This window comes from Actibacterium ureilyticum, assembly GCF_002285435.1.
GTDB classification, from domain to species: Bacteria; Pseudomonadota; Alphaproteobacteria; order Rhodobacterales; family Rhodobacteraceae; genus Actibacterium_C; species Actibacterium_C ureilyticum.
This window is the reverse complement of record NZ_NSBT01000026.1, coordinates 111,199-556,299: the sequence shown is the minus strand read 5'-3', so window position 1 is coordinate 556,299 and position 445,101 is coordinate 111,199. Positions and strand designations below refer to the sequence as shown.

Here is a 445,101-nt window from a genome sequence, read left to right as displayed (position 1 = left end):
CCCCCCGCATCTGGCCGCAGCGGCGCAACTGGCTTAGGTCTGGGCGCGCGAAACGTCGCAGGATCGCGTTATGATGTCGAAATCCGTCACCGCGCACGGACCGACGGCGCGTAGAAAGCAGAAACGGAAACCAAAGGAATCAGCCCATGCCCGATGTCACGATCGTCTATTGGCGCGACATCCCCGCGCAGGTCATTGTCGGCAAGGGGCGCCGTGGCACCAAGCGGGTGCTGCCCGAACGGTTCGAACAGGCCATCGACCGCTGCGCGATGAAGGTCGGCGCACGCGACACCGATGCCTATCTGGCCGAATGGCGCAAGGCCGCCCCGGTCAGTATCGAGGGCGAGGACGCGGCGGTGGCCGATGCCGAAGCCGCCCGGCTGGACCGCGAGTTCGACGATGAGCGGCTGAAAGCGCTGATTGCCAATTCCGGATGGACGTGACTTTTCGCAACCTATTGGAGACCACGATGGCTCTGCTGCAGTTCAAGAAACGCGATGATGGCCCCGCGCCGCGCAGTGGCGCGGTCGAGGCATTTCTGGATGGCTATTCGATCGAAGTGATGCCCCGCACCGCGCAAAAGGTCGAGGATTTCCGCGAACTTCTGCCCGCAGGAACCCGCGTCTATATCGCCCATATCGAGGGCACGGATATCGCCGACATGGTCGCCACGGCCAAGCGGTTGGCGGGCGAAGGCTATGCGGTGATGCCGCATTTTCCGGCACGGATCATCAAGGACGCGGCGACGCTGGAAAACTGGATCGCCATGTATCAGGGCGAAGCGGGCGTGACCCAGGCGCTGCTGCTGGCCGGTGGCGTCGCCCAGCCGCACGGGGATTTCCACAGCTCGATCCAGCTTCTGGAAACCGGGCTTTTCGACAAGGCGGGCTTCACCCGGCTGCATGTGGCGGGCCACCCCGAGGGCAACAAGGATATCGACCCCAAGGGCGGCGACCGGAACGTCATGGACGCGCTGCGCTGGAAGCAGAAATTCAGCGATACCACCGATGCACAGATGGCGCTGGCCACCCAGTTCGCGTTCGAGGCCAAGCCGGTCATCGCCTGGGCCGACCGCCTGCGGGCCGAGGGCATCGACCTGCCGATCCATATCGGCGTGGCCGGTCCCGCCAAGCTGCAGACGCTGGTCAAATTCGCCATCGCCTGCGGTGTCGGCCCCAGCCTGAAGGTGCTGCAGAAACGTGCGCGCGACGTGACCAAGCTGGTCCTGCCGTTCGAGCCGACGGAATTCGTCGCCGATCTGGCCGCGCACAAGGCCGCCAACCCCGATTTCAACATCGAACGGGTGCATTTCTTCCCCCTGGGCGGCATCAAGACCAACGCCGCCTGGGCCATCGAACATGGCGGGGCCTCGGCCGTGCCCGCGGCACAGGCGGGCTGATCCATCATGCCCGCGCTGCTCTTTGATCTCGATGGCACGCTTCTGAATAGTGACCCTATTCACGAAGCCGTCTTTCGCGATCTGTGGACCGCGCGCGGGCTGCGCATGGATGACGGGTTTTACATGAACCACGTCCACGGGCGGCTGAATGTCGATATCTTCCGGCAGTTCCTGCCCAATGAGCCCGACCCCCAGGCCCTGTCCGAGGCGAAAGAGGCCGAGTTCCGCCGCCGCCTGCCCCGCCCCTATCCGGCGATGCCCGGCGCGCCCGCGTTTCTGAAGCGCGCGGTCGAAAGCCAATGGCCCGTGGCGGTGGTCACGAACGCCATGCGCCCCAATGCCGAGGCGATGCTGACCGCGACCGGCCTGCGCGCCCATGTGGAGACATTGGTCATCGGCGAGGAATGCGCGCGCGGCAAGCCCGACCCCGAACCCTATCTGACCGCCATGCGCCTGTTGGGCGTGGCCGCGACCGACTGCATCGCGTTCGAGGACAGCCCCTCGGGCATCCGCGCGGCCCGTGCGGCGGGCGCGCTGACGGTCGGCATCCGATCGTCGCTGGACGATGGCGCCCTGCTGGACGCAGGCGCGCATGTGTCGATCCGCGATTTCACAGACCCCGCCTTGCCGGACATCCTGGCAAGCCATGAAGGAGCCCCCCAATGACCCGCACCGTCGTCGAATCCAAGACCCAGACCGTCACCATCGGCTTTGACGAGCCGTTCTGCGTGATCGGCGAGCGGATCAACCCCACGGGCCGCAAGAAACTGGCCGCCGAGCTGGAAGCGGGCGATTTTTCCACCGTCGAGAAAGACGCGCTGGAACAGGTCGCCTGTGGCGCGCAGGTGCTGGATGTGAATGCCGGCGTAGTTTACAACTCGAACCCCAACCCGAACGAGACCGAACCGCCGCTGATGCGCCAGATGATCGACCTGGTGCAGGGTCTGACCGATGTGCCGCTCTGCATCGACAGCTCGGTCCCCGGCGCTTTGGAAGCGGGGCTCGAGGCCGCGCAGGGCCGTCCGCTGCTGAACTCCGTCACGGGCGAGGAAGACCGGCTGGAACTGGTGTTGCCGCTGGTCAAGAAATACAACGTCCCCGTGGTGGCGATCAGCAATGACGACACCGGGATCTCCGAAGACCCCGATGTGCGCTTTGCCGTCGCGAAAAAGATCGTCGAACGTGCCGCCGATTTCGGCATTCCCGCCCATGACATCGTGGTCGACCCGCTGGTGATGCCCGTGGGCGCGATGGCGACGGCGGGCATTCAGGTCTTTGCGCTGGTGCGCCGCCTGCGTGACGAGCTGGGCGTGAACACCACCTGCGGTGCGTCGAATATCAGCTTCGGCCTGCCCAACCGGCACGGGATCAACAATGCGTTTCTGGCCATGGCCTCGGCGGCGGGCATGACCTCGGCCATCATGAACCCGGTGGCGATGCCCAAGACCCAGAAGATGGTCGGCGAACGGCTGGACGCGCTGAAGGCCCTGGGCGTCACCGCGCCCGAGGATGTGGACCTGGCCGCGCTGGCGCCGCTGCTGGGCATGGCCCCGGCCGAAGATCTGGTGCGCGAACGCCTGGCGCGGCTGGCCGATATAGGCATCGCCGTGCCCGAGGGTATCGAGATCGCCAAGATCGCCCCGCTGCTGGGCCTGTCGCCCAAGGTCGGCGTCGCCTCGGACGAGGTGCTGTCGATCCGCGCGGCCGATTTCCTGATGGATCACGACCCGTCGGGCGGCAACTGGATCCGCCTGAACAAGGCACCCGCCGCTGGGGGCGCGGGCGGTGGTCGGGGCGGTCGCCGCCGCCGCCGGTCGGCCTGAACACCACAGAATCGCCACAGGCCGTTCATAAACTGCTATGGAAATCCGGTTTAGATTGCCGCGCCTGTAACGGCGCCCTAGGTAGCGGGGCGTGAATTGAGGGAGATCTGGAATGCTTGGCTTGCGTAAAATCCTGGTGATCGGTGTCACCTTGGGAACGGTTCTGGCGGGATGCACCGAATTCGGCGGCACCTGGCGGACGCACTATTCCGACGTGATCGACCCCGCCGTGTCCCGCACCTGGCGGGTGGTGGATGTCGATGTGCGCGTGCCCGAGACCCTGACCGTGTCCGAGGCCAACACCTATGCCCCGCGCGCCGATATCGTCTGGCGCGGCGAGCCGCGCGGCAACCGCTATGAACAGGTCGACCGGATCATGACCGAAGCCGCGACCGCCGGTGTCCGGGATCTGCGCGGATCGCGCCCGGTGCGGCTGGTGATCGTGATGTCGACCTTCCACGCGCTGACCGAGCGCGCACGCTACGGGCTGGACCATACCGGTGTGCACAATATCCGCTTTGCCGCCCAGATCTTCGACGCCCGCACCGGCGCGCCGCTGACCCCGACCGATGCTATCGACGCCGATCTGATCGGCTATGTCGGCGATGACGCGATCGAGGCCGAGGCGCGCGGCGAAACCCAGCGCGTGCGGATCGTGAAGCATGTGACCGAAACCATCGCGGGATGGGTCGGCAGCGGCCCCGATGTGCGCGGCAGCTTCAATCGCGGCGGCATCTGACCCGCGCCCCTGACCACCGGCCCCGGCGCCCCCGCGCCGGGCCACCCGCGCCCCACCCCGGACCGGCGGCGGCGCGTCCGCGACGGGCCGCAGCGCCCACCCACAGCACCGCAGATCCCGCCTGACAAGGACCAGACCCGCCATGCCAGCCACCGACGCATTGGTCATTTTCACCCCTTCGGGCAAGCGCGGGCGCTTTGCCATCGGCACGCCGGTCCTGACCGCCGCGCGGCAGTTGGGCGTGGATCTGGATTCCGTCTGCGGCGGGCGCGGGATCTGCTCCAAATGCCAGATCACGCCCGCCTATGGCGATTTCCCGAAACACGGAATCACGGTCGCCGATGACGCCCTGTCGGAATGGAACAAGGTCGAGGCGCGCTATGACGAGAAACGCGGGTTGAAACCCGGCCGCCGCCTGGGGTGCCAGGCCACGGTGCAGGGCGATGTGGTCATTGACGTGCCGCCCGAAAGCCAGGTCCACAAACAGGTGGTGCGCAAGGCCGCCGCCGCCCGCGCCATCACCATGGACCCCGCCACGCGGCTCTATCTGGTCGAGGTGGCGGAACCGGATATGCACGACCCCTCGGGCGATCTGGAGCGTCTGCGCGCCGCGCTGGCCGACCAATGGGATGTGACCGGCATCACCGCCCCGCTCTCGGTTCTGTCGCAGCTGCAACCGGCCCTGCGCAAGGGCAAATGGCAGGTGACCGTCGCCGTCCATCACGACCACACCGGCGCCGCGCCGCGCCTGATCGACATCTGGCCGGGCTTTTACGAGGACGGGCTTTACGGGCTGGCAATCGATCTGGGCTCGACCACCATCGCCGCGCATCTGACCGATCTGGTGACCGGACAGGTGCTGGAAAGCTCGGGCATCATGAACCCGCAGATCCGGTTTGGCGAGGATCTGATGAGCCGCGTTTCCTATGCCATGATGAACCCCGGCGGCGATGCCGAGATGACCGCCGCCGTGCGCGCGGCGCTGAACGACCTGACATCGGCGCTTGCCGAAACCGCCGGGATCGACCCGCGCGCGATTGTCGAACAGGTTTTCGTCTGCAACCCGGTGATGCACCACCTGCTGCTGGGCATCGACCCGGTCGAGCTGGGCCAGGCGCCGTTCGCGCTGGCGACCTCGGGTTCGCTGTCGCTGGCGGCGGCCGATCTGGGGCAGACCACGCTGAACGCCAATGCGCGGGCCTATATCCTGCCCTGCATCGCGGGGCATGTGGGGGCCGATGCGGCGGCGGTCGCATTGTCCGAAGAACCCAACAAATCCGACGACTTGGCGCTGATTGTTGATGTTGGCACCAATGCCGAGATCCTGCTGGGCGACCGGGAAAAGGTGCTGGCCTGTTCCTCGCCCACCGGCCCGGCGTTCGAGGGCGCGCAAATCAGTTCCGGCCAGCGCGCCGCCCCCGGCGCCATCGAACGGGTGGAGATCGACCCGGTCACGAAAGAGCCGCGCTTCCGCGTGATCGGCTGCGATCTGTGGTCCGACGATCCGGGCTTTGCCACCGCCACAGCGGTCACCGGCGTCACGGGCATCTGCGGCTCGGGGATCATCGAAGCCGTAGCCGAAATGCGCATGGCGGGGCTGGTCGACCCCTCGGGCCTGATCGGCAGCGCGGCCCAGACCGGCACACAGCGGTCCGAGCCCGAGGGGCGCACGCATGCCTATCTGATCCATGACGGCAGCGCCGATGGCGGCCCGCGCATCACCGTGACCCAGGGCGACATCCGCGCGATTCAGCTGGCGAAATCCGCGCTTTATGCCGGGGCGCGCCTGCTGATGGATGTGCGCGGCGTGGACAAGGTCGACCGCGTGGTGCTGGCCGGGGCCTTTGGCGCCCATATCAGCCCCAAACACGCGATGGTGCTGGGCATGATCCCCGATGTGCCGCTGGACAAGGTCATCAGCGCGGGCAATGCCGCCGGAACCGGCGCGCGCATCGCGCTCTGCAACCGCGCCGCCCGGGCCGAGATCGAGGCGACCGTCGCACAGATCCACAAGATCGAAACCGCCATCGAGCCGAAGTTTCAGGAGCATTTCGTCGCCGCCAATGCCCTGCCCCATGCGACCGACCCGTTCCCGGAACTGGCGCAGGTCGTGACCCTGCCACAGGTCAGTTTCAACACCGGCGGCGAGGATGGCGGCCGGCGCCGCAGACGGAGGGGCTGAGGCGTGCTTGCCACAGTGTCCCGAATGACCCTGCCGCGGTCAAACGTCAGTTACAGACCACATGGACCGCATATTTCGGGAAGGCACCGTTTGAATTGCGCCTTGTCCAGACGTCACCGCTTGTTGCACAGCCGCTATTGGCCTGAACCGATGCAAGAGCCTGCGCCGACAAATTGGGCTGACCGCGCAGGCTGAACGGAATGCCTCGTTGCTCCAGAACCGCGAATGTATACCCGCGACTGTTGACGATCCGCATGTACATGACGCGATCTGCCACCTGAACAGGTGTGTGACGTCTGGAAGAACCGATGCCGAAAGCCGACTCGGCCGCTCTTCTGATCGCGGCCCGATCCGTAGCCTTGGCAACCTGGATTGTTCTGGAGACGGGCTGGGCCAGGACCTCGCCGCTATAAGGGCCGAAACCAACGCCTTTTTTTGATCCGCTTGACGCGGAAACACAGGCTGACAAGAGAACAGGCAACAGAAAGAACAGGCGCTTCATCCAAGATATCCAATTTCCAAATGCGAACACTCGGATGCTATTTGCTGAATAGGTCAACAATGCGTCAAAAATGGCGGTAATGTTTGGATCATTGGCCAAGCTGACGACAGCAGACCTGAGCACCCCGTGATGATGATTTGAGGTATCAACACGGCTTGACCCCATGTCGGAGCGGACGTAAACACACACTCCAGCGCGGGTATGGTGAAAAGGTATCACGCGAGCTTCCCAAGCTTAAGTTACGGGTTCGATTCCCGTTACCCGCTCCATCAGCTATCCAGACGTGAACGAAAATGCCACGCGCGCTGCGCGTGACGCGTTTTTGTTGGCCGCGCCAGGGCGCGGCGGTGCCTCCGGCGGGAGTATTTGCGCCAAGAAGAAGGGTCAGTTGGCGCCGAAATCCTTCAGCTCGGCGCCGTAATGGGACTGGATGAAATCGACCAGCGCGGTGGTCGAGCCGTCCTGCGGTGCGGTGCTGTCGCCAGCGATGACCGGTTCCAGCGCCTTGGCCAGTTCCTTGCCCAGTTCCACGCCCCATTGGTCGAAGGAATTGATGCCCAGGATCACGCCTTCGACGAAGACCCGGTGTTCGTAAAGCGCGACGATGCGGCCGAAGATCTCGGGCGTGAGCTGTGGGTAGATCAGCGTGGTCGAGGGGCGGTTGCCGGGGAAGACGCGGTGGCGGGCCTGGCGTTCCAGCTCGTCGCCGGTCAGGCCTTGGGCCGCCATCAGGGCGCGGGCCTCGTCCAGGCTGCGGCCCTGCATCAGTGCCTGGGACTGCGCAAGGCAGTTCGACACCAGCAGCCGGTGGTGGCGCGAGCGGCCCAGTTCGTTTCCCTCGGCCGCGACCAGGAATTCGCAGGGCACGACCTGCGTGCCCTGGTGGATCAGCTGGTAAAACGCGTGCTGGCCATTGGTGCCCGGCTCGCCCCAGACAACGGGGCCAGAGGGGACATCCAGCGTGCGGCCATCCATCGCCACGCGCTTGCCATTCGATTCCATTTCCAGCTGTTGCAGATAGGCCGGAAGCCGCGCCAGCTGCTGATCATAGGGCAGCACGGCGCGGGTGGGATAACCGCAGAACTGCCGGTGCCACATGCCCACCAGCGCCAGCAGCACGGGCAGGTTTTCGGCGAAGGGCGCGGTGCAGAAATGGCGATCCATCGCCTCGGCCCCCGCCAGCATGGCGCGGAAATTCTGCGGCCCCACGGCCAGCATGATCGGCAGCCCGATGGGCCCCCACATGGAATAGCGCCCGCCGACCCAATCCTCGAACCCGAAGACGCGGCCTGGCGCGATGCCGAAAGCGGCGGTCTTGTCGGCCGCCGTGGAGAGCGCCGCGAAATGCGCGCCCGGATCCTCCACCACATCGGCCAGCATCGCGCGGGCGGTGGCGGCGTTTGTCATGGTCTCGATCGTGGTGAAGGTTTTCGAAGCGACGATCACCAGCGTCCGGCTCAGGTCCAGACCGCGCATGACCTGTGCGATATGCGCGCCATCCACGTTCGACACGAAATGCACGCGCGGCCCGTCGGTATAGGAGGCCAGCGCCTGGCACGCCATCACCGGGCCCAGATCCGAGCCGCCGATGCCGATATTGACCACATCCGTGATGGTGCCGCCGGTGACGGTGAACGTGCCCGAGCGGACATCGTTCGAAAACGCCTCCATCCGGTTCAGCGTGTCCCAGACGCCGGGCATCACGTCCTGGCCATCGACCACCACCGCCCCTTCGGAGCGGCGCAGGGCGGTGTGCAGTACCGCGCGCCCCTCGGTATCGTTGATCTTTTCACCCGCGAACATCGCATCGCGCTTTTCTGCCACCCCGCGCTCGCTGGCCAGCGCGATCAGCAGCTCCAGCGCGTCCTGATCCAGGTTGGTTTTCGAGAAATCGAACAACATGTCGTCCAGACGGGCGGAAAACGCCGCCGGGTGGTCGGGGTCGTCGAACAGGTCACGGATATTGCGGGGTTCGGCGGCCTGCGCCGCGGTCAAAAGCTTGGTCCAAATCGTCATTTCATTCTGCCCAATGTACGGTCGCGGCATTCAATACGGTCATAATGGGCGCCTGTGAAGGATCGGCGACAGCGCGTGCGCGGTCCAGCGCCGCGCGCTTGTCGGCCCCGGTGATCACGATATGGGTCGAAACGGCGCCGCCCAGCACCGGCGCGGTCAGGGTGACGCGCGGTTCGGGCGCGCCGGGGGCGCGCATCGCCATCAGGATCGGCGCATCGGACGCCAGCGCCTCGGCCAGACGATCCGCGCCGGGAAAGAGCGAGGCGGTGTGCATATCCGCCCCCATCCCCAGAAGCAGCACGTCGATGGGCAAGGCCGGCGCGATGGCATCGGCCAGCGCGGGAAGCGCGTCTTCGGGCGTGGGCGCATCAGCATAAAGCGGGATCAGATGCGCCGCCGCCGCGCGGTCGGTCAGCAGGCGTTCGCGCAAGAGCCGGGTGTTCGACCGGTCCGAGCTTTCGGGCACCCAGCGTTCATCGGTCAGCATCACATCGACCCGGTCCCAATGCAGGTCGACGGCGCAAAGCGCGTCGAAGATCGGCCCTGGTGTGGTGCCGCCGGGCACCGCCAGCGTCGCCCGGTCCTGATGGCGCAGAACCGCCGTCAGCTCGCCCGCGATGATGCCGGCCAGGTCGATCATCATCGCCTCGCGGTCGGGATATTCGGTCAGGTTCATGCCTTGACCTCGCGCCAGCGGCGGCCGTCGCGATGCATCAGCATCAGCGCATCCTCGGGGCCGGAGCTGCCGGGATCATAGCCGCGCGGGATGTCGCCGCGTTCCTCCCAGCCGTGGATGACCGGGTCGGTCCAGGCCCAGGCGGCCTCGACCTCGTCCCCGCGCATGAAAAGGGTCTGGTTGCCCCGGATCACGTCCATGATCAGCCGTTCGTAAGCGTCGGGGATATCTTCGGCATCCGGTCCCAGCGCCTCTTTGAAGGACATGTCCAGCGGCACCTCGACCAGGCGCATGCCGCCCGGGCCAGGTTCCTTGATCGTGACGCGCAGGTTGATGCCTTCGTTCGGTTGCAGGCGGATGACCAGCACATTGCCGCGCCGTCCTTCCTGCGGGCCGAAGATGGAATGCGGCGGGTCCTTGAACACCACCGCGATCTCGGATGTGCGCGCCCGCAGGCGTTTGCCCGTGCGCAGATAAAACGGCGTGCCCTTCCAGCGCCAGTTCGACAGATGCACCTTGAGCGCGATGAAGCTTTCGGTGCGGCTGCTGCGGTCTTCGACATCGGCCAGGTAGTCGGCGTGATCCTCGTCCGCACCATATTGGCCGCGCACGATCTCGGCCGGTTCCACCGGGTCCAGCGCGCGGATCACCTTCAGCTTTTCGTCGCGCACCGCGTCGGGGTCGAAATGGCTGGGCGGTTCCATCGCGATCAGGCACAGAAGCTGCATCAGGTGGTTTTGCACCATGTCCCGCATGGCACCCGATTTGTCGTAATAGGCCCCGCGCCCGCCCACGCCCACGGTCTCGGCCACGGTGATCTGGATGTGGTCGATATACTGGGCGTTCCACAGCGGTTCGAACAGGATATTGCCGAAGCGCACCGCCATCAGGTTCTGGACCGTTTCCTTGCCCAGGTAATGGTCGATGCGATAGATCTGCCCCTCGTCGAAATGGCGGGCCAGGGTCTCGTTCAACTCGCGGGCCGAGGCCAGGTCATGGCCAAAGGGTTTTTCCACCACGATCCGCGCATCGGCATCGGCCATGCCGTAATGGTGCAGCCGGTCGGCCAGATCGCCGAAAAGCCCCGGCCCGACCGAGAAATAGAACGCATGCACGACCTTTTTGCGCAGCTTCTTGGCCAGTTCCGGCCAGCCCTGATCGCCGCGCGCATCGACGGTCACATAGCTGAGCCGGTCCAGAAACGCGTCGATCTGATCGGGGATCTGGATTTCGGGCGATCCGAATTCATCGATCGCGGCGCGCACGAAATCGCGAAACTCCTGATCGTCATGTTCGGACCGGGCGGCGGCGATGATGCGGGCCTCGTCCGGCATCTGTCCTGACAGGAACCGCCGATAAAGCCCGGGCAGGATCTTGCGGCGGGCCAGATCGCCCGTGCCGCCGAAAATCACCAGATCGAACGGATCAACCGGTATGACGCGTGAAACCATGAGCCTCTCCGGAGGGTTCTGTTAGCGCTAACGGGCGCTTCTTACCCGGCTTTTCCCGGCCAGTCTAGCACGGGCAGGCCCGGCAACAACAAAAAGCTCAGCCCGCGGCCATCACGCATAACAGCTCGAACAGGATCGACACCCCCAGAAACGCGGTGTTGCCCGACGCGTCGAAGGGCGGCGAGACCTCGACCAGATCGGCGCCGATGATGTTCAGCCCGGCCAGTTCGCGCACGACCTGCAACGCCTGGAACGCGTTCGGGCCGCCGACCTCGGGCGTGCCGGTGCCCGGCGCAAAGGCCGGGTCGACGAAATCGATGTCATAGGAGACATAGGTCGCCCCCTGCCCCGCGATCTCGCGCGCCTCGGCCATCACATGGGCGATGCCACGGTCGAAGAATTCCTCGATCGGGATCACGCGGATGCCCACGTCGCGGGCGAAATCGCGGTCCTCGAAATCATAGACCGTGCCGCGAATGCCGATCTGCACCACGCGGGCGGGGTCCAGCAGCCCCTCTTCGACCGCGCGGCGGAAGGGCGTGCCGTGAGTGTACATCTGGCCGTTGAAATAGGAATGGAACAGGTCGGTATGGCTGTCGAAATGCACCATGCCCACCGGCCCGTCCGCCGCCAGCGCCCGCAGCACCGGCAGGCTGGTCAGGTGGTCGCCGCCCGCTGTCAGGGGGCGGATGCCCGATTGTTTCACTTTCGCATAGAATTCCGTGATCCGCGCCAGACTGTCCTGAATGTCGGCCGGGTTTGGCCCCACATCGCCCAGATCGGCACAGTTCAGCGCCTCGAACGGGCGCACGCCGGTCGCGCCGTTGCCCGCGCGGATCATCGTCGACATGTCCCGCAGCTGTCGCGGCCCATGGCGCGGGCCGGGCCGGTTGGTGGTGCCGCTGTCCCAGGGCACACCGATCAGGCCGATATCCACATCGCCGATACGCGGATGATCCAGCGGCACATGCGGCAACCGCATGAAGGTCGGCACACCGGCAAAACGCGGCAACTCGAACCCGGAAACGGGGGTGAAGAACGGGTCGCTCATGCGCGTGTCGCCTCAGGCATCCAGCTCGGCGTCCCAGTACAGGAAATCGACCCAGCTGTCGTGCAGATAGTTGGGCGGGAATTTCCGCCCCATATTGCGCAGCTGCTCGGCGCCGGGCTGGCGCGGCGGCTTGCGCAGGGCCATGCCCACCTGCCGCAGGCTTTTCGACCCTTTCTTCAGGTTGCAGCGCGAACAGGCCGCGACCACGTTTTCCCAGCTGGTCACGCCGCCCCGCGCGCGCGGCACCACATGGTCAAAGGTCAGATCGCCCTTGGCCCCGCAATACTGACAGGAAAATTCATCCCGCAAGAACAAATTAAAGCGCGTGAAGGCCACGCGCTTTTGAGGTTTGACATATTCTTTCAGGACAACGACCGAGGGGATGCGGATTTCGGTCGTCGGACTTCGGACCACCTGATCGTATTCGGCGACGATATCCACCCTGTCCAGCCAGGCCGCCTTGACCGCCTCCTGCCAGGGCCAGAGCGACAGGGGGTAATAGGATAAGGGGCGGTAATCCGCATTCAGCACCAGCGCCGGGTGATGTTTCAACCCGCCCGGTTCCCGCACGAAACTTGTCCTGAAATCGCCGTCCATCTTGAGTGACTCCGCCTTCGCCCTGACTGCCCGTTTTATGACACCAGGGCGGGACGACCCGCCCCAGCATACCGATAACTATATATGGCGTCGGTCGTCTGACAACCCCACACATCCGGTATATTTGCCGCAAGGCCTAGCGCGATTCCGTAAAGCCTGTGTGACGGTTATCCACAGGCCTGTTTTTTGATCACAATGTGAACATCTTGCAGACCCGGTCCACCGGCGTGCCATCCCGCAGCGGGACGCCTGGGGTCACGTCATGATCCCGAAACCCCATCGCGCTGTAATAGCCCAGCCCAGGCGCGTTATCGGCACGGATCCTGGCCTGAATCCAGGCCACGCCAGCGGCGCGCGCCGCCGCCTCGGTCGCCTGGAAAAGCGCGCGCCCCGCACCCCGCGCGGGCGGATCGCGCCGGGTAAAGCTCGAGATCACGGCACCTTCGGCGGCCATGCCCGGATGACGGCCCAGCCACTGGAACCCCGCGACCTGGCCCGCGTCATCCACCACCACGTGACAGGCAACCATCGTGTCGCCCAGATGTTCCGCCGCAAAGCCCGCATCGTCAAAGGGCAGTTCATAGGCCGTGGTGCCCCCCGCCGCGATGATGTCGTTCATGATCGCGCGCGCGGCAGGCACGTCTTCGCCTGTCATCGGGCGCACGACCCAGCCCATGTCAGAACCCCAGCTTGTCGCGCAGAAATGCCAACGCCACGCCCAGCCCGTCGGGGGCGATGCCATGCGCGGTGCCCTCCATGATATGGGCGAAAACCTCCTTGAAGCCCGCCTCCTGCAACGCCTCGGCCGCTTGCGGCAGCGATTGCACCGGCACCACATCGTCCTGATCGCCATGCACCAGCAGCACCGGCATCCGCGACACGGTCTCGTCGGCCAACAACTCGGGCGACAGCAACCGGCCGGAAAAACAGACCATCCCCGCCAGCGGATCCTCGCGCCGGGGCGCCACGTGCAGGCTCATCATCGTGCCTTGCGAAAAGCCGAACAACGCGACCTGTTCGGGCAGCACATCCTCGTCCACCATCAGCGCATCGAGGTAAGCGTTCAGATCCTCGGCCGCGCGGATCAGGCCTGCCTCGGCCTCTTCCTCGGACGAGCCGTCGATCCAGGGGATCGGGAACCACTGATAGCCGAACGGCATGCCCGGCACCGTTTCCGGCGCGTCGGGCGCCACGAACAACGTGTCGGGCAGATGTTCGGCCAGCGGGTCGGCCAGCCCCATCAGATCCGCCGCATTGGCGCCATAACCATGCAGAAACACCACCACCGACCGGGTCTGGCCCGATACCGGGGCGCGCCGCTCAGATTTCAGAACTCTCGTCATCGGATCCCTTCCCGTTCCTTGGCCACCCGGTAATAGGCCCAGAGCGCGCGCGCCGCAACGCCCCACCAGGGCGACCAGCCCTCGGCCATCGCACGCAGCGCCTTTTCGCTGGGCCGGTCGGGCAGATCGAACAGAATACGCGCGGCCTCCTGCAAGGCCAGATCGCCGGGCGCAAAGACGTCCGCACGGCCCAGGCTGAACATGGCATAGATCTCGGCGGTCCACTGCCCGATCCCCGGCACCTCGACCAATTGCGCGATGACCTCGTCCGTGGGCGCCCCGCGCAGCGCGGCATAGTCGATCCCCGCCCCCGCCAGCGCCTTGGCATAGCGGATCTTCTGCCGGCTCAGCCCACAGGCGCGCAGGTCCTCCTCGCGCGCCCACATCACCTTGCGCGGCCCGGTCAGGCGCGCGGCCTTCAACCGGCCCCAGATCGCATCCGCCGCCGCCACCGAAACCTGCTGGCTGACAATCGCATCCAGCAACGCCGCAAACCCGTCCTTGCGCCGTCTCAGCGGCAACGGCCCGGTCAGATCCAGCGCATGGGCGAAGCGCGGCTCGGCCCGCGCCAGGAACGCCGCGCCCTCGGCCACGCAAGCGGGTGTCTCGATGATCCGGCCCACCATGGCGCCTGCCTTTCTTCTTGGTCCAAATACTCTCGCCGAAGGCGATCCCGTCCCCGCCACCAAAGCGCGCCCTGCATCCCCTGTCACCCCGGAAAACGAGCAAAGGATTGGTACAATTTCGCGCTTTCCCCCGGCTGGCATCGGCGCTATCGCTGGCCCATGACATATATTCAGGAAACCGCAACCGACAGCCGCGCGCGCCGCAATGTGACCGTGCTGGTGCTGGCACAGGCGGTCCTGGGTGCGCAGATGCCGATGATCTTCACCATCGGCGGACTGGCCGGGCAATCGCTGGCCGCCAATGCCTGCTGGGCCACGCTGCCGATTTCGATGATCGTGCTGGCCTCGATGCTGTCGGCCACGCCGATGGCCGCGCTGATGCAGCGGTTCGGCCGCCGCGCGGGGTTCTTCGTCGGGGCGACGGGCGGTGTGCTGGGCGCCGTGATCGGGGCCTATGGGCTCTATCTGGCGAATTTCCACGTATTTCTGGCGGGTTCGTTCCTGACCGGCATCTACATGTCGGCGCATGGCTTCTATCGCTTCGCCGCCGCCGATACCGCGTCCGAGGCGTTCCGCCCCAAGGCGATCTCCTATGTGCTGGCGGGCGGGCTGGCCGCCGCGATCATCGGCCCGCAGCTGGTCAAGGCCACAAGCCAGGCCATGGTGGTGCCGTTCCTGGGCACCTATCTTGCGGTCATCGCGCTGAACCTGCTGGGCATGGTGCTGTTCCTGTTCCTGGACATCCCCACGCCCCCCGCGCCCAGTGCGGACGCCCCCCGGGGCCGCACCCGGCTGGAGCTTTTGCGCACCCCGCGCATTGCGGTCGCGATCATCTGCGCGCTGGTCAGCTATGCGCTGATGAACCTTGTGATGACCTCGACCCCGCTGGCGGTGGTGGGCTGCGGCTTCGACACGGGCGACGCGGCCGATGTGGTCACCGCCCATGTGCTGGCCATGTATGCGCCCAGCTTCTTCACCGGCCACCTGATCGCGCGGTTCGGGACCGAACGCATCATGGGCATCGGGCTGGCGATTCTGGCTGGTGCGGGGCTGGTCGGCCTGTCGGGGGTCGCTCTGGAACATTTCTTCGTGGCCCTTGTCCTGCTGGGCATCGGCTGGAATTTCGGCTTCATCGGCGCGACCACGATGCTGGCCAGCTCTCACGCGCCCGAGGAACGCGGCCGCATCCAGGGCCTCAACGACCTGATCGTGTTCGGCGGGGTGACGCTGGCCTCGCTGTCGTCGGGTGGGTTGATGAATTGCTCGGGCGGCACCGCGCAAGAGGGTTGGGCCGCCGTCAACCTGGCGATGATCCCGCTTCTGGTGCTGGCGGGCGGCGCGCTGATCTGGCTGGTCATGCGCCCGGACGAGGCCTGAGGCCTACCAGCGCCCCAGCAGTGAACGCAGCAACAACGTGCCCCGCCGCCGGTATTCCGGCGCGTGCAGGTCGCCGCCCGCCACGCGGGTCGGGTGCGCGGCGGCTGCTTTCAGGATCCAGTCCGCCTGCCAGCCGGGCAACAAGGCCGGCGCCGCGCTGCGTGGCAGGTCCCGCTTAGCCGCGCGGGCCTTTTGCAGCCGTGTGAGCGCGCGTTCCGCCAGCGCCGCCACAGCCTCGGGACGGCCATCGACCAGTGGGCGGCGACCGCGCGCTTCAAGCTCGGGGATCGCCCGCAGCCAGCCCGCAACGCCTGCGGCATAGGCGGCGTCGCGCACCACATCCTCACCCCGGTCCGCCCCCAAGGCCCGTGCCGCGACCCAGGTCAGATGCCCCGCCGTCGCGTCGATATAGGCGTCGAATGCGCCCTCATCCGCGAACGGGTCGCGATAGACATCCCAGCGCCGCGCCAGCACCAGATCGTCCAGCAGCGCGGTGGCGTCGGCATCCAGCACCCCGGCCAGTGGCGTCGTCACCTCGTGCTTGCGCACCGGGCCGCCCTGCGCGATCTCGTCCAGCGCGTCGCGCCACCATTGCAGGCGCATCTCGGCGATCATCGGCTCGGACGCGACCCAAGGCGCGCGCGCGACTTCCAGGTTGAAAGCGTAAAGCGGAAACAGCACCGCGCGCGCCGCGACCGGCGCGGCCATGGTGGCCAGGAAACGGTCGGGATCGCCCCGGTGGACAAGCTCGGCGCAGGCCTGAACGCTCATGCCAACCGCGCCACGACAAGGTGATAGCCGGTCTGATCGCGCACCTGCCGCCAGGTGTCGATCTCGGCCATGTTCTCGTCCAGAACCGCGCTCATTGCCGCATCGGCATCGGGGCGCAGGGCCGCGATGCGCGCCTCCAGCGGTTGGAAATACGCCTCCCAGCCCGCATCTGCCACGGGGCGGTCGGCCAGAAGCTGAAACCCGGCGGCCTGTGTTTCGGCGCGGATCTGGTCGGGGGGCCGCACGCCATCGAACCCCTGCCAGAAATCCTGTGCCGCTTGCGACGGCGCATCGACGAACCAGCAGGGATAGGAAAACGCCACCACCCCGCGCGGTTTCAATGCGGGGCGAAACAGGGTCAACCCCGCCTGCACGCCGAAGAAATAGAGCGCCCCGGCGCACCAGATCGCATCGAACGGCGCCTGCGGCAGGTCCGCCAGCGCGGCCATGTCGCCCGCAAGGCCGGTGACGCGCGGATCATCGGCAAAGCGTGTGTTCAGCGTGTCGATAAAAGGCGCGTGCGTGTCGACCGCCACGACCTGCGCCCCATGGGCCAACAAGGCGGCCACATCCCCGCCCGGCCCCGACCCGGCATCGCAGATCACCGCACTCGCCGTCAGGCCCGCCTGCCCCAGCGCCCAATCCACGTCATCCGGCGCGCCCGGCCCCTCGCGCGGCAGATCGGCGTGCAGCTTGAAAAACGCGTCCCAATCCACCGCTCAGCCCTTTCCGTCGCGCACCAGTTTCCAGGTGATCGCGTCCAGAAGCGCCTCGAACGAGGCGTCGATTATGTTGGCGCTGACCCCCACGGTGGACCAGCGGTGGCCGTCGCCATCCTCGCTGTCGATGATGACGCGGGTCACGGCCTCGGTCCCGCCATTGGTGATGCGGACCTTGAAATCGACCAGTTTCATGTCGTCGATCACGTCCTGATAAGGGCCCAGATCCTTGGCCAGCGCCTTGGACAGCGCGTTTACCGGGCCGCGGTCGCTGCCGGTTTCATCCAGGCTTTCGCTGACGCTCAGCTTCTTTTCACCGTCGATCTTCACCACCACGACCGCCTCGGACAGGCTGACCATCTGGTTGTACTTGTTCTTGCGCCGCTCGACCGTCACCTTATAGCGCTTGACCTCGAAGAAACGCGGCAACTGGCCCAGCGCGTCGCGCGCCAGCAGCTCGAAGCTGGCCTGCGCGCTGTCATAGGAATAGCCCGCCGCCTCGCGCGTCTTGATCCGATCCAGGATCAGGCCCAGCGCCGGGTCGTCCTTGGCCACGCTCAACCCGGCCTCGGCCAGGCGTTTGCGCAGGTTCGACTGCCCCGCCTGGTTCGACATCGGGATGATGCGCGCATTGCCCACGACGGCCGGGTCGACATGTTCGTATGTGCTGGGATCCTTCAGGATCGCGCTGGCATGCAGCCCCGCCTTGTGCGCAAAGGCCGAGGCGCCGACATAGGGCGCGCTTTTGGTGGGCACTCGGTTCAGGATGTCGTCCAATATGCGCGAGGCCCGCGTCAGCCCCGCCAGCGCGTCCCGCGTGACGCCGGTCTCATAGCGGCTGGCATAGGGTTCCTTCAGCAGCAGCGTGGGGATCAGCGTGACCAGATTGGCGTTGCCGCAGCGTTCGCCCAGCCCGTTCAGGGTGCCCTGAATCTGCCGCGCGCCCGCATCGACCGCGGCCAGGGAACTGGCCACCGCATTGCCGGTGTCGTTGTGGGTGTGGATGCCCAGATGGTCGCCCGGAATCCCTGCGTCGATCACCGCCTTGGTGATCGCGTGCACCTCGGCCGGCAGGGTGCCGCCATTGGTGTCGCACAGCACGACCCAGCGCGCGCCGGCGTCATATGCCGCGCGGCAGCAGGCCAGCGCATAATCGGGATTGGCCTTGTAGCCGTCGAAGAAATGCTCGGCATCGAAGAGCGCCTCGCGCCCCAGCGCCACCAGATGCCCGACCGAGGCGCGGATGTTCTCCAGATTCTCGTCCAGCGTGATGCCCAGCGCCGTGGTCACGTGGAAATCATGGGTCTTGCCCACCAGACAGACGGCGGGGGTGTTGGCATTGACGACGGCGGCCAGCACCTCGTCGTTATCCGCACTGCGCCCGGCGCGCTTGGTCATGCCAAAGGCGGTAAAGGTCGCGCGGGTTTCGGGGGGCTGCTCGAAAAACTCGCTGTCGGTGGGGTTCGCGCCGGGCCAGCCGCCCTCGATATAGTCAATGCCCAGCCGGTCCAGCGTTTGGGCGATCTGGTGCTTTTCGGGGGTCGAGAATTGCACCCCTTGGGTCTGCTGCCCGTCGCGCAGGGTGGTGTCGAACAGATAGAGGCGTTCCCTGGTCATGCCGCGCGCCCCCTGTCCGCTTGCCCCCGCCCGGATCGCTTGCGAGCCGGGCAGCGCCCGTCCCGCCCCCCACGGGGCGGGCGCTTCTCGCCCACCCCGCCGGGCCGGGCGCCGCCCTGTGTTTCGAGATGTTCAACCAGAGGCGTCATTTCAGGGCCTCCAGTTTGGCGGGATCGAAATCGTCGGAATATTCCCATGCGATGTTCTGATCTGCGGTATCGAGCACTTTTACCCCGACCCCTTCCAATTCGTCGCGAATTGCATCGGCCAAAGCGAAATCCTTGCTTATTCGTGCTTCCCGTCTTTTCAGCAACCGATCTATAATTAGTTTCTTGCTCTGCTCATCAATTTCCGGGCCTTGATCGATCTCCCAACCGCCCAGTTCGCCCGTCAACAGCCCCAGCAACGCGGCAGACGCTTTTAACGTTATCCTATCACCCACGGCCGCCAGCCGGTGAAGCTCCGCGACCGCGCCCGGCGTGTTGAGATCGTCGGCCAGCGCGGACAGAACACCGGCAGAGACGTCACCGCCATACAGACCATCGGTCATGCTGCGCCACTTGCGCAGCGTCGCCTCAGCTTCCTGCCGCTTCTTCTCTGTCCAATCCATCGGCTTGCGGTAATGGGTCGACAGGAAGACGAACCGGATCACCTCGCCCGGAACCCCCTGCTCCAACAGGTCATGCACGGTGAAGAAATTGCCCAGGGATTTGGACATCTTCTTGCCCTCGACCTGCAGCATCTCGTTGTGCAGCCAGACATTGGCAAAGCCGCCCTCGGGGTGGGCGCAGCAGGATTGGGCGATCTCGTTCTCGTGGTGCGGGAACATCAGGTCGTTGCCACCGCCGTGGATGTCGAAACTGGCGCCCAGCAGTTCGTAGGACATGGCCGAGCATTCGATATGCCAGCCGGGCCGCCCCCGGCCCCAGGGACTGTCCCAGCCCGGCAGGTCGTCGGTCGACGGTTTCCACAGCACGAAATCCATCGGGTTGCGCTTATAGGGCGCGACCTCGACCCGGGCACCGGCGATCATGTCGTCGACCGTCCGGCCCGACAAAGCGCCGTAATCCTTGTAGCTGTCGACCGCGAACAGCACATGCCCCTCGGCCTCGTACGCGTGGCCATCGGCGATCAGCTTTTCGATCATCGCCACCATCTGGGGAATGTATTGCGTGGCGCGGGGCATCTCGTCAGGCTCCAGCGCGCCAAGTGCGGCCATGTCATCCAGAAACCATTGCGTGGTCTCGGCCGTGATCTCGGCAATCGGGCGACCGCTCTCAGTCGCACGCGCGTTGATCTTGTCGTCCACGTCGGTGAAATTGCGCACATAGGTCACGTGCTCGGGCCCATAGACATGGCGCAGCAGACGATAGAGCACGTCGAACACCACCACGGGCCGCGCATTGCCCAGATGCGCCCGGTCGTAAACCGTGGGCCCGCAGACATACATGCGCACATTGTCCGGGTCGATGGGCGCAAAGACCTCTTTCTTGCGGGTCCTGGTGTTGTGCAACCTGATCTCGGTCATGGGTCTATCCTTCGCGCGCGTCCTCGCGGGCGGGCTTTAGCAACTTAACCAAGGTTTGGAAACAGATGACCGGCCCGCCTGACGATGTCAGCAGGTAATGCAGCAGATGATGTTGGTGCCACGGGTCATGTGCCGGGCTATAGCACGCGGCGCGCGCCCCGCCAAGCCCGGTCATCACGTGGCGGAATGGCCGCGATCACATCGCTTGAATTGACGCCCCCGCAGACCCGTGGGAAGGGTACACCAAAGGACCAGAGGGATATCATGCAGCTTTCGGAACGTATCACGCACCTGACCCCGGACGGCACGGGCGGCTGGGGGCTTTATTTTCGCGCCCGCGCCATGGCCGATGCGGGCGAGCGGATCGTCGAACTGACCGTGGGCGAGCCCGACGCGCGCACCCATGACGATATCCTGGCCGAGATGCACCGCGCCGCGATGGCCGGGCACACCGGCTATGCCGCCATTCCCGGCACGCCCGAACTGCGCCAACAGATCGCGGCCCGCGTCAGCGCCCGCACCGGGCTGGCCACCGCGCCGGAAAACGTGCTGGTGACCGCCGGTGGACAGGGCGCGCTTTTCGCCGCGCATATGGCGGTTTGCGATCCGGGCGACACCGCGCTTTACATCGATCCCTATTACGCGACCTATCCCGGCACGATCCGGGGCGTGGGCGCGGTGGCCCATCCCGTGACGGCGCGGGCCGAAGCGGGCTTTCTGCCCCGCCCCGCCGATCTTGACGCCGCCGCGCGCGAAACCGGCGCGGTGTCGCTTCTGATCAACAGCCCCAACAACCCCACCGGCGTGCTTTACGACGCGGCCACGCTGCAGGGCATCGCCGATGTGGCGCAGGCGCGCGATCTTTGGCTGATCTCGGACGAGGTCTATGACACCCAGGTCTGGGACGGCACCCATATCAGCCCGCGCACCCTGCCCGGCATGGCCGAGCGCACGCTGGTCATCGGCTCGCTGTCGAAAAGCCACGCGATGACGGGCTCGCGTCTGGGCTGGGTCGTGGGGCCGGCGGATGTGGTCGCTCGGATGTCGAACCTGTCGACCCATACCACCTATGGCGTACCGGGCTTCATCCAGGACGCGGGGCTTTACGCGCTGCGGTCCGATCTGGAGGCCCGCGTCGCCGCCCCCTTCCGGCGCCGCCGGGATCTGGTGCTGGGCCTGCTGGCCGATCACACCGTCCCCCGCGCGGTCCTGCCGCAGGGGGCGATGTATGTCGTGCTGGATATCCGCGCCACGGGCCTGTCGGGCAATGCCTTTGCCGAGGCGCTGCTGGCCGAGGAAAAGATCGCCGTCATGCCGGGCGAAAGTTTTGGCCGCGCGGCGGCGGGCCATATCCGCGTGGCCCTGACAGTGGAGGACGCGGTGCTGGCCGATGCGGTGGCCCGCATCATCCGCTTTGCCCAGGCCCGCCGGAAATAGACGCCCGAAATCCGGCGGCATCGCGGTCGCGATTGGGCTAGGCTGGCGTCATGTTCGACAGCCTGCCCGATTCCGACACGCTCTATCAGGCGCTTCTGGCCCGCGATGCGGGGTTTGACGGGCGTGCCTATGTGGGCGTGACCACGACCGGCATCTTTTGCCGCCTGACCTGCCCCGCGCGCAAACCCCGGCCCGAGAATTGCCGGTTCTTCGACTCTGTCGCGGCCTGTCTCGGCGCGGGTTTTCGCCCCTGCAAACGCTGCACGCCGCTGACCCCGCAGGCTGAGGCCGATCCGTTAGTTGCGCGGCTGCTGGACGCTTTGGACGACGCCCCCGCCCGCCGCTGGCGCGAGGCGGATATCAGCGCGATGGGGATCGACCCGTCCACCGCGCGCCGCGCGTTCCGGCGGCAATTCGGCATGACATTTCTGGAAATGGCCCGCCAGCGGCGGCTGGCGCAGGGGTTTACCACGCTGGCCCAGGGCGGCCGGGTGATCGACGCGCAGATGATGGCCGAATTCGACTCGCCCAGTGCGTTTCGCGCGGCCTTTGCCCGGCTGATGGGTCAGGCCCCGGGGGCATTCCGCGCGGGGGCGCTGATGCGCGCCGACTGGATCGCGACGCCCTTGGGGCCGATGGTGGCGGTCAGCGATGCCCACGCGCTCCACCTGTTGGAATTTGCCGACCGCAAGGCGCTGCCCGCCGAGCTGAAGAGCCTCGCCACGCAGAACCCCGGCGGGATCGGCATCGGGGCCAGCGGGCCGACCGAACAGGTGCGCGCCGAGCTGGACCGTTTCTTTGCCGGGACCAGCGCGCGGTTCGACGTGCCCGTGGCGCTGTCTGGCAGCGCCTTTACCCGACAGGTCTGGACCGAACTGCGCCAGATCCCCGCCGGGCAAACCCGCAGCTACAGCGATCTGGCCCGCGCCATCGGCCGCCCCAGCGCCACCCGCGCCGTCGCGCGCGCAAATGGCGCCAACGTGCTGGCGCTGGTGGTGCCGTGCCACCGTGTGCTGGGGGCGGATGGATCGCTGACCGGCTATGGCGGCGGGCTGTGGCGCAAGCAGCGCCTGATCGAGCTGGAACGACACTACGCAACAGAGGAGGCCCCGACATGAACTGCGATATCGGCGCAGATTTCCGCGCCCTGCACCGCCCCGGCGACCCGTTCATCCTGGCCAATGCCTGGGATGCGGGATCGGCCAAGATGCTGGCCGCGATGGGCGCGCAGGCCATCGGCACCTCGTCCGCCGCGCATGCCTTTACCCTGGGCCGCCCCGATATGGGCCATGTCACCCGGGACGAGGCGCTGGCCCATGCCCAGACCCTTGTCAGCGCGGTGAATGTCCCGGTGTCCGGCGATTTCGAGAATGGCTTTGGCGAGGCGCCCGAGACCGTGGCCGACACCGTCCGCCTGTCATTCGAGGCCGGTCTGGCGGGCATTTCGATCGAGGATACGGCCCTGCCCAATGACGCGCCCTATGACCGGACCCTGGCGACCGCGCGTATCCGGGCGGCGGCGGCAGCGGCCCGCGCCCTGCCCGGCGATTTCGTGCTGGTGGCGCGCGCCGACGGGATCATGAATGGCCACTATGACATCGACGAGGCGCTGGCCCGGTTGCAGGCGTTCGATCAGGCCGGGGCCGATTGCCTTTATGCGCCGCTGCCGGTCAGTTTCGACGACCTGCGCCGGATCTGCGCCGCGACCGACAAGCCGGTGAACGCGTTGGCGGCGGGCCGCTATACCGGGTTCACAAGGGCGAATTTCGCGACGGCGGGGGTGGCGCGCATCTCGCTCGGCTCCGCGCTGGCGCGGGTCACGCACAAGGCGATCCATGACGCCGCGCAGGCGATGTTCGGCGCGGGCGATTTCACCCCGCTGGGCGCGGGCATGCCCGGCGCGGCGGTTGACGCGTTGCTGGGCTGATGGCGCGGCAGAACCGCGTCACGCCCGAGGGCGCGTTCATCGCCTCACCCGCGCGCGGCACGCTGATGGGCAATCGCGGCATCCTGCACGATGCGCAGGGGCGGCTGGGCACTGCGCGCTGGCGGCACAAGGCCTGGATCTGCTGCGTGCTGCGCTTTCGCGGGCGGCATCGTCAGATCATGCAACCCAACCGCTATACCGAGCTGTTTTTCCTGGACGAGGCCGTGGCGCTGGCCGCCGGGCACCGGCCCTGTGCCGAATGCCGACGGGCGGATTTCAACGCCTATCGCGCCACATGGCCCGGCACGCCGCGTGCCCCCGAGATGGATGCCGAACTGCACCGCCACCGGATCGGCCCGGGATCGCGGCTTGTGCGGCCGCACCGGGGCGATTTCGCGGACCTGCCCGATGGGGCGTTTGTCAGGATGGGGGATGCGTGCCTGTTGGTGCGGGGCGATGCGCTGTGGCCTTACGCGCCCACAGGCTATGGGCCCGCCCGGCCCAGACCGAAAACGGGCGGCGTGGCCGTTCTGACCCCGCCGCCCAATCTTTGCGCGTTGCGGGCGGGGTATGCCCCCGCCCTGCATTGGTCAGCGGATCAGAACCGCCAGGACACGCGCGCCTGAAGCGTCGTGGCTTCGATGTCGACATCGGTGTCATCGAAATCGTCGAACTCGTGGTACAGCAGCTCGCCGCCGACGGTCACGTTGTCGGTCACGAAGCGTTCGGCACCCACACCGACGAAATAGCCCTGGTCGTCGAAGCTGTCGCCGCCCAGATCGGCATCGGCCCAGGCCAGACCGGTGGTACCATAGACCAGCGTGTCGCCCAGATCGTAACCGCCCCGGACCTTCAGGCGCAGCACGTCGTTCAGATCGCCCGCATCGTCGCTCAGGTCGATATCGGCGGAATCATAGTCGAGCGCGCCACCCAGAACCCAGTTGCCAAAGTCGAAATCGTAACCGGCGTGCAGACCGCCGATGGCGCCGTCGCCATCGACATCGGCCGCGCCGCTGGTATTCAGATCGCCATAGCCCAGCTGGCCACCGACATAGCCGCCGGTCCAGTCACGGCCGGCAAAGGCCGGGGCCGGTGCGGGGGCGACGGTGGGTTCGACAGGCGCCGGATCGATGCTGCCGGCAAAGGCCGCAGGCGCGGTGAAGGCTGCAAGAACCATCAGGGAAGTGAGCGTTTTCATTGAGATCTCCTTTTCCGGCATTGCGCCGGCTTGCTCGAATTGGGCCGGATTTCTGTCGGCCGCTGCACCACAGCTAGGAGTTGCTGCGGCGCATACAAGGGGCGCAGCACAAACCGGCAAGAACGCGCTAAAGGGCTGTTTTTAAACCGGCATTTTCCCGCCTACGGGGTACAAATCACCGTGTTGTGATGGAACCGGCGCGACGGATTCAGCGTTCCGCCTTTTCGGCAAGCACCAGCCATTCCTCTTCGGCCGCCGCCAGCGCCTGTTGCCGCTGCGCCAACCCTTCCGACGCCTTGCGGAATTTCACCGGCTCGGCCGTGAAAAGGTCGGGCGCGGACAGGAACTCTTCCAGCTTGGCGATTTCGGCCTCCAGCCGCGCGATCTCGTCGGGCAGCGCGTCGAGCCGGTGCTTTTCGGTAAAGCTGAGGCCCGATGCCGCTTCTTTCGCCTTGGGCGCGGGCTTGTCGCGGGGGGTGTCGGGCTTGTCCTTGACCGGCGGCGCGGTCATGTCCTGCCGCTGCGCCTGATAGTCGCTCCAGCCGCCGGCATAGACGATGGCGCGGCCGTCGCCCTCCATCGCGATCGTCGTGCTGACGACACGGTCTAGGAAATCGCGGTCGTGGCTGACCAGCAGCACGGTGCCGTCATAATCGCCCAGCAGGTCCTGCAACAGATCCAGCGTTTCCACATCCAGATCGTTCGTCGGTTCGTCCAGCACCAACAGGTTGCTTTCCCGCGCCATGATGCGCGCCAGCAGCAGCCGCGCCTTTTCCCCACCCGACAGCGACCGAACAGGCGCGCGCGCCTGTGCCTCGTCGAACAGGAAATCCTTCAGATACCCCACCACATGGCGCGGCGCGCCGCGTACCATCACCTGATCCGACCTGCCCGACACCGCCATGTCGGGATCGCCGGTCAGGCTTTCCCACAGGCTTTGATCGGGGTTCAGCGCGCTGCGGTTCTGATCGAACACCGCCATTTGCAGGTTGGTGCCCAGCACCACCTCGCCCGTGTCCGGGGCCAGCTCGCCGGTCAGCATCTTCAGCAGCGTGGTCTTGCCCACACCATTGGGGCCGACGAAACCCACCCGGTCGCCGCGCAGGATGCGCAGGTCAAAGGGCTTCAGGATCAACTTGTCGCCGTAAGCTTTTGATATCCCGCGCGCTTCGATCACCCGCTTGCCTGATTTCTGACCCGATTCCAGCGCCATATCGGCGGCGCCCTGGCGGCGGATCATGCCCGCGCGTTCGGCCCGCAGATCCTGCAACGCGCGCACCCGGCCCTGATTGCGCTTGCGCCGGGCGCTGATGCCTTCGACGGCCCATCGCGCCTCGGCCTTGATCTTGCGGTCCATCTTGTGGCGGGCGATGTCCTCGTCCGCCCAGACCTTGTCGCGCCATTCCTCGAAATGGGCAAAGCCGCGATCCTGCCGCCGCACCTGCCCGCGGTCGACCCACAGGGTGGCGCGGGTCAGCGCGCGCAGAAAGGCGCGGTCGTGGCTGATCAGCACAAAGCCCGAGCGGGTTTCGGAAAGCTGCTGTTCCAGCCAGGCGATGGCCTCGATATCCAGATGGTTCGTGGGCTCGTCCAGCAGCATCAGCTCGGGCGCCTCGGCCATCAGCTTGGCCAGCGCCGCGCGCCGCCGTTCCCCGCCCGAGGCCGCGCCGACGGGCGTGTCGGGGTTGAATTTCAGCCCCTCGGCCGCCATCGCCACGCGATATTCCTCGCCCACGGCCAGGCCGCTGGCGGCAAACTCGCCCAGCGTGGCAAAGCCGCTCAGATCCGGGTGCTGATCCATATAGCCGACCTGCACACCCGGCGACAGCACACGCGCGCCGCGATCGGGCTCGACGAGCCCCGCCATCACCTTCATCAGCGTGGATTTGCCCGAGCCGTTGCGCCCCACCAGCGCCACCCGGTCGCCGGGCTGCACCACCAGGTCGAGCGCATCGAAAACGGGATCGCCCCCGAAGGTCAGGGAAATGTCGGACAGTTGCAGAAGCGGTGTACGGGCCATGCGCGCGGGCTAGCCGTTGGCGCGGGCAAGGTCAATGGGGCGCGGGATAGCCTGCGCCCCAGGTCGCCGCCGCATCGCGCCGCAGCGCGCGGGCCTGCGCCCGATCCAGCCGTTCCAGCGCCCGACCCGCGTCGCCGCCACAGTCGCGCAACGCCCGCGCCCACAGCCGCTCGACGCGCGCCACGCTCCATGGCAGGGCGGCCTGTTGCAGCCAGCGGCGCAGGTCGGGCGGCAGCCGGTCATAGCGCGCGATGGGCGCCGCCCGCCGCCGCCGCAGGCCCGCGCGCAGGTTGCGCCGGCTCATGCCGCGGCCCCGTTGCGCCAGCTTGGAAACGGGTCGGCCAGATCGGTCCAGGCCTCGGGCGTGAAACCGGCGGCGGGCAACAGGCAGGCATCGAGCGCCCGGGTGATCGCCGCACGGTCCATCCCCGCCCCAATGAAGACCAGCTCCTGCCGGCGGTCGCCCCAGGGTTCGGCCCAGTGCTGTTTCATATGCGCGACAATCTCGGGATCGGCGGGCCAGCGTTCGCGCGGCACCGCCGCCCACCAGCCGCCCAGCGGCGCCACCGATGACAGCGCCCCCGCCAGGCTGAATTCGGCCACCCAGTTGGGCCGCGTCGCAATCCAGAAATGCCCCTTGGCCCGGATCACCCCCGGCAGCGGCCCGTTCAGCACCCCGTGCAGCGCGCCGGGGTCGAACGGCCGCCGCGCGCGATAGACGAAGGACGAGATGCCGTATTCCTCGGTCTCGGGGACATGGTCGGTGAACCCGTAAAGCTCCTGCGCCCAGAACGGGTGTTCATGCGCCTTGTCGAAATCGAACAGCCCGGTGTCGAAAATCAGATCATTGCCGACGCGGGAAAAGTCGGTCTCGACCAGCCGGGCCGAGGGGTTCAGCGACTTGATGATCTTGCGCGCCGCATCCAGCCGGTCGGGCCCCGCCGCGCCGATCTTGTTCAGGACGATCACATCGGCGAATTCGATCTGGTCGGTCAGCAGATGGACCAGATTGCGCTCGTCCCCCTCGCCCAATGTCTCGCCCCGGTCCGCCAGCGCGTCATGCGAGGCGAAATCATGCAGCAGGTTGACCGCATCGACCACCGTCACCATCGTGTCGAGGCGGGCCAGATCGGACAGGCTGTCGCCGTTTTCATCGCGAAAGACGAAGGTGGCGGCCACCGGCATCGGCTCGGCAATCCCGGTCGATTCGATCAGCAGGTAATCGAAGCGCCCCGCCTCGGCCAGGCGGCGGACCTCTTGCAGCAGATCGTCGCGCAGGGTGCAGCAGATGCAGCCATTGGTCATCTCGACCAGCTTCTCTTCGCCCCGGCGCAGATCGACGCCGGCCTCGATCAGGTCGGAATCGATGTTCACCTCGGACATGTCGTTGACGATCACCGCGACCCGCAGACCGTCGCGATTGTTCAGCACATGGTTCATCAGCGTCGTCTTGCCCGCGCCGAGAAAGCCGGAAAGAACGGTGACGGGCAGCCTTGTGTCGTTGGGCATGGGAACCTCTTTTACAGATATGTTATATCATAACATACTGATTGCCACCGGAACGACAAGCGGAAAACACCGGCCCATGGGTTCGGGGTCGGGCGGTTAACCGGCGGTGGCGCGCAACAGGCGTTTGCGGGCGGGCGGAATCGCGTTGATTTCCAGCCCCGTGAACACATGCAGCGTGTTCAGATCACGGTCCACCACCGCATGGTCGCTGACCCAGCCGCCCATCAGCAGATAGGTCCGGAGCAAGGGCGGCATCCCCAGCTGCGCGCGCTTGGCATCGGGTTTCCGGCGGCGCAGCTTCTGGGCGAAGCGGAACACATTGGGCGCCTTGACCCGCGGCAGGAAGCGTTTGGGCGCAAGATGGCGTTCCTTCAGCAGCGCGAAGGCGTCCATATAGGTCTCGGCCTCGGTCCCCTGGAATGACGAACAGCCGAACAGCATTTCGACCCCCTCGTCATCGACATATTGCGTCATCGCCCCCCAGGCCACGCGCAGGATATCGGGATCGCGGTAATCGGGATGGATACAGAACCGGCCCATTTCGACCATCGGCCCGGTGAAATCCTGCAAACCCGACAGCTCGTAATACTGCGCGGAATAGCTCTGGCCGATCTCGGCCCCGGTGCGGAGCGGCAGAAGCCGGAAACAACAGACCAGATTGCCGGTCTTTGTCTCCACGACCAGGATGTGACGGCACAGACCATCAAACCCATCCGCGTCGATCAGCTGGTCCGAGCCGCGAAAACACAGGCCCCGCAGCCGCTGGGCGGCCTCAATCTCGGCCGTGGTTTCGGCGATGCGGGCATCGTAACGCCCCTTGCGCAGTGACAGCATGACCTTTGTCCCCTGTGGCTTGGCATTGGTGCGTGTCGGCCTACATATGGTTCCGCGTCCCATAGCACGCAAGATATGACATCCGTTTGACAAGATCGGGGGGAAAATGACCGACAAGATCGTCAAGACCGACGCCGAGTGGCGCGAAACGCTCAGCGACCTGGCCTATAAGGTCACGCGCAAGCACGGCACCGAACGCGCCTTCACCCATGACGATTTTCCCAAGGCCCCCGGCACCTTCGCCTGTGTCTGCTGCGGCGCGCCGCTGTTCGACCAGGCCACCAAGTTCGACAGCGGCACCGGCTGGCCCAGCTTCTATCAGCCCATCGCGGCGGAAAATGTCGGGGAAACGACGGATCGCAGCTTCTTCATGCGGCGTACCGAAGTGCATTGCAGCCGCTGCGACGCGCATCTGGGGCATGTGTTCCCCGACGGCCCCGCGCCCACCGGGCTGCGGTATTGCATCAACGGCGTTGCGCTGGAATTCGAGCCCGAAGATGCGCCCTAGTTGTTGCCCAGAACCTGGCCCGCGTCGAAATTGCCGACATTGCCCAGAAGCTGACCCAGGAAGGTGATGCCCTTGATGTTGTCGTCGGTCACCCGGCGGTTCAGCGCGATGACATTGCCGTCCTGCAGGCCGAACCGCTCGACATTCTCGACCACCCCGTCAGGGCTGAAGGAAATCGCCACCAGCTCGCGCGATATTTCCTCAGGCGCGAAGTAAAGCCTGGTCTCCCAGCTGCTGGCGACATAGTACCAGGCGTTGTCGCGCATCACACCGGCTGTCGACGGCGGCCCGATCACGTCGGAAACGGTGTCGCGCGTGTCGACGCCGACGACCACCTCTTCCAGCTCGGCATCGGTGGGCACATAGCCATGATTGCGCTTGATCGTCGAACATCCGCTCAGCGCCACCGACATCGCCGCCGCCGCCATCAGACCAACGCTATTTCCCAATCTACGCATTCGCGCCCCTTGTCACCCGGCCACCGGCCACGTATCGGCTTACAGAAGGATAAGCGGCTGTTCAAGAATGGAACCGATCCGATGACCCAGATCACCACCGAGACCCCCACCACCCGCCTGCGGGCCCTGCCCGCCGACCGCAGCCACGCGTTCACCATCGAACCCGATGCCGAAACCCGTGCAAAACTTGCCCAAACACTGGGCATCAGCGGGCTGCGCAAGCTGCGCTTCACCGGCCAGTTACAGCCCGAGAATCGCGCCGACTGGCGGTTGCGCGCCAATCTGGGCGCGACCGTCATTCAGCCCTGCGTCGTGACGCTGGAGCCGGTCACGACCCGGATCGACACCGAAATCGCCCGGCTCTACACCGCCCGCCCCGAGGTGATTCCCGACACGACCGAGGTCGAGATGCCCGAAGATGACAGCGTCGAGCCGATGCCCGAGGTTCTGGACCTGTTCGACGTGCTGACCGAGGCGCTGGCGCTGGCGCTTCCGGACTATCCGCGGGCCGATGGCGCGGCGCTGGAACAGGCGCAATTCGCCGAACCGGGCGTCGCGCCCATGACCGACGAAGACGCCAAACCCTTCGCCGCGCTGGCGGCGTTGAAAGCGGCGCAAAAGAAAGAATAGCCGCAGGGCAGAAAAAGGCTTGCACAGGAGCAGAATCTTAGTATGTTCCCGGCCTCGTTTAGACTATGGGTAGGACGGCACGCAGCTTGCTGCTTGGGTCGCTTATTCCCCAGCAAATCCGGGCCTTTGCCCCAAAGATACCGAGGTTGAGACATGGCTGTCCCTCAGAATAAGATTACGCGTTCGCGCCGTGGAAACCGCCGTTCGCACGATTTCCTGAAGCCCGGCAATCCGGCCGAGTGCCCGAACTGTGGCGAGCTGAAGCGCCCGCACCACGTCTGTGCGGCCTGCGGCCACTATGACGACCGCGAGGTCGTCGCCCAGGCTGACGAGATCGATCTGGACGAAGAAGACGCTGCTTAAGTGGTTGTCCGGGCGTGCATCAGCAGATGACCGCACAGGGCAACCCTGAACAGCCAGCCGCCCCGCGCACGGTGATCTCCGTGGACGCGATGGGTGGCGATCGCGGACCGGCGACCATTGTCGCCGGTATTGCGCGTTCTGCGGCCAAGAATCCCGATATCCGCTTCATCCTGCACGGCCCCGAGGCCGAGCTGTCCAAGCTGGTGAACCGCCGGCGCGGGCTGGCCGAAAGGTGCGAGATCCGCGATGCCAGCGATGTCGTCACGATGGATGCCAAGCCCAGCCACGTGATGCGGCACGGCAAGGACACGTCGATGTGGTCGGCGGTGGATTCGGTACGCGCGGGCGAGGCGACGGTCGCGGTGTCCTGTGGCAATACCGGCGCGCTGATGGCGCTGAGCATGGTGCGGCTGCGCAAGCTGCCGGGCGTGAACCGCCCCGCCATCGCGTGCCTGTGGCCCTCGCGCAATCCGCAGGGGTTCAACGTGATGCTGGACGTGGGCGCCGATATCCGCGCCGACGAACACGACCTGCTGCAATATGCGCAGATGGGGGCGTCCTATGCCCGCAACGGTCTGAACCTGCCCTGCCCCCGCATCGGGCTGCTGAATGTCGGCACCGAGGAACACAAGGGCCGGGCCGAGCTGAAGGCGGCGCATGACCTGATCGCCGCCGCCGCAGCGGAAAACGAATTCGAATTCGTGGGCTTCGTCGAAGGCGGCGACATCCCATCGGACAAGGTCGACGTGATCGTGACCGACGGGTTCACCGGCAATATCGCCCTGAAAACCGCCGAAGGCACCGCATCGCTGATCAGCGAGCTGCTGCGCGCGGCGTTCAAATTCTCGCCCCTGTCGCGGATAGCGGCGGTGTTGGCCTTTACCTCGCTCCAGCGGCTGAAAAAGCGCATCGACCCGCGCCGGGTGAATGGCGGGGTGTTCCTGGGGCTGAACGGCACGGTGGTGAAATCGCACGGCTCAGCCGATGCGACGGGCGTGTCGGCGGCGGTCAAGCTGGCCTTTCAGCTGGCGCAATCGGGCTTCAGCGAAAGACTGGCGGCGCGGGTTGCATCGGCCAGCCCGTCACGTCAAGATGAGCCCAGTAACTAGGCCAGCAGGACCGGTAGAGCAGAATGACAATAAGGGCCGTGGTCAGGGGGGTTGGGCATTACCTGCCCGAGCGTATCGTTCCCAATGCGGAATTCGAGAAAACCCTGGAAACCACCGACGAATGGATCCGCAGCCGTTCGGGCATCGAACGCCGCCACTTCGCGGCCGAGGGTGAAACGACATCCATGCTGGCCGAACGCGCCGCGCGCGCCGCACTTGACGATGCGGGGATGCAGCCGGACGATATCGACGCCATCGTGCTGGCGACCTCGACCGCCGATCTGACCTTTCCCTCCGCCGCCACCATGGTGCAAAGCGCGCTGGGGATGACCAGCGGCTTTGCCTTCGACGTTCAGGCGGTCTGTGCCGGGTTCGTCTATGCGCTGTCGAACGCCAATGCGATGATCCTGTCGGGACAGGCCAAGCGCGTGCTGGTCATCGGCGCCGAAACCTTCAGCCGGCTGATGGACTGGACCGACCGGAGCACCTGCGTTCTGTTCGGCGATGGCGCGGGCGCGCTGATCCTCGAGGGGCAAGAGGCCGACGGCACGCCGCAGGATCGCGGCATCCTGGCCACCGATCTGCATTCCGACGGCACCTATAAATCGCTGCTTTACGTCGATGGCGGCGTCACGACCGGCACCACCGGCCATCTGCGGATGGAGGGGCGCGAGGTCTTTCGCCACGCGGTCGAGAAGCTGGCCGAAACCGCCCATGCCGCGCTGGACAAGGCCGGGCTGGGCAGCGCCGATGTCGACTGGATCGTGCCGCACCAGGCGAATCTGCGGATCATCAAGGCCACCGCGCAGCGCATGCAGGTGCCGATGGACCGGGTGATCGTCACCGTGCAGGATCATGGCAACACCTCGGCCGCGTCGATTCCGCTGGCTCTGTCGGTGGGCAAGGCCAATGGCGACATCAAACCCGACGATCTGGTCGTGACCGAAGCGATCGGCGGCGGCCTGGCCTGGGGCGCGGTCGTGATCCGCTGGTAGGATCGTGGCAAAGCGGTGGTCATTCATTGCTCAAAATACGGCGCTCAAGCCCTTGATATTGACTCGGATTTTCCATTCCCGTTAACCTGAGCAGGAACACAACCCCGGGGGGAGATTATGAGTTCGAAAACACTGACACGGATGGACCTGAGCGAGGCGGTGTTCCGCGAGGTCGGCCTGTCCCGCAACGAATCCGCGCAGCTGGTCGAAAGCGTGCTGGCGCATATGTCGGATGCTCTGGTCTCGGGGGAAACCGTCAAGATCTCGTCCTTTGGCACGTTCAGTGTCCGGGACAAAGCCGCGCGGGTGGGGCGCAATCCGAAAACCGGTCAGGAAGTGCCCATTCTGCCAAGGCGCGTGCTGACCTTCCGCCCGTCACATCTGATGAAAGATCGTGTGGCTGCGGGGAACAAAGGATAACCCAGCATGAAGAAGTCACCTGACGCCTTCCGCACCATCAGCGAGGTGTCCGAGTGGCTGGAGACCCCGGCCCATGTCCTGCGCTTCTGGGAAAGCCGTTTTTCCCAGGTGAAACCCGTCAAACGTGCGGGCGGCAGACGCTATTACCGCCCCAGTGACATGCTGTTGCTGGGCGGCATCAAGCGGTTGCTGCACGAGGATGGGATGACCATTCGTGGCGCACAGAAAGTGCTGCGCGAACAAGGGGTTAAGCATGTCTCGACCCTGTCGCAGCCGCTGGACGCGGATGCCGATATGGACCTGACGGCCAGCCCCGCGCCCCAGGATTTCGACCCCGATCCGACCCCGGCGGTCGACGAGGCGCCGATGGCCATCGACGTGCCCCACCCGCCGCTGGACGCGGATCCGGATGCGGGCGACAATGTCGTCCCGCTCGACCCTGCCGCGGGGCAGGCCGACCTGCCGTTCGGCCAGACAGACGCGGATGATGACGGCCCGGCCCATGCGCCGCCCGTCAACCTGGACAAGGCACCGCAGCCCGACCCCGCGCCCGAACCGCCGGCCGAACCGACCGCAGCCGATCTGCCCGACCCCACCCCGCCCGCAGAGCAACCAACGCTGGACCTGCACGGGGCCGATGACACCGACCCGGCGCAGCCCGACACGCCCCCTGCCCCGGCCCAGCCCGACGACACCGCCGAGCTGCGCCCGCTGGGCGCGCATTTGCCGAAACACGACCCGCGGGACGACGATGATTCGCTGCATGGCCAGATGCCGCCGCCGCTGACGATCCAGCTGCGCGACCGCGTTGTGCGGCTGAAACTCAGCCAGGAACACCGCGACGAGCTGAACGCCGCCATGTCGCGCCTGAACACGTTGCACGACCGCATGACCGACGGTGGCTGATCGCCGCAAACTTCTGCCAATTGGCGCTTGCCCCCGCCCGCAGACATGGTATGAAGCGCCTCACGTCGGGCTATGGCGCAGCCTGGTAGCGCGTCCGTCTGGGGGACGGAAGGTCGCAGGTTCGAGTCCTGCTAGCCCGACCAGTATCAAAACCGCCCGCCCGGGTTCTGGGCGGGTGTTTTTGTATCCGCCGGGTGGAACAAGCCCGCGCAACAGGGGAGAAGGCGCATGAAGACCGGTGTGCTGGCCGATCACCAGATCCGCGCGATGATCACCGAAGGCGGCATTGCGGCCTCGTCCCCGATCCTGAACGAACAGATCCAGCCTGCCTCGCTCGATTTGCGGCTGAGCGACACCGCCTATCGCGTGCGCGCGTCCTTCCTGCCCGGCAAGGGCGCGACGGTGGCCGACCGGCTGGACGGGCTGACCATGCACCAGATCGCCCTGACCGGTGGCGCGGTGCTGGAAAAGGGCTGCGTCTATCTGGTGCCGCTGATGGAATGTTTGCGCCTGCCCGCGGGCATGACGGCGGCGGCCAGCGCCAAAAGCTCGATCGGGCGGGTCGACCTGATGACGCGGGTCATCACCGATCAGGGCATCGAATTCGACCGCGTCCCCGAAGGGTATGACGGCCCGCTTTACGCCGAGCTCTGCCCGCAGAGCTTTTCGGTCGTCGTCCAGCCGGGGCAACTGCTGACGCAGGTGATCTTCCGCCAGGGCAAGACGCTTCTGTCAGACGACGCGCTGCGCGCCGTCCACGCCCGCACGCCCATCGTGTCGGGCGATCCGGTGATTTCCGACGGGCTGGCCTTTTCCGTCGACCTGAAGCCCGCCCGGGGCGATCTGGTCGGCTATCGCGCCAAGCGGCATACCGGGGTCGTGGACCTGTCGAAGCTGAACCACTATGCCCCCGCCGATTACTGGGAGGAGGTCCGCACCAGCGACGGCCGCATCATCCTGGACCCCGGCGCGTTCTATATCCTTGTCAGCCGCGAGGCCATCGCCATCCCCCCCGACTGCGCCGCCGAAATGGCGCCCTATCTGGCGATGGTGGGCGAATTCCGGGTGCATTACGCGGGCTTCTTCGACCCCGGCTTCGGCTTCGACGCCGCCGGAGGCGCCGGCTCGCGCGGGGTGCTGGAAGTCCGCTGCCACGAGGCGCCCTTCGTGCTGGAACACGGTCAGGTGGTGGGCCGGCTGGTATACGAGGCCATGTCCGACACCCCCGACCAGCTCTACGGCACCGACATCGCCTCGAACTACCAGGGCCAGGGGCTGAAGCTGAGCAAGCATTTCCGGGTGGGGTGATTGGGGGGATGGCCCTTAGCGGTCATTCAATGTGATTGCCTGCGGGCGCTCCAGCTAGGTCTAACCGGACATTCGCGCCCCTCGCTATCTATGCCGCAATCAGATGACAATTATAGTCCTTGCGCGCAATGATTGCCTTCGCTTCCGCTGCTCGGGACATGTTAGGGACCACAATTTCTGCACCACCGCGTCGCGAAATACTGATCCAACCTTGTTTCACCATCGTGTCGAGGATTGTCGAAATACTAACGCGACGCTCTTCCGGGCGCCCACGATACATCGCTCCAAGCTGCCTACCCTTGGTCGACTGAATAAAAGCTTTATCAATGATAGAAATAAGATCCAAATAAGCCTCGGGGGCGCCTGCATTTCTCAGCGTGTCGTAGCTCACGTCGTAGAAATCGGTCGCATCTACATCATTGTGAGATGTAATGTGATTCGAAATCTCCGCCATTTCGCTCGGTGCCTTCAACAAAGTTATCTGACATCCTTGGAAGTTAGGCATTTCACTTGGTTGAACAATGTCAATGCTCACGCCCTCAAATCCACAGCTATCGAAGGTAAACGAAGAAAAGTCCGCTCCACCCTCTATGGGCAAATTTGTCATGTAGGAGTTGGTTATAAAAATCTCACCCGTGATTTTTGCAGAGTTAGAGAACGCGACGCTAGCCAAGTCAGAACATACATTCCGCGCTCCGTCCGAATGTTGCGACGAAAAGACCCGCAAAGCTTCACTTAGCTTTCGATTTCCATCATCTCCAAGGCGGTTGAATACAACTCTACGACCAAGTTCTCCAAGTGAGTGGGATATCCCTTCATGTACGGAAACTGGGTAATCGTATGGCATGGTGATAGCGGTTTCTACATCGCCTGCACTTAAGCAGTCAGCGAGATCCGGATCTACGAAAAACCTCGACCCCCTTTCAAGCTCCGAAGTTTCAACACCAGACAGGCTACCAGAAAGCCCAGGTAACCTCAAAATTGCTGTTATGCTTCTTTCTTCCGGCTCAACGCCCGTGATCTCAACGAACGCCCTTCGGCAATCTGAAAAAGACATAGGCCCTCTACGATCAGATCTGCGGCGGGCGTACGTCGCGAGGCGACCGTATATTTGGCGGAGTTCGGTCGGTTCTAACGCGACATAAACCTGATCAACCTCCCGCTCGCATATCTTATCAACAAGAAAATCCCACCCGGCCGCAGGGTCGAAGGTACGGCTCGCACCTTCTTCCATAGTTTCGTCTATTAGATTGTTCTGCTTAACGTAGGAGATCAAAAGTGGCTTTTTCGGAACCCAGTCTGGCACCCCACCTTCCCATCCGTGGTCAGCGATAAAGCGAGCAAGATCATCGCTGTCCAAGTCGTGAATTTCGTACAGCTTCCAGCTATTTCTCACGCCTACAGCGGTGTGGAGCTCTCGATCTGTGTCGAAGTAATTATTTCTGCCTGCGAGAAGAATGCTTCCTTCGACTGGTGTTTCGTCCACAATGCGGCGCACAAGATTAATAGCCGATTTGCGCAGGTCTTGGGCCCGTTTTCGCGAGTTTGTCGCGATGCGGGGTGCCAACTCGTCAAAGCCGTCGAGAAGAAGATAAACCAAGCCAGAGCGCCATGCGCGGATCAAATTCTCGGGCTTCTTCATACCTATGCTTGAAGCGTGCCGGCGCAAACATTCGTCAGGGTCATATTGTTCAACGTGATCCCTGAGGTTGATATAAACTGGAAACTGCGAGTCGCCTCCCTGCCGGTATTGACGAGATAGTTTTTGAAAAATATCGCGTAGAGCCATGCTCTTTCCAGCACCATATTCGCCGACCAGAATCCCCCTAAACGGCGATTTTGACATTTGCTTCACTATCGAGCCGGTGTGAAAATAAGTACCCGTTACAGTGTTCAAGATTTTCGTAGGAGTGTAGCTTAGTTTTGCATCGAACCGACCGTCTTCGGGCCCGCGAATGCTTCCAAATGGTTTCTTCTCACGCTCAATCAAATATTCTTTTGCATCTATCATGTTCGCATAGAATGCATCGTAAGTCCTATGATTTACGATGGATTGGAACTCCGAAAGAACTGCCCCCTGGTCCCCTGTCGGATCAAATCTGGTAATGTACCATCCCGTAACACCCTTGTCTGGATGCTTACCGCGTAGACGCTTCACCAATCCATCTAACTTCTTGCAGCTATCATGCGTATGCTTGGAGTTCTTGGATGTAGTAATCTCAAGGCAATAAATATGATGGTCATTTTCGAGGATACCATCACGTTCCTTGCCATCGACAACAATGGCTCCGCTATAGCCGCTGGCCCCCCAACACTCCACGGCGACTTTTCTGACGAACGCTTCAAATTCATAATTGTCTGAAAAATTGAATTTCATGTTGCCCCGATACTGGTCCGCTTCAATGTTTTACGATCTTTTATCACTGCCGTAGACGTGGAAGTCGCCTGTGCTCTTGGACATAATCAATGCTAAGAGCACTGGTCAAGGTTTTGGAGTTTTTGAACGATAGCAGGTCGTTGGTCCTTCGACCTAGAAAGGTGGCCGGGAATGGGCCGGAAGCTAACCTCTACTATTTGTAGGTATGGTCGCCTCAACTACTTCCGTTTTTCGAGCTATCCGACTTCGCCTGGGCTGCGCTTTGGGCGGCAGATACCCGGCACATCTCGGGCATTGATTTGATCTGCAGCGAATGTCGGCAATCCGCCGTTCTTAGAGTCTCCCTACTTCAACCTTCGTCCCTGCTTCTGCGCCTGACGCGCCCGGCGGGCCATGCGGCGGGCTTGGCGGGCTTGTTGTTTTTCGGCTTGGGTCAGGGTGTCTTCGGCGGGGCTGATGCGGGTTGTGCCGGCCGACATGCCCTTGCGCAGCAGCCGTTTCAGGAACCGGTTGGCCACCATGCGGATCAGGCGCTCGGGCGTCATCAGCTTTCGTCCTCGAACAGCTCGTCCTGTTCGTCCTGTGCCTCTTCGTCCTCCAGCCCCGTGCCGGGGGGTGGGCGGTTTTCCAGCAGGCCGGCGGCGCGCAGTTCCTTCAGCCCCGGCAGGTCGCGGGCGCTTTCCAGGCCGAAATGGTCCAGGAAGCTTTGGGTGACGACATAGGTCACCGGGCGGCCCGGGGTCATGCGGCGGCGGCCGAAGCGGATCCATTCCAGCTCCAGCAACTGGTCGACGGTGCCGCGGCTGACCGATACGCCGCGGATTTCCTCGATCTCGGCGCGGGTGGCGGGTTGGTGATAGGCGATGATCGCCAGGGTTTCGATGGCCGCGCGGCTGAGTTTTCGGGTCTCAACCGTTTCCTTCTGCATCAGGAAGCCCAGGTCGCCCGCGGTGCGCATCGCCCAGGCCTCGCCCACCTTCAGCACCTGCACGCCGCGCCCGTCATAGCGTTTGCGCAACATGACCAGCGCCTCGGCCGCGTCGCAGCCATGGGGCATCCGGCCGTTCAACTCGGCCACCGTGACCGGCTCGGCGCTGGCGAACAGGATCGCCTCGACCATGCGTTCCTGTTCGGCCATGGGCGGGGCTTCGAACAGGCTTTTCTCTTCTGTGTCGTCGGTCATGCGCCCTCTTTCCGGCGGATCTCGATCGGGGCGAAGGTCTCGCCCTGGCGCAGTTCCAGCGCGCCGCGTTTGACCAGTTCCAGCGTGGCGGCAAAGGTCGCGGCGGTGGCCGAGCGGCGCTTGACCGGGTCGGTTTCCCACCCCTCGGGCAGATAGCTAGAGAGCGTCGTCCACTCGCCCGCAAAGCCAATGAGCCCGCGCATCCGGTCCAGCGCCTGTTCCATCGTATAGACCTTTTCGCGGTCCATCACGAAGGGGCGGAAATCGTCCTTGGTGCGGATGCGGGCGTAGCCCTGCATCAGGTCCAGCAGCGTCGCGGTATAGGTCACGCGGCGCACGCGGGTCACGTCCTCGGGGATGCCCCGGGCGAAGAAATCGCGCCCCAGCTGGTCGCGCGCCATCAACTGCGCCGCGCATTTGCGCATCGCCTCAAGCCGTTCCAGCTGGAAGGCCAGGTGGGCGGCCAGTTCCTCGCCCGACGGGCCCTCGTCGCTGGGATCGGGGGGCAGCAGCAGGCGGGATTTCAGGAACGCAAGCCAGGCCGCCATCACCAGGTAATCGGCCGCCAGTTCCAGCCGCAGCGCCTTGGCCTCTTCGACAAAGGCCAGGTATTGCTCTGCCAGTTGCAGGACCGAGATCTTGCGCAGGTCGACCTTTTGCGTCCGCGCCATGGTCAGCAACAGGTCGAGCGGCCCCTCATAGCCATCGACATCGACGATCAGCGCCTCGGCCGCCAGCCGGGCGTCGACGGTGTCTTCCTCGAACTGCGCCACGTCGTCAGCCATGCACGGCCCCTTTCAACAGGGCCTCAAGCTCGTCTTCCAGCGCGGCGATGTCAACGGGTTGCGGCGCGCGGCGGCTGTTCAGCGCCGATTGCGCGCGCTCCAGCGCGGCACCCTGAAGCGTGCCGCTGACGGCCATGACATCGCGCATCTCGGCCATGTCGCCATTGCAGTGCAGGACCAGGTCGCAGCCCGCGGCCAGCGCGTCGCGCGACCGGTCGGCAATGCTGCCCGACAGCGCCTGCATCGAGATATCGTCGCTCATCAGCGCGCCGGGATAGCCGATCTGATCACGGATCGCGGCAATGGCGGCGGGCGAGGTCGTGGCGGGGCGATCCGGGTCCAGTGCGGGATAGACGATGTGGGCGGTCATGGCGAAGGGCACGTCCGACAGCGCCTTGAACGGGGCGAAATCGGTGGCCTGAAGCTGGTCCAGCGGCAGATCGACCCGGGGCAGTTCCAGGTGGCTGTCCACCTGCCCCGCGCCGTGGCCGGGAATGTGTTTGATGATCGACAGGACACCGCCATCGGCCTGTCCCTGCACCACCGCGCGGGCCATCTTGGCCACGGTCTGCGGATCGTCGCCATAGCAGCGGTTCAGCAGAAACGGATGGGTTTCGGCCCGCGCCACGTCGCAGGTGGGGGCGCAGTTCACGTCGATGCCCAGATCGTGCAGTTCCGCCGCGATCAGGCGCGACCGCAGGTACATCGACCGCGCCGCGCCCGCAGGGCCGGCAATGCGGATCTGGTCCAGCGGCGGCAGGTGGTCGCGCCAATGCGGCGGGCGCAGGCGCTGCACGCGCCCCCCTTCCTGATCGATCAGGATCGGTGCCTCATGGCCTGCGGCGTCGCGGAGATCCGCACACAGGCGGCGGATCTGGTCGGGCGTGTCGATATTGCGGGCGAACAGGATAAAGCCATAGGGGCGGGTTTCGGCGAAAAACCCGCGTTCGGCATCGCTGAGCGCGGGGCCGGAACAGCCCAGGATCCCCGCGCCAAGGCTCATCGTGCGACGACCGGGATGCAGTCGGCGCGTTCGGCGGTCAGCGCGGCACAGAACTGGCGCGCATCGGCGATATCGCTGAACCCGGCGGCGCGCAGGCGATAGAAGATGCGCCCGCCGCTTTCGGCACGCTGCACCACGCGCTGCTTGCCCTGCAGGAAGCTGGCAAATCGCGACGACAGGCGCTGCCATTCGGACCGCGCGACCTCGGCGCTGTCAAAGGCGCCCAGCTGCACCAGATTGCTGCCCGCGGCCACGGCGGTGGCGGCGATTTCCTCGGGCTTGGCCTCGGCCCGGGCATTGACGGCGGCCAGCGCGGCGCGCGCGGCCAGATCGCCCTCGGGGCGGACCGTGGGACGGGGCGAGCGCTTCACGCCGGGCACAGATGCGGGCACCAGCTTCAGCTTGGGCTCTTCCACGGCCTCGGGCTCGGGCGCGGGGCTGAGCGGCGTTGCCCCCTCGGTCAGGGTGTCGGCCAGCGCCTGAGCAGCCTGCACCGGATCGGGGGCGGTGATGTCTTGGCTCAGGCTGGTGGTGGTCAGCGTTTCGGGGTCCACCGCTGTGGCGGGCGGCGCTTCATCCTCGGCCGCCGGCGTCATCTCGGCGACTTCGGCGGCAAGCGGCGTGGCGTCTTCGTCGGCCAGGTCGATGGGCCGGGGCGCCAAGGTCACGGTATCGGCGGGACGGGTGGCGGTGCCACCGGCGGCCACGTCATTGACGGCCAGCCCCTGATGCTCGGCCTGCAGCCCGCCGGGATCGTCGGGCGCGACCCGCATCGGCCCCTCAAGCGCGCGCACCACCGGCACACCGGTCACGTCGCGCACCAGAAGCTCGTAGCCCCAATAGGCCAGCCCGCCCACCAAGGCGAGCGAACACAGCGCGCCGGTCCAGTTGACCACCGACTGCCAAGCGCCTGTCGTTTCAGAATAATCCTCGTCGTAATCGCCGAATTCGATATCCGCCATACCTGCCTCACTGCCCGCATATGGTGGATCGCGCCACCCGTGGGTCTCTTGCCTGCCTCAACCCCCGGATGGCGCCTGTTTTTCAGCGCATTTCTTCGACCGGGGTCACGCCCAGAATACCAAGACCAGCGGAAATAACAACGGCCACGGCACGTGCCAGGGCGATTTTGGACTGGCTGGTGGCGGCGTCGCCCTCTTGCAGGAAACGCAGCTGCGGCAATTCATTGCCCCGGTTCCACAGCCCGTGCAGATCGGACGCCAATTCATACAGATAGAACGCCACCCGGTGCGGCTCGTGCGTGCGGGCCGCGATTTCCACCAGGCGCGGCCATTCGGCCAGCTTTTTCGCCACGGCCAGCTCGGCCTCGTGGTCCAGCTTGGACAGATCGGCGGCGGCCAGCGTGGCGTCGTCGGCAGCGATCCCGGCCTCGGCCGCCTTGCGCAGCACCGAACACACCCGCGCATGGGCGTATTGCACGTAATAGACCGGGTTGTCCTTGGACTGATCCAGCACCTTGTCGAAATCGAAATCCAGCGGCGCGTCGTTCTTGCGCGTCAGCATGTGGAACCGCGTGACATCGGGGCCGACCTGATCGACCACATCGCGCAGGGTGACGAAATTGCCCGCGCGTTTCGACATCTTGAACGGCTCGCCGTTCTTCCACAGCTTCACCAGCTGGGTCAGCTTGATATCCAGCGGCACCTTGCCATCGCTCAGCGCCGAAACAGCCGCCTTCATCCGCTTGACATAGCCGCCGTGATCGGCGCCGAACACGTCGATCAGCTGGTCGAAGCCGCGCGACACCTTGTCATAGTGATAGGCGATATCGGGCGCGAAATAGGTCCAGGCCCCGTCCGATTTCTTGATCGGGCGGTCCACGTCATCGCCGAAATCGGTCGATTTGAACAGAGTCTGCTCGCGCGGCTCCCAATCCTCGGGCGTCTTGCCCTTAGGCGGCTCCAGAGTCCCGCGATAGATCAGCCCCTTGGCGTCCAGATCGGCGATCGCGGCCTCGATCCGGCCGGTGCCGTAAAGCGATTTCTCGCTATAGAACACGTCCATCTCGACCCCCAGCGCGGCCAGGTCGGCCCGGATCAGCTCCATCATCGCGTCGGTGGCGAAATCGCGCACCTCGGTCAGCCAGAACTGCTCGCCCTTGCCGACATAGGCATCGCCCACCTTGTCCTTCAGCGCCGCGCCCACCGCGACCAGATAGTCGCCGGGATAGGTGCCGTCGGGAAACTCCACCGCCTCGCCATGGGCTTCCAGGTAACGCAGGTAAACCGACCGGGCCAGCACATCGACCTGGGCGCCGCCATCGTTGATGTAATATTCGCGCGTGACCTTGTGGCCGCTGTAATCCAGCAGGCTGGCCAGCGCATCGCCAAAGACCGCGCCGCGCGTGTGGCCCACATGCAGCGGGCCGGTGGGGTTGGCCGAGACATATTCGACATTGACCTTTTGCCCCTGCCCCATGGCCGAGCGGCCGAAATCGGTGCCGGTTTCCAGCACTGTCTTGACCAGCCCCTGCCACAGGCCGGGCGCCAGGCGCAGGTTCAGAAAGCCGGGGCCTGCGACCTCGGCCACCGTAATGCGGGGATCGGCGGCCAGCTTGGCGGCCAGCGCCTCGGCGATGTCGCGGGGTTTCATCCCCGCCGGCTTGGCCAGCACCATCGCGGCATTGGTGGCCATGTCGCCATGGGCGGCGTCGCGCGGCGGCTCGACCGTGACATTGGCATAGGCCAGCCCGGCGGGCAGCACGCCATCGGCCACCAGCCCATCCAGGCTGTCGATCACCAGCCCGCGCAGTTCGGTAAAGAGGTTCATGTCGGTCTTCCTGTCTGTTGCGCGCGGTTTACCACGGCAAGGGCCGGGGTCAATGCAGATGGCTCACCCCTGCCCCGTTGCCTGTCCCTTGGCCTCGGGCGGGGCCATGGCGATCAGCCGCGCGCCCGCGGGGGCCGTGAAATCGTCCTGCGCGTTCAACAGGCGCAGCTCGCCGGTGGGCGACAGGCGGGCCAGCGGGATCGCCTCGCCCGCGGTTTCGCTCCAGTTTTCCAGCGTGAACTCCTCGGTCAGGCGGGTGACGCGGAACGCCCAGCCCTGCGCCATCAGCGCCTGCAGCTCGTAAAACCCGTTGCCCGCGCCCAGGGGACGCCCGCCCAGCGTTGCGGGCAGGACATGGCGCGCGCTTTTCTGGGTGTCGCGTTTCAGCTGGAACACGTTGTCGCGGCCAAACTCGGGCGCGATATCGGTGGCCACCAGCGTGTTATAGGCATCGTTGTCGGTCGCCGCGACCACCAGCCCATAGGCCGCGATTTCCAGGCTGTGCTCGGCGGCCTCGGACAGGATATCTCCGTAGAAGGTCGGCACACCGGCCTCGCGCGCGCTGCGCAGGCGCGACCGGTTGGTGTCGGCGATCAGCACCGGCACCTCGGCCTTTTTCAGCGCCTCGGCCAGACCCACCGACCAGCGGCTGCCGCCCACGATCAGCACGCCCGGCACCTCGCCCCCCGTCAGGCCCAGCCAGCGCGCCACCGGGGTCAGGGTGAAACCGTGCAGCACCACGGTCGCGGCCACCAGCACAAAGGCCAGCGGCGCGATCAGCGTGCCATCCTCGATCCCCAGATCGGCCAGCCGCGTGCCGAACAGCCCCGCGACCGCCACCAGCACCACGCCGCGCGGCCCGGTAAAGGCGACCAACAGCCGCTCGGCCATCGGAACCGGCGAAAACAGCAGCGACACCATCACCGTCAGCGGCCGCGCCACCAGGATCACCGCCACGACAAAGGCCGCCGCGCGCCAGTCCAGCCGCGCCAGGGTTTCGAAATCCATCGACGCCGCCAGCAGGATGAACACCCCCGACACCAGCAGCACGGTGGCGTGTTCCTTGAACCGGCGCAGCTCGGTATAGGATGGCAGATCGGCATTGGCGATCCACAGCCCCATCACCGTGACCGCCAGCAGCCCGCTTTCATGCAGCACCGTGTCCGACAGGGCAAAGATCCCCAGCACCGCCACGAACAGCACCGGCACCTTCATGTATTCAGGGACAAGCGCCCGGCGGAACGCGGCCGACAGGCCCCAGCCCGCCAGCACGCCCAGAACCGTCGCCACGCCTACGCCCAGCGCCATTTCCCACAGCGCATGGCCCAGCGTTTCGGCGGTGTGCAGCACCAGCACCAGCCCGAACGCCAGCACCGCCGCCAGCGCGCCGATGGGGTCGTTGACGATCGCCTCCCATTGCAGCAACTGGGCGGGCCTGCGGCGCAGCCGGGCCTGCCGCAGCAGCGGCGCGATCACCGTGGGACCGGTGACGATCATGATGCCGCCGAAAACGGCCGAGGTCGCCCAGCCAAGCCCGGCCACGTAATGCAGCACCAGCGCCGACATCAGCCAGCCCAGCGGCGCGCCGATGATCACCAGCCGCCGCACCCCCACCGCCGCATCGCGCAGCGAATGCAGGTTCAGCGTCAAACCGCCCTCGAACAGGATGATCGCGACCGCGATCGAGATCATCGGCCCCATCAGCGGCCCCACATCCCGTTCGGGATCGAACACGCCCAGCACCGGGCCGACGACCAGACCCGCGGCCAGCATCAGCACGATGGCCGGCATCCGCAGGCGCCAGGCCAGCCATTGCGCCCCCACGCCCAGCGCGCCCACCAGCGCGAAGGCCATTACCGGGCTCAGCGCCCCATCTGCGGCAATTGCCATGTCCTGTCCCCCTTACGCGGCGTTTCCGAACAATTCGGCATGGATCTCGATCGCATAGCGGTCGGTCATGCCCGATACGTAATCCGACACCACCCGCGCCAGCGCGGTGCGGTCGGTGCCGGCCTTTTCGACATCGACCTGCCAGCGCGGCGGCAGCAGGTCGGGATGTTCCAGGTAATGCGGGAACAGCTCTTCGACCACCTTCGTGACCTCGGCCCGCACGACCATGACCGACGGCGCGCGGTACATCTTGTCGAACATGAACTTGCGCAGCACCTTCAGGTCGTTCCAGACACCCTGGCTGAACCGCGCCACGGGGCGGCCGCAGAGCCGCACGTCATCGGCGCTTTGCGGGTCGATCTCGGCCAGGGTCCTGCGGGTCTCGGCGATCACATCCTCGACCATCACACCGAAAAAGCGCCTGAGCGCCTCGTGCCGGCGGCGATAGCGGTCGGTATCGGGATAGGTGCGGTCGACCTCGGCATAGCAATCGCGCAGGATCGGCAGGCTGGCGACCTCTTCCTGATCGAAAAGCTGCGCGCGCAGCCCGTCATGGATGTCGTGGTGGTTATAGGCGATGTCATCGGCCAGCGCGGCCACCTGTGCCTCGGCGCTGGCATGGGTATGCAGTTCCAGATCGTGGATCGCGTTATAATCGGCCAGCGCATAGGGCAGATCGCCCGTCACAGGGCCATTATGCTTGGCGATGCCTTCCAGCGTGTCCCAGGTCAGGTTCAGACCGTCGAACTCGGCATAGTGGCGTTCCAGATGGGTGACGATGCGAATGGCCTGGGCGTTGTGATCGAACCCGCCATAGGGCGCCATCAGCTTGGCCAGCGCATCCTCGCCCGTGTGGCCAAAGGGCGTGTGGCCCAGATCGTGGGCCAGCGCCACGGCCTCGGTCAGCTCGCTGTTCAGCCCCAGAACGCCCGAAAGCGTGCGCGCGACCTGGGCGACCTCGATCGAATGGGTCAGGCGCGTGCGATAGAAATCGCCCTCATGCTCGACAAACACTTGCGTCTTGTGTTTCAGCCGCCGAAAGGCCGAGCAATGGATGATCCGGTCGCGATCCCGTTGAAAACACGAGCGAAAGGTACTTTCCCCCTCGGGATAGAGCCGCCCCCGGCTGTGCGCCGGATCGCAGGCATATCTGGCAAGCATATTGTCCCCTTGGCTTGTCGCCGCTTTCGGGCGATCATATATGCGACATGATACGGTTTTGATACGGGAATTTGCCCCATGGACCTGAACTTGCCCCCCAAGGTGACGGAACGCGCCTTTGCCCGGCTGGCCGAAATCGGCGCCGCCGATCAGGGCAAGGCGTTGCGCGTGGCGGTCGAAGGCGGCGGATGCTCGGGCTTTCAATACGATATCTCGCTGGACGATCCGGCCGGTGACGATCTGGTGCTGGAGGGATCCGGGCAAAAGGTCGTGGTCGATGCGGTCTCGCTGCCGTTCCTGGCCAATGCGGTCATCGACTTCACCGACGAGCTGATCGGCGCGCGGTTCGTGATCGAAAACCCGAACGCCACCAGTTCCTGCGGTTGCGGCACCAGCTTTTCGATCTGACCGCCCCGGTGGCCGGTCACACCGCGATGCGCATCGGCTGCGGGGTTTCGGCGGCCAGAACCGGGCGCGCGGGTGCCTCTGCCTGCGGGCGCAGGCTTTCGCACAGGGCGGCCTCGGCAAAGATCAGTTCATGCCGGTCGAAGCGGATCTGGTAATACGTCACCTCGGCCCGTGGGCTGCGGAAGATGCCGGTGCCGTCGATCAGCTGGCGCGCGGGCACCAGCGCCTCGTTCACGCCCAGCCGCCGCTGCACCCAGTCGCCCCGGATCACGAACCGGTGCCCGGGCGCGACCAACAGGTTCGCGCCATTGCCCACCATCCCCGCCGCGATGAAGACCGGCGCGTTGTCGTCGCGCCCGCCCAGCATATGCGTATGGATGCCCCGCACCGTCTGGATGCCGTGATCGGCGGTCAGCACCGCATCGCCGGGGCGCAGCGCCTCGACCCGGCGCAGGCCGCCGGGCACCAGAACACGCGCGCCCGCCAGCAGACCGGCGGGGCCTGGCGCGGGCGCGACCGGCCGCAAGGACAGCGGGGCGCCACCCGGAACGGGCGTCAGGACGGGGCGGGTCGTGGCGAAGGTCGTGTCGAGCATCCGGTCCCTGCGATGTTGTGTGTGGTCCATTCAGTATCCCCCATCCCCGCGCCCTCGGGCATGGGAAAAATCCGTCGCATCGCTCAGGTTTGCGGCGCGTCGCCCGCCGGGTCGTGGCGAAAGAAGTGGTGCACCGGCCCGTGCCCCTGCCCCACATCCAGCCGATCCGCCGCCGCAATGGCCCCCGCGATATAGGCCTTGGCCGCCCGCACCGCCGGGACCGCCTGGCCGCCCTGCCGCGCAAGCTGCGTGGCCAGCGCCGATGACAGGGTGCAGCCGGTGCCGTGGGTGTTGCGCGTGGCGGTGCGCGCGCCGTCGAACCAGGTGCCGCCATCGGCGGTCAGCAGGTAATCGGGACTGTCCGCGCCGCCCAGATGCCCGCCCTTCAGCAGCACCGCACCCGGCCCCAGCGCCAGCAGCCTTGCGGCCGTGTCGGGCATGTCGGCACGGGCGGTGATCTCGGGCGTGCCCAGCAGCTCGGCCGCCTCGGGCAGGTTGGGGGTGATCACGTCGGCCAGCGGCAGCAACAGATCGCGCAGCGCCACGACCGCATCCGCCGGCAGCAGCCGGTCGCCGCCCTTGGCCACCATCACCGGGTCCAGCACCACATTGCGGGCCGCGCGGGCGCGCAGCACATCGGCCACCGCACGCATGACCGGCGCATTGGCCAGCATCCCGATCTTGACCGCGTCGACGCGGATATCGTCAAAGACCGTGTCGATCTGCCGGGCCACGAAATCGGGCGGGATCGCCTGCACCCCGGTCACCCCTTGGGTGTTCTGCGCCGTCAGCGCGGTCAGCGCCGCCATCGCATAGCCGCCATTCGCCGAGATCGCCTTGATATCGGCTTGAATCCCCGCCCCGCCCGACGGGTCCGAGCCCGCGATGCTCAATACGTTCGGTGTCATGCGTCCTCCCATGCTTGCAACAGACGGCGCGTGGCCGCGCCCGGATCCTCGGCCCCGCAGATGGCCGAAACGACAGCCACGCCCGCCGCCCCGGCACGCCGGATGGCGGCGGCGTTGTCCACGCCCAGCCCGCCAATGGCCACGACCGGGCCGCGCGCGCCTGCGCAAAGCCGCGCCAGTCCGTCCAGCCCCAGCGGCGCGGCGTGATCGGGCTTGGTCGGCGTGGCATATACCGGGCTGGCACCGATATAGTCGACGGTGCCCCAATCCACCGCCGCCAATTGCGCATCGGTTTCCACCGAAAGCCCCACAATTGCCCCCGGCCCCAGCACCGCCCGCGCCCGGGCCGCGCTGTCATCGCCCTGGCCCACATGGACCCCGGCGGCGCCCACGGCCTGGGCCACCGCGATCCGGTCATTGACGATCAACGGCACGCCCAGCGGGTCCAGCCCCGCCTTCAGCGCCCGCGCCTGGGCGATCATCGCGTCATCGCTCGCGTGCTTGTCGCGCAGCTGCACCACCCCGGCCCCGGCCCGCGCCGCGGCCAGCGCGGTCTGCACCACGCCACCCCGCGCCGCGGGGTCGGTCACCAGATAGACGCGCCAGTCGGTCACAGCAGTTCGACCCGGGCATCGGCCCGCAGATCGACCGCATCGATGGCCGCCAGCGCATCCAGGAAACCCACCGCGAAACTGCCCGGTCCGCGCGCGGCTTCGGCCGCACGTTCGCCCGCCAGCCCGTAATAGGCCAGCGCCGCCACCGCCGCGTCAAAGGGATCGTCGCCCGCCGCCACAAAGGCCATCACCAGCGCGCTTAACGAACAGCCCAGCGCCGTGACCCGCGCCATCAGCGCATGCCCGTTCGACACCCGCGCCGCGCGCGTGCCGTCGGTCACGAAATCGACCGCCCCGCTGGCGATGACCACACCGCCCGTGCGCAGGGCCAGCGCCCGCGCCGCCGCCTCGGCCGCGGCGACCGGGTCGCCCGCATCCACGCCGCGCCCCGCGCCGCCATCCCCGGCCAGCGCCAGGATTTCCGAGGCATTGCCCCGGATCACATCCGGCCCCAGCGCCAGCAGCCGCGCCGACACCTCGCGCCGATAGCCGGTCGCCCCGGCCGCCACCGGGTCCAACCCCCAGGGCGTGCCCGCATCGCGCGCGGCCTTTGCAGCGGCCTCCATCGCCAGCACCCAGTCGGGGCTGAGCGTGCCGATATTGACGTTCAGCGCCCCAGCCAGGCCGGCGAATTCCGCCGCCTCCTGCCGGGCATGCACCATCGCGGGCGCGGCCCCGGCGGCCAGCAACACGTTGGCCATCACGTTCATCGACACGTAATTTGTGATGTTCTGCACCAGCGGCGCGGCGGCGCGCATCTGTTCCAGCCCGGTTCCGAAATCAGTCAAGGCGACCTCCGCTCATTCGATGTTCCGAAGGGCGGCGCGCGGGACGATGGGCCCGGTCACACGCGACTCCCTCCGCCGGCATGACCCGGTTCAGGTTCAAAGGGTCCGTCTCAGCCCGCCACCCGGGCGCCCCTGTCACTCGCCCACGGTTCTAAGCGCGACCCCGCGCCGGGGCAAGCCCGCACTGGATTTTCCCGCCCAAGCTGTTTGCCGTCACCTCACGCAATCGTTATGCTGTATGGCTGAAGCCGCACCGGCCAGAGAGTTCAGGATATCAATCGCGTGTCAGATCCCCATTTCGTGTTTTCCAGCTGGCAGGATCTGCCCGATTATTTCTTTACCGGATACGGCTTCAAGGATGCAGATTTCATCGTCGGTCCGGACGGCGCCGCGGCCTATTTCAACGCTACCGGAAGACGGATCGGCAAGGATGAGGATGGATGTTATGCCGAACTGGTCCGAACCGGTGACCGGATCGAGATCAACACCGATTTCCGTGGCAACATGCGCCTGTTCTATTACACGGACGGGCATCACTGGGCGGTGTCGAACTCGTGGCTGAAACTGGCCGAGACCCTGCGCGCAAACGGTGTCGATCTGACCCCGGATCGCGCACAGCTTGCGGCTTGGTTCACCAACCACGCAAATTTCAAACAACTCACCTGCTTCAAGACGGCAATCAAGGAAATCAGGCTGTTGCCCGTACATGGGAAGATTGTCGTTGACAGACACACCTTGTCCATGCGCCCGGTCGGCATAGTAAACTCAAGAAACTACGCCGAAAGCCTTGCCGCTTATCTGAACGAATGGCGAAACCGGGCCAGCACCTTGCTAACGGAACTTCCGGGCAATCTGAGTGTGGATATCTCGGGCGGGCTGGACTCACGGGCCGCGATTGGTTTCATCAAGACAAGTTCGGAGGCAAATGCCGACACCGTTGCCGAGCGTGTCACATTCGGTACATCTGCGTCGATTCACCTTACGAAAGACGCAGAGGTTGCCGGTCTGATCACCGAGTATCTGAAAGTTCCACTAAGATTCTGCGAGCCAAATTCGGCGCCACTCCTGACAACCGAGGAGCAAATCATCCGCCTCTGGAAACTCGGTAGTGTCGGGCAATACGCCCCGATTGCCTTGGCCCTGCCGACACGTGACGTGACTAAGGTTACCTATGGCGGAAATGGCGGAGAAAGTCTCCGTGGCGCTTATGATGCCACAAACATCCCGGACTATGTGCGTTCCCAGCACCGCAGCTACGCCAAGCATATGCCAACCGATCCCAGAACCTGGGAGCGCGATCTGGAAGAAACGCTAAACGACATTTCCGCACACTACGAAGATGAAGCCCGTCTTTTCCTGAACTACTTTCGAGAGTTTCGCTCCCGCTTTCATGCCGGTAGTGCCACGTTGAATAGGATCGACATCCAACCCTTGGTCGCCAAATCGGCGCATATGTGCACGCTTGCCATGGCACCGGACAAAGTCCGCAGCAAGCAGATCCTGTACGACATCATGCACAACCTCGATCATGGCCTGCTTCAGATCCCTTTCGATGAGGACCACAAGACCCCGACAGAACAAAACCTTGCAGATCTGACCACCGTCCCGCTGGACGCTCCTGTAATTGGAAAGATCTATCGCGGCGAGAACACATCGGACTCGATGCATGTCAGCGCGACCTGCACGATGCGATCGGCTTTCGCAGCGCTCGCCAAACAGCTTCAGAATAACGTCGATTGTATACCGGCCGGGCTGTTGTCCCCGGAATATCTTGCCGAGGCGATGGATACTCTCAACAAGGTTCAAGACCCCCAGCTACAGCTGAATAACCGCGCGAAGGTACCGATTCACAATGTCATCTTGCTGCAAGAGATGGCCAAGCTCACGGATCTGACAGATGTGACTTCACCGTTTTCAGGTCTAAGGGCGCATATCGGGCGCATTTTCGCGCGCAAGTAGCGGCTATTGCACCGCCGCAAAGCTTGTGATCTTCGGGGCGCAAGATGCAGGATTACGACACGATCATCCTTGGCGCCGGGGCCGCTGGCCTGATGTGTGCCGCCCATACCGGCGGGCGCACGTTGCTGGTCGACCACGCCGAGACCCCGGGCGAGAAGATCCGGATTTCCGGCGGCGGGCGGTGCAATTTCACCAACCTGCACGCGGGGCCGGGCAATTTCCTGTCGGCCAACCCGCATTTCGCCAAATCGGCGCTGGCGCGCTATACGCAATGGGATTTCATCGACCTTGTCAGCCGCCATGGCATCGCCTGGCACGAGAAGACGCTGGGCCAGCTGTTTTGCGACCACTCGGCCAAGGACATCATCGCGATGCTGCTGGCCGAGCTGCGCGCGGCGGGGGCCGAGCTGCGCTGCGGGACCGAGGTCGGCGCGATCAGCCACGATGGGACCGGATTCCGCGTGACGCTGACCCCCGGCGGGATGGTGCGCGCCCGCAACCTGGTCGTCGCGACGGGCGGCAAATCCATCCCCAAGATGGGCGCGACGGGGCTGGGCTATGACATCGCGCGGCAGTTCGGGCACGCCATCACCGACACGCGGCCCGCGCTGGTGCCGCTGACCTTTGGCGACCGGTTCAAGGCGCTTTCCGGTGTCGCCCTGCCCGCCCGCGTCAACGCAGGCGGCGCCAGTTTCGACGAGGCGGTGCTGTTCACCCATCGCGGGCTGTCGGGTCCGGCGATCCTGCAGATCTCCAGCTTCTGGCGCGAGGGGGACGCGATCACCCTGAACCTGCTGCCCGAGGCTGACGCGTTCGACACGCTGCGCGGGCTCCGGGCCGAGGCCGGGGCGCGCAATATCTCGACCATGCTGGCCACCTGTCTGCCCGGCAAACTGGCGACCTATCTGTGCGAGCTGCATGGCTGGCGCGGCAATATGGCCGATCTGTCCGACGCCGCCTTGCGCCCCATGGCCGACGCGCTGCAGGCCTGGGAATTGCGCCCCACCGGATCGGAAGGGTACCGCACGGCCGAGGTCACGCTGGGCGGGGTCGATACCGATGGGCTGAACGCCCGAACGATGGAAAGCAAACACCAACCGGGGCTTTATTTCGTGGGCGAGGTCGTGGACGTGACCGGCTGGCTGGGCGGCTATAACTTCCAATGGGCGTGGTCGTCGGGCTGGGCCGCGGGCACCGCCATCGCACAGGCTGGCGAAGCGCCCGACCCGCGCTAGAACCAAGGGCTGAGACTGGCCGAGGGGCGCGATGACACGAGTGCTGATATTGGGCAGCGGCCCCGACGTGACCGCCTGCCGTGCCTGGCCGCGCGCGCCGTTCGATGCGATCGTCGCCATCAACAACGCCTGGCAGGTGCGCCCCGATTGGGACCATGCGATCTTCCCCGAGGATTTCCCCGACACCCGCAAGCCGCCCCCCTGCCCGCGTCCTCGGGTTCAGGCGGCAGAGTTCGTCCCAGCCCAGAACGCGTTCGGCGGGGTGATCTATACCGGCGGGACGATGGCCTTTACCGCCGGCTACTGGGCGCTGCACGCGCTGCGCCCGCGCCTGATCGCCTATTTCGGCTGCGACATGACCTATGCGCCCAGCGGACAGACGCATTTCTATGGCACCGGCACGCCCGACCCGCTGCGCGACGATCCGACCCTGCAATCGCTCGAAGGCAAATCGGCCCGGCTGATGATCCACGCCGCGCGGCAGGGCTGTGCGGTCGTGAACCTGTCAGACGGCCCCAGCCGCCTGATCTGCCCGCGCGCACGGCCCGACACCCTGCCCGACCGCCCCGCGCCGCATGACGCCGACCTGGCCGCACTGGCCGACGCGCGCGAGGCGGCGTTGGGCTACATGGTCGCCTCGGGCCGGTATTGGGAGGCCCCCGGCGCCTGCGACCCCGCCGAACTGCGCAAAGTGGATGCGCTGTGGCTGGCGGCTGTTGGACCTTTGAAGAGGGCCGCGTTCACCGCCGAAGATGATCGATAAAGACCCGCAGCCGCATCGGGACATAGGCCCGTGACAGATAGACGACCCAGGCGGCGCTGTCGAACGGGCCCGCGCTGACCTGCCAGTCGGGAAACAGATCGATCAGCGCTCCGGATGCGATATCCTCGACGATGGTCCAATCCGCCATCAGCGCCACCCCCATTCCGGCCAGCGCCGCGCGGCGGATCGCCAGCGCGTTCGAAATCGTCAGCGCCGTGCGCGGCAGCGCCTGCACGGTCTCTGCACCCTGGGCACGGCGAAAATGCCAAGGGCTGCGAAAGACGGGCAGACGAAACAACAGCCCGTCGTGCCGCGCCAGATCCGCGGGGGTTTCCGGGCGCCCCGCCCGCGCAAGATACGCGGGCGCGGCCACCACGCGATAGGGGGTGTCGAACAGCTTTGCCGTCACCATCGCGCCGGTCTGAGGCCGCGGCCCAAGCCGCAGGGCAAGATCGATGCCATCGCCCGCCAGATCGACCACGGCATCCGACAGGATCAGGTCCAGATCGATGCCCGGATAGGCGGCGCGAAAGCTGGCCACGCGCGGTATCAGCCACCGCTCGCCAAAGGCCACCGATGCCGTCACCCGCAGCAGCCCCGAGGGCGCGGACATTGCATCGCGGGCCGCGTCGGCGGCCTCGTCCATTGCCTCCAGCGCGGAGGCCACGCGGTCCAGATACAGACGCCCCGCATCGGTCAGGTCAAGCCGCCGGGTCGTCCGTTCGAAGATCACGATGCCCAGCGCGTCTTCCAATGCCGCGACCTGGCGCGAGATCGACGAGGGGTCCACCCCGACCTGACGGGCGGCGGCGGCAAAGGACCCCGCCCGCGCAACCAGAAGCGCCGTTCTGAGAAGCTGATCGTCCATTGCCACCCCATTCGTGCAAGATGTGCACGACAGATTGGCCTGCAGCCCGCTTTTTCGCAAGTCGCACATGAACGAAAACGGGCCGACCGCAACCAAGGAACGCCCGACATGACACATATTCTTCGCATCGACAGCTCTGCCCGCCCGGTATCCGGCGGCTCCTGCAGCCGCGCATTGGCCGACCGGATCGTCGCGCATTTGCAGGACCGGCAGCCCAACGCGCGCATCATCACCCGCGATCTGGCCGCCGCGCCCCTGCCGCATATCGTCAATGAGACCATCCAGGGGTTCTATACCCCGCCCGAACAGCTGACCCCCGACCTTGACGCGGCGCTGGCACTGTCCGACGCGCTGATCGCCGAGCTCAAATCCGCGGATGCGGTGGTGATCTCTGCGCCGATCTACAACTTTTCTATTCCTTCCGCGCTGAAGGCCTGGGTCGATCATGTCATGCGGATCAACCACACCTTCGCCTTCGAAGACGGTCAGTTCCGTGGGCTGGTCGCAGACCGGCCCGTCTATGTCGCCCATGCCTATGGCGCGGGGGGCTATGCGCCCGGCGGGCCGCTGGAAAGCTATGACTTCATGCGTCCCTATCTGACGTTGCTGCTGAACTTCATGGGGATGACATCGGTCGAGACCTTCGCGGTCGAGGCCACAACCGCCGACCCCGCCACGGCCCAGGCCGGCATGGCCGAGGCACTGGCCACCATCGACGCGCATTTCGCGGGCTGAGGCGCCGCCGGCATCCGTTCACCCCCCCATAAAACCGGGATCACCATGACCAACTTCACCTATCACACCAGGGACACCGCCCCGGCGGAAAGCGCCCCCCTGATCGACGCATCGATAAAGGCTTACGGGTTTCACCCCAAACTGCACCAGATCATGGCCGCCGCCCCCGCGACATACCGGGCCTATCTGGAGACTTTCCGCATCTTCGCCGAAGAGACCACGCTGTCGCCGCTGGAACAGCACGTGGTCATGCAGACGGCGAATTACGAAAACCGCTGCCATTACTGCACCGCCGGGCATTCGATGCTGATGCAGATGATCGGGGCCGATGAGGCCATCATCGACGCGCTGCGCGACGGCACGCCCATCGCGGACCGCTAGCTTCAGGCGCTGCGGGTCTTTGCCCGGCAGTTGATCGAAAATCGCGGGCATGTGGGCGATGCCGCCCTGCAGCGCTTTCTGGATGCCGGATACGACCGGCGCCAGGCGCTTGAGGTGCTGACCGGCCTGGCCACCAAGCTGCTCAGCAACTTCACCAACGCGCTGGCCCATACCGATCTGGATGCGCCCGTCGAACCCTTTGCCTGGATCCATCCCGACGACCGCGCCGTCTGAGGCGCCCCACCCTTTGAAAGGACATCACCATGCTACGCAGCACCATCCTGACGACCGCAATCCTTGCCGGAAACCTTGCCCATGCCGAGCCCGTGGAATGGACGCTCGATCTGGGCCATGCCCATATCGGCTGGGAAATCGACCACATGAACATGGCCAACACCGTGGGTCGGTTCAACGCGTTCGACGGCACCTTCATGATCGACGAGGACGATCCGGCGAACTCCAAGATCACGTTCACAATCAACGCAGCATCGGTCGACAGCAACCATGTAGGCCGCGACAACCACATCCGAAACGCGGATTATCTGAATGTCGACGCCTATCCGGAAATCAGCTTCACCTCGACCGCGGTGCAGATGCTGACCCCGACGACGGGCAAGCTGATTGGCGATCTTGATCTGCACGGCGTCACCGCCCCCGTAACCCTGGATTTCGAGATGGTGAACCGTCGCAACTACCCCGAGTTCATCCCCAATTATGATCAGATCGAAGTTGTGGGCTTTCACGTGACCGGCGAGGTATTGCGCCTGGATCACGGCATGGATTTCATCGCCTTTCTCGGCTCACCCACCGGTTTCGCCGTGACGCTGGATGCCCGGTTCGATCTGGTGCAATGCGATGGGGTGCCCGACACCAACGTGCCCTGCCACTGGGGCCGTGTCGACGGCTTCAAGGGTCCGAACGAATAAACCCGCAGCCCGGATCCGAACACTGACCGCCCCCCTGCCAAGGCCCAGCCGGCGCAGACCGTGATACCAGACGAAAGCATGCTGGGCTTCGCTGTCGATATCGGCAGTACGGCGGGGGCCGACGACTTTTCGGACGAGGCCACGACGACCCGGCATCCGGGTCATAACATCGGTGCGGTGCGGGACGGGGTTCGGCTCCGCGCCCATATCGTCGCCCTTGCCCAGAATTGCCCCCCCACAGGAACAAAGAATATGACCCAAGACATCGACCTGAACGGCAAGACCGCCCTGATCACCGGCGCCAGCCGCGGCATCGGCGCCGCCACGGCGCGGCACCTGGCCAGCCTTGGCGCAAATGTCGTGCTGGCCGCCCGCAGCGGGGATGCCGTGCGGCGCCTTGCCACCGAAATCGGCCCGCGCGCCATCGGGCTGTCCTGCGACGTGTCCGACTGGGCGCAGGCGTCCGCTACCGTCGCCCGGGCACAGGACGCGTTCGGGCGCATCGACATCTTGTTGAACAACGCGGGCCTGATCGACCCGATTGCCCGGATCGCCGAGGCCGACCCGCTGGCCTGGGGCAAGGTGGTCGACGTGAATGTCAAAGGCGCGTTTCACATGCTGCGCGCCGTCGTGCCCGGCATGGTGGCCCATGGCGGGGGGTTGGTCATCAACATCTCGTCGGGCGCCGCGACCTCTGCGCTGGAGGGCTGGTCACACTACTGCGCGACCAAGGCCGCGCTGCTGAGCCTGACACGCACCGCGCACAAGGAACTGAGCCCCAGCGGCGTGAACGTCATCGGTCTGAGCCCCGGCACCGTCGCGACCGACATGCAGCGCGCGATCCGGGCGTCAGGCATCAACCCCGTCAGCCAGCTGGACTGGGACACCCACATCCCCGCCGAATGGGTCGCCAAGGCCATCGCGTGGCTGACCACCGACGCCGCGCGCGCCCATGATGGCGGGGATTTTTCGCTGAAGGACGAAGCCGGACGCAAGGCGGTTGGCTTGCCTGTCGGTTGAAGCCGGCGGGCCGTGCGGCCCCGGTTTGTTCCGCGATCAGGCGGCGGCGGTGTCCTTCTCGGCCGCCTCTTCCGCCACCTCCTCGACACTCTCCTCCAGCTCAGGCACTTCCACCTCCGGCGCGGGCAGCGCCAGTGCTTCGTCCGGCAGTTGCTCGGGCAGGACCAGCTCGAACCCGCCGGTTTCGGGGTCGATCACGAATTTCGGTTTCTCGGGCAAAGCGACAATCGCCTCGTTCAGGTCGCCCACCAGCCGCGCGAACGCCTCGCGCTGGGTTTCGGGCTTTGCCTCGGCCGGTTTGCGGCCACCGAACAGGAATTTCAACATAAGGGTCCTCCACCATCTGCGCCGGTCCTTGTCACTGTGCACATCCGCAGGCGGACCGGTCAGGGAAAATCCATAGCCGATTTCCCCGCAAGTTTGGATGACAAGCCGCAGACCGGTTTGACCTGCCCGTGGGAATGACTAGGAATAGGGCGACAAACCGGAGACCCTGCATGAAAATCGCCACTTTCAACATCAACGGCATCAAGGCGCGGATCCAGGCGCTGTTGGACTGGCTGGACGAGGCGCAGCCCGATGTGGCGCTGTTGCAGGAGATCAAGTCGGTCGACGAAAACTTCCCCTGCGAGCCGTTCGAGGAGCGTGGCTATAACGTCGAAACCCATGGCCAGAAAAGCTTCAACGGGGTGGCGATCCTGTCCAAGCTGCCGTTGGAGGACGTGACGCGCGGCCTGCCCGGCGACGACAGCGACGAACAGGCCCGCTGGATCGAGGCGACGGTGGTGGGCAAGACCGCCGTGCGGCTTTGTGGCCTGTACCTGCCCAACGGGAACCCCTGCCCCGGCCCGAAATACGACTATAAGCTGGCCTGGATGGACCGGCTGCACGCCCGCGCGCAGGATCTGCTGGCGGCCGAGGAACCGGCGATCATGGCGGGCGATTACAACATCATCCCCCAGGATGAGGATGCCGCCCGCCCCGAGGCCTGGCGCGAGGATGCGCTGGCCCGTCCCGAAAGCCGCGCCGCGTTCCGCCGCATCCTGAACCTGGGCTTTACCGAGGCGTTTCGCGCCCGCACGCTGGGCCCCGATCACTACAGCTTCTGGGATTACCAGGCGGGCGCGTGGAACCGCAATGACGGCATCCGGATCGACCACCTGCTGCTGACCCCGCAGGCCGCCGATCTGCTGCGGGATTGCCAGATCGACAAGGACATTCGCGGCCGCGAAAAGCCGTCGGATCACGTGCCGGTCTGGGTCGAGCTGGACGCCTAGCGCAGCCGCGCCTCGTCCAGGGTCCAGATCGGGCCGTTGGTGTCCAGATCATAGGTCACGGGGTCCGAGCGGGAAATCACCCGGCCCGCGCGCACCACGGCGATGCGGTGGGCGCGCAGGCGGATCGCCTCGATCGGGTCAGCGGCCTGTAGCAGCACGAAATTGGCGGCACAGCCCTTGGTCAGGCCATAGCCCTCCAGCCCCATGATCCGCGCCGAATTCACGGTCACCGCATCGAAACACCACGCCATGTCGGACCGGCTGGCCAGCTGCCCCACATGCAGTCCCATGAAGGCCACATCCAGCATGTCGGCGCGGCCCAGCGAATACCACGGGTCCATCACACAGTCCGAGCCGAAGCCCACGGTGATGCCCGCATCGCGCAGCTCGCGCACGCGGGTCTGGCCGCGCCGCTTGGGGTAAGTGTCATGCCGGCCCTGCAACATGATGTTGATCAGCGGGTTGGGGATGGCGTGCACCCCGGCCTCGACCATCAGCGGGATCAGCTTCGAGACATAGTAATTGTCCATCGAATGCATCGAGGTCAGATGCGATCCGGCCACCCGCCCCTGCAGGCCCAGCCGCTGGGTCTCGAACGCCAGGGTTTCGATATGGCGGCTGAGCGGATCGTCGGTTTCGTCGCAATGCATGTCGACCATCAGCCCGCGCTCGGCGGCGATTTCGCATAACAGCCGCACCGACTCTGCGCCATCGGCCATGGTGCGTTCGAAATGCGGGATCCCCCCCACCACATCGACGCCCATATCCAGCGCGCGGATCGTGTTGGCCATCGCCTTGGGGTCGCGCAAGACGCCATCCTGCGGGAACGCCACCAGCTGCAGATCGAGGTAGTCCTTGACCCGCTCGCGCACCTCGAGCAGCGCCTGCACGCCCTTCAATTCATCGTCGCAAGTGTCCACATGGCTGCGGATCGCGCCGATCCCCTTGGCCACCGCCAGATCGCAATAGCGCATGGCGCGGGCGATGATGTCATCGACCGATTGCAGCGGCTTCAGCTCGCCCCAAAGCGCGATGCCTTCCAAGAGCGTGCCCGAGACATTCATCCGTGGCGTGCCCAGCGACAGGGTCGCATCCATGTGGAAATGCGGGTCGACAAACGGGGGCGAGACCAGGTTGCCGCGCGCGTCGATCACCTGACGCGCCTCGGCCCCGATCCCGGCCTCTATCGCCGCGATCCGCCCCTCGGCACAGGCGATGTCCACCCCCGTCTGGCCATTGGGAAGGGTCGCGTTCTTCACGATCAAGTCGAACATGGGGGCTCCTATCTCTGGCCCTTGAACCAGGGGGTCAGCAATGCGCGGGGATAGTCGGCCGATCGTGCTGTCAGCACAAGCGCGATGATCGACAGGATATAGGGCACCATCAGGAAAATCTGCCCCGGCACCAGCGCGCCCATTTCCGCCTGAAGCCGGACCTGCAACGCATCGAAGGCCCCGAAAAGCAACGCGCCCAGCAACGCCTTGCCGGGCCGCCAACTGGCAAAGATCACCAGCGCGATACAGACCCAGCCGCGCCCGTTCACCATGCCGAAGAAGAACGCGTCAAAGGCCGACATGGTCAGGAACGCGCCGCCCAACGCCATCAGCGCCGAACCGGCGACAATCGCGCCCATGCGCAGGCCATAGACCGACAGCCCCTGGGCATCGACGCTGTCGGGATTGTCGCCCACCGCCTGGATCGCCACGCCCAAGGCGGTGCGGTTCATCACGTACCAGACCAGCGCGACCATCAGAAGCGCCAGCCAGGTCAGCGCGGTTTGCTGAAACAGCACCGGGCCCAGGAACGGCAGGTCCGACAGGATCGGCACATCCAGCGGCTGGAACGGTTCGATCCGCGGCGGGGACGACACGTTGGGCAGCGCCGTGCGGTACGAGAAATAACTGACCGAGGTCGCAAACAGCGTGATCCCCAGCCCCGATACATGCTGCGACAGGCCAAGCGGCACGGTCAGGATCGCGTGCAACAGGCCAAAGAACGCCCCGGCCAGTGCCGCCACCAGCACCCCGCCCCACAGGCCCGCGCCCAGCCAGACCGCCATCCAGCCGCTCATCGCGCCGACGACAAAGATCCCCTCGATCCCCAGGTTCAGGACGCCTGCCCGTTCGCAGATCAGCGCGCCCAGCACGCCAAAGATCAGCGGCGTGGCGATGCGCAGGCTGGCGGCCCAGAAGCTTTCGCTGAGCAGGATGTTCAACAGATCCATCATCGCGCGGCCTTTCCCGCGCGCACCCAGACCAGCCGGTAACGGGCGATAAAGCCCCCCACCAGCACGCAAAGCAGCGACATCGACACCACCAGATCGGCCAGGAAGGACGACACGCCCATCGCGCGGCTCATGCTGTCGGCGCCCACGAAGACCGACGCGATGAAGAGCGCCGCGATGACCACGCCTGCGGGCGACAGCCCCGCCAGCATCGCCACGACAATGCCGGTATAGCCGAAACCGGGCGACAGATCGGCGGTCAGATAGCCCTTGAGCCCCGCAACCTCGCTGACACCGGCCAGCCCCGCCAGCCCGCCCGACAGGATCGCCACACCAAAGAGCGACCGGTTCACGCCGATCCCCGCATGGCGCGCGGCGGCGGCGTTTTCGCCCACCGCGCGCAGCCTGAACCCCCAGACCGAGCGCGCCAGCATGAATTGCGCCAGCACGGCCAGCACCAGCGCCACGATCAGCCCCGCATGCACCCGCATCCGGTCCATCAGCGGCGGCAGCATGCCCTGATCCAGCACCGGCGCCGATTGCGGCCAGCCCAGCCCCATCGGGTCCTGCAATGGCCCCTCCAACATCATTTGCAGGAAGATCAGGATGATGAAATTCAGCAGCAGGGTCGTCACGACCTCATCCGCGCCGAACCGCACCTTCAGGAAGGTCGGCACCACCATCCCCGCCGCCCCGGCCGCCGCGCCCAGCACGACGATCAGCGGCAACAGGAACAGCCCCGGAATGTCCAGCGCGCCCGATCCCACGGCCACAGCGGCCATCGCACCCAGATAAAGCTGCCCCTCGGCCCCGATGTTCCACAGCCTGGCGCGAAAGGCCAGCGCGGCGGCCAGCCCGGTGAAGATCAGCGGCGTGGCGCGGGTCAGCATTTCCGACACGGCAAAGACCGAGCCGAAGACGCCGCGCAGCATCTCGCCATAGGCGGCGATGGGGTTGGCCCCTGCCGCCAGCAGCGGGATCGCGGCAAGGGCCAGCGCGATCAGCGCCGACAGGACGGGGATGCCCAGTGTCATCGCGCGGGGCGTGGACGGGCGCGCCTCGATCCGGATCATGCGGGCTCTCCTGCCATCATCAGGCCGATCCTTTCGCGGTCATGGCTGTGGGTGTCGACAAGCTGGCCGTCGCGGATGACCAGAATGCGGTCAGCCAGGCTGAGCACCTCGTCCAGATCCTCGGATATCAGGACGACCCCCGCCCCCCGCGCGCGGGCCTGCAACAGGCGGCGGCCGACCTCGGCCGCGGCGCCCATATCCAGACCGCGCGTCGGCTGGTTGGCCAGGATCAGGCGCGGTGCATGTTCGAACACACGGGCCAGGATCAGCTTCTGGATATTGCCGCCCGACAGCAGCCGCGCCCGCGCATCGACGCCGGGGCCGCGCACGTCATAGGCGCGCGCCAGAGCCTCGGCATGGGCGCGGATCGCGCCGCGCCGCAACAGCCCGCGCGCCTGCACCGACGGATCGTCCAGCCGTTCGATCACCATGTTCTCGGCCACACTCATCGCGCCGACGATGCCTTCGTGATGGCGGTCCTCGGGGATGCGGCCCACGCCCGCGCGCACCATCGTCGCGGGACCCGGCCGCGCTATCTGTTCCTCGCCCACCCGGATCGTGCCGTTCTGCGGCACCGCCAGGCCCGAGATCACCCGCGCCAGCGCCGATTGGCCGTTGCCTGATATCCCCGCAATCCCCAGAATCTCATGCGCGTGCACGGTCATGGTCACATCGGTCAGCGTGTCGCGCGGCGACCGTCCCGGCACCGTGACGCCCTGCAACTGCAGAACCGGCGCACCCGGTGCCATCGCCTCGCGCGCGACCTTCGGCGTGTCGGCGCCCACCATCATCCGGGCAATCGCCCCCTCGTCCGCGTCGGCGGTCGCCATTTCACCCACCTTGCGGCCATGGCGCAGCACGGCGATCCGGTCGGAAAAGGCCAGCACCTCGCGCAGCTTGTGGCTGATGAAAATCACCGACAGCCCGTCACGCGTCATCGCCTTGATGTTGTCAAACAGCGTGTCGGCCTCTTGCGGGGTCAGCACGGCGGTGGGTTCGTCCAGCACCAGGATACGGGCATCGCGGTAAAGCGCCTTCAGGATCTCGACCCGCTGGCATTCGCCCACCGACAGCCGCCCCACGGGCACGTTCAGCGGCGCGCTCAGGCCGCTGCGGGCGATGATGCCCTCGATCTTTTGCCGCGCGGATTTGCGGTCGCGCCGGAGAGCGCGCAAGGGTTCGGAGCCCAGCGTGATATTGTCCAGCGCATTCAGGTTCTCGGCCAGGGTGAAATGCTGGTGCACCATGCCGATGCCCGCCGCCAGCGCGGCCTGAGGATGCCCCAGCGGCAGCGGCGCCAATACCCCGTCCGGCCCCGCGACCTGAACCGTGCCCGCATCGGGCAGGTAATGGCCGAACAGCATGTTCATCAGCGTGGTCTTGCCCGCGCCGTTTTCGCCCAAAAGCGCCAGAACCTCGCCCCGGTGCAGGGCAAGGCTGACATCGTCGTTGGCCAGAACCGTTCCAAAACGCTTGGACAGCCCGTTCAGCCGAAGAACCGTGTGATCTGTCATGGAATGTCAGGGGGTCGGCACACCCGCGCCGGCCCCGATGGGTCAATTGTCGGAAACCGGGCGGTCGTCGTTCACGTTGACGCGGAACAGCCCGTCCATGATCTCGGCCTCTTTCGCCTTCACCGCCTCGACGGTCTCCGGCGCGACCAGGCTTTCATCCATCACCAGCGACCCGCCGCCATAGGCCATGAAGCTGTACTGGCCGTAATCGGCGGCCTCGAACGTGCCCGCCGCGACGTTGGAAATCGCCTTGTCGACCGTCGCCTCCATGTGCCACAGGGCCGAGGCCATGATCGTGCCGGGATAGGCGCCCGCCGTGTCGATCACGTTGCCGATGGCTTTCACGCCCCGTTCAACAGCGGCATCCGACACGCCGAAGCGTTCAGCATACATCACGTCCGCGCCCGCATCCATCATGGCAAAGGCGCTTTCCTTGGCCTTGGGCGGGTCATACCAGCTGTCGATGAAGTTCACGATGAAGGTGACATCGGGGTTCACCTCGCGCGCGCCATCCATGAAGGCGTGCATCAGGCGGTTCACCTCGGGGATGGCATAGCCGCCGACCATGCCGATCACGTTCGATTCCGTCGCCGCCCCGGCCACCATGCCGGTCAGATAGGACGGCTCGTGTATCCAGTTGTCGAAGACCGAGAAATTCGGCGCAACCGGGCCAAAGGACGAGCCCATCAGAAACGCCGTGTCGGGGTAATCCTTGGCGACCTTGCGCGCGGCGCGTTCCAGGCCGAACACCTCGCCCATGATCAACTGAACGCCCTGTTCGGCATATTCGCGCATCACGCGTTCATAATCGGTGTTGGCGACGTTTTCCGAAAAGACATAGTCGATATCGCCCCGCTCGGCGGCGGTGTTCAGCGCCTTGTGGATGCGGCTGATCCATTGCTGCTCGACCGGCAGCGTATAGATCGCGGCGACCTTGACCTTTTCGGCCAGCGCGGCCCCGGCGGACATCAGCGATGCGCCCGCGACAATTGCGGCAAGCACAGCCCGCCTTGTGGTGGTTTTGATCATTTCCCTCTCCTGCTTTTTGGGCATTTGAACATCTTTTTTGCCCAAACAGTCAAATTCCTTGACCCGCCCGCCGCCAATAACGGCATCAGGCGCCCAAAATTTCAGCAGATAGCGCGAAGCCCTTGGCGAATTGTGAACCGCCCGCCCGGGGCACGGGATCAGGGCGCCAGCCCCTTGCGGGCCATCTGGGCGCGGCGGTCGGCAAAGACCTCTTGCCGGTGAACCCAGGTGTAGCTGTCATCCTGCAGCGTGGGGGTCCAGTGCAGCTGCCCGCCCTCGCGCCACGGGTCCAGAACGATGCCGTCGGTGAACGCATCGCCCCGCGCGCTGACGATCACGGTGCTGTGGTCGATGCGGAACGGGTTGTCGGCATTGGCAATCGCCCGGTGCAGGCTCAGGGTCTGGAACCCCTCCTGCGCCAGGCGGGCCTGCATGTCCTCGGCCCAGTGCCAGCACAGCCCGCGCGGGCGCAGGCCCTGATTGACCTTCATGTTGTGGATCAGCGGCGGATCGGTGATTTCATATTCGGCCGCCAGAACCTTGGTATGGGTAAAGGCGATCTCGGCCGCGCGGGTCGCCTCGACCGGGTCCACGCCCGCGCCCATGCCGGTGATCGCCGTGGCCAACGCATCGATATCGGCTCGCGTGACCGGCACGTCGCGCCCCGGCGCCCCGCACCCCGCCACGAACAGCACACCCAGCACCGCCAAGACGGCCGCAAATCTTTTCACCAGCATTCCGAACCTTCGCCGCATTTCCCGTCCCGCAGAAGCTAGCCCTGGCACGGCGCGATGTCGAGGGGGCGCGCGGGCTGGACTTTGCCGCCCCCGCCCGGCAGGGTCCGGGGCATCACAGACCCGGAGCCGCCCCATGACCGACGACGCCCTGATCCACGACCCCAATGGCGGCATGCCCCGGCTGCTGGAAATCATGCGCCGCCTGCGCGATCCAGAAACCGGCTGCCCGTGGGACATCGAACAGGATTTCGCCACCATCGCCCCCTATACGATCGAGGAAGCCTATGAGGTCGCCGACGCCATCGAGCGGCAGGCCTGGGACGAGCTGAAGGGCGAATTGGGCGATCTGCTGTTCCAATCGGTGTTTCACGCCCAGATGGCAGCCGAAAAGGGGCTGTTCACCTTCGATCAAGTGGCCGACACGATGTCGGACAAGATGGTCGCGCGGCACCCGCATGTGTTCGGCGACGAAAGCCGCGACAAATCCCCCGAACAGCAGACCCGCGACTGGGAACAGATCAAGGCCGCCGAACGCGCGGCCAAGGCCCGCCACGGGGTGCTGGACGACGTGGCCATCGGCCTGCCGGCGCTGATGCGCGCGGTCAAGCTGCAGAAACGCGCGGCCCGGGTGGGGTTCGACTGGCCCGATACCGAAAATGTGATCGACAAGATCGTGGAAGAGGCCGACGAGCTGCGCGCCGCCACCGACCCCGCCCACCGGTTCGAGGAATTCGGCGACCTTCTGTTCGTGATGGCGAACCTGGCGCGGCACCTGGATATCGACCCCGAGGAAGCCCTGCGCGCCGCAAATGCCAAGTTCACCCGCCGTTTCGGCGCGATCGAGGACACGCTGCGCGCCCGTGGCAAGACACCCGAACAGTCGGATCTGGCGGAAATGGACGCGATCTGGGACGCGGTGAAGGCGCGGGAAAAACAGTCGGCAAATTAGCTGATAAAATAATTCAGGTATTGACCCGACTAATTCGGTCGGGTTTAAGCGGGCGCGAACAGAAACGGAGGATATTCATGCTGTTTTCCCGCACCCTTCTGGCGGCAACCGCGCTGACCGCAGTGACCGCCACGGCCAAGGCCGACGAGGTCAACCTGTATTCCTATCGCCAGCCCGAACTGATCCAGCCGCTGCTGGACGCCTTTACCGAGGAAACCGGCATCAAGACCAATGTCGCCTTCCTGAACAAGGGCATGGTCGAACGGCTTCTGGCCGAGGGCGACCGCTCGCCCGCCGATGTGATCCTGACCGTCGACATCTCGCGCCTGGCCGGTGCGGTCGAGGCTGGCGTGACCCAGCCGCTGGAAAGCGACGTGCTGACCGCCAATATCCCGGCCGAATTCCGCGACCCCGACAACCAGTGGTTCGGCGTGACCACCCGCGCGCGCATCGTCTATGCCAGCAAGGACCGCGTCAGCCCCGAAGACGTGACCACATACGAGGACCTGGCCGACCCGAAATGGAAGGGCCGGATCTGCACCCGTTCGGGCACCCATGCCTATACGCTGGCGCTGGTGTCGGCGATGATCGAACATCACGGGGCCGAGGCGACCAAGACCTGGCTCGAAGGGGTCAAGGCCAACCTGGCGCGCAAACCCCAGGGCAATGACCGCGCACAGGTCAAGGCGATCTGGGCCGGTGAATGCGATATCAGCCTGGGCAACACCTATTACATGGGCAAGATGCTGGAAGACGAAGAGCAGCAGGAATGGGCGAATTCCGTCAACGTGCTGTTCCCCGTCTTCGAAGGCGCCGGCACCCATGTGAACGTGTCGGGCGTGGCGCTGACCAAATCCGCGCCGAACCGCGACAATGCCGTCAAGCTGATCGAATTCCTGGCCTCGCCCAAGGCACAGGAAATCTATGCCGAGGCGAATTACGAATACCCCGTCGGCCCGGAAACCCAGCCGTCGGAAATCGTCGCGGGCTGGGGCAGCTTTGACGCCGATGGTGTCAACATGATGGATCTGGCCGCCCACCGCGCCGAAGCGCTGAAACTGGTCGAAGAAGTCGACTTCGACGGCTGAAGCCAAAAGTTCGGGGCGCCCTAACCTGCTGAAAAAGGGCGCCCCGCCCCACCCCTTACTGAATGCCCGCTACACGGCGGGCATTTCCGCCTTCTCCTTGGTCGGCGGTTCGGCTTTCTCCATCGCGTTGATACTGACATGCGGCCAGCGGATCAGCCCCGCCGCCCCGTCGAAACGCGGGAAGAAATCCAGCATGATCACCTGCAGATACATCAGCACCAGCTTGGGATCGCCACTGGCGTCGACCTCGTCCAGCTCGCAGATCCAGAAGGTCGACTTCATCGTCGCCGCGTTCGCCTGGCGCACGATGAAAGGGATGTTCACGATGCCCGCGTGATCCAGCGTCGTGTCCATCTCCAGCTTGGTGGTGCGCACGATGTTGCCCGGCATGCCCGCGCTCAGCAGCGCCTGCGGCGCGACCGGGTCGAACAGCCCCAGGAACGGGTTGTCGCGGTAATGCTTGTAGGGCGCCAGATAGGGGTTGTTGTCCACATCCATCGACACCCCGATCGGCAACCCGTTGACCGGCGGGATCGTGGGCGCACCGTCGCTGATGTCGCTGCGCCCCAGCGCCAGCACGGAATCGCCATGCGGGATCGTGCCCAGCCGCGCGATGTCGATGCCATCGGTCAGCGGCTCGGACATGTTCAGAAACAGCCCCGGTTCGTGGTGAATGGCCAGCCCCGCATCGCCCGCCAGCCCGCTTTCCGGCAGCGGCTGACCCGCCGGCACCGGGGTCGCCACGCGATCTTCGGCCGCGGTCTGCTTGATCATCTGCTCGTAATCCAGCGTCACGACGAGCTGATCGGTATTGACCGTATCGCCGCCCGGCTGCCGCGCGATCCCGCGGTTCGGCACGCCCTTGTCCACCAACGAGAATTTCAGCTCCTCGTTATAGCGGTTCACCAGCAGGCGATAGTTGAAGGGCGCGTCGCCGGTGGCAAAGGGCAAGGCGATCATGTTCCAGCCCCGCCCGTCAAAGGCGCCGGTATTCTTCCAGGTTCCGGGCAAAAGCTTCAGCGGACCCAGGTCTTCGTCGCCCGGCTGGGCCAGTTCGACATAGCGTCCGGCATCCCGCCATTGCTGACGGCGTTCTTCGCTTACCATGGTAATCTCCTTGCTTGAAAAATGGCTAGGTCATCGAAAATAGAGGTCGTCAAAAAACGCATGGCGCGGCAAAAAAAGTCGCCGCGATGCAGGGCGCATGATATCACATCCGCGACCGGGAACGGATTCCCCATTGGTGGTAGCGCTGTCTCAGCCCAGCATCCGGACGAAGGGCATCGCCGCGATCCGCGTCAAGTCCTGTTCGTAACGCGTTGTGAATGCGCGGATTTCCGCATCCGAAAATCCCGGGCTGAAATCCGCCTGTTCCAGCGGCAGCCGCCCCGACCGTGCCCGTTTCGCGTTCTGCACCGCGGTCAGCTCGGCAATCGGCCGGCTGGCATTCACCCGGCCCGTGGGCGCGATCCACCCCTGCGCCGGCAGCAAGGGCATCAGCGCGGTCAACAGCTTGGGCGCGGCGGGCAGCGCCTCGTGCCGGGCGATCACGATCTCTGGCGCGCCGGTGCCCGCGTGAATATCGGCCACCACATCGGCCCAGCCCCGCGTCATCGCCACCATGGCCGGGCGCAATTCCGCAAAGGGCGCCATATGCGCAAACTCCAACCGCTTGCGATAGGACGAGATATAGAATTCGTCATAGCGCCGCAGCACATACAGCACCCGCCGCACCGGCTTACCGACCTTGCGGCACAGATACGCCATCCGCTCGCGCGCCGTGGGAAACAGCGTGTCGGTGTGGTGGGATTGCATGTTGCCGGGGAAGTTTTCCTCTGACAGCAATAGGTTACGCGACGCTTCGAACCCATGTCGCCGGTTCTGGCGGTTGAAGCTGTTGTCGAACCTCTCCAGCGCGCCCGCGTCGAACGCCGCCCGTTCGGGCAGCTTCAGCCGCAGCGCGCCGTCCCGCGCCCCATCCCGCCCGGGATAGACCGCCTTGACCCCGTGATCATGCAACCGCCCGGCATTCAGGCCCAAAAAGCTCTGGAAATAGCTTGTCCCTGATCTGTGCACCCCAAGGTGCAGATAAAGCCCCTCGGCCTGGTCTGATCCAATCACCGCGCATGTCCCTGAATCCCGGTTGTCACCCGCCAAGGAAGCATCTACCGTCCGATTTCGCAAGCAGGGGGCAATGCCATGAGCGGGCCGCGCAAGATCATCATCGACACCGATCCCGGCCAGGACGACGCGGTTGCGATCCTGCTGGCGCTGGCCAGCCCGGACGAGGTCGAGGTGCTGGGCATCACCGCCGTCGCGGGCAACGTTCCCCTGCCCCTGACCCAAAAAAATGCACGCATTGTCTGCGAGTTGGCGGGCAAAGCTGATGTATCCGTCCATGCCGGATGCGCCGCCCCGTTGAAGCGCAAGCTGGTCACCGCCGAACATGTGCATGGCAAGACGGGGCTGGACGGCCCCGTGCTGCCCGACCCGGTGATGCCGTTGCAGGACGAACATGGGGTCGATTTCATCATCCGCACCCTGCGCGATCACCCGCCCGGCACCGTGACCCTGTGCCCGCTGGGGCCGCTGACGAATATCGCCACCGCGTTCCAAACCGCGCCCGACATCGTGGGCCGGGTGCAGGAAATCGTGCTGATGGGCGGCGCCTATTTCGAGGTCGGCAATATCACCCCCACCGCCGAATTCAACATTTATGTCGATCCGGAAGCCGCTGATATCGTGTTTAAATCCGGCGTCCCTATGGTGGTCATGCCGTTGGATGTGACGCACAAGGCGCTCGTCACCAAACCGCGCAACGACGCCTTTCGCGCCATCCCCGGCGCCGTGGGCCATGCGGTGGCCGAGATGACGGATTTCTTCGAGCGTTTCGACCGCGAGAAATACGGCAGCGACGGCGCGCCGCTGCACGACCCCTGCGTCACCGCCTGGCTGATCCAGCCGGACCTGTTCGCGGGCCGTCATATCAACGTGGAAATCGAAACCACCGGCGCCCTGACCACCGGCATGACCGTGGCCGACTGGTGGGGCGTCACAGACCGCGCGCCCAACGCCACCTTCATGCGCGAGATCGACGCCGACGGCTTCTTTGCCCTGCTGACCGACCGGCTGGCCCGGCTATGAGCGTACTCGCCCCACATGATCCGGACTGGGCACGCCAAGCGCGGGCCGAGGCCGACCGCTGGCACGCCCAGCTTGGCTCTGCACTGATCGCCGTGCATCACATCGGGTCCACCTCAATCCCCGGGATCGCAGCCAAGCCGATATTGGATCTTCTGCCGCTCTTCCTTGATCTGGACACCATGGAACGGGCCAAACCCGCCATCGTCGCGCTGGGGTATGAATGGCTTGGCGCCTATGGCCTGCCCGGGCGGCGCTATTGCCGCAGGGATGACCCGGAAACCGGGCGCAGGCTGGTGCAGGCCCATGCCTATGTCACCGACGACCCCGAGGCCACGCGGCACCTTGCCTTTCGCGACTATCTGCGCGCCGATCCTGTGCGCGCAGCCGCCTATGAAGCCGAAAAGCGCCGCTGCGCCCAAGCCCACCCCGAAGATATCGGCGCCTATGGCGCCTGCAAGTCGCCATGGATCAAGACGGCAGAGGCACATGCCTTGAAGGAATACACATGAGCATGCTGCATCTGGCCGCGCCCGACGACCTGCCGCGCATTGCGCCGATGGTGGCGGCCTTTCACGCCGAACAGGGCCTGACCACGACCGAGGCCGACCGCATGGCCGCGCTGGAGCTGCTGTTTTCGGGCGAGGTGCAGGCCGCCGCCTGGATGATCGGCCCGCGCCGGGCGCCGGTGGGCTATATCGTGATCGCCTTCGGGTTTTCCATCGAACTGGGCGGGCGCGAGGCCTTTGTCGACGAGTTCTTCCTGCGCGGCGCCGTGCGTGGCCGGGGCATGGGCACGCAGGTTCTGCAAGCCCTGCTGCCGATGCTGCGCGAGATGGGCGTGCGGGCGGTGCATTTGGAAACCAAGGGCAATGGCGAGCGGGTCGCGCTGTACAAACGGGCGGGCTTTGCGCTGCGCGACGGCTATTGCCTGATGACGCGGGTTTTGTGACCGGGCTGGCGATAGCTCCTGTGGCGGTCTATGTTTCAGAGAACGCGCAAAGGGATCCCGCATGACCATCGCCTTCGACAACAGCTATGCCCGCCTGCCGGACCGCTTCTTCAACGCCCAAGGCCCCGCACCCGTGTCCGAACCCGCGCTGATCGCGGTCAATGACGCGCTGGCGGCAGAGCTGGGGCTGGACGCGGGCTGGCTGCGCTCGGACGCGGGGCTGGCGATGCTGGCTGGCAACACGCTGCCCGAGGGGGCCGCGCCGCTGGCCCAAGCCTATGCCGGGCACCAGTTCGGCGGCTGGGTGCCGCAACTGGGCGACGGGCGTGCGCTGTTGATCGGAGAGGTCATTGATACCAATGGCTTGCGGCGCGACATTCAACTAAAGGGGTCCGGTCCCACCCCGTTCAGCCGCCGCGGCGACGGTCGCGCGGGGCTTGGCCCCGTGCTGCGCGAATATATCGTCAGCGAGGCGATGCACGCCCTTGGCATCCCCACCACGCGGGCCTTGGCCGCCGTCACCACCGGCGATGTGGTCCTACGCGAGCGCCCCCAGCCCGGCGCGGTTCTGACCCGCGTCGCGGCCAGTCACATCCGCGTCGGCACGTTTCAGTATTTCGCCGCGCGCGAGGATACCGAGGCGCTGGCGCTTCTGGCCGAACATGCCCGCCAGCGGCACTACCCCGAAGCCGCCGGGGTGCTGGGCTTCCTGAAGGCCGTGATCACCGCCCAGGCGCATCTGGTCGCGCGCTGGCTGGGCGTGGGGTTCATCCACGGCGTGATGAACACCGACAACATGGCGGTATCGGGCGAAACCATCGATTATGGCCCCTGCGCCTTCATGGATCGCTATCACCCGGCCAAGGTCTTCAGCTCCATCGACCAGTTCGGGCGCTATGCCTATAACAAACAGCCCGACATGGCGGCGTGGGATCTGGCACAGCTGGCCTCGGCCCTGTTGCCGCTGATCGATCCGGACGAAAACCGCGCGATCGAGATCGCGACCGAGGCGGTGAACGAATTCGCCCCGCAGTTCCGCGACGCCTGGCTGGAGGTCTTCCGCGCCAAGGTGGGGCTGGCCAGTGCCGAGGACGGCGATGCCGAGCTGATCCACACCCTGTTGGACCGGATGGCGGTCAACCAGGCCGATTTCACCAACACCTTCCGCGCGCTTGGCGGCGACACGGCCCGCGATCAGTTTCTGGACCCCGCCGCCTTCGATCAATGGCAGGCCGACTGGCAGGCGCGGCTGGTGCGCGATCCGCAAACACCTGCGGACCGGGCCGAACAGATGCGCCGCGCCAACCCCGCAATCATCCCGCGCAATCACCGGGTGGAACAGGCGATTTCCGCTGCCCTGTCAGATAATTACGAGCCGTTCCGAAAGCTTCTTGAGGCAACCGCCACCCCCTTTGACGATGGTCCGCTGACCGCCGAATATGCCCGCCCGCCCAGCCAGGACGAGGAAGTGCACCGCACCTTTTGCGGCACCTGAGACACGCGGCGCGGCCACAATCGCCGCGCCCAAATCGCCCCTGCGGCGGCTTTCCCCTTCGCCAGAGCCCGCGCGCCATGCTAGAGGGGGCCGAAACGGGTGAGAGACGCGCATGAACATTCTTCAAATTGCATCGCTGCTGATCGTGATGGCGGCGGTTTTCGGTGTGATCAACTATTTCTTCCTGAAGCTGCCGCAGGCCATCGGCATCCTGATCGTGGCGCTGGCCGCGTCCTTTGTGGCGATGGGGATCGACCTGGCCTATCCCGCGTTGGGGATCGCCGACACGCTGCGCGGCGTGGTGCTGGGCATCGACTTTTCCGACGCGCTGCTGGACGGGATGCTGGGGCTGCTTCTGTTTGCGGGCGCGCTGCATGTGAAGCTGGACGAGCTGCGCGCGCAGGCCTGGGTGGTGCTGCTGATGGCGACCATCGGTGTGGGCCTGTCGGTCGCCGTGGTGGGGTTCGGCTTTTCCTTCATGACCGGCATGCCGCTGCTGATCGCGCTGGTCTTCGGTGCCATCGTGTCACCCACCGACCCGGTTGCGGTGCTGGGCGTTCTGCGCGAGGCAAACCTGCGCAAATCGCTGGAAACCCAGATCGCGGGCGAAAGCCTGTTCAACGACGGCGTGGCCTATGTCGTGTTTCTGGTGCTGGTCGGGCTGGCCTTTACCGGCGGCGACAGCCACGGCACCCATGGCGAGGAAAGCGCGCTGATGGGCGCCGCGACCCTGTTCGTGCAAGAGGCCTTTGGCGGCGCCCTGCTGGGCGGGATCCTGGGCTGGCTGACCTTCCGCGTGATGCGGCGGATCGACGATTACACGCTCGAGGTGCTGATCACCCTGGCGCTGGCCTTTGGCGGCTATGAACTGGCGATCTGGCTGCATGTCAGCGCGCCGATCATGGCGGTGGTCGCGGGGCTGATGATCGGCCATGTGGGCATGAAATACGGGATGAGCGAAGTCACCCGCGACTATGTCGACGCCTTCTGGAAGCTGGTGGACGAGATCCTGAACGCGGTCCTGTTCCTGTTGATCGGGATCGAGGTCTTTGCCGTGGCCTTCGACATGACCTATGCCTCGGCTGGGCTTTACGGGTTGGCGCTGGCGCTGCTGGCGCGCCTGGCGGCGGTGTCGATCCCGATCATGATCCTGCGCCCCTTCCGCGATTTCGGCAGCGACGTGATCCCGATCATGACCTGGGGCGGGCTGAAGGGCGGCATCTCGGTCGCGCTGGCGCTGAGCCTGCCGGATAGCGAATGGAAGCCGATGATCCTGACCGTGACCTATGCGATCGTGGTGTTTTCCATCATCGTGCAGGGGCTGACCATCGCGCCGCTGGCCAAGAAGCTGGGGCGCGAGCCGGAGCTGCCGGGGTGAAGGGGGAATTGCGTAGCGGCTCACCATACTCCAATGTGGAAAAAAACGGGCTTTTCAGTCTATGGTTGATCTGATTGGTTGTGTTTACACAATTCTTCATGAGAGACCCAAATGCGTTTAATTGTCATCACTTTCGCTGTCATCGGTTTAGCCTCCTGCAGCACAGAGCTTTCCCCAGAAGGAAAATCCGTAAGGCAGATATCGCTTCAAACCGCTAATGCTTGCCAATTTCTAGGACCCGTAACTGGATCCGAAAGCATGGGAATTGATGAATCTATGGACACAGCAAGCGCATACAATAAGGTCCGCAATACAACCGCCAGCATGGGCGGAAACGCGTTTGTCGTTTCTTCGTCAAATACCTCGATTGCCTCGACCGTCGTTCAAGCCGATGCATATCGCTGCTAGTGCCATTGCGAATTCTTCGTTCGTTCTGGAACGCTACTTTGGATGACAACGTACAAAATCAATCCAAAGCCACTTCCTATTAACCAAAAACGCCCCCGAACATCTTCGGGGGCGTTTTCGATCATGCGGCCTGTTTCTGGCCCTTGTTCCGCGACGGGCGGCGACGGCGGCGTTGGCGTTGGCCGCCACCGGGTTTGCCGGCGCCCTGCCCGCGCGGGCCTTTGCCCTTGCGCGCGGTGGGATCGGGCAGAACCTCCCACGGGTCGCCACCGGCGACGGGGATGGAAATGCCCATCACCTTCTGGATGTCCTTCAGCGCGCCCATCTCGTCGGGGGCGCAGAACGCGATGGCCGCGCCATCGGCACCGGCGCGTGCCGTCCGGCCGATCCGGTGGACATAGTTGTCGGCCACGTTCGGCAGGTCGAAGTTATAGACATGGCGCACATCGGGGATATCGAGGCCCCGCGCCGCCACATCCGTGGCCACCAGAACGCGGGTTTCGCCATCGCGGAACGCCTGCAGCGCGCGGCTGCGCTGGCCCTGGGACTTGTTGCCGTGGATGGAATCGGCGGCATAGCCCGCGGCGCGCAGCTGTTTCATCAGCCGCTCGGCCCCGTGCTTGGTGCGGCCGAAGACCAGCGCCAGCTCGTCCTTGTGGTTGTCCAGCATGTCGATCAGCAGCCGGGTCTTTTCCGACTTTTCAACGAAATGCACCGATTGGGTGATCTTGTCGGCGGCCTTGCCCGGGGGCGAGACCTGGACCCGCACCGGATCGGTCAGATAGGCACCCGCGATCTCGGCCATCTGCTTGGGCATGGTGGCCGAAAACAGCAGCGTCTGGCGCTCGGCAGGCAGCAGGCCCGCGATCTTGCGCAGCGCGTGGATGAAGCCCAGATCCAGCATCTGGTCGGCCTCGTCCAGCACCAGGAACACGGTGTCGTCCAGGCGCAGCGCCTTGTTGTCCAGATGGTCGATCAGCCGGCCCGGCGTGGCGACGATCAGGTCGGTGCCCTTGGCCAGCCGCTGACGCTGCGCGTTGATCGACGCGCCGCCGACGACCAGACCGATCTTGATCGGCGTGCCCTCGACCAGCGGTTTCAGGTTGGCCACGATCTGTTGCGCCAGCTCGCGCGTAGGCGCCAGCACCAGCGCCTTGGCGGTCTTGGGCGCCGGACGGCCCCGGTTTTGCATCAGCCCCGCGATCAGCGGCAGGCCGAACGCGGCGGTCTTGCCGGTGCCGGTCTGCGCCAGCCCCATCACGTCTCGCCCGTTCAGCACATGCGGGATAGCCTGTGCCTGGATCGGAGTCGGCGTCTTGATCCCCATCTTGTCCAGACGGGAAAGCAGGGCCTCGGGCAGCCCCAGCGTCGAAAATTCAGTCAATTCATATCCTTTCGCGGCCCCGCATCGCGTGGGTCCGCCTTTGGCCGGATCGCACCGGCAAGTGGGTCGCCCTGACCACGGCCACGGGCCGACTGCCCGCCCCGTCCAAGGCCTGTTGCACCCACGCGTGATTTTGGGAACCTGTCCCGCCGACCTTGGTGCCCATCCGTTTCGGGGGCTCTGCTCACGCGGCAGGGTCGGCGCTGGGATGCAGATGGCCCTTTGCCGGGGAAAAGTCAACCCATTGCCGCCAGGCGCGTGTTCACGCGATTGTGGGAATACGCCCTTGTCCGTGGGGGCCGCACCGATTGGGAATTGCGCCGCGATGCCCTATCATCCTGTCCAAGGATCGACCCATCCGCGCCACCGCGCCCTTGTACGGAGGACCCAGATGACCCAGCTGAACCTTCCCCGCCGCACGCTTCTGGCCACGGGCGGCGCCGCCCTTGTGACCGGGGCCGCCGGTCTGCGCGTCCCGGCCCGGGCGCAGGGCATCGCGCCCACGCCCAGCATGCGCGGCGGGGCCAACAATTACCGCCCCGGCGCGCCCATCGTCGACCGGATCGGCGGGGGCGGCTTCTGGATGACCGGCACGGTGCGCCGCGCGGGCGACGGCGCCCCGCTGGCTGGCCAGCGCATCCAGATCTGGGCCCACACCACCGAAGGGCACGAGCGGGACCCGCAAAGCCACGGCGCCACGCTGAGCGCCGCCGACGGGACATTCCGGCTGGAAATGCCGCAGATCGTGCCCGCTTTCGGCCAGCCGCACGGGCATCTGGCCTATGACAGTGACGCATTTCAAACCGTCTTCCTGCGCCCGGTAATGGCCAGTGCCCGTGACAAGACGCTTCAGGCGCATTTTGTCCTGCAACCCGCCTGAACGCACCAAAGCGAAGGCATGGCTGATCTGGACCGGGCTGATCGCGGCGGTCGCGGTGCCCGTGGGGCTGGCTGTGACAAGCCCGCTGCTGGCCTGGCGCGGCCCGATCTATATCGCCGCCGGTCTGGCGGGGATCGCGGCGATGGCGCTGTTCCTGTTCCAGCCGCTGCTGGCGGCGGGGCGCCTGCCGGGGATTTCGGCCTTTGACAGCCGCCGGATGCATCGCCGCATCGGCCTGGTGCTGGTGGCGCTGGTGCTGGCCCATGTGGGCGGGCTGTGGCTGACCAGCCCACCGGATGTGATCGACGCGCTGCTGTTTCGATCCGCCACGCCGTTTTCGGCCTGGGGCGTGATCGCGATGTGGGGGCTTTTCGCCACCGCGCTGGTCGCGCTGTCGCGCCGCCGCCTGCGCTGGCGGACCTGGCGCGCGCTGCATACCGGGCTGGCCGTGCTGATCGTGGGCGCCACCGCCCTGCACGCGATCCAGATCGAAGGCACGATGGAGCCTGTGTCCAAGGCCGCGCTGGTCGCCCTGATCGTGCTTGGCCTGGCCGCCACCCTGCTGACGCGGCGGCGCTGACACGCCCACCCCGCCAAAACGATGGAAAATCCCCGCGCTTTTGTCTAAACCCGCCGCAAACGGCGCAAGGCGGACCCCAAGACCATGACCGACACGATCATTTCCCGATGCGAGGCCAAGGGCCTGCGGATGACCGAACAACGCCGGGTGATCGCGCAGGTGTTGCAGGACGCGACCGACCACCCCGATGTCGAAGAGCTTTACGCCCGCGCCTCGGCCATCGACCCGCGAATTTCGATCGCCACGATCTATCGCACCGTGAAGCTGTTCGAAGAGGCCGGCATCCTGGAGCGGCTGGAATTCGGCGACGGGCGCGCACGGTACGAGGATGCCGAGCGTGACCACCACGACCACCTGATCGACATGCAATCGGGCAAGGTGATCGAATTCGTCGACCCCGAGATCGAGGCGCTGCAGGAAAAGATCGCCGCCAAGCTGGGATACGAGCTGCGCGGCCACAAGCTGGAACTGTACGGCGTACCGCTGCGCGACAAATCCTGACCGCGACCCATTCCGGCACGTGATCGGCGCCGTCAAGAAACGGAATGGGACGCGGTCGCAAACCGGCTTGCACGGGCGCAATCGCCACGCATAGATGGCCCGATCCTCTTACCTTGCGCGGGCGGGCTCATGAACAACCTGAATGGCATCCTTCTGATGACCGGCGGCATGGTCGGCTTCACCTTCGAGGACATGTTCATCAAGATGCTGACCGCCACCCTGCCGGTGGGTCAGGTTCTGGTGCTGATCGCGGCGGGCAGCGCGGCGGTGTTCCTGGCGCTGTCCGTGGCGCTGCGCCACCGGCCCTTTGCCCGCGCGGCCTGGCGGCCCGTGCTGGTGATCCGCGCCGCGTGCGAGGCAATCGCCGCGCTGTGCTTCGTGACCGCGCTGGCCAGTGTCGACCTGTCGGTGGTGGCGGCCGTGTTCCAGGCGCTGCCGCTGGTCATCACCATGGGCGCGGCGCTGTTTCTGGGCGAACAGGTGGGCTGGCGGCGCTGGACCGCGATTTCGCTGGGCTTCGTGGGGGTGTTGCTGATCATCCGGCCCGGCATGGCGGGGTTCGAGCCGCGCGCGCTGCTGGTCCTGATCTCGGTCCTGGCGGTGGCGGCGCGCGACCTGATCACCCGGCGGATCGACGTGACCGTGCCCTCGACCGTGGTGTCGTTCCAGGGCTTCGCCGCCGTGATCCCTGCCGCGCTGGTGCTGCTGGCGCTGTCGCCCGACCGCGCCGCCCTGCCCGACACCGCCGAATGGTGGAAGGCCGCGGGCGGCGTCACCTTCGGCGCGTTGGGCTATTACGCCGTCACCGCGTCGATGCGGCTGGCCGATGTCGGCGCGCTGATGCCGTTCCGCTATACCCGGCTGGTGTTTTCGATGCTGGTGGGCATGGTGGTGTTCCACGAACGCCCCGATGCGATCACGCTGGCGGGTGCGGCGCTGATCATCGCCACGGGCTTCTATACCTTCCTGCGGGAACAGCGGCTGGCGCGCGCGGCCTGAATCTGCCGTCTGCCCAGCCTGTTAACGCTATCCCTGCATTCCCATCGGCCGACAAACTTGTTATGCCAGCGCGCAACAGACCCTTTGCCCTATGGAAAGTGACATGAGCACCATCATCGACATTATCGGCCGCGAGATTCTGGACAGCCGTGGCAACCCGACCGTCGAGGTCGACGTGATCCTGGAAGACGGCACCATGGGCCGCGCCGCGGTGCCCTCGGGCGCCTCGACCGGCGCGCATGAGGCGGTGGAAAAACGCGACGGCGACAAGGGCCGCTATCTGGGCAAGGGCGTGCTGGAGGCCGTGAATGCCGTGAATGGCGAGATCGCCGAAGAGCTGGCCGGCATGGACGTGACCGAACAGATGGCCATCGATCAGGCGATGATCGAACTGGACGGCACCCCGAACAAGGGCCGTCTGGGCGCCAACGCAATCCTGGGCGTCAGCCTGGCCGCCGCCAAGGCCGCCGCCGATTTCACAATGCAGCCGCTTTACCGCTATGTCGGCGGCACCTCGGCCCGGGTCCTGCCGGTGCCGATGATGAACATCATCAATGGCGGCGAACATGCCGACAACCCGATCGACATCCAGGAATTCATGATCATGCCGGTGTCGGCAGCGAACGTGAAAGAGGCGATCCGCATGGGCGCCGAGGTGTTCCACACCCTGAAGAAAGAACTGTCGGCGGCGGGCCACAACACCGGCATCGGCGACGAGGGCGGCTTTGCCCCCAACCTGAGCTCCACCACCGAAGCGCTTGATTTCGTTCTGAAATCCATCGAAAAGGCGGGCTACAAACCGGCCGAGGATATCTATCTGGCGCTCGACTGCGCTTCGACCGAGTACTATGCCGATGGCAAGTACAATATGAAGGGCGAAGGCAAGGTTCTGAGCAGCGACGAGAATGTCGCCTATCTGGCCGATCTCTGCGCGCAATACCCGATCATCAGCATTGAAGACGGCATGGCCGAGGATGACTGGGCCGGGTGGAAGGCGCTGACCGACGCGATCGGCGACAAGGTGCAGCTGGTGGGCGACGATCTGTTCGTGACCAACCCCGCCCGCCTGGCCGACGGCATCGCGCAGGGCGTCGCGAACTCGATGCTGGTCAAGGTGAACCAGATCGGCTCGCTCACCGAAACCCTGCGGGCCGTCGATATGGCCCACCGCGCGCGCTATACCAACGTGATGTCCCACCGCTCGGGCGAGACCGAAGATGCGACCATCGCCGATCTGGCGGTCGCCACCAATTGCGGTCAGATCAAGACCGGCTCGCTGTCGCGCTCCGACCGTCTGGCGAAATACAACCAGCTGATCCGGATCGAGGAAATGCTGGGCGAAACCGCCGAATATGCGGGCCGTTCGATCCTGAAGTGATCGCAGCGACCTGAACCGATCAAGGGGTGCCCGCGCGGCACCCCTTTTTCATTGGCGCTCAGCCGCGCAGCTTCTTCACGATCAGACCGACCACGACCTGAACCACCAGCCCCGACACGCCGCCGCCGACCAGGTTGCCCGCCAACGCCGCGATGTCGAACCCGCCCGCCGCCGCGGCCGCACCGCCGCCGCCCAGCAAACCGCCCAAAAGCTGCCCGCCGCCCAGACCGCCCGCAGCCCCGGCCAGGATGTTGCCAAGCCCGCCCATATTGGCACTTTGCACCGCCTTGCCGCCGCCCAGGCCACCTAGGGCACCGCCGACCAATTGACCCAGTATCTGTTCCATGATTGTCCCTCCAGTTATTTTCTGTACCCACAAGTGTCGCACAGATCGCGATTTGCGCAAGATTATTACGCACTGACCTAGGGGCAGCCCCAGTGCCCCCATTGTCCCGCACCGCAAAGCGCGCCATGATACCGACATGGTCAAGGCCTTGATTTTCGACGTTTTTGGCACCTGCGTGGATTGGCGCACCGCCATCGCGCGCGCGGTTTCAGCGGCCCCGCCCGGGGTCGACCCACTGGCCTTTGCCGATGCCTGGCGCGACGAATACCAGCCCGCGATGGACCGGATCCGCATCGGCAACCGGGGCTATGTGGCGCTGGATGATCTGCATCTGGAAAACCTGCACCGCGTTGCGCAGCGCTTCGGCGTCACGGCCCCCGATGCGCTGAACAAAGCGTGGGAGCATCTGGACCCCTGGCTCGATACCGTCCCCGGCCTGACCGCCCTGCGGCAGCGCCACATCATCGCCCCCTGCTCGAACGGCTCGATCGCCCTGATGACCCGTCTGGCCCGCCACGCCCGCCTGCCCTGGGATTGTATCCTGGGGGCCGAGATCGCCCGCGACTACAAAACCAAACCCGCCGTCTATCTGGCCGCCTGCGCCGCGCTGCGCCTGCCACCTGATCAGGTGATGATGCTGGCCGCCCACAATGACGATCTGAGCGCCGCCCGCGCCGTGGGCCTGAAAACCGCCTTCGTCCCGCGCCCCACCGACTATGGGCCGGATCAGACCACCGACCTGACGCCCATTGCCGACTGGGACCACATCGCCCCCGATTTCATCACGCTCGCCCGGGCGCTCTGACCCCTCTTCATTGCTCTGCAAATACTCAAATCCCGCCAGGACCACACGCATGACCGCCGAACAGATCATCGACCGCCTCAACCTGCGCCCCCACCCCGAGGGCGGCTGGTACACCGAAACCTGGCGCGCCGACGGTCCGGGCCGCCCGGCGGGCACCTGCATCTATTTCCTGCTGAAAGCGGGCCAACACAGCCACTGGCACCGGGTCGACGCCACCGAGATCTGGCACCATTACGCGGGAGATCCGCTGATTATTTCCATTTCGGAAACGGAAAGCGGCCCGGCACGCGATCATGTGCTGGGCACGGACCTGTCCTCGGGCGAGCGCCCGCAAATCATCGTCCCCGCCCATCACTGGCAATCCGCCCGCCCCACCGGCGCCTATACGCTTGTGGGCTGTACCGTCAGCCCGGGTTTCCAGTTCGACGGGTTCGAGCTGGCCCCGCCTGGGTTCGATATTCCCTGAGCGCCCTTTGGGTATATGACGCGACGCACTGGCCGGGGGATCGACCCGATCCGTGGCTCACCGCGCCGGCAAGATGCGGGCTTGCCCCTGCGGGCGGCTGATCTGCCCGCCCCCCACCGGCGTGGCCACACCCGTGGTACCCGGCGCCGATGTGGGCAGCCCCCGCGCCACGCGCACCGCCAGATAGGCGAAGGCCTGCGCCTCCAGCATGTCGCCGTCCAGCCCGGCCTCCTTGATCGGCACGACCGGGCAATCCAGCCCGGCGGCCAGCATCTGCATCAGCACCGGGTTCTTGCGCCCGCCGCCGGTGACCAGCACGCGCGCGGGCGGTTCGGGGCAATGCTCCATCCCGCGCATCACCGCACTTGCGGCCATCGCGCACATGGTGGCGGCGGCATCGGCATCCGACAGCTCGCGCACCAGATCCAGCATCACCTTGAAATCGTCGCGATCCAGCGATTTCGGCGGCAGTTTCAGGAAATACCCCTCGTCCAGGAACAGCTCCAGCGCGCCCTCGGCCACCGTGCCCTGCCGCGCCACCGCCCCGCCCGCGTCAAAGGGTTGGCCCAGCCGGTCCTGCATCAGATCGTTGATCGGCGCATTCGCGGGCCCGGTGTCAAAAGCCAGCAGCGCGCCCGGCGCATCCGGCGCAGCGATGCGCGGATCGACCCAGGTCAGATTGCCCACGCCGCCCAGGTTCAGGAAAACAAGCGGTTCCGTCGCGCCGATGAACCGCGCGCAGGCATGATGGTAAAACGGCGCCAGCGGCGCGCCCTGCCCGCCCAGCCGCACATCGGTGCTGCGAAAATCCCAGACCACGGGGCGGTCCAGAACCTCGGCCAGGATCTGGCCATCGCCGGCCTGGAATGTCAGCCCGTTATCGGGGTCGTGAAACAGGGTCTGGCCATGAAACCCCACCAGTTGGGCGGCGGGAAATTCCGACAAAAGCGCGGCATGCACATCCTCGACCACCCTTGCCGCGGCATCGGCGCGCGCCGCGCCCGGCCGCGCCCCCAGCGCCGCGCGCAGCACCGCCTGCTGGTCCGCGTCATAGGGGCGATAGCCGGTCTCGCCAAACGCCAGGATCCGGTCACCATCGGTCTGCAACAGGGCGGCATCCACCCCGTCAAGCGACGTTCCCGACATCGCCCCCAAAGCCCAGACCGGACCGGATTTCAACATGGCCTTCCCCTTCGCCCGACACACCGATATATCACTGACCGAAACCAACCCGATGGACAAGTGACCGATGACCTATCACCCCAAATCAGAGTTCATGCGCGTGATGATCGAACGCGGCTTCCTGGCCGATTGCACCGATTATCAGGGGCTGGACGAGGCGCTGATCCAGGGCGTGGTGCCGGGCTATATCGGGTTCGACGCCACGGCGAAATCGCTGCATGTGGGCAGCCTGATCCAGATCATGATGCTGCGCTGGCTGCAAAAGACGGGCCACAAGCCCATCACCCTGATGGGCGGCGGCACCACCAAGGTGGGCGATCCCAGCTTTCGCGCCGATGAGCGCCCGCTGCTGACACCCGCGGCGATCGACGCCAATATCGACGGGATCAAGCAGGTCTTCGCGAAATACATCAGCTATGACGACGGCCCCACCGGCGCGCTGATGCTGAACAATGCCGAATGGCTGGACGATCTGAACTATCTCGATTTCCTGCGCGACATCGGGCGGCATTTCAGCGTGAACCGGATGCTGTCGTTTGAATCCGTGAAATCGCGGCTGGACCGGGAACAAAGCCTGTCCTTCCTGGAATTCAACTACATGATCCTGCAGGCCTATGATTTCCTGGAGCTGAACCGCCGCTATGGTTGCCTGGTACAGTTCGGCGGCAGCGACCAATGGGGCAATATCGTCAACGGCATCGACCTGACCCGCCGGGTGCTGGATCACGAAATCTATGGCCTGACCTCGCCCCTTCTGACCACCAGCGACGGCAAGAAGATGGGCAAATCGGCCCAGGGTGCGATCTGGCTGAATGCCGACATGCTGAGCCCCTATGAGTTCTGGCAGTTCTGGCGCAACACCACCGATGCCGATGTGGGCCGGTTCCTGAAGCTCTACACCGAGTTGCCGCTGGACGAATGCGACCGGCTGGGCGCGCTGCAGGGGTCCGAGATCAACGACGCCAAGGTGATCCTGGCCAACGAGGTCACGACGCTTTGCCACGGGGCCGAGGCCGCCGCCGCGGCCGAAGCCACCGCGCGCGAGGTCTTTGAAAAGGGCGGCGTGGGCGACGACCTGCCGACGCTGACCCTCAGCGCGGCGGAGCTGGGCGACGGGATTTCCATCGTGCAGCTCATCACCCGCTCGGGCCTGGCGAAATCCGGCAAGGAGGCCAAGCGCCTGATCGCCGAAAACGGCGCGCGGATGAATGACGAACCGCTGACCGATGCCGGGCTGATGATCGACGCCGCCGCCCTGGCCCAGCCGATCAAGCTGAGCGCGGGCAAGAAGCGCCACGCGCTGGTGACGCTGGACGGTTAAGGTTTTTCTTGGGGCGCTGCCCCAAACCCCGGGATATTTGAACCAAGAAGAAGATGCCGGTTTCTTCTTGGCGAAAATATCCCCGCCGGAGGCCTGAAAGACCGCGGCCCAACGGGCCGCGGCGCGTCCGGTTCAGCCGTCGGCGCGCTACGATCCGCGCCGACGGGCAAGGCCCAGCGCCCCAAGCGCCCCCACCAGCAGGACCAGCCCCGCCGGAAGCGGCACCGGCGCCAGGACACCGTCCGCCGCGATCCGGAACCTGGCATCGGCAAAACCGATCTGTTCGAACCCGCTCAGCAGGACACTGGCGCTGTCGTCATAGAGGCTGAGCAGCACGCCCTGCGATGTCTCGGTCAGGCCCGAGATATCGCTACTGAGGACCGAGGCCAGGCTCACCCGGTCGAACCCCGTGCCGCCATCGATCACCGCCCCGCCGGCCACGGCGCCGACAGCCGTGTCGAAATAGTCCAGCCCGAAGCCGAAGACATCGTTGCCGCTGCCGAAATCGCCCGCGCCGATCAGCGCGCCGCCCTGATAGAGCGTGAGGACATCGCGCCCCCCGGCCAGCGCAAAGGCCATGCCGCCGGTGCCCTCGATCAGGCCGGCATTGTCGATGATCTGGCTTTGGGTATTGGCGGTGTCCGTGGTGCCGTCTTCGACCAGGATACCGGTATTGCCGCGAATGAGTCCCGTGTTCACGATCTCCAGGTCGAACCCGGCAGCGTCGACATCGATGCCTGCACCGGTCGTGGCCAGGGCGGTGATCTGGCCGGTATTCTCGATCCGGCCGGAATCGATATCGATGCCGTCGCCATCGTCGCCGACCGAGGCGATGATCCCGCTGTTCAGGATCACCCCGTGTTCGCCGATCTGCACCGCGTCCTCGGCGGCGGTGATCCGGCCCGCGTTTTCGACCCGCGCGTCATCGCCGGCCTCGACCCCCTCGTCACCCGACAGGATCACGCCGGTTGCGGTGTTGGTCAGGTGCAGGTCGCGACCGCCGATGCCGTCATCGTCGGGACCCGCGCGCAGGGCCTTGTCGGCGGCGTCGATCAGGCCCGCGTTGATCACCCGCAGCCCGTCGGACCCTTCGGTGTCGATCCCCTTGTCCCCGGCGAAGATCGCGCCGCGATTCACCACGGTCAGGGCGGTGCCGCCGACAATCGCCTCGTCCCCGCCATTGATCGTGCCGCGATTGGTGACGCGGTTGCCATCGCCTTCCAGCTTCAGCGCGTCCTTGTCGTCGGACACGGCGGCGCCGGGCCGCACGGTCAGCGTCAGACCGTCGCGGTCATCGGAAAACCCGTCGCGATCCGTGCCCTGACAGATGATCTGCGCGCCAGCGTCGGAACAATCGGCGTGTGACGCCGCCGTTGTCATCAAAAGCGCGACGATTGAAAGTGAAAGACGTTTCTGCATTCCCATGCCCCCGTTTCAAAACCCCGCCCTGATTAGGGGGCACGGGTAACAGCGGTGTAACATCAGCGGGGCAGCATCCAGATTCCGTCCGGGAAGAAGGCGTGAAAGGCAAAGGCGAACATCACGTCATGGGGCATGTCGCGCCCGCGCGCGTCGCGCACGCGGATCGTGCCCACATCGCGCCCCCGGTCGATGCGGGCGGTGTCCAGCGCCGAGGCCTGCCCGGCGGCCCAGGTGAGTGTCAGCCCGGCCTCGTCCACCCGGCCCGCGTCGCGCAGCCGTGCCACCGGCCAGGCACGGTTGCCCACCCGCACCACCCGGGCCAGCGCCGGGATGCCGTGGGGCGGCATCTGGCCGGAAAACAGAAACGGCCGGTGCGCGCTGTCATAGCTGACATACGGATTGCGGCCATAGGCGCGCGGCCAGTCGGGTTCGGCCATGACCAGCCCATCGGGGTTGCGCGCCCGGAACTGGGCCCAGCTTTCCATCCAGCTGGGCATCTGTTTCAGCGCCACCCCCGTCATGTCGCCGACGATACCGGTGCCGATGGCCTGTTGCCACCAGCTGTGGGTTTGCGCGTCATACATCACCATATCCGACTGCCGCAGCTTGCCCGTCACGCCGAAGGTCAGGGTGCGGCCCCGCACCCGCCGGTCGAAGGTGATGCCCGAATTGCACAAGGGGCAGAAGGTCACCGCTACCGGCACGCCGCCCACCACGTCATTCACGATCTCGTGCCAGGTCAGATAGCGGATGGGATAGGCGCGCGGGGCCTGCCCGGACAGTTCCAGCGTGATCACCGGCTCGCGGTCGCCGATCCCGCGCGCCCGGTCCGCGCGGATGAATTGCGGATCGCGCAGCGCCGGGATGCCGTCCTTGCCCGGCCCGCCCGAGGTGATTTCGGCCCAGCTGCCGACGGTGGTTTTGGAAAAATCCGTCTCGGGCCATTCGTGGCGCCAGAAATCGGGGCTGGCACCGGCGATGGTGGCGGCGCAGACAAGCGCCGAAATCAGGGCGATGAAACGCATTGGGGCCCTCCTGTCGCCCCGCAGGATGACAGGAAGGCCCCGCAAAACCCAGCCCCGCTCACGCGGGTTTGAGGCGATGTCACTCGGTCACGGTGACCTTGGTCATGACATCGGGCGCGCCGGTGACCTCGCCATTGCGGCCCTGGCCCTTCTTGATCGCGTCGACGATCTCCATCCCTTCGGTCACGCGGCCGACCACGGTGTATTGACCGTTCAGGAAATGCCCCTGCTGGAACATGATGAAGAACTGGCTGTTGGCGCTGTCGGGATCCTGGGCGCGGGCCATACCGACGACGCCGCGATCAAACGGAACGTCCGAGAATTCGGCCGCCAGGTCGGGGCGGTCCGAACCGCCGGTGCCCGCCAGTCGCATATCGGCGCCCAGCTTGCCGTTTTCCACATCGCCCGTCTGGGCCATGAAGCCACCGATCACGCGGTGAAACACCACGTCGTCATAGGCGCCATCCGCCGCCAGCGCGGTGATCTGTTCCACATGTTTGGGCGCGATATCTTCCAGCAGGTCGATCTTGATCGTGCCGTTGGCCTCGCCCGCGACGGTGATTTCCAGACCGGTCGCAAAGGCGGGCGACGCGCAGAACGCGCAAAGGGCGATCAGCTTACGCATCGGCGGCCACCTTGACGCTGATCATCCGGTCGGGGTTCATCGGCGGCTCGCCCCGCATGATGGCGTCGACGTGTTCCATACCGTCGATCACGCGGCCATAGACGGTGTATTGCCGGTTCAGGAAGTGGTTGTCGTTGAAGTTGATGAAGAACTGGCTGTTGGCCGAATTCGGGTTCTGCGACCGGGCCGCGCCCAGCGTGCCGCGATCATGCGGGATGCCGGAAAATTCCGCCGGCAGATCCTTCAGATCCGATCCGCCCGTGCCCGCCAGACGCAGGTTGAAATCCTTTTCGGCATTGCCGTTCTGCACATCGCCGGTCTGGGCCATAAACCCGTCGATCACCCGGTGAAACACCACGTTGTCATAGGCACCGCTGCGGGCCAGCTCCTTCATCCGGTCGCAATGCATCGGCGCGATGTCGGGCAGCAGCTCGATCGTGACGGTGCCGGCCTTCAGCTCCATCAGAATGGTGTTCTCGGGATCCTTGATATCAGCCATCTGGGGCTCCTTTTCGCAATTTGCAGGGAACCTAGTGCGCCAGACGCGCGATGAAAAGGGACAAACCGGCGCGAGCGGTTGACGCACCGCCCGCGATGGGGTGAATAGGCGGTAAGACGCTTGGCAAAAAGGAATTTCATGATGGCCTGGAAAACCCTCGACGACATGGATCTGGCGGGCAAGACCGTTCTGGTGCGGGTCGATATCAACGTCCCCGTCGAAGAGGGCCGCGTCACCGACGCCACGCGCATTGCCCGGATCGTGCCCACGGTGCGCGACATTCTGGACAAGGGCGGCAAGCCGGTTCTGCTGGCGCATTTCGGCCGGCCCAAGGGTCAGGTCGTGCCCGAGATGAGCCTGAAGGTCACCCTGCCCGCGCTGGAACAGGCCCTGGGCTGCGGCGTGATCTTTGCCGAGGATTGCGTGGGGCTGCCCGCGAAACAGGCCGTGGCCGCGCTGAGCGATGGCGATGTGCTGCTGCTGGAAAACACCCGCTTTCACGCGGGCGAGGAAAAGAACGACCCGATGATGGCCGCATCGCTGGCGGCGTTGGGCGATGTCTATGTCAATGACGCGTTTTCGGCCGCGCACCGGGCGCATGCCTCGACCGAGGGGATCGCGCGGCTGCTGCCCAGCTGCGCGGGCCGGCTGATGCAGGCCGAGCTGGAGGCGCTGGAACAGGCGCTTGGCGCGCCCGAACGCCCCGTCGTGGCCGTGGTGGGCGGCGCCAAGGTGTCGACCAAGCTGGACCTGCTGGGCAATCTGGTGGCCAAGGTCGACCATCTGGTGATCGGCGGCGGCATGGCCAACACATTCCTGGCCGCCCAAGGCGTCGATGTGGGAAAATCGCTGGCCGAACATGACATGGCTGACACCGCGCGCGCGATCCTGGACAAGGCCAAGGCATCGGATTGCGAGGTCATCCTGCCGCGCGACATCGTGGTGGCGCGGGAATTCGCGGCCAACGCCCCGCATGAAAACGTACCGGTCGACGCCTGCCCCGCCGACGCGATGATCCTGGATGCCGGTCCCGCGACGGTCGCCTATATCTGCGAGGTCATCGACCGCGCCAGCACGCTGATCATGAACGGCCCCCTTGGCGTGTTCGAGATGGAGCCGTTCCAGACCGGCACCTTCGCCATGCTGGACCGCATCGCCGCGCGCACGCGGTCGGGCAACCTGGTGTCCGTCGCCGGCGGCGGCGACACCGTGGCCGCGATCAATGCGGCGGGCCATGGCGATGATTTCACCTATATCTCGACCGCCGGCGGCGCGTTCCTGGAGTGGATGGAGGGCAAGACCCTGCCCGGCGTCGCGGCGCTTCAGGACTAGGAAACAATCGCCCCGCCGCGCCGGAATTCGACCATTCGCGCGGCGCGGCGGGCTTTGTCCCCCCGAAACCCGCACAGTTAGCGCCACCAGAATTGCAACCCCGCAGCGCCTGACTTAGAAGCAGATGAAGCGGGGCAAGTGCCCCTTATTGTTATTCATTTCTCGGCGGGAGCGCTTTCCATGTCCAACCAGGCTCAGGCAGATCAGATCACCAGCGGCGGCGGCTTCATCGCGGCGCTCGACCAGAGCGGCGGCTCGACCCCAAAGGCGCTGCGCCTTTACGGGATCGAGGAAGACGCCTATCGCTCGGAAGACGAGATGTTCGACCTGATCCACCAGATGCGGGCGCGGATCATCAAAAGCCCCGCCTTTACCGGCGACAAGATCATCGGCGCGATCCTGTTCGAAATGACCATGGACCGCGAGATCGACGGCATCCCCACCGCCACCTATCTGTGGGAAAAGCGCGGTGTGGTGCCGTTCCTGAAGGTCGACAAGGGTCTGGCCGAGGGCGAAAACGGCGTCAAGCTGATGAAACCCATGCCCGAGTTGGACGCGCTGCTGGAACGCGCGGTCAAGGCGGGGATCTTCGGAACCAAGATGCGGTCGGTGATCGACGCGGCCAACCCCGTGGGGATCAAGGCCATCGTCGACCAGCAGTTCGAGATCGGCAAACAGATCCTGTCGCACGGGCTGATGCCGATCATCGAGCCCGAGGTCACGATCTCGATCGAGGACAAGGCCCAGGCCGAGGATATCCTGCTGGACGAGATCCTGGCCCATCTGGACGCCCTGCCCGAGGACAGCCAGGTCATGCTGAAGCTGAGCCTGCCGACCAAGGTCAACCAATACGCGCCGCTGATCGCGCATCCCCGCGTGATGCGGGTTGTCGCCCTGTCGGGCGGCTATAGCCGCGACGACGCGAATGTGTTGCTGGCGCAGAACAGCGGCATGATCGCCAGCTTCTCGCGCGGGCTGACCGAAGGGCTGAGCGCGCAGCAAAGCGATGCGGAATTCGACGCCAAGCTGGGCGAAGCCATCGAAAGCATCTACGCGGCCTCGGTCGCGGTCTGAACGCGCCTCAAGCGCTGTGGATGAAAAGGGGCCGCTGGCCCCTTTTTGTTGTGCGGTGCGGGGCGCGCCCCGCCCCTGCCCTTGCGTCACCTATCCTTTTGCCCCGGCACGTACCCGTTTGTGAGCGATAGTTGGAGATTTTCACCTTTCTTTCGACTTTCTGGTATGATCATGAACAATCACAACGTTACACGATCCCGTTACAGCAACATCATGAGGCACCCCACCGCCATCGAAGGAGCTGACTGAAATGCCGGTCTATGATCTGAATTTTGTCGACGTCGCGGATGTAAACGCCCTTTATTCCTGGGGCGCCAGCGCGCAGGTGGATCAGACATGGGCCTGGCCGAATATCAGCCAGATCACCTTCACCAACGCCGCAACCATGTCGGTGCTGGACGACGACACGACCTTCGACGACGATGACGGCTTCAGCTGGAGCCCCCATGGCAACGCCGACAGCGACCCGCAGGTGCTGGCCAGCGATCTGGTTACATCGTCGGGCACCTATGCCGCGGGGACGGTGACCGAGCCCGAGTCTACCGCGACGTTCCAGGATTCGCTGGGCAACACCTATGAGCTGGTGGCGATCGGGGTCAACGAGGATGCCAATGCGATCATCGGCTTTGCCTTCGTCGGCGCCCAGCCGCCCTTCGACACGACGCTCAGCGTGGTATCGGCCAGCACCGCCGACCTGCCTATCGTGGCGTTTTCGTCGCTGGAGCCGCCGATCTGCTTTGCCGCCGGTACGCTGATCGACACGCCCCGGGATGCGGTGGCGGTCGAAACCCTGTCGCCCGGCGATCTGGTCGACACGCTGGATCACGGCCCACAGCCGGTGCGGCTGGTCGCCAGCCGCCGGATGGATTTCGTGGCCGACGGCCCCCGCCACCAGCCGATCCTGATCCGGGCCGGTGCGCTTGGCCCCGGCAGCCCCGCGCGCGATCTGTGCGTGTCGCCCCAGCACCGCATCCTGATGGAGGATGCCGATGACGTGCCGGTGCTGCTGGCGGCAAAGGCGCTGACCGGGCGCCCCGGCATCCGCGTGATGCGGGGCCTGCGTCAGGTCGTCTATGTGCATGTGATGTTCAGCCAGCACGAGATCCTGAGCGCGAACGGCGCGCTCAGCGAAAGCTTTTATCCGGGCCCGCAGGCCGTGCGCAGCGTCACCGCCGAAACCCGCGCCGAGCTGTTCGATATCTATCCGATGCTGCGCGCGGAATTCGACCGACCCGCCATCCCCCCGGCCCGCCCCCTGATGCCGGTGCAACGCGCCAAGCGCATCGCCAACAGCCTGCACGCGCCCCGCCGAGCGGGTTGAGCAGGCCCCCCGGCGCCCCTCACCTGGGCGGGCTTAGGCCCCCTGCTCGCAGAATCTCAGGCGGTTTCCGAAAGGGTCGTGCACCTGCATCTGCAGGCCCCATGGCAGCTTTTCCAGATCCGGTCGGTTGAACGCATAGCGTTTTTCAGACAGCTCCCTGTGGAATGCGCGCAGCTTGGTGGTGGGAATGAACGCGTTCGACCCCGGGCTGGCATCGTTGTGATGCTCTGACAGATGCAACTGCACCCCTGCCCGCTCCACCGCCATGTAAAGCGGCAGATCCTCGGCATGGCGATGCTCGAAAACGACGGAAAATCCCAGGAAGTCGCAATAGAATTCGCGCGCCTTTGCCACGTCGAAAATCCGAATGATCGGGTGACAGCCTGTAAAGCAGCCCCCGCCCGGCGCGTTGCCCTTCAGACGGGCCGCCGCCGTGTTCCAATCGGCAAAGCCCAGACTGGCCGCGACAAGTTCCAGCGCCTTTGCATGCGGAATGTTGATGCCGTCGGCGCCAAGGGCCGCGCGCAGGTTTCGGGCCATGGATTTGGCCTGGTCATGACTGATCACATATCTCTCCATGCCAGCGGTTTTTCAGCGGTGCGCGCGTTGCCGACCGATTGCTGGCCAGAAGATCAGATGACTGGATCATGTGCTTTCACCATTCCCGAAGGATGCGCGCGGCAGGCAGCACGGACCGGCCCCCACCATGCAATCCCGACAGAAAATGTCAACATCGGCGGACAGAAAGCCGTGCCCAAGCGCCTATGGTGCATGACATACGACCATCGTGGCGATGATCGGGATGCGCCGGCATGGTATCCTGCACCAACGGGAGGATACATCATGCGCTGTTCACGCCTTGCTTTCCTGGCGATTCTGGCCGCGGGCGCGGCGATTGCCGAGCCCACACAAACGGTCGAGGATGACGATGGCATCCTGAACCCCCAGGATACCGGGGTCGAGATGCTGACCCGCAAGATCGAGATGGGTGTGATCGACTCGGTCACCTGTTCGCTAGGGATCAACGCCACCAAATACCATGACCACAAGCTTGCGCGCGAGCTGACCCGGCGCTGTGCCGAGGCGGGCTATACCAAGGCGATGACCTGGATGAGCCAGCTGGAAAACAACGGGATGGGCGGCGATTACGACCCCGATGCATCGGCGGAATGGGACCGCCGCGCGGCCGAGGCCGGCGATCCGGTGGGGCGCTTCAACTATGGTCTGGACCTGATGCGTGGCCACGGCGTGGCCAGGGACGAGGCGCTGGGGCGGCAAATGGTCGATCAGGCGGCCAAGGACGGTCTGGCCATCGCCAAGCGCCTGCAAGGGGCCGATTACGACCTGGACGAGGTGACGCCCGACGCCGACAACTGGAAATACGGGAACTTCTATTAAGCGTCGCCCTGAGCCTCGGCGCGGCTTTTACCGGCAACGTCCAGTGCCAGCGTGGCGGCCATGAACTGGTCCAGATCGCCGTCCAGAACGCCCTTGGTATCGCTGGTTTCCACGTTGGTGCGCAGGTCCTTGACCATCTGATAGGGCTGCAACACGTATGACCGGATCTGGTTGCCCCAGCCCGCGTCGCCCTTGGCCTCGTGTGCGGCGTTGATATCGGCGGTGCGGCGGTCCAGTTCCAGTTGATAAAGCCGCGATTTCAGCGCCTTCATGGCGATATCGCGGTTCTGGTGCTGTGACTTTTCGGAACTGGTCACCACGATGCCGGTCGGGTGGTGGGTGATCCGCACGGCCGAATCCGTGGTGTTCACGTGCTGACCGCCCGCGCCCGAGGACCGATAGGTGTCGATGCGGATATCGGCGGGATTTACCTCGATCTCGATATTGTCGTCGACCACCGGATAGACCCAGACCGAACAGAACGACGTGTGCCGCTTGGCCGCCGAGTCAAAGGGCGAAATCCGCACCAGCCGGTGCACGCCGCTTTCCGATTTCAACCAGCCATAGGCGTTGTGGCCCGAAATCTTGTAGGCGGCGGATTTGATCCCAGCCTCGTCGCCCGCGCTTTCCGATTGCAGCTCGACCTTGTAGCCGTGCTGCTCGGCCCAGCGGACATACATCCGCGCCAGCATCGATGCCCAGTCGCAGCTTTCGGTGCCGCCGGCGCCCGCGTTGATCTCAAGGAAGGTGTCGTTGGCGTCCGCCTCGCCATCCAGCAGCGCCTCGAGCTCTTTCTGCGCGGCCTTTTCCCGCAGCGTCTTCAACGCGCCCTCGGCCTCGGTCACGACCTCGGCGTCGTCTTCCATCTCGCCCAGTTCGATCAGGTCGACATTGTCCTGAAGGTCCTGCGAGATGGATTGATAGGTGTCGATCGCATCGACCAGCGCCTGACGCTCGCGCATCAGCTTCTGCGCCTTGTCGGGGTCGTTCCACAGGTCCGGATCCTCGGACATGGCGTTGAATTCTTCCAGCCGATGCTCGGCGGTGTCCCAGTCCATGCGCTGCGCCAGCAGGTCCAGCGACTTGCGGATCTCTTCGACAATATTCTGCGTCTCGGCGCGCATGGGGTGACCTTCGGTTCGGTGGCGTTCAGATGGCGGTGATAGCCCGTCCGCAGGGGACGGGCAAGGTCAGTAAAGACCGCCGGAACTGAGCGTGCCGAAGCTGGCCTTGGGCCCCACGGTGGCCTTTTTCCCGGTCGAGGTGGTGACGGTCGTACCCTCGTCGCTTTCGCCACGGCCAAAGAGCGGCAGGTTGGCGCCCATGGCAAAACCGCCGTCGATCAGCGCGCCCAGGCCAAAGATCGGCTCTTCGCCGTCGCGGAAATACTCCGCCACCACGTGATCGCCGGAGGCGTCATTGGGCAGGCGGGCGCCGGAATAGCGGTCGATCTTGATGAAGTGGCCGCCCGGCGGAATGCGGAATTCGCCACCGCCATGGGTCTTGACCGCCGCGTTCATGAACCGGTTGAAGACCGGGCCGCACATCCCCCCGCCCGAGGCACCGCGCCCCAGCGTGCGCGGCTGGTCATAGCCGATATAGCAGCCCGTCACGATATTGCTGGTAAAGCCCACGAACCACACATCCTTGGCGTCGTTGGTGGTGCCGGTCTTGCCCGCGGTGGGCACCGGCAGATTGACGTATTTCGACGCCGTGCCGCGTTCGACCACGCCGCGCATCATCGATGTCAGCTGATAGGCGGTGATGGCGTTGATCACCCGTTCGCGGTCATTGACGATCTTCAGCCCCTGCCCGGCAGGCAGGCTGTCGGCATCGCAATCGACGCATTGGCGCCGGTCATGGCGATAGACGGTGCCGCCCCAGCGGTCCTGCACCCGGTCGACCAGCGTGGGCTCGACCCGCTCGCCGCCATTGGCAAACATCGCATAGGCCGCGACCATCTTGAACAGCGTGGTTTCCTGGCTGCCGAGCGCGTTCGACAGGAACGGGTTCATTCGGTCATAGACGCCGAATTCCTCGGCATAGCCCGCGACCGTGTCCATGCCGATTTCCTGGGCCAGCCGCACGGTCATCAGGTTCCGCGACCGTTCGATGCCCGTCCGCAGCGGCGTCGGGCCATAAAACTGGTTCGACGCGTTCTTGGGCCGCCAGATCCCCTCGCCCGTCTCAACCTCGATCGGGGCGTCGATCACGATGGTGGCCGGCGTAAAGCCCGAATCCAGCGCCGCGGCATAAACGAAGGGCTTGAAGCTCGACCCCGGCTGCCGCGTGGCCTGGGTGGCGCGGTTGAACACCGAATGCTGGTACGAGAACCCGCCCTGCATCGCCAGAACCCGGCCCGAATTCACATCCATCGCCATGAAGCCGCCCTGAACCTGGGGCACCTGCCGCAGGGTCCAGCGGATGAAGCTGCCATCGTCGTCACGGGTCATCTGGCGCACATGCACCACATCGCCGACCTCCAGCAGGTCCTCGGCGCCCTTGGCGCGCGGGCCAAGCTTGCCGTCCTCCAGCCGCTTGCGCGCCCAGGTCACGTCATTGGGCGGGATCCAGTGGCCGTCTTCATCCTCGGCCACGCCCTCGATCCCGATGCGCGCGTGTCCCTTGGACAGTTCCAGCACCACGGCGGGATGCCAGCGGGCGATATCGCGCGCCACGCGGACATTGCCCAGGGCGCTGCGCCAGCTGTCCTCGTCGGCCAGCGCCTCGGCCGGGATGGTCTTGCCGGTGCCGCGCCAGACGCCCTGCCCCCGGTCGAAGCTTTCCAGCCCTTCGCGCAGCGACGCGGCGGCCTCTTCCTGAAGCGCGCGGTCGATGGTCGCGCGAATCGCAAGGCCGCCGTCAAAGAACTCGTCCTCGCCGAAATCGCGGCTCAGCTGGCGGCGGATCTCGTCGGTGAAATAGCTGCGCGGCGGCAGGGTCGATTTATAGCTGGGATAATCGCCGTTCTGCACCGTGCGCAGCGGCGCGTCCTTGGCCGCGTCGTATTCTTCGCGGGTGATGAAGCCGTTTTCCAGCATCTCGCGCAGCACGAAGGCGCGGCGGTCCAGCGCCCGGGCCTGCGCGCGGACCGGGTGGTAGGTCGACGGCGCCTTGGGCAGGACCGCAAGATAGGCGGCCTCTTCGATGTTCAGCTCATAGAGCGTCTTGTTGAAATAGGTCTGCGCCGCCGCAGCCACGCCATAGGAGTTCTGGCCCAGGAAGATCTCGTTCAGGTAAAGCGCCAGGATCTCGTCCTTGCTCAGCGCCTTTTCCACCCGCGCGGCCAGAATCAGTTCCTTGATCTTGCGCTCGCCCGTGCGGTCCGAGCTGAGCAGGAAGTTCTTCATCACCTGCTGGGTGATGGTCGAGGCCCCGCGCAGGTTCTCGCCCCGGCTCTTGATCGCGTCCAGGGCGGCGGCGATCATGCCGCGCGGATCGTAGCCCGCGTGGGAATAGAAATTCTTGTCCTCGGCCGAAATGAAGGCCTGTTTCACAAGATCGGGGATCTCGTCGGGGGGGGTGTAAAGGCGGCGTTCATTGGCGAATTCGTCGATCACCTGCCCCTCGCCGGAATAGATGCGGCTGATCGTCTTGGGCGCATAGCGCGCCAGTTCCTCGTGATCGGGCAGATCCCGGCCATAGATCCAGAACACCGCGCCAATGGCGATGGCGGCCAGAACGGCCCCGATGGTCAGAAAGCTGAACACCGTTCCGAAAAACGACAAAATGAACCTGGTCACGCGACGCCCCCGCATTTGGATGCGCTCTATATAGGGTGCGCGCTGCCCCGGGTCAAAAGCCGTGATCAATCGCATCGGCCAAAATGCGCCGCCTGCACGGGGGGTGCGAAATTAACCGCTTGCGGCGGCCCCGGCACGCGGCTAGCGATGCCGCATGCAGCCAGAAGACATCCTTGCCACATACGACCAGGTCGCGCGCGAATTCGCCCGCAGCCGGGACAAGACCCTGTTCGAACGCGCCTGGCTGGACCGGCTGCTGGCCCATGCGCCGGGGCGGCGGGTGCTGGATCTGGGCTGTGGCCCCGGCCTGCCGATTGCGCGCTATCTGAGCGACCGGCGCGCCAGCGTGACGGGCGTGGATGGCGCGGCCGCGATGATCGAGCTTTTTGCCGAAAACCTGCCACGGGCCGAGGCGATCTTTGCCGATATGCGCGGGCTGTCGCTGAACCGCGAATTCGATGCGGTCATCGCCTGGAACAGCTTTTTCCACCTGTCGCCCGACGATCAGGTGGCGATGTTCCCGGTCTTTGCCGCCCATGCCGCACCGCGTGCGGTGCTGATGTTCACCACCGGCGATGCGGCGGGCACGCCCGTGGGCCAGGTGGCGGGCAAGCCGGTCTATCACGCCAGCCTGGATCCGCGCGAATATCGCGGGCTGCTGGAAAAGCACGGGTTCGAGCTGATCAGCTTCACCCCGCGCGATCCCACCTGCAACGGCCATTCGGTCTGGCTGGCCCGACGCGCGCCTACTGTCTGAGCAGATCGGCCTGCGCCGCGTCGTCGATGGCCCAGCGTTCCAGCGCCACCCGAATGCCGCGCGCCGCCCGCCCCCGCCACGCGGCCGAGGCGATGTTTTCCAGATCGCGCGGGCTGGACAGAAAGCCCAGCTCGATCAGGACGGATGGGAAATCCGGCGCCTTCAGCACCGAAAACCCGGCGCGCTGGCGCGGGCGCTTGTGCATGCGGCCGATCTCGGATTTCAGCCCGGCCGCCAGCGCATCGGCCAGCGCATCCGATCGCGGCGCGGTATCCAGCCGCGCAAGGTCCATCAGCACGCCCGCGATCACATCGTCCTGGCCGCTCAGGTCCACGCCTGCCAGAAGCTCCTGTCGGTCATGGCGTTCCGCCAACCGGGCCGAGGCCGCGTCCGAGGCCTTGTCAGACAGGGTATAGATCGTGGCGCCGCTGGCCTGCCCCTCGGTCAGGCTGTCGGCATGCAGCGACAGCATCAGGTCGGCATCGGCGGCATGCGCGATGGAAATCCGCGCCTCGAGCGGGACGAAGTAATCAGCGTCGCGTGTCAGGACCACCTCCATCCCCGCGCGGCGCAGCTCGTCGCGCAGCTCGCGCGCGAAACGCAGCATCAGATCGGCCTCGCGCAGGCCGCCCTGTTCCGCGCCCGGATCGATGCCGCCATGGCCGGGGTCCAGTACCACGCGCAGCGGGCGGGTGCCGTCCTGGCGCGTGCGCGGCTGGCTCAGCTCTGCCGCATCGGGCAGCGCCCAAAGCGCCTTTTCCGCCGGGCTGATGCGGCGGGCGAATTCCGCCGCGTCGACCGGCGCCAGCACCAGCGTCAGCCGCGCCGTGTTGTCGCCGGGATCGCGCCCCATGGTGCTGCTGGTCACCACCATCGGCTGGGCCAGTTCCAGCACCATCCGCGACCAGCCGGGCCGCACCGCGCCGGTGGCGATGGCCGCGATCCGGTCGGTGTGCAGAAGCGCGGCGGGACGGATGCCGGACCAGTTGGCCTCGTTGAAATCGACCACCAGCCGGGCGGGGTCGTCCACCAGCCGCAGGCGATAGGGCACGGGCTGGCTCAGATCCAGATCGACCTGCACGCCGCCGCGCCGGATCTCGGTCACGCCGGGGCTGTCGGGCGACACGCGGGCCAGCGCAGAAAGCTCCTCGGCCCCGGCCGGACGCAGCGCCAGACAGGCCAGTATCAGGAAGATGCGGATCAGACTGCTCATGTCGCGCCCGTATGTGGTTTTGCCGCGAAGATAGCCCAGCCGCGCGCGGTTGAACAGGCGCGGCTCAGGCCGCGCGGGCGGACATGAACCGCGCCAGCCGCGCCAGCCCCTCGACGATATCCTCGGTCGCGCGGGCATAGGAAAAGCGCAGCGTCCCGGCCCCGCGTTCGGGGTCGAAATCCAGCCCCGGCGTCACCGCCACCCCGGCGTGCTCCAGAATCTCGGCCGCAAAGGCGCGGCTGTCATCGGTCAGGTCCGACACATCGGCATAGACATAAAACGCCCCGTCAGGCGGCGCGATCCGGGTGAAGCCCGCCTTGGGCAACCCCGCCAGCATCAGCGCCCGGTTGCGGCGATAGACATCCATGTTGCCCTGCAATTCCGCGTCGCAATCCAGCGCGGCCAGCGCGGCCACCTGGCTGACATGGGGCGGGCAGATGAACATGTTCTGCGCCAGCCGTTCGATCCGTCGCACATGGTCTTCGGGCACGACCATCCAGCCGATGCGCCAGCCGGTCATGCTGAAATACTTGGAAAACGAGTTGATCACGTAGACATCGTCGCTGATTTCCAGCGCGGTCACGGCTTTGCGCTCGTATTCGATGCCGTGATAGATCTCGTCACTGATGAACGCGGTGCCCTGCGCCGCGCAGGCGTCGATCAGCGCGGCCAGCGCGGGTTTGTCCAGCATGGTGCCCGACGGGTTCGCGGGCGAGGCGACCATCAGCCCGGCCAGATCCCCGGGCAGATCGGCGGGCACCGGCTGCAACCGGTGCGCATCGCTGCATTCGATCATCACCGGGCGCAGATCCTGCGACTTCAGGATCTGGCGATAAGACGGATAGCCCGGCGCGCCGATCCCCACCCGGTCGCCGGTGTCGAAAAGCGCGGCAAAGGCCAGCAGGAACCCCGCCGACGACCCCGCCGTGACCACCACCCGTTCGGGGTTCAGATCGACGCCGTACCAATCGGCATAAAGCCGCGCAATCCGCGCCCGCAGTTCCGGCAGTCCAAGTGCAACGGTATAGCCCAGCGGATCGCCCGCCATGGCGGCCGCCACGGCATCGCGCGCGCCTTGTGGCGCAGGGGTTCCGGGCTGTCCGACCTCCATGTGGATGATGTGGCGGCCAGCGGCCTCGGCGCGGCGCGCGGCCTCCATCACATCCATCACAATGAAGGCATCAACCTCGCTCCGCCTTGAACTCCGCATCCAACTCTCCCAGACTGCGCGCAATGAGGGCTTTGTTTCAGCGTGGCGGCGGGACGTCAATGGCCGGTGGATGCCTGCCCCCCCTGCGTCGTCTGGCGCTGGTGGTGGTGCTGTTGCTGGGCGCGTTTCAGGCCCAGGCACAGACCCTGATCCGCGACGCCGAGATCGAAAGCGCCCTGCGCCGTCTGGCCGCGCCCATCGCCACCGCGGCGGGGCTGAACGCCAACCGTATGCGCGTGCTGGTGCTGAACGACAGCAGCCTGAACGCCTTTGTCGTCGACAACCAGACGATCTTTCTGCATTCCGGATTGGTGCTGAAAATGACCAGCTCGGCCCAATTGCAGGCGGTGATGGCGCACGAGATGGCCCATATCGCCAATGGTCACATCACCCGCCGCCGTGCCAATCTGCGCAACACCGGATCGGCCGCCGCGCTGGGGGTGCTGCTGTCGGCGGCCGTCGCCGCGACCGGCAATTCCAAGGCCGCCGCCGGTCTGGCCATCGGCTCGTCCTCCAGCGCGCAGCGCCTGTTCTTCGCCCATACCCGGGCCGAGGAAAGCTCGGCCGATCAGGCCGGCCTGCGCTATATGGCGCGCGCCAATATCCCGCCCGAGGCGATGGTCGAGGTGCTGGACCTGTTCCGCGGGCAAGAGGCGCTGTCGGCGGGCCGCCAGGACCCCTATGTCCGCACCCACCCGCTGACCAATGACCGGTTGCGCGCGGTCAAGGGTTTTGCCGCCGGTCAGGCCGCCCGGGGCGGCGACCGCGCGTCCGAGGATTACTGGTTCGCCCGCGCGCGCGGCAAGCTCGAGGCGTTCCTGCGCAACCCGGCCCAGACCCTGCGCAAGGTCGGCAAATCCGACACCTCGGACATCGCGCTGATGCGCCGCGCCGTCGCCTATCACCGCCGCCCCGATACCGACGCCGCCCTGCGCGAGATCGACCGTTTGCTGGCCAAACGCCCGCAGGACCCGTTCGTGCACGAGCTGAAGGGCCAGATCCTGCTGGAATCGCGCAATTTCGGCGCCGCCGTCAATGCCTATGGCCGGGCCGTCAACCTGGCCCCGTCCGAGCCGCTGATCGCCGCGGGCTATGGCCGGGCGCTCTTGGCGCTGAAGACCAAGGATGGCGACCGCCGGGCGCTGGCGGCGCTGACCCAGGCGCGGGCGCGTGACCCCTATGACCCCAGCCTGCTGCGCGATCTGGCGGTCGCCTATGCGCGGGCCGGACAGAACGGCATGGCCTCGCTTGTGACATCGGAACGCTATGCCCTGAACGGGCGGCTTGGCGATGCCGCCGTCCATGCCAAACGCGCCGCGGGGCTGCTGCCGCGCGGATCTGCCGGGTGGAACCGCGCCCAGGATGTGTTAGCTGCGGCCAAGGTCGCGCAAAAACGGAGATGAATCGGATGTTTCGCAAAACCCTGACCGGCGCGCTATGCGCCACCGCCCTGGCCCTGCCCGCCGCCGCCTTCGATCCCGGCGCCATGACCGATGCCGAACGCCAGGCCTTCCGCGACGAGGTGCGGGCCTATCTGCTGGAAAACCCCGAGGTCCTGCAAGAGGCCATCGCCGTGCTGCAACAGCGCGAGGCCGATGCCGAAGCGGTCGAGGATCTGTCGCTGGTCAAGGCCAATACCGACGATTTGTTCAGCGACGGCCATTCCTGGGTCGGCGGCAATCCGGATGGCGACGTGACCATCGTGGAGTTCATCGACTATCGCTGCGGCTATTGCCGCAAGGCCCATGACGAGGTCGCCGAGCTGGTCGCAAGCGACGGCAATATCCGCCTGATCGTCAAGGAGTTCCCGATCCTGGGCGAGGATTCCACGATCTCGTCCCGCTTCGCCATCGCCACCAAGCAACTGGCGGGCGACGCGGCCTATAAGACCGTCCATGACGAGCTGATCACCCTGCGCGGGCGCCCCAACCCCAACAATCTGGAGAAGCTGGCCAACAAGCACGGGCTGGACGGCGCCGCCATCATCGCCCAGATGGCCGACCCCGCCGTCGACGCCGTGATCGCCGAAAACCACGCGCTGGGACAACGCATGCGCATCTCCGGCACGCCGACCTTCGTGGTGCAGGACCAGATGCTGCGCGGCTACCTGCCGCTGGCGGGCATGCGCGAAGTGGTCGAAGAGGTTCGGACGAACTGAGCGGAAGATATCGGCCCGGCGCGGCGAAGGGCGCCGCCGGGACCCGAACACCCGCGTCGAGGCGCGATAATAATCGACCTTCAACACGATCGACGGCCCAAAAATCGTCATAAAAACGTGCGTCACTTATCGGGCGATGGGTACAAGTCACGAAAATACTTTCAAGTTCAGAACCGAACTGAAGCTCCGGCACAGGGTCCTGATTGTTCTGACGCTGCCGTTCGTGGCGTTGACGGGGATGGTCCTGGGTTCGTTCTTGGACCTGTTTAGCCCCGATGCCCACGAACTTTTCATGTCTGTTCTTCAGGGGGACATGACCCGAATTGGCGACCTGTTTGGGTATTTCGTCATATTGAGCCTGTGTGTTGGCGTCACAGGCACACTTGTCATCGCCGGGCTGTATACCGCGCTTCTGAAACCGGATCATGTCGTCCACATCGATCCGGAACGCCGGATCTTGACGGTTCGGTATGATCTACCCTGGCGCAACTCGCGCTCTGTGGAATACCGGTTTGACCAGATCGAGGCCGTCGAACTGAAATACGACAGCGAGCAGAATGAAATCCTGCTGCGTCTGCCGGATCGCAGACGCCCCTTGACGTTGATGTCCATCTTCAGACCCTGGGCCGCAGAGACCAAGTTCAGGCACTTGAAAGAGATGGGCCTGCCAGTTCGGTAAGGCGGCCCTACTCCGCCGCTTCCGCCGCGGTTTCCGCATCGATCTGGGCGGCTTTCTTTTCGACCTCCGAGACGATGTGGTCGATCATCTGGTCGTTCGACATCTTGTGGCTGGCCTTGCCCGCCAGATAGACCATGCCGGACCCCGCGCCGCCGCCGGTGAAGCCGACATCGGTCATCAGCGCCTCGCCGGGGCCATTCACGACGCAGCCGATGATGCTGAGGCTCATGGGCGTCTTGATGTGTTCCAGCCGTTTTTCCAGCGCCTCGACCGTCTTGATCACGTCGAACCCCTGCCGCGCGCAGGAGGGGCACGAGATGATATTCACGCCGCGATGGCGCAGGCCCAGGGATTTCAGGATCTCGTAGCCGACCTTGACCTCTTCCACCGGGTCGGCGGACAGGCTGACGCGGATCGTGTCGCCGATGCCCATCCACAGCAGGTTGCCCAGCCCGATCGCGGATTTGATCGTGCCCGATGTCAGGCCCCCGGCCTCGGTAATGCCAAGGTGGATCGGGGCATCCGTCGCCTCGGCCAGGCCCTGATAGGCGGCCGCCGACAGGAACACGTCGGACGCTTTCACGCTGATCTTGTATTCGTGGAAATCGTTGTCTTCCAGGATGCGGATGTGATCCAGACCGCTTTCGATCATCGCCTCGGGGCACGGCTCGCCGTATTTCTCCAGCAGGTGCTTTTCCAGGCTGCCCGCGTTCACGCCGATGCGGATCGAACAGCCATGATCGCGGGCCGCGGCGATGACCTCGCGCACGCGCTCGGGGCTGCCGATATTGCCGGGGTTGATCCGCAGGCAGGCAGCGCCGGCCTCAGCCGCCTCGATCCCGCGGCGGTAATGGAAATGGATGTCGGCGACGATGGGCACCGGGCTTTCGGCGACGATCTCTTTCAGCGCCTTGGCGCTGGCCTCGTCCGGAACCGAGACGCGGACGATATCGGCGCCCGCCTCGGCGCAGGCCTGAACCTGGGCGATGGTGGCGGCGATATCGGTGGTGACCGTGTTGGTCATCGTCTGGACAGAGATCGGCGCATCCCCGCCCACGGGCACATTGCCCACATGGATCATGCGGCTTTTGCGGCGGTCGATATTGCGCCAGGGGCGGACGGGATTGTGCGACATGGGTTCGGCCCGGTTGTCAGAAGGTTCCCCCGCTAGATAATCCAGCCCGGCGCCGCTGACAACGCGCGGGCGCGGATTATTCGGTGGGGGGCTGCGTCCATTGCGCCTGAAGCTCGGCCACGGCGGTGGCCAGATCCTGATCGGCGGTCAGGTCGGCCACGGTGTACCCCTGTTTCAGGCTGTCGGCCGCCAGGGTCACGTTCTTGACCACCTGCGCGCCCGGCGCGGCGGGGCCATAGGTTTCGCCATTCACCGCGAAATAGACCGAGCCGGAATTGCCCGCCCGCAGGATCGGCGGTTCCTCGGTCGCGGGCACGACATAGCTTTCGCCCGCATCCAGGATCTTTTCGAACAGCACCGTGCCATCGGCGCTGCGCACCCGAACCCAGGCCGGGCGCAGGGCGAAAACCACAACCTCGGGCGCGGCATCGGCCAGCACCCTGACCGGGCTTTCGGCTGCCTCGACCTCGACCGGGTCCAACTCGGCGGTCTGCACGGGCCGGGCCGGTTGCGGCGGCGGGGCCAAGATGCCCACGGTTTCGGGACGCAGGACCGAGATCGGGCCATCGCGCGCCTCGAGCACGGGCACATCCAGCGCCTGCGGGCGATAGAGCCGGTCCAGCGCCTCGGGCGTGGCGGCGGCGACCAGGTTGGTGCCCGACGCGTCCTCGGCCACTGGCGCGGTGGCCTGGTTCAGCGGGTCAAGCTCGGCCACCACATCGGGGGCCTGTTCGATGGGCGCCATGCGCACCTTCTGAATTTCCTTCAGCGCCGACCAACCGCCATAGCCCAGCGCGCCCATCAGCGCGACCAGCACCAGCGACGAGCCGATCGCACCGGGCTGGATACGCGCCAGCAGCGCCTCGCCCTGCGGCACGAAGCTGATATTGGGATTGACCAGCGGATCACCGGATTTCCCGGCGGGTTTCTGCGATTTGGCCGCGGCCTTGGGCCCCGAGGCCACCGGCGACATGCCGTGCACGGTGGCAAACTGCCCCTCGCGGCAGAATTGCTGATAGGCCCATTCCGGGTCCAGCCCCAGATACCGGGCATAGGACCGCACATAGCCCGCAACGAAACCGGGTGTCTCGAACGCGGTCGGATCGGCGTTTTCGATGGCGGCGATATAGGTGGCCTTGATCTTCAGCTCGCGCTGCACATCCAGCAGCGACTTGCCCAAGGTGGCACGCTCGCCGCGCATGATATCGCCCAGGCGCAACTCAAACGAGTCGAACCCGCGCGGTTCTTCTGAATTCTCCGCCTCGACAGGCGGCTGTTTGCGCCCGATCATTGCTCTGCCCCAAGCATCACGGTTGTTGTCCCCACCACAAAAGTGAGCGATTCTTTATAACGCAGCACTCACCGAGACTTTATTAACATAGGGCTGTGGAAATTGCACCCGTCCGCGTATCAGGCGGAAAGTTCAGCACGATTCAGCGCACAATGCGACCAAAGCGCGTCCATGGCGTTCACCAGACGGTCCATTTCATCCGGCCCGTGCACCGGCGACGGGGTGAAGCGCAGACGCTCTGTCCCGCGGGGCACGGTGGGGAAATTGATCGGCTGGACATAGATGCCATAGCCATCCAGCAGCATGTCCGACAGCTGCTTGGTATGCACCGGATCGCCCACGATCACCGGGACGATATGGCTGCCGTGGTCGATGATCGGCAGGCCCATCCCCTTGAGCCGCAGCTTCAGGATACGCGCCTGGGTCTGTTGCTGGTCGCGCAGGCCCTGATCGGTCTTCAGGTGCCGGACCGACGCCGCAGCCCCCGCCGCCACCGCTGGCGGCAGCGATGTGGTAAAGATGAAGCCCGGCGCATAAGACCTGATGGCGTCACACATTTTCGCGCTGGCGGCGACATAGCCACCCATCACACCATAGGCCTTGGCCAGGGTGCCGTTGATCATGTCGATGCGGTGCATCAGCCGGTCACGTTCGGCCACACCCGCGCCGCGGGGGCCGTACATGCCCACGGCGTGAACCTCGTCGATATAGGTCAGCGCGCCGAATTCGTCGGCCAGATCGCAGAACGCCTCGATCGGGCCGAAATCGCCATCCATGGAATAGATCGATTCGAACGCGATCAGCTTCGGCGCGGCGGGATCGTCGGCCTGAAGCAGTTCACGCAGGTGATCCAGATCGTTGTGCCGGAAGATCCGCTTGGCCCCGCCATTGCGGCGGATGCCTTCGATCATCGAGGCATGGTTCAGCTCGTCGGAATAGATGATCAGGCCGGGAAACAGCTTGGGCAGGGTGCTGAGCGTTGCGTCATTGGCGATATAGGCGCTGGTGAACAGCAGCGCGGCCTCTTTCCCGTGCAGGTCGGCCAGCTCGGCCTCGAGCCGCTTGTGGTAAACCGTGGTGCCCGAGATGTTGCGCGTGCCGCCCGATCCCGCGCCGGTGGCGTCCAGCGCCTCGTGCATGGCGGCCAGGACGACGGGGTGCTGCCCCATGCCCAGATAATCGTTGCCGCACCACACGGTGATGTCCTGTTCGGTGCCGTCGGGCCGCGTCCAGACCGCATGCGGGAAGGCCCCGTTGCGCCGTTCGATATCGATGAAGGTGCGATAGCGCCCCTCTTCGTGAAGACGGTTCAGTGCTGCATCCAGTCCCGCTGTGTAATCCACCCCGGCTCTCCCATTTGGGTATGCATGGCGGACGGGCCGACATGCGTTTCCTAACTCCATTCTCTCACACCGGCGCGTCTTGGGGCAACCGTGCAAAAGTCCTGTTAATCCCGCGTTTCCGTGTTTTGCACCAAATGCGGCGCCAAGAAAACGGAAAATGCTGCCACATCTTGTCGCGCCACGGTGGGCGGTTTCGATGTGATAACGCATCAGGCGGGCGGTTTATTTGATTTCGCGCAAGTTTGCCGGGCCTAATCGGCCACCACCACCGCGCAATCGCCCGCCCCGGCCTGTGCGGCGCAGCTTGCCACCGCCTGTGCGCCGGCATCCGCCCCGCCCGCGATGGCCCATTTCCCGGTCGTGGGTGAAATCGCCAGCGCGCGGGTCTTGCCCGCCTTGCGGTACGATTTGGCCAGCGCCGTCGTCGCATCGGTGCTCAGCTGCAGCGGGCGCGCCTGCCAGCCCTTGGGCCGGATCTGGGCCACCACGACACAGGGCCGCCCCTTGGCCTTGCGCCGCGCATTGCAGCCCTGCAACGCGAAGGCCGCCGCCGCGTCGACATCGTGGAAATTCGCCGCCGCCACCGATGCCTCGGATGCCAGCCCCTCGTCCGGGGCAATCGCCACCGCGCCGTAATAGGGTTGCGCCTGGGCGATCTGTTCCAGGATCGCGCGGTCGGCATCGGACAGCACGTCGGTGTCGGTGACCGCGACCTCGGCCGTGCCGGGTTTGAACATCTGCTTGGCGGCCGCCTTGCCCGACAGCGGCTGGGCAAGCGCGCCCGTGCCCATCAACAACAGGCTTCCCAGGAAAATCAGCGGTTTCATGACACCTCTCACAACGGATTTGCGCATGTTCTAGCGCCCTGTCCGGATTCCCGCCACCCCCACTGGACAGGGCGGTCTGGGCTGCTACCGTCCCCGCAAGTTCAAAAGGAGCCCCAGATGAGTCTCGACGCCGTACTTGCCCAAATCGATGCCGACCTGCCCGCCGCGACCGAACGGCTGTGCGAGCTGCTGCGCATCCCGTCGATTTCCACCGACCCCGCCTTCGCGGGCGATTGCGAGACGGCGGCGGACTGGCTGGTGGCGGATCTGGCGGATATGGGGTTCGACGCATCCAAGCGCCGCACGCCGGGCCATCCGATGGTGATCGCCCATGCCGACGGCCCGGGCCCGCATGTGATGTTCTATGGCCATTACGACGTGCAGCCGGTCGATCCCCTGGACCTGTGGGATCGCGACCCGTTCGACCCGGCCATCGAGGAAACCCCGAACGGCAAGGTGATCCGCGCGCGCGGTGCCTCGGATGACAAGGGGCAGCTGATGACCTTTGTCGAGGCCTGCCGCGCCTGGAAGGCGGTGCATGGCACCCTGCCCGCCAGAATCTCGTTGTTTTTCGAGGGGGAAGAAGAATCCGGCTCCCCGTCCCTTGTCCCCTTCATGAAGGAAAACGCCGAAGAGCTGACATCCGACATCGCGCTGATCTGCGACACCGGCCTGTTCGAAAGCCGCACGCCCGCCATCGTGACCATGCTGCGCGGCTTGCTGGGCGAGGAGATCACCGTCACCGGCCCCAGCAAGGACCTGCATTCGGGCATGTATGGCGGCCTGGCGATGAACCCCGCCCGGGCGCTGGCGCGCGCGATTGCGGCGCTGCATGACGATCAGGGGCGGATTACCGTGCCGGGCTTTTACGATGACGTGCCGGAACTGGACCCCGCCATCGCCGATCAATGGCAGGCGCTGAATTTCGACGCAGGGCGCTTCCTGGGCGATGTCGGCCTGTCCATCCCCGCGGGCGAGGCCGGCCGCACCCCGCTGGAGATGATCTGGTCGCGCCCCACCTGTGAGGTCAATGGCATGTGGTCGGGCTATACCGGCGACGGGTTCAAGACCGTGCTGCCCAGCCAGGCCCATGCCAAGATCAGCTTCCGCCTGGTCGGCCAACAGGACCCGCACAAGCTGCGCGAAAGCTTCCGCGCCTATTTCACCAGCCTGCTGCCCGAAGATTGCAAGGTCGAATTCAGGCCCCACGGCGCCTCGCCCGCCGGGCAGATGTCGATCACCGACCCCGCGTTCGAAAAGGCGCGCGGCGCGCTCAGCGATGAATGGCCCGATGCGGCGGCCTATGTCGGCTGTGGCGGGTCGATCCCGATTGCGGGTTATTTCAAGAATATCCTGGGCGTCGATGCGATGCTGATCGGCTTCGGCAAGGACGATGACCAGATCCATTCCCCGAACGAGAAATACGACCTGGAAAGCTTTCACAAGGGCATCCGCAGCTGGGCGCGTGTGCTGGACGCATTGAGCCGCTGACGCGCCGATGCTGAACGCGGCGATCCTGCTGGCGGCGCTGGCGGTGGGCGCGGTGCTGATGTGGCCGCGCCTGTCGGGGGCGCCGCTGTGGCGGGCGACGGTCACGCCGCTGGCCTCGATCATCGGCAGCGGGTTCCTGGTGCTGGGGCCGATCCTGGAACAGGCCTATGGGGTCTATGCCCCGCTGGCGATGGCGGGCCTGTGCCTTGTGGCCTATGGGTTCGGCGGCGCGATCCGCTACAACATCGCCGCCATCGACCGGATGGGCGAGGCCGCGCGCCCCGCCCCGGTGCGGCATCTGGAACGCGCGGCGTCCTGGGCGCTGGCGCTGGCCTATGTGATCTCGGTCGCCTATTACCTGAACCTTTTCGGCGCGTTCGGCGTCAGCCTGACCGCGGTCGACGATCAGTTCCACGCCCGGCTGCTGACCAGCGCGGTCTTTGCGCTGCTGCTGGCGGTGGGCTGGACCCACGGGTTCCGCGCGCTGGAACGGCTGGAGGAGGTCTCGGTCGGGCTGAAGCTGTCGATCATCGCGGGCCTGTTGGTCGGGCTGGGCTGGCACATGGCGGCGCGTGTCACCGATGGCGGGCCGGTGATCAACACGCCCCAGACCACCGGCATCGCCGCGCTGACGCTGGGCTTTGGCCTGATCGTCACCGTACAGGGGTTCGAGACCGCGCGTTATCTGGGCGCGAGCTATCCCGCGCCGCTGCGGATCACCGCGATGCGGCTGGCGCAATTTCTGTCCACGGCGATCTACATGACCTATATCCTGCTGATCGCCTATGCGTTCGAGCGTGACAGCTTCGCCCTGACCGAGACCGCGATCATCCAGGTGATGCAGATCGTGGCGCCGGTGCTGCCCGGCCTGTTGGTGGCCGCCGCGCTCAGCGCACAGTTCAGCGCCGCGGTGGCCGATACCGGCGGCGCGGGCGGGCTGATCAGGGAACTGAGCCACAAGCGGATCAGCGAACGCGTGGCCTATGCCGTTCTGATGGGGATCGGCGTTGCGCTGACATGGCAGGCGGATGTGTTCGCGATCATCAACTATGCCTCGCGCGCGTTTGCGTTCTATTACGCGCTGCAATCGGGGATCGCCGCGCTGACCGCGCGGGCCGAGGGGGACACCGCCAAGACGGTGCTGTTCGCCGCGTTGGGCGCGCTGGGTCTGGCGATCACCCTGTTCGGCACCCCGGTCGAATGACGCCGCGCCCCGGCACGGGGCACGGCGCGGGTTTGCGGGATCAGGCCGGTTCGATCTCGGTCGACCACAGGACCGCATCGGCGCTGTCCATCAGGCTGACGGTCATCACGCCGGTATCTGCGGCGATGTCGACCTTGCCAAAGAACTGATAGCCGTCCGACGGCGGCAGGTTCACGCCCATCGCGTCGGTCGGGTGCTTGGCGAACACGACCTCGGGGCCGAAGGTGTTGTCGTAATCGTTCGGGCCGAACGTGCCGGCGTGCAGCGGGCCCGACACGAATTCCCAGAACGGGTCGAAATCCTGGAACTGCGCGCGATCGGGGCTGTAGTGATGGGCGGCGGTATAGTGCACATCCGCCGTCAGCCAGACGGTGTTGGTGACGCCCGCGTGTTTGATAAAGGACAGAAGCTCGGCAATGTCGAACTCGCGCCCCAGCACCGGGCCATCGCCATTGGCCATGTTTTCGAACGCGCTGTCGCCGTCGCGCACAATCATGCCAATGGGCATGTCGGCGGCGATGACCTTCCACGTGGCGGTCGAGGCGGTCAGTTCCCGCTTCAGCCACGCCAGCTGTTCGGCCCCCAGAAACGCCGCGCCCTCGGGCTGGTCATTGGCCGAATTGTCGCCGCGATAGGTCCGCATGTCGATGAAGAACATGTCCAGCAGCGGGCCATAGGCGACCTTGCGATAGACCCGGTTCGGCTCGGTCAGGTTGGCGCGGATCGGGTACATCTCGTGGAAGGCGCGGGCCGAGCGGGCAAAAAGCTTGCGCGCCGATTTCTCGGTATAGCGGTCATCGGCCGACAGCATCTCGTCGGGATACCAGTTGTTGGTGACCTCGTGATCGTCCCACTGGTACAACACCGGCACGGCGGCGTTGAAGGCACGCACGTTCTTGTCCAGCATGTTATAGAGATACTGCGCGCGGTATTCCTGCAGCGTCTCGGCGACCTTGGTCTTTTCCTCGACCATCACGTTTTTCCAGATCGAGCCGTCTTTCAGTTCGACCTCGGGCTGCAGCGGGCCGTCGGCATAGATCGTGTCGCCGGAATGGATCATGAAATCGGGGTTGTGCCCGGCCATCGCGGCATAGGTGGTCATGCCGCCGCGATCCTCGTCGATGCCCCAGCCCTGACCGGCGGTGTCGCCCGACCAGACGAAGCTGATATCGCGCAAGCCGCCCGGCGCGGTGCGGAAATGCCCGGTGACAGGCTCCGACGCGGTGCCGTCGCCCAGATCGTTCATGGTAACGCGGAAAAAGATGTCCTGATCCGACGGCAGGCCGGAAAGCGCCATCTTGCCGGTGTAATCGGTCGCCTGTCCCACGCTCAGCGATTGCACCTTGTGCGGGTTGGCGAAGCTTTCGGTGGTGGCCCATTCGACCATCATGTCAGCCTCGCGGTCGGCACGCGCCCAGATGACGGCGCCGTCATGGGCGACATCGCCCGACTGGACGCCATGGGTCAGCACGGGGCGGCTGGCGGCACGGCTGAGGCCCGGCATGAAAAGCGACGAGGCGATGGCGGCCGAACCGGCCAGTGCCTGACGGCGGGAAATCTTGATTGGCATGGAAATGCTCCGCTGTTGGGTGTTTGCAGGGCGGAGCTAGGCGAGTCGCGCGACAGCTCATTTGCCGCCGCGCGAAGTTTTCGTGATGTTTTCACGACAGGCACCGGGGCCGGGAACAGGGGCGCCTGACCGCCCCTGCCCCGTGCCCTGCGGCGGTCAGAGCGTGAAGCGCCACGGGGCCTGTTGGAACCGGTATGCATCGCCTGCGCGCATCACCTGACCGAAGCCGGGGAAATCCAGATGCGCACCGGTGACCGACAGCCCGTCGGCGGCAGCCATGTCCAGCATCCGCGCGCGGGTCTGCTTGACCATGGCCGGATCGGTGTCGAACGCGATGGTGATCTCGGGATGGGTGAATTGCAGCCCGGTCAGATGGATCACATCGCCCCAGAACAGCAGCGCGTCGTCGCCCGAGGACAGCAGGTATCCGGTATGGCCCGGCGTGTGCCCCGGCAGGGGCATGGTCGACAGACCCGCGCCCAGATCGACCTCGCCATCGAACAGTTTCAGCCGGTTGGCATAGGGCGCGGTGGTGTTGCGCGCGGCCTGAAAGAACGCCGCTGCGCCTTCGCCCGCCGCGGCCATCATCGCGTCGTCATGCCAGAAATCCCATTCGGTCTGCGCCACGACCAGCTCGGCATTGGGGAACATCGCCTGGCCGGACCCGTCCAGCAGCCCGCCCACATGGTCGACATGCAGGTGCGTCAGCACCACCAGGTCGATATCGGCGGGCGCCACGCCAGCGGCTTTCAGGTTGGCCGCCAGGCTGCCCAGCGTCGGCCCGAACAGCGACGCCGCGCCGGTATCCAGCAGCACCAGCCGGTCGCCGGTGTTGATCAGATATCCGTTGACCGGGATCCTCAGCCCCTTGTCCAATGTCTTGTAGCCATTACTGGAAAACGCCGCGTCAACCTCGTCACTGTCGAACCGCGACAGAAGTTGCGTGGCCACATCCACATAGCCGTCAAGCAGCGCGGTCACCTCGGCCTGGCCCACAAGGGTGCGGTGGATGCCGGCGGTCTGAACGCCGGCCAGCGGCGCCTTGGCCCGGGCGGTGCTGGCGCCAAGAAGACCGGCCAGCGGCAGGCTGGCGCCGGCGGTCAGAAAATGTCTGCGGGAAAGTGTCATTTTGATCTCCTGTTGCGGGAGCACGGGGAAAATGTGCGTGTTCCGGATATTGCCGGGAAAAACGGGCTGGAAAAGCCAAGCAATCGTGATACCTGATATAAGAACATCTAATATCCGCAATCGGGGGCCAGCCATGGACCGCATGAACGCGCTTGAAACCTTTGTCGCCGCCGTCGATACCGGCAGCCTGAACAAGGCCGGCCGCGCCGCAGGCGTGACGCAATCGGCGGTCAGCCAGCAGATCAAGGCGCTGGAAAGCCTGTTCGACCAAGAGCTTCTGCGCCGCAGCCCGCAGGGCGTGCGCACCACCGATTCCGGCCAGATCGTGTATCAGCACGCGCAGAAAATCCTGAACAATTACAAAAGTCTACTGGATGAGATCGACGCGCTTAGCGGATCACTGCACGGCACGATGCGGATCAGCGTCAGCAATTTCCTGGGCCGGATGATCGTGGGACCCGCGCTGGTCGATCTGAACCACAGCTATCCCGAGCTGGATCTGGTCATCAAGATCGAGGACCGCCGCGTCGATGTCGTGCGCGAGAATTACGATCTGGCGGTGCGGACCGGCGTTCTGGGCGATACCGACGGGATATCACGAAAAATTGCAACGTTGGACACGATCCTGTTCGCCGCGCCCGGCTATCTGGACCAACAGGGCGCCCCGACCTGCCCCGACGACCTGGCGCGGTTCAAGTTCATCCATATCAACGAACACACCAATGTCGCCCGCATCCCGCTGGAAAAGGACGGCACCACGACCGAGGTCGCGATCCCCGTGGGCCTGATCACCGACAGCCCCGAGCTGTTGAAACAGGCGGTGCTGCGCGGTGCCGGGCTGACCCGCGCGCCCCGGCTGATGGTCGAGGATCAGCTGCAGGACGGCACGCTGGTACAGGTGCTGCCCGAATACCGGGTCACGTCCAAGGATATCCATCTGGTCTATCCCCGCCGCAGCGCGATGAACACGCGGCTGCGGCTGGTGGCGCAGACCCTGTGCAAGGCGCTGGCGGCCTATCCCTTTGTCACGGTCCTGACGGACTTCAGCGATCCCGGCTGATCACGCCTCTTCCGGTTCAAGGCGCAACAGAACCGCACCATCGCTCACCTGGGCATTGGGTTCGGTCAGCACCTCGGCCACGGTGCCGTCGCGCGGCGCGGTCAGGGTGTGTTCCATCTTCATCGCCTCCAGCACCAGCAGCGGATCGCCCTTGGTGACCGCCTGACCGGCGGTGGCGGCGACGACCTTGACCTGCCCCGGCATCGGCGCGATGACCGCATCGCCCCCGGCGTCGCCCTCGGCCCCGCCATCCAGCGGGTCGGGCACGGCAAAGACATGCGCCTGCGGCCCGTCGAACAGCGTGATCCGCGCCCCGTGCCGCACCAGATCGACGCGGGACAGCCCGCCCGGACCGTCGATCCGCAGGCCGGTTTCCCCATCGGGGCTGACGTGCAGCGCGACGGTATCGCCGGTTTCGGCATCGGCCACGACGACCTGTCCCGGCCCGGTCACGGTGACATCGCGGACCAGCATCGCCCCGGCGTGATCCAACGTCACCCGATGGCGCAGCGGCGACCATTGATGCCAGCCATCCACCCGCGCCCAGGGATCGGTTGCGCGCGGCGCGCGGTGCAGGTTCAGCGCCGCACAGGCGGCGATGGCGACCTGCACCGCCGTCGGTTCGGGCGCGTCGGTCAACGTCTCCAGATCGCGCGCGATCAGGCCGGTATCGACCTGCCCCGCATTGAACCTCTGATGCGCGGCCAGCGCCGACAGAAAGGCCACATTGGTGGTCGATCCCGCCACGTGGCATTCGGCCAGCGCCCGGCGCAGACCCGCCAGCGCGGTAGGCCGATCAGCCCCGTGCACGATCAGCTTGGCAATCATCGGGTCGTAATAGGGGGTGATCGTATCGCCCGGCCGCACGCCCGCATCGATCCGCACCGGCCCGTTGGCGAAGGTCACGCCAGCGGGAAAGGCCAGGTGATCCAGCGTGCCGGTCGCGGGCAGAAAGCCCTTGGGCACATCCTCGGCATAGATGCGCGCCTCGAACGCATGGCCGGTGAAGGTCAGGTCATCCTGCGCAAAGGGCAGCGGCGCCCCCGCCGCGACGCGCAGTTGCAGTTCGACCAGATCGAGGCCGGTGATCGCCTCGGTCACCGGGTGTTCGACCTGAAGCCGCGTGTTCATCTCCATGAACCAGAACCCTTCGGCGCGCAGCCCGCGCGCGCCATCGGCGATGAATTCGACCGTCCCGGCGCCCTGATAGCCGATGGCCTTGGCGGCCTCGACCGCCGCGCGGCCCATGGCGGCGCGCACCTCGGGCGGCATGTCGGGCGCGGGCGCTTCCTCGATCACCTTCTGGTGGCGGCGTTGCAGGGAACAGTCCCGCTCGAACAGGTGGACCACATTGCCATGGGCATCGCCAAAGACCTGGATTTCCACGTGGCGCGGCTGGGTGATGTATTTCTCGATCAGACAGGCGGGGTCGCCGAAACTGGCCGCGCCCTCGCGCTGTGCGCCCTCAAGCGCGGCCTTGAAATCGGCGGGGCTTTCGACCAGCCGCATCCCCTTGCCACCGCCGCCCGCGCGGGCCTTGATCAGCACCGGGTATCCGATGGCGTCGGCCTCTCCGGCCAGGAAATCGGCGTTCTGTTCGGCGCCGTGATAGCCCGGCACGACCGGCACGCCGGCCTGTTCCATCAGCGCCTTGGCCGCGTCTTTCAGCCCCATGGCGCGGATCGCGTCGGCAGGCGGCCCGATGAAGACCAGCCCGGCGGCGGTCACCGCATCGACGAAATCAGGGTTTTCCGACAGGAAGCCATAGCCGGGATGGATCGCCTGCGCGCCCGTGTCCAGCGCCGCCTGGATGATCCGGTCGCCCAGAAGGTAGCTTTCACCCACAGGCGCGGCCCCGATATGCACCGCCTGATCGGCCATCGCCACATGGGCCGCCCCCGCATCGGCATCGGAATAGACCGCCACCGTCGCCACGCCCATCCGGCGGGCCGTGGCCATCACCCGGCAGGCGATCTCGCCCCGGTTCGCAATCAGGATCTTGTCAAACATCCGCCTCTTCCCTTGTGATCGACCAGTCGCGCGCTTTCACCTCCAGCGCGTCGTCCCGGAAATAGAAATGAAAGTGCCGCGTCCCCTGCCCGGCCACATGGACCCAAGGTGTCGGATCGCGCGCATCCGCAGTCTCGCCGGTGATCTCGTAAAACTCGCCCCAATCCAGCCCCGCCCCGCTGAACCGGCATTTGCCGCCATACCAGCCATGATCATTGATCGGAGTCTGGCGATAGCGGCTGCAGTCGGCAAATCGCAGCGTGACCCAAGCTGTCCCGGAATAGGCCCGGTACATATAGGCGTTCGGTCGAAACCGGACGTACAGCGCGGCGTCGTCCGCGTGTATCTGCACATCGGGTGCGTTGGGATGCGCGTTCCAGTCGGTGTTCAGGCGGTGGAACGCGGGCGGGTTTTCAATCGCCTCAAACCAGCGCGGGGTGTCTGCGCCCCATGTGACCGTCAGACGATCGCCGGCGTTGGCTTTGCGGATTTCGTCCGCCGGCGTGTCGACCAGCACAGCTATGCTTCCAAGACCATCCAGTTTGCAACCGGTCAGACAGGACCGCGTGCGCTGCCTGTCGGTCGCCGCGACTACGGCCTGAAACGGGCCGAACGTAAGCACATCGCCCACCTTCGGCACCGCAGTCAGGCGATCCAGAGACAAGACCGTACAAGGCCCGCCTTCGTCTTTGGGCGGAATGGTGAATATGTCTGTCAGACGCGCCCTGCCCGCCATCATTCCACCCCCAACCGATCGCACCAATCGACGCGGGTGCCGCCGGTGTAGCGCACGGCCAACCCCTCGCCGATCAGCGTGTCGCCCACATCGCGGCCATCTGCCGTGATGCGCACAAGCAGGCGGCCGTATTTCTCGCGCCCCTGTCCGTCCAGGGTGACGCGGCCCCTGACCAGCGCGCGCAGACGCTCGGTCGCGCGGGCGCCCAGCGCGGCCTCGGCTGCGCAGCCGGGCGATTTGGTTTCGGGCGTGTCGAACCCCGAAAGCCGCGCAGTTTCGGTCCGGCCCGGGCAGGTCAGTTCCACCGTGTCGCCGTCATAGACATACGTGATCCGGCACCCTTCGACCGACAGATCGTGATAGGGCGCGATCCAGTCGGCCAGCTTCACCAGCGCCAGAAGTGTCACCGCGACATAGGCGATCAGGGTGCTGTCCATCGCCGCCCCCTGCCCTTTGCCAGGTCGCACGCGGCTTTTGCCACGCTGCTGCCACGATATTCGCCGAATGGCCCGATCCGTTCCCCAATTCTGTCGCGAATCCGGTGCAACCAGAAGACGAAACCGGAGGTCCAATGTCTGCCTTGCACAATTCCCCATCCGCCCAGGCCATGCAAAACGCTGTTCGCGAGGCCGCGAAGAAAGACCCATTGGCCCCCCTGACGATGACCGCGCGCGAGGTGATCGATTTCACCATGATCCGGCTGAAGGACGACCGGGGCGTGCATCTGGAAACCGCGCTGGCGATGATCGGCGCGCTGGCCGGGCATCTGTGCGCCGAGATCGGCGTTCAGGCCCGCCGCGCCCTTGGCGACCGGTTCGATCCGCGTGATCTGGAAACCTTTTGCGAGGTTCAGGGCAAGTCGCGGGAACGCTATGTGCTGGGCAACCTTGTCGACCGCTGGATGTTTCAGGAAGGGCGCGGGTTCTGGCCCTGTCTTGCGGCCTTTGCCGATCAGCATGGCGGCGCCATGCCCGACCAGGAGGCGCTGCGCAAACATGTGGTCGAGACGTTCTATAAACCCGAATTCGGCATTCCGCGCCTGCCCGACCGGCACCAGCCCGCTGTCCCGCCGGTGACGCTGCTGCAAAAGCTGGGCGGGGAATATGTGCCGCGCCTGACGCTTTACCTGGACACGCTGACCGATGCGGTGACCGCGCTGGCCTTTGCCGCGCAGACGCTGATGACCGACGCGCTGGCGGCCAAGGTGATGCCGCTGGACATCATGCTGCGCATCCTGGCCGAAAGCGCCGTGCCGATGGCGCGGCTGCACCCCGACGATCTGGAGGCTTAGGGCCCCCGCCTGTCTGATCGCGACGGGCATCTTGCGCCCTACATCCGGAACACGCCGAACCGCGTGTCGGCAATCGGCGCGTTCAGCGCCGCCGACAGGCCAAGCCCCAGCACATCGCGGGTCTTGCGCGGGTCGATGATGCCGTCATCCCAAAGCCGGGCGCTGGCATAAAGCGGGTGGGATTGTTCCGCGAACATGTCGATCGTGGGCTGTTTGAACGCGGCCTCGGCCTCGGCCGACCAAGTGTCGCCCACCCGTTCGATGGCGTCGCGTTTGACAGTGGCAAGAACGCCCGCCGCCTGTTCGCCGCCCATCACACTGATGCGGGAATTGGGCCAGGTCCACAGCAGACGCGGGCTATAGGCGCGCCCGCACATGCCATAATTCCCCGCCCCGAAGGACCCGCCCACCAGCACAGTGAATTTCGGCACCGATGTCGTGGCCACAGCCGTCACCAGCTTGGCCCCGTCCTTGGCGATCCCACCGCTTTCATAGGCGCGCCCGACCATGAACCCGGTGATGTTTTGCAGGAAGATCAGCGGGATACCGCGCTGGCTGCACAGTTCGACGAAATGCGCGCCCTTGACCGCGCTTTCGGAAAACAGCACGCCGTTATTGGCGATGATCCCCACCGGCATGCCCCAGATATGGGCGAAACCGCAGACCAGCGTGGTGCCATAACGCGCCTTGAATTCATCGAAACGCGAGCCATCGACCAGCCGCGCGATCACCTCGCGGATGTCATAGGGGGTTTTCAGATCGGCGGGCACGACGCCCAGGATCTCCTCGGGGTCGTAAAGCGGGTCTTCGGGCGGGGCCAGGTCCAGCTGCGCGGGCTTGACGATATTCAGGTTCGCCACAGCCTGCCGGGCCAGGGCCAGCGCGTGGGCGTCATCCTCGGCCAGGTAATCGGCCACGCCCGACAGGCGCGTGTGCACATCGCCGCCGCCCAGATCCTCGGCGCTGACGACCTCGCCCGTGGCGGCCTTGACCAGCGGCGGACCGGCCAGAAAGATCGTGCCCTGTTCCTTGACGATGATGGTCACGTCCGACATCGCGGGCACATAAGCGCCCCCGGCGGTGCAGGAGCCCATCACCACCGCGATCTGCGGGATGCCCTGCGCGCTCATCTGCGCCTGGTTGAAGAAGATACGCCCGAAATGGTCGCGGTCGGGAAAGACCTCGTCCTGATTGGGCAGGTTCGCGCCACCGCTATCGACCAGATACACACATGGCAGGTGGTTTTCGGCGGCGATCTCCTGCGCGCGCAGGTGTTTCTTGACCGTCATCGGGTAATAGGTGCCGCCCTTCACGGTGGCGTCGTTGCAGATGACCATCACCTCGCGCCCCGCAACCCGGCCGATCCCCGCGATCACACCGGCACAGGGGCTGGCCCCGTCATAAAGCCCGTGGGCGGCGAACTGGCCGATTTCCAGAAACGGCGTGCCGGGATCCAGCAGCTGCGCCACCCGGTCGCGCGGCAGCATCTTGCCCCGCGACAGATGCCGGTCCCGCGCCCGCGCGCCGCCCCCCGCGGCGGCCTGTTCGGCGGCCTGGGCCACCTGTTCCAGCGCGGCCAGATGGCCCGCCCGGTTTTCGGCGAACGCGGCGCTCGACGCCACCGCGGCAGATCGCAATACGGTCATGACTGGCTCTCCCCTTGGCGTGGATGCCGGTCCACGCCGCCTGCTGCGACAATTTGCCGGGCGCTTTGCGGCGCTGTCGCCGCCCCGGTTTGATCCCGATCAAGGCCCGCCCGGCGCCACGGTCCGACAGTGCGGCGCATGGAATGACAAAAGGTAGACCCATGAAACTCCGGACAGTATGCACCACCGCTTTCATCCTGGCCTGCACCACGGCCCCGGTCCTTGCCCAATCGGCGGGCGATTGGACGCTGGGCGTCGGGGTGGGCTATGTCGCGCCCAAGGACGGCAATGGCACCGTGGCGGGCGCGGATGCCAATGTCGGCGACAACCTGCAACCCACCTTCACCTTCGAATATTTCGTGCGCGACAATCTGGGGATCGAGCTGTTGGCCGCGACCCCGTTCAAGCACAACATCTCGCTTGATGGTCTGGGCAAGGTGGCCACCACCCAGCACCTGCCGCCGACCCTGTCGCTGCAATACCACTTTGCCAACAACAGCGCCTGGACGCCGTTCCTGGGCGCGGGCGTGAACTATACCAAGTTCTTCAACACCGACAGCAAGGGCGCGATCACGGGATCCGATGTCGATCTGGACGACAGCTGGGGCGTCGCGCTGCATGCGGGTGTGGATTACAAGATTTCCGACAACGGGTCGCTGCGGATGGATCTGCGCTGGATCGATATCGATACCGATGTCGAGCTGAACGGCGTCGATGTCGGGACCGCCAAGATCGACCCGGTGGTGTTTGGCATGTCCTACGTCCACCGGTTCTGATCTTATCACCTCCCCAGGTGCAAGGCCGTCCTTCGGGGCGGCCTTTTGCATCTGCCGGATCATTCGAACATCCCCCGCTTGGCGCGCAGCTCGATCGCGCGCTCGGCGGTCAGCCGCATCAGGCAATCGGTGCCCGCGATATGACGCATCGAGCCCGACCCCCAAAGCGCGTATTCCAAACCGCATTCGGCGTCACGGAAAGCGATCCAGGCCCGCTGCGCCGCCAGCAGATTGTCCGCGCGGGTGGCGTATTCGGGAAAATTGATGGCCTCATCCACATCCGCCGCCTTGGCCCAGGCCATCGTCGCCTGATATTCGGCGTTCAGATGTGCGTCCCAGGCTTCGGCTTCAGCCTGGTTGCAACCCGCCATGCCAATGGTCGTCTGCCCGCCCTCTTCCATCTCCATGCAGGCGGTCGTGGCGACCCCGATGCAATCGGCCGCGGCCACGGTGCCGCTATTGGCGAAACAGGCGTCGACCAGCGGGCCGTAACGGGCCAGGAGCTCTGCGTCGGCATGGGCCGAAGCGGCGGCAAACACCGAAATCAATCCGGCAATCGCACATATGTGGCGCCTTGCGTGCCCGATCATCTGTGATCCCCCCAACACACCGCGCCAAGCCGTGCCGCATCAGGGCTTGCCCCGAATCGCGCATCGGCGCTAACCAGCGCACCCGTAATCGCACGATCAGTGAGGGCAAAATGCTGCTGAGATCGTACATGACCGACCGAAAGCCGCCCGCAACTCGCATCTGAGTTTCGCGGGGCGATGCCCCTCACCCTTTTCACATTCTGAAAACGGACCTGCCTGCGTGGCGGGCAAATGTCATGTATATCCGATTTGTCACCGACATTCGGGACGATTTGGCGCGCACCGAAATGGGGATTTTCCAATCGGGCTGGCCAAACCGCGTCACCGACTGGCGTATCACAGAGTTGCAGCGCGAGTATGATTGGTTCAACCGCCACCTTGCCGTGCCGCGCCGATTTCACATGCGGCCCGGGCGCAAAGGCCATCGCGCGGGCGTGTGCTGGTTCCGCCCCGAGGCAACGGAACACATCACCCGCGCGCGTTACATCGCCTGGCTCCTGTCCGATATGGGCGTTCCGGTGACGGAGCTGCGCAACCGCGATCCGGGCACCCGGCTGTGGCAGGACACCCATCAGATCGTCGCGCTGACCGACCGGCGCGCGCCGAACCGGCTGCACTAAGCTCTGGTCGGGGCGGTGGCTCACCCCATCGCCCCCATCAGCTCGCGCCCGATCAGCATCCGGCGGATTTCGGATGTGCCCGCGCCGATCTCCATCAGCTTGGCGTCGCGGAAGATGCGCGAGACCGGCGTTTCGCTCATGAAACCCGCGCCACCCATCGCCTGCACCGCCTGGTGGGCGACGGTCATCGCCTCCTCGGACGCATAAAGCACACAGGCCGCCGCGTCCTGGCGCGTGACCTGCCCCCGGTCACAGGCCCGCGCGACCTCATAGACATAGGCGCGCGCCGAATTCATCTTGGTGTACATGTCGGCGATCTTGCCCTGCATCAGCTGGAAGTTCCCGATGGGCTGGCCGAACTGCTTGCGCTCGGCCAGGTACGGCATCACCTCGTCCAGACAGGCGGCCATGATACCGGTGCCGATGCCCGACAGAACCACACGCTCGTAATCCAGCCCCGACATCAGAACGCGCACGCCCTTGCCTTCCTCGCCCAGCACGTTTTCGAACGGCACCTCGACATCGTCGAAGATCAGCTCGGCCGTGTTCGACCCGCGCATCCCCAGCTTGTCGAAATGCGGGCTGGTCGAAAATCCCTTCATGTCCTTTTCGACGATAAAGGCGGTGATCCCCTTGGCCCCCGCATCGGGATCGGTCTTGGCATAGACGACCAGCGTGTCGGCATCCGGCCCGTTGGTGATCCAGAATTTGGTGCCGCTCAGGGTGAAATAGCCGTTCCGCTTTTCCGCCCGCAGCTTCATGCCGACCACGTCCGAACCTGCGCCGGCCTCGGACATCGCCAGCGCGCCGATATGCTCGCCCGAGATCAGCCGCGGCAGATATGTCCGCTTCTGTTCCTCAGTGCCGTTCAGCTTGATCTGGTTCACGCACAGGTTCGAATGAGCGCCATAGGACAGGCTGACCGACGCACTGGCGCGCGCGATTTCCTCGACCGCGATGACATGCGCCAGATACGACATACCCGCACCGCCATAGGCCTCGGGCGTGGTGATGCCCAACAGGCCCAGCTCGCCCATCTCGCGCCACAGCTCGTTGGGAAAGGCATTGGTACGGTCGACCTCGGTCGCGATGGGCTTCACCCGCTCCTGCGCCCAGCGATGCACCATGTCGCGCAACGCGTTGATCTCTTCCCCCAGGTCGAATGTCATGGATGCGGTGAACATGGTTTCCTCCCTCACACGCATTGAACCGCGCGCAAAACCAGCGCGGCATAATAATTCTCGATCTTCGTCTTCGACAGGCGCCCGCCCGACCGGTACCAGGTGTTGACCCCGGTCAGCATCGCCAAAAGCGCCATCGCCGTCACATGCGGGTCGTCGACGGTGAACGCCCCCGCGGCGGCGCCCTCCTCCAAAATCGCCTTCAGCGCCCCTTCATAGGCGCGGCGCTGCGCCTCGATCCGGACAAACAGTTCGGGCACCAGCGCGCGCAGCTCCATATAGGACAGGAAAACCTCGTCCGGCCGCTCGATATGGAACCGGATGTGGAACCGCGCGAACGCCTCCAGCCGCGCGGCCGGTTCGGCAGGCAGGGCCGCAGCCTCCCGCTCCCAGGCCTCGGCCAGCCGCTCCATATGCTCGCCCAGAAGCGCAAACAGCAACTGCTGCTTGTTCGGAAAGTGATTATAGATCGCCCCGGGCTGCACCCCCACCGCGCCTGCGATGTCGCGCATCGACACGGCCTCATAGCCACGCGCCGCGAAAAGCCGCAGGGCCTCGGCGCGAATCATATCCTTGGTGCGGGCGGGTCGGTTCATGCCCCGATAATAAATGAACGTTCATTCATATTCAAGCACCCCGCCCCCTTCATTGCTCCGCAAAATACTCCGGGGTTTGGGGCAGCGCCCCAAGAACCCTGCCACTGGACCTCCCCGCGCGAACAGGGCAAAACGCGCCAAACGAATCCCGCGACATCACAGGAGCACCGCCATGTCCAACCCTTCCCTTCTGATCCTCCCCGGCGACGGCATCGGCCCCGAGGTCATGGCCGAGGTCCGCAAGATCATCGACTGGTTCGGCGCCAACAAGGGGCTGACCTTCGACGTGACCGAGGATCTGGTGGGCGGCGCGGCCTATGACAAGCACGGCACGCCGCTGCACGATGACACGATGGCCAAGGCGCAAGAGGTCGACGCGGTCCTGCTGGGCGCGGTGGGCGGCCCGAAGTACGACGGCCTGGATTTCAGCGTGAAGCCCGAACGCGGGCTGCTGCGCCTGCGCAAGGAAATGGACCTTTACGCCAACCTGCGCCCGGCGCAATGCTTCGACGCGCTGGCCGATTTCTCGTCGCTGAAAAAGGACGTGGTCGCGGGGCTCGACATCATGATCGTGCGCGAGCTGACCAGCGGCATCTATTTCGGTGAACCCCGCGGGATCTTCGAGGAAGGCAACGAGCGCGTGGGCATCAACACCCAGCGGTACACGGAATCGGAAATCGAACGCGTCGCGCGCTCGGCCTTTGAACTGGCCAAGCGGCGCGGCAACAAGGTCTGCTCGATGGAAAAGGCCAATGTGATGGAATCCGGCATCCTGTGGCGCGAGGTCGTGCAGAAAGTGCATGACGAGGAATATGCCGATGTCGAACTGTCGCACATGTATGCCGACGCGGGTGCGATGCAGCTCTGCCGCTGGCCCAAGCAGTTCGACGTGATTGTGACCGACAACCTCTTTGGCGATCTGCTGTCGGACGCCGCTGCGATGCTGACCGGCTCCTTGGGCATGCTGCCCTCGGCGTCCTTGGGCGCCCCGATGGCCAATGGCCGGCCCAAGGCGCTTTACGAACCCGTCCACGGCTCGGCCCCCGATATCGCGGGCCAGGGCAAGGCGAACCCCTGCGCCTGTATCCTCAGCTTCGCGATGGCGTTGCGCTACAGCTTCGATCAGGGCGAAAACGCCGACCTGCTGGAAAAGGCGGTCGAAAAGGTGCTGGCCGACGGCGTGCGCACAGCCGACCTGCTCCAGGCCGAGGGCGAGACCCCGGCCTCGACCGCCGATATGGGCGATGCGGTGATCGCGGCACTGGCCGATCTGTCCTGATCCGGGCGGCGCGTGAACTTCCGGTTTGATCGGCGGACATATTCAAATATGTTCAGATCAAACCGGGAGGAACCACCATGCCGCTGATCAAACCCAACCGCCGCGATCTTCTGAAACTGGCCGCCCTGGCCCCCGCGCTGGCGCTGCCTGCTACGGCCCGCGCCGCGCTGACCGGCCCGGGTGATGCCGGCAACCCGCCCTATTTCCGGTTTACGGTCGGCTCGGCCCGGATCACCATCGTGTCCGACGGGCGCCTGCAACTGCCCGCCGCCGGGGTCAGCACCAATGCGGACCCGGACGAGGTGATGGCGTTTCTGAAATCCCATCGGCTGTCGACCGAGGAAAACTATTCCCACACCAACCATGTGGTGATCGAGACCGGCGACAACGTGGTGCTGGTCGATGTGGGCTCGGGCAACCGGTTCCTGGACACGGCCGGGCGGCTGCTGGCCAATCTGGACGCGGCGGGCATCGACCCCGCCAGCATCACCCATGTGGTCATCACCCACGCCCATCCCGATCACATCTGGGGCATCCGCGACGATTTCGACGAGCCGATCTTCCCCGACGCCGAATACGTGATCGGCGCGGGCGAATACGATTGGTGGATGCAGGACGGGCTGGCGGGCTCTGTCCCGGCCGAGATGCAGCAATTCGTCGTGGGCGCGGTGAATTCGCTGACCGCCGACGGGCTGGACTGGACCATGGCGCAGGACGGGCACGAGGTCGTGCCGGGCGTCACCCTGATCCCCACCCCCGGCCACACGCTGAACCACATGTCGATCCGCGTCGAAAGCGACGGCCAGCAGCTGATCGCGCTGGGGGATTGCATGACCCACGCCTATGTCAGCGTCGAGCGCCCCGACTGGCATGGCGGCTTCGACCAGGACGGCGCGATGGCGTCCGAGACCCGCAAGAAGATCCTGGACATGGCCGCCACGGACGAGATCGCGGTCGTGGGCTATCACTTCCCCTTCCCCGGCGTCGGCCACGTGATGCGCGACGGCGACGGCTATCGCTTCGTCCCCGCGATCTGGCGGTGGGAGTGAGCGGCGTCTCGGAAACCGGGAAAGTATAAGCGCCATACGATGAATCAAGCCCCGCCCGGCGGCACCGCCGGGCCGCGCCGACCCGCCCCCCAGGGCGGCGCGATTGCGCCACCCTCGGGTCGGTCGCGGCCCTCAATAATTTGCAGCGAGGCGTGCCGCTAATCCAACCGCCGCACGATCAGGAAACTCAAGCCCGCCATCGCGCCCGCGGTGGCCAGACACAAGGGCAGCCCGCCCAGTTGATAGCTGAGGCCCGACAGCAGCGTGCCCAGAAGCCGCCCGGCGGCGTTCGACATGTAATAGAACCCCACATCCATCGTGACCCGCTCGGCCTGGGTGAAGGCCAGGATCAGATAGGAATGGACCGAGGAATTCACCGCAAAGACAAAGCCGAACACCATCAGCCCCGCCACAAGCGTGACCGTCAGCCAGCCGGCCGGTCCGCCCGCCACCAGCGCGGCCAGCGCCAGCGCAAAGGGGATCAGCGTCAGCAGGCCCACCCATGTGGCGGCCTGCCCCACGATCCGGCTTAACGGTTTGTCCTTTGCCCCCAGCAGCTTCGGCGCCCAGGCCTGCACCGCGCCATAGGCAATGATCCACAGCGCCATGAACGTCCCGATCTGGAAGAACGCCGCGCGGTTGCCCGCGTGACTGCCATCGGACAGGACCGCATAGAAATAGATCGGGATGCCCACCACGAACCACACGTCCCGCGCGCCGAACAGGAACATCCGCGCCGCCGACAGCCGATTGATCCGCGCGTCCTTGGAAAAGACATCCTTGAACTTGGCACTCTTCTTGCCCCGCGGCAGACCCGCGGGCATGAAGAGCGCCACCGCCCCCAGGATCACCGCCAGCACCACCGCCATGGCATAGATCGACGGCGTGAACCCGAACGCGGCCAGCAACGCGGCACCCAGCAGGAAGCCAAACCCCTTGACCGCGTTCTTCGATCCGGTCAGCACGGCGACCCAGCGGAACAAAGCGCCGTCGCCGTCTGGCGCCAGCAGCTTCACCGCCGATTTCGACGACATCTTGGCCAGATCCTTGGCCACGCCCGACGCACCCTGCACCACCATGACAAAGGCGACCGACCCCCAGACCGACCAGCCGGGATCAAGCTGCGCCAGCATCAGCAACGCCGCGATCTGGATGCCCAACCCTGCGTAAAGCGTCGATGTCAGCCCGAACCGCGCCGCGATCCAGCCCGCGCTCAGGTTCGTGACCATGCCCATGAACTCATACAGCAGGAACAGCCAGGCCAGCTGGATCGGCGAAAACCCGATCGTGTGGAAATGCAGCAGCACCAGCATCCGCAGCGCCCCATCGGACAGCATGAACGCCCAATAGGCCGCCGTGACCGCCACATAGGCCGCCATCCCGTCGGGTTTCTGCGCCGCGCGGTCGGTCACAGGCTGTCCGCCACCATCTGCGCCACGTCCCGCAACCGGCAGACATAGCCCCACTCATTGTCATACCAGGCATAGACCTTTACGTGCCGGCCATTCACCACCCGCGTCGACAGCGCATCGACAATGGTCGAGCGGTCGTCATTGGTGAAATCGCAAGAAACCAGCGGGCGCGGCTCGTATCCCAGAATGCCCTTCAGCGGGCCCTTGGATGCGTCTTTGAACAGCGCGTTCACCTCCTCCGCCGTGGTGTCGCGCGCGACATCAAAGACGATATCGGTCAGCGAGGCGTTCAGCAGCGGCACCCGCACCGCATGGCCGTCGATCCGGCCCGCCATGTCGGGAAAGATCTGGATGATCGCCTTGGCCGAGCCGGTCGTGGTGGGGATCAGCGAGTTCAGCGCCGAGCGTGCCCGGCGCGGGTCCTTGTGCGCCCGATCCACGATGGTTTGCGTGTTGGTCACGTCGTGGATGGTGGTGAAGCTGGCCTGTTCGATCCCCAGATGATCGCGCACCACCTGCACCACCGGCGCGATGCAATTGGTGGTGCAACTGGCAGCCGTCACGACCCGGTGCGTGCCCGCGTCGTAAATCCCGTGGTTCACGCCATAGACGATATTGGCTGCGTCCTCTTCCTTGACCGGGGCCGACACCACGACCTTTTGCACGCCCGCGTCGAAATAGGGTGCCAGTTTGGCGTTGGTCTTGAACGCGCCGGTGCAGTCGATCACCAGATCGACGCCCAGTTCGGCCAGCGGCAGATCCTCGATCCGGCGTTCCTGGGTAAAGCGCATGGGCTGGCCATTCACCGTCAGGCTGCCCGCTTCATGTTCGACCTCGGCCCGCCAGCGGCCATGCACGGTGTCGAATTCCAGCAGCATCGCATGCTGTTCGGCATCCCCGCCGATATCGTTGACCAGCACGACCTCGCCCGGCAGGCCCTTGTCATGCATGGCGCGCATCAGCAGCTTGCCCATCCGGCCCAGGCCGTTGAGTGCAATCGTTACCATCTGCTCTGTCCCCTTTTGTCGTTCCGCCCCTGTCCTAGGCGGTTTCCGTGTCATCCATGCGACTGATGTCATCGACCCGCGCCTGCAGCGACAGCCGGTCGAGCTGCGCAATGGGCAGCGCGGCAAAGGCCTCGACCCGGCGGCGCATCGCGCCATAGGTCTGGGCGAAGGCCAGCCCCCTTTCGGCCCGGGTCCCCTGCACCTTGACCGGGTCGGGCAGCCCCCAATGCCCGGTGACGGGCTGGCCCGGCCAGGGCGGGCAATCCTCGTTCGCGGCGGTGTCGCAGACGGTAAAGACGAAATCCATCTGTGGGGCATCCGCGCCCTGAAACTCCGACACGTTCTTGGACCGCAACCCGTCGGTCGCGTGCCCGTTCAGCCGCAACAGCTTCAGCGTATAGGGGTTGGGCGCCGCGCCGGGGCGGGTTCCGGCGGAAAAGACGTTGAACCGCGCCCCGCCCAGATCGCGCAACAGCGCCTCGGCAAAGATCGAACGGGCGGAATTGCCCGAACAGATGAACAGCACGTTATAGGTCGTCTGGGTCATGGCAAATCCTCCGCTTGCCAGGGCGTGCGCGGTTTCAGGCGCGCACAGATCGGGCCGACCACGACAGCAATCGGCCACCAGGAAATCCACCAGCGCGCCCATCCCCGCCAGATCGATCCGATAGAGGATCGAGGTGCCCCGGCGTTCCGCCGTGACCAGTCCCGCACGGGCCAGCGCGCCGACATAGACCGACAGCGTGTTGGGCTTCAGCCCCAGCGCCTGTGCGATCTCGGTCGCGGGCACGCCTTCGGGCGCGCGGCGGGCCAGCAGCCGCAGCACGGCCAGCCGACCGGGATGGCCAAGGGTGTTCAGGGTTTGGGCGGCGCTATCTAATTCCATAATTCACGAATATTGGAATTAAGTGATTCCCACAACCGGGAAACCCACCGATCACGCGGATTCACATCCGGAAACATTTTGTGTCGCATTTGGCGGTCATATCGTAACAAAATTATGATATTCTGATGCTGTGCTTGGCGAGTGAAGGAGACCAGTTATGGATCGTCAAAAAGACCAATCGGCAATTCCGCCGCAACAACAGCAGCAGCAACAGAGCCCGGTGCAGGCGCGGGCAAAAACAGAAACAGATCAAATCGAAGCGGCCAAGGCCCCGTATGTCTTTCAGGACTGGGCCAGCTTCTGACGCGCCTTTCCGCGCTTTGGGTTTCGGGCTAGGATCGGGTCACGCAATCAGGTGATCCCGATGTCCGAACCGGTTTCGACAATACGCAATCTCGGCCCCGCGATGGAGGCCGCGTTTGCCAAGGTGGGTATCAACAGCGCGCAAGAGCTGCGCGCTTTGGGCACCGATGCGGCCTATGCCCGGCTGTTACAGGCCGGACACAGGCCGCATTTCATCGCCTATTATGTGATCGAGATGGGCCTGCAGGGCCGCCCCTGGAACGACTGCAAGGGCGCGGAAAAGGACGTCCTGCGCGCCCGGTTCGATGCGCTGAAAGCCGCGCGCAAGCCCAATCCCAACAGCGAACTGGAACGGATTCTGGACCGGATCGGGGTCCGAAACCGGCAGCGCGCCCTTTAAATTCCGGCCATCGTCCCCATATCAATGTTATGGACAGTAACATTGAAGCACGGATCATAAGACTCGAAAAACTTGCCTATAACATGGAAAATCTGGTGCCCCTGCCCGGCACGGGGCTGCGGATGGGGCTGGATGCGATGGTGGGGTTCGTGCCCGTGGTGGGGGACCTGCTGCCGCTGATCCCGGCGGGCTATATCATCCATCAGGCCCACGATCTGGGCGCGACCCGGCGGATGCTGATCCGCATGGGGCTGAACGTGGGCATCGACGTGGTGATCGGCCTGGTGCCCGGCATCGGTGACATCTTCGACATCGCCTGGAACGCAAACACGCGCAACGTCGCCCTGCTGCGCGGCTATCTTGAAACGCAAACCGCCCACGCCGATTGGGCGCGGGCGGCTGTCATTCTGGATGGAGAGGTCGCTTAGCCGACCAGTTCCAGACCCGAGAAGAAATAGGCGATTTCTTCGGCAGCGGTTTCCGGCGCGTCCGAGCCATGCACCGAGTTTTCCCCAACCGACTGGGCAAATTCCTTGCGGATGGTGCCGTCGGCGGCCTCGGCGGGGTTGGTGGCGCCCATCACTTCGCGGTAAGCGGCGATTGCGTTTTCACCTTCCAGCACCTGCGCCACGATCGGCTCGGAGATCATGAACTCGACCAGCTCGCCAAAGAAGGGGCGATCCTTGTGCACGCCATAAAAGGTTTCGGCCTGCGCCTTGGTCAGGTGGATGCGCTTTTGCGCCACGATCCGCAGGCCGGCGGCCTCGATCTTGGCGTTGATGGCGCCGGTCAGGTTGCGCTTGGTGGCATCGGGTTTGATGATGCTGAAGGTGCGTTGAATGGCCATGTCGGTCCTCGTTTCAGGCATGTTGTTCGATTGCCGCCCCCCTAACATGCACCTTGCCGCTTGAAAAGCGGCGATTGACGCCGCCCGCGCCCTGCGGCACACCCGCCCCATGCTCAGGATCGAAGATATCAGTTACGCCATCGCCGGACGGCCCCTGTTCGAAAACGCCAGCGCGGTGATCCCGGCGGGTCACAAGGTGGGGCTGGTCGGGCGCAACGGGGCGGGCAAGACCACGCTCTTTCGCCTGATCCGCGGGGAACTGGCGCTGGAAGGCGGGGCAATCACCCTGCCCGCCCGTGCCCGCATCGGCGGTGTGGCGCAGGAGGTGCCATCGTCGGATGTCAGCCTGATCGACACCGTGCTGGCCGCCGACACCGAACGCGCCGCCCTGATGGCCGAAGACACCGACGACCCCACCCGCATCGCCGAGATCCAGACGCGGCTGGCCGATATCGACGCCTGGAGCGCCGAGGCGCGCGCGGCCTCGATCCTCAAGGGTCTGGGCTTCGACGATGCCGACCAGGCGCGGCCCTGCTCGGATTTCTCGGGCGGGTGGCGGATGCGCGTGGCGCTGGCCGCGGTGCTGTTTGCCCAGCCCGATATCCTGCTACTGGACGAACCGACGAACTATCTGGACCTTGAGGGCGCGGTGTGGCTGGAAAGCTATCTGGCGCGCTATCCCTATACGGTCATCATCATCAGCCACGACCGCGGTTTGCTGAACCGGGCGGTCGGCGCGATCCTGCATCTGGACGACCGCAAGCTGACCCTGTGGCAGGGCCCCTATGACCAGTTCGCCCGGCAACGCGCCGAACAGCGCGCCGTGCAGGCCGCGCAGGCGAAAAAGCAGGAGGCACGCCGCGCCCATCTGCAAAGCTTCGTCGACCGGTTCAAGGCCAAGGCCAGCAAGGCCAAACAGGCCCAGAGCCGCGTGAAGATGCTGGAAAAGATGACGCCGATCACCGCGCCCGAGGATGCCGCGCGCGTGGTCTTCACCTTTCCCACGCCAGAAGAGCTGTCGCCGCCGATCATCGCGCTGGAAAGCGCCTCGGTGGGCTATGACGGCAAACCGGTGCTGGGCCATCTGAACCTGCGCATCGACCAGGACGACCGGATCGCCCTGCTGGGCAAGAACGGTCAGGGCAAATCGACCCTGTCCAAGCTGCTGTCGGACCGGCTGCCCGCGATGGGCGGGCGGATGACGCGCTCGGGCAAGCTGCGCATCGGCTATTTCGCGCAGCATCAGGTGGACGAGCTGCATGTAGACGAAACCCCGTTGCAGCACCTGCAACGCGAACGCCCCGACACGCATCAGTCGAAGCTGCGGGCGCTGCTCGCGGGGTTCGGGCTGGGCGCGGATCAGGCCGACACCGCCGTGGGCCAGCTGTCGGGTGGGCAAAAGGCGCGGCTGTCGCTGCTGCTGGCCACCCTGCCCGCGCCGCATCTGCTGATCCTCGATGAACCGACCAACCACCTGGACATCGAAAGCCGCGAGGCGCTGGTCGAGGCGCTGACCGCCTATTCCGGGGCGGTGGTGCTGGTCAGCCACGACATGCACCTGCTGTCGATGGTGGCCGACCGACTGTGGCTGGTGAAGGACGGGCGCGTGACGCCGTATGAAGAGGATCTGGAAGCCTATCGCGCGCTGCTGCTGGCGCGCGACAAGCCCGCGAAAGCCACTGCGGCGCCCGCCAAGCCCAAGCGCCCGGGCAAAGAGCAGATCGCCGCCCTGCGGTCCGAGCTGCGCAAATGCGAGGCGCGGGTCGAGAAGCTGAACGAGATGCGCGACAAGCTGGCGGTCAAACTGGCCGACCCCGAGATTTACGAGCCCGAACGCAACGGCGACCTGCAGGTCTGGCAGAAGAAATATGCCGAGGTGATGGACGGGCTGGACCGGGCCGAGGCGCTGTGGATGTCGGCGCTTGAAAAGCTTGAAACGGCCGAGGGTTAGGCGATGGACCTGACATTCTATATCAGCGCCTTTGTCACGCTTTTCGTGGTGATCGACCCGATTGGCCTGGCGCCGCTGTTCGTGGCGATCACCCAAGGCGCCCCCGCCCGCGTCCGACGCGCCATCGCCCTGCGCGCGATCGGTGTGGGCGCGGTCCTGCTGACGCTGTTTGGGTTGCTGGGCGAAGGGGTGCTGGGCTTTGCCGGGATCTCGCTTGCCGCGTTTCGGATCGCGGGCGGCATCCTGCTGTTTCTGACCGCGCTGGAGATGCTGTTCGAACGCCGCACCCAGCGGCGCGAGGATCAGGCCGACAGCCACCCGCCCGACCCGTCGGTCTTTCCGCTGGCCACGCCGCTGATCGCCGGGCCCGGCGCGCTGGCGTCGATGATCCTGCTGACGGGCGAGGTGCGCGGCGACTGGCTGGCCATTCTGGGCGTGCATCTGGTGATGCTGGCGGTTCTGGCGATGGTGCTGATCCTGTTCCTGTCGGCGGGCCTGCTGGAACGCGCACTGGGGCGGACCGGCACCAATGTGATCACCCGGCTTCTGGGGATGCTGCTGGCGGCGCTTTCGGTGCAATTCGTGCTGGACGGGCTGCGCGATTTCGGGCTTGCGCCAATCTGACCCCTCAAAATCCGCTGCCAAAGCCCCTAGGTTTTCCCCAGTGAGATGTGAAAAGGCCGGATGATGGATGGCGATCAGCTTGGGCGATTGATTTACCTGGTGCTTCTGGGCGCGGTGGTCGGCGGCTATTTCATGGTCGAAGGGCGCAAGCGCCTGGGCAAGGTCGCGCAACAGGCCGCGATCTGGGGGCTGATCTTTGTCGGCATGATGGCCGGTTACGGCTTGTGGTCCGACATCCGCAGCACCGGCCCCCGCCAACAGGTCTATGCCACCGAAGGCCGGATCGAGGTGCCGCGCTCTCCGGACGGGCATTACCACCTGACGATGCAGATCAACGGCACCGCGATCCCCTTCGTCGTCGACACCGGCGCCACCAACATGGTGCTGACCCGCGCCGACGCCGCCCGTGTCGGTATCGACACCGACAGCCTGGCCTTCATCGGGCAGGCCAACACCGCCAACGGCACCGTGCGCACCGCCCCCGTGCGGCTGGACAGTGTCGAAATCGGCCCCTTCCGCGACAGCGGCGTCCGCGCCTGGGTCAATGGCGGCGAGATGGACGGATCATTGCTGGGGATGAGCTATCTGCAACGGTTCAGCAGCGTGGAATTCGCGGGCGGGCGTCTGATCCTGACGCGTTAATAGGTGCCTTCGGTCTCGATCCGAAGCCCGTGACCGCAATGCTTGCAATGCACCGCATCAATATCGTGCAGCAGCAGCCCGCATTCCGGGCAGGCATGTTTGACCTTGGTGGGGCGGAACAGCACCTGCGCCAGCCGCAGGAACAGCGTGACGCCAAAGATCATCACCGCCACCGACAGCATCCGGCCCCAGGTGCCCTGCAACGTGATGTCGCCAAAGCCCGTGGTGGTCAGAGTCGTGACCGTGAAATAAAGCGCGTCGGCATAGTTCTGGATCTGCGGGTTCACCTTTTCCTGGGTGGCATAGATCAGCCCCGTCATCACGAACAGGAACACCACCAGGTTGACGGCGGCGATCACGATCTCCTCGTTCTCGCGGAAAAAGCGGAAATCGCGGCGCAGACGGTCCAACAGTTGATAGGTATGCAAAAGCCGGAGCGTGCGCAGGATCCGCAGGAAGCCCAGCCCCTCGCCCGCGATGGGCGCGATGAAGGACACGATCGCCGCCAGATCGGCCAATGTCGCCAGCCGGAACAGGAACCGCACCCGATGGCCTGAAATCACCAGCCGGGCAATGAAATCGGCCAGGATCACCACGCCGAACACCGCGTCAGCGATTTCAATGGCCAGACCGTGCTCCACGAAAGAGGTGACGATCACGAAACCGATCGTCACCAGATCGAAGATCAGGATGCCATAGCGGAACCGGTGCGCGCGGTCGGTCTCGCCCTTGTAAAGCTCTGTCATCAGGGGATATTTTTGCGCCTTGTCCGTCACCCGGATACCCCCGTGTCGCCCCCGCTTTCGGCCTGTTTCTGCCAGCGGCCGCTGTCTTCGGACCAGTATTGCGCGGCCACGCCCGCGCCTGTCAGCGCCTTCCACTGGGTCCGGGCATGGGCCACCGCGGCCTGATCGTTGCCGTCAAACAGGATACAGGCCCGTTCCAGCCCGGCGCAATCCTCGGCCGTCACCTGTGCCCCGTCGACCGCCATCAGGCAGGCCGCGCCATTGGGCAGCTCGGCATCGGTGGTCAGCAGGACCGGCTGGTCGGCGTCGAAACCGCTGCCCGCCAGTCCGTGCGGCAGAAAGCCGTCCTCGGGCTGCGTCCACAGCCGGTCGTCCAGCCAGCGCAGGCGTTCGGGATCTGTCCCGCGCACCGCCACGCGCCAGCCCGCCGCCAGCGATTTTTGCAGCAGCAGCGGCAGCGTCACCTCGAGCGGCGCGCGGGTCAGGTGATAGAAATAGGCCGCGCCCATCAGCCCTCGTACCGGTCGCGGATCAGCCGGTCCAGCGCCATGACGCCCCAGCCGGTCGCACCCTTGGGCGCCAGCGCGGTTTCGGATTTGACCGACGCGACACCGGCGATATCCAGGTGGATCCAGGGGCAGTCTTCCTTGACGAAACGTTGCAGGAACTGCGCGGCGGTGATCGAGCCCGCCCCGCGTCCGCCGGTGTTCTTGATATCGGCGATCTGCGATTTGATCAGCTCGTCATAGGCCGGGGACAGCGGCATTCGCCAGGCGCCCTCGCCCTCGGCCGCGGCGGCCTTCAGGAAGGCATTGCACAGGTCGTCGTCGTTGGAAAAGACCCCCGCCATCTCGTGGCCCAGACCGATGATGATCGCGCCGGTCAGGGTGGCCAGGTCGATCATGCCGGTGGGTTTGAACCGTTCCTGCGCGTACCAAAGCACATCGGCCAGAACCAGGCGGCCTTCGGCATCGGTGTTGATGACCTCGACCGTGTCGCCCTTCATGCTGGTGACCACGTCGCCGGGGCGCTGCGCCTTGCCGTCGGGCATGTTTTCCACCAGGCCCACCAGCCCCACGACATTGGCCTTGGCCTTGCGCAGCGCCAGCGTGCGCATCACGCCCGACACGACGCCCGCGCCGCCCATGTCCATGGTCATGTCTTCCATGCCGCCCGCGGGCTTGATGCTGATCCCGCCGGTGTCGAACACCACGCCCTTGCCCACCAGGGCAAAGGGCGCCTCGTCCCCGCCGCCATTCCATTGCATCACCACGACCTTGGACGGGCTTTCCGAGCCCTGCCCCACGGCCAGCAGCGTGCGCATGCCCAGCTTTTCCAGATCGGCCTCTTCCAGGATCTCGACCTCCAGGCCCAGCTCCTGCATCGCGGCCAGGCGGGCGGCGAAATCGTCGGTGGTCAGGATATTGGCCGGTTCGCTGACCAGATCGCGGGTAAAGAACACGCCCTCGGCCACGGCGGCCATCGGCCCGGCTTCGGCGGCCAGCGCCTCGGGGTTGGTGGCCATCATGGTCACCTCTCCCGGCGCGGTCTTGTCGCCGGTCTTGTAGGTATCGAAAGCATAGGCGCGCATCGCCACGCCAAAGGCGATATCGGCCGCCGCCTTGTGCCCGTCGGCGGCGATCAGCGCACCGCCCTTGCCCAGCACCTTGGCCAGTGCCGCACCGGCCTTGCGCGCATCGGCCTGGCTGGGCCGGCGCGACAGCTTGACCACGTCGACCGCATCGGCGGCCATGCCCGCGGGCCAGGACAGCACGTGGGCCGTGCCCTCTTTCGCCTTTTCGAAGGCTTCGCTTTCGACATAGCGCGCGACCGCCCCCTTGGTCAGGCGATTCACCCGCCGCGCCGACGGCCCCAGCTTGGCGTTTGGACCCACGAACACCGCCACCCGGCCGGTCGCCGTCGCGATCGCATCCAGGTCGGTTTCGGCAAAACGCAGCGCAATCGGGGTGGTCATCGGGTCTCTCCTGTTGGTGGTTGCCATATTCCTAGCGGCTGCCCGCAGGCTTGACCAGATAGCAGTTTTCGACGGCGCACAATTGGTCTAGGGTCGCCGGGATCTTGCGATGCAGCCGGGGGCGTGGGTGCCGAAATTCGACCGATACATGCTGGCACAGCTGATGATGCTGTTCGGTTTCTTCGCGCTTGTGCTGGTGTCGGTCTATTGGGTGAACCGCGCGGTGGTGCTGTTCGACCAGCTGATCGGCGACGGGCAATCGGCCACGGTCTTTCTGGAATTCACCGCGCTGGCGCTGCCCAATGTGATCCGGCTGGTGCTGCCGGTGGCGGGGTTCGCCGCGACCGTCTATGTCGTGAACCGGCTGATTTCGGAAAGCGAGCTGGTGGTGGTGCAATCCATGGGCTATTCGGCCTATAGGCTGGCGCGGCCCGTGCTGATGTTCGGGCTGATCGTGGCGCTTCTGGTGTCGCTTCTGAACCATTTCCTGGTGCCCGCCAGCCGCGCGGAGCTGGCCGACCGCAAGGTCGAGATCGCCGAGGATATCACCGCCCGCCTGTTGACCGAGGGGCAGTTCCTGCATCCCGCCAATGGCATCACCTTCTATATCCGCGAGATTTCCGAGCTGGGCGAGCTTCAGGATGTCTATCTCTCCGATGCCCGCGAGCCGACCCGCCGCACCACCTATACCGCGAAACGCGCGCTGCTGGTCCCGGGCGAGGACGGCCCGAAGCTGGTAATGTTCGACGGCATGGCGCAGACGCTGCACCGGCCCGACAACCGGCTGTTCACCACCAGCTTCGAGGATTCGGTTTATGACATCGCCGGTCTGATCACCGGCGGCGGGCGCAAGGGCGTGAAGATGGAGGAGCTGTCGACGCTGGCCCTGCTGCGCGCCACGCCCGAGGATCTGAGCGCCACCCGCCGCGACAGGGCGGAATTCCTGTACGAGGGGCACGCGCGCATCTCGCAGCCGTTTCTGGCGGTGGCCGGCGCGCTGATCGGCTTTGCCGCGCTGCTGGTGGGCGGGTTCAGCCGGTTCGGCGTGTGGCGGCAGATCCTGCTGGCGATCTTCCTGCTGATCCTGTTGCAGCTGGTCGACAACGCGATGGCCGATATCGCCCGGCGCGATGCCGCGCTGTGGCCGGTCGTCTATGTGCCACCGCTGTTCGGGACGCTGGTGGCGCTGGCGCTGATGTGGATCGCCACCCACCCCTATCGGTTCCGCCGCCGCAAGCTGGCCGGGGGCGCCGCATGACGCTGCATCTTTATATCGCGCGCAAGTTCGCCTTTGCCCTGCTCAGCGTCGGGCTGGCGTTTCTGGCGATCCTGCTGTTGCTGGATGTGGTGGACGAGATCCGCCGCTATGACATTGGCACGATCAGCTTCGGTCAGGCCTTTGGGCTGTCGACGCTGAACGTGCCCGGCTCGGTCTATCGCATCCTGCCGCTGATCGTGATCCTGGCCACGCTGATGCTGTATCTGGGGCTGGCCCGCACCAGCGAGCTGGTGATCACCCGCGCCTCGGGCCGGTCGGCGCTGCGCAGCCTGACCGCGCCGGTGCTGACGGCGCTGGCCGCCGGGCTGCTGGCGGTGGCGGTGGGCAACCCGATCGTCGCGGCGACCGCGAAACGCTATGAAAGCCTGTCGAACCGGTACGAAAGCGGCGTGTCCAGCGTGCTGTCGGTCAGCCGCGAGGGGCTTTGGCTGCGCCAGGGCGGCGCCGATGGCCAGATGGTGATCCGCGCCAGCCGCGCCAATCTGGACGGCACCACGCTCTATGATGTGACCTTTCTGGCCTTTGCCGCCACCATCGGCCCGGCCTATCGGATCGAGGCCGCCAGCGCCGAGCTGCGCGACGGCGAATGGCATATCCGCGAGGCCAAGCGCTGGATCTTCGGCCACGGGATCGAAAACCCCGAACGCGCCGCGACCGAGCACGAGATCATGACCCTGCCCTCGGATCTGACCCGCGACCGCATCCGCGACAGCTTCGGCACGCCATCGGCGATCCCGATCTGGGAACTGCCCGAATTCATCGACAGTCTGGAACGCGCCGGGTTTTCCGCCCGCCAGCACCGGGTCTGGCTGCATATGGAGCTGGCGCTGCCGCTGACCTTTGTCGCGATGGTGATGATCGGCGCGGGCTTTACCATGCGCCACACCCGGTTCGGGCGCACCGGTGTCATGGTGCTCAGCGCGCTGGGGCTGGGGCTTTCGTTGTATTTCCTGCGCAACTTCGCCCAGATCCTGGGCGAAAACGGCCAGATCCCGGTGGAGCTGGCCGCCTGGAGCCCGCCGGTGATCGGCATTCTGGGCGCGCTGGGACTTTTGCTGCATCTGGAGGATGGGTGATGCGCGCGTCTTTGTTTGCCTGTGTTCTGGGGCTGATGTTGTGGCCCGTTCTGGCGCTGGCCCAAACCGTCCAAGACACGCCCGCGACACTGATCGCCGACCGCGTCGCGATCGAGGGCAACGGCCGGCTGGTCGCCCAGGGCAATGTCGAGGTGCTGTATCAGGGCAGCAAGCTGAAGGCCGACACGATCATCTATGACCAGGATCAGAACCGCCTGACCATTGCGGGGCCGATCACCCTGACCGATGGGCCCGACACGCTGATCCTGGCCGACAGCGCCGATCTGGACCCCGAACTGACCGACGGCATCCTGCGCAGCGCGCGGCTGGTGCTGCGCCAGCAGCTGCAACTGGCCGCTGCCGCGCTGCACCGGGTCGACGGGCGCTATTCGGTGCTGGAAAACACCGTCGCCTCCTCCTGCCAGGTCTGCGCCGACCGGCCCGTGCCGCTGTGGCAGATCCGCGCCCGCCGGATCATCCATGACGAAGAGGAACAGCAGCTTTACTTCGACCACGCCCGGTTCGAGGTCATGGGCGTGCCGGTCATGTACCTGCCGCGTCTGCGCCTGCCCGACCCGACGCTGAAACGCGCCACCGGCTTTCTGGTGCCTGAGCTGAAGTTCAGCGACGGGCTGGGAACGGGGCTGAAGGTGCCCTATTTCATCACGCTGGGCGATCACGCCGACCTGACGCTGACGCCCTATCTGTCGACCGACCGGACGCGCACGCTGGAATACCGCTATCGTCAGGCCTTCCGCCATGGCGAGATCACGTTTGACGGCGCCTTTTCCAGCGACGATCTGGTCGAGGGCGAGCTGCGCCGCTATCTGTTCGCGCAAGGTACGTTTGATCTGCCGCGGGATTTCACCCTGTCGTTCCAGATCGAAACCGTATCCGACGATGCCTATCTTTCCGATTACAACTATTCGGGCAAGGACCGGCTGACCAGCTCGCTGGGCGTCGAACGGACAAGGCGGGACGAATATATCGCCGCCGATCTCTACGGCATCCATTCGCTGCGCGATTCCGAGGATAACGAGACCATCCCCAGCACCATCGGCGACGCGACCTATCAGCGGCGGTTCGAACCCGGGCTGCTGGGCGGGATCGCGTCCTATCAGCTGGATTTCCAGGCCCATAACCGGCGCTCGGACACGAATGTCATCGGGCGCGACATGTCGCAGCTGTCGCTGCGCACCGACTGGCGGCGCGACTGGGTGGGGCGCAGCGGGCTGCTGTTTGCGGTGCAGGGCGCGCTGGCGCTGGATCACTATGTGATCGGCGATGACGACACGTTCGACAGCCCCCGCACCCGCGTCACCCCCTTTGCCGCCACCGAACTGCGCTGGCCGCTGCTGCGCGCGGGCCGGGGCGGCGCAGTGCATGTGCTGGAACCGGTCGTGCAACTGGTCTGGAGCCCCGACAGCGACGAGGACGTGCCGAATGACGACAGCCTCAGCCAGGAATTCGACGAGGGGAACCTGTTCTCGCTCAGCCGGTTTCCGGGCCAGGACGTGTATGAACGCGGCCTGCGGGCGAATGTGGGTCTGGGCTGGACCCGCCACGACCCGGCGGGCTGGACCCTGGGCGTCACCGGCGGGCGGATCCTGCGCCAGGAGAACCTGAACCAGTTTCAGTCCGGCGACGGGCTTGAGGGGATCAACTCCGACTGGCTGGCCGCCGTGCATTGGCAGACGGCCAACAACCTGACCCTGACCAACCGCGCGGTGTTCGATGACGGGTTCAACTTTACCAGCAACGAATTGCGCATGGATTGGCAGACCGGCAAGCTGGACCTGACCTCCAGCTATGTCTGGCGCGAGGCCAATCCGCAGGAAAACCGCCCCAATGACGCGTCGGAATGGGTGTTCAACGGCGGCTATCAGCTGCGCGCGAACTGGCGGACATCGGCCAACTGGCGCTATGACTTCGCCCGCGACCGCACCGCGCGGGCCGGGTTCGGGGTGGAATACCAGAATGAATGCGTCGCGGTGAATCTTTCCCTCTCGCGTCGGTTCACGTCCTCGACTAATGTCAGGCCGACCACGGATATCGGTCTGAGCGTTGCGCTTGCCGGCTTCGGCGCCAATCCCGACCAGCAGATCCAACGCCGCCGCTGTATCCGGTGACGGCCCACAAGATGCGCAGAACGGAGCAGAAAATGCCGCGACTGACACGCCTGATCGCCCTTACCCTGACGCTGCTGGCGGGGGTGATGGGACCGGCACAGGCCCAGAACGCCAACCCCTATGCCCCCCGGATGATCGTGAACGACCGCGCGATCACGAATTTCGAAGTCACCCAGCGGATGAACCTGCTGCGGGTGCTGGGCAGCCCCGGCAACCTCGAGGAAACCGCGCTGGACGCGCTGATCGAGGATCGGCTGCGCCTGGATGCGGCGGCCGCGCAGGGCCTGTCGCTGGATGACGAGCAACTGCAGGCGGGGCTGGAGGAATTCGGCGCGCGTGGCAATCTGAGCGCCGACCAGCTGTTGCAGTTCATGGCCGGCAACGGCATCAGCCGCGAGGCGCTGGTCGACCTGATCGAGCCGCAATTGCTGTGGCGCGAGGTCGTCCGCAACCGCTTCGGCCCCCGTTCGCAGATCACCGAATCCGAGATCGACCGCGCCGTGGCGCTGTCGTCGCGCAGCGGCGGGGCGCGGGTGCTGCTGTCGGAAATCCTGCTGCGCGCCGACACCCCGGCATTCCAGCAACAATCCCAGGCGCTGGCCGAACGGCTGGTCCGCGAGATCACCACGCCCGAGGCCTTTGCCGCCGCCGCCCGGCGCTATTCGGTATCGGGCTCTAGCGGGCGCGGCGGGCGCATCGACTGGCTGGAGCTGTCGAACCTGCCGCCGCAACTGGCGTCGATCGTGCTGTCGCTGGGCCCGGGCGAGGTCAGCGATCCGATCCCGATCACCAATGCCATCGCCCTGTTCCAGCTGCGCGCGATCGAAGAGCTGGACGCCGGCACGCCGGAAACGCTGTCGGTGGAATATGCCCAGTTCCTGCTGCCCGAGGATGGCGCGGCAGAGGCTGCCAGGATCGCCACCCGCATCGACACCTGCGATGACCTTTACGGTGTGGCCAAGGACCTCCCCGAGGAGCGGCTGCTGCGCGAGGTCAAGCCGGTGGCCGAGATCCCGCAGGACATCGCGCTGGAACTGGCCAAGCTGGACACTGGCGAGACCACCACGATCCGCAGCGGCGGCACCGTGTCGCTGTTGATGCTGTGCGGGCGCACGACGCAGGCGAGCGAGGATGTGGACCGCGACGCGGTGCGCAACCGGCTGCGCAACCAGCGCCTGGCCTCTTACGCCGATGGCTATCTGGCCGAGCTGCGCGCCGACGCGATCATTCGCACCCCATGACCCTGCCCATCGCCCTGACCTGCGGTGAACCCGCGGGCATCGGCCCCGAGATCACCGTGGCCGCCTGGGCGGCGCTAAAAGGCGATGTGCCGTTCTTCTGGATCGGCGACCCCGCGCATCTGCCCGCGGGCACCCCGGTGGCCGAGATCGCCCATCCGTCCCAGGCGGGCGCCGCGATGGCCACCGCCCTGCCCGTGCTGCGCCATGATTTTTCCGCACCCGCCCGGCCCGGACAGGCCACGTCCGAAAACGCCCAGGGCGTGGTCGACGTGATCGCGCGCGCGGTCGATCTGGTGCAATCGGGCGCGGCAGCGGCGGTCTGCACCAACCCCATCCACAAGAAAGCACTACAGGACGGCGCCGGTTTCGCCTTTCCCGGCCATACCGAATACCTGGCCCATCTGGCGGGGGTGGAGCGGGTGGTGATGATGCTGGCCTGCGACGCGCTGCGGGTGGTGCCGGTGACGATCCACATCCCCCTGTCGCAGGTGCCCGAGGCGCTGAGCGCCGATCTGCTGCGTGACACGCTGCGGATCACCCATGCGGCGCTGATCCGTGATTTCGGCATCCCGGCCCCGCGCATCGCGGTGGCGGGGCTGAACCCGCATGCGGGCGAAGGCGGCGCGATGGGCCGCGAGGAGATCATGCGGATCATCCCGGTTCTGGACGCGCTGCGGGCCGAGGGGCTGGATCTGCGCGGGCCCGCATCCGCCGATACGATGTTTCACGCCGCCGCACGGGCGGGCTATGACGTGGCGGTGGCGATGTATCACGATCAGGCGCTGATACCCATCAAGACGCTGGATTTCGACGGCGGGGTCAATGTGACGCTGGGGTTGCCGTTCGTACGAACCTCGCCCGATCATGGCACCGCGTTCGATATCGCGCGCCAGGGGATCGCGTCGGCGGGCAGCCTGATTGCCGCGCTGCGCATGGCGGGCCGGATGGCCGCTGCACGGGGGGCCGTGGCATGAGCCGGGCAGGTACGGGGGCGCTGCCCCCATCGCCCTTGCGGGCGATTCCCCCGGAGTATTTCGACCAAGAAGAAGGGGCGCGCGATGGCCACGATTGACGGGTTGCCCCCCTTGCGCGCCGTGATCGCCGAACACGGGCTGTCGGCGCGGAAATCGCTGGGTCAGAATTTCCTGCTGGATCTGAACCTGACCGCCAAGATCGCGCGGCAGGCGGGCGATCTGAGCGCGTGCGACGTGCTGGAAATCGGGCCCGGTCCCGGCGGATTGACGCGCGGGTTGCTGGCCCAAGGCGCGCGCCGGGTTCTGGCGGTGGAGAAGGACGCGCGCTGTCTGCCGGCGCTGGCCGAGATCGCCGAAGCCTATCCCGGGCGGCTGGAGGTGGTGAATGCCGATGCGCTGGAGCTGGACGTGCTGGCGCATCTGACCCCGCCGGTGCGGGTGGTGGCGAACCTGCCCTATAATGTGGGAACCGAATTGCTGGTGCGGTGGCTGACGCCGCCCGCCTGGCCGCCCTTTTGGCAGAGCCTGACATTGATGTTCCAGAAAGAGGTCGCCGAGCGGATCGTGGCGCAGCCCGGCGGCAAGGCCTATGGCCGGTTGGCGATCCTGGCGCAATGGCGGGCCGAGGCGCGCATCGTGATGAGCCTTCCGCCGGGGGCGTTTACCCCGCCGCCCAAGGTCAGTTCCGCCGTGGTGCATCTGGTGGCGCGGCCCGAGCCGCTGTATCCCGCCGATCCCGAGACCCTGTCGCGGGTCGTGGCCACGGCGTTCAACCAGCGGCGCAAGATGCTGCGGTCGAGCCTGAAGGGGTTGAGCCCCGATATCGAGGCCCATCTGCAGGCGGCGGGCATTACGCCCACCGAACGCGCCGAACAGGTCCCGCTGGAGGCGTTCTGCGCGCTGGCCCGGTCGCTGGACGGGGCCGCATCCTAGACAGACGGGTCGGGCTTATTCGGCGACCGAGGGTTGTTCGGTGGAATCCGGCCCGTCATTGGCGGGGGTTTCCTGGGACGCTTCGGCCTTGGCGCGCGGTTTGCGCGGGGCGCGGCGTTTCGGCGCCGGGGCGGCCTCGGGCGTGTCCACCAGACCGCTGTCGCCCTTGACATCGGCCAGGTCGATCACATCGCTTTCGGTCGATTTCTCGTCCTGTGCGGCGGTTTCGGCTTTCGGCTCGGACGGTTGCGATTGCTCGCGCTGCGCCTGGCGTTCGCGGTTCTGCTGTTCCTGCTGCTCGCGGCGGGCGTCCTGCTCGCGCTGCGCCTCGCCCAGAAGGCGGGTATAGTGTTCGGCGTGCTGCTGGAAGTTCTCGGCCGCGACGCGGTCATTCGAGAGCTGCGCATCGCGTGCCAGCTGGTTGTATTTGTCGATAATCTGCTGCGGGGTGCCCCGCACCTTGCCCTCGGGGCCCGAGCTGTCGAACACACGATTTACGATGTTGCCCATCGAGCGCGAGCGGTTCGATTTCGAACGCGAACGTGACTTGGATGATCTCATGTTGTTTTCTGGTATCCAGCCTTATCTTGGCTTCTTGTGATCCGTTCCATGCCTCATGCATGGGGTTCTGCCGGATCAGCTCAACTGTTGGCTTATGCTTGCGGGGGGTGCAAAATCTGCTACCCGTCTGCCACATACCCGACTAACCATGCCGGTGCCTGCAAGACAAGCGAAAAATGTCGCAAATGGGCGTTTTCCCGCTGGGAAACGCGATATGTTGCGCATTTTCGCGACGGGTGTCATGCCGGTTTTTGGCCGGTGACGACCCTGTCCCTGTGATCGAGATCGGGGTGGATGGCGACGTTTTCAAGCCCCACGTCCCGAAAAAGCCGGCTGACGGCGGCGCCCTGTGTGGGGCCGATTTCCACGGCCATCCGCCCGCCCGCGCGCAGATGGCCCGGCGCCTGAGCGGCGATTGCGCGATAGGCTTGCAGCCCGTCCCCCTCGTCCGTCAGGGCGATGCGCGGGTCATGGCCAAGCACCTCGGGTGACAGGTCCGGCAGCTCATCCAGCGCGATATAGGGCGGGTTGGAAACAATCAGGTCAAACGATTGGCTTTCGGGCAGCACTGCGCACCAATCCGATTGCTGGAACCGGGCGCGACCGGCCACACCCAGCGCCTGTGCGTTCTGTTCGGCCACCTGCAGCGCGGCGGGCGACAGGTCGAGCCCGACCCCATGCGCATCGGACCGTTCGGCCAGCAGGGTGATCAGGATGCAACCGCTGCCCGTGCCCAGATCCAGCACGTTGCGAAACGGGGCCGACAGCGCCCATGCCACCAGGGTTTCGGTTTCGGGGCGCGGGTCGAGCACATCTGATGTCACGGTGAAATCGCGGCCATAGAAGGCGCGCTTGCCAGTGATCTTCGACACCGGTTCGCGGGCGGCGCGGCGGGCGATCATCGCCTGGAACGTGGCTTGCACGGCTTCCGGCATGGGATCATGGGCCAGAAGCGTGATGCGCCCCGGGTCCACCCCCAGCGCATGGGCCATCAGGCGGCGCGCATCGCGCGGGGCGTCCGTGATCCCCGCCGCAGACAGAACCTGCGCACCGTCGCGCAACGCCTGACCGATGCTCACCCCTCCATCTCCGCCAGAAGCGCGGCCTGATGGTCGGCGATCAGCGCGTCGATGACCTCGTCCAGATCGCCCTGCATCACCTGATCCAGCTTGTAGAGCGTCAGGTTGATGCGGTGATCCGTCATGCGCCCTTGGGGAAAGTTATAGGTGCGGATGCGTTCGGACCGGTCGCCCGAACCCACCTGTGCGGCGCGGTCGGCGGCGCGGGCGTCGTGCAGTTTCTGCCGTTCCATGTCGTAAAGCCGGGTGCGCAGGACCTGCATCGCGATCTCGCGGTTGCGGTGTTGCGACTTCTCAGAGCTGGTCACGACGATGCCCGATGGCAGGTGGGTGATGCGCACCGCGGAATCGGTGGTGTTCACATGCTGGCCGCCCGCACCGCTGGCGCGCATCGTGTCGATGCGGATGTCGCCCGCGGGGATGTCAATATCGACCTCTTCGGCCTCGGGCAGCACGGCGACGGTCGCGGCAGAGGTATGGATGCGCCCGCCGCTTTCGGTTTCGGGCACGCGCTGAACGCGGTGCACGCCGGATTCGTATTTCAGCCGGGCAAAGACCCCCTCGCCCCGGACATTGGCGACCACTTCCTTGATCCCGCCCAGTTCGGTCTGGGTTTCCTCGATGATCTGGAACTGCCAGCCGCGCGCCTCGGCATAGCGCTGGTACATCCGCAGCAGATCACCGGCAAACAGCGCGGCTTCCTCGCCCCCCGTGCCGGGGCGAATCTCGATGATCGCGGGGCGGGCATCGGCGGCGTCCTTGGGCAACAACGCCAGGCGCAGCGCCTCTTCCAGATCGGGGATGCGCGCTTTCAGTTCGGGCAGTTCCTCCTCGGCCAGGGCCTTCATCTCGGGGTCGGCCAGCATCGCCTCGGCCTCGGCGATGTCGTCCAGCAGCTGGCGATAGGCCGCGACCTGTTCGGCCACCGGGCGCAGCTCGGCATATTCGCGGCTGATCGCCACGAAATCGTCGCCGCCGCCTTCGGCCAGCCGCGCCTCCAGAAACTGAAACCGCTGGGTGATCTGTGCAAGTTTGTCGAGAGGAACCATAGCGCTGTTTTGCCGATGCACCGAAAAGGGTCAAGACTCCGACGGTCGCGTTTGTGTTATATTCGCGGGATGAGACATCTGGCCCTCATCGCTGCGCTGCTTGCCGGACCCGCCCATGCCGATGTGACCGGCCCGGGTGGCAAGGTGATCGATTGCTATTGCACCGACAGCAGCGGCGGCCGGGTCGAACTGGGCGAGCAGATCTGCCTGTTCGTCGATGGCCGGGCTTTCATGGCGCGGTGCGAGATGTCGCTGAACGTGCCGATGTGGCGTGATACCGGCGCGGGCTGCGTGTCATCCGCCCTGCCCCAAAGCCGCCGTCCAGCGGTCGATCCGGGCGGCGTTGACGCCAAGATCTGACTTGCCGAAGCGCAGCCGGGCGAACAGCGCCAGTTGCGCCGCGCCGTCATCCCCGCGCGCCTCGACCGTGGTGTAATCGGGAAACCCCCAGAATGCCGAGCGGGTTTCATAGGTAATGCGCCCTTCGGCCACCGATCCGGCAATGACCCGCGTCCGGGGTGTGTCGCGCGCGATCCGGTCCAGCGTGGCCAGCAACGCATCGGGCGTCCTGTCCATGGGCGGGGTCAGGTGCCGGGCGCCGCCATCCAGCCGCTGCGTGCCGGGCGCCGAAAGCCCCGCAATCGGCTGATGCCAGCGCGCGGGGTCGACCGGGGCCAGCCGCACCAGCAATTGCAGCGCCACCAGCAGAACGGTCAGGATGATCGCGAAACCCAGCATGATCCGCCTCATGCGCTGCGCTTGTTCCAGCACCACAGGCAGATCAGCTCCATCGCCACATGGGCGCCCGCGATCGCCGTGGCGCCGGTGGTGTCGAAGGGGGGCGAGACTTCGACCACATCGCCGCCGACCATATTGATCCCCGCCAGCCCGCGCAGGATCGCCCCCGCCTGCCAGCTGGCCAGCCCGCCCCAGACCGGCGTGCCGGTGCCGGGGGCAAATGCCGGGTCCAGCGCGTCGATGTCGAAGGTGACATAGGCCGGCATGTCGCCCACCACCGCCTTGATCTGCGCGGCGGTTTCGGCCGGGCTTTGAGCATGCACCGTGGGCGCGTCGATGATATGAACGCCCAGCGTGTCGGGGTTGTCCGTGCGGATGCCCACCTGGACCGAGCGCGCGGGATCGATCAGCCCGGTTTTCACCGCCTTGTAGAACATCGTGCCGTGGTCGATCCGGCCCATGTCATCATCGGCCCAGGTGTCGGAATGGGCGTCGAAATGAATGAGCGACAGCGGCCCGTGTTTCGCCGCATGGGCGCGCAGGATCGGAAAGCTGACATAGTGATCCCCGCCCAGCGCGATACAGCCCGCGCCCGCGTCCAGAATACCCGCCACATGGTCGGTCAGCGCCTGCGGGAAACCCGCGACATTGGCATAGTCGAACGCCAGATCGCCGTAATCGACGATGGCGAAGTCCTCGAGCGGGCTGAACCCCCAGCCATAGGGCGCATCGGGCGCCTGCAACGCCGAAGCCTCGCGGATCGCGCGCGGGCCCAGCCGTGTGCCGGGGCGGTTGGTCACCGCCTGATCGAAGGGCACGCCGGTGATCGCCAGATCGACGCCGGTCAGGTCCTTGGTATAGGTCCGGCGCAGGAACGAGGTCGCCCCGCCGAAGGTGTTTTCGTAGGACAGGCCGCGCTGCCCCTTGCGGGTGATGGCGGTATCGACCTGGGTTTTGGCATCTTCAAGCGCCATCGGGCTCTCCTGCAATATCGGGCGGCGGGATCAGCCTAGCGGCTGCGGGGCGCCGCGCCATCCCCTAAACCGCGCGGGCGGTCACGTCGTGATCGTAAAGCCAGTCGAACCGCGACAGCAAATGCCCCGGCGCCACCCGGCCCGTCAGCCGCAGCGTGGAATGCGCGGCGAAGCGCAGCGGCGGAAAGCGCAGGTGATAGTTGCGCGCGTTGCGGCTGGCGGCGGCGACGATCCGGGCGCAGCGGTCGCGGCGTGCCGCCTGATAGGCGGCAAAGGCGCGCGGCGCATCGTCATGCCGGGCCAGCGCATCGGCCAGCACCCAGGCATCCTCCAGCGCCATGTTGGCGCCCTGGGCCAGGAACGGCAGCGTGGGATGGGCCGCATCGCCCAGGATGACCGCCCCGCCCTTGTGCCAGCGGTCCGCCACCGGATGCCGGAACAGCCCCCACAGATGCACCCGGTCGACCCGGTCGAGCAGACCGCGCACCGTGGGGCAGAACCCGGCAAAGGCCGCGCGCAGACGGGCGGGATCGTCGACCTGGCTCCAGCTTTCCTCGGTCCAGTCGTCGCGCTCTTCGACCGCGACGATGTTCATCAGATGCCCGTCGCGCAGCGGATAGCGCACCAGATGCCGCCCCGGCCCCATATGCACCGTCACCTCGTCGGCGGGCGCCTCTGGCACGGGCACGGTCATCCGCCAGGCCACATGGCCGGTGAATGCAGGCGCGGGCGCGCCGTCGCCGATGGCCTGACGCACGACCGAATGAATGCCGTCGGCCCCGATCAGCGTTTCGCAGCGGTGATGCGCGCCCTGCAGCGTGGTCAGACAGGCGCCATCGGCGCCGATCTCGACGGTCGAGACCTGCTGCAACAGCCGCATCCGCACGCCCAGCGCGCGCGCGGCCTGTGCCAGCATGTTGATCAGATCGGCCCGGTGCACGAAATGATAGCCCCGCCCGCGGTCCATGTTCAGCCGGGTGACCCCCGCGCCGCGGTAATCGACCAGCTGCACGGCGCGTGCCCGACGGCCGATCCTTTCCAGTTCATCACCCAGGCCCAGCGCATCCAGCACCACCGCGCCATTGGGGCTGATCTGCAGCCCCGCGCCGACCTCGCGGATGCCGGCGGCCTGTTCCAGCACGGTCACCTGCGCGCCCCGGCGCGCCAGGGCAATGGCCACGGCCAACCCGCCGATCCCGGCCCCCAGAACCGTGCACTTACGCCCTATCACACCAAAATCCTCTTCGCTCGGAACACAAACACCGGGGTTTCCGGCCCCGGTGTTCTGTCACGTTCCGATCGACATTTTCCGTCAGTCGTCGCGGTGAACTTTTTCCCGGCGCTCATGGCGTTCCTGCGCCTCGAGGCTCATGGTGGCGATCGGACGCGCGTCCAGACGCTTCAACGAGATGGGCTCGCCCGTCTCTTCGCAATAGCCGTATTCGCCTTCGTCGATCCGGCGCAGCGCCGCGTCGATCTTGGCGACCAGCTTGCGCTGACGGTCCCGCGTGCGCAGCTCCAGCGCCCGGTCGGTTTCCTCGCTGGCGCGGTCGGCGATGTCGGGAATGTTGCGGGTGCTGTCCTGCAATCCCTCGATCGTGTCGCGGCTGTCGCTCAGAAGCTCGCCTTTCCAGGCCAGCAGCTTGCGTCGGAAATATTCCAGCTGGCGTTCGTTCATGAATGGTTCGTCCTCGGCGGGACGATAATCGTTGGGCAAGAAAACTTCGGCCTTCATACCTGCTCCCTTCCGCATGCCGGTTCCAAACGGACTCGATTGTTCAGCAATCCGGTCATGGGGCAGCGTGTAAAGCAACACGCAAACATTGTCACTAGCATATAGCGAGGGTTTCCGGCTTTTTGTAGGCCTGCTAGGTTCGGCCGGACCCGCAGACCTATGCATAGGAAATAGCAATGAAATTTACCGGCACCGATTCTTATGTGGCGACCGAGGACCTGTCCGTCGCGGTGAACGCGGCCGTGACGCTGGAACGTCCGCTTCTGGTCAAGGGCGAGCCGGGCACCGGCAAGACGGAACTGGCCCGCCAGGTGGCGGCGTCGCTGGGCCTGCCGATGATCGAATGGCACATCAAATCCACCACCCGCGCGCAGCAGGGGCTGTACGAATACGATGCGGTCAGCCGGTTGCGCGACAGCCAGCTGGGCGACGAGCGGGTGCATGACGTCAAGAATTACATCCGCAAGGGCAAGCTGTGGCAGGCGTTCGAGGCGCCCCAGAAATGCGTCCTGCTGATCGACGAGATCGACAAGGCGGATATCGAATTTCCCAACGACCTGCTGCAAGAGCTCGACCGGATGGAATTCCACGTCTACGAGACCGGCGAAACCGTCAGCGCCCGCACCCGGCCGGTGGTGATCATCACGTCGAACAACGAAAAGGAACTGCCCGATGCGTTCCTGCGGCGGTGTTTCTTCCACTATATCCGCTTCCCCGACATCGACACGATGCGCCAGATCGTCGAGGTCCATCACCCCGGCATCAAGGAACAGCTTCTGACCACCGCGCTGACGCAATTCTACGAACTGCGCGAGACCCAGGGGCTGAAGAAGAAGCCCTCGACCAGCGAGGTTCTGGACTGGCTGAAGCTGCTGCTGGCCGAGGATCTGTCGCCCGAGGATCTGAAACGCGACGGCGCCAACGCGCTGCCGAAGCTGCACGGCGCGCTGCTGAAGAACGAGCAGGATGTGCATCTGTTCGAACGCCTGGCCTTCATGGCGCGGGGCCAGCGATGAGCGCGGTGCAGATCCGTCCGCTGCGCGACACCGACCGCGCCGCGTGGCAGGAGCTTTGGACCGCCTATCTGGACTTCTACGAGGCCAGCGTCGCACCGGCGGTCTATGACAGCAGCTTCGCCCGGCTTCTGGGCGATGACCCACAGGATTTCCACGGCCTGATCGCCGAAATCGACGGCACCCCCGTGGGGCTGGTGCATTACCTGTTCCACCGCCACGGCTGGAAGGTCGAGAATGTGTGTTACCTGCAAGACCTCTATGCCGTGCCTGAGGTGCGCGGCCAGGGCGTGGGCCGCGCGCTGATCGAGGCGGTGTATCAGGCCGCCGACGCCGCCGGGGCGCCGCAGGTCTATTGGCTGACGCAGGATTTCAACACCAATGCGCGCCAGCTTTACGACCGGATCGGTCAGGTGACACCGTTCATCAAGTATCAAAGGGGCTAGCCCATGCGGATCGCGGTCCTTCTTCTGGCGGGGGTGTTGGCGGGATGCGCGCCGCTGGCCCGCGACACCGCCCCGCCCGTGCCGGCGGGCGACGGCGGCCTGCCGCCGATGAAAACCTTCGCGCCCGCCCGGCCCGCCATGACGCCGGTCAGCAACCTGCGGCTGGCGCAGGATTTTCTGGACCTGAGCTTTCAGATGGAAAGCGGCCGCAACCTGCGGGTGATGACCCGGTTCGAGGGGCCGATCACCCTGCGTGTGACGGGACGGCCCGCCCCCACCCTGTCGACCGACCTGAACGCCCTGCTGCAACGGCTGCGGCAAGAGGCCGGGATCGCCATCACCCGCGTGCCCGCCGACCAGCCCGCCAGCATCACCATCGAATCCCTGCCCCGCGCGCAGTTGCAGCGCCTGGTGCCGCGCGCGGCCTGTTTCGTGGCCCCCCGGGTCGACAGCTGGGACGCCTATCGCCGCGCCCGCCGCAGCGATCTGGTGGACTGGGCCGCGCTGAGCGATCGCACGCAGGTCGCCATCTTCCTGCCCGGCGATGTCAGCCCGCAAGAGGTCCGCGATTGCCTGCACGAGGAACTGGCACAGGCGCTGGGGCCGCTCAACGACCTCTATCGCCTGCCCGAAAGCGTGTTCAACGACGACAATTTCCACAATGTCCTGACGGGCTATGACATGCTGATCCTGCGCACCTATTACGCGCCGGAACTGCATAACGGCATGACCCGCGAACAGGCCGCCGCCCGGGTGCCGGGCATTCTGGCGCGGCTGAACCCGCGCGGTCAGGGGCTGGGCGGGGACGCCCGCGTGCAGCCCACGCCGCGCACCTGGATCGACGCCATCGAACAGGCGCTGGGGCCGCGCATGTCCAACAGCCGCCGCCGCGCCGCCGCCGCCCGTGCGCTGGGGCTGGCCCGGGGGCTGGGCTGGCGCGACAACCGGCTGGGCTTCAGCCTGTTCGCGCAGGGCCGCCTGAACCAGGCCGACGATACCGACCTTGCGCTGGCCTCGTTCGTGGCCGCGCAACAGGTGTTTCTGTCCGATCCCGCCACCCGCCTGCACGCCGCGCATGTGGCGATGCACCTGGCCGCCTATGCGCTGACCACCGGCGAATTCACCACCGCCATCGCGATGATCAACGACAACCTCGCCCCGGTGATGGAGGGCCAGAACGCCGCGCTTCTGGCGACCATGCTGATGATCAAGGCCGAGGCACTGGAGGCCACCGACCGCCCGGCCGAGGCGCGTGCCGTCCGGCTCGACAGTCTGGGATGGGCGCGGTATGGCTTCGGCTCGGAAACCGAAATCCGGAGCCGCCTGCGCGAAGTGGCGGCGCTGAACCCGAAAGGATCCACATGATCGTCATCGCCGCCGCCCTTCTTGGCGTTTTCATGGGCGTCCGCCGCGCCACCAAGCTGCACGGCGCGTTTCTGGACAAGCTGCAATATGGCGCGGCTTTCGGGCTGGCCTTTGCGCTGGTCGGCATGTTCGTGACCATCTTCCTGGAACGGATGCTCTGAGCCGATGTTCATCCCCTTTTTCCAGACATTGCGCGAGGCGGGCATCCCGGTCAGCCTGCGCGAATATCTGGCGTTCCTGGAGGGGATGAAGGCGGGTCTTGTGACCTATGATGTCGAGGGGTTCTATTACCTGGCGCGCACCGCCATGGTGAAGGACGAGCGCCATCTGGACCGGTTCGATCAGGCCTTTGCCAAGACCTTCGAGGGGTTGGAAAACATCAGCTTCGAACAGACGCTGGATGCCGTGAACCTGCCCGAAGACTGGCTGCGCAAGATGGCCGAAAAGCATCTGAGCCCCGAGGAAATGGCCGAGATCGAGGCCCTGGGCGGCTTCGACAAGCTGATGGACACCCTGCGCGAACGGCTCAAGGAACAGCAGGGCCGGCATCAGGGCGGGAACAAGTGGATCGGCACCGCCGGGACCAGCCCCTTCGGCGCCTATGGCTACAACCCCGAGGGCGTGCGCATCGGCCAGGACCGCTCGCGCCACCAGCGCGCGGTCAAGGTCTGGGACAAGCGCGAATTCAAGAACCTGGACGACAGCGTTGAACTGGGCACGCGCAACATCAAGGTCGCGCTGAAACGCCTGCGCCGCTGGGCACGGGATGGCGCGGCCGAGGAGCTGGATCTGGACGAAACCATCCGCGCCACCGCCGATCACGGCTATCTGGACGTGAAAACCCGGCCCGAGCGGCGCAACGCGGTCAAGGTGCTGCTGTTTCTGGATGTGGGCGGGTCGATGGACCCCTATATCCAGCTGGTCGAGGAACTGTTTTCCGCCGCAAGGTCGGAATTCAAACATCTGGAATATTACTACTTCCACAATTGCCTGTACGAGGGCGTCTGGCGCGACAACCGCCGCCGCTGGGACCAACAGACGCCCACCGCCGAGGTGCTGCGCACCTATGGCCCGGATTACAAATGCATCTTCGTGGGCGATGCCAGCATGTCCCCTTACGAGGTCGCCATGCCCGGCGGCGCGAACGAGCACTGGAACGAGGAAGCCGGCCAGGTCTGGCTACAGCGCGCACGGGCGCAATGGCCCGGGCATCTGTGGCTGAACCCGACCCCGGAACGCTATTGGCAATATACCCAGTCGATCACGATGATCCGCCAGATCTTCGAGGACCGCATGGTCCCGATGACGCTGGAGGGGATCGAACGCGGCATGAAGGCCCTGTCCCGCGCCACCTGAATTCCCGAACCCAAACGCAAAACGCCGCGCGGGGATGTCCCGGCGCGGCGTTTCCGTTTGGGGGGTTGCCCCCGGTTCTTACATGCCCAGCGCGGCCTTGACCTGATCCAGCACGCCCTGCACCAGCGCGGGGTTGTCCCCGGCCTGATTGACGGCGGCTTTCAGCGGCTCGGCCACGGTCGGCGACAGGTTGGCGTCGTCGATCATCTTGACGACCGCGTCGGCGTCGAACCCGTCGGCGGTCAGCGCGTCGGGGGTGGCGGCATCGGTGGCCGCGCCCATCGCGTCGCTGGCGGCATCGGTCGCCTCGGTGGTCGCGTCTGTCGCGGCATCTGTTGCGTCAGTCGCGGTGTCCGTGGCCGCATCGGCGGCGTCGCCGGCGGCTTCGGTCGCGGCGTCCGTGGCATCGGTGGCTGCGTCGGTCGCGGCATCGGTGGCTTCAGTCGCCGCATCCATCGCTTCGGTCGCGGTATCGGTGGCCGCGTCGGTGGTGGCCTCCATCGCGTCGGCGCCCGCGTCGGCCGCATCGCTTGCGGTTCCGGTCACGGCGTCTGCCGCATCGCTTGCGGCTTCGGTGGCGGCATCGACGGCATCGGCCGCTGCCTCGGTCGCGGCGTCGACCGCGTCACCGGCGGCCTCCATCGCCTCACCTGCGGCTTCGGTTGCGGCGTCAGCGGCTTCGCTGGCGGTTTCGCCCACGGCCTCCATCGCGTCACCGGCGGCTTCGGTGGCCGCATCGACCGCCTCGCCCGCGGCTTCCATCGCGTCGTCTGCGGCTTCGGTCGCGGCCTCGACCGCGTCACCGGCGGCGGTTGCGGCATCTTCGGTGGTTTCCGTCACGGCCTCGGCGGCGTCCTGCATCGCCTCTTTGCCGTCCTTGTTCCCAAACAGGAAATAGGCCCCGATCCCGATGGCGGCCAGCGCCACGATTGCAATAACGGTGTTCTTCATTTCGAGGTCCTCAATTCGTTCTACGCCCAATATATGCGCGCATGGTTTTACCCGTGAACAGGGGAATGAAAACCGGAATTCCCCCCAAAGGCGAAAGCCCGCCGACAAAACGAATGGATTCGCCGCTTGAAACGCCCCCGGCGCGCGTCTATTTTGCGCGCACTCTAAAGCAACTATCGAAGGAACGGCACCATAGCCCGCAGACCTCATAACGCGCCCCCGACGCGCGACACCGGCCCCCGCGTCAACGATCGCATCCGTGCGCCCGAAATCCGCCTGATCGGCGCCGATGGCGAAAATGTCGGCGTGGTCTCGCCGCGCCGCGCCCTGGAAATGGCCGAAGAAGCCGGTCTGGACCTGGTGGAAATCTCGCCCAACGCGACGCCGCCCGTGTGCAAGATCATGGATTTCGGCAAGTTCAAATACGAACAGCAGAAACGCGAATCCGAGGCCCGCAAGAAGCAGAAGACCATTGAGGTCAAAGAGGTCAAGTTCCGCCCGAACACCGATACGCATGACTATGACGTCAAGATGCGCAACGTGTTCAAATTCCTGGAAAACGGCGACAAGGTGAAGGTCACCCTGCGGTTCCGTGGCCGGGAAATGGCGCACCAGAACCTGGGCCGCGAGCTGCTGGAACGGGTGGCCGAGGACGTGAAAGAGATCGGCAAGGTCGAAAACATGCCGAAGATGGAAGGCCGTCAGATGGTGATGATGATCGGGCCGGTGGCGAAATAACGCCCCTTTTCCGGTGATCCAATGGATCGAAAGGCGCCCCGCAGGGCGCCTTTTTCATGTCATTCCGCCGGTGCGGCGACCTTGCTGCGGCCGGTCAGGCTGGGCGGCAGCAGGAACGCGATCAGCACGAAGGCCGCGCCCATCACGATCCCCGCGACATCGCCGGGTACGCCGGGCAACAGCGCGTCGTATTTCGACCCGGGCACCTGTCCCAGCGTCAGCGCGCTGCCCGAAAGCAGCCCGCTGGCCTTCCACATCGGATAGGTCGCCATATAGGCCGCAGCCCCCAGCAGCCCGCCCGCGATGAAAAACAGCGCGTCCTTGCGCCCCGATGCCGCCGCGCAGACGCCCGTGCCCGGGCAATAGCCCGACGCGGCCCATCCCAGGCCCAGCATCAGCCCGCCGATAAAGACGCCGACATAGGCCGTCTTGACCGACATATGCCCCACATCCACCAGGCCCAGCATCTGGCCCCCGAACATCAGGATCGATGCGGTGCCAATGGCCAGCAGGATGGTCTTCATCAGGTGCAGGTTGGCCAGATTCAGCATCTTGCCGATCAGCGTGGGGTTGGTGGCCCCGATCCGGTCCAGCACCGCGCCGAAAGCGGCGCCAATCACGATTGCCAGAAAGATTTCCATGGCTTAGTCCTCCGCCTTGAACATCAACAGCGCCGTCGGGATCGCCGCGGCAAAGGCCCCGACGGCAAAGACATAGCCCGAGATCGCGGTCTGCATCATCCCCGACATCATGTGCCCCGAGGTGCAGCCGCCAGCCAGCCGCGCGCCATACAGCACGATGAAGCCGCCCAAGAACGCCACCAAGTATCGCTTGCCCGCGCCATCGCCGAAATTGGCCCGCCACAGCGCCGGCGCGCGACGTTCATCGGCCCCCAGCCCGCCACGGGCAAAGACCGACGCCGCCGCCCCGGCCATCATCGCCAGCACGAAGACAAAGGAATAGTTCAGCGGGTTGGCCACGGATTTCGCATATTTGCCGCCCGATTTCGCCAGATAGGCATTGGTCGAGGTATAGCCCTCGTCCGTCTGGGTCACGACCCCGGGGCTTGCCGCATCCCAAAGGATGCCGTCCAGGATCACGAATTGCGTGGATACCCCGATCGGTTTGACCAGAAGCACCGCCAGGAAAAAGACCAGCCCCAGCGCCAGCCCCCCGACCTTCCAGGATAAAGTCATCTGTTCACTCCCGTTACATTCGATTTTCAGAATGTAACGAAGCCCCCGCCAGATAACCTTGATCCATATCAACGTTAAACGCCGCGGGAGGGAGGGCCCGCGGCGCAAGAAACTGCAATGGGACATGCAGTCATTCGCGGGGAACGCACCGCAGACGCAGAAACGGCGCATCCCCCACGACTCCAATCTAGCCATGGGACGCGGCCTCTGCCTTGATCGAAATCAACTGCGCCCCGGAATTTGCCGCTGCCAAAGGCTTGTCGCGCGGGGCAAATCGTGGCTTTTTGACAGGCAACCGAAAGGAATGATGATGTCTGTTGACCTTTGGCTTGCCTATGTCGCCGCATCGGTGGTTCTGCTGATGATCCCGGGGCCCACAATCCTGCTGGTGATTTCCTATGCCCTGACCCAGGGCCGGCGGGTCGCGGTCAGCATGGCGCTGGGGGTCGCGCTGGGGGATTTCCTCGCGATGACGGCCTCGCTTCTGGGGCTGGGGGCGCTGGTCATGGCCTCGGCCACGCTGTTCACGGCGCTGAAATGGGTTGGCGCGGCCTATCTGGTCTATCTGGGGATCAAGCTGCTGCGCAGCCGCCCGACGCTGGATCTGTCCGACATGACGGCCACGCCGCCGAAAACCGCGCGCGCGGTCTTTGGCCATGCCGCGGCGGTGACCGCGCTGAACCCCAAATCCATCGCCTTTTTCATCGCCTTCGTGCCGCAATTCATCCGGCCCGAGGCCCCGATCGCCCCGCAATTCGGTATCCTGATCGCCACTTTCGTCACGCTGGCGGCGCTGAACGCGCTGGCCTATGCGCTGCTGGCCGACCGGCTGCGGATGCGCATCCGCAAGCCCGGCGTGTTGCGCTGGATGAACCGGGCGGGCGGCGGGGCGCTAGTGGGGATGGGCGCGCTGACCGCGGCGATGCAGCGGGCCTGAGAATTGACCCGCGCGCGCGGCTCTGGCACCTATGTCCAACCGCAGGCAGCACAGACAGGGACCTGATCCCGCCCGGGCAGGCACGCTTATGACCCTCGACATCCGGACAATGACTGGGCCACGCCCATGAAGATAACCGCGTTCACCTGCGTCAAGAACGAGGGTCCGTTCCTGTTGGAATGGATCGCCTATAACCGCCTGCTGGGCGTGACGGGGCAGCTGTTCTATTCCAACGACTGCACCGACGGCACCGATACGCTGCTGGATGTGCTGGCGGGCCACGGGATCGTACAGCACCTGCCGAACCCCGCCAAAAGCCGGAAATACCAGGTCGAGGCGCTGCGCGACGCCCGCCGCCAGCCCATCGTGACCGAAGCCGACTGGCTGTGGAACGCCGATGTGGACGAGTTTCTGAACATCCGCGTGGGCGATGGCACCATCCCGGAGCTGATCGAAGCCTGCGGCGGGCCCGACGCGATTTCGATCACGCATCAGCACTTCGCCAGCACACCGGTGACCGATTTCGTGGACGCCCCGGTGATCGGGCAATTCACCCGCTCGCACAATCCCGATATCTGGTGCGATCACCTGGCGATCGAGGTCAAGACGCTGATGCGCGCCGATCTGCCGTCGGATTACTGGGGCGCGCACCGGCCGTTTCTGAAAGGGTTCGACAAGGACCGCCTGCCGCGCTGGACAGACGGATCGGGGCGGCAGGTCAGCCGTACCTTCATCCTGAACGACGCCGACAAGCGGCTGTTCGGTTACACCGCCAGGGGCGCGCGCGATTTCGCGACGCTGAACCATTACGCCCTGCGGTCGCTGGACAGCTATCTGGTCAAGATCGACCGGGGCGATGTGAACCGCGAAAACCGCGCTTTTGACGACACCTATTGGCGCGAGCGGAACGATGCCGCTTTCGAGGACACGTCGATCCAGCGCCACCTGCCGAAGCTGCATGACGGGATTGCCGCGCTCAAGGCGCTGCCCGGCGTGGCACAGGCGCATGACGATTGCGTGGCCAGCCACCGCGCCACCATCGACCGGCTGATGGCACAGGACGATTATGCCGCCACGCGCGCGCAGCTTCTGGCGGCATCCCCCCTGCCCCCGGCCGAGGATGCGCTGATCGCCATGCTACAGGCGGCCCGCGCATGACCGAGATCTGGCTGCATATCGGCCTGCCCTATTGCGGTGCGGAACGCATCCAGCAGGTGTTGGCGGCGCGGCGCGGGGCGCTGAAACGCATGGGCGTGCTGTTCGCCACCACACCCGGGCGGCGCAACCACACGCGGCTGTTTCTGGCCGCAAGCGATCCCGACATGGTGGGGCAATTGCGCGCCCAGCGCGGCTTTGCCGAGCCCGACAAACAGGCCGCCCTGCGGGCGGAGGTGCAACAGGCCCTGACGGACGAGATCGCCGCCGCCCAGCCGCAGACCGTCATCCTGTCGGCGCAACAGCTGGCCATCGATCTGCACCGCGACAGCGAGCTCGCCCGCCTGCACGACATGCTGGCCCCGCTGGCCAGTCGCATCCGCGTTCTGGCGCATCTGGACAACCCCGCCCGGATGCTGGCCGCGCATTACGCCGAACAGATCCGCGACGGGCGCACCGCGCCTTTGGACCGTGATCTCGCGCTGCTGGCGGCGCCCGACTGGTCCACCGCCGCACTGGCCGACTGGACCCCGGGCGATGTCCTGCGCCATCAGTCCCCCGATGTGCAGGCGCCGCCGCCCTGGCTGGACTATGCCGCGCTGCAATCCCGGTGGGAGCGTGCCTTTGGCGCGGGCAATGTGCAGTTGCGCAGCTATAGCGCCGCGCGGTTCGCCGACACCGCCCTGCCGGACGAGATCGCCGAAAGCTTCGCCCTGCCCGGCACGTTGAACCCGGTCGAGCTGGCCCCCGATCCCGCGCCGCTGTCGGACGCCACGCTGGAACGCGGGCGGCTTTTGAATGCGCAGCTGATCCGGCTTCTGGCCACGGGCCGCAGCGTACCGCGCCGGATGTGGCGACGGTTCCTGGACGAGGTCGCGGTGCCCGGCGCGCCGCTGGACCCCGGGGCGCTGGCCGTAGTCTCGGACCGCTTTGCACAAGCGAACGCGGCGCTGGCCGACGCGCATCCGGGGCTGAACGCCGAAACCTTCAACGCCCCCGATCCCAAACCCGCCTGGACCCCACCCGATCCGCAAATGGGATACCGCGCGACGCAATATCTGGCAGCGTTCCTGCCCCGGATCGACCGCGCCACGCGCGAGGAACAGCGCGCCACAAAATCCGCGCGCACGCCCGAGCTGAGCCCCGCCGCGCAGGCCATCCTGCCCGATACCGCCCGGGCCAAGCTGGACGAGCTGCGCCGCAGCCCCTTTGCCCCGCACAACCTGCTGGGCGGCATCGACGAAACCCAGGCCGGCCCCGATTTCACCACCCCCACCCCGCGCAGCCTGCCCGAGGGGCGCAGCGGCAATGTGGTCGTGGCCTGCATGAAGAACGAAGGCCCCTATATCCTGGAATGGGTCGCCTATCACCGGCTGGTGGGGTTCGATACCTTTCTGATCTATACCAATGACTGCACCGACGGGACCGATCAGATCCTGCAACGGCTACAGGCGATGGGCATCCTGCACCACCGGTCCAACAACGGTTGGAAGGGCAAATCCCCGCAGCAATACGCGCTGAACCAGTCCCTGCGCGAGCCGGTGATGCAACAGGCCGACTGGATCGCGCATTTCGACGTGGACGAGTTCGTGAACATCCGCTGCGGCAACGGCACGCTGGACGATTTCTTCGCCCATTGCCCGGATGCGACCCATGTGGCGATGACCTGGCGGCTTTTCGGCACCAATGGCGTCACCGAATTCCGCGACGCACCGGTGATCGGCCAATTCGACCATTGCGCGCCGAAATACTGCCCCAAGCCGCACACCGCCTGGGGGTTCAAGACCCTGAGCCGCAATATCGGCGCCTATGAAAAGCTCAGCTGTCACCGCCCGAACAAGCTGCAGGCGGACATGCGCGACCGGGTGCGCTGGGTCAACGGCTCGGCCCGGGCGATGGGCGATACGGTGGTCGAAAACGGCTGGCGGTCGTCGAAACGCACCATCGGCTATGACCTGCTGCAACTGAACCATTACGCGCTGCGCTCGGCCGACAGTTTCCTGGTCAAGCGCCAGCGTGGCCGGGCGCTGCATGTGGATCGCACGATCGGGATGAACTACTGGATCCGGATGGACTGGAACGACCACCGCGATGTCACGATCCAGCGCAACCTGCCCCGGCTGCGGGCCGAGATCGCCCGGCTGAAGCAGGATGCGGAGCTGGCCGCGCTGCATCAGGCGGCGGTCGACTGGCACCGCGCCAAGGCGGCCGAGCTGCGCGCCGACCCTGAATTCGCGGACCTGCTGAGGTCGATCCGCGGCGCCGACCTGACCGCGACCGAACGCGCGGCCTTCGCCCTGTCGCTGGATATGGAGAGCTGAGCATGGACGCCCCCGCCGCCGACACCCGCGCCTATGGCCTGACCCTGCCCGCCGATCCGCGCGTGCTGACCAAGCGGCGGCTGCGGCAGCTGCGCGACGGGCGGTTTGCGGCGGCGATGGTCCGCACCGCCCTGCGCCAGACCGATCCACAGGACCGGGTGCTGACGCTGTGGTCCGGCCCGGGCCTGATCCCGGCGCTGCTGAGCCTGCGGCTGGGCATCCGGCACATTCAGGCCGTCGACCCCGCCCAGCCGCTTTGCGAATATGCCGAGCGGCTTTACCGCGCCAACGGGATCGAAACCGTGCAGGCGCTGCACGGCCTGCCGGGCCTGCGCAAGGGCCAGGCCGCGTTCCACCTGCGCGGTGACCTGCTGCTGTCCAGCACCGATGACCAGCCCGGCGGCGTGGTCGAAACGGTGCAGGTGCCGGCGCTGAACACCGGGCATCTGATCCGCGATTTCGCCCCCGATGTGCTGGTTGGCGACATGTCGCACGCCCCCGCCAACCTGCTGGCCCAGGCCGATCTGTCGGGGCTGCGGATGGCGGTGCTGACCCTGCCGCCGCAATCGGCGGGGCCGGCGGTGATTGCGGGGCTCTTCCGGGCCTTGGGCGATGGCGGGCTGACCTATGCGCCCAAGCAATCGGCGGGCCGCGTCGTGACTTTTCGGCGGGACTGGTAGCCGATGCGCGCGCTGGCCGTCCTGACCGTCAAGAACGAGGGCGCGTTCCTGCTGGATTGGCTGGCCCATCACCAGGCGGTCGGCTTCACCGATTTTCTGGTGCTGTCGAACGATTGCGACGACGGGACCGACACGCTGCTGGACCGGTTGCAGACGCTGGGCCACCTGACCCACCTGCCCAACCCCGCGCCGCATCAGGGGGGCGTGCAATTCGCCGCACTGAAACGGGCCGACGCGCATCCGCTGGTGAAACAGGCCGACTGGATCATGACGCTGGATATCGACGAGTTCGTGAATATCCATGTGGGCGATCATACCCTGCCTGACCTGATCGGCGCCCTGCCCCGCGCCGATGCGATCCCGCTGACCTGGCGCTGGTTCGGCAATGCGGGCGTGGTCGCGTATCAGGACCTGCCGATCCCCGATCAGTTCACCCGCGCCGCGCCTGCGGTGCTGCACTGGCCCTGGCGCGCGGCGATGTTCAAGACGCTTTACCGCAACAATGGGATCTATCGGAAACTGGGCGTCCATCGCCCCCGCAGCCCCGATCCGGATAGGGTCGATGGCGCGGTCTGGATCGACGGCGCGGGGCGTAACCTGCCGTCCGTCTTTCGCCGCCAGCAGCTTTTTTCCCCTTTTGGCCGTGACAACTACCGGCTGGCGCAGCTCAACCATTATCCGCTGGGCGCGATGGAAAGCTATGTCGTGAAATGCGACCGGGGCCGCGCGGTGCACGAGGCCGATTCGCTGGGCATGGACTATTGGGTGGAACGAAACCTGAATACCGACACCGATCGCAGCATCGATTCGCTGCGGGTGCAGCGACAATCCCGCCGTCAGGCGTTGAGTGATGACGAAATCGTGAACACCCTGCACAAGGCCGCCGTGCAATGGCGGCATGACCGGTTCCGGACCTTGATGAAATCAGAGCCCAATCGCGCGCTCTTCGGCCGATTGTTGATGACACCGCCAACAAAGCCGCTAGATGCCGCGACGGCGGCGCGGATTTTGCGCCTGCGGTAAGCGGGGCGCGCTCGAAATTGGTGAATATTATATTTATGATACCGTAATCCTGTCCGGTTTGGCGCATATTTGGCGCTTAGGGTCAGGGCAAAGGGAAGTTGTAAGTTTCAGTATCGGTCCTGGACCGATGTGAGTGGGATAGAAAGACGCAGATGCAAGTCGGCAACGACGGCACCGCAGCGGGCGAATGGTATTCCAGCCTGGCGCGGTCGGTAGATGGTACAGGTGGTATCGAAAGTCTGGGAAACGGGTACAGCGCGCTGACATCGCGTCAATCGCACACCCTGCTGGTGACATTCGAATCCGTTGACAAGATCCTGGCGCACCGCCCGGAACAGACGCCGCTGGCGGCTGCGCTGGCCGATGAATCGGGAATGTCCTTTCTGACCCTGCTCAGCGAACGGCGCGCCTGGTATCGCGACCCGGTCGTCTATGCCTATTTCGACCGGCTGATCGACGAAGGGTATTTCGACACGTTCGACCGCGTGGTGTTCTATGGCGCGGGGATGTGCGGCTATGCCGCCGCCGCCTATTCGGTGGCCGCGCCCGGCGCGACGGTCATCGCGGTGAACCCCGTGGCCACGCTGGACCCGTCGGTCACTGGCTGGGACCGCCGCTATTTCCGCTATCGGCGGCTGAACTTCACCACCCGCTATGGCTATGGCCCCGAGATGATCGAGGCCGCCGCGCAGGCCTTTGTCCTGTTCGACCCCTATCGCCGGCCCGATGCGATGCATGCCGCGCTTTATACCAACCGCCATGTGCACATGCTGCGCTGTCGGCACCTGGGCAAGACGCTGGAAACCGACCTGGCCGCGATGGGCATCCTGGACGAGGTTCTGGATGCCGCGTGCGAGGGGCAGCTGACGCCCCAGATCTTCCACCGGCTCTATCGCGCGCGCCGCGGCCATGCGCCCTATTACGACCGGCTGCGCGCACAGCTCGAGGCCGAGGACCGCCCCTATCTGACCGCGCTGCTCAGCCGTGTGGCGGCGGCGAAATTCGGCCAGCCCGCGGACCGCGAACGGTTCGACGAACTGGAAGAGCTGCTGCTGCGGCAGGGGCGCAGCCTGCCCGGCACGCCTGCCGGGGCCAAGGCCCGCGATGCCCGTGGTCAGGGCCGGTCCTGAAGCCCGCCCGCGTCCTTCAGGAACTGCACGATCCGGTCGACGCCCTGCCCGCTTTTCAGCGCCGCCATGACAAAGGGCCGCGTGCCCCGCGCCGCCGCCGCATCGCTTTCCAGAAGATCGCGGTCCACGCCCACATGCGGCGCCAGATCGGTCTTGTTGATGATCAGCAGGTCCGAGCGCGTGACCCCCGGCCCCTTCTTGCGCGGAATGTCCTGACCCGCTGCCGTGTCGATCACGTAGAGCGTCAGATCGGCCAGCTCGGGGCTGAAGGTCGCGGCCAGATTGTCGCCGCCGGATTCGATGAAGATCACGTCCAGATCGGGAATTCGTTCGCGAAACGCCGCCACCTCGGCCAGGTTGATCGACGCATCCTCGCGGATCGCGGTATGCGGGCAGCCGCCGGTTTCCACCCCCTTGATCCGGTCCAGCGGCAGCACCTGCGCCCGCATCAGGTATTCGGCATCTTCGGACGTATAGATATCGTTGGTGATCACGGCCACGGAATAATCCTGTGCCATCGCCCGGCACAGCTGTTCGGTCAGCGTTGTCTTGCCCGCGCCCACCGGGCCACCGATCCCCACCCGCAAGGGCCCATGCGCATCCGCCATTCCGATCCTCCTTTTCGCGATTGTGCCGGGGCCGTCATGTGCGGAACAGCCTGACATCCAGCGTTTCATGTTCCATCGCCGCCAGGTCCGAGCCATAGGCACCGCTGGCCAGATCGTCCAGCCCGGCCGTCGCGGCCCAATCGGCCAGGTTCAGGATCAGCGGATGCAGATCGGCCAGCGCCTGTTGCCCCGCCGCCTGTCCCAGCGGCACGAAGCGCACCGCCGCCGACACCAGGTTCGACGTGAACGCATGCAGGTAAAGCGCGGCAACCTCGGACGCGGGCAGATCCAGCAGGCGCGCGGCCTGCCCCACGGCGGTGGGCAGCGGCTGCGGCGCAATGGCGGTGCCGCGCAGGGCATTGACCGCCTCGACAAAGGCGCGCCCCTGATCCTCGGCCTCTTGCGCGCGCTCGCGCGATGGGGCCAGCGCCCGCGCGGTATCGGCCAGATCGGCACCGTTCAGCGTCAGGCACAGCAGCACCGCATCGACCCGGCCCGTGCCGTGATCCAGCACCACCGAAAGCCAGTCGCACAAGCCCCCCGCATCCGTCACCCGCCCCGCCGCGATCGCCTGTTCCAGCCCGTGGGAATAGGCATAGCCGCCCACCGGAAAGGCCGGCGACAGCCATTGCGTCAGGGTCAGCAGGTCGGCGGTCATCGCTCAGCCGTGGCCGTGATGGTGGTGGTGATGGGGCTCATCGGGGCCATGGGAATGGCCCATCGTCCGCCCGTGGCCATAGGCCCCGCCCTCGGGCCGGAACGGCGCTGTCACTTCCGTGACCGTGCCGCCCAATCCGCGCAGCATCTCGGCCAGCACATGGTCGCGCTGGATGAACAGCGCGCTCTGGGTGATCTGACAGGGGGTGTGACGGTTGCCGATATGCCATGCCAGCCGGATCAGATGCGCGCCCGTGACCTGCAACAGCGGCTCGTCCGCCGGTTTCACCGCGATCACGCGCCCATCGGCCAGCAACAGGGCGGTCTCTTCGGTCAGGTTGGTGGTCTCGGCCAGGTTCACCAGAACGGTGCCGCCGCCATCGGTCGACAGCCGCTTGCGGCGCAGGAACCGCCCCTCGTAATCCAATGTCACCGTGTCGGCGACATCCTGCACCGCATCCGCCGGAGCGGTGCCAAGAACGGTTCCGTAATCGGTTGTCATGCGGCCCTCGTCTGTCTGTCGGGGCCAGCATAACGCGCTGAATTTCGGGCCGAAAGCCCAATCGCCGGTTCAGGCGAAGCGCTTACAGGTAATAGGACGCCCGAAACACGTGATGCACGATATCGTCGCGCTTCAGCCCAAGCTCGGCCAGCTCGGCATCGGATTTCGCCTGCAGCGCCTGGATGCGTTTCAGCCGCGGATTCTGTTCGGCCATGCGGACCAGCCCCCGGCCAAGGGCACGAAACGGCGCGCCAATCGCGGTCAGAATCCCGCCAGCCTGCGGCGCATTGGTGTTGGTGATCGTGGTTGCCATCTGGAAACTCCTGTCTGCTCACAAGGTTTCCTCCCTTCCTTCCAAATTAGGTCAGGATCGCTGACGGGACAATTGCAATCGGCGCAATGCTGCATTGCAGCAAGCGTGAAGGACTGGGCCGCTCCGCGCCTGTTACGGGCGGTGCCACGGCTTGCCCCGATGACGGCTAGTCGCCTTCGTAGCCCCCTTCGATCCAGTCGGAGATTGCGTCGAGCGCGCCGGGGGCGTAGGCATGGCGCCCCTCCAGCAGAAACCTGGCGACGGCATAATGCGACCAATCTTCGGACAGTTGCCAGTTATAGGCCGGCGCCTTCAACAGCCCATGCGTCGCGTCCGGCAGGACGATGATGCGGGTGGGCGCATCGCGTCCGGCCAGCGCCTGGCGAAAGCGTGCGGCGTTTCGAACCGGATCGACGTTCAGGTCCTCCGCCCCCCAGATCGCCAAAAGCGGAACGTCCAGCGCCATCAGGGCCTGCCGCGACTCTGCGCCGCGGTTCTGGCGGATGAACCGCCAGCGATCAGGGGTCATGCCAGCGGGCGCGTCATCTGCCGTGGCATTCGGGCCAAACGCGCGGTCGTCGGCGATGGCTTGCGCGGCAAGCGTGGCCGCGATGGTCGGCGCGTCCAGCCCCGCCTGGCGGAGCCGCATTCGCGTAAAATACGCCCCCTGCTGCTGCCAGGACATGGCCGCGCCCGCCAGGATCAGAAAATCCGCATCGGCGCGGGTCAACGATGGCAACACCCATCCGGCCTGCGAAAACCCAAGCGCACCGATGGCCGTTCCCTGAAAGCGCTCTTTCAAAAGATGAAGGACGGCGCGGGTTTCGTCCGCCCGGTCCGACATCGATTGCAGCAGCCAGTTGCCACCTGACGCGCCGACGCCGGGCTTGTCCCAGGACGCGACCGCGATTCCGCGATCGAGCAGGGCATTGATCAGGGGCGCGTAGCCGCCCGCCGACAATCGGTCTTGCGCGCCATCCCCGTGAACGATTGCAACGGCGGCGATCACCGCGTCATCGGGAAACCAAATCGTGCCCGATACCAGATTGCCCGAGACCGAGACCCCAAACGGCGCGCTGACCCGGCGGTCCAGATCGTGGTCAGCCAAACGCCAGAGTATCACACCCAACCCAAAGGCCAGAACAAGGCCGGCGGTCAGAACAGCCCGCAATATCATTTGAAATCAAACGTCTTCACAACCATTTCTATCGAAACATAGGAAGCGTCCGTCGTGAACACAATCGACCCAGCGAAGCCATTTACCGTCGAAACCGGTCTTCGGCCCGAGCACCGCCAACAGGCCGCCCGCGGCTATTGGCGCGCCTTTTCGCGCAAGCTTCGGTATCCGCTTGGGCCCGCGGACAAGGCCACGTCCTTTATCGAAAGCGTCCTGGACCCGACCCATGCCATCTCTGCCGTGTCGCATGACGGGCAGTTTCTGGGGATGGCCGGTTTCAAATCCGCCCGTGGCGCACTGGTCGGTGGTGGTTTCGGCGATCTGGCGCGCATCTACGGCTGGCTGGGGGCCACGATACGCGGCGCGCTGATCCATGTTCTGGAACGGGACTGCGCCGACGAAACGCTGCTGATGGATGGCATTTTTGTCGAGGCGTCGGCCAGGGGTCACGGTGTCGGAACAGCGCTTCTGCGCGCGGTCGAGGCGTACGCCGCGTCCATGGCGCTGAAGCGGATCAGGCTGGACGTCATCGACACGAACCCGCGTGCCCGCGCGCTTTACGAACGGGAAGGGTTCGCAGCAAGCGGCGTCCTGTCGCTTGGTCTGCTGAAGCCGGTCTTCGGGTTTTCCGCAGCGACACAGATGACGAAACCCGTCGGCGGCTGAACCGGCACCATCAACCGCCCCCCGTCAGAACAGGAAATACCGTTGCGCCATGGGCAGTTCGCTGGCCGGTTCACAGGTCAGCAATTCACCATCGGCGCGCACCTCGTAGGTTTCGGGGTTCACATCGATCTGGGGCGTGGCGGCGTTCATCACCATGTCGGCCTTCCCGATAGTGCGGGTGTTTTCCACCGGCAGCGTCGCCTTGCGCAGGCCCAGCGTCTGGGCGATGCAATCGCTTTGGGCGGCGTGGCTGACGAACAGCACCGACGAGTTTTCCTGCGACCGGCCAAAGGCGCCGAACATCGGGCGGCTATAGACCGGCTGCGGCGTGGGGATCGACGCATTCGGGTCGCCCATCTGAGCCATCGCAATCGTCCCGCCGACCAGCACCATTTCCGGCTTCACGCCGAAAAAGCCCGGGCTCCACAACGCCAGATCGGCGCGCTTGCCGACCGTGATCGAGCCGATATGGGCCGAGATCCCATGCGCAATCGCCGGGTTGATCGTGTATTTCGCGATATAGCGTTTGACGCGCACATTGTCGTTATCGCCGGTTTCTTCCGCCAGGCGCCCGCGCTGGACCTTCATCTTATGCGCGGTCTGCCAGGTGCGGATGATCACCTCGCCCACCCGGCCCATGGCCTGACTGTCGGACGCGATGATGCTAAACGCGCCCATATCGTGCAGGATGTCTTCGGCGGCGATGGTTTCCTTGCGGATGCGGCTTTCGGCAAAGGCCACATCCTCGGGGATGGCCTTGTCCAGGTGGTGACAGACCATCAGCATGTCCAGATGCTCTTCCAGCGTGTTCACCGTATAGGGCCGCGTTGGGTTGGTCGAACTGGGGATGACATGGCTTTCGCCCACCACCTTGATGATATCAGGGGCATGGCCGCCGCCCGCGCCTTCGGTATGGAAGGCGTGGATCGTGCGGCCCTTCATCGCCGCGACGGTGTTTTCCACGAAGCCGGATTCGTTCAGCGTATCGGTGTGAATCATCACCTGCACGTCCATGTCGTCAGCAACTGACAGACAGCAATCGATGGCGCCTGGCGTAGTGCCCCAATCCTCGTGCAGCTTCATCGCGCAGGCACCGGCCTTGACCATATCGACCAATGCCGCCGGTTGGCTGGCATTGCCCTTGCAGCTCAGGCCGAAATTGATCGGGAACGCGTCCAGCGCCTGCAACATACGCCCGATATGCCACGGCCCCGGCGTACAGGTGGTGGCCAGCGTACCATGCGCCGGGCCCGTGCCGCCGCCCAGCATGGTGGTCAGGCCGGAATGCAGCGCATCCTCGATCTGTTGCGGGCAGATGAAGTGGATATGGCTGTCGAAACCACCGGCGGTCAGGATCCGCCCCTCGCCCGCGATCGCCTCGGTCCCCGGGCCGATAATGATGTCGACACCCGGCTGAGTGTCGGGATTTCCCGCCTTGCCGATGGCGGCGATCATGCCGTCCTTCAGCCCCACATCGGCTTTATAGATCCCGGTCGCATCCACGATCAGCGCGTTGGTGATCACCGTATCGACCGCGCCCTCGGCCCGCGTGACCTGGGATTGGCCCATGCCGTCGCGGATCACCTTGCCGCCGCCGAACTTGACTTCTTCGCCATAGGTGGTCAGGTCACGCTCGACCTCGATCACCAGATCGGTATCGGCCAGACGCACCCGGTCGCCGGTGGTGGGGCCGAACATGTCGGCATAGGCAGCGCGCGAGATTTTTGCGGGCATGTGGGACCTTTCGTGAGAATGCGATTACCTGAGGCCGCGCGGCCCGCGCCGGGCCAGCCGGCGCGAGTTGTTGCGGGTGCGGCGGCGCAGCGGGCGCAGGCCCGCCGCCATGATCGTGACGGGCTGGGCCATGCGGAACGCGGCCACGCTCATCGCCAGACCGGATTCGCTAAACGCCTGGACCTTTTCCTGCACCATGCGCGAGTTTTCGGACGGCGCGACATGCCAGAACCCGCCAAGCCCCAGCAACCGCATCGAGATCACCATCTGCGCCTCGAATGCCAGGTGCCAGAACTCGGCCGACAGGCCGATCAGCTGGGTCGCATTGCTGGGTTTGAACATCTGGGTCTCCTGTCAGCCGCGATGGGGCTTATTCCTGGAACGGATTGTCGGGTTTGGCCGGGGTGCGGCGGGCACGGCGGGCGGCCTCGCTCGGGGCGGCGGGTTTCTTGGCGGGCGCCTCGGTCTTGGGGGCTGGGGCGGTGGATTTCGCCGTCGCCGCGCGGGTCGATTTGCGCCGCGTCGTGGCGGGCTTTTTCGCGACGGGGGTCGCCTTGGCCTCGGGCTTGGGCGCGGGCGCTGCGGCCTTTGTGGTCTTGGCCGCCGCACGGGCTGTCGCCGGTTTGGCCGCCTTGGGCTTGGCTGCCGGTTTCGGCGCAGGTTTCGCCGGTTCGGCCTTGGCCGCGGGCTTCGGCGCCGCGGGCTTGGCGGTCTTTGCCTTGGCCGGTGTCGCGGCGGACTTCACCTCTGCCTTGGGTTTGGCGGCGGGTTTCGCCTTGGCCGCGGGTTTCGGCTTGGCGACGGGCGCCTCGGCCACGACTTTGACGACCGCGGCGGATTTGGGTTTGGCGGCGGCCTTCTTCGGCGCCGGGGCCTTGGCCGCCGGTTTCTTGGCCGCGGGCGCGGGGTGCGGCTTGGCCAGCTCATGCGGGTCAAACTCCAGCAGGAACGGGTTCATCCGCACCGCCAGATCCACCCAAGCCTGCATCATCTGCATCTGGGTTTCCAGCAATTGCGTCTGGGTTTCCACCGCGCTGGTCCAGAACGACCACGGATCGGCGGCTTGGAAATATTTCGGGTCATAGTACGTATTCAACATGGTTTACGTCCTTTCACTCGGCGGTGTCCAAACCGCCCATGATCTGTTGATTGAAACCGAACACCCGTCGCGCCCCGGCCAAAGGCACCAGCGTGACATCGCGCGTCTGGCCCGGCTCGAACCGCACGGCAGTGCCCGCCGCGATGTCCAGCCGCATACCCCGGGCCCGATCCCGGTCAAAGTCCAACGCGCTGTTGGTTTCGGCAAAATGGTAATGGCTGCCCACCTGAACCGGTCTGTCGCCGGTATTCGCAACGGTCAGCGTCACGGTATCCGCGCCGTCGTTCAGTGTGATCTCGCCATCGGCGATGAAATATTCCCCGGGGATCATCGCGTTACCCTCCGTGTTGAAATCTGTGCCATCCGCATCGGCTCAGCGGATCGGATGGTGAACGGTCACCAGCTTGGTGCCGTCCGGAAATGTCGCCTCGACCTGAACCTCGTGGATCATCTCGGGCACGCCGGCCATGCATTGCTCGGCCGCGATGACCTTGGCGCCCGCCGCCATCAGGTCGGCCACGCTGCGCCCGTCGCGCGCGCCTTCGACCACATAGTCGGTGATCAGCGCGATCGCCTCGGGATGGTTCAGCTTGACCCCGCGCGCCAGCCGGTTGCGGGCGACCATCGCCGCCATGCTGACCAGCAGCTTGTCCTTTTCACGGGGGGTCAGGTTCATCGCGGTTTCTCCTTCCTAGATCTGCCAGACCCGCGGCAGCGGGCCCGGTCGCAGCACCGGCAACAGTCCGGCCAACGCCTTGCGCAGCGGATAGGCGTCGGGCGCCATCAGCCGCATGATTGCCTTGCCGTCCCAGCCCGTGACCGCACCGCGCACGCCATCGGCGGCGGCAAGCGCGGCACGCAACGGGCCAACGGCATCCTCGGCCCCCGGCGCCACCAGCGCCACGGTGGCCAGCGCCCGCGCCCCGTCCAGCCCGGCGGGCTGCCCCGCATCGGCCAACAGCGCGGGCGAAATCCCCGCCGGTTCGATCAGCACCGGCCGCCCGTCGCGCGTGACCACCCGGTGATCGCGGGCCTGCACATCGGCCAATGCCTCGCCCATCGCGGCCCGGCCCAGCACCAGCGTTTCGACCCACAGACAGGCCGCATCGCCCGCCAGCGCAACCTCGGTCCGGCGCGCCAGCCGGGCCCGGTCGAACAGGATGGTTTCCTGCGGCAGCCAGTCCAGCCGCCCGCCCGCCCCCACCGACAGGCGCAGGTCCAGCCGCGCCACATCGCCGGTGCTGGCATAGATCCGCTCGGCGGTCTGGGTGGTGGCCGTGGCCCGCACCCCCGCGCCCAGATCGGCGTCAAAGCGCATCCGGTCGCCCCCGGTCAGGCCGCCAGCAGTGTTCAGAAAGACGATTTCGGGGGCGGCGGCATGGCTGCGCGGCAGGAACACCTTGGCCGATCCCGACTGGTGCAGATCCACCAGCCGCACCCGCCCGGCATTGTCCGACAGGCGCACAGCCGCGCGACCGCGCGTGCGCTGCATTGCCTGTACTGCCTCGACCCCGTCCAACATGAATGTGGTTTACCCGTCAGCCGCTTCAGCGTCACCTTATCATATTGCTGCACCGCAGCAATGGTCGAGTTTTTGGCAGCCGCGTCAATTTTTGCGCAAATGCGCCCATTTTTCAGGCAGCACGCGAACCCTCCGCCAGTACGTGGCGCGCAATCGGCTCTGGAATCCGCAGGCCCGATTGTGTAACGCCGGGGGCATGACAACGTCCCTGACCCTCCGCCGCCCCGACGACTGGCACCTGCACCTGCGCGACGGCGCGATGTTGCAGGGCATCCTGCCCGAAACCGCGCGCCACTTCGCCCGCGCCATCGTGATGCCCAACCTGGTGCCGCCGGTGGTGACCGGGGCACAGGCCGCCGCCTATCGCGACCGGATCCTGGCCGCCCTGCCCGACGGCATGGCGTTCGAGCCGCTGATGACGCTCTATTTGACCGAAGAGACCGATCCCGCCGACGTGGCCGCCGCCCATGCCAGCGGACTGGTCAAGGCGGTGAAGCTCTACCCGGCGGGCGCCACCACCAACTCCGCCTCGGGCGTTACCGATTTCGAAAAGGTGCGCGGCGTGCTGGAGAAAATGGCCGAAATCGGCCTGCCGCTTTGTGTCCATGGCGAGGTTGTCGACGCGGATGTCGACATCTTCGACCGCGAGGCCGTCTTCATCGACACCGTGCTGGACCCGATCCGCCGCGCCACACCCGGCCTGCGCGTGGTGATGGAACATATCACCACGGCCGAGGGCGCGGCCTATGCCCAGTCGGGCGGCCCGGACCTGGGGGCGACGATCACCACGCACCACCTGGTCATCAACCGCAACCACATTCTGGTGGGCGGGATTAAACCGCATTACTATTGCCTGCCCGTCGCCAAGCGCGAACATCACCGCCTGGCGCTGCGCGCGGCGGCGACCTCGGGCCTGCCCTGCTTCTTTCTGGGCACCGACAGCGCGCCCCATGCCGACCCGGCCAAGGAAAGTGCGTGCGGCTGCGCGGGCTGTTTCACCGCCACCAACACCATGTCGATCCTGGCCCATGTGTTCGAGGAAGACGGCGCCCTCGACAAGCTGGAGCGTTTCACCTCGCTCAACGGCCCCGCCTTCTATGACCTGCCCGCCAATGACGCGCGCCTGACCCTGGAACGCGGCGGCCCGGTAACCTACCCCGACAAGATCGACACCGGCGCGGGCACCGTCACCGTTTTTGATCCCGGCTTTGCGCTGCACTGGCATGTCAAACCATGAGGCTTCATTGCTCCGCAAATACTCCCGCCGGAGGCACCCGGACCCACCGCTGGATGCCTCCGGCGGGAGTATTTATCGAACAATGAAACAGGCTCGCTTTTCATAGGACCCGACCGATGATCCCCAGCTCTTTCCCCGACAAGACCGAAATCGCCCGCCTGACAGCCCGGGCCCTGCTGGAAATCGGCGCGGTCGATTTCAACGCGCGCGAGCCGTTCATCTATGCCTCTGGCCTGCCGGGGCCGACCTATGTCGATTGCCGCAAGCTGATCTCTTATCCGCGGATCCGGTCGACGCTGATGGATTTTCTGGCCGTAACCGTGATGCGCGATGCGGGGTTCGAGGCGTTCGACAATATCGCGGGCGGCGAAACCGCGGGCATCCCCTTTGCCGCGCTGATGGCCGAACGGCTGGCGCTGCCGATGACCTATGTCCGGAAGAAACCCAAGGGCTACGGCCGGAACGCCCGGATCGAGGGCGCGATGACCGAAGGCCAGCGCGTGTTGCTGGTCGAGGATCTGACCACCGATGGCGGATCGAAGCTGAGCTTTGTCGACGCGATCCGCGACACCGGCGCGACCTGTGCGCATACGGCTGTGATTTTCTATTACGGGATCTTCCCCGACACGATCCAGAAACTGGGCGATCACGGTGTCAGCCTGCATCACCTGTGCACCTGGTGGGATGTCCTGCAGGAGGCCCGCGATTCCGCCGCCTTCGACGCCGAGACCCTGGCGGAGGTCGAATCGTTCCTGACCGCGCCCCGCGCCTGGCAGGACGCGCGCGGCGCCGGCTGAGGGCCGGCAGAATAACGCCGGGGAAGCTTGCGGGATCGGCGGCTTGGCCCTACAATATCTAGCAGATACGTGGCCCGGACACCCCAGATCGGGGTGATCCGAGCTATCCACAGGTTATTCACAGAAACATACAATTTGATCCCGTTGGCGCAGCCGATGTATGCCACAGGGCCAACAGGCGGGGGACAAGATGAACGAGATCGCCGCGATCCGGCAAGACCAACAGGGCAGTGACGAAACCGGGGAACTTCCCCACTCGATCGAGGCGGAGCAGCAATTGCTGGGCGCGATTCTGACGAACAATGACGTGTTCGACAGGGTTGCGTCCATCATCAAGCCCGATCATTTCTTCGACCCCGTGCACCGGCGGATCTATGAGCTGGCGGCGGGTCGGATCCACAAGAATGCGCTGGCCAGCCCGGTGACCCTGAAAGCCTTCATGGAGGATGACGAGGGTCTGAAGGAGCTGGGCGGACCGGCCTATCTGGTGCGGCTGGCGGGGGCGGCGATTTCCAGCTTTGCCGCGCGCGACTATGCCCAGATGATCTATGACATGGCGATCCGGCGCGAGCTGATCGAGCTGGGCCATGACATCGCCGGGCGCGCGGCCAAGATCGACGCCGAAAGCGAGCCGAAAGAGCAGATCGTCGAGGCCGAGCAGAAGCTTTACAAGCTGGGCGAACAGGGCCAGACCGAAAGCGGGTTCCAGTCGTTCCTGAGCGCGGTGACCGATGCGGTCAACGTGGCCAATGCCGCCTATCAGCGCGGCGGCGGCATGGCGGGCCTGTCGACCGGGCTGGTCGATCTGGACAAGAAGCTGGGCGGCCTGCACCCGTCGGACCTGTTGATCCTGGCCGGACGCCCGTCGATGGGCAAGACCTCGCTCGCGACCAACATCGCGTTCAACGTGGCCAAGGCATACAAGCGCGGCACCCGCACCGATGGCAGCGAAGGCGCGGTCGATGGCGGCGTGGTGGGCTTTTTCAGCCTGGAGATGAGCGCCGAGCAGCTGGCGGGCCGGATCCTGGCCGAGGCCTCGGAAATCTCCAGTCACAAGATCCGCCAGGGCGACATGACCGAGGGCGAATTCCGCCGCTTTGTCGAGGCCGCCAAGCAGCTGGAGGCCTGCCCGCTGTTCATCGACGACACGCCAGCCCTGCCGATCAGCCAGCTGGCCGCCCGCGCGCGGCGGCTGAAGCGGACGCACGGGCTGGACGTGCTGATCATCGACTATCTGCAGCTCTGCCGTGGTACCGCCGAAAACCGCGTGAACGAGATCGCCGAGATTTCGATGGGCATGAAGGCCATCGCCAAGGAACTGAACATCCCCGTGATCGCCCTGTCGCAGCTGTCGCGTCAGGTCGAAAGCCGCGACGACAAGCGCCCGCAACTGTCCGACCTGCGGGAATCGGGCTCGATCGAACAGGACGCCGACGTGGTGCTGTTCGTCTATCGCGGCGAATATTACAAGGAACGCGAGAAACCGGACGAGGCCGACCTGGCCGCGGTGGAAAAGTGGAAAGAGGACATGGAGCGTCTGCACGGCAAGGCCGAGGTCATCGTCGGCAAGCAGCGCCACGGTCCCATCGGCACGGTCGAGCTGTCGTTCGAGGCGCAGTTCACCCGGTTCGGCAACCTGGTCAAACCCTATCAGCAGGACGGGTATGACGGGTACTGAACCGGCCCGTCGGCAACGGAAATGACAGGGGCAAGGGACAGGGTCGGGATTTCTGGGGCTTGACCTTGGCCCCTGTCCTGTCAAAACCGCGATATGGCAACCGGACATCTGACAATCGATCTGGACGCGGTGGCGTCCAACTGGCGGGCGCTGGACCGCCTGAGCGGCGCGGGCGTGGAAACCGGCGCGGTGGTCAAGGCCAACGGCTATGGCCTGGGCGCGGACCGCGTGGCGCGGGCGCTGGCCAATGCGGGGGCGCGCAAGTTCTTCGTCGCCGCCGCCGAGGAAGGCGCCGAAATCCGCCAGGCCCTGGGCCGTGGCCCTGAGATCCTGGTGTTCTCGGGTCATATGCCCGGCGACACCGACATGATCGGCGATCTGGACCTGATCCCGATGCTGAATTCGGTCGATCAGCTGACACGCCACCTGGAGGCCCTGCCCGGCCGCAGGTTCGGCATCCAGCTGGACACCGGGATGAACCGGTTGGGGATGGAACCCGGCGAATGGGCCGCCGTGGCGCAGATCGCGCTGGCCGCCGGGCCGCATCTGGTCATGAGCCACCTGGCCTGTGCCGATGAACCCGACCACCCGATGAACGCCAGCCAACTGGCCGCCTTTCACGAGATGACCGACGGGATCGACGTGCCCCGGTCGCTGTCGGCCACGGGCGGGCTGCTGCTGGGGGCGGATTATCATTTCGACGTGACCCGCCCCGGCATCGGGCTTTATGGCGGGCTGCCCTATACGGATGCGACGCCGGTGGCGCGGATCTCGTTGCCGGTGATCCAGACGCGCGAGATCGCGGACGGCGAGACCGTGGGCTATGGCAACAGCTGGACCGCCGACGGCCCGGCGCGGATTGCCACCGTGGCGGCGGGCTATGCCGACGGGCTGCACCGCGCGCTCAGCAACAATTGCACGCTCTATCACGAGGGCACCGCCTGTCCGATTGCCGGGCGCGTGTCGATGGACATGATCGGCGTGGATATCACCCATCTGAACGGCACGCCGCAGATGCTGGACATCCTGTGCCCCGAACAGGGCGTGGATGCGCTGGCCGAGGCAGCAGACACCATCGGCTATGAAATCCTGACATCGCTGGCGGCGCGCTATCGCCGCACCTGGCTTGGGGGGCTGGCGCAATGATCCTGACACCCGTCGCCACGATCGGCCGGTCGACGCTTGCGCTTCTGGCGGGCATCGGATCTGTTTCCCTGTTCTTTTTCAGAACCTTGGCGGCCATGCTTACACCGCCGTTCTACTTTCGTGAATTCGCGCAGGCGCTGATCACCATCGGCTATAACAGCCTGCCCGTGGTGGGGATGACGACGCTGTTCACTGGCGGCGCGCTGGCGCTGCAGATCTATGCCGGCGGCGCGCGGTTCAACGCCGAAGAGGTCGTGCCATCCATCGTCGCCATCGGGATGGCGCGCGAGCTTGGCCCGGTTCTGGGCGGGCTGATGGTGGCGGCGCGCGTGGCCTCGTCCATCGCGGCCGAGATCGGCACGATGAAGGTCACCGAACAGATCGACGCGCTGGTGACGCTGTCCACCGACCCGATGAAATACCTGACCGTGCCGCGCGTGCTGGCCGCGACGATCAGCGTGCCGATCCTGGTGGCGGTGGGCGATTCCATCGGCATCTTCGGCGGCTATCTGGTGGGCACCGGGCGGCTGGGCTTCAACCCGGCGGCTTACCTGAAGAACACCGCAGACTTCCTTGAAATGTGGGACATAATGTCGGGCATCATCAAGGGCGCGGTGTTCGGCTTTCTGGTCGCGCTGATCGGCTGCTATCATGGCATGAACTCGGGCCGCGGCGCCCAGGGCGTGGGCCGCGCGACCAAATCGGCGGTGGTCAGCGCTTCGGTCATGATCTTCGCCGCCAACTATGTCCTGACAGAGCTGTTCTTTACCGCATGATCGACATCACCGACCTTCATAAAAGTTTCGGGACCAAGCGGGTCCTGCGCGGGGTCACGCTGAACATCCCGCGCGGCGAAAGCATGGTGATCATCGGCGGCTCGGGCACCGGAAAATCCGTTCTTCTCAAATGCATCCTTGGCCTTGTTAAACCCGATTCCGGCACCATCAAGGTCGATGGCAAGGACGTGACCAAGGTCGACCGCGACGCATTCCTGGCCGATTTCGGGATGCTGTTCCAGGGCGCCGCCCTGTTCGACAGCATGAGCGTCTGGCAGAACGTCGCCTTTCGCCTGCTGCGCGGCTCGCTGAAGCGCCCCAAGGACGAGGCGCGCGCGATTGCCGTCGACAAGCTGCGCCGCGTGGGCCTGGGCCCCGAGGTCGCCGACCTGTTCCCCGCCGAGCTGTCGGGCGGGATGCAGAAACGCGTCGGTCTGGCCCGCGCCATCGCCGCCGATCCGCGCATCATCTTCTTTGACGAGCCGACGACGGGACTCGATCCGATCATGTCCGGCGTGATCAATGACCTTATAAAAGAGATCGTTGTTGAAATGGGCGCAACAGCCATGACGATCACCCATGACATGAGTTCCGTCCGCGCCATCGCCGACAAGGTCGCGATGCTGCATGACGGGACCATAAAATGGACCGGCGACGTCGCTGATTTAGACACAACTTCAGACCCTTACGTCAAACAGTTCATCCACGGCGCCGCCGAAGGCCCCATCGCCGCGATCCGCTGATCCCGCCCCGCCATCCCCGCGCCACAATCTATGCATCTTGCCGCCGCATTCGGGATCGATAAAATTATCGTCAACTTGTCTTGGGCCGCGTCTTCTGCCGATGCGCCAGCCGGGAGTGGATCCGGTGGGACAAGCGACGCAACCACATGCCGGATGGGGATCCGGCAGGGTACTGGGAAGGAACGGCGATGGTTGAGATCCTGTCGATTGGTTTGTTTTTGCTGCTTTTGGTTCTGAGCACTCTGGGCGCCCGACGCACGATGTTGTCGCGCAGCGCGAATGTCATCCTTTATGCCGGGTTCACCGGAATTGCCGCAGTGTCGGCCGCCATGATGTTTTACGGCATCATGCAGGGCAACGCGGACCTGATGCAGGGTCTGTTCGCCGTGGTGACGCTTCAGGCGGCGTGGCTGTTCATGCGCGGCCTCAGCCATGTGCAGCGGTCGGCCCGCCGGGAAAGCGATCCCAGCTACAGCCCCCGCGATTACAGCCTGGCCTATCAGTTCGAACCGGTGCGCGTCTGATCGCCCATGGCGGACACGACCCCGCCCCCGGTCACGGACAGATCCCGCGACACCCGGCGTCTGGTCCTGCGGCTTGCGAACCTGAGCCTGCTGGTGCTGTTTCCCGTGGCCTGGTTCGCACCGCTGATGCGCGCGGGCCTGCTGCCGCTGTTCGGGCTGAATGAGATCTCGGTCATATCGGGGCTTCAGGCACTGTGGAAAAGCGATGTGTTCCTGGCGCTGCTGGTCACGGTCTTTGCGCTGTTTGCGCCATATCTGAAGACCATCGGCCTGGCGCTGGTGCATTTCCGGCTGGCCTCGCCCCGGATCCTGGGCGCGCTGCAGGTGATGGGCAAGCTGGCGATGGCGGATGTGTTCCTGATCGCGCTCTATATCGTGGTGGCCAAGGGCGTGGGCGTGGGCAAGGTCGAAACCGCCTGGGGGCTGTACCTGTTCACCGCCTGTATCCTGGCGTCGATCGGGGTGTCGTATTTCACCGACAAGCTGCGCAAATCCTAGTGCGCCCAACGGGTTGCACGGGAAAGCTGATGCGCTTTCGACCGCCCGGCGCGGCGAAAGCGCTTGCGGATGGCGGCCCCGGTTTGGCATGAGGGGCTCATGGCGAAATCACTGACCTTCACCTGTACGGCCTGCGGCGCGGCGCACCAGAAATGGGCCGGGCGTTGTGACGCCTGCGGGGCGTGGAACACAATTGTCGAGGAAGCGCCGCTGAGCGCGGGACCCGCGGCCAAATCGCTGGGCGCCAGCCGGGGCCGCGCGATTGCCCTGGGCGATCTGGCCACGACCGAGGCCCCGCCCCCGCGCAGCAGCTCTGGCCTGGGCGAGCTGGACCGGGTGCTGGGCGGCGGGCTGGTCCCGGCCTCGGCCATCCTGGTGGGCGGCGATCCGGGGATCGGCAAATCCACCCTGCTGTTGCAGGCCGCCGCGGCCTTTGCGTCATCGGGCCTGTCCTGCGTCTATGTCTCGGGCGAGGAAGCCAGCGCACAGGTCCGCATGCGCGCCCAGCGGCTGGGGCTGGCACAGGCGCCGGTGAAGCTGGCGACCGAAACCAACCTGCGCGACATCCTGACCACGCTGGAGGCTGAAAAACCCGATCTGGCGATCATCGACTCGGTCCAGACCATGTGGGCCGACAACGTCGACAGCGCGCCGGGATCGGTCAGCCAGGTCCGCGCCTGCGCGCATGAGCTGACGACCTTTGCCAAGCGCAAGGGCACCGCCGTCATCCTGGTGGGCCATGTCACGAAAGAGGGGCAGATCGCGGGCCCCCGCGTGGTCGAACACATGGTCGACACGGTGCTGTATTTCGAGGGCGAGCGCGGCCACCAGTTCCGCATCCTGCGCGCGGTCAAGAACCGCTTTGGCCCCGCCGACGAGATCGGCGTGTTCGAGATGACCGGCCAGGGGCTGGGCGAGGTTCCGAACCCCTCAGCCCTGTTTCTGTCCGACCGCGACACGCCCGTGCCCGGCTCGGCCGTCTTCGCCGGGATCGAGGGCACGCGCCCCGTCCTGACCGAGGTGCAGGCGCTGGTCGCGCCCTCGCCGCTCGGCACGCCGCGCCGCACGGTGGTGGGGCTGGACAGCGGGCGGCTGTCGACCATTCTGGCGGTGCTCGAGGCCCGCTGCGGCATCCCGTTTGCGGGGCTGGACGTGTTCCTGAACGTCGCGGGCGGCATGCGCGTGACCGAACCGGCGGCCGATCTGGCGGTTGCTTCGGCCTTGCTCAGTGCCCGAGAAGACACACCTTTGCCCGCAGATTGCGTTGTTTTCGGGGAAATCAGCCTTTCGGGGGCGTTACGTGCGGTCGGTCAATCGGAAAACAGGTTGAAAGAAGCCCAAAAACTTGGTTTTTCAACAGCAATCGCGCCGACCAGCACGAAGCTGGCCGGGGACGTGTCGGGGATGAAGGTGCTGAGAATGCCTGACCTGACGACTTTCGTAGGGGACATATTCGGGGCCGGATAACACCCGAAGGAGCGAGGCATGGAAGGTTTCACCATTATCGACGCGGTCGTCGCCGCCGTCATCATCCTGTCGGCCATCCTGGCCTATTCGCGCGGGCTGGTCCGCGAAGCCATGGCCATTGTCGGCTGGGTCGCCGCGGCGGTCCTGGCCTTCATGTTCGCCAAGCAGGCCGAACCGCTGGTCAGACAGATCCCGGTTCTGGGCGACTTCATCAGCGACAGCTGCGAGATTTCGATCATCGCCGCCTTTGCCGCGGTCTTTGCCGTAGCGCTGGTGGTGGTGTCGCTGTTCACACCGCTGTTTTCGTCGCTCGTGCAGCGATCCGCCCTGGGCGGGATCGACCAGGGGCTGGGCTTTCTGTTCGGCGTGGTGCGCGGCGTGCTGCTGGTTGCGGTGGCGTTCTTCGTCTATGGCGCGGTCATCACCTCGGACGATATCGAAGTGGTAGACAAGAGCCGCTCGGCCGAGGTGTTCGCCCGCCTGACCGACCGGATCGAAAACAACAGCCCCGAACAGGCGCTGGGTTGGCTGACCACCCATTACGAAAGCCTTGTGGGCGAATGCGGCGCGCCCGAGTAAAGATCTGACCGGGCCGACGGGGGGGTGGCCGGGCCTCGGCCCGGATCGCTTGTGGTCTTGGCGAGACCAAAGGCCGATACACGCAATCATGCGCCCCTGAGGTGGATCAGACATGCCTCGAGAATATCTGCGGGGCGTTCTTCGACAAGAAAGTGGCCTGCGTCAATGGCCTGCCCCACCGCATTGGGAAACCACGCCCGCCACGCCTCAAGTGGGTCCAGGTGATGATCAACCACCCCTTTGCGGCCCCAAAACACACTGCAAGGGATCTGACTTTTCTCACCTAAGCTCGCGCGATCATGCTCCAAATCGATGCTGGCCGCCGCCGCATAATCGCCGCACCATGCGGCAATGACATCCGGTTTGAGAGCCGCGCGTTCGTATTCGGCAAGCGCTTCTTTGGCAAAAGGCGTTTGTGTGCCGGCCAAGCCCAGCAATGCGGACTGCAAAAACAAGATCGGATTGCCCGCGATCAGACGGCGCGGCATCTCGCCGGGTTGCGCAAGAAATGTCCAATGATAATAACGCTTAGCCAGCCATTCATCCATAGTACGCCATACGTCGAGCGTCGGCAGAATGTCGAGCAGCACCACAGATTGCACAGCGCTCGGATGATCCAGAACCATCCTGTGAGCCGTGCGCGCGCCACGATCGTGCGAGATCACATGAAAGCGCGGATACCCAAGCTGTTTCATCAATGAAACCTGATCCTGGGCCATGGCACGGAAGCTAAAATCGCCGTCAAGGCAAAGAGAATCGCCATACCCGCGCAGATCAGGCGCGATCACGCGATACGATTGTGCGAGCTCTTCGGCAATCGGGTGCCACATCACATGCGTTTGAGGGTACCCATGCAGCAGCAAAAGCGGAGCGCCCTGGCCCCCGACCCGGGCGTGCACGGTGGCGTTTGGCAATTCAATGTCGATTTTTTCAAAACCGCTGAACATAATCTCGCTCCCCATAGCTCACGATGCCGATGCTAGGGGCGGGTTGCCCAGATTGGAACCTGCCGTTTTCCCCGCAGTGATGCTGGCAAACCGGCACAGCTCGCGCATCTTTTCAATTTTTTCGCAATCGGCGGCAAAGCTTTGTGATCCTTTCGTGACACCGCGGATCAATCGCTCTATTGAGGGGGCAATCTGACTGCCACGGATTCGGAGCCCCCGCCCTGATGCGCGCGATGCCCCCCAGCCACCCGTTCGACGACGACAAGCTAAAAGAGGAATGCGGCGTTTATGGCGTCATCGGCGTGACCGATGCGGCCAATTTCGTCGCCCTTGGCCTGCATGCGCTTCAGCATCGCGGACAAGAGGCCGGCGGCATCGTCAGCTATCACCCCGAACACGGGTTCAACTCGGCCCGCCGCTTTGGCTATGTGCGTGACAATTTCACCAAGGCCAGCCTGATGGAGACGCTGCCCGGCAGCCTGTCGATCGGCCATGTGCGCTATTCCACCGCCGGGTCCAAGGCCGCCGCGATCCGCGACGTGCAGCCGTTCTTTGGCGAGTTTTCCATGGGCGGCGCGGCGATTGCCCATAACGGCAACATCACCAATGCCGCCGCCCTGCGCCGCGAGCTGATCGAGCGCGGCTCGATCTTTCAATCCTCGTCCGACAGCGAATGCATCATCCACCTGATGGCGCGGTCGTTGCAGCGCAACATCCCCGAACGGATGCAGGATGCCCTGCGCCGGGTCGAGGGCGCGTTTTCCGTGGTCGCCATGACCCGCACCAAGCTGATCGGTGTGCGCGACCCGATGGGGGTGCGGCCGCTGGTGCTGGGCAAGGTGGGCGATGGCTGGGTGCTGAGTTCCGAGACCTGTGCGCTGGACATCATCGGCGCCGAGTTCATCCGCGAGATCGAACCGGGCGAAATGGTGGTCATCACCGAAAACGGCGGGGTCGAAAGCCAGTTTCCGTTCCGCAAGCAGGCGTCGAAATTCTGCATCTTCGAACATGTCTATTTCAGCCGGCCCGACAGCATCCTGGGCGGGCGTTCGGTCTATGAGACGCGCGAGAATATCGGCCGCGAGCTGGCCAAGGAAAGCCCGGTCGAGGCCGATCTGGTCTGCCCCGTGCCCGACAGCGGCACGCCGGCGGCCATCGGCTTCAGCCTGGAAAGCGGCATTCCCTATGCGATGGGGATCATCCGCAACCAGTATATGGGCCGCACCTTTATCGAGCCGACCGAGCAGATCCGCAATATGGGCGTCCGGCTGAAGCTGAACGTCAACCGCGCCCTGATCGAGGGCAAGCGCGTCATTCTGGTCGACGACTCGGTCGTCCGGGGTACCACCAGCCGCAAGATCAAGGAAATGATCCTGGATGCCGGCGCCAAGGAAGTGCATTTCCGCATCGCCAGCCCGCCGACCGCCTGGCCCTGTTTCTATGGCGTCGACACGCCCAACCGCGAAAAGCTGTTGGCCGCGACCATGTCGGAAGAAGAGATGCGCCAGCATCTTGAGGTCGACAGCCTGAAATTCATCTCGCTCGACGGGCTGTACCGCGCGGTGGGCGAGGCGCAGGGCCGCGACGCCAAGTGCCCGCAATATTGCGACGCCTGTTTCAGCGGCGAATACCCCGTGGCCCCCAGCGACATGATCGAGAAAGGCTTCGTGCTGAAGGCGGCAGAGTGAATCTGCTGGATCTGGACGCGCGCTGGCGCCGGTTCCACGACGCGGACCGGGCCTGTCCCTGCTGCGGGCAAACGTTTTCGGGCCTCTTCGATATCGGCTTCGACCACCCCGATGGCTGGCCGCATGACGCGCGCGCCGATAGCGGGCAGGACGTGTTGCAAGTCGGTGCCGACAAGCTGAGCGCGGATCTGTGTCGTTGGGACGATCACCGCTTCATCCGCTGCACCCTGCCCCTGCCCATCCGGGGCAGTGACGAGGTGTTTCATTTCGGCGTCTGGGCCAGCGTGCATCCCGACCGGTTCGACGATTACGTCAACGCCTGGCAATCCGACGACTGGTCGGGGTTTCCGGGCTGCTTTGCCTGGCTGATGAACGCCCTGCCGGGGTTCGACGTGGACGACCCCATCGCCTGTGACCTGCGCCCCGGCGATGACGGCCAACGCCCCACGCTGCACGCCCATGACGGGCCGCTGGCCAAGGCGCAGGAAAACGGCATCAGCTTCGATGATCTGCTGGATATCTATGCCGCCACCGGCAACGACATCCGCCCGCATCTGGCCGACGGTTAGCCCCGCCCGCGATAGGGCGGCACGCCCTGATCGGGGATCCAGACGCCCTGGGGCACCGCGCCGGTCTGCCAGAACACGTCGATGGGAATGCCCCCTCGCGGATACCAATAGCCACCGATGCGCAGCCATTGCGGCTCCAGGAAATCGACCAGCCGGCGCGCGATGGAGATCGTACAATCCTCGTGAAACGCGCCGTGATTGCGGAACGATCCCAGAAACAGCTTCAGCGATTTGCTTTCCACCAGCCAATCGCCGGGCACATAGTCGATCATCAGATGCGCGAAATCGGGCTGACCCGTCATCGGGCAGAGCGAGGTGAATTCCGGCGCGGTGAACCGCACGCAATAGGCCACATCGGCCTGCGGGTTCTGCACCCGCTCCAGCTCGGCCTTGTCGGGGCTGTCGGGCATCACCGTGTCGCCGCCCAACTGCTTGAGATTGCTGTAAATACTCTCTTCCATCATCCTGTCCTTTCGCGGGATCAAACGCCGCGCTTGTTGCCCCAGATCAGCACATGCAGCTGCGGCAGGATGCGCGGGGCGAACCAGCCCGCGCCGGTGGTGTTGTCGAACAGCCATTCCAGCCGCTCGGCCAGCGCCTGTGGCGGCACCGGCTGGTCGGGGTCCACATCCGGGTTGCCCGGTTGCAGGTAAAGCGGCAGCTGCGGGTAGCGCGCCGCCGCATCGCGCGCCCAGTCCAGATCCGGCTGGTCGAAGATCACGATCTTCATCACCATCTGCCCCGCGCGCTGGCCTGCGCGCAGGCAGGCATCGAAGGCGGCCCAATCCACGCGCTCGCCGCTGGACGGCGGCTTGGGGCTAAGAACCAGCGTGTCCAGATCGCCAAACCACGGCTTGGCGATGGACCCTTGCGTCTCGCACGCGAACCGATAGCCCGCCGCCTGGCCCCGCGCGATCAGCGGGCCGAAATCCTGAATGGCGGGGTTGCCGCCCGACAGCGATACGGTCAGCGGCCGCCCGCCCGACAGATCCAGCACCCGGTCCCAGACCTGTTCGGTCGTCATCGCGGCCCAGTCGTGGCGATGGGCGCTGTCGACCGCGTGCAGGCTGTCGCACCACGCGCAGCGGTAATCACAGCCCCCCGCGCGGACGAACACGGTGGGTTCGCCGATCAAGGCCCCCTCGCCCTGGATCGTCGGCCCGAACACCTCGGCGATGCGCAGGGTCATGGCCGGTACTCGGCCCAGGTCTTGGGCGTCTCGCTGACCTTGACCGCTGCGGTTTCGGGCCAGCGCGCCGCGCACCAGTCGAAGAAATGCTTGGCCAGGTTTTCCGCCGTCGACGGCTGGTTCAGCACATCGTTCAGATGCCGGTGGTCGAACCGGTCGTCGATATAGGATTTCAGCGGCGCCAGCTCGTGATAGTCGCGCACGAAGCCGTCCGCGTTCAGCTGCGCCGCGGCCAGTTCGACCACGACGATATAATTGTGCCCGTGCAGCCGCGCGCATTGGTGATCGGCGGGCAGATGCCCCAGCTGGTGCGAGGCCGAGAAATGGAATTCCTTGCTGATGCGAAACATCACGCGGCCCCCCGGTCTGCGATGGCCTGACGCCAGAAATCCGGGTCGGCATAGGCGGTCGGGTCGGCCACACCGGCCAGATCGAACGCCTCGCGCCGTTCCACGCAGGTGCCGCAGCGCCCGCAATGCAGATCGCCCCCTTTATAGCACGACCATGTGTCGGCAAAGGGCGTGCCGTGGCGGGCGCCCGCTGTGACGATATCGGCCTTGGTCCGGTGGACAAAGGGCGTGTAAAGCGCCACATCGGCATAGCCGTCGAGCGCGGCGCGCTGCATCGCCTCGAACGCTTCCGTGAAGCCCGGACGGCAATCGGGATAGATGAAATGATCGCCGCCATGCACGGCGGTCGCCACCGCATCGTCGCCATTGGCCGCCGCCACGCCAAAGGCGATGGCCAGCATGATGGCGTTGCGGTTGGGCACGACGGTCACGCGCATCGTTTCCTCGGCATAGTGGCCGTCGGGCACGTCGATATCGTCGGTCAGGGCCGAGCCGGTCAGCGCGGCACCGATGGGGCGCATGTCGATGATGTCATGCGGCACGCCCAGCCGGGTGGCGGCGCGGGCGGCGAAATCCAGCTCCTTGCGGTGGCGCTGGCCATAGTCGAAGGACACAAGCCGGGTCAGTTGGCGTTCGGCGGCGACCATGTGCGCCAGCGATACCGAATCCAATCCGCCCGAGCAGATCACGATGGTTTTCATGTCAGAACCCTTGTTTTGTTGACCGGGTAGGCTGCGACCGGTGTGGGCGGGGTGATAACGGTTTTCTGCCCGATCGCAACCGGAAATCCGCCCGCATGGTCTTCCCCCCGGCGGTCCCGCGCGTCAGACTGGCCCCGAACGCCCCAGCGAAAGGTCGGACCGATGCGAAAGACAGCCCTTGTCACCGGCGGCACGCGCGGGATCGGCCGGGCGATTGCCACCGATCTGGCGCGCGATCACGATGTCGCCGTGGTCTGGCGGCGCAGCCCGCCCGATGCCCTGCCGGGTGGTGTCCACGCGATACAGGCCGATCTGGCACAGCCCGGGGCCGCCGCCGATGTGATCGCGCAGGTGGTCGACCGGTTCGGGCGGCTGGATCTGCTGGTCAATAACGCGGGCGCCATCGAAATGACCCCGGCTGATGGGTTCGACATGGCCACCGGGCGGGATATTCTGGATCTGAATGTGCTGGCCCCGGCGGCGCTGTTATCGGCCGCCCTGCCCCATCTGGACCGGGACGCGGCGGTGGTCAGCATCTCGTCCGTGAACGCGGTGCTGCCACCGAAAGACGCCGCGATATACGGCGCCAGCAAGGCCGCGCTGGATCTGTGGACCCGCGCCATGGCCAAGGAGCTGGGCCCGCGCGGCATCCGGGTGAACGCCGTGGCCCCCGGCGCGATCAACACGCCCGAAGCGCCGCGATCCGACGAGTTGACCGAGAAATTCGTCGAGCTGACCGCGCTTGGCCGGATCGGCACGCCCGACGACATCGCCCGCGCGGTGCGGTTCCTGGCCAGCGATCAGGCGGCGTTCATCACGGGCGAGGTTCTGACGGTTTCCGGCGGCTATCGCCTGTAGACACGCCGCGTTTGGCGAATGCCGGGGGATCGGCTAAACTGCGGCAACAATTGCCTGGGCTTTGCCCGTTAAACGATTTCACAGTTTCATTCCGACCACAGGACATTGCCCATGCCCGATGCCGCCCCCGATGTGAAAACCCGGCTGGAAACCGCCCTGCCCGAGATCGAGGCGCGCTATGTCAGCCTGCAAAAACATGCCGGGCCGCATGACTCGCCCGAAGCCGCGCAGATGCTGGACCGGCTGGCCGACAAGATCGGACAGCTTCGGCGTCACCGGCAAGAGCTGAACGGCCTGACGCCCCAGTCGCGGTCCACCGAAGAGCGCGACGCCGACATTCGCGAGCTGGAGGCGCTGAAGCAGGACATGGCCGCCCTGCTGACGGAATTCGAAGACGACCGGGACGGGGCCGCGATATGAGCGCGCTGGAACGTCAGTTCAACGCCCTGAACACACGCTGCCACCAGTTCGAACAGCGCCTGCAAACGGCTGTCGAACGCGCCAATGCCGATCACATCGTCACCCCGCGCGAACAGCAGCTGATCGCACAGATCCGGGGGCAGCTGGAACAGGCCTATGACCGGCGGCGGGTGATCGAGGATCGTTTGCGGACCGAACGGGGCGAGGCGCCGATCCAGCATATCGACCCCACCAACCCCGCCGACAACACCGTGACGGGGGGCTGGTGGCCCGCCACCGACAGCCGGTTCACCGGGGCCTTTCACCAGTCGAACATCAACTGGTCGCTGCAATCGCAGGTCACGCTGAACAGCGTGCGGACCTATATGATCCAGCGCGAGGAGCCGTCGGGCCTGTCCGTCGATGATGTGGTCGACGTGATCACCACCATCGTTCCCGGCACCGATGCGCTTGGCACGGCGCTGAAGATCGGCCAGATCCTGCAACGCGCCTATCGCTCGGCCCTGTCGAACTTGCAGGGCCCCACCCCGTCGCTGAACGAGATCCACGGCGGCTGGAACGAGGCGCTGCGGTCGCTGAACAGCGCGGATTTTTCCGATGATTACAGCGCCTTCGTGGCGAAATACCGCCGTGACGAAGGCATCCCCGATGACGAACGCCGGATGCCGTCGGCCTTTGTCGATGCCTGCCGCGATTACTGGCAAACCTATCTGCCCAGGCCCGAGGCGGTCGAACGCGCCTTTGTCCGGCAGATCCTGGAAACGGTGCAGGATGACGATGTGCCGTTTGTCTCGCGCGATGCGGGGGCGGCGGGGTTTGCCAGCGTGAAGATCCGCTTCGATCCGCTGGGCGGCACATTCTATGGCCATGAGGGGTATATCGACGACTGCCCCGAGGATCTGATGCAGGCCATCGATCAGGTCTATCGCAATGGTCGGGTCATTGACCTGCCGGTGCCGATCCGGGTCGAGATATGGGAGGTCGACCTGACCCAGACGGTGATCGAACGCCGCTCGTCAACCGCCGGGAACACGTCCTTCACGCTGACCAGCGGCCCGCAGGAAATGATGGACCGCTTCATCGCCGCGCGCGGGTACCAGGCGATGATGGTCAGCCATCTGGAGCATGACTGACGCCTAGATATAGGTCCGGGCATGGGCGCGCGCGGGGTCCTCCAGATGGGGCACCGCGTTGAACGTGTCCAGCGCCAGCACATCGCCCAGCTTGATATAGCGGTGGACCGAGCTGTTATAGATCTGCAGCAGGATATTGGCATAGCTGGCCACCTGAAGCCCCAGCAGAAGCCGCATCGCCATGCCGATCACCCCGCCCGAGGTCACGAACAGCACGCGCCCGCCCTGCCCCTCGGCCAGGGCGATCATTTGGGCGATGCGGGTCTCGAACGCGGTGAAGCTTTCCAGATGGGCGTGGATCCGGCCGGTTTCCCACGCGCTCAGCACCTGGGGCACATGGGCGATGAATTCGGCCCGGTTGCTGGGGATTTCCACCGCATGGGTGTCACGCAGCGATTCCGCCAGACCGAAATAATCCAGCTCGTTCAATCGCTTGTCCTGCGACACGGATGCACCCACCGCATCGGCGATCAGCTGCGCGGTGTCGTGCTGGCGGTGCAGCGTGCCGCTGATCACCGTGTCGAACGCGCGCCCCGTGGCCGCGAAATGATCGCCCAGCCAGCGCGCCTGTTGCCGGCCCAGATCGCTGAGGTTGTCATAGCTTTCCTCGTCCTGGGCCCCGGTTTGCGCCTGCCCGTGGCGTACCAGCGTGATCTCGACCATATCCGCACCTGCCTTTCCCCCCTTGTCCTAGAACCGCCGGGCGGGATTCGCCAGTGGCGGAATGCCCCGCTTGACCCTGCCGCCGGATCGCGGCAAAGACGCCAGATGACAGAGAAACTTGCCCTGATCACCGGTGCCTCGCGCGGCTTTGGCGCCGCCATTGCCGAGGCATTGGCGCCCACCCATCACGTCATGGCCGTGGCCCGCACCACCGGCGCGCTCGAAGAGCTGGACGACCGCATCCAGGCCGCGGGCGGCCGCGCCACGCTGGCGCCCATGGACATCACCGATGCAGGCGCCATGCGCCACATGTGCCGGTCGATCCACGACCGCTGGGGCGGCCTGGACCTGTGGGTGCATTGCGCGGTCCACGCCCCGCCCCTGTCGCCCGCCGATCACATCGCGGAAAAGGACTGGGCCAAATCCGTGGCCACCAACGTGACCGCGACCGGGCAGCTGATCCCCTTCATCGCGCCGCTGCTGCGCGCCGCCGATACCGGCACGGCGGTCTTTGTCGACGATCCCGCGGCGGGCAAGTTCCACGGCGCCTATGCCGCGACCAAGGCCGCGCAGCGGGCGTTGTTCGACGCCTGGGCGGCCGAGACCGCGAAATCGGGCAAGCCGCGCGTGCTGTCCTTTGCGCCCGCGCCCATGCCCACCGCCACCCGCGCGCGGTTCTATCCCGGCGAAGATCGCAGCACGCTGGCCGATCCGCGGGCCGAAGCGCAACGGCTGCTGGCCGAATTGGGTTTGTCCGCCTAGCACGCTTGCCGCCCCTGCCTGCCTGAATTAAGCAGGCAGAAAGACAATCGGGGGCGGTCCGGCCATGCGCATTCTCATCACCAATGACGACGGCATCAACGCGCCGGGCCTGCAAGTGCTGGAGTCCATCGCGACCGAGATCGCCGGGCCGAAGGGCGAGGTCTGGACCGTCGCGCCCGCGTTCGAACAATCGGGCGTGGCGCACAAGATTTCCTATACCCATCCGATGATGATCGCCGAGCTGGGCCCGCGCCGCTTTGCCGCCGAAGGCTCGCCCGCCGATTGCGTGCTGGCGGGGCTTTACGATGTGCTGGACGGGGCCTTTCCCGATCTGGTGCTGTCGGGGGTGAACCGGGGCAACAACTCGGGCGAGAATGTGCTTTATTCCGGCACGCTGGGCGGCGCGATGGAGGCCGCCCTGCAAGGGCTGCCCGCCATCGCCCTGTCGCAATATCTGGGGCCGCAGAACAGCGACCCCGCGCTGCAATTCGACGCCGCGCGCGCCCATGGGGTGGACGTGGTGCGCCGCCTGCTGGACCGGGGCCTGTGGGATGGCGACGATTACCGGCTGTTCTATAACGTCAATTTCCCGCCCCTGCCCGGGGCCGATGTGCGCGGCGTGCGGGTGTCGCCGCAGGGCTATCGCCGCGATGCGTTTTTCGGGGTCGAGCCGCATATCTCGCCCTCGGGCCGGAAATTCCTGTGGATCAAGGGCGGGCCGCAGCACATGCCGACCGACCCCGGCACCGATGTGGCCGACAACCTGGCGGGATATGTCAGCGTGACGCCGATGCGCGCCGACCTGACCGCGCATGACACCGTCGCCGAATTGAAAGACCGGCTGGAATGAGCAACGACGCCGAACGCAAGATGCAGTTCATGTTCGCCCTGCGGTCGAAGGGCGTCACCGACAAGCGCGTGCTGAATGCGATGGAGCGGATCGACCGGGGCGTGTTCATCCGCGACGGGCTGTTCGCCGAGCGCGCGTACGAGGATATGCCGCTGCCGATTTCCTGCGGCCAGACGATCAGCCAGCCCTCGGTCGTGGGGCTGATGACGCAGGCGCTGAATGTCAGCCCGCGCGACAAGGTGCTCGAGGTGGGGACCGGCTCGGGCTATCAGGCGGCCGTGCTCAGCCAGCTGGCGCGCCGGGTCTATACGGTCGAACGCCACCGCCGTCTGGTCCAGACCGCCCAGGCCGCGTTCGAAGAGGTCGGGCTGACCAATGTGACCGCTTTGCTGGCCGACGGGTCCTTCGGTTTGCCCGAACAGGCGCCGTTTGACCGGATTTTGGTCACTGCCGCCGCCGAAGACCCGCCAGGTCCGCTCTTGGCGCAACTGCGCGAGGGGGGTATCATGGTGTTGCCGGTCGGCCAATCGGACGCGGTGCAAAGCCTGATCAAGGTGACGCGCACGCCCGATGGGTTCGATTACGACGAGTTGCGGCCGGTGCGTTTCGTGCCGCTGCTGGAGGGGCTCGGACAGGACTGACAGGAAAGCCCGGGACACATCGGGCCCCGCGATTGAGGACAGAGCAATGGCAATCACATCACGCCCCGGCCCGCGGGCCATGATCATGGGAACCGCGCTGCTGGCATTGGGCGCCTGCGACCAGTTCGACCTGGACCTGCGCAACACCGGCACCGGCATCGACACCACCGACGCGGTGCGCACCGCCACCGCCCCCCGCCCCGCCGCCGATGCGCGCGGCATCATCACCTATCCCAATTACCAGGTCGCCGTGGCCCGCCGGGGCGACACCGTGGGCAGCGTGGCGTCCCGCATCGGCCTGACCCCGGACGAGCTGGCCCGGCACAACGGGATCGACAGCAACGTGCCCCTGCGCGACGGCGAGATCCTGGCCCTGCCCCGTGCCGTGCCCGCCGCCGGTACGGCAGCCACCACCACCGGCGCGATCCAGCCGGCGGGCAATGTCGATATCTCGACCTTGGCAGGCGACGCGATCAGCCGGGCCGAACCCGAACAGATCACCACCACGCCGCTGGTCCAGTCGGGCCCCGAACCGATCCGCCACAAGGTCGAACGGGGCGAGACCGCCTATTCCATCTCGCGGCTCTACAATGTCTCGGTCACCTCGCTGGCCGAATGGAACGGGTTGGGCGCCGACCTGTCGCTGCGCGAGGGGCAGTACCTGCTGATCCCGGTGCCCGACGAGAACGCCCGCACCGCCGCCGCAGCCCCGGTGCGCACGACCGAACCGGGCGAAGGCTCGCCCACCCCCACACCCCCCAGCGCCAGCAAGCCGCTGCCCGATGAAAAGGTGGAACCCGCCAAGCCGCTGCCCTCGCCCGACCTGTCGTCGGACAAGACGGTGCGGTCCAAGCTGGCCTTCCCGGTCAAGGGCGACATCATCCGCGGCTACAAGAAGGGCAGCAATGACGGCATCGACATCGCCGCCGCCGCCGGCACGCCCGTGATCGCGGCCGAGGCCGGCACCGTGGCCGCCATCACCCGCGACACCGATCAGGTGCCGATCCTGGTGATCCGACATGCCGACAACCTGTTGAGCGTCTATGCCAATATCGACAAGATCGGCGTCAAGAAGGGCGACAGCGTGAAACGCGGCCAACAGGTCGCCGTGGTCCGCAGCGGCAAGCCCAGCTTCCTGCATTTCGAGGTCCGCCAAGGGTTCGAAAGCGTCGATCCGCTGCCCTTCCTGAACTGACGGGCCGCTCCGATGCCGATGCCCTGGACCTATCGCCACGCTGATAAAGAGTTCCGGGCCTTTCTGGACGATGCGCGCGAGCGGATGGGGCTGGATTCGGACAACATGACCTATACCGCCGTCGACGGGGTGTTCCGCACGTTTCGCCGACGGCTGACCCCGGCGCAGGGGCTGGCCTTTGCCGATCTGCTGCCTGCGATTCTGCGGGCGATATTCGTGCAGGGCTGGGATTCCGATGCGCCGCCCCTGCCCTTTGCCAACCGCGCGCAGATGACGCGCGAGGTTCAGGCCCTGCGCCCGCACCACAACCTGACCCCCGACAACGCGATCGAAGCCACAGCCTGGGCGCTGCGGCGCAGCCTGCGGCAGGCGGATCTGGACCGGCTTCTGGCTGGCTTCCCGCCCGGTGCAGCGGCGTTCTGGCATGTGGATGTCGCCGACCCGTCGGAATTGGAGCAGCGGATCATCTGACGGACCGCGCTGCGCGCGCGTTCGCCTCCGGCGGGAGTATTTGGGGAACAATGAAGGGGCGATCCGCCCCTAGAAATGCCCGATATTCTGGTTCAGGTCCTGGTCCCACATCGCCGTGGCGGTGTTTTCAACCAGGCCGCTAAAGCCTTCGGATTTCATTCGATGGAATGCGCTGGACGAAAAAGCGATATCGCTGAGCCTTATATGAAGCCCCCAAAAGGGAATGTTCTTAACGTACTCACGTAGGGCGGTGTTATTTGCGAGTTCCCATGCCGCATCTGTCCGAGAAAACGATCCGGTGAAAGGCACTGTCATCCGCTGATCGTCGCCCCTGCGCTGTGATGGCAGAAACCAGAAACGGCGCCGCGGGATCCAATAGTGATATTCATCGCTGATGAGGTCTCCACTGTCTTTGTCGAACACCTTCATGGGGACGAAATAATTCACTTCCCTATCGAGTTCCTCGATCACCGCCTTGACCGCTGGCCGCACCATGGCGTGATTGCCCTCTGAGATGTCCGTCATCCAATGCCACCTATCGCGACGCACGCGCACATCGGTGAGAAACGGCGCGAAATCTTCGATGTCAAAATGCAGAATCTCCAGCTGCCACTCACCAATCTCTGCAGGCAGATCCTGCCAGTGACGATGCGGGCTGTCCTTGCCCCAGCCTTCCTGAAGCACCGAGAATTGCGCGTAGTCTCTGTTGAATTCCATCCCCATCACGGGACCCGTGGTGGATCGGAACATCACATAAAACAGCGCGTCGCGGAGCACCGCGCGGGTCGGCTCCTCAAGAATGAAGGTCGCGCCACCCTGATGAATTTTCTCGCGTCCAACCGTCTTTGCCATGCCGAACCCCTTGGATGGATGGGACCGCTAAATCGCCACGCCCTTGCGCCCCGCCAGATCGGTGAAATACTGCCACGCCACGCGGCCCGAGCGGGCGCCGCGGGTGGCTTGCCATTCGATGGCCTCGGCCCGCAGGGTGTCGTCGTCGATCTGCACGCCATGGGCGTCGCAATAGCCGCGGATCATGGCCAGGTATTCGTCCTGGCTGCACGGGTGAAAGCCCAGCCACAGGCCGAATCGGTCCGAGAGCGAGACCTTTTCCTCGACAGCCTCGGACGGGTTGATGGCCGTCGATCGTTCGTTTTCGATCATGTCGCGCGGCATCAGGTGGCGGCGGTTCGACGTGGCATAGAAGACCACGTTGTCGGGCCGGCCTTCGACGCCCCCATCCAGCACCGCCTTGAGCGATTTGTAATGCTGGTCGTCATGGCTGAACGACAGGTCGTCGCAAAAGAGGATGAACCGCGCGTCCTGATCGCGCAGCAGGGTCAGCAGGCGCGGGATCGACGGCAGATCCTCGCGCTGAAGCTCGACCAGTTTCAGGGTCGGATGATCGGCATGGGCCTTGGCGTGGACGGCCTTGACCAGGCTTGATTTCCCCATCCCGCGCGCGCCCCAGAGAAGCGCGTTGTTCGCGGGCAGCCCACGGGCGAATTGCAGCGTGTTGGCCAGCAGCGTGTCGCGCGACCGGTCGACGCCCAGAAGCAGCGACAGGTCGACCCGGTTGACATGGGCCACGGGGCTCAGGCGGTCGGGGTTCACATGCCAGACGAACGCCTCGGCCCCGGCGACATCCGGGGCGGGCTGCGGCGGCGGGCTGATGCGTTCCAGCGCATCGGCGATCCGGCGCAGGCTGTCGCCTTCGGTCATGTGTCCTTGGCCTCGGGCTCTTCGCCGTCCAGATCGTCGAATTCGTCGTCATCGACCCAAAGCCCTTGGGCGCGCAGATCGGCCTCGCGCTTTCGTTCGACCCGGCGGACAAGGAAGATCGAGATCTCGTAAAGCCCATAGACCACCACGAACAGGATCACCTGGGTGATGACATCGGGCGGCGTGACCAGCGCGGCCAGCACCAGAATGCCCACCACGGCGTATTTGCGCACCGCGCCCAGACCCGCGGCGCTGACCAGCTCGGCCTTGCCCATCAGGGTCAGCAGCACCGGCAGCTGGAAGCACAGGCCAAAGGCCACGATGAACTTGATCGTCAGGTTCAGGTATTCCTGGGCCGAGCCCTGGAAAACCACGCTGAGGCCCTGGTTGACCTCCTCGCCCACCACGGCCTCGCCGCCCTGGCCGAATTGCTGGAACCCCAGGAAGAAATCATAGGCCAGCGGCGTCACGACATAGAACGCGAATGACGCGCCCAGAATGAACATGAAGGGCGAGGCGACCAGAAACGGCAGGAACGCGCCCTTTTCGGATTTGTACAGCCCCGGCGCCACGAACCGCCACATCTGATAGGCGATATAGGGGAAGGACAGCATGAAGCCGCCCAGGAACGAGATCTTGATGGCGACGAAAAAGCCTTCTTGCGGGCTGATGAAGATCAGCGCGCAATCCTGTCCGCCCTCGGCCAGCACCTGACAAAGCGGGGCGGTCAGGAAATTGAAGATCGGCGTGGCGACGGTGAAACAGATCACCATCCCCACCAGAAACGCCGCGACCGAATGGATCAGCCGCGTCCGCAGTTCGGCCAGATGCTCGATCAGCGGGGCGCTGCTGTCGTCCAGTTCATCCTGTTTGGTCATGCGTCGGAACTTCCGCTGGCGGCGGGTTTGGCGGCGGTGGCGTCAGCCTCGGCCGTGGCGGCTTCGGCCTCGGCGGCCTGGCGCGCGCGGGCCTTTTCGGCGGCCGCATCACGGATCTTGCGCGCGGCCTCGGCCCGCTCTTCGCTGAGCTTTTCGGTCGCGGGCCCCTTTTCGGCTGTGTCAGCCTTGGCGGTGTCGCCCTTGGGCTTGTCCGATCGCGCGCCCGGCTCCCACCGGTCGAACTTGTCGGCGGCGTCCTTGACCGCGTCCAAGCCCATCTTGCGCGGATTGGTCAGGTCGCGCAGGTCGCTGGCGGCGTCCTTCATGCCCGACTCCTTGGCCGCGTCTTCCATCGCGTTCTGGAACTCGCGCGCCATCCGGCGCAGCTTCGACGTGAACTTGCCCAGGGCATGAAACATGCCCGGCAGGTCCTTGGGGCCGATCACAATCAGCGCCACGATGCCGATGACCAGAAGTTCGGTCCAGCCAAGATCAAACATGCAAGCTCTGCCCTGTCAGGCGGACAAGGCTCAGGCCTTGTCCTTCTCGGCGTCCGGGGTGATGTCCTTGGCGGCCTCGAGGTCGTTCTCGATCTCTTCGGTGCCGTCCTTGACGCCCCGCTTGAAGGCGGTGATGCCCTTGCCCACCTCGCCCATGAGCGAGCTGATCTTGCCGCGCCCGAACAGCACCAGCACAACAACCGCGATCAGAAGCAGGCCCGGAAGCCCGATATTGTTCAGCATTGTCTTCTCCCTTGGTGCCCGCGCGGGACACCTGAATTGAATTCTGTCCCACACATTTATTGATTTGCGGGCCGAGTTCAAAGCCCCATTCGGGCCGACACGGCGTTTTTCCAGCAATTTTGTCGCACGACGCGACGGCGGGTCGCAGCCAGACCCGCTTTTGCCTGCGCGATGGCCGTTTAGGATACGGTCGGGCAGACCCGATTCACCCCAACCCCCGAGGACCCCATGCACAGCGAAGATCTGAACGGCAAGACCCTGGAACACTGGACCCCCGACGATGTCGCGGCGGGGCTGGACAATCACACCATCGTGCTGATCGACGTGCGCACGCCACAGGAATACATGTTCCAGCACATTCGCGGCGCGCTGCTGGCGCCGATGTCGGGGTTCGACCCGGCCTTCATGCCGCCCGAAGGCGACAAGCGGCTGGTGTTCCATTGCGGCTCGGGCGTGCGGTCGCGCAAGGTGGCCGAGGCCTATCTGGCGGCGGGCCATGACCGCATCGCGCATCTGGAAGGGGGCTTCGGCGCCTGGCGCGCGGCGGCCAAGGCCTTTGTCGATACCGATCCCGCCACCGGCGCCCCGCGCATGATGCCGGGCAGCTAGGCCAGACGCGCGTCGCGCGGAAAGACGAAGCAGCGGTCGCGCCGGATCATCAGCCACATCGGCAGGCCCGGCTTGGGCAGGAACACCCCCGGCACCGTCGCGCGCAGCACCGACTGGTCGTAATCCATGCGAAATTCGACCAGGCTTTCATGGCCCATGAACCGCGCCCGCTCGACAATCCCGCGCGCGGGCGCACCATCGGCGGGCGTCGGGTTCGGCCCCTGACCGTTGCGGTCGAAGTCGATCTTCAGATGCTGGGGCCGGATCACGATATCGACGGCGGTGCCGTCGGGCTGCCCCGGCGTCAGGAACTGGCCAAAGGGCGTTTCCGTCAGCGCCCCCTGAACTTTGCCCGTGATCACATTGATATCGCTGAAGAAAGCCGCCGCATCGCGATCCTTGGGCGCGTTATAGATGTTATAGGGCGCGCCCTGTTGCACGATCCGCCCCGCCCGCATCAACGCAATCTCGTCGGCCATGCGCATCGCCTCGTCCGGCTCGTGCGTGACCAGCAGAACCGCCGCCCCTTCGTCCTTGAGCACCTGTAGCGTCTCGTCGCGGATCTCGTCCCGCAGCCGGTTGTCCAGGCCGGAAAACGGCTCGTCCATCAGCATGATGCGCGGCCGGGGCGCCAGGGCGCGGGCCAGCGCCACCCGCTGCTGTTCACCCCCCGACAGGTTGTGCGGATAGGCGTCGATGAAACGCAGCAGATCGACACGGCCCAACAGCTCTTCGACGCGGGCGCGGTTGGCCTCGCGCGGGCCGGTCAGGCCGAAGCCCACGTTTTCAGCCACCGACAGATGCGGGAACAGCGCGAAATCCTGGAACATCAGCCCCACGGCCCGCCGCTCGGGCGGAATGCGGAACACCGTGTCGCAGATCAGCTTGCCGTCGATAAAGATTTCGCCCGCGTCCTGCATGTCGACGCCCGCGATGATCCGCAGCGTCGTCGACTTGCCGCAGCCCGACGGCCCCAACAGGCACGTCACCTGCCCCGGCATCACCGAAAGCGAGACATCGTCGACCACCGTGCGACCGCCGAACCGGCGGGTGATATTGCGGATTTCCAGCCGTGGGGTCGTGTCGGTCACCGGGGCCTCGTCGATTAACCGATCAAAACAATCGGCTTCTTCACCGGTTAGCAACTGTCACAAGGGGCCGCAAGCCCAGAGCAGGCGGTCGCCGGCGGGAACTGTGGTGATTGCGGCGCGCCGTAGCGTCCGATATGACAGAAATATCAAATTGGATCAGATCACTACCGGACGTACTTAAGGCATTCTGCGCGCAAGGGACGCACCGCACCGGTCACAGCGTGGCGTTCACCGCCCCGCCGTCCAGCAGGATGTTCTGCCCCACCATGAACCCCGCATGCTGCGAGCACATGAAGGCACAGGTCGCGCCGAACTCGGCCGGGGTGCCATAGCGGCGGGCCGGGATGGTGGAGGCGCGGTTGGCGCGGGCCTGATCCTGGGTGATCCCCTTTTCCGCGGCCACGCCCTTGTCCAGCGCATCGGCGCGGTCGGTGTCGTGGATGCCCGGCAGCAGGTTGTTGATGATCACCCCCTGCGGCGCCACCTGCCGCGCGGTCCCCGCGACATAGCCGGTCAGCCCCGCCCGCGCGGCGTTCGACAGGCCCAGCACCGGGATCGGCGATTTGACCGACTGGCTGGTGATATTGACCACCCGGCCCCAGCCCTTGTCGATCATTTGCGGCAGGATCGCGGTCATCAGCGCGATGGGCGTCAGCATGTTGGCATCGAGCGCCTTGAGGAAATCCTCGCGCGACCAATCCGACCACAGACCCGGCGGCGGACCGCCCGCATTGGTCACCAGAATATCGGGGTCGGCACAGGTCGACAGCAGCTCGGCCCGGGCACCCTCGTCCGTGATATCGCCCACGAATTCAACGACATCCACGCCGAAGCTGTCACGGATATCCGCCGCCGACGCCCGCAGCGCATCTGCCCCGCGCGCGTTCATCACCAGATCGACGCCCGCCTCGGCCAGCGCCCGCGCACAGCCCAGCCCCAGCCCCTTGCTTGATGCGCAGACAATCGCGCGCTTTCCCGAAATCCCCAGATCCATTGGACCCTCCCTTGGTTATCCCCGAACGATACTGCGGTTTCGGGGGGTGACAAGAGGGCGCAGGGCAAGAATTTTCCAAGCGGCGCCCTATATTTAATCTCAATGGCGTCATGGCACGTAACCAATTGTAAATCCGCATGGTCTAGGACATATACCCGGAATGGAGCCAGCCTCAGAACCCGCAGCCGGACCAGAAGCCAGCTATTCATGTCACGTCTATCGTGCGGAACGGCTTCGGGTGATTGCGGGCGCCAATCTGGACGACCCGCTTGGCGCGATCGACACCTTGTGCGCGGGCGACGTCTATGCCTTTGACCCGGCGGCGCGGACCCATGTCCTGCATGTGCATGACCCGGCCGCGTCGGACAGCGGCTCGGGCCGGTTCCTGCGCCGCGACGGGATGCGGATCACGGTTGCCCATGGATCGGCGCTGGGACAGCCCGGCGCGGCAATCGTGCTGGAGGGGCGGCTGCGCCTGATGACCGATGGCGGCAGCATTGCCGAGATCCTGGTCATCGCCATTGACGAGGGCGCGGCGGCGCACTGGTTCTTCCTGCCGCTCGACCCGCTGGACCCCGACAAGGCCTATACGCTGCTGGAAATCTCGGACGACCCGGGCGAGGTGCGGCTGGCCGAAATCACGCCGGTGGCCTTTGTGCGCGGCACCCAGATCACCCTGGCCGATGGCCGCCAATGCCCGGTCGAGGACCTGGAGCCGGGCGCGATGGTGCTGACCCGCGATCACGGCGCGCAACCGCTGCGCTGGATCGGCCAGCGCACGCTACGCGCCACCGGCCCACACGCGCCGGTGCTGATCCCCAGCGGCGCCCTGCCCAACCGGCAGGATCTGTTGCTGAGCCAGCACCAGCGGCTGTTCATCTATCAATCGGGCGGCGATCTGCTAACCGAAACGCCGGAAATGCTGGTGCGCGCGGGCGATCTGGTCGATGACAGCACCGTGTTCCTGCGCCCCGGCGGGTTCGTGGATTATTTCCACCTGGTCTTCGACCGGCACGAGATCATCTATGCCGAATGTATCCCCACCGAAAGCCTGCTGATCAACGAACGCACGCTGGGCATCTTCCCCGAGGATCTGGCCCAGTCGATCAGCGCCGACATGCCCAGCCTGTCGCAGCAGCAGCGCTTCGCGTCCGAGGCCGACAAGCGCACGGTCCGCGCCACCGGGGCCAAGGCGCTGCATCGTCTGATCCGGGGCGACTGACGGGCCTTTTCAATGGCCCCGGCGCTGTCTATATCCCGCCCCATGCTGGATAACGCCACAAACCGCCCCGACCTGCCGGCCGAGATCGCCCGGCGCCGCACCTTTGCGATCATCTCGCATCCGGATGCGGGCAAGACGACATTGACCGAGAAATTCCTGCTCTACGGGGGTGCGATCCAGATGGCGGGCCAGGTCCGCGCCAAGGGCGAGGCACGGCGCACGCGCTCGGACTTCATGCAGATGGAGAAGGACCGGGGGATTTCGGTCTCGGCCTCGGCCATGTCGTTCGACTATGGCAAGTTCCGCTTCAACCTGGTCGACACGCCGGGCCACAGCGATTTTTCCGAGGACACCTATCGCACGCTGACGGCGGTGGATGCGGCGGTGATGGTGATCGACGGCGCCAAGGGCGTGGAAAGCCAGACCCAGAAACTGTTCGAGGTCTGCCGCCTGCGCGACCTGCCGATCCTGACCTTCTGTAACAAGATGGACCGCGAAAGTCGCGACACGTTCGAGATCATCGACGAGATCCAGGAAAACCTGGCCATCGACGTGACCCCCGCCAGCTGGCCTATCGGCGTGGGCCGCGAGTTCATGGGGTGTTACGACCTGCTGAATGACCGGCTGGAGCTGATGGACCGCGCCGACCGCAACGTGGTCGCCGAAAGCGTGTCGATCGAGGGGCTGGACGATCCCAAGCTGGCCGATCACATCCCCGCAGGGATGCTGGAGAAGCTGCGCGAAGAGGTCGAGATGGCGCGCGAGCTGCTGCCCGCGCTGAACCCGCAAGCAGTGCTGGAGGGGCACATGACCCCGATCTGGTTCGGCAGTGCGATCAATTCCTTCGGCGTGCGCGAGCTGATGAACGGCATCGGCACCTATGGCCCGGAGCCACAGATCCAGGCCGCCGAGCCGCGCCAGATCGCGCCCGAGGAAGACAAGGTCGCCGGTTTCGTGTTCAAGGTGCAGGCCAACATGGATCCCAAGCACCGCGACCGGGTGGCGTTCCTGCGCATGGCGTCGGGCCATTTCAAGCGTGGCATGAAGCTGACCCATGTGCGCACCAAGAAACCGATGGCGGTGTCGAACCCGGTGCTGTTCCTGGCCTCCGACCGTGAACTGGCGGATGAGGCCTGGGCCGGCGACATCATCGGCATCCCCAACCACGGCCAATTGCGCATCGGCGACACCCTGACCGAGGGCGAGGCGCTGCGCGTCACCGGCATCCCCAGCTTCGCGCCGGAACTGCTGCAAGCCTGTCGCGCGGGCGACCCGATGAAGGCCAAGCATCTGGACAAGGCGCTGATGCAATTCGCCGAGGAAGGCGCCGCCAAGGTCTTCAAGCCGATGATCGGCTCGGGCTTTGTCGTGGGCGTTGTGGGCCAGTTGCAGTTCGAGGTTCTGGCCAGCCGGATCGAGATGGAATACGGCCTGCCCGTGCGGTTCGAACCCACGCAGTTCACGTCGGCCCGCTGGGTCACCGGACCCAAGGACAAGGTCGATGCCTTCGTCAACGCCAACAAGGCGCATATCTCGTATGATCACGATGGCGACGTGGTCTATATGACCCGACTGCAATGGGACATCGACCGGGTGGAGCGCGATCACCCCGACCTGACCCTGAGCGCCACGAAGGAGATGCTGGTCTAGGGGGGCGCTGCACAGCGGCCTGCGGGACTATTCCGCCAGCGGCTGAAACAGATCTTCGATCGTCAGGCCGAAATGGCGGGCGATCTTGAACGCAAGCGGAAGACTGGGATCGTACCGCCCGCGCTCGATGGCGTTCACCGTCTGCCGCGAGACATTCAGGCTTTCGGCCAGATCCGCCTGTGACCACCCGCGCTGGCGGCGCAGCTCTTTTATCCGGTTGTTCATCCGAAGCGCCAACGTCCGATCAGCACGCCGACAACCCACAAGGTCGCCATCAGCGGCCATACGGCAAACATCGAGATTTTTGGAAACCCCAAACCCTCCAGAAAGCCGTAACCGAAGGTCAGCAAGGCCGTTCCTGCAAAGGACAAGGCCAGCGCTTCGAATTGCAGCTTGCGTTGCAGCTCATCCAGGTTGTGAATGCTGTGGATCACGACCCCGCAAATGAACGCGGCGGGCAGCATCGGGCCGAGCGCAACCAAGATGCGCAGCGGCTTGCTGTCGATCCCCGCCGACAGAAGGGCATTGGTGGCAAACAGCGCGCCGGTATAGGCGAGCAGGCCAGCACATAGCAAAAACAACCCGCGCAATGTGTCCTTCGACATGAAAACTGTCTCCGATATAACGTAAAGCGTACTTTACATTTCTCATCGCAGCCGATTCTGTCAAGGTCGCTTTACATATGGCCGAAGATACCACCCCGCCGCAGCGGCGCGCGCGACCGCCATATATTTGCCGAACTCGTCCCCCATACCGTGCCCCGCAACATGTGACGGAGTGACGGTATGATGCGGCGGTTGGTGCGCCTTGTGGGGTTGATGAGTGTGGTTCTGGTGCTTCTTGGCGTGTTCACGCTTTACGCCGCGCCCGAATTCATGCTGCCCGAGCGGATGCGGGTTCTGGCGCGGGCGCTGCCCTCGTTGGCGCCGCGTGAACCGGTGGCGGTGCTCCCCCCCGCACAGGCGACCCCCGCCGCGCCCACCGTGAACCGCATGACCCACACCCCGCGCACCGCGCCCACCGCCGACGCCGACGCGTCAGCCGCCGCGCCCGCACCGGCGACCGAGGCCCCAGCGACCCAACGCACCCTGCCGGTGGCCGAGCGCAAGACGATCCGCATCGGCGACTGAGGCGCCGCAAACCCGCCGACCGCGGTTGCAGGAACGCCCCCATGGTGCCAGTGTCGCGGCGCAGCATGACGGGGCGGGAACGGGCCGGGTGACACAAGGAATGGGTGAACAGCACGGCAATCACGCCCTGACCGGCATGCTGGATGATCTGGAACTGATCCTGCGCGGCCGCGATGTGGTGACGCTGGGCCAGGTGATGGATTGCCTGGGCGCGCGCGGGTTCGGGCCGATCCTGCTGGTCTTTGCGATCCTGATGATGCTGCCCGTGGGGATGATCCCCGGCATGCCCGGTATCGTGGGCGTGGTGACCGCCACCATCGGCACGCTGATGCTGATCGGGTCGAAGCGGCTGCACCTGCCGATGCGGCTGCGCCAGATCCCGCTGCCCGCCCGCGCCCTGCGCGGCGTCGTGAACTGGGCCCGGCCCCATACGCACAAGCTGCACCGGGTGCTGCATCCCCGGCTGACCTTTCTGGTCGAGGGGGTGATCCCCCTGCGGCTGCTGGCGCTGGTGCTGATCCCCACCGGGCTGCTGATGCTGGTCATTGGATTCATCCCCGGCCTGCCCTTCGTCCTGTCGGTTCATGTGCTGCTTTTCGGCGTCGCGCTGGCCACCCGCGACGGGCTGTTTGCGCTGCTGGGATACGCGATTTGCCTGCCCGAAGCGTGGCTGATTACGCGTTTCTGGCCTCAGTCGCTGCAAATCCCTTGGTTTTCTTGACCTTTTCCGGTCCTTGGCGTATGCAACGGCAGAAATTCGAAGATCGGCAATTCGGCCGGTCAGGCCGCGTAAGTCATGCGGCCGCGCATGCCGCAGTCTTATAGGAACCGAATGACCAAATTTTCCGAGTTGGGGCTGGACCCCAAGGTACTGTCCGCCGTCGAAGACGCGGGTTACGAAACCCCCACACCGATCCAGGCCGGGGCGATTCCCCCCGCCCTGCAGGGGCGCGATGTTCTGGGCATCGCCCAGACCGGCACCGGCAAGACCGCCAGCTTCACCCTGCCGATGATCACCATGCTGGCCAAGGGCCGCGCCCGCGCCCGCATGCCGCGCAGCCTGGTGCTGGCGCCGACGCGGGAACTGGCCGCGCAGGTGGCGGAAAACTTCGACATCTATGCCAAGAAGACCAAGCTGACCAAGGCGCTTCTGATCGGCGGTGTGTCGTTCAAGGAACAGGATGCGCTGATCGACCGGGGCGTCGACGTGCTGATCGCCACGCCCGGCCGCCTGCTGGACCATTTCGAACGCGGCAAGCTGCTGCTGACCGGCGTCCAGATCATGGTGGTGGACGAGGCTGACCGGATGCTCGACATGGGGTTCATCCCCGATATCGAACGCATCTTCCAGCTGACCCCCTTCACCCGCCAGACCCTGTTCTTCAGCGCCACCATGGCGCCCGAGATCGAGCGGATCACCAACACCTTCCTGTCGAATCCCGAGAAGATCGAGGTCGCCCGCGCCGCGACGACGTCGGAAAACATCGAACAGGGCGTGGTCCTGTACAAGGCGTCGCGCAAGGACCGTCAGGCCAAGGAAAAGCGCGCCCTGCTGCGCGCGCTGATCGAGTCCGAGGGCGAGGCCTGTACCAACGCGATCATCTTCTGCAACCGCAAGACCGAGGTCGACATCGTCGCCAAGTCGCTGAACAAATACGGCTATAACGCCGCGCCGATCCATGGCGATCTGGACCAGAGCCAGCGCATGAAGACGCTGGAGGGATTCCGCGACGGCAATCTGCGGTTCCTGTGCGCCTCCGACGTGGCGGCGCGGGGCCTCGACATCCCGAATGTCAGCCACGTGTTCAATTTCGACGTGCCCAGCCATGCCGAGGATTACGTCCACCGCATCGGCCGCACGGGCCGCGCCGGGCGCAAGGGCAAGGCGCTGATGATCTGCGTGCCGAATGACGAAAAATATCTGACCGCGATCGAAAGCCTGGTGAAACAGGAAATCCCGCGCGTCGAAAACCCGATGAAGGATCTGCCGCAGGAAGAGCCCAAGGCCAAACCCGAGAGCAAACCGAAATCCGAAAGCCGCAGCAATGACCGCAGCGAAAAACCCGCCCGCGAGCCGCAGCAGAAAAGCAGCAGCAATAGCCGGTCCAGCCGTGGCGGCTCGTACAAATCCCGCGACAACAACCGCGTCATGGGCATGGGCGACCATGTGCCCGCGTTCCTGATGCGGTCGTTCAAGACGACGGAAGAAGCGGCGGATTGAATCAATAGACAGGGCATCAGCCCTGTCTGCGCCAAGCACCTTTATCGGCAAGGCTTACTTTGCGGTTGGGTCGTAACTACCTTTACGCAGAAAGCCAGCATTTTTGACAAGTTTAAAACTTGCGCTCAAAATACATCCGCTCGAACCAGAAACCAGAATAGATAAATGCTACCTCAGCGGCCAATAGCAGGGTGCTAGACACTATCTGAACAGTTTCAGGCCGGTATTAACTTGGGTTGTACTTTGCCTGATAGCAGCCCCAGCCATCATAAGTTCCATCGAGCCCCTCGGCCAGTTGAGCCAATTCGAAGGTAATTGGATCGAGGCCTGAAGGCGGATCTGCTCTTTGGATAAGTAAATTGAACGTCTTCCGAATTAAGCCACTTTTGTTGACCTGCACTGCAAAGCCCATTTCACTCACGATCCTGGCATACTCCGCTGCCTTCTTCCTGTCTCTGAAAATCACATTGTGATCAATCGTACGTGGTATGCTCAAATCATCGCCCCCTTCGAGAAGCTGATCAAACACTGCACGATTTGAAATTTCATTAATCGCTATGGCATTCGGAAACAAATCGTCAAAATAGGTGTTCCAAGAAGTGTCTTCAAAACTGAAAATCGACGTCTCATAGTCGGGAAAAGTTTGACCGATCAGATCGACGAGCTTTTTGAAGTCAAAGTCAAACGCGCCATAGAAATAGAACTTGCGCTGGCTGTTACCTGTTTGTCGCGCGATATATTTCAATTGTTTGGTTTGTTGCTGTTCGATCAGATCCTCAATGTCGCAAAGGGTTTGAAATTCCGCGTTTGTTGACATTCGGTGTTCCGGATGCGGATTCTGCAACTTGAACGCCACGCAATAGAAGGTCGTCAGACCCTCAATAGGCGCCGCCTCTGCTACAGAAAGATCGACCATGGTCGAATGCGGCATGCCGTCGATTTCACATGAGTAGAAATCCCACCTAGAGTCAGCAAAACCCGATGACATTGGCTATCCTTTAGTTTCCATTCTAGGGACAGGATAGCAGTTAAAATTCAATGCGATCAACAACGCACAATCGATAACTTCCAGAGCAAGTTGCATTGAAATGTTCGTGTTTTTTGGTCAGCAAAACTTCTAGAAATAGCTTCAATACCCCAACAAAAAAGGCGCAGCCCGCAGGCTGCGCCTTTCTCAATGTCTCGTGTGACCCGATGGATCAGGCGCGGGCCTTGCCGACCAGCTTCCACACGGCGGGAACGATCAGCGCGGCCAGCGCGAGCTTCATCGCGTCGCCGATCAGGAAGGGCGTCAGGCCCCATTCCAGGATCGGCTTTTCCCAAGTGTACAGGTGCGCCAACCACAGGATGCCGGGCACATAGATCAGCGCGTTGCCGATCAGCAGGCCCAGCCCCATCATCGCGACGTTGCGGTCCCAGCCCTTGCGCGCGGCAAAGCCCAGCGCCAGCGTTGCCAGCACATAGCCCACCAGATAGCCGCCGGTGCCGCCCATCATATAGGTCAGGCCGTTCTTTTCCGCCGACGAGCTGGCGAAGATGTCAAAGCCCAGCGCGCCGATCGCCATATAGCCCAGGATCGTCACCAGACCCAGACGCGGGCCATAGGCCGCACCGATGGTCAGAACGGCAAAGGTGCCCATGGTCACCGGAACCGGCGACGGCGGGATCGGGAATTTCAGCTTTGCGGCAGTCGCCAGCACGGCAATGCCCAGGATCACCAGAACCGCCTGCTTGATCCGCAGCGCGGTGCCCTCGTTCGCGCCAAAGGCTTCCGCCAGAACCGCGTCATTCGATGTGATGGTCGCCATGGTTGCGCCCCTTTTGTTTCCGATTGGCGCTGTTTTTGCCCCAGCCCCGCGCGCGGCGCAAGGGTTTCCACCCTCCCGGCCCCGCGAATCCGCAAATATGCAAACCCGCTGCGAAGCCCGTGGGTATAATTGCAAACCCTGCTAACCCCGCTGGAATTCAGTCTCGCTGGTGTAATCCTTGCGCGGCCCCGTGACCTGCCAGCGGGCGGTCCAGACCGGCCAGCCGCTGAAATCATAGGCCACATCATAGCTGTCGGGCGGGCAATCGTGATGGGCCGCGGGCGCCGCGCCCGGCCCGATCACATGAAACGGGCGGCCATCGTCGAAAAAGACCGCGATGCCGTCGCCCTCGGCCCGCCACAGGTAGCGGCGCGTGGCGCGGATGGGGGCCTGTCCGGGCAGGATCAGCGCCCCGTCCTCGTCCCAGATCAGCCCATCGGGATCGGGCCGGAACGTGACCGTGCCGGCAAACCGGATCACCTGGCCGCTCTGCCGGTCGGTGATCACGCGCTCGGCCTGCCATTGGCCCGCAAAGGCCGCCAGCCCCGGCCGCGTGCCCGTGTCGGTTCCGTTCTGCCCCGCCATTGTCTTGCCCCCTGTCCGCCTGAGCGGTAAGAGACCCCGAAACCACCGAAACGACAAGGTCTGCCGCATGATCCCCCGCTATGCCCGCCCCGAAATGGTCGCCATCTGGTCGCCCGAGACCAAGTTCCGCATCTGGTACGAGATCGAGGCGCATGCCTGCGACGCACAGGCGGATCTGGGCGTGATCCCGCGCGAAAACGCCGAAGCCGTGTGGAAGGCCAAGGATGTCGAGTTCGACGTGGCCCGCATCGACGAGATCGAGGCCGTGACCAAGCATGACGTCATCGCCTTTCTGACCCACCTGGCCGAACATGTGGGCAGCGAAGAGGCGCGCTTTGTCCATCAGGGCATGACCAGCTCGGATGTGCTGGACACCTGTCTGAACGTGCAGCTGGTGCGCGCGGCCGACATCCTGCTGGCCGATCTGGACAAGGTTCTGGCGGCGCTGAAGAAACGCGCCTATGAGCACAAGGACACCGTCCGCGTGGGCCGTAGCCACGGCATTCATGCGGAACCCACCACGATGGGCCTGACCTTTGCCCGCTTCTATGCCGAGATGGACCGCAACAAGGCCCGCCTGCTGGCCGCGCGGGACGAGGTTGCCACGGGCGCGATTTCCGGCGCGGTGGGCACGTTCGCCAATATCGACCCGGCGGTCGAGGCGCATGTCTGTGACAAGATGGGCCTGCGCCCGGAGCCGATCAGCACGCAGGTCATCCCGCGCGACCGGCACGCGATGTTCTTTGCCGTTCTGGGCGTGATCGCCAGCAGCATCGAAAACGTTGCGATCGAGATCCGCCACATGCAGCGGACCGAAGTGCTGGAGGGGGCCGAATTCTTCTCGATGGGGCAAAAGGGCTCGTCGGCCATGCCGCACAAGAAGAACCCGGTCCTGACCGAGAACCTGACCGGGCTGGCGCGGCTGGTGCGGATGACCGTCATTCCGGCGATGGAAAACGTGGCGCTCTGGCATGAGCGTGACATCAGCCATTCGTCGGTCGAACGCGGCATCGGGCCGGATGCCACCGTGACGCTGGATTTCGCCCTGAACCGGCTGGCGGGCGTGGTCGAGAAGATGCTGATCTTCCCCGACAACATGCTGGACAACATGAACAAGTTCCCCGGCCTGGTCATGTCGCAGCGCGTGCTGCTGGCCCTGACACAGGCCGGTGTCAGCCGCGAGGATGCCTATGCCATGGTCCAGCGCAACGCGCTGAAGGTCTGGGAAGAGCGCGTGGATTTCCGCGAACAGCTGCTGGCCGACACCGATGTGGTCGCCGCCCTGGGCGTCGATGGCATCAACGAGAAATTCGACATGGGCTATCATACCAAGCATGTCGACACGATTTTCGCCCGCGTTTTCGGCGAATAACGGACTGCGCCCGGGGTCTGCCCCGGGCGTGCTAGGCCGATTGTGGGGAATCTGTTAGTCTCTGTTCCATAGAAGGGAGACTGACATGACCATCAAGACCCTGATTTCTGCTTTCCTGCTGACCGTGGTGCCCGGATTGGCCCTGGCCGAAGGATGCTCGCGCGGGCATCTGGAAACCAGCCAATGCGCCACCGGACAGTTCTTCGACGCCACCACCAAGACCTGCGTCGACAAGGCCACAAGCTAGGCCGGTTCAATCCGGTTTTCCGACCCGGTGCGGCAAAGTTTCCGGGCGTCTTCCGTGCGGCCTCTGCGCTGACATCCCAAGACTTTCAGCGTGTTCGCCGCGCTGCGTAAGGCGGCGTTAACACCTTGCGGTCCATTCTGCGGCCAGATCGTCCGCAGGAGAATCCGCCCCGTGTCCACACAAACTGCGCCCGCCGCCCAGAAACCCGCGCTGAACCGCCGCCGCAAGGCCGCGATCATCGTGCGCCTGCTGCTGAACGAGGGGATGAAGCTGCCGCTTGACCGCCTGCCCGGGGCGCTGCAGGCGGATCTGACCTCGGAAATCGGCAGCATGCGCTATATCGACGCCGAAACCGTGACCGCCGTGGTGGGCGAGTTCCTGGAGGAGCTGGGCCGCGTCGGGCTGACCTTTCCCGGCGGTCTGGATGGCGCGCTGGCGCTGCTGGACGGCCATATCAGCGCCGAGGCCGCCGATAGCCTGCGCCCGGTCGGGGTGAAACCCGCGCCCTGGCCACGGCTGGCGGCGCTGCCCATCGAAACGCTGGCCCCCGCCATCGCCGCCGAAAGCACCGAGGTCGCGGCGGTCATCCTGTCGAAGCTCGATACCGCGCTGGCCGCCCGCATCCTGGGCCAGATCCCCGGCGACCGGGCGCGCCGCATCGCATATGCCGTGTCGCTGACCGGGCGGGTCGATCCCGACACGGTCCAGCAGATCGGTGAAACGCTGGTGGCACAGATGGAGCGCAAGCCGGTCACTGCCTTCGATCTGCCGCCCGAGGACCGGATCGGCGCGATCCTGAACCTGTCGCCCTCGGCCACGCGCGATTCCGTCCTGGCGGGGCTGGAGGACGACGACGCAGGCTTTGCCGCGGGTGTGCGCAAGGCGATCTTCACCTTCGATGACATCCCCGCCCGCCTGCCCGAACGGCAGGTGCCGTCGGTCACCCGCGCCGTCGCGCAGGATGTGCTGGTCACCGCGCTGGCCGGGGCCGCGGGCGTGGCCGATGCGGCGGCCGACTTCATCCTGTCGAACATGTCCCAGCGCATGGCCGACCAGCTGCGCGAAGAGATGGAAGAGCGCGGCAAGGTCAAACTGGCCCAGGCCGAAGAGGCGATGGCCGAAATCGTCCAAGCGATCCGCAGCCTGGAAAGCAGCGGCGAGGTCACGCTGATCCAACCCGACGAGGCCGAGGCCGAAACCGCCTGACCCGCGCAGGCGTGCAGCGCGCTTGAGCTTGCGGATCAGGCGGCTTATGTCTGCCCGGACCCGCGCCGATACCGGTGTGGCAACAACCGGGGACAGCGATGGCGCAGCCCAAGCGGAACGAGCACAGCGTTGGCAATTGGCTGTCGGATCGCGTCATCCGGGGGCTGATCCGTCTGGCGCTGGCGCTGCCCTATGGCGCGCGGGTGCGGTTCGTGGGTGCGGCGACCCGCAACGTGATCGCCCCGCTGGCCGGATACCAGGCCCGCGCGATGGACAACCTGGCGCGCGTCTATCCCGACATGCCCGCCCCCGAACGCCGCCGCATCGCGCGCGCGGTGGCCGACAATGCGGGCCGGACCCTGATCGAGAATTACTCCACCGCCGAATTCACCGCCCGCATGGCCGATGTGACCCCCACAGGCCCCGGCATGGCGGCGCTGGAACAGGCCCATGCCGATGGGCGCCCGGTGGTTCTGGTGACCGGCCATTTCGGCAATTACGAAGCCGGGCGCGCGGCGCTGGTGGCGCGGGGTTACAATATCGGTGGGCTCTACCGGCCGATGCGCAACCCCTATTTCAACGACCATTACGTGCGCACGATGGAAAGCTTCGGCGGCCCGGTCTTCCCGCAGGGGCGGCGCGGCACCGGCGGTTTCGTGCGGCATCTGAAGGCCGGCGGCATGCTGGTGCTGCTGACCGACCAGCACCAGGCCCGCGGCGCGCGCACGCGCTTCATGGGGCTGCCGGTGAAAACCGCGACCTCGGCAGCCGATCTGGCGTTGAAATACGATGCGCTGCTGATCCCGTTCTATGGCACACGCGCCGCCGACGGGCTGAGCTTCAGCGTCGAGCTTGAGGCGCCCGTCCCCCATAGCGACGGCCAGACGATGACACAGGCGCTGAACGACAGCCTGGAGGCCCGCGTGCGCGCCCGCCCCGAACAATGGTTCTGGATTCACCGCCGGTGGAAGGTCAAGACCAAGCCGCCGCGCGCCCGCGCCTAGGGCAGCCGCGCCGCCGCCAGCACCGCGCCGGGCCCCTTGCGCTGTACGATGATGACACCGGGCAGATCGCCCGACAGTTTCAGACGCAGCGACAGCGGCGCCGCGCCATCCCATTCCGCGACCTGCTCCCACGAGCGCACGATGTTCGAATAGGTCAGCGTCTTGCCCGCAAGCTCGCCGCGTTTGATCGCGACCTGGGCCTTGGGCGTATAGCGCACCAGCTGCACCACCATCGCCTCGCCGCCGGGCACCGCCGGTGCCGTCACCACCAGATCCCCGCCCTGCGCCTGCAGCGCAAGCGCCACCGGCGCGGCGGTCTTGCGCTGTTGTTCGATCCGCTTCATCAGCTCCATCGCCTTGGCACCGATGATGTGATCGCGCCCGCCCACGATCATCTGCGGGGTATAGACCGTGCGATGCCCCGCCGCATGGGCATAGGCCTTTTGCCGCCGGGTAAAGGCGGGATCGGCGAAGCTGTCCTTCCAGCCAATGTAATCCCAGTAGTCCACATGCAGCGCCAGCGGGATCACCCCCTCGTGCCCCGCCAGATCAGCCAGAAGCGCATCCGCCGGCGGACAGGACGAACAGCCCTGCGATGTATAAAGCTCGACCACGACCGGGTGATCCTGTGCCAGCGCCGCACCGGGCAAGACCAGCCAGAGCATCAGAAAGAAGCGGACCATGTGCAAAAAGCTACCTTTGTTGCGGGGTGATTTCACCGTATGTAACCCATCGCCCAAGGGCTTGCCAATCAAGGTTTCGGGAGCGCGCGGTGAGCTGAAATCCGCGTGGCCGCCCATTTTTGTGTACCATTGCATACATAAATCCGCGCTCCCCTCTTGATCGGCGTGCATGGATAGGGCATGAGCATCCCAAGCCATGACCCTATCACCTCCAAGGGAGCCATCTTCATGACAATTACCGTCGGGCAAGACACCGCCAAGACACGCAAGACGCTGACCGTCGGCGCGCAGAGCGTTGCCTATTATTCCATCCCCGCCGCCGAAGCCGCGGGCTTGGGCGATTTCTCGAAACTGCCCGCCGCGCTGAAGGTGGTTCTGGAAAACATGCTGCGGTTCGAGGACGGCAAGACCGTCAGCGTCGACGACATCAAGGCATTCTCGGAATGGGCCGACAAGGGCGGCAAGAACCCGCGCGAGATCGCCTATCGCCCGGCGCGCGTGCTGATGCAGGATTTCACCGGCGTTCCGGCGGTCGTGGACCTGGCGGCGATGCGCGACGGCATCGTGGCGCTTGGCGGCGACCCCGACAAGATCAACCCGCTGAACCCCGTTGACCTGGTCATCGACCACTCGGTCATGATCGACGAATTCGGCAACCCGCGCGCGTTCCAGATGAACGTGGACCGCGAATACGAACGCAACATGGAACGCTATACCTTCCTGAAATGGGGTCAGAACGCGTTCAACAACTTCCGCGTGGTGCCGCCGGGCACCGGCATCTGCCACCAGGTGAACCTGGAATACCTGGCCCAGACCGTCTGGACCGACGAGGACCAGAACGGCGAAACCGTCGCCTATCCCGATACGCTGGTCGGCACCGACAGCCACACCACCATGGTCAACGGCGCGGCCGTTCTGGGCTGGGGCGTTGGCGGGATCGAGGCCGAGGCCGCCATGCTGGGCCAGCCGATTTCCATGCTGATCCCCGAGGTCGTGGGCTTTGAGCTGACCGGCCAGATGGTCGAGGGCACCACCGGCACCGACCTGGTTCTGAAGGTCGTGGAAATGCTGCGCGAAAAGGGCGTTGTGGGCAAATTCGTCGAATTCTATGGCGAAGGTCTGGATCACCTGCCGCTGGCCGACCGCGCGACGATCGCCAACATGGCCCCCGAATACGGCGCCACCTGCGGCTTCTTCCCGATCGACGGCGAGACCCTGCGTTACCTGCGCAACACCGGCCGCGACGAGGACCGGATCGCGCTGGTCGAAGCCTATGCCAAGGAAAACGGCTTCTGGCGCGATGCGGATTACGCGCCGGTCTATACCGACACGCTGAAGCTGGACATGGGCACCATCGTGCCCGCGATCTCGGGCCCGAAACGCCCGCAGGATTACACCCCCCTGAACGAGGCCGCAGGCGCGTTCTACAAGGTGGTGTGCGACTATCGCGGCGTCGATGCCTCGCAGGAAGCGCGCGAAATGGCGTCCGAGGGCCCGGCCCCGGCGCCGTCGGTCGACCCGCGCAAGAGCCAGCCGGTCGCGGGCGAAGACTATGCGCTGCGTGATGGGTCGGTTGTGATCGCGTCGATCACCTCCTGCACCAACACATCGAACCCCTATGTGATGATCGGCGCGGGTCTGGTGGCCCGCAAGGCCGCCGCACTTGGCCTGACCCGCAAGCCCTGGGTCAAGACCTCGCTCGCGCCCGGCTCGCAGGTCGTCAGCGCCTATCTGGAGGCCGCGGGCCTGCAGGAGGATCTGGACAAGATCGGCTTCAACCTGGTCGGCTATGGCTGCACCACCTGCATCGGCAACTCGGGCCCCATCCAGAAGGAACTGTCCGAAGCGATTGCCGAGGGCGACCTGGTGGCCACATCCGTGCTGTCGGGCAACCGCAACTTCGAAGGCCGGATCAGCCCCGACGTGCGCGCCAACTATCTGGCCAGCCCGCCGCTGGTCGTGGCCTATGCCATCGCCGGTGACATGAATATCGACATCGCCAACGAACCGCTAGCACAGACGCCCGACGGCAAGGATGTCTATCTGAAAGACATCTGGCCGACCTCGAAAGAGGTGGCCGAGCTGGTCGAGCAGACCGTGACGCGCGAGGCGTTCCAGTCGAAATATGCCGATGTGTTCAAGGGCGACGAGAAGTGGCAGGCGGTCGAAACCACCGACCAGAAGACCTATGACTGGCCCTCGGCCTCGACCTATGTCCAGAACCCGCCCTATTTCCAGGGCATCACCATGGACACCAAGAAGATCGAGAATATCGAAGGCGCCAAGGTCCTGGCGCTGCTGGGCGACATGATCACCACCGACCACATCAGCCCCGCCGGGTCGTTCAAGGAAACGACGCCCGCCGGTCAGTACCTGATCGAACGTCAGGTGCCGGTGCGCGAATTCAACTCCTATGGCTCACGCCGTGGCAACCACGAGATCATGATGCGCGGCACCTTCGCCAATATCCGCATCAAGAACGAGATGCTGGACGGGGTCGAGGGCGGCTATACCAAGGGCCCCGATGGCGAACAGACCTCGATTTTCGATGCCTCGATGGCGTATCAGGAGGCGGGCACGCCGCTGGTCGTCTTCGGCGGCGAGCAATATGGCGCGGGTTCCAGCCGTGACTGGGCGGCCAAGGGCACGGCCCTGCTGGGCGTCAAGGCGGTGATCGCGGAATCGTTTGAACGTATCCACCGGTCGAACCTGGTCGGCATGGGCGTGATCCCGTTCGAATTCACCGGCGGCGACACCCGCAAGACGCTGGGCCTGACCGGGGACGAGACCGTGTCGATCAAGGGGCTGGACACCGTAAGCCCGCTGGCCGAGGTCCCGTGCGAGATCACCTATGCCGATGGCAGCACCAAGGAAATCACCCTGAAGTGCCGCATCGATACCGCGGTCGAGATCGAATACATCGAAAACGGCGGCGTCCTGCACTATGTGCTGCGCAACCTGGCACGCGCCGCCTGATCCAGCCGGATCAGCAAAAAAACGAAAGCCCCGGCAGCGTCCGGGGCTTTTGCTTTACGTGGGGTCCACGGATCGTGAACAAAAAGTTTCTTTGAACATTGCGCCAAGCGCGCATAGATTGAACGCATCCCGGTGGAAGGGGATATGCTCAACTTTGGGTGGCGGTAAGACATGACAGGAATTGGGAGAATAATCCCAACCTCGATGCCTGTATTCGAGGCACTGGCCTATATCAGCTTTATCCTGTTGCTGGCCGGGGCGGGTTAACCGCCCGCGGCTTCGGCAATGGCGGGTTTGATCACGCTTTGCAGCAGCGATGCGGTGATCGGCCCCGCGTGGCGCAGCACCACCGTGCCATCCCCGGAAATCACAAAGGTCTCGGGCACGCCATAGACGCCCCATTCGATCGCCATCCGCCCCTCGGGGTCGGTCCCGGCCAGGTCATAGGGGTTGCCCAGATCGTCCAGGAACACCTGCGCCTTGGCCCGCGTGTCCTTGTAGTTGATGCCGTGGATGCGCACGCCATCGGCCTTCAGCGCCAGCAGCTGCGGATGCTCCACCCGGCAGGGCGCGCACCAGCTGGCCCAGAAATTCACCAGCACAACCTCGCCCGTCTTCAGGTCTGCATCGCCCAGCGGCGGCATCCCCTCGAACGGCAGCAATTCCAGCGCGGGCGCGGGCCGGCCCACCAGGGTCGACGGCAGCGCATCGGGGTCGTCACGCGACATCCCCAGAAAGAACAGCGCCGCCAGCCCCGCAAACAGCAGCGGCGGCAGGATCATCAGCGGAGAGATCTTCTGGTCAGCCATCTTCGCGCCTCCGGCTTTCGACATCTTCCAACGCACGCCGCACCCGCGCGCCCCGGCGCAGGCTCAGGCCGATCAGCACCGCCAGCAAGCCCAGGCTGGCGCCATAGGACATCAGCACCGTAAAGGCGTATTTACCCAGATCGGGGATCATGCCATCCGCTCCCGCGCGATCAGCGCCTTCATCCGGCGCGCGCGGATCTCGGTCCGGGTGCGCAGCAGAACCAGCGTCACGAACAACAGCACGAACCCCGCAATGCAGACCAGCAGCGGGATATAGAACACATCCGCCACATTCTCTTCCTTGTCCAGGCTCAGCGACGCGCCCTGATGCAGGCCTTGGTTCCAGAAATTCACCGCATACCGGCTCAGCACCGCAAAGACCGACCCCACCATGCACAGAACGCTGGTCAGATCGGCGGCGGCATCTGGATTGTCGATCGCCTCCCACAGCGCGATATAGCCCAGATAGAACAGGAACAGGATCAGAAAGCTGGTCAGGCGCGGATCCCAGGCCCACCAGGTGCCCCACATCGGCTGCCCCCAAAGCGCCCCGGTCACCAGCGCGATCAGGGTAAAGGTCATGCCCACCGGCGCCGCCGCCCGCGCCGACAGCGCACTGACATGGTGCCGCCGGATCAACCAGATGAGCGAGGCCACCAGCATCATGAACCACGCGCTGATCGCCATCATCGCGGCGGGCACATGCAGATAGATGATCTTGACCGTCGATCCCTGCTTGTAGTCATCCGGCGTCAGGAAAAAGCCCCACACCAGCCCGACCACCAGCGCCACCGCCGTCAGCCCCGCCAGCCAGGGCAGCACCACGCCTGAGGTCTGCATGAATTTCTTCGGATTTGCGTATTCCCAGATCGACATCTCTGTTCTCTTGCGTTTCCCGACCACCTAGCACAACGGTCCCCTGTTGCAATTCAATAGCCCGTGGGGTCCCCCCTCGTCACGCCCTAGCGCAGATTTATCCGCAGCGCGGCGGCTGCGGCAAAGGGCAGCAGGGCACAAACCGCCAGCGTGATCCCCGCCAGCATCAGCACCGGCGTCGCGGTGGCCAGCCCCGCGGCGCCCCGGCGCACGGCCTCGGCCCCGAAGATCAGCGTGGGCACATAAAGCGGCAGCACCAGCAGCGACAGCAGCAGCCCGCCACGCTTCAGCCCCACGGTCAGCGCCGCCCCGAACGCCCCAATCATGCTAAGCGCGGGCGTGCCCAACAAAAGCGTCAGCACCACCCAGAAGAACCCCGCCCCCTGCAGGTTCAGCAGCACCCCCAGCACCGGCGCGGCCAGCGTCAGCGGCAAGCCTGTGGTCAGCCAATGCGCCACCGCCTTCATCGCCACCACCCCTTCCAGCGGAATGGGCGCCGTGGCCAGCAGGTCGAGCGAGCCGTCCTCGTAATCCAGTGCGAATATCCGGTCCAGCGACAACAGACAGGCCAGCAGCGCCCCCACCCACAGGATCCCCGGCGCGATGACCGACAGCGTCAGGCTTTCGGGCCCCACGCCAAAGGGCACCAGCACCACCAGGATCAGGAAAAACGCCAGCCCCAGGCCAAAGCCGCCACCGGCCCGGATCGCCAGAACCAGATCCCGCCGCAAAACCGCGATCATGCAAACGCCTCGTCGAAATCGTCCATCCGGCGCGGAACGGCGCGGAACGGCGTCAGATCCAGCGCGTCGGCCTGAAAGCCCAGGTCGATATGGGTGGCGATCAGCGCCGATCCGCCGTCTTTCAGGTGATCGGCAATCACGCCCGCAAACAGCGCGACCGAGGCCGCGTCCAGCGACACGGTGGGTTCGTCCAGCACCCAGATCGGCCGCCCCGCCACCAGCATCCGCGCCAGCCCCAACCGCCGCTTCTGCCCCGCCGACAGGTTCTGTGCCTGGCGGTCGGCCAGCTCGGTCAGGTTGAACCGCGCCAGCGCGTCGGAAATCCCCGTGGTGCCAAAGACCTGCGCCCAGAATCCCAGGTTCTCGGCCACCGTCAGCGTGGCCTTCAACCCGTCGAAATGCGCGGCATAGGCCATCGCCTCGGGGCCAACCGATTGCGTCCCCGCCAGCGCCGGCTGCAACCCCGCCAGCGTGCGCAGCAGCGTGGTCTTGCCGATCCCGTTCGGCCCGCGCAGGAACAGCGCCCGCCCGGCGGTCAGGGTGAAACCCACCCCCTCCAGAACCGGCACGCCCCCCCGCGCACAGGCCATATCGCTGACATGCAAATCCATCCCAGACGGCATAGCCGATCCCCCGCCCCCGTAAAAGGGTCAAAGCCGCCGCAGCCCCGGCGGTTTCATTGCTCCGAAAATACTCCCGCCGGAGGCGTCCCGCCCCCGCCGCCCGCGCCTATCCCACCGGCAAAAGCGCCGCAGCGATCCGGCGGCCTTCGGACAGCAGGATGTTATAGGTCCGCGCGGCGGCCGGGCTGGCCATCTGTTCGACCCCCAGACCCGCCTCTTCCAGCATCACGCGCAGATCGGCGGGGATATGGGCGATCTCGGCCCCGGTGCCGATGAACAGCACGTCGACCTGACCGGCCAGCGCCAGCAGCGGCGCGGTATCGTCATACCCGGCCCAGGCCGCCACACCGCGGCCCGAAACCAGCACACCGCCCTCATGGCGCTGCCCGCCGACGCGGAAAAAATCCGGGCCATAGCCGTCGATCGGCTGGGCGTCGGTAAAGGCGATCTCGTTCAGGCGCATCAGATAATCCCATCCGTGGCAGGTCGGCTGCCCCATCATAGGCCGCGCCCGGGGCGACGACAATCGCCTCAATCCAGTACCGGCAGCGCCAGCACCGCCGATACCCCGATGATCGCAAAGGCAATGCCGCGATAGCGCCGCCCGCCCGCGCGCTGGAACAGCGCCGCCCCCGCCAGGTTCGCCAGCAGATAGACCGGCGCCAGCAGCGCCCCGATCAGCACCGGCACCAGCGCCAGCAGGCCACTGGCCGACAGCACCGCCAGGATCAGCACATCGACCACGAAGAGATAGACCAACAGGTTGGCGCGGATCACATCCGCCGCCTTGTCCCCGGCCATGTGGAACAGCACCACCGGCGGCCCGGCCAGCCCGGTCGACCCTGCCAGCGCGCCGCCCAATGCGCCAATGGCCCACCACGCCTTCGCCGACAAGGCCCGGCGATAGCGCCAGCCGCTGATCAGCACCGCCAACAGGATCAGCACCGTTACCGATACCGTCCAGCGGAACGGCACGACCGGCAGGCGCGTCAGCACCGCGATCCCCAGCGGCAGCGCGATCATCGCGCCCCCGATCATCCGCAGGATATTGCGCCGATGCCCGTCACGCCACGCGCCGGGCAGGTTCGGCACCGGGCCGATGATGTCGAAGATCGACATCGCGGCCACCGCCCAGACCGGCGGCAGGATCGATGCCGCCACGGGCATGAAGATCATCGCGCTGCCAAAGCCGGAAAAGCCCCGCACCACCCCGGCAAGCGCCACCGCCAGAACCAACCAGACCAGCCCCGGTGTGGCCAGGGCCGACTGGAACGCGGCGCTCACGCGTCGATATTGGCGTATTGGTTGCCCTTGCTGGCGTCGGTCTTGGACCAGTCGCGTTTCACGCCCAGGAACAGCACGATGTTCTTGGCCACGAAGACCGACGAATAGGTGCCGATCACAACGCCCATGATCATCGCGAAGACAAAGCCGCGGATCACGTCGCCACCCAGGAAATACAGCGCCAGTAGCGCCAGCAGCGTGGTGAACGAGGTCATGACCGTCCGGCTGAGCGTTTCATTCACCGACAGGTTCATCACCTCGCGCAGCTCCATCTTCTTGTACTTGCGCAGGTTTTCCCGCAGCCGGTCGAAGACGACCACGGTGTCGTTCAGCGAATAGCCCACGATGGTCAGCAGCGCCGCGATGATCGCCAGGTCGAACTTGATCTGCAACAGGCTGAACACGCCGATGGTGATCAGCACGTCATGCACCAGCGCGGCCACCGCACCGACCGAGAACTGCCATTCGAACCGCAGCCAGATATAGACCAGCACCGCCCCCATCGCCGCCAGCACCGCATAGACCGCGGCCTTGATCAGCTCGCCCGACACTTTGGGTCCGACGGACGAGACCTCCTGAAAGGTCAGGCTGGGATCGACCGCCTGAAGCGCATCGCGCACGGCGGCCACGGTGGTTTCCGACACGCTTTCGACGCCTTCCTGCGCCTCGATCCGGATCTGGGTCACATTCAGATCGGGCCGCGCGGGATCGAAGACCTGGGTGATCGACACATCGCCCAGCCCCAGCGGCGCGATCGCATCGCGATAGGCGCCCACATCGACGGCCTGTTCGGCATCGGTGCGGATCGTGGTGCCGCCCCGGAAATCGATCCCGAAATTCAGCCCCATCGACAGGAACAGAAAGACCGACACGATGACCGCGACGACCGACGCGCCAAAGGTCAGGCGCGCGTGGCGGAAGAAATCCCAGGTGGTTTCGTCGGGTACAAGCTTCAGGCGCATCAGATCAGACCTCGATTGTCTTGGGACGGCGGCGTTCCATCCAGATCACGACCATCAGCCGCGTGACGAAAATGGCGGTAAAGACCGATGTCAGGATACCCAGACCCAGCGTCACCGCAAAGCCCCGCACCGGCCCCGAGCCCATGACGAACAGGATCACGGCGGTCAGGAAGGTGGTGATGTTGGCGTCAACGATGGCCGATTGCGCCCGTTCATAGCCCAGCTCGATCGCGCGGGCCGGCCCCTTGGCGGATTTCAGTTCCTCGCGGATCCGCTCGAAGATCAGCACGTTGGCATCGACAGCCATGCCGATGGTCAGCACGATGCCCGCAATCCCCGGCAGGGTCAGCGTGGCGCCAATCATCGACAGAAGGCCAAAGATCATGCCCACATTCAGGATCAGCGCGATATTGGCCAGGATGCCGAACCAGCCATAGCTGAGCGCCATGAAGACCAGCACACCCGCGAACGCCACGATACAGGCGATCTTGCCCGCGTCGATGCTGTCTTGGCCCAGTTCCGGGCCGATGGTGCGTTCTTCCAGGAATGTCAGCTCGGCCGGCAGGGCACCGGCGCGCAGCAGCACGGCCAGCTGGGTGCTTTCCTCGACCGTGAAATTGCCCGAGATGATGCCAGACCCGCCCGGGATATGGTCGCGAATGACCGGGGCGCTGATGACTTCCCCGTCCAGCACGATGGCAAAGGGCGAGCCGATATTTTCCGCCGTGTAATCCCCGAATTTGCGCGCGCCAGACACGTTGAACCGGAAATTCACCGCCGGCAGGCCGTTCTGGTCGAAGCTGGGCTGCGCATCGGTCAGCTCTTCGCCCGTCACGACCGGGGTGCGTTCCAGGATATAGAACAGCTCGGGGTCTTCCAGATCGGGATAGATCACGTTGCGCCCGCCCGGGTCCTGCGACCCGTCGCGGGTCTGGCTGACGACCGGGTGGAAGGTCAGCTGAGCGGTGGTCCCGATCAGCGCTTTCAGCTCTTCGGCCGAGCCGATGCCCGGCACCTGGATCAGCACTCGGTCATTGCCCTGACGCTGGATCGTGGGTTCGCGCGTGCCGACCTCGTCGACCCGGCGGCGGATGATTTCCAGCGTCTGCTGCATGGTGCGCTGGTCGGTGGCCAGTTGCTCGGCCTCGGACAGGGTCACGACCACATCGGCCCCTTCGGACCGCACGGCCAGATCCCGTTCGCCCACGCCGGTCAGCGACACGATGGGTTGCGCCAGCGCCTGAACCGCCTGAACCGCCGCGGCGATCCCCTCGGGGTTGGAAATCCGCACACGCAGCTCTCCCGGCGCGCTGTTTTGCTGGCGGATCGTGCCGACGGTGGCGCGCTGATCGCGCAGCGCATCGCGCACCTCGGGCCAGAGCGCGTCGATCCGGCTGGCATAGACATCTTCCAGATGCACCTCGGCCAGCAGATGCGCGCCGCCGCGCAGATCCAGCCCCAGATTGACCAGGCTGGACGGCAGCCAGCCGGGCCAGGCCCCCTCCATCGCCGTCAGTTCGGGGCTTTCCGCCCCGCCCTCGATCGCGGCGACCGCGTCGTTGTGACCTTCGACGCGGCTGTAAAACGCGTTCGGCATCGCGAAAAGCAGGCCAAGGGCCACAAGCCCCACGATCACGACCCGTTTCCAGAGGGGGATATTCAGCATGGGCTGCGCTTACGCCTTGTCTGCGGGTTCGGTCTTGTTCAGCACCTGGGCGATGGTCCCGCGCACCACGCGCACCTTCACGCCCTCGGCAAGTTCGACCTCGACCTCGTTGTCGTCCTTGACCTTGGCAACCTTGCCGATCAGTCCGCCCTGCGTCACGATCTGGTCGCCCCGGCGCAGCGCCTCGACCATCGCCTTGTGTTCCTTCATCTTCTTCTGCTGCGGACGGATCAGCAGGAAATACATGATGGCGAAGATCAGGATCAGCGGCAGGAAGCTGCCGATGGCACCCCCCGGTCCGCCAGCGGCCTGTGCAAAGGCGGGTGTGGCAAGCATGGTCTTTTCCCCTTCATTGGCGGGCGCAACGGGGCCCGCGGAAACTGGCGCGCACCCTAGCCGTGCCCCCCGGCATTGGCAAGGCGCGGCCGGGCGGAATTCGGTGGTTCCCAGACGCGCCTTTCCGGGGCATATGGGAAGACAGGACGCCGGGATCAATCGCGACACGCGAAAGGGGGCGGGAATTGCGACATCTTGTGGCGCTTGTGCTGATGCTGGGCTGGGCCGATGCGGCCCCGGCACAGGACAGAGCGCGCCCCACCCTGCTGGCCGATGCCGATCACCTGCATTGGCGCGCCATCGGGCGGGTCAACCAGGGCGGCTTTCGCGACCGGGGGGCCTGTACCGGCGCGCTGGTCGCGCCCGATCTGGTGCTGACGGCGGCGCATTGCGTGTCGCACCGCCGGACCGGCCCCGTGGCACCGGGCAAGCTGCAATTCGTGGCCGGCTGGCTCAAGGGCGACTTTGCCGCCCACCGCACCGGCGCGGCGCTGATCTTTGCCGGTGGGGCCGACGCGCCCAGCGGCGGGCTGGACGATGACATGGCGCTGATCCGCCTGTCCGAACCCATCCCCAAGGCCCAGATCACCCCCCTGCCCCTGGCCGATCTGCAAACCGCCGAGCCGCCCCTGACCCTGCTGGGCTATCGCCGCGACCGGCCCCACGCGCTCAGCCATCAGCCCGATTGCCACCCGCTGGGCCGCGACGGACCGCTTCTGTCGCTGAGCTGCCCGGTGGTCGCCGGAACCTCGGGCGCGCCGGTGCTGACCCTTGTCGATGGACGCTGGCAGATCGTCGCCGTGATGGTCGCCCGGCTGGACAATGGCGCGGTGCAATCGCTGGCCGTGATCCCCGACGCCAGCCTGCGCAAGGCCATCGCGGACGCGCAGTGATTGACGGTTCACAACCCATACGCGTTCGGGAATAGTACCCCCTAAACCCCAAGCGCATTCGACCGAGCCATTCGTGACCCAAGACCCGATTTTCCAACGCCACCCAGACGGCGTCACCCTGAACATCCCGATATCCGAAGGCGGCTGGGTTTTCCTTGCCTTATTGGGGGTTGGGGTGGTTTTCACTGTCCTGCTCGCGCTTTTGCGTGCCGCGCAATCCGAACCGAAATGGGTGCGCCAACTGCCAATTGAGGCCCCGTCGTGGTTTCCATGGCAAATTTCGCTGGTTGCCAGTGCCATCCTCGCGGTCACCGTGCTTGCTACTTTCTGGCAGTTTTTCAAAGCCGTGATTGGCATTGACGCCTTCGAGAGCAACGCAGAACACCACGCGGCCATCCGAAATTCCGGGCTGGTGGTCGCCGCGCTTGTCGGCGTTCCATTCGTAATCTGGCGTTCGATAGTGGCTCAGAAACAGGTAGACGTAGCCGAGCAGAGCCACATCACTGACCAGATCAACAAAGCGGTCGAGAACATCGGCGCGCTGGATAGTAACGGTAAACCGAGTATCGAAGTACGCATCGGCGGTCTTCTGGCGCTGGAGCGGATCAGCAAGCTGAACCCCGGCGAACACATCCAGATCATGGAAATCCTCTGTGCCTATATCCGCGAGAATGCCCGCGCACAGGTGGCGGCAGAGGTGCCTTTGGATGACAAAGGCGTTCCGACGTCAGACGCGGCCATCACACTGCGTGACGATCTTTTGACCGCCTTCGACATCATCGACCGGCGTGATGACACCCGTCGGGCAATCGAGGACGGGACGTTCCGGCTGAATTTCGACTATGCCGATTTCCGTGGGCTCAACTTGTCTACTCGGCGGCTGGAACGCGCACGGTTGAGAAATGCGCGCTTGCAGGGGGCGAACCTCTTGGGGGCGGATATGCAGGGGGCGGACCTTCGCGGAGCGGAAATGCAGAGGGCGGAACTCCTCAGGGCGAAGATGCAGAGGTCGAACCTCATCAGGGCGCAGATGCAGGGGGTGGACCTCAGCGGGGCGCAGATGCAGGGGGTGGACCTCTGCATGGTGCAGATGCAAGGCGCGGGCCTCCGTTGGGCGAGGATGCAGGGGGCGGACCTCCGCTTGGCGCAGATGCAGCGAGCGGATCTCAGCGGGGCGCGAATGCAGGGGGCGGACCTCAGCGTGGCGAATATGGATAAAGACACCTCGCTCACTGCGGCGAATTTTCAAGGTGCCTCAATTAGCGAGGTGGATTTTGAAGCTGTATCCATCACAACAGAACAATTGAACCAGCTGTTTGCGGATGCGTCGGTCAAACGACCAGACGGCGCTGGACCAGATGATCCGAACTGGCCCGACCATTGGGCTAGAACCGAACTGGACTGGGACCCAGACCTAGAACACTCCGAATTCCACCAAGCCTGGCACGCCTGGCAGGACGAGATCGGTTTTGATCGGGAAACATTTGAGATAAAGCAACCGGAAGAATGAATCATCGGTTGGAGCCATCCCATGCACGACATCAAAGCCATCCGCGAAAATCCCGCCGCTTTTGACGCGGCCCTGGCCCGTCGCGGGGATGCGCCGGTGTCGTCCGAGATCCTGGCGCTGGATGCCGCACGGCGGGAAAAGATCCTGGCCGCCGAGACCGCGCAGGCCGAGCAGAACAAGGCCTCCAAATCCGTGGGCGCAGCCAAGGCGAGCGGCGACGAGGCCGAATTCGAGCGCCTGCGCGCCCTGGTGGCCGAGAAGAAGGCCGAGGTCGCGCGCCTGAATGACGAGGCCAAGGCCGAGGATGCGAAGCTCACCGACATGCTGGCGCGGATCCCGAACCTGCCCGCGGGCGACGTGCCCGATGGCGCGGACGAAGATGACAATGTCGAGGTCAACCGCTGGGGCACGCCGCGCGCCTTCGATTTCGCCCCCAAAGAGCATTACGAAATCGCGGGCGTGATCCCCGGCATGGATTTCGAAACCGCCGCCAAGGTCTCGGGCAGCCGGTTTGTCCTGTTGCGCGGGGCGGTGGCGCGGGTCCACCGGGCGCTGGCGCAGTTCATGCTGGACACCCACACCGCCGACAATGGCCTGACCGAAACCACGACCCCCGTTCTGGTGCGGGACGAGGCGATGTATGGCACCGACAAGCTGCCGAAGTTTGGCGATGACAGCTATCAGACCACCAATGGCTGGTGGCTGATCCCGACGTCCGAGGTCACGCTGACCTATTCCGTTGCGGGCGATGTGCTGGACGAGGGCGCCCTGCCCATCCGCTTGACAGCGCATACGCAATGTTTCCGCTCCGAAGCCGGCAGCGCGGGCCGCGACACCGCCGGCATGCTGCGCCAGCACCAGTTCGAAAAGGTCGAGATGGTGTCGATCACTCATCCCGACCAATCCGACGCCGAACAGAAACGCATGCTGCGCTGTGCCGAGGACCTGCTGGAGCGGCTGGAGATCCCCTATCGCACCGTGGTGCTGTGCACCGGCGACATGGGCTTCGGCGCGCGCCGGACATTTGATATCGAGGCCTGGCTGCCCGGTCAGAACACCTATCGCGAGATCAGCTCGGTCTCGACCACCGGCGATTTCCAGGCCCGCCGCATGAACGCACGGTTCAAGCCCGCCGATGGCGGCAAGCCGCAATTCGTACACACGCTGAACGGTTCGGGCCTGGCGGTGGGGCGCTGTCTGATCGCGGTGCTGGAAAACGGCCAGCAGGCCGACGGCTCGGTCGACCTGCCCAAGGCGCTGCACCCATGGCTGGGCGGCAAGACGCGGATTTCGGCCGAGGGCGCGCTGGTCTGAGTGCGCCTATCGGTGCGTCAGCGCGTGCAACAGAACCAGCAACTCGCGCGCGTGTTGGCCCCAATGGAAGTGGAAGTCCCTGAAATACGCGTCGGCATAGGCCGCGCCGTGATGATCGGCATACCACACGACCGTTTGCAGATCGGCGGTGATATCGGCGATGTCGTCAATGGCATCGCCCATCATCAATGCGCCTGATTCCGGTTCCGTCGGATCGGCTGTTGGATAAAGCCCCAGCCCCGGAAAGCGCTGGCCTGCCTGTTCATAAAGCGTTTTCCAGTCATTACCCGGCGGATCGAACTCGCCATACGGCGCCTTGGCGTCAGGGGTGTCATGATAGCTGACCAGCAGCCTGTCCAATAAGACGACCAGCTCTGGCAGGCTCGGCGCCGGGCCGGTCCAGACCCCGTCCAGGAAGCGTTTAGATGCGGTGACGGCAGGCGAGTTTTGCATGCCGATGGCATTGCAAAACCACGGGCTTGGCGCAAGCGCGGCGATGTCCGATCCGGCGCCGCCTATTCGGGATCGGCGCCTGCCGGGCCCTGCCGTTTCATGGTGCTGGCCAGCCAGCCCATGAATGTCCGCTGCGACTGGCGGCAAAGCGCGGGGCTCTCGCGGCCCGCGGCCTCGTCCAGCGCCCCTTGCAGGTAATCCGCACCATAATCGGCGAGCCAAAAATTCATGCGCGACAGCAGTGTCAGGTGATCCTGCACCTCGCGGCTTTCGCACAGGCAGCCGTCATCGCTGGGGGTCACCCGGACCTCGCTGACCGAGGTGCTGGTGCGGCCCTGGACCTGCAGCACCGTGGCGGTCACCTGGCGCAGCGGCGCGGCCTCGACAATGCGGGCGCGATAGGTATGGCTTTGCCGCGCGGGCGCGAATGTTTCGGGGTCGGCGCCGTCATACCAGACGGTCACGTCGAAGAACCCGTCGCGGTCCGGCGTGCCGGTCTGGCGGTCGGGCGATGTCACATCGGGTTTCAGCGTCAGCGCGTCGAACGCCGCGTCAGGCGCCAGATCGTAGCGCAGGGTGGACACCACGGTCGATTGCCCGATCCGCACCCTGTCCAGCAAAGCGATGGCCGGCACAAGCGCGAAAAAGCCCAGCATCCAGGCCAGCGCCATATGCACCGCCGCATCGGCCCCGCCCCCACCGCCGGGCAGGAACAGGTCGGCGAAATGCGCGCGGCTGTCGATCAGCGGCACCAGCGCCAGTGTCAGCGTCAGGCTCAGCGAAAGCGCAACCCCTTCGATCATCGAATTGGGGAACCGCAGCAGCAGCGCGGTCAGCACCGCCAGGCCCAGGCCCGCAACCGCAAGCGGCGCCCATCCCGTCAGGATCCCGCCCAGCCCGCTGATCTGTGCGCCAATGGCCAGACCGGCCAGCGGCAACAGGCTGCCCGCCACCAGCAGCCTGCGCAGGCGATACAGCCGATATGTGATCTCTTGCCTTGTCATCTGTCCGTCCCACGGGGTCCACCGGCCCCTGTCTGGCGGGCAAATGCGGCACGGGTCGGGCATCTGCGGGGTGATTTCCGTCCCGCTACGGGCAGGCAGGCTCCCGCCAATGTGACCGCCACAGGGTTCAAGAATATGTCATGCAGCCATCACGCCCGCGTCACCAATCCACGCCATGCGGGTCCGGTCGACATGCCAACAGGAGAATACACGATGCGTCTGACGACTTCCGTTCTTGCCCTTTCGATGCTGGCCGGTGCCGCCGCCGCCGATGTGGTCACCATCGGCCCCCGCCCCTATTACCTGATCGACCGGATGGAAGACGGGGCCCTGAAGCAGAAGCTGCAATCCTGCGCCGAGGGACCGTTCAAGCGCACGCTGTTTTCCATCGGCCATCGCGGCGCGCAGCTGATGTTCCCCGAACACACGGTCGAGGCCAACGTCGCCGCCGCGCGCAGCGGCGCGGGCATTCTGGAATGCGACGTGACCTTCACCAAGGACAAGGAACTGGTCTGCCGGCACGCCCAGAACGACCTGCACACGACCACCAATATCCTGGCGACCGATCTGGCCCGCACCTGCGTGACCCCGTTTGCCCCGGCGCAGGGCGACACCAAGGCCACCGCCGAATGCCGCACCAGCGACCTGACCCTGGCCGAGTTCCGGACGCTGACGCCGAAGATGGACGCCGCCAATGCCGACGCGACCGATCTGGCGGGGTATATGGACGCCACCGCCGGCTGGCGCACCGACATGCATGCGGTCGAACCCGCCACGCTGATGACCCACGCGGAATCGATCGAGCTGTTCAAATCGCTGGGCGCCAAATTCACGCCCGAGCTGAAGGATCCGGCGGTCGACATGCCCTTCGATGGGTTCACCATGAACGACTACGCCCAGAAGATGATCGACGAATACAAGGCCGCAGGCATCCCGCCCGCGGATGTCTGGCCGCAAAGCTTCAACCTGGATGTGATCAAATACTGGATCGAGGCCGAGCCGGAATTCGGCGCCCAGGCGGTCTATCTGATGGATGAATACGATATCGAGGGCTATTCGCCCATGGACCCCGCCACCTGGCCAAACTCGATGGAAGAGCTGAAGGCGATGGGCGTGAACTATATCGCGCCGCCGACCTGGATGCTGCTGACGGTCGAGGATGACCAGATCGTGCCATCGGCCCTGGCCACCGCCGCGAACGACGCCGGGTTGAAGATCATCACCTGGACCATCGAACGCTCGGGTCCCCTGACCACCGGCGGCGGCTGGTATTACCAGTCGGTCGCGGATGTGATCGACAGCGATGGCGACATGTATCCGGTGATCGACGCACTGGCCGAAAAGGTCGGGGTCGTGGGCATCTTCAGCGACTGGCCCGCCACCGTGACCTATTACGCCAGCTGCATGGGCAAGAACTGACGCCTGGACGCTGAACCGGGCCGCTCCCGCCCGTCTTCGACGCCCCCTGCCGGGGGCGTCTCATCCCGTTGGGCCGGGCGCGCTGCGCGCGTTGCCTCCGGCGGGAGTATTTGGGGAACAATGAAAGACCGTTTGCTTCTTCTTGGTCGAAATACTCCGGGGTGAATGGGCCAACGGCCCAGAGGGGCAGCGCCCCTCCCCCGGTTGCGCCTCAGCCCTTGGGTGACGGCTTGCCCAGATGCTTGCGCAGCCGCGAGGGGGTCGATTTCTTCTTGTCCTTATAGGGGTTCTTGTCCCCCTGCCCGCGCAGGGTCAGCCGGATTGGCGTGCCGGGCATGTCGAAATCCTCGCGGAGGCCGTTGATCAGGTAACGGCGATAGCTGTCGGGCATTTTTTCGGGGTTCGAGCACATCACCACGAAACCCGGCGGCCGGGTCTTGGCTTGGGTCATATAGCGCAGCTTGATCCGGCGGCCCGACGGCGCGGGGGGCGGGTGTGCCTCGACCATGTCGCCCAGCCAGCGGTTCAGCGCGGCGGTGGGCACGCGGCGGTTCCAGACGTCGTTCGCCTTCAGGATCGCGGCGTGCAGACGGTCCAGCCCCCGGCCCGTCTTGGCCGACACGGTGACCAGCGGCGCGCCCTTGAGCTGCGGCAGCAGGCGCGCGAATTCCTCGCGCAGTTCCTTCAGCTTGCCTTGGCGGTCCTCTTCCAAGTCCCATTTGTTCACGGCGACAACCACCGCGCGACCCTCGCGCTCGGCCAGGTCGGCGATGCGCAGGTCCTGCTGTTCGAACGGGATGCCCACATCTAGCAGCACCACGACGACCTCGGCGAATTTCACCGCGCGCAGACCGTCCGAGACCGACAGTTTCTCGAGCTTTTCCTGCACCTTGGCGCGTTTGCGCATGCCGGCGGTGTCCCAGATCCGCACCGGGGTGCCCATCCAGTCGATCTGGGTCGAGATCGCGTCGCGGGTGATCCCGGCCTCGGGGCCGGTCAACAGCTTGTCCTCGCCCAGGATCGCGTTGATCAGGGTGGATTTGCCCGCGTTGGGGCGGCCCACCACGGCGACCTGCAGCGGTTTGTCGCGGGTCAGCGGGCGTGGACCGTCGGTGGCATCGTCGTCGACATCCACATCCGTTTCCGGCGCGTCCTGCGCGGCGCGTTCGGCGAACTTCTCGGCCAGCGGCATCAGCACGGACAGAAGCTCGCCCATCCCCTCGCCATGTTCAGCCGACAGGCGCAGCGGCTCGCCCAGGCCCAGCGCAAACGCCTCGAGCACGCCGGCATCGGCGGCGGAGCCCTCGCCCTTGTTGGCGGCCAGGATCACATGGGCCGATTTGCGGCGCAGGATGTCGGCAAAGACCTCGTCCGCGGGCAGCACACCGGCGCGCGCGTCGATCATGAACAGGCACACATCGGCCATTTCGACCGCACGTTCGGTCAGCCGCCGCATCCGGCCCTGCAGGCTGTCATCGGTGGCCTCTTCCAGACCGGCGGTGTCGATCACGGTGAAATTCAGGTCGCCCAGCCGCGCCTCGCCCTCGCGCAGGTCGCGCGTGACGCCCGGCTGGTCGTCGACCAGGGCCAGGCGTTTGCCAACCAGGCGGTTGAACAGGGTCGATTTCCCGACATTGGGGCGGCCCACAAGGGCCAGGGTAAAGCTCATCGAGCGGCTCCGAAACAGATCAAGCTGCCGCGTTACACCAGTTCCGCGTCAACGGAAAGCGTGGAGTTGCCCCTTGGACGACACGACATACAGCGTTCCACCGGCCACGACCGGGCTGGTGGTGGCGCCGCCGGGCAGCTCGACGGTCGACACAAGCGTGCCATCGACCGGGTTGAAGGACCGGATCAGCCCGTCATCCGAGGCCACCAGAAGCCGTCCACCCGCCAGAACGGGGCCGTGATTGGCATGGATCGCCTTGAACCGCTTGGGCTTCTGTTTGGTGAAATAGGGCAGCGGCACGCCCCAGATCCGTTCGCCGGTTTCCGCGTCCAGCCGCACCAGCTCGCCCTGGTCCGACACCAGGAAGACCGAACCGCCCGCGGGCCAGACCGGGCCATAGGCGCCCTCTTCCGCGGTCCAGATCCGGGCGCCACCGGCGGCGCGCATCGCTGCCACGCGGCCCGACTGATTGCCGACATAGACCACATCGCCATTGATCACCGGATCGCCGGTAATGTCGGTCACGCGGGCATAGACCCGCCCGCGCCGCTGCCCCGCGACCGAGGCGCCCCAGACACGGATGCCGCTTTTGCGCAGGGTCGCCACGACCTCGGACGAGGCAAAGGGGAAGATCGCCAGCCGGTCCGACACGGCGGGTGCGGCCCCGCCCAACAGGCCCGAGGGCGACGGCGTGCCAGGCAATTGCCATTGCACGCGGCCATCTTCGGCCTTGACCGCCCAGGCCTGGTTGTCGCGGCTGACCACATAGACGATGCCGTCCTTGACCGCCGGGGCGGCGGTAACGGCGGAATCGGTGCGCTGGGTCCACTGGATTTCGCCCGTGGCCGCGTCCAGCGCCGCCAGCGCGCCAAAGCCCGTGGTAGCGAAAACCTGGCCGTTCTCATAGGCCAGACCGCCGCCCGTGGCATCCTGGTTGCGCTCGGACGCAGGCGTCAGATCCGCGCTCCAAAGCAGGTCGCCGCTGGTCGAAAACGCCCGGACCGCGCTGCGCGAGTCCAGCGTATAGACGCGCCCGCCACCAACGACGGGATCGGCGGTGATCTTGTATTTGCGGCTGTCGCCCGCCCCGATCGAGACCGACCAGACCCGGGTCAGCGTGGCGTTCAGCGCTGCGTGCGGCACCGCGTGGCTGGCGCTGCCGGCGCGCTGCGGCCATTCGGCCAGCGCCACCGGTGCGGGCAGGTTGATGGGCACGGCCCGGTTGACGGCGCCCGCCGCGTCCCCGGCGCCGTCGATTTCCAGCGCCTCGCGCACGCCGATACGCTCGCCCGGCAGGATTTCCTCCTGCGAGCAGGCGGCAACCAGAGCCAGCAGCATCACAAACGTCATCGTCTTGGTCACAGTCACCACCCAATTCCAAATTTCGCCCGGCCGGTTCCGGCCGCATTCCCGACCGCTCAGGCGCCCGGATCCTCGCCCAGCGCCACCATCAACTGTGCGGCGCGCTGACGCAAGCCCACCGATGCCTCGGTGCTGTTGATAAGATCGCGCAGCTGCGCGACCGCCGCCGCCGTGTCGCCGGTTTCGACCGCGATCAGCGCCAGCTGTTCCTGGGCCAGCGGCGCAAAGGGCTGACCGGCCTGGGACAGCGGCTGCAACAGCGCCCGGCGCTGGTCGGCATCGCTGTCCTGCCCCATCAGCCACACCGCTTTCAAAGCGGCCAGGTGGCGATAGACCACAGGCGCGGTGCTGTCATCGGCCAGGGCAGTCAGACGATCGATGGCCGGGCTGCGATCGTCGGCCGTGCTTTCCTCGCCCGCGGCCAGCAGATCGCGCAGCGCCCCCGGCGCCGCATCCAGTGCCAGCGCATCCAGCGCGGCGGCACGGGCGGCGGTATCCGGCGCGCCCAGCGCGGCGATCAGATTGTCGCCCAGCGCCTGTGCGGCGGCCTGCGCGCGCGCCTTTTGCCATTCGCTATAGGCCGCGCCGCCCACCAGCAACAGCACCGCCAGCACCGCGATCCAGCCATAGCGGCGGAATTTCGCATAGAGCTGGTCGCGGCGGACCTCTTCGGTCACCTCGTCAATGAAACTGTCGCTGTTGCTCATCCCGGCCTGCCTTTTGCATCACGTATGTCGGCGTTACTTATCGCACCGATTGCGCAATTGCCAAGCCCCGCACGCGGGCAGCCGCTGAAAGCTTGCAAGTCAAATTCAAAGCCTCTAAATTGAACCGAGTAGTTTAGGAAATCTCTGCGCAGCCACCGGTTGGAATAGCCACGCCGCCGAACCATATTCCAGATGGGCCGACAAATCTCGAGGATCACATGCGTATCGTGTCAATTCTGACAGCCTGCCTGGTTGCCGTGGCGCTCTACCTATTGGTGTTGCAGCGGGACTGGCTTCTCGCTGTGGCCGGTGTCACCCCGAAAGAGCCCGAGGCCGCACAGGCCGACGCCACCCCCGCCGACCCCGAGGACGCCCACCGCGTGTCGGTCGTGGCCCGCCGGTCGCAGGCCCAGACGGTCACCGGTAGCGTGCTGGTGCGGGGCCGGACCGAAGCCGCCCGGTCGGTCGAGGTGCGCGCCGAAACCACCGGCACCGTGATCTCGGCCCCGCTGCGCAAGGGCGCTTTTGTCGAAGCGGGCCAGACCCTGTGCCAGATCGACCCCGGGACGCGCGAGGCGACATTGCTGGAGACAGAGGCCCGTCTGGCCGAGGCCCGCGCCGGGCTGCCATCGGCGGCGGCCCGCCTGATCGAGGCACAGGCGCTGCTGAACGAGGCGAATATCAACGACCGCGCCGCGGCGCGCCTGCGCGACGATGGCTATGCCTCGGAAACCCGCGCGGCGGCGACGGCGGCGGCGGTTTCGTCGGCCGAGGCCGGGGTCGAGGCCGCCAAATCCGGGCTGGAAACCGCCCAGAGCGCGATCCGCGCCGCCGAAGCCGCCGTGGCATCGGCCAAGAAGGAAATCGAACGGCTGACCATCGACGCCCCCTTCGCGGGGCTTCTGGAAACCGACAGCGCCGAGCTGGGCAGCCTGTTGCAGGCCGGCACGACCTGCGCGACGGTGATCCAGCTGGACCCGATCAAGCTGGTGGGGTTCCTGCCGGAAACCGATATCGACAAGATCACCCTGAACAGCCCGGTCGAGGCACGGCTGGCCTCGGGGCGGCAGGTGGCGGGCGCGGTCAGCTTTCTCAGCCGGTCGGCGGATGAAACCACCCGCACCTTCCGGGTCGAGGCGGACGTGGAAAACGCCGATCTGTCGATCCGCGACGGCCAGACCGCCGAAATCGTGATGACCGCGGGCGAGGCCGTGGCGCATCTGTTGCCGCAATCGGCGCTGACGCTGAATGACGATGGCAAGATCGGCGTCCGGATCGTCGATGCCGAACGACATGCCCAATTTCTGCCCGTTCACGTCCTGCGCGACACGGTCGAGGGCGTCTGGGTCCACGGATTGCCCGAAATCGCGGATATTATCGTCATCGGGCAGGAGTTCGTGACCGACGGGGTGCCCGTCGCCCCGACATTCAGGGAATAGACTTGATGACCGGCATTATCGATTGGGCCGCCAGCCGGGCCAGAATGATCATCGCCTTCATTGCGCTGTCGATCCTGGCCGGGGCGCTGGCCTATGGCACGCTGCCCAAGGAAGGCGAGCCGGATATCGAAATCCCGGCGCTGTTCATCTCGGTCCCCTTCCCCGGCATTTCCGCCGAGGATTCCGAAAAGCTGCTGATCAAGCCGATGGAGACCGAGCTTTCGGATCTGGACGGGCTGAAGGAAATGAGCGCCACCGCCGCCGAAGGCTATGCCGGTCTGGCGCTGGAATTCGAATTCGGCTGGGACAAGACCAAGATCCTGGCCGATGTGCGCGACGCGATGAACACGGCCGAGGCCGATTTCCCCGAGGGCGCCGAGAAATATTCGATCAACGAGATCAACTTTTCCGAGTTCCCGATCATCATCGTGAACCTGTCGGGTCAGGTGCCGGAACGCACGCTGCTGCGCGTGGCCAAGGACCTGCAGGACCGGCTGGAGGGGCTGGAACCGGTGCTGGAGGCCGGGCTGGCCGGGCATCGCGACGAGATGCTCGAGGTGGTGATCGACCCGCTGCGGCTGGAGGCCTATAACGTCACCGCGGGCGAGCTGATCTCGGTCGTGCAGAACAACAACCAGCTGATCGCCGCGGGCGAGGTCGAAACCGCACAGGGCGCGTTTTCGGTCAAGATCCCGTCCAGCTTCGACAGCCCGCAGGATGTCTATGACCTGCCGGTCAAGACCAATGGCGACCGTGTGGTCACGCTGGGCGATCTGGCCGAGATCCGCCTGACATTCGAGGACCGCACCGGCACTGCCCGCTTCAACGGCGAAAACACCGTCGCCCTGCAGGTGGTCAAGCGCAAGGGCTATAACATCATCGACACCTCGCGCCTGATCCGCGAAGTGGTCGAGGAAGAGCGCGCCGCGTGGTCGACCGACCTGCAGGAGGCCGTGACCGTCGGCACGTCGATGGACCAGTCGGTCACGGTGAATTCGATGGTGCGCCAGCTTGAGGGGTCCGTCCTGACCGCGATCGCGCTGGTGATGATCGTGGTGCTGGCCTTTCTTGGCACGCGCTCGGCCTTTCTGGTGGGGTTCGCGATCCCGACCTCGTTCCTGCTGTGCTTCGTGCTGCTGGGGGTGATGGGAATCTCGATCTCCAATATCGTGATGTTCGGTCTGATCCTGGCGGTGGGGATGCTGGTGGATGGCGCCATCGTGGTGGTGGAATATGCCGACCGCCGGATATCCGAGGGCGTGGGCCCCATGCATGCCTTTACCGATGCCGCAAAGCGGATGTTCTGGCCCATCGTCAGCTCGACCGCGACGACGCTGTGCGCGTTCCTGCCGATGCTGTTCTGGCCCGGTGTGCCGGGCGAATTCATGGGCATGCTGCCGGTCACGCTGATCTTCGTGCTGTCGGCCTCGCTGGTGGTAGCGCTGATCTATCTGCCGGTGATGGGTGGGGTCGCGGGCCGCTGGTCGCGGATCCTGGATCGGGCGGCGGCGCATCTGATGGGGCTGAAATGGATCTGGCGCGCGGCGATGGTGCCGGTCACGATGTATATCGCGTTTCTGGGCGCGATGCAGATGCTGAACCCCGGCTACCTGCTGGGTGACGGCGCGGGCGCGGCCGGTGTGGCCTTTGGCGTGCTGCTGTTCATGGTCGGTGCGGCGGGCAGCTCGATCACCCTGACGGCGGCGCGGATCGAACGGCCGCGCAAACGCATCCGCGCGGGCCACCGCCGGTCGCTTTTCGGGCGGTTCATCGGTTTCATCACCGGCAATCCGATCATGCCCATCGTGGCCGTGGTGGCGGTGATCGGCTTTGTCGTCGCGACCTTCATCGCCTATGGCCAGAACAACAAGGGCGTCGAGTTCTTCGTGGATTCCGAGCCCGAGCTGGCCATCGTCTATGTCCGGGCGCGGGGCAACCTGTCGCTGGACGAAAAGGACGCGCTGGTGGAGCAGGCCGAGGAAATCGTCCTGGCCCATCCCGGCGTCGACAGCGCCTTTGCCTTTGCCGGCGAGGGCGGGCTGGAACAGAACACCGGCGGCGCGCAGCCGCCGCTGGACACCATCGGCCAGATCCAGCTGGAACTGGTGCGCTGGGACGACCGCAAGGATATCCCCGAACTGGATGGCGATATCGTGCTGGACGAGCTGGAGGCGCAACTGGCCACCCTGCCCGGCATCCGGACCGAGATCCTGTCGCAATCGCGCGGCCCGGCCTCGGCCAAGCCGGTGCATCTGCGCATCCGGGGCGACAATTGGGACGACCTGATCGAAGCCACCACCCTGGCGCGTGCGCAATTCGACACAACCCCCGCCCTGCGCGATATCGAAGACACCCTGCCCCTGCCCGGCATCGACTGGCAGATCGACGTGGATGTGGAACAGGCCGGCCGCTATGGCGCCGATGTGGCGACCGTGGGCGGCATGGTCCAGCTGGTGACGCGCGGGCTGTTTCTGGACAACATGCGCGTGCCCTCCTCTGACGAAGAGATCGAGATCCGCGTTCGCCTGCCCGAGGATGACCGCGTCCTGTCCACGCTGGACAGCCTGAAGGTGCGCACCACCGACGGGCTTGTGCCGCTGTCGAATTTCATCACCCGCACGCCGGTCAAGAAACTGGGCCGCATCACCCGCGTGGATCAGGAGCGTTATTTCGACATCAAGGCGGGCGTGCAGGACGGCATGTCCAAGCTGGTCGATGACGCGGGCGAAACGGTTGCGCTGTCCACCGGCACCGATGCCGATGGCACGCTGCTGTTCGCGCCCGGCGCCGATGCCCCGGCGCTGCGCCAGCAGGTGGCCGATGGCGCGCTGACCGTGACGCCCGTGAACCCCAACGAACGCATCGCCGCCCTGACCGAATGGCTGGAAACCGATCCCCTGCCCGCGGGCCTGAGCTGGGAATGGACCGGCGACCAGGAGGACGAGGCGGAATCCCAGGCGTTTCTGTCCAAGGCTTTTGTGGGCGCGCTGGGGCTGATGTTCATCATCCTGCTGGCGCAGTTCAACAGCTTCTACAACGCGGTTCTGGTGCTCTTGGCGGTGGTGCTGTCGACCACCGGTGTGCTGATCGGGATGCTGGCCATGGGGCAGCCGTTTTCGATCATCATGACCGGCACGGGCATCGTCGCGCTGGCGGGGATCGTGGTGAACAACAATATCGTGCTGATCGACACCTATCAGGAATACAGCCAGTACATGCCGCGCCTGCAGGCGATCGAACGCACCGCACAGGCGCGCATCCGGCCCGTCCTGCTGACCACGGTCACGACGATGGCGGGGCTGGCGCCGATGATGATGGGCCTGTCGCTGGATTTCATCGGCGGCGGCTATTCCATCGACAGCCCGACCGCGCTGTGGTGGAAACAGCTGGCCACGGCGGTGGTGTTCGGGCTGGGCGTGGCCACGGTTCTGACGCTGATCTTCACGCCCGCGATGTTGGCGCTGCGGATCTGGTTCTGGACCGGCGCCTATCGCGGGGTCTCGGCCGTGCGGGCCCTGTCACTGGGCCGCGACAGCGCCCAGGCGCGGGACATCGCGCTGGCCCAGGCCGCACGCAAGGTCAACGCCACGGATATCATCTGGACCGGCACGGATGCGGCGCCCGACGCCGACAGCCAAAGCCCCGATGGCAGCCACCCGCCCCTGCGGGCGGCGGAATGACCCGGCGCGGGGCCTGAAACACGGTCTGCACAATCGCTGTGCAATCTCGCGCCAAGTTCACGTTTATCTGAGCGGTCTGTGCATTGATGGGCAGCGCTTCGCGCCCCATCTGTGTCCTGTGACGGATGCAGCCGCGTCCGCCCGATACCCAGCAAAGCTAAAGGAGACTGCAGATGACCCGCTTCATCATGGTCTTCGCTTTCCTTCTGGGGCTAAGCGGCCCTGTACTGGCCGATACCCCGAACGCCGGCGAAGACAACACCGCCAAACCGACCTGGACCCTGTCGGCCAAGGTCATGGGCACCGGCAACGCGAAGATCGAACAGATCAAGGCCGAGCTGGCCGCGGATTGATCCCCGACCCGCACGACCGACGCGCGGATCAGGCAGCGGCCTGGTCCGCGTCCTCGCCCGCCTTCTGGCGCTGCCACATGGCGGCATAGCGGCCGTTGCGCTCCAGCAGCGCCTCGTGCCGGCCGCGTTCCACGATCACGCCATCCTCCAGCACCACGATCTCGTCGGCATCGACAATGGTCGACAGCCGGTGCGCGATGGTCAGAACCGTGCGCCCCTGCCCCATCGCCTTGAGCTCGCTCTGGATACTCGCCTCGGTCTCGCTGTCGAGCGCACTGGTCGCCTCGTCCAGCAACAGGATCGGCGGGTTCTTCAGCAGCGTGCGCGCGATGCCCACGCGCTGTTTCTCGCCCCCTGACAGCTTCAGGCCGCGTTCGCCCACCATGGTCTGATACCCGTCGGGCAGCGCGGTGACGAAATCGTGGATCTTGGCGGCACGGGCGGCGGCCTCGATCTCGGCGCGTGTCGCCTCGGGGCGGCCATAGGCGATGTTGTAGAGGATCGTGTCGTTGAACAGCACCGTGTCCTGCGGCACCACGCCGATCTGGGCGTGCAGGCTGTCCTGGGTCACGTCGCGCACATCCTGCCCGTCGATCAGCAGCGCCCCGCCATTCACGTCATAGAAACGGAAGAGCAGCCGCCCGATGGTGGATTTGCCCGAGCCCGACGGCCCCACGATGGCGATCGACCCGCCCGATGGCACCTTCAGGCTGACGCCTTTCAGGATCGGGCGCGCGGCCTCGTACCCGAAGACGACATCGCGCAGCTCGACCTGGCCCTTGTCACAGCGCAGATCGGGCGCGCCGGGCTTGTCGGCGACCTCGGCCGGTTGCTCCAGCAGATCGAACATCTCGCCCATATCCACAAGGCTTTGCCGGATCTCGCGATAGACCGTGCCCAAGAAGTTCAGCGGCATGGTGATCTGGATCATATAGGCGTTGACCATGACGAAATCGCCCACCGTCAGCTGCCCCGATTGCACCCCCAGCGCGGCCAGCACCATCACCCCGATCAGCCCGCTGGAAATCAGCAGCGACTGCCCGAAATTCAGCGCCGCCAGCGAGTAGGAGGTCTTCAGCGCGGCCTGTTCATAGCCCGCCATCGCGCTGTCATAGCGCGCCGCCTCGCGCGATTCCGCGCCGAAATACTTGACGGTTTCGAAATTCAGCAGGCTGTCGATAGCCTTTTGATTGGCATCGGTGTCCTGGTCGTTCATCTGCTTGCGGATGCGCACCCGCCATTCGGTGACCTTGAACGTGAACCAGACATAGGTCGCGATGGTCGCCATAACGATGGCCAGGTACCAGACGTCGAACACGACGAACAGCACCACGGCGATCATCAAAAGCTCCAGCACCAGCGGGCCGATGGAAAACAGCAGGAACCGCAACAGGAACTCGACCCCTTTGACGCCGCGTTCGATGATCCGGCTGAGGCCGCCGGTCTTGCGCGTGATGTGATAGCGCATCGACAGGCGGTGAATATGGGTAAAGGTCTCCAGCGCCAGCCGCCGCAGTGCCCGCTGGCCAACCTTGGCAAAGACCGCATCGCGCAGCTGCTGGAAGCCCACGGTCATCATCCGCGCCATGCCATAGGCCACGGTCAGCCCGATCGCCCCGATGGCCAGCATCCAGGCCGCGTCATTGCCGGTTTCGCCCGTCAGGCTGTCAACCGCGCCCTTGTACAGGAACGGTGTCGCGACCGAGATCAGCCGCGCCACCACCAGAAAGCCAAGCGCGATCACCACACGGCGTTTGACCCATCCCTGCCCGTCGGGCCACAGATAGGGCACCACGCGGCGGATCGTGCGCCAGCCGCTGGCGCGCATCTTCTGATCCGGGTCGAAGGTCGTGGGTCTTGGGGGCATGCGGGTCCTTTCTGGATTTCAGAAAGAACCTAGGTCGCGGTGCGGGGAATGACCAGTGCGCTATTGCAGCTGCGGCACGTCGAAGACCTGGCCGGGATAGATCAGGTCGGGATCGCGGATCAGGCCCTTGTTGGCCTCGAACACCTGCACGTAAAGCAGCCCGTCGCCATAGGTTTCCTGGGCGATGCCCCACAGGGTAAAGCCCGGCTGGACGGTCACGACCTGCACCGCCGGGGTGGCGGGGGCCGCAGGATCCGGGGTGGCGGCGGTGTCCGCCGGCGTCTCGGCGGGTGCGGCCGGGGCGGGTGTGGGCGCGGGCGCCAGCACCTGTGCCAGCGCCTCGGGCGCCTCGCGCTTGAACGGGGTTTCGGTCCGCGCGATCACCTTGCCGGCGGTGTCCAGCTCGTCGGCGCGCAGGGTGTAAAGCCCCGGCGCGATCCCGTCGAACGTGCCCGACCAGCGCCCGTCCGTCCCGCTTTGCAGCGTGCCCAGCTCGGCATTGTCCAGATAAAGCCGGACAAAGGCCTGCGGCAGCGCCCGTCCCGCCAGGACGACCGCGCCGCTGGCGCTATAGGAAATCGCTTCGATCACCAGCTGATCGGGCGCGGCGCCACCCTGCAACACGCGCACACCGCCCTGATCGGCCAGCACGACCGCCGGGGCCTGTGCGGGCGCCGGGGGCTCGGGCGCGGGGTCTGTGGCCGCAACCGGCGCGGCGGGGTCAGCCGCCGGATCGGCGGGGGGTTCACCGGGCGCCTCGGCGGTGGCGACATCGGCGGCGGGTGCCGGTTCGGGCGCCGCCACGGGCGAGATGATCACCGTCTGGGTCGAGGCCGCCTGTGTGCCCTGCGCGTCCTTGGCCGACAGCGACATCGCCTGCGGCGCTTCGCCCGGCGCGACATCGAACTGCGCCACGAACTGTCCGCGCGCATCGGCCACGGCGCGGGCCGCTTCGGTCGCGCCCAGGCGCACGGTGACCTCGGCCCCCGGGGCGGCCTGTCCGGCGACCAGCGCCGCGCCATCGGGCGCCACGCGCACCACGTCAAAGCTGGGCGTGACGGGATCGGCCAGAACCGGGGCTTCGGGGGCGGGCACCGGTGTTTCGGGCGGCGGCGGCGCGTCGGCTTGTGCCTGTTCCGGCGCGGCTGTGGATGGCGCGGGCGCGTCGGCCGCGGCGGTTGGCGTATCCTGCACGGGTTCGGGGACGGGTTCGGGCGCGACGGCGGCGGTTTCGGGCGCATCGGCGCCCTGTGGCGGCACGGCGGCCAGCGGCGCAGGCGCCTGTGTGGGACGCAGCAGCCACGCCACGCCCCCTGCCGCCAGAAGCCCCGCAACAATCATGGCCAGCATGGCCGTGCTGTGGCCTTTTTCAACCGGTTCAGTCATCCCAATGTCCCCGACGCAGTCTTTGCCCCCACCGCGCTTGCCGGACCATATCAACCCCGCTATCACGGGTCCAGAACGATGATCCGGGGGACAAGATGCCGACCAAACCCATATCCGTCTGTGTCTTTTGCGGATCGCGCGATGGCGGCGATCCGGCCTATGCCACGGCGGCCGCGGATCTGGGCACGGCGCTGGCCGCCGAAGGCTGGCGGCTGGTCTATGGCGCGGGCGATGTGGGGCTGATGGGCCGCACCGCGCGCGCCGCACAGGAGGCGGGCGGCGAGACCTTCGGCGTGATCCCGATCCACCTGTTCGAACGCGAGGTCGGCAAGCGCGACCTGTCGACCTTTATCGTGACCGAAAACATGCACGAGCGCAAAAAGGTCATGTACATGAATTCCGACGCCATCGTGATGCTGCCGGGCGGTGCGGGGTCGCTGGACGAGTTTTTCGAGGTCCTGACCTGGCGGCAGCTGGTGCTGCACGAAAAACCGATCATCCTGTTGAACACCGCCGGGTACTGGGACCCGCTGAACGCGCTGATCGCCCATGTGATCGACCAGAAATTCGCCGATGCCAGCTTGGCCGGTTTCATTCAGACCGTGGACGATGTGCCCACGCTGATCGCGGCTTTGCGCGACCGTCTTTCCTGACGCAGGCTGTCCCAGGAATAGATCGCCAGCGCGCCCCAGATCAGCGGCAGCGCGACCATGTGCCAGCGCGTCACCGGCTCGACGAAAATCAGTGATGCCACAAGGAATTGCAGCGTCGGGTTGATGTATTGCACCAACCCGATCGACGCCATGCTGACCCGTTTCGAGGCATAGGAGAACAAGATCAGCGGCCCGCCCGTCAACAGCCCCGATCCCGCCAGCATCAGGGTGTCGTGCCAATTGCTGCCAAAGGCACCCAGATTGCGCCCCACCAGCCCGGTCCAGCCCTGTGTGTGCACCCCCCAGAGCCACACCAGCGCCAGTGGCGCCAGCAGCGCGACCTCGGTCGTGACCGACACCACGGGTCCCGCGCCAAGCCCCTGTTTGATCAGGCCATAGAAGCCGAAGGTCACCGCCAGCGCCAGCGATATCCAGGGCGGCACCCCCAGCCCCGCCGTCAGGACACAGACCGCCAGCGTGGCCAGCCCGACCGCCAGCCATTTGCGGCGGCTCAGCCCCTCGCCCAGCACGACAAAGCCCATCAGCACCGCCACCAGCGGAAAGATGTAATAGCCCAGGCTGGCCTCGACCGCGTGGCCCACCTGAACCGAATAGATGAACATCCCCCAATTGACCGAGATCATCGTCGCCGCCAGCGCGACCCGCAGCGCCTCGCGCCGGTCGCGCAACAGCGCCGCCACCTGCCCAAGCCGCCCCTGCACCATGAGCACCAGCGCAAACAGCAGCAGCGACCACAGCGTGCGGTGGCACAGCACCTCAAGCGGGGGCACATGCGCCAGCAGCTTGTAATAGATCGACGACAGCCCCCAGATCACACTGGCCGCAGCCATCGCCAGAACGCCCTTGCGCGCCTCGGTCATGTTCCGCCCTTCCCCGTCACGCCACAGCGTTTTCACGCCGCCCGGGCGGGGTCAAGCGCCCGTGACCTGGATCACCGTGATTTCGGGCGGCATGTTCACCCGCACCGGCAATTCCGAACAGCCGATCCCGCCCGACACGATCAGCGTGCGGCCATCGGCCTCGTACCGGCCATAGGAAAACACCTCGTTCTCGGCGGCCATGATGATGGGCGAGCGGTTGCCCAACCGGATCTGGCCCCCATGGGTGTGGCCCGACAGCGTCAGGAAGACCTGCGCCGGGATATGCGGAAACAGGTCAGGCTCATGCGCCAGCAGGATACAGGGCGCGTCGTCGGTGATGGTGGAAAGCGCGGCCTCCAGATCGTCGAAGCCTTCGACATCCGGGTCGATGTCCAGCGGGCGCTGGTCGGCCAGACCGCTCAGCCAGAAATGCCCGCCCGCGTGGTCGATACGGGCGCTTTCATTGTCCAGATGCGGGATGCTCGCCTGTGCCAGCGCGATCTGCGCGGCGCAAGGACGACGGTCGCGCGCGGCCTGTTCGTCCTGCCACCAGTCGTGGTTGCCCAGCACCGCCCAGGTGCCCAGCGGCGCGCGGAACGCGGCCAGACGGTCGATGATCTGCTGCTTGGTCATCTGCCCCCAGGTCCAGCGATGCGCGGCGGCGTAATCGCCCAGCAGGATCGCCAGATCGGGGTTCAGCGCGTTGGCCTTGCGCACGATCCGGCTGACCCGCGACAGCGGGATATGCGGCGCGCCCGCATGCAGGTCGGAAATCACCACGATCCTGAGCGGCGCCCGCCCGCCCCAGCCCGGATGCGCCACATCGTAACGCTTGATCCGCAGCCGCCAGGCGGGCTCGACCCAGAACCCATAAAAAAGGGCCAGGAGCAAAGCCCCCAGCCCGATGAGCAAAGCCCAGATCATGATCAGGTCACAGGCGCGAAGCCACGTTTTCCCAATTGACCAGATTGTCCAGGAAGTTGGTCAGATACGCCGGACGCTTGTTGCGGTAATCGATGTAATAGGAATGCTCCCACACATCGCAGCCCAGCAGGGCCTTCTGACCGAAGCAGAGCGGATTGACGCCGTTTTCGGTCTTGGTGACCTTCAGCGTGCCATCGGTGTCAACCACCAGCCAGCACCAGCCCGAGCCGAACTGACCCGCGCCCGCGGCCGAGAATTCCTGTTTGAAATCGTCGATCGAGCCAAAGGCGTCGGTGATGCGGCCGGCCAGCTCGCCGGGCATGTCCTTGCCGCCGGGACCCATCATTTCCCAGAACTGCATGTGGTTCCAGTGCTGGCTGGCATTGTTGAAGATGCCGTTCTGCGCCACCGCGCCCGCCTGATAGGTGCCGGTGATGATGTCTTCCAGCGATTTGCCTTCCCACTCGGTGCCCGCGATCAGCTTGTTGCCGTTGTCGACATAGGCCTTGTGGTGCAGGTCGTGGTGGTATTCCAGCGTTTCCTTGGACATGCCCAGATCGGCCAGCGCGTCATGGGCGTAAGGAAGGTCGGGAAGTTCAAAAGCCATGTTCAGGCCCCCTGTTCGTCAAATTGGATATGCATGATAACTGCGGCGCTGCCACGCCGCCGTCAACCCCAATGGAACGTGAAAGCGGCGGGAAAGTTCCAACCCGCCTATTGGCGCACCGTCGGGACCAGATCGAAATAGCCGATGGAGCGCGCCGCATACTCGCCCGCCTCGGACGTGTTGGGCGTGACCACCATCTCGAAGGCCAGCGTCATGATCAGCTGTTCCAGCCCCTTGACCCCGGCGATGGTGAAGTTCATCTGCGCCGGTTTGCCCGCCGGAACGACGCTGGCATATTGCGGATAGGTGGAATTGCATTGGCCCATATAGCCCAGGCCGCGACAGGTCCTGATCCCCGCGACCTCGCCCTGGCCGGTCATGACCGTTCCGGTGGCGTCGGACGCGGTAATCGTCTTGGGGATATAGGACAGGGCGATCTCGTTGTCGGATTTGTTGTTGAACCGGATCGCCACGCTGATTTCGCCCGAGTTCGGCGAATAGAACAGGCTGACGATATGCGCGTCGAATATGTCCGAGTTATAGACCCGCCGCTCCGTCACCGGGGCGGGCGCGATGGTGGTGGTCGTGTCGCCGGTGACGACCGTCACGGTCTGCCCCGCAGGCTCGGCCGCGGCCCCCGGCGCGGCGGTGAAGCCACAGGCCCCGCGGCTGCGCGTCGCGGTCATCTTTGACACCGAACCGATCAGTGGGAAATCCGACCGCGCGGTGGAAAACAGCTTGCCGTTTTCGGTGCTGATCAACCGCGCCTGCAGCTTGATACGCTCGCCGAATTCGATCAGCGAGCCCGAGACCAGCGCATCGACCCCCTCGATCTCGCCCAGTTTCTTGGCCGCATCCGGCGCGATGGTGCCGTCATAGACCAGCTCCAGCTCGCGAAAGATCGCGGAAAGCTGCGAGCGTTCGATCAGCTCGATCTGCCCCTCGCCCGCGTTGAACAGGCTGTCGACCAGAAACTCGGTGATATAGTTCGAAAGCTCGGAACAGGTGCCATCGGAATGGGTAAAGGTCGAAATCCCGATGATCGGCACCCCGTCGGCGCGGGTCTTGGTCACGATCTGCTGGGCGATCTCGTCCAGGCTGCTGTCGACGCCATCGGCGGCCTGCGCCATGCCGCCCGCCAGACCCAACGCCAGAACCGCAGGCAATGCGCGTTTCGCAAAATTCATTCCGTACTTCCCTTCACACAATCCGGCGCGGCGGCAGAAAGCCCCGCCACCGCGCTTTCAATGAAATTGTCATATGCATTTTCGAATGCGGCCGGTCCCTTGCCGGTGCCGACCATGTCGATCGTCTGGGGCGCGCCGCCATTCATCAGGGTGACGGACCCGTCCAGAAACACCCCCGGCTGCCCCGACGCGCTGGATGCGGCCGGTGTGTCGCGCTGGCTGACCGGGTTCAGCTTCAGCCGCAACGCCGGGCAGGATTGAGTTTCGAGATAGGCCACCAGATCCCCGGCAACACGCTGATCGACCGCGCCTTCGGCATTGACCAGCCCGACCAGATCCGCCGGCAGCGGGACATCGATGGGTGCGATCACGGCGGCTTCGGTTTCGGGCCCGGCGTCGCAAATTTCCATGCGCACGCAGATCTGCGTGATCTTGCCCGGCAGATCGAACACGAAATTCACCGCGCCCCCCAGCGCGGCCAGAAAACCGACCCCCGCCACGACGCGGCCCGTCAGCTTCGGCGGCTTTTCTTTTCCAGAATTCGACAAATCAAAACCGAAATCGCATCCAACCCGGTTTCAGTCTGCGAAGGCGAACGCCCCCTGTCCAGAGATTTCTGGGCCGTGCAAGGCCGGGGGCGTCAGAACACCCCGACCTCGCCCCCCGGCTCGGCCGCGGTTTTCAGCAGGTCAAAGGCATATTGCGCGACAGACCGGAAACAGACCAGCTCAAACGCGCTGTCATCCACCATCCAGAACGCCGCCGACACGTGACCCAGACGGGTGCGGCGGATCTGGCCGGGGCCAAAGGCGGCGGGCGACAGATCGACCGGGCACAGCTTGGCCAGGACCTCGCGCGCGCCGGACCCTTCGATGCGAAAGAGCGCGCGGGCATCGGACACGTCGACCACCAGGCTGTGCAGCCCGCTCAGCGTCTGCTGGATCGTGCTGACGGCGCTGGCAACCTCGGGATGCGGCACCATGACCAGCAGCTCATCGGGCGACATCCAGGCGATGCCGCGCTGGTCCACGATGTGGCATTCGCGCAGGTCGGGCATGTCCACCCCCGCCACGCCGGTCGCGGCGTTCTTGACCGCGACCTCGGCCAGGTTGCCGCGCAAGGTGATCATGCCGCGCGCGGGCTGTTCGGTGATGGTGGCATAGCCCGCATAGTGCGCGCCGCCCAGGGCGGTGACGGTCTCAGACATTCTGCTTCTCTCCGTCCTTGTCATAGAATACCGGATCGACGATGCGCGCCCGCATCATCGTCCCATCGGTGCGGGCGAATTCCAGCTCTTCGCCCATCCGGTCGGGCCCCTTGTGGACCAGCCCCATGGCAATCCCGCGCCCCAGCGTGGGCGAGTAATAGGTCGAGGTCACGCGCCCCTGCGTCTTGCGCTGGCCATTGGCGTTGCTGCCCGGCGCCACGGCATAGGCCCCGTCGGGCAACACCCCGCCATCCAGCGTTTCCAGCCCCACCAGCTTCCACCGGTCGGGGTCGGTCATGTGGCTGCGGGCCTGGCCGCGCTTGCCCAGGTAATCGTCCTTCTTCTTCGAGATCGCCCAATCCAGCCCCAGATCCTGCGGGATGATGGTGCCGTCGGTCTCGTCCCCGATCATGATGAAGCCCTTTTCGGCCCGCATCACATGCAGCGCCTCGGTCCCATAGGGCATGATGCCGAACTGCGTCCCGACCGCCAGCAGCGTGTCCCACAGCGCCCGGCCCTGCCCGGCGGGGACGGCGATCTCATAACTCAGCTCGCCCGAGAAGCTGATGCGATAGATGCGCACCGGATGCCCCGCCAGCGTGCCATCGGCCCAGCCCATGAAGGGCAACGCCTCGGCGCTGACATCCATGCCGCCCAGATTTTCCAGCAGCGCGCGCGCTTTCGGGCCGACCACGGCGATCTGGGCGTACTGCTCGGTCAGGTTGGCGACATAAACCTGCCAATCCCACCATTCGCATTGCAACCAGTCTTCCATATGGGCGTGGATCCGGTCCGCGCCGCCGGTGGTGGTGTGACACAGGAACGTGTCGTCATCGAGCCGCGCCACGACGCCATCGTCGATCAGGAACCCGTTCTCGTCGCACATCAGCCCATAGCGGCAGCGCCCCGGTTTCAAGGTCGACATCATGTTGGTGTACATCATGTCCAGGAACTTGCCCGCATCCGGCCCCTTAACCACCAGCTTGCCCAGGGTGCTGGCATCCAGCAGCCCGACATTGGTGCGGGTGTTCGTGATCTCGCGCTTCACGGCCGCCGCGCGATCCTCGCCCCCCCGGCGGAAGGTATAGGGGCGCTGCCAATGGCCCACCGGTTCGAAATCCGCGCCATTGGCGTCGTGCCAATCCTGCATCGGCGTGCGGCGCAGCGGCAGGAAGGTATCGCCGCGTGCCTCGCCCGCGATGGCGGCCATCGAAATCGGGGTATAGGGCGGGCGGAACGTGGTTGTGCCCACCTGCGGGATATCCGAACCCAACGCATCAGAAAGCACCGCCAGCCCGTTGATATTGCTAAGCTTTCCCTGATCCGTCGCCATGCCCAGCGTGGTATAGCGCTTGGTGTGTTCGACGCTTTCATAGCCTTCGCGCGCGGCCAGTTGCACGTCGGAAACCTTTACGTCGTTCTGGTAATCCAGCCACATCTTGGACCGCAGATCCGGCCCCGCGCCCTGCGGCATGATCCAGACCGGCAGCAGCGGTTCCTCGGCCACGGCATTGGCGCGGGCGGCGGTGCCATCGGCGGGATCGCGGCCCAGCGCCACCGCCGCGTTCTGCCCCGCCGCAGCCGCATCGCGCAGCGTATCGGCCGCCTGCAGGTGGCCATTGGCGGCCCCGGCGGCAATGACGAAGGGCGCGCCGTCCTGATCGGCGGGCGCGCGGTCCGGGTCGGGCCGGAAATGCGCCTGTGCAGCGTCCCAGGTCAGCTTGCCGCCGCAATGGGACCACAGATGCACCACCGGCGACCAGCCACCCGACATGGCGACCACGTCGCAGGGGATTTCTTCCAGCACCGCGCCCTCGCCCGCCTGAGCGCAGAGCGCCACACCCTCGACCCGGGCGCGGCCCTTGACCTTGGCGATGCCGCGCCCGGTTTCCACGCGGATGCCCGCATCGCGCACGGCCTGTGGCAGCGCGCCGGTGGCGGTGGGGCGTGCGTCGATCACCGCTGCCACGATCAGCCCCGCCATTTGCAGCGCCAGCGCGGTGCGATAGGCGTCGTCATTATTGGTCACGATCACGGTGCGGTCGCCGGGGCTGATCGCCCAGTTCACCACATAGTCGCGCACCGCGCTTGCCAGCATCACACCGGGCAGGTCATTGCCCGCAAACGACAGCGGCCGTTCGATGGCCCCCGTCGCGGTGATGATCCGGCCCGCCCGGATGCGCCACAGCCGGTGACGCGGCCCCGCCGTGCCGGGCCGGTGATCGCTGACCCGCTCATAGGCCAGCAGATAGCCGTGGTCATAGACGCCCGCCCCCATCAACCGGCTGCGCAGCGTGACATTTTCCATGTCTTCAAGGGCTTGCAGCGTGGCGCTCACCCAATCCTCGGCCGGTTTTCCGTCGATTTCGACGCCATCCACCGGCGCGCGGCCGCCCCAATGGGCGGATTGTTCCATCACCAGAACCTTGGCGCCCGCATGGCCCGCCGCCAGCGCCGCCTGCAACCCCGCGACGCCGCCGCCGATCACCACAACGTCATAGAAGGCATAGAAATGCTCGTACCGGTCGGGATCGCCCGGCTGCGTGACCTTGCCCAGCCCCGCCGAGTGCCGGACGATGGGCTCGAACAGGTGTTTCCACGCCGCGCGCGGATACATGAAGGTCTTGTAGTAGAAGCCCGCGGGGAAGAATTTCGACAGGTGGTTGTTCACCGCGCCGATGTCGAAATTCAGGCTGGGCCAGTGGTTCTGGCTGATCGCGCTGAGCCCGTCGAAGAGCTCGGTCGTGGTGGCGCGCTGGTTCGGTTCGAACCGCGGCCCCTGCCCCAGGCCCACCAAGGCGTTGGGTTCCTCGGGGCCCGCGGCGACCACGCCACGCGGGCGGTGGTACTTGAACGACCGGCCCATCAGCATCTGGTCATTGCCCAGAAGGGCCGCCGCCAGCGTGTCGCCGGCAAAGCCCGTCATGGGCGTGCCGTTGAAGGTGAAGCTCAGGCGCTGATTGCGGTCGATCAGCCGACCGCCGGTTTGCAGGCGAGTGCTCATATACGGGCCTTTTCGATCAGGATTTTCATGCCTCCGGCGGGAGTATTTCGGCCAAGAAGAAGGCTCATGCAAAGTCCCTCCAGCGCCAGCCCGGGCGGGCGGCGGTGATCTTGTCGCGAATTTCCTGCGGGGGTTCGGTGGTCTGGGCGGGATAGGTGCCGAAGACCTGAAGCGTGGCGGTGTCGCGGGCGGCGATGAACCATTTGCCGCAGCCGTTTACATGCCGCCAGCGTTCGAAATGAACGCCCTTGGGGTTTTCGCGGTGAAACAGGTAGGATTCGAAATCCGCCTCCGAGGCGCCCGGGCCGAAGCGTTTCAGATGCGCCTCGCCCCCGCCGTGGAATTCGGTTTCCTCGCCCGAGACGCCGCAATAGGGGCAGGTCAGGATGAGCATGGGCGCATTTCCTTGTGCTGGGGCCGCCGCACCCCGGACAGCAGAAAGGCGGGCGCCGCGCGGCACCCGCCATTCATGCATTCGGGGTATGTGGGTTTATTCGGTTGGGTCCGTGGGCGCGCCATCGATGGGCGCGGGAATGGGGTTGGGGTCGGCTTGGGGTGTGATCTGGGTTTCGGTGCCGACCGCAGGCGCGCCGCCTGTGTCGGTCGGGGTGCCGCCCGCGAACACGAAGTAAAGGACGATGACCGCCAGGACGATCCCGCCGATGAGCAGCCATGTGAGGGTGCCGCCCCGGTTTGTCGTAACATCTGCCATTGAGTTACCTCCTTTGGTGAGGCCGTCAGGGTCGCACACGTATAGGCAGAAGTAACCGTCGGCGTGCGCGGCGTGCGATCCGCGCGGAAGATGGCCGGAAACGGCGCCCCGGCTGCGCCGGAAACAGCCGAAGCTGTTGTGAAATAAGCGCATCGGCGGTTGGTTGCCGGTGTCGCGGGCGCAATCAAGGGCCCGGGCGTGTATGGCATGGGGGATGCTGCCCCTTGCCAGAACCGAGGCGCCTGCACGATATTGGCGTTATGGAAGATGTCTCGACCCTTGGCCATGCGCTGAAGCTGGTGCCGCTGGCCCTGTTGCTGCTGTTTGCCGTGGTCGTGGTGTTGCGTGGCCTGCGCCGGGATGGCGATGCCACCGACAACCAGGCCAGGGGCGGCGGTCCGAATCCGGATATTTGAGCGAAGGTTCAGGGGGTGCGCCCGGTCATGCACGTGGCAAGGGGCGGTGTGGACCGCCCCCGGCGTGATGTGCCGCGCGGCCCGGTCGGGGCTGCGCGCGATTGTCCGGGGATCAGCCGTCGCCGTCGGGAAGGTCGATCTGGATCTCGGCCTCGTTCTGGGCGGGCACGTCGCCACCGGCATAGATGTACCATACCAGGCCGCCGACCACGACGACCACAGCGCCCAGGATGAAGGCCAGGCCAGAGGTGCTCTTTGTTTCCGTTGCCATTTTTCCGTCTCCGATCGTTCTGTTGTCGGGGGGAAAACGGTTTCGGGGCGGGTTTGGTTCCCAATCAACATTGCACCACCCGGCTGTGATCGGATTTTGAGGGCAGATCGCAGAACAGGTCGCCAAAGCGCCCAAAACCCCTGTAAGCTGCGGACATGAACACCGCTTGCGGGGAGAGAGGCTTAGAGCCGTGAATATCGTTGACTATGTCGTGGACCAGTTCGTCATCGCCGCTGTGATTGTCGCGGTGGTGTTGGTGTTTTCCAGACGCGGCTCGAAACGGCGCAGGAACGGCGACGATCAGGACCTTTCGGGTCACCTGAGCAGCCGGTTCAACCCCTATGAGGACGATTATCGCCGCAAGTATCGGCGCAACGATCGCAAACGCTGAGATCAATGCGCCACCCCCGCCGCGACGCTTTCGTCGACGAAACGGCCCTCGGTGAAGCGGTTCAGGCCGAACGCATCGCAAAGCGGCGACTGCCCCTTGGCCATCAGTTCGGCGAAGCCCCAGCCCGAGCCGGGGATCGCCTTGAACCCGCCGGTGCCCCAGCCGCAATTGATGAAGCAATTGCCCAGCGGCGTGGCCGACAGGATGGGCGAGCGGTCGCCGGTCATGTCGACGATCCCGCCCCATTGGCGCAGCATCTTCAGCCGCGACATGATCGGGAAGGTCTCGATCAGGGCGCTGACGGTGTGTTCCAGGTGATGGAAGCTGCCGCGCTGGGTATAGTTGTTGTAGCCATCCGCGCTGCCGCCGATCACCATCTCGCCCTTGTCGGACTGGCTCATGTAGCCATGCACGGTATTGGCCATCACGACCACGTCCATGCAGGGTTTGATCGGTTCTGACACCAGCGCCTGAAGCGCCACGGATTCGATGGGCAGACGGAAGCCCGCCATGCCGGCCAGCACGCCGGAATGGCCCGCCACGACGATGCCCAGCTTGTCGCAGCCGATCTCGCCCAGGGTGGTGTCGACGCCGGTGACCTTGCCATCGGCCTGGCGCACGCCCGTGACCTCGCATTGCTGGAGGATGTCCATGCCCATGTCGGAACAGGCCCGGGCATAGCCCCAGGCCACCGCATCGTGGCGCGCGGTGCCGCCACGTGCCTGCCAGAGCGCGCCCAGAACCGGATAGCGCGGCCCGTCGATATTGATGATCGGGCACAGCTCCTTGACCCGGCGGGCCGAGATGAATTCGGTTTCCACCCCTTGCAGGGCATTGGCATGGGCCGTGCGCTCGTACCCGCGCACCTCGTGTTCGGTCTGGGCCAGCATCATCAGCCCGCGCGGGCTGAACATGACGTTGTAGTTCAGGTCCTGGCTCATGGTTTCGTAAAGGCTGCGCGCCTTTTCATAGATCGCCGCCGACGGGTCCTGAAGATAGTTGGAGCGGATGATGGTGGTGTTGCGGCCCGTATTGCCGCCGCCCAGCCAGCCCTTTTCCAGGATCGCCACATTGGTGATGCCGAAATTGCGGCCCAGGTAATAGGCCGTGGCCAGCCCGTGGCCGCCGGCGCCCACGATGATCACGTCATAGCGTTTCTTCGGCGGGCGCTTGGCCCAGGCCCGGCCCCAGCCGATATGGTTGCGGGCGGCCTCGCGGGCGATGGCAAAAGCGGAATACCGTTTCATCGGCTTGTTGCGACTCCCCTGTCGGTCCGGGCGGGACGCCCGATACCAGATTTAATGGATCACGCGGGGCTGTCCACCACGACCGTCAGCGGCATTTGAGCGGAAAAAGGCGACATCGCCCCGTGCCGCGTTGTCGCATTTGTGGCCACGCCCCCTTTTCGTGCGGGGGCCAGCAGGATACATCCCCTGAAAGCTTTCGGAGGATCGCGCATGACATTCTGGTTGATCGCAGCGGCGATGACGGTGCTGAGCGCGGCTTGGCTGGCCTGGCGGATGCTGCGCGGGCGGTCGGGCGGCCAGAGCCATGCCGCCGCCTTCGACCTGCAGGTCTATCGCGATCAGCTGCGCGAGGTCGAGCGCGACCTGGCCCGTGGCGTGCTGAACGCCGACGATGCCGCCCAGGCGCGGACCGAGATCTCGCGCAAGATCCTGGAGGCCGACCGCGCGCTGCAATCGGGTCAGGACACCCGCCGCGCGCCGCGCGCCACCAGCCTGACGGCGGTGGCGGCGCTGGTGGGGGTGATGGGCGGCGCGGTTGCGCTTTACGATCATCTGGGCGCGCCGGGCTATCCCGACCTGCCGCTGGCCGCGCGCAAGGACAATGCCGAGCTGACCCGCCGCAGCCGGCCGCGCCAGCCCGCCGCCGAAGAGCTGGCCGCCAGCGGCCTGCCCGCGCCCGCGCCGAACCCCCGGCTGGAAGAGCTGGTGGGCGAGCTGCGCGCGGTTGTGGCCGAACGCCCCGATGACCGCGAGGGGCTGCGCCTGTTGGCACGCAACGAGGCCGCGCTTGGCAATTTCCGCGCCGCCTATGCCGCGCAGTCGCGGCTGATCACCCTGAAGGGAGAGGCGGCGACAAGCGACGATTTCTCGCAATTCGCCGAGCTGATGGTGCTGGCCACCGGCGGCTATGTCTCGCCCGAGGCCGAACAGGCTCTGGCGCGGGCGCTGGAGCTGGACCCCAAGAACGGCGCGGCGCGGTATCTGAGCGGGCTGATGCTGGGCCAGATCGGCCGGCCGGACCTGGCGTTCCGCTATTGGCGCGACCTGTTGGAAAACGGCCCCGCCGACGGGCCATGGGTGCCCGCGATCCGGGCGCAGATCATGGATGTGGCGCAGCTGGCGGGGGTCGAGTATCAGCCGCCCGCCCCGCGCGCGGCCCCGACCCTGCGCGGCCCCGATGCCGATGCGATGGCCGCCGCCCAGGACATGACCCCCGAAGAGCGGATGGACATGATCCGCGGCATGGTGTCGAACCTGTCGGAACGCCTGGCGACCGAGGGCGGCGCGCCGCAGGAATGGGCCCAGCTTCTGGGCGCCCTGGGCGTGCTGGAGGAAACCGAGGACGCCCGCGCGATCTGGACCGAGGCGCAGCAGGTCTTTGCCGATGATCCCGAGGCGCTGGAGATCGTCCGCGCCGCCGCCGCCCGCGCCGGGGTTCTGGAATGAGCGTTCTGGACGTGTTCGACGATTTCGCCGCCGCCCTGCCCCGCACCGGGGCGCTGATGGGGATGGATCTGGGCGACAAGACCATCGGGCTGGCGGTGTCGGACGGGCTGCGCGGGGTGGCAAGCCCGCTGGAAACCGTGCGGCGCAAGAAATTCGGTGTCGACGCGGCACGGGTGCTGGAGCTGGTGGCCGAACGCGATGTGGCGGGGCTGATCCTGGGTCTGCCGCGCAACATGGACGGCACCGAAGGCCCGCGCTGCCAGTCGACCCGCGCCTTTGCCCGTAACCTGAGCCGCCTGACCGAGCTGCCGATCGGCTTCTGGGACGAGCGGCTGTCGACCGTGGCCGCCGAACGCGCGCTGCTGGAGGCCGATACCTCGCGCCAGCGCCGGGCGCAGGTGATCGACCATGTGGCCGCGGGCTATATCCTGCAAGGGGCGCTGGACCGGCTGCGCCATATCGGGGCGGGCGCATGAGCGACGAGGTCTGGAAACGCGACGAGATCGAGAGCCCCTGCGTGAAGATCTGTGTCGTTCACCCGCAGGCGCGGCTGTGTACCGGCTGTTTGCGCAGTCTGGACGAGATCGCGCAATGGGGCCGGATGGCGCCCGAGGAACGGCGCCGGATCATGGCGGAGCTGCCGGACCGGGCGGGCCAGCTGACGCAGCGGCGCGGCGGGCGCGCGGCCCGGTTGGCGCGGCGGGGCTGAACCCGGCCGGGGGCTGCGCGCCCCCGGACCCCCACGAGGTATTTGCGCCAAGATGAAGGGGGCGGGTCAGCCCATCAGCGTCTTGCGCAGCATGTTGAGCGCCACCAGCACGATGAAGAACGCAAAGACCCGTTTCAGCGGTTTGGGGTCCATGGCATGGGCCAGGCGCGCGCCCAACGGGGCGGTCAGGATCGTCATCAGGATCACGATGCCGAAGGCCGGCAGGTTCACCGCGCCGATGGTCAGCGGCGGGCGGGAATCGTCGGGGATCTGCACCAGCAGGAAGGCCACCGCCGAGGGCAGCGCGATCAGCAGGCCGAAGCCTGCCGCCGTCGCCACCGCGCGATGGATGGGCTGGCCGTAAAGCGACATGGTGGGCACCGCGAAGGACCCGCCGCCCACGCCCATCAGCACCGACATGAAGCCGATGAACCCCGACAGGGCCGCGCGCAGGCCGCCGGTCGGCATCCCCTCGCCCAGGCGCCAGTGGGTCTTGCCGAAGGCCATGTAGAGCCCGACCATGATGCCGAAAAAGCCGAAGATGCCTTGCAGCACCACCGAGCGCAGCTGCGCCGCGACCAGCACGCCCACGATGGCGCCGATCACGATGCCGGGCGCCCAGGCGCGCAGGATGTTCCAGTCGACCGCGCCCTTCTTGTTGTGGCTCAGCACCGAGCGAACCGAGGTCACGATGATCGTGGCCAGCGACGTGGCCAGGCAAACCTGCATCACCTGCGACCCGCCATAGCCCAGCACCGTGAAGGTATAAAGGAACGCGGGCACCAGGATGATGCCGCCCCCCACCCCCAGAAGCCCCGCGATCACGCCCGCCAGCGCGCCGATCACCAGAAGCAGCGCCGCAAGCGGCAGCAATGCCATCAGATCCATACCGTTTCCTTCCCGTTTTGCGGATAGGTAGCGCGGGCGGCGCGATTGCGCCAGAGGGTGTCAGGCCGAAAGCCGGTCACCGCCGCCGATCTGCGCCAGCGCCTCGCGCAGAAGTGTTGCGTCGGCATCGGGGCGGCTGGCGCCCTGGGACAGGATCCGCCGCCAGGCGCGCGCGCCGGGGCGCCCAGCGAAGAGGCCCAGCATGTGACGCGTGACATTGTGCACCCGTCCACCCGCCGCCAGGTGGCGGTTGATATAGGGCACCATGTCCAGCACCACATCCTCGGCCCGGCGCGCGGGCGCGGTGGCGCCGAAGATGCGCTGGTCGGCCTGCAGCAGGATATCGGCGGGCGTGTGATAGGCCGCGCGGCCCACCATCACCCCGTCAAGCCCGGTATCCAGGAACGCCTGCGCCTGATCCAGCGACGTGATCCCGCCATTGATCGAGATATGCAGATCCGGGAAATCCCGTTTCATCTGCAGCACCAGCGGGTAATCCAGCGGCGGGATATCGCGGTTTTCCTTGGGGCTGAGCCCCTGCAGCCAGGCCTTGCGCGCGTGGATCGTGAACCGGCGCACACCGGCGGCGCGGACGGTTTCGATGAAGTGCGGCAGCACCTGCGCGGGGTCCTGATCGTCGACGCCGATGCGGCATTTCACCGTCACCTCGACCGGGCTGGCGGCGATCATCGCGGCAACGCAATCGGCCACCAGTGCGGGCTGTTGCATCAGCGCGGCGCCGAAACAGCCCGACTGCACCCGGTCCGACGGGCAGCCGACATTGAGGTTGACCTCGTCATAGTCCTGATCGCCGCAAATTCGGGTGGCCGCGGCAAGCTCCGCCGGGTCCGAGCCGCCCAGCTGCACCGCCACGGGATGCTCGGCCGGGTCGAATTCCAACAGATGCCGCGCATCACCCCGCACCAGCGCGGGGGCCGTCACCATCTCGGTATAAAGCAGCGCATGCCGCGACATCAGCCGGTGCAGGTAACGGCAATGCCGGTCGGTCCAGTCCATCATCGGCGCCACGGACAGGCGGGCGGCGCGACGAAGGTCGGGGCCAGTTGAGTTTTCGTGGTGCTCCATTCGGACCCCGAGTTGCGTTTGTGCCAGGCCGGGCCGTTTCAGGCCGGTCCGCGCTTTGCCGACTGCAGGATGCAGCGCCAAGATGGGGGTCTAGCATTTTTTCCGCGATGGTTTCCAGTGCCGGATACGCAGCTTGCCCCAGCGCGCGCCATGGGGGACCGCCGCCCGTCGGGACGGGCGACAGCCATTGGCGGTGGCTCAGCCGATGCTTTCGGCCGAGGCCATGCCCGGGGCGTCGGATGTCCCGCCGATTTTCTCGCGCACGCCCTTTTCGACCTTGTCGCCGGTCTCGGGGTCGATATTGCGCCAGTAGTCAAAGGCGCGTTGCAGGACCTTTTCGCTGACGCCGTCGCTCAGGTGCCCGACGATGTTCGACACCAGCCGTTCGCGTTGGGCGTCGTCCATGACCTCGCGGATCAGGGCGCGTGCCTGGCTGAAATCGTCGTCATCCTCGCGCAGGGTATAGGCGCTGCGGACCATGTCGCCATCGGCGTGCCACAGCCCGGCCTCGGCGCCCGGCACCGGCTGGGCGGACGGACCGCCATAGGAATTCGGCGCATAGACCGGATCGGTCGCGTTCTCGACCCGCATCGCGCCGTCCTTGGTATAGCTGTGGACCGGGCATTTGGGCTTGTTCACCGGGATCTGCTTGTAATTGACGCCCAGCCGCGCGCGATGCGCATCGGCATAGGAAAAGCCGCGCGCCAGCAGCATCTTGTCGGGTGACAGCCCGATCCCAGGCACCATGTTGTTGGGCTCGAACGCGGCCTGCTCGATCTGGGTGTGGAAGTCGGTCGGATTGCGGTCCAGCACCAGCTTGCCGACATCCATAAGCGGGTAATCCGCATGCGGCCAGACCTTGGTCAGGTCGAACGGGTTGATGCGATAGGTCTTGGCGTCCTCGTAGGGCATCACCTGCCATTTCAGGGTCCAGCTGGGATAGTCGCCCTTGGCGATGTGGTCGAACAGGTCGCGCCGGTGGTAATCGCCATCGGTGCCCGCCAGCGTGTCGGCCTCGTCCTGGCTGAGATAGGCGTTGCCGTCGCCCTGATCGGTATGCCAGTGGAACTTGACCCAGAATTTCTCGTCATCGGCGTTGACCAGCGAATAGGTGTGGCTGGAATAGCCGTTCATTTCACGCCAGGTCTTCGGGATCCCCCGGTCGCCCATCAGATAGGTGACCTGATGCGCGCTTTCGGGGCTGAGGGTCCAGAAATCCCACTGCATGTCATGGTCGCGCATGTCGTTGTCGGCGCGGCGTTTCTGGCTGCGGATGAATTGCTGGAACTTGATCGGGTCGCGGATGAAGAAGATCGGCGTGTTGTTTCCGACCATGTCGAAATTGCCCTCGTCGGTGTACATCTTCACCGAAAACCCGCGCGGGTCGCGCCAGGTGTCGGGGCTGCCGCGTTCGCCCGCGACGGTCGAAAACCGCACCAGCGCGTCGACCTTGGCGCCCGGCTGGAACACCTGCGCCTTGGTGAAGCGCGAGACATCCTCGGTCACTTCGAAATAACCGAACGCGCCGCCGCCCTTGGCGTGGGGCTGGCGCTCGGGGATACGCTCGCGGTTGAAATTGGCCATCTGCTCCAGCAGATAGTGATCGTGCAGCACGATGGGCCCGTCCGGCCCGACGGTCAGGGAATGTTCTTCGCTCTGCACGCGGATGCCGGCGTCGTTCGTGGTGGGCGGGGGGGTCTTTTCCTGGGTCATATCGGATGCCTCGGCCATTTGGTGAACACTTGTCAGCCAAACGCCCGGGCGGGCGAAATGTTCCCCGGTCTATTGTGCCGGGCACAGCGCCCTCAGGGCAGCAGCGCGCGCAGGGTGTCGATCCGGTCGGCCTCGGCCGCCGGTTTGTCCCAGCGGATGCGCGCAATGCGCGGGAACCGCATGGCGACGCCGGATTTGTGCCGGGTCGAGCGGTTCAGCCCCTCGAACGCGACCTCGACCACCAGTTCCGGCGCCAGCGCGCGGACCGGGCCGAACCGGTCGGTGGTGTTGGTACGCACGAACCGGTCCAGGCGGCGCAGTTCCTCGTCGGTGAACCCGGAATAGGCCTTGCCGACGGGCACCAGCCCCGTGCCGTCCCAGACGCCGAAGGTGAAATCGGAATAAAAGCCCGACCGCTTGCCATGGCCGCGCTGCGCGTAAAGCAGCACGGCATCCACGACCATCGGGTCGCGCTTCCACTTGAACCACGGCCCGCGCGGGCGCCCGGCGACATAGGCGCTGTCGCGGCGTTTCAGCATCACGCCCTCGATCACCGGATCGGGCGGATCGGCCCGAAGCGCGGCAAGCGCCGCCCAATCGGCGAAATCGAGCGTCTGCGACAGGTCGAACCGGTCCGGGTGCAGACCACGCAGCGCCTGTTCCAGCCGCCCCCGGCGCGCGGCAAAGGGCAAGCCGCGCAGATCGTCGCCCTGCCAGATCAGCACATCATAAAGCCTGAGCGCCGCGGGATGGCTTTTCAGCAGCGCCTTGCCCGGGCTTTTGCGGCCCAGCCGTTTCTGCAGATCGCCAAAGGGCGCCACCCGGTCCCCGCGCCGCACGATCAGCTCGCCATCCAGCGTGCCGTCGAAATCCATCGCGTCGACGATGTCGGGAAAACTGCCCGAGATATCCTCGCCCGTGCGGGAATAAAGCCGCCGGGTTTCGCCCTCGGCCGCGGCCTGAACGCGGATGCCGTCCCATTTCCATTCGGCGGTGAATTCGGCGGCGTCCAGCGGCGCCAGCCCGTCGGCATCGATGGGGGTCGACAGCATGACGGGCCGAAACGGCGCGCGGATCGTCAATTCGGGGCGCGCGCCGCCTTCGAGCCAGGCGAAAAGCGGCGTATAGGGCGGCGTGAACCCGGCCCAAAGCTCTTCGATCTCATCGCGCGGCACGGTCCCGATGGCGGCCAGCGCGGTCAGCGCCATCCGGGTCGACACGCCCACGCGCAGCCCGCCGGTCACCAGCTTCAGCAGCGCCAGCCGGCCCGACGGGGGCAGCACATCCAGCCACCCGGCGACCAGGCCCGGAACCTGCATCCGCGACGCATCGCCAAGCGCCTGCACCACCGTCGCCAGCGGAATGTCGCGCGGCGCTTCGGCCGTGGGCCAGATCAGCGCGATGGTCTCGGCCAGATCGCCGACATAGTCATAGGACATCGCAAAAAGCTCGGGGTCGACGACCTGCCCCACCATCTCGCGCAGCAGCGCGGGCTTGGCGCGGCCCGCATCCAGGTTGCCGGTCAGCGCGGCCAGCGCATGGCCGCGATCGGGGTCCGGCGCGGTCTGGAAATACCGCGTCATATGCGCCAGCTTGGCGTTGCGCCCGGGCGTGAAGGCCAGGCGTTCCAGCAGATCGGCAAAGGCCATCATTCGGGGTCATCCTCGTACCCCACCAGATGCAGGGGCCGCGCGCGGCGCTGGGTCAGCTCGGCCCATCGCATCAGCGCATCCTCGCGCCCGTGGGTGATCCAGAATTCGGCCGGGTCGACCTCCTCGATCGTGCGGGTCAGGTCGGGCCAGTCCACGTGGTCAGAGATGATCAGCGGCAGCTCGACCCCCCGTTGCCGCGCGCGGGCGCGGATCTGCATCCAGCCCGAGGCCATGCCGATCACCGGATCGGCGAATCGCTGCACCCAGGCCGAGGCAAAGGCCGATGGCGGCGCGATCACTATGGCACGTTGCAGCGCGCGCGCTTCGGCCTTGTCCATCGTGGCCGGGCGCAGATCGCCCAGCGGCACGCCCTGTTCCAGGTGATAATCGCAAAGCCGCTGCAACGCGCCATGAATGTAGATGGGCGCGTCATACCCCGCCTGCCGCAGAAGCATGATCACCCTCTGCGCCTTGCCCAGGGCATAGGCGCCGATCAGATGCGCCCGGTCTGGGAACGCATCGACCGACGCCAGAAGCCGCGCGATCTCGGTTTCCGGGGTTGGGTGGCGAAAGACGGGCAGCGCAAAGGTCGCCTCGGTCACGAACAGGTCACAGGGCACGGGCGCGAAGGGCGCGCAGACCGGGTTGGCCACACGGGAATAGTCGCCCGAGACCACCGCGCGCAGCCCGTCATGTTCGATGGCGATCTGGCACGAGCCCAGCACATGCCCCGCCGGATGCAACGACAAGCGCACCCCATTGACGGTCTGTTCGGTATCGGCGGCCTGGGTGGTCTGGGCGAAATCCGCCCCATAGCGGATGGCCATGATGTCCAGCGTCTGCTGCGCGGCCAGAACGGCGCGGTGACCCACGCGGGCGTGGTCGGCATGGCCATGGGTGATCACCGCACGATCCACGGGCCGCACCGGGTCGATATGAAAATCCCCGGCGGGGCAATAAAGCCCCTCGGGGCGCGGGATCAGCAGGGTTTCCAACGGGGCGGTCATCGCGGTCCTTTCGGCGCGGGGCGGGCGCCGGTCCGATGCACCGCAACTTCGCCCCCGCCCGGATGATAGCGCGGCGCGCCCGCCCGGCAACCGGGGCCGGATGGGCGCGGGCGCGCTTAGAACGCGATGGTGAAATGATCGCCCATATCGGGCTGTTCGCCTGTCATTTTCGATTTCGCGATCTGGATGACGAAGCCGATGGCGCCCTTGGCGTTCCAGACCTCGGCCTCGGTCGGGTCGAAGCGGATCAGCCGGATATCGGGGTCGTCGATCCCGTCGAACCAGGACGAGGCGATGGGGTTCCACAGCTCTTCCAGCTTGGCGCGGTCCTGCGACAGGCGCGCCTTGCCGTCGATGCGCGCGTGCAAATCGCCCGACCCGGTGACGATCAGCGACGCGTCCGCCGCCCCGCCCGCGGCGGCGTCGACCGCATCGGTGCCCTGCGCGGTGATGAACCAGATCGCGCCGGCGGCGGCATCGGTATAGGGCGACATCGGGACATAGCGTTTCGAGCCGACCGCCAGCATCGCGGCGTTCACGTCTTCCATTTGGTCCCAGAACACCTCTTTCGACATGATGAATTCTCCTCGGGTTGTGCGTTGTCTGTTCAGCATCGGAAACGCCCGGGCGCACGTTTCGTTCCCCCGTGCGCGCCGCAAAAACCGCCCAGGCATGTCGCAGCTTATTTGCCAGCCCGAAAATATGTTCTATGTTTGTTCCATGCAGATGAGTTTGAAACAGAAACTGGCCATTCTGGCGGATGCGGCGAAATACGATGCGTCCTGTGCATCATCGGGCACCACGCGGCGCGATGCGCGTTCGGGCGGCATCGGCAGCGCCGGGGGCAGCGGGATCTGCCACGCCTATACCCCCGACGGGCGGTGCATCAGCCTGTTGAAGATCCTGATGACCAATTTCTGCATCTATGATTGCGCCTATTGCATCAACCGCGTGTCCAGCAACGTGGACCGCGCCCGCTTCACGCCCGAAGAGGTCGTGACGCTGACGCTGGAATTCTATCGCCGGAATTATATCGAGGGGCTGTTCCTGAGCTCGGGCATCATCCGCAGCCCCGATGACACCATGTCCGCCATGGTGCGCATCGCACGGATGCTGCGGCAGGATCACCAGTTCAAGGGATACATCCACCTGAAAACCATCCCCGAGGCCAGCCCCGAGCTGATCCACGAAGCCGGGCTTTACGCCGACCGGCTGTCGGTCAATATCGAACTGCCCAAGGATGCCAGCACCCGCGCCCTGGCGCCGCAGAAAAAGCCCGAGACCATACGCGCGGCGATGGCGGCGGTGCGGCTGAAACGGCAGGAAAGCGGCGAGCGCAGCCATACCGGCAAGCGCCCCCGCCGCTTTGCCCCGGCGGGCCAGTCGACACAGATGATCGTGGGCGCCGATGCCGCGCGCGACCACGACATCCTGTCCACCGCGTCGCGTCTTTACACGGGCTACCGGCTCAGGCGCGTCTATTATTCCGCGTTCTCGCCGATCCCCGATGCCTCGGCCGCATTGCCGCTGATCAAGCCGCCCCTGATGCGCGAACACCGGCTCTATCAGGCCGATTGGCTGATCCGGTTTTACGGGTTCGAGGTCGACGAGATTTCCGGCGTGACGCCCTCGGGCAACCTGGATCTGGAGCTTGACCCGAAGCTGTGCTGGGCGCTGGCCAACCGACAGGGCTTTCCGGTCGACGTGAACCGGGCCGACCGCGACATGCTGCTGCGCGTGCCGGGCTTTGGCACCCGCACGGTGAACCGCATCCTGACCGCGCGGCGGTCGGGCGCGCTGCGTTATGGCGATCTGTTGCGGATCGGGGCGCGGATGGGCACGGCCAAGGCGTTCGTCACCACGCCCGACTGGTCGCCCGGCGGGCTGACCGATGCCGAAAACCTGCGCGCCCGGTTTGCCCCGGCGCCCACGCAGTTGTCGCTGTTCTGATGTACCGCGTCACCCTGCCCGCTTTGGGCACATTCGATGCATGGCGCGATGCGGCGCGGCGGCTGCTCAGCCATGGTGTGCCGCCCGATGGGGTGCTGTGGCAACGCGACGGCGCCGGGGGTGGCGACCTCTTCGCCGCCGATGCCCCACCCGACACGGTGGGCCCGCAAAAGGTCGCGACGACACGCACGCTTCTGTCCACCGCGCAATCGGTCATCTGCCACCGCGACGGCCAGGCGCCCGCGCTGCTGTATCAGGCGCTGCACCGGCATCAGAGTGATCGCCGCGCCATGGCCAACCCCGCCGATCCGCTGACGCGCAAGCTGATGCGGCTGCAAAAAGAGATCGGCCGCGACATCCACAAGATGCACGCCTTTGTCCGGTTCCGCGAACTGCCCGCCAGCGGGCCGCGCCGCCGCTTTGGCGCGTGGTTCGAACCCGATCACGCCATCGTGGAAATCGCCACGCCCTTCTTCGCGCGCCGCTTTGCCGATATGGACTGGACCATCGCCACCCCGCAAGGCGTGGCGCGGTTTCAGGACAGCACGCTGGATTTTCACCCGCCCGGGCCGCCCCCCGACCTGCCCGATGACGCGTCCGAGGGGCTGTGGCAGACCTATTTCGCGCATATCTTCAACCCCGCACGCATCCACCTGAAGGCAATGCGGTCGGAAATGCCGCTGAAATACTGGAAGAACATGCCTGAAACGCGGCTGATCCCCGATATGCTGGCCGCCGCCGAAAGCCGCGTGGCCGAAATGCGCGCGGCGATGCCCAGCCAGCCCCCGGCGCGCAGCGCGCGGATCCTGAACCGGCTGGCCACGCCCGAACCGTCCCAGACCCCCGCCACGATGGGCGCGGCCCGCGCCGCCGCCGCCCAATGCCGCCGCTGCGGTCTGCGCGAGGCGGCGACCCAAACCGTCTGGGGCGCGGGCGACGCGGCGGCGGCGCTGATGATCGTCGGCGAACAGCCCGGCGATGCCGAGGATCTGGCCGGACGCCCCTTTGTGGGCCCGGCGGGTCAGGTGCTGGATGCCGCGATGACGGAGGCCGCGACCGGCCCCTGCTGGCGCACCAACGCGGTCAAGCATTTCAAGTTCAAGCCGCGCGGCAAGCGGCGCATCCACCAGCCCCCGACACAGGGAGAGATCGACCATTGCCGCTGGTGGCTGGATCTGGAACGCGACATGATCAAACCGCGTGTCACGGTCGCGCTCGGGGCCAGCGCGGCCTATGCCCTGACCGGCAATGCCGCGCCGCTGGCGCCCCGGCGCGGCGGGATCGAACCCGCACGCGACGGCGGCCCAGTGGTGATCACCTGGCATCCCAGCTATGTGCTGCGGCTGGACGATGCGGCGGCCACCACGGCCCGCACCCAGATGGTCGCCGACCTGCGACGGGCACAGGCGATGCTGCAGGCGGCCGGGTGATGCGCGCGCGCCCCGTCAAACCTGCCTGAGCCGCAAGCGCCTTCGGATCGATGCGCCCAGATCCTGAAACGCCACGGCCGAGGTCGCCAGAACGATGAACATGGTCGCGGCATAGAATGCCAGCCCCGGAACGATGCCGAAGAACGCGACATCGGCGATGACGGCAAAGATCAGCGACAGGTATTCGAACGGCGCCAGCTTCGACACCTCGCTATGCTGCAGGCTGAGCGTCATCATGATATGCGCCACCCCCCCCGAGGCCCCAGCGCCGACGAGACAGGCCAGCTGCTCCGGCGTCGGGTCGGCCCAGCCATAGGGCCAGGTCGCCAGCCCCGCCAGCGCACAGGTCGCCGCGAAATAGAACGCGATGGCGCCCGCGTTTTCGGTCAGCGCCAGGCTGCGGATCTGGATCTTGGCCCCGGCGGTGAAGACCGCCATCAGCAGCGCCAGCGCCACGCCGATCAGATAGGATCGGTCGGCCTCTGCCCCCGCCGCCTCGGGCAGGACCATGACCAGCATGCCCAGAAACCCGAACACCACGCCGAACCAGCGCGCGCCGGTCACGTGTTCGCCCAGCATGACCCGCGCCAGGACCACCGCGATCACCGGCGCCAGGTACCCGATGATCGACGCATGCGCCAACGGCAGGTATTTCAGCGACGCAAAGGACGCGAACATCGCGACGCAGCCCAGCAGGCAACGCGCGACATGGCCCATCGGGCGCGCTGTCCGCAACCCGCCGGGGAAATCCCGCGTCCACATCAGAAACAGCACCAGCGGGATCAACGCGAACGCGCTGCGATAGAACACGACCTGACCCACGGGGATCGCATCCGACAGCCATTTCACGAACAGCACCATAACGGTGAAGAAGAACGTCGCGCCAATGCGCAGGCCAATGCCTTTGAATTCCGGTGTCATCTGTGCCTTGACCTCAGGGCTGGTGCTGTTCGGCCAGCAGATCGCGCAGGCGGTCGCCGACCAGGTTGATGGCCAGAACGGCGCTCAGCACCGCAAGGCCGGGAAAGATCATGATATGCGGGGCGGTCTGCATATGGGCCTTGCCATCCAGCAGCATCGCGCCCCATTCCGCATTGGGCGGCTGCACCCCGAAGCCCAGAAAGCTGAGGCCCGAAATCGCCAGGATGGTGCGCGACCAGCTGTTGGTCCACAGAACCAGCACGCCCGGCGCAATATTGGGCAGGTAATGGTGCCACAGGATCCGCCACTCGGGCAGCCCGTTCAGCTGGGCCTGGGTGATGAAATCGCGCTGCGCCAGCGACAGGGACAGGCTGCGCACCAGACGGGCGAATTTCATCCAACTAACTAGGATCAGCGCCAGCATCAGGTTGAACGTACCGGGGCCGAACAACCCCGCCACCGTGACCGCCGCGATCAGTTCGGGAAAGGCGAAGAAGCTGTCGGTTGTGCGCATCAGGGCGTAATCCAGAACCCGCCCGCCCCGGCTGGCGACCAGCCCGACAAGGGTTCCGAATACCGCGCCGACCGTCACCACGATGAACGCCAGGCCCAGCGACCACAATCCGCCATAGAGGATGCGCGTGGCGATGTCGCGGCCCAGCTGATCGGTCCCGAACCAGTGGGCCCGGCCGGGCGGGGACAGCCGGTTCAGGAAATCCGCGCCGCCCGGCGCATAGGGTGTCAGCCAGAACCCGGCCAGCGCGACCAGCCCCCCGGCGGCCAGCACAACGCCCAGACGGCGCAGGAAAAGCCGCATCGCGGATACGGGCGCCCAGCCCGGCGCGGCGGTGGCTGTTGCGGTCTGCATGCTCATGCCTGCGCCCCGCTCTTGCGGGCCGCTGCCGCGCCCCCGGCCCGGCTGCGTGGATCGACGGCATCCTGCACGATCTCGATCACCGAATTGATCGTGACATAGGCCACCGCGAAGAACATCACCAGAAACACCACCATCGGGAAATCCCGCGCCAGAACCGACCCCGCCAACAGCGCCCCCAGCCCCCCGCGCGAGAAGGTCAGCTCGACGATCACAGCGCCCTCGAGCAGCCCCGCCAGATCCAGCCCGATCATGGTCAGCGCCGGGATCGACGCGTGCCGCAGCACATGGCGCAGAAAGATCTCGCGCTCGGACACACCGCGCAGGCGCAGGGTCTCGATAAAGGGCAGGCCATAGGCTTCCAGCATGAAGGTCCGCAAAAGCCGCGTTTGCGAGGCCATGACCCAGAAAGCCAGCGTCAGCGCCGGCAGCACCAGATGCGCCGCCGTCCCGGTGCCATAGGCGGGCAACCAGTTGAGTTGCGCGGCAAAGAACAGGATCAGCAGCAGCCCCAGCCAGAACCCGGGCATCGCCGCCCCGACCGATGCCAGGATGATCGCCAGCCGGTCCACCCAGCCGCCCACATGCCAGACCGCCAGGCTGGACAGCACCAGCGCCGCCACCAGCCCCAGCGTCAGCGCGGCAAGGGCCAGGGTCGCGGTTTCCCCAAGGTTGTCGATAAAGATGTCCCACACCGGCGCACCCGAGGCATAGGACAACCCGAAATCCCCGGTCACGAAACCGCCAAGCCAATGCAGGAACTGCATGTGGAACGGGGCGTTCAGGTGGAATTCCTGCCGGATGCCCTCCAGGATCTCGGGCGCGAACCCCATCGCATCGGGATAACGCGCGTGGGCAATCGCCATCGCCTTGTCGCCCGGCGCCAGATAGGTCAGCGTGAAGATGATAAGGCTGACCCCGAACAGCACGGCCAGAAGCCCCGCCAGACGCAGAAGAAGGGACCGCACCGGCATCAGGCGGCGGCCCCGACCGGTGTCAGGCTGCCCAACGCCTGTGCCGCACCGATCAGCGACCGGGCATAGGCGCTGGCGGGGGCGGCAAAGAACGCCTGCTTGTCCTGAAACGCCGCGACCCGGCCCTTGTGCAGCACCAGGATCCGGTCGGCATAGGCGGCGGCAAAGCCCAGATCATGGGTCACCACCACATAGCTCAACCCGCGGTCGCGGCGCAGCACATCCATGCGGTGCGCGATCTGTTTCTGTACCATGGCGTCCAGCGCGCTGAGCGGCTCGTCAAAGAAGATCAGCGCCGGCCGCGCGATCAACGCCCGCGCAAGACAGGCCCGCTGCGCCTGTCCCAGCGAGATCTGCGCCGGGTATCGGTCGTGAAATTCCGCGTCCAGCTCGACCTCGGCCAGCGCGGCGGTGACGGCAGCCTTCAGCCGGTCGGGCGGCAGGCGGTCGCGGTACAGCCCCTCGGCGATCGAGGCACCGATCCGGCGCCGGGGGTTCAAAGCGGCAAGCGGGTCCTGCATCACCCAGCTTGTGCCGCGCAGCCCCCGGCCCCGGGGCAGCGCGCCCGACAGATCGACCGGGGGCTGACCGGGCGGGCAAAAGCAAAAGCGATCGCAATGCGCGGGCATCAGCCCCTGCAACGCCCGCAGCAGGGTCGTCTTGCCCGAACCGCTTTCGCCGATGATGCACAGCATCTCGCCCCGCGACAGCGCACAGGAAATGCCCCGCAACAGCACGGCATCGCCCATTTGGACCGACAGGTTTTGCAGCCTCAGCATCCGTCTATTCCGCCGCCAATGTGTGGTCAGGCGCAGGTGCGATCCAGGACCGGTGCGCCACCAGATCGCGCGCATAGGCGCTGTCGGGCTGCGACAGCAGCCGCGCGGTCGGGCCAAATTCGACCACCCGCCCCTGATGCATGATCGCGATGCGCTGCGCCTGTTTCGCGGCCAGCGCCAGATCATGGGTGACGATCAGCGTGGCGATGTCGTGGGCGGCGGCATGGGCGCGCACCTCGTCCAGCACGCGCGCGGCGATCAGCGGATCCAGCGCCGAGGTCGGCTCGTCCAGCACAAGCAGCCGTGGCGCCTTGACCAGCGCCATCGCCAGCAACAGGCGCTGCTGCATGCCCCGGCTCCATTCATGCGGATAGCGTCCGGCGAAATCACCCAGCCCCAGCGATGCCAGCAGGTCTCGCTGCCGCCGGCACATGGCTGGCCGGCCCGTTGCGACCCGCGCCAGCTGGCGCCACTGCCAGCGCAGGGATTTCAGCGGATCGAAACCGCAGGCGGGGTTCTGCGGCACGAAACCGATCCCGTCCAGCCGCCCCGCCCCGGCATCGCGCGGGTAGTCCCGCACCTGGCCCAGGAATTCCAACCGCCCCGCAACCGGCCGCGCGGGCCGGTCCAGCCCCATGATGCAGCGCATCAGCGTCGACTTTCCCGCGCCCGATCCGCCCACCACGGCCACGCATTCGCCCGGCGCGATCCGCAGGCTGACATCGCGCAGGATCGCCTGTCCGCCGATCCACGCGGACAGGTTCGTCACCGACAGCAGAGGCGCGCGATCAGCGGGCAAGGTCCAGCTCCGGCGTGGCCAGATAGGTCTCGGCGGGGTGGATCCGATAGCCGGTCACCCGGCCGTTGCCGACCGACACCTGGGTCTTGTGGAATAGCGGGATCAGCGGCAGGTCGCGGTTGATGATCGCCTGCACCCGGTCATAGACCGGCTTGCGCTGCGCCGTATCAAACAGCCCCCGCCCCTGTTCCAGCAACCCGTCCAGTTCGGGATTGGCATAGCCCGCGAAATTATAGCTCGCCCCGGTGGCCACAAGGGTGCTGGGGAAGTAATCCGGGTCGCCCTGCGGGGCGGTGCCCCAGGCCTGAAGGTGCATGTCGATCTCGCCCGCTTGCAGCGCCTCGTTATTGGCGCCGAATTCGCCCATCGAGATCTCGGCCCCGATCCCAATCTGATTCAGCATGATCTGGCTGATCTCCAGCGTCGGGCGCAGCGCCGCCCGCCCTTCGTAGGAACGCAGCTTCAGCACGACCTCGGCGCCGTCCAGCTCGCGGATGCCGTCGCCATTGGTGTCGACGATCCCTGCCGCGTCCAGAATGGATTGCGCCCTGGCCGGGTCATAGGGCAGATCCAGATCGGCATTGACCCACGAGGTCATGCTGTCGGGGAAAATGCCATGCGCAACGTCGCCCCCCACACCGGCCAGCGTCGCGGCGACGATGGTTGCACGGTCCAGCCCCAGCGACACCGCCTGCCGCAGATCGGCATTCGCCAGCGGCCCGCCATCCACGCGCGGCTGAAAGAAGAACAGCCGCGTGGTGGCCGCCGCGAAAAGCTGCGCGTCGCCGGTTTCCTTCAGCTTGGCGAAATCCGGCTCGGGGTAATGGGTCACCAGATCGACATCCCCCGCCGCCAGCGCCAGCGCCGCCACCGCGTTATCGGGCACGGCGTCCAGGATCAGACGGTCCAGCCTGGGCGCCCCGCCCCAATAGTCCGCGAACCCCCGGGTGACATAGGATTTCTCGGCCTCGGCCGACACGAACACGAACGGGCCTGTCCCGATCAGCGGCAAGTCCTGTGTCCCGTCCTTCATGATCGCCGCCGACGGCTCGGTCAGCGACCACAGGAACGCCGCGTTCGGCGCCCGGGTTTCGAAGACCAACGTGCGGTCGTCCTGAACCGTGATCGTCTGGATCCCCAGAAGCGCCGACAGGCGCGGGTTGTGGCCCGGGTGGCCCTCGATATCCAGCTTGGCCAGCGACGCCTTGACCGATTGCGCGGTCATCGGGGTGCCGTCGTGGAATGTCACATCCCCGCGCAGGGTGATCCGCCATTGTGTCGGCGACAGGTTCTCGAACCGCTCGGCCAGATGCGGCTGCAGGCGCATGTCGTGATCCATGGCGAACAAGGTCTCGGACACCCCGGCCCGGCTGCTCAGCCAGCCGTTCTGGCGCGCGCGCGGATCAGGCAGGTTGCTTTTGGGTCCAAATGGCACGGCGATGCGCATTTCCTTGTCGGCCGCCCGCACGGGCGCGGCCCCAAGGCCCAGCATCGCCCCCGCCGCGATTTGCGCGGCAATGGCCAGGGTGGACAGGATCGTTCTTGAATTTCTCGACACGGTGAAGCTCCGGAATTTGGATCGGCGAAAAGCGGTTCAGCGTTTCTTAAATGCAATGTTATACCATTACAATCCCGTAATCCCGATCACAGCCCATGGCACCTCTACATCGGTGCCGCGCGCCGCGCCGGGCGGACAGGTTTCAGGGGGATATATGCCTTTGGGCCGCCTCACCTTCGGTGAAGGGCCGGATCAACATGCTTGGTCCAGGTGTCAGTCATCACGCCTCCCCGGGCCCTCCGCCCGATCGGTTGGTTTACGGTCGCGATGGCAGGTCTCCTGACTTGCGGGTCTGTGCTGGCCGTCCCTTCCCGGCCCCGGTTGGGGCCAGTGGTCTGACGGGTCGCTCGCCGCTTACAGTTGCGGGGGCAGTCACGGAATTGGCGCCTGATGGCTACACCGCACCGTGTTCCCTTTTCATCCCGTTCGCCGCTTGAGGCGTTCGGGAACCATCGCGGCGACTATGGTCCCCCCGGCCCGCGCCTGTCAATCGCCGCGTCGCGGCATGTTCCGAATTCCGCGCATGCCGGTCGCCAAGGGCTAGAACATCACGCCGGGCAGCCAGGTCGCCAGCGCGGGCCAGAAAAACACCACGCCCGCGCCCACCGCCTGTAGCGCGATGAAGGGCAGCACCCCGCGATAGATGTGGCCGGTCGTCACCTCGTCCGGGGCGGCGCCGCGAAGATAGAACAGCGAAAAGCCGAAAGGCGGCGTCAGGAACGAGGTCTGAAGGTTGATCGCCAGCATGATGCCCAGCCAGATCGGATCGTGCCCCAGCAGGATCAGCGTCGGCGTCACCAGCGGCAGGACAATGACCGAGATTTCGACGAAATCCAGAAAGAACCCCATGAAGAACACGATTGCCATCGTGACCAGCAGCGCCCCGGTGGCCCCGCCCGGCAGGTTTGCCAGCCAATGGGCCACGCGGTCCTCGCCGCCCAGCCCGATGAAGACCAGGCTGAACATCCCCGCCGCCAGGATCGTGGCGAAGATCATCGCGGTCATGGTCATGGTCGATGTGGCCGCGTCGTGGATCACCCGGTCCGCCAGCAGGTTGCGCAGCGCCGCCAGGATACCCAGGCCCCCGATCAGCGCCAGCCCGACATAGGCCCCGCCCGCGACATAGGAGCCGATGCCCAGATCGCCGCGCTGCAAGCGGACGGGAAAGACACCCGCCGCCACAGCCAACAGGATCAGCGCCACCGCCGCGGCCACGATCACCCTGCGGAACCGGCCCAGCCGGGCGCCCGACATCAACAGCGCCCCCACCGCGCCCACGGCCGCGGCCTCGGTCGGGGTGGCCAGCCCGCCCAGGATCGACCCCAGAACGGCAAAGATCAGCAGAATGGGCGGCACGATGGCGCCCAGAACCTCGGCCCGGGACGGCCGGGGCTGGCGCAGATCGGCGGGGGGCATGTCCTGGGGCCGCAACGCGCCGCGCACCAGCACATAGATCAGGTAAAGCGTCACCAGAACCAGCCCCGGGATCAGCGCGGCGGCAAAGAACTGCCCGACGGAAAGCGCCTCGACCGTGAACTTGCCCTGTTCGTATTGCGCCTGCTGATAGGCATTGGACATCACATCGGCCAGGATGATCAGCAGGGTCGAGGGCGGAATGATCTGGCCCAGCGTCCCGGCGGTACAGACGATGCCCGCCGACACCCGCGGGTCATAGCCCGCCCGCAGCATCGTCGGCAGGGCGATCATGCCCATCGCCACCACCGTCGCGCCGACGATCCCGGTCGACGCCGCCAACAGCGCCCCCACCAGCACGACCGAAATGCCAAGCCCGCCGCGCAACTGGCCAAAGGCGCGGCCCATCGTGTCCAGCAGATCCTCGGCGATGCGGCTTTTTTCCAGCAGCGCCCCCATCAGCACGAAAAGCGGTATCGCGATCAGCACCTGGTTCGAGATCAGCCCGAAGACCCGCTGGCCGAACGCCCCCAGAAGCGAGATATCCATCACCCCCAACAGCCAACCCAGATAGGCGAACAGGACCGCGACACCGGCAATGCTGAACGCCACCGGAAAGCCGGTCATGATCGCCGCCACCAATGCGGCGAACATCAGAAGATCCAGATACGCGGTCATGCCCCGTCCCTTTCGGCCACAAGCCGCAGCACGATCGCCACCGATTGCAGCGCCACCAGCAGGCAGAACAGCGGGATCAGCGATTTCAGCAGAAAGACCGCCTCGATCCCGCCGACCGAGATCGGGCCTTCCAGGATCTTCCAGGCGTTGCGCACCGATGGCCAGGACCACCAGCCCAGCGCCGCCATCGCCGGCAGCAGCAGCACCAGATGCCCCGCGATGTCGATGCGGCGGCGGGTGGCGGCCGAGGCCTTGGCATAGAAGATGTCCACGCGCACATGCTTGTCGACCAGCAGCGTGTAGCCCGCCGCCAGCATGAACAGCGCGCCATGCAGGTACAGCACGCTTTCCTGCACCCAGATCGAATTGACCCCGAAGACATAGCGCCCGATCACGATGCCGAACTGGATCAGCACCATCGCCACCGCGAACCAGCGCAGGCCCTGCGCCACCGCGCGGTTGAGCGCGTCGATATAGTCGGCCAGTCGCAGCATCCCTGCCCCTTCCCCGGTGCCTTCGGTGCAGGCGCGCGGGTGTTCGGCCCGCGCGCCCGCAATTGGCTTAATAGCCCATCACATGGGCGCGGGCATTCATCTGCCCGTTGTCGGCATAGGTCATATAGCCCCCGACGCTGTCGCGATAGGCGATGAAGCTTTCGGTGATGCGCTTGACCAGCTCGTCATCGTCGCCCTGCAGTTCCTCGATCACCTCGGCGGCGGCCACGCCCATGGCGTCGATCACGTCCTGCGGGAACATGCGGACCTGCACGCCATCCTCGTCGACCATCTTCTTCAGCGCGGCGGCGTGCTTCGTGGTGTATTCGGTCCAGACCGGGTTATAGAGGCTTTCGCAGGCCAGCGAGACCGCCTGTTTCAGGTCGTCGGGCAGCCCGTCGAACACCGCGGCATTCACGCCGCATTCCTCGGCCGAAGACGGCTCGCCCACGCCGGGCCAGTAATAGTTCTTGGCCACCTGCTGATAGCCAAGCGCGCTGTCGGTCCAGGGGCCGATGAATTCGCCCGCGTCCAGCGCACCGGTCTGCAACGCCTGGAACATCGCCGGGCCGCTCATCGCCTCGGCCGCCATGCCCAGCTTGGCGCACATTTCCGATGCCAGCCCGGTGGTGCGGAACTTCACGCCCTTCAGATCCTCGACCGATGTCACCTCGTTGCGGAACCAGCCGCCCCATTGCGGGCCGGAATTGCCGCACAGGAACGGCTTGATGCCGAACCGGCCATACATCTCGTCGTAAAGCGCCTGTCCGCCGCCGTGATAAAGCCAGCCGAACTGCTCATCCGCGCGCAGGCCGAAGGGCTGCGAGCCGAACAGCAGGATGCCCTTGGATTTCGACCCCCAATAGGCCGGCACCGCGTGATAAAGCTCTGCCGTGCCCTCGCTGACCGCGTCGAAGACGCCGCGCCCGGGCACCAGTTCGCCCGCGGCGAACAGCTTGACCTCGATCCGACCGCCCGACAGCGTGGTGATCCGGTCGGCCAGCATCTGCGCCGCGACCCCCGGCCCGGGCAGGTTCTTGGGCCATGCGGTGACCATCTTCCATTGCTGCACGCCCTGCGCCAGCGCCGGTGTCGCCAGCGGTGCGGCGGCGGCGCCCATGACGCCCGCCTTGATGAATTTCCGTCTGTCCATTCTGTGTGCTCCTTGTTGGTTGAGAGAGGGGCCTTCCAGTCCGCTTTTGCGCGGTTCTTGTTGCGTTCGGGGCGGGGTGGCGCCGGTCACGGCTCAGTTCCCCAGAATACCGGGCAGGCGCAGACCGTGATCGCGCGCGCAATCCAGCGCCGCGTCATAGCCCGCATCCGCGTGGCGCCAGACTCCCGATGCCGGGTCGTTCCACAGGACCCGTTCCAGCCGCGCCGCGGCTTCGGGCGTGCCATCGGCCACGATCACCACGCCCGCATGCTGCGAAAAGCCCATGCCGACGCCGCCGCCGTGATGCAGGCTGACCCAGGTGGCGCCGCTGGCGGTGTTGACCAGCGCGTTCAGAAGCGGCCAGTCGCTGACCGCGTCGGAGCCGTCCTTCATCGCCTCGGTCTCGCGGTTGGGGCTGGCGACCGAGCCGCTGTCCAGATGGTCGCGCCCGATCACGATGGGCGCTTTCAATTCGCCGCTGGCGACCATCTCGTTGAATTTCAGCCCCGCCCGGTGGCGGTCGCCCAGCCCGATCCAGCAGATCCGCGCCGGCAGGCCCTGGAACGCGATCCGGTCGCGCGCCATGTCCAGCCAGTTGTGCAGATGCGCATTGTCGGGAAACAGCTCTTTCATCGCCTGGTCGGTCTTATAGATATCCTCGGGGTCGCCCGACAGCGCGCACCAGCGGAACGGGCCGATCCCCCTGCAGAACAGCGGCCGGATATAGGCGGGCACGAAGCCGGGAAAGGCAAAGGCGTTTTCCAGCCCCTCTTCCAGCGCGACCTGGCGGATGTTGTTGCCGTAATCCAGCGTCGGCACGCCGTCGTTCCAGAAATCGACCATCGCCTGCACATGCAGCTTCATCGACGCGCGCGACGCGGCCTCGACCGCCTTGGGGTCGGTTTCGCGCGCGGCGCGCCATTGCGCCATGGTCCAGCCCTGGGGCAGATAGCCGTTGATCGGATCATGCGCAGATGTCTGGTCGGTGACGATATCGGGCCGCACGCCACGGCGGTGGATTTCGGGAAAGATGTCGGCGGCATTGCCCAGAAGCGCCACGGATTTCGCCTCGCCCGCGCGGGTCCAGCGGTCGATCATCGCCAGCGCCTCGTCCAGGCTGTCGGTCTTTTCGTCGACATAGCCGGTGCGCAGGCGGAAATCGATGCTGTCGGGGTTGCATTCCACCGCCAGGCAGCACGCGCCCGCCATCACCGCCGCCAGCGGCTGCGCCCCGCCCATGCCGCCCAGACCGCCGGTCAGGATCCACCGCCCCGTCAGGTCGCCGTCGTAATGCTGGCGCCCGGCCTCGGCAAAGGTCTCATAGGTGCCCTGAACAATGCCTTGGCTGCCGATATAGATCCACGAACCGGCCGTCATCTGGCCGTACATCATCAGCCCCTTCTTATCGAGCGCATTGAAATGATCCCAATTGGCCCAATGCGGCACGATGTTGGAATTGGCGATCAGCACGCGCGGCGCGTCCGCGTGGGTGCGCACGATGGCCACGGGCTTGCCCGATTGCACCACCAGGGTCTCGTCGGCCTCCAGATCCTTCAGGCTGGCGACGATCCGGTCGAAATCCGCCCAGGTGCGCGCCGCCCGCCCGATCCCCCCATAGACCACCAGTTGATGCGGATCTTCGGCCACGTCGGGATGCAGGTTGTTCATCAGCATCCGCATCGGTGCCTCGGTCAGCCAGCTCTTGGCCGTGATCTCGGTGCCGGTGGGCGGAAAGATGTCTCTGGTGTTGTGACGCGGGTCGCTCATGCGGGCCTCCAACGGATCAGGTCTTGCAGGATGGGTTTCAGCCGCGCCCGCAGCCGGTCGGCGCGGTCGGGCGCAAAGCGCCAGGGCGGCTCTTCGATCATATAGGTGGCCTGTGCCAGCTCCATCTGGATGGCGTGCATCTGGTCGCCGGGACGGCCGTAATGGCGCGTGGTCCAGCCGCCCTTGAACCGGCCGTTCAGTACGGTGCTGTAGCCATCGGCCGACCGGCACTGCGCCAGGGCCAGCGCCGCGATCCCCGTCGCGCAGGTCTGCCCGCCATCGGTGCCGATGTTGAAATCCGGCAATGTGCCGTCGAACAGGAACGGGATCTGCGACCGGATCGAGTGGCAATCATAGAGGATCGCGAAGCCATGCGCCGCCCGCACCCGCGCCAGCTCGGCCGCAAGCGCCGCGTGATAGGGCGCGTGATAGGCTGCAAGCCGGCGCGCGACCTCGGCCGCGTCGGGGGCCTGGCCCGGATTGTGGATCGGGCGACCGTCGAAATCGGTCAGCGGGCACAGCGCGGTGGTGTTCTGCCCCGGATACAGGCTGTGCCCCGCGGGATCGCGGTTCACGTCGATGACATAGCGGTGAACGCGCGTGCGCACCGTGGTTACCCCGTCAACCAGCCCGGCATACAGGTCATGGATATGCCAATCGGTATCGGCCAGCGCCCGCCCGGTGGCGTTCAGCGTGGCCTCCGTGCCGTCGGGCAGTTCGGTGCCGGTATGCGGCAGCCCCAGCACAAGCGGGCTGTCGCCGCGGGTGATCTCGACCAGGCTCATAGCGTGACCTCGACCCCTGCGGCGCGCGCCAACGCGTCCTGGCGTACCAGATCGGCGGCGGCCTGAAGGTCGGGCGCCAGAAACCGGTCCGCGCCCAGCGCCGGAACACGCGCCCGCAGCGCGGCGATCGCGGCCTGCAACGCGCCCGAGGTGACAAGCGGCGCGCGCGCCTCGACCCCTTGCGCGGCGCACAGCGCCTCGACCCCCAGGATCACCGACAGGTTGTCCAGCATCCGCCCCAACCGGCGCGCGCCATGCGCGGCCATGCTGACGTGGTCCTCCTGGTTGGCCGATGTCGGGGTGCTGTCGGTGGAACAGGGATTGGCCAGGTGCTTGTTCTCGCTCATCAGGGCGGCGGTCGTGACCTCGGCGATCATGAAGCCTGAATTCAGCCCCGGTTCCGGGGTCAGGAAGGGCGGCAGATCGAAGCTGAGCGTCGGATCGACCATCAACGCCACGCGGCGCTGCGCGATGGCGCCGATCTCGGCCAGGGCCAGCGCGATCTGATCGGCGGCAAAGGCCACAGGCTCGGCATGGAAATTCCCTCCCGACAGGATGCCCGCATCGGTCACCAGCGGGTTGTCGGTGACGGCGTTGGCCTCGATCTGCAGGGTGCGGGCGGCAAAGCGCAACAGATCCAGCGCCGCCCCCGCGACCTGTGGCTGGCAGCGGATGCAATAGGGATCCTGGACGCGGCTGTCGCCCTCAAGATGGCTGTCGCGGATCCCGCTGCCCGCGATCAGCGCCGCCATCGACCCCGCGATGTCGATCTGGCCCGGCTGGCCGCGCAGGGCGTGGATCTGGGCCTGCAACGGTTGGGTCGAGCCCATGATCGCGTCGGTCGACAACGCCGATGTCACGACCGAGGCGCGCAGCATCCGGCCCGCGTCGAACAGCGCCGCCAGCGCGCAGGCGGTGGAAAACTGCGTGCCGTTGATCAGCGCCAGCCCCTCTTTCGGGCCCAGCACCACCGGCGCCAGCCCGGCCCGGTCCAGCGCCACGTCCCCGGACAGGCGCGCGCCGTCGAACCATGCCTCGCCCGCGCCGATCATCACCGCCGCCATATGCGCCAGCGGCGCCAGATCGCCGGATGCCCCGACCGACCCCTGCACCGGAATGACCGGCGTGACGCCGCGCTCCAGCATCGCCTCGATCAGCGCGCAGATCTCCCACCGGACGCCCGACGCGCCCCGGCCCAGCGACAGCAGCTTCAGCGCCATCATCAGCCGCGCGGTCGGCGGCTCCAGCGGGTCGCCCACGCCGCAGCAATGCGACAGGATCAGGTTGCGTTGCAGCGTTTCGGTGTCCTTGGGCGAGATCCGCACCGATGCCAGCTTGCCGAAACCGGTATTGACCCCATAGACCGGCACATCGCCCTGCGCCGCGCGGCGCACCCGTTCGGCGGCCGCCGTGATCGCCGGGCGGGCATCGGGCGCCAGCTGCGCGGCCATACCGTCGCGCCAGATCGCCTCGAGCGTGCCCAGCGCCGTCGCTCCGGGCTCCAGTGTCACGCGCATGGCTGCCCCCCGTGGATCCGTGTCTTCAGCGGGTTCACCCCGATGCGATAGCTCAGCTCTGCCGGGTCGGTGACCCCCCAAAGCGCCAGATCCGCCCGCAGGCCCGGCGCGATGGCACCGCAATCGGACAGGCCCAGCGCCCGCGCCGCGTGCCGGGTGGTGCCCGCCAGCGCCTCGGCCGGGGTCAGGCCGAACAGCGTGCAGGCCATGTTCATCGCCAGCAGGACCGATCCCATCGGCGATGTGCCGGGGTTCCAGTCGGTCGCCACCGCCATCGGCACGCCATGGGACCGGAACGCCGCCACCGGCGGCTTGCGCGTTTCATGCAGGGTATAGAACGCCCCGGGCAACAGCACCGCGACGCTGCCCGCCCCCGCCAGCGCCGCCGCGTCATCGTCATCGGCATATTCCACGTGATCGGCCGACAGCGCGCCATGCGCCGCCGCAAGCCGGGTGCCGCCGATATGCGACAGCTGTTCGGCATGCAGCTTGACCGGCAGGCCCAGCTGCCGCGCCTTGTCGAAGACGCGGGCGATCTGGGCGGTATCAAAGGCGATCCCTTCGCAGAACCCGTCGACCGCATCCACCAGCCCCGCGGCATGTGCGGCCTCGAGCGTGGGCAGGCAGACGGTGTCGATATAGGCATCGGCCGCCATCCCCTGCGGCACCGCATGCGCGCCCAGAAAGGTCGTGACGATCCGCACCGGACGCTGTTGCCCGATCGCGCGCGCCACGCGCAGCATCTTCAGCTCTGTCTCGTGGTCGAGCCCATAGCCCGACTTGACCTCGATCACGCCGACGCCCTCGGCGATCAGCGCATCGGCCCGGTCCAGCGCCTGCGCCAGAAGCGTGTCGGCATCGGTGTCGCGGGTGGCGGTGACGGTCGACACGATCCCGCCCCCGGCCTGCGCGATCTGCTGATAGCTGGCGCCCTCCAGCCGCATCTCGAACTCGCGCGCGCGGTTGCCGCCATGCACGATATGGGTGTGACAGTCGATCAGCGCGGGTGTCAGCAGCTGGCCCTGCGCATCCAGCTGCGGCAGGGCGCGCCAGTCGGGGTCGATTTCGTCGGTCGGCCCGACCCAGGCGATGCGGTCGCCGTCGATCAGAACCGCGCCGTCGCGCAACAAGGCATACCCGCCCTCGGGCGCGGTCATCCGGGCGATGGTTGCCCGTGTAATCAGAAGGTGACCGGTCATTCCCTCTCCTTGCGACGACGCCTACATAACGCTATTATGTAGCTACTTATTTTGTCAATGGAGTTGATCGATGCAAAAAATCCATGCGCGTCAGGCCCTTACACCGGATGGCTGGGCCCGCGATATCTGCGTCGAAATCGACCAGGGGCGGATCGCGCGAATCCTGCACGACCCCGCGCCCGATGCGACATCGGTCGATCTGTTGCTGCCGGCGCCGGTGAACCTGCACAGCCACGCGTTCCAGCGCGCGATGGCCGGGCTGACCGAAACCCGCGGCCCCGACCCGCGCGACAGTTTCTGGACCTGGCGGCAGCTGATGTACCGGTTCCTGGACCGGCTGTCGCCCGATCACGTTCAGGCCATCGCCGAGCTGGTCTTTGTCGAGATGCTGGAGGCCGGGTATGGCGCGGTGGCCGAGTTCCATTATCTGCATCACGCCATCGGCGGCCAGCCCTATGCCCACCTGCCCGAGATGGCCGAACGCATCGCCGCCGCCGCACAGGCGACCGGTATCGGCCTGACGCTTTTGCCGGTGCTTTACATGCAGGGCGGCTGCGACGGGCGGGCGCTGGCGGGGGGGCAGCGGCGGTTCGGATGCGATCTGGACCTGTTCGCACGGCTGCATGGCGACAGCGCCCGGATCATGGCCCAGGGCCCCGACGATCACCGCATCGGCATCGCGCCCCATTCCCTGCGCGCGGTCCCGCCACAGGCGCTGGACCAGCTGCGCCGGATCTGCCCCGAGGGGCCGATCCACATGCATCTGGCCGAACAGGTGGCCGAGGTGACAGAGGTCCAGGCCCATCGCGGCGCCCGCCCGGTCGAATGGCTGCTGGACAATGCCGATCCCGGCCCCGACTGGTGCCTGATCCACTGCACCCAGATGACCGATGACGAAACCGCACGGCTGGCCGCGACCGGCGCGGTGGCGGGTCTGTGCCCGATCACCGAGTCCAGCCTGGGCGACGGGATCTTCAACGGCACCGGTTATCAGCAGGCGGGCGGGCGCTTTGGCATCGGGTCAGACAGCAACATCCACATCGCGCTCTGGCAGGAGCTGGCGACGCTGGACTATTCACAGCGGCTGCGCGATCTCAGCCGCGCCGCGATGGCAACGCCGGACCGGTCGACCGGGCGGGTGCTGTTCGACGCCGCCGCCCAGGCCGGGGCACAGGCTGCGGGACGCGCTTCGGGCCGGATCGCGCCGGGGCAAAGCGCCGATCTGATGGCGGTGGCCACCGATAACGAGGTCCTGTGCAACCGGTCCGGCGATGCCCTGCTGGACAGCCTTGTCTTTACCGGGCGCGGGCACGGCTGTATCACCGATGTCTGGAGCGCCGGTCGCCACATGGTGCAGGACGGCCGCCACATCCATCGCGACCGCATCGCCGCGCGCTTCGTCGCGGTGACCAAAGAACTCGGGCCGGATTTATGACGCACGCCAATCGCCTGTCCTGGAAAGACGTTCGTGACGAGATCCACGATGCGATCCTGGCCGGGCGCTATGGCCCCGGCGACCGCCTGCCCCGCGATGCCGATATCGCGGTCGAGATGAACTGTGCCCGCTCGACCGTGCAGCGGGCGATGCAGGACCTGTCGGATAGCGGGCTGGTGGAACGGCGGCGCAAGGGCGGCACGCGGGTGCGGTCCGAGCCGGTCACCCGCGCGACGCTGGACATTCCCATCACCCGGCGCGAGGTCGAACAGAAGGGCGGGCGCTATGGCCACCAGCTGATCCGGCGCACCGCGACCGATGCCCCCCGCAGCGTGCTGGCCACGTTCGAGCTGACCGAGCCGGAACCGATGCTGCGGGTCGAGGCGCTGCACCTGTCCGACGGCCGCCCCTATATCCTGGAGGATCGCTGGATCAGCCTGCGCACCGCACCCGAGATCCGCGATGTCGACCTGAGCGCCCAGAGCGCGAATGAGTGGCTGGTGCTGAACAAGCCCTATAACCGCTGCGATCTGCGGTTTTATGCGATCTCGGCCGACCCGCAGACCGCCGAGCTGCTGCAGACCGACACCGGCGCGGCGCTGTTCGTGATCGAGCGGACGACCTGGATCGACGCCGCCCCCATCACCACCGTCAAGGCAATCACGACGCCCGGATACCAGCTGCTGACCCAAAGCTGAGCGGCGCGCCAGGCCCCGGCGGCCGGGGGCTGCGCGCCCCCGGACCCCGCGGAGTATTTCGGCCAAGAAGAAGGCCGCGTGCGGTGATCAGGCGGTATCCGGCGGGCTCTGGCGGTCGGGGTCGCGCAGCCGGTCGGCCAGCGCGATGATCTGGTCGCGCAGGCGCGCGGCGGCCACGGTGCTGAGGCCGGTGCTGGACAGGATGCAGGCCTGGACAGGTGCCGCCTGCGCCTGAAGCGCGCGGCCCGCATCGCTGAGCGCCACGCGCACCTGACGTTCGTCCTTGGGGTCGCGGCGGCGGGTGACGAGGCCGGCAGCCTCCATCCGTTTCAGGAGCGGGGTGAGGGTGCTGGAATCCAGGTGAAGCTCTTGGCCGATCCCCTTGACCGTCAGCGCGCCATCGGCGGACCAGAGCGTGCTGAGCACCAGATATTGCGGATAGGTGATGCCCAGCGCATCCAGCAGCGGGCGATAGACCTGTTGCATCGCGTGGGACGCGGAATAGAGGCTGAAACAGAGCATGTCGGCGGGGGCAAGGGGCATGGGTCCGATTTAAATCGTGCGCGATTGTTTTGCAAGAGATTGACGGCGTGGCGGCGCGGCCCATATAAATGGTACGCAATTAAATCGCACACAAAGGAAATGACATGTCTGTCGATACCAAATACTGGACCGAAGCCCGTGCCCAGGGGGGCGGCCGCAACGGGCTGGCGGCGCTGAAATCCGGCATGCTGACCGTGACGATGACCAGCCCCGAGGAGCTGGGCGGGTCGGGCGCGGGCCACAATCCCGAAGAGCTGTTCGCCCTGGGCTATGCCGCCTGTTATTTGGGCGCGATGCGCTTTGCCGCCCAGAGCGAGAAGCTGGGCACCGTGCCCGAGGACGCGACGGTCGATGCGCATGTGGGGATCGGCCCGCGCAGCGATGGCGGTTTCGGGCTGAAGGTCCGGCTGGCCGTGCGGATGCCGGGCACCGACCGCGCGGTGGTCGAGAAGATCGTCGAGCGGGGCCATTTCATCTGCCCCTATTCCAACGCCACGCAGGGCAATATAGAGGTCGAGACCGAGATCCTGTAGCCCCTGCCCCACCGCCGGGGCGCGCGGATCACGCGCCGCTGACCGCGCCCCGGCACGAACCGCCCACCCCCGGGTGCAGCGCCAGCAGGTCGGTCAGCCCGCAATTGCCGCGCACCAGATCCTCGAGCGTGATCAGGTCGAGCTCGTGATAGAACGCCTCGAGCGCGCGGGTAACATAGCTGCGCAGGCGGCAGGTGGCGGCCAGCGGACAGGTGTTCTGGGCCGGGTCGAAACATTCGGCGATGGGGATATCGGTTTCGAACAGGCGAAAGACCGCGCCGATGGAAATCCGCTCGGGCGGTCTGGCCAGCCGCATGCCACCGCTGCGCCCGCGCAGGGTTTCCAGATAGCCCTTGGCCTGCAATTGCTGGACCACGCGGGCGACATGGTTGGTCGACGCGTTGCAGCGCCGCGCGATATCGGCGGTGCGCACATATCCATCGTCATTGACCGCGCAGAACATCAGAACACGCGCGGCAAGGTTGGTTCGGGTCGTCAGACGCATCGGGCCCCTCTTATGCCGGACCCCATATTTCGCATGCCAGATGCGATTTTCTTTGATCCAGATCAGGTTTTGCCGTTTCGATATGCTCTAGGGCAAGCGGACGAATGACCGGCGAGCAGAACATGAGCGACACGAATGGCGGGGCACCCGGACGCGCGGGCGGGCTGGGGGGCATGCTGCATGTCGCGGCCAGTCTGGTGTGGCTGCCGCAGGCGGCGGTGATTGCCTGGGTGCTGGCCGCGCTGCTGGCGGGGCGCGACAGCGCGCCGCTGCTGATGGCCGCGATCTTTGCCGGTCTGGGCGGGCTGCGGGCGCTGTTGAATGCGCGGGCGCAGGACGCGTTGAGCGCGGCGGCCACCGCCCGGATCGCGGCCCTGCGCGCCGAGGTGATCGCCGCCGAGGCCGCGACCGCCCTGCCCTCGTCCCTGGGGGGTGCGGGCGCCATCGCGGCGCTGGCGGCCGAAAAGACAGAGGCGCTGCGGCCGTTCCTGATGCGCTATCGCCCGGCGCGGCTGCGGGTGATGGTGCTGCCGCCGGTGATCCTGGCGATTGCGGCCTGGCATTCCTGGGCGGTGGCGGCGGTGCTGCTGATGGCGGGGCCGCTGATCCCGGTCTTCATGGCGCTGGTGGGCTGGGCCGCGAAAGAGGCCAGCGCGCGGCAGATGGTCGAGATCGGCGCGCTGAGCGATCTGTTGGTGGACCGGCTGGCCGCGCTGTCCGATCTGCGGCTGATCGGGGCGGCGCCGCCGGTGATCGCGGGCTTCGCGGAAGCCTCGGACAACCTGCGCGGCCGCACCATGGCGGTGCTGCGCATCGCGTTCCTGTCATCGACCGTGTTGGAGCTGTTTGCCGCGCTGGGTGTGGCAATGGTCGCGGTCTGGGTCGGCTTTGCGCTGTTGGGCGAGATCGGCTGGGGCACATGGGGCAGCCCGCTGTCGCCATTTGCCGGGATCTTCCTGTTGCTGCTTGCGCCCGACTATTTCCAGCCGCTGCGCGATCTGGCCGCCGCCTGGCACGACAAATCCGCCGCCGACGCGGTGACCGAGGAGCTGGACCGTTGGCGCGATCAGGACCGTGCGGGGCTGATCGGCTCGGGTCATGGCGCGGTGGCGCGGCCCTTTGCCGGGCTGTCCACGCGCGCGCTGGCGGTGCAGTGCGGCCCGCGGCGGATCGCCTATCCCGATCTGGACATCGCACCCGGCGAAAGCCTGGCGCTGACAGGGCCCAGCGGTGTGGGCAAGACCACCCTGCTGCGGCTGCTGGCGGGGTTGGAGCCGCCGGCCCAGGGCCGGATTCTGTGCGGCGACACGGCCCTGGACGGGGGCAATGCCGATGCCTGGCGCGCGGCTCTGGGCTGGATGCCGCAGGCGCCGCATTTCCTGGACCGCTCGCTGCGCCACAATATCGGCTTCGGCGCGCCGCTGCGCCCCGATGTGCTGGACACCGCGCGGGTCACCCCGGTGATCGACACCCTGCCGCGCGGCGATCTGACCGTTCTGGGCGAACGTGGCGCGGGCCTTTCGGGGGGCGAGGCGCGGCGCGTGATGCTGGCCCGCGCGCTGCATGGCCGCCCGGCGCTGCTGCTGGCCGACGAACCGACCGCCGATCTGGACGCCCAGACCGCGCAGGACATCGTCGACGGGCTGCTGCGCTTTGTCGAACAGGGCGGCACGCTGATCGCCGCGACCCATGATCCGCGCCTGATCGCCCGGCTGGGGCGCGAGATCCGGCTGGAGGATCGGGGATGAAGCACCTGTGCCAGATCATGCGCCTGCTGCTGACGGGCGAGGGCCGTGCCTTTGCCCGCGGGTTTGCGCTGGCGGCCACGGTTCTGGTGATGGGCGTGGCACTGCTGGCGCTGTCGGGCTGGTTCATCACCGCGGCCGCCGCGGCGGGGCTGATCGGGCTGGGCACGGTGTTCAACGTCTTTGCCCCCTCGGCCATGGTGCGGTTCCTGGCGCTGGGGCGCACCGCCGCCCGCTATGGCGAGCGTCTGGCGACCCATGACGCGACGCTGCGCGCCCTGTCGCGGTTGCGCGTGCGGCTGTTGCAGGGGCTGACCCGCGCGCCCTATCGCAGCCTGGAGCGGCTGCGGGCCAATGCGTTCCTGAACCGGGTGACGGCGGATATCGACGCGCTGGACGGGGTCGCGCTGCGGCTGATGCTGCCGGGGCTGGCCGGGCTGGCGGTGATCGCGGGCACCGCGCTGGTCGTCTGGTGGCTGGTCGATGCGCGCGTGGCGCTGGTGCTGGCGCTTGGCTATGGGCTGTTGCCCAGCGTGATTTTCGTGGTTGGTCAATGGCTTGCGCGCCGCCCCTCGCGCCGGGCCGAAAGCGGGATGCAGGCGCTGCGCAGCCGCCTGATCGACCTGATCGCCACGCGTGACGAGCTGGTCGTCTTTGGCCGCATGGGCCACGCACAGGACCGCGCCGACGCCGCCGCCCGCTATCACGCCGAAGCCCAATCGGCGCTGGACCGCACCGAAACCCGGATGGGGGCGGCGCTGGACCTGGCCGGGGTGGCGGTGACGGCGCTGGCGCTGGGTCTGGGGGCGGATCTGGCACAGGCGGGGCAGATCACACCGGCGCAAGCCGCCATTGGGGTCTTTGCCGCGCTGGCGCTGTCGGAAACCGTGGCGCCGGTGCGCCGGGCCCTGACCGAGATCGGCCGCATGATCCCCGCCGCCCGCCGGGTGCTGCCCGCGCTGCGCCCCGCCGACGCGCCCGCGCCGGACCCGGCCCCCGCGCCCACAGGCGGCGCGCTGAGCGCCCGCGCCCTGACCGCGCGGCGCGGCACCCGCGCGCTGTTCGCGCCGCTGGAGTTCACCCTGCAACCGGGCGAAACCATCGCCCTGACCGGGCGCAGCGGCTGCGGCAAAAGCACCGTCCTGCTGATGGCCGCCGGGCAGATCGCGCCCGATGGCGGCGCGATCGACCTGGGCGGCATCGCCATCGCAACCCTGCCCGAGGCAACGCGCACGGCCCTGATCGCGATGGTGCCGCAGCGTCATGCGCTGATCGCGGGCACCATCGCCGAAAACCTGCGTCTGGCCGATACCGGCGCCGATGACGCCACGCTTTGGGCCGCGTTGCGCGCCACCTGCCTGGACCGGACCATCCGCGACAAGGGCGGGCTGACGGCGCCCCTGGGTTTTCGCGGCGCGGGCCTGTCGGGGGGCGAGGCGCGGCGGCTGGTGCTGGCGCGCGCCCTGCTGCGCCGCCCGCGCGTTCTGCTGCTGGACGAACCGACCGAGGGGCTGGACGCCCCCACCGCCCGCGCGGTGCTGGGGGGGATTCGCATCGCCCTGCCCGATGCGGCGATCCTGATGGCCGCCCACCGCCCCGAGGAAACCGATTTCGCCGACCGCTGCATCGCGCTGGCGCCGCCACCCACGCCAAGGTGACGAATAATCTGCATCTTTGATGTCGGTTTTTGACCCAGATCAAAACGCGCTTCACGGGTTTCGCCTATTCCCGCAGTTAATCCGCATCGCCGATGCGGAATTACTGCGTTCGAAGGAGCCCAAAATGGAGATCGGTCTGGTCGAGCTGTCGCGCCTGCAATTTGCGATGACGGCCATGTATCACTTTCTCTTCGTGCCGCTGACGCTGGGTCTGTCGATCCTCGTCGCGATCATGGAGACCGTCTATGTCATGACAAACCGCCCCATCTGGCGGCAGATGACGAAATTCTGGGGCACGCTGTTCGGGATCAACTTCGTCCTGGGGGTCGCCACCGGCATCACGATGGAATTCCAGTTCGGGATGAACTGGTCCTATTACAGCCACTATGTCGGTGACATCTTCGGCGCGCCGCTGGCGATCGAGGGCCTGATGGCCTTTTTCCTTGAGGCCACGTTTGTCGGGCTGTTCTTCTTTGGCTGGGACAAGCTTTCCAAGGTGCAGCACGCGGTGGTCGCCTGGCTGGTGGCCATCGGCTCGAACTTTTCCGCGCTGTGGATCCTGATCGCCAATGGCTGGATGCAGAACCCCGTGGGCGCGGAATTCAACCCCGACACGATGCGCATGGAAATGACCAGCTTCTTCGAGGTGCTGTTCAACGAGGTCGCGCAGGCCAAATTCGTGCACACGGTTTCGGCCGGTTACGTGACCGCCAGCGTCTTCGTGCTGGGCGTGTCGGCGCTTTACCTGCTGCAGGACCGGCACAAGGATCTGGCGCGGCGGTCGATTGCGGTGGCGTCGGCCTTTGGCCTTGCCTCGGCCCTGTCGGTCGTGGTGCTGGGCGACGAATCCGGCTATTCGGCCAGCCACACCCAGAAGATGAAGCTGGCCGCGATCGAGGCGATGTGGGAAACCCACGACGCCCCCGCCCCCTTCACCGCCATCGGCTTTCCCGACCGCGAAGCGCGCGAGACCCACTATGCGGTGGAAATCCCCTGGGTCATGGGCCTGATCGGGACGCGCAGCCTGACGCAGGAAATCCCCGGCATCAACGATCTGGTGGCCGAGGCCGAGGAGCGCATCCGCGACGGGCTGATCGCCTATGACGCGCTGATGACCATCCGGGCCGACCGCACCGATGTCAGCCCCGAAATCCGCGAACGGTTCGATGCCCATTCCGAGAACCTGGGCTTTGCGCTGCTGCTGAAACGCTATGTCGACGACCCGCGCGAGGCGACCGAGGCACAGATCCAGATGGCCGCCGATGACACCATCCCCGGTGTCGGGCCGCTGTTCTGGGCGTTCCGACTGATGGTGGCGCTTGGGTTCAGCTTCATCGCGGTGATGGCCTATTTCTTCTGGCGCGCGTCGTTCAAGCGGATGCAATTCCCGCGCTGGTCGCTTTACGCCGCCGTGGCGATCATCCCCACCCCCTGGATCGCGGCCGAGCTGGGCTGGTTCGTGGCCGAATTCGGCCGCCAGCCCTGGACGGTGGACGGGGTGCTGCCGACGGCGCTGTCGGCCTCGCATCTCAGCGTGGCGGATCTGTTGATCACGCTGGCGGGCTTCGTGCTGTTCTATACGATCCTGTTCATCATCGAGATGAGCCTGATGGTGAAATACATCCGCAAGGGCCCCTATCTGGACGTGGACGAAACCGCGGCCTGGCAATCCCGGCACGAGGCGCGTCTGCGCCGACGCGCGGATGACGCATCGCCCTTTACCACAACCCCGGCGGAGTAAGTGACATGGTCCTTTTCGAATTGATCGACTTCGACATCCTGCGCGTGATCTGGTGGGTCCTTCTGGGCGTGCTGCTGATCGGATTTGCCCTGACCGACGGGTTCGACATGGGGGTCGGCGCGCTGCTGCCCTTTGTCGCGAAAACCGATGTGGAACGCCGCGTGGCGATCAACACGGTCGGCCCGGTGTGGGAGGGCAACCAGGTCTGGTTCATCCTAGGCGGCGGCGCGATTTTTGCCGCCTGGCCGCCGCTTTACGCGGTCAGCTTCTCGGGCTTCTACCTGGCGATGTTCCTGGTGCTGGCGGCTTTCATCGTGCGGCCCGTGGCGTTCAAGTACCGCTCCAAGCGCGACAGCGCCACCTGGCGCAGCCGCTGGGACTGGGCGCTGTTTGCCGGGGGCGCGGTGCCGGCGCTGCTGTTCGGCGTGGCGGTGGGCAATGTCCTGCTGGGCGTGCCGTTCTATCTGACCGAGGATCTGATGCCGATGTATCCCGGCAACGCGATCATGAAGCTGATCGGCCTGCTGCGGCCCTTTGCCCTGCTGGCCGGTGTGGTGTCGCTGTCGATGCTGCTGATGCATGGCGCCGCGTGGCTGTCGCTGAAAGCCGAAGGCCCGGTCGCCCAGCGCGCCCGCGCCATCGGCACCAAGGCGGGCATCGTGGCCGCGGGCGCCTATGCGCTGGCGGGGCTGTGGCTGGCGGTGGGCATCGACGGCTTCACACTGGGCGCGGTCGTCCCGAACGGCCCGTCGAACCCGCTTTACAACGAGGTGACGCGCGGCGGCTCGTGGCTGGCGGCCTATGGCGAACGGCCCTGGATCGTGGCCGCGCCCGCCCTGGGCTTCATCGGGATCGCCATGGCGGTGCTGGGGCTGCGCGCGGGGCGCGAGGTGTCGACGCTTTTGTGGTCCAAGCTGGGCATTCTGGGGATCATCTCCAGCGTCGGGCTGACCATGTTCCCGTTCATCCTGCCGTCGACGCTGGATGCCAACAGTTCGCTGACGGTGTGGGACGCGTCCAGTTCGCACCGCACGCTGTTCATCATGCTGGTGGTGACGCTGATCTTCATGCCGCTGATCCTGGCCTATACCGCCTGGGTCTACAAGGTGCTGTGGGGCAAGGTCACCGAGGCCGACGTCACCGAAAACACCCAAACCCTGTACTGAAGGAGACCGAAATCATGTGGTATTTCGCCTGGCTTCTTGGCCTGCCGCTGGCCGCGCTGTTCGCTGTGATGAACGCGATGTGGCTGGAACTGCGCAGCGACGCCTGTTTCTCGGACGAGGGCGACTGCCCCACCGGGGATCACGACCACTAAGGAAACGGGGGGCGTCCCTTCCCCCGTCCGGCCGGGCCCCGGCGCCGACACCGGGACCCGGCCCCGAACCTGAACGAGATCTGCCATGACCGACACCGTCACACCCCCCGCAGCCCCGGTCGAGCCGCTTCACCGGCTGCAACATTTCCCGGTGCCCTTCTTTGCCAGCGTGATGGGGCTGGCCGGGCTGACCCTGGCCCTGCACGCGGTCGAGGGGCAGGCCCACGCCGCCCACCTGGCCAGCCATGCGGCCCTGGCCGCGACCGTGCTGCTGTTCCTGACGCTGGTGGCGATCTATGCGCTGAAAACCCTGCGCTATCGCGCGGCGGTGCTGGCGGAATGGCACCACCCGGTGAAGCTGGCGTTCTTTCCCGCGCTGTCGATCTCGATGCTGCTGATCGCCACGGCGATGCGCCCGGTATCGGCGGATGTGGCGCGGGTGATCTGGGTGCTGGGCGCGCTGTTGCAGGCGACGCTGACGCTTGCGGTGCTGTCGAACTGGATCGGGCATCGCACGTTCCAGACCATTCACATCTCGCCCGCCTGGTTCATCCCGGCGGTGGGCAATGTGGTGGCCCCGGTGGCGGGCGTCGCCCTGGGCTTTCCCGAAAGCTCTTGGGTCTTCTTCTCAGCCGGGCTGATCTTCTGGATCGTGCTGCTGGTGCTGGTGATGAACCGGCTGGTGTTTCACGACCCCCTGCCGGGCAAGATGGTGCCGACGCTGGCGATCCTGATCGCGCCGCCCGCCGTCGCCTTTCTGGCCTGGCTGCAACTGAATGGCGGGGTGCTGGACGGGTTTGCCCGCATCCTTTACGGCGCGGCGATTGTCTTTGCCGGGCTTGCCGCCACCCAGATCGCCAAGCTGCGCGGCCAGCCCTTTGCGCTGTCGTGGTGGGCGCTCAGCTTTCCGGTCGCGGCCTTTACCATCGCCACGCTGCGCTTCGGCGCGCTGGCCGGATCGCACGGGCATGTGCTGGCGGCCTATGCCGGGCTGGCGCTGCTGGTGCTGATCGTGGCGGCGCTGATCCTGCGCACCGGCCGGGCCATCGCCGCCCGGCAGATCTGTCAACCCGAATAACCGCACCAGGCCGGTCCACTTCATCGCCCGATGCCACGGGCCGCCCGGTGCCCACTGTCACTGCATACGAAAGTCTACCGAAATGAAGACCACCCTGAACCGCAGGCAAATGCTGTCGCTGGCGGCGGCGGGAACCGCGCTGGCGACCGCCGGTGCAACCGCCCCCGCAGACGCCCAGATCGCCACCAAGGCCCGCATCGTCATCATCGGCGCGGGCGCGGGCGGCACCGCGCTGGCCAACCGGCTGGTGCGCCGTCTGGCGGGCGCGCAGATCACCCTGATCGACCCGCGCGCCGATCACCTGTACCAGCCCGGCCTGTCGCTGGTCGCCGCCGGGTTGAAGCCCGCCGATTACGTCGTGTCGAAAACCACCGACTGGCTGCCGCGCGACGTGACGCTGATCCCGCAGGCCGCAACCGCCATCGACCCCGAGGCACAGACCGTCGCCACCGCAGACGGCCAGAGTGTCGCCTATGACCTGCTGGTGCTGGCGCCCGGGCTGGTGCTGGACCACGACGCGATCGAGGGGTTCTCGCTGGATATGGTGGGCCAGAACGGCATCGGCGCGCTTTACGCCGGGCCGCAATACGCCGCCGCGACGTGGAAGGCCGCGCAGGCCTATACCGAAACCGGGGGCGTGGGCCTGTTCACCCGCCCCGCGACCGAGATGAAATGCGCCGGCGCGCCGCTGAAACACACCTTCCTGATCGAGGATATCGCCCGCACCGCCGGCACGCGCGGCAAGCTGGACGTGCATTACATGGCGCAAAACGACACGCTGTTCGGCGTGCCCATCGTGTCGGAAAAGGTGCGGATGATCTTTGGCCAGCGGGACATCCAGCCCACCTATAGCCACGTCCTGCGCGGCCTGGACGCGGGCGCGAAAACCGCGACCTTCGACACGCCCGAGGGGTCGGTCACGCGCGACTATGACTATATCCACGTGATCCCGCCCCAGCGCGCGCCCGAAGTGATCCGCCAGTCCGGCCTGTCCTGGGCCGACCGCTGGACCGATCAGGGCTGGGTCGAATGCGACATGGCCAGCCTGCGGCATCTGCGGTTCGACAATATCTGGGCGCTTGGCGATGTGGCGGGCGTGCCCAAGGGCAAGACCGCCGCCAGCGTCAAATGGCAGGTGCCCGTGGTCGAGGATGGTATCATCGCCACCCTGCAGGGGCGCGACCCAACCGAGACCTATAACGGCTATACCTCGTGCCCGATGATCACCCGCGTGGGCCGCGCGATGCTGGTCGAGTTCGACTATAACGACAACCTGGTGCCGTCCTTCCCCGGCGTGATCGCCCCGCTGGAGGAATTGTGGATCAGCTGGCTGATGAAGGAAGTCGCGCTGAAAGCCACCTATAACGCCATGCTGCGCGGCCGCGCATAAGGGAGAGAGACCATGAAAGACCTGACATTCGGAACCCTGCTGGCCGTGTTCGAGGAGATCTTCGGCACGGGCCTGTTCTGGGCCATGGTGGTTGCCGCCGGGATCGTCACGCTGGCCTATCTTTACGTGCTGATCCGCGACCGCGCGATCAGCTGGCGCAAGTTCCTGCTGGCGCAGCTGTCGATGCCGGTGGGCGCGGTGGCGGCGGTGTGGTTCGTGTTGCTGATGACCCATTCGCATCTGCGCGATATCGGCGGGCCGGTCGATGTGATCCTGATCCTGGGGATTGCCGCCGCCGGGGCCGTGGGGATCGCGATCCTGGTCTATACGGTGCAGTCGCTGCTGGCGGGCAAGCGCGGGCGCGGCGGCACCGCGACGCGGTAACGCCAGACCCCTCCGGCGCCCCTTTCCCCGCGCGGCAAAGGGTGCCAGACTGCGCGCCATGATCGACAAGCTGGAAATGTTCATCGCCCTGGCCAACCATCGGCATTTCGGCCGCGCGGCCGAGGAATGCGGCGTGACCCAGCCCACCCTTTCGGCGGCGATCAAGCAGCTCGAGGCGCAGCTGGGCGTCATGCTGGTCTGGCGCGGGTCGCGGTTTCGCGGCCTGACGCCCGAAGGGCAGCGGGTGCTTGAATGGGCGCGCCGGATCGTCGGCGATGCCCGCGCCATGCGCCAGGAAATGCGCGCCGCCAAGACCGGGCTGTCGGGGAACTTGCGGATTTCGGTCATCCCCACGGCCCTGTCGCTGGCCAGCGACCTGACCGCGCCGCTGCGCACACGGCACCCGAACCTGCATTTCACCATCACCTCGCACAGTTCGGCCGATATCCTGACCGCGCTCGACAACCTCGAGATCGACGCTGGGATCACCTATCTGGAAAACGAACCGCTGGGCCGTGTGACCACGGTGCCGCTGTTTCAGGAACATTACTATTTGGTGACCCGCGCCCAGGACGCCCGCGACAGCATCACCTGGGCCACGGCCGCGACCCTGCCGCTGTGCCTGTTGACGGGCGACATGCAGAACCGGCGCATCGTCAATCACCACATGGCCCAGGCCGGGGCCGAGGCCGCGCCGCGGCTGGAATCGAATTCGGTCGTCGTGCTGATCAGCCATGTGCTGTCCGGCGGCTGGGCCACGATCCTGCCCATGCGCACCGTGCGGCCGTTCCTGGCGTCGGGCGATCTGGCCGCCTGTCCGATCACCGATCCCGAAGTGTCGCATCTGGTGGGGCTGGTCGCGCCGCTGCGCGAGCCCTTTACCCCGGTCCTGTCCGCCGTTCTGGCCGAGGCGCGCAAGATCGCCGAGGTCTGACCGGCACAGGCGCAAACCGCGCTGGCCATACATATTCAAATGTGACTATATTATCCTCACCAGTCAGGGAGGACAGGACATGACCCGCTTCGCCGCGCTTTTCGCGCTTGCCGCTTTGCCCGCTTTCGCCAGCGAGGATATCCCCGATCAATACCCGCAATCGGTGCTGTACGAAAAGCCGGTCCAGGTGATCCCGAATGTCTGGTCCGCCATCGGCGCCACCGCGCCGCCCACCTATGAAAACGCGGGCCACAACAACAACCTGTCCTTCATCGTCACGGGTGACGGGGTGATCGTGGTGAACGCGGGCGCGAATTACGCGCTGTCCAAGGCCCTGCATGACGAGATCAAGGCCGTGACCGACCAGCCGGTGAAGCTGGTGATCAACGAAAACGGCCAGGGCCACGCGATGCTGGGCAACAATTACTGGACCGAACAGGGGATCGACGTGCTGGCCCATGTCGACGCCGCGCATGAGTTCGAGGAATATCAGACCCAGATTTTCGAGGGCATGAAACGCTATGCCCGCGAAAACGCCGAGGGCACCGTGCCCACCGGCCCCACCATCACGTTCGAGGATCGCCACGACATCGACATGGGCGACATGCATATCGAGGTGCTGCACCTGGGTCCCGCCCACAGCGCGGGCGACATCCAGGTCTGGCTGCCCGAACAGAAGATGGTGATCGCGGGCGACATCGCGTTTCACGAACGCATGCCGCCGATCTTTGCCGATACCTGCACAAGCTGCTGGCTGGAAACCTGGGAAACCGCGTTCGAACCGCTGGGCGCGCTTTACGTGATCCCCGGCCACGGCCACCCGACCAACATGGACATGGTGCGCATCGGCACCCATGACTATCTGGCCTATCTGCGCGGCAAGATCGGCGAACATCTGGACAATGGCGGCACGCTGGACGACGCCTATTACGTCGACCAGACGCCCTATGCCCATCTGGACACGTTCGAGGAGCTGGCCACCAAGAACGCCGGTGTCGTCTTTACCGAGATGGAATTCGAATAACCCACCGGCGGGCTGCGTCCTTTGCGCCGCAGCCCGTGATTTACCGACCGGGACGCCTTGGCGGCGACACCCGGCGATGCTAGGCACAATCAACCTTGCAAACAGGGGAATTGTCGATGTTGGAGCGTGTTTCGAACCACTGACGGCCTGCCACATGCGGGCCTGAAAACGCACCCGGGACCACCGGGCGCGTCATTTGACATGGTTTGATCAGGCACACATCAATGAACATCTCGAAAAACGAACAGCGCGTGCTGCACGCGTTGGCGCAGGGTGGTCGCATCCTGTATCAGCGCGGCCCGAACGGCCGCATCCTGGATGTCACCTGCTTTACGCGCGACGGCCATGTGCTGGCCAATTGCACGCTTGAGGTCTTTGCCAAGCTGCGGCGCAAAAGGCTGGTGGAATCCCATGCCTCGGCGCCTTACCGGATCTCGGAGAAAGGCCGGCGGTCGGTTCGGGCGCAGCCCGACAATCGCTAGGGGCGCACGAAAAAGGGCGGGTCGTTTCGGCCCGCCCGGCAAAGTAATCGCGGCAGAGACGGCTCTGCCGCGACACCCCGAAACGCGCCTCATTCCTCCCAAAACAGGGCGCATTCCTTACATTCCGTGCCCGCACTAAAGACGGGATGCCCGCAAATTACAACCTTTTGTTGTCGGCGCACGCCTTAGCGGGCCGTTCCGGGCTTCAGCGTATCCTCGACGATCTGCATGCCCATCTGCACCATCTTGCCGGTTTCGGCGGTGTATTGTTCGAACGCGGTCTTCAGGAATGCGGACTGGATCTCCGACATCCTGGCCACGTCGTGGCATTGCATCAGCGCATGCTGGGTCTTCAGATCCTCTTGCAGACGCTCGCCCAGAAACCGCAGAACCTCGGTGTTCATCTTGCCGATATTCTCGACAAACGCGGTGCCAAGCAGGTTCAGACGCTCGACATTTTCCGCCTGCATCGCGCCATAGCCTGCAAGCGGGTTGCTGTTTTCCTTGGTCTTCGACATCGGGGTAACTCCTCCTCCTGAGTATGATGGACCGCCCCTTTTCCCCTGCATGCACCATAGCACGGGTTGCGCCGCGCGCCTTGCGCTGTGTCAAATCATGCCACGCGCTGCCCCTGAACCCAGGTTTCACGCACCATCGGCGTGCCCTCGACGCGGGTCACCCGCACCAGATCGGCCCGCGCGCCGGGCGCGATGCGGCCCCGGTCCGACAGGCCGGTGGCATCGGCGGGCGCGCGCGTGACCGTGGCCACCCCGCGCGCCACGTCGCCCCACAGATCGCCCAGCATCAGCGCCGCCAGCATCAGCGCCGAGGGCACGTAATCCGACGACACGATATCCAGCAGGTCCCGCTCGGCCAGGTCGGCGGCCGACACATTGCCCGAATGCGACCCGCCCCGGATCAGGTTCGGCGCGCCCATCATCACCGCGATCGCATGGGTGTGACAGGCCTGTGCGGCCTCGACCGTGGTGGGAAATTCCGCCAGCCGGATGCCATAGCCGGCCGAGGTCGCCACATGGTCCGCCGTGGTGTCGTCATGGCTGGCCAGCACCGCGCCGAAGCGCTGCGCCTCGGCCACGGCGGCGGCCTCGTGATCGTCGCCGAACCGGTCCCGCAGATCCTTCAGATGCGCGACATGGGCGTCGAATTCCTCGGGCGTCAGGTTGTGCTTGCCCATGACGTATTGCGCCAGCTTCTCGACATCGCGGAACTGGCGCTGGCCGGGGGTGTGGTCCATCAGGCTGACGATCCCCACCCGGTCGGCGGCGTCGAATTCCGACAGCTCGGCCACCAGGGTTTCGGAACAGACCTCGGCCCGCAGATGCAGGAAATGGCTGATCCTCAGCGCCCCCCGGTCGCGCAGCGCCAGCAGCTCGGACGCCAGCCCGCGCGCATAGGCGGTATAAGCCCCCCGCCCCGTCGGGATCGACCCCACGCGCATCGCGTCGAACACCGTGGTGATCCCCACCCCGGCGAGTTCCGCGTCATGGGCCAGGATCGCGCTGGCATGGGGCCAGTCGACCTTGGGGCGCGGCTGGATGTGACGCTCCAGATTGTCGGTGTGCAGCTCGATCAGGCCCGGCATCAACAGATCGCCCGCGCAATCCACCGCACCGGCCGCCACCGCGCGCCCCGGCGCGATATCCGCGATCCGCCCGTCACGCACCAGAACCGACCCGCGCAGGGTCTCGTCGGGCAGAACCACGGTGGCATTGGCAAAAACGGTCTCGGTCATGGCATACTCCTTGCGGAAAAGCTGGCCGCATGGCAGGCCGGTCTGGCAAGCAGAAAACGGGGCGGACAGTGGAAGGTTTCAGACGCTACGCGATTTATGTGGCCCCGCAACCCGGGACGCTGGCGGATTTCACGGCACAATGGCTGGGCTGGGATCCCGAAACCGGCAAGGCGCCGGTTCACCCCGCCCTGCCCGGCCTGCCCGCGCCGGTGGCGCAGCTGACGGCCACACCGCGCAAATACGGGTTTCACGGCACGATCAAGCCGCCCTTTCGACTGGCCGAGGATTCCGACATCTTCGGCCTGCACGCGGATATGACCGCACTGGCCGCGACCCTGGCGCCGGCCCGGTTTCCGGCGCTGAAACTGGCGCAGATCGGGCATTTCCTGGCGCTGGTGCCCGATGGCGATGCGGGCACCCTGCCCGATCTGGCCGCCACCGTGGTGGCCGGGCTGGACCGGCACCGCGCGCCGCTGACCGAAGACGACATCACCCGCCGCCGCCCCGACCGGCTGAGCGACAGCCAGCGCGACCTGCTGATGCGCTGGGGCTATCCCTATGTGATGGATGAATTCCGCTTTCACATGACGCTGACCGGACGGCTGCAACCCGACCAGCTGCAGGCCACGGCCGACACCCTGGCCCCGGCGCTGACCCCGCTTCTGCCGCGCCCGGTGCGGATCGACAGCCTGTGCCTGTTCGGCGAGGGCAAGGATGGCCGCTTTCACAACCTGCATCGCTATGCCCTGACCGGCTGAAGCGCCGCAAGGAACGCGTCGACCGCGCTGTCCAGATCGCGGTCGTTGCAGATCGTGCGCACATTCAGCCCCGGCGGCAGGTCATAGCCCGCCCGGGTCAGCCGCGCCGCGATGTCATCCGCGCTTTCACGGCCCCGCGCGGCCAGCCGTTCGGCCAGCACCGGCACCGGCGCGGTCACATGCAGCACGATCAGATCGGGGAAACGCCGCTGCGCCTCGGGCATGATCCCGCGCGAGCCGTTGAACAGCACCAGACGCGCCGCCGCCAGATCCCGCTCGATCCCGCGCGGGATGCCATAGAACAGCCCATGCGCGCCCCAATGCAGCACGAACTCACCAGCGTCGCGGCGGCGCGCGAACGCGTCCATGCCGACCGCCTCGAAATCCTCGCCGCCCGCATCGGCGGGCCGGGTGATCACCCGCCGCACCAGCTTCACCGCCGGCGACCGTGCCGCCGCGGCGGTCATCAGCGTGTCCTTGCCCACACCCGACGGGCCCACCACGGCGAAAAGCGCGCCGCTCATTGCACCGCGCCGGGGGTAAAGGCCCCCACATCGACCGCGCGGTCGCACACCGCATCGCGCGCGGCCACATCGTGAAAGATCCCCAGGATCGCCGCACCGCGCGCCTTGGCCTCGGCGATCATCTCCAGCACCACGGCGCGGTTCACCGCATCCAGGCTGGCGGTCGGCTCATCCAGCAACAGCGCCGGATAGGCATGGGCGAACCCCCGCGCGATATTGACCCGCTGCTGCTCGCCGCCCGAAAACGTGGTGGGCGACAGATCCCACAGCCGTTCGGGAATGTTCAACCGGTGCAACAACCCGCGCGCCACATCCAGCGCCTGATCCCGCGGCCGCCCCAGCTGCAACAGCGGCTCGGCCACCACCGCAACCGTCGGCACACGCGGCACCACCCGCAGGAACTGGCTGATATAACCCAACCCCTCGCGCCGCAGCCGCAGGATCTCGCGCGGGGCGGCGGCGGTCACATCGACCCCGCCCACCCGGATCGATCCCGCCTGGGTCCGGTAGTTGCCATAGATCATCCGCATCAGCGTGGATTTCCCCGCCCCCGATGCCCCGGTCAACGCCACGCATTCCCCCGGCGCAACCGACAGCTCCGCCCCGGCCAGAACCGGAATCTCGGTGCCACCCTGGTTGTGCAGGGTGAAGCTTTTGCCAACGCCGTTCAATTCGATCATCATCTTCTTCTTGGTCCAAATACTCCGGGGGTCCGGGGGGCTGGCCCCCGGCGCGTTCACATCTGCAGAACCGAACTGACCAGCAGCTGGGTATAGGGATGCTGCGGATCGTCCAGCACCTGATCGGTCAGGCCCGCCTCGACCACATGGCCCGACTTCATCACCATCAGCCGGTCCGCCAAAAGCCGCACCACCGCCAGATCATGGGTGACCAGGATCGCGCTCAACCCCATTTCGCGCACCAATCCCCGCAACAGATCCAGCAGCCGCGCCTGCACGCTGACATCAAGCCCGCCTGTCGGTTCGTCCATGAAGACCAGCCGCGGCCCGGTCACCAGATTGCGCGCGATCTGCAGCCGTTGCTGCATCCCGCCCGAAAAGGCCGAGGGGCGGTCGTCGATGCGGTCGGCGGCGATCTCGACCCGGCCCAGCCAGTCGGTCGCGGTGTCGCGGATCCGGCCATAGTGGCGCCCGCCCACGGCCATCAGCCGCTCGCCCACATTGCCGCCCGCGCTGACGCCCATGCGCAGCCCGTCGCGCGGGTTCTGATGCACAAAGGCCCAGTCGGTCCGCGCCAGCATCCGCCGTTCGGGTTCCGACATCGTGACCGTGTCGCGCAACCCGTCGGCGCGGGTGTCGAACAGCACCTGCCCACGATCCGGGGTCAGGTGCCCCGCCAGACAGTTCAGCAGCGTGGATTTGCCCGAGCCGCTTTCGCCGACGATGCCCAGCACCTCGCCCGGGTAAAGATCGAAGGCGACCCCTGCGCAGCCGATCCGCGCGCCATAATGTTTCGACAGGCCTGTGACCTGCAAAAGCGGTGTCATCCCATGCCCCCTGTTGCGTTCGTCCCCTCTGTCGGAGGCGGGGGCTTTGCACCCCCGCACCCCCGCAGGATATTTTCACCAAGAAGAAGGGTCATTCCGGCCCCCCGGTTTCAGCGCGCCGGCCGGCGCAGTAATCGGTGTCGGAGCAGACGAAGATCCGTCCGCCCCGGTCATCGACGATGACCTCGTCGAGATAGCTGTCCGCCGCCCCGCAAAGCGCGCAATCGTGATCGGCCTTGGACGGATCGAAGGGGTGGTCGTCGAAATCGAGCGACACGACCTGCGTATAGGGGGGCAGCGCATAGATGCGCTGTTCGCGGCCCGCGCCGAACAGCTGGATCGCCGGGCAATCGCCCAGTTTGGGATTGTCGAATTTCGGGATTGGCGACGGGTCCATGACATAGCGCCCCTCGACCCGCACCGGATAGGCATAGGCGGTGGCGATATGGCCGTGCTGGGCGATATCCTCGTAAAGCCGCACATGCATCAGGCCGTATTCCTGCAGCTCGTGCATCTTGCGGGTTTCGGTCTCGCGCGGCTCCAGGAACCGCAGGGGTTCGGGGATCGGCACCTGATAGACCAGGATCTGATCCTGGGTCAGCGGGGTTTCGGGGATCCGGTGGCGCGTCTGGATAAGGCTCGCGTCGGGCGTGTGTTCGGTCGTCGCCACCCCGGCGGTGCGCTCGAAGAACTTGCGGATCGAGACCGCGTTGGTGGTGTCATCGGCCCCCTGATCGATCACCTTGAGCGTATCCTCGGGCGTGAGGCAGGCCGCCGAGACCTGCACGCCGCCCGTTCCCCAGCCATAGGGCATGGGCATTTCGCGGCTGGCAAAGGGCACCTGATAGCCGGGGATGGCCAGGCCTTTCAACAATGCCCGGCGGATCATGCGCTTTGTCTGCTCGTCGAGATAAGCGAAGTTATATTGATCCGATTGCGTCATGTTTCGGCCCCAATTGCCTGACAGGAATGAAGGTGCAGACCAGAGGAGCACGTCGCATGGAATTCCTGAGCAGCATCACGTTCGACCAGATCGCGTTCAGCCTGATGACCCTTGGTCTGCTGCGCGAGGCGATGATCGTGACCCTGCCCGATGCGGTGGCCGGCCCCGGTGGCTGGCTGGTGGATACCGGCGGCGAAGACTGACCCCGGTCTCATTCGGCGGCCTCCGGTGTGGCGGCCTGTGACGCCTCGGCGCGGATCTTGCGCACCAATTCCAGCTCAGATTGAAAATCGACGTAATGGGGCAGCTTGATATGCTCCAGAAAGCCCATGGCCTGAATATTGTCGGCATGGGCCAGCACGAATTCCTCGTCCTGTGCAGGGGCGCCGGAATTCTCTTCGCCCAGCTCCTGCCAGCGCAGCGCGCGGTCGACCAGTGACATCGAGATCGCCTTGCGCTCGGAATGGCCGAAGACCAGCCCGTAACCGCGGGTGAATTGCGCCGGCTCGGTTTTCGAGCCCTTGAACTGGTTCACCGTTTCGCATTCGGTCAGGGTGATCTCGCCGATTTCGATGGCAAAGCCCAATTCGGGGATCTCCATTTCCACCGCCACTTGGCCCATGCGCAGCTCGCCCACGAAGGCGTGCGTGCGGCCATAGCCGCGCTGAGTACTATAGGCCATGCCAAGCACGAAACCTTCGTCGCCGCGCGCCAGCGATTGCAGGCGCAGGGCACGCTCGGCCGGGAATTCCAGCGGCGCGCGCGTCAGGTCGGGCGGGGGCGTGTCGCTATCGGGCTGGGTTTCGATCAGCCCCTCGCGATTCAGGAAATCGCTGACGCGCGGCTTGGGCACGTCATCGGCCGGGGCCTGGGGCGCGGGCGGCGCCGCGTCGCCTTCGGCGGCCAGCGCGAAATCCAGCAGCCGGTGGGTATAGTCGAAGGTCGGCCCCAGCACCTGCCCGCCCGGCAGATCCTTGAACGTAGCGGATATCCGGCGTTCGCAGGCCATCGCGCCGGTATCGACCGGCTCGGAATGGCCCAGGCGCGGCAGCGTGGTGCGATAGGCGCGGATCAGGAAGATCGCCTCGATCAGATCGCCGCGCGCCTGTTTGATGGCCAGCGCGGCCAGGTCCGGATCGTAAAGCGAGCCTTCGGCCATCACCCGGTTCACGGCCAGCGCCAGCTGTTCGCGGATCTGGTCGATGGACAGCTCGGCGATGTCGGTATCGCCCCGGCGTTCCTCGGCCAGCCAGGCATGGGCGTTGTCGATGGCGCGTTCGCCCCCTTTGACGGCAACATACATCAGGCGGCCCTTACCTTGGTGGTGCGGGGCAGCGCGGCAAGCTGCGCCCCGGCGGTGAAGAAGAAATCGAGGCCCAGCGGAAACAGCGCGGCATTGGCCTGAAACGCTGCGATCTCGGGCAGGGACAACGTTGCGCTGTCCTTGATCCCCGGCCCGGTCAGATGGGCGCCGTCGGGCGACAGGTCATCGCATTCCACGATCAGCGTGGCCGAGCGGTCGGGGTAATCGGCGCGGCCGATGGCATAGCCGTGCAGCGGTTGCAGCGCGGCCCAGTCGCCCAGCGCGAACATCGCATCGGCGGCCGCAACCAGCGGCGCGCCGGTGTGAAAGGTCAGCCAGGCGCGCAGATCGGGCGTGTCATGGCGCCCCGCCAGGTGCAGCGGCGTTTCACGGTCGGCCAGCGTCAGCAACAGCGTGGCGGCGGCCACCGACAGCGGTGCGGGCGGCGTGGCGCCCGCCATGTCGACGATGGTGCCGGGCCGGGCCATGGCGGTCATCGCTGCGCGAAACGCGCGGGCGGCATCGGGGGCGGCATCGGCAAATCCGCCTTGCAAGGTGGTGGCGTGCTGCATCAATCCTCTCCCCGCGCCATGGTGAAAAACTCGACCCGCGTGGCGGCGGCACGGGACGCCCGCGCGCCGCGCGCCTGATCGCGGGCAGCGGCCAGCGGGTCCAGAACCGTGGCGCGCACCGCCTGGGCCGCATCGGTCTGCATCAGCGCATCGATCAGCGCGGCGCGCTCGGCCCTGGCCTTGTCGCGCCCCTGGACATAGCCGTGGCCCACCACATCGCTGCCCCGCAGTTGCAGCGCGCAGCGGGTCACCGTCATCTCGCCCAGATTGAAAGGTGCGCCGGTGCCGCCGGTCCGGCCCCGCACCATGACCGAGCCGATCTCGGGCGGGCGCAACCAATCGAAATCGGGCCGGTTCGCGAGCCTGTCACAAAGCGCCGCCAGACTGTCGCCCGGTGCCGTGGCCAGCAGACCAAGCCAGTTTCGGCGCGCTTCGGTGTTTTCCGCCTGTGTCATCTGGACAACTTGCCAACCTGTCTATTATCCTATACAACTATACAAATTATTACACCACCTGCCCCGAGTCGCGCAAGCCGGGGCGCATGAAGATTTGATGACATGGCCCGCACCCCGATCTGGAAATCCATCGCCACCACGCTGGAAGGTGAAATCGCCGCCGGGCAATACCGCCCCGGCGACAAGCTGCCGACCGAGGCCGCGCTGTCCCAGCGCTTCGGCGTCAACCGGCACACGGTGCGCCATGCGCTGGGGGATATGGGCGATCGTGGGCTGGTGCATTCCCGGCGCGGCGCGGGGGTCTTCGTGGCGGCCAAGCCCACCGAATACCCGATCGGGCGCCGGGTGCGGTATCACCAGAACCTGACCGCGGGCGGACAGACCCCGTCGAAGCAGATCCTGCGTCTGGAAACCCGCCTGCCCGATGAGGTCGAGGCCAAGGCGCTGCGCCTGACCGCCGAGGATCCCGTGCATGTCTATGAGGGGCTGTCGCTGGCCGATGACGCGCCGCTGGCGGTCTTTCGGTCGGTCTTTCCCGCCGCGCGGTTTCCGGGCCTGCTGAAACGGCTGGGCAAGGGCGGGTCGGTGACCGAGGCGCTGCGGGCCGAGGGGGTGACCGATTACACCCGCGCCTCGACCCGGCTGACCGCGCGCCAGGCCGATGCGACCCAGGCGCTGCACCTGCGCATCCGCGAGGGCGCACCGATCCTGCGCACCGAAAGCATGAATATCGACCCCGCCGATCAACCCCTGGAATATGGGCTGACCTGGTTCGCGGGCGACCGGATCTGCCTGGTCGTGACGCCGGATTGACCGCAAAACAAGCGTTTTTGTCACAAGCGCGATACAGATTCGGGTTATCCACAGGCCAAACCACAACCCGAGCAGCCCGATGTGCCCGACCCTGCCCCCCCTGCGCTTTACCGGCGCCCAGATCCTGCGTGACGGCGAAATGCAGCAGCGTTCGCTGGCCATCCGGGACGGCCGGATCACCAAGGGCCCCCTGCCCGAGGTCGACCTGAGCGGCTATCTGATCCTGCCCGGCATTATCGACCTGCATGGCGACGCGTTCGAACGGCACATGGCGCCCCGCCCCACCGCGCCCTTCGATTTCATGACCGGCCTTGCGGGCACCGACCGCGACGCCGCCGCCAATGGCATCACCACCGCCTGGCTGGCGCAAAGCTGGTCATGGGAGGGCGGCCACCGCGGCCCCGACCACGCCGAAAAGCTGCTGGCGGCACTGTCGCTCTACCGCCCCCAGGCGCTGACCGATCTGCGCATCCAGATCCGCTGTGAAACCCACCTGGTCGACAGCGGCGACCGTCTGCTGGCCGCGATCCGGACCCATGGCGTCGATTACGTGGTGTTCAACAATCACCTGGACGACGTGCTGGACCATGCGGACACCGCCTCGCCCGCGCTGTACCACTGGGCCAAAGGCGCCGGGCGCAGCATCGAGGAACACATCGCCGCCGCCCGCGCCGCCAAAGCCCGCCAGCCCGAGGTGCCCCGCCACCTGTGCCGGCTGGCCGATGCGTTCGACCGGCTGGGCGTGATCTATGGCAGCCATGACGACCCCGATGGCGAGACCCGCGAACGCTATTCGATGATCGGCGCGCGGATCGCCGAATTCCCCACCGCGCGCAAGGCCGCCGCCGCCGCCAAGGCGATGAACGATCCCGTCCTGATGGGCGCGCCGAACCTGGTGCGGGGTCGCTCGCAATCGGGCAATGTCGCGGCCGAGGATCTGGTGCGCCAGGGGCTCTGTGATGCGCTGGTGTCGGATTACTATTACCCCGCGCTGACCCGCGCCGTCTGGCATCTGGTGGACAAGGGCATCGCGCCGCTGCCCCGCGCCTGGGCCATGATCTCGGAAACCCCGGCGCAGATCCTGCGCCTGCCCGACCGGGGTCGGCTGGATATCGGCAAACGCGCCGATCTGACGGTGATCAACGCCGAAACCCGGCTGGTCGAGATGACGATCGCCGATGGCCGCCTGGCCTATCTGGCGGGGGCGGCGGCGCAACGCATGTTCGATCAGAATGCGGGCATGAAGCTGGCCGCGGAATAAAACACACTGTCACAAATTTGTGCCAATGCTGCCAAACGCAAGCCATCGAAACCCGCGATAAGGACACTGGTAAAGAGTGGAACCTGGGAAGGTTTGTGGGAATTAGTACCTTTATAGACAGTGTTTTTAATGTGTCAGAGGGGGATCTTCGGGTCCCCCTTTTTTCGCGCGCGCAGGCCATCGGCCGAAGCTCAGCCACCGTATTTCTCAAGGAAAGCATGGACCGACAGGGTGCGGAAATCCGTCAGCGCCGCCCGCAGCGCCGCATGCGGCCAGTCCCACCAGGCCAACGCTACCAGCCGCGCCGCGGTGTCGGGATCGAACCGCGTCCGCAACGGCGCCGCGGGCACACCCGCCACGATCATGTAGGGCGCCACGTCCCTCGTCACGACCGCCCCCGCCGCCACCACGGCGCCATCGCCCACCGTGATCTCGGGGCGGATGATGGCATTGTGACCGATCCAGCTGTCATGCCCGATCCGCGCCCGCCGGCTGCGCCGATGGGCAAAGAATTCCGGGTCGTCCTGGGCATCGTCCCAATAATCCCCCGACCGGTACAGGAAATGGTGCAGCGACGCCCGCTGCATCGGATGATCGGTCGGCCCGACCCGCGCGAAACTGGCGATATTGGCGAATTTGCCGATCGTCGCATTGGCGATATCGGCAAAGCGGTCGCAATAGGAATAATCCCCGAATTCGGAATGGGCCACGCGGCTGCCCGCGCCGATCTCGACATAGGCACCGAAGCGGCTGTCGGTGATTGTGCAGTCCGGATGGATCAATGGCCGGTCGTGGTGAAGTCTGGTCATGGTGCTCTTTCAGGTTTTCTTGCCTCCGGCGGGAGTATTGGTACCAAGAAGAAGCCGAAACGCGTCCTTCTTCTTGGTACCAATACTCTCGCCGAAGGCCTAAAATCCGGCGGGCGCGTCAGCGGCCGCCCGCGATCAGGCGCTGTCGCAGCTTGCCCGAAAGCCAGTCCATCAGCATCACCATCAGCAGGATCAGGACGATATAGTAGCTGACCTCTTCCCAGTCCTTCTGGGTGATCATGGCTTGCGTCAGCAGCAAACCGATCCCGCCGCCGGTGATGGCGCCGATGATCGTGGCGCTGCGGGTGTTGGATTCCAGGTAATACAGCACCTGACTGAGCAGCACCGGCGTGATCTGCGGGATCACCCCGAAACGATAGCGTTGCAGGGGCCGCGCGCCGGTGGACTGAAGCCCCTCGATCTGCTTGCGGTCGACATTTTCCAGCGCCTCGGAGAACATCTTGCCGAAGCTGCCGGTATCGGTGAACAGGATCGCCAGCGCCCCGGTCATCGGCCCGGGGCCAAAGGCGCGGGCCAGGATGATGGTCCAGATCAGCCCGTCCACCCCGCGCACGAAGTCAAAGACCCGCCGCACAGCGAAACGCAGCGCGCCCAGCGGCGCGAAGTTGCGCGCCGCGAGGAAGGCCAGCGGCAGCGCCACGATGGCCGCGCCCATGGTGCCCAGGAACGCCATCAGGACGGTTTCGAACATGGCCCAGGCGACCTCGGCATGGCGCCACATGGCGTTGTGCCAGAAATCGTGCAGCGCGCCCGCGATATTGCCGCGTGCGGGATCGATCCGGGGGCCGAACAGGATCTCGCCCGCCCCATGGCCGTGATAAGGGCTGTCGAGGGTGAAGAAGAAGAGCTCCCAGCCCGCGAAATAGCGAAACACCTCGGTCCGGTTGCGGGTCACCGTAACGCGGCCCGCATCGGTGGTGATGGTCATGCGGTTTTTCGACAGGTTGATCCAGTCGGGCACGTTTTCGGGATCAAGGTTCGTCTGCACCCCGCGCGGGCCGGGTTCGGCGGTGATCAGCCCGAAGCCCGGCACGTCATAGCTGACGCCGGTTTCGGCAAACCGCACCACATGGCCGTCTTCCAGGTCGATCACCGTCTGATCGCCCAGCGTCACCCAAGCGGGCGCGGTCCCGTCGGCATAGGCGCCCTTGCGCTCGCCCTCGATGGCGATACTGACATCACCCGACCGGTTGTCTCGCGTCACATGGGTTTTATAGCTGTAGCTGTCGGCCACCAGCGCGCGGGCATTGTCCATCCGCGCCCGTTCGGCCAACCCCGGGATATCGAAGGCAAAGACGATATAGGCCAGATAGACAACGATCAGCGCGGGCAGCCCGAAGGCCACCAGCCGCTTGCGGCGAAACAGGCCGTCGGCCTGCGATTTCAGCGCCATGGTGCTCATGCGCCACCCCCATGGGTCAACTTGTTGCGGAAATGGCTAGACACCTGGTCAAAGACCACGATGGCCCCGAAAAGCAGCAGGAAGATCGCCGCCGCCTCGTCGAACTTGCCCTGCCCCCAGGACATGGCGTTCTTCAGCTCGTAGCCGATGCCACCCGCGCCGACAAAGCCCAGGATGGCCGAGGCGCGGATGTTGATCTCGAACCGCAGCAGGCCATAGGAGAGGTAATTCGGCGCCACCTGTGGCACCACGCCCAGCAGCATCCGCTGGGTCCAGTTGGCGCCCACGCTTTCCAGCCCCTCGACCGGTTTGAGCGAGGCGTTCTCGTTCACCTCGGAAAACAGTTTGCCCAGCGCGCCGGCGGTGTGAAAGGCGATGGCGATCATCGCCGGGACCGGGCCGCCGCCCAGGATGAAGATCAGCACCAGCGCGATCACGATCTCGGGCACCGCGCGCATCACGTCCATGATCCGGCGAAAGAGCGGGATCAGCGCCGGAAACCGCGCCAAACCACGGGTCGAAAGAAGCGACAGCACGATGGCCAGCATCGCCCCCACGAGCGTCGATACGGCGGCGATATTGATGGTCTCGATCAGTGCGGGAAAGAATTTCACCAGATGCGCGGGCATCAGGTCGATCTTGTCCCATGCCTCGCCCAGCACCTGTGCGGGGAAGTCGAAAATCCGGTGCAGCCCGTCCCAGAACCCGCCCGCATTGCGGCTGTCGGCCAGGGTAAAGCCCGACAGCATCAGCAGCACGAACACCAGCAGCGTCAGCCCGCCGTAAAGCCGCTTGCGCCGGGTCAGCGCCATGTATTCCGCGCGGATCGGGTCGATCCCGTTGCCCGGATGCGGTGCGGCGGTCAGTTCTGCCATCGGATGCCCCCTTTAAACAGCGAACAGGCCCCGCGCGATGCGGGGCCTGCGTTGGGATTGTCGGATCAGTTCGATTTCGCCTTGCGCGCTTCGATGATCGACAGATAGGCGTCATGGGTGATCGGGTCGAAGCCCAGGGTCTCGCCCGCCGCGATGTTATAGGCGCAATCGGGATCGGCGTCGTACATGTTGTCGATCATGGCGGTCATCTTGGCCTTGACCTCTTCGGGCAGCGCCTTGCGCAGCACGATGGGGCCTTCGGGGATCGGCTTGGAGCGCCAGATCTCGACCAAATCGTTCATGTCGATTAGGCCCGCATCCACCGCCTTGCGCAGCGCGCCCGAGTTATAGCCATCTTCCCAGGCGCCTTGGCCGTCGGCCCAGGTCACGCCGCCGTCGACATCGCCATTGTTCACGGCAACGATGGTCTGTTCGTGACCGCCGGTGAATTTCACCTCGCCGAAATAGTCACCGTTTTCCATGCTGGCGCCGGTGGTTTCGGGGATCTCGATGGACGGGATCAGGTAACCGCTGGTCGAGTTCGGATCGCCGAAGCCGAAGACCTTGCCCTTCATGTCCTCAAGCGAGGTGATGCCGCTGTCTTTGCGGGCGAAACCGATGGAATGATAGCCATAGGAGCCATCGAGGTTGATCTTGACCAGTACCGGCTCGACCGCCTCGGGGTCTTCCAGATAGGTCTTGGCATAGCCCGACGCGCCCAGCCAGGCATAGTCGATGGTGCCGCCCAGCAGGCCCTGGATCACACCGTTATAGTCGGCAGGCGCGAAGATCTTGACCGGAACGCCCAGCGCCTCTTCGGTATAGTCCTTCAGGCACTGGTGCGAGGTCATGCGGTCCTGGGCGTTTTCGCCGCCCAGAATGCCGATGCGGAATTCGGTGATCTCTTGGGCGTTGGCGACACCGGCAAGCGCGGTGGTGGCCAGAGCGGCAGCAAACAGTTTTTTCATCTCGGTCTCTCTCCAGGTTGTTTGGCCCCGGGGGCCGTCCCCCGAAGCCGATGAAAATCGTCGGGGGTCAGGCGGGCACGCGGTCCAGCGCCTCGATTGCGGTCGATGTGGCGGCTTCGGAAAAGCCCGCATCGGCGCCATAGATGTCGCGCGCCACGCCGGTGGTCAGCTGTTCGGGCGTGCCGTCGAACACCACGCGCCCGTCGCGCATGCCGATCACCCGGTCGCAATAGCGCCGCGCGGTGTCCAGCGTGTGCAGGTTGGCGACGACCAGGCGACCGTCTTCCTCGTGGATGCGGCGCAGGGCGTCCATCACCACCTGGGCGTTCATCGGGTCCAGGCTGGCAATGGGCTCGTCGGCCAGAATGATGCGCGGGTCCTGCATCAGCGCGCGCGCAATCGCCACGCGCTGCTGCTGGCCGCCCGAAAGCGCCTCGGCCCGTTTGGGCGCCTGTTCGGCGATGCCCAGCCGGTCCAGGATGTCGATGGCGCGGTGAATGTCATCCTGCGGGAACAGGTTGAACAGGGTGGCCAGGGTCGAGCGGCGGTTCAGCGTGCCATGCAGCACGTTGCTGACCACATCCATGCGCGGCACCAGGTTGAACTGTTGAAAGATCATCGCGCATTGCGATTGCCAGGCGCGCTTGTCGCCACCGCGCAGGCGCAGGATATCGCGATCCTCGAACCGGATCTCGCCCTCGGTCGCATCGGTCAGGCGGTTCATCATCCGCAAGAAGGTCGACTTGCCCGCCCCCGACCGGCCAATGATCCCGATCATCACCGGTTTCGCGACATCGAATGTCACGTTCTGAACGGCGGTATTCGCGCCGAACCGCTTGGTTACACCCGTCACACGCAGCAGCATGTTCACCCCACAGCAATTCCCCACCCGAGCGGGTAAGCCATCGCCGCGACGGCTTTGTTTCAGTTTTCTGAACCTTTTATGACGCGCGGGGCGGCTTGCGCGGGTTGCACGCAAGGCCCGACCTGCTATCTGTCTGGCGCAAGGAAGGGACCGCCATGTCAGAATTCGTACCGGGGCCGGACACCAAACGCGCGTTGCGCGATGCAATGGGGCGTTTCGCGACCGGGGTGACGATTGTCACCGCGCGGACGGCGGACGGCCCGCTTGGCATCACCGCCAACAGCTTCACATCCGTGTCGCTGGACCCGCCGCTGGTGCTGTGGTCGCCGGCCAAACGCTCGGCCCGGTGCGCGGCGTTCTGCGCGGCGCCGGAATTCGCCATCCATGTGCTGGCCGCCGACCAGGCGCCGCTGGCCATGCAATTCGCGCGTTCAGGCACCGAATTCGACCCCGCCCACTGGCAGATCGGCGACGATGGCCTGCCGCTTCTGACCCATTACGCCGCGCGCTTCGTCTGTCGCCCCCATGCCCAGCACGATGCGGGCGACCATGTGCTGATCATCGGCGAGGTGACCCGCGCCTGTGCCGGGGGGATCAGCCCGCCGCTGGTCTTCACCGGCGGGCGCTATGGCACGTTCCGGGCCGACTGAGCGGCCCTAGCCGAACATGTCGGCGGTGATGCCCGCGTACCAGCCCACGCTTTCCTCGAAGGTCGCCTTGCGCAGCGCGGCATCCTCGCCGGTCTGGCTGATGAACCCGTCGACCTTGGCGATCTTTTCATCTGTCGCCTGATAGGACGCGCCCACCTTGACCCCGTCATCGGTGTCGATCAGCGACCAGCAGGTGTTGGTGAACTTGGCCGGGAACACCTTGGCCCCGGTCAGCGCGCCGCGCACGGCCATCGCCGCCACCTTGGCCTGACTGTTGGCCGAAAAGCCCGATTTCGGCATGTCGCCCTGGTTCGTGGCATCGCCCAGCACATGGATATTCTCGTCCATCCGGCTTTGCATCGTGTGGCCCGAAACCGGCGCCCAGTTGCCATCGGTGATGCCCGCGATTTCACAGATGCGCCCGGCCTTCATCGCCGGGATCACGTTGCAGACATCGACATTCGTGACCTCGCCATCGATGCTGACGGTCATCTCGTCCGGGTTCACCTCGACAGTGCCGCCGCCGAAATCGGGGCCGATCCAGTCGATCATGCCGTCATAGTGCTTGCCCCAGCCTTCCTGAAACAGCGCCTGTTTCGAGAATTTCTCTTTCGGGTCGGCGACGATGATCTTGGCCGTCGGATTGATCTGTTTCAGCAGATGCGCCACCATGCTGACCCGCTCATAGGGTCCCGGCGGGCAGCGATACGGGTTGGGCGGCGCGATCATGGCGAAGGTGCCGCCTTCGGGCATCGCCTCGATCTGGGCTTTCAGCAATTCGGTCTGCGATCCGGCCTTATAGGCATGCGGCATCTTGTTCTGGGCGCTGATGTCCCAGCCCGGCACGGCCCCGTCGACGAAATCGATCCCGGGGCTGAGGATCAACCGGTCATAGGGCAGCACCGCCCCACCGGCCAGCGTCACCGTCTTGGCATCGCGGTCGATCCCCACGGCCCAGTCATGCACCACATTGACCCCGTAATCCGCGGCCAGCGTGCCATAGGAATGCGCGATGGAGCCAATTTCGCGGAAGCCGCCGATATAGAGGTTCGAGAAGAAGCAGGTGTAGTAACTGCGCGACGGCTCGACCAGGCTCACGTCGATGGCCCCGTCGGAATCCTTGGCCAGATAGCGCGCGGCGGTCGCCCCGCCCGCTCCGCCGCCGATCACGACGACCTTGGGCATCCCATGCCCCGCGCCCCAGACGGTGGGCGCCGCAAGGGTCGCCGCCGACGCGGTGCCGATAAATCGGCGTCTGTTCAGTTTCATTGCAATTCCTCCCTTTTTATTCTTCGTCCGACAAGGCGCCGAAATAGGCCGCCAGCGCCGCGATCTCGTCATTCGACAGGCGCCCGGCCATCATCTGCATCACCGGATGCGGGCGCAGCTTTTCCTTATAGGCATGCATGGCCAGCACGAAATCCTCCTCGGGCCACAGCGTGATCGACGGAATGCCCTGATCGCTGCCGTCGCGTTGATGACAGGTGGTGCATTCGCTGGACAGGTATTCGCCGTAATCGGGATCGCCCCGGATCGCCAGGATCTCGTCCGACAGGTCCGGCAGGTCGCGGATCGCGGTCGGCGCGGCCTCGGGGATGTTGGCGGGGTTGTCCGAAAAATCGCGCAGGAAGGCCAGAAGATCCGCCCGCTGCTGGTCGTCCTTCAGCCCGCGAAAGCTCATCCGCGTGCCCGAGACCAGCGCCTTGGGATTGTGGATATAGGCATCCAGCGTCTGCAACGTCCAGGTCAGCCCGTCATTGCCCGCCCGCTGCATCGATTTCGAATAGCTGAACCCGTCGATCGCGGCCGCCTGACGGCCGAAAATGCCGTTCAGATGCGGCCCGATCCGGTTCGTTGCATCAGGGCCGATCTGATGACAGCCCTTGCATTGTGTCCAAAGCTCGGCCCCGCTTTCCGCATCGCCGATCCGCTCGACCGCAGCCACCGCGCCGGACAGTCCCAGCGCGAGCGCGGCGAAACAAAGTTTCGCAAATCCTCCCATATCTGGAACTCTATGCCAGTTCGGCAGCACAAACAAGAATATATCTATTCGTGAATGGGAAAAACGCTACCACACGTCCGGGTCGATCCCCTGCGCGCGCAGCGCTTCGAACTTGTCCTGTAAGTACCGCTGAAACGGTTGTTTTTCGTATTCGCCGGTCACCACATATTCCAGCGACGACAGATAGTGAAAGGGCTTCAGATATCCCGGCAGGCGAAACGCCTCGGCCAGGCGCGGATCGGTGGCCCCGGCGCGGCTGGCGGGGAACAGGACCGTGGTGGGGGTGAAGTTCACGCCCCATTTCGCGGCCAGCGCGCGTTCTTCCAGCGACTGGCCGTCGAAATCCAGAACCGCGCGCGCGCCCCACAGATCCAGCTGGATCACGTCGAAATGCGCGGTCAGGTAATCGACGATCTCAGGGCGGGCAAAGTTCACCTGATGCAGCTCGCGGCAATAGGGGCAGCCGGCCTGTTCGAACAGCACCATCAGCCCCCGGCCCGCATCGGCGGCGGTCTGAAGATCGTCGCCCAGCTCCAGGAAGCTGTCGGTGAACCAATCCTGCTTGTGCAGCCCGTCATCGCCCAGCTCGGCCGCGCGCAGCGGCCCGGCCAGGGACAGCGCAAGCGCGGTCAGGATCGTGTCGCGGCGTGTCGGCATAGCGTATCCTCCCGCCCGCAGCCTAGCACGGCGTGGGACAACCGCCAAAACACGAACGGGCGAGCCCAAGGGGCCCGCCCGCCGTCAGGGAGAAGCGAATGCTTACTGGAAGGTGCTGAGATAGGCGATGATCGCGGCGCGATCGTCTTCCTTTTTCAGCCCCGCAAAGGACATCTTGTTCTTGGCGATATAGCTTTTCGGATTGGCCAGGAACGCATCCAGGTTTTCCGGTGTCCAGACCAGACCGCCCTCGCCTTCGGTCACGAAGGGTTTGGAGTATTTAAAATCCCCCAACGCGGCGGCATGGCGCCCGACGACCCCGTTCAGGACCGGGCCGGTGCGGTTCTTGGCGCCGTCACCCACCTGGTGGCAGGCCTTGCACTTCTTGAACACCTTCTCGCCCGCGGCGACCAGTTCCGGATCGGCGGCTGCCATCGCCGCAGGCGCGGGTTCGGCGGGCGCCTCGGCGGCGGCGGGGGCTTCCTCGGCCGGTTCGGCAGCGGCGGTTTCCACTGCGGCCGGTTCAGGCGCGGGTTCCGCTGCGGCCTCGTCCTCGGCCCCGTGATCGGGCGTCACATCCAGAACGGCGGCGCGCATCGTGATCTCGACGCTGTCCTTGCAATCGCTCATGCAGGGTTCGGGATTCCAGAACGCGGCCTCGGCGGTTTCGCGGTCATCCACGACGAACCCTTCGGCATTCGGCAATTCGAACGCGGCGAAGTTTTCGTTCGACAGCACGAAATCCTCGTCCACCAGATCGTTGGAATAAAGGATATAGGCGACGATGGCATAGACCTCGTCCGCGCTGAGCGACTGCGCGTTGCCAAACGGCATCGAGCGGTTCACATAGTCCCACGCGGTCGACAGATGCGGCCAGTACGAGCCCACGGTTTTCAGCGGGTCCTTGTGCGCCAGCGTGCCCGCGCCCCCGGCCAGCTTCGGCCAGTTGTCGACACCTTCGGCGAAATCGCCGTGGCAGACCGCGCAATTGTCGGCAAAGACCTCTTCGCCGGTCAGCACGTCGCCCGAGCCTTCGGGCAGGCCGGTGCCATCGGGCGACACGTCCACGTTCCAGGCGGCGACCTCCTCGGGCAGCGCCACACGGCCCAGGCCAAACCCGCCCTCGGGCGTGGTCACGGCCGCCACTTTCATCGGCGCGGCGGCCTCGGGCGCGGCGGCGTTTTCGGCATGCGCCGCCGGCACGATCTTGCCACGCGCGGGCGCGGGCACATCGGCGACGAACTGATCCGCCAGGACATAGGCCGAGCCGATGACAGCCGCCACCCCGGTCAGGGCGGGACCGAACAGATTAAGAAACTTCGACATTCTCGGCCTCTCCGTTTTCCTTGACCCACCAGGTCTGAATGCAGTTGTTGTGATAGATCGAGTTTTCGCCGCGCACCTCGCGCAGCTGCGCCTTGCTGGGCTGCACGTAACCGGTGCTGTCCTTGGCGCGTGCCTGCAGCAGCATTTCCGACCCGTCCCAGTTATGGTCCAGATAGAACCGCGTCAGTGCCTTGTCGGTGCCGGGCGCGGCCAGACGCGCGGGCGTCCAGCTTTTGCCGCCATCGACGGACACGTCGACCCCGGTGATCGCGCCGCGGCCCGACCAGGCCAGGCCGGTGATGACCAGCGGGCCCGGCCCGTGGCTGATCGGCGATTGCGGGCTGGGGCTGGTGACGACCGATTTGGCGTCCATGACCCAGGTCCATTTGCGGCTGGTGCCGTCGGCCAGCGTGTCGGTGTATTTGCTGGTTTCCTCGCGGCTTTCGACGGGGCCATCCATGACCTCGACCCGGCGCAGCCATTTGACCCACATATTGCCTTCCCAGCCGGGCACGACCAGACGCACGGGGTAACCATGTTCCTTACGCAGTGCCTCGCCATTGGCCTTGAACGCCACCAGAACGTCGTCCAGCGCCTTTTCCATCGGGATCGAGCGGCCGTTCGACGACGCATCCGCGCCCTCGACATAGACCCACTTGTCGGCCAGATCGCCCGCGGCGTCCAAACCGGCCTCTTCCAGCAGGGTCCGCAGGGACACGCCGGAATATTCCATGTTGTGGATCATGCCATGGGTGAACTGCGCGCCGTTCAACTGCGCGCCTGCCCATTCCATGCCGGTATTGGCCGCGCATTCGCAGAAATACACGTGGTTTTCACGCGGGAAACGCTCCAGATCGGCATAGGTGAAGACCAACGGCCGGTCCACCAGACCGTTGATCATCAGCCGGTAATCTTCCTTGCGCAGCTCGATCGCGCCCGAGTGGTGGCGTTCGAACGCGCAGCCCTGCGGGGTGATCGTGCCGTCCAGCGCGTGGATCGGCGTGAAGTTGATCGAGCTGATCGTGTCGGCGGTCAGCCATTCCACATTCCGCCGGACAACGTCGTCCTCGTACTTGATCGGCAGGCCATACGGCGTGGCATCCACACCGTCGCCCAGTTCCTGGGCCCAGGGCTGGATTTCGGTGATCAGCGGATCGCCAGCTGCCAGCGCCGCGGTGCTGGTCGCGGCGGCCCCGCCCGCAGCGATACCGGCTTTCAGGAAGCCGCGCCGGGTGGTTGTGGGATCAGGTTTGTCTGTCATGTCTGCAACCTCCTCCTGAGATGCGTCATTTATATTCAATATTTGATATATGTCATTGCGGTGTTCGGTCACGCCCCTGTCACCTTCACCGATGTGTTGGGTTCCAGCTGGATCGGGCCCTTGCGCTTCAGATAACTTTCGACCACGTCCCAGATCGGCGGACCCTCGGTGCCCTCGTTCACGCTGGCCCAGCCCGCAACCACATAGGTCTTGGCCGGGTCGATGCTTTCGCCGGTCTTCAGCAGCACCATGTCGGTGATGCGTTCGCCGATGGGCTTGGACACGTCGATCTTGTAGCCCATGCCGCCCAAGCGAACCATGTCGCCGCCCTGTTGGTAATAGGGGTCGGGGTTGAACAGGTTGTCGGCCACGTCCTCGACAATCGTGTGGATGAATTCCCCTGTCATTTCCGACCGATAGGCATTGGGATAGGTCATCGAGGTGACGTTCCACAGATCCTCGCGGGTGATATCCTCACCCGGCAGGATCGACGGCCCCCAGCGCACGCCCGGCGACATGGCGATGTCGGCCTCGCGCTCTTCCAGCAGGGCGTCGCAGATCAGGTCGTCCCAGGTGCCGTTGAAGTTGCCCCGGCGATAGAGCAGGCTGTCGGTCTGGCCGATCACCTCTTCCAGCTGGTCCTTGAAGGGCGCGCGCTGTTCGTCGATCAGCGCGCTGACCTCGGCGTCGGGCGTGATCACGTCGCTGAAGATCGGGATCAGCTTGTGGCGGAAGCCCATCATCTTGCCGTCGCGCACGTCCAGGTCGACGCGGCTGACGAATTTGCCGTTGGATCCGCTGGCGATCAGGATCGTGTCGCCCACCACCAGCGGTTCGGGGATGGCGTCATGGGTGTGCCCGGTCAGGATCACGTCGATGCCGCTGACCTTGCTGGCCATGGCGCGGTCCACGTCGAAGCCGTTATGGCTCAGGCAGACGACCAGCTCGGCGCCCATGCCGCGCACCTCGTCCACCATTTCCTGCATGCGCTGGTCACGGATGCCGAAGCTGTATTCGGGGAACATCCAGCCGGGGTTGGCGATGGGCATATAGGGGAAGGCCTGGCCGATGACGGCGATCTTGGTGCCGCCGCGCTCATAGAACTCGTAAGGTTTGAAATTCTCGCTCGGTTCGTCCCATTCGGCGTCGAAGATGTTCTGCGCCAGCGCGTCGAAGGGCAGACCGGCCAGGATCTCGTGCACCCGATCCGAGCCCAGCGTGAATTCCCAGTGGAAGGTCATCGCGTCGGGCTTCAGCGCGTTCATCACGTTAACCACGTCCTGCCCTTGGGTCTGATAGCAGGTATAGCTGCCATGCCAGGTGTCACCGCCATCCAGCAGCAGCGCGTCGGGCCGGTCGGCGCGGATCGCGTTGATCACGGTCGCCACGCGGTCCATCCCGCCCATCTTGCCATAGGTTTTGGCCAGCGACGTGAAATCGGTATAGGTCAGGGCATAGGCCTCGGGGCTGCCCGGCTGGATCTTGTAGAGGTCCAGGAAATCCTGCCCCGTCACATGCGGCGGCAACCCGTTCACCGCGCCGATCCCCAGGTTGATTTCCGGCTCGCGGAACCAGATCGGCTTCAGCTGCGCGTGGATATCGGTGATATGCATCAGCGTCACGTTGCCGAACGTGTCGAATTGCAGCAGGTCGTCTTGGGTCAGCACCTGTTGCGCTGCCAGTTTCGACCAGTTGCCATAGCCCGAAACACCGTAGATCGCCGAGGCGGCCACCGATGCCTGCAGAAAATCGCGGCGCGAAATCATGTTGTCGTCTCTCCGTTCAGGTCGCAACGGACCAGCCGGTGCCCGCGTCTTGCGGGCCGGTGAACCGATGCCAGATAAAGGAACTAACGAATGGTCCCCGCGCAGGTGTCCCCCGCGCGGGGAAGTGTCTTAGTTGCGCACCGACGGGCCTTCGACCGACAGGCCGTTCCCGCGCGAGGCGACGTAAAGCTCCAGCGCCACGAATTCCGGCGAGCCGGGGCTGAAGGTTTCAGCCCGCGTATCGCGGATGCAGCCCTTGAACCGCGCATGGGTCGAATTCAGCTTGGCGTTCTTCAGACGATAGGTCGGAAACCCGTTGATCTGCCCCTGGGACAGGTGGTCTGCCCGGATGAGGTTGTCGTAGTTATCCTCGTGGCAGTTCGCGCAGGACAGTTCGAGCTGACCATAGCGGGTATAGTAGATCTCCTTGCCCTTCGCCCAGGTTTCGGCGGCCGGACCGTCGATGGCCACGCTGACCGGCAAACCGCGCGACTGGACCGAGATGAGGGCGGTCATGTTGACCATGTCGCCCGAATCCCATTTCCACGGCTCGGCTTCCATCCGGTTTTCGCGGCAATCGTTGACCTGCATCTCCAGCGTGCGCACCTCGCCCGCGGCCTCGTTCCACTTCGGATAGACCGCACGCACACCGGCCATGCCCTCTTCCGGGGCGCCGTGGCAATCGGCACAGGACTTGCCCGCCGCACCATCGGCGGTGTCCCAGACCTCTTGCGCCGCGTCGACGAAGATCATGCCCGGGTTGTCGAAATCGTCCATCTGGAACGCCTGGGTATCGTCGGACCGAAAGGTCCAGCCGGACCGGATCTCGTCGATATATTCCATGTGTTCCGGTGCCGCGGTGCGGGTCACGATCTCGATGTCGCCATTGATCACCAGTTCTGCGTTTTCGTCTGCAGCTGCCATGCCGGCCGCCATGACCAGCCCAAGGGCAGTAGCCGTCAGCGGCTTAAGCGGGTTGCGTTCCATACGTTTCCTCCCTGAATGAAACACCGGCTTAGCCGATTGCGATCGATTTTGTTTCTTCGTAAACCGACCCGTCATCGTCGTACCAGGTGAACTTGAAATCACCGGCTTCGGGAACGGTCGCATCGAATTCGACATAAGGGTTGGTCGAAATCGCGGGTTCCATCGTCATGTCGATCACGCCCTGCCCGTTGAATTCACAGGTGAAGCGGTTGATGATCGAACGCGGGATCAGGTTGCCGTCGCCGTCCTTGCGCTGACCCGATTCCATCTTGTGGCTGATCAGGGTCTTGATGGTCACGGAATCGCCAGCAGCGGCTGTTTTCGGGACCTTGACGCGGGGTTTTACACCATCTGCCATTTGCTTTTTCTCCTAGGATATCTGGGGGTGCGGGGCCGTCAGCCGCCGCAGCCGCCGATTGTGACTTTGACCGTGTTGGCGGCGCGCACGAAGCTGCCATCGGCCATCTTGGCGATGGCGATCACGTCCTGCGTGCCGGCCAGACGGATCCGGGTCGAGGCCGCCTGGCTTGCCGCCAGCGGACCGAAGTTGAAGGTGGCCACGCCCGGCGTCGGGTTGCCCGAGGCCAGAACCAGGATCGAGGCCGCACCCGGCGCGTCGACGCTGATCGGCACGGTGTTGCCGTTTTCCGCGATCTCGGGCGTCGTCAGGCTCAGCCCGCCCTCGCCCACTTCGGCACCGCCGGTAAATGCGGCGATGGCATCTTCGGTGGCCGCGGTTGCGCGCAGGGGCAGCGCCAGGCTGGCCGCGAAACCGGCACCCAGAGCGATGGCGCCACGTCGTGTCAGTTGCATGTGTTTCTCCTCTTGATCAGGTTGCGATCCGCAGGCCGGATCACTCCTCTTTCAATGTCATCAGATAGGCGACCACGTCCTCGACCTGCTGGGCCGACAGAAGCGGCGGCAGCGGATCGGATTTCGCGGCCTTGCCGGTATAGGCATCACCGGGGCGGATATAGCCGGTCGTCTTGTAGAAAGCCGGCATGATGGTGCCGTCATAGGTCATCTTGGCATTTGCCACGATGCCGCGCAGCTCGGCCTCGCTCCAGCGGTCTGCGACGCCGTCCAGGATCGGACCGACCTCGCCGTGGAACGGCACATCGTCGGCCATTTCGCTGATCGCGTGGCACGAGACGCAGTTCCCCAGGCCTTTGGTCGAAACGACCTTGCGGCCATTGGCGGCATCGCCGGCCGCGCCGGACAGCGATTGTGCGACAGCACCGTCTTCGAAAGTCACGTCCAAGGGCGCGACTTCGGCCCCCACTGCAAGACCAGCGCTGGCGATCAGCGATGCGATGGTCAAGGTTGCGCGTTTCATAAGAAAGACTCCTCCCAGTGTCTTTTGTCCTGCCAGCCACATTATCTGAGGTATACCATGGCGTGCAACAACAAATCTAGTTTTTTGCATATTTAATGGCGGCATTGGCGGGACCTTTCAGCGGTCCCTGCCCCTTACTGCCCTTCTTGCAACTTCCTGGCGAGATATTTCTGAAAATGCTCGTCACTTTCATAGCCTTTTTCCAGAATCCAAGTCAGCAGGCTGTGGGTCGTGCCGGTTCCGAAGGCACCGGGCATCGTTGCCACGGCGGCCTGGGCGGCGGTCCCGTCCGCGGGGGCGGATTCGGGCATGAACATCATCGTGGGCGTGAACATCACCCCCCAGCGCCGCGCCATCTCCTTTTCGGTCAGGGTGGTGCCGTCGAAATCGGTCACCTCGACATCGCCGAACAGGTTCATCTGCACCACGAAATACCGGTCGTTCAGGAGCGCGGCGATATCGGGGTCGGGAAAGACCTCTTCGTGCATCTTCTTGCAATAGATGCAGCCGCGCTGTTCGAAGATGACCAGCATCCGCTTGCCCTCGTCATTGGCCTCGGCCAGGTCCTCGGACATGTCCTTGAACGTGTCGCGCAGCCAGTCGGGCTTGTGCAGGCCGTCATCGCCCATCGGCGCCGTGGCCCAGACCGGCGTGGCCACGGCCAGCGCGGCGGCGGCGATCAAAGCGTGCAATCTCATAGCGTCCTCCTTGAGGTCAGCCGATCGAGGTCAGCCACGGCGCGTGGCGGATCATGAAATCGGCAATATAGGAAATGGAATTCGTGGCAATCAGCAGGCCGAACAGAATCAGCATCCCGCCCATCACCTTTTCGACATGGCCCATATATTTGCGGTTGCGCTGGACCCAGGCCAGGAACGGCCGCGCAAACAGCGCCGCCAGCACAAACGGGAACGTCATCGCCAGCCCATAGACGGCCAGCAACGCGGTCCCGCGGGCCAGATCGCCCATGCCGCTGGCGATCATCAGAATCGCCGCCAGCGCCGGGCCGACACAGGGCGTCCAGCCAAACCCAAAGGCCAGCCCCATGACATAGGCCCCGATCACCCCGCTGGGTTCGGCTTTGCTTTCCAGCCGTGCCTCGCGGTACAGGAACGGGATCCGCAGGATGCCCAGGAAATGCAGCCCGAACAGGATCAGGATGCCCGCTGCGATATAGGACAGCGGCGTCATCCATTGCCGGAACGCCTGCCCCAGCGCCGTGGCGCCCAGACCCAGCAGCATGAAGATCGACGTGACCCCCAGCGCAAAGAACACCGCCGACAGCACCAGCCGCCGCTGCGCGCCCGGCGCGATCGTGTCATCGCCGCGCAGCTCGGTCATTGAAATCCCGGCCATGTAGCACAGGTAAAACGGCACCATGGGCAGAATGCAGGGCGACAGGAACGACAAAATCCCGGCCAACGCCGCCCCACCAAAGGAAATATCCAGCACCGTAGCCCTCCCTTGCCCGGTGAATAAAAACATATTACGATCTTTTAATGTTTTGTGGACATCGTCAATGACACATCTGCGAAAAGCGGCGGCCGCTCTGGCGGTCCTTATGCTCACCACGGTTCCGGCGCTCGCCGATCTGACGCTGCTGATGGTCGAACAGCGCGGCTGCGCCTATTGCCGGATGTGGGACAACGAGATCGCGCCGATCTATCCCAAGACGGCCGAGGGCAAGGTCGCCCCGCTGCGCCGGATGGATCTGAACGCCGCGCAGCCCGCCGATGTCACGCTGAACAGCCGCCCGGCCTTTACCCCCACCTTCGTGCTGCTGCGCGACGGGGTCGAGATCGACCGCCTGGAAGGTTACCCGGGCGAGGATTTCTTCTGGGGTCTGCTGGCGCGGATGCTGGAAACCGAACCGGAATGGGCCGCGCATACCGGGGGCTGAAATCATGCTGCGCTGCAAAAGCAACGCCGCGGCGAATTGAGCCGGGAACTTGGCACACAAGGTCGCAAGCACATATTTATTGTGCTATACCGTGCAAAGTCTCCTATATAGGGAATGTTAGGGCAGGAACGGACGTGCCGCACAGCGGCATCGGAAAACACAGATGACGGATTTCGCAGCGCATATCGGGATGGGACACATGGATGCAGAGGACACCACCGTTGATCCGGTGGATGCCAACAGCATGATCGACTCTGCCGAATCCGCGTCGAACTTCCTCAAGGCGCTCAGCCACGAAGGCCGCCTTATGATCCTGTGCCACCTGACCACGGGCGAGAAATCGGTGACCGAGCTGGAAAAGCTGCTGTCGTCGCGCCAAGCCGCCGTCAGCCAGCAACTGGCGCGTCTGCGGCTCGAAGGGCTGGTATCCTGCCGGCGCGAGGGCAAGACGATCTATTACTCGTTGTCAGATCCGCGCGCCCGGCGCATGATCGATCTGGTCTATGACATGTTCTGCGGGGCATCCTAAGGTCATCGACACGGTACGTCTTACCGTCTGGGAGGATTTATGGACGTTATCCCGATTGGCGCGCTTGCGGCGCTGATTGGCCTGGCGACCGGCATCGTGCTGGGGCTGGCCGCGCGGCTGGGCGACTTCTGCACGCTGGGCGCGATCGAGGCCGCCACCTATGGCGGCGACCACACCCGCCTGCGGATGTGGGGTGTGGTGCTGGGCACGGCGATCCTGTCGACCTTTGTCCTGGCCGAGGGCGGCCAGGTGGACCTGTCGCAAAGCTTTTACCATTCGATTGCCTGGAACCCGCTGGCCAGCATCCTGGGCGGGCTGATCTTCGGCTATGGCATGGCGCTGGCTGGCAATTGCGGCTTTGGCGCGCTGATCCGTTTCGGCAGCGGCGATCTGCGGGCGATGGTCGTGGTGGTCGTCATGGCGATCACCGGCTTCATCACCCTGGGCGGCCCGCTGTCCGAACTGCGCATCTTCGCCTTTCCGCAGCGCGATGCCGACAGCATGCAGGGATTTGCCCATCTGGTGGCGGGGCAGCTGGGCGTGTCGCCGCTGATCTTTGCCGCGCTGGTGGCGGCGGCGTTCTTCTGGTGGGGTCTGTCGCATGACGGGCTGCGCCGCGACCCCCGGCGCGTCGCCTGGTCGGTCGCCGCCGGCCTGTCGGTCAGCTTCGCCTTCTGGGGCACCAGCGCGCTGAACGATCAAAGCTTCGGCGCCGTGGGCGTCGAGGCGCATTCCTTCACCGCGCCGCTGGGGCGCACGCTGATGTGGCTGATGACCTCGTCCGCGGGTGGGTTGAATTTCGGCGTGGGGTCCGTGGCGGGCGTGTTTTGCGGCGCGCTGATCGGATCGGCCATCAAGCGCCGCTTCCGGTGGGAAGCCTGCGAGGACCCGCGCGAGCTGGGCCGTCAGGTGACGGGCGCAGCCATGATGGGCGTGGGCGGCGTGCTGGCCATGGGCTGTTCCATCGGCCAGGGCGTCAGCGCCTTTGCGACGCTGGCCTATTCCGCGCCGGTCACGCTGGGCGCGATCTGGCTGGGCGCGACATACGGCCTGCGCCGGATGATCGAGGGCTTCCAGCCCGACTGACCCCTGCCCCTGTTTTCCGCTGGATCGTGCCGGGACCGGGCGCTAGGCTGCGCCCAATTGACCGTCAGGGGAGGACGAGAAATGACAGATGACGCACCGGTTCTGGTCGAGATCGCGGATCAGGTGGCGACCGTCACCCTGAACCGACCCAAAGCCATCAATGCCCTGTCCGAGGACCTGTTGGCCGCGCTGCAAACGGTCTGGGACGATCTGGCCGTCAATCCGGGCGTCAAGGCGGTTGTCCTGCGGGGCGCGGGTGCGCATTTCTGCGCCGGTCACAACCTGAAGGAAATGAACGCCCGCCGGGCCGATGACGATGGCGGGCATGCCTATTTCAACGACCTGTTCGCGCGCTGTGCGAAGATGATGATGTCGATCGTTCACCTGCCCCAGCCGGTCATCGCCGAAATCAGCGGCATCGCCACCGCCGCCGGATGCCAGCTGGTCGCCAGCTGCGATCTGGCCGTGGCCTCGGACGAGGCGCGCTTTGCCACGTCGGGCGTCAATATCGGGCTGTTCTGTTCCACGCCGATGGTCGCGCTCAGCCGCAATGTGGCGCGCAAACACGCGATGGAAATGCTGCTGCTGGGCGAATTCATCCCCGCCGACCGCGCCGCGCAGATGGGGCTGGTCAACCAGGTGGTGCCGCTGGCCGATCTGCCCGGTGCCGCCCGCGACATGGCGCTGAAGATCGCGTCCAAGGCGCCGGTGGCGGTCAAGACCGGGAAATCCGCCTTTTACGCCCAGGCCGAGATGGATCTGGCCGCGGCCTATGAGTTCGCGGGCCGCACCATGGCCGAAAACATGATGGCCCGCGACACCGAACGCGGCATCGGCGCCTTTGTCGAAAAGCGCCCGATGCCGGAATGGGAAGGCTAGCCCGCCGCCAGGAACCCGCGCACCTCTGCGCTGCTGACAACGTGGCAATAGATCATGTTGATCACCCGCAGTTCGTGCTCGTGCAGCTCCTGCGTGGCGGCGGCGCAGCAATCCTCGACCACCACGACGCCGAAGCTTTCATCCGCCAGGCTGCGGACCGAGGATGAGATGCACTGATCGGTGAAGATCCCCGCCACGATCACATCCGTAATGCCCATATTGTGCAGCACCATCCGCAGGTTGGTGCCGGTGAGCGCGCTGTCGGTGGTTTTCGTCACCACGATCTCGTCGCCCTTGGGACCCACCGCATCGACGATCTGGCTGTCTGCGCGATCCTTGGGCAGCAGCAGATAGTTGAAGCCCGGTTTCTTCTGCGAAAGCGACCGGTCGCGCCCATCCTCTTTCAGACAGGCGATGCGGGCGTGGATGACCTCGACCCCGTTATCCCGCGCCCAGGATTGCAGCGCGGCGGTGTTGGGGATGACGGTGCCATGCATCCGGTCAAAGAACGGCTGCCAGCGCGCGGCCTCGGCCGGGTCGTCGGGCACCTCCAGATAGGTGTTCTGGATGTCGATCACCAGAAGCGCGGTCTTCGACGGGATCAGGGTGATGTCGTCGGGCGCGTCGGCCGCCTCGTAATAGAAGCTGCGCCAGTCGGTTTTCCAGTTCATCGCAGGCCTTTCCGCCGATGTTCGATTTCTCGCCAGAGGGTCGGGCGCGGCCCGGCATGCCGCCGGGCCAATCTCAGATTTCCTCGATCGCCTCCAGGCTTTCGGGCAGGATCTGGCCGCCATCCACGACGATCTGCTGGCCGGTGATATAGCCCGCCTCGTCACTGGCAAAGAACAGCGCCGCGTTGCCGATATCTTCGACCGCGCCCAGCCGTTTCAGCGGGATCGAGGCCGCCATGGTCTTCAGATAGTCCTCGCCCAGGTCCTGCAACCCTTCGGTATAGATGTTGCCGGGCATCACCGCGTTGATCGTGGTGCCATAGCGCGACAGCTCCATCGCGGCGGTCTTCAAAAAGCCAAGCTGGCCCGATTTCGACGCGCCGTAATGCGCCCAGCCCGGATAGCCCGTGACCGGCCCGGTGATGGACGAGGTCAGCACCACCCGCCCCTTCCCGGCCTTTTCGAAATGGGGGATGCAGGCCTTGACGCACAGAAAGCTGCTTTTCAGGTTGGTGGCCATCACGCCATCCCAATCCTCGGGCGACATGTCGATCAGCTTGACCTGCGGGAAGATCCCGGCATTGGCGCACAGGATGTCGACCCCCCCGAACGTGTCGGCGGTGGTGGCGACCATGGCCTGCACACTGTCCCAATCGGCCACATCGGTCAGGCAATAGGCGGCGGTGCCGCCCGCCGCTTCGATCTCGGCCACGGCGTCTTTCGCGGCGCCCGCGCCCCGCGCGGCGATCATCACCTTGGCGCCCTGCGCGGCAAAGACCTGGGCGATGCCCTTGCCGATGCCCTTGGACCCGCCGGTCACGATCACGGATTTGCCTGCGATGGATGTGAGCATGGTTTTCCCTTCCTTTATCTCATGTTTCCTGCGGAATCTGCTGGGCGGCCTGTTCCGACGGCACCCGGCCCGCCAGCGCCCGCATCCGGCGCAGCCCCCAGGGCACCAGCAGCCCCAGCGCCACCAGCACGACCGAGCTGCCCACCGTCAGGATGCCCACCGTCGGCACCAGCGGCGAATAGCCCGACACCATCTTGGCATAAAGCCATTCCGGCAGGGTACTGTCCGCACCCGTGGTGAACAGCGACAGCGGGAAATTCCCCCAGCTGAGCAGGAACGCAAACAGCCCCGCCGACACCACGCCGGGCATCAGCAGCGGGATCGTCACCTCGCGCAGGGTGTCCCATGTGCTGGCGCCCATGTCGCGCGCGGCCTCTTCCAGCGCGGGATCGAAGCTATAGGCGCGGATGGAAATCACCAGCGTCGCGATCGGCGCGATCCAGACCAGATGCGCCACCACGGCGGTTTTCCAGCTGGGCACGATCCCCAGCGTGTTGAACCACATCAACAGCGCCAGCCCCAGCACCGTCTGCGGAAAGAAGATCGGCAGCAGGATCAGCTTCTGATACGCCTTGCGGAACCGCCAGGAATAGCGCGCAAAGGCCAGCGCACCGAAGAACCCGATGATCATGCTCAGCACCGTGACGATGCCCGCCACCTTGAGCGACAGCACCAGCAGGGTCTGCACCGTGTCCGATGCCAGCGCCTCGCCATACCAACCATAGGCATAGCGGCGGATCGGAAAGCTGAGATACCGCGCCTTGGAGATCGAGGCCAGCCCGACCGAGAAAAGCGGCAGGTACAGGAACGCGATGACCAACAGGCCATAGAGCATCAGGACCGTGGCGGTGAAACGGGATGTGCGCATTATTTCCGTGCCATCATACTGTCGAGATCGGCCCGCCCGATCCCCCAGATCGCGATGCCGCCCACGATGGCGATCAGCACCATCGCCAGCGCCGCGCCCAGGGGCCAGTTCTGACCATAGGTAAAGGCGGTTTCGACCTCGTCCGCGATCACGATGACCGCCTGCCCGCCCAGCAGCTTGGATTCCGCAATCGCCCCGGCCGACAGGACAAAGGTCAGCAGGCTGCCCACCAGAATGCCCGGCATGGCCAGCGGCAGCTCGACCTCGCGCAGGACCTGCCAGCGGGTGGCGCCCAGATCGAACGCCGCCTGCCGCGTATCATCGGGCACCATGGCGATGCCCTGGGCCAGCGGAAACAGCATGAAGGGCAGATAGACATAGACCAGCCCGAAGACGATGACCGGCACGTTATACAGCAGCCCGTCGAACCCCGCCCCGGTCCAGTGGCGCAGGTAGCCTTCGATCAGGCCGCCCTTCATCAGGGTCAGCACCCAGCCAAAAAGCCGGATGTTTTCCGACACGAACAGCGTCATCACCACGCAGATCGTCAGCACCAGCGAGAACCGCCCTAACACCTTGGCCATGCCATAGGCCAGCGGCCAGCAGATCACGAACAGGATCGCCGTGGCCGCCAGCGCCATGCCCAGCGACCACACGACCGATTTCCAATAGCCTTGCGTCAAGACCGTGTAATAGGCCGAGAAATCCGGCAGATGCGCCAGCGAAAACACCTTGGGCGGCATGGTGGAAAACGCCGCGACCAGCAGGATCGGCGCGAGGAAAGCCAGCGCCAGGAACCCGCCCAGCGGCAGCGCATAGAACAGACCCAGTTGCCGGTCACGCTGCATCGGGAACCTCGGCAATCAGGTGGCAGGCATCGGCGGGACAGCCCAGCGTGATCTCGGCCCCCACCCCGCCTTGGGCGGCATCCTCGCGCAGGACCTCGACCGTGACGGTGCCGCCACCCGCGCGGCGCAGCGTGTATTGCATCCGCGATCCCAGCAGATATTCGGCCTCGATCACGGCGGTGAAACAGATATCGGCGGTGCCGCTCGGCGGCAGGATCGACAGGCTTTCGGGCCGGATCATCAACGTGCCGCTCTGCCCGGCAAAGCGGCTTTGGGCATGGGGCGACAGGGTGACGCCCGGCACCTGACCGGCGGTCATGTCAAACAGGTTCACCTCGCCCATGAACCCCGCCACGAAACGCGACACCGGCTTGGCATAGATCTGTTCGGCGGGCGCGATCTGTTCGAAGCGGCCCGCGCGCATGATGGCGATGCGGTCGGACATGACCATCGCCTCTTCCAGGCTGTGGGTGATATAGATGAAGGTCTTGCCGGTGCGGCGATGCAGGTCCTTCAGCTCCTTCTCCAGCGTCTTGCGCAGGCGGTAATCCAGCGCCGAGAGCGGCTCGTCGAAAAACAGGATCTCGGGGTCGAAGGCCAGCGCGCGGGCCAGCGCCACGCGCTGCCGTTCGCCGCCCGAACACTGGTCGATCCGCTTGCCGTAATAGTCGCGCGGCAGGCGCAGCAGGTCCAAAAGCTCCAGCGCGCGCGCCCGGCGGTCGGCGGGCGGCACCTTGCGCAGCTTCAGCGGGAATTCGATGTTCTGCCCCACGGTGCGATGCGGGAACAGCGCCAGCGACTGAAACACCATGCAGGTGGGCCGCTTGTTGGCGGGCACCTCGTCGATGCGCCGGTCGCGCAGCCAGATCGAGCCATCGCTGGGCTCGTCGATCCCCACCAGCAGACGGATCAGCGTCGTCTTGCCGCTGCCCGAGGGGCCGACGATGGTCAGAAACTCGCCCTCGGACACGTTCAGGTCGATGCTGTGCAGGGCGGTGAAATCATTGAACCGCTTGGTCAGTCCGTTGATCCGCAGGATTGGCTGGTCGCCCATGATACTTCGTTTCCCCAGGCCGCGATGTCGTCATTCGGACGGGGCCGCACGCAGCAAGCGGCCCCGCCCAACCCGTGCGCGTGCGATCAGGAACGCCGCGCCGCGGTATAGATTTCCATCAGCTTGTCGTAATCGGCGACCACGTCATATTCGACGGATCCGGCCATTTCCTCGGCCAGGCTGTCCCACTGGATCGCGTCCAGCTCGTCGGCATCCCACAGGCTGAACACCGCCTCGTCGCCCATCTGGGCCACGGGGTTATAGGTGCCCTCGGCAAAGCCCACGGCCTTGCAGATCTCGGGCTTTTGCACGAATTCCAGGAAATCCTCAGCCAGCGGCGACGGGTCGGGGTTGTTGACGACCGATGTCAGCTCGATCCAGACCACACCGCCCTTGCCACCCACGGGGCCGGATTTGGGCGTGATGCCGCGCACATTGGTCAGCCCGTCCAGACGCGCGGGGCTGGCCGTGTAGGTGCCGCCGGTGAAATAGGCGTCGATCTCGCCATTGATCAGGGCGGTGTTCATTGCCACCAGATCGTCGGTCAAGAGCTTCGCGCCGCCGAAGATCTGCGTGGCCACGTCGGTAAAGGTCGCGAAACCGGCTTCGTCCAGCGGCTCGAACGGGTTCAGATCGCCCGTCAGGCACATGTGGATCAGGTTCCAGTTGTCATAGGTCAGCACGCCGTACCGCCCCGCCATCGCCGGATCCAGGAACAGCTTCCAACCCTGATCCTCGGCCATTTCGCGGCTGATCTTGTCGGTGTTCACCACGAACGAGAACGGACCATAGCGCTGCGGCATCCCGATCAGCTCGCCCCCCGCATCGAATGCCAGCGGATAGGCGGGATCGGAAAACTCGGGCGCCATCTTCTCGAAATACGGCATGAACCGGTCCTTGGTCAGCGGCTTGATCAACCCCTCGGGCAGAAGCTGCCCCCGCGCCCAGGGCTGGTTCAGGTTGATCAGGTCCCAGACATTGACCTCCCCCGCGCGCAGCTTGTTGATCATGTCGGGGTCGGATGTGCCGCTTTCGGCGCGCACCGTGGCACCGGGGTGCAGGTCGCGGAACGGGCTGAGCACATCGTCGGTATTATACCCCTCCCAGCACAGGATGTTCAGTTCGTTGTCGCGGGCGGCGCGGGCGGCACGGGGCATCATCAGCCCGGCGGCCCCGGCAGCCCCCAACCCGGCGGTAAAGGCGCGGCGGTTCAGTTTCATGGCGGTCTCCATCCTCTGTCGGTGGTGCCGGATCGAATGCCCGGCACGCGGGCCGCGATCAGTGCGGCCTGTGTTTTTGGCACGTGCCGCTTTTGCAGCATCTATCGAATTGATTCCGGCTTATGTTGCATTTCGCAAGCTTAAATGTTGCAAGACGAAGATTTTTCTTCTAGCCGTTTCTCAGACGCAAAATAAAAGGGCACCCGATGGCTGGATTGTACGATGACGGGTTCGTGGAACGCCTGCGCCTGGGCGTTGCGGGGTTGGCGCCGCTGTGGGGCTTGGGGCCGAAGACGCGGATTCGCCTGCTGACCCTGTCGGAAAACGCCACCTTCATCGCCGAAGACCCGGCTCGCGCCGCGCCGATCATCCTGCGGGTGCATCGGCCCGACTACCACACGCGGGCCGAGATCGAATCAGAGCTGGCCTGGATCGCCGCCCTGCGCGACAGCGGCACGGTCGACACGCCCGAACCGCTGGCCCTGCCCGATGGCGGCCATATCGCCGAGTTCGAAGATCAGGGCCAGACGCGCCATGTGGTGGGGTTCAGCTTCATGCCCGGCGCGGAACCCGATGCCGACGCGAAACTGGTGGCCGGGTTCAGGGTGCTGGGTGCGATCTCGGCCCGGCTGCATGGCCATGCCAGCACCTGGACCCCGCCCGAGGGCTTCGTGCGCAAGACCTGGAATTTCGACACCGCCTTCGGGCCCGAGCCGCTTTGGGGCGACTGGCGCGCCGCGCTTGGGCTGACGCCCGACCAGAAGGCGGTGCTGGACCGGCTCTGCGATGTGTTGCAGGCGCGGCTGGCGGCCTATGGCACCGGGCGCGACCGGTTCGGGCTGGTCCATGCCGATCTGCGGTTGGCCAACCTGCTGGTCGATGGTGACACGCTGGGGGTGATCGATTTCGACGATTGCGGGTTCTCGTGGTTCATCTATGACTTCGCCGCTGCGATTTCCTTTCATGAAACCAATGACATCGTGCCCGATCTTCAGGCGGCCTGGATCGCGGGCTATGGCTCTGTCGCGCCGCTGGCGCAGGAACATATCGACATGATCCCCACCTTCATCCTGTTCCGGCGATTGCTGCTGACCGCCTGGATCGCCAGCCACCCCGAAACCGAAACCGCCGCCGCCGCCGGGCTGGCGGACTATACCCAAGGGACGGTCGATCTGGCCCGCGCCTATCTGGCGGAGGCCGGCGCATGACGCGCGAGGTCCGCCAGATCCTGGACATGAACGCCTTTGACCCCGGCCGCGCCGGGCAAAGCGATGCGGTCGCGCGGCGGCTGTCGAACCTGGGCGCGGCGTCGGTCCTGTTTTACCGCGAGCCGATCCAGATGGTGTCGGCCAGCGGCGCCTGGATGACCGCCGCCGATGGCACGCGCTATCTGGATTTCTATAACAACGTGCCCTCGGTCGGGCACAGTCACCCGCGCGTGGCCGCCGCCGTGGCCGATCAGATCGCGGTGCTGAACACCAACATGCGCTATCTGGTGGCGGTGGTGGACGATTACCTGCAGGCGCTGAAGGCCAAGCTGCCCACCGATCTGGAAAACATCGTCCTGACCTGCTCGGGCAGCGAGGCGAACGACCTGGCCATGCGCGTGGCGCGCCGCGCCACCGGCGGGACGGGCTTCGTGGTGACGCAGACCGCCTATCACGGCAATACCGCGCTGGCGACCGATGCCTCGCCCTCGGCGTTCAGGACCGGGGATGTACCGGATTTCGTCGTCGCCATCCCCGCCCCCGGCGCGGCGCAGTACGGCGACGATATCGCGGGCGGCTTTGCCGCAGCGGTACGCGGGGCCATCGCCACACTGGCCGACCGGGGGCTGAAACCCGCCGCGCTGCTGGTGGATTCGATCTTTTCCTCGGACGGGATCTTTGCCGACCCGCCCGGTTTCCTGGCCCCCGCCGTGCAGGCGATGCAGGACGCGGGCGGGCTGTTCATCGCCGACGAGGTGCAGCCGGGCTTTGCCCGCACCGGCGACGCGTTCTGGGGCTTTGCCCGCCACGGGGTCGCGCCCGATATCGTCACGATGGGCAAACCCATGGGCAACGGCTTTCCCATGGCGGGCATGGCGGCACGGCCGGGCGATCTGGCAGCGTTTTGCGAAAATGTGGGCTATTTCAACACGTTCGGCGGCAATCCTGTGGCGGCGGCGGCGGGACTTGCGGTGTTGCAGGTGATCGAGGACGAGGGGCTGCAGGACAACGCCCGCGACGTGGGTGCGCATCTGCTGGCCGGGCTGCGCCAGATCGCGGACCGCGCGCCACAGGTCGCCGATATACGCGGCGCGGGGCTGTTCATCGGCATCGACCTCGGCTTGCCCGACGCGCCGGACAGCCCCGACCCGGCCGAAACCGTGCGGGTGATCGACGCCATGCGCGACCGTGGCATTCTGATAGGCGCCGCAGGGCGTTACGGGGCGACGTTGAAGGTGCGCCCGCCGCTTTGCCTGACCCGGGACGAGGCCGATCTGTTCCTGACCGCCTTTGCCGAGGCGACCGGCGCCTGACCCCTCAGACCGGGACCTGCCGCACCTCGACCCCGCCACCCTGCAAGGCCTGCGCCAGCGGCCCCTGCGGCTGGCCATCGGTCAGCAACAGGTCGATATCCCCCCATTCGGCATAGCGCGCGGTGGCCATCCGGTCGTATTTCGACTTGTCGGCCACCACCATGTGCCGCGTGCTTTGCCGCAGCATCGTGGCATAGACATCCGCGGCCTCGATCAGCGCGTCGGTCGGCCCGGCGGGCGACAGCGCGCTGGCGCCGGTCACCGACCAGTCGGCGGTGTAATCGGCCAGGAACCGCACGGTCTGGGCGCCGTGCATCGCGCCCTCGCCCGAGTGATAGACGCCTGGCGCCATGATCACCTGAATCGTCGGATTGAAGCTTAGAACCGTGGCCACGCCGAAGGAATGGGTGATGACGGTGATCTCGTTCATCTCGAACGCGATGCGCTTGGCGATCTGCACCGTGGTCGCCCCCGACCCGATCATGATCACCCGCGCCTTGGCCAGGATCGGCCCCGCCGCGCGGCCGATGGCGGCCCGTTCGGCGACGAAATCCTTGTGCCGCTCGGACAGGGCGGGTTCGGCCGGCTGGCGCAGCATCGCCCCGCCATAGGTGCGGCTGATCAGCCCCTGCCCGGCCAGGTCCTCAAGGTCGCGGCGGATGGTTTCAGTCGTCACCCCCAGCGCCTCGGACAGCCGGTTCACCCGCATGGTGGGATTGGCGGACAGCTGGTCCAGGATCGCGGTGTGGCGCCGGGTTTTCTTGGTCGACATCGTGGCTCCGGTTCGGGCGCGCCAGCGGTGGCGCACCCCCTAGCGATAGCGCAACCCACGGGGGATTTGTCAACAAAATCGCCGGTCAGGCCGCGATTCAGCCCATGCGTTCGCTGGCATAGCTGCCGGGCGAGGCCGGGAACACCACCGTCTTGTCCCCGTTCAGGAACACCCGGCGGTGGATATGGGCGTGGATCGCGCGGGCCAGCACCTGGGCCTCGACATCGCGGCCCAGCGACACGTAATCCGCCGCGCTTTGGGCGTGGGTCACGCGGGTGATGTCCTGTTCGATGATCGGGCCTTCGTCCAGATCGGCGGTCACGTAATGCGAGGTCGCCCCGATCAGCTTCACCCCGCGTTCAAACGCCTGTTTATAGGGGTTTGCGCCCTTGAAGCTGGGCAGGAACGAGTGGTGGATATTGATGATCCGGCCCGACATCTTGCGGCACATCTCGTCCGACAGCACCTGCATATAGCGCGCCAGCACGACCAGTTCGGCCTCGGTCTCTTCGACCACGGCCATGATCTGCGCCTCGGCCTGGGGTTTGTTTTCCTTGGTGACCTTGATGCAGTGGAACGGGATATCGTGGTTCACCACGACCTTCTGGTAATCCATGTGGTTCGAGATCACGGCCACGATCTCGATCGGCAGCGCCCCGATCCGCCAGCGATAGAGCAGATCGTTCAGGCAATGGCCGAACCGGCTGACCATGATGATGACCTTCATCTTCTCGGCCTCGTCATGGAATGCGAACTCCATTCCGAATGCGGCGGCGGTTTCCGCGAACCCGTCGCGCAGCTGGTCCAGCGTCGCGCCCTGTTCGCTGTCGAAGCTGACGCGCATGAAGAACCGGTCGGTCTGGGCGTCGTCGAACTGGGCGCTGTCGGTGATGTTGCAGCCGTTGTCGGCCATGTAATTGGCGATGGCCGCGACGATCCCGCGGGTCGACGTGCAGGTTACGGTAAGGGCGTATTTCGTCATCTCGGATCCTTTGGAAACGGCCTGGCTGCGCGCACCGGCCAACCGGATACGCTGTTTTCTGCTGCGGTAACAGTTGCGGCGCGGACAGGGGCCGCGCCAAGCGACATGGCGCCCGTCAAAACCGACAGGCGGGAAACAGGCCGGGATATCATCATCTTGCGGCCCGGATGCCAAGGCCCGATGGGCGTGCGCCGGTCATCGGGGCACCGCCAGACGCCGCAGCGTCCCGTCCAGGTGCTGCCACAGGCTTTCCGCCGCCGATCGCAGGCCCAGCAGCAGCAGCCGGTCGGGCGCCAGACGCAGCGCGATGATGCCCAGATGCCCGGTCTGGCTGCGCGTGGCCCGCCCCGGCGCCAGCGTGGCGGGGTCCAGGTTCACCAGCCGCGTCAGCAGCTCTGCCATCGGCGCGCCATCCGCATCATCCTTTGACCGGATGTCCAGGATCACCCAGCCATCGGTCTGTTCGGTCACGCTGCAATCCGGGGCGGCGGCGGCGATATCGGCGGCGAAATCGCCGCCCGCGCCGTCCGCGCCCAGGATCAGCCACTGATCGGGGCCCATACAGACGGCCATCGCCCCGTCGGCCCCGGCCCAGCCCCCCGGCCCCGGCAGGGGCAGCCCCAGCGGCACGGGCACATCCGCGCCCCGCCGCAGCGCGACCGAGGCCAGCGCGGTCGTCACATCCTCGGCCATGCTCAGCGCGCCATGGGTCGCCGTCCGGGCCGTCGTGGTGCCAAAGGCGGTGGTCGGGATCAGATCAGTCACGCAAACGCCCCCCTTCCGGGTCCAGGAAATGCGGGCTGACCACGCGGACGGTCACGTCCGTGCCGGCCAGCGGGTTGGCGGCGGTGATCTCTTCACCAAGCCGGTCGGCGCCGTTTTCCAGAAAGCCCAGCCCGATATGGCTGTTCAGATGCGGCGAATAGCAAACCGATGTGATCCAGCCCTGATCGGTTTCGGTCTTCTGCGCGGCCCCGGCGGTGAATAGATGCGCACCGCCCACCAGCGGCGTGGCCGGATCGGCGGGCATCAGCCCCACCAGCGCCCGCCGTTCGCCCACCAGCCCCTCGCGCCGCGACAGGACCACGCCCAGCGCGTCTTTCTTCTGCGACACCATGCGGCCCAGCCCAAGCATCTGCGCGGTGGTCTGGCCGTTGACCTCGGCCGCCGTGCAATGGCCCTTTTCGATCCTCAGGACATTCAGCGCCTCAAGCCCGTAAGGCACCACGCCCAGATCCGCGCCCTTGGCCATCAGCCGGTCCATCAGCGCCGCGCCATAGCGCGCGGGCACGGCCAGCTCGTAGGCGAGCTCACCGGAAAAGCTGATCCGGAAAAGCCGCGCGCGCAGCCCGCCACAGACCGTCAGCGTATCGCAGGCCATGAACGGAAAGGCCTCGTTCGACAGGTCGGCATCATCGACCACCCGTTCCAGCAACGCGCGCGATTTCGGCCCCGCCACGGCGATCTGCGCCCAGGCATCGGTGGTCGAGATGATCTGGACATCCAGATCGGGCCACAGCCCCTGCCGCGCGAATTCCATATTGCGATAGACCAGCCCGGCATTGGCGGTGGTGGTCGTGACGACAAAGTGATCCTGGGCCAGCCGGGCGCAGGTGCCGTCATCATAGACGAACCCGTCCTCGCGCAGCATCAGGCCATAGCGCACACGCCCCACCTTGAGCGTGGACATGGTATTGGCGTAAAGCCGGTCCAGAAACGCGGCGGCATCGCCCCCCTGCACGTCGATCTTGCCCAGAGTGGTCACATCGCAGATGCCCACGCCGGCGCGCACGGCCTGCGCCTCGCGGTCGACGGACTGGCGCCAATGGGTTTCGCCCGGGCGCGGATAATACTGCGCCCGCATCCATTGCCCGGATTCGATGAAGACCGCCCCGCGTTCGGCCGCCCAGTGATGGGTGGGGGTCAGGCGCGTGGGTTTGAAATGCGTGCCCGGATCACCCCCCGACAGGGCCGAGATCGCGACAGGCGTATAGGGCGGGCGGAAGACCGTTGTGCCGGTCTGCGGTATGCTTTGCCCCGTCAGCTCGGCCATCACGGCCAGCGCGGTGACATTCGCGGTCTTGCCCTGATCGGTCGCCATGCCCAGCGTGGTCCAGCGCTTCATATGCTCGACACTGCGCATGTTTTCGCGATGGGCCAGGGCGATGTCCTTGACCGTCACATCGTTCTGGAAATCGACCCAGGCGCGGCCCGGCCCCGGCACATGCCAGATCGGCGCGGGCGGGGCGCTGTGATCCTCGGCCACGGGCAGATCGGGCAGGCTGGCGGCGATCCCCAGATCCCGCAGCGCGTCCTGTGCGCCCTTTGCCCCGCTGGCCAGCGCGGCAGCCGTCGTGCCCTGCCCGGCGGCGGCGCCGATGGCGCACAGCCCCGGCGGGCCATCGGGTCCGGGCACAAAGGCCTGCAGGGCATCATCCCAGACCGGGCGCCCCCGGTGATGCGCGGCCAGGTGCAGGTTCGGGTTCCACCCGCCCGACACGCCCAGCGCCGCGCATTCGTACCAGTCATTGCGCCCCTGATGCGCGATGCGGATCGATGACAGGCCCAGCCGCCCCTGCGTGCCCGTGACCTGCCCGCCCGCAAAAAGCTGGCATTCGCCCAGCCGCGGCGCATCTTCGCGCGGGTCGATCACGCCGAAAATCGGCACGCCCCGCGCCATCAGGTCCAGCGCGGTGCGGTGGCCGTCATCGTTGTTGGCGAATATCGCCACCCGGTCGCCATCGCGCGCCTGCGGCGTCACCGCCCAGCGGTTGGCATAGGCGCGCATCGCCCCGGCCAGCATCACGCCGGGGCGGTCGTTGTTGGCAAAGGGGATGTGGCGTTCGATCGCGCCAGCGGCCAGCAGGCTGCGCTTCGCGGTGATCCGCCACAGGGTCTGGCGCACGCGGCCGCCCGGTTCCGCCAGATGGTCCGAGACATGTTCGACCGCGCCATAGATCCCGTGGTCATAGGCGCCAAAGACTGTTGTGCGGGTCAGGATCCGCAGGTTGGGCAGGCTGCGCAGCTCTGCCGTGACCCCCGCGAGCCAATCGGTGGGGGGGGCATCGTCCAGCGCATGGCTTTCGGCCAACAGCCGCCCGCCCAGCCGGAAATCCTCGTCCGCCAGCACCACTTGTGCGCCCGCCCGCGCCGCCGTCAGCGCCGCCGCCAGACCCGCCGCGCCGCCGCCGATCACCAGCAGATCGCAATGCAGGTAGCCCTTGTCATAGGCATCCGGGTCGGCCTGCATCGGCAGCTTGCCCAGACCCGCCGCGCGGCGAATGATCGGCTCATAGAGCTTTTCCCAAAAGCTTTTGGGCCACATGAAGGTCTTGTAATAGAAGCCCGCGGCAAAGAACGGCGACAGCAGGTCATTGACCCCCAGCGCATCCACCGCCAGCGACGGCCAGCGGTTCTGGCTGGTGGCCTGCAGCCCGTCGAACAGTTCCACCACCGTGGCCCGCGTGTTGGGCGTGGCCCGTGCGCCGCTGCCCACCGTGACCAGCGCATTGGGTTCCTCGGACCCCGCCGCAACCACGCCACGCGGGCGGTGATATTTGAAGCTGCGCCCCATCAGCCGCACGCCATTGGCCAGAAGGGCCGAGGCCAGCGTGTCGCCCGGATGCCCGGCATAGCGTTTGCCGTCGAAGGTGAAGTTCAGCGTCTGGCTGCGGTCGATCAGCCCGCCCGTGATACGCGTCATGCCGCGCCCTCCGCCAACCGTCTGGCCACGTCGCTGGCCAATTCCGCGCCAAGGATTTCATGCGTCAGCGTATCGCGCGTGACCACCAGCCAGGACCGGTCGCCCTGTTCGTGATACCACAGCTCGCGGTGCAGCCCGGCGGGGTTGTCGCGCAGGTAAAGGTAATCGAAAAACGCGGCCTCGGCGCCATCGGCCAGACCATCGGGGCGGGCCAGCAATTTCGCATCGCCCATGATCGTGAATTCCTGGGAATCGCGGGGACCGAGAAGCGGGTGAGGAATGATCATCGCGTGCCCCCTAGTGCAGGTTCGGCTGGGCGCCCGCGCCCTTTTCGTCGATCAGGTGACCGCGTTCGAACCGGTCCAGCCGCATCGCGGTCGTGACCGGGTGCGGCGTGTCGGTCGCCAGCAGGTGGGCAAAGGTATAGCCCGAGGCCGGCGTCGCCTTGAACCCGCCATAGCACCACCCGCCATTCAGATAGAGCCCCTGCACCGGCGTCCGGTCGATGATGGGCGAGCCATCCATCGTCATGTCCATGATCCCGCCCCAGCTGCGCAGCACCCGCGCCCGCCCGATACCGGGCAGCATCGCCATGCCGCATTCCATCACATCCTCGACCACCGGCAGATTGCCCCGCTGCGCATAGGAGTTGTAGCTCTCGATATCGCCACCGAAGACCAGCCCGCCCTTGTCCGACTGGCTGATATAGAAATGCCCGGCGCCAAAGGTGATGACCCCGTCGATGGCGGGTTTCAGCCCCTCGGACACGAACGCCTGCAAGCCCTGGCTTTCGATCGGCAACCGCAGGCCCGCCTTTTCCATCACCCGCGTGGTGGACCCCGCCACCGCCACGCCGACCTTGCCCGCGCCGACATAGCCGCGCGTGGTCTCGACGCCCTTGACGGTGCCGTTTTCGATCCGGAAACCCGTCACCTCGCAATTCTGGATCAGGTCGACCCCCGCCAAGTCCGCCCCGCGCGCAAAGCCCCAGGCGACGGCATCGTGCCGGGCTGTGCCCGCGCGGCGCTGCAACAGCCCGCCCCGGATCGGGAAGCGCGCGTTGTCGAAATTCAGGAACGGGTACATGTCGCGCACCGCCGCCAGATCCAGCAGCTCGGCATCCGCGCCCGACAGCAGCATGGCGTTGCCCCGCCGGCGATAGGCGTCGCGCTGTGCGTCCGAATGGATCAGGTTCAGGATCCCGCGCTGGGACATCATGGCGTTGAAGTTGAATTCCTGCTCCAGCCCCTCCCACAGTTTCAGCGAGAACTCATAGAACGGCTGGTTGCCCGGCAACAGGTAATTGCTGCGCACGATGGTGGTGTTGCGGCCGATATTGCCGCCCCCCAGCCAGCCCTTTTCCAGCACCGCAACCCGCGGCTTGTCGAAGGTGTTGGCCAGGTAATAGGCCGTCGCCAGCCCATGCCCGCCCCCGCCGACGATCACGATGTCATAGGCGGGCTGGGGGTCGGGATCACGCCACAGCGGCTTCCAGCCCTTGTGGCCTGTCAGCGCCTCTTTGACGACACGGAAACCGGAAAAGCGCATGTGTTCAGGCTTTCACTCTGTCAGATGTCCAGCGTGTTTTCGCGTTCCCAGTGCGAGAAATGCGAAACGAAGCTGTCCCATTCCTGTTGTTTCATCTTCGCGTAAGAGCCACTGAACTCTGCCCCCAGCATATCGGTCAAGCCGGTATCCGACACGAATGCGCGAATTGCGTCCAACAGGTTCAGCGGCAGTTTCGGCGCGTCGGTGACGGTGTGGCCTTCGGCGTACATGTCGATATCGTGGCGCGGGCCGGGGTCGGCCTTGGACCGCAACCCCGACAGGCCCGCGGCGATGATCGCGGCCTGCAACAGATAGGGGTTGGCCGCCCCGTCGGGCAGGCGCAGTTCGAACCGGCCCGGGCCCGGCACGCGGACCATATGGGTGCGGTTGTTGCCGGTCCAGGTCACCGTATTGGGCGCCCAGGTGGCCCCCGATGTGGTGCGCGGCGCGTTGATCCGCTTGTAGCTGTTGACCGTGGGATTGGTCAGCGCGGCCAGCGCGGTGGCGTGTTTCATGATCCCGCCCAGGAAATGCCCGCCCTGTTCGGACAGCCCGACCTCGCCGATCTGGCCGCCCGCATCGCCCGCGAAGGCGTTGGTCTTGCCATCCAGATCCCAGACCGAGATATGGGCGTGGCAGCCATTGCCGGTCAGCCCCTCGATCGGCTTGGGCATGAAGGTCGCGCGCAGCCCGTGTTTCTCGGCCACGGATTTGACCATGAACTTGAAGAAGCTGTGCCGATCGGCGGTCACAAGCGCGTCGTCGAATTCCCAGTTCATCTCGAACTGGCCATTGGCGTCTTCGTGGTCGTTCTGATACGGGCCCCATCCCAGATCGAGCATGTAATCGCAGATCTCGGCGATCACGTCATAGCGGCGCATCACCGCCTGCTGGTCGTAACAGGGCTTTTCGGCGGTGTCGGCGGGGTCCGAGATCTTGTCGCCCTCGGGCGTTAGCAGGAAGAATTCGGCCTCGACCCCGGTCTTGACGCGCAGCCCTTCGGCTTCGGCTTCGGCCACCAGCTTGCGCAGCACGTTGCGCGGGGCCTGGGCGACCTCGGCGCCCTCCATCACCGGGTTTGCGGCGACCCAGGCGACCTCGGGCTTCCAGGGCAGCTGGATCACGGTCGACGGATCGGGCACCGCCAGCATGTCGGGATGGGCGGGCGTCATGTCCAGCCAGGTGGCGAAACCGGCAAAGCCCGCGCCCTCGTCCACCATGTCGGCGATGGCCTGGGCGGGCACCAGCTTGGCCCGCTGCCCCCCGAACAGGTCGGTGAACGAGATCATGAAGTATTTCACGCCCTTTTCGGCGGCGAAGGCGGCAAGATCGGTCATGGTGGTGTCGGTATCCCTGTCTGTGTCGCGGGGCGATGCGTGCCGCCCCGTCGCTGATGGTTCAGAACCCGCCCTTGCCGGGGATCCAGCCCGTGCCCGCCAGCGGCACCTGCGCCATGGCGGCGGCTTCGATGGTCAGCGCGCACAGGTCTTCGGGTTCCAGGTTATGCACGTGGCTTTTGCCACAGGCCCGCGCCAGCGTCTGGCATTCCAGTGTCAGCACGTTCAGGTAATTGCGCAACCGCCGCCCGGCCTCGACCGGGTCCAGCCGCGCCATCAGCGCGGGGTCCTGCGTGGTGATGCCCGCGGGATCGCGCCCCTCGTGCCAGTCGTCATAGGCGCCGGTGGTGCTGCCCAGCTTCTGGTATTCGGCTTCCCATTTAGGGTCGTTGTCGCCGATGGCCACCAGCGCGGCGGTGCCGATGCTGACCGCATCCGCGCCCAGCGCCAGCGCCTTGGCCACATCCGCGCCGGTGCGGATCCCGCCCGACACGACCAGCTGCACCTTGCGGTGCATGCCCAGATCCTGCAACGCCTGAACCGCCGGGCGGATACAGGCCAGCGTGGGCTGGCCCACATGTTCGATGAACACATCCTGCGTGGCCGCCGTGCCGCCCTGCATCCCGTCCAGCACGATCACATCCGCGCCCGCCTTGACCGACAGCGTCACGTCGTAATAGGGCCGCGCGCCGCCCACCTTGATATAGATGGGCTTTTCCCACTTGGTGATCTCGCGCAGCTCCAGGATCTTGATTTCCAGGTCATCCGGCCCGGTCCAGTCCGGATGCCGACAGGCCGAGCGCTGGTCGATCCCCTCGGGCAGGTCGCGCATCCCCGCGACCCGTTCGGTGATCTTCTGGCCCAGCAGCATGCCGCCGCCGCCCGGCTTGGCGCCCTGCCCCACGACGACCTCGATCGCATCGGCGCGGCGCAGATCGTCGGGGTTCATGCCATAGCGGCTGGGCAGGTATTGATAGACCAGCTTTTCGGAATGGCCGCGTTCCTCTTCGGTCATGCCGCCATCGCCGGTGGTGGTCGACGTGCCCGCCATCGTGGCGCCGCGGCCCAATGCCTCTTTCGCGGGGCCGGACAGTGAGCCGAAGGACATGCCCGCGATGGTGATCGGGATCTTCAGCTCGATCGGTTTCTTGGCAAAGCGTGTGCCCAGCGTCACGCTCGTCTCGCATTTCTCGCGATAGCCTTCCAGCGGATAGCGCGACATCGACGCGCCCAGAAACAGCAGGTCGTCGAAATGCGGCACCCGGCGCTTGGCCCCGCCGCCGCGAATGTCATAGATGCCCGTGGCGGCCGCCCGGCGGATTTCCGAGTTCGTATCGTTGGAAAAGGTCCAGGACTGGCGCGGAAGCGTGTTGGGTGTTTCGTCCATGTTCTCGGGTGTCCTCAGTAGTCGCCAGCGTGGTCGATATTGAAATTGTAAAGCTTGCGGGCCGAGCCATAGCGGGTGAATTCCTCTGGCTTGGCATCCGCGCCCGCGCGGTCCAGCAGGTCGCGCAGCAGCGCGATATGTTCGGGGCGCATTTCCTTTTCGATACAATCCGCGCCCAGGCTCTTGACCTTGCCGCGCACGAACAGCCGCGCCTCGTACAGGCTGTCGCCCAGCGCGTCGCCCGCATCGCCCAGCACCACCAGGTTGCCCTTTTGCGCCATGAAGGCCGACATATGCCCGATATTGCCATGCACCACGATGTCGATCCCCTTCATCGAGATCCCGCAGCGCGAACTGGCGTTGCCCTTGACCACCAGCAGCCCGCCATGGCCCGTGGCCCCGGCATACTGGCTGGCATCGCCGTCGATGATGACGGTGCCCGACATCATGTTTTCGGCCACGCCCGGCCCGACAGAGCCGGTGACATGCACCGTCGCCTGCTTGTTCATCCCCGCGCAGTAATACCCGGTCGAGCCCTTGACCGTCACCTCGATCGGGGCATCCAGCCCCACGGCGACCGCATGGCTGCCGCGCGGGTTTTCGATCACGAAACGGGTCTGGTTGGTACTGGCCGATTGCGCCTGCAAGGTCTCGTTCACCTCGCGCAGCGGGGTTTCGGTCATGTCCAGCGTCTGAACACCGGTGTCGGTTTCGGCAATGGCGGTTGCGGTCATGTTCAGCGCTCCCAGAAATAGACGGTGGCGGGCTCGGGTTCCCAGACGCGGGCGGCCTCGATCCCCGGCAGGTCGGCAAAGGCGCGGTATTCCGAACCGAAGGCGACGTAATCGTCGGTTTCGGCCATCACCGCGGGCTTGCACGCAATCGGGTCGCGAACCACGCCAAACCCGTTTTTGGTGCCCATGACAAAGGTGAAGAACCCGTCCAGATCGTCCAGCGTCCCCTCCAGCGCCTGGCCCAGATTGGCCCCTTCGGCGATGCGGGACGAGATATAGCAGGCCGCGACCTCGGTATCGTTCTCGGTCTTTGGCGGGAAGCCCTTCTGGGTCAGCACGCGGCGCATCTGGTTGTGGTTCGACAGCGAGCCGTTATGGACCAGGCACTGATCCTCGGCCGTGGAAAACGGGTGAGCGCCCAGCGTCGTCACCGCGCTTTCGGTGGCCATGCGGGTGTGGCCGATCCCGTGGCTGCCGCCCATCGCGCGCAGGTCGAACCGCGCCGCGACCTCGTGCGGCAGGCCGACCTCCTTGAAGATCTCCATCGATGCGCCCAGCCCCATGATCCGCAGGCCCCGATCCTCGAGAAACGCAACGGCGGCGTCGCGCGCGCCATCGGGGATCGACAGGACCGCATGGGTGTCGACCACCCGCATCGTGACATCGGCGCCCAGCGCCGCCGACAGCGCGGCATCCAGCCCGTCAAAGCTTTCCTGCGGCGTGTCGGATTGCACCGTGACCTTCAGCCCGTCATCCCCATCGCCATAGATCGCGATCCCGGCACTGTCGGGGCCGCGATCGGTCATGGTGATCAGCATATCGGTCAACATCTCACCCAATTGCGGACGCAGATCGGGGTTCTTCAGAAACAGGCCAACGATACCACACATGGTCCTCTCCGTTCAGCAGCAGGCAATGCGCCTTTCGGAGACAAATCTAGCCAGCAAAAAGTTTCGCTGCAAGAAAGTTTTTTTACTTTCAGAAAAGTTTTTGATGGAATCCGACTCTGCCCAAAAATACGCCGAAACAGGCGGTTTTCGGGTGGTCTGGCGTCGGATTCAGCCCTGTTGCGGGTAGCAGATGACGGACAGATAGCGCGCGGGCAGGTCGATCAGCACCTCGGGCCCATGCGGCGCGTCGGCATCGAACAGCAGGGAATCGCCCGGCTCCAGCAGATAAAGCTGGTCGCCATGGCGGTAATTCACCACCCCTTCCAGCATATACAGCAGCTCGATCCCCTCGTGCTGGAAGGCCGGGAAATGGTCGCTCTCGCTGTCCAGCGTGATCAGATAGGGCTCGACCACGACGCCCGAATTGTTCGACCCGATATGCCCCAACAGGCTGTATTGATGGCCCGCACGGGTGCCCGCGCGTTCGATCTCGACCCCATTGCCGGCCTTGACATGCATGGCGCCGCGGATCTCCTCGAACCCCGAAAACAGCTGTACCAGCGGCACGCTCAGCGCATTGGCCAGGATCTGCAACGTGTTGAGCGAAGGCGAGATCACCCCGTTTTCGATCTTGGACAGCATCCCCACCGACAGGCCGGTCTGTTCGGCCAGTTCCGATCCGGTCATGCGCTGGCGTTTGCGCAGCTCGCGCACTTGGCGGCCGATGGCGACCTCCAGGTTCTTTTCCCGCACCTCGCGCACCGCGTGGGGGTTCTGTGTCAGTTCCGTTTTCGCGCTTTTCTTCTTCATCTTTGGCCGGATCTCTGTTTGGGCAACCTGTGGTGGGGCGGCGCAGGCCCGATGTCAAGCCTGCACGATCCGCAACGGCGGCATGCGCGCCCCGGGACGGGGCGGCACAAAGACGGTCTTTCCGGTTTCAGATCAATCTCTTGCAGCGGAACCCTCAGATTTTCATGCGCGCGTGTTTCGGATCGTAAAGCGGGGCCAGCGTCACCTGACAGGGCACCCGTTCGGTGGCCACCTCAAGCGTATAGTCGCCCGACAGAACCTCATCGCGGGTCACGCCATCGGGGTTGCGCACATAGCCCATGCCGATGGATTTGCCCACCGTGTGCCCATATCCGCCCGACGACAGATAGCCCACACGTTTACCGTCGCGAAAGATCGTCTCGCGCCCCAGCAGGATCACATCCGGAGCGGCGGTAAAGGTCGCCAGCATCCGGGTGACGCCCGTTTCGCGCTGCGCCAGGATCGCGTCGCGGCCACGGAAATCGCCCTTGTCCAGCTTCACCGCCCAGCCCAGACCGGCCTCGATCGGGGTGGTGTCGGGGCCGATATCCGCCCCCCAGGCGCGATAGCCTTTTTCCAGCCGCAGGGTTTCGATGGCGCGATAGCCCGCATCGGTCAGCCCGTGCGGCCCACCCGCCGCGTGCAGCGCGTCGAAGACGGTGGCGGCGTATTCGGTGGGCAGGTGCAGCTCCCACCCCAGCTCGCCGACATAGCTGACGCGCAGCGCCCAGACCGGCGCGCCCGCGATGGCGATCTTCTGCGCCGTGCCAAAGGGAAAGGCCGCGTTCGACAGATCCGCCCGCGTCACCGCCTGCAGGATCGCGCGCGCCTTGGGACCCATCAGCGACAGCACAGCCTGGGCAGATGTCACATCCACCAGCTGCGCCCGCGCATCGCCCGGCACCCCCCTGGCGATCCAGTCGAAATCCCGCGTGGCAAAGCCGGTGCCGGTGACCACATAGAATTCATCCCGCGCGATGCGGGCGATGGTCACATCCGCCTCGATCCCGCCGTGATCGTTCAGCATCTGGGTATAGGTCAGCGTGCCCACCGGCCCGGAAATGTCATTGGCGGCAATCCGGTTCAGCACGGCTTCCGCATCGGGACCTTTCAGCAGGAACTTGGCGAAACTGCTCTGGTCGATCAGCACGGCGGCCTCGCGCGCGGCGCGGTGTTCGCGCCCGACGGCCTCGTGCCAGTTGGGCCGCTGGAAGTTATAGATATCGCGCGGCGTGTCGCCCGGCCCGGCGAACCAGTTGGGCCGCTCCCACCCCAGTTTCTCGCCAAAGACCGCCCCGCGCGCCGCCAGCCGGTCATAAAGCGGCGAGCGGCGCCCGGGCCGCCCGCTGTCATGTTCCTCGGCCGGCCAGGCCATGGTGTAGTGTTTGCCATATGCCTCGACCGTGCGGGTGCGGATCCAGTCGGTGTCGAAATGGCTGCGCCCGAAGCGGCGGATATCGACGGGCCACAGATCGAAGGGCGGCGCGCCCGTCGCGACCCATTCCGCCAGCGCCATGCCCGCCCCCCCGCCCGAGGCGATGCCGAACGCATTGAACCCCGCGCCGACGAAAAACCCGGGCTGCTCCGGTGCCTCGCCCAGGATGAAATTGCCGTCCGGCGTGAAGCTTTCGGGGCCGTTGGTCACCGTCTTGATCCCGGCGGTTTCCAGCGCGGGCACCCGGCCCAGCGCCTGTTCCATGATCTGTTCGAAATGGTCGAAATCGCTGTCCAGCAGGGAATAGTGGAAGCCGGGCGGGATGCCGTCCACGGCCCAGGGCTTGGGGTTCGGCTCGTAGCCGCCCATGACCAGGCCGCCGACCTCTTCCTTCCAGTATGTCAGCCGGTCGGGATCGCGCAGCGTCGGCAGGTCGGGCCTCACGCCGGGGATGGGTTCGGTGACCATGTACTGATGTTCCATCGACACCAGCGGCACATTGACCCCCACCCGCGCCGCGAAATCGCGGGTCCACTGGCCGCAACAGGCCACGACGACGGGCGTTTCGATGCGGCCGCGTTCGGTCGTCACGCCCCGGATCACGCCATCCTCGATCTCGACCGACAGGACCTTGGTATCTTCGAAGATCCGGGCGCCCGCCATCCGCGCGCCCTTGGCCAGCGACAGGGTGATATCGGACGGGTTGGCCTGACCATCGGTCGGCAGGAACGCCGCCCCCACCACGTCCGACACATCCATCAGCGGCCACAGCGCCTGTGCCTCGGACGGGGTCAGCAGATCCATCTGCAGGCCGAAGGAATGGGCGGTGGTGGCCTGGCGCTTGACCTCGGTCCAGCGTTCTTGGTTACAGGCCAGCCGCAGCCCGCCATTGCGCTTCCAGCCCGTCGCCTGCCCGGTTTCCTGTTCCAGCGTATCGTAAAGCTGCACCGAATAGCCCAGAAGCTGCGTGATATTCGCGCTGGAGCGCAGCTGCCCCACCAGCCCCGCGGCGTGAAACGTGGTGCCCGATGTCAGCTTCTTGCGTTCCAGCAGCACCACGTCCCACCCCAACTTGGCCAGGTGATAGGCGGTGGAACAGCCGATGATGCCCCCGCCGACGATCACCGCCCGGGCGGTGGTGGGAAAATCGGTCATGCGCCCTCCTTCCAGGCGGTCAGGGCGGCTTGGAACTGCGCCAGATTTTCGGCCGTATAGGCCGGGTAATCGAACTCGATGTCCGAGGTCAGCTCGGACACCATGCTCCACATCGCCTCGCGCAGGAGCGAGGCGCATTTCATCGCACCATAGCGGCGCAGGTAAGCGGCATCGGGGGCGTGGCCCAGGTACCGCGCCAGCATCCCCTGTTCGGCCGCCGCACCCAGCCCCGCATTGCTGGCCAGCCCGCCCAGATCGAACAACGCGGAATTGAACCCGCCATATTCCCAGTCGACCAGCCACAGCCGGTCGCCCCCCTGCAGGATATTGGCGGGCAGCAGATCGTTATGCCCCAGCACCAGCCGGACCGGGCCGACGGCCTCTTCCAGCTCGGCGGCGGTGGCCAGCAGGCCGTCCAGCTTGTCCACATGGGGCGAGGCGTGATCGCGAAGATAGCCCGCATAATCGCGCAGCACATGGAACACCCAGAAGGTCAGGACAGGTCCGCGCAGCCGGGGTGTCAGGTCGCGATGCACCCGCGCCACCAGATCGACAGCCTGCGCCAGCACCTGTGGGTCATGCAGATCCTCGGGCGTCAGCGCGATGGCTTCGACGAAGTCAAAGACCAGCAGCCCCGGCGCGGCGTGGCGCAAGGCGGGCGAGATCCCGGCATCGGCCGCCGCGCGGGCCAGCGCGACCTCGTTCCAGCGCATGATCCCGTGTTCGGGAATATCGGCGCCCAGCCGCACCACGTATTTGCCGGTGCCGTCCTGCACCACCGCATTCACATTGGTGATCCCGCCGCCCAGGGGCGTGATCGTGACCGGACCGGACCAGAAATCCATCGCGCGGATGCGGTCCTCTGCCCTCATGCGTCGTAGTCCCCTTTCGCGCGGCTCTTGTCGGGGTCGAAATGCGGAAACCGGACCACGGTCGCCTGAAGCCGTTTCTGGTGCCCGTCGAGTTGGCCGATTTCCAGCTCGGTCCCGATCTCGGCATGTTGGATGTCGACACGGGCCAAGGCAATGGTCTTGTTCAGGATGGGCGAGCGCGTGGCCGAGGTCACGACCCCCACCTGCACCCGGCCCAGCCGCACGCAATCGCCATGAGCGGGCACGGTGCGCGCGGGCAGCTCCAGCCCCACCAGCCTGCGCTGCGGGGCGGCCTTGCGGGTTTCCAGCGCGGCGCGGCCGATGAAATCGTCGGTCTTGGATTTCAGCGGCACGGTGAAACCGATCCCGGCCTCGAACGGGTCGGTCTGGTCGTCGAATTCATGGCCCGCAAAGGCCAGCCCGCTTTCGATCCGCAGCATGTCCAGCGCCGCCAGACCCAGCGGTTCCATCCCCAGCGGCTCGCCCACCGCCCAGATCGCGTCGAACACCGCCACCGCATCCTTGGGGTGACAGAAGACCTCGTAGCCCAGCTCGCCGGTGTAGCCCGTGCGGCTGATCACGCAGGGGATACCGTCATAATCGCCCACCCGCGCGATGGTGAAGCGGAACCAGCCCAATTCCTCGATGGTGGGCTGATGCGGCGGGGTCCAGAACACCTGGTCCAGGATCTGACGGCTCAGCCGCCCCTGCACCGCGACATTGCACATCTGGTCGGTCGAGCTGCGCACCCAGGCATTCATGCGGTGCTTGACCGCCTGTTCGCGCATCCATGTGCCGCTGTCGTCGCAACCGCCGATCCAGCGGAAATTGTGATCGCCCAGCCGGAACACGGTACCATCGTCGATCATGCCGCCGTTTTCGGCGCAGACAGCGGTATAGACGACCTGCCCCACCGCCAGCTTGGCCATGTTGCGGGTCACGCACATCTGCAGCAGCGCCTCGGCATCGGGGCCGGTCACCTCGAACTTGCGCAGGGGCGACAGGTCCATGATCGCGGCGCGTTCGCGGCAGGCCCAGTATTCCTGCAACGCGCCCCGGCCCGTCATCTCGTTGGCCAGCCAATAGCCGTTATAGTTCACGAAATCCCGCGTATGCCGTGCAAAGCAGGCATGAAAACCGGTTTCCTTGGTATCCTCCACGGGGTCCTCCGGGCGTTTGCGCCACCCGATCGAGCGTTTGAACGACTCGCCCGGACGATAGGTGCGCATCTGTATGTCTGTGGGATTCCAGCCATTGGCCGGGTCGATATCGTCGGGGCATGCGGTCGACACGCAGACCAGATCGGTCAACGCCCGCAGCAGCACATAGTCGCCCGGCCGCGACCAGGGCTCGTCGGTCACGATCCCATGATCGGCGTCGATCAGCGTGTTGAAGAAGAAGTTGATCGCGGGCCACCCCGCGCGCGGCCGCACGCCATAAGGCGCAAGCCCCGCGTTGATATTGTCGGTGCAGTTCACATGCCCCGGATAGCCCTGATCGGCATAGCTGCGCGCGGTACAGGCCAGCCCGAACGTGTCATGCCGCCCGCATGTGTCCTGAACGATTTCCACCAGCGGCTCGAAATCCACGTTCCAGTATTTCGCGTGCAGCCCCGGTTGGGGATAGATATGCCCGGTCAGCGATCGTGTGGCGGTCGGGTCGATCTCGCGCTCGATCCCGGCCTCCAACGCGCGGGCGGAAAACGCCTGAAAATCCGAACATTCCCGCCCCTGCACATCCAGGATCTGGATGAAGCCGCCCTTTGCGACCTCATATACATGCGCCTCGCCCGGGGCGATGTTCACGTCCAGGATCGGGTCGGCCAGCGGATCGGGCGGCGCAAGCAGGCCCGCCGCGCCGGTCGTGGCCCGGCGCAGGTACAGCAGCAGTTCGGTCGGCGGGGTCTGGTCCTGTGGCGCCATCGGCCCGCCGGGGGCCGCGACGATCAGCAGCCCGTCTTCCTGTGCGGTGAAACTGGCGCTGTCGCCGGGGCGGCCGTCACCGCCCAGACACCGCACGGCGCGCGCCTGTCCCAGATCAAACCCCGCGCGGTCCAGCGCGCGGCGCACCGCCTGCCCCGAAGGCCCGGCCATGATCGCCTGTTGCAGCCCCACCGGCGCGCCATCGTCCGGCGCGCCGATCAGCGCCGCGTCGCTGCGCCCGTCAGCGGCAAAGACCACCAGCTCGGCCATCTGCCCGCCCTCGCGGTCGACCACGGTGATCTCGTCGCCCGCGCGCAGCTCCAGCGCACGCGATCCGCCCGGTGGCACCGGGTGGCGTTCCATCCCCGGCGGCAGCACCGGCAGCCCGGGCGTCCGCACCCCCGACCGCAGATGCGCCCGCCCGAAATCCGCGAACCCCGCCAAGGCGTCAGCCGCCCGCCGCGCGCGCCGGCGCGTCTTCGATCGCCAGATAGGATTCCAGGCTGTCGTCCAGCGCATCCTTCCACCGGGTGTGGTGCGGCGGGGCCATGGTGCCGGTCATCGGCGACACGTAGCCATGATCGCGGAAGGACATGATCCCCTTCTTCTTGTGCTTCTTCCATTGAAAGAACGCCTCGTTCGCGGCGGCCACGTCAAAGCTGGGATAGTCGGTCTCGTCGATCAGCTCCTGCACGTAATCGCCCTGATAGACGATGGCGCCGTAATCGTCGGGTACCGCGTCCTCGTCCGCCTGGCGCTGCTGCCAGTCGGCATCCATCGCCGCGCGGTCAGGCAGCGCGATCTTGCCCATAATGGCATCACGCACCCACCAAGCCTGGGCGTCGAACATGTTGAAGGTGAACCACTGGTCCTGCATCCCCAGATAGAACAGCTTGGGGTTCTTGACCCAGACCACGCCCTTGTAAAGGTCACTCGCCGCCAGCCGGTTGGCGGTCTTCAGCCGCAGATCGTCAGGCAGGAACGGGAAATGGTGCTTGTAGCCGGTGCACAGGATGATCGCATCGACGGTTTTCGACGTGCCGTCCTTGAAATACGCCGTCTTCCCCTCGACCCGTTCCAGCGCCGGAACCTCGGACCAGTTCTCCGGCCAGTCATAGCCCATGGGCGCGGTGCGGTGCGACACGGTGATCGACTTGCAGCCGTATTTCCAGCATTGCGAGCCTATATCCTCGGCCGAATAGGACGTGCCCAGGATCAGGATATCCTTGTCCTCGAACTCGCGCGCGTCGCGGAAATCATGGGCGTGCAGGATGCGGCCATTGAAGCTTTCGAAACCCGGATAATGCGGCACGCTGGGAAACGAGAAATGGCCCGAGGCGACGATGACATGATCGAACGCCTCGACCGTTTCGCTGTCGGTCTGGCAGTTCCGCGCGGTCACGGTGAACATGCCTGTCGCATCGTCGAAACGCACATCGCGCACCACGGTCGAAAACTGGATCCAGTCGCGCACGCCCGCCTTTTTCACCCGGCCTTCGATATAGTCGAACAGCACGGCCCGCGGCGGATAGCTGGCGATGGGCTTGCCGAAATGCTCGTCAAAGCTGTAATCGGCAAATTCCAGCCCCTCTTTCGGGCCGTTCGACCACAGATAGCGGTACATCGACCCGTGACAGGGGTTGCCGTATTCATCCAGCCCCGTGCGCCAGTCATAGCGCCACAGCCCGCCCCAATCGGCCTGTTTCTCGTAACAGACGATTTCGGGAATCTCGGCCCCGGCTTGTTTGGCCGACTGAAAGGCGCGCAACTGCGCCAGCCCCGATGGCCCGGCCCCGATGATGCAAATCCGCATGGTGATAAACTCCCGTGTGCTCAAGTTTTCCTCATGGTTACATTTTTTTACTGTAGCGCAACATTTTTTCTTGCCGCCGAGGGGCTCAGGTGTGAATTTCGGGGGGACAGGCGCCGCTTTGCCCAAGGATCGGGCAATCCAACAAACCGGGGAATCAGATATGCATTTTCTTGTCCTGCAACACGAGCGGATCGAACACCCCGCCGCGTTCCGCCCGATGATCACGCAGGCCGGGCATCACTGGACGCCCGTGCACCTGAACGAGGGTGAAAGCCTGCCCAGCCTGGATGGCGTCGATGCGCTGTGGGTGATGGGTGGGCCGATGGATGTCTGGCAGGAAGATCAGCATCCCTGGCTGCGCGACGAAAAGGCGTTCATCCGGCAGGCGGTGGTCGACCGCGCCCTGCCCTTCTTCGGTCTGTGCCTGGGTCATCAGCTGCTGGCCGAAGCCTTGGGCGGCAGCTGCGGCAAGGGCACGGCCGAGGTCGGCGTGATGGAGGTGACGCAAACCGCGCCCTCGCCCTTTACCGATGGGGTGCCCGACCCGCTGCCGGTGCTGCAATGGCACGGGGCCGAGGTCACGACGCCCCCCGAAGGCGCGCAGGTTCTGGCATCCTCGCCCGCCTGTGCGGTGCAGGCGATGAGCTGGGGCGACAAGGCGTTTTCGACCCAGTTCCATCTGGAGGTCGAACCGGAAACCGTGGCCCTGTGGGCCGCCATCCCCGAATATGCCGACGCGCTGGAGGCCACGCTGGGCACCGGCGCCGTCGCCCGGCTGGAGGCCGAGGCAAATGCCCACATGGCCGCCTTCACCGCCGCCGCGCGCACCGTCTTCGACAACTGGTGCCGCGTCACCGGCATTCCGGCGGGGGTGGCGGCATGAGCGCGGATCCCGGACAGTACCAGGTTTTCGATGCGGGGCCCGTCCACCTGCAATGCGGCATCACCCTGACCGATGCGAAGCTGGCCTATGTCACCCATGGCACGCTGAACGCGGCCAAGGACAACGTCATCGTCTATCCCACGCGCTATGGCGGCAACCACGCCGACAACGCCTATCTGATCGGCGCGGACATGGCGCTGGACCCGGACAAGTATTTCATCGTCGTGCCCAACATGATGGGCAACGGCCTGTCCTCGTCCCCATCAAACACGCCCATCCCGCTGGGCGGGCCGGATTTCCCCGCGATCACCCAATATGACAACGTGATGTTGCAGGAACGACTGCTGCGCGAGGTGTTCGGGATCGAACAGATCAAGCTGGCCTGCGGCTGGTCGATGGCGGGCCAACAGGCGTTTCAATGGGCCTCGGCCTTTCCCGACCGGGTGGAAAACATGGCCTGTTTCTGCGGCCAGTCCACGACCGCGCATCACACCTATGTCTTTCTCGAGGGGATCCGCCACGCGCTGACCACCGATCAGGCCTGGCAACAGGGGCGCTATGCCGAACAGCCCTGGCGCGGGATGACGGCCAAGGGCCGCGTCTGGGCCGGATGGGTCCTGAGCCAGGATTGGTACCGGCAGGAGCTGTGGCGCGACATGGGCTTCGTCACGGTCGAGGATTACCTGAAAAACGTCTGGGATGCGATGTATTACGGGCTGGATGCCAATGACATGCTGTCGATGATCCGCACATGGCAGCTGTGCGACCTGGGCAACAACCCGATCTATCAGGGCGACCGGGCGGCGGCGCTGGGGGCGATCAAAGCGCGGTCCATCGTCATGCCCTGCCGCACCGATTTCTATTTCCCCCCCGCCGACAACGCGGCCGAGGTCGCACAGATGCCCAATGCCGAGCTGCGCGTGATCGACAGCGTCTGGGGCCATTACGCCGCCGGGGGGCGCAACGATCCCGATACGGCCTTTATCGACGCCGCGCTGCGCGAGCTGCTGGCATGAGCCACGACATCATCGTGGTGGGCGCCGGCAGCGCCGGTTGCGCGCTGGCCGAACGGCTGTCGCGCGATCCCGCCTGCACCGTTTTGCTGATCGAGGCCGGGCCGCAGGGCCGCCATCCCTTCGTCCAGATGCCCGCAGGCGTCGCCAAGGCAATCGCCGCGCCGCAATTCAACTGGCATTTCGAAACCGTGCCACAGGCGCATATGGACGGGCGCAAGCTTTATGTGCCGCGCGGGCGGGTCATGGGCGGCTCGTCGGGGATCAACGCCATGGTCTGGGTCACGGGCCATGCCAGCGACTATGACCACTGGGCCGCCAATGGTTGCCCGGGCTGGGGCTGGGCCGATGTGGCCCCGGTGCTGGCGGATGTCGAACAGGCGATGGACCCGCAGATGCCGGGATCGGGCAACGCGGCCTTTGCCGCCTTTGTCGCGGCGGGCGGACAGATGGGGCACCCCACCGCGCCGTTTGTCGACGGACAGGCCCCGGGCTTCGGCATGTACCGGCTGAACATCCGCGACGGGCGGCGGCGCAGCGCGGCGGCGGCGTACCTGAGCCTTGCGCGCGGGCGGGCCAACCTGACCATCCGCAGCGGGGTTCAGGTGCTGGGCCTGTCGGGCGATGGCGCGCGGATCGACGGTGTGCGCATCGCCGCCGGGGGCGGCACCGAAACCCTGACCGCAGGGCATGTGGTGCTGTGCGCGGGCGCCATCGGCACGCCGCATCTGCTGTTGCTGTCGGGGATCGGCCCGGCGGCGGACCTGCGCGCGCTTGGCATTCCCCTCCGCGCCGATCTGGCCGGTGTGGGTGCGAACCTGCACGACCATCTGGAGGTCAAGGTCAAGCACCGCATGACCAAGCCCCTGTCGCTGTGGGATCACGCGAAGTTTCCCAACAACCTGGCCGTCGGCGCGCAATGGCTGCTGAGCAAGACCGGCATCGGCACCCAGCAGGGGCTGGAGGCCGGGGCGTTCCTGCGCCTGGGCGCCGGTGACGGGCCGCCCGACACGCAGCTGCATTACATCAACGCGCTGGCCTTCGACGGGGCCACCGCCGACGATCGCGGCCATGGCTTTGCCATCGACGTGACCCAGTTGCAGCCCGAAAGCCGGGGCCGCCTGAAGCTCGCCTCGGCCGATCCGACGCAGAAACCCCGGATCGACCCGAACTATCTGGCGGTCGAGGGCGACCGCATCGCCCTGCGCGAGGGGCTGAAGATGCTGCGCGACCTGTGCCGCCAGCATGCGATGACCGATTTCACGGGGGCCGAGCTGCGCCCCGGCCCCGATGTCACCAGCGATGCCGATCTGGATGCGGTGGTGCGCGCCACGGCGGATTCGATCTATCACCCCGTGGGCACGGCCAAGATGGGCACCGACCCCATGGCGGTGGTCGACCCCGCGACAATGGGCGTGCACGGGATACAGGGCCTGTCGGTGGCCGATGCATCGGTCATGCCGCGCATCACCAGCGGCAACACCAATGCGCCCAGCATCGTGATCGGCGCGCTTGGCGCGGCAAAGATCGCCGCCGCGCTGTGACCCGCAACGCAAAAGGCCCGCGCAGACGGCGGGCCCTTGGCACGGATCGGCAGCCCGATCAGACCGGATCGAACGCAATCGGCAGGCTGATCGGCCCGGTATTGCCGCTGTCGGCCAGCCAGGTCGGATCGCCCGCCAGCCGGGGCACGCCCATCCGAGCCGACAACACGCGATAGGCCACAGCCATGTCGTTGCGCGCCACCAGATTGCCCAGGCAATGGTGGATGCCGCCGCCGAAACCGTAATTGCGGGCGCGCTTGGCGGTGATGTCGAAGGGCGCGTCGCCCATCGCATCGGGGTCGGTGCCCGCGCTTTCGGAATACAGATGCAGCACCGTGCCCCTGGGGATGGTGATGCCGCCATATTCGAAATCCTCGACCGCCTCGCGCGAGACCCAGGTGATCGTGGGGCGCATGCGCATGACCTCGGTCGCGGCGGCCATGTCCAGCGACGGATCGGCGGCCAGCGCGGCCCATTGATCGGGATGGTCGATGAACATCGACAGGCCCAGCCCCAGCTGGTTGCGCGTGGTGTCGACCCCGGCAAAGGCCAGCATCAGCGCCAGGTTGCGCAGCTCGTCCGTGCTCAGCCGGTCGCCATCCGCGGTCGCCTGAACCATGATCGACAGGATATCGTCGCCGGGGTTTTTCTGACGCTCGGCCAGCACATCGTCGACATAGGCGTAAAGCTCTTTCGTCGCGGCCTCGATATTGTCGGCCTCGGCCTTGAAATTCACGCCCAGCGCCAACCCCATCGTGGCCGAGGTGCGCAGGATGAACGGCGCCTCGGATTCGGGCAGGCCCAACAACAGGCACAGCACCCGCGCGGCATAGGGGTCGGCGAAATCCTCCATGAAATCGCAGGTGCCCTTGGCGATGAACCCGTCGGCCAGGTCGTTGGCGATGCGTTCGAATTCCGGCATCAGCGTCTTGACGACCTTGGGCGAAAACGCGGGGTTCACCAGCCGCCGCAGCCGCCAGTGATCCTCGCCCTCGGTCACCAGGATCGAGGCATTCCACCATTCCGCAAAGACGCCGGTGGTGATGCCGTTCAGGGCGGGCCAGGCATGGCTGCCCTGGATCAGGCTTTTGTGGGTCAGCAGGTCGCCCATTTCCTTGTGCCGCAACACCGCCAGCCCATAGGGCGTGCGCGCATACCAGCTTTCGGCGCGGGCGGCCCGCACCGGGGCCGAGCGCAGGGAAAAGGCCGGGTCGGCCACGTCCAGATAGGGCGCGTCGGCAAAGGCGGTTTCCGCGTTCATGGCAAACACTCCATATAGGTATCCTTGTCCCAATCGGTGACGGTGGACATGAACCGCGCCCATTCGTCGGTCTTGTATTCATGATACAGCCGGAACATCTCGCCCGGCAAACCGCGCTTGACCACTTCGTCGTTTTCCAGATGCAGCAGCGCCTCGCCCAGCGACATCGGCAGCTTCTTGACCTTCTTGCCCTGCGCCATGGCGTCATAGATGTTGCGCTCTTCCGGCTCGCCCGGGTCCAGGCTGTTGTCCAGCCCGTCATCCATCGCCGCCAACAGGGTCGAGCCCATCAGATACGGGTTCACCATGGAATCGACCGAGCGGTATTCGAACCGTCCCGGCGCCGACACCCGCAGCCCCGTGGTGCGGTTCTGGAACCCCCAGTCGGAAAAGACCGGCGCCCAGAAGCCGGTGTCCCAGAGCCGGCGATAGGAATTGACGGTCGACGCCCCGATCGCGGTCAGCGCCTGCAGGTGATGCACCACCCCGCCGATCGCCTTCAGCCCCGTGGCGCCCGGCATCTGCGGATCGTCGGTGTCGGGCATGAAGGTGTTATCGCCGCCCTGCACATACATATAGTTGTTTTCCATCCCCGGCAGGTTGTCGGGATCGTTGCCGGTGCGCTTGAACACGTCTTCGCCTTCGGTCCAAAGCGACATGTTGTGGTGGCACCCGCTGGCCGAAACGCCCATGAACGGCTTGGTCATGAAACAGGCGAAGATGTTGTTTTCCCGCGCCACCTGCGCGCAAAGCTGGCGATAGGTCGTCAGCCGGTCAGCATTGCGCAGCACATCGTCAAAGGTCCAGTTCAGCTCCAGCTGGCCCGGCGCGTCCTCGTGGTCGCCCTGGATCATGTCCAGCCCCATCTTGCGGGCATAGCGGATGACCTGCATCGACACCGGGCGCAGGCTTTCGAACTGGTCGATGTGATAGCAATAGGGCTTGGAATAGCCGTCGCGCGGCTTGCCGTCCTCGTCGTATTTCAACCACATCATCTCGGGCTCGGTCCCGATCCGCAGCTGCAGCCCGTGTTTCTTTTTGAACTGCTCGTGCATGCGGCGCAGGTTGCCGCGGCAGTCGGCGGTCAGATAGGCGCCGGGGTCGACCTTTTCCTCGCGGTTGCGGAACAGCGTACAGAACAGGCGGCCGATCTCGGGCGCCCAGGGCAGCTGCATGAAGGTCTCGGGCTCGGGGATGCCCACCAGCTCGGCCGCCTCGGGGCCATAGCCCATGTAGTCGCCGGCGCGGTTGGTGAACAGGTTCATCGTCGCGCCATAGACCAGCTGGAACCCCTTCTTGGCGACGCTTTCCCAATGGTCGGCCGGAATGCCCTTGCCCATCACCTTGCCCGTGACCGACACGAATTGAAGGTAAAGATATTCGATCCCCAATTCGTCGATCTTGGCCCGTACCTGCTTGACCAGTTCGTCCCGGCCATCCTGTTCGACGAAGCTTTCAATATCCATCTGACGATTTCCCTGCATCTGTTATTTCCCCGTAAATCAGCCCGATTGAGTCGGTCCCTGTCCAGTCAGAAATATTATTCAGGGGAAAATATTATTCCCTTGGGTAGAATCGCCCGCCGCTTTCGCGGGGTTTGTTTGCAAGTTGCACAATCTGGCAGCAGTTACGATCTTTCAGCGCCCAACAGACAACTTTCCACCCCGGCGGGGGGCAAACCCGGCACTCCGCATTTTGCTGTCAGGAAAATTTGTTCACTCATAATACAAGGGACACGAGTCCCTCGCTCAAGAAACCGAAGTGGGGAGTTGGACAGATGGAACAGGAAATTGCGGCGCTGACGGAACGGCTGGCCGCGCTGGAAGGCGGGGTCGCGATGTCGGGCACCGTCAATATGGAAATCTTCTATTGGTGGTGTACCGCGTTGATGATTGCCATTCACGCGGGCTTTCTGGCCTATGAAATGGGCGCCAGCCGCGTGAAGAACGTGTTGGCCTCGGGGATCAAGAACATCCTGGCCTTCGCGTTCATGGTGCCGACCTTTTACTTCTTCGGCTGGTATATCTATTTGGCCTTCTACAATGGCTTCATCCCGGCCGAGGATGGCGCCGCGGGCCTGCCATGGGCCGAATCCATGGGTCCGAACCTGGCCGACAACGCCACCGGCGTGTTCTGGGCGGCGTTCACCCTGTTTGCCGCGACCACCGCTTCGATCTTCTCGGGCGCGGTGATCGAACGCATCCAGCAGGCGGCGTTCATCATCCTGGCGGTGCTGCTGGGCTCGGTGGTGTGGATTCTGGGCGGCGCCTGGGGCTGGCACCCGACCGGCTGGCTGACGGTCAAGTTCGGCTATCACGATGTGGGCGCCGCGGGCGTCGTGCACATGGTGGCGGGCTTCTTCGCGCTGGGGGTTCTGATCAACCTTGGCCCGCGCGTAGGCAAGTTCAACGCCGATGGCAGCGCCAATGTGATCATGGCGCATAACGTGCCCTTCACCATTACCGGCCTGATGCTGATCATCGTGGGCTTCTTCGGCTTCCTGGGCGGCTGCATCATCTATATGCCCGGCGAGCAGTGGATCAACATCTATGGCCAGCCCGCGACCTTGTCGGCCTTTGCGTTCAACACGCTGATGGGCTTTGCCGGTGGCATCATCGGGGCCTGGGTGAAAACCCGCGACCCGTTCTGGATGATGTCGGGCGCGCTGATCGGCATCTTTGCCGCGGCATCGGGTCTGGATGTGTATTATCCGCCGCTGGCCTTCCTGCTGGGCTGCTTCGGGGGCTTTGTCGTCCCGATGGTTGCCGTGTGGCTGGAAAAGCGCGGCATCGACGACGCCGTGGGCGCGTTTCCGGTGCATGGCATCGGTGGCCTGATCGGTGTTGTGGCCTGCGGTATCTTTGCGTCGGGCTATCCCAATGTCGAAGGCTACCCGCCCGTCAGCCTGACCGGCCAGCTGGTCGGCGCGCTGACCATGGCGCTGCTGGGCTTCATCCCGGGCTATGTCGCGTCGCTGATCCTGAAGATGATGGGTCTGCTGCGGGTGCCCGATCACATTCAGGAAAAAGGCCTGGATGTCGTCAAGGTCCCGGTCAAGGCCTATCCCGAAAACTATATCCCCGGACCCGTCGGCACATCCGAGCCCACGGCCACCCCGGCTGAGTAACCGAAAGGAACGATCCGATGAACACTGCACCGATCGACACATGGGAAGGGGCCGAGGCGTATTTCACCTTCGCCCACAGCCCCGGAATGATCAGCCTGATCCTGATTGCGTCCGTCGTCGTGACCTTTGGCGCGATCGTGTTGGCGGCCGTGCATGAAAAGCACGCCTACAACAATCACTGAACACAGTTTCACGTCCCTGAGAACGAAAGGGGCGGCCCCATGGCCGCCCCTTTCACTTTGTGCCGGATACGGCAGGTTCAGAAGAATTTCAGATAACGCTGCACTTCCCAGTCGGACACGTGGTTCAGATAGGACAGCCATTCCTGCCGCTTGAACCCCAGCCAGCTTTCGAACATCGCATCCCCGAACACCCGCCGCGATAGCGGATCGGCGGCGAAGGCGTCCAGCGCCTCGTCCAATGTGCGCGGCAGGGTCCTGATCCCGCGCGCGTCCAGCTCGGCCTGGTCCAGCAGGTACATGTTGTCCGTGTTCGGATCGCCGGGGTCCAGCCCCTCGGCAATCCCCTCCAGCCCCGCGGCCAGCACCATTGCCGCGCCCAGATAGGGGTTGGTGGCGCTGTCGGCGGCCCGTAGCTCGACCCGGCCACCGGCCAGCGGCACCCGCAGCGCATTGGTGCGGTTGTTGTTGCCATAGCAGGCATAGATCGGCGCCCAGGTGAACCCCGACATCGAGCCCTGTTTGACCAGCCGCTTATAGCTGTTCACCGTCGGCGCCACGGTCGCCATGATCGCTGGCAGGTGCCGCAGCACCCCGGCGGTGAACTGATAGCCCAGCGTCGACAGCTTGCAGCCGCGCGGATCGTCGGGGTCCTTGAACAGGTTCGTGCCATCCGGCCCGGCCAGCGACATGTTGAAATGCGCGCCCGATCCGGTGCGGTCCCCCATCGGTTTCGGCATGAAGGACGCGAATGCGCCGTGCTTGCGCGCAATCGTGTTGGCCATGAACCGCAAAAAGGTGAAGCGGTCGGCCATGGTCAGCGCATCGGCATAGGTAAAGTCGATCTCGAACTGGCCGATCCCGTCTTCGTGGTCGAAGGAATAGACATCCCAGCCCAGCGCGTTCATCGCATCCACCAGCTCGGTCAGCCAGGGCAGGTTGTCCATCAGCCGCGTGGTGTCATAGGCGGGCTTTTCCAGATGCGGCAGGTCCGACAGCGGCGCGAAGCCGCCCGCCTGGGTGTCGGACAGGACGAAGAATTCGGCCTCGATCCCCAGGTTCATGGTGAAACCGGCTTCGGCCGCGGCGGCGACCTGGCGCTTCAGGATATTGCGGCTGCAAGCGTCGAAGGGCGCGCCGCCGCACCACAGGTCGCTGGCAAACCACGCGACATCCGTCTGCCAGGGCAGAACGATGCAGGACGCGGCGTCGGGATGGGCCGCGACCTCTTCATCGTTGACCTCTTGCGGGACGCCGTCCAGGGCGGCGCCGGTGAACATCTCGGACCCGGTCATCATGTCGCTTGCATGGGCGATCGGCACCATCTTGGATTTCGAAACGCCATGCATGTCGACATAGCTGGCCAGGCAATACCGCACCCCTTTGTCGCTGAGCTCTGTGATCATCTGTTCGGATTTCGCCATGCGCATCCCCCCTTAATTCAGTTTGAATTCAAGAAGATGCTAGCCGAAGCGCAGATGGCGCGCTAACGCCCCGCGCGCGCCAAAGGCCCGCCCGCGCGGGACGGCTGCCGCCTGCCTGCGCGATGGGCGGCATGGTCATTCGAAAGGCCATAAAAGAACCCCCGCCGCGCGGTTGGCGCGGCGGGGGTCGGTATCGCAAGACGGGCGCGGTTTACACCTGCTCGAGCCACTCGTCGACTTCGCGCTCTGCGTCTTCCTTGGCCTTGCCGTATTTCTCCTGGACAAGGCCCACCAGACGTTCGCGACGGCCATCGACCTGGTCGACCTCGTCATCGGTCAGGTCGCCCCACTTGGCCTTGACGGCGCCGGTCATCTGTTTCCATTTGCCTTCGATTTGGTCCCAATTCATCGCGATCTCCTTTCGTTTGGCTTTGTGCGTTTCGTGACCTCAACGCCCCGCGCCAGCGATCCGTTCCGAAAATATATCGCCCATTGGGCAGGGAACCGCCGCCCCCGCCCGCGCGTTGATCCGGGTACAGGAGGCCCCATTGCAGCACATACCAACCTTGTCGCGGATTTCCCTGATCCTGCTGGCCGTGATCGCGGTTCTAACCGCGCTGGACGCGGTCGAAAACATCGCCGCCCCCGCCGCCCTGGCCCTTGTCGTGGGCTTCGTCCTGTCCCCCCTTTCCGATTTCTGGGAGCGCCGGAACTTCCCCCCGGTGATCGGCGCGCTTCTGGGTCTGGCACTGGCGCTGGCGCTGCTGGCGATGCTGGTCCTGGTCATGCAGCCCTTCGTGCTGGAACTGGTCGATCAGGCCCCCCGGATCATGTCAGACATGAAGGACACCGTCGACACCGTGCGCGGGCTGGTGCAGGGGATCGAGGACGTGACCAAGGATGTCGAACAGGCCGTCACCCCCCCGGCCGAGGCTGTCCCCGGCGCGCCCCCGCCCGCCGATCCCGTCGACCTGCCCAGCGTCACCGATGCCATCGTCGCCGCCCCGGCGGTGCTGTCGCAGATCCTGATTTTCGGCGGGGTGCTGTTCTTTTTCCTGCTGACCCGGCGCGAGATCTATGACTGGGTCGCCCGCTGTTTCCAGGCGGTCGAACGGCGCGAGGGCACGGTCGCCTGCCTGCGGCGGGCCGAACGGCTGGTGTCGCGGTATTTCGTCACGATCACCATTATCAACGCCTGTCTGGGGCTGGCCACCGCGATCTATCTTCAGGCGCTTGGCCTGCCCGGTGCGGTGCTATGGGGGCTGGTGGCGTTCTTGATCAACTTCGTGCTCTATCTGGGGCCGGCGGTCTTTGCGGTCGCCCTGCTGGTGGCGGGGCTGGTGCAGTTCGACAATGGCTATGCCCTGCTGCCCGCGCTGGGATTCATCGCCATGAACGGGCTCGAGGGGCAGTTCATCACCCCCGCGCTGGTCGGGCGCAACATGCAGCTGAACCCGCTGCTGGTGTTCCTGTCGCTGGTGTTCGGGATCTGGCTGTGGGGGGCGATCGGCGGGATCGTTGCGATCCCGCTGCTGATCTGGATGCTGGTGCTGACCGATGGGCTGCTGGGGATCCCCGTGACCGAACCGATCAAGCGCGACACCGCTGCCTGAGGCGGGTCACGCCGTCGGCGCGCGCTCTTCGCCCTCGGCCAGCGCCTTGACTTCGAACGACACGCTCAACCGATAGGTGCCCGCGGCCCCGTCCCGGCTGACCTTGCCCTGCAACTGGCTGGCAAAGCCACGGATCAGCTGCGCGCTCAACCCCTCGGCGGGCGGTTCCTCGTGGTGTTCATCGGGGTCAAAGGCGTTCTCGACGCTCAGGACCGCGTGATTGTCCGCCGCGCGCCGCAATTCCAGCACGACCCGGCGGGTGCCATCGGCCGACAGGCTGGTATGGCGCATCGCCTTGTTCAGCGCCTCGGTCGCCAGCAATGCCAGCGGCACCGCCTGATCCGGCGTCATCCGGATCGGCGCCAGCTCATGCGCGATCACATAGGGCCGCCCGTCCTCGTCGCTCAGCCGCTCCATATGCGCGGTGATGCTGGACAAAAGCTCGTCCATGCGCACATCCGCCAGGCCCGAGGTCTGGAACAATTCCTTGTGCACACTGGCCAGGCTCAGCACCCGGTCCTGCAACCCTTTCAGCATCTGCCGCTCGGCCGAGGTCCCGACCCGCCGCATCTGCATATTCATAATGGATGCAATAAGTTGCAGGTTGTTCTTCACGCGATGGTGCACCTCGCGCAACAGCACCTCGCGCTGATGAATCGTGTCTTCCAGTTCTGCCTCGTCGCGGGTGATGCTTTCGGCCATGCTGGTGAAGGACGCCGCGATATCCTGCATCTCGGCCGGGGCCTTGGTCATGTCGATCTCGCGGATTTCCCGCGACCCGCCGGCAAAGGCCGCAAACGCCCCCGAAAGCTTGTTGATATTGCGAATGACCAGCCGGTCGGCGGCCAGAAACGCCACGATCAGGCTGACCAGCCACATCGCCGCCGGCAACAGCGCGGGTAGCGTGGCGCGCCAGCTGTCCAGCCAATGGGTGTCATCGGCCAGAAGCCGCGCCCCCAACGCATAGATCTCGTCGGGAATGATCGGGATGACCGAATAGACGCGCTGGCGCCCATCGGCATCGCGGGCACTGAACGCCACCGGCTCGCCCCCCGCCAGAGCGCCCAGCGCGCGGTTTTCGGGCAACAGCCCCTCGGCCGTCTGTTCCGGCGCCGTGGCGGCATAAAGGATCTCGCCATCGGCGGTAAAGGTCACCAGATCCAGCGGCCGCGCGTCACCCTGCGCGGGCTCCAAAGCGCTGCGCGGCACCGACACCAGAACATAGCCCAGAACGGCGCCCGCGCTGTCGATCACCGGCTCGGTCATCGCCAGGATCGGTTCGTCGGCCAGCCGGGCATTGCGGTTGATTGCCACCTGCGGCTGAAGCGCATCTACATTCTGCTGAAAGAACGGGTCCTGCGACACGTCGATCGGCCCCTCGGTCGATCCGCAGCGGATCACCCCGTCGGGCGGCACGAACCCCGCAAAGACATAGCGCGTGTCGGTCCGCACCAGCGACCGCATGATGCTGCGGCACGCGTTCAGGTCGGTCGGATCGCGCCGCACCGCCGCCGCCAGCGCAAAGGCCGCGCCCGAGCTTTCGCGGATGATCCGCAGCTCCTTGGACACGGCGCGCATGGTGTCACCCAAAAGCGCGGCCTCGGACCGCGCTCTGGATTCCTGCACCAGAAGTGTCATCTGAAGGATCGAGATCATGGCGAAGGGGGCCAGAACCAGCGCCAGCAAGAACGCCATCTGAAGCCCCAGCCGTCGTGACAATCGCCGCCGACCCTCCGGCGTCTGGGTCATGCCGCCTCCACGCCCGAACTTCCCATCACGGCCTTGGTCAGGTCGCCGCTGCTGCCCACCGGGTCCTCGCCCTGCGCCAGCTCCAGCATCTCGCACAGACGCTGGCGGGCGCGGTTGGCCCGGCTTTTGACCGTACCTGTTGCAACACCGATCATCTCGGCGGCCTCGTCATAGGAAAAGCCCGACGCCCCCACCAGGATCAGCACCTCGCGGTGTTCCGGCGACAGGCGGTCGAACGCGACCGAAAAGTCGTTGAAGGCCAGCTTGCCGTCATGCGCCGGTGCCTCGGCCAGCCGCCCGGCGTGAATGCCATCGGGATCGGCGACCTCGCGCTTGCGCTTGCGGCGGTCGGAAAAGAAGGTGTTGCGCAGGATCGTAAACAGCCACGCCCGCAGGTTGGTGCCGACCTGAAACTTGTCGATATTCGTCCAGGCCTTGACGATGGTGTCCTGCACCAGATCATCGGCCGCCGCCGTGTTGCGGGTCAGGGTGATGGCAAAGGCACGCAGGGCGGGCAGATGCTCGACCAGTTCCTCACGCGGGTCCATCGCGGAGATCTCGGCGCTCATTGATTGCCAGCCTTGCCGCGCAGCTGCGCCAGCAGGTCTTTGAACCGGTCGGGAACCTCCTCCTCCAGCGCCTGCTCATAGACGCGACGAAGGTTCTGGTCGATCTGCGCCTTCAGCTCCCGCGTCTTCTCGTCAGGGGGCGGCGCGCCTTCATCTTTCTTTTTCATCTCTTGCCGCATCGAGTTTCCATCTATTTTGTTATGCTACACGGGAACCAAACGCATTCACAGGCGTTGGGTTCCCGAAAAATGCGACTAGGGAGCTAAAAAATATGACATCCAACGATGCAGCGGCCCGTGCCGAAGATATCGCACAGGCAGTGCCGTTCCTCAGAAGATATGCCCGCGCCCTGACCGGCAGTCAGGAAACCGGCGATACCTTTGCCGCCGCCACGCTCGAGGCGATCCTGGCCGCCGACCCGGCCGAGGCCCCCACCGAAAGCCCCCGCGTGACGCTGTTCCGCACCTTTCACGCCGTCTGGTCCACCGCCGGCGCCCCCGTGGGCGAGGCCGACGGCACCCTGTCGGCGCGCGCACAGGACCATATGGCCAAGCTGACCCCGAACTCGCGCGAGGCCCTTCTGCTGCACGCGATCGAGGCGTTTTCCTTCGCCGAGGTCGGCCAGATCCTGTCGACATCCGAGGCCGAGGCCGCCGAATATGTCGATATCGCCCGGCGCGAGATGGAACAGGCGATCCGCGGCAAGGTCATGATCATCGAGGACGAGGCGATCATCGCCATGGACATTGCCGCGATTGTCGAGGGCACCGGCCACGCCGTCACCGGCATCGCCCGCACCCGGACCGAAGCCGTCGAACTGGCCGCCCGCGAACGCCCCGACCTGATCCTGGCCGATATCCAGCTGGCCGACAATTCCTCGGGCATCGACGCGGTGAACGACATCCTGGCCCAGTTCGAAAACCTGCCGGTCATCTTCATCACCGCCTTCCCCGAACGCTTCCTGACCGGCAACCGGCCGGAACCGGCTTTCCTGATCACCAAACCCTTTACCGAGGATCAGGTCCGCTCAGCCGTGAGCCAGGCGATGTTCTTCTCGTCCACCGATACGCTGGCCGCCTGAAACACGAAAAAATCGCCATGAAAACATGCCCCGGGCCGCGTCCCGGGGTATTTTTTTGGAACGAACCGGTCGCCGGGACGTTGTCTCCTCAAGCAGCCGACGCGCTGCATCTCAGACTGAAAGGAGACCTCAAGATGGTCCGCAAACGTATGACAACCGCCCTGATGGCCGCCGTAGCAATCAACATGGCCGCCCCCACCTTCGCCAACACGATGGTGCGCGACGTCCAGGTCGAAATCGACATGGAGGCCATCTCGAACTTCCGCGGCGCGGAATACTGGAACAATGTCAGCGAAGACCTGTCCGACGAGATCATGAAGCGGATCAGCACCCAGCTGACCGACGATTCCGATGGCGCCAAGATCACCGTCGACATCGACGAACTGTCGCTGGCCACCACGCTCGAGGAAGCCGCCCGCACCGAAGACAGCCGCCTGTCGGGCGCCGTCAGCGTGACCAACCCGGCCAACAACACCGATTTCGACCACTATGACCTGACGGTGACCTTTGCCGAGATCGGTCCCTTCTTCCCCGAAGGCACCGACCTGACGCAGATCACCACCGACAGCGAAGAATATTACAACACGATGGTCGATGTCTTCGCCGAACGCGTGGCTGAAAAGCTGAAATAACACGCACGCCACGACGACCTGCCTGATCGGCCCGGGATGTTCACGCATCCCGGGCCTTTTTCATGTGCGCCCCTTCATCTTGGCCGAAATACCTCGGGGTCCGGGGCAGCGCCCCGGCCCGGCATCGGCCCAAAAGAAACGCCGGCGGCCCTTTCGGACCGCCGGCGCCAGGCTGCGCGGGGCAAAAAGCCGCGGTTACTTCGCGGTCGCACGCAGCATCCAGGCCGCACTTTCATGAAACGCCGACCGGGCGGTCAGCAGATCGGCGGTGACGGGGTCGCTTTCGTCCTCGGCCAGCTCGATGGCCTTGTGCATGCGCTTGGCGACGGTTTCGTGGTCACTGGCCAGACCCTCGACCATCTCTTGCGCCGATGCGGGCGATTTCTGGTCCTTGACGACCGAATGTTCGATGATCTCGTCCAGCGCGCTGGGGGCCAGCTTGCCCAGGGCGCGCACCCGCTCGGCGATCTCGTCGGCGGCGGTGAACATGTCGGTATATTGTGCCTCGGTCAGGTTGTGGATCGAATAGAACAGCGGCCCTTCGACATTCCAGTGGCAGGCATGGGTCTTGAACACCAACCGATAGGTATCGGCCAGCGATTTTGCCAGCGCCTCGGCCACGGCCGAAGCATCCCCCACCCCGGTTTCCACATCCGATGTCTGCGGCACGATCTTCATTGCATCTGTCATGGTTCATCCTTTCCTCTCCGCGCAGGGAATGGCGCGGCTGATTTGCGATTGGATCCCTGCGGACACAACGCTTGGAATGGTTCTAAGTTCCGCCCTTTTCCGCCTCTTTCTGCAGGTATCGGCGTATGTCGCCCGCCCCGAACGGCGTCAGCAGGATATCGACGTCCTGCGACGCCCCGCCCCCATCGGCAAAGTCGCACAGCAGTACCACATGCCCGCCCCGCCGGGCGATGTCATGGGCCAGCGGGCTGCCCGCGAACCCCACCGGGTCGGCCTCGACAAACGCGCGCGAGATGTCCCGGTGCGGACCCATGATGCGCAACGCCTCGACCGCGTCGCGGCAGCGCAGCACCTCGGCCTCGGGCAGGACGGATGCGATCGCGTCGGCGATGTCCATGCCGACGATCACGTCCTCGACAACGACAAGATAAGGGGCAGGCAGGCTCACATGCGGTCCGATCTTGGCTGGGAATTCGCCGCAGGATGGAACGAAACGCCGGCTTGCGCATTAAACTGTGACATAGCCAACGCACAGGACGTCCACGCCATGCATAAAACCGCCTGCACAGACTGCCCGCTTCGTGACTGTTCGCTGTTCGATCGCCTGACCCAGAGCGAGCTTGAGTTCATGCTGTCCTTCAAATCGGGCGAGATGCAGGCCCAGCCGGGCACCACGATCCTGCTCGAAGGGTCCAGCAGCCCGCAGCTTTACACCGTCCTTCAGGGCATGGGCACGCGCTATGTCACGCTGGAAGACGGCCAGCGCCAGGTGATCAACTTCGCCTTTCCCGGCGACTTCATCGGGTTGCAGGCCAGCCTGATGGGCGAGATGAAACATTCGGTCGAAGCGACGACCGACATGGTGCTGTGCATCTTCCGGCGCGAGGATCTGTGGTCGCTCTTTCGCGCCCATCCCGACCGGGCCTATGACCTGACATGGATTGCCGCCGCAGAGGAGCATTTCCTGGGCGAAACCATCGCAACGCTGGGCCGCCGCGACGCGATCCAGCGCATCGCCTGGGCGCTGTTGCGGATGTATCAGCGCCTGCGCGCGCTGGGTCTGGCCCGGGGCGGCAGCGTCCCCCTGCCCTTTCGCCAACAGGATCTGGCCGACGCGCTGGGTCTGTCGCTGGTCCACACAAACAAGACCCTGTCGAAGCTGCGCGAGCGCGAGCTGGTCCGCTGGACCGACGGGATGCTGACGCTGTTCGACAAATCCGCGCTGGCCCAGATCGCGATGACCGAACTGGAACCGGCCGTCACCCGGCCGCTGATCTGACACCGCAGAAACGGCAACCGCCGGACGCAACGGCGGTGCGGTCCGGCGGCACGGGCGCCCTTACAGGTACAGGAACGCCCAGACGAAAACGCGGTGCTCGGGGATGAGGTGACCGCGCCTTCGAAAGGTCAACGTCTCAGGACATATCCGGTTCCCCCGCAGACGGTCCAAGGCCCAGCCACTCCGCCCCGTCACTGCGATAGCGTTTGTGCAGGATCGGGGTGAAACCGCCCGCCGCATCGTCATAGGCCCAGCGTTCCAGGCACATATCGTCACCAGAGATGTCGATCCGGGCGAAATCGTTCGGCTCGGCCCTGAGGCGGCTGGACAGGCCGGTGCCAGCATGGATCTGCAACATCCGCCGTCCACCATGGGATTCGATGAAATGACCCGCGCGCCAGCTGTGCAGATGCCCCGACAGCACCAGCCCCACACCGCTGGCCGCCATCCGGTCGACCGCCCGCTGTGCCCCGCGCATCAGGCGCTTGCCGCTATCCGGCACATCCTCGAACGGGTGATGCGCAACGACCACCACGGTTTCGGCAGGGTCGGCCGCCGCCAGCGCGCAAACACGGTCCAAAGTGGCGCGTCGAATGCGCCCCCGCTGCCAGCGATACGGATCGACGGTATTGATCCCGATCACCAGCACCCCCGGCAGGCGCCGCACCGGGAACAGATCGTGCGAGATCGCCCGGCGATAGCGCCGGAACGGCGTCAACAGCCGCAGCGCCAGATTGTAAAGCGGCACGTCATGGTTGCCCGGCACCACCAGGCTGGGCGCGTTCAGCGCCGCCAGGAACCCCTGGGCCGCGCGAAACTGCGCCGGACGCGCGCGCTGTGTCAGATCGCCCGACAACACCACCAGATCGGCGCCCGCGCCATTCACCGCCTGCAACAGCGGCTGGTAAAGCTCGGGCCGGTCGCGGCCGAAATGCAGATCGGACAGGTGGACGATGCGGGTCATGCCGCCCCTCGGGCCGGGACAAAGACCCGCAGCGCGTCGGGGCGCACGCGCAGGTGAAACGGGCCGGTCATGCGGGTCTTTTCGCCATCGAACGCCACCAGCCGCGCCCGTGGCCCGGTGTCGATGGTCAGTGCATCGGCACAAAGCAGGTCGAAATCGCGCCCGCGCTCGGCGGTTTGGCGGGCCAGCCGCAGCGCCGCGGCCACCATGTCCGCCGCGCCGTCGGCACGCGACACGAACAGCGCCAGCCGGTCATCGGCGGCAGCCTGTGCCCCCTCGAGCGCGAAGCTGCGCAGCTGATAGGCATTCAGGCCCACAAAGGCCAGCGGCGCGCGAAACTCGCGGCGCACCCCGTCGGCGCTGACCTGCATGTCGAACGGCCTGCGCCGCCCCGCCAGCACCCGCAGCACCGACCAATAGGCCGCGATCCGGCTGCGGCCCCAGCGTTTATAGATCGCCTCGCGCTCCTGCAAAATCTGCGGATAGGTGCCAAGGCTGACATTGTTTAGGAAGGTGCGCCCGTTCAGATCGCCCACCGCCACGGCGCGGCTGTGGCCCGCGCGGATCGTCGCGATGGCGCGGTCGATATCGCAGCCCACGCCGATACTGCGCGCGAAATAATTGAAGGTTCCCGTCGGGACCACGCCCATCACCGCGTCGCTGCCCGCCACGGCCTGGGCCACCGCCGATTGGGTGCCGTCGCCGCCCACGGCAATGATGGTGCCGAACCCCTCGCGCACGGCCTGGGTCGCGGTGTTCAGGATATCGCGCCCGCGCCGGGGGCTGCGCAGCGCCACATCGGCGCCCTGCCCGGCCAGCGCATCGCGCAAGGCGCGGGTGGTCTCTCCGGCCCGGCCGCGACCGGATTTCCGGTTCTGGATGATACAGATATCGCGCCGGAGGCCCGGCGGCTCGATCGCGCCCATCAGCACATGCACCCCGCTTTCCGCCCGCGTCAGGGGCGCCCTTGTCGGGGTCAGAACGCATATCCCCCGCCCCCGGTTCCCGATTTCGCCCACCCGCTCTGGGAACCCGCGCCCGCGCGCGGGCGTTCGGCCCATGACACACCCCGACGAAAGGACATTGCCATGAAAGCCCAATCCAAGGCCCAGCAACGCGCCGCCGGTGCCGCCCTGTCGGCCAAACGCGGCGAGACCGCCAAAAGCGACCTGCAAGGCGCCTCGCGCGAGATGTATGACACCATGACCGAGGCCGAGCTGGAAGAGATGGCCGCCACCGATCACGACGACCTGCCCGAACGGTCCGATTGAACCGCGCGCGCAGGTTTCCCGGTAAAGTTCCGCTTCCCTAAACACGCGGTTGCCGCTAAGCCATTCGGCGCGACCCGACATGTGGCGCCTTTGACAGGAACCGGCCGACTTGCCCCAGGACCGACAAGCCAGCGCCGCCGCTTCAGGCCTGCGCCGCACCCATCTGCTGACCCGCATAGCGATTGCCGCGCTGGCCCTGGCGGTACTGATCATGGCCGCCGCGATCACGCGCCAGCAATACAGCGCCACCCGCGAACAGGCCGAGATGCGCGCCCAGCAGACGGCGCATATCCTGGCCACGCAATATTCCTGGGTGCTGCATGCCGCGTCCCAGGCCCTGCGCCGGATCGAGGCCGCCGCAACCAGCGTCGACGCCACCCGCCCCGAGCCGCAGGACATCGCCGAAGCGGTGGGCGATCTGCCCGCCGAGCTGCAATATTCGCTGTATGACGCGGCGGGGGAACTGATCCTGACCAGCGTGCCCGATCCCACCCGGATCCAGGTGCCGGACCGCGCCTATTTCGCAGCGCTGAGTTCCGGGCAGGAAACCGTGATCTCGCAGATCGTGACCGAACGGCTGACCGGCGAACAGGTGTTCATCCTGGCCCGCCGCATCGACGTGGACGGGCAATTCGCGGGCGCGGGCACCATCGCCATTCCGGTCCGCCAGATGGAGGTTTTCGCCGAGACGCTGAGCGTTGGCGATGGCGCGATCCTGACCCTGCTGCACGAAAACGGCGCGCTGCTGTCGCGCAGCCCACCGGCCCCGGCGATGGATGTCTCAAGCTCGAAAGTGTTCGACCGGCTGGCCGACGCGCCCAGCGGGACCTATGCGGGGGTGTCGCCCATCGACGGGGTGGAACGGATCGTCGGCTATTACAAGCTGAACGAATTCCCGGTCGTGGCCATCGCCGGGCTCAGCCGGAACACGCTGTTTGCGCCGCTGCACCAGCAACTCCGCCGGATGCTGGTGCTGCTGGTGCCGCTGCTGGTGGGGCTTGGGCTGTTGCTGGTGCGGCTGTGGCGCCTGCAGGACCGCGACGAGCGGCGCGAACTGGCCCTGATCGAGGCGCAGGAGCACAGCGATTACCTGATGAAGGAAATCCATCACAGGGTGAAGAACAACCTTCAGACCGTGATTTCGCTGGTGCGCCTGAGCAAGACGCCCGACGACGTGAAGACCGCGCTGCTTGGCCGGGTGTCGGCCATGGTCGCGGTCCATCAAGAGATCTATTCGTCCGACATGCGCGAACGGGTGGCGATGCGCCCCTATCTGGGCGGGCTGGCACAGAACGTATCGGCGGCCTATGGCGATCATATCACGCTGGCGCTGGATATCGCGCCGGTCGATCTGTCGGCGGATCGCGCGTTGCAGGTGGGGTTGCTGGTGAACGAATTGCTGTCGAACGCCTATAAGCACGCCTTCGCGGATCGGGACAGCGGGCGGCTGGAGCTGACGCTGGCCGATGATGGCGCGGGGCAGCTGCGGCTGATCGTGCAGGATGACGGTCCGGGCCTGCCGTCCGAGGGCGCGGCCGAAAACATGGGCAGCCGGCTGATCGCGGCCTTCACCAGCCAGATCGACGGCCAGACCACCACCCGCAACCAACCGGGCCTGCGGGTCGAGATCGTCTTTCCGCAAGAGGCCACGACCGTCGCCGACAGCGTCGATTACTGACCCACGAAAAAGGGCCCGCCGGAATGGCGGGCCCGATATGTCGCGTGGCGGATAAGTTACCCTTCGTATTCGGGCATCTCTTCCAGTTGCGCCTTGGTCAGCGAGGTATGCGCGGTCAGCGTGTTGTCTTCGCCGGTATGCGCGATCTCCAGCTGGTCGATACCCAGCTCGACCGGCTTTTCACCGATCCCCAGGAAACCGCCCACGTCGACGATCGCGGCCTGAATCTGGCCTTCGCTGCCCAGGATCAGCTCGGACACCTCGCCCACGTGCTTCTCGTTGGCGTCATAGATCGGGGCGCCGGTCAGCATTTCGGCGGTCACGTCCTCGGGCGTGTTGGCGGGGACCTGCTCGGACTGGACACCGGCCATTTCCTCGGTCTCGGTCTCGGTCGTCATGCGGGCATCATCCTGCATGTTGTCCATGCCCATGTCATAGACCGGGGCCTCTTCCAGCGCGGCCGACGGGGCCGACATCACCAGGAAATAGTCGTTCGGGTTGTCCTCGGTCGAGCTGTCGGAAACGAATTCCAGCGCGCCCATGTCAACGGCGACCTGTTTCTCGCCAATGCCCAGGAAACCGCCGATATCCACCAGAATGGCGTCGACCGAACCGTCGCGGGCGATGATGATATCGTTGATCTCGCCGATATCGTCCCAGTCGGCCTGAACGCCCTCGGAATCGGTGCCCTGCACCTCGTCCAGGCGATAGACGCGCTGGCCGATGAATTCCGACGCGTGGAACTGTGCCGACGGGTCGGCGGTGTCGTGGAACATGCCGGTCATGGTCTCGGCCGACGCGGCAGTTGCGGTCATGCCGACCAGGGCAGTCGAAAGCAAAAACTTATGCATTTTCTATCCTTTCCTGAAGTGTTGTGCGCTGTTGCGCGATTGAAAATGAAACGCCCGCCCGGCGGATTTCGTTCCGGAATTTTCTGCAAAAATTTTGCCGCGCCACCGGGCTGCCACCCCGGGATCCGGGCATGCGAAAGCCCGGCGGCCAAGGGCGCACCGGGCTTATCGGCAAGGGGTCTGCGCACCCCCGCGGGGCTGCGTCAAATCCATGTCGCGGTCGTTAAACCGGGGGTTGGCCCCGGACCGCCCGGGCGATCATCGCCACCACGAACAGCACCACGAAAATAAAGAAAAGGATCTTTGCGATCCCGGCTGAGGCACCGGCGATACCACCGAAGCCAAGCACCGCTGCAATCAGCGCGATGACAAGAAAAGTAACAGCCCAACCAAGCATTTTGATCTCCTGCTTTGAACCGGCGGCAATCCGCCCTCGATGCTGACACAACGCAGCCTTTCCCCGATGGGTTCCCAAAAAAATCCTGCACCTCTTGCGGGAACCGTCGCGCCGATCCGCGCGTTGAGGGGGCAGAGACTGACGAGGACGACACGAAATGGAGATGACGATGTTTGAACTGACCGGCCTTGGTGGCCTTCTGCTGTTTGCGCTGGATATCTGGGCGCTTGTTTCGATCATCAACTCGCCCGCTTCGACCGGCACAAAGGTGATCTGGTCGCTTGTGGTGATCTTCCTGCCGCTGATCGGATTCATCGCCTGGCTGTTCGCCGGCCCCCGTTCGGCACGAGCTTAACCGGCGGCAATGGGCGGAGTGATCCGATGAACAGACGGTATGGTAAAATCGGCCCGCGGGTCCTGCGACCGGGCAAGCGTCTGGCCCGCGGACTGCGCGAGGCGGCGTTCGATCAGGACATGGCCGCAATGCGCGACGATCTTCTGGCGGCGCTGGCCGAGATTCCCGTGGCCCTGTCCGAAACCGAGGCCAAGCCCGGCCCCGACGACGCCCGGATCGGCGGTGCGGTGTGAGCCGCAACGCCGACCCCTCGCTGGCGGGTCTGACCGCCACGATGGCGCGGCACCTGCGCGCCCTGCTGATGGGCGAGGCATCGCTGGCACGCGCCGAGATCGCCACCGGCCTACGCGGCATGATGATCGCGTTGGTGCTGATCGTGGTGGGCGTGCTGCTGGTGCTGACGGCGCTGGACACGGCCGCAGCCGCGGCGGTTCTGGCGCTGCAGGATCAGGGCCTGACCCCCGGCCAGGCGGCGCTGGCCGTCACCGGCGGCGCACTTCTGCTGGCGGCGCTTCTGATCTGGCGTGGGCTGGCGGGGCTGAAGCTGAAACACCTGAAACCCGAAAAGGCGATGCGCAACCTGCGACGGGACGCAAGCCTGCTGAAGGAGATGACACGACATGACACAACTGGCTGACACACAACATCTGGAAGACCTGATCGCCCGCGAACGCGCCGCCCTGGCGGCCACGCTGGGACGGCTGAGCGAACGGCTGGGCAGCGACAAGCTGGCCCAGACCGCCATCAGCGCGGCCCAGACCGGCGCGGTGACCGCCGCGCGCACGGCTCGCAATCACCCTGCCCTGCTGACGACGCTGGCCGGTGCGGGCCTGGCCTGGTTCGCGATGAACCGCCGCAAGGGCGCCAACGGCACCGCCGCGCTGTCGCGTGACGAAAGCCTGGAACGGCTGACCGCGCTGCGCGCCCAGGCCGAAGAGTGCCTGACCGCCGTGGGCGAGGCCACCGCCAAGAAAGCCAAATCCGGCAAGGCGCAGGCCAAGGCCAAAAGCAAGGCATTGCAGGACGAGGCCGCGAAGAAGGTCGCCGCCCTGTCCGACGATCTGGAAACCCAGCTGCGCGACCTGCGCGAGGGGGCCGACGACGCCCTGCGTCAGGGCCGCGCGGCAACCGTCGATGCGTCGAAATCGGCCATCGCCACGATCGAGAAACACCCGATCGCCGCGGGCGCCTGCGCCATCGCACTGGGCGCGCTGGCGGCCTGGGCGATGCCGCGCGGATCGGACGACGCGTAACGCACACCACACTCCCTGCCACTGCCACACTTGCCCGGGCCACGCGCCCGGGCTTTTTTCATGCGCCGGACATGAAAACGCCGGCCCCGCCACAATGGACGAGACCGGCGTTCCAGATCCCCCGCGCCGCCTTGGACAAAGGCGCGGGGGTCTGTGGTGTTACGCTTCCAGATCGAAGCGGTCGGCGTTCATGACCTTGACCCAGGCCGCCACGAAATCCTTGACGAATTTCTCGGCATTGTCGTCCTGGGCATAGACCTCGGCATAGGCGCGCAGGATCGCGTTCGAGCCAAAGACCAGATCCATCCGCGTCGCCGTCCACTTGGTCGCGCCGGTCTTGCGGTCCTGGATTTCATAGGTGCCGTCGCCGACCGGGGTCCATTTATAGGCCATGTCGGTCAGGTTGACGAAGAAATCCGGGGTCAGCGCACCGGCCCGGTCAGAGAAGACGCCATGCGCCGTGCCGCCGTAATTGGTGCCCATCGCCCGCATGCCGCCAACCAGAACGGTCATCTCGTTCGCGGTCAGGCCCATCAGCTGCGCCCGATCCAGCATCAGCTCTTCAGGGCTGACGACATAGTCCTTCTTCAGCCAGTTGCGGAACCCATCGGCCAGCGGCTCCAGCGGTTCGAAGCTTTCGGCATCGGTCATCTCGTCCGTGGCATCGCCACGGCCCGGCGCGAAGGGCACGGTCACGTCGAACCCGGCCGCCTTGGCCGCTTGTTCCACGCCCAGATTGCCCGCCAGCACGATCACATCGGCCACGCTGGCACCGGTTTCGGCCGCGATGGGTTCCAGCACCGACAGCACGCGCGCCAGACGCTCGGGCTCGTTGCCTTCCCAGTCCTTCTGCGGCGCCAGACGGATGCGCGCGCCATTGGCACCGCCCCGCATGTCCGACCCGCGATAGGTCCGGGCGCTGTCCCAAGCGGTCGACACCATGTCCGACAGGCTCAGGCCGCTTGCAGCGATCTTGCCCTTGACCGCGTCCACATCGTAACCTGTCGACCCCGCCGGGATCGGATCCTGCCAGATCAGGTCCTCGGCCGGGGCATCGGGGCCGATATAGCGCACCTTGGGCCCCATGTCGCGGTGGGTCAGCTTGAACCAGGCGCGGGCGAAGGTGTCCTTGAAATATTCCGGATCGGCCATGAATTTGCGGCAGATCTCGTTATAGATCGGGTCCATCTTCATCGCCATGTCGGCGTCGGTCATGATCGGGTTGTGCCGGATCGAGGGGTCGGTGGCATCCACCGGCTTGTCCTCTTCCTTGATGTCCACCGGCTCCCACTGCCAGGCACCGGCGGGCGACTTGCGCAATTCCCACTCATGGCCGAACAGCATGTCGAAGAAGCCCATGTCGAACTTGGTCGGCTCGCTCGTCCAGGCGCCTTCGATGCCCGAGGTCACGGCATTCGCCGCCTTGCCGTTCATGTTGGGGTTGGACCAGCCGAAGCCCTGTTCCTCGACCCCTGCGGATTCGGGATCGGCACCCAGAACGGCGGCATCGCCATTGCCGTGGGTCTTGCCGACAGTGTGGCCACCGGCGGTCAGCGCCACGGTTTCCTCGTCGTTCATCGCCATCCGGGCAAAGGTCTCGCGCACATGGGCGGCCGATTTCAGCGGGTCGGGCTGGCCGTTCACCCCCTCGGGGTTCACATAGATCAGACCCATCTGCACGGCGGCCAGCGGGTTTTCCATGGTCGAGGGATCCTCGACATTCTCATAACGGCCATCGCTGGGGGCCAGCCATTCCTTTTCCGCGCCCCAATAGGTGTCGATCTCGGGTTGCCAGATATCGGGGCGGCCATAGGCGAAGCCAAAGCTTTTCAGCCCCATCGATTCATAGGCCACCGTACCGGCCAGGATCATCAGGTCGGCCCAGCTGACCTTGTTGCCGTATTTCTTCTTCAGCGGCCACAACAGGCGGCGCGCCTTGTCCAGGCTGACGTTATCGGGCCACGAGTTCAGCGGCGCGAAGCGCTGGTTGCCGGTGCCGCCGCCGCCACGGCCATCGGCCAGACGATAGGACCCCGCCGAATGCCACGCCATCCGGATCATCAGGCCGCCATAATGCCCCCAGTCGGCCGGCCACCAGTCCTGGCTGTCGGTCATCAGGGCGTGCATGTCCTTTTTCAGCGCGTCGAAATCCAGCGTCTTGACCGCGTCGCGATAGCTGAATTCGGCGCCCATCGGGTCGGTCTTGGTGTCGTGCTGATGCAGGATGTCCAGCTTCAGCGCGTTCGGCCACCAATCCATCACCGAGCTGTTGTTGGCGGTGTTTGCGCCATGCATCACCGGGCACTTGCCGATATTGTTTCCGTCCATGGGGGTCTCCAATCGTGGCTGCGTTATAGTCGAAAGCTGCGGTCCCGGCGCCCGGTTACCCGGGCGCACGGGGGAATATGTTCCGTGAGTGTCGAAACGGCGCCTCCTCAACGCCTATGCGGTTAAATTAGCAAAGCGGTGACATTAGTTTAAGTTGCATTTTCTGATGGTTTTCATAAGTTCACCTTATGAACAACCTGACCCTGAAACAGCTGCGCTATTTCGATGCGCTGGCCCGGATGCGCCATTTCGGCCAGGCCGCCGATATCTGCGCCATTTCGCAACCCGCATTGTCGATGCAGATCAAGGAGTTGGAGGAATCGGTCGGCACCGCGCTGTTTGACCGCAGCGCGCGACAGATCCGCCTGACCGGCTTCGGCGAGGAATTCGCCGAGCGCGCGCGCAAGATCCTGCGCGAGGTCGACGAGCTGGGCGAGCTGGCCCGCACCACCCGCGACCCGCTGGCCGGGCGTCTGCGGATCGGGGTGATTCCCACCATCGCGCCCTATCTGCTGCCCCGGCTGATCGGGCGGCTCAGCCGGGACTACCCCGCGCTGGACATCCGCGTGCGCGAGACCGTCACCACCAAGCTGCTGCAAGAGCTGTCCGAGGGGCGGCTGGACACCGCGATCCTGGCGCTGCCGGTTTCGGAACCCGGCCTGACCGAGGTTGCGCTGTTCCAGGAGGATTTCGTGCTGGTGCGCCCCGCGGCGGATGCCGACATGCCCGTGCCCAACCGCGACAAGCTGCGCGAGATGCGCCTGTTGCTGCTGGAAGAGGGCCATTGTTTCCGCGACCAGGCGCTGTCCTTCTGCGATCTCAGCGCGACCGCCCCGCGCGAGCTGATGGATGGCAGTTCCTTGTCGACGCTGGTGCAGATGGTCAGCGCCGGTATCGGCATCACCCTGATCCCGGAAATGGCGGTGCCCATCGAAACCCGGTCGGCCACGGTATCGGTCGCGCGGTTCGACGCCCCCCGCCCCACCCGCAGCGTTGGTATGGTGTGGCGCAAGTCCAGCCCCCTGGCACAGGGGCTGGAACAGGTGGCCGATCTGGTGCGCGACACCGCCGCCACGGTCCGGGCCGAACGGCGCGCCGCCCTGGCCGGCTAGGGCAGCGGCGCGCGCGCGGCGGCTCAGGCGAAGGCGACCGCGCCCACCATCGGCAGCATCGTGATGCGCGGCCCGCCGGAACGGGCAATCGCATTGGCCAGCGCCGGTCCCGCCGGCGGGGTGCCGGGTTCGCCCACGCCGGTCGGCGCTTCGGCCGAGGGCACGATATGCACGTCGATCGCCTTGATGTCCGAGATCCGCAGCGGCTCGTAATCGGGGAAGTTCGACTGCGCGACCGCCCCGTCCTGCAACGTGATCGCATCGCGCATCACATGGCCCACGCCATAGCCGATCCCGCCCTCGATCTGGGCGCGGACCACATCGGGCGTCACCGCGACCCCGCAATCGATGGCGGCGGTGAACTTCTCGATCTGCACCACGCCATCGGCATCGGTCGAGATCTCGCAGACCTGCGCGCAATAGCTGTTGAAGGATTTATGCGCCGCGATCCCGCGCGACCGGCCCGCGGGCAGGTCGCTGCCCCAGCCCGCCTGTTCCGCCGCCAGCCGGATCGTCGCCGCCATCCGCTTGGCATCGGCGCTGTCACCGGACAGATAGCGCAGACGGTAATCGACCGGATCGGCCCCCGCCGCATCGGCGCAGGCATCCATCATCACCTCCATCACATAGCCGGTATGGCTGTGCCCCACCGACCGCCACCAGTTCACGCTGGTGGCCGGTTTCGCATCGGTCAGGCCCACATGCATCCCCGGAACGGCATAGGCGCCATCGGCGATCCCCTCGACCGAGCCGTGATCGACCCCGTCATGCACGATCATCTGCTCAAAGGCCGTGCCCTTGAAGATCGACTGTCCCGACACGCGATGATCCCAGGCGATGATGTTGCCATCCCCGTCCAGCCCCGCGCGTATCTTGTGGGCAAAGGCCGGGCGGTAATAGCCGCCGGTCACGTCATCCTCGCGCGACCAGACCAGCTTGACCGGCCGGGTCCGGTCGGTCACCGCAAAGGCCAGCGCCAGCTCGACCAGATAGTCGGAATTGGGCGTGGCCCGGCGGCCGAAGAACCCCCCGGCATAGAGCGTGTTGACCTGGATTTTCTCGACCGGGATTTCCAGCACCTGGTTCATCACCATCGTGTCGGCGGTCGGGAACTGCGCGCCGTCATGCACGATCACCCCGCCATCGGCGGTGGGCTCGACCGTAGCGGTCAGCGGCTCCATCGGGGAATGCGCCAGCAGCGGCAGATAGAATGTCTGCTCGACCACCTGCGCGGCCCCCTGCAACAGCGTATCGACCGCTGCCGCGTCCATGTCGGTCGCGGTGAATTGCGGGGCGTCGTTCACTGCGGCGATCAGCTCGTCGCGGATCTGGTCCGAGCTGCGGGTTTCGGCATTGCTGTCGTCCCAGTCGACCACCAGCGCATCCCGCGCCTGGAACGCCGCCCAGGTGGTTTCGGCAAAGGCCACCACACCGGCCTTGTTCGGCAGGGTCTGCGCCATGATGAAGCCCGGCACGTCGCGGGCGGCGCTGTCGTCAAAGGACGCGACCACCCCACCAAAACGCGGGCTGCGCGCGATGGCGGCGACCATCTGGTTGTCCAGATGCACATCCATCGCGAACTTGCCGCTGCCGTCGATCTTGTCGGCGGTGTCGCGGCGGGCGCGGATCTCTTGCCCGATGACGGTGAAATCGGCGGGATCCTTCAGCGCCGGTTCCGCCGGCACGTCCAGCGCGGCGGCGGCTTCGACAAAGGTGCCGATCCCCGCGCTGTGGCCCGCGCCGGTGATCTGGCCGTCTTTCAACGTAAGCGCGCCCGCATCCACGCCCCATTCGGCGGCGGCGGCGGTCAGCAACATCTGCCGCGCGGCGGCGCCTGCGGTGCGGTACTGGACATAGGAATTGGCGATGGCGGTCGATCCGCCCGTGCCCTGAAACGCCCCGAAAAACAGGTTGTTATAGCGTTCGGGATCGGATGGGGCGAACGCCACCTGAATGTCCTGAAGCCGCATGTTCAGCTCTTCGGCGATCAGCGCCGCAAGCCCGGTCGCAGCGCCCTGGCCGCCCTCGAAATGCTTGGCGATGGCGGTGACCGTGCCGTCCTGGTCGATGGTGACAAAGGGGGTGAAATTGCCGCCCGTCATCGCCGTCTTGGCCAGCGCGCCCCGCGGGTCCGCGCCAATGGCCAGAACCGTGATCGCGGCCCCGGCAGAGGCCAGAAAGCCGCGGCGTGTGGTTTCGATAGTCATGGCTCAGCCCTCCAGGATCTCGGCCGCGCGCTGAACGCCGGCCCGAATGCGTTGATAGGTGGCGCAGCGGCAGGCATTGCCCCACATATAGCTGTCGATATCATCCGCCGTGGGCTTGGGATTTTCCGACAGAAGCCCCACCGCCGACATGATCTGTCCCGACTGGCAATAGCCGCATTGCACCACGTCCAGCTCGGTCCAGGCCTGTTGCACGGCGGCGCCGATCGGGTCGGCCCCCACGGCCTCGATCGTGGTCACCTCGGCCCCTTCCAGATCCTCGACATAGGTCTGGCAGGACCGCGTGGGCTGGCCGTCGACATGCACGGTGCAGGCCCCGCAGGCCGCCACACCGCAGCCGAACTTGGTGCCGGTCAGCTTCAGCTCGTCCCGGATCACCCACAGCAGGGGCGTGCCGTCGGGGGCATCGACCGTCACGGTCTTGCCGTTCAATTTGAGTTCGCGCGTCATGAAATGATCTCCCTGATTTTTTGGGCGTGCGTGTTGAAAGCGCCTCGGGCTGCGATCTGGGCCCGTCACATAATCTAGAGGCCCCCGGGGATTTGAAAACTTGCGATGCGCGCCAAATCTATAACAGGTCGCGCCAGCCCGGGGGTTGCAGTATACACCGACCCGCCCCCCGGCCAAAATCGCGCTGAACAGGAGAGGCCCCATGACCCAGACCCGGCTTTACAAGATCGCCGCCAATATCCGCATGACCTGCAACCAGCTGCAGATCTCGCACGCCCGTATCCTGGAACGCTGCCGCCTGCCGTCGGATTACCTGGACAACGAAGAGCGCGGCGTCGATGTCCACGGGTTCCTGTCGGTGATCGAGGCCTTTGCCCAGGAATGCGCCGACCCCGAGCTGCCGCTGATCCTGGGCCAGGGGTCGGCCTGCGGGCCGTTCCAATCGGCGCTGCTGGCGTTTTCGGCCAGCCCCGACATTCACACCGGGCTGCAACGGCTGGCGGTGTTCAAGCCGCTGCTGGTGCCGGTCCGGCTGACCTTTGCCGAGACCGAGGACAGCTTTACCGTCCGCTTCGGGATCGAAGGGGGCCACCGCATTCCCCGGCTGCTGGCAGCGATGGAAATCGTCTATTTCCTGGACTGCGCGCGCACCTTCACCGCCCATCAGATCGTGCCACGGGCGGTCGAGCTGCCGGATCTGTCCTATGTCACGCCGGCCTATCGCGACTATGTGCGCGGGCCGATCCGCCAGGGTACGGGGGTGCGGCTGAGCTTCGACATGGTGGATGCGCGCCGCCCGCTGGTGTCGGCCGATACAGACTTCTACAAACTGGTCGAGGCCGAGCTGCTGTCGCGGCTGAACGCGGGCGCGGCGGACACGCCGCTTTCCAACCGGGTGCGGCGGGCGCTGACCGATCTGCTGCCGTCGGGCGCGGTGTCATCGGATCATATCGCCGCGCATCTGGGGTTCAGCAAACGCACCTTGCAGCGCCGGCTGAAGGATGAGGGCACGACGTTTCAGGCGATAATGGACGACACGCGCGCGGCACTGGCCATCACCTATCTGCGGGACCAGAAGCTGAGCGCCGAGGAGACCAGCTATCTTCTGGCCTATCAGGATCCGAATTCGTTCTATCGCGCGTTCCATGACTGGACCGGCATGACCCCGGCACAGGCCCGCAGCGCCCCGGTCGTCTGAACGATCAGGTCGCCGCCCCCCCGGCCAGCGCCAGGATCTCGGCAAAGACCGACACCGACAGGGTGACCGGATCGCGGGTCGACGGGATCAGCCCGATGGGGCCGTGCAGGCTGTCGATGAAATCCATCGGCACACCTGCGGCCTGCAACGCCATCTTGCGGGTCTCGCTGGCGCGCTGGCTGCCCTGTGCCCCGATATAAAGCGCGTCGTGTTGGGCCAGCTGTTGCAGGATCGGCGGCTCCCAATCGTGGTCGTGGAAGAACAGCAAAACCGCGGTGCGGTCGTCGATTTGCATATCCTCCGGCACGCCGGGGGTGGTGGTCTGCGTCACACGACAGCCCGAGGCCGCGCATTGGTCCAGCGTTTCACCATCGGGCGATGCCACGTGACAGGTATAGCCCGCCGCCGCCGCCAGTCGGGCGAATGTCACGCATTCCGGCCCCTTGCCGAACAGCGAAAATTGCAGCGCGGGCGCAAAGCGGATCTGCAACCGGTCCGCGTCGCGTTCGGTGCGCGCGCAGGGCGCCAGCCGCATCGCCCCGGTGTTCAGGTCGATGGACAACCCGGTTTCCACCCGGTCCCGGCGCAGCTTCGCCAATTGGCGCAGCACGTCACGGTCGGGGTTGGGCAGCAACAGGATCTCCAACCCGCCGCCACAGGGCAGTTGAATATCCATGAAGGGCGACCCGTCGCCATAGCGCACGCGCATCGCCTGTCCGCTTTCGCGGGCCTTCAGCGCGTTCAGCGCGATATCGCTTTCCACACAGCCCGAGGACAACGTGCCCACATGTTCGGTCTCGCTCAGCACCGTCATCATCGCGCCCAGCGGGCGATAGGACGGGCCGACCACGTCCGAGATCACCGCCAGCACCGGCGCGGGGTCGGTCGACGCCAGAAACGCCGCCAGCGGATCGCCATAGGGGCGCAGGATGGGAACAGGTCCGGTCATATGGGGTCCATGATACAGGAAACCGGCGCGGGCGTCACCGCGCGCCCCGGCCGGGATGGCCGGGGTTGGTTTCTATATGGGGTGTGGATGCGCCGGGGCAATCCCGGCGCGGTCAGGCCAGGCTGGGCAGCCACAGCACGATCCACGGGAACGCCACCAGCAACGCGATGGTGATCGCATCGGCCACAAAGAACGGCGTGACGCCCCGGAACACGTCCTGCACCGTCAGGTCGTCGCGCACCCCCGCCACCACGAAGCAGTTCAGCCCGATGGGCGGCGTGATCAGGCAGAACTCGGCCATCTTCACCACCAGGATGCCGAACCAGATCGCGCACATCGGCCCCGACATGCCAAAGGTGCTGTCGGCCGCCGCGACCGCCTCGCCCCCGTTCAGGGCCATGACGGCGGGATAGACCACCGGCAGCGTCAGCAGCAGCATGCCGATGGCGTCCATGAACATGCCCAGCACCGCATAGGCCAGCAGGATGCACACCAAAATCAGCATCGGCGAATAGTGCAGCCCGGTGATCCAGTCGGCAAAGGCGCCCGGCAGGTCGGCAAAGCCCAGGAAGCGCACATAGATCAGCACGCCCCAGATGATCGAGAAGATCATCACCGACAGCTTGGCCGTTTCCATCAGCGCATCGCGCAGCTGCGGCCAGCGCATCCCCTGCCAGACCGCCATCAGGAACACGACAAAGGCGCCAATCGCCCCGCCTTCGGTCGGGGTGCCCCAGGCGTCACCGCCAAAGGGGTTGTAGACGAAGAAGATGATCGTCACGACCACGAACAGGATCGGCAGAGCGGGCGGCAGCGCCGCGAACCGCTGGCGCCAGGTAAAGCCGCTGACCGGCGGGCCGAAGCCCTTGATCGTCAGCGCCATGCCCACGATCAGCAAGCCATAGATCACGGCCGAGAACGCGCCCGGGATGAACCCCGCCAACAGCAGCATCCCCACATCCTGTTCCACGATGATGGCATAGATCACCAGAATGGCCGAGGGCGGGATCAGGCTGGCCAGCGTCCCGCCCGCCGCCACGACGCCCGCCGCGAACCGCTTGTCATAGCCGATGGCCAGCATCTCGGGAATGGCGATGCGGGCAAAGACGGCCGAGGTTGCGACCGACGCCCCCGACACCGCCGCAAACCCCGCCGTGGCAAAGACGGTCGACACCGCCAGCCCGCCCGGCACCCAGGCCAGCCAGCGCTTTGCGGCCTCGAACAGGGCCTTGGTCAGACCCGCGTGATAGGCCAGATAGCCGATCAGGATGAAGGTCGGGATCAGCGACAGCGCCTGGGACGAGACCTTGGAATGCGGCACCTGACCGGCGGTCTTGACCGCCACGCCCAGCGCCCAGCCGAAATCGTCCAGCCCGTATTGCTTCTTGGCCCAGAAGATCCAGATCAGCCCGACCATGCCCGCCAGACCCGCGGCAAAGGCCACGCGCATGCCCAGCACCACCAGCACCAGCAGCCCGCCGGTGACCCACAAACCGATTTCAATGGGTTCCATCGCGTCAATCCCCGTCTGTCAGCTGGTCGGCTTCCATCGCGGCCTGCTGCGCCGCATCTGCGATCAGCGGCACGGCCACGGCGTGGCCCGTCACGATGGCCCGGACATAGGCCCAGGCCTGCAGGCAAAGCCGCAGGCACAGCACCGCAAACGCCGCCGGCGCCAACAGTTTCGCGGGCCAGATCGGCAGCGCGATATCCATCGAGCTGTCGCGGCTCCACATCGGGGCGGCGAAATCGAAACTGCGCTGGAAATGCGCCCAGCTGCCCCAGACCATCAGGACCATCAGCAACAGCATCGCCAATGTCGTGATCAGCTCGACCACGTAAAGCGGCCGCCCGCGCAGCTGGCCCACCACGATGTCCATGCGGATATGCCCGCCCTCGCGCTGGACATAGGCAATGCCCATGAACGCGATCAGCGGCATCGCCTGTTCGATCCAGTCGACATAGCCCGGCAGGGGCTGGTTAAAGAAATTCCGCCCCCCGACCGAGATCACGGCCAGAACCATCAGGGCGAAGACCGCCAGACCGCTGAGCAGCGCCAGCCGCGATTCCAGCGCCAGAAGCGCGCGGTCGACCTTGCTGAGGGTGCTGTCATCGGTCAGCACCAGGGATGCCGTTGCCATGCCCGTCCCCCTTTATGTTTCGACTACATGAAAACGCCCCGCATCGCCTGGGCGGTGCGGGGCGTGAAGGGTCCTGTCGCGGTCAGCTTTGATCCGCGAGCATGCCGGTGACCAGATCGTAAAGCTCTTGCGCGGGCAGGCCGCGGCCGGACATCTCTTCGATCCAGGCGGCGGCGGCCGGTGCGGCGGCGGCATCCTTGAACGCTGCAACCTCGTCATCCGAGAATGTCACCTGTTCGATCCCGCGCTCGTCCAGTGCCGGGCCCCAGGCGGCCATGGTCTTTTCGTTGTAGAAATCGATGTAGTAATCCATCGCCTCTTCCAACGAGCCCATGAGCGCCGCGCGTTCGGCCTCGTCCAGGCTGTTCAGCGCGTCGGTATTCACCACCACCGGGCAGTTCACCGTGCCGGGGTTCAGGTTGGTGGTCCACCACTGGCCGGTTTCGATGGTGCCAAAGGACATATGCGCATGCGGCGCGAAGCTGACGGCCTTGACCACGCCGCTGTCCAGCGCCTGGCGCACCTCGGTCGCGGACATCGATGTGGGCACGGCGCCGATGGCGGCCATCGCATCGCCGATCCCGCCGGTGGCGCGCACGCTCATGCCGTTGAAATCGGCCAGCGTCGCGGGAACGTCACCCACGCCGACGAAATTGTATTGCGGCAGCGGGGTCGGCATCAGCAGCGTGGCGTTCCACCGCGCCAGGTCCTTCTGGACGGCGGGGTGGGCATAGACAGCCTCGCTGATGGCGCGTTCCTGTTCCAGCGTGCTGACCCCCAGGAAGGGCAGCTCCAGCACGGTGATCGACGGGTTCTTGTCGCGGTGATAACCGGCGCAGAACTGTGCCATCTCGAACGCGCCGATGGAAATCCCGTCCAGGTTTTCCTTGTTGTTGGACAGCCCACCATAGGAAATATTCATGGTGAATGCGCCGCCGGTCTTTTCGCTGACCAGCTCGGCCAGCTTCTCGACATGTTCGGTGAACGCACGGCGCTTGCCCCACAGGGACACGTTCCATTCGGTCGCCAGCGCCTCGGTTGCAAAGGACACGGCAATGGCGGCAATCGCCGCCTGACCAAGCAGTTTCCGCATCAGAATCTCTCCTCCCGTATTTTCTGATCCCAAAGATGGCCGCAGGATGCACCAATCCGAAGGGAAAAGGCCATGCAAGAATTTGTCAGCCCGTTTCCGGCGGTTTGCGGCGCGGCGCTGCCCTGGGCTCAGTCCTGTTCCTTGTCGGTCGTCCAGCCCAGCCAGAACAGCCCCAGCGACAGGATCGTGGTGCCGACCAGCGCGATCAGGACCGCCGCCGGGCTGATCGCCGAAAGCCCGCCCCGCGCCAGTTCGGCCCGCAGCGCCAGAATGGTGATGGTCACCCCCCCGGCATAAAGCGCAAAGATCAGCAGGAAATCCCCCAGCGCCCGGCGCAGCCCGTGCATCAGCCCCTGATAGGCGATCATCGGCGACGCCGCCCAACCGGCATAGACCAGGATTTCGGTGAAACCACCCAAGCGCTCAGGCCCGTCCGCGCGGCAGCATCCGGCTGACCCAGCGCCACAGGTACCGCACCGGCCAGCGCAGGACCGATGCCCCCGCCGCCAGCACCAGCAAGCCCCAGACCGGTCCGTTCTGAAACGTGACATAGCCCACGATGGGAATGCCCACCGCGATCAGCAGATAGGCCCGGCTCCAATGGTTGTCGCGGCTGGGGATCATCGCCAGCAGGTTCGCGGCAATGCCCCAGCCGCAGGCCAGTATCAGTGACAGATTCATTTGCCCAGCTCTCCTCTGCGCTGCAGCAGCCGTTTCAGGAAATAGGTCAGCGGCCGCCGGAACATCGACACGAACCCCGCACAGGCCAGCAGCGCGAAGACCGCGCCGTTCTCGACCCAGATATAGCCGATCAGAACCGGCGCCAGGATCAGCAGCGTGATCCCCGGCGGGTATTGCAGCCGCATCGGCAGCATCGCCGTGATGACGGCGGCCAACACCCAAAGACAGGCCAGGATCAGCGACAGGCTCATGATGTCCCCCCAAGCGAAACCGCCAGCGCCCCCGCCGATGCCAGCACCCCGGCATAGGGCACCCAGAGCGGCACCCGGAACGGGGCGGCGGGCGCGCGCCGTTTCAGAACGATCAGCGACAGGTTCACCAGAATGAAGACCGAAAGCAACACTGTTGATGTCAGCCCCGCCAGCGCCGCCACCGGCAGGCTGAGCGCCGCCACGATCACCGCCGCCCCCAGCAGAAGCGTAGCCAGAACCGGTGTTCCCAGCCGCGGGTGGGCCTTGTGAAATAGCGCCAGTCGCGGCTCGCGCTTGCCCAGCCCGAACAGCACCCGCGCCGCCATCACGATCTGCGCCAGCACCCCGTTCAGCGCCGCCGCCACCGCGATCAGCGACAAAAGCGCCGCATCGCGCCCGGTCGCGGTTTCCCAGACCAGCGCCAGCGGGCGTTCGCTGGCGGCCAGCGCCTCGCGCGGGACGGCCCGCACCGCTGCCAGGCTGACCCCGGCATAGATCAGCGATGTCACGACCAGCGAAATCAGGATCGCGCGCGGCAGCGTGCGTTCGGGGTCGGCGACCTCTTCGGCCATGTTGACGATGTCCTCGAACCCGATGAAGGCGAAAAACGCCAGCACCGCCGCCAGACCGATGCCCGACCAGACCGGCGGCGCGGGCATGTGCCAGTCGGCCACCGGATCGGCCCCTGCCCCGGCCCAGACCACCAGGACCAGCCCGATCAGCTCGACCGCCGTAAAGAGCGCCGCCAGGCCCAGGCTTTCCAGCACGCCGATGGCCGCGACACATGTCAGTGCCAGCCCCAGCGCGATCACCACCGCATCAAACGGCAGATCGACCACCGACACCAGATATCCCGATCCGCCGCGCAGCACGGCGGCGGCCGAAATCGTACCCGCCACCACGATGCCCAGCCCCACCAGCACCGACAGGAGGTGCGAGCGCAGGCCCTTTTCGACATATGCCGCCTCGCCCGCGGCTTCGGGGATGCGGGTCGACAGCTCGGCATAGGACAGCGCGGACGGCGCCGCGATCAGCCCCGCGATGACAAAGGCCAGCGGCGCCCATATCCCGGCCTGCGCCACCACGGCGCCCACCAGCACATAGATGCCCGCCCCCACCATGACGCCGACGCCATAGGCGGTGAGCAGCGGCAAGCCGATCCGGCGTTTCAGCGCGCCCTCAACCATCGGCGCGCCCCTTGCGATACGGGTGCAGACCGTCCGTCCGTGCCGACTGGTCCGATCCGCGCCCCGCCATCGGCTATGCCTTCAGCCGGGCAGGCAGCGCATTGGCCCAGGTGCTGATCGTGCCCGCGCCCAGACAGACCACCATATCGCCCGGCCGCGCCTGTTCGCGGACCAGTCGTTCCAGATCGTCCTCGGACGTGACGGCGCGGGCGTGGCGGTGGCCGTGGCGGATCAGCCCGGCCACCAGATCGTCGCGACTGGCGCCCGGGATCGGGTCCTCGCCCGCGGCATAGACCTCGGCGATGCCCACCACATCGGCATCGTTGAAACAGGAACAGAAATCCTCGAACAGCGAATGCAGGCGGGAATAGCGGTGCGGCTGATGCACGGCGATCACGCGGCCCTCGGTCGCCTGACGCGCGGCTTTCAGCACGGCGGCGATTTCCACCGGGTGGTGGCCGTAATCGTCGATGATGGTAATGCCGTTCACCTCGCCCACCTTGGTGAAGCGGCGGTTGACGCCGCCGAACGCGGCCAGGGCGGCGCGGATCTCGTCGCGCTTCATGCCCAGATGGCGGGCCACGGCCACGGCGGCCAGCGCGTTGCTGACATTGTGATCGCCCGGCATCGGCAGGGTGCAGCCCTCGATCAGCATATCCTCGGCCTGAAGCGCGATGTCGAAATGCGCGACCCCGGCCCGATAGGTCAGGTTCACCGCCCGCACATCGGCCTGGGCGTTGAAACCGAAGGTCACGACCTTGCGGTCGGTGATCTTGCCCACCAGCGCCTGAACCTCGGGGTGGTCGGTGCAGCAGACGGCCAGCCCATAGAACGGGATGTTCGACACGAAATCCAGGAAGCCCTTGCGCAGCGTGTCGAAGTCGCCCCAGTGCTCCATATGCTCGGGGTCGATATTGGTGACGATGGCGATGGTCGCGGGCAGCCGGTTGAAGGTGCCGTCGCTTTCATCGGCCTCGACCACCATCCATTCGCCCTCGCCCATGCGCGCGTTCGAGCCGTATGCATGGATGATGCCGCCATTGATGACCGTGGGGTCGATCTCGCCCGCGTCCAGCAGGGTGGCGACCATGGTGGTCGTGGTCGTCTTGCCGTGGGTGCCCGCAACGGCGATATTGGATTTCAGGCGCATCAGCTCGGCCAGCATCTCGGCCCGGCGCACCACCGGCAGGCCCTGCGCCCGCGCCGCGTCCAGTTCGGGGTTGCCCGGCTTGATCGCGCTGGAGATCACGACCACCGCCGCGCCCTCCAGGTTCTCGGCGCGCTGGCCTTCGAAAATCGTGGCGCCCAGCGTTTTCAGCCGGTCGGTGATCTTGCTGGCCTTCAGGTCGGACCCCTGAACGGTGTAGCCCAGGTTCAACAACACCTCGGCGATGCCCGACATGCCGATGCCGCCGATCCCGACGAAATGGATGGACCCCACATCGGTGGGAAGTTTGGTTGCTGCTGCCGCGTTCATGCCGCCTGCCCCTTCTGTGCCAGTTGGCTGACGAGTTCGACCAGCCGATAGGTCGCATCGGGGCGACCGACGGTCAGCGCCCCATGCGCCATCTGCACGGCGGCTTCGGGATTCGTCAGGATCGCGGTTATGTGTTCGGAAAGCGTGCCGGGTTCAAGCCGGGATTCGGGGATCATGATCGCGGCATCGGCGCCGACCAGCCCGCGCGCATTGGCGGTCTGGTGATCGCCCGTCGCGGCGGCAAAGGGCACCAGCACCGCCGGCCGGCCAATCACGCTGATATCGGCCACGCTGGACGCGCCCGAGCGGCTGATGACCAGCTGCGCCTCGGACAACCGGTTGGGGATATCGGCAAAGAAGGGCTGCACATCGGCGTCGATCCCATGATCGGCATAGAACTGCGCGACGCGCTGGCCGTCTTCGTCCCGGGCCTGATGGGCGACGCGAACGTTGCGCAACAGATCCGCAGGAAGCTGCGCAATCGCCTGGGGCACGACATCGGACAGGATGCGCGCGCCCTGGCTGCCGCCAATGACCAACAGGCTCATCGGGTAATCGCCCGGCGGGATATAGGGCGCACCGGCGCGGTCCAGCACCGCGGCGCGCACCGGGTTGCCGGTATCGACCCCCTCGACCCCTTCGGGCAGGGTCGTGGGCCATGTGCCACAGGCCACCGCATCGACATGGGCCGCAAAGCGCTGGTTCACCCGCCCCAGCACGCCGTTCTGTTCGTGGATCATGCGCGGGCGGCGCAGCAGCGTGGCCGCCGCAATCGCCGGGATCGACGGATAGCCGCCAAACCCCACAACCACATCAGGTTTGTCGCGCAGCATCTTGAAAACGGACGACAAAACGCCGCCCGCAATGCGAAACGGCACCGCCGCCTTGGCCAGCGCCCCGCCCCGCGCGAAGGTGGCGCTGGAGATCTCTTCGATCTGCACCGCATCGGGAAAGCCCCCGGCGTAGCGCGCCCCGCGCGCGTCCGTCGACAGCTTAACCCGCCAGCCGCGCGCCAGCATCGCCTCGGCCAGGGCCTGGGCGGGAAACATATGCCCGCCGGTGCCACCGGCCGCGATGATCAGAAGCGGCGCCCGGCTCATCCGCGCCCCCGCCGCAACAGCGCATCACCGATCCGCCCCTGCGGACGTGTGCGGGTGAAACACAGCAACATGCCCACGGCAATCGCGCTGGCGATGACAGAGCTGCCGCCATAACTGACAAACGGCAGGGTCATGCCCTTGGCCGGCAACAGCCGCACCGCGACCCCCATGTTGATCAGCGCCTGTACCCCGATCATGCAGGCCAGCCCGGTGCCCGCCAGCCGGATGAACGGATCGCGTTCGCGCATCAGCCGGAACAGCGACCGCACCACGATCAGCGCGTAAAGCCCGATGATCGCCAGCACCAGAACCAGGCCATATTCCTCGGCCGCGACGGCGATGATGAAATCGGTATGCGCATCGGGCAGCGACCATTTCACCTGCCCCTCGCCCACGCCGACGCCGAAAAAGCCGCCCTCGGAAATCGCGTTGGTGGCATAGCCAAGCTGCGTGCGCGGATCCAGATCGGGCGACAGAAAGCCGTCGATCCGCCGCGCGAAATGCTCGGAATTGTTATAGGCGATGGTGCCGCCGAAAACGACCGCGCCCGCGATCCCGATCAACAGGAAAAACGGCGCGCCGGCCACGAAATACATCACGCCCCAGGAAAACAGCACCAGCGCCGCCTGCCCGAAATCGGGCTGCATCGCCAGGAACCCCACCACCACGACGGCGATGGCAAAGCTGATCGACCGGCCCGGCGGACCGTTGATTTCCTGCCCTGCGGCCATCAGCCAGCCCGCCAGCACGATAAAGACGGGCTTCAGGAATTCCGACGGCTGGACCGAGGCAAAGCCCAGGCTGTACCAGCGCGTCGCGCCCTTGCCGAAATCGGTGCCCAGCACCGGCAACAGCGCCAGCGCCACAAAGGCCGCGAAAAAGCCCAGCACGCCATAGCGGCGCAGTTGGTGCGGCGACATCATCGACACCACGAACATCACCACCAGCGCGATCCCGCCAAAGAACGCCTGTCGCTGGACATAGTGAAACGGCTGCAACCCGTTTTTCGAGGCCAGCGGCGGCGACGCGGCCAGCCCCAGCAACAGCCCCACCCCGCACAAAAGCAGGATGCACGACAACGTCCATTTATCGATTGTGCGCCACCAGCGCGGAAGGATCGGCTCGCCCGACGCGCGGGGAACACTGCCATAGACCATTTCAGTCATGGGTACTGCCTTAAACTGCCTCTATCGCCCGTTTGCCGGGTCTGGGCGGCAGTCTAGCCCGAAAGTGATTCTCACGCTAGGGAAGATGCGTGCAAACGCCCTGAAAAATGGCGTTTTCCGCCGGTTCCGTCACCCGTCCAGCGCCGCAACCTGCGCGATGAAATCCTCGCCGCGCTTTTCGAAACTGTCATACTGGTCGAAACTGGCGGCGGCGGGCGCCAGCAGCACCGTGTCGCCCGGCGCGGCCTCGGCGGCGGCACGGGCCACGGCGGTGGCCATGTCGGTGCAGATCTCATGGGGCAGATCGCCCAGCTTCAGCGCAAATCCCCGCGCCTCGCGCCCGATGACATAGGCCTTGGTCACATGGCCCAGATGCGGGATCAGCGGGTCAAGCCCGCCCTCTTTCTCCAACCCGCCACAGATCCAGCGGATATCGCCAAACGCGGCCAGCGCCTTGGCGGCGGCATCGGCATTCGTTGCCTTGCTGTCATTCACATAGCGCACGCCCGCCTTCTCGGCGACGAACTGGCTGCGATGCGGCAGTCCGGCGAAGCTGTGAAACGCCGCCTCGATCCCGCGCGGCGGCAGGCCCAGCGCCCGCAGCGCGGCATAGGCCGCACAGGCGTTCTGATGGTTATGCGCGCCCGGCAGCCCGTCGATCCCGCGCAGATCGAAGGACGCCACCTGACGGCCCTTGCGAAACTCCGACAGGAACCCCTTGCGCGCTGCCACCTGCCAGCCCGCGCCATCGGGCTTGCGCCCGCCCAGGATCTGGATCACCCGGTCATCGGCAGCGCCTTCGGCCATCTGATTGGCCAGGAACTGCCCCTCGGGCTCGTCCACGCCGATGATCGCGCGATCCGGGCCACCTTCGGCAAAGAGCCGCCGCTTGGCCGCGAAATAGCCCCCCTTGCCGCCATGGCGGTCCAGATGATCGGGGCTGAGGTTGGTAAAGATCGCGATATCGGGGGTCAGCGCACGCGCCAACTCGGTCTGATAGCTCGACAGCTCCAGCACCACCACACCGCCATCGCCCGCCGGGTCGATATCCAGCACCCCGCGCCCGATATTGCCCGCCAGTTGGCTTTCGCGCCCCGCCGCGACCAGGCAATGGTGGATCAGCGCCGATGTCGTGGATTTCCCGTTCGACCCGGTGATCGCCACGACCTTGGGCGCGGTGTCGAAATAATCCCAATCCGCGGTCGCAAAGGACCGGAAGAACAGCCCGATATCGTTATCCACCGGCACGCCAGCCGCCCAGGCCGCCGCGATGACACGGTTGGGGGCGGGATACAGATGCGGGATACCGGGGCTGACGATCAGGCTGGCCACCCCCTCGAACGCGCCCGCCCGCGTCAGATCGTGTGGCACGAACCCCTCGGCCTCGGCCCGCGCGCGCGCCTCGGGGCTGTCATCCCAGACCAGCGGCTCGGCCCCGCCCGCCCGCAGCGCCCGCGCCGCCGCCAGACCCGACCGGCCCAGCCCCAACACAGCCACTTTCGCGCCCTCGAACCCTTGAACCGGTATCATCGCCGCCTCTTGCTTCTTCTTGGGAAAAATACTCCCGGGGGTGCGGGGGCAGGCGCCCCCGCGGTTACGCTTACCGCACCTTCAGCGTCGCCAGCCCGATCAGCGCCAGGATCAGCGAGATGATCCAGAACCGGATCACGATCTGCGGCTCGGCCCAGCCCTTTTTCTCGAAATGGTGGTGGATCGGCGCCATCAGGAACACCCGCTTGCCGGTGCGCTTGAAATAGGCGACCTGGATGATCACGCTCAGCGCCTCGACCACGAACAGCCCGCCGACGATGGCCAGCACGATCTCGTGCTTGGTGGCGACCGCGATCGCCCCCAGCGCGCCGCCCAGCGCCAGCGATCCGGTATCGCCCATGAAGACCGCCGCCGGGGGCGCGTTGTACCACAGGAATCCCAGCCCGCCGCCAATCAGCGCCGAGGTGAAGATGAATATCTCGCCCGTACCCGGCACGTAATGCACATCCAGATATTCGGTAAAGTCGACCCGCCCCACCGCATAGGCGATGATGCCCAGCGTTCCGGCGGCGATCATCACCGGCATGATCGCCAGCCCGTCCAGCCCGTCGGTCAGGTTCACCGCATTGGCCGCACCGACGATCACGATCATGGCGAAAGGCACAAACAGCAGCCCCATATTGACCAGCGTGTCCTTGAAGACCGGCAGCGCCAGCTGGTTGGACAGCGGCTCGGGGTGGACCTGTGCCGCAGCATAGCCCGCCGCCGCCGCAATGATCAGACCCAGGCCCATCCGCAGCTTGCCCGACACGCCCTTGGTGTTGTGTTTCGACACCTTGGCATAGTCATCGGCGAACCCGATCAGACCAAAGGCCACGGTGACCAGCAGCACGATCCAGACATAGGGGTTGTCCAGCCGCGCCCACAGCACCGTCGAAAAGGCCAGCGCCGACAGGATCAGCAACCCGCCCATGGTGGGCGTCCCGGCCTTGGAAAAATGCCCCTCGGGGCCGTCATCGCGAATAGGCTGGCCCTTTTTCTGCTTGCGGCGCAGCAGGTTGATCAACGGCTTGCCGAAGATGAACCCGAAGATCAGCGCGGTAAAGAACGCAGCACCCGCCCGAAACGTGATGTATCGGAACAGGTTGAAGACGTCGCCGCCATCGGAAAATTCGGTCAACCAGTACAACATTTACCCTGCCCCCTAGGTTTCGGTCGCGTCGGATTGGCTCAATTTGCGCAGGGCGTCAACCACGCGCGACACCAGGCTGCCCTTGGACCCCTTGACCAGCACCACATCGCCCGCATCGACCAGCGCATGCGCACGCGCGGCCATCTGGTCGGCCGTTTCGTGCCATTCGCCGCGCTTGGCCTCGGGCAGCGCCTGATAAAGCGCGGCCATGCGCGGGCCGACGCAATGAAACAGATCGACCGCGTCACAGGACGGATCCTCGGCCATTGCCGCGTGCAGCGCCATTTCGTCCGGCCCCAGTTCCAGCATGTCGCCCAGGATCGCGATCCGGCGGCCCCGCGCGATGCGGCCCACGTCATCCTCGGTTTTGGCCGAAGCCAGAACCTTCAGCGCGGCGGAAAGCGAGGTCGGGCTGGCGTTGAACGCATCGTCGATCAGCTCGATCGACAGGCCGGTTTCGACCGCGTCCAGCACAATCTTCTGCCGCATGCCGCGCCCGGCGGGGGGCGACCAGCGCGCCAGATCGACCGCCGCCAGCGCCAGATCGGCGCCTGCGGACTGGGCCGCGGCCAGCGCGCCCAGGGCATTCGCCGCGAAATGCGCCCCGGCCGAGGCGACCTTGAACATCACCGGCCCGTCGGGTGTCTCTGCGCGGACCATCGTGGTCCCGTCCTTCACCCGCGCCTCGACCAGGCGATAGGGGCAGGTCTCGTCGCTGCCGAAGCGCAGCACCGGCGCGCCGGTGGCCCAGGCGGGGCCTTCCAGTTCGGTCAGGATGCTGACCGGCAGATCGCCGTTGAACAGACAGGTGCCGTCGGGCTCCAGCCCCTCGAAAATCGCGGCCTTTTCACGCGCGATGCCCTCGATATTGTCGAACGCCTCCAGGTGGACGGCCGCCACAGTGGTGACCAACGCCACATGCGGGCGGGTCATCCGGGCCAGCGGCGCTATCTCGCCGGGGTGGTTCATGCCGATCTCGATCACCGCGTATTCGGTATCGGCGGGCATGCGCGCCAGCGTCAGCGGCACGCCCCAGTGGTTGTTATAGCTGCTGACGGCGGCATGGGTGCGCCCCTGCCCCGAAAGGATCACCTGCAACATGTCCTTGGTCGATGTTTTGCCGACCGAGCCCGTCACCGCCACGACCCGCGCGCCGGCCCGCGCGCGCCCGGCGCGGCCCAGATCGGCCAGCCCGTCCAGCACATCGGGCACGATCAACAGCGGCGCATCGGGCGCCACGCCATCGGGCACACGCGACACCAGCGCCGCCGCCGCGCCGCTTTCCAACGCCTGCGCCGCGAAATCATGGCCGTCGCGCGCCGCGCTCAGCGCCACGAACAGATCCCCGGGTTGCAGCGTGCGGGTGTCGATGGACACGCCGGTCGCCTGCCACTCGGTCGTGCTGCGCCCGCCGGTGGCGGCCACAGCCTCGTCAGAAGTCCAAAGAACGCTCACGTCACGCGACCGTCCAGCGCGGCCACCGCCACGCTGGCCTGTTCGACATCGTCGAACGGATAGATATCGTCGCCGACCGTCTGGCCGGTTTCATGCCCCTTGCCCGCGATCAGCAGCGCGTCGCCCGGCCCCAGCGCATCGACCCCGCGCAGGATCGCCTCGGCCCGGTCGCCGACCTCGGTCGCCTCGGGGCAGGCTTGCAATATTGCGGCACGGATCACCGCCGGATCCTCGGATCTGGGGTTGTCGTCTGTCACAAATGCAACATCGGCGTGTTCCGCAGCCGCCTGTCCCATCAGCGGGCGCTTGCCCTGATCGCGGTCGCCCCCGGCGCCGAAAACCACCACCAGACGGCCCAGCACATGCGGGCGCAGCGCCTTGAGCGCGGTTTTCAGCGCGTCGGGCGTATGGGCATAGTCGACAAAGACCGCCGCGCCATTGTCGCGCGTCGCGGCCAGCTGCATCCGGCCCCGCACGGTGGCCAGATCGGGCAGCGTGTCAAAGACCTGTTCCGGCGTCTCGCCACAGGCGATGGCCAGCGCCGCAGCCGCCAGCACATTCTGCGCCTGAAACCCGCCGATCAGGTTCAGCCGGGCCTGATGGCTCTTGCCGCCCCAGTCGAAGCGCAGATCCTGCCCCGTCGCGTCATAGCGTTGGCTCAGGATGCGCAAGTCGGCCTCGGCGCTTTGGCCGACGCCCAGAACGACCTGACCGCGCGCGGAGGCGATGCGCGCCATATCCGCGCCGCGCGGGTCGTCCAGGTTGATGACGGCTGTCCCCTCGACCGGGAGCACGCGATTGAAAAGCCCCGCCTTGGCGGCGAAATATTCATCGAAATCCGCGTGGTAATCCAGGTGATCCTGGGTGAAATTGGTGAACGCCGCCGCCTTCAGCTCGACCCCGTCCAGGCGGCGTTGGGCCAGCCCGTGGCTTGAAGCCTCCATCGCGGCATGGGTGACACCGGATTGCGCCATATCGGCCAGCAGCCGGTGCAGGGTGATGGGTTCGGGCGTGGTGTGGTTGAGCGGCGCGGTATAGGCGCCCTCGACCCCGGTGGTGCCCAGATTGGCCGCGTGATGGCCCAAAAGCTCCCAGATCTGGCGGGTGAATGTCGCCACCGATGTCTTGCCGTTGGTGCCGGTGACCGCGACCATGGTGGCGGGCTGCGCGCCGAACCACAGCGCGGCGGCACCGGCCAGCGCCTGGCGCGGGTCCTCGGCCACGATCAGCGCGGCATCGCTGGCGTCCAGTTCGGCGGCAGCGATGCGCGCGCCTTCGGCATCGGTCAGGATCGCGGCGGCATCCATGCGCAGCGCGTATTGGATGAATTCCCCGCCATGCACCTTTGTTCCGGGCAGCGCCGCGAACAGGTGGCCGGGCTTGACCAGGCGGCTGTCCACCGAAAGCCCGGTGATCGCGACCTCGCGCCCGCCCTGCGCGGTCAGGCCCAGACTGGAAAGTGTCGCTGTTTTCGCCTGATCCGCCATCTGTGCCCCCGCACCCTTAGTTCGACGAGGCGAGTGTTACCCCAACTGGGTCGCGGGGTTCAATCTCTGGCCGCAGCCCCAGCAGCGGCGCGGTGCGGCGAATGATCTCGGCCGCGACCGGCACGGCGGTCCAGCCCGCCGTGCGGCGCGGTTTCGCGCCCGAGGTTTCGACCGGCTCGTCCAGCGTTACCACCAGCACATATTTGGGATCGTTCATCGGGAAGGCGCTGGCGAAGGTCGCGATCACCTTGTCATTGTAATAGCCGCCGCGCGGCTTGGGCTTGTCGGCGGTGCCGGTCTTTCCGCCCACGGCATAGCCTTCGACCTCGCCGAAGCTGGCGGTGCCGCGCGACACCACCTGGCGCAACATCGACCGCAGCTCGGCCGAGGTCCGGGCGCTGATCACCCGTTCGCCGGTCTGCGGCTTGCCACCGGCCAGCAATGACGGCTCGACCCGCGTCCCGCCATTCAGGACCGAGGCATAGGCCGCCGCCAGATGCAGCGGGCTGGAGGACAGCCCGTGGCCATAGGAAATCGTCATGGTCGAGATCTCGGACCAGTTCTTGGGCAGGATCGGCCGGCCTGTCGGGGCCTCGACCATCTCGACACTGGTGGGCTCCAACAGGCCCAGACGGCCCAGGAACACCTTTTGACGCGGCCCGCCGATCTGCATCGCCATGCGCGCAGTGCCGATGTTGCTGCTTTTGACAATGATATCGGTGACCGACAGTTCCTTGCCGTAATCGTGGAAGTCGCGGATGCGGTACTTGCCCCAGGTCAGCGGGCCCTTGGTCTCGATCATGGTCGACGGGTTCACCAGACGCTCTTCCAGCGCCTGCGCGACGGCAAAGATCTTGAAAGTCGAGCCAAGCTCGTACACCCCTTGCACCGCGCGGTTGAACAGCGGGCTGTCGGACTGATCGCCGCGGGTCAGCGGCGCGGGACGGTCATTGGGGTCGAAATCGGGCAGCGAGGCCATCGAGATCAGCTCGCCGGTGTGAATATCCATCAGAACGGCGGTCGCGCCCTTGGCGTTCATCAGCTTCATGCCGCCATAAAGCACCCGCTCGACCGCCGCCTGAATGGTCAGATCCAGCGACAGGCGCAGCGGCTGGCCGCCATTGCCGGGATCGCGCAGATAGGCATCGAACGCCTTTTCGACGCCCGCGGTGCCGATCACCTCGGCGGAGTTCACGCCCTCGCGCCCGAAACTGGCGCCGCCCAGCACATGCGCGGCCAGCTTGCCATTGGGATAAAGCCGCATCTCGCGCGGGCCGAACAACAGGCCGGGATCGCCGATCTCGTGCACCAGCTGCTGCTGTTCGGGGCTGATCTTCTTGCGAATCCACAGGAATTTGCGCTTGCCGCTGAATTGCGCCAGCAGCTTTTCCTCGTTCAGGTCGGGAAAGATCTGTGCCAGCTCGCGCGCCACGCGGTCCTTGTCGATCATGATCTGCGGCTGCGCGTAAAGCGCATGCGTGGCCATGTTGGTGGCCAGGATCCGGCCCGCCCGGTCGGTGATGTCGGCGCGCTGCGCGATGATCGCCGCACCGCTCGCCGCCGCGCGCGGCTCTTGCGGCTCGGTCGAGGCCAGCAGCCCCATCCGCGCCCCCACCGTGGCATAGGCGCAAAAGAACATCACCCCCAGCACCAGCAACCGGCTTTCGGCCCGGGTGCGGGACTGATCACGCATCTCTTCATGGCGCAGGCGCAGGTTCTCGCGTTCGATGGCATCGGGGTTCTCGCCCATCTGGCGGGCTTGCAGGATACGGGCCAGCGGGCGCAGCGGTGTACGGATCATTGCAGTGGCTCCAGATTGCCCCATGCCTCGATGGGATCGGTGATGGGGGGCAGGTCCGGGCGCGGATAGGCAACCCGGTCGACGCGGCCGAACTGATCGGCCCTGAGCGGCAACAGGCCCAGCCGGTCGAAATTCAGCGCCGCCAGCTCGCGCAGCCGTTCGGGACGGTTGAGATAGGCCCATTCGGCCCGCAGCACGCCCAGGCTTTCGCGCATCTGGCCGATCTCGCGCTGCAACCGCGCGGTGTCCTTCAGCGCATGCTGGGTCTTGTAGTTCTGCTGATAGGCCCAAAAGGCCAGCCCCATGACCGCAAGGGCCGAACAGATGTAAAGCAGGCTGCGCATCAATCTTTCCCCTCAACCACCAGCGCGGGCAAACCCAGCCCGGCACGATCCATCGGCCCGGCGGGCGCATCCGTGCGCACCGCCACCCGCAGCTTCGCCGACCGTGACCGTGGGTTTTCCGCCAGTTCGCGGTCGTCCGGGCCGATCGCCTTGCGGCTTTTCAACGTGAATTGCGGCGCCGCCTGCTGGGTTTCGGGGGCATAGCGGTTGGCCCGCCCCGCCCCGCCCGAACGCGCCTGAAGGAACCGTTTGACGATCCGGTCCTCGATCGAATGAAAGGTCACCACCGCCAGTTGCCCGCCCGGTTTCAGCGCCCGTTCCGCCGCGCTGAGGCCCGCGATCAGCTCGCCCAGCTCGTCATTCACCGCGATGCGGATGGCCTGGAACGTGCGGGTCGCCGGGTGGCTTTGCCCCGGCTTGGGGCGCGGCAGGCAGCGTTCGACCACCGCCACCAGTTGGGCCGTGGTCTGGAACGGGCTGGTCTTGCGTGCCTCGACAATCGCGCGGGCGATCCGGCGCGAGGCGCGCTCCTCGCCATATTGAAACAGGATGTCGGCAATGCGCTTTTCGGATTCGGTGTTCACGAGGTCCGCCGCCGATGGGCCCGACTGGCTCATCCGCATGTCCAGCGGCCCGTCCTGCAGGAACGAAAACCCCCGCCCGGCCTGGTCCAGCTGCATCGAACTGACGCCCAGATCCAGCACCACACCATCCAGCGGCGCGTCGGCATAATCGTCCAGATGGGAAAACGTGCCCTCGACCAGGGTCAGCCGGCCGGGATACTGATCGGCCCAGGACGCGGCCATGTCAAAGACCATCGGATCGCGGTCCACCCCGATCATCCGGTCGGCGCCCGCCTGCAACAGGCCACGGGCATAGCCACCCGCACCGAAGGTGCCATCCAGCCACAGGCCCGAAACCGGCGCGACCGCATCCAGAAGCGGGCGCAACAAGACAGGGATATGCGGCTTGTCCGAGGCTGATTGCGCAGCGGCCGCCATGCTTACCGCGCCCCCCTTGCGTCCAGGACCATGTCCAGCGCATCCAGCGGATCGGTGCCCTCGGGCACGTCATCGCCAAGCTCTTCGGCATATTCCGCCTCATGCGCGGCAAAGGTCTCGGGCTTCCAGATCTGGAACGTGTCGCCGCTGGCGATAAAGAACGCCTCTTTCTGCAGGCCGATCTTCTCGCGCAGCTTCTGCGGCAGGACCAGCCGGCCATCGGGGTCGATCTCGGTCTCGTGCGATTGGCCGCTGACCATACGCTCCAGCTTCCGTTTCAGCGGCGAGCGCGGCAGGGCCGCAATCTTGTCATCCAGCGCGTTGATCGCGTTGACGGTAAAAACTTCCAGGTAATCGCGGGTCTGGTCGCCATAGACGATGACGATCTCGGGGCGCAGGCCGTCGGTCCAGTTGGGGTCGCCCGCCTCGATCACACGGCGAAAAAAGGCCGGGATCGACACCCTGCCTTTCGCGTCCACCTTGAAGGTGTGCTCGCCTCTGAACCTGCGCGCCACTGTCCCGACGCTCCCTCTTCAATCGCCCGAATGAAAACGGCGGATCGAGCCGCTGCCACTGCCCAATCCGCCGCCCTCGCTCCCAGTCTTGGGTGTCCGGCTGCGCGCGCCACCTGGGGGGATGTCTGCTCGCCCGCGCGCCGGATCTTGGTCATCGATGAAAGCGGGTGCCTGTATGAAACCTGACTTGGTGCCTTGGGGTCTTTGTCGCCCCTTATTGAGCCCGTCCTCATCCGATGCACCAGTGATGCCACGCACGGGATGTCATTTCAAGGGAATTATAGGGAATTCACGGGAAAATACCGCACAGCGCGCCCTGAGCCCATGTTAACGAATTGCCGGAATCCGCGCCAGATACGACAAATTGAATATCTTGACGCGCCACACACTAGATATAGATGAAGATTGATGGCCATGGCCCCATCCGCAAATTCCCAGAAATTCCCAGCTCGAACCCACCCCAGCCAGGACATATCAGGAACACGCGATTATGAGGGCAAGTTTACCGCCGCGGCTCCCCGGCAAACGGCCGATTGATTCGTCGAAATCCGTCGAAATTCCGCAATCGTCCCATGAATTCCCGTAGGACTGTTTTTCCGGCCACGGAATGCCCACGCATTCCCATGCACGCCCGCACCACAGGCCGGAAAATCGCCGCCCAACGCGGCGCGGGCCGTACAGGCCCCTATATATAGATGTGTGCGGCGGCGCGGGCCGTCAGGCCATGCCGCCCTTGACCAGCCCCGCCGCCAGCTGGGCATAGGCCTCGGCCACCGGACCCGTGCCCGCCGCGACCGGGGTGCCTGCATCGCCCGCCAGCCGCGTGTCCAGATCGATCGGCAGCGCCGCCAGGAACGGTACGCCCAGGCGGTCGGCCTCGGCCTTGACGCCGCCATGGCCGAAGATATGCGCCTCGTGCCCGCAATCGGGACAGATGAACATCGACATGTTCTCGATCAGGCCCAGAACCGGCGTCTTGAACTTGCCGAACATGTCGATGGCCCGGCGCGCATCCAGAAGCGCCACATCCTGCGGCGTGGACACCACGATTGCCCCGGTCAGCGGCGTGCGCTGGCACAGGGTCATCTGGATATCGCCCGTGCCCGGCGGCAGATCGACGATCAGCACATCCAGATCGCCCCACGCCACCTGCCCCAGCATCTGCTGCAGCGCCCCCATCAGCATCGGGCCCCGCCAAATCATCGCGGTGTCGTCCTCGACCATCAGGCCGATCGACATCATCGTGACCCCGTGCGCCTGAAGCGGCAGGATCGTCTTGCCATCGGGCGAGGCCGGGCGCTTGTTCACCCCCATCATCCGGGGCTGCGAGGGGCCGTAGATATCGGCATCCAGCAGCCCCACGCGCCGCCCCTGCCGCGCCAGCGCGACGGCCAGGTTCGACGACACGGTGGATTTGCCCACGCCACCCTTACCCGAGCCCACGGCCAGAATGCGGTCGACGCCGGCGATCTTCTCGACCCCGCCCTGGGTGGGATGGCGCCCGATCTTCAGGCTGGGCGCCTCGCCCGCCGGGGCAGCCGGGGCCGCCGCCGGGCCATGCGCCGTCAGAACCGCCGAAACCGACGCGACCCCCGGCACCGCCTGCACCGCCTGCACCGCCGCCTGGCGGGCGGGCTCCAGCTGGCGGGCCATGTCCGGGGTCGGTGCATCGATCACGAAACGCACCTCGTCGCCGGAAATCTGCAACGCTCGAATCATGTCACGGGCCACCAGATCCCCGCCATCGGGCAGAATCACGTGGCGCAGAGCGTCGAGAATGTCTTTTTCAGAGGCGGTCATGACGATTTCCTTTTTGCCTTGCTGTAACATGACGACAACACCAGCGAAGGCAAGGGCGCGACAATCGGGATTTAATTTGCCCATTAAACAAACTGACGCCACGTCATTTGCCGAATTCTTAAGTCTTTCAGACATATGCAAATTCTGCATAGCAGCATTGCCCCTCGAAGCCATTGTGCAGTTGCAGCAAACCTCTAAATTCAAGGTCACAGCGGGGGCACACTCGCAATCGACGCAGAAGTTGAGGTGTAACGTGGTACAAGTTTTGAACAGTCGGACAGCGCCAGCGGGCCTGTTTGATCGGGTAAGTGGGATGTTGCAGGCGGTTCGCGACCATAACGCACGTCGCAAGGTCTTTCGCACAACTCTGAATGAACTGCATGCCCTGGATGGGCGTGAACTGGCTGATCTCGGCATCAACAAAGGCATGATCCGGTCGATCGCTTTCGAAGCCGCCTATGGCGCATAAAAGTTTCTGAGTTCAGAAGGCTCCTCCTCCTCCCTGAGCCTTCTGGAATTAGCGGCGACATCGACCTCCTCCCTGATGTCGCCGCCCCTTCTTCGGGGCGACATGCCCCACCGGAATGCGGCTGGCTCCTCCTCCTCCCTGAGCCTGTCGCAGACTACGCGGCGACACCCACCTCCTCCCTGGTGTCGCCGCACAGAATTCGGGGCTGAACGCCCCAACGGAATGCGACGGGTTCTTCCTCCTCCCTGAACCCGGAGCTAATCGCGGCGGCGCCCTCCTCCTCCCTGGCGTCGTCGCACAAAATTCGGGGCGCAGAACACGCCCCACCGGAATGCGGCTGGCTCCTCCTCCTCCCTGAGCCTGTCGCTGGAAAGAACGGCGGCGCCTCCCTCCTCCCTGGCGTCGCCGTTTTATTTTCCGCCATTGACGCCGCCCCCCAACATCGCTGCAATCCGCCAAAGCATCCCAGACGGAGAGCGCCATGAGCGACGACAAATACATCCTGACCCGTGCCGAGATCGACGCGATGCCGGGGCTGAACAAAACGCATTTCCTGAACGACAGTGCCAAGCGGGTGAACAAGTCACTGGGTGATGAAACCGGCCTGACCGGCCTGGGCTTTCACATCATCGAGGTGCCGCCGGGCTGCGAAAGCACCGAATACCACGTCCATTACCACGAGGATGAATGCACCTATGTGCTGGCGGGCACCGGGACCGTGACGATCGGCGGCGACCGCCACCCCATCGGGCCGGGCGATTTCATCGGCTATCGCAAGGGCGGGCTGCCGCATACGATGGAAAACACCGGGACCGACATGTTGCGCTGCATCGTCGTCGGACAGCGGCTGGCCCATGACGTGGGCGATTACCCCAACCAGGGCAAGCGCATCTTTCGCAATACGGGCCTGCCCTGGGATCTGGTCGATCTGGACGCGATTGAACGCCCCAATGCCGGGGCCAAGAAATAACCGGGGTCAGAACGGCACATCGTCGGCGCGGTCGGCGGCGACGATGAACTTGGCCACGACCTTTTTCGATCCGGCCTTCTCGAACTCGATATCCAGCTTGTCGCCCTCGATCCCCATGACATAGCCATAGCCGAATTTCTGATGGAACACCCGGTCGCCCATGGTGAAGGCCGACACCGCCTGGCTGTCAATCACCATGTTGCGGCTTTCGCGGGGCTGGCTGGTGCCGCGCTGCGCGCTGCGGTCCTGCATCCGTTTCCAGCCCGGCGAGTTATAGACATTGGCACTGGCGGCGCGTTCCTCGACCCCGCCAGCCATACCGCCCGCCGCACCATAGCCACCACCGTAAAGGCCGGGCGGGGTCAGGATATCGACGTGATCCTCGGGCAGCTCATCGACAAACCGTGACGGCAGCGCCGATTGCCACTGGCCATAGACCCGGCGGTTGGCGGCAAAGGAAATCGTGCACAGCTCTTCGGCCCGCGTGATCCCGACATAGGCCAGGCGGCGCTCCTCCTCCAGCCCCTTCAGGCCGCTTTCATCCATGCTGCGTTGAGACGGAAACAGCCCATCCTCCCACCCCGGCAGAAAGACGGCGGGGAATTCCAGACCCTTGGCGGCATGCAGCGTCATGATCGAGACCTTGGGGCCATCGTCGCCGCTGTCATTGTCCATGATCAGCGCGACATGCTCCAGAAAACCCTGAAGATTCTCGAAGCTTTCCAGCGCCTTGACCAGTTCCTTCAGGTTCTCCAGCCGCCCCGGGGCCTCGGGCGTTTTGTCGTTCATCCACATCTCGGTATAGCCGGATTCCTCCAGAATGATCTCGGCCAGTTCGATATGGTCAGCCTCGGTCCGGATGGCGGCCTGCCAGCGGTCGAACCCGGCCACCAGCTTGCCCAGCTCGCCCTTGGCCTTGCCCTTGATTTCACCGGCCGAGACCAGAAGCCGCGCGGCCTCGAGCAGCGAAATCCCGTTGGCCCGCGCCGCGCGCTGGGTGTTTTGCAGCGCCTTGTCGCCCACCCCGCGTTTGGGGGTGTTCACGATCCGCTCGAACGCCAGATCGTCATCGGGGCTGACCGCGACGCGGAAATAGGCCATCGCATCGCGGATCTCCATTCGCTCGTAAAATCGCGGGCCGCCGATCACCTTGTACGGCAGGCCGATGGTCAGGAACCGATCCTCGAACGCGCGCATCTGGTGGCTGGCGCGCACCAGAATCGCCATGTCGTTCAGGTTCATGGGTCGCAAGCCGCGCGTGCCCGATTGCATCGCCTCGATCTCATCCCCGATCCAGCGGGCCTCTTCCTCGCCATCCCAATGGCCGATCAGGCGGACCTTTTCGCCCTCTTCCGCCGCCGTCCACAGCGTCTTGCCCAGCCGCCCCTTGTTGCCCGCGATAACGCCTGACGCGGCGGCCAGGATATGCGGGGTCGACCGGTAATTCTGTTCCAGCCGCACCACCTTGGCGCCCGGAAAATCCTTTTCGAACCGAAGGATATTGCCCACCTCGGCCCCGCGCCAGCCATAGATCGACTGGTCGTCATCGCCCACGCAACAGATGTTCCGGTGCCCGCCCGCCAACAGCCGCAGCCACAGATATTGCGCGACATTGGTGTCCTGATATTCGTCGACCAGGATATAGCGGAACCAGCGCTGATATTGCCGCAACAGGTCGTCATGGGTCTGAAAGATCGTGACCATATGCAGCAGCAGGTCACCGAAATCGACCGCGTTCAGCGTCAGCAGCCGGTCCTGATAGGCGGCGTAAAGCTCGACCCCCTTGCCGTCGAACGCCGATGCCTCGGACGCGGGCACGTTTTCCGGCGTCCAGGCGCGGTTTTTCCAGTTGTCGATGATCGCGGCCAGGTTCCGCGCGGGCCAGCGCTTGTCGTCGATATTGGCGGCCTGAATCAGCTGTTTCAGCAGCCGGATCTGATCGTCGGTGTCCAGGATGGTGAAATTGGATTTCAGATGCGCGCCATGCCCGCCTTCGACCACCGCATCGGGGTCAGACCGGGTGATCAGTTCGGCGTGCCGCCGCAGCAGCTTGACGCAGATCGCATGGAACGTGCCCAGCCAGGGCATCCCTTCAGCCGGTTGCCCCAACAGGCGGCCCACGCGGTCCTTCATCTCGCGCGCGGCCTTGTTGGTGAAGGTGACGGCCAGAATCTCGTTCGGGCGGGCTGTTCCGGACTGCAACAGATGCGCAATCCGCGCGGTCAGCGCCTTGGTCTTGCCGGTCCCCGCGCCCGCCAGCATCAGGACGGGGCCATCCAGCGTCTCGGCCGCCTCGCGCTGCGCGGGGTTCAGATCGTCCAGATACGGGGTGCCACGCGCGGCCATCGCCCGCTGGCTCAGCGGAACGGCGGCTTCGAACGCGTCATCTTCGGAAAAACTGCTCATGGTGCCAAACTAGCGCGAATGGCGGCAGAGTTAAAGATTTGTTCGTTGATTGTTCCATATGTTTCCGCGCGCCGATCCCGCCACGCGTGCGGAACAAAATGTCCCCCGCTTTCGGGCCTGCGTACATTTGTTGCGCGACGATCCGGGGCGCTCTGCCGGAACGGGAAATGTCGCAAATTCACTGTGGGATTTACCCAATTGTACGGTTGTTCGCGCGCGGAAAGGTCCATAACAATTTGCGTCAACGACACCGGCGGAGGGGCAAAATGGCCGATTTCCAGAAGATTCTGATCGCGAACCGTGGCGAGATTGCCATTCGTGTGATGCGTGCTGCGAACGAGATGGGCAAGCGGACGGTTGCGATCTATGCCGAGGAGGACAAGCTGAGCCTGCACCGGTTCAAGGCGGACGAGGCGTATCGGATTGGCGAGGGGATGGGGCCGGTTGCGGCTTATCTGTCGATCCCCGAGATCATCCGCGTGGCGCGGGAATGCGGGGCGGATGCGATCCATCCGGGCTATGGGCTTTTGTCGGAAAACCCCGATTTCGTCGAGGCTTGCGCCGCCAATGGCATCACCTTCATCGGGCCCAAGGCCGAGACCATGCGCGCCCTGGGCGACAAGGCCAGCGCGCGCAAGGTGGCGATTGCCGCCGATGTGCCGGTCATCCCCGCGACCGAGGTTCTAGGCGATGATATGGATGCGATCCGGGCGGAAGCCGCCGAGATCGGCTATCCGCTGATGCTGAAAGCCAGCTGGGGCGGCGGCGGTCGCGGGATGCGCCCGATCATGGGCCCCGAAGAGCTTGAGGAAAAGGTGCGCGAGGGCCGGCGCGAGGCCGAGGCCGCCTTTGGCAATGGCGAGGGGTATCTGGAAAAGATGATCACCCGCGCCCGCCATGTCGAGGTGCAGATCCTGGGCGACCAGATGGGCCAGATCTATCACCTGTGGGAGCGGGACTGTTCGGTGCAGCGCCGCAACCAGAAGGTCGTGGAACGCGCCCCGGCCCCGTATCTGAGCCAGGCGCAGCGCGACGAGATCTGCGAGCTGGGCCGCCGGATCTGTGCCCATGTGAATTACGAATGCGCGGGCACGGTCGAATTCCTGATGGATATGGATTCAGGCAAGTTCTACTTCATCGAGGTGAACCCCCGCGTGCAGGTCGAACATACGGTGACCGAGGAAGTCACCGGCATCGACATCGTGCGCGCGCAGATCCTGATCGCCGAGGGCAAATCCCTGGCCGAAGCCACCGGCAAGGCCAGCCAGGACGAGATCCGGCTGAACGGCCACGCGCTGCAATGCCGCGTCACGACCGAGGACCCGACCAACAACTTCATCCCCGATTACGGCCGCATCCAGACCTATCGCTCGGCCACCGGCATGGGCATCCGGCTGGACGGCGGCACCGCCTATTCCGGGGCGGTGATCACGCGGTATTACGACAGCCTGCTGACCAAGGTCACCGCCTGGGCCCCCACGCCCGAGGCCGCGATCGCCCGCATGGACCGGGCGCTGCGCGAATTCCGGATCCGCGGCGTCAGCACCAATATCGCCTTTGTCGAGAACCTGTTGAAGCACCCGACTTTCCTGTCGAATGAATACACCACCAAGTTCATCGACGAGACGCCGGCGCTGTTCGACTTCAAGGCGCGGCGCGACCGGGGCACCAAGGTGCTGACCTATATCGCCGATATCACGGTGAACGGGCATCCCGAGACCGCCGGGCGCCCCCGGCCCCATGCCGATGTGAAACCGCCCCGCCCGCCGCTGCGCAAGCTGACCGATTACCAGCCCGGCACGCGCCAGATCCTGGAGGAATACGGCGCCGCCGCCGTGGCCGATTGGGTCAGTGAACAGCCGCAGCTGCTGATCACCGACACCACGATGCGCGACGGGCACCAAAGCCTGTTGGCCACGCGGATGCGGTCCATCGACATGATCGGCGCCGCCCCGGCCTATGCCGCGATGCTGCCGGGGCTCTTCTCGGTCGAATGCTGGGGCGGCGCGACTTTTGATGTGGCGTACCGGTTTCTGCAGGAATGCCCGTGGCAGCGCCTGCGCGACATCCGCGCGGCGATGCCCAACCTGCTGACCCAGATGCTGCTGCGTGCCAGCAACGGCGTGGGCTACACCAATTACCCCGACAATGTGGTGCAGGAGTTCGTGCGCCAGGCCGCCGCCTCGGGCGTCGACGTGTTCCGCGTGTTCGACAGCCTGAACTGGGTGGAAAACATGCGCGTGGCGATGGATGCGGTCATCGCCTCGGGCAAGATCTGCGAGGGCACGGTCTGTTATACCGGCGACATCCTGGATGCGGGCCGGGCCAAATACGACCTGAAATACTATGTCGCCATGGCCAAGGAGCTGGAAGCCGCCGGTGCCCATTTCCTGGGGCTGAAAGACATGGCCGGGCTGCTAAAAGCGCCCGCCGCGCGGGTGCTGTTCAAGGCGCTGAAGGACGAGATCGGCATCCCGATCCATTTCCACACCCATGACACGTCAGGGGCGGCCATCGCCACCGTGCTGGCCGCGGCCGAGGCCGGGGTCGATGTGGTCGATGCCGCGATGGACAGCTTTTCCGGCAACACCTCGCAGCCGACGCTGGGCTCTGTTGTCGAGGCGCTGCGCAGCACCGACCGTGACACCGGGCTGGACATCGCCGCGATCCGCCGGATCTCGAACTATTTCGAGCAGGTGCGCGCGCATTACACCGCCTTCGAAAGCGGGCTACAGGCCCCCGCGTCCGAGGTGTACCTGCACGAGATGCCGGGCGGGCAGTTCACCAACCTCAAGGCGCAGGCGCGCAGCCTGGGCCTGGAGGAACGCTGGCACGAGGTCGCCCAGACCTATGCCGATGTGAACCAGATGTTCGGCGATATCGTCAAGGTCACGCCAAGCTCCAAGGTCGTGGGCGACATGGCGCTGATGATGGTCAGCCAGGGTCTGACCCGTGAACAGGTCGAGGATCCGTCGGTCGATCTGGCCTTTCCCGACAGCGTGATCGACATGATGCGCGGCAATCTGGGCCAGCCCCCGGGCGGCTTCCCGCCCGCCATCGTCGCCAAGGTCCTGAAGGGCGAGGCGCCCAATACCGAACGCCCCGGCAAGCACCTGACCCCCACCGATCTGGACGCCGCGCGCGCCGAAGTCTCAGGCCGGCTGGGCGGGATCGAGATCGATGACGAGGACCTGAACGGCTATCTGATGTATCCCAAGGTCTTCACCGATTACATGGAACGCCACGACATCTATGGCCCGGTGCGCACCCTGCCCACCCATGCCTTCTTCTATGGCATGGAGCCCGGCGACGAGATAAGCGCCGAGATCGACCCCGGTGTCACCCTGGAAATCCGGCTGCAAGCGGTGGGCGAGACCAACGAGGAAGGCGAGGTCAAGGTCTTCTTCGAACTGAACGGCCAGCCCCGCACCATCCGCGTCCCCGACCGCAAGGCCGCCGCCAGCGTCGCCAAACGCCCCAAGGCCGATCCCGGCAATGACGACCATATCGGCGCCCCCATGCCCGGCGTCGTCGCCTCGGTCGCCGTCACCGCCGGCCAACAGGTCAAACAGGGCGACCTGCTGCTGACCATCGAGGCGATGAAAATGGAAACCGGCATCCACGCCGAACGCGACGCCACCATCAAGGCCGTCCACGTCACCCCAGGCGCACAGATCGACGCAAAGGACCTGTTGGTCGAGGTGGAATAACACCACCCCCGAACGCCCCGGAACTGGACCGGGGCGTTCGGCTGGGTATGCTCTGTCCCGGAAACTGCCACCGGAAAGGGTACCCATGCTGACCGCAACACCGCTTTATGCCGGCCTTCTGGGCCTTTTGTTCATGACCCTTACCTTCCGGGTCGTCATGGTGCGCCGCACCGAACGGGTGTCGCTGGGCGATGGCGGTTTCCCCGAGCTGGAAAAGCGTATCCGCGTACAGGGCAACTGCGCCGAATATGCGCCGATGGGCATCCTGCTGCTGGGCCTGGCCGAAATGCAGGGCATGCCGGTCTGGCTGGTTCATGTGTTCGGGCTGCTGCTTCTGGCCGGGCGGCTGGCCCATGCCTGGGGCCTGAGCCAGACACCGCAAGTGCTGCGCGCGCGCATCTGGGGGATGTATTTCACCGTTGGCGTGATCATATCCCTGTCGCTGGCCAATATCGGCCACGTCCTGTTCTAGGGGTTTTCCATGTTCGAACTGCTGTCCGATCCCGCCGTCTGGGCCTCGTTCCTGACCCTGACGGTGTTGGAAATCGTGCTGGGCGTCGACAACGTCATCTTCATCTCGATCGCCGCATCGAAACTGCCGCCCGACCAGCGCCCGCGCGCGCGGATGATCGGGCTGACCGGGGCGCTGGTGCTGCGGATCGCCCTGCTGGCGTCGATCGCGTGGATCGTGTCGCTGTCGGACCCGTTCGTCACGCTGGCGGGGTTCGACCTGTCGTGGCGCGATCTGATCCTGCTGACCGGTGGGCTGTTCCTGATCTGGAAGGCCGCGACCGAGATCTTCGACGAGGTCGAAGGCCCGGACGAGGAAGCCCAGGCGCGCCGCAGCGCCCGCACCGGTTTCGCCGCCGTGATCGCCCAGATCATGGTGCTGGATCTGGTCTTCTCGCTCGACAGTGTGATCACCGCCGTGGGCATTGCCGACCACCTGCCGGTCATGATCGCGGCCGTGGTGGTGGCCATTCTGGTGATGATGATCGCGGCCCAGCCCATCGCCGATTTCGTCGAGGCGCACCCGTCGACCAAGATGCTGGCGCTGGCGTTTCTGGTGATGGTCGGCATGGCGCTGGTGGCCGACGGGCTGCACCACCATATCGAACGCGGCTTCATCTATGCCGCGATGGTCTTTGCCGGCGCGGTCGAGGCGTTGAACCTGCTGCGCGCCCGCCGCCGGGCGCATTGACCCGCCCAGAAACGACAAAGGACCGCCGAAGCGGTCCTGTCACACCCCCTCACCTGAAGTGAGGATATTGGAGCGGGCGATGAGATTCGAACTCACGACCCTAACCTTGGCAAGGTTATGCTCTACCCCTGAGCTACGCCCGCATCCGTTGGGTGAGGCGTGATTTAGTAAGTTCGGCTGGGGGCTGCAAGCGAAAAATGCAGGTTTCTTGCCGGAAAATGTCGCGCACCCCGCCAGCGCCCGAAAAATAAGGCCCCCTGCCCCGGATGACCCTGCGGTAGGGGGCGGCCGGCACAGAATCTCAGGCGCCCCGTGGCCGACGCGAAACCGCAAAACGGTCGTTTTGCGCCCACGAATGCCGGTTGAGGGTTAGTCCGCGCCATTCGACACAGTAATCTGCCCCCAAAGACTTCGAACAAGTGGAATCTCCCATGTCCTCGTTTCCTGAACGTGCCAATGTCGTCATTGTCGGTCTTGGTGGTATTGTTGGCGCATCGGTTGCGCATCATCTGGTTGAACGTGGGTGGGAGGACATTGTCGGGATCGACAAGTCGGCGATTCCGACCGATATCGGCTCGACCGGGCATGCATCGGATTTCTGCTATGTGACCGCACATGACCATCTGAGCACCTGGACCTCGATGTACTCGGTCGATTTCTACGAGAAGCTGGGCCATTACAGCCGCATCGGCGGGCTGGAGGTCGCGCGGGTTGGCGATGACGACCGCCTGGCCGAGCTGAAGCGGCGCTGCGACTCGGGCCGGGCGTTCGGCACCAATGTCCGCATGATCACCGCCGCCGAGGCGAAAGAGAAATTCCCCCTGCTGGAAGAAGACCAGATCCAGGGCGCCATGTGGGACCCCGATGCGGGGCTGGTGGTGCCGCGCTCGCAGACCGTGGCGGGCAAGCTGGTGGATGCGGCCGAAAAGGCCGGCAAGCTGCGCGCCTTTGCCAATACGCCCGCGCTGGAACTGATCCAGGAGAACGGCCGTGTCACCGGCGTGAAGACCCATCGCGGCACGATCATGGCCGATCACGTGGTGGTCTGTGCCGGGCTTTGGGGCCGGCTGATCGCCGACATGGTGGGCGAGGATCTGCCGGTGATGCCGGTCGACCATCCGCTGACCTTCTTCGGGCCTTATGACGAATTTGCCGGCACCGGGCTGGAGATCGGCCGCCCGCTGCTGCGCGACCAGGGCAATTCGGCCTATATGCGCGACACCGGCGATCCGGCCACCACCGAGGGCGGCCAGATGGAGTGGGGGTATTATTACGAGAAAGAGCCGCGCATGGTGCATCCGCGCGACATCCTGGAAAAGGGCCAGGCGCGGCTGGGGCCGTCGATGCGCGACCTGTCGCTGGAGGATGTGATCGAGCCGCTGGAACGCGCGATGGAGCTGACGCCGATCCTGGCCGAGCTGGGCTTCAACGAAAGCCATTCGTTCAACGGGCTGTTGCAGACCACCACCGATGGCGGCCCGTCCATGGGCGAAAGCCGCAAGGTGCGGGGCCTGTGGTACGCGGTGGCAATCTGGGTCAAGGACGCCCCCGGCATGGCCAAGCTGATCGCCGACTGGATGACCGACGGGCGCACCCATATCGACCATCACGGCATCGATTACGCGCGGTTCCAGGATTACCAGCTGACCGAAGAGTTCATCTGGGGCCGCTGCGAGGAGACCGCGAAAAAGATCTATAACCCGCCGGTGCACCCGCGCGAGCCCTTCGCCAATGCCCGCGGCATCCGCCGCTCGCCGTTTTACGCGCGCGAGGTCGAACTGGGCGGCTACTTCATGGAGCTCGGCGGCTGGGAACGCGCCCATGGCTATGCCGCCAACGAACACCTGCTGGAGAAATACGCCGACCAGGTGCCGGTGCGGGAAAACGAATGGGACAACCGCCATTTCTGGCGCGTGTCGAACGCCGAACAGCTGGAGATGAGCGCCGATTGCGCGATCATCAACCTGTCGCATTTCCACATGACCGACATCTCGGGGCCCGATCACGTGGCGCTGATGGAATATCTGTGCGCGGCCAGGATCGGCGGCGACACCATGATCGGCAAGGGCATCTATACCCACATGCTGGACGATCTGGGCAATGTGCGCGCGGACTTCACCGTCTTCCGCATGGCCGACCGCTGCCGGCTGGTGAACGGCGCCGATGCGGGCCCGCGCGACCTGATCTATATGCAGCGCATGGCCGCCGATCGCGGGCTGGACGTGACCATCACCGATGTGACCGAGGATTACACCACCATCGGCATCTGGGGCCCGAACGCGCGCGCGACCCTGCAAAAGGTCGTGGCCGATCCCGCCGGGCTGGCGGCCGAGAACTTCCCCTTCGCCGCGATCAAGCCGATCGAGATCGCGGGCAAGACGGTCATGGCCTTCCGCATCTCCTATGTCGGCGAACAGGGGTGGGAGCTGCACCTGCCCTATGACGATGGGCTGGCGGTCTGGGACGCGCTGCGCGACACCGGGGTGATGGCGATGGGGGTGGAAACCTATGCCAACTCGCGCCGGCTGGAAAAATCCCTGCGGCTTCAGAACGCCGACCTGCAGACGGAATACAATCTCTACGAGGCCGACCTGGCCCGCCCGAAGGTGAAAGAGGCCGATTTCCGCGGCAAGGACAAGCACCTGGAATACCGCGCCCGCGACCACCAGCCCGCCATGCTGTGCACGCTGGTGATGACCGACAACACCGACAGCCAGGGCATCGCGCGCTATCCGGTGAACACCATGCCGGTGATGGACCCCGAAACGGGTGCGGTGCTGGTCGACGCGCTGGGGCGGCGGTCCTTCACAACGTCACAGGCCTATGGCCCGACGGTGGGCAAGAACATCATGCTCGCCTATCTGCCATGGGACTACTGCCAGCCCGGCCGCAAGCTGCAGGTCACCTATTTCGACGAACCATACCCCGTCGAAGTCGCCGGCATCGGCTATGCCCCCCTCTACGACCCCGAAAACAAAAAACCAAGAAGCTGAGAACGGGCGATGGCAAACCGCTGCCGCGCGGCTCTGCAGGTCGGAGGTTGGCCGCCGTCCTGTCGGACAGCGTGTGGCGGAGGAGGTGGGATTCGAACCCACGGTACGCTTTCACGCACGCCGGTTTTCAAGACCGGTGCATTCGACCACTCTGCCACTCCTCCGGGTCGGGCGGGCCGGGACATCGAATACAGCCATCCCGGGGCGCTTGCCAGCCGAATTTTGCCTCTTGCGGTGCAGCGACCTTTCCATGAAAGACAGGCGCCGCTATCATGCGCGCGAAACCCCGGCAAACGGGGTCAAATCGGGCAGACACTGCCGCTGCGGACAGGCCGGGCGGCAAAGGGGGCACAATGGCACGAACTGCGATCGCGGGCTGGACGCTGGCAGCGGGAATGACGCTTGCGCTGAGCGGGTGCGAGGACATCCAGAATTCCAAGTTCTTCCAGAAGAAACCGGCCGCCGACACGGCCGAAGCCGCAGCTGGCACCACCGGGTCGGGCAAGACCCGCGATGTCGAGGCGCCCGAGGTCTTTGAGGCCTCGGAAGCCGGGCTGTGGGACGGGCGGCCGTCGCTGGGCGGCGTCTGGGTGGCGCATCCCGACGTGACCGACCCCGAACGGGTGATCATCCGCAACGAAAGCAACGGAAAGACCGTCATCGGTGCGCTGTTCCGGCGCGAGCGGCAGAACCCCGGCCCCAAGCTGCAGGTGTCGTCGGACGCCGCATCGGCCCTGGAATTGCTGGCCGGCGCGCCCACCGACCTTTATGTGGTGGCGCTGCGGACCGAGGAAATCCCCGCCGCGCCGGTCATCTCTCCCGAAGAGGTCGCCGACGACGCCCCCACCGAAGAGCTGGCCGCCCCGAGCGAGATCGAAACTGCGACGCTGGATCCCATCGCCTCGGCCGCCGCGGCCATCGATGCCGCGGAAGAGGACACGTCCGAACCGGTGATCACCCCCGCCGAGGACAGCCCCGCCCCGGCAATCGCGGCCGCCGATATCCCCGACCTGACACGCCAGACGCTGACGGTATCGCCACTGGAGAAACCCTTTATCCAGATCGGGATCTTCAGCGTCGAGGACAACGCCAACAGCACCGCGCAAGCGCTGCGCGATGACGGCATGAGCGCCTCTGTCCTGTCGCAGAAAAGCCAGGGCAAGGAATTCTGGCGCGTGGTGGTCGGCCCTGCCAACAGCACCGGCGAGCGCAGCAGCCTTCAGGACAAGGTGCGCAAGCTGGGATATGAAGACGCCTATTTCGTCACCAACTGACGACCCACAAACCGGAGCGACCGATGCGACCACGTCTTGTGAGCTATCTTTTCATTGCCCTGTCGCTGGCGGCCCTTTGGGGCGGCGCGGCGCGCGCGGCCTTTGAAACCCGTGCCACGGCGGCCTATGTCGTCGACCACGCCACCGGCACGGTCCTGTTCAGCAAGAACGCCGAAACGCCGATGCCGCCGGCGTCGATGTCTAAGCTGATGACGCTGAACATGCTGTTCGAGGCGCTGCAGGACGGCCGGGTCAGCATGGGCACGCAATTCGCCGTTTCGTCCAAGGCACGCCAGATGGGCGGGTCGACCATGTTCCTGAACGAACGCGACCGCCCGACGGTGGAACAGCTGATCCAGGGCATCATCGTGCAATCGGGCAACGATGCCTGTGTCGTGGTGGCCGAAGGGCTGGCCGGGACCGAGGATGCCTTTGCCCGGCTGATGAACGAACGCGCCCGTGCGCTGGGGATGGAAAATTCCACCTTCGCCAATGCCAGCGGCTGGCCCAACCCAAACCAGCGCATGTCGATGCAGGATCTGGGCATCCTGGCCCGGCGGCTGATTTCCGAGTTTCCGGAATATTACGGCTATTTCGGGCAGGAAGAATATGAATTCGACGGCCGCGCGCCGCAGAACCGGTTCAACCGCAACCCGCTGCTGAAGCTGGGGATCGGCGCGGACGGGCTGAAAACCGGCCACACCTCCGAGGCGGGCTATGGTCTGGTCGGGTCCGCCGTGCAGGGCACCCGCCGCGTGGTTTTCGTGATCAGCGGCCTGAACACCGAGGCCGAGCGCGCCGAAGAGGCCGAGCGCGTGGTCAACTGGGCCTTCCGCCAGTTCGTCGAGAAGACCGTGGCCGAGAAAGGCACGCGCCTGGCCGAGGCCCCCGTCTGGATGGGCGAGACACAGCGCGTGGGCCTGGTGGCGCCCGATGACATGGTGTTGCTGGTGCCCGCCACCCAGCGTGACGCGATCGAGGCGCAGATCGTCTATGACGGCCCGATCGAGGCCCCCATCGAAGAGGGCCAGCAGATCGGCGAGCTGGTGGTAAACCTGCCCGACATGGAAGAACGCCGCCTGCCGCTGGTGGCGGACAAATCCGTGCCGCGCGGCGGCTTCGTGCCGCGTCTGCGCACCGCGGCACAGGTCCTGTTCCGCGACTATGTGTCGACCGAAGGTTTCAACCTGTTCTGATGGGCGCGCCCGGACGGTTCATCACATTCGAGGGCATCGACGGGTCGGGTAAATCCACCCAGGCCCGTCTGCTGGCCGAGCATCTGCGCGCGGGCGGTAGCCCCGTGGTGCTGACCCGCGAGCCCGGCGGCTCGCCCGGGGCCGAAGAGATCCGCAAGCTGGTGCTGGAAGGCGACCCCGACAAATGGTCGGCGGAAACCGAGATCCTGCTCTTTACCGCCGCGCGGCGGGACCATCTGGAAAAGACGATCCAACCCGCGCTCGACGCCGGTCAGACGGTGATCTGCGACCGGTTCGCCGATTCAACGCGGCTTTATCAGGGGATCACGCGCGGCGATCTGCGCGGGCTGGTCGATCAGTTGCACAGCCTGATGATCGGGCGCGAACCCGACCTGACCGTGATCATCGACATGGACCCGGCCAAGGGGCTGGCCCGCGCCAAGGGCCGCCAGGGGACCGAGGAACGGTTCGAGGATTTCGGGCTGGAGCTGCAACAGAAAATGCGCGCGGGCTTCCTGGCGCTCGCGCGCGAATTCCCCGACCGCTGCCGCGTCATCGACGGTGACCGCCCCATGGACAGTGTCGCCGCCGATGTGGCAAGCCTTTTGGCATGACCGACACCCCCGCCCCCGAAGCCGACCGCGTCGACGGCGCGCCGCACCCGCGCGAGACCGCGCAGCTGTTCGGCCAGCACGCGGCGGAACAGGCGTTTCTTGACGCATTCGCCACCGGCAGGCTGCATCACGGCTGGCTGATCACCGGCCCGCGCGGGGTGGGCAAGGCGACGCTGGCCTGGCGGATCGCGCGGTTTCTGCTGACCCAGCCCATGACGCAGGACGCTGGGCTTTTCGGCGACGCCCCCCCTGCCCCGACATCGCTGGATATCTCGCCCGATCACCCGGTCGCGCACCGCATGGCGGCGCTGTCGGAACCTGGCCTGTTCCTGCTGCGCCGCGCGGTGGACGACAAGAAAGGCACCCTGAAAACGGTGATCACCGTGGACGAGGTGCGCAAGCTGAAAAACTTCTTCGCCCTCTCGGCTGCCGAAGGCGGACGGCGCGTGGTGATCGTGGACAGCGCCGACGAGATGAACGTGAACGCCGCCAACGCGATCCTGAAACTGCTGGAAGAGCCGCCCGAGAATGCCGTGATCCTGATGGTGGCGCATCAGCCCGCACGGCTGTTGCCGACGATCCGGTCCCGCTGTCGCGAGCTGCGCTGCGCCCCGTTGCGTCCCGATGACATGACCGCCGCGCTGGATCAGGCCGGGATCGATGCGGGCGACAGCGCCGCGCTGGCCGCCCTGTCCGGCGGATCGGTGGGCGAGGCGATCCGGCTGACCAATCTGGACGGGCTGGCGGCCTATGCCGATCTGGTGGGGCTTCTGTTCGGCCTGCCGCGGCTGGACCGGCCCCGCGCGCTGAAACTGGCCGACAGCGCCACCGGCAAGACGCACGAGGCGCGGTTCGACCTGCTGCTGCGCCTGTTCGACCTGTTCCTGACCCGGCTGGCCCGCACCGGCGTGGCCGGACCGCCCACGCCCGAAGCCGCCCCGGGAGAGGCTGAATTGATGGCACGGCTCTGCCCAAATGCCCACGCCGCACGCTTCTGGGCCGAGGCCGCACAGACCCTGGGCGCCCGTGCACGCCATGGGCGGTCGGTCAACCTTGACCCCGCTTCGCTGATCCTTGATACGGTTCACAGGATTGACCAAACGGCGGCGCGGCTCTTGGCGCCACAGACAGGCGCATGACCCAGCACCCACAGATCACCGACAGCCACTGTCACCTTGATTTTCCCGATTTGGCCGACGAACTGCCACAGGTCATCGACCGCGCGGTCCAGGCGGGCGTGACGCGCATGGTCACGATCTGCACCAAGCTGCGGCTGGAGCCGCAGGTGCGCGCCATCGCCGAAGCCTTTCAACCGGTCTTCTATGCCGCTGGCACCCACCCGATGAGCGCCGCTGACGAGCCGATGGCCACGGTGGACGAGTTGGTGGCCCTGGCGCGGCATCCGAAATTCGTGGGCATCGGGGAAACCGGCCTCGATTACCACTATACCGCCGACAGCGCGCAGGTGCAGAAGGACAGCCTGCGCATCCATATCGCGGCGGCGCGGGACACCGGCCTGCCGCTGATCATCCACGCGCGCGCCGCCGATGACGACATGGCGCGCATCCTGGCCGAGGAATACCGCAACGGCGCCTACGCTTGCGTGATGCATTGCTTTTCGTCGAGCGCCGAACTGGCGAAAGCCGCGCTGGATCTGGGGTTCTATCTGTCGATGTCGGGCATCGCGGCATTCCCCAAAAGCCAGGAGCTGCGCGAGATTTTCGCCGCCGCCCCGGTCGACCGGATTCTGGTGGAAACCGACGCGCCCTATCTGGCGCCGCCGCCCCATCGCGGCAAGCGCAACGAGCCCGGCTATACCGCCCACACCGCCAAGGTAGGCGCCGAGGTATTCGGGATGGAATACGCCGATTTCGCCGCCGAGACACAGGCCAATTTCGACCGGCTGTTTACCAAGGCCGCAACCTGGGCGCAGGCGGCACAATGACGGGCACGCGCTTTACCATTCTGGGCTGCGGATCGTCGGGCGGCGTGCCCCGGCTGGGCGGGCATTGGGGCGATTGCGACCCCGACGAGCCGCGCAACAGCCGCACCCGCTGTTCGCTGCTGGTTGAGCGCACCGCGCCCTCGGGCGGGGTCACGCGGGTGCTGATCGACACCTCGCCCGATCTGCGCCAGCAATTGCTGCGCGCGGGCGTGGGCACGCTGGATGCGGTGGTCTATACCCATTCGCACGCCGATCACGTGCACGGGTTGGACGACCTGCGCCAGATCGTCTTCAACATGCGCGCCCGCCTGCCGGTCTGGGCCGATGGCAACACCCAGAACGACCTGCTGTCACGCTTCGGCTATGCCTTCATCCAGCCCGACGGCTCGCCCTATCCCCCGATCCTGGAGATGCACACGATCGACGGCGACGTGGTGATCGACGGCGCGGGCGGCCCCGTCACGCTGCGCCCGTTCCGGGTCAATCACGGCTCCATCGATGCGCTGGGGTTCCGGGTGGGCGATGTGGCGTACCTGCCCGATGTGGCCGAGATGTATGAGGGCAGCTGGGGCGTGCTCGAAGGCCTCGATTGCCTGATCATCGACGCGCTGCGCCGCACCCCGCATCCGACGCATTTCAACCTGGATCAGGCGCTGGCGGCCATCGACCGGCTGGCGCCGAAACGCGCGGTGCTGACCAACATGCATATCGACCTGGACTATGCCACGGTCGCCGCCGAAACACCCGACCATATCGTGCCCGCCCATGACGGGCTGACCATCGACGCGAGGGGCTGATGCAGGCGCTTCTGGATGTCATTCTGCCGGTCTTCCTGGTGCTGGGGGCCGGCTATGTCGCCGTGTGGCGCGGGCTGTTTTCGGATGCGGGCGTCGACGGGCTGATGGTCTTCACCCAAAAATTCGCCATACCCGCGCTGCTGTTCCGGGCGATCTCGTCGCTGGACCTGTCGCAGAATTTCGACCTGTCGCTGCTGGTCAGCTTTTATACCGGCGCGGTGACCGGGTTTGCCGCCGGGCTGCTGGGCGCGCGGTTCCTGTTTGGCCGCCCCTGGCAGGACAGCGTGGCCATCGGCTTCATCGGGCTCTTCTCGAACTCGCTTCTGCTGGGGCTGCCGATCACCGAACGGGCCTATGGCGCCGACGCGCTGACCGCCAATTTCGCCATCATCGCGATCCATTCGCCGCTGTGCTATGGCATCGGCATCACCGCGATGGAGATCGTGCGCAGCCAGGGCAGCGGCGGGCTGCAGACCGTCAAATCCATCCTGAAGGCGATGTTTTCCAACGCGCTGGTGGTGGGGATCGCGCTGGGGTTCACGGTGAACCTGACCGGTCTGCCGCTGCCCGGTGTGCTGACCGATGCGATCGACCTGATCACCCGCGCCGCCCTGCCCGCGGCGCTGTTCGGGCTGGGCGGGGTGCTTTACCGCTATCGCCCCGAGGGTGACATGAAGACCGTGCTTTACATCTGTGCGGTGTCGCTGATCCTGCACCCGTCGATCACCTTCGGCATGGCCAAGCTGAACGGGCTGTCGCTGGACCAGCTGCGCTCGGCCGTGGTGACGGCGGCGATGGCGCCGGGGGTCAACACCTATATCTTTGCCAACATGTACGGGGTGGCCAAGCGGGTCGCGGCATCGGCCGTGCTGGTGGGCACGGCCGGGTCCATTGTGACGGTGTGGCTATGGCTGGCGCTGCTGCCGTGATCAGCCGGGGCTGAGCCCGCGCAGACGCTCCGACCGGCGCCGCAGCAGCTCGACCGTGGTCAGCAGTGCAATCGACACCAGAACCAGGATCGTTGCCACCGACAGGATCGCCGGGCTGATCTGTTCGCGAATGCCGTTCCACATCTGGCGCGGGATTGTCTGCTGGTCATGGGCGGCCACGAACAGCACCACCACGACCTCGTCAAAGCTGGTGACAAAGGCAAAGAGCGCGCCCGAGATCACGCCGGGCAGGATGAGCGGCATGATGATCTTGAAAAACGTGGTCGTCGGATTGGCCCCCAGGCTGGCCGCCGCGCGGGTCAGCGAATGGTCGAACCCCACCAGCGTCGCCGTCACCGTGATGATCACGAACGGGATGCCCAGCGTCGCATGCGCCATGATGATCCCGATATAGGTGTTGGCCAGACCGGTCATGGAATAGAAGAAGAAAAGCCCGGTCGCGGTGATGATGATCGGCACGATCATGGGCGAGATCAGCACCGCCATGATCGCCCGCCGGAACGGCATTTCCGGACGGCTCAGACCCAGCGCCGCCAGCGTGCCCAGCACCGTGGCCAGCAGGGTCGAGAAGAAGCCGATGATGACCGAGTTCTTGGCCGCGTTCACCCATTGCGCATTGGCCCAGACATCGGCCCACCAGCTGCTGTCGCGCGGCGCGTCGGGCGCGGCCATGCCAAAGGTCAGCAGCAGATCGTACCAGCGGGTCGAATACCCCTCGGGGTCGAGGTTCAGCATCTTCTCGGTGAAGGTGAAGTAGGGCTCGGCGTTGAAGCTCAGCGGGATCACGATCAGGATCGGCGCGATCAGGAACAGGAAGATCAGCGCGCAGATCGCCAGATAGGTGTAATGCCAGATGCGTTCCAGCGTGGATGCGTGTTTGGGCAGCGCCATGTTCCTTACCCCAGCTTCAGATTGTCGATGCCCACCAGCTGGTCATACAGCCAGTAGAGGATCAGGATACCGCCCAGCAGGATCGCGGCCAGTGCGGCGGCCAGCGACCAGTTCAGCGATTTGGTCATGTGATAGGCGATGAAATTCGAAATCAGCTGACCATCGGCGCCCCCCACCAAAGCGGGAGTAATATAATAGCCCACGGCGAGGATGAACACCAGCAGCGCCCCAGCCCCGATCCCCGGCACCGTCTGCGGGAAATAGATCCGGCGGAAGGCGGTCCAGCTTGTCGCGCCCAGCGATCGGGCTGCACGCACATAGGATTTGTCGATCGGTCGCATCACCGAATAGAGTGGCAGCACCATGAAGGGCAGCAGGATATGCGTCATCGCGATGATCGTGCCGGCCTGATTGTACATCATCTGAATCCGGTTCTCGTCGGCCAGGATGCCCGTCGCCACCATCGCGTCGTTCAGCACCCCTTCGCTTTGCAGCAACACGATCCAACTGGTCGTCCGCACCAGAAGCGAAGTCCAGAACGGCAGCAGCACGAAGATCATCAGCAGGTTGGAATAGCGCAGCGGCAGCGTCGCCAGCAGATGCGCAATGGGAAAGGCCAGGACGAAGCACAGCACGGTGATCAACAGCGACAGGAACAGCGTGCGCAGGAACAGTTTGACATAGACCTGCCGCACCTCGTCCACCGCCACCACATTGCCCCCCGCATCGCGGGTCTTGTCGATCGCCGCCAGATAGAAATTCAGCGTATAGGCCGAAGACGCGCCGCGCATCACCTGCCACAGCGCAGGATCACCCCAATCCTCGTCCAGATCCAGGATCGCCTCGGTATAGGGCGGTTCCAGCTTCTTGGCATTCCGCGCCGCCTTGGTGAACAAGGATCGTGAACCGGCCCGTTCATAGTTGATCCGCGTCCCGACATTGCCTGCAGCTTTCAGATCGCGCAAAACCAGCAGGTCAGCGGCCAGCGCGGCATAGGCGGTCTCGTCCGGGGCGGCATCGGCATTGTCATCGAACCACTGGCGCAGGTTCACCATGATCGGGGTTTTGGCGCCCGAGGCGATGTCGTGATGTTCGGTGAAGCCGGGATTGTGCACCGACCGGTGAAGCATCTGGCCGATGGGCGCCACAAAGGTCAACAGGACAAAGGCCAGCAACGGAAGAACCAGGAAAAAAGCCCGGCGTCTGGCGCGGGCCTGTGCCGCGGCAAGTGCGGCTTTCAACGGACGCCCGTCGGCGGTGGTCAGACTGTCCGTTTGCGTTGTGATGTCGCTGAAAACTGCCGCGTCGCTCATTCGGAGCCCTCTGGTCTTGGGAATTCAGCCCGGGATATCCGGGGTCGAAAATCGGGCCCGGCGCATGACGCGCCGGGCCCGTTATTTGCATCAGTTGGCGAGCCAAGCGTTGAAACGCTCGTTCAGCTCGGCGTCATAATCGACCCAGAACTCGAAGTCGTTTTGAACCGCATTGGCAAGATGCTCTTCAGTGGTAGGCATGTGAACCTTCATATCGATAGAGGGGTCACTGTGGAAGCTGCCAACCTTTTCAATCGAAGACTTGCGCGCAGGGCCGTAGGGTATCCAGCTGGCCTGATTTGCAAGTTGCTCGGTCGCGGTCGAGAACTTGATAAACTCCATGGCTTCGTCTTTGTTCGGTGCGCCTTTGGGGACAACAAACAAGTCTAGATCATAGATCTGACCGTCCCAAAGCAGGCCAAACGGTTTGCCCTCTTCTGCAATCGCATTGAAGATCCGACCGTTCCAGACCACAGTCATGGTCACTTCTCCGTCAGCCAACAGCTGCGGCGGCTGCGCACCGGCTTCCCACCAGATGACCTCATCCTTGATGCTGTCCAGCTTGGCAAATGCCCGATCAACACCTTCATCGGTCGCGAGCACCTCATAAACCTCTGCGGCTGGAACCCCATCACCCATCAACGCCATTTCCAGCGTTGTTTTGGCCGCTTTGCGCATCCCGCGTTTTCCAGGATATTTCTCAAGATCGAAAAAATCAGCGATGGATGTCGGCTCGGTGCCGCCCAGCTTGTCTTTGTCATAGCCAATCAGCGTGGTCCAAACGATATTGGCCACGGCGCAATCATGCAAAGACCCGTCGATGAAATCCTCTGTCGCAGGCGTCCCATCAGGGGCCGCCGTCAGCAGTGTGGTATCAATCTCTTCCAGCAGGCCTTCGTCACACAGGCGGATCGCATCTGACAGCTCTACGTCGGCCACATCGACCGAAACGTTGCCAGCTTCGACCTGGGCCTTGATCGGCGTCGCGGGGTTGTCCGCGTCGACCGAATTCACGGTGATCCCGGTCTCGGCGGTGAAGGGTTTGTGATACGCTTCAACCTGCGATTTGGTATAGGCGCCCCCCCAGGACATCACCGTCACCTCGGCCGCCGAAGCGGTGAAGGCCAGACCGGTCAATGCCGTCGTCAGAACCAGAGTTTTCTTCATAAGTCGTCTCCCATGTTGCGACATACTTAACGTTTTGCGGGGCGCGTCCCTGCGCGCCCGCTTGAGTGGGATGTCACGCCGCGTCCAGCGCGCGCGCATCCTCGGCCAGCCAGGACACACGGGTGGTTTCGCCCACCGTCAGATGTGAATGTCCGGCCGCATTGGGGACCTTGACGATGAACTCGTCATTGCCGTGCACGTTCAGACGGCAGCGGATGTGGTCGCCAAGATAGATCAGCTCCTTGACCTGCGCTTCGGTCGTGTTCGGGCCATCGGCCGCGGCGACGCTCACGCGTTCGGGCCGCACCGAAATCAGCGTCGGGCTGCCCACGGCGCCGCAATTGACCGCCAGCGCGGTGCAGCTTGCGCCATTGTCCAGTTCGACCGTGGCGATGTCGCCATCCAGCGCCTTGACCTTGCCCGACAACTTGTTGTTTTCACCGATGAATTGCGCAACGAAGCTGTTCATCGGCTGCTCGTACAGGGCCGATGGCGGCGCCAGTTGCTGGATCCGGCCGTCGTCGAACACAGCGACCCGGTCGGACATGGTCAGCGCCTCGGACTGGTCATGGGTTACATAGACCACGGTGATGCCCAGGCTTTCGTGCAGGTGCTTGATCTCGTATTGCATATGCTCGCGCAGCTGCTTGTCCAGCGCGCCCAGCGGTTCGTCCATCAGCACCAGCGCCGGGTCGAAGACCAGCGCCCGCGCCAGCGCGATCCGCTGCTGCTGCCCACCCGACAATTGCGCCGGACGGCGGCCACCGAAATCGCCCATCTGGACCATGTCCAGCGCGCGCTTGACCTTGTCCTCGCGCTCGGACTTGCCCCAGCCGCGCACTTCCAGCGGAAAGGCCAGGTTCTCGGCCACGCTCATATGCGGGAACAGCGCATAGTTCTGGAAGACCATGCCGATCCCGCGCTTGTGCGGCGGGATGTTGTTGATCGGGTTGCCGTCCAGCAGGATCTCGCCATGCGTTGCGGTCTCGAACCCCGCCAGCATCATCAGACAGGTCGTCTTGCCCGACCCCGACGGCCCCAGCATTGTCAGAAATTCGCCCTTGCCAATCGAAAGGTTCAGGTCTTTGACGACGAGCGTTTCCCCGTCATAGCTCTTTTGGACGTGGTCGAAGACCACGAAATCTTGCTCGGACACGGCGGTCACGAATTACTCCCCTGTTGTCCCACCCTTCCCGGATGGATGTACCGATCATCGTCGGCTTTCATGAACGGTACCACTGTTTGAAGTGGTTGCAATGGTCAAAGTTTCCATCGCGGCACCGGCGGCAGAAAACATATTCGATTAATTTTGTCGCAGAATTCGCGGCAGACTTGGTCGAATGCGACGAATTTAGGCGACTTTCCGGTATGGTACGGGCGGTGGGACTCGAACCCACACGGGCATACGCCCTTCGGATTTTAAGTCCGATATGTCTACCATTCCATCACGCCCGCCCAAGCCGATTGGGCCGGAACCAGTCCTAGCGCGACGGGGCGCGGCGCACAACAGGCGCCGTGTCAGGTGGCCTGGCCTGCCAGCTCCTGCAGGAAGATTCGCTCGGGCAGCCAGGGGTTCAGCGCCAGCGCCGATTTCAGCGCGGTTGCGGCCTCGGGCGTGCGGCCAAGCTGCATCAGGACCATCGCCTGCCCGGTGCGGGCGGCGAAATGTTCCGGCGACAGGCGCACGGCGCGGTTCAGGTCCGGCAGCGCGCGGGTCGGGTCGCCCTCGATCACCGACACGAAAGCGCGCTGATTATAGCCTTCGGCGTAATCCGGGCAATACGCGATCAGCGCATCGAACGCCTTGCGCGCGCCGCTCAGGTCATACATCGCGCGCCGTTCGATTCCCGTGTTCAGCAGCTCTTGCGCGTGGTCGTCGGGGGCGGTGGCCCAGATCTCCCACATGCGGTTGGTCAGATGCAGCGCGCTGAGCGAATCAGAGGCCGACCGGATCTCGTCCAGCAGCTCGGCCTGCCGAGGGTTCTTTTCAAGGGGTACGGGACAGTCACTCGCCCATGCGGACGGCGCACCCGCCATCATCAGAAGGAATATGAAATGTCGCATGTCCCGATAATGCCGCATCGCAGCAATATCGCGCAGATATTACGCCGCGCCGCAGCATAAACGCGCCCGATCAGCCGGCTTGATGACCCACAAACGCGGCATCTGCTTAAAACACAGGCAACGTCATTCCCGAAACGCCCCGCGGAATGGCCGCTTGACCTGTTCCGCCAGACCGCTAGCGTGGCGCCATGTTTCCGATCCGCGACCATAACCCGTCCCAACGCACGCCCTATGTCACCTATGCGCTGATCGCAGTGAATGTACTGGTGTTCCTGTCCTATTGGCCGCTGTTTTCCGAACCCGCGCGGCTGAACCAGTTCTTTGCCAATTGGGCGCTGGTCCCGGCGGCGGTGTCGAATGGCGGCGGCTTTCAGGGCTTCCTGACCTCGATGTTCCTGCATGGCGGGCTGATGCATCTGGGCGGCAACATGCTTTTCCTGTGGATCTTCGGCGACAACCTGGAAGACGAGCTGGGCCATGTGCCCTATCTGGGCTTCTATCTGGCCTGCGGGTTTGCCGCCGCGTTCCTGCAATATGCCGCCGATACCGGCTCGCGCGTGCCGATGGTGGGGGCTTCGGGCGCGATCGCGGGGGTGATGGGGGGCTATATGCTGCTGTTTCCCAAGGCGCGGGTGGATGTGCTGTTCATCTTCATCATCATCTTCCGCATCTTTCCGATCCCCGCCTGGATCATGCTGGGGCTTTGGTTCGCGCTGCAGCTCTTCGGCGGGATCGGCAGCGCCGCGCAAGAGGGCGGTGTCGCCTATTGGGCCCATGCGGGCGGATTCCTGGCGGGGCTTGCACTGATGGCACCGGTCTGGCTGCGCCGCGGCGGGCCGCGCTATTGGAACCGCACCCACGGCCACCCGCCCCACCCCGAGGCACGGTATCAGCGCAGCTCGATCCCCGTGGTGCGGCGCAAATGAAGAAACGCCTGACCTGTCATTGCGGTGCCGTCGAGCTGGAGGTCGATATCACCGACGATCTGGCCAGCGCCCGGCGCTGCGACTGTTCGTTCTGCCGGCGGCGCGGGGCGATGGCGGCCTCGGTCGCGCTGGACGGGCTGCGGATCGTGAAGGGGGCGGAGAACCTGACGCTCTACCAGTTCGGGACCGGCACGGCGCGGCATTTCTTCTGCAAGACCTGCGGGATCTATACCCACCACCAACGGCGGTCGAACCCGAACGAATACGGTGTGAATGTGGGCGGGATCGACGGTGTGAACCCGCGCGATCTGGATCCGGTGCCCTGGGCCGACGGGGTCAACCACCCCAGCGACCGCAGCACCTAGCGGTCGCGGATCGTGCGCACGAATTCATTGAAGATCGCGTCATTGGCCACGATCACATCGCCATCTTCCAGCGGCTTGTGCCCCTCGCGCACGGCATCGACCAACCCGCCCGCTTCCTTGACGATGATCAGCCCCGCGGCGATGTCCCAGGCGTTCACCTCGCGCTCCCAATAGCCGTCATAGCGGCCCGCCGCGACATAGGCCATGTCCAGCGCCGCCGCGCCCCAACGCCGCACACCCGCGCATTTCGGCAGCAGACGGCTGAAATCATGCAACGTCGCCGGCAGGGTCTTCTTGGCCGCGAACGGCACCCCGGTGGCAAAGATGGATTCGATCATCCGGTGCCGCCCCGAAACCCGAATGCGGGTGTCGTTCATCCACGCGCCCGCGCCCTTTTCGGCAAAGAACATCTCGTCCTTGGCGGCGTCGAAAACCACACCGGCCACGATCTCGCCCTTCTGCTCCAGCGCGATCGAGATCGCCCAATGCGGCAGCCCGTGCAGGAAATTGGTGGTCCCGTCCAGCGGATCGACGATCCAGCGCCGGGTCGGGTCGGCCCCGTCCTGGCCGCCGGTTTCCTCGCCCAGCCAGCCGTAATTGGGCCGCGCGCCCAGCAGCTCTTCCTTCAGGATGTTTTCCGCCGCGACATCCGCGCGCGACACGAAATCGCCCGCCGCCTTTACCGACACCTGCAGGTTCTCGACCTCGCGGAAATCCTTCACGAGGCTGCGACCGGCCTTGCGGGCGGCCTTGAGCATGATGTTGAGATTGGCGCTGCCGATCATAGCGGTCTCCTTGAGTCAGGTCGCGCGTATACGCCGGGCGGGGTGGGTTGCCAAGGGGGAAGCGCGGGTTTGCGCGCGGGCAAGGGCCTTCATCCGCCCGGCTGCGCCAGAAAAGCACCATCCGGCACAGCCCGTCGCGCGTGCAGAACGCGCAGCCCAAGACGCCCTCAAACCGACACATTCATTTACCAGAAACGGGCAAACGCGCTTTGAAACTGAAATGACTTTTGAGGTTCGACCATGACCGAACGGCTCGCCGTTCTTGTGGATGGCGATAATATCAGCGCCAGCCACGCCGACCGCATTCTGAAAACCGCTGAACAGAACGGCCGCGCCGATGTCGCGCGCGTTTATCTGAATGCACAGGTCAATTCCGGCTGGCTGACCGCGCCGGGCTATCGCGTGATGCATGCGGGGGTTGGCAAGAACGCAGCCGATGTCCTGTTGTCCATTGACGCGATCGAGCTGGCGGTGGCCGGCGAAGTCACCGATTTCGTGATCGCCACCTCGGACGGGGATTTCACCCATCTGGCGCTGCGGTTGCGCGAATGGGGCGCCCAGGTCACCGGGCTGGGCGAGGCCAAGGCGCCCGACAATTTCCGCGCCGCCTGCTCCCGGTTTGTCGAGGTCACGGCGCCAGCCTGCCGGGTTGAGGTTTCGGTCAACCAGAGCCTTGCCGCCCGGCAAGCGGCCAATGACCCCACGGTCAACGACGCCCTGCCATGCGTAAGCGAACTGGACCTGAAGATCCGCACCATCATCGCCATCGGCAGCAAAGCCGGGAAGGGCATCAGAATAAGCGAGTTGGCACCGCAGATGCACCAACAACACGGGGTGAAGATCAGCAAATTGCCGGAACGCACCTGGCGCGCCTATCTCTCGAAGCGACCGGCGCTATATGCGCTTGAACCGCGCGGCCCAGAGGCCAAAGTCCGCTTTCTGCCCGAAGGCTTTGCCGACGCCTAATCCCGCTGCAACTTGACCGGCACCGTGCGGGCCAGGCGGATGAAATGCGCCATGTATGGCTTGGCGGCGTCCTCGTCTCGTGTGGCGGCGTACATGCGGCGGGTCAGACCGGTTTCGGTGATCGGGCGGACGGCATAGTCGGGGTTGTCGGCCACGTCGCGCACCACCCAATCGGGCAGCACCGTGACCCCCCGGTTCGAGCCCACCAGCATCAGGATCACCGCCGTCAGTTCGACCCCCCGCATCGCACGCGGTTCGACCCGTTCGGGCGTCAGCAGCTCCTTGAAGATATCCAGCTTGGCGCGTTCCACCGGATAGTGAAACAGCATCTGGTCGGCGAAATCCTCGGCCACCACGAAATCCTTTTGCGCCAACGGGTTACGCGAGGATGCTACGAAAACCGGGGCGTAGTCGAAAAGCGGCGCGAACTGCACCCCCTCGACCGGTTCGGGGTCGGACGAGATCACCAGATCGACCTCCTCGCGGGCCAGCGCGGGCAGCGCGTCGAAGGACAGGCCGGGGCGGATATCGACATCGACCTCGGGCCAGGAATGGCGAAACGCCTCGAGCACGGGCAGCAGCCAGTCATAGCAGGCATGGCATTCCAGCGTGATGTGCAGCCGACCCGATTTGCCCGCGTGCAGGGCGTGGAATTCCTCCTCGGTCGCGGCGACCTCGGGCAGGACCTTGTTGGCCAGCCGCAACAGCCGCTGCCCCGCCGCCGACAGCTTCAGCGGTTTCGAGCGGCGCACGAACAGCTCCATCCCCACCTGATCCTCCAGCGCCTTGACCTGATGGCTGAGCGCCGATTGCGTCATGTGCAACTGGTCGGCCGCGCGGGCCAACCCGCCGGCATCGTGGATCGCGCGGACCGTCCGCAGGTGCTTCAGCTCGATATACATATGCGCCGATTTCATATTCTTCTTGAGAACTATGAATTTGTTTCACATAGCCCCGCATGCGACAAGGGGGAAACCACGAAACCTGACCCGGATTGCCACCATGACCGCCGCGCCCCGCATCTCTTTCGAGTTCTTTCCGCCGCAATCGCTCGATGCCTCGTTCCGGCTGTGGGACACGGTGCAGACGCTGGCGCCGCTGAATCCGGGCTTTGTGTCCGTCACCTATGGCGCGGGCGGCACGACCCGGGCGCTGACCCACGAGGCGGTCGAAACCATCCACCGCCATTACGGGCTGAACGTGGCGGCGCATCTGACCTGCGTCAACGCCTCGCGCGCGGAAACGCTGGAGATCGCCGATGCCTATGCCAAGGCGGGCGTGACCGAGATCGTGGCGCTGCGCGGCGACCCGCCCAAGGGCCAGGGCGCGTTTTCCGCGCATCCCGAGGGGTTCGCCAATGCCTGTGAGCTGATCGAGGCGCTGGCCGAAACGGGGCAGTTCCACCTGCGCGTTGGCGCCTATCCCGACCCGCACCCCGAAGCCGCCGACAGCACTGCCGATGTCGATTGGCTGAAGCGCAAGGTCGAAGCCGGCGCGGGCTCGGCCATCACCCAGTTCTTCTTCGAGGCCGAGACCTTCTTCCGCTTCCGCGACCGCTGCGAAAAGGCCGGGATCGACGTGCCGATCATCCCCGGCATCCTGCCCATTGAAAACTGGAAGGGCGTGCGCAAATTCGCCCAGCGCTGCGGCACCCATGTGCCCGCGTGGATCGACGAGGCCTTCGCCACCGCCGAACGCGACGGGCGGGCCGATCTGCTGGCCACCGCGCTGGCGACCGAGCTGTGCACCGAGCTGCTGGAAGGCGGGGTCGAGGACCTGCATTTCTATACGCTGAACAAGCCGCATCTGAGCCGCGACATCTGTCACGCGCTGGGGGTGCAGCCGAAAGCGACGCTGGAAAAGGTCGCTTAACCGCGCAGCACGGTCATCGGGCGCGCGGGCGTGCGGGCCTGTTCGTCCCAATGGTCGGGGATCGAAACCGCCGCGGCCGCGCGCTTGGCGGCCAGCCCCGCCAGATCCACATCGGCAAAGGTCCATCCGGGCGCGTCCATCGCGCCCTGCGCCACGATCCCGTCATCGGGAAACCCGGTGTCGGGCGGCGCATAGACGCCCGCCAACCCCCTGTTTTCATCCAGGAAATCGCAGTCCGGCGTTGCGCCCACGGTGGACGCCAGGACGGTATGGCATTGCCGCTCCAACGCGCGGGCCTGCGCGCCGATCCGCACCCGCGCCGCGCCCGTGGCCGCATCGGTGCAGGACGGGAACAACCACAGATCCGCCGCCAGATCGCGCCCCAGCAACGGGAATTCGCAATCATAGCAGATGGCCACGCCGATGCGCCCCAGATCGGTGTCGAACACCGTCTGCCCGTCGCCCGCGACCAACGCGGTATGGGCGCGCTCCCACTTGGTCAGGATCTGCTTGTCCTGATAGCCCGCCTGCCCGTTCGGCGCGAAGAACGGCGCGCGGTTGACGAAGCCGCGCGGGGTTTCCGCCGGGGCGCTGCCCCCCAGAATATGCACGCCATGCTGCTGGGCCAGCCCGGCCCACAGGTCCCACGCATCCCCGCGCGCGCCCTCGCACGCAGCCAGCCAATCGGGCGGCGCGGCGGGCGGGCCGATCAACGCAGCTTCCATCCCCGCATATTCGGGGAAAACCAACAGATCGGCGCCCTGCCCGGCGGCCTCGACGACCCAATCCGTGACCTTGGCGGCATAATCGGCCCAGCTGTCATGCCATTCGACGGGATAGGCGGCGGCGGCGATTTTCATAGCGGCTTGATCCAGAATTGCAGCGGGTGATCGGTCTCGCCAGTTTGGTCGATATCCTTCCACCGGAAATGCGCGATCACGCCCTCCAGCTTGCGATAGCCGCGCTTCTGCCAGAACGCGTCCAGCGGGCGATAGTGTGCGGGCCGCAGCGGGTGGCCGTCGGGCCGCACCACGCCGCAGAACGCGGCAAAACGGCAGCCCAGCGCGCGGCCCTGCCCCTCGCGCGCGTCGAAAAACGCGTGCCCCGCGCCCTGACCGCGATAATCGGGCATGAGCACGCTTTCGGCGCAATAGAAGATCTGGTCCAGCGGGTAATCGGTTCCGGCAAAGGCGGCGGCGAAATCCTCGTCATGGTCCTTCATGCGCGTGCCGGTCGCCATGCCCACGATCCGGTCGCCATCGAACGCCGCCACAAGGATCGCATCGGCACTGTCGCGATAGGTTTCCAGATAGCGCCGCTCGTACTCCAGATCGCCATCGTAAAGGTAGGGCCAGTCGCGGAAAACGGCGATGCGCAGCCGCGCCAGATCGTCCAGCGCCGCGGCGATATCCGCGCCCGTCAGCGTGCGGAACGTCAGGCTCATCCCGAGACCTGGCGCATCCAGTCGGCCAGATTGTAATAGGTGGTGACGCGGGTGATCTTGTCGCCCTTCAGGTCGAAAAACGACCCCGCTGGCAGGCGATAGGTCTGCCCCTTGGCCGCCGGCAACCCATCGTCGGTTTCCAGATAGGTGCCGTTCACCACATATTCCGCCGCCGCTCGGGTGCCGTCATGGGTGGTGAAGATCACCATGTCGGTCAGGTTCTCGCGGTAACAGCGGCTCATATGCGCGCAGAATTCGGCGAACAGCGCCTTGCCGGTCCGGATCTGCCCCTCGTTCACGTGGTGGGCCACGTCATCGGACAGTTCGGCCAGCATGGCGTCGGTGTCGCCCGCGTTGAAGGCGGCGAAATAGCGTTCGATCACATCGCGATTCATGGGGTCTGTACCTCGGTCGGGGGGCCGAACCGGTCGATCAGGCCCGCGCGCAGCTGATCGCGGGTCTGGCGGAAAGCGTTTAGTTTGGTCTCGCGGGTTTCACCCAGCCCCGTGGGGTCCAGGATCGGCCAGTATTCGACATCCAGGTGAAACAGCCGGGTCAGTTCCAGCGCCTGTCGCTGGCTGGCCGGGGTCAGGGCGATCACCAGATCGAAGCTCGACAGGTCGTCGCCCCATTCCTGCATCTCGTTGAAGGACCGCGACCGGTGCCGGTGCAGGTCGATGCCGATCTCCTTGCAGACGGCAATGGCGAAGCCGTCGATCTCCAGGTCGTTATGCACGCCCACCGATTGCACATAGGCGCGCTGACCATAGAGCTTTTTCATCAGCCCCTCGGCCATGGGAGAGCGGACCGCGTTGTGATCGCAGCAAAACAGAACCGAAGACGGTATCTTGCCCCCCACCGCGCCTATCCCCCGAAATGCAGCACGCTGATCAGGGTGAACAGCCGCCGCGCGGTGTCGATATCGACATCTGCCTTCCCCTCAAGCCGTTCCTGCAGCACCCTCGCGCCTTCGTTGTGGATGCCGCGCCGGGCCATGTCGATCGCCTCGATCTGGGCGGGCGGCAGGGTCTTGACCGCCTCGAAATAGCTGCCGCAGATCTGCCAGTAATCCTTGACCACCTGCCGGAACGGGCTGAGCGACAGGTGGAACGCGCCAATGGGCTCTTCGGCCTCGGTCTGCAGGTCGAAGACCAGCCGCTTTTCGCGGATCGCCAGCAGCAGGCGATAGGGGCCATCGGGCACCGGCCGATCCTCGCGCGGGATCAGGGTGAAGCTGTTATCTTCCAGCAGATCGAAGATCGCCACGCGGCGTTCCTGTTCGATCTCGGGCGTGGGGGCGGGCATGCCGCTTTCGTCGATCTCGACATGGCAAAGCCTGTGGGTGCCGCTCATTCCGCCACCTCGCTGTTCAGCTGGTTCAACCGCGCCCGCACCGACAGGCCGTGCGCCTGAAGGCTTTCGGATTGTGCAAGCGTTTCCGCCGCCGGGCCGATGGCGGCCAGCGCCTGCGGTGTCATTTGTGCAAGCGTGGTGCGTTTCACGAAATCCAGCACGCTGAGCCCGCTGGAAAACCGCGCCGACCGGGCGGTGGGCAGCACATGGTTCGGCCCGCCGATATAGTCGCCGATCGCCTCGGGCGTCCATTTGCCCAGAAAGATCGCGCCCGCGTGGGTGATCTGTGCCGACAGCGCGTCGGGGTCGGCCACGCACAGCTCCAGGTGCTCGGGCGCGATGCGGTTCGACAGCGCGGCGGCCTGCGCCAGGTCGGGCACGGTGATGACCGCGCCGAAATCGCGCCAGCTGGGCCCGGCAATCGCCCGGCGGTCCAGCGTTTCCAGCCGCTTTTCCACGGCGGCGGCAACCGCCTGCCCGAACGCGGCATCATCGGTGATCAGGATCGACTGCGCGCTTTCGTCATGTTCGGCCTGGCTCAGCAGATCGACCGCGATCCAGTCGGGGTCGTTATCGGCATCGGCGATCACCAGGATCTCGGACGGGCCGGCGATCATGTCGATCCCCACCTTGCCAAAGACCCGCCGTTTGGCCGCCGCGACAAAGGCGTTGCCCGGCCCTGTGATCTTGTCCACCGGCTGGATCGTGTCGGTGCCATAGGCCAAAGCCGCAATCGCCTGCGCGCCCCCGATGCGATAGATCGTGTCAACGCCGGACAGCCGCGCCGCCAGCAGGACCAGCGGGTTCACCTCGCCATCGGGCGTGGGCACACAGATCACCAGCCGTTCGACCCCCGCAACCTGTGCCGGGATCGCGTTCATCAGAACGGATGAGGGATAGCTGGCCAGCCCGCCCGGCACGTAAAGCCCCGCCGCCGAGACCGGCGTCCAGCGCCAGCCCAGCGTCGCCCCGCTGGCATCGGTCCAGCTGTCATCGGCGGGCATCTGGCGCGCGTGATAGGCGCGGATGCGCTCGGCGGCCAGTTCAAGTGCTGCGCGTTCGGCCGCGGGCACGCTGTCGCAGGCGGCGTCGATCTCGGCTTTGGAGATCGCCAAAGTCTCGGGCGTCAGTGTGACCCGGTCGAATTTCTGCGTCAGCTCGATCACCGCCGCATCGCCACGGTCGCGCACATCGGCAATGATTCCCGCCACGACCGCGTCCACATCGGGGCTGTCCTCGCGCTTGGCATTCAGCAAGGCGGTGAACTGGGTTTCGAAATCGCGGTCTGCGCTGTCCAGAAACACGGGCATCGGGCTGCTCCTACTCGGTCCTGTTTCGTCTAGTCGGTTTCGGAACCGAATTGAACCATGGAATCGGTTCGCGGATCGGGCGGTTTACCCGTCGTGTTTGGGCTGATGGCGCGAGGGCGCGACATAGGGCCGGGTCACATCGCGCAGCGTGGCGTTCAGGCACTCCACCTCCAGCGCGATCAGCCCATCCCCGGCCAGGGTCAACAGAACACGCCCTGCCCCGTCCGCGCCCGGTTCGAAATCGACCGACAGCAGCGACAGGATCATATCGGCGTCGCTGCGATCGACGCCCTGGGCGCGGGTTTTCAGCACGTCGCCGAAGGACAGCACCGCCTGCACCCGTTCATAGGGGCGGCCGCGTTGGGTGGCGGCATCGGCGTCCTCCCAACGGAAGCGGTTCAGCAGGATCGAAAACCGGCGCTCGGCCCCGCGCCAGCTGATCTCGGTCACGGGAAACACCGCGTCCTGCACCAGCGACGAGATCACCTGCAGATCCTCGGGCGTCACCGCGCCCAGATAAAGCGGGCGGTCGCCTGCGTCTTCGAACCGTGCGTCTTCGCTCATTCCGTTTTCACCCGTTCGATATGCGCGCCACAGGCGCCCAGTTTCTCCTCGACCCGCTCATAGCCGCGATCCAGATGATAGACCCGGCTGACGATGGTCTCGCCCTCGGCCGCAAGTCCCGCCAGGATCAGCGACACGCTGGCCCGCAGGTCGGTCGCCATCACCGGCGCGCCCTTCAGCCGCTCAACCCCGGTCACGGTGGCGGTGCCGCCATGCACGTCGATCTGCGCGCCCATGCGGATCAGCTCGGGCGCGTGCATGAAGCGGTTCTCGAAGATCTTTTCTTCCAACACGCTCTTGCCCGCGGCGGTGCACATCAGCGCCATCATCTGCGCCTGAAGGTCGGTGGGGAAGCCCGGGAAGGGTTCGGTCACCACATCCACCGCATCGACCCGGCCATTGCGGCGCGCCACTTTCAGCCCCCGCGCGGTTTCGGTCACGCTGACCCCGGCGGCATCGAGCTTTTCGGCAAAGGCCGCGACCAGCTCCATCCGACCGCCCAAGCATTCGACCTCGCCCCCCGCAATCGCGGGCGCCAGCATATAGGTGCCCAGTTCGATCCGGTCGGTCACCACCGGATGGGTCGCCCCGCCCAGCGAATCGACGCCCTGGATGGTGATCTCGGATGTCCCCTCGCCCTCGATCTGCGCGCCCATGCGGCGCAGGCACTGGGCCAGATCGACAATCTCGGGCTCGCGCGCGGCGTTTTTCAAAACCGTCGTGCCCTTGGCCAGCGTCGCCGCCATCAGCGCGTTTTCCGTGGCGCCCACAGACACGAAGGGGAAATCGACGATCCCGCCCTTCAGCCCGCCCAAGGGCGCCTTGGCGTGGACATAGCCGTCGCGCAGGTCCAGCTCGGCCCCCATCGCCTCCAGCGCCTTCAGGTGCAGATCGACGGGCCGCGCGCCGATTGCGCAGCCGCCGGGCAACGAAACCTCGGCATGGCCGTGCCGCGCCAGCATCGGCCCCAGCACCAGGATCGAGGCGCGCATCTTGCGCACGATCTCGTAATCCGCGCGGTGGTTGTTCAGGTCGTGGCTGGACAGCGCCAGCACCTGACCGTCCTGCAGGCTGGCGACCTCGGCCCCCAGCGATTGCAGCAACGCGGTCATGGTGCGGATATCCGACAGGCGCGGCGCATTGGTCAGCGTCAGCGGCGCGTCGCTGAGCAACGTCGCCGGCATCAGCGTCAAACAGGCATTCTTGGCCCCCGCAATCGGGATTTCCCCGTTCAGCGGGCCATTGCCGCGTACCAAAATCGAATCCATCTGCTCTGCCCCTTATGACCCGTCCGCATCGGCCTTGCGGGCGCGCGCCTGCGCCTTGCGCCGCGCCAGGTTCGCCTTCAACGCCGCCTTCAGCCGCGCCTCGCGTCCTGCATCGCCTTTGGTGGCCTTTGCCTTGCGGGGTTTATCGTTCATGGCGCCTGTCTACAGCAGGGGGAAAAAACCGTCCAGATAGCGCTTGCGTCGATTGGCGAATGGGTCTAATCAGCCCTCCACCGGGCCGCAGTAGCTCAGTGGTAGAGCGCACCCTTGGTAAGGGTGAGGTCGGGAGTTCAATCCTCCCCTGCGGCACCATCCCGGATTTCCCCCCGATAAACCCGTGAAGATTGTCCGAGCCTTACCGGACCCCAATCCGCGTCACCCCGCCCCGATGCCCTGCGGTTCGGATACGGCCTGAACACCCCCCGTCAGCGCCGCGGCATAGCCGTCGCAGGCCGCAGCCAGCGCGGCATCGTCCAGCCTGTCCGCCGCGAAGACAATGAACGGGGCCTGCCACAGCAGCCCGCAGCGATGCGCGGTCGCCCTGAGCGGGGTCAGGATCTCGTCGATGGTGAAGTGATTCACCCCGCCCCGCCGATAGGCGCCGGGCACATTCCCCGCCGTCGCACAGATCATCAGCGGCGTACCGGCAAGGCGGTCGCCCTCGGCCTCGGCGCACATATAGAACATCCGTGTCAGCACAGCGTCTTGCCATGCCTTCAGAAGTGCGGGCGTCGAATACCACTGGATCGGGAATTGCAGCACGATCCGGTCGGCCGACAACAGTGCCTGGGCCTCGTGCGCGGCATCGGTCGCCATATCGATCACGCCATCGGGATAGCGGGCCTGCATATCCACGACCTCGACCCCCGGCACATGGGCGGCGGCGCGGGACAGCGCGGCGTTGGCGTGCGATTTCGACAGATCGCGGTGAAACAGCAGGATCAGGGTCTTGGGCATCGGGGCCTCCTATCGGTTGGGATGCCCGAAAGGTGCGGCGCGCACTGAAATAATTCCAACAGATATTTTATATGATGCTATATTGATTTCATGAATTTACGGGCGCTTGATCTGAACCTTCTGGTGATCCTCGACGCGCTGCTGGACGAAGGCCATGTCAGCCGCGCCGCAGTACGGCTGAACCTGTCGCAACCGGCGGTGTCCAACGCGTTGCAACGCTGTCGCGATCTGCTGGGCGATCCGCTACTGGAACGGGGACGTGGCGGTATGGTGCGCACCCCGCGGGCCGAGGCGCTGCGCCTGCCGCTGCGTGCGGTCCTGTCCGATATCGCCACGCTGGTCGACCCGCCCGCGCCGGATCTGGCCACGATGCAACAGGTCGTCCGGATCACCGCCGCGGACGATCCCACCGCCCTGCTGGCGCCGGTGCTGGCCGCGCGTCTGTCCGAAACCGCCCCCGGGATCACCGTTGTCTTTCGCCCCTGGCAAGGACCGCAAAGGGCCTTGCGGGCCTTACGCGACGGCGACACGGATCTGGCGATCTCGGTCTTTGACCGGACCGCCGAGCAGATCGAAACCGTTACGCTTTTGCGCGCAGATTATGTGGTGGCGATGCGCCATGATCACCCGGCGGGCACGTCGCTCGATCTGGACGGCTGGTTGCGCTGGCCGCATGTGATCGTGTCGGGCCAGGGCGCGCAACGCACCCCGCTGGACGCGCAACTGGCCCGGATCGGGCGCAAACGGCGCGTGGCGCTGGTGGTGCCGTCGTTCCACCTGGTGCCGCCGATCCTCAGGGCGACCGATTTCGTCGCGATGCTGCCCCGCCAGGGCCTGTGGGCTACGGGACGCACGGATCTGACCACCCATGCGCCGCCCATTGCCGTCGATGGATTTCCGCTGCACCTGGCCTGGCACCGCCGCCGATCCCAGGACCCCGGCATCCGCCATGTGGCCGAGCTTGTCCGGTCTGCAATGGCATAGGGGTGGCCGATGCCCGGCTCAGCACACGTCGTGCAGCATCTCTTCGGGGGATTTGTCGCGCAGGGCCAGGAAATCGTGCAGGACCCGGTGGACCAGTTCCGATCCGCCGGCGATCGCGACCGCCGTCACCGCCAGATCCAGCGTCGTCAGATAGGCCGCCTGCGCCCGCGACAGCGGTTGCAGGTCGGGGATCGTGGCGACGATCCCGCCCAGCACATGGAAACCCGCCGCGCTGATCAGAAGCCCCACCATCACGCTCAACGCGACCGCCCGGCGCTGGCGCTTGAGCCGCAGAAAGGCCAGCGCCCGCCGCGCCTTGGCCACCGCCTTGGCCGTGGCCGAGCGCGCCATCGCGGCCTCGCCCGCCAGTTCCTCGGTGAACAGCGCAATGCGTTCCTGGGGATGCGACAGCATGTCCAGGTCCCGCCGCAGCATGTCGGCCATGGCGACGTTATGGGCGATCTCTTCCTCCAGCGGGGCCAGCAGCGATATGCGTTCCGGCCCGTGCAACAGGGTCAGCCCCACATCGACCAGCCGCTCGGTCAGCACCGAAAAGAACAGCAGCACCAACAAGGTCGAGCCAAGCGCGCTGAGCCGGACCGTACCGGTGTCCAGCCCGGCTTTCGGACCCGACAACAGCCAGAATGCACACAGGCCGATCAGAACGAACAGGACAAGCGCGATGCGTGCAACCCGCCCGGTTCGTCGTTTCAGCCCCGGACCTTTTCCGGTACCGGTCATCACCATGTCGCCTACCCCAAACCTGTCGCGTCAGAGAACCGACCAGCGCAGCACCGGGGTGCCTGCCGTATCGTCGACCGGCGCCGTTCCGCCCCGCAGCAGCGTCTTGGCAAGCGAGCCGTTGCCCTTGGGGATCTTGCCCGCGCTATAGGCCAGCGACAGCATCCCCGCCGTCATCGCACAGGCCGCCGACGTGCCGCTGAAATCGCAGTAATAGGACCGGTAGTCGAAGATCGCGCCGACATCGTTGGTAGCATAGGGGAACGGGCTGTTGTTATAGCCCGCCGCCCCCGGCACATCGGTGGAAATCACCGGCTGCGTGGAATAGGTGCTCTCATCAATCGGATGCGGCATCGTGCTGGCGCCGGTATATTCGACATTCAGCTGCCCGGCATAGGAATCCGCCTGATCGAAGGGCCGGAATTCGGGGTCCAGCGTATCCAGCCGTTGCATCCCCACATCCAGCCGCTCGCCATCGCCGCTGGGCGCATAGATCGAGATCGGCGCCGACTGGGTCGAGGTGGTGGAATAGGCCGCGCGCTGGCGCGTGGCGGCGCGGGCACCGACGGCGATGATGCCGTTGCCTTTGCCGTTCTGAGCCTCGGCCGCCGAGACCGGCGGCGCGGCCAGCGACGCAGGGTATA

General features: G+C 65.7%; 459 protein-coding genes, 6 tRNA genes and 2 riboswitches (1 of these 467 only partly in view). Of the genes, 196 read left to right on the top strand and 269 right to left on the bottom strand.

Going from position 1 to position 445,101, the window contains the following annotated elements:
- Window positions 1-146 precede the first annotated feature (146 nt).
- The 6 genes from CLM60_RS11395 (at window position 147) to CLM60_RS11370 (ending at window position 6,143) form a co-directional block, all read left to right on the top strand.
- Entirely contained in the window at window positions 147-443 is a 297-nt protein-coding gene (locus CLM60_RS11395) for a virulence factor (RefSeq protein WP_095589248.1), read from the top strand.
- A 26-nt stretch (window positions 444-469) separates the two neighbouring features.
- On the top strand, window positions 470-1,399 hold the full coding sequence (locus CLM60_RS11390) for a methylenetetrahydrofolate reductase (protein WP_095589365.1): 930 nt from the start codon (window positions 470-472) through the stop codon (window positions 1,397-1,399).
- Between the two features lie 6 nt (window positions 1,400-1,405).
- Window positions 1,406-2,065, top strand: a complete 660-nt coding sequence (locus CLM60_RS11385; RefSeq protein WP_095589247.1) for an HAD family hydrolase — start codon at window positions 1,406-1,408, stop codon at window positions 2,063-2,065.
- Window positions 2,062-3,222, top strand: a complete 1,161-nt coding sequence (locus CLM60_RS11380) for a methyltetrahydrofolate cobalamin methyltransferase (protein WP_095589246.1) — start codon at window positions 2,062-2,064, stop codon at window positions 3,220-3,222. Before CLM60_RS11385 ends, CLM60_RS11380 begins: the two co-directional genes overlap by 4 nt.
- A 112-nt stretch (window positions 3,223-3,334) precedes the next feature.
- Complete coding sequence (locus CLM60_RS11375; protein ID WP_245848373.1) at window positions 3,335-3,961, top strand: DUF6778 family protein; 627 nt, start codon at window positions 3,335-3,337, stop codon at window positions 3,959-3,961.
- 142 nt (window positions 3,962-4,103) lie between these two features.
- Window positions 4,104-6,143, top strand: coding sequence for an ASKHA domain-containing protein (locus tag CLM60_RS11370; RefSeq protein WP_095589245.1), 2,040 nt, complete (start codon window positions 4,104-4,106; stop codon window positions 6,141-6,143).
- A 46-nt stretch (window positions 6,144-6,189) separates the two neighbouring features.
- On the opposite strand, the gene CLM60_RS20670 is transcribed toward CLM60_RS11370, so the two are convergent.
- Window positions 6,190-6,645: a hypothetical protein gene (locus CLM60_RS20670; RefSeq protein ID WP_141246498.1), complete on the bottom strand. Its 456-nt coding sequence runs from the start codon at window positions 6,643-6,645 to the stop codon at window positions 6,190-6,192.
- 195 nt (window positions 6,646-6,840) lie between these two features.
- On the opposite strand from CLM60_RS20670, the gene CLM60_RS11365 reads away from it, so the two are divergent.
- Window positions 6,841-6,914, top strand: a tRNA-Gly gene (locus CLM60_RS11365).
- 115 nt (window positions 6,915-7,029) lie between these two features.
- On the opposite strand, the gene pgi is transcribed toward CLM60_RS11365, so the two are convergent.
- From pgi to CLM60_RS11325, 8 genes are all read right to left on the bottom strand, one after another.
- Entirely contained in the window at window positions 7,030-8,661 is a 1,632-nt protein-coding gene (gene pgi / locus CLM60_RS11360) for a glucose-6-phosphate isomerase (protein ID WP_095589244.1), read from the bottom strand.
- A gap of 1 nt (window position 8,662) precedes the next feature.
- Window positions 8,663-9,337 (bottom strand): 6-phosphogluconolactonase, encoded by a 675-nt coding sequence (gene pgl / locus CLM60_RS11355; protein ID WP_095589243.1) that lies wholly within the window; start codon window positions 9,335-9,337, stop codon window positions 8,663-8,665.
- Complete coding sequence (gene zwf / locus CLM60_RS11350) at window positions 9,334-10,788, bottom strand: glucose-6-phosphate dehydrogenase (protein ID WP_095589242.1); 1,455 nt, start codon at window positions 10,786-10,788, stop codon at window positions 9,334-9,336. Before zwf ends, pgl begins: the two co-directional genes overlap by 4 nt.
- A 97-nt stretch (window positions 10,789-10,885) precedes the next feature.
- Window positions 10,886-11,839, bottom strand: coding sequence for an agmatinase (locus CLM60_RS11345; protein WP_095589241.1), 954 nt, complete (start codon window positions 11,837-11,839; stop codon window positions 10,886-10,888).
- A gap of 12 nt (window positions 11,840-11,851) precedes the next feature.
- Window positions 11,852-12,436: an HNH endonuclease gene (locus tag CLM60_RS11340; RefSeq protein ID WP_095589240.1), complete on the bottom strand. Its 585-nt coding sequence runs from the start codon at window positions 12,434-12,436 to the stop codon at window positions 11,852-11,854.
- 190 nt (window positions 12,437-12,626) lie between these two features.
- Window positions 12,627-13,112 (bottom strand): GNAT family N-acetyltransferase, encoded by a 486-nt coding sequence (locus CLM60_RS11335; RefSeq protein ID WP_095589239.1) that lies wholly within the window; start codon window positions 13,110-13,112, stop codon window positions 12,627-12,629.
- A gap of 1 nt (window position 13,113) precedes the next feature.
- Complete coding sequence (locus CLM60_RS11330; RefSeq protein WP_095589238.1) at window positions 13,114-13,779, bottom strand: alpha/beta hydrolase; 666 nt, start codon at window positions 13,777-13,779, stop codon at window positions 13,114-13,116.
- Window positions 13,776-14,405, bottom strand: a complete 630-nt coding sequence (locus CLM60_RS11325) for a DNA-3-methyladenine glycosylase family protein (RefSeq protein WP_095589237.1) — start codon at window positions 14,403-14,405, stop codon at window positions 13,776-13,778. The genes CLM60_RS11330 and CLM60_RS11325 overlap by 4 nt, the downstream gene beginning before the upstream one ends.
- Before the next feature lie 159 nt (window positions 14,406-14,564).
- Between CLM60_RS11325 and CLM60_RS11320 the strand changes: the two genes are divergently transcribed.
- Window positions 14,565-15,782 carry an MFS transporter gene (locus tag CLM60_RS11320; RefSeq protein WP_095589236.1) on the top strand — a complete coding sequence of 406 codons (1,218 nt, stop codon included), beginning with the start codon at window positions 14,565-14,567 and terminating at the stop codon, window positions 15,780-15,782.
- 3 nt (window positions 15,783-15,785) lie between these two features.
- Here the strand turns inward: CLM60_RS11320 and CLM60_RS11315 are convergent, their stop codons facing one another.
- The 4 genes from CLM60_RS11315 to cysS form a co-directional block, all read right to left on the bottom strand.
- Window positions 15,786-16,553: a phytoene/squalene synthase family protein gene (locus CLM60_RS11315; RefSeq protein ID WP_095589235.1), complete on the bottom strand. Its 768-nt coding sequence runs from the start codon at window positions 16,551-16,553 to the stop codon at window positions 15,786-15,788.
- A complete protein-coding gene (locus tag CLM60_RS11310; RefSeq protein WP_095589234.1) occupies window positions 16,550-17,269 on the bottom strand; it encodes a class I SAM-dependent methyltransferase in 720 nt (239 codons plus the stop codon). Before CLM60_RS11310 ends, CLM60_RS11315 begins: the two co-directional genes overlap by 4 nt.
- Window positions 17,270-17,272: 3 nt before the next feature.
- The gene (gene cimA, locus CLM60_RS11305) at window positions 17,273-18,889 is read right to left on the bottom strand and encodes a citramalate synthase (protein ID WP_095589233.1); all 1,617 of its coding nucleotides are present in this window, start codon (window positions 18,887-18,889) and stop codon (window positions 17,273-17,275) included.
- Window positions 18,890-19,034: 145 nt separating this feature from the next.
- Window positions 19,035-20,417: a cysteine--tRNA ligase gene (gene cysS, locus CLM60_RS11300; protein WP_095589232.1), complete on the bottom strand. Its 1,383-nt coding sequence runs from the start codon at window positions 20,415-20,417 to the stop codon at window positions 19,035-19,037.
- 264 nt (window positions 20,418-20,681) lie between these two features.
- On the opposite strand from cysS, the gene CLM60_RS11295 reads away from it, so the two are divergent.
- The 4 genes from CLM60_RS11295 to CLM60_RS11280 are packed head-to-tail and all read left to right on the top strand — an operon-like array spanning window position 20,682 to window position 24,407.
- Window positions 20,682-21,854: a pyridoxal phosphate-dependent aminotransferase gene (locus CLM60_RS11295; RefSeq protein ID WP_095589231.1), complete on the top strand. Its 1,173-nt coding sequence runs from the start codon at window positions 20,682-20,684 to the stop codon at window positions 21,852-21,854.
- A gap of 50 nt (window positions 21,855-21,904) precedes the next feature.
- Complete coding sequence (locus CLM60_RS11290; RefSeq protein ID WP_095589230.1) at window positions 21,905-22,972, top strand: bifunctional transcriptional activator/DNA repair enzyme AdaA; 1,068 nt, start codon at window positions 21,905-21,907, stop codon at window positions 22,970-22,972.
- Window positions 22,969-23,781: an isocitrate lyase/PEP mutase family protein gene (locus tag CLM60_RS11285; protein WP_095589229.1), complete on the top strand. Its 813-nt coding sequence runs from the start codon at window positions 22,969-22,971 to the stop codon at window positions 23,779-23,781. Before CLM60_RS11290 ends, CLM60_RS11285 begins: the two co-directional genes overlap by 4 nt.
- Window positions 23,781-24,407 (top strand): hypothetical protein, encoded by a 627-nt coding sequence (locus CLM60_RS11280; protein WP_095589228.1) that lies wholly within the window; start codon window positions 23,781-23,783, stop codon window positions 24,405-24,407. The genes CLM60_RS11285 and CLM60_RS11280 overlap by 1 nt, the downstream gene beginning before the upstream one ends.
- On the opposite strand, the gene CLM60_RS11275 is transcribed toward CLM60_RS11280, so the two are convergent.
- From CLM60_RS11275 to CLM60_RS11255, 5 genes are all read right to left on the bottom strand, one after another.
- Entirely contained in the window at window positions 24,380-24,979 is a 600-nt protein-coding gene (locus CLM60_RS11275) for an outer membrane protein (protein ID WP_095589227.1), read from the bottom strand. The genes CLM60_RS11280 and CLM60_RS11275 overlap by 28 nt on opposite strands.
- A gap of 208 nt (window positions 24,980-25,187) precedes the next feature.
- Window positions 25,188-26,999, bottom strand: a complete 1,812-nt coding sequence (locus CLM60_RS11270; RefSeq protein WP_095589226.1) for an ABC-F family ATP-binding cassette domain-containing protein — start codon at window positions 26,997-26,999, stop codon at window positions 25,188-25,190.
- Between the two features lie 31 nt (window positions 27,000-27,030).
- The gene (locus CLM60_RS11265; protein WP_095589225.1) at window positions 27,031-27,303 is read right to left on the bottom strand and encodes a DUF6525 family protein; all 273 of its coding nucleotides are present in this window, start codon (window positions 27,301-27,303) and stop codon (window positions 27,031-27,033) included.
- Complete coding sequence (locus CLM60_RS11260; RefSeq protein ID WP_095589224.1) at window positions 27,300-28,508, bottom strand: GTP-binding protein; 1,209 nt, start codon at window positions 28,506-28,508, stop codon at window positions 27,300-27,302. The genes CLM60_RS11265 and CLM60_RS11260 overlap by 4 nt, the downstream gene beginning before the upstream one ends.
- Before the next feature lie 96 nt (window positions 28,509-28,604).
- Window positions 28,605-29,342: a GNAT family N-acetyltransferase gene (locus CLM60_RS11255; protein ID WP_095589223.1), complete on the bottom strand. Its 738-nt coding sequence runs from the start codon at window positions 29,340-29,342 to the stop codon at window positions 28,605-28,607.
- 106 nt (window positions 29,343-29,448) lie between these two features.
- Here CLM60_RS11255 and msrB point away from each other — a divergent pair, with 106 nt between their 5' ends.
- The gene (gene msrB, locus CLM60_RS11250; RefSeq protein ID WP_095589222.1) at window positions 29,449-29,850 is read left to right on the top strand and encodes a peptide-methionine (R)-S-oxide reductase MsrB; all 402 of its coding nucleotides are present in this window, start codon (window positions 29,449-29,451) and stop codon (window positions 29,848-29,850) included.
- Here the strand turns inward: msrB and CLM60_RS11245 are convergent.
- The gene (locus CLM60_RS11245; protein WP_095589221.1) at window positions 29,847-30,308 is read right to left on the bottom strand and encodes an outer membrane protein assembly factor BamE; all 462 of its coding nucleotides are present in this window, start codon (window positions 30,306-30,308) and stop codon (window positions 29,847-29,849) included. The genes msrB and CLM60_RS11245 overlap by 4 nt on opposite strands.
- An 81-nt stretch (window positions 30,309-30,389) precedes the next feature.
- On the opposite strand from CLM60_RS11245, the gene CLM60_RS11240 reads away from it, so the two are divergent.
- From CLM60_RS11240 to CLM60_RS11205, 8 genes are all read left to right on the top strand, one after another.
- Window positions 30,390-30,938 (top strand): YceD family protein, encoded by a 549-nt coding sequence (locus tag CLM60_RS11240; protein ID WP_095589220.1) that lies wholly within the window; start codon window positions 30,390-30,392, stop codon window positions 30,936-30,938.
- 153 nt (window positions 30,939-31,091) lie between these two features.
- The gene (gene rpmF / locus CLM60_RS11235) at window positions 31,092-31,301 is read left to right on the top strand and encodes a 50S ribosomal protein L32 (protein ID WP_036558834.1); all 210 of its coding nucleotides are present in this window, start codon (window positions 31,092-31,094) and stop codon (window positions 31,299-31,301) included.
- 26 nt (window positions 31,302-31,327) lie between these two features.
- Window positions 31,328-32,410: a phosphate acyltransferase PlsX gene (gene plsX, locus CLM60_RS11230; protein ID WP_095589363.1), complete on the top strand. Its 1,083-nt coding sequence runs from the start codon at window positions 31,328-31,330 to the stop codon at window positions 32,408-32,410.
- Between the two features lie 23 nt (window positions 32,411-32,433).
- Window positions 32,434-33,405 carry a beta-ketoacyl-ACP synthase III gene (locus CLM60_RS11225; protein WP_095589219.1) on the top strand — a complete coding sequence of 324 codons (972 nt, stop codon included), beginning with the start codon at window positions 32,434-32,436 and terminating at the stop codon, window positions 33,403-33,405.
- Between the two features lie 117 nt (window positions 33,406-33,522).
- Window positions 33,523-33,825, top strand: a complete 303-nt coding sequence (gene ihfA, locus CLM60_RS11220) for an integration host factor subunit alpha (RefSeq protein WP_036558828.1) — start codon at window positions 33,523-33,525, stop codon at window positions 33,823-33,825.
- Between the two features lie 6 nt (window positions 33,826-33,831).
- Entirely contained in the window at window positions 33,832-34,731 is a 900-nt protein-coding gene (locus tag CLM60_RS21195) for a MerR family transcriptional regulator (protein WP_245848370.1), read from the top strand.
- A gap of 66 nt (window positions 34,732-34,797) precedes the next feature.
- Window positions 34,798-34,874: transfer RNA gene (locus CLM60_RS11210), tRNA-Pro, on the top strand.
- Window positions 34,875-34,959: 85 nt separating this feature from the next.
- Complete coding sequence (locus CLM60_RS11205; protein ID WP_095589218.1) at window positions 34,960-36,039, top strand: 2'-deoxycytidine 5'-triphosphate deaminase; 1,080 nt, start codon at window positions 34,960-34,962, stop codon at window positions 36,037-36,039.
- Window positions 36,040-36,127: 88 nt separating this feature from the next.
- Here CLM60_RS11205 and CLM60_RS11200 read toward each other — a convergent pair whose 3' ends face one another.
- The 9 genes from CLM60_RS11200 to CLM60_RS11160 form a co-directional block, all read right to left on the bottom strand.
- Window positions 36,128-38,416: an NACHT domain-containing protein gene (locus CLM60_RS11200; protein ID WP_095589217.1), complete on the bottom strand. Its 2,289-nt coding sequence runs from the start codon at window positions 38,414-38,416 to the stop codon at window positions 36,128-36,130.
- Window positions 38,417-38,760: 344 nt separating this feature from the next.
- A complete protein-coding gene (locus CLM60_RS11195; protein ID WP_095589216.1) occupies window positions 38,761-38,961 on the bottom strand; it encodes a hypothetical protein in 201 nt (66 codons plus the stop codon).
- The gene (gene scpB, locus CLM60_RS11190) at window positions 38,961-39,599 is read right to left on the bottom strand and encodes an SMC-Scp complex subunit ScpB (protein ID WP_095589215.1); all 639 of its coding nucleotides are present in this window, start codon (window positions 39,597-39,599) and stop codon (window positions 38,961-38,963) included. The genes CLM60_RS11195 and scpB overlap by 1 nt, the downstream gene beginning before the upstream one ends.
- Window positions 39,596-40,384, bottom strand: a complete 789-nt coding sequence (locus CLM60_RS11185; RefSeq protein ID WP_095589214.1) for a segregation and condensation protein A — start codon at window positions 40,382-40,384, stop codon at window positions 39,596-39,598. The genes scpB and CLM60_RS11185 overlap by 4 nt, the downstream gene beginning before the upstream one ends.
- Entirely contained in the window at window positions 40,377-41,387 is a 1,011-nt protein-coding gene (nagZ, locus tag CLM60_RS11180) for a beta-N-acetylhexosaminidase (RefSeq protein ID WP_095589213.1), read from the bottom strand. Before nagZ ends, CLM60_RS11185 begins: the two co-directional genes overlap by 8 nt.
- A complete protein-coding gene (locus CLM60_RS11175; RefSeq protein ID WP_095589212.1) occupies window positions 41,384-42,349 on the bottom strand; it encodes an SPOR domain-containing protein in 966 nt (321 codons plus the stop codon). The genes nagZ and CLM60_RS11175 overlap by 4 nt, the downstream gene beginning before the upstream one ends.
- An 82-nt stretch (window positions 42,350-42,431) precedes the next feature.
- Complete coding sequence (gene argS, locus CLM60_RS11170) at window positions 42,432-44,177, bottom strand: arginine--tRNA ligase (RefSeq protein ID WP_095589211.1); 1,746 nt, start codon at window positions 44,175-44,177, stop codon at window positions 42,432-42,434.
- Window positions 44,178-44,240: 63 nt separating this feature from the next.
- On the bottom strand, window positions 44,241-46,067 hold the full coding sequence (locus CLM60_RS11165; protein ID WP_095589210.1) for a cation:proton antiporter: 1,827 nt from the start codon (window positions 46,065-46,067) through the stop codon (window positions 44,241-44,243).
- A gap of 12 nt (window positions 46,068-46,079) precedes the next feature.
- Window positions 46,080-47,228, bottom strand: coding sequence for a deoxyguanosinetriphosphate triphosphohydrolase (locus CLM60_RS11160; protein WP_095589209.1), 1,149 nt, complete (start codon window positions 47,226-47,228; stop codon window positions 46,080-46,082).
- Between the two features lie 84 nt (window positions 47,229-47,312).
- Here CLM60_RS11160 and CLM60_RS11155 point away from each other — a divergent pair, with 84 nt between their 5' ends.
- Window positions 47,313-47,636 carry a HesB/IscA family protein gene (locus tag CLM60_RS11155; protein WP_095589362.1) on the top strand — a complete coding sequence of 108 codons (324 nt, stop codon included), beginning with the start codon at window positions 47,313-47,315 and terminating at the stop codon, window positions 47,634-47,636.
- Window positions 47,637-47,652: 16 nt separating this feature from the next.
- On the opposite strand, the gene CLM60_RS11150 is transcribed toward CLM60_RS11155, so the two are convergent.
- The 4 genes from CLM60_RS11150 to thiM are packed head-to-tail and all read right to left on the bottom strand — an operon-like array spanning window position 47,653 to window position 50,511.
- Window positions 47,653-48,261 (bottom strand): Hint domain-containing protein, encoded by a 609-nt coding sequence (locus CLM60_RS11150; protein ID WP_095589208.1) that lies wholly within the window; start codon window positions 48,259-48,261, stop codon window positions 47,653-47,655.
- A 53-nt stretch (window positions 48,262-48,314) separates the two neighbouring features.
- On the bottom strand, window positions 48,315-49,139 hold the full coding sequence (gene thiD / locus CLM60_RS11145) for a bifunctional hydroxymethylpyrimidine kinase/phosphomethylpyrimidine kinase (RefSeq protein ID WP_095589207.1): 825 nt from the start codon (window positions 49,137-49,139) through the stop codon (window positions 48,315-48,317).
- Window positions 49,136-49,753 (bottom strand): thiamine phosphate synthase, encoded by a 618-nt coding sequence (thiE, locus tag CLM60_RS11140; protein WP_095589206.1) that lies wholly within the window; start codon window positions 49,751-49,753, stop codon window positions 49,136-49,138. Before thiE ends, thiD begins: the two co-directional genes overlap by 4 nt.
- Window positions 49,750-50,511 carry a hydroxyethylthiazole kinase gene (gene thiM, locus CLM60_RS11135; protein WP_095589361.1) on the bottom strand — a complete coding sequence of 254 codons (762 nt, stop codon included), beginning with the start codon at window positions 50,509-50,511 and terminating at the stop codon, window positions 49,750-49,752. The genes thiE and thiM overlap by 4 nt, the downstream gene beginning before the upstream one ends.
- An 80-nt stretch (window positions 50,512-50,591) precedes the next feature.
- A riboswitch (TPP riboswitch) is annotated at window positions 50,592-50,685 on the bottom strand.
- A gap of 138 nt (window positions 50,686-50,823) precedes the next feature.
- Between thiM and CLM60_RS11130 the strand changes: the two genes are divergently transcribed.
- The 3 genes from CLM60_RS11130 to CLM60_RS11120 are packed head-to-tail and all read left to right on the top strand — an operon-like array spanning window position 50,824 to window position 54,498.
- Complete coding sequence (locus CLM60_RS11130) at window positions 50,824-52,500, top strand: hypothetical protein (protein ID WP_095589205.1); 1,677 nt, start codon at window positions 50,824-50,826, stop codon at window positions 52,498-52,500.
- A gap of 44 nt (window positions 52,501-52,544) precedes the next feature.
- Window positions 52,545-53,735 (top strand): BaiN/RdsA family NAD(P)/FAD-dependent oxidoreductase, encoded by a 1,191-nt coding sequence (locus CLM60_RS11125; RefSeq protein WP_095589204.1) that lies wholly within the window; start codon window positions 52,545-52,547, stop codon window positions 53,733-53,735.
- A gap of 31 nt (window positions 53,736-53,766) precedes the next feature.
- Window positions 53,767-54,498: a hypothetical protein gene (locus tag CLM60_RS11120; RefSeq protein ID WP_095589203.1), complete on the top strand. Its 732-nt coding sequence runs from the start codon at window positions 53,767-53,769 to the stop codon at window positions 54,496-54,498.
- On the opposite strand, the gene CLM60_RS11115 is transcribed toward CLM60_RS11120, so the two are convergent.
- Window positions 54,476-55,366 (bottom strand): LysR family transcriptional regulator, encoded by an 891-nt coding sequence (locus CLM60_RS11115; RefSeq protein WP_095589202.1) that lies wholly within the window; start codon window positions 55,364-55,366, stop codon window positions 54,476-54,478. The genes CLM60_RS11120 and CLM60_RS11115 overlap by 23 nt on opposite strands.
- Window positions 55,367-55,474: 108 nt before the next feature.
- On the opposite strand from CLM60_RS11115, the gene CLM60_RS11110 reads away from it, so the two are divergent.
- The 5 genes from CLM60_RS11110 (at window position 55,475) to CLM60_RS11095 (ending at window position 58,428) form a co-directional block, all read left to right on the top strand.
- A complete protein-coding gene (locus CLM60_RS11110) occupies window positions 55,475-56,101 on the top strand; it encodes an FMN-dependent NADH-azoreductase (protein ID WP_095589201.1) in 627 nt (208 codons plus the stop codon).
- Window positions 56,102-56,146: 45 nt separating this feature from the next.
- Window positions 56,147-56,482, top strand: a complete 336-nt coding sequence (locus tag CLM60_RS21070) for a carboxymuconolactone decarboxylase family protein (RefSeq protein WP_217983284.1) — start codon at window positions 56,147-56,149, stop codon at window positions 56,480-56,482.
- Window positions 56,483-56,512: 30 nt separating this feature from the next.
- A complete protein-coding gene (locus tag CLM60_RS21065) occupies window positions 56,513-56,716 on the top strand; it encodes a hypothetical protein (RefSeq protein WP_217983283.1) in 204 nt (67 codons plus the stop codon).
- Window positions 56,717-56,745: 29 nt separating this feature from the next.
- Window positions 56,746-57,408 (top strand): YceI family protein, encoded by a 663-nt coding sequence (locus CLM60_RS11100; RefSeq protein WP_095589200.1) that lies wholly within the window; start codon window positions 56,746-56,748, stop codon window positions 57,406-57,408.
- Between the two features lie 252 nt (window positions 57,409-57,660).
- Window positions 57,661-58,428, top strand: coding sequence for an SDR family oxidoreductase (locus CLM60_RS11095; RefSeq protein WP_095589360.1), 768 nt, complete (start codon window positions 57,661-57,663; stop codon window positions 58,426-58,428).
- A 36-nt stretch (window positions 58,429-58,464) separates the two neighbouring features.
- On the opposite strand, the gene CLM60_RS11090 is transcribed toward CLM60_RS11095, so the two are convergent.
- On the bottom strand, window positions 58,465-58,755 hold the full coding sequence (locus tag CLM60_RS11090; protein WP_095589199.1) for a hypothetical protein: 291 nt from the start codon (window positions 58,753-58,755) through the stop codon (window positions 58,465-58,467).
- 170 nt (window positions 58,756-58,925) lie between these two features.
- Between CLM60_RS11090 and xth the strand changes: the two genes are divergently transcribed.
- Window positions 58,926-59,705 (top strand): exodeoxyribonuclease III, encoded by a 780-nt coding sequence (gene xth / locus CLM60_RS11085; RefSeq protein WP_095589198.1) that lies wholly within the window; start codon window positions 58,926-58,928, stop codon window positions 59,703-59,705.
- Here the strand turns inward: xth and CLM60_RS11080 are convergent.
- The 6 genes from CLM60_RS11080 to CLM60_RS11055 all read right to left on the bottom strand — a co-directional run bounded on the left by CLM60_RS11080 (window position 59,702) and on the right by CLM60_RS11055 (window position 66,282).
- Window positions 59,702-60,979 (bottom strand): amidohydrolase family protein, encoded by a 1,278-nt coding sequence (locus CLM60_RS11080; protein ID WP_095589197.1) that lies wholly within the window; start codon window positions 60,977-60,979, stop codon window positions 59,702-59,704. The genes xth and CLM60_RS11080 overlap by 4 nt on opposite strands.
- An 8-nt stretch (window positions 60,980-60,987) precedes the next feature.
- Window positions 60,988-61,929: an ABC transporter permease gene (locus tag CLM60_RS11075; protein WP_095589359.1), complete on the bottom strand. Its 942-nt coding sequence runs from the start codon at window positions 61,927-61,929 to the stop codon at window positions 60,988-60,990.
- Complete coding sequence (locus CLM60_RS11070; protein WP_425427227.1) at window positions 61,929-62,999, bottom strand: ABC transporter permease; 1,071 nt, start codon at window positions 62,997-62,999, stop codon at window positions 61,929-61,931. The genes CLM60_RS11075 and CLM60_RS11070 overlap by 1 nt, the downstream gene beginning before the upstream one ends.
- Window positions 62,999-64,516 (bottom strand): ABC transporter ATP-binding protein, encoded by a 1,518-nt coding sequence (locus CLM60_RS11065; protein ID WP_095589195.1) that lies wholly within the window; start codon window positions 64,514-64,516, stop codon window positions 62,999-63,001. Before CLM60_RS11065 ends, CLM60_RS11070 begins: the two co-directional genes overlap by 1 nt.
- 42 nt (window positions 64,517-64,558) lie before the next feature.
- Entirely contained in the window at window positions 64,559-65,545 is a 987-nt protein-coding gene (locus tag CLM60_RS11060; RefSeq protein WP_245848368.1) for a BMP family protein, read from the bottom strand.
- Window positions 65,546-65,703: 158 nt separating this feature from the next.
- The gene (locus CLM60_RS11055; protein WP_245848367.1) at window positions 65,704-66,282 is read right to left on the bottom strand and encodes a hypothetical protein; all 579 of its coding nucleotides are present in this window, start codon (window positions 66,280-66,282) and stop codon (window positions 65,704-65,706) included.
- Between the two features lie 133 nt (window positions 66,283-66,415).
- Between CLM60_RS11055 and mazG the strand changes: the two genes are divergently transcribed.
- Window positions 66,416-67,231, top strand: a complete 816-nt coding sequence (gene mazG / locus CLM60_RS11050; protein ID WP_095589193.1) for a nucleoside triphosphate pyrophosphohydrolase — start codon at window positions 66,416-66,418, stop codon at window positions 67,229-67,231.
- A 77-nt stretch (window positions 67,232-67,308) separates the two neighbouring features.
- A complete protein-coding gene (locus tag CLM60_RS11045) occupies window positions 67,309-68,319 on the top strand; it encodes a Fe(3+) ABC transporter substrate-binding protein (RefSeq protein WP_095589192.1) in 1,011 nt (336 codons plus the stop codon).
- Window positions 68,320-68,388: 69 nt separating this feature from the next.
- On the opposite strand, the gene CLM60_RS11040 is transcribed toward CLM60_RS11045, so the two are convergent.
- Both CLM60_RS11040 and CLM60_RS11035 read right to left on the bottom strand, forming a co-directional pair.
- Window positions 68,389-69,426, bottom strand: a complete 1,038-nt coding sequence (locus tag CLM60_RS11040; protein ID WP_095589191.1) for a heme-binding protein — start codon at window positions 69,424-69,426, stop codon at window positions 68,389-68,391.
- 150 nt (window positions 69,427-69,576) lie between these two features.
- Window positions 69,577-70,440, bottom strand: coding sequence for a hypothetical protein (locus CLM60_RS11035; protein WP_141246496.1), 864 nt, complete (start codon window positions 70,438-70,440; stop codon window positions 69,577-69,579).
- 78 nt (window positions 70,441-70,518) lie between these two features.
- On the opposite strand from CLM60_RS11035, the gene CLM60_RS11030 reads away from it, so the two are divergent.
- The 6 genes from CLM60_RS11030 (at window position 70,519) to CLM60_RS21410 (ending at window position 75,693) form a co-directional block, all read left to right on the top strand.
- Entirely contained in the window at window positions 70,519-71,463 is a 945-nt protein-coding gene (locus CLM60_RS11030; RefSeq protein WP_095589189.1) for a nucleoside hydrolase, read from the top strand.
- The gene (locus CLM60_RS11025; RefSeq protein ID WP_095589188.1) at window positions 71,460-71,972 is read left to right on the top strand and encodes a GrpB family protein; all 513 of its coding nucleotides are present in this window, start codon (window positions 71,460-71,462) and stop codon (window positions 71,970-71,972) included. The genes CLM60_RS11030 and CLM60_RS11025 overlap by 4 nt, the downstream gene beginning before the upstream one ends.
- Window positions 71,969-72,412: a GNAT family N-acetyltransferase gene (locus CLM60_RS11020; protein ID WP_095589187.1), complete on the top strand. Its 444-nt coding sequence runs from the start codon at window positions 71,969-71,971 to the stop codon at window positions 72,410-72,412. Before CLM60_RS11025 ends, CLM60_RS11020 begins: the two co-directional genes overlap by 4 nt.
- 61 nt (window positions 72,413-72,473) lie before the next feature.
- On the top strand, window positions 72,474-73,907 hold the full coding sequence (locus tag CLM60_RS11015; protein WP_095589186.1) for a protein adenylyltransferase SelO: 1,434 nt from the start codon (window positions 72,474-72,476) through the stop codon (window positions 73,905-73,907).
- Between the two features lie 112 nt (window positions 73,908-74,019).
- Window positions 74,020-75,285 carry a cation:proton antiporter gene (locus CLM60_RS11010; protein ID WP_095589185.1) on the top strand — a complete coding sequence of 422 codons (1,266 nt, stop codon included), beginning with the start codon at window positions 74,020-74,022 and terminating at the stop codon, window positions 75,283-75,285.
- A gap of 111 nt (window positions 75,286-75,396) precedes the next feature.
- On the top strand, window positions 75,397-75,693 hold the full coding sequence (locus CLM60_RS21410) for a DUF4156 domain-containing protein (protein ID WP_095589184.1): 297 nt from the start codon (window positions 75,397-75,399) through the stop codon (window positions 75,691-75,693).
- A gap of 121 nt (window positions 75,694-75,814) precedes the next feature.
- Here CLM60_RS21410 and CLM60_RS11000 read toward each other — a convergent pair whose 3' ends face one another.
- A complete protein-coding gene (locus CLM60_RS11000; protein WP_245848366.1) occupies window positions 75,815-77,077 on the bottom strand; it encodes a DEAD/DEAH box helicase in 1,263 nt (420 codons plus the stop codon).
- 391 nt (window positions 77,078-77,468) lie between these two features.
- Here CLM60_RS11000 and CLM60_RS10995 point away from each other — a divergent pair, with 391 nt between their 5' ends.
- From CLM60_RS10995 to eno, 5 genes are all read left to right on the top strand, one after another.
- Window positions 77,469-77,957 (top strand): twin-arginine translocation pathway signal, encoded by a 489-nt coding sequence (locus CLM60_RS10995; RefSeq protein ID WP_095589183.1) that lies wholly within the window; start codon window positions 77,469-77,471, stop codon window positions 77,955-77,957.
- Window positions 77,914-78,537: a ferric reductase-like transmembrane domain-containing protein gene (locus CLM60_RS10990; RefSeq protein WP_245848363.1), complete on the top strand. Its 624-nt coding sequence runs from the start codon at window positions 77,914-77,916 to the stop codon at window positions 78,535-78,537. The genes CLM60_RS10995 and CLM60_RS10990 overlap by 44 nt, the downstream gene beginning before the upstream one ends.
- A gap of 84 nt (window positions 78,538-78,621) precedes the next feature.
- Window positions 78,622-79,038, top strand: coding sequence for a Fur family transcriptional regulator (locus CLM60_RS10985; protein ID WP_095589181.1), 417 nt, complete (start codon window positions 78,622-78,624; stop codon window positions 79,036-79,038).
- Between the two features lie 129 nt (window positions 79,039-79,167).
- A complete protein-coding gene (locus CLM60_RS10980; protein ID WP_095589180.1) occupies window positions 79,168-80,037 on the top strand; it encodes a DMT family transporter in 870 nt (289 codons plus the stop codon).
- Between the two features lie 103 nt (window positions 80,038-80,140).
- Complete coding sequence (eno, locus tag CLM60_RS10975; protein WP_095589179.1) at window positions 80,141-81,415, top strand: phosphopyruvate hydratase; 1,275 nt, start codon at window positions 80,141-80,143, stop codon at window positions 81,413-81,415.
- Window positions 81,416-81,473: 58 nt separating this feature from the next.
- Here the strand turns inward: eno and CLM60_RS10970 are convergent, their stop codons facing one another.
- Window positions 81,474-81,761, bottom strand: a complete 288-nt coding sequence (locus CLM60_RS10970; protein ID WP_095589178.1) for a hypothetical protein — start codon at window positions 81,759-81,761, stop codon at window positions 81,474-81,476.
- Window positions 81,762-81,897: 136 nt separating this feature from the next.
- Between CLM60_RS10970 and CLM60_RS10965 the strand changes: the two genes are divergently transcribed.
- Both CLM60_RS10965 and CLM60_RS10960 read left to right on the top strand, forming a co-directional pair.
- Window positions 81,898-82,566: a haloacid dehalogenase type II gene (locus CLM60_RS10965; protein WP_095589177.1), complete on the top strand. Its 669-nt coding sequence runs from the start codon at window positions 81,898-81,900 to the stop codon at window positions 82,564-82,566.
- A 49-nt stretch (window positions 82,567-82,615) separates the two neighbouring features.
- Window positions 82,616-83,032, top strand: coding sequence for a cupin domain-containing protein (locus tag CLM60_RS10960; protein WP_095589176.1), 417 nt, complete (start codon window positions 82,616-82,618; stop codon window positions 83,030-83,032).
- Window positions 83,033-83,089: 57 nt separating this feature from the next.
- On the opposite strand, the gene CLM60_RS10955 is transcribed toward CLM60_RS10960, so the two are convergent.
- On the bottom strand, window positions 83,090-84,214 hold the full coding sequence (locus tag CLM60_RS10955; RefSeq protein WP_095589175.1) for an anhydro-N-acetylmuramic acid kinase: 1,125 nt from the start codon (window positions 84,212-84,214) through the stop codon (window positions 83,090-83,092).
- A gap of 67 nt (window positions 84,215-84,281) precedes the next feature.
- Between CLM60_RS10955 and tyrS the strand changes: the two genes are divergently transcribed.
- Window positions 84,282-85,535 (top strand): tyrosine--tRNA ligase, encoded by a 1,254-nt coding sequence (gene tyrS / locus CLM60_RS10950; RefSeq protein ID WP_095589174.1) that lies wholly within the window; start codon window positions 84,282-84,284, stop codon window positions 85,533-85,535.
- A gap of 147 nt (window positions 85,536-85,682) precedes the next feature.
- Here the strand turns inward: tyrS and CLM60_RS10945 are convergent, their stop codons facing one another.
- The 4 genes from CLM60_RS10945 to CLM60_RS10930 form a co-directional block, all read right to left on the bottom strand.
- A complete protein-coding gene (locus tag CLM60_RS10945) occupies window positions 85,683-86,954 on the bottom strand; it encodes a VPLPA-CTERM sorting domain-containing protein (protein ID WP_095589173.1) in 1,272 nt (423 codons plus the stop codon).
- Window positions 86,955-87,016: 62 nt separating this feature from the next.
- Entirely contained in the window at window positions 87,017-87,982 is a 966-nt protein-coding gene (locus CLM60_RS10940) for a DUF3179 domain-containing protein (protein ID WP_095589172.1), read from the bottom strand.
- Between the two features lie 79 nt (window positions 87,983-88,061).
- The gene (locus CLM60_RS10935) at window positions 88,062-88,607 is read right to left on the bottom strand and encodes a peptidylprolyl isomerase (protein ID WP_095589171.1); all 546 of its coding nucleotides are present in this window, start codon (window positions 88,605-88,607) and stop codon (window positions 88,062-88,064) included.
- The gene (locus tag CLM60_RS10930) at window positions 88,600-89,106 is read right to left on the bottom strand and encodes a peptidylprolyl isomerase (protein ID WP_095589170.1); all 507 of its coding nucleotides are present in this window, start codon (window positions 89,104-89,106) and stop codon (window positions 88,600-88,602) included. The genes CLM60_RS10935 and CLM60_RS10930 overlap by 8 nt, the downstream gene beginning before the upstream one ends.
- Window positions 89,107-89,247: 141 nt before the next feature.
- Here CLM60_RS10930 and CLM60_RS10925 point away from each other — a divergent pair, with 141 nt between their 5' ends.
- The 3 genes from CLM60_RS10925 (at window position 89,248) to CLM60_RS10915 (ending at window position 92,833) form a co-directional block, all read left to right on the top strand.
- Window positions 89,248-90,438 (top strand): phosphoglycerate kinase, encoded by a 1,191-nt coding sequence (locus CLM60_RS10925; RefSeq protein WP_095589356.1) that lies wholly within the window; start codon window positions 89,248-89,250, stop codon window positions 90,436-90,438.
- A 180-nt stretch (window positions 90,439-90,618) separates the two neighbouring features.
- Window positions 90,619-91,512, top strand: a complete 894-nt coding sequence (locus CLM60_RS10920; protein ID WP_095589169.1) for a fructose bisphosphate aldolase — start codon at window positions 90,619-90,621, stop codon at window positions 91,510-91,512.
- Window positions 91,513-91,762: 250 nt separating this feature from the next.
- Window positions 91,763-92,833, top strand: coding sequence for a Hint domain-containing protein (locus CLM60_RS10915; RefSeq protein WP_095589168.1), 1,071 nt, complete (start codon window positions 91,763-91,765; stop codon window positions 92,831-92,833).
- Window positions 92,834-92,866: 33 nt separating this feature from the next.
- Here CLM60_RS10915 and CLM60_RS10910 read toward each other — a convergent pair whose 3' ends face one another.
- Window positions 92,867-93,400 (bottom strand): glyoxalase superfamily protein, encoded by a 534-nt coding sequence (locus CLM60_RS10910; RefSeq protein ID WP_095589355.1) that lies wholly within the window; start codon window positions 93,398-93,400, stop codon window positions 92,867-92,869.
- Between the two features lie 276 nt (window positions 93,401-93,676).
- Between CLM60_RS10910 and CLM60_RS10905 the strand changes: the two genes are divergently transcribed.
- Window positions 93,677-94,231, top strand: coding sequence for a tetratricopeptide repeat protein (locus CLM60_RS10905; protein WP_095589167.1), 555 nt, complete (start codon window positions 93,677-93,679; stop codon window positions 94,229-94,231).
- Here the strand turns inward: CLM60_RS10905 and prfB are convergent.
- Both prfB and CLM60_RS10895 read right to left on the bottom strand, forming a co-directional pair.
- Window positions 94,228-95,355 carry a peptide chain release factor 2 gene (gene prfB / locus CLM60_RS10900; protein ID WP_095589166.1) on the bottom strand — a complete coding sequence of 376 codons (1,128 nt, stop codon included), beginning with the start codon at window positions 95,353-95,355 and terminating at the stop codon, window positions 94,228-94,230. The two genes, CLM60_RS10905 and prfB, sit on opposite strands and share 4 nt — an antisense overlap.
- A 66-nt stretch (window positions 95,356-95,421) precedes the next feature.
- Window positions 95,422-97,974 carry a penicillin-binding protein 1A gene (locus CLM60_RS10895; RefSeq protein WP_095589354.1) on the bottom strand — a complete coding sequence of 851 codons (2,553 nt, stop codon included), beginning with the start codon at window positions 97,972-97,974 and terminating at the stop codon, window positions 95,422-95,424.
- 154 nt (window positions 97,975-98,128) lie between these two features.
- Between CLM60_RS10895 and CLM60_RS10890 the strand changes: the two genes are divergently transcribed.
- Entirely contained in the window at window positions 98,129-98,731 is a 603-nt protein-coding gene (locus CLM60_RS10890; RefSeq protein WP_095589165.1) for a class I SAM-dependent methyltransferase, read from the top strand.
- Here CLM60_RS10890 and CLM60_RS10885 read toward each other — a convergent pair.
- Together CLM60_RS10885 and CLM60_RS10880 are read right to left on the bottom strand one after the other, a co-directional pair.
- On the bottom strand, window positions 98,721-99,944 hold the full coding sequence (locus CLM60_RS10885; protein WP_095589164.1) for an N-acetylmuramoyl-L-alanine amidase: 1,224 nt from the start codon (window positions 99,942-99,944) through the stop codon (window positions 98,721-98,723). The two genes, CLM60_RS10890 and CLM60_RS10885, sit on opposite strands and share 11 nt — an antisense overlap.
- Before the next feature lie 64 nt (window positions 99,945-100,008).
- Window positions 100,009-101,154, bottom strand: a complete 1,146-nt coding sequence (locus CLM60_RS10880; RefSeq protein WP_095589163.1) for a pyridoxal phosphate-dependent aminotransferase — start codon at window positions 101,152-101,154, stop codon at window positions 100,009-100,011.
- Between the two features lie 59 nt (window positions 101,155-101,213).
- Here CLM60_RS10880 and CLM60_RS10875 point away from each other — a divergent pair, with 59 nt between their 5' ends.
- The 3 genes from CLM60_RS10875 (at window position 101,214) to CLM60_RS10865 (ending at window position 103,991) form a co-directional block, all read left to right on the top strand.
- Window positions 101,214-102,557, top strand: coding sequence for a M48 family metalloprotease (locus CLM60_RS10875; RefSeq protein ID WP_095589162.1), 1,344 nt, complete (start codon window positions 101,214-101,216; stop codon window positions 102,555-102,557).
- A 5-nt stretch (window positions 102,558-102,562) separates the two neighbouring features.
- Window positions 102,563-103,312, top strand: coding sequence for a DsbA family protein (locus tag CLM60_RS10870; protein ID WP_095589353.1), 750 nt, complete (start codon window positions 102,563-102,565; stop codon window positions 103,310-103,312).
- A gap of 292 nt (window positions 103,313-103,604) precedes the next feature.
- On the top strand, window positions 103,605-103,991 hold the full coding sequence (locus CLM60_RS10865; protein ID WP_141246495.1) for a hypothetical protein: 387 nt from the start codon (window positions 103,605-103,607) through the stop codon (window positions 103,989-103,991).
- A gap of 7 nt (window positions 103,992-103,998) precedes the next feature.
- Here CLM60_RS10865 and ispG read toward each other — a convergent pair whose 3' ends face one another.
- From ispG to CLM60_RS10845, 4 genes are all read right to left on the bottom strand, one after another.
- Entirely contained in the window at window positions 103,999-105,126 is a 1,128-nt protein-coding gene (gene ispG, locus CLM60_RS10860; protein WP_095589160.1) for a flavodoxin-dependent (E)-4-hydroxy-3-methylbut-2-enyl-diphosphate synthase, read from the bottom strand.
- A gap of 76 nt (window positions 105,127-105,202) precedes the next feature.
- On the bottom strand, window positions 105,203-106,417 hold the full coding sequence (locus CLM60_RS10855; protein WP_095589159.1) for a helix-turn-helix domain-containing protein: 1,215 nt from the start codon (window positions 106,415-106,417) through the stop codon (window positions 105,203-105,205).
- A 119-nt stretch (window positions 106,418-106,536) separates the two neighbouring features.
- Complete coding sequence (gene hemA, locus CLM60_RS10850; protein WP_095589158.1) at window positions 106,537-107,760, bottom strand: 5-aminolevulinate synthase; 1,224 nt, start codon at window positions 107,758-107,760, stop codon at window positions 106,537-106,539.
- Window positions 107,761-108,011: 251 nt separating this feature from the next.
- The gene (locus tag CLM60_RS10845) at window positions 108,012-108,587 is read right to left on the bottom strand and encodes a 5-aminolevulic acid synthase (RefSeq protein ID WP_095589157.1); all 576 of its coding nucleotides are present in this window, start codon (window positions 108,585-108,587) and stop codon (window positions 108,012-108,014) included.
- Window positions 108,588-108,704: 117 nt separating this feature from the next.
- Here CLM60_RS10845 and CLM60_RS10840 point away from each other — a divergent pair, with 117 nt between their 5' ends.
- The gene (locus CLM60_RS10840) at window positions 108,705-110,078 is read left to right on the top strand and encodes a M20/M25/M40 family metallo-hydrolase (protein WP_095589156.1); all 1,374 of its coding nucleotides are present in this window, start codon (window positions 108,705-108,707) and stop codon (window positions 110,076-110,078) included.
- Between the two features lie 7 nt (window positions 110,079-110,085).
- Window positions 110,086-111,282 (top strand): APC family permease, encoded by a 1,197-nt coding sequence (locus CLM60_RS10835; protein ID WP_095589155.1) that lies wholly within the window; start codon window positions 110,086-110,088, stop codon window positions 111,280-111,282.
- Window positions 111,283-111,322: 40 nt separating this feature from the next.
- Here CLM60_RS10835 and CLM60_RS10830 read toward each other — a convergent pair whose 3' ends face one another.
- Together CLM60_RS10830 and CLM60_RS10825 are read right to left on the bottom strand one after the other, a co-directional pair.
- Window positions 111,323-112,852: an alkaline phosphatase D family protein gene (locus CLM60_RS10830; protein WP_095589154.1), complete on the bottom strand. Its 1,530-nt coding sequence runs from the start codon at window positions 112,850-112,852 to the stop codon at window positions 111,323-111,325.
- Between the two features lie 156 nt (window positions 112,853-113,008).
- Entirely contained in the window at window positions 113,009-113,980 is a 972-nt protein-coding gene (locus CLM60_RS10825; RefSeq protein ID WP_095589153.1) for an MBL fold metallo-hydrolase, read from the bottom strand.
- A gap of 133 nt (window positions 113,981-114,113) precedes the next feature.
- Here CLM60_RS10825 and CLM60_RS10820 point away from each other — a divergent pair, with 133 nt between their 5' ends.
- Window positions 114,114-115,040 (top strand): LysR family transcriptional regulator, encoded by a 927-nt coding sequence (locus CLM60_RS10820; RefSeq protein ID WP_176473857.1) that lies wholly within the window; start codon window positions 114,114-114,116, stop codon window positions 115,038-115,040.
- Here the strand turns inward: CLM60_RS10820 and CLM60_RS10815 are convergent, their stop codons facing one another.
- The 3 genes from CLM60_RS10815 to CLM60_RS10805 all read right to left on the bottom strand — a co-directional run bounded on the left by CLM60_RS10815 (window position 115,041) and on the right by CLM60_RS10805 (window position 118,223).
- On the bottom strand, window positions 115,041-117,050 hold the full coding sequence (locus CLM60_RS10815) for an acetyl/propionyl/methylcrotonyl-CoA carboxylase subunit alpha (RefSeq protein ID WP_095589151.1): 2,010 nt from the start codon (window positions 117,048-117,050) through the stop codon (window positions 115,041-115,043).
- Window positions 117,043-117,681, bottom strand: a complete 639-nt coding sequence (locus CLM60_RS10810; RefSeq protein ID WP_141246494.1) for a hypothetical protein — start codon at window positions 117,679-117,681, stop codon at window positions 117,043-117,045. Before CLM60_RS10810 ends, CLM60_RS10815 begins: the two co-directional genes overlap by 8 nt.
- A 104-nt stretch (window positions 117,682-117,785) precedes the next feature.
- Window positions 117,786-118,223: a thermonuclease family protein gene (locus CLM60_RS10805; protein WP_176473856.1), complete on the bottom strand. Its 438-nt coding sequence runs from the start codon at window positions 118,221-118,223 to the stop codon at window positions 117,786-117,788.
- A gap of 209 nt (window positions 118,224-118,432) precedes the next feature.
- On the opposite strand from CLM60_RS10805, the gene CLM60_RS10800 reads away from it, so the two are divergent.
- Window positions 118,433-119,077 (top strand): hypothetical protein, encoded by a 645-nt coding sequence (locus tag CLM60_RS10800; protein WP_095589148.1) that lies wholly within the window; start codon window positions 118,433-118,435, stop codon window positions 119,075-119,077.
- 38 nt (window positions 119,078-119,115) lie between these two features.
- Here the strand turns inward: CLM60_RS10800 and CLM60_RS10795 are convergent, their stop codons facing one another.
- Window positions 119,116-120,723 (bottom strand): carboxyl transferase domain-containing protein, encoded by a 1,608-nt coding sequence (locus CLM60_RS10795; protein ID WP_095589147.1) that lies wholly within the window; start codon window positions 120,721-120,723, stop codon window positions 119,116-119,118.
- A gap of 161 nt (window positions 120,724-120,884) precedes the next feature.
- Here CLM60_RS10795 and CLM60_RS10790 point away from each other — a divergent pair, with 161 nt between their 5' ends.
- The gene (locus tag CLM60_RS10790; RefSeq protein WP_095589146.1) at window positions 120,885-121,499 is read left to right on the top strand and encodes an OmpW/AlkL family protein; all 615 of its coding nucleotides are present in this window, start codon (window positions 120,885-120,887) and stop codon (window positions 121,497-121,499) included.
- Window positions 121,500-121,558: 59 nt separating this feature from the next.
- Here CLM60_RS10790 and CLM60_RS10785 read toward each other — a convergent pair whose 3' ends face one another.
- Window positions 121,559-122,038, bottom strand: a complete 480-nt coding sequence (locus CLM60_RS10785; protein WP_176473855.1) for a lysozyme inhibitor LprI family protein — start codon at window positions 122,036-122,038, stop codon at window positions 121,559-121,561.
- 287 nt (window positions 122,039-122,325) lie between these two features.
- On the opposite strand from CLM60_RS10785, the gene CLM60_RS10780 reads away from it, so the two are divergent.
- On the top strand, window positions 122,326-122,709 hold the full coding sequence (locus tag CLM60_RS10780) for a hypothetical protein (protein ID WP_095589144.1): 384 nt from the start codon (window positions 122,326-122,328) through the stop codon (window positions 122,707-122,709).
- Between the two features lie 20 nt (window positions 122,710-122,729).
- On the opposite strand, the gene CLM60_RS10775 is transcribed toward CLM60_RS10780, so the two are convergent.
- Both CLM60_RS10775 and CLM60_RS10770 read right to left on the bottom strand, forming a co-directional pair.
- Window positions 122,730-123,893, bottom strand: coding sequence for an isovaleryl-CoA dehydrogenase (locus CLM60_RS10775; protein ID WP_095589143.1), 1,164 nt, complete (start codon window positions 123,891-123,893; stop codon window positions 122,730-122,732).
- Window positions 123,894-123,904: 11 nt separating this feature from the next.
- Window positions 123,905-124,486, bottom strand: a complete 582-nt coding sequence (locus tag CLM60_RS10770; protein ID WP_095589142.1) for a TetR/AcrR family transcriptional regulator — start codon at window positions 124,484-124,486, stop codon at window positions 123,905-123,907.
- Window positions 124,487-124,658: 172 nt separating this feature from the next.
- On the opposite strand from CLM60_RS10770, the gene leuB reads away from it, so the two are divergent.
- The gene (leuB, locus tag CLM60_RS10765) at window positions 124,659-125,765 is read left to right on the top strand and encodes a 3-isopropylmalate dehydrogenase (RefSeq protein WP_095589141.1); all 1,107 of its coding nucleotides are present in this window, start codon (window positions 124,659-124,661) and stop codon (window positions 125,763-125,765) included.
- A gap of 77 nt (window positions 125,766-125,842) precedes the next feature.
- Window positions 125,843-126,814, top strand: a complete 972-nt coding sequence (locus CLM60_RS10760; protein ID WP_095589140.1) for an MBL fold metallo-hydrolase — start codon at window positions 125,843-125,845, stop codon at window positions 126,812-126,814.
- A gap of 158 nt (window positions 126,815-126,972) precedes the next feature.
- On the opposite strand, the gene arsJ is transcribed toward CLM60_RS10760, so the two are convergent.
- The 3 genes from arsJ to CLM60_RS10745 are packed head-to-tail and all read right to left on the bottom strand — an operon-like array spanning window position 126,973 to window position 130,119.
- Window positions 126,973-128,193, bottom strand: a complete 1,221-nt coding sequence (arsJ, locus tag CLM60_RS10755; RefSeq protein ID WP_095589352.1) for an organoarsenical effux MFS transporter ArsJ — start codon at window positions 128,191-128,193, stop codon at window positions 126,973-126,975.
- A gap of 29 nt (window positions 128,194-128,222) precedes the next feature.
- Window positions 128,223-129,233 carry an ArsJ-associated glyceraldehyde-3-phosphate dehydrogenase gene (locus tag CLM60_RS10750; protein ID WP_095589139.1) on the bottom strand — a complete coding sequence of 337 codons (1,011 nt, stop codon included), beginning with the start codon at window positions 129,231-129,233 and terminating at the stop codon, window positions 128,223-128,225.
- 34 nt (window positions 129,234-129,267) lie between these two features.
- Complete coding sequence (locus tag CLM60_RS10745) at window positions 129,268-130,119, bottom strand: arsenate reductase/protein-tyrosine-phosphatase family protein (protein ID WP_095589138.1); 852 nt, start codon at window positions 130,117-130,119, stop codon at window positions 129,268-129,270.
- Between the two features lie 157 nt (window positions 130,120-130,276).
- Here CLM60_RS10745 and CLM60_RS20930 point away from each other — a divergent pair, with 157 nt between their 5' ends.
- The 3 genes from CLM60_RS20930 to CLM60_RS10735 are packed head-to-tail and all read left to right on the top strand — an operon-like array spanning window position 130,277 to window position 131,250.
- Window positions 130,277-130,423: a hypothetical protein gene (locus CLM60_RS20930; RefSeq protein ID WP_176473854.1), complete on the top strand. Its 147-nt coding sequence runs from the start codon at window positions 130,277-130,279 to the stop codon at window positions 130,421-130,423.
- Between the two features lie 60 nt (window positions 130,424-130,483).
- Window positions 130,484-130,822: a TfoX/Sxy family DNA transformation protein gene (locus tag CLM60_RS10740; RefSeq protein ID WP_095589137.1), complete on the top strand. Its 339-nt coding sequence runs from the start codon at window positions 130,484-130,486 to the stop codon at window positions 130,820-130,822.
- 29 nt (window positions 130,823-130,851) lie between these two features.
- Window positions 130,852-131,250, top strand: coding sequence for a DUF4112 domain-containing protein (locus CLM60_RS10735; protein ID WP_095589136.1), 399 nt, complete (start codon window positions 130,852-130,854; stop codon window positions 131,248-131,250).
- Here CLM60_RS10735 and ndk read toward each other — a convergent pair.
- Entirely contained in the window at window positions 131,247-131,669 is a 423-nt protein-coding gene (gene ndk, locus CLM60_RS10730) for a nucleoside-diphosphate kinase (RefSeq protein ID WP_095589135.1), read from the bottom strand. The genes CLM60_RS10735 and ndk overlap by 4 nt on opposite strands.
- Window positions 131,670-131,778: 109 nt before the next feature.
- On the opposite strand from ndk, the gene CLM60_RS10725 reads away from it, so the two are divergent.
- From CLM60_RS10725 to CLM60_RS10715, 3 genes are all read left to right on the top strand, one after another.
- Window positions 131,779-133,620 (top strand): ABC-F family ATP-binding cassette domain-containing protein, encoded by a 1,842-nt coding sequence (locus CLM60_RS10725; protein ID WP_095589134.1) that lies wholly within the window; start codon window positions 131,779-131,781, stop codon window positions 133,618-133,620.
- Between the two features lie 3 nt (window positions 133,621-133,623).
- On the top strand, window positions 133,624-134,244 hold the full coding sequence (locus tag CLM60_RS10720) for a MarC family protein (protein WP_095589133.1): 621 nt from the start codon (window positions 133,624-133,626) through the stop codon (window positions 134,242-134,244).
- 63 nt (window positions 134,245-134,307) lie between these two features.
- Window positions 134,308-134,886 (top strand): retropepsin-like aspartic protease family protein, encoded by a 579-nt coding sequence (locus CLM60_RS10715; protein WP_095589351.1) that lies wholly within the window; start codon window positions 134,308-134,310, stop codon window positions 134,884-134,886.
- On the opposite strand, the gene CLM60_RS10710 is transcribed toward CLM60_RS10715, so the two are convergent.
- From CLM60_RS10710 to CLM60_RS10700, 3 genes are read right to left on the bottom strand one after another with little or no spacing between them, the layout of a single operon-like run.
- On the bottom strand, window positions 134,883-135,632 hold the full coding sequence (locus CLM60_RS10710; RefSeq protein ID WP_095589350.1) for an ion channel: 750 nt from the start codon (window positions 135,630-135,632) through the stop codon (window positions 134,883-134,885). The genes CLM60_RS10715 and CLM60_RS10710 overlap by 4 nt on opposite strands.
- Before the next feature lie 26 nt (window positions 135,633-135,658).
- Window positions 135,659-136,141, bottom strand: a complete 483-nt coding sequence (locus tag CLM60_RS10705; protein WP_095589132.1) for a DNA polymerase III subunit chi — start codon at window positions 136,139-136,141, stop codon at window positions 135,659-135,661.
- Entirely contained in the window at window positions 136,141-137,607 is a 1,467-nt protein-coding gene (locus tag CLM60_RS10700) for a leucyl aminopeptidase (RefSeq protein WP_095589131.1), read from the bottom strand. Before CLM60_RS10700 ends, CLM60_RS10705 begins: the two co-directional genes overlap by 1 nt.
- Before the next feature lie 109 nt (window positions 137,608-137,716).
- Between CLM60_RS10700 and lptF the strand changes: the two genes are divergently transcribed.
- The 6 genes from lptF to rsmA all read left to right on the top strand — a co-directional run bounded on the left by lptF (window position 137,717) and on the right by rsmA (window position 145,239).
- Window positions 137,717-138,865, top strand: a complete 1,149-nt coding sequence (gene lptF, locus CLM60_RS10695) for an LPS export ABC transporter permease LptF (protein WP_245848359.1) — start codon at window positions 137,717-137,719, stop codon at window positions 138,863-138,865.
- Window positions 138,862-139,962, top strand: coding sequence for an LPS export ABC transporter permease LptG (gene lptG, locus CLM60_RS10690; RefSeq protein ID WP_095589130.1), 1,101 nt, complete (start codon window positions 138,862-138,864; stop codon window positions 139,960-139,962). The genes lptF and lptG overlap by 4 nt, the downstream gene beginning before the upstream one ends.
- A complete protein-coding gene (locus CLM60_RS10685; protein ID WP_095589129.1) occupies window positions 139,962-142,091 on the top strand; it encodes an LPS-assembly protein LptD in 2,130 nt (709 codons plus the stop codon). Before lptG ends, CLM60_RS10685 begins: the two co-directional genes overlap by 1 nt.
- 11 nt (window positions 142,092-142,102) lie before the next feature.
- The gene (locus CLM60_RS10680; protein WP_095589128.1) at window positions 142,103-143,332 is read left to right on the top strand and encodes a peptidylprolyl isomerase; all 1,230 of its coding nucleotides are present in this window, start codon (window positions 142,103-142,105) and stop codon (window positions 143,330-143,332) included.
- Complete coding sequence (pdxA, locus tag CLM60_RS10675; RefSeq protein WP_095589127.1) at window positions 143,329-144,306, top strand: 4-hydroxythreonine-4-phosphate dehydrogenase PdxA; 978 nt, start codon at window positions 143,329-143,331, stop codon at window positions 144,304-144,306. The genes CLM60_RS10680 and pdxA overlap by 4 nt, the downstream gene beginning before the upstream one ends.
- An 84-nt stretch (window positions 144,307-144,390) precedes the next feature.
- Entirely contained in the window at window positions 144,391-145,239 is an 849-nt protein-coding gene (gene rsmA / locus CLM60_RS10670; protein ID WP_095589126.1) for a 16S rRNA (adenine(1518)-N(6)/adenine(1519)-N(6))-dimethyltransferase RsmA, read from the top strand.
- A 15-nt stretch (window positions 145,240-145,254) separates the two neighbouring features.
- Here rsmA and CLM60_RS10665 read toward each other — a convergent pair whose 3' ends face one another.
- The 3 genes from CLM60_RS10665 to prfA form a co-directional block, all read right to left on the bottom strand.
- On the bottom strand, window positions 145,255-145,800 hold the full coding sequence (locus tag CLM60_RS10665; protein ID WP_095589125.1) for a DUF4167 domain-containing protein: 546 nt from the start codon (window positions 145,798-145,800) through the stop codon (window positions 145,255-145,257).
- A 239-nt stretch (window positions 145,801-146,039) separates the two neighbouring features.
- Complete coding sequence (gene prmC / locus CLM60_RS10660) at window positions 146,040-146,879, bottom strand: peptide chain release factor N(5)-glutamine methyltransferase (protein WP_095589124.1); 840 nt, start codon at window positions 146,877-146,879, stop codon at window positions 146,040-146,042.
- Window positions 146,876-147,928 (bottom strand): peptide chain release factor 1, encoded by a 1,053-nt coding sequence (gene prfA, locus CLM60_RS10655; RefSeq protein ID WP_095589123.1) that lies wholly within the window; start codon window positions 147,926-147,928, stop codon window positions 146,876-146,878. Before prfA ends, prmC begins: the two co-directional genes overlap by 4 nt.
- 69 nt (window positions 147,929-147,997) lie before the next feature.
- Here prfA and CLM60_RS10650 point away from each other — a divergent pair, with 69 nt between their 5' ends.
- Entirely contained in the window at window positions 147,998-148,288 is a 291-nt protein-coding gene (locus CLM60_RS10650; RefSeq protein ID WP_095589348.1) for a hypothetical protein, read from the top strand.
- Here the strand turns inward: CLM60_RS10650 and CLM60_RS10645 are convergent.
- The 4 genes from CLM60_RS10645 to dksA all read right to left on the bottom strand — a co-directional run bounded on the left by CLM60_RS10645 (window position 148,223) and on the right by dksA (window position 151,375).
- Window positions 148,223-148,666 (bottom strand): DUF1499 domain-containing protein, encoded by a 444-nt coding sequence (locus CLM60_RS10645; protein WP_095589347.1) that lies wholly within the window; start codon window positions 148,664-148,666, stop codon window positions 148,223-148,225. The two genes, CLM60_RS10650 and CLM60_RS10645, sit on opposite strands and share 66 nt — an antisense overlap.
- 8 nt (window positions 148,667-148,674) lie before the next feature.
- A complete protein-coding gene (gene speB / locus CLM60_RS10640) occupies window positions 148,675-149,640 on the bottom strand; it encodes an agmatinase (protein WP_095589122.1) in 966 nt (321 codons plus the stop codon).
- Window positions 149,641-149,704: 64 nt separating this feature from the next.
- The gene (locus CLM60_RS10635; protein WP_095589121.1) at window positions 149,705-150,871 is read right to left on the bottom strand and encodes an FAD-dependent monooxygenase; all 1,167 of its coding nucleotides are present in this window, start codon (window positions 150,869-150,871) and stop codon (window positions 149,705-149,707) included.
- Between the two features lie 81 nt (window positions 150,872-150,952).
- On the bottom strand, window positions 150,953-151,375 hold the full coding sequence (gene dksA, locus CLM60_RS10630) for an RNA polymerase-binding protein DksA (protein WP_095589120.1): 423 nt from the start codon (window positions 151,373-151,375) through the stop codon (window positions 150,953-150,955).
- Between the two features lie 176 nt (window positions 151,376-151,551).
- Between dksA and CLM60_RS10625 the strand changes: the two genes are divergently transcribed.
- Genes CLM60_RS10625 through CLM60_RS10605 form a run of 5 tightly spaced genes read left to right on the top strand, consistent with a single transcriptional unit; the run spans window position 151,552 to window position 155,555 of the window.
- Window positions 151,552-152,391, top strand: coding sequence for an AAA family ATPase (locus CLM60_RS10625; RefSeq protein WP_095589119.1), 840 nt, complete (start codon window positions 151,552-151,554; stop codon window positions 152,389-152,391).
- The gene (locus CLM60_RS10620; RefSeq protein WP_095589118.1) at window positions 152,388-152,834 is read left to right on the top strand and encodes a GNAT family N-acetyltransferase; all 447 of its coding nucleotides are present in this window, start codon (window positions 152,388-152,390) and stop codon (window positions 152,832-152,834) included. Before CLM60_RS10625 ends, CLM60_RS10620 begins: the two co-directional genes overlap by 4 nt.
- 3 nt (window positions 152,835-152,837) lie before the next feature.
- Window positions 152,838-154,199: a DUF2927 domain-containing protein gene (locus tag CLM60_RS10615; RefSeq protein ID WP_095589117.1), complete on the top strand. Its 1,362-nt coding sequence runs from the start codon at window positions 152,838-152,840 to the stop codon at window positions 154,197-154,199.
- Window positions 154,196-154,360, top strand: a complete 165-nt coding sequence (locus CLM60_RS20925) for a hypothetical protein (RefSeq protein ID WP_095589116.1) — start codon at window positions 154,196-154,198, stop codon at window positions 154,358-154,360. The genes CLM60_RS10615 and CLM60_RS20925 overlap by 4 nt, the downstream gene beginning before the upstream one ends.
- Before the next feature lie 4 nt (window positions 154,361-154,364).
- Complete coding sequence (locus tag CLM60_RS10605; RefSeq protein WP_095589115.1) at window positions 154,365-155,555, top strand: vWA domain-containing protein; 1,191 nt, start codon at window positions 154,365-154,367, stop codon at window positions 155,553-155,555.
- A 78-nt stretch (window positions 155,556-155,633) separates the two neighbouring features.
- On the opposite strand, the gene CLM60_RS21330 is transcribed toward CLM60_RS10605, so the two are convergent.
- Window positions 155,634-156,506 carry a translation initiation factor 3 gene (locus CLM60_RS21330; RefSeq protein WP_095589114.1) on the bottom strand — a complete coding sequence of 291 codons (873 nt, stop codon included), beginning with the start codon at window positions 156,504-156,506 and terminating at the stop codon, window positions 155,634-155,636.
- 192 nt (window positions 156,507-156,698) lie between these two features.
- Between CLM60_RS21330 and infC the strand changes: the two genes are divergently transcribed.
- The gene (gene infC, locus CLM60_RS10595; protein ID WP_095589113.1) at window positions 156,699-157,244 is read left to right on the top strand and encodes a translation initiation factor IF-3; all 546 of its coding nucleotides are present in this window, start codon (window positions 156,699-156,701) and stop codon (window positions 157,242-157,244) included.
- Window positions 157,245-157,303: 59 nt separating this feature from the next.
- On the opposite strand, the gene CLM60_RS10590 is transcribed toward infC, so the two are convergent.
- Together CLM60_RS10590 and CLM60_RS10585 are read right to left on the bottom strand one after the other, a co-directional pair.
- Window positions 157,304-157,885 (bottom strand): YeeE/YedE thiosulfate transporter family protein, encoded by a 582-nt coding sequence (locus CLM60_RS10590; protein WP_095589112.1) that lies wholly within the window; start codon window positions 157,883-157,885, stop codon window positions 157,304-157,306.
- A gap of 3 nt (window positions 157,886-157,888) precedes the next feature.
- The gene (locus tag CLM60_RS10585) at window positions 157,889-158,440 is read right to left on the bottom strand and encodes a YeeE/YedE thiosulfate transporter family protein (protein ID WP_095589111.1); all 552 of its coding nucleotides are present in this window, start codon (window positions 158,438-158,440) and stop codon (window positions 157,889-157,891) included.
- Between the two features lie 310 nt (window positions 158,441-158,750).
- Between CLM60_RS10585 and CLM60_RS10580 the strand changes: the two genes are divergently transcribed.
- The 6 genes from CLM60_RS10580 (at window position 158,751) to CLM60_RS10555 (ending at window position 165,686) form a co-directional block, all read left to right on the top strand.
- Complete coding sequence (locus tag CLM60_RS10580) at window positions 158,751-159,377, top strand: LysE family translocator (RefSeq protein ID WP_095589346.1); 627 nt, start codon at window positions 158,751-158,753, stop codon at window positions 159,375-159,377.
- A 126-nt stretch (window positions 159,378-159,503) separates the two neighbouring features.
- Entirely contained in the window at window positions 159,504-160,535 is a 1,032-nt protein-coding gene (locus tag CLM60_RS10575) for a glycosyltransferase family 2 protein (protein ID WP_095589110.1), read from the top strand.
- Entirely contained in the window at window positions 160,532-162,853 is a 2,322-nt protein-coding gene (locus tag CLM60_RS10570; RefSeq protein WP_095589109.1) for a glycosyltransferase family 2 protein, read from the top strand. The genes CLM60_RS10575 and CLM60_RS10570 overlap by 4 nt, the downstream gene beginning before the upstream one ends.
- 2 nt (window positions 162,854-162,855) lie before the next feature.
- Window positions 162,856-163,533 carry a hypothetical protein gene (locus CLM60_RS10565; protein WP_095589108.1) on the top strand — a complete coding sequence of 226 codons (678 nt, stop codon included), beginning with the start codon at window positions 162,856-162,858 and terminating at the stop codon, window positions 163,531-163,533.
- Between the two features lie 3 nt (window positions 163,534-163,536).
- Entirely contained in the window at window positions 163,537-164,556 is a 1,020-nt protein-coding gene (locus CLM60_RS10560; protein ID WP_095589107.1) for a glycosyltransferase family 2 protein, read from the top strand.
- Window positions 164,557-164,708: 152 nt separating this feature from the next.
- Window positions 164,709-165,686: a phosphoadenosine phosphosulfate reductase gene (locus CLM60_RS10555; RefSeq protein WP_095589106.1), complete on the top strand. Its 978-nt coding sequence runs from the start codon at window positions 164,709-164,711 to the stop codon at window positions 165,684-165,686.
- On the opposite strand, the gene ureG is transcribed toward CLM60_RS10555, so the two are convergent.
- The 5 genes from ureG to CLM60_RS10530 all read right to left on the bottom strand — a co-directional run bounded on the left by ureG (window position 165,671) and on the right by CLM60_RS10530 (window position 168,874).
- Window positions 165,671-166,294, bottom strand: coding sequence for an urease accessory protein UreG (gene ureG / locus CLM60_RS10550; protein ID WP_095589105.1), 624 nt, complete (start codon window positions 166,292-166,294; stop codon window positions 165,671-165,673). The two genes, CLM60_RS10555 and ureG, sit on opposite strands and share 16 nt — an antisense overlap.
- Before the next feature lie 34 nt (window positions 166,295-166,328).
- On the bottom strand, window positions 166,329-166,952 hold the full coding sequence (locus CLM60_RS10545; protein WP_095589104.1) for an urease accessory protein UreF: 624 nt from the start codon (window positions 166,950-166,952) through the stop codon (window positions 166,329-166,331).
- Window positions 166,953-166,955: 3 nt separating this feature from the next.
- Window positions 166,956-167,453, bottom strand: a complete 498-nt coding sequence (locus CLM60_RS10540) for an urease accessory protein UreE (RefSeq protein ID WP_095589103.1) — start codon at window positions 167,451-167,453, stop codon at window positions 166,956-166,958.
- A gap of 82 nt (window positions 167,454-167,535) precedes the next feature.
- Entirely contained in the window at window positions 167,536-167,766 is a 231-nt protein-coding gene (locus CLM60_RS10535; protein WP_176473852.1) for a hypothetical protein, read from the bottom strand.
- 166 nt (window positions 167,767-167,932) lie between these two features.
- On the bottom strand, window positions 167,933-168,874 hold the full coding sequence (locus tag CLM60_RS10530) for an alpha/beta hydrolase (RefSeq protein ID WP_245848357.1): 942 nt from the start codon (window positions 168,872-168,874) through the stop codon (window positions 167,933-167,935).
- 123 nt (window positions 168,875-168,997) lie between these two features.
- On the opposite strand from CLM60_RS10530, the gene CLM60_RS10525 reads away from it, so the two are divergent.
- Window positions 168,998-169,609 (top strand): GNAT family N-acetyltransferase, encoded by a 612-nt coding sequence (locus tag CLM60_RS10525; RefSeq protein ID WP_095589101.1) that lies wholly within the window; start codon window positions 168,998-169,000, stop codon window positions 169,607-169,609.
- Between the two features lie 24 nt (window positions 169,610-169,633).
- Here CLM60_RS10525 and ureC read toward each other — a convergent pair whose 3' ends face one another.
- From ureC to CLM60_RS10495, 6 genes are read right to left on the bottom strand one after another with little or no spacing between them, the layout of a single operon-like run.
- Window positions 169,634-171,343 (bottom strand): urease subunit alpha, encoded by a 1,710-nt coding sequence (gene ureC / locus CLM60_RS10520; RefSeq protein WP_095589100.1) that lies wholly within the window; start codon window positions 171,341-171,343, stop codon window positions 169,634-169,636.
- A 24-nt stretch (window positions 171,344-171,367) separates the two neighbouring features.
- Window positions 171,368-171,685, bottom strand: a complete 318-nt coding sequence (locus CLM60_RS10515) for an antifreeze protein (protein ID WP_095589099.1) — start codon at window positions 171,683-171,685, stop codon at window positions 171,368-171,370.
- 28 nt (window positions 171,686-171,713) lie between these two features.
- Window positions 171,714-172,442 (bottom strand): hypothetical protein, encoded by a 729-nt coding sequence (locus CLM60_RS20920; RefSeq protein ID WP_095589098.1) that lies wholly within the window; start codon window positions 172,440-172,442, stop codon window positions 171,714-171,716.
- A gap of 13 nt (window positions 172,443-172,455) precedes the next feature.
- The gene (locus CLM60_RS10505) at window positions 172,456-172,773 is read right to left on the bottom strand and encodes an urease subunit beta (RefSeq protein WP_095589097.1); all 318 of its coding nucleotides are present in this window, start codon (window positions 172,771-172,773) and stop codon (window positions 172,456-172,458) included.
- A 42-nt stretch (window positions 172,774-172,815) separates the two neighbouring features.
- Window positions 172,816-173,118: an urease subunit gamma gene (locus tag CLM60_RS10500; protein ID WP_095589096.1), complete on the bottom strand. Its 303-nt coding sequence runs from the start codon at window positions 173,116-173,118 to the stop codon at window positions 172,816-172,818.
- 15 nt (window positions 173,119-173,133) lie between these two features.
- Window positions 173,134-173,934, bottom strand: coding sequence for an urease accessory protein UreD (locus CLM60_RS10495; protein ID WP_245848355.1), 801 nt, complete (start codon window positions 173,932-173,934; stop codon window positions 173,134-173,136).
- Between the two features lie 226 nt (window positions 173,935-174,160).
- Between CLM60_RS10495 and pyrC the strand changes: the two genes are divergently transcribed.
- The 10 genes from pyrC (at window position 174,161) to CLM60_RS10445 (ending at window position 183,409) form a co-directional block, all read left to right on the top strand.
- Window positions 174,161-175,201 carry a dihydroorotase gene (pyrC, locus tag CLM60_RS10490; protein ID WP_095589095.1) on the top strand — a complete coding sequence of 347 codons (1,041 nt, stop codon included), beginning with the start codon at window positions 174,161-174,163 and terminating at the stop codon, window positions 175,199-175,201.
- 116 nt (window positions 175,202-175,317) lie between these two features.
- Window positions 175,318-175,998 (top strand): orotate phosphoribosyltransferase, encoded by a 681-nt coding sequence (locus CLM60_RS10485; protein ID WP_095589094.1) that lies wholly within the window; start codon window positions 175,318-175,320, stop codon window positions 175,996-175,998.
- Between the two features lie 190 nt (window positions 175,999-176,188).
- Complete coding sequence (locus CLM60_RS10480) at window positions 176,189-177,676, top strand: replicative DNA helicase (protein WP_095589343.1); 1,488 nt, start codon at window positions 176,189-176,191, stop codon at window positions 177,674-177,676.
- Window positions 177,677-177,769: 93 nt separating this feature from the next.
- The gene (gene alr, locus CLM60_RS10475; protein WP_095589093.1) at window positions 177,770-178,822 is read left to right on the top strand and encodes an alanine racemase; all 1,053 of its coding nucleotides are present in this window, start codon (window positions 177,770-177,772) and stop codon (window positions 178,820-178,822) included.
- On the top strand, window positions 178,819-179,598 hold the full coding sequence (locus CLM60_RS10470) for an MlaE family ABC transporter permease (protein ID WP_095589092.1): 780 nt from the start codon (window positions 178,819-178,821) through the stop codon (window positions 179,596-179,598). Before alr ends, CLM60_RS10470 begins: the two co-directional genes overlap by 4 nt.
- Complete coding sequence (locus CLM60_RS10465; RefSeq protein ID WP_095589091.1) at window positions 179,595-180,341, top strand: ABC transporter ATP-binding protein; 747 nt, start codon at window positions 179,595-179,597, stop codon at window positions 180,339-180,341. The genes CLM60_RS10470 and CLM60_RS10465 overlap by 4 nt, the downstream gene beginning before the upstream one ends.
- A 188-nt stretch (window positions 180,342-180,529) precedes the next feature.
- The gene (locus tag CLM60_RS10460; RefSeq protein WP_095589090.1) at window positions 180,530-180,865 is read left to right on the top strand and encodes a hypothetical protein; all 336 of its coding nucleotides are present in this window, start codon (window positions 180,530-180,532) and stop codon (window positions 180,863-180,865) included.
- 6 nt (window positions 180,866-180,871) lie between these two features.
- Window positions 180,872-181,363 carry a paraquat-inducible protein A gene (locus CLM60_RS10455; RefSeq protein ID WP_095589089.1) on the top strand — a complete coding sequence of 164 codons (492 nt, stop codon included), beginning with the start codon at window positions 180,872-180,874 and terminating at the stop codon, window positions 181,361-181,363.
- Window positions 181,364-181,462: 99 nt separating this feature from the next.
- The gene (gene radA, locus CLM60_RS10450; protein ID WP_095589342.1) at window positions 181,463-182,830 is read left to right on the top strand and encodes a DNA repair protein RadA; all 1,368 of its coding nucleotides are present in this window, start codon (window positions 181,463-181,465) and stop codon (window positions 182,828-182,830) included.
- An 18-nt stretch (window positions 182,831-182,848) separates the two neighbouring features.
- Entirely contained in the window at window positions 182,849-183,409 is a 561-nt protein-coding gene (locus CLM60_RS10445) for a CvpA family protein (protein WP_095589088.1), read from the top strand.
- An 86-nt stretch (window positions 183,410-183,495) separates the two neighbouring features.
- Here the strand turns inward: CLM60_RS10445 and CLM60_RS10440 are convergent, their stop codons facing one another.
- Window positions 183,496-184,356: an alpha/beta fold hydrolase gene (locus CLM60_RS10440; protein ID WP_095589341.1), complete on the bottom strand. Its 861-nt coding sequence runs from the start codon at window positions 184,354-184,356 to the stop codon at window positions 183,496-183,498.
- Between the two features lie 233 nt (window positions 184,357-184,589).
- Between CLM60_RS10440 and purF the strand changes: the two genes are divergently transcribed.
- Together purF and CLM60_RS10430 are read left to right on the top strand one after the other, a co-directional pair.
- Complete coding sequence (gene purF / locus CLM60_RS10435) at window positions 184,590-186,044, top strand: amidophosphoribosyltransferase (protein WP_095589340.1); 1,455 nt, start codon at window positions 184,590-184,592, stop codon at window positions 186,042-186,044.
- Window positions 186,041-186,613, top strand: coding sequence for a DUF2199 domain-containing protein (locus tag CLM60_RS10430; RefSeq protein ID WP_176473851.1), 573 nt, complete (start codon window positions 186,041-186,043; stop codon window positions 186,611-186,613). The genes purF and CLM60_RS10430 overlap by 4 nt, the downstream gene beginning before the upstream one ends.
- Here the strand turns inward: CLM60_RS10430 and queF are convergent.
- From queF to queC, 4 genes are read right to left on the bottom strand one after another with little or no spacing between them, the layout of a single operon-like run.
- Window positions 186,610-187,074 carry a preQ(1) synthase gene (queF, locus tag CLM60_RS10425; RefSeq protein WP_095589339.1) on the bottom strand — a complete coding sequence of 155 codons (465 nt, stop codon included), beginning with the start codon at window positions 187,072-187,074 and terminating at the stop codon, window positions 186,610-186,612. The genes CLM60_RS10430 and queF overlap by 4 nt on opposite strands.
- A 20-nt stretch (window positions 187,075-187,094) precedes the next feature.
- Entirely contained in the window at window positions 187,095-187,802 is a 708-nt protein-coding gene (gene queE, locus CLM60_RS10420; protein WP_095589086.1) for a 7-carboxy-7-deazaguanine synthase QueE, read from the bottom strand.
- Window positions 187,799-188,152: a 6-carboxytetrahydropterin synthase QueD gene (gene queD, locus CLM60_RS10415; RefSeq protein WP_095589085.1), complete on the bottom strand. Its 354-nt coding sequence runs from the start codon at window positions 188,150-188,152 to the stop codon at window positions 187,799-187,801. The genes queE and queD overlap by 4 nt, the downstream gene beginning before the upstream one ends.
- On the bottom strand, window positions 188,152-188,853 hold the full coding sequence (queC, locus tag CLM60_RS10410) for a 7-cyano-7-deazaguanine synthase QueC (protein ID WP_095589084.1): 702 nt from the start codon (window positions 188,851-188,853) through the stop codon (window positions 188,152-188,154). The genes queD and queC overlap by 1 nt, the downstream gene beginning before the upstream one ends.
- A gap of 162 nt (window positions 188,854-189,015) precedes the next feature.
- On the opposite strand from queC, the gene CLM60_RS10405 reads away from it, so the two are divergent.
- The 3 genes from CLM60_RS10405 (at window position 189,016) to CLM60_RS10395 (ending at window position 191,264) form a co-directional block, all read left to right on the top strand.
- Window positions 189,016-189,711, top strand: coding sequence for an SDR family NAD(P)-dependent oxidoreductase (locus CLM60_RS10405; protein ID WP_095589083.1), 696 nt, complete (start codon window positions 189,016-189,018; stop codon window positions 189,709-189,711).
- 111 nt (window positions 189,712-189,822) lie between these two features.
- Entirely contained in the window at window positions 189,823-190,131 is a 309-nt protein-coding gene (locus CLM60_RS10400; RefSeq protein WP_095589082.1) for a hypothetical protein, read from the top strand.
- A complete protein-coding gene (locus CLM60_RS10395) occupies window positions 190,128-191,264 on the top strand; it encodes a hypothetical protein (RefSeq protein WP_095589081.1) in 1,137 nt (378 codons plus the stop codon). Before CLM60_RS10400 ends, CLM60_RS10395 begins: the two co-directional genes overlap by 4 nt.
- A 3-nt stretch (window positions 191,265-191,267) precedes the next feature.
- Here the strand turns inward: CLM60_RS10395 and CLM60_RS10390 are convergent, their stop codons facing one another.
- The gene (locus CLM60_RS10390; protein ID WP_095589080.1) at window positions 191,268-191,927 is read right to left on the bottom strand and encodes a histidine phosphatase family protein; all 660 of its coding nucleotides are present in this window, start codon (window positions 191,925-191,927) and stop codon (window positions 191,268-191,270) included.
- Between the two features lie 105 nt (window positions 191,928-192,032).
- Here CLM60_RS10390 and CLM60_RS10385 point away from each other — a divergent pair, with 105 nt between their 5' ends.
- From CLM60_RS10385 to CLM60_RS10365, 5 genes are all read left to right on the top strand, one after another.
- Window positions 192,033-192,689 (top strand): SDR family NAD(P)-dependent oxidoreductase, encoded by a 657-nt coding sequence (locus CLM60_RS10385; RefSeq protein WP_095589079.1) that lies wholly within the window; start codon window positions 192,033-192,035, stop codon window positions 192,687-192,689.
- A 64-nt stretch (window positions 192,690-192,753) separates the two neighbouring features.
- The gene (surE, locus tag CLM60_RS10380) at window positions 192,754-193,539 is read left to right on the top strand and encodes a 5'/3'-nucleotidase SurE (protein ID WP_095589078.1); all 786 of its coding nucleotides are present in this window, start codon (window positions 192,754-192,756) and stop codon (window positions 193,537-193,539) included.
- On the top strand, window positions 193,536-194,180 hold the full coding sequence (locus CLM60_RS10375; RefSeq protein ID WP_095589077.1) for a protein-L-isoaspartate(D-aspartate) O-methyltransferase: 645 nt from the start codon (window positions 193,536-193,538) through the stop codon (window positions 194,178-194,180). Before surE ends, CLM60_RS10375 begins: the two co-directional genes overlap by 4 nt.
- 46 nt (window positions 194,181-194,226) lie before the next feature.
- Window positions 194,227-195,375 carry a peptidoglycan DD-metalloendopeptidase family protein gene (locus tag CLM60_RS10370; protein ID WP_095589076.1) on the top strand — a complete coding sequence of 383 codons (1,149 nt, stop codon included), beginning with the start codon at window positions 194,227-194,229 and terminating at the stop codon, window positions 195,373-195,375.
- 12 nt (window positions 195,376-195,387) lie between these two features.
- On the top strand, window positions 195,388-195,846 hold the full coding sequence (locus tag CLM60_RS10365; RefSeq protein WP_095589075.1) for a DUF2267 domain-containing protein: 459 nt from the start codon (window positions 195,388-195,390) through the stop codon (window positions 195,844-195,846).
- 69 nt (window positions 195,847-195,915) lie between these two features.
- Here CLM60_RS10365 and CLM60_RS10360 read toward each other — a convergent pair whose 3' ends face one another.
- From CLM60_RS10360 to CLM60_RS10340, 5 genes are read right to left on the bottom strand one after another with little or no spacing between them, the layout of a single operon-like run.
- Window positions 195,916-196,698: a hypothetical protein gene (locus tag CLM60_RS10360; RefSeq protein WP_095589074.1), complete on the bottom strand. Its 783-nt coding sequence runs from the start codon at window positions 196,696-196,698 to the stop codon at window positions 195,916-195,918.
- A gap of 27 nt (window positions 196,699-196,725) precedes the next feature.
- On the bottom strand, window positions 196,726-197,568 hold the full coding sequence (locus CLM60_RS10355; protein ID WP_095589073.1) for an ATP-binding protein: 843 nt from the start codon (window positions 197,566-197,568) through the stop codon (window positions 196,726-196,728).
- The gene (gene tatC, locus CLM60_RS10350; protein WP_095589072.1) at window positions 197,565-198,446 is read right to left on the bottom strand and encodes a twin-arginine translocase subunit TatC; all 882 of its coding nucleotides are present in this window, start codon (window positions 198,444-198,446) and stop codon (window positions 197,565-197,567) included. The genes CLM60_RS10355 and tatC overlap by 4 nt, the downstream gene beginning before the upstream one ends.
- Window positions 198,443-198,946 (bottom strand): Sec-independent protein translocase protein TatB, encoded by a 504-nt coding sequence (tatB, locus tag CLM60_RS10345; protein ID WP_095589071.1) that lies wholly within the window; start codon window positions 198,944-198,946, stop codon window positions 198,443-198,445. The genes tatC and tatB overlap by 4 nt, the downstream gene beginning before the upstream one ends.
- Before the next feature lie 30 nt (window positions 198,947-198,976).
- Window positions 198,977-199,189, bottom strand: coding sequence for a twin-arginine translocase TatA/TatE family subunit (locus tag CLM60_RS10340; RefSeq protein ID WP_036559883.1), 213 nt, complete (start codon window positions 199,187-199,189; stop codon window positions 198,977-198,979).
- Window positions 199,190-199,417: 228 nt separating this feature from the next.
- Here CLM60_RS10340 and CLM60_RS10335 point away from each other — a divergent pair, with 228 nt between their 5' ends.
- Complete coding sequence (locus tag CLM60_RS10335; protein ID WP_095589070.1) at window positions 199,418-199,798, top strand: rhodanese-like domain-containing protein; 381 nt, start codon at window positions 199,418-199,420, stop codon at window positions 199,796-199,798.
- Here CLM60_RS10335 and CLM60_RS10330 read toward each other — a convergent pair.
- Both CLM60_RS10330 and CLM60_RS10325 read right to left on the bottom strand, forming a co-directional pair.
- Window positions 199,795-200,889 carry an ABC transporter ATP-binding protein gene (locus CLM60_RS10330; protein ID WP_245848346.1) on the bottom strand — a complete coding sequence of 365 codons (1,095 nt, stop codon included), beginning with the start codon at window positions 200,887-200,889 and terminating at the stop codon, window positions 199,795-199,797. The two genes, CLM60_RS10335 and CLM60_RS10330, sit on opposite strands and share 4 nt — an antisense overlap.
- Window positions 200,890-201,103: 214 nt before the next feature.
- Window positions 201,104-201,883, bottom strand: coding sequence for an SDR family oxidoreductase (locus CLM60_RS10325; protein ID WP_095589069.1), 780 nt, complete (start codon window positions 201,881-201,883; stop codon window positions 201,104-201,106).
- Window positions 201,884-202,043: 160 nt separating this feature from the next.
- On the opposite strand from CLM60_RS10325, the gene CLM60_RS10320 reads away from it, so the two are divergent.
- Both CLM60_RS10320 and CLM60_RS10315 read left to right on the top strand, forming a co-directional pair.
- On the top strand, window positions 202,044-203,105 hold the full coding sequence (locus CLM60_RS10320; RefSeq protein ID WP_095589068.1) for a Hint domain-containing protein: 1,062 nt from the start codon (window positions 202,044-202,046) through the stop codon (window positions 203,103-203,105).
- Window positions 203,106-203,147: 42 nt separating this feature from the next.
- A complete protein-coding gene (locus tag CLM60_RS10315; RefSeq protein ID WP_095589067.1) occupies window positions 203,148-204,755 on the top strand; it encodes a peptide chain release factor 3 in 1,608 nt (535 codons plus the stop codon).
- 27 nt (window positions 204,756-204,782) lie between these two features.
- Here CLM60_RS10315 and CLM60_RS10310 read toward each other — a convergent pair whose 3' ends face one another.
- Both CLM60_RS10310 and CLM60_RS10305 read right to left on the bottom strand, forming a co-directional pair.
- Window positions 204,783-204,980: a helix-turn-helix transcriptional regulator gene (locus tag CLM60_RS10310; protein WP_095589066.1), complete on the bottom strand. Its 198-nt coding sequence runs from the start codon at window positions 204,978-204,980 to the stop codon at window positions 204,783-204,785.
- Window positions 204,977-205,360, bottom strand: a complete 384-nt coding sequence (locus CLM60_RS10305) for a hypothetical protein (protein WP_176473850.1) — start codon at window positions 205,358-205,360, stop codon at window positions 204,977-204,979. The genes CLM60_RS10310 and CLM60_RS10305 overlap by 4 nt, the downstream gene beginning before the upstream one ends.
- A 180-nt stretch (window positions 205,361-205,540) precedes the next feature.
- On the opposite strand from CLM60_RS10305, the gene CLM60_RS10300 reads away from it, so the two are divergent.
- The 3 genes from CLM60_RS10300 to CLM60_RS10290 all read left to right on the top strand — a co-directional run bounded on the left by CLM60_RS10300 (window position 205,541) and on the right by CLM60_RS10290 (window position 208,106).
- Entirely contained in the window at window positions 205,541-205,885 is a 345-nt protein-coding gene (locus CLM60_RS10300) for a hypothetical protein (RefSeq protein WP_095589065.1), read from the top strand.
- A 100-nt stretch (window positions 205,886-205,985) separates the two neighbouring features.
- On the top strand, window positions 205,986-206,606 hold the full coding sequence (locus CLM60_RS10295; protein WP_095589064.1) for an exopolysaccharide biosynthesis protein: 621 nt from the start codon (window positions 205,986-205,988) through the stop codon (window positions 206,604-206,606).
- 111 nt (window positions 206,607-206,717) lie between these two features.
- Window positions 206,718-208,106, top strand: a complete 1,389-nt coding sequence (locus tag CLM60_RS10290; RefSeq protein ID WP_095589063.1) for a DEAD/DEAH box helicase — start codon at window positions 206,718-206,720, stop codon at window positions 208,104-208,106.
- 226 nt (window positions 208,107-208,332) lie between these two features.
- Here CLM60_RS10290 and CLM60_RS10285 read toward each other — a convergent pair whose 3' ends face one another.
- From CLM60_RS10285 to CLM60_RS10275, 3 genes are all read right to left on the bottom strand, one after another.
- Window positions 208,333-209,094 carry a DUF695 domain-containing protein gene (locus CLM60_RS10285; protein WP_095589062.1) on the bottom strand — a complete coding sequence of 254 codons (762 nt, stop codon included), beginning with the start codon at window positions 209,092-209,094 and terminating at the stop codon, window positions 208,333-208,335.
- Between the two features lie 211 nt (window positions 209,095-209,305).
- Complete coding sequence (locus tag CLM60_RS10280) at window positions 209,306-209,914, bottom strand: biotin transporter BioY (protein ID WP_095589061.1); 609 nt, start codon at window positions 209,912-209,914, stop codon at window positions 209,306-209,308.
- 141 nt (window positions 209,915-210,055) lie between these two features.
- Window positions 210,056-210,499, bottom strand: coding sequence for a DUF6314 family protein (locus CLM60_RS10275; RefSeq protein WP_095589060.1), 444 nt, complete (start codon window positions 210,497-210,499; stop codon window positions 210,056-210,058).
- A 67-nt stretch (window positions 210,500-210,566) separates the two neighbouring features.
- Here CLM60_RS10275 and purB point away from each other — a divergent pair, with 67 nt between their 5' ends.
- The 4 genes from purB to CLM60_RS10260 all read left to right on the top strand — a co-directional run bounded on the left by purB (window position 210,567) and on the right by CLM60_RS10260 (window position 214,328).
- Window positions 210,567-211,871: an adenylosuccinate lyase gene (gene purB / locus CLM60_RS10270; protein ID WP_095589059.1), complete on the top strand. Its 1,305-nt coding sequence runs from the start codon at window positions 210,567-210,569 to the stop codon at window positions 211,869-211,871.
- 85 nt (window positions 211,872-211,956) lie between these two features.
- A complete protein-coding gene (locus CLM60_RS20660; RefSeq protein WP_141246493.1) occupies window positions 211,957-212,118 on the top strand; it encodes a carbohydrate-binding module family 14 protein in 162 nt (53 codons plus the stop codon).
- A gap of 171 nt (window positions 212,119-212,289) precedes the next feature.
- Window positions 212,290-213,324 carry a flagellar motor switch protein FliG gene (locus tag CLM60_RS10265; protein ID WP_245848344.1) on the top strand — a complete coding sequence of 345 codons (1,035 nt, stop codon included), beginning with the start codon at window positions 212,290-212,292 and terminating at the stop codon, window positions 213,322-213,324.
- 98 nt (window positions 213,325-213,422) lie between these two features.
- Window positions 213,423-214,328, top strand: a complete 906-nt coding sequence (locus tag CLM60_RS10260; RefSeq protein WP_095589058.1) for a lysophospholipid acyltransferase family protein — start codon at window positions 213,423-213,425, stop codon at window positions 214,326-214,328.
- On the opposite strand, the gene CLM60_RS10255 is transcribed toward CLM60_RS10260, so the two are convergent.
- Entirely contained in the window at window positions 214,325-215,011 is a 687-nt protein-coding gene (locus tag CLM60_RS10255; protein ID WP_095589057.1) for a DUF1223 domain-containing protein, read from the bottom strand. The two genes, CLM60_RS10260 and CLM60_RS10255, sit on opposite strands and share 4 nt — an antisense overlap.
- Before the next feature lie 228 nt (window positions 215,012-215,239).
- Between CLM60_RS10255 and acnA the strand changes: the two genes are divergently transcribed.
- Window positions 215,240-217,987 carry an aconitate hydratase AcnA gene (gene acnA, locus CLM60_RS10250; RefSeq protein ID WP_095589056.1) on the top strand — a complete coding sequence of 916 codons (2,748 nt, stop codon included), beginning with the start codon at window positions 215,240-215,242 and terminating at the stop codon, window positions 217,985-217,987.
- Between the two features lie 263 nt (window positions 217,988-218,250).
- On the opposite strand, the gene CLM60_RS10245 is transcribed toward acnA, so the two are convergent.
- From CLM60_RS10245 to yajC, 10 genes are all read right to left on the bottom strand, one after another.
- The gene (locus CLM60_RS10245; protein WP_095589055.1) at window positions 218,251-218,796 is read right to left on the bottom strand and encodes a DsbE family thiol:disulfide interchange protein; all 546 of its coding nucleotides are present in this window, start codon (window positions 218,794-218,796) and stop codon (window positions 218,251-218,253) included.
- Window positions 218,789-218,947 carry a heme exporter protein CcmD gene (gene ccmD, locus CLM60_RS10240; protein ID WP_095589054.1) on the bottom strand — a complete coding sequence of 53 codons (159 nt, stop codon included), beginning with the start codon at window positions 218,945-218,947 and terminating at the stop codon, window positions 218,789-218,791. The genes CLM60_RS10245 and ccmD overlap by 8 nt, the downstream gene beginning before the upstream one ends.
- The gene (locus CLM60_RS10235) at window positions 218,944-219,672 is read right to left on the bottom strand and encodes a heme ABC transporter permease (protein WP_095589053.1); all 729 of its coding nucleotides are present in this window, start codon (window positions 219,670-219,672) and stop codon (window positions 218,944-218,946) included. Before CLM60_RS10235 ends, ccmD begins: the two co-directional genes overlap by 4 nt.
- An 86-nt stretch (window positions 219,673-219,758) precedes the next feature.
- Window positions 219,759-220,415: a heme exporter protein CcmB gene (gene ccmB, locus CLM60_RS10230; protein WP_095589052.1), complete on the bottom strand. Its 657-nt coding sequence runs from the start codon at window positions 220,413-220,415 to the stop codon at window positions 219,759-219,761.
- Window positions 220,412-221,026 carry a heme ABC exporter ATP-binding protein CcmA gene (gene ccmA, locus CLM60_RS10225; protein ID WP_095589051.1) on the bottom strand — a complete coding sequence of 205 codons (615 nt, stop codon included), beginning with the start codon at window positions 221,024-221,026 and terminating at the stop codon, window positions 220,412-220,414. The genes ccmB and ccmA overlap by 4 nt, the downstream gene beginning before the upstream one ends.
- A 118-nt stretch (window positions 221,027-221,144) precedes the next feature.
- On the bottom strand, window positions 221,145-221,501 hold the full coding sequence (locus CLM60_RS10220; protein WP_095589335.1) for an Mth938-like domain-containing protein: 357 nt from the start codon (window positions 221,499-221,501) through the stop codon (window positions 221,145-221,147).
- Between the two features lie 68 nt (window positions 221,502-221,569).
- A complete protein-coding gene (locus CLM60_RS10215) occupies window positions 221,570-222,322 on the bottom strand; it encodes a sulfite exporter TauE/SafE family protein (RefSeq protein ID WP_176473849.1) in 753 nt (250 codons plus the stop codon).
- Entirely contained in the window at window positions 222,319-223,284 is a 966-nt protein-coding gene (gene secF / locus CLM60_RS10210; protein ID WP_095589049.1) for a protein translocase subunit SecF, read from the bottom strand. Before secF ends, CLM60_RS10215 begins: the two co-directional genes overlap by 4 nt.
- A gap of 4 nt (window positions 223,285-223,288) precedes the next feature.
- Window positions 223,289-224,950: a protein translocase subunit SecD gene (secD, locus tag CLM60_RS10205; protein WP_095589048.1), complete on the bottom strand. Its 1,662-nt coding sequence runs from the start codon at window positions 224,948-224,950 to the stop codon at window positions 223,289-223,291.
- A gap of 9 nt (window positions 224,951-224,959) precedes the next feature.
- Window positions 224,960-225,286 carry a preprotein translocase subunit YajC gene (gene yajC, locus CLM60_RS10200; RefSeq protein WP_095589047.1) on the bottom strand — a complete coding sequence of 109 codons (327 nt, stop codon included), beginning with the start codon at window positions 225,284-225,286 and terminating at the stop codon, window positions 224,960-224,962.
- Window positions 225,287-225,471: 185 nt separating this feature from the next.
- On the opposite strand from yajC, the gene CLM60_RS10195 reads away from it, so the two are divergent.
- The 3 genes from CLM60_RS10195 to serS all read left to right on the top strand — a co-directional run bounded on the left by CLM60_RS10195 (window position 225,472) and on the right by serS (window position 229,003).
- Window positions 225,472-226,179 carry a trypsin-like serine peptidase gene (locus tag CLM60_RS10195; protein ID WP_141246492.1) on the top strand — a complete coding sequence of 236 codons (708 nt, stop codon included), beginning with the start codon at window positions 225,472-225,474 and terminating at the stop codon, window positions 226,177-226,179.
- Window positions 226,180-226,252: 73 nt separating this feature from the next.
- Complete coding sequence (locus CLM60_RS10190; RefSeq protein WP_095589045.1) at window positions 226,253-227,689, top strand: pentapeptide repeat-containing protein; 1,437 nt, start codon at window positions 226,253-226,255, stop codon at window positions 227,687-227,689.
- A 21-nt stretch (window positions 227,690-227,710) separates the two neighbouring features.
- Window positions 227,711-229,003 (top strand): serine--tRNA ligase, encoded by a 1,293-nt coding sequence (serS, locus tag CLM60_RS10185; protein WP_095589044.1) that lies wholly within the window; start codon window positions 227,711-227,713, stop codon window positions 229,001-229,003.
- 6 nt (window positions 229,004-229,009) lie between these two features.
- Here serS and CLM60_RS10180 read toward each other — a convergent pair whose 3' ends face one another.
- Both CLM60_RS10180 and CLM60_RS10175 read right to left on the bottom strand, forming a co-directional pair.
- Window positions 229,010-229,456, bottom strand: coding sequence for a hypothetical protein (locus CLM60_RS10180; protein ID WP_095589043.1), 447 nt, complete (start codon window positions 229,454-229,456; stop codon window positions 229,010-229,012).
- Window positions 229,457-229,518: 62 nt separating this feature from the next.
- On the bottom strand, window positions 229,519-230,460 hold the full coding sequence (locus CLM60_RS10175; RefSeq protein WP_095589042.1) for a hypothetical protein: 942 nt from the start codon (window positions 230,458-230,460) through the stop codon (window positions 229,519-229,521).
- A gap of 213 nt (window positions 230,461-230,673) precedes the next feature.
- On the opposite strand from CLM60_RS10175, the gene CLM60_RS10170 reads away from it, so the two are divergent.
- A complete protein-coding gene (locus CLM60_RS10170) occupies window positions 230,674-231,879 on the top strand; it encodes a glycerophosphodiester phosphodiesterase family protein (protein WP_095589041.1) in 1,206 nt (401 codons plus the stop codon).
- 211 nt (window positions 231,880-232,090) lie between these two features.
- Here the strand turns inward: CLM60_RS10170 and der are convergent, their stop codons facing one another.
- The 3 genes from der to CLM60_RS10155 form a co-directional block, all read right to left on the bottom strand.
- Entirely contained in the window at window positions 232,091-233,548 is a 1,458-nt protein-coding gene (gene der / locus CLM60_RS10165; protein ID WP_095589040.1) for a ribosome biogenesis GTPase Der, read from the bottom strand.
- A 48-nt stretch (window positions 233,549-233,596) separates the two neighbouring features.
- Window positions 233,597-234,898 (bottom strand): PQQ-like beta-propeller repeat protein, encoded by a 1,302-nt coding sequence (locus tag CLM60_RS10160; RefSeq protein ID WP_095589334.1) that lies wholly within the window; start codon window positions 234,896-234,898, stop codon window positions 233,597-233,599.
- Window positions 234,899-234,966: 68 nt separating this feature from the next.
- Complete coding sequence (locus tag CLM60_RS10155) at window positions 234,967-235,617, bottom strand: hypothetical protein (RefSeq protein ID WP_095589039.1); 651 nt, start codon at window positions 235,615-235,617, stop codon at window positions 234,967-234,969.
- 218 nt (window positions 235,618-235,835) lie between these two features.
- On the opposite strand from CLM60_RS10155, the gene CLM60_RS10150 reads away from it, so the two are divergent.
- From CLM60_RS10150 to CLM60_RS10140, 3 genes are all read left to right on the top strand, one after another.
- Window positions 235,836-237,056, top strand: a complete 1,221-nt coding sequence (locus tag CLM60_RS10150; RefSeq protein WP_095589038.1) for an efflux RND transporter periplasmic adaptor subunit — start codon at window positions 235,836-235,838, stop codon at window positions 237,054-237,056.
- Between the two features lie 5 nt (window positions 237,057-237,061).
- The gene (locus CLM60_RS10145; protein ID WP_095589037.1) at window positions 237,062-240,736 is read left to right on the top strand and encodes an efflux RND transporter permease subunit; all 3,675 of its coding nucleotides are present in this window, start codon (window positions 237,062-237,064) and stop codon (window positions 240,734-240,736) included.
- Window positions 240,737-240,909: 173 nt separating this feature from the next.
- Entirely contained in the window at window positions 240,910-241,089 is a 180-nt protein-coding gene (locus tag CLM60_RS10140; protein WP_095589036.1) for a hypothetical protein, read from the top strand.
- Between the two features lie 28 nt (window positions 241,090-241,117).
- Here the strand turns inward: CLM60_RS10140 and CLM60_RS10135 are convergent, their stop codons facing one another.
- Together CLM60_RS10135 and CLM60_RS10130 are read right to left on the bottom strand one after the other, a co-directional pair.
- Window positions 241,118-242,956: an ABCB family ABC transporter ATP-binding protein/permease gene (locus CLM60_RS10135; protein ID WP_095589035.1), complete on the bottom strand. Its 1,839-nt coding sequence runs from the start codon at window positions 242,954-242,956 to the stop codon at window positions 241,118-241,120.
- Window positions 242,957-243,016: 60 nt separating this feature from the next.
- Window positions 243,017-244,342, bottom strand: coding sequence for a LysM peptidoglycan-binding domain-containing protein (locus CLM60_RS10130; protein ID WP_141246491.1), 1,326 nt, complete (start codon window positions 244,340-244,342; stop codon window positions 243,017-243,019).
- Window positions 244,343-244,437: 95 nt separating this feature from the next.
- Between CLM60_RS10130 and CLM60_RS10125 the strand changes: the two genes are divergently transcribed.
- Complete coding sequence (locus CLM60_RS10125; protein ID WP_095589033.1) at window positions 244,438-244,995, top strand: LOG family protein; 558 nt, start codon at window positions 244,438-244,440, stop codon at window positions 244,993-244,995.
- Here the strand turns inward: CLM60_RS10125 and rarD are convergent.
- From rarD to CLM60_RS10080, 9 genes are all read right to left on the bottom strand, one after another.
- Window positions 244,938-245,876 carry an EamA family transporter RarD gene (gene rarD, locus CLM60_RS10120; protein ID WP_095589032.1) on the bottom strand — a complete coding sequence of 313 codons (939 nt, stop codon included), beginning with the start codon at window positions 245,874-245,876 and terminating at the stop codon, window positions 244,938-244,940. The two genes, CLM60_RS10125 and rarD, sit on opposite strands and share 58 nt — an antisense overlap.
- A gap of 51 nt (window positions 245,877-245,927) precedes the next feature.
- Window positions 245,928-246,800, bottom strand: a complete 873-nt coding sequence (locus CLM60_RS10115) for a metallophosphoesterase (RefSeq protein ID WP_095589031.1) — start codon at window positions 246,798-246,800, stop codon at window positions 245,928-245,930.
- Window positions 246,801-246,807: 7 nt separating this feature from the next.
- On the bottom strand, window positions 246,808-247,407 hold the full coding sequence (locus tag CLM60_RS10110) for a superoxide dismutase (RefSeq protein WP_095589030.1): 600 nt from the start codon (window positions 247,405-247,407) through the stop codon (window positions 246,808-246,810).
- Between the two features lie 107 nt (window positions 247,408-247,514).
- Window positions 247,515-248,594, bottom strand: coding sequence for a CsgG/HfaB family protein (locus tag CLM60_RS10105; protein WP_095589029.1), 1,080 nt, complete (start codon window positions 248,592-248,594; stop codon window positions 247,515-247,517).
- The gene (locus CLM60_RS10100) at window positions 248,591-249,094 is read right to left on the bottom strand and encodes a hypothetical protein (protein WP_141246490.1); all 504 of its coding nucleotides are present in this window, start codon (window positions 249,092-249,094) and stop codon (window positions 248,591-248,593) included. Before CLM60_RS10100 ends, CLM60_RS10105 begins: the two co-directional genes overlap by 4 nt.
- Before the next feature lie 140 nt (window positions 249,095-249,234).
- The gene (locus tag CLM60_RS10095) at window positions 249,235-249,801 is read right to left on the bottom strand and encodes a sarcosine oxidase subunit gamma (RefSeq protein ID WP_095589027.1); all 567 of its coding nucleotides are present in this window, start codon (window positions 249,799-249,801) and stop codon (window positions 249,235-249,237) included.
- On the bottom strand, window positions 249,794-252,805 hold the full coding sequence (locus CLM60_RS10090) for a sarcosine oxidase subunit alpha family protein (RefSeq protein ID WP_095589026.1): 3,012 nt from the start codon (window positions 252,803-252,805) through the stop codon (window positions 249,794-249,796). The genes CLM60_RS10095 and CLM60_RS10090 overlap by 8 nt, the downstream gene beginning before the upstream one ends.
- Before the next feature lie 64 nt (window positions 252,806-252,869).
- Window positions 252,870-253,199, bottom strand: coding sequence for a sarcosine oxidase subunit delta (locus CLM60_RS10085; protein WP_095589025.1), 330 nt, complete (start codon window positions 253,197-253,199; stop codon window positions 252,870-252,872).
- A gap of 96 nt (window positions 253,200-253,295) precedes the next feature.
- Window positions 253,296-253,517 carry a hypothetical protein gene (locus CLM60_RS10080; RefSeq protein WP_095589024.1) on the bottom strand — a complete coding sequence of 74 codons (222 nt, stop codon included), beginning with the start codon at window positions 253,515-253,517 and terminating at the stop codon, window positions 253,296-253,298.
- 260 nt (window positions 253,518-253,777) lie between these two features.
- On the opposite strand from CLM60_RS10080, the gene CLM60_RS20915 reads away from it, so the two are divergent.
- Window positions 253,778-253,933: a hypothetical protein gene (locus CLM60_RS20915; protein ID WP_176473848.1), complete on the top strand. Its 156-nt coding sequence runs from the start codon at window positions 253,778-253,780 to the stop codon at window positions 253,931-253,933.
- A 112-nt stretch (window positions 253,934-254,045) separates the two neighbouring features.
- Here the strand turns inward: CLM60_RS20915 and CLM60_RS20910 are convergent, their stop codons facing one another.
- Window positions 254,046-254,204: a hypothetical protein gene (locus tag CLM60_RS20910; protein WP_176473847.1), complete on the bottom strand. Its 159-nt coding sequence runs from the start codon at window positions 254,202-254,204 to the stop codon at window positions 254,046-254,048.
- 190 nt (window positions 254,205-254,394) lie between these two features.
- Here CLM60_RS20910 and CLM60_RS10075 point away from each other — a divergent pair, with 190 nt between their 5' ends.
- The gene (locus tag CLM60_RS10075; protein ID WP_095589023.1) at window positions 254,395-254,595 is read left to right on the top strand and encodes a hypothetical protein; all 201 of its coding nucleotides are present in this window, start codon (window positions 254,395-254,397) and stop codon (window positions 254,593-254,595) included.
- Between the two features lie 2 nt (window positions 254,596-254,597).
- On the opposite strand, the gene CLM60_RS10070 is transcribed toward CLM60_RS10075, so the two are convergent.
- A complete protein-coding gene (locus CLM60_RS10070; RefSeq protein ID WP_095589022.1) occupies window positions 254,598-255,842 on the bottom strand; it encodes a sarcosine oxidase subunit beta family protein in 1,245 nt (414 codons plus the stop codon).
- 210 nt (window positions 255,843-256,052) lie between these two features.
- Here CLM60_RS10070 and ccmI point away from each other — a divergent pair, with 210 nt between their 5' ends.
- The 3 genes from ccmI to CLM60_RS10055 are packed head-to-tail and all read left to right on the top strand — an operon-like array spanning window position 256,053 to window position 257,997.
- Window positions 256,053-257,288, top strand: a complete 1,236-nt coding sequence (gene ccmI / locus CLM60_RS10065) for a c-type cytochrome biogenesis protein CcmI (RefSeq protein WP_095589021.1) — start codon at window positions 256,053-256,055, stop codon at window positions 257,286-257,288.
- Complete coding sequence (ruvX, locus tag CLM60_RS10060) at window positions 257,285-257,764, top strand: Holliday junction resolvase RuvX (protein ID WP_095589020.1); 480 nt, start codon at window positions 257,285-257,287, stop codon at window positions 257,762-257,764. Before ccmI ends, ruvX begins: the two co-directional genes overlap by 4 nt.
- A complete protein-coding gene (locus CLM60_RS10055) occupies window positions 257,761-257,997 on the top strand; it encodes a DUF1289 domain-containing protein (RefSeq protein WP_095589019.1) in 237 nt (78 codons plus the stop codon). The genes ruvX and CLM60_RS10055 overlap by 4 nt, the downstream gene beginning before the upstream one ends.
- Before the next feature lie 66 nt (window positions 257,998-258,063).
- Here the strand turns inward: CLM60_RS10055 and CLM60_RS10050 are convergent, their stop codons facing one another.
- From CLM60_RS10050 to CLM60_RS10025, 6 genes are all read right to left on the bottom strand, one after another.
- The gene (locus CLM60_RS10050; RefSeq protein WP_095589018.1) at window positions 258,064-258,885 is read right to left on the bottom strand and encodes a sulfite exporter TauE/SafE family protein; all 822 of its coding nucleotides are present in this window, start codon (window positions 258,883-258,885) and stop codon (window positions 258,064-258,066) included.
- A 60-nt stretch (window positions 258,886-258,945) separates the two neighbouring features.
- Window positions 258,946-259,971 carry a tRNA dihydrouridine(20/20a) synthase DusA gene (gene dusA / locus CLM60_RS10045; RefSeq protein ID WP_095589017.1) on the bottom strand — a complete coding sequence of 342 codons (1,026 nt, stop codon included), beginning with the start codon at window positions 259,969-259,971 and terminating at the stop codon, window positions 258,946-258,948.
- 198 nt (window positions 259,972-260,169) lie between these two features.
- Entirely contained in the window at window positions 260,170-261,684 is a 1,515-nt protein-coding gene (locus CLM60_RS10040; RefSeq protein ID WP_095589333.1) for a catalase, read from the bottom strand.
- A gap of 92 nt (window positions 261,685-261,776) precedes the next feature.
- On the bottom strand, window positions 261,777-263,336 hold the full coding sequence (locus tag CLM60_RS10035; RefSeq protein ID WP_095589016.1) for a cisplatin damage response ATP-dependent DNA ligase: 1,560 nt from the start codon (window positions 263,334-263,336) through the stop codon (window positions 261,777-261,779).
- Window positions 263,333-264,343 carry a ligase-associated DNA damage response exonuclease gene (locus CLM60_RS10030; RefSeq protein WP_095589015.1) on the bottom strand — a complete coding sequence of 337 codons (1,011 nt, stop codon included), beginning with the start codon at window positions 264,341-264,343 and terminating at the stop codon, window positions 263,333-263,335. Before CLM60_RS10030 ends, CLM60_RS10035 begins: the two co-directional genes overlap by 4 nt.
- 116 nt (window positions 264,344-264,459) lie before the next feature.
- Window positions 264,460-264,918, bottom strand: coding sequence for a pyridoxamine 5'-phosphate oxidase family protein (locus CLM60_RS10025; RefSeq protein ID WP_095589014.1), 459 nt, complete (start codon window positions 264,916-264,918; stop codon window positions 264,460-264,462).
- 151 nt (window positions 264,919-265,069) lie between these two features.
- Between CLM60_RS10025 and CLM60_RS10020 the strand changes: the two genes are divergently transcribed.
- Together CLM60_RS10020 and CLM60_RS10015 are read left to right on the top strand one after the other, a co-directional pair.
- On the top strand, window positions 265,070-266,293 hold the full coding sequence (locus tag CLM60_RS10020; RefSeq protein WP_095589332.1) for a putative DNA modification/repair radical SAM protein: 1,224 nt from the start codon (window positions 265,070-265,072) through the stop codon (window positions 266,291-266,293).
- Window positions 266,293-267,723 (top strand): UdgX family uracil-DNA binding protein, encoded by a 1,431-nt coding sequence (locus CLM60_RS10015; RefSeq protein ID WP_095589013.1) that lies wholly within the window; start codon window positions 266,293-266,295, stop codon window positions 267,721-267,723. Before CLM60_RS10020 ends, CLM60_RS10015 begins: the two co-directional genes overlap by 1 nt.
- 15 nt (window positions 267,724-267,738) lie before the next feature.
- On the opposite strand, the gene CLM60_RS10010 is transcribed toward CLM60_RS10015, so the two are convergent.
- From CLM60_RS10010 to hutI, 13 genes are all read right to left on the bottom strand, one after another.
- Entirely contained in the window at window positions 267,739-268,644 is a 906-nt protein-coding gene (locus CLM60_RS10010; protein ID WP_095589012.1) for a DMT family transporter, read from the bottom strand.
- 13 nt (window positions 268,645-268,657) lie between these two features.
- Window positions 268,658-269,518, bottom strand: a complete 861-nt coding sequence (locus tag CLM60_RS10005; RefSeq protein WP_245848342.1) for an ABC transporter permease — start codon at window positions 269,516-269,518, stop codon at window positions 268,658-268,660.
- Window positions 269,515-270,492: an ABC transporter permease gene (locus tag CLM60_RS10000; RefSeq protein WP_245848339.1), complete on the bottom strand. Its 978-nt coding sequence runs from the start codon at window positions 270,490-270,492 to the stop codon at window positions 269,515-269,517. Before CLM60_RS10000 ends, CLM60_RS10005 begins: the two co-directional genes overlap by 4 nt.
- The gene (locus CLM60_RS09995; protein WP_245848333.1) at window positions 270,492-271,271 is read right to left on the bottom strand and encodes an ABC transporter ATP-binding protein; all 780 of its coding nucleotides are present in this window, start codon (window positions 271,269-271,271) and stop codon (window positions 270,492-270,494) included. Before CLM60_RS09995 ends, CLM60_RS10000 begins: the two co-directional genes overlap by 1 nt.
- A gap of 4 nt (window positions 271,272-271,275) precedes the next feature.
- A complete protein-coding gene (locus CLM60_RS09990) occupies window positions 271,276-272,070 on the bottom strand; it encodes an ATP-binding cassette domain-containing protein (protein ID WP_245848332.1) in 795 nt (264 codons plus the stop codon).
- Window positions 272,060-273,628 (bottom strand): ABC transporter substrate-binding protein, encoded by a 1,569-nt coding sequence (locus tag CLM60_RS09985; RefSeq protein ID WP_245848328.1) that lies wholly within the window; start codon window positions 273,626-273,628, stop codon window positions 272,060-272,062. The genes CLM60_RS09990 and CLM60_RS09985 overlap by 11 nt, the downstream gene beginning before the upstream one ends.
- Before the next feature lie 252 nt (window positions 273,629-273,880).
- Window positions 273,881-274,097: riboswitch (cobalamin riboswitch) on the bottom strand.
- Between the two features lie 71 nt (window positions 274,098-274,168).
- On the bottom strand, window positions 274,169-275,719 hold the full coding sequence (locus CLM60_RS09980) for a TRAP transporter large permease (RefSeq protein WP_095589010.1): 1,551 nt from the start codon (window positions 275,717-275,719) through the stop codon (window positions 274,169-274,171).
- Window positions 275,716-276,213 carry a TRAP transporter small permease subunit gene (locus tag CLM60_RS09975; protein ID WP_095589009.1) on the bottom strand — a complete coding sequence of 166 codons (498 nt, stop codon included), beginning with the start codon at window positions 276,211-276,213 and terminating at the stop codon, window positions 275,716-275,718. The genes CLM60_RS09980 and CLM60_RS09975 overlap by 4 nt, the downstream gene beginning before the upstream one ends.
- Window positions 276,214-276,280: 67 nt before the next feature.
- Window positions 276,281-277,366 (bottom strand): TRAP transporter substrate-binding protein, encoded by a 1,086-nt coding sequence (locus CLM60_RS09970; protein WP_095589008.1) that lies wholly within the window; start codon window positions 277,364-277,366, stop codon window positions 276,281-276,283.
- 93 nt (window positions 277,367-277,459) lie between these two features.
- Window positions 277,460-279,133 carry a urocanate hydratase gene (gene hutU / locus CLM60_RS09965; RefSeq protein ID WP_095589007.1) on the bottom strand — a complete coding sequence of 558 codons (1,674 nt, stop codon included), beginning with the start codon at window positions 279,131-279,133 and terminating at the stop codon, window positions 277,460-277,462.
- Entirely contained in the window at window positions 279,130-279,912 is a 783-nt protein-coding gene (gene hutG, locus CLM60_RS09960) for an N-formylglutamate deformylase (protein WP_095589327.1), read from the bottom strand. Before hutG ends, hutU begins: the two co-directional genes overlap by 4 nt.
- A gap of 2 nt (window positions 279,913-279,914) precedes the next feature.
- Complete coding sequence (gene hutH / locus CLM60_RS09955; protein ID WP_095589006.1) at window positions 279,915-281,435, bottom strand: histidine ammonia-lyase; 1,521 nt, start codon at window positions 281,433-281,435, stop codon at window positions 279,915-279,917.
- Window positions 281,426-282,634 (bottom strand): imidazolonepropionase, encoded by a 1,209-nt coding sequence (gene hutI, locus CLM60_RS09950; RefSeq protein WP_095589005.1) that lies wholly within the window; start codon window positions 282,632-282,634, stop codon window positions 281,426-281,428. Before hutI ends, hutH begins: the two co-directional genes overlap by 10 nt.
- A gap of 70 nt (window positions 282,635-282,704) precedes the next feature.
- Between hutI and CLM60_RS09945 the strand changes: the two genes are divergently transcribed.
- The gene (locus tag CLM60_RS09945) at window positions 282,705-284,069 is read left to right on the top strand and encodes a formimidoylglutamate deiminase (protein ID WP_095589004.1); all 1,365 of its coding nucleotides are present in this window, start codon (window positions 282,705-282,707) and stop codon (window positions 284,067-284,069) included.
- Window positions 284,066-284,767, top strand: coding sequence for a histidine utilization transcriptional repressor HutC (locus tag CLM60_RS09940; RefSeq protein WP_095589003.1), 702 nt, complete (start codon window positions 284,066-284,068; stop codon window positions 284,765-284,767). The genes CLM60_RS09945 and CLM60_RS09940 overlap by 4 nt, the downstream gene beginning before the upstream one ends.
- 87 nt (window positions 284,768-284,854) lie before the next feature.
- On the opposite strand, the gene CLM60_RS09935 is transcribed toward CLM60_RS09940, so the two are convergent.
- Window positions 284,855-285,310 (bottom strand): MarR family winged helix-turn-helix transcriptional regulator, encoded by a 456-nt coding sequence (locus CLM60_RS09935; RefSeq protein WP_176473846.1) that lies wholly within the window; start codon window positions 285,308-285,310, stop codon window positions 284,855-284,857.
- Between the two features lie 104 nt (window positions 285,311-285,414).
- On the opposite strand from CLM60_RS09935, the gene CLM60_RS09930 reads away from it, so the two are divergent.
- Window positions 285,415-285,843: an organic hydroperoxide resistance protein gene (locus CLM60_RS09930; RefSeq protein WP_095589002.1), complete on the top strand. Its 429-nt coding sequence runs from the start codon at window positions 285,415-285,417 to the stop codon at window positions 285,841-285,843.
- A 28-nt stretch (window positions 285,844-285,871) separates the two neighbouring features.
- Here CLM60_RS09930 and CLM60_RS09925 read toward each other — a convergent pair whose 3' ends face one another.
- Entirely contained in the window at window positions 285,872-286,348 is a 477-nt protein-coding gene (locus CLM60_RS09925; protein ID WP_095589001.1) for an RrF2 family transcriptional regulator, read from the bottom strand.
- A 122-nt stretch (window positions 286,349-286,470) separates the two neighbouring features.
- Between CLM60_RS09925 and CLM60_RS09920 the strand changes: the two genes are divergently transcribed.
- The 11 genes from CLM60_RS09920 to CLM60_RS09870 all read left to right on the top strand — a co-directional run bounded on the left by CLM60_RS09920 (window position 286,471) and on the right by CLM60_RS09870 (window position 298,102).
- A complete protein-coding gene (locus CLM60_RS09920; protein ID WP_245848326.1) occupies window positions 286,471-288,096 on the top strand; it encodes an ABC transporter ATP-binding protein/permease in 1,626 nt (541 codons plus the stop codon).
- Window positions 288,093-289,751, top strand: a complete 1,659-nt coding sequence (locus CLM60_RS09915) for an amino acid ABC transporter ATP-binding/permease protein (protein WP_095588999.1) — start codon at window positions 288,093-288,095, stop codon at window positions 289,749-289,751. Before CLM60_RS09920 ends, CLM60_RS09915 begins: the two co-directional genes overlap by 4 nt.
- Before the next feature lie 124 nt (window positions 289,752-289,875).
- Window positions 289,876-291,492 (top strand): cytochrome ubiquinol oxidase subunit I, encoded by a 1,617-nt coding sequence (locus CLM60_RS09910; RefSeq protein WP_095588998.1) that lies wholly within the window; start codon window positions 289,876-289,878, stop codon window positions 291,490-291,492.
- A gap of 5 nt (window positions 291,493-291,497) precedes the next feature.
- The gene (cydB, locus tag CLM60_RS09905; protein WP_095588997.1) at window positions 291,498-292,658 is read left to right on the top strand and encodes a cytochrome d ubiquinol oxidase subunit II; all 1,161 of its coding nucleotides are present in this window, start codon (window positions 291,498-291,500) and stop codon (window positions 292,656-292,658) included.
- 14 nt (window positions 292,659-292,672) lie between these two features.
- Entirely contained in the window at window positions 292,673-292,810 is a 138-nt protein-coding gene (cydX, locus tag CLM60_RS09900; protein WP_095588996.1) for a cytochrome bd-I oxidase subunit CydX, read from the top strand.
- A gap of 85 nt (window positions 292,811-292,895) precedes the next feature.
- Window positions 292,896-293,888 carry an SLAC1 anion channel family protein gene (locus CLM60_RS09895; protein WP_095588995.1) on the top strand — a complete coding sequence of 331 codons (993 nt, stop codon included), beginning with the start codon at window positions 292,896-292,898 and terminating at the stop codon, window positions 293,886-293,888.
- Window positions 293,889-293,970: 82 nt separating this feature from the next.
- Window positions 293,971-295,278 carry an FAD-dependent oxidoreductase gene (locus tag CLM60_RS09890; RefSeq protein WP_095588994.1) on the top strand — a complete coding sequence of 436 codons (1,308 nt, stop codon included), beginning with the start codon at window positions 293,971-293,973 and terminating at the stop codon, window positions 295,276-295,278.
- A gap of 12 nt (window positions 295,279-295,290) precedes the next feature.
- Window positions 295,291-295,662 (top strand): DUF5368 domain-containing protein, encoded by a 372-nt coding sequence (locus tag CLM60_RS09885; protein ID WP_095588993.1) that lies wholly within the window; start codon window positions 295,291-295,293, stop codon window positions 295,660-295,662.
- 58 nt (window positions 295,663-295,720) lie between these two features.
- Window positions 295,721-296,596, top strand: coding sequence for a LysR family transcriptional regulator (locus CLM60_RS09880; protein ID WP_095588992.1), 876 nt, complete (start codon window positions 295,721-295,723; stop codon window positions 296,594-296,596).
- A gap of 79 nt (window positions 296,597-296,675) precedes the next feature.
- On the top strand, window positions 296,676-297,620 hold the full coding sequence (locus tag CLM60_RS09875; RefSeq protein WP_095588991.1) for an MBL fold metallo-hydrolase: 945 nt from the start codon (window positions 296,676-296,678) through the stop codon (window positions 297,618-297,620).
- A gap of 224 nt (window positions 297,621-297,844) precedes the next feature.
- Window positions 297,845-298,102 (top strand): YjhX family toxin, encoded by a 258-nt coding sequence (locus tag CLM60_RS09870; protein WP_095588990.1) that lies wholly within the window; start codon window positions 297,845-297,847, stop codon window positions 298,100-298,102.
- Between the two features lie 185 nt (window positions 298,103-298,287).
- Here CLM60_RS09870 and CLM60_RS09865 read toward each other — a convergent pair whose 3' ends face one another.
- Window positions 298,288-298,620, bottom strand: coding sequence for a phasin family protein (locus CLM60_RS09865; RefSeq protein WP_176473845.1), 333 nt, complete (start codon window positions 298,618-298,620; stop codon window positions 298,288-298,290).
- Window positions 298,621-298,715: 95 nt separating this feature from the next.
- Entirely contained in the window at window positions 298,716-299,855 is a 1,140-nt protein-coding gene (locus tag CLM60_RS09860) for an alpha-D-ribose 1-methylphosphonate 5-triphosphate diphosphatase (protein ID WP_095588988.1), read from the bottom strand.
- Window positions 299,856-299,923: 68 nt separating this feature from the next.
- On the opposite strand from CLM60_RS09860, the gene CLM60_RS09855 reads away from it, so the two are divergent.
- Window positions 299,924-300,613 carry a DUF1045 domain-containing protein gene (locus CLM60_RS09855; protein WP_095589325.1) on the top strand — a complete coding sequence of 230 codons (690 nt, stop codon included), beginning with the start codon at window positions 299,924-299,926 and terminating at the stop codon, window positions 300,611-300,613.
- Here the strand turns inward: CLM60_RS09855 and phnN are convergent.
- The 4 genes from phnN to CLM60_RS09835 all read right to left on the bottom strand — a co-directional run bounded on the left by phnN (window position 300,595) and on the right by CLM60_RS09835 (window position 303,587).
- Entirely contained in the window at window positions 300,595-301,137 is a 543-nt protein-coding gene (gene phnN / locus CLM60_RS09850; protein ID WP_095588987.1) for a phosphonate metabolism protein/1,5-bisphosphokinase (PRPP-forming) PhnN, read from the bottom strand. The two genes, CLM60_RS09855 and phnN, sit on opposite strands and share 19 nt — an antisense overlap.
- Window positions 301,134-301,817 (bottom strand): phosphonate C-P lyase system protein PhnL, encoded by a 684-nt coding sequence (phnL, locus tag CLM60_RS09845; RefSeq protein WP_095589324.1) that lies wholly within the window; start codon window positions 301,815-301,817, stop codon window positions 301,134-301,136. The genes phnN and phnL overlap by 4 nt, the downstream gene beginning before the upstream one ends.
- Window positions 301,818-301,873: 56 nt before the next feature.
- On the bottom strand, window positions 301,874-302,644 hold the full coding sequence (phnK, locus tag CLM60_RS09840; RefSeq protein WP_095588986.1) for a phosphonate C-P lyase system protein PhnK: 771 nt from the start codon (window positions 302,642-302,644) through the stop codon (window positions 301,874-301,876).
- A gap of 91 nt (window positions 302,645-302,735) precedes the next feature.
- Entirely contained in the window at window positions 302,736-303,587 is an 852-nt protein-coding gene (locus CLM60_RS09835; RefSeq protein ID WP_095588985.1) for an alpha-D-ribose 1-methylphosphonate 5-phosphate C-P-lyase PhnJ, read from the bottom strand.
- Window positions 303,588-303,643: 56 nt separating this feature from the next.
- Here CLM60_RS09835 and CLM60_RS20905 point away from each other — a divergent pair, with 56 nt between their 5' ends.
- The gene (locus CLM60_RS20905) at window positions 303,644-303,790 is read left to right on the top strand and encodes a hypothetical protein (protein WP_176473844.1); all 147 of its coding nucleotides are present in this window, start codon (window positions 303,644-303,646) and stop codon (window positions 303,788-303,790) included.
- Window positions 303,791-303,798: 8 nt separating this feature from the next.
- On the opposite strand, the gene CLM60_RS09830 is transcribed toward CLM60_RS20905, so the two are convergent.
- From CLM60_RS09830 to phnG, 3 genes are read right to left on the bottom strand one after another with little or no spacing between them, the layout of a single operon-like run.
- On the bottom strand, window positions 303,799-304,890 hold the full coding sequence (locus CLM60_RS09830; RefSeq protein ID WP_095588984.1) for a carbon-phosphorus lyase complex subunit: 1,092 nt from the start codon (window positions 304,888-304,890) through the stop codon (window positions 303,799-303,801).
- Window positions 304,890-305,462 (bottom strand): phosphonate C-P lyase system protein PhnH, encoded by a 573-nt coding sequence (gene phnH, locus CLM60_RS09825; RefSeq protein WP_176473843.1) that lies wholly within the window; start codon window positions 305,460-305,462, stop codon window positions 304,890-304,892. The genes CLM60_RS09830 and phnH overlap by 1 nt, the downstream gene beginning before the upstream one ends.
- Window positions 305,462-305,917, bottom strand: a complete 456-nt coding sequence (phnG, locus tag CLM60_RS09820; RefSeq protein WP_095588982.1) for a phosphonate C-P lyase system protein PhnG — start codon at window positions 305,915-305,917, stop codon at window positions 305,462-305,464. Before phnG ends, phnH begins: the two co-directional genes overlap by 1 nt.
- A 102-nt stretch (window positions 305,918-306,019) precedes the next feature.
- On the opposite strand from phnG, the gene phnF reads away from it, so the two are divergent.
- Together phnF and CLM60_RS09810 are read left to right on the top strand one after the other, a co-directional pair.
- Window positions 306,020-306,730 (top strand): phosphonate metabolism transcriptional regulator PhnF, encoded by a 711-nt coding sequence (gene phnF, locus CLM60_RS09815; RefSeq protein WP_095588981.1) that lies wholly within the window; start codon window positions 306,020-306,022, stop codon window positions 306,728-306,730.
- A gap of 79 nt (window positions 306,731-306,809) precedes the next feature.
- A complete protein-coding gene (locus tag CLM60_RS09810; RefSeq protein WP_095588980.1) occupies window positions 306,810-307,991 on the top strand; it encodes an alpha-D-ribose 1-methylphosphonate 5-triphosphate diphosphatase in 1,182 nt (393 codons plus the stop codon).
- Window positions 307,992-308,182: 191 nt separating this feature from the next.
- Here the strand turns inward: CLM60_RS09810 and CLM60_RS09805 are convergent, their stop codons facing one another.
- The 5 genes from CLM60_RS09805 to phnC form a co-directional block, all read right to left on the bottom strand.
- Window positions 308,183-308,800 (bottom strand): DapH/DapD/GlmU-related protein, encoded by a 618-nt coding sequence (locus CLM60_RS09805; protein ID WP_095588979.1) that lies wholly within the window; start codon window positions 308,798-308,800, stop codon window positions 308,183-308,185.
- A gap of 118 nt (window positions 308,801-308,918) precedes the next feature.
- A complete protein-coding gene (phnE, locus tag CLM60_RS09800) occupies window positions 308,919-310,223 on the bottom strand; it encodes a phosphonate ABC transporter, permease protein PhnE (protein ID WP_095588978.1) in 1,305 nt (434 codons plus the stop codon).
- Window positions 310,220-311,098 (bottom strand): phosphonate ABC transporter, permease protein PhnE, encoded by an 879-nt coding sequence (phnE, locus tag CLM60_RS09795; RefSeq protein WP_095588977.1) that lies wholly within the window; start codon window positions 311,096-311,098, stop codon window positions 310,220-310,222. Before phnE (CLM60_RS09795) ends, phnE (CLM60_RS09800) begins: the two co-directional genes overlap by 4 nt.
- A 65-nt stretch (window positions 311,099-311,163) precedes the next feature.
- On the bottom strand, window positions 311,164-312,066 hold the full coding sequence (gene phnD / locus CLM60_RS09790; protein ID WP_095588976.1) for a phosphonate ABC transporter substrate-binding protein: 903 nt from the start codon (window positions 312,064-312,066) through the stop codon (window positions 311,164-311,166).
- A 67-nt stretch (window positions 312,067-312,133) separates the two neighbouring features.
- Window positions 312,134-312,931, bottom strand: a complete 798-nt coding sequence (phnC, locus tag CLM60_RS09785; protein ID WP_425427222.1) for a phosphonate ABC transporter ATP-binding protein — start codon at window positions 312,929-312,931, stop codon at window positions 312,134-312,136.
- Between the two features lie 155 nt (window positions 312,932-313,086).
- On the opposite strand from phnC, the gene CLM60_RS09780 reads away from it, so the two are divergent.
- Window positions 313,087-313,581 carry a flavin reductase family protein gene (locus tag CLM60_RS09780; RefSeq protein ID WP_095588975.1) on the top strand — a complete coding sequence of 165 codons (495 nt, stop codon included), beginning with the start codon at window positions 313,087-313,089 and terminating at the stop codon, window positions 313,579-313,581.
- Window positions 313,582-313,587: 6 nt separating this feature from the next.
- Here CLM60_RS09780 and CLM60_RS09775 read toward each other — a convergent pair whose 3' ends face one another.
- From CLM60_RS09775 to CLM60_RS09720, 12 genes are all read right to left on the bottom strand, one after another.
- The gene (locus tag CLM60_RS09775; protein ID WP_095588974.1) at window positions 313,588-314,850 is read right to left on the bottom strand and encodes an NAD(P)/FAD-dependent oxidoreductase; all 1,263 of its coding nucleotides are present in this window, start codon (window positions 314,848-314,850) and stop codon (window positions 313,588-313,590) included.
- Window positions 314,851-314,866: 16 nt separating this feature from the next.
- Entirely contained in the window at window positions 314,867-315,583 is a 717-nt protein-coding gene (locus CLM60_RS09770) for a c-type cytochrome (protein WP_095588973.1), read from the bottom strand.
- A 66-nt stretch (window positions 315,584-315,649) separates the two neighbouring features.
- On the bottom strand, window positions 315,650-316,240 hold the full coding sequence (locus CLM60_RS09765; protein ID WP_095588972.1) for a thioredoxin family protein: 591 nt from the start codon (window positions 316,238-316,240) through the stop codon (window positions 315,650-315,652).
- A 102-nt stretch (window positions 316,241-316,342) separates the two neighbouring features.
- Complete coding sequence (locus CLM60_RS09760; protein ID WP_095588971.1) at window positions 316,343-317,566, bottom strand: c-type cytochrome; 1,224 nt, start codon at window positions 317,564-317,566, stop codon at window positions 316,343-316,345.
- Entirely contained in the window at window positions 317,550-318,827 is a 1,278-nt protein-coding gene (gene soxC / locus CLM60_RS09755; RefSeq protein ID WP_095588970.1) for a sulfite dehydrogenase, read from the bottom strand. Before soxC ends, CLM60_RS09760 begins: the two co-directional genes overlap by 17 nt.
- Window positions 318,828-318,895: 68 nt before the next feature.
- Entirely contained in the window at window positions 318,896-320,593 is a 1,698-nt protein-coding gene (gene soxB, locus CLM60_RS09750) for a thiosulfohydrolase SoxB (RefSeq protein ID WP_095588969.1), read from the bottom strand.
- Window positions 320,594-320,722: 129 nt separating this feature from the next.
- Complete coding sequence (gene soxA / locus CLM60_RS09745) at window positions 320,723-321,517, bottom strand: sulfur oxidation c-type cytochrome SoxA (protein ID WP_245848323.1); 795 nt, start codon at window positions 321,515-321,517, stop codon at window positions 320,723-320,725.
- A gap of 91 nt (window positions 321,518-321,608) precedes the next feature.
- Window positions 321,609-321,938: a thiosulfate oxidation carrier complex protein SoxZ gene (soxZ, locus tag CLM60_RS09740; protein WP_095588967.1), complete on the bottom strand. Its 330-nt coding sequence runs from the start codon at window positions 321,936-321,938 to the stop codon at window positions 321,609-321,611.
- Between the two features lie 38 nt (window positions 321,939-321,976).
- Window positions 321,977-322,393: a thiosulfate oxidation carrier protein SoxY gene (gene soxY, locus CLM60_RS09735; protein WP_095588966.1), complete on the bottom strand. Its 417-nt coding sequence runs from the start codon at window positions 322,391-322,393 to the stop codon at window positions 321,977-321,979.
- 40 nt (window positions 322,394-322,433) lie between these two features.
- Window positions 322,434-322,916 (bottom strand): sulfur oxidation c-type cytochrome SoxX, encoded by a 483-nt coding sequence (gene soxX / locus CLM60_RS09730; protein ID WP_095588965.1) that lies wholly within the window; start codon window positions 322,914-322,916, stop codon window positions 322,434-322,436.
- Between the two features lie 134 nt (window positions 322,917-323,050).
- Window positions 323,051-323,614 carry a thioredoxin family protein gene (locus CLM60_RS09725; protein ID WP_095588964.1) on the bottom strand — a complete coding sequence of 188 codons (564 nt, stop codon included), beginning with the start codon at window positions 323,612-323,614 and terminating at the stop codon, window positions 323,051-323,053.
- 16 nt (window positions 323,615-323,630) lie between these two features.
- Window positions 323,631-324,368: a cytochrome c biogenesis CcdA family protein gene (locus CLM60_RS09720; RefSeq protein WP_095588963.1), complete on the bottom strand. Its 738-nt coding sequence runs from the start codon at window positions 324,366-324,368 to the stop codon at window positions 323,631-323,633.
- 67 nt (window positions 324,369-324,435) lie between these two features.
- On the opposite strand from CLM60_RS09720, the gene CLM60_RS09715 reads away from it, so the two are divergent.
- The 4 genes from CLM60_RS09715 (at window position 324,436) to CLM60_RS09700 (ending at window position 327,310) form a co-directional block, all read left to right on the top strand.
- The gene (locus tag CLM60_RS09715; RefSeq protein ID WP_095588962.1) at window positions 324,436-324,816 is read left to right on the top strand and encodes a thioredoxin family protein; all 381 of its coding nucleotides are present in this window, start codon (window positions 324,436-324,438) and stop codon (window positions 324,814-324,816) included.
- Between the two features lie 199 nt (window positions 324,817-325,015).
- Window positions 325,016-325,345: an ArsR/SmtB family transcription factor gene (locus CLM60_RS09710; RefSeq protein ID WP_095589322.1), complete on the top strand. Its 330-nt coding sequence runs from the start codon at window positions 325,016-325,018 to the stop codon at window positions 325,343-325,345.
- A 39-nt stretch (window positions 325,346-325,384) separates the two neighbouring features.
- On the top strand, window positions 325,385-326,431 hold the full coding sequence (locus CLM60_RS09705; protein WP_095588961.1) for a YeeE/YedE family protein: 1,047 nt from the start codon (window positions 325,385-325,387) through the stop codon (window positions 326,429-326,431).
- A gap of 81 nt (window positions 326,432-326,512) precedes the next feature.
- On the top strand, window positions 326,513-327,310 hold the full coding sequence (locus tag CLM60_RS09700) for an enoyl-CoA hydratase (RefSeq protein WP_095588960.1): 798 nt from the start codon (window positions 326,513-326,515) through the stop codon (window positions 327,308-327,310).
- Here the strand turns inward: CLM60_RS09700 and CLM60_RS09695 are convergent.
- The 6 genes from CLM60_RS09695 to CLM60_RS09670 all read right to left on the bottom strand — a co-directional run bounded on the left by CLM60_RS09695 (window position 327,307) and on the right by CLM60_RS09670 (window position 332,824).
- Entirely contained in the window at window positions 327,307-327,981 is a 675-nt protein-coding gene (locus tag CLM60_RS09695; protein ID WP_095588959.1) for a cysteine hydrolase family protein, read from the bottom strand. The two genes, CLM60_RS09700 and CLM60_RS09695, sit on opposite strands and share 4 nt — an antisense overlap.
- A gap of 73 nt (window positions 327,982-328,054) precedes the next feature.
- Window positions 328,055-328,834 (bottom strand): 3-oxoacyl-ACP reductase FabG, encoded by a 780-nt coding sequence (gene fabG / locus CLM60_RS09690; RefSeq protein WP_095588958.1) that lies wholly within the window; start codon window positions 328,832-328,834, stop codon window positions 328,055-328,057.
- Between the two features lie 19 nt (window positions 328,835-328,853).
- Window positions 328,854-329,702 (bottom strand): ABC transporter permease, encoded by an 849-nt coding sequence (locus CLM60_RS09685; protein ID WP_095588957.1) that lies wholly within the window; start codon window positions 329,700-329,702, stop codon window positions 328,854-328,856.
- A complete protein-coding gene (locus CLM60_RS09680) occupies window positions 329,702-330,550 on the bottom strand; it encodes an ABC transporter permease (protein ID WP_095588956.1) in 849 nt (282 codons plus the stop codon). The genes CLM60_RS09685 and CLM60_RS09680 overlap by 1 nt, the downstream gene beginning before the upstream one ends.
- The gene (locus CLM60_RS09675; RefSeq protein WP_095588955.1) at window positions 330,540-331,604 is read right to left on the bottom strand and encodes an ABC transporter ATP-binding protein; all 1,065 of its coding nucleotides are present in this window, start codon (window positions 331,602-331,604) and stop codon (window positions 330,540-330,542) included. The genes CLM60_RS09680 and CLM60_RS09675 overlap by 11 nt, the downstream gene beginning before the upstream one ends.
- A gap of 86 nt (window positions 331,605-331,690) precedes the next feature.
- The gene (locus CLM60_RS09670; RefSeq protein ID WP_095589321.1) at window positions 331,691-332,824 is read right to left on the bottom strand and encodes an ABC transporter substrate-binding protein; all 1,134 of its coding nucleotides are present in this window, start codon (window positions 332,822-332,824) and stop codon (window positions 331,691-331,693) included.
- Between the two features lie 206 nt (window positions 332,825-333,030).
- Here CLM60_RS09670 and CLM60_RS09665 point away from each other — a divergent pair, with 206 nt between their 5' ends.
- Together CLM60_RS09665 and CLM60_RS09660 are read left to right on the top strand one after the other, a co-directional pair.
- A complete protein-coding gene (locus CLM60_RS09665; RefSeq protein ID WP_095588954.1) occupies window positions 333,031-334,032 on the top strand; it encodes a phosphotransferase enzyme family protein in 1,002 nt (333 codons plus the stop codon).
- The gene (locus tag CLM60_RS09660; RefSeq protein ID WP_095588953.1) at window positions 334,029-335,345 is read left to right on the top strand and encodes an aspartate aminotransferase family protein; all 1,317 of its coding nucleotides are present in this window, start codon (window positions 334,029-334,031) and stop codon (window positions 335,343-335,345) included. The genes CLM60_RS09665 and CLM60_RS09660 overlap by 4 nt, the downstream gene beginning before the upstream one ends.
- Before the next feature lie 4 nt (window positions 335,346-335,349).
- Here the strand turns inward: CLM60_RS09660 and CLM60_RS09655 are convergent, their stop codons facing one another.
- The 15 genes from CLM60_RS09655 to CLM60_RS09585 form a co-directional block, all read right to left on the bottom strand.
- Window positions 335,350-336,117: a DeoR/GlpR family DNA-binding transcription regulator gene (locus CLM60_RS09655; protein WP_095588952.1), complete on the bottom strand. Its 768-nt coding sequence runs from the start codon at window positions 336,115-336,117 to the stop codon at window positions 335,350-335,352.
- A 97-nt stretch (window positions 336,118-336,214) separates the two neighbouring features.
- On the bottom strand, window positions 336,215-337,099 hold the full coding sequence (purU, locus tag CLM60_RS09650) for a formyltetrahydrofolate deformylase (RefSeq protein ID WP_095589320.1): 885 nt from the start codon (window positions 337,097-337,099) through the stop codon (window positions 336,215-336,217).
- Between the two features lie 195 nt (window positions 337,100-337,294).
- Complete coding sequence (locus CLM60_RS09645) at window positions 337,295-337,864, bottom strand: aminomethyltransferase family protein (protein ID WP_095588951.1); 570 nt, start codon at window positions 337,862-337,864, stop codon at window positions 337,295-337,297.
- On the bottom strand, window positions 337,857-340,802 hold the full coding sequence (locus CLM60_RS09640; RefSeq protein WP_095588950.1) for a sarcosine oxidase subunit alpha family protein: 2,946 nt from the start codon (window positions 340,800-340,802) through the stop codon (window positions 337,857-337,859). The genes CLM60_RS09645 and CLM60_RS09640 overlap by 8 nt, the downstream gene beginning before the upstream one ends.
- Window positions 340,799-341,089, bottom strand: coding sequence for a sarcosine oxidase subunit delta (locus CLM60_RS09635; RefSeq protein WP_095588949.1), 291 nt, complete (start codon window positions 341,087-341,089; stop codon window positions 340,799-340,801). The genes CLM60_RS09640 and CLM60_RS09635 overlap by 4 nt, the downstream gene beginning before the upstream one ends.
- A gap of 10 nt (window positions 341,090-341,099) precedes the next feature.
- Window positions 341,100-342,350 (bottom strand): sarcosine oxidase subunit beta family protein, encoded by a 1,251-nt coding sequence (locus CLM60_RS09630; protein ID WP_095588948.1) that lies wholly within the window; start codon window positions 342,348-342,350, stop codon window positions 341,100-341,102.
- Between the two features lie 20 nt (window positions 342,351-342,370).
- Window positions 342,371-343,687 (bottom strand): type III glutamate--ammonia ligase, encoded by a 1,317-nt coding sequence (gene glnT, locus CLM60_RS09625; protein WP_095588947.1) that lies wholly within the window; start codon window positions 343,685-343,687, stop codon window positions 342,371-342,373.
- A 61-nt stretch (window positions 343,688-343,748) separates the two neighbouring features.
- Complete coding sequence (locus CLM60_RS09620) at window positions 343,749-345,074, bottom strand: FMN-binding glutamate synthase family protein (protein WP_095588946.1); 1,326 nt, start codon at window positions 345,072-345,074, stop codon at window positions 343,749-343,751.
- 14 nt (window positions 345,075-345,088) lie between these two features.
- Window positions 345,089-345,757 (bottom strand): GltB/FmdC/FwdC-like GXGXG domain-containing protein, encoded by a 669-nt coding sequence (locus CLM60_RS09615; protein ID WP_425427226.1) that lies wholly within the window; start codon window positions 345,755-345,757, stop codon window positions 345,089-345,091.
- A gap of 53 nt (window positions 345,758-345,810) precedes the next feature.
- Window positions 345,811-346,698, bottom strand: a complete 888-nt coding sequence (locus CLM60_RS09610) for a class II glutamine amidotransferase (RefSeq protein WP_095588944.1) — start codon at window positions 346,696-346,698, stop codon at window positions 345,811-345,813.
- A 168-nt stretch (window positions 346,699-346,866) separates the two neighbouring features.
- Window positions 346,867-347,508, bottom strand: a complete 642-nt coding sequence (locus tag CLM60_RS09605; RefSeq protein ID WP_095588943.1) for a helix-turn-helix domain-containing protein — start codon at window positions 347,506-347,508, stop codon at window positions 346,867-346,869.
- Window positions 347,509-347,662: 154 nt separating this feature from the next.
- On the bottom strand, window positions 347,663-350,098 hold the full coding sequence (locus tag CLM60_RS09600; protein ID WP_095588942.1) for a GcvT family protein: 2,436 nt from the start codon (window positions 350,096-350,098) through the stop codon (window positions 347,663-347,665).
- A complete protein-coding gene (locus CLM60_RS09595) occupies window positions 350,095-350,970 on the bottom strand; it encodes a phosphotransferase (protein WP_095588941.1) in 876 nt (291 codons plus the stop codon). Before CLM60_RS09595 ends, CLM60_RS09600 begins: the two co-directional genes overlap by 4 nt.
- Window positions 350,967-353,336 (bottom strand): trimethylamine N-oxide demethylase, encoded by a 2,370-nt coding sequence (locus tag CLM60_RS09590; RefSeq protein WP_483855346.1) that lies wholly within the window; start codon window positions 353,334-353,336, stop codon window positions 350,967-350,969. The genes CLM60_RS09595 and CLM60_RS09590 overlap by 4 nt, the downstream gene beginning before the upstream one ends.
- A gap of 4 nt (window positions 353,337-353,340) precedes the next feature.
- Window positions 353,341-354,705, bottom strand: coding sequence for an NAD(P)-binding domain-containing protein (locus CLM60_RS09585; protein ID WP_095588939.1), 1,365 nt, complete (start codon window positions 354,703-354,705; stop codon window positions 353,341-353,343).
- A 160-nt stretch (window positions 354,706-354,865) separates the two neighbouring features.
- Here CLM60_RS09585 and CLM60_RS09580 point away from each other — a divergent pair, with 160 nt between their 5' ends.
- Genes CLM60_RS09580 through CLM60_RS09570 form a run of 3 tightly spaced genes read left to right on the top strand, consistent with a single transcriptional unit; the run spans window position 354,866 to window position 358,145 of the window.
- Window positions 354,866-355,588 carry a type 1 glutamine amidotransferase gene (locus CLM60_RS09580; protein WP_095588938.1) on the top strand — a complete coding sequence of 241 codons (723 nt, stop codon included), beginning with the start codon at window positions 354,866-354,868 and terminating at the stop codon, window positions 355,586-355,588.
- A complete protein-coding gene (locus CLM60_RS09575) occupies window positions 355,585-356,604 on the top strand; it encodes an alpha/beta fold hydrolase (RefSeq protein WP_095588937.1) in 1,020 nt (339 codons plus the stop codon). Before CLM60_RS09580 ends, CLM60_RS09575 begins: the two co-directional genes overlap by 4 nt.
- Complete coding sequence (locus CLM60_RS09570) at window positions 356,601-358,145, top strand: GMC family oxidoreductase (RefSeq protein WP_095588936.1); 1,545 nt, start codon at window positions 356,601-356,603, stop codon at window positions 358,143-358,145. The genes CLM60_RS09575 and CLM60_RS09570 overlap by 4 nt, the downstream gene beginning before the upstream one ends.
- A 58-nt stretch (window positions 358,146-358,203) precedes the next feature.
- Here the strand turns inward: CLM60_RS09570 and CLM60_RS09565 are convergent, their stop codons facing one another.
- Window positions 358,204-359,406, bottom strand: a complete 1,203-nt coding sequence (locus CLM60_RS09565) for a cytochrome P450 (RefSeq protein ID WP_095588935.1) — start codon at window positions 359,404-359,406, stop codon at window positions 358,204-358,206.
- Window positions 359,403-360,872, bottom strand: a complete 1,470-nt coding sequence (locus CLM60_RS09560) for a glutamine synthetase family protein (RefSeq protein WP_095588934.1) — start codon at window positions 360,870-360,872, stop codon at window positions 359,403-359,405. Before CLM60_RS09560 ends, CLM60_RS09565 begins: the two co-directional genes overlap by 4 nt.
- Window positions 360,873-361,183: 311 nt before the next feature.
- Here CLM60_RS09560 and CLM60_RS09555 point away from each other — a divergent pair, with 311 nt between their 5' ends.
- Together CLM60_RS09555 and CLM60_RS20900 are read left to right on the top strand one after the other, a co-directional pair.
- On the top strand, window positions 361,184-362,533 hold the full coding sequence (locus CLM60_RS09555; RefSeq protein ID WP_095588933.1) for an ammonium transporter: 1,350 nt from the start codon (window positions 361,184-361,186) through the stop codon (window positions 362,531-362,533).
- Between the two features lie 17 nt (window positions 362,534-362,550).
- Window positions 362,551-362,715 carry a hypothetical protein gene (locus tag CLM60_RS20900; RefSeq protein WP_176473842.1) on the top strand — a complete coding sequence of 55 codons (165 nt, stop codon included), beginning with the start codon at window positions 362,551-362,553 and terminating at the stop codon, window positions 362,713-362,715.
- Window positions 362,716-362,792: 77 nt separating this feature from the next.
- Here CLM60_RS20900 and glnT (CLM60_RS09550) read toward each other — a convergent pair whose 3' ends face one another.
- Together glnT (CLM60_RS09550) and CLM60_RS09545 are read right to left on the bottom strand one after the other, a co-directional pair.
- The gene (gene glnT, locus CLM60_RS09550; RefSeq protein ID WP_217983282.1) at window positions 362,793-364,136 is read right to left on the bottom strand and encodes a type III glutamate--ammonia ligase; all 1,344 of its coding nucleotides are present in this window, start codon (window positions 364,134-364,136) and stop codon (window positions 362,793-362,795) included.
- A 211-nt stretch (window positions 364,137-364,347) separates the two neighbouring features.
- Window positions 364,348-364,545 carry a CsbD family protein gene (locus tag CLM60_RS09545; RefSeq protein WP_095588931.1) on the bottom strand — a complete coding sequence of 66 codons (198 nt, stop codon included), beginning with the start codon at window positions 364,543-364,545 and terminating at the stop codon, window positions 364,348-364,350.
- 139 nt (window positions 364,546-364,684) lie between these two features.
- Here CLM60_RS09545 and CLM60_RS09540 point away from each other — a divergent pair, with 139 nt between their 5' ends.
- The gene (locus tag CLM60_RS09540; protein ID WP_176473841.1) at window positions 364,685-365,749 is read left to right on the top strand and encodes an AI-2E family transporter; all 1,065 of its coding nucleotides are present in this window, start codon (window positions 364,685-364,687) and stop codon (window positions 365,747-365,749) included.
- 6 nt (window positions 365,750-365,755) lie between these two features.
- On the opposite strand, the gene CLM60_RS09535 is transcribed toward CLM60_RS09540, so the two are convergent.
- From CLM60_RS09535 to CLM60_RS09525, 3 genes are read right to left on the bottom strand one after another with little or no spacing between them, the layout of a single operon-like run.
- Window positions 365,756-367,498 (bottom strand): sensor histidine kinase, encoded by a 1,743-nt coding sequence (locus CLM60_RS09535; RefSeq protein ID WP_095588929.1) that lies wholly within the window; start codon window positions 367,496-367,498, stop codon window positions 365,756-365,758.
- Window positions 367,495-368,067 (bottom strand): RNA polymerase sigma factor, encoded by a 573-nt coding sequence (locus CLM60_RS09530; protein ID WP_095588928.1) that lies wholly within the window; start codon window positions 368,065-368,067, stop codon window positions 367,495-367,497. The genes CLM60_RS09535 and CLM60_RS09530 overlap by 4 nt, the downstream gene beginning before the upstream one ends.
- Window positions 368,064-368,234 carry a NepR family anti-sigma factor gene (locus CLM60_RS09525; protein ID WP_095589319.1) on the bottom strand — a complete coding sequence of 57 codons (171 nt, stop codon included), beginning with the start codon at window positions 368,232-368,234 and terminating at the stop codon, window positions 368,064-368,066. Before CLM60_RS09525 ends, CLM60_RS09530 begins: the two co-directional genes overlap by 4 nt.
- Before the next feature lie 104 nt (window positions 368,235-368,338).
- Here CLM60_RS09525 and CLM60_RS09520 point away from each other — a divergent pair, with 104 nt between their 5' ends.
- Window positions 368,339-369,148: a response regulator gene (locus CLM60_RS09520; RefSeq protein WP_095588927.1), complete on the top strand. Its 810-nt coding sequence runs from the start codon at window positions 368,339-368,341 to the stop codon at window positions 369,146-369,148.
- A gap of 134 nt (window positions 369,149-369,282) precedes the next feature.
- A complete protein-coding gene (locus CLM60_RS09515; protein ID WP_095588926.1) occupies window positions 369,283-369,780 on the top strand; it encodes a hypothetical protein in 498 nt (165 codons plus the stop codon).
- 195 nt (window positions 369,781-369,975) lie between these two features.
- Here CLM60_RS09515 and CLM60_RS09510 read toward each other — a convergent pair whose 3' ends face one another.
- Both CLM60_RS09510 and CLM60_RS09505 read right to left on the bottom strand, forming a co-directional pair.
- Complete coding sequence (locus CLM60_RS09510) at window positions 369,976-370,470, bottom strand: Dps family protein (RefSeq protein WP_095588925.1); 495 nt, start codon at window positions 370,468-370,470, stop codon at window positions 369,976-369,978.
- Window positions 370,471-370,552: 82 nt separating this feature from the next.
- Window positions 370,553-370,918 carry a hypothetical protein gene (locus CLM60_RS09505; RefSeq protein WP_095588924.1) on the bottom strand — a complete coding sequence of 122 codons (366 nt, stop codon included), beginning with the start codon at window positions 370,916-370,918 and terminating at the stop codon, window positions 370,553-370,555.
- A gap of 99 nt (window positions 370,919-371,017) precedes the next feature.
- Between CLM60_RS09505 and CLM60_RS09500 the strand changes: the two genes are divergently transcribed.
- Window positions 371,018-371,749, top strand: a complete 732-nt coding sequence (locus tag CLM60_RS09500; RefSeq protein ID WP_095588923.1) for a Crp/Fnr family transcriptional regulator — start codon at window positions 371,018-371,020, stop codon at window positions 371,747-371,749.
- Window positions 371,750-371,885: 136 nt separating this feature from the next.
- Here CLM60_RS09500 and CLM60_RS09495 read toward each other — a convergent pair whose 3' ends face one another.
- Both CLM60_RS09495 and CLM60_RS09490 read right to left on the bottom strand, forming a co-directional pair.
- Window positions 371,886-372,713: a metallophosphoesterase family protein gene (locus tag CLM60_RS09495; RefSeq protein ID WP_095588922.1), complete on the bottom strand. Its 828-nt coding sequence runs from the start codon at window positions 372,711-372,713 to the stop codon at window positions 371,886-371,888.
- Window positions 372,710-373,774 (bottom strand): diacylglycerol/lipid kinase family protein, encoded by a 1,065-nt coding sequence (locus CLM60_RS09490; RefSeq protein ID WP_095588921.1) that lies wholly within the window; start codon window positions 373,772-373,774, stop codon window positions 372,710-372,712. The genes CLM60_RS09495 and CLM60_RS09490 overlap by 4 nt, the downstream gene beginning before the upstream one ends.
- Window positions 373,775-373,801: 27 nt before the next feature.
- On the opposite strand from CLM60_RS09490, the gene CLM60_RS09485 reads away from it, so the two are divergent.
- Together CLM60_RS09485 and CLM60_RS09480 are read left to right on the top strand one after the other, a co-directional pair.
- Entirely contained in the window at window positions 373,802-373,984 is a 183-nt protein-coding gene (locus tag CLM60_RS09485; protein WP_095588920.1) for a DUF3008 family protein, read from the top strand.
- A 109-nt stretch (window positions 373,985-374,093) separates the two neighbouring features.
- The gene (locus CLM60_RS09480; RefSeq protein ID WP_095588919.1) at window positions 374,094-375,662 is read left to right on the top strand and encodes a sensor histidine kinase; all 1,569 of its coding nucleotides are present in this window, start codon (window positions 374,094-374,096) and stop codon (window positions 375,660-375,662) included.
- 56 nt (window positions 375,663-375,718) lie between these two features.
- On the opposite strand, the gene CLM60_RS09475 is transcribed toward CLM60_RS09480, so the two are convergent.
- Both CLM60_RS09475 and CLM60_RS09470 read right to left on the bottom strand, forming a co-directional pair.
- Entirely contained in the window at window positions 375,719-376,513 is a 795-nt protein-coding gene (locus CLM60_RS09475; RefSeq protein WP_095588918.1) for a PRC-barrel domain-containing protein, read from the bottom strand.
- Window positions 376,514-376,736: 223 nt separating this feature from the next.
- A complete protein-coding gene (locus CLM60_RS09470) occupies window positions 376,737-376,910 on the bottom strand; it encodes a DUF1328 domain-containing protein (RefSeq protein WP_036560148.1) in 174 nt (57 codons plus the stop codon).
- Between the two features lie 169 nt (window positions 376,911-377,079).
- On the opposite strand from CLM60_RS09470, the gene CLM60_RS09465 reads away from it, so the two are divergent.
- From CLM60_RS09465 to CLM60_RS09450, 4 genes are read left to right on the top strand one after another with little or no spacing between them, the layout of a single operon-like run.
- Window positions 377,080-377,265 (top strand): PLD nuclease N-terminal domain-containing protein, encoded by a 186-nt coding sequence (locus CLM60_RS09465; RefSeq protein WP_425427220.1) that lies wholly within the window; start codon window positions 377,080-377,082, stop codon window positions 377,263-377,265.
- Between the two features lie 26 nt (window positions 377,266-377,291).
- Window positions 377,292-377,498: a hypothetical protein gene (locus CLM60_RS09460; protein ID WP_095588916.1), complete on the top strand. Its 207-nt coding sequence runs from the start codon at window positions 377,292-377,294 to the stop codon at window positions 377,496-377,498.
- A complete protein-coding gene (locus tag CLM60_RS09455) occupies window positions 377,495-377,902 on the top strand; it encodes a phage holin family protein (RefSeq protein ID WP_095588915.1) in 408 nt (135 codons plus the stop codon). Before CLM60_RS09460 ends, CLM60_RS09455 begins: the two co-directional genes overlap by 4 nt.
- Window positions 377,886-378,518, top strand: coding sequence for a hypothetical protein (locus tag CLM60_RS09450; RefSeq protein WP_095588914.1), 633 nt, complete (start codon window positions 377,886-377,888; stop codon window positions 378,516-378,518). Before CLM60_RS09455 ends, CLM60_RS09450 begins: the two co-directional genes overlap by 17 nt.
- 159 nt (window positions 378,519-378,677) lie before the next feature.
- On the opposite strand, the gene katG is transcribed toward CLM60_RS09450, so the two are convergent.
- The gene (katG, locus tag CLM60_RS09445) at window positions 378,678-380,846 is read right to left on the bottom strand and encodes a catalase/peroxidase HPI (RefSeq protein ID WP_095588913.1); all 2,169 of its coding nucleotides are present in this window, start codon (window positions 380,844-380,846) and stop codon (window positions 378,678-378,680) included.
- Between the two features lie 188 nt (window positions 380,847-381,034).
- Between katG and CLM60_RS09440 the strand changes: the two genes are divergently transcribed.
- Complete coding sequence (locus CLM60_RS09440) at window positions 381,035-381,958, top strand: LysR substrate-binding domain-containing protein (RefSeq protein ID WP_095588912.1); 924 nt, start codon at window positions 381,035-381,037, stop codon at window positions 381,956-381,958.
- A 23-nt stretch (window positions 381,959-381,981) separates the two neighbouring features.
- Here the strand turns inward: CLM60_RS09440 and CLM60_RS09435 are convergent, their stop codons facing one another.
- Window positions 381,982-384,165 (bottom strand): xanthine dehydrogenase family protein molybdopterin-binding subunit, encoded by a 2,184-nt coding sequence (locus CLM60_RS09435; protein WP_095588911.1) that lies wholly within the window; start codon window positions 384,163-384,165, stop codon window positions 381,982-381,984.
- A gap of 3 nt (window positions 384,166-384,168) precedes the next feature.
- Complete coding sequence (locus CLM60_RS09430) at window positions 384,169-384,633, bottom strand: (2Fe-2S)-binding protein (RefSeq protein WP_095588910.1); 465 nt, start codon at window positions 384,631-384,633, stop codon at window positions 384,169-384,171.
- 202 nt (window positions 384,634-384,835) lie between these two features.
- Here CLM60_RS09430 and CLM60_RS09425 point away from each other — a divergent pair, with 202 nt between their 5' ends.
- Complete coding sequence (locus CLM60_RS09425; RefSeq protein WP_095588909.1) at window positions 384,836-385,831, top strand: helix-turn-helix domain-containing protein; 996 nt, start codon at window positions 384,836-384,838, stop codon at window positions 385,829-385,831.
- Between the two features lie 4 nt (window positions 385,832-385,835).
- Here the strand turns inward: CLM60_RS09425 and CLM60_RS09420 are convergent, their stop codons facing one another.
- The 20 genes from CLM60_RS09420 to CLM60_RS09325 form a co-directional block, all read right to left on the bottom strand.
- On the bottom strand, window positions 385,836-386,780 hold the full coding sequence (locus CLM60_RS09420) for an XdhC family protein (RefSeq protein ID WP_095588908.1): 945 nt from the start codon (window positions 386,778-386,780) through the stop codon (window positions 385,836-385,838).
- Between the two features lie 112 nt (window positions 386,781-386,892).
- Window positions 386,893-388,293 carry a TRAP transporter large permease gene (locus tag CLM60_RS09415; RefSeq protein WP_095588907.1) on the bottom strand — a complete coding sequence of 467 codons (1,401 nt, stop codon included), beginning with the start codon at window positions 388,291-388,293 and terminating at the stop codon, window positions 386,893-386,895.
- 4 nt (window positions 388,294-388,297) lie between these two features.
- Window positions 388,298-388,921 (bottom strand): TRAP transporter small permease subunit, encoded by a 624-nt coding sequence (locus tag CLM60_RS09410; RefSeq protein WP_095588906.1) that lies wholly within the window; start codon window positions 388,919-388,921, stop codon window positions 388,298-388,300.
- 82 nt (window positions 388,922-389,003) lie between these two features.
- The gene (locus CLM60_RS09405) at window positions 389,004-390,014 is read right to left on the bottom strand and encodes a C4-dicarboxylate TRAP transporter substrate-binding protein (RefSeq protein WP_095588905.1); all 1,011 of its coding nucleotides are present in this window, start codon (window positions 390,012-390,014) and stop codon (window positions 389,004-389,006) included.
- Between the two features lie 128 nt (window positions 390,015-390,142).
- The gene (locus tag CLM60_RS09400) at window positions 390,143-390,433 is read right to left on the bottom strand and encodes a hypothetical protein (protein WP_095588904.1); all 291 of its coding nucleotides are present in this window, start codon (window positions 390,431-390,433) and stop codon (window positions 390,143-390,145) included.
- Between the two features lie 4 nt (window positions 390,434-390,437).
- Complete coding sequence (locus CLM60_RS09395) at window positions 390,438-390,695, bottom strand: DUF2484 family protein (protein ID WP_095588903.1); 258 nt, start codon at window positions 390,693-390,695, stop codon at window positions 390,438-390,440.
- Window positions 390,692-390,946, bottom strand: coding sequence for a DUF2484 family protein (locus tag CLM60_RS09390; protein WP_176473840.1), 255 nt, complete (start codon window positions 390,944-390,946; stop codon window positions 390,692-390,694). The genes CLM60_RS09395 and CLM60_RS09390 overlap by 4 nt, the downstream gene beginning before the upstream one ends.
- Complete coding sequence (locus tag CLM60_RS09385; RefSeq protein WP_095588902.1) at window positions 390,943-392,133, bottom strand: APC family permease; 1,191 nt, start codon at window positions 392,131-392,133, stop codon at window positions 390,943-390,945. The genes CLM60_RS09390 and CLM60_RS09385 overlap by 4 nt, the downstream gene beginning before the upstream one ends.
- A gap of 73 nt (window positions 392,134-392,206) precedes the next feature.
- Window positions 392,207-393,610, bottom strand: a complete 1,404-nt coding sequence (gene murC, locus CLM60_RS09380) for a UDP-N-acetylmuramate--L-alanine ligase (protein ID WP_095588901.1) — start codon at window positions 393,608-393,610, stop codon at window positions 392,207-392,209.
- Entirely contained in the window at window positions 393,607-394,710 is a 1,104-nt protein-coding gene (locus CLM60_RS09375; RefSeq protein ID WP_095588900.1) for a UDP-N-acetylglucosamine--N-acetylmuramyl-(pentapeptide) pyrophosphoryl-undecaprenol N-acetylglucosamine transferase, read from the bottom strand. The genes murC and CLM60_RS09375 overlap by 4 nt, the downstream gene beginning before the upstream one ends.
- On the bottom strand, window positions 394,707-395,876 hold the full coding sequence (gene ftsW / locus CLM60_RS09370) for a putative lipid II flippase FtsW (RefSeq protein ID WP_095588899.1): 1,170 nt from the start codon (window positions 395,874-395,876) through the stop codon (window positions 394,707-394,709). The genes CLM60_RS09375 and ftsW overlap by 4 nt, the downstream gene beginning before the upstream one ends.
- 129 nt (window positions 395,877-396,005) lie before the next feature.
- Window positions 396,006-397,406: a UDP-N-acetylmuramoyl-L-alanine--D-glutamate ligase gene (gene murD, locus CLM60_RS09365; RefSeq protein ID WP_095588898.1), complete on the bottom strand. Its 1,401-nt coding sequence runs from the start codon at window positions 397,404-397,406 to the stop codon at window positions 396,006-396,008.
- A gap of 70 nt (window positions 397,407-397,476) precedes the next feature.
- The gene (gene mraY / locus CLM60_RS09360; RefSeq protein ID WP_095588897.1) at window positions 397,477-398,559 is read right to left on the bottom strand and encodes a phospho-N-acetylmuramoyl-pentapeptide-transferase; all 1,083 of its coding nucleotides are present in this window, start codon (window positions 398,557-398,559) and stop codon (window positions 397,477-397,479) included.
- 12 nt (window positions 398,560-398,571) lie between these two features.
- Entirely contained in the window at window positions 398,572-400,014 is a 1,443-nt protein-coding gene (locus CLM60_RS09355; protein ID WP_095588896.1) for a UDP-N-acetylmuramoyl-tripeptide--D-alanyl-D-alanine ligase, read from the bottom strand.
- Window positions 400,011-401,501: a UDP-N-acetylmuramoyl-L-alanyl-D-glutamate--2,6-diaminopimelate ligase gene (locus CLM60_RS09350; RefSeq protein WP_095588895.1), complete on the bottom strand. Its 1,491-nt coding sequence runs from the start codon at window positions 401,499-401,501 to the stop codon at window positions 400,011-400,013. Before CLM60_RS09350 ends, CLM60_RS09355 begins: the two co-directional genes overlap by 4 nt.
- 16 nt (window positions 401,502-401,517) lie before the next feature.
- A complete protein-coding gene (locus tag CLM60_RS09345) occupies window positions 401,518-403,302 on the bottom strand; it encodes a peptidoglycan D,D-transpeptidase FtsI family protein (protein ID WP_095588894.1) in 1,785 nt (594 codons plus the stop codon).
- Window positions 403,299-403,646, bottom strand: coding sequence for a cell division protein FtsL (ftsL, locus tag CLM60_RS09340; protein ID WP_095588893.1), 348 nt, complete (start codon window positions 403,644-403,646; stop codon window positions 403,299-403,301). The genes CLM60_RS09345 and ftsL overlap by 4 nt, the downstream gene beginning before the upstream one ends.
- Window positions 403,646-404,647 (bottom strand): 16S rRNA (cytosine(1402)-N(4))-methyltransferase RsmH, encoded by a 1,002-nt coding sequence (gene rsmH / locus CLM60_RS09335; RefSeq protein ID WP_095588892.1) that lies wholly within the window; start codon window positions 404,645-404,647, stop codon window positions 403,646-403,648. Before rsmH ends, ftsL begins: the two co-directional genes overlap by 1 nt.
- Before the next feature lie 2 nt (window positions 404,648-404,649).
- The gene (gene mraZ / locus CLM60_RS09330; RefSeq protein WP_095588891.1) at window positions 404,650-405,162 is read right to left on the bottom strand and encodes a division/cell wall cluster transcriptional repressor MraZ; all 513 of its coding nucleotides are present in this window, start codon (window positions 405,160-405,162) and stop codon (window positions 404,650-404,652) included.
- Between the two features lie 717 nt (window positions 405,163-405,879).
- Window positions 405,880-406,962, bottom strand: a complete 1,083-nt coding sequence (locus tag CLM60_RS09325) for an Mrp/NBP35 family ATP-binding protein (protein WP_095588890.1) — start codon at window positions 406,960-406,962, stop codon at window positions 405,880-405,882.
- Here CLM60_RS09325 and CLM60_RS21380 point away from each other — a divergent pair.
- Window positions 406,961-407,431: a DUF1127 domain-containing protein gene (locus CLM60_RS21380; protein ID WP_342745119.1), complete on the top strand. Its 471-nt coding sequence runs from the start codon at window positions 406,961-406,963 to the stop codon at window positions 407,429-407,431. The two genes, CLM60_RS09325 and CLM60_RS21380, sit on opposite strands and share 2 nt — an antisense overlap.
- Before the next feature lie 481 nt (window positions 407,432-407,912).
- Window positions 407,913-408,401, top strand: coding sequence for a cupin domain-containing protein (locus CLM60_RS09315; protein ID WP_095588888.1), 489 nt, complete (start codon window positions 407,913-407,915; stop codon window positions 408,399-408,401).
- Window positions 408,402-408,407: 6 nt separating this feature from the next.
- On the opposite strand, the gene CLM60_RS09310 is transcribed toward CLM60_RS09315, so the two are convergent.
- On the bottom strand, window positions 408,408-410,807 hold the full coding sequence (locus CLM60_RS09310; protein WP_095588887.1) for an ATP-dependent helicase: 2,400 nt from the start codon (window positions 410,805-410,807) through the stop codon (window positions 408,408-408,410).
- 266 nt (window positions 410,808-411,073) lie between these two features.
- Between CLM60_RS09310 and CLM60_RS09305 the strand changes: the two genes are divergently transcribed.
- From CLM60_RS09305 to CLM60_RS09295, 3 genes are all read left to right on the top strand, one after another.
- Complete coding sequence (locus tag CLM60_RS09305) at window positions 411,074-414,517, top strand: pyruvate carboxylase (protein ID WP_095588886.1); 3,444 nt, start codon at window positions 411,074-411,076, stop codon at window positions 414,515-414,517.
- Between the two features lie 85 nt (window positions 414,518-414,602).
- Window positions 414,603-414,989, top strand: a complete 387-nt coding sequence (locus CLM60_RS09300; RefSeq protein WP_095588885.1) for an MAPEG family protein — start codon at window positions 414,603-414,605, stop codon at window positions 414,987-414,989.
- A 9-nt stretch (window positions 414,990-414,998) separates the two neighbouring features.
- Entirely contained in the window at window positions 414,999-415,718 is a 720-nt protein-coding gene (locus CLM60_RS09295; protein ID WP_095588884.1) for a TerC family protein, read from the top strand.
- A 68-nt stretch (window positions 415,719-415,786) separates the two neighbouring features.
- Here CLM60_RS09295 and CLM60_RS09290 read toward each other — a convergent pair.
- Window positions 415,787-415,861: transfer RNA gene (locus tag CLM60_RS09290), tRNA-Gly, on the bottom strand.
- A 288-nt stretch (window positions 415,862-416,149) separates the two neighbouring features.
- Here CLM60_RS09290 and CLM60_RS09285 point away from each other — a divergent pair.
- Window positions 416,150-418,711 (top strand): GcvT family protein, encoded by a 2,562-nt coding sequence (locus tag CLM60_RS09285; protein WP_095588883.1) that lies wholly within the window; start codon window positions 416,150-416,152, stop codon window positions 418,709-418,711.
- Window positions 418,712-418,785: 74 nt separating this feature from the next.
- Here CLM60_RS09285 and CLM60_RS09280 read toward each other — a convergent pair.
- Window positions 418,786-418,875: transfer RNA gene (locus CLM60_RS09280), tRNA-Ser, on the bottom strand.
- 189 nt (window positions 418,876-419,064) lie between these two features.
- Between CLM60_RS09280 and CLM60_RS09275 the strand changes: the two genes are divergently transcribed.
- Genes CLM60_RS09275 through CLM60_RS09245 form a run of 7 tightly spaced genes read left to right on the top strand, consistent with a single transcriptional unit; the run spans window position 419,065 to window position 425,466 of the window.
- The gene (locus CLM60_RS09275) at window positions 419,065-419,985 is read left to right on the top strand and encodes an SPOR domain-containing protein (RefSeq protein WP_095588882.1); all 921 of its coding nucleotides are present in this window, start codon (window positions 419,065-419,067) and stop codon (window positions 419,983-419,985) included.
- Between the two features lie 23 nt (window positions 419,986-420,008).
- Window positions 420,009-421,181 carry a D-alanyl-D-alanine carboxypeptidase family protein gene (locus tag CLM60_RS09270; protein WP_095588881.1) on the top strand — a complete coding sequence of 391 codons (1,173 nt, stop codon included), beginning with the start codon at window positions 420,009-420,011 and terminating at the stop codon, window positions 421,179-421,181.
- The gene (gene tmk, locus CLM60_RS09265; protein WP_095588880.1) at window positions 421,181-421,795 is read left to right on the top strand and encodes a dTMP kinase; all 615 of its coding nucleotides are present in this window, start codon (window positions 421,181-421,183) and stop codon (window positions 421,793-421,795) included. The genes CLM60_RS09270 and tmk overlap by 1 nt, the downstream gene beginning before the upstream one ends.
- Complete coding sequence (locus CLM60_RS09260; RefSeq protein ID WP_095588879.1) at window positions 421,792-422,934, top strand: DNA polymerase III subunit delta'; 1,143 nt, start codon at window positions 421,792-421,794, stop codon at window positions 422,932-422,934. The genes tmk and CLM60_RS09260 overlap by 4 nt, the downstream gene beginning before the upstream one ends.
- Complete coding sequence (locus tag CLM60_RS09255; protein ID WP_095588878.1) at window positions 422,931-423,740, top strand: TatD family hydrolase; 810 nt, start codon at window positions 422,931-422,933, stop codon at window positions 423,738-423,740. Before CLM60_RS09260 ends, CLM60_RS09255 begins: the two co-directional genes overlap by 4 nt.
- On the top strand, window positions 423,737-424,537 hold the full coding sequence (locus tag CLM60_RS09250) for an MBL fold metallo-hydrolase (RefSeq protein ID WP_095588877.1): 801 nt from the start codon (window positions 423,737-423,739) through the stop codon (window positions 424,535-424,537). Before CLM60_RS09255 ends, CLM60_RS09250 begins: the two co-directional genes overlap by 4 nt.
- On the top strand, window positions 424,537-425,466 hold the full coding sequence (locus tag CLM60_RS09245; RefSeq protein ID WP_095588876.1) for an AEC family transporter: 930 nt from the start codon (window positions 424,537-424,539) through the stop codon (window positions 425,464-425,466). Before CLM60_RS09250 ends, CLM60_RS09245 begins: the two co-directional genes overlap by 1 nt.
- Here CLM60_RS09245 and CLM60_RS09240 read toward each other — a convergent pair whose 3' ends face one another.
- From CLM60_RS09240 to CLM60_RS09215, 6 genes are all read right to left on the bottom strand, one after another.
- Complete coding sequence (locus CLM60_RS09240; RefSeq protein ID WP_095588875.1) at window positions 425,467-426,378, bottom strand: ABC transporter permease; 912 nt, start codon at window positions 426,376-426,378, stop codon at window positions 425,467-425,469.
- Between the two features lie 5 nt (window positions 426,379-426,383).
- Entirely contained in the window at window positions 426,384-427,691 is a 1,308-nt protein-coding gene (locus CLM60_RS09235) for an ABC transporter permease (RefSeq protein WP_095588874.1), read from the bottom strand.
- 90 nt (window positions 427,692-427,781) lie between these two features.
- A complete protein-coding gene (locus CLM60_RS09230) occupies window positions 427,782-428,858 on the bottom strand; it encodes an ABC transporter substrate-binding protein (protein WP_095588873.1) in 1,077 nt (358 codons plus the stop codon).
- Window positions 428,859-428,931: 73 nt separating this feature from the next.
- Window positions 428,932-430,023 carry an ABC transporter ATP-binding protein gene (locus tag CLM60_RS09225; protein ID WP_095588872.1) on the bottom strand — a complete coding sequence of 364 codons (1,092 nt, stop codon included), beginning with the start codon at window positions 430,021-430,023 and terminating at the stop codon, window positions 428,932-428,934.
- A 204-nt stretch (window positions 430,024-430,227) separates the two neighbouring features.
- Window positions 430,228-430,313: transfer RNA gene (locus tag CLM60_RS09220), tRNA-Leu, on the bottom strand.
- 63 nt (window positions 430,314-430,376) lie between these two features.
- Window positions 430,377-430,922, bottom strand: a complete 546-nt coding sequence (locus CLM60_RS09215) for a tetratricopeptide repeat protein (RefSeq protein ID WP_095589317.1) — start codon at window positions 430,920-430,922, stop codon at window positions 430,377-430,379.
- A gap of 188 nt (window positions 430,923-431,110) precedes the next feature.
- Here CLM60_RS09215 and CLM60_RS09210 point away from each other — a divergent pair, with 188 nt between their 5' ends.
- Window positions 431,111-431,848 (top strand): rhomboid family intramembrane serine protease, encoded by a 738-nt coding sequence (locus tag CLM60_RS09210; RefSeq protein ID WP_095588871.1) that lies wholly within the window; start codon window positions 431,111-431,113, stop codon window positions 431,846-431,848.
- On the top strand, window positions 431,845-432,213 hold the full coding sequence (locus CLM60_RS09205; protein ID WP_095588870.1) for a GFA family protein: 369 nt from the start codon (window positions 431,845-431,847) through the stop codon (window positions 432,211-432,213). The genes CLM60_RS09210 and CLM60_RS09205 overlap by 4 nt, the downstream gene beginning before the upstream one ends.
- On the opposite strand, the gene CLM60_RS09200 is transcribed toward CLM60_RS09205, so the two are convergent.
- Complete coding sequence (locus CLM60_RS09200; protein WP_095588869.1) at window positions 432,210-432,998, bottom strand: inositol monophosphatase family protein; 789 nt, start codon at window positions 432,996-432,998, stop codon at window positions 432,210-432,212. The genes CLM60_RS09205 and CLM60_RS09200 overlap by 4 nt on opposite strands.
- A 240-nt stretch (window positions 432,999-433,238) precedes the next feature.
- Between CLM60_RS09200 and CLM60_RS09195 the strand changes: the two genes are divergently transcribed.
- Window positions 433,239-433,964, top strand: a complete 726-nt coding sequence (locus CLM60_RS09195) for an NYN domain-containing protein (RefSeq protein ID WP_095588868.1) — start codon at window positions 433,239-433,241, stop codon at window positions 433,962-433,964.
- Here CLM60_RS09195 and CLM60_RS09190 read toward each other — a convergent pair.
- Window positions 433,961-434,866 carry a LysR family transcriptional regulator gene (locus tag CLM60_RS09190; RefSeq protein WP_095589316.1) on the bottom strand — a complete coding sequence of 302 codons (906 nt, stop codon included), beginning with the start codon at window positions 434,864-434,866 and terminating at the stop codon, window positions 433,961-433,963. The genes CLM60_RS09195 and CLM60_RS09190 overlap by 4 nt on opposite strands.
- A gap of 100 nt (window positions 434,867-434,966) precedes the next feature.
- On the opposite strand from CLM60_RS09190, the gene metF reads away from it, so the two are divergent.
- A complete protein-coding gene (gene metF, locus CLM60_RS09185) occupies window positions 434,967-435,836 on the top strand; it encodes a methylenetetrahydrofolate reductase [NAD(P)H] (protein ID WP_095588867.1) in 870 nt (289 codons plus the stop codon).
- On the opposite strand, the gene CLM60_RS09180 is transcribed toward metF, so the two are convergent.
- The 9 genes from CLM60_RS09180 to CLM60_RS20895 form a co-directional block, all read right to left on the bottom strand.
- Window positions 435,833-436,696, bottom strand: a complete 864-nt coding sequence (locus CLM60_RS09180; RefSeq protein ID WP_095588866.1) for a carbon-nitrogen hydrolase family protein — start codon at window positions 436,694-436,696, stop codon at window positions 435,833-435,835. The genes metF and CLM60_RS09180 overlap by 4 nt on opposite strands.
- Window positions 436,693-437,280 (bottom strand): GNAT family N-acetyltransferase, encoded by a 588-nt coding sequence (locus CLM60_RS09175; protein ID WP_095588865.1) that lies wholly within the window; start codon window positions 437,278-437,280, stop codon window positions 436,693-436,695. Before CLM60_RS09175 ends, CLM60_RS09180 begins: the two co-directional genes overlap by 4 nt.
- Complete coding sequence (locus tag CLM60_RS09170; RefSeq protein ID WP_095588864.1) at window positions 437,277-437,675, bottom strand: ketosteroid isomerase-related protein; 399 nt, start codon at window positions 437,673-437,675, stop codon at window positions 437,277-437,279. Before CLM60_RS09170 ends, CLM60_RS09175 begins: the two co-directional genes overlap by 4 nt.
- Window positions 437,672-438,076: an arsenate-mycothiol transferase ArsC gene (locus tag CLM60_RS09165; protein WP_425427225.1), complete on the bottom strand. Its 405-nt coding sequence runs from the start codon at window positions 438,074-438,076 to the stop codon at window positions 437,672-437,674. The genes CLM60_RS09170 and CLM60_RS09165 overlap by 4 nt, the downstream gene beginning before the upstream one ends.
- Before the next feature lie 68 nt (window positions 438,077-438,144).
- Window positions 438,145-438,633: a UPF0262 family protein gene (locus tag CLM60_RS09160; RefSeq protein ID WP_095588862.1), complete on the bottom strand. Its 489-nt coding sequence runs from the start codon at window positions 438,631-438,633 to the stop codon at window positions 438,145-438,147.
- On the bottom strand, window positions 438,630-439,943 hold the full coding sequence (hisD, locus tag CLM60_RS09155) for a histidinol dehydrogenase (protein WP_095588861.1): 1,314 nt from the start codon (window positions 439,941-439,943) through the stop codon (window positions 438,630-438,632). Before hisD ends, CLM60_RS09160 begins: the two co-directional genes overlap by 4 nt.
- Before the next feature lie 84 nt (window positions 439,944-440,027).
- Entirely contained in the window at window positions 440,028-440,507 is a 480-nt protein-coding gene (locus CLM60_RS09150; protein ID WP_095588860.1) for a DUF2948 family protein, read from the bottom strand.
- Window positions 440,504-441,775, bottom strand: coding sequence for a UDP-N-acetylglucosamine 1-carboxyvinyltransferase (gene murA, locus CLM60_RS09145; protein ID WP_095588859.1), 1,272 nt, complete (start codon window positions 441,773-441,775; stop codon window positions 440,504-440,506). Before murA ends, CLM60_RS09150 begins: the two co-directional genes overlap by 4 nt.
- Window positions 441,776-441,787: 12 nt before the next feature.
- On the bottom strand, window positions 441,788-441,928 hold the full coding sequence (locus tag CLM60_RS20895) for a hypothetical protein (RefSeq protein ID WP_176473839.1): 141 nt from the start codon (window positions 441,926-441,928) through the stop codon (window positions 441,788-441,790).
- An 84-nt stretch (window positions 441,929-442,012) separates the two neighbouring features.
- Between CLM60_RS20895 and CLM60_RS09140 the strand changes: the two genes are divergently transcribed.
- Window positions 442,013-442,087 (top strand) — tRNA-Thr (locus CLM60_RS09140).
- A gap of 63 nt (window positions 442,088-442,150) precedes the next feature.
- Here CLM60_RS09140 and CLM60_RS09135 read toward each other — a convergent pair.
- On the bottom strand, window positions 442,151-442,732 hold the full coding sequence (locus CLM60_RS09135) for an NAD(P)H-dependent oxidoreductase (RefSeq protein WP_095588858.1): 582 nt from the start codon (window positions 442,730-442,732) through the stop codon (window positions 442,151-442,153).
- Window positions 442,733-442,822: 90 nt separating this feature from the next.
- On the opposite strand from CLM60_RS09135, the gene CLM60_RS09130 reads away from it, so the two are divergent.
- Window positions 442,823-443,716 (top strand): LysR family transcriptional regulator, encoded by an 894-nt coding sequence (locus CLM60_RS09130; RefSeq protein ID WP_095588857.1) that lies wholly within the window; start codon window positions 442,823-442,825, stop codon window positions 443,714-443,716.
- Window positions 443,717-443,734: 18 nt separating this feature from the next.
- Here the strand turns inward: CLM60_RS09130 and CLM60_RS09125 are convergent, their stop codons facing one another.
- Together CLM60_RS09125 and CLM60_RS09120 are read right to left on the bottom strand one after the other, a co-directional pair.
- Window positions 443,735-444,457 (bottom strand): hypothetical protein, encoded by a 723-nt coding sequence (locus CLM60_RS09125; protein WP_141246489.1) that lies wholly within the window; start codon window positions 444,455-444,457, stop codon window positions 443,735-443,737.
- Between the two features lie 30 nt (window positions 444,458-444,487).
- Window positions 444,488-445,101, bottom strand: the final stretch of a protein-coding gene (locus CLM60_RS09120; protein WP_095588855.1) for a S8 family serine peptidase. The gene runs 967 nt beyond the window's last position; 614 of the gene's 1,581 nt are visible here — the last part of the coding sequence; the start codon falls outside the window, past its right edge; the stop codon is at window positions 444,488-444,490.

Coding starts and splice junctions, on each gene's coding strand:
- CLM60_RS11395 (WP_095589248.1), top strand. CDS start 147: ATGCCCGATGTCACGATCGTCTATTGGCGCGACATCCCCGCGCAGGTC.
- CLM60_RS11390 (WP_095589365.1), top strand. CDS start 470: ATGGCTCTGCTGCAGTTCAAGAAACGCGATGATGGCCCCGCGCCGCGC.
- CLM60_RS11385 (WP_095589247.1), top strand. CDS start 1,406: ATGCCCGCGCTGCTCTTTGATCTCGATGGCACGCTTCTGAATAGTGAC.
- CLM60_RS11380 (WP_095589246.1), top strand. CDS start 2,062: ATGACCCGCACCGTCGTCGAATCCAAGACCCAGACCGTCACCATCGGC.
- CLM60_RS11375 (WP_245848373.1), top strand. CDS start 3,335: ATGCTTGGCTTGCGTAAAATCCTGGTGATCGGTGTCACCTTGGGAACG.
- CLM60_RS11370 (WP_095589245.1), top strand. CDS start 4,104: ATGCCAGCCACCGACGCATTGGTCATTTTCACCCCTTCGGGCAAGCGC.
- CLM60_RS20670 (WP_141246498.1), bottom strand. CDS start 6,645: ATGAAGCGCCTGTTCTTTCTGTTGCCTGTTCTCTTGTCAGCCTGTGTT.
- pgi (WP_095589244.1), bottom strand. CDS start 8,661: ATGACGATTTGGACCAAGCTTTTGACCGCGGCGCAGGCCGCCGAACCC.
- pgl (WP_095589243.1), bottom strand. CDS start 9,337: ATGAACCTGACCGAATATCCCGACCGCGAGGCGATGATGATCGACCTG.
- zwf (WP_095589242.1), bottom strand. CDS start 10,788: ATGGTTTCACGCGTCATACCGGTTGATCCGTTCGATCTGGTGATTTTC.
- CLM60_RS11345 (WP_095589241.1), bottom strand. CDS start 11,839: ATGAGCGACCCGTTCTTCACCCCCGTTTCCGGGTTCGAGTTGCCGCGT.
- CLM60_RS11340 (WP_095589240.1), bottom strand. CDS start 12,436: ATGGACGGCGATTTCAGGACAAGTTTCGTGCGGGAACCGGGCGGGTTG.
- CLM60_RS11335 (WP_095589239.1), bottom strand. CDS start 13,112: ATGGGCTGGGTCGTGCGCCCGATGACAGGCGAAGACGTGCCTGCCGCG.
- CLM60_RS11330 (WP_095589238.1), bottom strand. CDS start 13,779: ATGACGAGAGTTCTGAAATCTGAGCGGCGCGCCCCGGTATCGGGCCAG.
- CLM60_RS11325 (WP_095589237.1), bottom strand. CDS start 14,405: ATGGTGGGCCGGATCATCGAGACACCCGCTTGCGTGGCCGAGGGCGCG.
- CLM60_RS11320 (WP_095589236.1), top strand. CDS start 14,565: ATGACATATATTCAGGAAACCGCAACCGACAGCCGCGCGCGCCGCAAT.
- CLM60_RS11315 (WP_095589235.1), bottom strand. CDS start 16,553: ATGAGCGTTCAGGCCTGCGCCGAGCTTGTCCACCGGGGCGATCCCGAC.
- cimA (WP_095589233.1), bottom strand. CDS start 18,889: ATGACCAGGGAACGCCTCTATCTGTTCGACACCACCCTGCGCGACGGG.
- cysS (WP_095589232.1), bottom strand. CDS start 20,417: ATGACCGAGATCAGGTTGCACAACACCAGGACCCGCAAGAAAGAGGTC.
- CLM60_RS11295 (WP_095589231.1), top strand. CDS start 20,682: ATGCAGCTTTCGGAACGTATCACGCACCTGACCCCGGACGGCACGGGC.
- CLM60_RS11290 (WP_095589230.1), top strand. CDS start 21,905: ATGTTCGACAGCCTGCCCGATTCCGACACGCTCTATCAGGCGCTTCTG.
- CLM60_RS11285 (WP_095589229.1), top strand. CDS start 22,969: ATGAACTGCGATATCGGCGCAGATTTCCGCGCCCTGCACCGCCCCGGC.
- CLM60_RS11280 (WP_095589228.1), top strand. CDS start 23,781: ATGGCGCGGCAGAACCGCGTCACGCCCGAGGGCGCGTTCATCGCCTCA.
- CLM60_RS11275 (WP_095589227.1), bottom strand. CDS start 24,979: ATGAAAACGCTCACTTCCCTGATGGTTCTTGCAGCCTTCACCGCGCCT.
- CLM60_RS11270 (WP_095589226.1), bottom strand. CDS start 26,999: ATGGCCCGTACACCGCTTCTGCAACTGTCCGACATTTCCCTGACCTTC.
- CLM60_RS11265 (WP_095589225.1), bottom strand. CDS start 27,303: ATGAGCCGGCGCAACCTGCGCGCGGGCCTGCGGCGGCGGCGGGCGGCG.
- CLM60_RS11260 (WP_095589224.1), bottom strand. CDS start 28,508: ATGCCCAACGACACAAGGCTGCCCGTCACCGTTCTTTCCGGCTTTCTC.
- CLM60_RS11255 (WP_095589223.1), bottom strand. CDS start 29,342: ATGCTGTCACTGCGCAAGGGGCGTTACGATGCCCGCATCGCCGAAACC.
- msrB (WP_095589222.1), top strand. CDS start 29,449: ATGACCGACAAGATCGTCAAGACCGACGCCGAGTGGCGCGAAACGCTC.
- CLM60_RS11245 (WP_095589221.1), bottom strand. CDS start 30,308: ATGCGTAGATTGGGAAATAGCGTTGGTCTGATGGCGGCGGCGGCGATG.
- CLM60_RS11240 (WP_095589220.1), top strand. CDS start 30,390: ATGACCCAGATCACCACCGAGACCCCCACCACCCGCCTGCGGGCCCTG.
- rpmF (WP_036558834.1), top strand. CDS start 31,092: ATGGCTGTCCCTCAGAATAAGATTACGCGTTCGCGCCGTGGAAACCGC.
- plsX (WP_095589363.1), top strand. CDS start 31,328: ATGACCGCACAGGGCAACCCTGAACAGCCAGCCGCCCCGCGCACGGTG.
- CLM60_RS11225 (WP_095589219.1), top strand. CDS start 32,434: ATGACAATAAGGGCCGTGGTCAGGGGGGTTGGGCATTACCTGCCCGAG.
- ihfA (WP_036558828.1), top strand. CDS start 33,523: ATGAGTTCGAAAACACTGACACGGATGGACCTGAGCGAGGCGGTGTTC.
- CLM60_RS21195 (WP_245848370.1), top strand. CDS start 33,832: ATGAAGAAGTCACCTGACGCCTTCCGCACCATCAGCGAGGTGTCCGAG.
- CLM60_RS11205 (WP_095589218.1), top strand. CDS start 34,960: ATGAAGACCGGTGTGCTGGCCGATCACCAGATCCGCGCGATGATCACC.
- CLM60_RS11200 (WP_095589217.1), bottom strand. CDS start 38,416: ATGAAATTCAATTTTTCAGACAATTATGAATTTGAAGCGTTCGTCAGA.
- CLM60_RS11195 (WP_095589216.1), bottom strand. CDS start 38,961: ATGACGCCCGAGCGCCTGATCCGCATGGTGGCCAACCGGTTCCTGAAA.
- scpB (WP_095589215.1), bottom strand. CDS start 39,599: ATGACCGACGACACAGAAGAGAAAAGCCTGTTCGAAGCCCCGCCCATG.
- CLM60_RS11185 (WP_095589214.1), bottom strand. CDS start 40,384: ATGGCTGACGACGTGGCGCAGTTCGAGGAAGACACCGTCGACGCCCGG.
- nagZ (WP_095589213.1), bottom strand. CDS start 41,387: ATGAGCCTTGGCGCGGGGATCCTGGGCTGTTCCGGCCCCGCGCTCAGC.
- CLM60_RS11175 (WP_095589212.1), bottom strand. CDS start 42,349: ATGGCGGATATCGAATTCGGCGATTACGACGAGGATTATTCTGAAACG.
- argS (WP_095589211.1), bottom strand. CDS start 44,177: ATGAACCTCTTTACCGAACTGCGCGGGCTGGTGATCGACAGCCTGGAT.
- CLM60_RS11165 (WP_095589210.1), bottom strand. CDS start 46,067: ATGGCAATTGCCGCAGATGGGGCGCTGAGCCCGGTAATGGCCTTCGCG.
- CLM60_RS11160 (WP_095589209.1), bottom strand. CDS start 47,228: ATGCTTGCCAGATATGCCTGCGATCCGGCGCACAGCCGGGGGCGGCTC.
- CLM60_RS11150 (WP_095589208.1), bottom strand. CDS start 48,261: ATGGACCACACACAACATCGCAGGGACCGGATGCTCGACACGACCTTC.
- thiD (WP_095589207.1), bottom strand. CDS start 49,139: ATGACACCGAACGTATTGAGCATCGCGGGCTCGGACCCGTCGGGCGGG.
- thiM (WP_095589361.1), bottom strand. CDS start 50,511: ATGCGCGCCGCCGCGCCGCTGGTGCAGAACATCACAAATTACGTGTCG.
- CLM60_RS11125 (WP_095589204.1), top strand. CDS start 52,545: ATGCAGGATTACGACACGATCATCCTTGGCGCCGGGGCCGCTGGCCTG.
- CLM60_RS11120 (WP_095589203.1), top strand. CDS start 53,767: ATGACACGAGTGCTGATATTGGGCAGCGGCCCCGACGTGACCGCCTGC.
- CLM60_RS11115 (WP_095589202.1), bottom strand. CDS start 55,366: ATGGACGATCAGCTTCTCAGAACGGCGCTTCTGGTTGCGCGGGCGGGG.
- CLM60_RS11110 (WP_095589201.1), top strand. CDS start 55,475: ATGACACATATTCTTCGCATCGACAGCTCTGCCCGCCCGGTATCCGGC.
- CLM60_RS21070 (WP_217983284.1), top strand. CDS start 56,147: ATGACCAACTTCACCTATCACACCAGGGACACCGCCCCGGCGGAAAGC.
- CLM60_RS11100 (WP_095589200.1), top strand. CDS start 56,746: ATGCTACGCAGCACCATCCTGACGACCGCAATCCTTGCCGGAAACCTT.
- CLM60_RS11095 (WP_095589360.1), top strand. CDS start 57,661: ATGACCCAAGACATCGACCTGAACGGCAAGACCGCCCTGATCACCGGC.
- CLM60_RS11090 (WP_095589199.1), bottom strand. CDS start 58,755: ATGTTGAAATTCCTGTTCGGTGGCCGCAAACCGGCCGAGGCAAAGCCC.
- xth (WP_095589198.1), top strand. CDS start 58,926: ATGAAAATCGCCACTTTCAACATCAACGGCATCAAGGCGCGGATCCAG.
- CLM60_RS11080 (WP_095589197.1), bottom strand. CDS start 60,979: ATGTTCGACTTGATCGTGAAGAACGCGACCCTTCCCAATGGCCAGACG.
- CLM60_RS11075 (WP_095589359.1), bottom strand. CDS start 61,929: ATGGATCTGTTGAACATCCTGCTCAGCGAAAGCTTCTGGGCCGCCAGC.
- CLM60_RS11065 (WP_095589195.1), bottom strand. CDS start 64,516: ATGACAGATCACACGGTTCTTCGGCTGAACGGGCTGTCCAAGCGTTTT.
- CLM60_RS11060 (WP_245848368.1), bottom strand. CDS start 65,545: ATGATCAAAACCACCACAAGGCGGGCTGTGCTTGCCGCAATTGTCGCG.
- CLM60_RS11055 (WP_245848367.1), bottom strand. CDS start 66,282: ATGCTGGTGAAAAGATTTGCGGCCGTCTTGGCGGTGCTGGGTGTGCTG.
- mazG (WP_095589193.1), top strand. CDS start 66,416: ATGACCGACGACGCCCTGATCCACGACCCCAATGGCGGCATGCCCCGG.
- CLM60_RS11045 (WP_095589192.1), top strand. CDS start 67,309: ATGCTGTTTTCCCGCACCCTTCTGGCGGCAACCGCGCTGACCGCAGTG.
- CLM60_RS11040 (WP_095589191.1), bottom strand. CDS start 69,426: ATGGTAAGCGAAGAACGCCGTCAGCAATGGCGGGATGCCGGACGCTAT.
- CLM60_RS11030 (WP_095589189.1), top strand. CDS start 70,519: ATGAGCGGGCCGCGCAAGATCATCATCGACACCGATCCCGGCCAGGAC.
- CLM60_RS11025 (WP_095589188.1), top strand. CDS start 71,460: ATGAGCGTACTCGCCCCACATGATCCGGACTGGGCACGCCAAGCGCGG.
- CLM60_RS11020 (WP_095589187.1), top strand. CDS start 71,969: ATGAGCATGCTGCATCTGGCCGCGCCCGACGACCTGCCGCGCATTGCG.
- CLM60_RS11015 (WP_095589186.1), top strand. CDS start 72,474: ATGACCATCGCCTTCGACAACAGCTATGCCCGCCTGCCGGACCGCTTC.
- CLM60_RS11010 (WP_095589185.1), top strand. CDS start 74,020: ATGAACATTCTTCAAATTGCATCGCTGCTGATCGTGATGGCGGCGGTT.
- CLM60_RS21410 (WP_095589184.1), top strand. CDS start 75,397: ATGCGTTTAATTGTCATCACTTTCGCTGTCATCGGTTTAGCCTCCTGC.
- CLM60_RS10995 (WP_095589183.1), top strand. CDS start 77,469: ATGACCCAGCTGAACCTTCCCCGCCGCACGCTTCTGGCCACGGGCGGC.
- CLM60_RS10985 (WP_095589181.1), top strand. CDS start 78,622: ATGACCGACACGATCATTTCCCGATGCGAGGCCAAGGGCCTGCGGATG.
- CLM60_RS10980 (WP_095589180.1), top strand. CDS start 79,168: ATGAACAACCTGAATGGCATCCTTCTGATGACCGGCGGCATGGTCGGC.
- eno (WP_095589179.1), top strand. CDS start 80,141: ATGAGCACCATCATCGACATTATCGGCCGCGAGATTCTGGACAGCCGT.
- CLM60_RS10970 (WP_095589178.1), bottom strand. CDS start 81,761: ATGGAACAGATACTGGGTCAATTGGTCGGCGGTGCCCTAGGTGGCCTG.
- CLM60_RS10965 (WP_095589177.1), top strand. CDS start 81,898: ATGGTCAAGGCCTTGATTTTCGACGTTTTTGGCACCTGCGTGGATTGG.
- CLM60_RS10960 (WP_095589176.1), top strand. CDS start 82,616: ATGACCGCCGAACAGATCATCGACCGCCTCAACCTGCGCCCCCACCCC.
- CLM60_RS10955 (WP_095589175.1), bottom strand. CDS start 84,214: ATGTTGAAATCCGGTCCGGTCTGGGCTTTGGGGGCGATGTCGGGAACG.
- tyrS (WP_095589174.1), top strand. CDS start 84,282: ATGACCTATCACCCCAAATCAGAGTTCATGCGCGTGATGATCGAACGC.
- CLM60_RS10945 (WP_095589173.1), bottom strand. CDS start 86,954: ATGCAGAAACGTCTTTCACTTTCAATCGTCGCGCTTTTGATGACAACG.
- CLM60_RS10940 (WP_095589172.1), bottom strand. CDS start 87,982: ATGCGTTTCATCGCCCTGATTTCGGCGCTTGTCTGCGCCGCCACCATC.
- CLM60_RS10935 (WP_095589171.1), bottom strand. CDS start 88,607: ATGCGTAAGCTGATCGCCCTTTGCGCGTTCTGCGCGTCGCCCGCCTTT.
- CLM60_RS10930 (WP_095589170.1), bottom strand. CDS start 89,106: ATGGCTGATATCAAGGATCCCGAGAACACCATTCTGATGGAGCTGAAG.
- CLM60_RS10925 (WP_095589356.1), top strand. CDS start 89,248: ATGGCCTGGAAAACCCTCGACGACATGGATCTGGCGGGCAAGACCGTT.
- CLM60_RS10920 (WP_095589169.1), top strand. CDS start 90,619: ATGTCCAACCAGGCTCAGGCAGATCAGATCACCAGCGGCGGCGGCTTC.
- CLM60_RS10915 (WP_095589168.1), top strand. CDS start 91,763: ATGCCGGTCTATGATCTGAATTTTGTCGACGTCGCGGATGTAAACGCC.
- CLM60_RS10905 (WP_095589167.1), top strand. CDS start 93,677: ATGCGCTGTTCACGCCTTGCTTTCCTGGCGATTCTGGCCGCGGGCGCG.
- prfB (WP_095589166.1), bottom strand. CDS start 95,355: ATGCGCGCCGAGACGCAGAATATTGTCGAAGAGATCCGCAAGTCGCTG.
- CLM60_RS10890 (WP_095589165.1), top strand. CDS start 98,129: ATGCAGCCAGAAGACATCCTTGCCACATACGACCAGGTCGCGCGCGAA.
- CLM60_RS10885 (WP_095589164.1), bottom strand. CDS start 99,944: ATGAGCAGTCTGATCCGCATCTTCCTGATACTGGCCTGTCTGGCGCTG.
- CLM60_RS10880 (WP_095589163.1), bottom strand. CDS start 101,154: ATGCGGAGTTCAAGGCGGAGCGAGGTTGATGCCTTCATTGTGATGGAT.
- CLM60_RS10875 (WP_095589162.1), top strand. CDS start 101,214: ATGGCCGGTGGATGCCTGCCCCCCCTGCGTCGTCTGGCGCTGGTGGTG.
- CLM60_RS10870 (WP_095589353.1), top strand. CDS start 102,563: ATGTTTCGCAAAACCCTGACCGGCGCGCTATGCGCCACCGCCCTGGCC.
- CLM60_RS10865 (WP_141246495.1), top strand. CDS start 103,605: ATGTCTGTTCTTCAGGGGGACATGACCCGAATTGGCGACCTGTTTGGG.
- ispG (WP_095589160.1), bottom strand. CDS start 105,126: ATGTCGCACAATCCCGTCCGCCCCTGGCGCAATATCGACCGCCGCAAA.
- CLM60_RS10855 (WP_095589159.1), bottom strand. CDS start 106,417: ATGATCGGGCGCAAACAGCCGCCTGTCGAGGCGGAGAATTCAGAAGAA.
- CLM60_RS10845 (WP_095589157.1), bottom strand. CDS start 108,587: ATGAAACCGCTGATTTTCCTGGGAAGCCTGTTGTTGATGGGCACGGGC.
- CLM60_RS10840 (WP_095589156.1), top strand. CDS start 108,705: ATGAGTCTCGACGCCGTACTTGCCCAAATCGATGCCGACCTGCCCGCC.
- CLM60_RS10835 (WP_095589155.1), top strand. CDS start 110,086: ATGCTGAACGCGGCGATCCTGCTGGCGGCGCTGGCGGTGGGCGCGGTG.
- CLM60_RS10830 (WP_095589154.1), bottom strand. CDS start 112,852: ATGCCAATCAAGATTTCCCGCCGTCAGGCACTGGCCGGTTCGGCCGCC.
- CLM60_RS10825 (WP_095589153.1), bottom strand. CDS start 113,980: ATGACACTTTCCCGCAGACATTTTCTGACCGCCGGCGCCAGCCTGCCG.
- CLM60_RS10820 (WP_176473857.1), top strand. CDS start 114,114: ATGGACCGCATGAACGCGCTTGAAACCTTTGTCGCCGCCGTCGATACC.
- CLM60_RS10815 (WP_095589151.1), bottom strand. CDS start 117,050: ATGTTTGACAAGATCCTGATTGCGAACCGGGGCGAGATCGCCTGCCGG.
- CLM60_RS10805 (WP_176473856.1), bottom strand. CDS start 118,223: ATGGACAGCACCCTGATCGCCTATGTCGCGGTGACACTTCTGGCGCTG.
- CLM60_RS10795 (WP_095589147.1), bottom strand. CDS start 120,723: ATGACCGTATTGCGATCTGCCGCGGTGGCGTCGAGCGCCGCGTTCGCC.
- CLM60_RS10790 (WP_095589146.1), top strand. CDS start 120,885: ATGAAACTCCGGACAGTATGCACCACCGCTTTCATCCTGGCCTGCACC.
- CLM60_RS10780 (WP_095589144.1), top strand. CDS start 122,326: ATGTATATCCGATTTGTCACCGACATTCGGGACGATTTGGCGCGCACC.
- CLM60_RS10775 (WP_095589143.1), bottom strand. CDS start 123,893: ATGTTCACCGCATCCATGACATTCGACCTGGGGGAAGAGATCAACGCG.
- CLM60_RS10770 (WP_095589142.1), bottom strand. CDS start 124,486: ATGAACCGACCCGCCCGCACCAAGGATATGATTCGCGCCGAGGCCCTG.
- leuB (WP_095589141.1), top strand. CDS start 124,659: ATGTCCAACCCTTCCCTTCTGATCCTCCCCGGCGACGGCATCGGCCCC.
- CLM60_RS10760 (WP_095589140.1), top strand. CDS start 125,843: ATGCCGCTGATCAAACCCAACCGCCGCGATCTTCTGAAACTGGCCGCC.
- arsJ (WP_095589352.1), bottom strand. CDS start 128,193: ATGGCGGCCTATGTGGCGGTCACGGCGGCCTATTGGGCGTTCATGCTG.
- CLM60_RS10750 (WP_095589139.1), bottom strand. CDS start 129,233: ATGGTAACGATTGCACTCAACGGCCTGGGCCGGATGGGCAAGCTGCTG.
- CLM60_RS10745 (WP_095589138.1), bottom strand. CDS start 130,119: ATGGAATTAGATAGCGCCGCCCAAACCCTGAACACCCTTGGCCATCCC.
- CLM60_RS20930 (WP_176473854.1), top strand. CDS start 130,277: ATGGATCGTCAAAAAGACCAATCGGCAATTCCGCCGCAACAACAGCAG.
- CLM60_RS10740 (WP_095589137.1), top strand. CDS start 130,484: ATGTCCGAACCGGTTTCGACAATACGCAATCTCGGCCCCGCGATGGAG.
- CLM60_RS10735 (WP_095589136.1), top strand. CDS start 130,852: ATGGACAGTAACATTGAAGCACGGATCATAAGACTCGAAAAACTTGCC.
- ndk (WP_095589135.1), bottom strand. CDS start 131,669: ATGGCCATTCAACGCACCTTCAGCATCATCAAACCCGATGCCACCAAG.
- CLM60_RS10725 (WP_095589134.1), top strand. CDS start 131,779: ATGCTCAGGATCGAAGATATCAGTTACGCCATCGCCGGACGGCCCCTG.
- CLM60_RS10720 (WP_095589133.1), top strand. CDS start 133,624: ATGGACCTGACATTCTATATCAGCGCCTTTGTCACGCTTTTCGTGGTG.
- CLM60_RS10715 (WP_095589351.1), top strand. CDS start 134,308: ATGGATGGCGATCAGCTTGGGCGATTGATTTACCTGGTGCTTCTGGGC.
- CLM60_RS10710 (WP_095589350.1), bottom strand. CDS start 135,632: ATGACAGAGCTTTACAAGGGCGAGACCGACCGCGCGCACCGGTTCCGC.
- CLM60_RS10705 (WP_095589132.1), bottom strand. CDS start 136,141: ATGGGCGCGGCCTATTTCTATCACCTGACCCGCGCGCCGCTCGAGGTG.
- CLM60_RS10700 (WP_095589131.1), bottom strand. CDS start 137,607: ATGACCACCCCGATTGCGCTGCGTTTTGCCGAAACCGACCTGGATGCG.
- lptF (WP_245848359.1), top strand. CDS start 137,717: ATGCAGCCGGGGGCGTGGGTGCCGAAATTCGACCGATACATGCTGGCA.
- lptG (WP_095589130.1), top strand. CDS start 138,862: ATGACGCTGCATCTTTATATCGCGCGCAAGTTCGCCTTTGCCCTGCTC.
- CLM60_RS10685 (WP_095589129.1), top strand. CDS start 139,962: ATGCGCGCGTCTTTGTTTGCCTGTGTTCTGGGGCTGATGTTGTGGCCC.
- CLM60_RS10680 (WP_095589128.1), top strand. CDS start 142,103: ATGCGCAGAACGGAGCAGAAAATGCCGCGACTGACACGCCTGATCGCC.
- pdxA (WP_095589127.1), top strand. CDS start 143,329: ATGACCCTGCCCATCGCCCTGACCTGCGGTGAACCCGCGGGCATCGGC.
- rsmA (WP_095589126.1), top strand. CDS start 144,391: ATGGCCACGATTGACGGGTTGCCCCCCTTGCGCGCCGTGATCGCCGAA.
- CLM60_RS10665 (WP_095589125.1), bottom strand. CDS start 145,800: ATGAGATCATCCAAGTCACGTTCGCGTTCGAAATCGAACCGCTCGCGC.
- prfA (WP_095589123.1), bottom strand. CDS start 147,928: ATGGTTCCTCTCGACAAACTTGCACAGATCACCCAGCGGTTTCAGTTT.
- CLM60_RS10650 (WP_095589348.1), top strand. CDS start 147,998: ATGAGACATCTGGCCCTCATCGCTGCGCTGCTTGCCGGACCCGCCCAT.
- CLM60_RS10645 (WP_095589347.1), bottom strand. CDS start 148,666: ATGCTGGGTTTCGCGATCATCCTGACCGTTCTGCTGGTGGCGCTGCAA.
- speB (WP_095589122.1), bottom strand. CDS start 149,640: ATGGCGCTTGAAGATGCCAAAACCCAGGTCGATACCGCCATCACCCGC.
- dksA (WP_095589120.1), bottom strand. CDS start 151,375: ATGAAGGCCGAAGTTTTCTTGCCCAACGATTATCGTCCCGCCGAGGAC.
- CLM60_RS10625 (WP_095589119.1), top strand. CDS start 151,552: ATGAAATTTACCGGCACCGATTCTTATGTGGCGACCGAGGACCTGTCC.
- CLM60_RS10620 (WP_095589118.1), top strand. CDS start 152,388: ATGAGCGCGGTGCAGATCCGTCCGCTGCGCGACACCGACCGCGCCGCG.
- CLM60_RS10615 (WP_095589117.1), top strand. CDS start 152,838: ATGCGGATCGCGGTCCTTCTTCTGGCGGGGGTGTTGGCGGGATGCGCG.
- CLM60_RS20925 (WP_095589116.1), top strand. CDS start 154,196: ATGATCGTCATCGCCGCCGCCCTTCTTGGCGTTTTCATGGGCGTCCGC.
- CLM60_RS10605 (WP_095589115.1), top strand. CDS start 154,365: ATGTTCATCCCCTTTTTCCAGACATTGCGCGAGGCGGGCATCCCGGTC.
- CLM60_RS21330 (WP_095589114.1), bottom strand. CDS start 156,506: ATGAAGAACACCGTTATTGCAATCGTGGCGCTGGCCGCCATCGGGATC.
- CLM60_RS10590 (WP_095589112.1), bottom strand. CDS start 157,885: ATGGAAATCTTTCTGGCAATCGTGATTGGCGCCGCTTTCGGCGCGGTG.
- CLM60_RS10585 (WP_095589111.1), bottom strand. CDS start 158,440: ATGACTTTATCCTGGAAGGTCGGGGGGCTGGCGCTGGGGCTGGTCTTT.
- CLM60_RS10580 (WP_095589346.1), top strand. CDS start 158,751: ATGTCTGTTGACCTTTGGCTTGCCTATGTCGCCGCATCGGTGGTTCTG.
- CLM60_RS10575 (WP_095589110.1), top strand. CDS start 159,504: ATGAAGATAACCGCGTTCACCTGCGTCAAGAACGAGGGTCCGTTCCTG.
- CLM60_RS10570 (WP_095589109.1), top strand. CDS start 160,532: ATGACCGAGATCTGGCTGCATATCGGCCTGCCCTATTGCGGTGCGGAA.
- CLM60_RS10565 (WP_095589108.1), top strand. CDS start 162,856: ATGGACGCCCCCGCCGCCGACACCCGCGCCTATGGCCTGACCCTGCCC.
- CLM60_RS10560 (WP_095589107.1), top strand. CDS start 163,537: ATGCGCGCGCTGGCCGTCCTGACCGTCAAGAACGAGGGCGCGTTCCTG.
- CLM60_RS10555 (WP_095589106.1), top strand. CDS start 164,709: ATGCAAGTCGGCAACGACGGCACCGCAGCGGGCGAATGGTATTCCAGC.
- ureG (WP_095589105.1), bottom strand. CDS start 166,294: ATGGCGGATGCGCATGGGCCCTTGCGGGTGGGGATCGGTGGCCCGGTG.
- CLM60_RS10545 (WP_095589104.1), bottom strand. CDS start 166,952: ATGACCGCCGACCTGCTGACCCTGACGCAATGGCTGTCGCCGGCCTTT.
- CLM60_RS10540 (WP_095589103.1), bottom strand. CDS start 167,453: ATGACAACCGATTACGGAACCGTTCTTGGCACCGCTCCGGCGGATGCG.
- CLM60_RS10535 (WP_176473852.1), bottom strand. CDS start 167,766: ATGGCAACCACGATCACCAACACCAATGCGCCGCAGGCTGGCGGGATT.
- ureC (WP_095589100.1), bottom strand. CDS start 171,343: ATGCCCGCAAAAATCTCGCGCGCTGCCTATGCCGACATGTTCGGCCCC.
- CLM60_RS10515 (WP_095589099.1), bottom strand. CDS start 171,685: ATGTTCAAACCCAGCAATGCGACCCAGCTGATCGGCCTGTCGGCCGAG.
- CLM60_RS20920 (WP_095589098.1), bottom strand. CDS start 172,442: ATGTTGAATACGTACTATGACCCGAAATATTTCCAAGCCGCCGATCCG.
- CLM60_RS10505 (WP_095589097.1), bottom strand. CDS start 172,773: ATGATCCCCGGGGAATATTTCATCGCCGATGGCGAGATCACACTGAAC.
- CLM60_RS10500 (WP_095589096.1), bottom strand. CDS start 173,118: ATGAACCTGACCCCCCGTGAAAAGGACAAGCTGCTGGTCAGCATGGCG.
- CLM60_RS10495 (WP_245848355.1), bottom strand. CDS start 173,934: ATGCAGCGCACGCGCGGTCGCGCGGCTGTGCGCCTGTCGGACAATGCC.
- pyrC (WP_095589095.1), top strand. CDS start 174,161: ATGACAACGTCCCTGACCCTCCGCCGCCCCGACGACTGGCACCTGCAC.
- CLM60_RS10485 (WP_095589094.1), top strand. CDS start 175,318: ATGATCCCCAGCTCTTTCCCCGACAAGACCGAAATCGCCCGCCTGACA.
- CLM60_RS10480 (WP_095589343.1), top strand. CDS start 176,189: ATGAACGAGATCGCCGCGATCCGGCAAGACCAACAGGGCAGTGACGAA.
- alr (WP_095589093.1), top strand. CDS start 177,770: ATGGCAACCGGACATCTGACAATCGATCTGGACGCGGTGGCGTCCAAC.
- CLM60_RS10470 (WP_095589092.1), top strand. CDS start 178,819: ATGATCCTGACACCCGTCGCCACGATCGGCCGGTCGACGCTTGCGCTT.
- CLM60_RS10465 (WP_095589091.1), top strand. CDS start 179,595: ATGATCGACATCACCGACCTTCATAAAAGTTTCGGGACCAAGCGGGTC.
- CLM60_RS10460 (WP_095589090.1), top strand. CDS start 180,530: ATGGTTGAGATCCTGTCGATTGGTTTGTTTTTGCTGCTTTTGGTTCTG.
- CLM60_RS10455 (WP_095589089.1), top strand. CDS start 180,872: ATGGCGGACACGACCCCGCCCCCGGTCACGGACAGATCCCGCGACACC.
- radA (WP_095589342.1), top strand. CDS start 181,463: ATGGCGAAATCACTGACCTTCACCTGTACGGCCTGCGGCGCGGCGCAC.
- CLM60_RS10445 (WP_095589088.1), top strand. CDS start 182,849: ATGGAAGGTTTCACCATTATCGACGCGGTCGTCGCCGCCGTCATCATC.
- CLM60_RS10440 (WP_095589341.1), bottom strand. CDS start 184,356: ATGTTCAGCGGTTTTGAAAAAATCGACATTGAATTGCCAAACGCCACC.
- purF (WP_095589340.1), top strand. CDS start 184,590: ATGCCCCCCAGCCACCCGTTCGACGACGACAAGCTAAAAGAGGAATGC.
- queF (WP_095589339.1), bottom strand. CDS start 187,074: ATGGAAGAGAGTATTTACAGCAATCTCAAGCAGTTGGGCGGCGACACG.
- queE (WP_095589086.1), bottom strand. CDS start 187,802: ATGACCCTGCGCATCGCCGAGGTGTTCGGGCCGACGATCCAGGGCGAG.
- queD (WP_095589085.1), bottom strand. CDS start 188,152: ATGTTTCGCATCAGCAAGGAATTCCATTTCTCGGCCTCGCACCAGCTG.
- queC (WP_095589084.1), bottom strand. CDS start 188,853: ATGAAAACCATCGTGATCTGCTCGGGCGGATTGGATTCGGTATCGCTG.
- CLM60_RS10405 (WP_095589083.1), top strand. CDS start 189,016: ATGCGAAAGACAGCCCTTGTCACCGGCGGCACGCGCGGGATCGGCCGG.
- CLM60_RS10400 (WP_095589082.1), top strand. CDS start 189,823: ATGCCCGATGCCGCCCCCGATGTGAAAACCCGGCTGGAAACCGCCCTG.
- CLM60_RS10395 (WP_095589081.1), top strand. CDS start 190,128: ATGAGCGCGCTGGAACGTCAGTTCAACGCCCTGAACACACGCTGCCAC.
- CLM60_RS10390 (WP_095589080.1), bottom strand. CDS start 191,927: ATGGTCGAGATCACGCTGGTACGCCACGGGCAGGCGCAAACCGGGGCC.
- CLM60_RS10385 (WP_095589079.1), top strand. CDS start 192,033: ATGACAGAGAAACTTGCCCTGATCACCGGTGCCTCGCGCGGCTTTGGC.
- surE (WP_095589078.1), top strand. CDS start 192,754: ATGCGCATTCTCATCACCAATGACGACGGCATCAACGCGCCGGGCCTG.
- CLM60_RS10375 (WP_095589077.1), top strand. CDS start 193,536: ATGAGCAACGACGCCGAACGCAAGATGCAGTTCATGTTCGCCCTGCGG.
- CLM60_RS10370 (WP_095589076.1), top strand. CDS start 194,227: ATGGCAATCACATCACGCCCCGGCCCGCGGGCCATGATCATGGGAACC.
- CLM60_RS10365 (WP_095589075.1), top strand. CDS start 195,388: ATGCCGATGCCCTGGACCTATCGCCACGCTGATAAAGAGTTCCGGGCC.
- CLM60_RS10360 (WP_095589074.1), bottom strand. CDS start 196,698: ATGGCAAAGACGGTTGGACGCGAGAAAATTCATCAGGGTGGCGCGACC.
- CLM60_RS10355 (WP_095589073.1), bottom strand. CDS start 197,568: ATGACCGAAGGCGACAGCCTGCGCCGGATCGCCGATGCGCTGGAACGC.
- tatC (WP_095589072.1), bottom strand. CDS start 198,446: ATGACCAAACAGGATGAACTGGACGACAGCAGCGCCCCGCTGATCGAG.
- tatB (WP_095589071.1), bottom strand. CDS start 198,946: ATGTTTGATCTTGGCTGGACCGAACTTCTGGTCATCGGCATCGTGGCG.
- CLM60_RS10340 (WP_036559883.1), bottom strand. CDS start 199,189: ATGCTGAACAATATCGGGCTTCCGGGCCTGCTTCTGATCGCGGTTGTT.
- CLM60_RS10335 (WP_095589070.1), top strand. CDS start 199,418: ATGCACAGCGAAGATCTGAACGGCAAGACCCTGGAACACTGGACCCCC.
- CLM60_RS10325 (WP_095589069.1), bottom strand. CDS start 201,883: ATGGATCTGGGGATTTCGGGAAAGCGCGCGATTGTCTGCGCATCAAGC.
- CLM60_RS10320 (WP_095589068.1), top strand. CDS start 202,044: ATGGAGCCAGCCTCAGAACCCGCAGCCGGACCAGAAGCCAGCTATTCA.
- CLM60_RS10315 (WP_095589067.1), top strand. CDS start 203,148: ATGCTGGATAACGCCACAAACCGCCCCGACCTGCCGGCCGAGATCGCC.
- CLM60_RS10310 (WP_095589066.1), bottom strand. CDS start 204,980: ATGAACAACCGGATAAAAGAGCTGCGCCGCCAGCGCGGGTGGTCACAG.
- CLM60_RS10305 (WP_176473850.1), bottom strand. CDS start 205,360: ATGTCGAAGGACACATTGCGCGGGTTGTTTTTGCTATGTGCTGGCCTG.
- CLM60_RS10300 (WP_095589065.1), top strand. CDS start 205,541: ATGATGCGGCGGTTGGTGCGCCTTGTGGGGTTGATGAGTGTGGTTCTG.
- CLM60_RS10295 (WP_095589064.1), top strand. CDS start 205,986: ATGGGTGAACAGCACGGCAATCACGCCCTGACCGGCATGCTGGATGAT.
- CLM60_RS10290 (WP_095589063.1), top strand. CDS start 206,718: ATGACCAAATTTTCCGAGTTGGGGCTGGACCCCAAGGTACTGTCCGCC.
- CLM60_RS10285 (WP_095589062.1), bottom strand. CDS start 209,094: ATGTCATCGGGTTTTGCTGACTCTAGGTGGGATTTCTACTCATGTGAA.
- CLM60_RS10280 (WP_095589061.1), bottom strand. CDS start 209,914: ATGGCGACCATCACATCGAATGACGCGGTTCTGGCGGAAGCCTTTGGC.
- CLM60_RS10275 (WP_095589060.1), bottom strand. CDS start 210,499: ATGGCGGGGCAGAACGGAACCGACACGGGCACGCGGCCGGGGCTGGCG.
- purB (WP_095589059.1), top strand. CDS start 210,567: ATGATCCCCCGCTATGCCCGCCCCGAAATGGTCGCCATCTGGTCGCCC.
- CLM60_RS20660 (WP_141246493.1), top strand. CDS start 211,957: ATGACCATCAAGACCCTGATTTCTGCTTTCCTGCTGACCGTGGTGCCC.
- CLM60_RS10260 (WP_095589058.1), top strand. CDS start 213,423: ATGGCGCAGCCCAAGCGGAACGAGCACAGCGTTGGCAATTGGCTGTCG.
- CLM60_RS10255 (WP_095589057.1), bottom strand. CDS start 215,011: ATGGTCCGCTTCTTTCTGATGCTCTGGCTGGTCTTGCCCGGTGCGGCG.
- acnA (WP_095589056.1), top strand. CDS start 215,240: ATGACAATTACCGTCGGGCAAGACACCGCCAAGACACGCAAGACGCTG.
- CLM60_RS10245 (WP_095589055.1), bottom strand. CDS start 218,796: ATGGCTGACCAGAAGATCTCTCCGCTGATGATCCTGCCGCCGCTGCTG.
- ccmD (WP_095589054.1), bottom strand. CDS start 218,947: ATGATCCCCGATCTGGGTAAATACGCCTTTACGGTGCTGATGTCCTAT.
- CLM60_RS10235 (WP_095589053.1), bottom strand. CDS start 219,672: ATGTCGATCTGGGAATACGCAAATCCGAAGAAATTCATGCAGACCTCA.
- ccmB (WP_095589052.1), bottom strand. CDS start 220,415: ATGATCGCGGTTTTGCGGCGGGATCTGGTTCTGGCGATCCGGGCCGGT.
- ccmA (WP_095589051.1), bottom strand. CDS start 221,026: ATGGATTTGCATGTCAGCGATATGGCCTGTGCGCGGGGGGGCGTGCCG.
- CLM60_RS10220 (WP_095589335.1), bottom strand. CDS start 221,501: ATGCGCCTGAACGAGATCGCCTTTACCGACGCCCAGCCGATCGACGGC.
- secF (WP_095589049.1), bottom strand. CDS start 223,284: ATGCGCCTGAAGCTTGTACCCGACGAAACCACCTGGGATTTCTTCCGC.
- secD (WP_095589048.1), bottom strand. CDS start 224,950: ATGCTGAATATCCCCCTCTGGAAACGGGTCGTGATCGTGGGGCTTGTG.
- yajC (WP_095589047.1), bottom strand. CDS start 225,286: ATGCTTGCCACACCCGCCTTTGCACAGGCCGCTGGCGGACCGGGGGGT.
- serS (WP_095589044.1), top strand. CDS start 227,711: ATGCACGACATCAAAGCCATCCGCGAAAATCCCGCCGCTTTTGACGCG.
- CLM60_RS10180 (WP_095589043.1), bottom strand. CDS start 229,456: ATGCAAAACTCGCCTGCCGTCACCGCATCTAAACGCTTCCTGGACGGG.
- CLM60_RS10175 (WP_095589042.1), bottom strand. CDS start 230,460: ATGACAAGGCAAGAGATCACATATCGGCTGTATCGCCTGCGCAGGCTG.
- CLM60_RS10170 (WP_095589041.1), top strand. CDS start 230,674: ATGCGTCTGACGACTTCCGTTCTTGCCCTTTCGATGCTGGCCGGTGCC.
- der (WP_095589040.1), bottom strand. CDS start 233,548: ATGAGCTTTACCCTGGCCCTTGTGGGCCGCCCCAATGTCGGGAAATCG.
- CLM60_RS10160 (WP_095589334.1), bottom strand. CDS start 234,898: ATGACGTTTGTGATGCTGCTGGCTCTGGTTGCCGCCTGCTCGCAGGAG.
- CLM60_RS10155 (WP_095589039.1), bottom strand. CDS start 235,617: ATGAGCAACAGCGACAGTTTCATTGACGAGGTGACCGAAGAGGTCCGC.
- CLM60_RS10150 (WP_095589038.1), top strand. CDS start 235,836: ATGCGTATCGTGTCAATTCTGACAGCCTGCCTGGTTGCCGTGGCGCTC.
- CLM60_RS10145 (WP_095589037.1), top strand. CDS start 237,062: ATGACCGGCATTATCGATTGGGCCGCCAGCCGGGCCAGAATGATCATC.
- CLM60_RS10140 (WP_095589036.1), top strand. CDS start 240,910: ATGACCCGCTTCATCATGGTCTTCGCTTTCCTTCTGGGGCTAAGCGGC.
- CLM60_RS10135 (WP_095589035.1), bottom strand. CDS start 242,956: ATGCCCCCAAGACCCACGACCTTCGACCCGGATCAGAAGATGCGCGCC.
- CLM60_RS10130 (WP_141246491.1), bottom strand. CDS start 244,342: ATGACTGAACCGGTTGAAAAAGGCCACAGCACGGCCATGCTGGCCATG.
- CLM60_RS10125 (WP_095589033.1), top strand. CDS start 244,438: ATGCCGACCAAACCCATATCCGTCTGTGTCTTTTGCGGATCGCGCGAT.
- rarD (WP_095589032.1), bottom strand. CDS start 245,876: ATGACCGAGGCGCGCAAGGGCGTTCTGGCGATGGCTGCGGCCAGTGTG.
- CLM60_RS10115 (WP_095589031.1), bottom strand. CDS start 246,800: ATGATCTGGGCTTTGCTCATCGGGCTGGGGGCTTTGCTCCTGGCCCTT.
- CLM60_RS10110 (WP_095589030.1), bottom strand. CDS start 247,407: ATGGCTTTTGAACTTCCCGACCTTCCTTACGCCCATGACGCGCTGGCC.
- CLM60_RS10105 (WP_095589029.1), bottom strand. CDS start 248,594: ATGAATTTTGCGAAACGCGCATTGCCTGCGGTTCTGGCGTTGGGTCTG.
- CLM60_RS10095 (WP_095589027.1), bottom strand. CDS start 249,801: ATGTCTGAGACCGTCACCGCCCTGGGCGGCGCGCACTATGCGGGCTAT.
- CLM60_RS10090 (WP_095589026.1), bottom strand. CDS start 252,805: ATGAGCACTCGCCTGCAAACCGGCGGTCGGCTGATCGACCGCAATCAG.
- CLM60_RS10085 (WP_095589025.1), bottom strand. CDS start 253,199: ATGCTCATCCTGACCTGCCCCTATTGCGGCGTCTCGGGCGAGGAAACC.
- CLM60_RS10080 (WP_095589024.1), bottom strand. CDS start 253,517: ATGGCAGATGTTACGACAAACCGGGGCGGCACCCTCACATGGCTGCTC.
- CLM60_RS20915 (WP_176473848.1), top strand. CDS start 253,778: ATGGAAGATGTCTCGACCCTTGGCCATGCGCTGAAGCTGGTGCCGCTG.
- CLM60_RS20910 (WP_176473847.1), bottom strand. CDS start 254,204: ATGGCAACGGAAACAAAGAGCACCTCTGGCCTGGCCTTCATCCTGGGC.
- CLM60_RS10070 (WP_095589022.1), bottom strand. CDS start 255,842: ATGAAACGGTATTCCGCTTTTGCCATCGCCCGCGAGGCCGCCCGCAAC.
- ccmI (WP_095589021.1), top strand. CDS start 256,053: ATGACATTCTGGTTGATCGCAGCGGCGATGACGGTGCTGAGCGCGGCT.
- ruvX (WP_095589020.1), top strand. CDS start 257,285: ATGAGCGTTCTGGACGTGTTCGACGATTTCGCCGCCGCCCTGCCCCGC.
- CLM60_RS10055 (WP_095589019.1), top strand. CDS start 257,761: ATGAGCGACGAGGTCTGGAAACGCGACGAGATCGAGAGCCCCTGCGTG.
- CLM60_RS10050 (WP_095589018.1), bottom strand. CDS start 258,885: ATGGATCTGATGGCATTGCTGCCGCTTGCGGCGCTGCTTCTGGTGATC.
- dusA (WP_095589017.1), bottom strand. CDS start 259,971: ATGGAGCACCACGAAAACTCAACTGGCCCCGACCTTCGTCGCGCCGCC.
- CLM60_RS10040 (WP_095589333.1), bottom strand. CDS start 261,684: ATGACCCAGGAAAAGACCCCCCCGCCCACCACGAACGACGCCGGCATC.
- CLM60_RS10035 (WP_095589016.1), bottom strand. CDS start 263,336: ATGATGGCCTTTGCCGATCTGCTGGAACGCCTGGCCTTCACGCCCGGG.
- CLM60_RS10030 (WP_095589015.1), bottom strand. CDS start 264,343: ATGACCGCCCCGTTGGAAACCCTGCTGATCCCGCGCCCCGAGGGGCTT.
- CLM60_RS10025 (WP_095589014.1), bottom strand. CDS start 264,918: ATGTCGAAAGAGGTGTTCTGGGACCAAATGGAAGACGTGAACGCCGCG.
- CLM60_RS10020 (WP_095589332.1), top strand. CDS start 265,070: ATGAGTTTGAAACAGAAACTGGCCATTCTGGCGGATGCGGCGAAATAC.
- CLM60_RS10015 (WP_095589013.1), top strand. CDS start 266,293: ATGTACCGCGTCACCCTGCCCGCTTTGGGCACATTCGATGCATGGCGC.
- CLM60_RS10010 (WP_095589012.1), bottom strand. CDS start 268,644: ATGACACCGGAATTCAAAGGCATTGGCCTGCGCATTGGCGCGACGTTC.
- CLM60_RS10005 (WP_245848342.1), bottom strand. CDS start 269,518: ATGAGCATGCAGACCGCAACAGCCACCGCCGCGCCGGGCTGGGCGCCC.
- CLM60_RS10000 (WP_245848339.1), bottom strand. CDS start 270,492: ATGCCGGTGCGGTCCCTTCTTCTGCGTCTGGCGGGGCTTCTGGCCGTG.
- CLM60_RS09995 (WP_245848333.1), bottom strand. CDS start 271,271: ATGCTGAGGCTGCAAAACCTGTCGGTCCAAATGGGCGATGCCGTGCTG.
- CLM60_RS09980 (WP_095589010.1), bottom strand. CDS start 275,719: ATGACCGCGTATCTGGATCTTCTGATGTTCGCCGCATTGGTGGCGGCG.
- CLM60_RS09975 (WP_095589009.1), bottom strand. CDS start 276,213: ATGCTGCGACTGGCCGACTATATCGACGCGCTCAACCGCGCGGTGGCG.
- CLM60_RS09970 (WP_095589008.1), bottom strand. CDS start 277,366: ATGGACAGACGGAAATTCATCAAGGCGGGCGTCATGGGCGCCGCCGCC.
- hutU (WP_095589007.1), bottom strand. CDS start 279,133: ATGAGCGACCCGCGTCACAACACCAGAGACATCTTTCCGCCCACCGGC.
- hutH (WP_095589006.1), bottom strand. CDS start 281,435: ATGCGCGTGACACTGGAGCCCGGAGCGACGGCGCTGGGCACGCTCGAG.
- hutI (WP_095589005.1), bottom strand. CDS start 282,634: ATGACCGGTCACCTTCTGATTACACGGGCAACCATCGCCCGGATGACC.
- CLM60_RS09945 (WP_095589004.1), top strand. CDS start 282,705: ATGCAAAAAATCCATGCGCGTCAGGCCCTTACACCGGATGGCTGGGCC.
- CLM60_RS09940 (WP_095589003.1), top strand. CDS start 284,066: ATGACGCACGCCAATCGCCTGTCCTGGAAAGACGTTCGTGACGAGATC.
- CLM60_RS09935 (WP_176473846.1), bottom strand. CDS start 285,310: ATGCCCCTTGCCCCCGCCGACATGCTCTGTTTCAGCCTCTATTCCGCG.
- CLM60_RS09930 (WP_095589002.1), top strand. CDS start 285,415: ATGTCTGTCGATACCAAATACTGGACCGAAGCCCGTGCCCAGGGGGGC.
- CLM60_RS09925 (WP_095589001.1), bottom strand. CDS start 286,348: ATGCGTCTGACGACCCGAACCAACCTTGCCGCGCGTGTTCTGATGTTC.
- CLM60_RS09920 (WP_245848326.1), top strand. CDS start 286,471: ATGAGCGACACGAATGGCGGGGCACCCGGACGCGCGGGCGGGCTGGGG.
- CLM60_RS09915 (WP_095588999.1), top strand. CDS start 288,093: ATGAAGCACCTGTGCCAGATCATGCGCCTGCTGCTGACGGGCGAGGGC.
- CLM60_RS09910 (WP_095588998.1), top strand. CDS start 289,876: ATGGAGATCGGTCTGGTCGAGCTGTCGCGCCTGCAATTTGCGATGACG.
- cydB (WP_095588997.1), top strand. CDS start 291,498: ATGGTCCTTTTCGAATTGATCGACTTCGACATCCTGCGCGTGATCTGG.
- cydX (WP_095588996.1), top strand. CDS start 292,673: ATGTGGTATTTCGCCTGGCTTCTTGGCCTGCCGCTGGCCGCGCTGTTC.
- CLM60_RS09895 (WP_095588995.1), top strand. CDS start 292,896: ATGACCGACACCGTCACACCCCCCGCAGCCCCGGTCGAGCCGCTTCAC.
- CLM60_RS09890 (WP_095588994.1), top strand. CDS start 293,971: ATGAAGACCACCCTGAACCGCAGGCAAATGCTGTCGCTGGCGGCGGCG.
- CLM60_RS09885 (WP_095588993.1), top strand. CDS start 295,291: ATGAAAGACCTGACATTCGGAACCCTGCTGGCCGTGTTCGAGGAGATC.
- CLM60_RS09880 (WP_095588992.1), top strand. CDS start 295,721: ATGATCGACAAGCTGGAAATGTTCATCGCCCTGGCCAACCATCGGCAT.
- CLM60_RS09875 (WP_095588991.1), top strand. CDS start 296,676: ATGACCCGCTTCGCCGCGCTTTTCGCGCTTGCCGCTTTGCCCGCTTTC.
- CLM60_RS09870 (WP_095588990.1), top strand. CDS start 297,845: ATGAACATCTCGAAAAACGAACAGCGCGTGCTGCACGCGTTGGCGCAG.
- CLM60_RS09865 (WP_176473845.1), bottom strand. CDS start 298,620: ATGTCGAAGACCAAGGAAAACAGCAACCCGCTTGCAGGCTATGGCGCG.
- CLM60_RS09860 (WP_095588988.1), bottom strand. CDS start 299,855: ATGACCGAGACCGTTTTTGCCAATGCCACCGTGGTTCTGCCCGACGAG.
- phnN (WP_095588987.1), bottom strand. CDS start 301,137: ATGAGCGGCGCGCTTTTCGCCGTGGTGGGCCCGTCGGGTGTGGGCAAG.
- phnL (WP_095589324.1), bottom strand. CDS start 301,817: ATGATCGAATTGAACGGCGTTGGCAAAAGCTTCACCCTGCACAACCAG.
- phnK (WP_095588986.1), bottom strand. CDS start 302,644: ATGACACCGCTTTTGCAGGTCACAGGCCTGTCGAAACATTATGGCGCG.
- CLM60_RS09835 (WP_095588985.1), bottom strand. CDS start 303,587: ATGACGCAATCGGATCAATATAACTTCGCTTATCTCGACGAGCAGACA.
- CLM60_RS20905 (WP_176473844.1), top strand. CDS start 303,644: ATGGAATTCCTGAGCAGCATCACGTTCGACCAGATCGCGTTCAGCCTG.
- CLM60_RS09830 (WP_095588984.1), bottom strand. CDS start 304,890: ATGTATGTTGCCGTCAAAGGGGGCGAACGCGCCATCGACAACGCCCAT.
- phnH (WP_176473843.1), bottom strand. CDS start 305,462: ATGCAGCACGCCACCACCTTGCAAGGCGGATTTGCCGATGCCGCCCCC.
- phnG (WP_095588982.1), bottom strand. CDS start 305,917: ATGACACAGGCGGAAAACACCGAAGCGCGCCGAAACTGGCTTGGTCTG.
- phnF (WP_095588981.1), top strand. CDS start 306,020: ATGGCCCGCACCCCGATCTGGAAATCCATCGCCACCACGCTGGAAGGT.
- CLM60_RS09810 (WP_095588980.1), top strand. CDS start 306,810: ATGTGCCCGACCCTGCCCCCCCTGCGCTTTACCGGCGCCCAGATCCTG.
- CLM60_RS09805 (WP_095588979.1), bottom strand. CDS start 308,800: ATGACCAGACTTCACCACGACCGGCCATTGATCCATCCGGACTGCACA.
- phnE (WP_095588978.1), bottom strand. CDS start 310,223: ATGAGCACCATGGCGCTGAAATCGCAGGCCGACGGCCTGTTTCGCCGC.
- phnE (WP_095588977.1), bottom strand. CDS start 311,098: ATGGCAGAACTGACCGCCGCACCGCATCCGGGCAACGGGATCGACCCG.
- phnD (WP_095588976.1), bottom strand. CDS start 312,066: ATGAAAAAACTGTTTGCTGCCGCTCTGGCCACCACCGCGCTTGCCGGT.
- phnC (WP_425427222.1), bottom strand. CDS start 312,931: ATGCTGCTGCGTGTGACGGGTGTAACCAAGCGGTTCGGCGCGAATACC.
- CLM60_RS09780 (WP_095588975.1), top strand. CDS start 313,087: ATGTCAGAATTCGTACCGGGGCCGGACACCAAACGCGCGTTGCGCGAT.
- CLM60_RS09775 (WP_095588974.1), bottom strand. CDS start 314,850: ATGAAACTGAACAGACGCCGATTTATCGGCACCGCGTCGGCGGCGACC.
- CLM60_RS09770 (WP_095588973.1), bottom strand. CDS start 315,583: ATGGGAGGATTTGCGAAACTTTGTTTCGCCGCGCTCGCGCTGGGACTG.
- CLM60_RS09765 (WP_095588972.1), bottom strand. CDS start 316,240: ATGCCGACACGCCGCGACACGATCCTGACCGCGCTTGCGCTGTCCCTG.
- CLM60_RS09760 (WP_095588971.1), bottom strand. CDS start 317,566: ATGTCGAAGTTTCTTAATCTGTTCGGTCCCGCCCTGACCGGGGTGGCG.
- soxC (WP_095588970.1), bottom strand. CDS start 318,827: ATGACAGACAAACCTGATCCCACAACCACCCGGCGCGGCTTCCTGAAA.
- soxB (WP_095588969.1), bottom strand. CDS start 320,593: ATGATTTCGCGCCGCGATTTTCTGCAGGCATCGGTGGCCGCCTCGGCG.
- soxA (WP_245848323.1), bottom strand. CDS start 321,517: ATGGCAGCTGCAGACGAAAACGCAGAACTGGTGATCAATGGCGACATC.
- soxZ (WP_095588967.1), bottom strand. CDS start 321,938: ATGGCAGATGGTGTAAAACCCCGCGTCAAGGTCCCGAAAACAGCCGCT.
- soxY (WP_095588966.1), bottom strand. CDS start 322,393: ATGCAACTGACACGACGTGGCGCCATCGCTCTGGGTGCCGGTTTCGCG.
- soxX (WP_095588965.1), bottom strand. CDS start 322,916: ATGAAACGCGCAACCTTGACCATCGCATCGCTGATCGCCAGCGCTGGT.
- CLM60_RS09725 (WP_095588964.1), bottom strand. CDS start 323,614: ATGAGATTGCACGCTTTGATCGCCGCCGCCGCGCTGGCCGTGGCCACG.
- CLM60_RS09715 (WP_095588962.1), top strand. CDS start 324,436: ATGACACATCTGCGAAAAGCGGCGGCCGCTCTGGCGGTCCTTATGCTC.
- CLM60_RS09710 (WP_095589322.1), top strand. CDS start 325,016: ATGGATGCAGAGGACACCACCGTTGATCCGGTGGATGCCAACAGCATG.
- CLM60_RS09705 (WP_095588961.1), top strand. CDS start 325,385: ATGGACGTTATCCCGATTGGCGCGCTTGCGGCGCTGATTGGCCTGGCG.
- CLM60_RS09700 (WP_095588960.1), top strand. CDS start 326,513: ATGACAGATGACGCACCGGTTCTGGTCGAGATCGCGGATCAGGTGGCG.
- CLM60_RS09695 (WP_095588959.1), bottom strand. CDS start 327,981: ATGAACTGGAAAACCGACTGGCGCAGCTTCTATTACGAGGCGGCCGAC.
- fabG (WP_095588958.1), bottom strand. CDS start 328,834: ATGCTCACATCCATCGCAGGCAAATCCGTGATCGTGACCGGCGGGTCC.
- CLM60_RS09685 (WP_095588957.1), bottom strand. CDS start 329,702: ATGCGCACATCCCGTTTCACCGCCACGGTCCTGATGCTCTATGGCCTG.
- CLM60_RS09680 (WP_095588956.1), bottom strand. CDS start 330,550: ATGCAGCGTGACCGGCAACTGGGTCTGTTCTATGCGCTGCCGCTGGGC.
- CLM60_RS09675 (WP_095588955.1), bottom strand. CDS start 331,604: ATGGGCGACCAGCCAATCCTGCGGATCAACGGACTGACCAAGCGGTTC.
- CLM60_RS09670 (WP_095589321.1), bottom strand. CDS start 332,824: ATGAAACTGAACCGCCGCGCCTTTACCGCCGGGTTGGGGGCTGCCGGG.
- CLM60_RS09665 (WP_095588954.1), top strand. CDS start 333,031: ATGGCTGGATTGTACGATGACGGGTTCGTGGAACGCCTGCGCCTGGGC.
- CLM60_RS09660 (WP_095588953.1), top strand. CDS start 334,029: ATGACGCGCGAGGTCCGCCAGATCCTGGACATGAACGCCTTTGACCCC.
- CLM60_RS09655 (WP_095588952.1), bottom strand. CDS start 336,117: ATGTCGACCAAGAAAACCCGGCGCCACACCGCGATCCTGGACCAGCTG.
- purU (WP_095589320.1), bottom strand. CDS start 337,099: ATGACGAAATACGCCCTTACCGTAACCTGCACGTCGACCCGCGGGATC.
- CLM60_RS09640 (WP_095588950.1), bottom strand. CDS start 340,802: ATGACGCGTATCACGGGCGGGCTGATCGACCGCAGCCAGACGCTGAAC.
- CLM60_RS09635 (WP_095588949.1), bottom strand. CDS start 341,089: ATGATCATTCCTCACCCGCTTCTCGGTCCCCGCGATTCCCAGGAATTC.
- CLM60_RS09630 (WP_095588948.1), bottom strand. CDS start 342,350: ATGCGCTTTTCCGGTTTCCGTGTCGTCAAAGAGGCGCTGACAGGCCAC.
- glnT (WP_095588947.1), bottom strand. CDS start 343,687: ATGACCGATCTTGCCGCCTTCGCCGCCGAAAAGGGCGTGAAATACTTC.
- CLM60_RS09620 (WP_095588946.1), bottom strand. CDS start 345,074: ATGGACGAAACACCCAACACGCTTCCGCGCCAGTCCTGGACCTTTTCC.
- CLM60_RS09615 (WP_425427226.1), bottom strand. CDS start 345,757: ATGACCGAAACCCCGCTGCGCGAGGTGAACGAGACCTTGCAGGCGCAA.
- CLM60_RS09610 (WP_095588944.1), bottom strand. CDS start 346,698: ATGTGTGGTATCGTTGGCCTGTTTCTGAAGAACCCCGATCTGCGTCCG.
- CLM60_RS09605 (WP_095588943.1), bottom strand. CDS start 347,508: ATGAAGAAGAAAAGCGCGAAAACGGAACTGACACAGAACCCCCACGCG.
- CLM60_RS09600 (WP_095588942.1), bottom strand. CDS start 350,098: ATGACCGATTTTCCCACCACCGCCCGGGCGGTGATCGTCGGCGGGGGC.
- CLM60_RS09595 (WP_095588941.1), bottom strand. CDS start 350,970: ATGAGGGCAGAGGACCGCATCCGCGCGATGGATTTCTGGTCCGGTCCG.
- CLM60_RS09585 (WP_095588939.1), bottom strand. CDS start 354,705: ATGCGGATTTGCATCATCGGGGCCGGGCCATCGGGGCTGGCGCAGTTG.
- CLM60_RS09580 (WP_095588938.1), top strand. CDS start 354,866: ATGCATTTTCTTGTCCTGCAACACGAGCGGATCGAACACCCCGCCGCG.
- CLM60_RS09575 (WP_095588937.1), top strand. CDS start 355,585: ATGAGCGCGGATCCCGGACAGTACCAGGTTTTCGATGCGGGGCCCGTC.
- CLM60_RS09570 (WP_095588936.1), top strand. CDS start 356,601: ATGAGCCACGACATCATCGTGGTGGGCGCCGGCAGCGCCGGTTGCGCG.
- CLM60_RS09565 (WP_095588935.1), bottom strand. CDS start 359,406: ATGAACGCGGAAACCGCCTTTGCCGACGCGCCCTATCTGGACGTGGCC.
- CLM60_RS09560 (WP_095588934.1), bottom strand. CDS start 360,872: ATGGATATTGAAAGCTTCGTCGAACAGGATGGCCGGGACGAACTGGTC.
- CLM60_RS09555 (WP_095588933.1), top strand. CDS start 361,184: ATGGAACAGGAAATTGCGGCGCTGACGGAACGGCTGGCCGCGCTGGAA.
- CLM60_RS20900 (WP_176473842.1), top strand. CDS start 362,551: ATGAACACTGCACCGATCGACACATGGGAAGGGGCCGAGGCGTATTTC.
- glnT (WP_217983282.1), bottom strand. CDS start 364,136: ATGGCGAAATCCGAACAGATGATCACAGAGCTCAGCGACAAAGGGGTG.
- CLM60_RS09545 (WP_095588931.1), bottom strand. CDS start 364,545: ATGAATTGGGACCAAATCGAAGGCAAATGGAAACAGATGACCGGCGCC.
- CLM60_RS09535 (WP_095588929.1), bottom strand. CDS start 367,498: ATGACCCAGACGCCGGAGGGTCGGCGGCGATTGTCACGACGGCTGGGG.
- CLM60_RS09530 (WP_095588928.1), bottom strand. CDS start 368,067: ATGAGCGCCGAGATCTCCGCGATGGACCCGCGTGAGGAACTGGTCGAG.
- CLM60_RS09525 (WP_095589319.1), bottom strand. CDS start 368,234: ATGAAAAAGAAAGATGAAGGCGCGCCGCCCCCTGACGAGAAGACGCGG.
- CLM60_RS09520 (WP_095588927.1), top strand. CDS start 368,339: ATGACATCCAACGATGCAGCGGCCCGTGCCGAAGATATCGCACAGGCA.
- CLM60_RS09515 (WP_095588926.1), top strand. CDS start 369,283: ATGGTCCGCAAACGTATGACAACCGCCCTGATGGCCGCCGTAGCAATC.
- CLM60_RS09510 (WP_095588925.1), bottom strand. CDS start 370,470: ATGACAGATGCAATGAAGATCGTGCCGCAGACATCGGATGTGGAAACC.
- CLM60_RS09500 (WP_095588923.1), top strand. CDS start 371,018: ATGCATAAAACCGCCTGCACAGACTGCCCGCTTCGTGACTGTTCGCTG.
- CLM60_RS09495 (WP_095588922.1), bottom strand. CDS start 372,713: ATGACCCGCATCGTCCACCTGTCCGATCTGCATTTCGGCCGCGACCGG.
- CLM60_RS09490 (WP_095588921.1), bottom strand. CDS start 373,774: ATGGGCCGAACGCCCGCGCGCGGGCGCGGGTTCCCAGAGCGGGTGGGC.
- CLM60_RS09485 (WP_095588920.1), top strand. CDS start 373,802: ATGAAAGCCCAATCCAAGGCCCAGCAACGCGCCGCCGGTGCCGCCCTG.
- CLM60_RS09475 (WP_095588918.1), bottom strand. CDS start 376,513: ATGCATAAGTTTTTGCTTTCGACTGCCCTGGTCGGCATGACCGCAACT.
- CLM60_RS09470 (WP_036560148.1), bottom strand. CDS start 376,910: ATGCTTGGTTGGGCTGTTACTTTTCTTGTCATCGCGCTGATTGCAGCG.
- CLM60_RS09465 (WP_425427220.1), top strand. CDS start 377,080: ATGTTTGAACTGACCGGCCTTGGTGGCCTTCTGCTGTTTGCGCTGGAT.
- CLM60_RS09460 (WP_095588916.1), top strand. CDS start 377,292: ATGAACAGACGGTATGGTAAAATCGGCCCGCGGGTCCTGCGACCGGGC.
- CLM60_RS09450 (WP_095588914.1), top strand. CDS start 377,886: ATGACACAACTGGCTGACACACAACATCTGGAAGACCTGATCGCCCGC.
- katG (WP_095588913.1), bottom strand. CDS start 380,846: ATGGACGGAAACAATATCGGCAAGTGCCCGGTGATGCATGGCGCAAAC.
- CLM60_RS09440 (WP_095588912.1), top strand. CDS start 381,035: ATGAACAACCTGACCCTGAAACAGCTGCGCTATTTCGATGCGCTGGCC.
- CLM60_RS09435 (WP_095588911.1), bottom strand. CDS start 384,165: ATGACTATCGAAACCACACGCCGCGGCTTTCTGGCCTCTGCCGGGGCC.
- CLM60_RS09430 (WP_095588910.1), bottom strand. CDS start 384,633: ATGACGCGCGAACTCAAATTGAACGGCAAGACCGTGACGGTCGATGCC.
- CLM60_RS09425 (WP_095588909.1), top strand. CDS start 384,836: ATGACCCAGACCCGGCTTTACAAGATCGCCGCCAATATCCGCATGACC.
- CLM60_RS09420 (WP_095588908.1), bottom strand. CDS start 386,780: ATGACCGGACCTGTTCCCATCCTGCGCCCCTATGGCGATCCGCTGGCG.
- CLM60_RS09415 (WP_095588907.1), bottom strand. CDS start 388,293: ATGGAACCCATTGAAATCGGTTTGTGGGTCACCGGCGGGCTGCTGGTG.
- CLM60_RS09410 (WP_095588906.1), bottom strand. CDS start 388,921: ATGGCAACGGCATCCCTGGTGCTGACCGATGACAGCACCCTCAGCAAG.
- CLM60_RS09405 (WP_095588905.1), bottom strand. CDS start 390,014: ATGCGGAAACTGCTTGGTCAGGCGGCGATTGCCGCCATTGCCGTGTCC.
- CLM60_RS09395 (WP_095588903.1), bottom strand. CDS start 390,695: ATGAATCTGTCACTGATACTGGCCTGCGGCTGGGGCATTGCCGCGAAC.
- CLM60_RS09390 (WP_176473840.1), bottom strand. CDS start 390,946: ATGAGCCTGTCGCTGATCCTGGCCTGTCTTTGGGTGTTGGCCGCCGTC.
- CLM60_RS09385 (WP_095588902.1), bottom strand. CDS start 392,133: ATGGTTGAGGGCGCGCTGAAACGCCGGATCGGCTTGCCGCTGCTCACC.
- murC (WP_095588901.1), bottom strand. CDS start 393,610: ATGAACGCGGCAGCAGCAACCAAACTTCCCACCGATGTGGGGTCCATC.
- CLM60_RS09375 (WP_095588900.1), bottom strand. CDS start 394,710: ATGAGCCGGGCGCCGCTTCTGATCATCGCGGCCGGTGGCACCGGCGGG.
- ftsW (WP_095588899.1), bottom strand. CDS start 395,876: ATGACTGAAATGGTCTATGGCAGTGTTCCCCGCGCGTCGGGCGAGCCG.
- murD (WP_095588898.1), bottom strand. CDS start 397,406: ATGATACCGGTTCAAGGGTTCGAGGGCGCGAAAGTGGCTGTGTTGGGG.
- mraY (WP_095588897.1), bottom strand. CDS start 398,559: ATGTTGTACTGGTTGACCGAATTTTCCGATGGCGGCGACGTCTTCAAC.
- CLM60_RS09350 (WP_095588895.1), bottom strand. CDS start 401,501: ATGGCGGATCAGGCGAAAACAGCGACACTTTCCAGTCTGGGCCTGACC.
- CLM60_RS09345 (WP_095588894.1), bottom strand. CDS start 403,302: ATGATCCGTACACCGCTGCGCCCGCTGGCCCGTATCCTGCAAGCCCGC.
- ftsL (WP_095588893.1), bottom strand. CDS start 403,646: ATGCGCAGCCTGCTTTACATCTGTTCGGCCCTTGCGGTCATGGGGCTG.
- rsmH (WP_095588892.1), bottom strand. CDS start 404,647: ATGGCGGCCGCTGCGCAATCAGCCTCGGACAAGCCGCATATCCCTGTC.
- CLM60_RS21380 (WP_342745119.1), top strand. CDS start 406,961: ATGACGATTTCCTTTTTGCCTTGCTGTAACATGACGACAACACCAGCG.
- CLM60_RS09325 (WP_095588890.1), bottom strand. CDS start 406,962: ATGACCGCCTCTGAAAAAGACATTCTCGACGCTCTGCGCCACGTGATT.
- CLM60_RS09315 (WP_095588888.1), top strand. CDS start 407,913: ATGAGCGACGACAAATACATCCTGACCCGTGCCGAGATCGACGCGATG.
- CLM60_RS09310 (WP_095588887.1), bottom strand. CDS start 410,807: ATGAGCAGTTTTTCCGAAGATGACGCGTTCGAAGCCGCCGTTCCGCTG.
- CLM60_RS09305 (WP_095588886.1), top strand. CDS start 411,074: ATGGCCGATTTCCAGAAGATTCTGATCGCGAACCGTGGCGAGATTGCC.
- CLM60_RS09300 (WP_095588885.1), top strand. CDS start 414,603: ATGCTGACCGCAACACCGCTTTATGCCGGCCTTCTGGGCCTTTTGTTC.
- CLM60_RS09295 (WP_095588884.1), top strand. CDS start 414,999: ATGTTCGAACTGCTGTCCGATCCCGCCGTCTGGGCCTCGTTCCTGACC.
- CLM60_RS09285 (WP_095588883.1), top strand. CDS start 416,150: ATGTCCTCGTTTCCTGAACGTGCCAATGTCGTCATTGTCGGTCTTGGT.
- CLM60_RS09275 (WP_095588882.1), top strand. CDS start 419,065: ATGGCACGAACTGCGATCGCGGGCTGGACGCTGGCAGCGGGAATGACG.
- CLM60_RS09270 (WP_095588881.1), top strand. CDS start 420,009: ATGCGACCACGTCTTGTGAGCTATCTTTTCATTGCCCTGTCGCTGGCG.
- tmk (WP_095588880.1), top strand. CDS start 421,181: ATGGGCGCGCCCGGACGGTTCATCACATTCGAGGGCATCGACGGGTCG.
- CLM60_RS09260 (WP_095588879.1), top strand. CDS start 421,792: ATGACCGACACCCCCGCCCCCGAAGCCGACCGCGTCGACGGCGCGCCG.
- CLM60_RS09255 (WP_095588878.1), top strand. CDS start 422,931: ATGACCCAGCACCCACAGATCACCGACAGCCACTGTCACCTTGATTTT.
- CLM60_RS09250 (WP_095588877.1), top strand. CDS start 423,737: ATGACGGGCACGCGCTTTACCATTCTGGGCTGCGGATCGTCGGGCGGC.
- CLM60_RS09245 (WP_095588876.1), top strand. CDS start 424,537: ATGCAGGCGCTTCTGGATGTCATTCTGCCGGTCTTCCTGGTGCTGGGG.
- CLM60_RS09240 (WP_095588875.1), bottom strand. CDS start 426,378: ATGGCGCTGCCCAAACACGCATCCACGCTGGAACGCATCTGGCATTAC.
- CLM60_RS09235 (WP_095588874.1), bottom strand. CDS start 427,691: ATGAGCGACGCGGCAGTTTTCAGCGACATCACAACGCAAACGGACAGT.
- CLM60_RS09230 (WP_095588873.1), bottom strand. CDS start 428,858: ATGAAGAAAACTCTGGTTCTGACGACGGCATTGACCGGTCTGGCCTTC.
- CLM60_RS09215 (WP_095589317.1), bottom strand. CDS start 430,922: ATGCGACATTTCATATTCCTTCTGATGATGGCGGGTGCGCCGTCCGCA.
- CLM60_RS09210 (WP_095588871.1), top strand. CDS start 431,111: ATGTTTCCGATCCGCGACCATAACCCGTCCCAACGCACGCCCTATGTC.
- CLM60_RS09205 (WP_095588870.1), top strand. CDS start 431,845: ATGAAGAAACGCCTGACCTGTCATTGCGGTGCCGTCGAGCTGGAGGTC.
- CLM60_RS09200 (WP_095588869.1), bottom strand. CDS start 432,998: ATGATCGGCAGCGCCAATCTCAACATCATGCTCAAGGCCGCCCGCAAG.
- CLM60_RS09195 (WP_095588868.1), top strand. CDS start 433,239: ATGACCGAACGGCTCGCCGTTCTTGTGGATGGCGATAATATCAGCGCC.
- CLM60_RS09190 (WP_095589316.1), bottom strand. CDS start 434,866: ATGTATATCGAGCTGAAGCACCTGCGGACGGTCCGCGCGATCCACGAT.
- metF (WP_095588867.1), top strand. CDS start 434,967: ATGACCGCCGCGCCCCGCATCTCTTTCGAGTTCTTTCCGCCGCAATCG.
- CLM60_RS09180 (WP_095588866.1), bottom strand. CDS start 436,696: ATGAAAATCGCCGCCGCCGCCTATCCCGTCGAATGGCATGACAGCTGG.
- CLM60_RS09175 (WP_095588865.1), bottom strand. CDS start 437,280: ATGAGCCTGACGTTCCGCACGCTGACGGGCGCGGATATCGCCGCGGCG.
- CLM60_RS09170 (WP_095588864.1), bottom strand. CDS start 437,675: ATGAATCGCGATGTGATCGAACGCTATTTCGCCGCCTTCAACGCGGGC.
- CLM60_RS09165 (WP_425427225.1), bottom strand. CDS start 438,076: ATGGCCGAGGGGCTGATGAAAAAGCTCTATGGTCAGCGCGCCTATGTG.
- CLM60_RS09160 (WP_095588862.1), bottom strand. CDS start 438,633: ATGAGCGGCACCCACAGGCTTTGCCATGTCGAGATCGACGAAAGCGGC.
- hisD (WP_095588861.1), bottom strand. CDS start 439,943: ATGCCCGTGTTTCTGGACAGCGCAGACCGCGATTTCGAAACCCAGTTC.
- CLM60_RS09150 (WP_095588860.1), bottom strand. CDS start 440,507: ATGAGCGAAGACGCACGGTTCGAAGACGCAGGCGACCGCCCGCTTTAT.
- murA (WP_095588859.1), bottom strand. CDS start 441,775: ATGGATTCGATTTTGGTACGCGGCAATGGCCCGCTGAACGGGGAAATC.
- CLM60_RS20895 (WP_176473839.1), bottom strand. CDS start 441,928: ATGAACGATAAACCCCGCAAGGCAAAGGCCACCAAAGGCGATGCAGGA.
- CLM60_RS09135 (WP_095588858.1), bottom strand. CDS start 442,732: ATGCCCAAGACCCTGATCCTGCTGTTTCACCGCGATCTGTCGAAATCG.
- CLM60_RS09130 (WP_095588857.1), top strand. CDS start 442,823: ATGAATTTACGGGCGCTTGATCTGAACCTTCTGGTGATCCTCGACGCG.
- CLM60_RS09125 (WP_141246489.1), bottom strand. CDS start 444,457: ATGACCGGTACCGGAAAAGGTCCGGGGCTGAAACGACGAACCGGGCGG.